At 35.9% G+C, this 461373-nt stretch carries 398 protein-coding genes, 3 tRNA genes, 2 pseudogenes and 1 riboswitch (2 of these 404 running past the window's edge); of the genes and pseudogenes, 190 read left to right on the forward strand and 213 right to left on the reverse strand.

The features are described 5' to 3' along the window. Both C8N37_RS14325 and C8N37_RS22820 read left to right on the forward strand, forming a co-directional pair. Nucleotides 1–340: the final stretch of a thioredoxin domain-containing protein gene (locus tag C8N37_RS14325; RefSeq protein ID WP_108159534.1), read on the forward strand. It extends 404 nt beyond the left edge of the window; only the last 340 of its 744 coding nucleotides appear in the window; the start codon falls outside the window, past its left edge; it ends in the stop codon at nt 338–340. 315 nt (nt 341–655) lie between these two features. Further along, the gene (locus C8N37_RS22820; RefSeq protein ID WP_170114530.1) at nt 656–802 is read left to right on the forward strand and encodes a hypothetical protein; all 147 of its coding nucleotides are present in this window, start codon (nt 656–658) and stop codon (nt 800–802) included. A 198-nt stretch (nt 803–1000) separates the two neighbouring features. On the opposite strand, the gene lon is transcribed toward C8N37_RS22820, so the two are convergent. Beyond that, a complete protein-coding gene (gene lon / locus C8N37_RS14330) occupies nt 1001–3469 on the reverse strand; it encodes an endopeptidase La (protein WP_108159535.1) in 2469 nt (822 codons plus the stop codon). 326 nt (nt 3470–3795) lie between these two features. On the opposite strand from lon, the gene C8N37_RS14335 reads away from it, so the two are divergent. Beyond that, nucleotides 3796–4473 carry a tetratricopeptide repeat protein gene (locus C8N37_RS14335; RefSeq protein ID WP_108159536.1) on the forward strand — a complete coding sequence of 226 codons (678 nt, stop codon included), beginning with the start codon at nt 3796–3798 and terminating at the stop codon, nt 4471–4473. 94 nt (nt 4474–4567) lie between these two features. Here the strand turns inward: C8N37_RS14335 and C8N37_RS14340 are convergent, their stop codons facing one another. Next, the gene (locus tag C8N37_RS14340; RefSeq protein ID WP_108159537.1) at nt 4568–5122 is read right to left on the reverse strand and encodes a hypothetical protein; all 555 of its coding nucleotides are present in this window, start codon (nt 5120–5122) and stop codon (nt 4568–4570) included. A gap of 1 nt (nt 5123) precedes the next feature. Beyond that, nucleotides 5124–6656, reverse strand: a complete 1533-nt coding sequence (gene gpmI / locus C8N37_RS14345) for a 2,3-bisphosphoglycerate-independent phosphoglycerate mutase (RefSeq protein WP_146171077.1) — start codon at nt 6654–6656, stop codon at nt 5124–5126. A gap of 307 nt (nt 6657–6963) precedes the next feature. Here gpmI and C8N37_RS14350 point away from each other — a divergent pair, with 307 nt between their 5' ends. The 6 genes from C8N37_RS14350 to C8N37_RS14375 all read left to right on the forward strand — a co-directional run bounded on the left by C8N37_RS14350 (nt 6964) and on the right by C8N37_RS14375 (nt 10903). Next, a complete protein-coding gene (locus C8N37_RS14350; RefSeq protein WP_170114531.1) occupies nt 6964–7317 on the forward strand; it encodes a DUF4783 domain-containing protein in 354 nt (117 codons plus the stop codon). 67 nt (nt 7318–7384) lie between these two features. Further along, the gene (nadC, locus tag C8N37_RS14355; protein ID WP_170114532.1) at nt 7385–8239 is read left to right on the forward strand and encodes a carboxylating nicotinate-nucleotide diphosphorylase; all 855 of its coding nucleotides are present in this window, start codon (nt 7385–7387) and stop codon (nt 8237–8239) included. Nucleotides 8240–8255: 16 nt separating this feature from the next. Further along, nucleotides 8256–8900, forward strand: a complete 645-nt coding sequence (gene plsY, locus C8N37_RS14360) for a glycerol-3-phosphate 1-O-acyltransferase PlsY (protein ID WP_108159540.1) — start codon at nt 8256–8258, stop codon at nt 8898–8900. Between the two features lie 51 nt (nt 8901–8951). Continuing rightward, a complete protein-coding gene (locus C8N37_RS14365; RefSeq protein WP_108159541.1) occupies nt 8952–9746 on the forward strand; it encodes a M48 family metallopeptidase in 795 nt (264 codons plus the stop codon). A 133-nt stretch (nt 9747–9879) separates the two neighbouring features. Then, nucleotides 9880–10533 carry a DUF937 domain-containing protein gene (locus C8N37_RS14370; protein WP_244914434.1) on the forward strand — a complete coding sequence of 218 codons (654 nt, stop codon included), beginning with the start codon at nt 9880–9882 and terminating at the stop codon, nt 10531–10533. A 64-nt stretch (nt 10534–10597) separates the two neighbouring features. Next, nucleotides 10598–10903: a hypothetical protein gene (locus C8N37_RS14375; RefSeq protein WP_045753069.1), complete on the forward strand. Its 306-nt coding sequence runs from the start codon at nt 10598–10600 to the stop codon at nt 10901–10903. 78 nt (nt 10904–10981) lie between these two features. Here C8N37_RS14375 and C8N37_RS14380 read toward each other — a convergent pair whose 3' ends face one another. Together C8N37_RS14380 and C8N37_RS14385 are read right to left on the reverse strand one after the other, a co-directional pair. Next, a complete protein-coding gene (locus C8N37_RS14380) occupies nt 10982–14020 on the reverse strand; it encodes an AAA family ATPase (RefSeq protein WP_108159543.1) in 3039 nt (1012 codons plus the stop codon). A 4-nt stretch (nt 14021–14024) separates the two neighbouring features. Continuing rightward, complete coding sequence (locus C8N37_RS14385; RefSeq protein WP_108159544.1) at nt 14025–15257, reverse strand: metallophosphoesterase family protein; 1233 nt, start codon at nt 15255–15257, stop codon at nt 14025–14027. 108 nt (nt 15258–15365) lie between these two features. Between C8N37_RS14385 and C8N37_RS14390 the strand changes: the two genes are divergently transcribed. Together C8N37_RS14390 and C8N37_RS14395 are read left to right on the forward strand one after the other, a co-directional pair. After that, nucleotides 15366–16088: a carboxylesterase family protein gene (locus tag C8N37_RS14390; protein WP_108159545.1), complete on the forward strand. Its 723-nt coding sequence runs from the start codon at nt 15366–15368 to the stop codon at nt 16086–16088. Between the two features lie 324 nt (nt 16089–16412). After that, nucleotides 16413–19796 (forward strand): TonB-dependent receptor, encoded by a 3384-nt coding sequence (locus tag C8N37_RS14395; RefSeq protein WP_108159546.1) that lies wholly within the window; start codon nt 16413–16415, stop codon nt 19794–19796. Nucleotides 19797–20149: 353 nt separating this feature from the next. On the opposite strand, the gene lgt is transcribed toward C8N37_RS14395, so the two are convergent. After that, nucleotides 20150–20974 carry a prolipoprotein diacylglyceryl transferase gene (gene lgt, locus C8N37_RS14400; RefSeq protein WP_108159547.1) on the reverse strand — a complete coding sequence of 275 codons (825 nt, stop codon included), beginning with the start codon at nt 20972–20974 and terminating at the stop codon, nt 20150–20152. 188 nt (nt 20975–21162) lie between these two features. Between lgt and C8N37_RS14410 the strand changes: the two genes are divergently transcribed. The 3 genes from C8N37_RS14410 to C8N37_RS14420 all read left to right on the forward strand — a co-directional run bounded on the left by C8N37_RS14410 (nt 21163) and on the right by C8N37_RS14420 (nt 24299). Then, a complete protein-coding gene (locus tag C8N37_RS14410; protein WP_108159549.1) occupies nt 21163–22278 on the forward strand; it encodes a M42 family metallopeptidase in 1116 nt (371 codons plus the stop codon). A 38-nt stretch (nt 22279–22316) separates the two neighbouring features. Beyond that, complete coding sequence (locus tag C8N37_RS14415; RefSeq protein WP_045752573.1) at nt 22317–22649, forward strand: DUF3467 domain-containing protein; 333 nt, start codon at nt 22317–22319, stop codon at nt 22647–22649. A 141-nt stretch (nt 22650–22790) separates the two neighbouring features. Further along, a complete protein-coding gene (locus C8N37_RS14420; protein WP_108159550.1) occupies nt 22791–24299 on the forward strand; it encodes a carbon-nitrogen hydrolase family protein in 1509 nt (502 codons plus the stop codon). A gap of 62 nt (nt 24300–24361) precedes the next feature. Here the strand turns inward: C8N37_RS14420 and C8N37_RS14425 are convergent, their stop codons facing one another. Further along, entirely contained in the window at nt 24362–24811 is a 450-nt protein-coding gene (locus C8N37_RS14425; protein WP_021188224.1) for a cold-shock protein, read from the reverse strand. Nucleotides 24812–25034: 223 nt separating this feature from the next. Further along, nucleotides 25035–25598 carry a YqgE/AlgH family protein gene (locus C8N37_RS14430; protein ID WP_108159551.1) on the reverse strand — a complete coding sequence of 188 codons (564 nt, stop codon included), beginning with the start codon at nt 25596–25598 and terminating at the stop codon, nt 25035–25037. Nucleotides 25599–25728: 130 nt separating this feature from the next. On the opposite strand from C8N37_RS14430, the gene pdxH reads away from it, so the two are divergent. The 5 genes from pdxH (at nt 25729) to ruvB (ending at nt 30107) form a co-directional block, all read left to right on the forward strand. Next, entirely contained in the window at nt 25729–26382 is a 654-nt protein-coding gene (gene pdxH / locus C8N37_RS14435; RefSeq protein WP_108159552.1) for a pyridoxamine 5'-phosphate oxidase, read from the forward strand. A gap of 4 nt (nt 26383–26386) precedes the next feature. Next, nucleotides 26387–26878 carry an NADH-quinone oxidoreductase subunit C gene (locus C8N37_RS14440; protein WP_108159553.1) on the forward strand — a complete coding sequence of 164 codons (492 nt, stop codon included), beginning with the start codon at nt 26387–26389 and terminating at the stop codon, nt 26876–26878. Nucleotides 26879–26901: 23 nt separating this feature from the next. Then, the gene (locus C8N37_RS14445; RefSeq protein ID WP_108159554.1) at nt 26902–28098 is read left to right on the forward strand and encodes an NADH-quinone oxidoreductase subunit D; all 1197 of its coding nucleotides are present in this window, start codon (nt 26902–26904) and stop codon (nt 28096–28098) included. Nucleotides 28099–28337: 239 nt separating this feature from the next. Next, nucleotides 28338–29063, forward strand: coding sequence for a polyprenol monophosphomannose synthase (locus C8N37_RS14450; RefSeq protein ID WP_108159555.1), 726 nt, complete (start codon nt 28338–28340; stop codon nt 29061–29063). Between the two features lie 21 nt (nt 29064–29084). Then, nucleotides 29085–30107, forward strand: coding sequence for a Holliday junction branch migration DNA helicase RuvB (ruvB, locus tag C8N37_RS14455; RefSeq protein WP_108159556.1), 1023 nt, complete (start codon nt 29085–29087; stop codon nt 30105–30107). Nucleotides 30108–30207: 100 nt separating this feature from the next. Here ruvB and C8N37_RS14460 read toward each other — a convergent pair whose 3' ends face one another. The 3 genes from C8N37_RS14460 to C8N37_RS14470 all read right to left on the reverse strand — a co-directional run bounded on the left by C8N37_RS14460 (nt 30208) and on the right by C8N37_RS14470 (nt 34757). Further along, a complete protein-coding gene (locus tag C8N37_RS14460; protein WP_108159557.1) occupies nt 30208–30759 on the reverse strand; it encodes a hypothetical protein in 552 nt (183 codons plus the stop codon). Nucleotides 30760–30762: 3 nt separating this feature from the next. Then, nucleotides 30763–33249 (reverse strand): S9 family peptidase, encoded by a 2487-nt coding sequence (locus C8N37_RS14465; RefSeq protein ID WP_108159558.1) that lies wholly within the window; start codon nt 33247–33249, stop codon nt 30763–30765. Nucleotides 33250–33338: 89 nt separating this feature from the next. Beyond that, on the reverse strand, nt 33339–34757 hold the full coding sequence (locus tag C8N37_RS14470) for an ATP-dependent DNA helicase (RefSeq protein ID WP_108159901.1): 1419 nt from the start codon (nt 34755–34757) through the stop codon (nt 33339–33341). Nucleotides 34758–34850: 93 nt separating this feature from the next. Between C8N37_RS14470 and C8N37_RS14475 the strand changes: the two genes are divergently transcribed. The 3 genes from C8N37_RS14475 to coaD are packed head-to-tail and all read left to right on the forward strand — an operon-like array spanning nt 34851 to nt 36655. Further along, nucleotides 34851–35648, forward strand: coding sequence for a DUF3822 family protein (locus tag C8N37_RS14475; protein WP_108159559.1), 798 nt, complete (start codon nt 34851–34853; stop codon nt 35646–35648). Continuing rightward, nucleotides 35639–36172, forward strand: a complete 534-nt coding sequence (rsmD, locus tag C8N37_RS14480; protein ID WP_108159560.1) for a 16S rRNA (guanine(966)-N(2))-methyltransferase RsmD — start codon at nt 35639–35641, stop codon at nt 36170–36172. Before C8N37_RS14475 ends, rsmD begins: the two co-directional genes overlap by 10 nt. A gap of 3 nt (nt 36173–36175) precedes the next feature. After that, a complete protein-coding gene (gene coaD, locus C8N37_RS14485) occupies nt 36176–36655 on the forward strand; it encodes a pantetheine-phosphate adenylyltransferase (protein ID WP_108159561.1) in 480 nt (159 codons plus the stop codon). A 270-nt stretch (nt 36656–36925) separates the two neighbouring features. On the opposite strand, the gene C8N37_RS14490 is transcribed toward coaD, so the two are convergent. Next, nucleotides 36926–37174: a hypothetical protein gene (locus C8N37_RS14490; protein WP_108159562.1), complete on the reverse strand. Its 249-nt coding sequence runs from the start codon at nt 37172–37174 to the stop codon at nt 36926–36928. 83 nt (nt 37175–37257) lie between these two features. Further along, entirely contained in the window at nt 37258–38589 is a 1332-nt protein-coding gene (gdhA, locus tag C8N37_RS14495) for an NADP-specific glutamate dehydrogenase (protein ID WP_108159563.1), read from the reverse strand. A 170-nt stretch (nt 38590–38759) separates the two neighbouring features. On the opposite strand from gdhA, the gene C8N37_RS14500 reads away from it, so the two are divergent. The 3 genes from C8N37_RS14500 to C8N37_RS14510 all read left to right on the forward strand — a co-directional run bounded on the left by C8N37_RS14500 (nt 38760) and on the right by C8N37_RS14510 (nt 44731). Further along, nucleotides 38760–39074, forward strand: a complete 315-nt coding sequence (locus C8N37_RS14500; RefSeq protein WP_146171078.1) for a DUF6660 family protein — start codon at nt 38760–38762, stop codon at nt 39072–39074. Between the two features lie 90 nt (nt 39075–39164). Beyond that, nucleotides 39165–43487: a CusA/CzcA family heavy metal efflux RND transporter gene (locus C8N37_RS14505; RefSeq protein WP_108159565.1), complete on the forward strand. Its 4323-nt coding sequence runs from the start codon at nt 39165–39167 to the stop codon at nt 43485–43487. Between the two features lie 5 nt (nt 43488–43492). Next, the gene (locus tag C8N37_RS14510; RefSeq protein ID WP_108159902.1) at nt 43493–44731 is read left to right on the forward strand and encodes an efflux RND transporter periplasmic adaptor subunit; all 1239 of its coding nucleotides are present in this window, start codon (nt 43493–43495) and stop codon (nt 44729–44731) included. 68 nt (nt 44732–44799) lie between these two features. Here the strand turns inward: C8N37_RS14510 and C8N37_RS14515 are convergent, their stop codons facing one another. Both C8N37_RS14515 and C8N37_RS14520 read right to left on the reverse strand, forming a co-directional pair. After that, nucleotides 44800–45132 carry a HopJ type III effector protein gene (locus tag C8N37_RS14515; RefSeq protein WP_108159566.1) on the reverse strand — a complete coding sequence of 111 codons (333 nt, stop codon included), beginning with the start codon at nt 45130–45132 and terminating at the stop codon, nt 44800–44802. Nucleotides 45133–45173: 41 nt separating this feature from the next. Beyond that, nucleotides 45174–45704, reverse strand: coding sequence for a YceI family protein (locus C8N37_RS14520; protein WP_108159567.1), 531 nt, complete (start codon nt 45702–45704; stop codon nt 45174–45176). Nucleotides 45705–46514: 810 nt separating this feature from the next. Here C8N37_RS14520 and C8N37_RS14525 point away from each other — a divergent pair. The 3 genes from C8N37_RS14525 to C8N37_RS14535 all read left to right on the forward strand — a co-directional run bounded on the left by C8N37_RS14525 (nt 46515) and on the right by C8N37_RS14535 (nt 52692). Beyond that, the gene (locus C8N37_RS14525; RefSeq protein ID WP_108159568.1) at nt 46515–46892 is read left to right on the forward strand and encodes a hypothetical protein; all 378 of its coding nucleotides are present in this window, start codon (nt 46515–46517) and stop codon (nt 46890–46892) included. 108 nt (nt 46893–47000) lie between these two features. Beyond that, complete coding sequence (locus C8N37_RS14530) at nt 47001–48110, forward strand: efflux RND transporter periplasmic adaptor subunit (RefSeq protein WP_108159569.1); 1110 nt, start codon at nt 47001–47003, stop codon at nt 48108–48110. Nucleotides 48111–48132: 22 nt separating this feature from the next. After that, on the forward strand, nt 48133–52692 hold the full coding sequence (locus C8N37_RS14535) for an efflux RND transporter permease subunit (RefSeq protein WP_108159570.1): 4560 nt from the start codon (nt 48133–48135) through the stop codon (nt 52690–52692). A gap of 127 nt (nt 52693–52819) precedes the next feature. On the opposite strand, the gene C8N37_RS14540 is transcribed toward C8N37_RS14535, so the two are convergent. Genes C8N37_RS14540 through C8N37_RS14565 form a run of 6 tightly spaced genes read right to left on the reverse strand, consistent with a single transcriptional unit; the run spans nt 52820 to nt 59159 of the window. Then, nucleotides 52820–54064, reverse strand: coding sequence for a sulfate adenylyltransferase subunit 1 (locus C8N37_RS14540; protein WP_108159571.1), 1245 nt, complete (start codon nt 54062–54064; stop codon nt 52820–52822). Between the two features lie 43 nt (nt 54065–54107). Next, entirely contained in the window at nt 54108–54998 is an 891-nt protein-coding gene (gene cysD / locus C8N37_RS14545; protein ID WP_108159572.1) for a sulfate adenylyltransferase subunit CysD, read from the reverse strand. 10 nt (nt 54999–55008) lie between these two features. After that, nucleotides 55009–55710 (reverse strand): phosphoadenylyl-sulfate reductase, encoded by a 702-nt coding sequence (locus tag C8N37_RS14550; protein ID WP_108159573.1) that lies wholly within the window; start codon nt 55708–55710, stop codon nt 55009–55011. Beyond that, nucleotides 55697–56281 (reverse strand): precorrin-2 dehydrogenase/sirohydrochlorin ferrochelatase family protein, encoded by a 585-nt coding sequence (locus C8N37_RS14555; RefSeq protein WP_108159574.1) that lies wholly within the window; start codon nt 56279–56281, stop codon nt 55697–55699. The genes C8N37_RS14550 and C8N37_RS14555 overlap by 14 nt, the downstream gene beginning before the upstream one ends. Beyond that, nucleotides 56282–57040, reverse strand: a complete 759-nt coding sequence (cobA, locus tag C8N37_RS14560; protein ID WP_108159575.1) for a uroporphyrinogen-III C-methyltransferase — start codon at nt 57038–57040, stop codon at nt 56282–56284. Nucleotides 57041–57056: 16 nt separating this feature from the next. Next, nucleotides 57057–59159, reverse strand: a complete 2103-nt coding sequence (locus tag C8N37_RS14565) for a HEPN domain-containing protein (protein ID WP_108159576.1) — start codon at nt 59157–59159, stop codon at nt 57057–57059. A gap of 187 nt (nt 59160–59346) precedes the next feature. Here C8N37_RS14565 and C8N37_RS14570 point away from each other — a divergent pair, with 187 nt between their 5' ends. From C8N37_RS14570 to C8N37_RS14595, 6 genes are all read left to right on the forward strand, one after another. After that, a complete protein-coding gene (locus C8N37_RS14570) occupies nt 59347–60276 on the forward strand; it encodes a PstS family phosphate ABC transporter substrate-binding protein (RefSeq protein ID WP_244914435.1) in 930 nt (309 codons plus the stop codon). Between the two features lies 1 nt (nt 60277). Next, nucleotides 60278–61174, forward strand: a complete 897-nt coding sequence (pstC, locus tag C8N37_RS14575) for a phosphate ABC transporter permease subunit PstC (protein ID WP_108159578.1) — start codon at nt 60278–60280, stop codon at nt 61172–61174. Then, the gene (locus C8N37_RS14580; protein WP_108159579.1) at nt 61167–62021 is read left to right on the forward strand and encodes a PstA family ABC transporter permease; all 855 of its coding nucleotides are present in this window, start codon (nt 61167–61169) and stop codon (nt 62019–62021) included. The genes pstC and C8N37_RS14580 overlap by 8 nt, the downstream gene beginning before the upstream one ends. Next, nucleotides 61976–62785, forward strand: coding sequence for a phosphate ABC transporter ATP-binding protein (locus tag C8N37_RS14585; RefSeq protein WP_108159580.1), 810 nt, complete (start codon nt 61976–61978; stop codon nt 62783–62785). The genes C8N37_RS14580 and C8N37_RS14585 overlap by 46 nt, the downstream gene beginning before the upstream one ends. Nucleotides 62786–62858: 73 nt before the next feature. Beyond that, entirely contained in the window at nt 62859–64088 is a 1230-nt protein-coding gene (locus tag C8N37_RS14590; RefSeq protein ID WP_108159581.1) for a PQQ-dependent sugar dehydrogenase, read from the forward strand. Between the two features lie 80 nt (nt 64089–64168). Continuing rightward, on the forward strand, nt 64169–64459 hold the full coding sequence (locus C8N37_RS14595) for a hypothetical protein (protein WP_108159582.1): 291 nt from the start codon (nt 64169–64171) through the stop codon (nt 64457–64459). On the opposite strand, the gene C8N37_RS14600 is transcribed toward C8N37_RS14595, so the two are convergent. From C8N37_RS14600 to C8N37_RS14620, 5 genes are all read right to left on the reverse strand, one after another. Next, a complete protein-coding gene (locus tag C8N37_RS14600; protein WP_108159583.1) occupies nt 64456–64899 on the reverse strand; it encodes a GNAT family N-acetyltransferase in 444 nt (147 codons plus the stop codon). The genes C8N37_RS14595 and C8N37_RS14600 overlap by 4 nt on opposite strands. After that, the gene (locus tag C8N37_RS14605; protein WP_108159584.1) at nt 64890–65270 is read right to left on the reverse strand and encodes a diacylglycerol kinase family protein; all 381 of its coding nucleotides are present in this window, start codon (nt 65268–65270) and stop codon (nt 64890–64892) included. Before C8N37_RS14605 ends, C8N37_RS14600 begins: the two co-directional genes overlap by 10 nt. 72 nt (nt 65271–65342) lie before the next feature. After that, on the reverse strand, nt 65343–66068 hold the full coding sequence (gene bshB1, locus C8N37_RS14610; protein ID WP_108159903.1) for a bacillithiol biosynthesis deacetylase BshB1: 726 nt from the start codon (nt 66066–66068) through the stop codon (nt 65343–65345). 81 nt (nt 66069–66149) lie between these two features. Continuing rightward, complete coding sequence (locus C8N37_RS14615; RefSeq protein ID WP_108159585.1) at nt 66150–66644, reverse strand: glutathione peroxidase; 495 nt, start codon at nt 66642–66644, stop codon at nt 66150–66152. Between the two features lie 16 nt (nt 66645–66660). Then, on the reverse strand, nt 66661–67275 hold the full coding sequence (locus C8N37_RS14620) for a DUF4294 domain-containing protein (protein WP_228115915.1): 615 nt from the start codon (nt 67273–67275) through the stop codon (nt 66661–66663). A gap of 173 nt (nt 67276–67448) precedes the next feature. Between C8N37_RS14620 and C8N37_RS14625 the strand changes: the two genes are divergently transcribed. From C8N37_RS14625 to C8N37_RS14655, 7 genes are all read left to right on the forward strand, one after another. Next, nucleotides 67449–69665 carry a RelA/SpoT family protein gene (locus C8N37_RS14625; RefSeq protein WP_108159587.1) on the forward strand — a complete coding sequence of 739 codons (2217 nt, stop codon included), beginning with the start codon at nt 67449–67451 and terminating at the stop codon, nt 69663–69665. Between the two features lie 82 nt (nt 69666–69747). Then, the gene (locus tag C8N37_RS14630; protein WP_108159588.1) at nt 69748–70236 is read left to right on the forward strand and encodes a Fur family transcriptional regulator; all 489 of its coding nucleotides are present in this window, start codon (nt 69748–69750) and stop codon (nt 70234–70236) included. A gap of 126 nt (nt 70237–70362) precedes the next feature. Then, nucleotides 70363–71640, forward strand: coding sequence for an adenylosuccinate synthase (locus tag C8N37_RS14635; protein ID WP_045754789.1), 1278 nt, complete (start codon nt 70363–70365; stop codon nt 71638–71640). A 3-nt stretch (nt 71641–71643) separates the two neighbouring features. Then, entirely contained in the window at nt 71644–72930 is a 1287-nt protein-coding gene (locus C8N37_RS14640; RefSeq protein ID WP_108159589.1) for an anthranilate synthase component I family protein, read from the forward strand. Between the two features lie 66 nt (nt 72931–72996). Then, entirely contained in the window at nt 72997–73653 is a 657-nt protein-coding gene (locus C8N37_RS14645) for a TatD family hydrolase (protein ID WP_108159590.1), read from the forward strand. Nucleotides 73654–73656: 3 nt separating this feature from the next. Next, the gene (locus C8N37_RS14650; protein ID WP_094772126.1) at nt 73657–74382 is read left to right on the forward strand and encodes a tRNA threonylcarbamoyladenosine dehydratase; all 726 of its coding nucleotides are present in this window, start codon (nt 73657–73659) and stop codon (nt 74380–74382) included. 54 nt (nt 74383–74436) lie between these two features. Next, nucleotides 74437–74676, forward strand: a complete 240-nt coding sequence (locus C8N37_RS14655) for a hypothetical protein (RefSeq protein WP_108159591.1) — start codon at nt 74437–74439, stop codon at nt 74674–74676. A gap of 269 nt (nt 74677–74945) precedes the next feature. Here the strand turns inward: C8N37_RS14655 and C8N37_RS14660 are convergent, their stop codons facing one another. After that, entirely contained in the window at nt 74946–75275 is a 330-nt protein-coding gene (locus tag C8N37_RS14660; RefSeq protein ID WP_108159592.1) for a hypothetical protein, read from the reverse strand. 175 nt (nt 75276–75450) lie between these two features. On the opposite strand from C8N37_RS14660, the gene C8N37_RS14665 reads away from it, so the two are divergent. The 6 genes from C8N37_RS14665 (at nt 75451) to C8N37_RS14685 (ending at nt 81048) form a co-directional block, all read left to right on the forward strand. Next, complete coding sequence (locus C8N37_RS14665) at nt 75451–78357, forward strand: heavy metal translocating P-type ATPase (protein ID WP_108159593.1); 2907 nt, start codon at nt 75451–75453, stop codon at nt 78355–78357. 117 nt (nt 78358–78474) lie between these two features. Beyond that, nucleotides 78475–78645 carry a hypothetical protein gene (locus C8N37_RS22825; RefSeq protein WP_170114533.1) on the forward strand — a complete coding sequence of 57 codons (171 nt, stop codon included), beginning with the start codon at nt 78475–78477 and terminating at the stop codon, nt 78643–78645. 210 nt (nt 78646–78855) lie between these two features. Continuing rightward, nucleotides 78856–79098: a hypothetical protein gene (locus C8N37_RS22830; protein ID WP_147051546.1), complete on the forward strand. Its 243-nt coding sequence runs from the start codon at nt 78856–78858 to the stop codon at nt 79096–79098. A gap of 116 nt (nt 79099–79214) precedes the next feature. Further along, nucleotides 79215–79505: a DUF1049 domain-containing protein gene (locus C8N37_RS14675; RefSeq protein WP_108159595.1), complete on the forward strand. Its 291-nt coding sequence runs from the start codon at nt 79215–79217 to the stop codon at nt 79503–79505. A gap of 139 nt (nt 79506–79644) precedes the next feature. Continuing rightward, nucleotides 79645–79717: transfer RNA gene (locus tag C8N37_RS14680), tRNA-Lys, on the forward strand. A gap of 773 nt (nt 79718–80490) precedes the next feature. Further along, entirely contained in the window at nt 80491–81048 is a 558-nt protein-coding gene (locus C8N37_RS14685) for an AAA family ATPase (protein ID WP_108159596.1), read from the forward strand. A 63-nt stretch (nt 81049–81111) separates the two neighbouring features. Here C8N37_RS14685 and C8N37_RS14690 read toward each other — a convergent pair whose 3' ends face one another. The 7 genes from C8N37_RS14690 to C8N37_RS14720 all read right to left on the reverse strand — a co-directional run bounded on the left by C8N37_RS14690 (nt 81112) and on the right by C8N37_RS14720 (nt 88009). Beyond that, complete coding sequence (locus C8N37_RS14690; protein WP_108159597.1) at nt 81112–81795, reverse strand: MBL fold metallo-hydrolase; 684 nt, start codon at nt 81793–81795, stop codon at nt 81112–81114. 54 nt (nt 81796–81849) lie between these two features. Then, nucleotides 81850–82461 (reverse strand): Crp/Fnr family transcriptional regulator, encoded by a 612-nt coding sequence (locus C8N37_RS14695; RefSeq protein WP_211322267.1) that lies wholly within the window; start codon nt 82459–82461, stop codon nt 81850–81852. A gap of 583 nt (nt 82462–83044) precedes the next feature. Beyond that, complete coding sequence (locus tag C8N37_RS14700) at nt 83045–83638, reverse strand: DNA alkylation repair protein (RefSeq protein ID WP_244914436.1); 594 nt, start codon at nt 83636–83638, stop codon at nt 83045–83047. A 294-nt stretch (nt 83639–83932) separates the two neighbouring features. Further along, nucleotides 83933–84427, reverse strand: a complete 495-nt coding sequence (locus C8N37_RS14705; RefSeq protein WP_170114534.1) for a DinB family protein — start codon at nt 84425–84427, stop codon at nt 83933–83935. Between the two features lie 582 nt (nt 84428–85009). Continuing rightward, a complete protein-coding gene (locus tag C8N37_RS14710) occupies nt 85010–86011 on the reverse strand; it encodes an alpha/beta hydrolase family protein (protein ID WP_108159600.1) in 1002 nt (333 codons plus the stop codon). Between the two features lie 210 nt (nt 86012–86221). Then, nucleotides 86222–86842 carry a DoxX family protein gene (locus tag C8N37_RS14715; RefSeq protein WP_108159601.1) on the reverse strand — a complete coding sequence of 207 codons (621 nt, stop codon included), beginning with the start codon at nt 86840–86842 and terminating at the stop codon, nt 86222–86224. 450 nt (nt 86843–87292) lie between these two features. After that, nucleotides 87293–88009, reverse strand: coding sequence for an SDR family oxidoreductase (locus tag C8N37_RS14720; protein WP_108159602.1), 717 nt, complete (start codon nt 88007–88009; stop codon nt 87293–87295). A gap of 366 nt (nt 88010–88375) precedes the next feature. Between C8N37_RS14720 and C8N37_RS14725 the strand changes: the two genes are divergently transcribed. From C8N37_RS14725 to C8N37_RS14770, 10 genes are all read left to right on the forward strand, one after another. Beyond that, a complete protein-coding gene (locus C8N37_RS14725) occupies nt 88376–88849 on the forward strand; it encodes a Dps family protein (RefSeq protein ID WP_108159603.1) in 474 nt (157 codons plus the stop codon). A 68-nt stretch (nt 88850–88917) separates the two neighbouring features. Further along, nucleotides 88918–89613: a LytR/AlgR family response regulator transcription factor gene (locus C8N37_RS14730; RefSeq protein ID WP_108159604.1), complete on the forward strand. Its 696-nt coding sequence runs from the start codon at nt 88918–88920 to the stop codon at nt 89611–89613. Between the two features lie 163 nt (nt 89614–89776). Continuing rightward, on the forward strand, nt 89777–91999 hold the full coding sequence (locus C8N37_RS14735; RefSeq protein ID WP_108159605.1) for a hybrid sensor histidine kinase/response regulator: 2223 nt from the start codon (nt 89777–89779) through the stop codon (nt 91997–91999). A gap of 4 nt (nt 92000–92003) precedes the next feature. Further along, nucleotides 92004–93062: an NADH:flavin oxidoreductase/NADH oxidase gene (locus C8N37_RS14740; RefSeq protein WP_108159905.1), complete on the forward strand. Its 1059-nt coding sequence runs from the start codon at nt 92004–92006 to the stop codon at nt 93060–93062. 21 nt (nt 93063–93083) lie between these two features. Beyond that, nucleotides 93084–93635, forward strand: a complete 552-nt coding sequence (locus tag C8N37_RS14745; protein ID WP_108159606.1) for an antibiotic biosynthesis monooxygenase — start codon at nt 93084–93086, stop codon at nt 93633–93635. Nucleotides 93636–93865: 230 nt separating this feature from the next. Beyond that, on the forward strand, nt 93866–94915 hold the full coding sequence (locus C8N37_RS14750; RefSeq protein ID WP_108159607.1) for a cupin domain-containing protein: 1050 nt from the start codon (nt 93866–93868) through the stop codon (nt 94913–94915). A 26-nt stretch (nt 94916–94941) separates the two neighbouring features. After that, complete coding sequence (locus tag C8N37_RS14755) at nt 94942–95643, forward strand: YoaK family protein (RefSeq protein WP_108159608.1); 702 nt, start codon at nt 94942–94944, stop codon at nt 95641–95643. An 11-nt stretch (nt 95644–95654) separates the two neighbouring features. Further along, complete coding sequence (locus tag C8N37_RS14760; protein WP_108159609.1) at nt 95655–96116, forward strand: redoxin domain-containing protein; 462 nt, start codon at nt 95655–95657, stop codon at nt 96114–96116. 2 nt (nt 96117–96118) lie between these two features. Next, nucleotides 96119–96634 carry a DsbA family protein gene (locus C8N37_RS14765; protein WP_108159610.1) on the forward strand — a complete coding sequence of 172 codons (516 nt, stop codon included), beginning with the start codon at nt 96119–96121 and terminating at the stop codon, nt 96632–96634. Nucleotides 96635–96800: 166 nt separating this feature from the next. Beyond that, nucleotides 96801–97622 carry an alpha/beta fold hydrolase gene (locus C8N37_RS14770; protein ID WP_108159611.1) on the forward strand — a complete coding sequence of 274 codons (822 nt, stop codon included), beginning with the start codon at nt 96801–96803 and terminating at the stop codon, nt 97620–97622. A 249-nt stretch (nt 97623–97871) separates the two neighbouring features. On the opposite strand, the gene C8N37_RS14775 is transcribed toward C8N37_RS14770, so the two are convergent. The 10 genes from C8N37_RS14775 to C8N37_RS14820 all read right to left on the reverse strand — a co-directional run bounded on the left by C8N37_RS14775 (nt 97872) and on the right by C8N37_RS14820 (nt 106281). Beyond that, a complete protein-coding gene (locus tag C8N37_RS14775) occupies nt 97872–98189 on the reverse strand; it encodes a hypothetical protein (protein WP_108159612.1) in 318 nt (105 codons plus the stop codon). Between the two features lie 22 nt (nt 98190–98211). Then, the gene (locus C8N37_RS14780; RefSeq protein ID WP_108159613.1) at nt 98212–99006 is read right to left on the reverse strand and encodes an SDR family oxidoreductase; all 795 of its coding nucleotides are present in this window, start codon (nt 99004–99006) and stop codon (nt 98212–98214) included. Nucleotides 99007–99212: 206 nt separating this feature from the next. Beyond that, on the reverse strand, nt 99213–100271 hold the full coding sequence (locus tag C8N37_RS14785) for an ankyrin repeat domain-containing protein (RefSeq protein WP_108159614.1): 1059 nt from the start codon (nt 100269–100271) through the stop codon (nt 99213–99215). 141 nt (nt 100272–100412) lie between these two features. After that, nucleotides 100413–100844, reverse strand: a complete 432-nt coding sequence (gene arr / locus C8N37_RS14790) for an NAD(+)--rifampin ADP-ribosyltransferase (RefSeq protein ID WP_373866221.1) — start codon at nt 100842–100844, stop codon at nt 100413–100415. Nucleotides 100845–100889: 45 nt separating this feature from the next. Then, entirely contained in the window at nt 100890–101417 is a 528-nt protein-coding gene (locus C8N37_RS14795) for a hypothetical protein (RefSeq protein ID WP_146171079.1), read from the reverse strand. 121 nt (nt 101418–101538) lie between these two features. Beyond that, on the reverse strand, nt 101539–102684 hold the full coding sequence (locus C8N37_RS14800; protein WP_108159616.1) for a hypothetical protein: 1146 nt from the start codon (nt 102682–102684) through the stop codon (nt 101539–101541). A gap of 75 nt (nt 102685–102759) precedes the next feature. Beyond that, nucleotides 102760–103584, reverse strand: coding sequence for an SMI1/KNR4 family protein (locus tag C8N37_RS14805; RefSeq protein ID WP_108159617.1), 825 nt, complete (start codon nt 103582–103584; stop codon nt 102760–102762). A gap of 160 nt (nt 103585–103744) precedes the next feature. Continuing rightward, nucleotides 103745–104386: a hypothetical protein gene (locus tag C8N37_RS14810; RefSeq protein WP_108159618.1), complete on the reverse strand. Its 642-nt coding sequence runs from the start codon at nt 104384–104386 to the stop codon at nt 103745–103747. Between the two features lie 63 nt (nt 104387–104449). Then, complete coding sequence (locus C8N37_RS14815; RefSeq protein WP_108159619.1) at nt 104450–105076, reverse strand: DUF4304 domain-containing protein; 627 nt, start codon at nt 105074–105076, stop codon at nt 104450–104452. 359 nt (nt 105077–105435) lie between these two features. Continuing rightward, nucleotides 105436–106281, reverse strand: a complete 846-nt coding sequence (locus C8N37_RS14820; RefSeq protein WP_108159620.1) for an AraC family transcriptional regulator — start codon at nt 106279–106281, stop codon at nt 105436–105438. 88 nt (nt 106282–106369) lie between these two features. Here C8N37_RS14820 and C8N37_RS14825 point away from each other — a divergent pair, with 88 nt between their 5' ends. Further along, complete coding sequence (locus tag C8N37_RS14825) at nt 106370–107557, forward strand: MFS transporter (protein ID WP_108159621.1); 1188 nt, start codon at nt 106370–106372, stop codon at nt 107555–107557. Between the two features lie 83 nt (nt 107558–107640). Here C8N37_RS14825 and C8N37_RS14830 read toward each other — a convergent pair whose 3' ends face one another. Next, on the reverse strand, nt 107641–108501 hold the full coding sequence (locus tag C8N37_RS14830) for a penicillin-binding transpeptidase domain-containing protein (RefSeq protein ID WP_108159622.1): 861 nt from the start codon (nt 108499–108501) through the stop codon (nt 107641–107643). A 414-nt stretch (nt 108502–108915) separates the two neighbouring features. On the opposite strand from C8N37_RS14830, the gene C8N37_RS14835 reads away from it, so the two are divergent. The 3 genes from C8N37_RS14835 to C8N37_RS14845 all read left to right on the forward strand — a co-directional run bounded on the left by C8N37_RS14835 (nt 108916) and on the right by C8N37_RS14845 (nt 111667). After that, entirely contained in the window at nt 108916–109947 is a 1032-nt protein-coding gene (locus C8N37_RS14835; protein WP_108159623.1) for a helix-turn-helix domain-containing protein, read from the forward strand. Between the two features lie 108 nt (nt 109948–110055). Then, nucleotides 110056–110520: a nuclear transport factor 2 family protein gene (locus C8N37_RS14840; RefSeq protein ID WP_108159624.1), complete on the forward strand. Its 465-nt coding sequence runs from the start codon at nt 110056–110058 to the stop codon at nt 110518–110520. 13 nt (nt 110521–110533) lie between these two features. Next, the gene (locus tag C8N37_RS14845; protein WP_108159625.1) at nt 110534–111667 is read left to right on the forward strand and encodes a nuclear transport factor 2 family protein; all 1134 of its coding nucleotides are present in this window, start codon (nt 110534–110536) and stop codon (nt 111665–111667) included. Between the two features lie 312 nt (nt 111668–111979). Here C8N37_RS14845 and C8N37_RS14850 read toward each other — a convergent pair whose 3' ends face one another. Beyond that, on the reverse strand, nt 111980–112420 hold the full coding sequence (locus C8N37_RS14850) for a GNAT family N-acetyltransferase (RefSeq protein ID WP_108159626.1): 441 nt from the start codon (nt 112418–112420) through the stop codon (nt 111980–111982). 179 nt (nt 112421–112599) lie between these two features. On the opposite strand from C8N37_RS14850, the gene C8N37_RS14855 reads away from it, so the two are divergent. From C8N37_RS14855 to C8N37_RS14870, 5 genes are all read left to right on the forward strand, one after another. Further along, a complete protein-coding gene (locus C8N37_RS14855) occupies nt 112600–113370 on the forward strand; it encodes a class I SAM-dependent DNA methyltransferase (protein WP_108159627.1) in 771 nt (256 codons plus the stop codon). Nucleotides 113371–113739: 369 nt separating this feature from the next. After that, nucleotides 113740–114603: an OmpA family protein gene (locus C8N37_RS14860; protein WP_045756254.1), complete on the forward strand. Its 864-nt coding sequence runs from the start codon at nt 113740–113742 to the stop codon at nt 114601–114603. 7 nt (nt 114604–114610) lie between these two features. Beyond that, nucleotides 114611–114844, forward strand: a complete 234-nt coding sequence (locus C8N37_RS22670; protein WP_146171080.1) for a hypothetical protein — start codon at nt 114611–114613, stop codon at nt 114842–114844. Between the two features lie 32 nt (nt 114845–114876). Further along, on the forward strand, nt 114877–115446 hold the full coding sequence (locus C8N37_RS14865; protein WP_244914438.1) for a Crp/Fnr family transcriptional regulator: 570 nt from the start codon (nt 114877–114879) through the stop codon (nt 115444–115446). An 83-nt stretch (nt 115447–115529) separates the two neighbouring features. Then, nucleotides 115530–115916, forward strand: a complete 387-nt coding sequence (locus C8N37_RS14870; protein WP_108159628.1) for a RidA family protein — start codon at nt 115530–115532, stop codon at nt 115914–115916. A 222-nt stretch (nt 115917–116138) separates the two neighbouring features. On the opposite strand, the gene C8N37_RS14875 is transcribed toward C8N37_RS14870, so the two are convergent. After that, complete coding sequence (locus tag C8N37_RS14875; RefSeq protein ID WP_084405455.1) at nt 116139–116741, reverse strand: DUF4468 domain-containing protein; 603 nt, start codon at nt 116739–116741, stop codon at nt 116139–116141. Nucleotides 116742–116911: 170 nt separating this feature from the next. Then, on the reverse strand, nt 116912–117736 hold the full coding sequence (locus C8N37_RS14880) for a hypothetical protein (protein ID WP_108159629.1): 825 nt from the start codon (nt 117734–117736) through the stop codon (nt 116912–116914). A gap of 268 nt (nt 117737–118004) precedes the next feature. Here C8N37_RS14880 and C8N37_RS14885 point away from each other — a divergent pair, with 268 nt between their 5' ends. Together C8N37_RS14885 and C8N37_RS14890 are read left to right on the forward strand one after the other, a co-directional pair. Then, a complete protein-coding gene (locus C8N37_RS14885) occupies nt 118005–118748 on the forward strand; it encodes a nucleotidyltransferase (protein WP_108159630.1) in 744 nt (247 codons plus the stop codon). A 36-nt stretch (nt 118749–118784) separates the two neighbouring features. Continuing rightward, nucleotides 118785–119489, forward strand: coding sequence for a metallophosphoesterase family protein (locus tag C8N37_RS14890; protein ID WP_244914439.1), 705 nt, complete (start codon nt 118785–118787; stop codon nt 119487–119489). Nucleotides 119490–119691: 202 nt separating this feature from the next. On the opposite strand, the gene C8N37_RS14895 is transcribed toward C8N37_RS14890, so the two are convergent. Both C8N37_RS14895 and C8N37_RS14900 read right to left on the reverse strand, forming a co-directional pair. Next, on the reverse strand, nt 119692–120045 hold the full coding sequence (locus C8N37_RS14895; protein ID WP_108159631.1) for a winged helix-turn-helix transcriptional regulator: 354 nt from the start codon (nt 120043–120045) through the stop codon (nt 119692–119694). Nucleotides 120046–120087: 42 nt separating this feature from the next. After that, complete coding sequence (locus C8N37_RS14900; RefSeq protein WP_108159908.1) at nt 120088–121107, reverse strand: LLM class flavin-dependent oxidoreductase; 1020 nt, start codon at nt 121105–121107, stop codon at nt 120088–120090. Nucleotides 121108–121569: 462 nt separating this feature from the next. On the opposite strand from C8N37_RS14900, the gene C8N37_RS14905 reads away from it, so the two are divergent. Both C8N37_RS14905 and C8N37_RS14910 read left to right on the forward strand, forming a co-directional pair. Then, nucleotides 121570–122307 carry an NADPH-dependent F420 reductase gene (locus C8N37_RS14905; RefSeq protein WP_108159632.1) on the forward strand — a complete coding sequence of 246 codons (738 nt, stop codon included), beginning with the start codon at nt 121570–121572 and terminating at the stop codon, nt 122305–122307. 442 nt (nt 122308–122749) lie between these two features. Further along, complete coding sequence (locus tag C8N37_RS14910) at nt 122750–123280, forward strand: hypothetical protein (protein WP_094772049.1); 531 nt, start codon at nt 122750–122752, stop codon at nt 123278–123280. A 385-nt stretch (nt 123281–123665) separates the two neighbouring features. Here C8N37_RS14910 and C8N37_RS14915 read toward each other — a convergent pair whose 3' ends face one another. The 6 genes from C8N37_RS14915 to C8N37_RS14935 form a co-directional block, all read right to left on the reverse strand. Next, a complete protein-coding gene (locus C8N37_RS14915) occupies nt 123666–124262 on the reverse strand; it encodes a hypothetical protein (RefSeq protein WP_108159633.1) in 597 nt (198 codons plus the stop codon). A gap of 149 nt (nt 124263–124411) precedes the next feature. Further along, nucleotides 124412–124909, reverse strand: a complete 498-nt coding sequence (locus C8N37_RS14920; protein ID WP_108159634.1) for a hypothetical protein — start codon at nt 124907–124909, stop codon at nt 124412–124414. A 51-nt stretch (nt 124910–124960) separates the two neighbouring features. Beyond that, nucleotides 124961–125086 (reverse strand): hypothetical protein, encoded by a 126-nt coding sequence (locus C8N37_RS23190; RefSeq protein WP_261775319.1) that lies wholly within the window; start codon nt 125084–125086, stop codon nt 124961–124963. 353 nt (nt 125087–125439) lie between these two features. Beyond that, on the reverse strand, nt 125440–126090 hold the full coding sequence (locus C8N37_RS14925) for a transcriptional regulator (RefSeq protein WP_146171081.1): 651 nt from the start codon (nt 126088–126090) through the stop codon (nt 125440–125442). Nucleotides 126091–126280: 190 nt separating this feature from the next. After that, complete coding sequence (locus C8N37_RS14930) at nt 126281–126619, reverse strand: ferredoxin (RefSeq protein WP_108159636.1); 339 nt, start codon at nt 126617–126619, stop codon at nt 126281–126283. Nucleotides 126620–126765: 146 nt separating this feature from the next. After that, nucleotides 126766–127254, reverse strand: coding sequence for a hypothetical protein (locus tag C8N37_RS14935; protein WP_108159637.1), 489 nt, complete (start codon nt 127252–127254; stop codon nt 126766–126768). Between the two features lie 370 nt (nt 127255–127624). Between C8N37_RS14935 and C8N37_RS14940 the strand changes: the two genes are divergently transcribed. Both C8N37_RS14940 and C8N37_RS14945 read left to right on the forward strand, forming a co-directional pair. Next, the gene (locus tag C8N37_RS14940) at nt 127625–128788 is read left to right on the forward strand and encodes a hypothetical protein (RefSeq protein ID WP_108159638.1); all 1164 of its coding nucleotides are present in this window, start codon (nt 127625–127627) and stop codon (nt 128786–128788) included. Between the two features lie 571 nt (nt 128789–129359). Further along, nucleotides 129360–129572, forward strand: coding sequence for a hypothetical protein (locus C8N37_RS14945; RefSeq protein ID WP_108159639.1), 213 nt, complete (start codon nt 129360–129362; stop codon nt 129570–129572). Between the two features lie 68 nt (nt 129573–129640). Here C8N37_RS14945 and C8N37_RS14950 read toward each other — a convergent pair whose 3' ends face one another. The 4 genes from C8N37_RS14950 to C8N37_RS14965 form a co-directional block, all read right to left on the reverse strand. Next, nucleotides 129641–130852, reverse strand: a complete 1212-nt coding sequence (locus tag C8N37_RS14950; protein WP_108159640.1) for a TlpA family protein disulfide reductase — start codon at nt 130850–130852, stop codon at nt 129641–129643. Nucleotide 130853: 1 nt separating this feature from the next. Then, nucleotides 130854–132212, reverse strand: a complete 1359-nt coding sequence (locus tag C8N37_RS14955; protein WP_108159641.1) for a RagB/SusD family nutrient uptake outer membrane protein — start codon at nt 132210–132212, stop codon at nt 130854–130856. 11 nt (nt 132213–132223) lie between these two features. Beyond that, nucleotides 132224–136795, reverse strand: a complete 4572-nt coding sequence (locus tag C8N37_RS14960) for a SusC/RagA family TonB-linked outer membrane protein (RefSeq protein WP_108159642.1) — start codon at nt 136793–136795, stop codon at nt 132224–132226. Nucleotides 136796–136906: 111 nt separating this feature from the next. Further along, complete coding sequence (locus C8N37_RS14965) at nt 136907–137479, reverse strand: hypothetical protein (protein WP_108159643.1); 573 nt, start codon at nt 137477–137479, stop codon at nt 136907–136909. 1073 nt (nt 137480–138552) lie between these two features. Between C8N37_RS14965 and C8N37_RS14970 the strand changes: the two genes are divergently transcribed. The 9 genes and pseudogenes from C8N37_RS14970 to C8N37_RS22945 all read left to right on the forward strand — a co-directional run bounded on the left by C8N37_RS14970 (nt 138553) and on the right by C8N37_RS22945 (nt 148026). Then, nucleotides 138553–139068: a hypothetical protein gene (locus C8N37_RS14970; RefSeq protein WP_108159644.1), complete on the forward strand. Its 516-nt coding sequence runs from the start codon at nt 138553–138555 to the stop codon at nt 139066–139068. Between the two features lie 40 nt (nt 139069–139108). Continuing rightward, complete coding sequence (locus C8N37_RS14975) at nt 139109–140317, forward strand: AbiH family protein (RefSeq protein WP_108159645.1); 1209 nt, start codon at nt 139109–139111, stop codon at nt 140315–140317. 267 nt (nt 140318–140584) lie between these two features. Beyond that, nucleotides 140585–141295, forward strand: coding sequence for an FRG domain-containing protein (locus tag C8N37_RS14985; RefSeq protein ID WP_108159647.1), 711 nt, complete (start codon nt 140585–140587; stop codon nt 141293–141295). A gap of 149 nt (nt 141296–141444) precedes the next feature. After that, complete coding sequence (locus tag C8N37_RS14990) at nt 141445–142425, forward strand: toll/interleukin-1 receptor domain-containing protein (protein WP_108159648.1); 981 nt, start codon at nt 141445–141447, stop codon at nt 142423–142425. Between the two features lie 1596 nt (nt 142426–144021). After that, nucleotides 144022–145161, forward strand: coding sequence for a leucine-rich repeat domain-containing protein (locus C8N37_RS15000; protein WP_108159650.1), 1140 nt, complete (start codon nt 144022–144024; stop codon nt 145159–145161). A 542-nt stretch (nt 145162–145703) separates the two neighbouring features. Next, nucleotides 145704–145961 carry a hypothetical protein gene (locus C8N37_RS15005; protein WP_108159651.1) on the forward strand — a complete coding sequence of 86 codons (258 nt, stop codon included), beginning with the start codon at nt 145704–145706 and terminating at the stop codon, nt 145959–145961. Between the two features lie 26 nt (nt 145962–145987). Beyond that, the gene (locus tag C8N37_RS15010) at nt 145988–146845 is read left to right on the forward strand and encodes a toll/interleukin-1 receptor domain-containing protein (protein ID WP_108159652.1); all 858 of its coding nucleotides are present in this window, start codon (nt 145988–145990) and stop codon (nt 146843–146845) included. A 339-nt stretch (nt 146846–147184) separates the two neighbouring features. Then, a pseudogene (locus C8N37_RS23105) lies at nt 147185–147694 on the forward strand (AAA family ATPase). A 98-nt stretch (nt 147695–147792) separates the two neighbouring features. Further along, nucleotides 147793–148026, forward strand: coding sequence for a hypothetical protein (locus C8N37_RS22945; RefSeq protein WP_211322270.1), 234 nt, complete (start codon nt 147793–147795; stop codon nt 148024–148026). A 65-nt stretch (nt 148027–148091) separates the two neighbouring features. On the opposite strand, the gene C8N37_RS15020 is transcribed toward C8N37_RS22945, so the two are convergent. The 3 genes from C8N37_RS15020 to C8N37_RS15030 form a co-directional block, all read right to left on the reverse strand. Next, nucleotides 148092–148505, reverse strand: coding sequence for a hypothetical protein (locus tag C8N37_RS15020; protein ID WP_108159653.1), 414 nt, complete (start codon nt 148503–148505; stop codon nt 148092–148094). A gap of 465 nt (nt 148506–148970) precedes the next feature. Continuing rightward, entirely contained in the window at nt 148971–149837 is an 867-nt protein-coding gene (locus C8N37_RS15025; RefSeq protein WP_108159654.1) for a hypothetical protein, read from the reverse strand. Between the two features lies 1 nt (nt 149838). Then, a complete protein-coding gene (locus C8N37_RS15030; protein WP_108159655.1) occupies nt 149839–150723 on the reverse strand; it encodes a DUF488 domain-containing protein in 885 nt (294 codons plus the stop codon). Nucleotides 150724–151484: 761 nt separating this feature from the next. Here C8N37_RS15030 and C8N37_RS15035 point away from each other — a divergent pair. The 4 genes from C8N37_RS15035 (at nt 151485) to C8N37_RS15050 (ending at nt 154005) form a co-directional block, all read left to right on the forward strand. Beyond that, a complete protein-coding gene (locus C8N37_RS15035; protein ID WP_108159656.1) occupies nt 151485–152012 on the forward strand; it encodes a hypothetical protein in 528 nt (175 codons plus the stop codon). Further along, nucleotides 152009–152461, forward strand: coding sequence for a helix-turn-helix domain-containing protein (locus C8N37_RS15040; protein ID WP_108159657.1), 453 nt, complete (start codon nt 152009–152011; stop codon nt 152459–152461). Before C8N37_RS15035 ends, C8N37_RS15040 begins: the two co-directional genes overlap by 4 nt. Beyond that, nucleotides 152451–152867 (forward strand): hypothetical protein, encoded by a 417-nt coding sequence (locus tag C8N37_RS15045; protein ID WP_108159658.1) that lies wholly within the window; start codon nt 152451–152453, stop codon nt 152865–152867. Before C8N37_RS15040 ends, C8N37_RS15045 begins: the two co-directional genes overlap by 11 nt. An 874-nt stretch (nt 152868–153741) precedes the next feature. Then, nucleotides 153742–154005: a hypothetical protein gene (locus C8N37_RS15050; RefSeq protein WP_108159659.1), complete on the forward strand. Its 264-nt coding sequence runs from the start codon at nt 153742–153744 to the stop codon at nt 154003–154005. Nucleotides 154006–154057: 52 nt separating this feature from the next. Here the strand turns inward: C8N37_RS15050 and istB are convergent, their stop codons facing one another. The 7 genes from istB to C8N37_RS15090 form a co-directional block, all read right to left on the reverse strand. Then, a complete protein-coding gene (gene istB, locus C8N37_RS15055) occupies nt 154058–154789 on the reverse strand; it encodes an IS21-like element helper ATPase IstB (RefSeq protein ID WP_108159660.1) in 732 nt (243 codons plus the stop codon). 12 nt (nt 154790–154801) lie between these two features. Then, nucleotides 154802–155554, reverse strand: a complete 753-nt coding sequence (locus C8N37_RS22950) for a Mu transposase domain-containing protein (protein ID WP_211322271.1) — start codon at nt 155552–155554, stop codon at nt 154802–154804. Next, nucleotides 155532–156365: a DDE-type integrase/transposase/recombinase gene (locus C8N37_RS22955; protein ID WP_211322272.1), complete on the reverse strand. Its 834-nt coding sequence runs from the start codon at nt 156363–156365 to the stop codon at nt 155532–155534. Before C8N37_RS22955 ends, C8N37_RS22950 begins: the two co-directional genes overlap by 23 nt. Before the next feature lie 852 nt (nt 156366–157217). Further along, nucleotides 157218–158111: a DUF3226 domain-containing protein gene (locus tag C8N37_RS15070; RefSeq protein WP_146171082.1), complete on the reverse strand. Its 894-nt coding sequence runs from the start codon at nt 158109–158111 to the stop codon at nt 157218–157220. Between the two features lies 1 nt (nt 158112). Further along, complete coding sequence (locus tag C8N37_RS15075; protein ID WP_108159662.1) at nt 158113–160242, reverse strand: AAA family ATPase; 2130 nt, start codon at nt 160240–160242, stop codon at nt 158113–158115. A gap of 623 nt (nt 160243–160865) precedes the next feature. Continuing rightward, nucleotides 160866–163397 carry an HD domain-containing protein gene (locus C8N37_RS15085; RefSeq protein ID WP_108159664.1) on the reverse strand — a complete coding sequence of 844 codons (2532 nt, stop codon included), beginning with the start codon at nt 163395–163397 and terminating at the stop codon, nt 160866–160868. Nucleotides 163398–163506: 109 nt separating this feature from the next. Further along, nucleotides 163507–166314: a TrlF family AAA-like ATPase gene (locus C8N37_RS15090; protein WP_108159665.1), complete on the reverse strand. Its 2808-nt coding sequence runs from the start codon at nt 166312–166314 to the stop codon at nt 163507–163509. A gap of 533 nt (nt 166315–166847) precedes the next feature. Between C8N37_RS15090 and C8N37_RS15095 the strand changes: the two genes are divergently transcribed. From C8N37_RS15095 to C8N37_RS15115, 5 genes are all read left to right on the forward strand, one after another. Then, entirely contained in the window at nt 166848–168158 is a 1311-nt protein-coding gene (locus tag C8N37_RS15095; protein ID WP_108159666.1) for a hypothetical protein, read from the forward strand. Nucleotides 168159–168250: 92 nt separating this feature from the next. Then, nucleotides 168251–168673, forward strand: a complete 423-nt coding sequence (locus tag C8N37_RS15100) for a hypothetical protein (RefSeq protein ID WP_108159667.1) — start codon at nt 168251–168253, stop codon at nt 168671–168673. A gap of 2 nt (nt 168674–168675) precedes the next feature. Continuing rightward, nucleotides 168676–169908 carry an ApeA N-terminal domain 1-containing protein gene (locus C8N37_RS15105; RefSeq protein ID WP_108159668.1) on the forward strand — a complete coding sequence of 411 codons (1233 nt, stop codon included), beginning with the start codon at nt 168676–168678 and terminating at the stop codon, nt 169906–169908. A 10-nt stretch (nt 169909–169918) separates the two neighbouring features. Further along, nucleotides 169919–170593 carry a hypothetical protein gene (locus C8N37_RS15110; protein ID WP_108159669.1) on the forward strand — a complete coding sequence of 225 codons (675 nt, stop codon included), beginning with the start codon at nt 169919–169921 and terminating at the stop codon, nt 170591–170593. 148 nt (nt 170594–170741) lie between these two features. After that, entirely contained in the window at nt 170742–171761 is a 1020-nt protein-coding gene (locus tag C8N37_RS15115; protein WP_108159670.1) for an AAA family ATPase, read from the forward strand. 46 nt (nt 171762–171807) lie between these two features. Here C8N37_RS15115 and C8N37_RS15120 read toward each other — a convergent pair whose 3' ends face one another. The 10 genes from C8N37_RS15120 to C8N37_RS15160 form a co-directional block, all read right to left on the reverse strand. Then, complete coding sequence (locus C8N37_RS15120; protein ID WP_108159671.1) at nt 171808–174516, reverse strand: S8 family serine peptidase; 2709 nt, start codon at nt 174514–174516, stop codon at nt 171808–171810. A 225-nt stretch (nt 174517–174741) separates the two neighbouring features. Then, complete coding sequence (locus tag C8N37_RS22835) at nt 174742–174882, reverse strand: hypothetical protein (protein ID WP_170114535.1); 141 nt, start codon at nt 174880–174882, stop codon at nt 174742–174744. A gap of 86 nt (nt 174883–174968) precedes the next feature. Next, nucleotides 174969–176204, reverse strand: a complete 1236-nt coding sequence (locus C8N37_RS15125) for a PDDEXK-like family protein (RefSeq protein WP_108159672.1) — start codon at nt 176202–176204, stop codon at nt 174969–174971. Between the two features lie 150 nt (nt 176205–176354). After that, entirely contained in the window at nt 176355–176654 is a 300-nt protein-coding gene (locus tag C8N37_RS15130; protein ID WP_108159673.1) for a hypothetical protein, read from the reverse strand. Nucleotides 176655–177451: 797 nt separating this feature from the next. Beyond that, complete coding sequence (locus tag C8N37_RS15135) at nt 177452–177727, reverse strand: DUF7710 domain-containing protein (protein WP_108159909.1); 276 nt, start codon at nt 177725–177727, stop codon at nt 177452–177454. A 434-nt stretch (nt 177728–178161) separates the two neighbouring features. After that, entirely contained in the window at nt 178162–178521 is a 360-nt protein-coding gene (locus C8N37_RS15140; RefSeq protein ID WP_108159674.1) for a hypothetical protein, read from the reverse strand. A 368-nt stretch (nt 178522–178889) separates the two neighbouring features. Then, nucleotides 178890–179192, reverse strand: a complete 303-nt coding sequence (locus tag C8N37_RS15145) for a hypothetical protein (protein WP_108159675.1) — start codon at nt 179190–179192, stop codon at nt 178890–178892. Nucleotides 179193–179563: 371 nt separating this feature from the next. After that, nucleotides 179564–179707 carry a hypothetical protein gene (locus C8N37_RS22840; RefSeq protein WP_170114536.1) on the reverse strand — a complete coding sequence of 48 codons (144 nt, stop codon included), beginning with the start codon at nt 179705–179707 and terminating at the stop codon, nt 179564–179566. Nucleotides 179708–179802: 95 nt separating this feature from the next. After that, a complete protein-coding gene (locus C8N37_RS15155; protein WP_108159677.1) occupies nt 179803–180099 on the reverse strand; it encodes a hypothetical protein in 297 nt (98 codons plus the stop codon). A gap of 412 nt (nt 180100–180511) precedes the next feature. Beyond that, nucleotides 180512–180988 carry a hypothetical protein gene (locus C8N37_RS15160; protein ID WP_108159678.1) on the reverse strand — a complete coding sequence of 159 codons (477 nt, stop codon included), beginning with the start codon at nt 180986–180988 and terminating at the stop codon, nt 180512–180514. An 836-nt stretch (nt 180989–181824) separates the two neighbouring features. Between C8N37_RS15160 and C8N37_RS15165 the strand changes: the two genes are divergently transcribed. Continuing rightward, complete coding sequence (locus C8N37_RS15165; RefSeq protein ID WP_108159679.1) at nt 181825–182463, forward strand: suppressor of fused domain protein; 639 nt, start codon at nt 181825–181827, stop codon at nt 182461–182463. Between the two features lie 310 nt (nt 182464–182773). Here C8N37_RS15165 and C8N37_RS15170 read toward each other — a convergent pair whose 3' ends face one another. Together C8N37_RS15170 and C8N37_RS15175 are read right to left on the reverse strand one after the other, a co-directional pair. Beyond that, nucleotides 182774–183658 carry an Rpn family recombination-promoting nuclease/putative transposase gene (locus C8N37_RS15170; protein ID WP_108159680.1) on the reverse strand — a complete coding sequence of 295 codons (885 nt, stop codon included), beginning with the start codon at nt 183656–183658 and terminating at the stop codon, nt 182774–182776. A 222-nt stretch (nt 183659–183880) separates the two neighbouring features. Next, nucleotides 183881–184315, reverse strand: coding sequence for a nuclear transport factor 2 family protein (locus C8N37_RS15175; RefSeq protein ID WP_108159681.1), 435 nt, complete (start codon nt 184313–184315; stop codon nt 183881–183883). Nucleotides 184316–184621: 306 nt separating this feature from the next. Here C8N37_RS15175 and C8N37_RS15180 point away from each other — a divergent pair, with 306 nt between their 5' ends. From C8N37_RS15180 to C8N37_RS15195, 3 genes are all read left to right on the forward strand, one after another. Then, on the forward strand, nt 184622–185110 hold the full coding sequence (locus tag C8N37_RS15180; RefSeq protein ID WP_066852808.1) for a tetratricopeptide repeat protein: 489 nt from the start codon (nt 184622–184624) through the stop codon (nt 185108–185110). A gap of 715 nt (nt 185111–185825) precedes the next feature. Continuing rightward, nucleotides 185826–187268, forward strand: coding sequence for a serine hydrolase (locus C8N37_RS15190; protein WP_108159683.1), 1443 nt, complete (start codon nt 185826–185828; stop codon nt 187266–187268). A 205-nt stretch (nt 187269–187473) separates the two neighbouring features. Then, nucleotides 187474–187995 (forward strand): hypothetical protein, encoded by a 522-nt coding sequence (locus tag C8N37_RS15195; protein WP_108159684.1) that lies wholly within the window; start codon nt 187474–187476, stop codon nt 187993–187995. 251 nt (nt 187996–188246) lie between these two features. Here C8N37_RS15195 and C8N37_RS23110 read toward each other — a convergent pair. Both C8N37_RS23110 and C8N37_RS15210 read right to left on the reverse strand, forming a co-directional pair. Continuing rightward, a pseudogene (locus C8N37_RS23110) lies at nt 188247–189320 on the reverse strand (PD-(D/E)XK nuclease family transposase). A 356-nt stretch (nt 189321–189676) separates the two neighbouring features. Next, entirely contained in the window at nt 189677–189892 is a 216-nt protein-coding gene (locus tag C8N37_RS15210; protein WP_108159687.1) for a hypothetical protein, read from the reverse strand. Nucleotides 189893–190027: 135 nt separating this feature from the next. On the opposite strand from C8N37_RS15210, the gene C8N37_RS15215 reads away from it, so the two are divergent. Beyond that, nucleotides 190028–190582, forward strand: a complete 555-nt coding sequence (locus C8N37_RS15215; protein WP_108159688.1) for a hypothetical protein — start codon at nt 190028–190030, stop codon at nt 190580–190582. Nucleotides 190583–190632: 50 nt separating this feature from the next. Here the strand turns inward: C8N37_RS15215 and C8N37_RS15220 are convergent, their stop codons facing one another. Both C8N37_RS15220 and C8N37_RS15225 read right to left on the reverse strand, forming a co-directional pair. Continuing rightward, nucleotides 190633–191082, reverse strand: coding sequence for a nuclear transport factor 2 family protein (locus C8N37_RS15220; protein ID WP_108159689.1), 450 nt, complete (start codon nt 191080–191082; stop codon nt 190633–190635). Between the two features lie 450 nt (nt 191083–191532). After that, complete coding sequence (locus C8N37_RS15225) at nt 191533–192618, reverse strand: glycoside hydrolase family 43 protein (protein ID WP_108159690.1); 1086 nt, start codon at nt 192616–192618, stop codon at nt 191533–191535. A 445-nt stretch (nt 192619–193063) separates the two neighbouring features. Here C8N37_RS15225 and C8N37_RS15230 point away from each other — a divergent pair, with 445 nt between their 5' ends. Further along, complete coding sequence (locus C8N37_RS15230; protein ID WP_108159691.1) at nt 193064–194038, forward strand: glycoside hydrolase family 43 protein; 975 nt, start codon at nt 193064–193066, stop codon at nt 194036–194038. A 102-nt stretch (nt 194039–194140) separates the two neighbouring features. Here C8N37_RS15230 and C8N37_RS22675 read toward each other — a convergent pair whose 3' ends face one another. The 3 genes from C8N37_RS22675 to C8N37_RS15240 form a co-directional block, all read right to left on the reverse strand. Continuing rightward, entirely contained in the window at nt 194141–194326 is a 186-nt protein-coding gene (locus C8N37_RS22675; protein ID WP_146171083.1) for a hypothetical protein, read from the reverse strand. A gap of 83 nt (nt 194327–194409) precedes the next feature. After that, nucleotides 194410–194589 carry a hypothetical protein gene (locus tag C8N37_RS15235; RefSeq protein WP_108159692.1) on the reverse strand — a complete coding sequence of 60 codons (180 nt, stop codon included), beginning with the start codon at nt 194587–194589 and terminating at the stop codon, nt 194410–194412. Between the two features lie 234 nt (nt 194590–194823). Beyond that, nucleotides 194824–195756 carry an RpnC/YadD family protein gene (locus C8N37_RS15240; protein WP_108159693.1) on the reverse strand — a complete coding sequence of 311 codons (933 nt, stop codon included), beginning with the start codon at nt 195754–195756 and terminating at the stop codon, nt 194824–194826. Nucleotides 195757–196094: 338 nt separating this feature from the next. On the opposite strand from C8N37_RS15240, the gene C8N37_RS15245 reads away from it, so the two are divergent. Together C8N37_RS15245 and C8N37_RS15250 are read left to right on the forward strand one after the other, a co-directional pair. After that, nucleotides 196095–196838 (forward strand): class I SAM-dependent methyltransferase, encoded by a 744-nt coding sequence (locus C8N37_RS15245; protein ID WP_108159694.1) that lies wholly within the window; start codon nt 196095–196097, stop codon nt 196836–196838. A gap of 59 nt (nt 196839–196897) precedes the next feature. After that, on the forward strand, nt 196898–197854 hold the full coding sequence (locus C8N37_RS15250; RefSeq protein ID WP_108159695.1) for an alpha/beta fold hydrolase: 957 nt from the start codon (nt 196898–196900) through the stop codon (nt 197852–197854). A 297-nt stretch (nt 197855–198151) separates the two neighbouring features. Here C8N37_RS15250 and C8N37_RS15255 read toward each other — a convergent pair whose 3' ends face one another. After that, complete coding sequence (locus C8N37_RS15255; protein ID WP_108159696.1) at nt 198152–200683, reverse strand: tetratricopeptide repeat protein; 2532 nt, start codon at nt 200681–200683, stop codon at nt 198152–198154. Between the two features lie 528 nt (nt 200684–201211). Between C8N37_RS15255 and C8N37_RS15260 the strand changes: the two genes are divergently transcribed. Next, on the forward strand, nt 201212–201841 hold the full coding sequence (locus tag C8N37_RS15260; RefSeq protein WP_244914440.1) for a YdeI/OmpD-associated family protein: 630 nt from the start codon (nt 201212–201214) through the stop codon (nt 201839–201841). A 156-nt stretch (nt 201842–201997) separates the two neighbouring features. Here the strand turns inward: C8N37_RS15260 and C8N37_RS15265 are convergent, their stop codons facing one another. Both C8N37_RS15265 and C8N37_RS15270 read right to left on the reverse strand, forming a co-directional pair. Continuing rightward, complete coding sequence (locus C8N37_RS15265) at nt 201998–203239, reverse strand: DUF4374 domain-containing protein (RefSeq protein WP_108159697.1); 1242 nt, start codon at nt 203237–203239, stop codon at nt 201998–202000. A gap of 5 nt (nt 203240–203244) precedes the next feature. Beyond that, nucleotides 203245–205638 carry a TonB-dependent receptor domain-containing protein gene (locus C8N37_RS15270; protein WP_108159698.1) on the reverse strand — a complete coding sequence of 798 codons (2394 nt, stop codon included), beginning with the start codon at nt 205636–205638 and terminating at the stop codon, nt 203245–203247. Nucleotides 205639–206190: 552 nt separating this feature from the next. Between C8N37_RS15270 and C8N37_RS15275 the strand changes: the two genes are divergently transcribed. Next, on the forward strand, nt 206191–206634 hold the full coding sequence (locus tag C8N37_RS15275) for a MarR family winged helix-turn-helix transcriptional regulator (protein WP_108159699.1): 444 nt from the start codon (nt 206191–206193) through the stop codon (nt 206632–206634). After that, entirely contained in the window at nt 206631–208055 is a 1425-nt protein-coding gene (locus C8N37_RS15280; RefSeq protein ID WP_108159700.1) for a serine hydrolase, read from the forward strand. Before C8N37_RS15275 ends, C8N37_RS15280 begins: the two co-directional genes overlap by 4 nt. 119 nt (nt 208056–208174) lie before the next feature. On the opposite strand, the gene C8N37_RS15285 is transcribed toward C8N37_RS15280, so the two are convergent. Continuing rightward, a complete protein-coding gene (locus C8N37_RS15285) occupies nt 208175–208624 on the reverse strand; it encodes a nuclear transport factor 2 family protein (RefSeq protein ID WP_108159701.1) in 450 nt (149 codons plus the stop codon). Nucleotides 208625–208957: 333 nt separating this feature from the next. Here C8N37_RS15285 and C8N37_RS15290 point away from each other — a divergent pair, with 333 nt between their 5' ends. The 5 genes from C8N37_RS15290 to C8N37_RS15315 all read left to right on the forward strand — a co-directional run bounded on the left by C8N37_RS15290 (nt 208958) and on the right by C8N37_RS15315 (nt 213234). Next, nucleotides 208958–209734, forward strand: coding sequence for a DUF4240 domain-containing protein (locus C8N37_RS15290; protein WP_108159702.1), 777 nt, complete (start codon nt 208958–208960; stop codon nt 209732–209734). Between the two features lie 61 nt (nt 209735–209795). Then, complete coding sequence (locus tag C8N37_RS15295) at nt 209796–210191, forward strand: hypothetical protein (RefSeq protein WP_108159703.1); 396 nt, start codon at nt 209796–209798, stop codon at nt 210189–210191. Between the two features lie 380 nt (nt 210192–210571). Then, the gene (locus tag C8N37_RS15300; protein WP_108159704.1) at nt 210572–211225 is read left to right on the forward strand and encodes a DUF3885 domain-containing protein; all 654 of its coding nucleotides are present in this window, start codon (nt 210572–210574) and stop codon (nt 211223–211225) included. Nucleotides 211226–211561: 336 nt separating this feature from the next. Continuing rightward, nucleotides 211562–212659 carry a serine hydrolase domain-containing protein gene (locus C8N37_RS15310; protein ID WP_108159706.1) on the forward strand — a complete coding sequence of 366 codons (1098 nt, stop codon included), beginning with the start codon at nt 211562–211564 and terminating at the stop codon, nt 212657–212659. Nucleotides 212660–212688: 29 nt separating this feature from the next. Next, nucleotides 212689–213234, forward strand: coding sequence for an HAD family hydrolase (locus tag C8N37_RS15315; protein ID WP_108159707.1), 546 nt, complete (start codon nt 212689–212691; stop codon nt 213232–213234). Between the two features lie 314 nt (nt 213235–213548). Here the strand turns inward: C8N37_RS15315 and C8N37_RS15320 are convergent, their stop codons facing one another. Further along, nucleotides 213549–214016 (reverse strand): PA2169 family four-helix-bundle protein, encoded by a 468-nt coding sequence (locus C8N37_RS15320; protein ID WP_108159708.1) that lies wholly within the window; start codon nt 214014–214016, stop codon nt 213549–213551. A 459-nt stretch (nt 214017–214475) separates the two neighbouring features. Here C8N37_RS15320 and C8N37_RS15325 point away from each other — a divergent pair, with 459 nt between their 5' ends. Then, nucleotides 214476–214949 carry an ankyrin repeat domain-containing protein gene (locus C8N37_RS15325; protein ID WP_108159709.1) on the forward strand — a complete coding sequence of 158 codons (474 nt, stop codon included), beginning with the start codon at nt 214476–214478 and terminating at the stop codon, nt 214947–214949. Between the two features lie 309 nt (nt 214950–215258). On the opposite strand, the gene C8N37_RS15330 is transcribed toward C8N37_RS15325, so the two are convergent. Together C8N37_RS15330 and C8N37_RS15335 are read right to left on the reverse strand one after the other, a co-directional pair. Next, nucleotides 215259–216224 carry a serine hydrolase domain-containing protein gene (locus C8N37_RS15330; protein WP_170114537.1) on the reverse strand — a complete coding sequence of 322 codons (966 nt, stop codon included), beginning with the start codon at nt 216222–216224 and terminating at the stop codon, nt 215259–215261. Nucleotides 216225–216764: 540 nt separating this feature from the next. After that, complete coding sequence (locus C8N37_RS15335; protein ID WP_108159711.1) at nt 216765–217523, reverse strand: hypothetical protein; 759 nt, start codon at nt 217521–217523, stop codon at nt 216765–216767. A 311-nt stretch (nt 217524–217834) separates the two neighbouring features. On the opposite strand from C8N37_RS15335, the gene C8N37_RS15340 reads away from it, so the two are divergent. The 7 genes from C8N37_RS15340 to C8N37_RS15370 all read left to right on the forward strand — a co-directional run bounded on the left by C8N37_RS15340 (nt 217835) and on the right by C8N37_RS15370 (nt 223836). After that, nucleotides 217835–218332 (forward strand): Crp/Fnr family transcriptional regulator, encoded by a 498-nt coding sequence (locus C8N37_RS15340; protein ID WP_147051543.1) that lies wholly within the window; start codon nt 217835–217837, stop codon nt 218330–218332. 43 nt (nt 218333–218375) lie between these two features. Continuing rightward, nucleotides 218376–218765 carry a tautomerase family protein gene (locus tag C8N37_RS15345; protein ID WP_108159713.1) on the forward strand — a complete coding sequence of 130 codons (390 nt, stop codon included), beginning with the start codon at nt 218376–218378 and terminating at the stop codon, nt 218763–218765. A 1-nt stretch (nt 218766) separates the two neighbouring features. Further along, nucleotides 218767–219156, forward strand: a complete 390-nt coding sequence (locus C8N37_RS15350; RefSeq protein ID WP_170114538.1) for a cupin domain-containing protein — start codon at nt 218767–218769, stop codon at nt 219154–219156. Between the two features lie 92 nt (nt 219157–219248). After that, complete coding sequence (locus C8N37_RS15355; RefSeq protein ID WP_108159715.1) at nt 219249–219491, forward strand: hypothetical protein; 243 nt, start codon at nt 219249–219251, stop codon at nt 219489–219491. A 2-nt stretch (nt 219492–219493) separates the two neighbouring features. Beyond that, nucleotides 219494–219940, forward strand: coding sequence for a DUF1572 family protein (locus C8N37_RS15360; RefSeq protein ID WP_108159716.1), 447 nt, complete (start codon nt 219494–219496; stop codon nt 219938–219940). 265 nt (nt 219941–220205) lie between these two features. After that, nucleotides 220206–222407 (forward strand): TlpA family protein disulfide reductase, encoded by a 2202-nt coding sequence (locus C8N37_RS15365; RefSeq protein ID WP_108159717.1) that lies wholly within the window; start codon nt 220206–220208, stop codon nt 222405–222407. A 292-nt stretch (nt 222408–222699) separates the two neighbouring features. Continuing rightward, nucleotides 222700–223836 carry a hypothetical protein gene (locus tag C8N37_RS15370; RefSeq protein WP_108159718.1) on the forward strand — a complete coding sequence of 379 codons (1137 nt, stop codon included), beginning with the start codon at nt 222700–222702 and terminating at the stop codon, nt 223834–223836. 357 nt (nt 223837–224193) lie between these two features. Here C8N37_RS15370 and C8N37_RS15375 read toward each other — a convergent pair whose 3' ends face one another. Together C8N37_RS15375 and C8N37_RS15380 are read right to left on the reverse strand one after the other, a co-directional pair. Then, the gene (locus tag C8N37_RS15375; protein WP_108159719.1) at nt 224194–224667 is read right to left on the reverse strand and encodes a cyclophilin-like fold protein; all 474 of its coding nucleotides are present in this window, start codon (nt 224665–224667) and stop codon (nt 224194–224196) included. 62 nt (nt 224668–224729) lie between these two features. Beyond that, entirely contained in the window at nt 224730–225296 is a 567-nt protein-coding gene (locus tag C8N37_RS15380; RefSeq protein WP_186812847.1) for a DapH/DapD/GlmU-related protein, read from the reverse strand. A 152-nt stretch (nt 225297–225448) separates the two neighbouring features. Here C8N37_RS15380 and C8N37_RS15385 point away from each other — a divergent pair, with 152 nt between their 5' ends. Continuing rightward, nucleotides 225449–226231, forward strand: a complete 783-nt coding sequence (locus C8N37_RS15385; protein WP_244914441.1) for a helix-turn-helix domain-containing protein — start codon at nt 225449–225451, stop codon at nt 226229–226231. A 69-nt stretch (nt 226232–226300) separates the two neighbouring features. Here the strand turns inward: C8N37_RS15385 and C8N37_RS15390 are convergent, their stop codons facing one another. After that, complete coding sequence (locus C8N37_RS15390; protein WP_108159722.1) at nt 226301–226858, reverse strand: GNAT family N-acetyltransferase; 558 nt, start codon at nt 226856–226858, stop codon at nt 226301–226303. Nucleotides 226859–227040: 182 nt separating this feature from the next. Here C8N37_RS15390 and C8N37_RS15395 point away from each other — a divergent pair, with 182 nt between their 5' ends. Next, complete coding sequence (locus C8N37_RS15395) at nt 227041–227319, forward strand: DUF4342 domain-containing protein (protein ID WP_108159723.1); 279 nt, start codon at nt 227041–227043, stop codon at nt 227317–227319. A gap of 168 nt (nt 227320–227487) precedes the next feature. Here the strand turns inward: C8N37_RS15395 and C8N37_RS15400 are convergent, their stop codons facing one another. The 9 genes from C8N37_RS15400 to C8N37_RS15440 all read right to left on the reverse strand — a co-directional run bounded on the left by C8N37_RS15400 (nt 227488) and on the right by C8N37_RS15440 (nt 242442). After that, a complete protein-coding gene (locus tag C8N37_RS15400) occupies nt 227488–228996 on the reverse strand; it encodes a RagB/SusD family nutrient uptake outer membrane protein (protein ID WP_108159724.1) in 1509 nt (502 codons plus the stop codon). Nucleotides 228997–229015: 19 nt separating this feature from the next. Beyond that, the gene (locus C8N37_RS15405) at nt 229016–232177 is read right to left on the reverse strand and encodes a SusC/RagA family TonB-linked outer membrane protein (protein WP_108159725.1); all 3162 of its coding nucleotides are present in this window, start codon (nt 232175–232177) and stop codon (nt 229016–229018) included. A gap of 27 nt (nt 232178–232204) precedes the next feature. Continuing rightward, nucleotides 232205–233203, reverse strand: coding sequence for a TlpA disulfide reductase family protein (locus C8N37_RS15410; RefSeq protein WP_108159726.1), 999 nt, complete (start codon nt 233201–233203; stop codon nt 232205–232207). A 27-nt stretch (nt 233204–233230) separates the two neighbouring features. Further along, nucleotides 233231–235891 carry a M14 family metallopeptidase gene (locus tag C8N37_RS15415; RefSeq protein WP_108159727.1) on the reverse strand — a complete coding sequence of 887 codons (2661 nt, stop codon included), beginning with the start codon at nt 235889–235891 and terminating at the stop codon, nt 233231–233233. An 885-nt stretch (nt 235892–236776) separates the two neighbouring features. Beyond that, nucleotides 236777–237535 (reverse strand): LytR/AlgR family response regulator transcription factor, encoded by a 759-nt coding sequence (locus C8N37_RS15420; RefSeq protein ID WP_108159728.1) that lies wholly within the window; start codon nt 237533–237535, stop codon nt 236777–236779. Between the two features lies 1 nt (nt 237536). Beyond that, a complete protein-coding gene (locus tag C8N37_RS15425) occupies nt 237537–238562 on the reverse strand; it encodes a sensor histidine kinase (protein WP_108159729.1) in 1026 nt (341 codons plus the stop codon). 71 nt (nt 238563–238633) lie between these two features. Further along, nucleotides 238634–239380, reverse strand: a complete 747-nt coding sequence (locus C8N37_RS15430; RefSeq protein WP_108159730.1) for a hypothetical protein — start codon at nt 239378–239380, stop codon at nt 238634–238636. Nucleotides 239381–239788: 408 nt separating this feature from the next. Further along, nucleotides 239789–241255 (reverse strand): MoxR family ATPase, encoded by a 1467-nt coding sequence (locus tag C8N37_RS15435; protein WP_108159731.1) that lies wholly within the window; start codon nt 241253–241255, stop codon nt 239789–239791. A 65-nt stretch (nt 241256–241320) separates the two neighbouring features. After that, nucleotides 241321–242442, reverse strand: coding sequence for a vWA domain-containing protein (locus C8N37_RS15440; RefSeq protein ID WP_108159732.1), 1122 nt, complete (start codon nt 242440–242442; stop codon nt 241321–241323). A 559-nt stretch (nt 242443–243001) separates the two neighbouring features. Here C8N37_RS15440 and C8N37_RS15445 point away from each other — a divergent pair. Next, entirely contained in the window at nt 243002–243616 is a 615-nt protein-coding gene (locus C8N37_RS15445) for an MCP four helix bundle domain-containing protein (protein ID WP_146171084.1), read from the forward strand. Between the two features lie 286 nt (nt 243617–243902). Next, nucleotides 243903–244595, forward strand: coding sequence for a 3-keto-disaccharide hydrolase (locus tag C8N37_RS15450; protein WP_108159734.1), 693 nt, complete (start codon nt 243903–243905; stop codon nt 244593–244595). Nucleotides 244596–245191: 596 nt separating this feature from the next. Here the strand turns inward: C8N37_RS15450 and C8N37_RS15455 are convergent. From C8N37_RS15455 to C8N37_RS15500, 10 genes are all read right to left on the reverse strand, one after another. Continuing rightward, nucleotides 245192–246721: a sulfatase family protein gene (locus tag C8N37_RS15455; RefSeq protein ID WP_108159735.1), complete on the reverse strand. Its 1530-nt coding sequence runs from the start codon at nt 246719–246721 to the stop codon at nt 245192–245194. Continuing rightward, a complete protein-coding gene (locus C8N37_RS15460) occupies nt 246718–247098 on the reverse strand; it encodes a BACON domain-containing protein (RefSeq protein ID WP_170114539.1) in 381 nt (126 codons plus the stop codon). The genes C8N37_RS15455 and C8N37_RS15460 overlap by 4 nt, the downstream gene beginning before the upstream one ends. A gap of 10 nt (nt 247099–247108) precedes the next feature. Then, a complete protein-coding gene (locus C8N37_RS15465) occupies nt 247109–248935 on the reverse strand; it encodes a RagB/SusD family nutrient uptake outer membrane protein (protein ID WP_108159737.1) in 1827 nt (608 codons plus the stop codon). A gap of 10 nt (nt 248936–248945) precedes the next feature. Beyond that, nucleotides 248946–252377, reverse strand: a complete 3432-nt coding sequence (locus tag C8N37_RS15470) for a SusC/RagA family TonB-linked outer membrane protein (RefSeq protein ID WP_170114540.1) — start codon at nt 252375–252377, stop codon at nt 248946–248948. 193 nt (nt 252378–252570) lie between these two features. Beyond that, the gene (locus tag C8N37_RS15475; RefSeq protein WP_170114541.1) at nt 252571–253650 is read right to left on the reverse strand and encodes a FecR family protein; all 1080 of its coding nucleotides are present in this window, start codon (nt 253648–253650) and stop codon (nt 252571–252573) included. Nucleotides 253651–253706: 56 nt separating this feature from the next. Then, nucleotides 253707–254258 (reverse strand): RNA polymerase sigma factor, encoded by a 552-nt coding sequence (locus C8N37_RS15480; RefSeq protein WP_108159740.1) that lies wholly within the window; start codon nt 254256–254258, stop codon nt 253707–253709. 488 nt (nt 254259–254746) lie between these two features. After that, nucleotides 254747–255214: a GyrI-like domain-containing protein gene (locus C8N37_RS15485; RefSeq protein WP_108159741.1), complete on the reverse strand. Its 468-nt coding sequence runs from the start codon at nt 255212–255214 to the stop codon at nt 254747–254749. A gap of 204 nt (nt 255215–255418) precedes the next feature. Then, nucleotides 255419–257899 carry a phosphocholine-specific phospholipase C gene (locus tag C8N37_RS15490; RefSeq protein ID WP_108159742.1) on the reverse strand — a complete coding sequence of 827 codons (2481 nt, stop codon included), beginning with the start codon at nt 257897–257899 and terminating at the stop codon, nt 255419–255421. 93 nt (nt 257900–257992) lie between these two features. Further along, nucleotides 257993–258928, reverse strand: coding sequence for a proline dehydrogenase family protein (locus tag C8N37_RS15495; RefSeq protein WP_108159743.1), 936 nt, complete (start codon nt 258926–258928; stop codon nt 257993–257995). Between the two features lie 412 nt (nt 258929–259340). After that, a complete protein-coding gene (locus C8N37_RS15500) occupies nt 259341–259655 on the reverse strand; it encodes a hypothetical protein (RefSeq protein WP_146171085.1) in 315 nt (104 codons plus the stop codon). Nucleotides 259656–260071: 416 nt separating this feature from the next. On the opposite strand from C8N37_RS15500, the gene C8N37_RS15505 reads away from it, so the two are divergent. Continuing rightward, nucleotides 260072–260617 (forward strand): hypothetical protein, encoded by a 546-nt coding sequence (locus tag C8N37_RS15505; protein ID WP_108159745.1) that lies wholly within the window; start codon nt 260072–260074, stop codon nt 260615–260617. Here the strand turns inward: C8N37_RS15505 and C8N37_RS15510 are convergent, their stop codons facing one another. Then, nucleotides 260618–261700, reverse strand: a complete 1083-nt coding sequence (locus tag C8N37_RS15510; RefSeq protein ID WP_108159746.1) for an AI-2E family transporter — start codon at nt 261698–261700, stop codon at nt 260618–260620. Between the two features lie 274 nt (nt 261701–261974). Here C8N37_RS15510 and C8N37_RS15515 point away from each other — a divergent pair, with 274 nt between their 5' ends. Further along, nucleotides 261975–263552, forward strand: coding sequence for a Na+/H+ antiporter (locus C8N37_RS15515; protein ID WP_108159747.1), 1578 nt, complete (start codon nt 261975–261977; stop codon nt 263550–263552). A gap of 127 nt (nt 263553–263679) precedes the next feature. Continuing rightward, entirely contained in the window at nt 263680–264456 is a 777-nt protein-coding gene (locus C8N37_RS15520; protein ID WP_146171086.1) for a hypothetical protein, read from the forward strand. A 279-nt stretch (nt 264457–264735) separates the two neighbouring features. Here the strand turns inward: C8N37_RS15520 and C8N37_RS15525 are convergent, their stop codons facing one another. Both C8N37_RS15525 and C8N37_RS15530 read right to left on the reverse strand, forming a co-directional pair. Then, nucleotides 264736–266448, reverse strand: a complete 1713-nt coding sequence (locus C8N37_RS15525; RefSeq protein ID WP_108159749.1) for an FAD/NAD(P)-binding protein — start codon at nt 266446–266448, stop codon at nt 264736–264738. A 755-nt stretch (nt 266449–267203) separates the two neighbouring features. After that, nucleotides 267204–267674, reverse strand: a complete 471-nt coding sequence (locus C8N37_RS15530) for a hypothetical protein (RefSeq protein WP_108159750.1) — start codon at nt 267672–267674, stop codon at nt 267204–267206. Between the two features lie 398 nt (nt 267675–268072). Here C8N37_RS15530 and C8N37_RS15535 point away from each other — a divergent pair, with 398 nt between their 5' ends. The 3 genes from C8N37_RS15535 to C8N37_RS15545 all read left to right on the forward strand — a co-directional run bounded on the left by C8N37_RS15535 (nt 268073) and on the right by C8N37_RS15545 (nt 270434). Further along, nucleotides 268073–268870, forward strand: coding sequence for an alpha/beta fold hydrolase (locus tag C8N37_RS15535; RefSeq protein ID WP_108159751.1), 798 nt, complete (start codon nt 268073–268075; stop codon nt 268868–268870). After that, complete coding sequence (locus C8N37_RS15540) at nt 268860–269969, forward strand: PAS domain-containing sensor histidine kinase (protein ID WP_108159752.1); 1110 nt, start codon at nt 268860–268862, stop codon at nt 269967–269969. Before C8N37_RS15535 ends, C8N37_RS15540 begins: the two co-directional genes overlap by 11 nt. A 225-nt stretch (nt 269970–270194) precedes the next feature. Continuing rightward, nucleotides 270195–270434, forward strand: coding sequence for a hypothetical protein (locus C8N37_RS15545; protein ID WP_108159753.1), 240 nt, complete (start codon nt 270195–270197; stop codon nt 270432–270434). Between the two features lie 112 nt (nt 270435–270546). Here the strand turns inward: C8N37_RS15545 and C8N37_RS15550 are convergent, their stop codons facing one another. From C8N37_RS15550 to C8N37_RS15580, 6 genes are all read right to left on the reverse strand, one after another. After that, nucleotides 270547–271176, reverse strand: a complete 630-nt coding sequence (locus C8N37_RS15550) for a CatB-related O-acetyltransferase (protein WP_108159754.1) — start codon at nt 271174–271176, stop codon at nt 270547–270549. Between the two features lie 96 nt (nt 271177–271272). Further along, complete coding sequence (locus C8N37_RS15555) at nt 271273–271989, reverse strand: LytR/AlgR family response regulator transcription factor (protein ID WP_211322273.1); 717 nt, start codon at nt 271987–271989, stop codon at nt 271273–271275. Nucleotides 271990–271992: 3 nt separating this feature from the next. Next, nucleotides 271993–273066: a sensor histidine kinase gene (locus C8N37_RS15560; protein WP_108159755.1), complete on the reverse strand. Its 1074-nt coding sequence runs from the start codon at nt 273064–273066 to the stop codon at nt 271993–271995. Nucleotide 273067: 1 nt separating this feature from the next. Further along, nucleotides 273068–275365, reverse strand: a complete 2298-nt coding sequence (locus C8N37_RS15565; RefSeq protein ID WP_170114542.1) for an outer membrane beta-barrel family protein — start codon at nt 275363–275365, stop codon at nt 273068–273070. Between the two features lie 491 nt (nt 275366–275856). Further along, nucleotides 275857–277494, reverse strand: coding sequence for an alpha-L-fucosidase (locus C8N37_RS15575; protein WP_108159758.1), 1638 nt, complete (start codon nt 277492–277494; stop codon nt 275857–275859). Between the two features lie 646 nt (nt 277495–278140). After that, nucleotides 278141–281377 (reverse strand): PAS domain S-box protein, encoded by a 3237-nt coding sequence (locus C8N37_RS15580; RefSeq protein WP_108159759.1) that lies wholly within the window; start codon nt 281375–281377, stop codon nt 278141–278143. Between the two features lie 480 nt (nt 281378–281857). Between C8N37_RS15580 and C8N37_RS15585 the strand changes: the two genes are divergently transcribed. From C8N37_RS15585 to C8N37_RS15605, 5 genes are all read left to right on the forward strand, one after another. Further along, nucleotides 281858–283444 (forward strand): ABC-F family ATP-binding cassette domain-containing protein, encoded by a 1587-nt coding sequence (locus C8N37_RS15585; RefSeq protein WP_108159760.1) that lies wholly within the window; start codon nt 281858–281860, stop codon nt 283442–283444. Between the two features lie 334 nt (nt 283445–283778). Next, nucleotides 283779–284675 (forward strand): pirin family protein, encoded by an 897-nt coding sequence (locus tag C8N37_RS15590; protein ID WP_108159761.1) that lies wholly within the window; start codon nt 283779–283781, stop codon nt 284673–284675. Continuing rightward, complete coding sequence (locus C8N37_RS15595; protein ID WP_211322274.1) at nt 284672–285064, forward strand: OsmC family protein; 393 nt, start codon at nt 284672–284674, stop codon at nt 285062–285064. Before C8N37_RS15590 ends, C8N37_RS15595 begins: the two co-directional genes overlap by 4 nt. A 242-nt stretch (nt 285065–285306) precedes the next feature. Further along, a complete protein-coding gene (locus C8N37_RS15600) occupies nt 285307–286071 on the forward strand; it encodes a TraB/GumN family protein (protein ID WP_261775304.1) in 765 nt (254 codons plus the stop codon). 2 nt (nt 286072–286073) lie between these two features. Beyond that, complete coding sequence (locus C8N37_RS15605) at nt 286074–286490, forward strand: DUF1801 domain-containing protein (RefSeq protein ID WP_108159763.1); 417 nt, start codon at nt 286074–286076, stop codon at nt 286488–286490. A 35-nt stretch (nt 286491–286525) separates the two neighbouring features. Here C8N37_RS15605 and C8N37_RS15610 read toward each other — a convergent pair. The 9 genes from C8N37_RS15610 to C8N37_RS15655 form a co-directional block, all read right to left on the reverse strand. Then, nucleotides 286526–286599, reverse strand: a tRNA-His gene (locus C8N37_RS15610). 115 nt (nt 286600–286714) lie between these two features. After that, nucleotides 286715–288604, reverse strand: a complete 1890-nt coding sequence (htpG, locus tag C8N37_RS15615; RefSeq protein ID WP_108159764.1) for a molecular chaperone HtpG — start codon at nt 288602–288604, stop codon at nt 286715–286717. A gap of 579 nt (nt 288605–289183) precedes the next feature. Beyond that, complete coding sequence (locus C8N37_RS15625; protein ID WP_108159766.1) at nt 289184–289594, reverse strand: energy transducer TonB; 411 nt, start codon at nt 289592–289594, stop codon at nt 289184–289186. 5 nt (nt 289595–289599) lie between these two features. Beyond that, complete coding sequence (locus tag C8N37_RS15630) at nt 289600–290724, reverse strand: DUF2891 domain-containing protein (protein ID WP_108159767.1); 1125 nt, start codon at nt 290722–290724, stop codon at nt 289600–289602. Between the two features lie 87 nt (nt 290725–290811). Further along, nucleotides 290812–292314, reverse strand: coding sequence for an alpha-L-fucosidase (locus C8N37_RS15635; protein ID WP_108159768.1), 1503 nt, complete (start codon nt 292312–292314; stop codon nt 290812–290814). Nucleotides 292315–292324: 10 nt separating this feature from the next. Next, complete coding sequence (locus C8N37_RS15640; protein WP_108159769.1) at nt 292325–293950, reverse strand: beta-N-acetylhexosaminidase; 1626 nt, start codon at nt 293948–293950, stop codon at nt 292325–292327. Nucleotides 293951–294127: 177 nt separating this feature from the next. Next, complete coding sequence (locus tag C8N37_RS15645) at nt 294128–294829, reverse strand: SIR2 family NAD-dependent protein deacylase (protein ID WP_108159912.1); 702 nt, start codon at nt 294827–294829, stop codon at nt 294128–294130. Between the two features lie 14 nt (nt 294830–294843). Further along, nucleotides 294844–295290, reverse strand: a complete 447-nt coding sequence (locus C8N37_RS15650; protein ID WP_146171088.1) for a hypothetical protein — start codon at nt 295288–295290, stop codon at nt 294844–294846. Nucleotides 295291–295332: 42 nt separating this feature from the next. Beyond that, the gene (locus tag C8N37_RS15655) at nt 295333–297174 is read right to left on the reverse strand and encodes an alpha-L-fucosidase (RefSeq protein WP_108159771.1); all 1842 of its coding nucleotides are present in this window, start codon (nt 297172–297174) and stop codon (nt 295333–295335) included. Between the two features lie 107 nt (nt 297175–297281). Here C8N37_RS15655 and rnhA point away from each other — a divergent pair, with 107 nt between their 5' ends. Continuing rightward, nucleotides 297282–297779, forward strand: coding sequence for a ribonuclease HI (rnhA, locus tag C8N37_RS15660; protein ID WP_108159772.1), 498 nt, complete (start codon nt 297282–297284; stop codon nt 297777–297779). An 83-nt stretch (nt 297780–297862) separates the two neighbouring features. On the opposite strand, the gene trxB is transcribed toward rnhA, so the two are convergent. The 6 genes from trxB to C8N37_RS15690 form a co-directional block, all read right to left on the reverse strand. Next, nucleotides 297863–298813, reverse strand: a complete 951-nt coding sequence (trxB, locus tag C8N37_RS15665) for a thioredoxin-disulfide reductase (RefSeq protein ID WP_108159773.1) — start codon at nt 298811–298813, stop codon at nt 297863–297865. A 47-nt stretch (nt 298814–298860) separates the two neighbouring features. Further along, nucleotides 298861–299811, reverse strand: coding sequence for a 3'-5' exonuclease (locus C8N37_RS15670; protein WP_045756304.1), 951 nt, complete (start codon nt 299809–299811; stop codon nt 298861–298863). 92 nt (nt 299812–299903) lie between these two features. Continuing rightward, a complete protein-coding gene (locus C8N37_RS15675; RefSeq protein ID WP_108159774.1) occupies nt 299904–301208 on the reverse strand; it encodes a M16 family metallopeptidase in 1305 nt (434 codons plus the stop codon). Continuing rightward, nucleotides 301198–302451, reverse strand: a complete 1254-nt coding sequence (locus C8N37_RS15680; protein ID WP_045756306.1) for a M16 family metallopeptidase — start codon at nt 302449–302451, stop codon at nt 301198–301200. The genes C8N37_RS15675 and C8N37_RS15680 overlap by 11 nt, the downstream gene beginning before the upstream one ends. Before the next feature lie 19 nt (nt 302452–302470). Then, the gene (gene hemF / locus C8N37_RS15685) at nt 302471–303370 is read right to left on the reverse strand and encodes an oxygen-dependent coproporphyrinogen oxidase (RefSeq protein ID WP_108159775.1); all 900 of its coding nucleotides are present in this window, start codon (nt 303368–303370) and stop codon (nt 302471–302473) included. Nucleotides 303371–303376: 6 nt separating this feature from the next. Next, a complete protein-coding gene (locus tag C8N37_RS15690; protein ID WP_108159776.1) occupies nt 303377–304381 on the reverse strand; it encodes an NAD(P)H-dependent glycerol-3-phosphate dehydrogenase in 1005 nt (334 codons plus the stop codon). Nucleotides 304382–304594: 213 nt separating this feature from the next. Between C8N37_RS15690 and C8N37_RS15695 the strand changes: the two genes are divergently transcribed. After that, on the forward strand, nt 304595–304903 hold the full coding sequence (locus tag C8N37_RS15695; RefSeq protein WP_108159777.1) for an ASCH domain-containing protein: 309 nt from the start codon (nt 304595–304597) through the stop codon (nt 304901–304903). 139 nt (nt 304904–305042) lie between these two features. On the opposite strand, the gene C8N37_RS15700 is transcribed toward C8N37_RS15695, so the two are convergent. Next, entirely contained in the window at nt 305043–306758 is a 1716-nt protein-coding gene (locus C8N37_RS15700) for a hypothetical protein (protein ID WP_108159778.1), read from the reverse strand. Between the two features lie 101 nt (nt 306759–306859). Between C8N37_RS15700 and C8N37_RS15705 the strand changes: the two genes are divergently transcribed. Then, complete coding sequence (locus tag C8N37_RS15705) at nt 306860–307312, forward strand: DinB family protein (RefSeq protein WP_108159779.1); 453 nt, start codon at nt 306860–306862, stop codon at nt 307310–307312. A 219-nt stretch (nt 307313–307531) separates the two neighbouring features. Here the strand turns inward: C8N37_RS15705 and C8N37_RS15710 are convergent, their stop codons facing one another. The 6 genes from C8N37_RS15710 to C8N37_RS15735 all read right to left on the reverse strand — a co-directional run bounded on the left by C8N37_RS15710 (nt 307532) and on the right by C8N37_RS15735 (nt 313931). Continuing rightward, nucleotides 307532–308734, reverse strand: coding sequence for a DUF4374 domain-containing protein (locus C8N37_RS15710; RefSeq protein ID WP_108159780.1), 1203 nt, complete (start codon nt 308732–308734; stop codon nt 307532–307534). A 30-nt stretch (nt 308735–308764) separates the two neighbouring features. Next, complete coding sequence (locus C8N37_RS15715) at nt 308765–311080, reverse strand: TonB-dependent receptor domain-containing protein (protein WP_108159781.1); 2316 nt, start codon at nt 311078–311080, stop codon at nt 308765–308767. 943 nt (nt 311081–312023) lie between these two features. Next, nucleotides 312024–312455, reverse strand: a complete 432-nt coding sequence (locus C8N37_RS15720) for an Hsp20/alpha crystallin family protein (protein ID WP_108159782.1) — start codon at nt 312453–312455, stop codon at nt 312024–312026. 17 nt (nt 312456–312472) lie between these two features. Beyond that, nucleotides 312473–312763, reverse strand: a complete 291-nt coding sequence (locus C8N37_RS15725) for a hypothetical protein (protein WP_045754186.1) — start codon at nt 312761–312763, stop codon at nt 312473–312475. Between the two features lie 198 nt (nt 312764–312961). Further along, nucleotides 312962–313327 carry a hypothetical protein gene (locus C8N37_RS15730; protein WP_045754185.1) on the reverse strand — a complete coding sequence of 122 codons (366 nt, stop codon included), beginning with the start codon at nt 313325–313327 and terminating at the stop codon, nt 312962–312964. A gap of 16 nt (nt 313328–313343) precedes the next feature. Next, on the reverse strand, nt 313344–313931 hold the full coding sequence (locus tag C8N37_RS15735) for an RNA polymerase sigma factor (protein WP_244914442.1): 588 nt from the start codon (nt 313929–313931) through the stop codon (nt 313344–313346). A 646-nt stretch (nt 313932–314577) separates the two neighbouring features. Between C8N37_RS15735 and C8N37_RS15740 the strand changes: the two genes are divergently transcribed. From C8N37_RS15740 to bglX, 5 genes are all read left to right on the forward strand, one after another. Continuing rightward, nucleotides 314578–317463, forward strand: coding sequence for a ligand-binding sensor domain-containing protein (locus tag C8N37_RS15740; RefSeq protein WP_108159783.1), 2886 nt, complete (start codon nt 314578–314580; stop codon nt 317461–317463). A 360-nt stretch (nt 317464–317823) separates the two neighbouring features. Next, nucleotides 317824–320940 carry a SusC/RagA family TonB-linked outer membrane protein gene (locus C8N37_RS15745; protein ID WP_108159784.1) on the forward strand — a complete coding sequence of 1039 codons (3117 nt, stop codon included), beginning with the start codon at nt 317824–317826 and terminating at the stop codon, nt 320938–320940. 18 nt (nt 320941–320958) lie between these two features. Next, nucleotides 320959–322386, forward strand: coding sequence for a RagB/SusD family nutrient uptake outer membrane protein (locus C8N37_RS15750; RefSeq protein ID WP_108159785.1), 1428 nt, complete (start codon nt 320959–320961; stop codon nt 322384–322386). An 87-nt stretch (nt 322387–322473) separates the two neighbouring features. After that, nucleotides 322474–323820 carry a glucoamylase family protein gene (locus tag C8N37_RS15755; RefSeq protein WP_108159786.1) on the forward strand — a complete coding sequence of 449 codons (1347 nt, stop codon included), beginning with the start codon at nt 322474–322476 and terminating at the stop codon, nt 323818–323820. A 33-nt stretch (nt 323821–323853) separates the two neighbouring features. After that, entirely contained in the window at nt 323854–326142 is a 2289-nt protein-coding gene (gene bglX, locus C8N37_RS15760) for a beta-glucosidase BglX (protein WP_108159787.1), read from the forward strand. Nucleotides 326143–326440: 298 nt separating this feature from the next. Here bglX and C8N37_RS15765 read toward each other — a convergent pair whose 3' ends face one another. Both C8N37_RS15765 and C8N37_RS15770 read right to left on the reverse strand, forming a co-directional pair. Next, a complete protein-coding gene (locus C8N37_RS15765; protein ID WP_084405340.1) occupies nt 326441–326875 on the reverse strand; it encodes a nuclear transport factor 2 family protein in 435 nt (144 codons plus the stop codon). 200 nt (nt 326876–327075) lie between these two features. Further along, the gene (locus C8N37_RS15770) at nt 327076–327528 is read right to left on the reverse strand and encodes an Lrp/AsnC family transcriptional regulator (protein WP_108159788.1); all 453 of its coding nucleotides are present in this window, start codon (nt 327526–327528) and stop codon (nt 327076–327078) included. A gap of 129 nt (nt 327529–327657) precedes the next feature. Between C8N37_RS15770 and rocD the strand changes: the two genes are divergently transcribed. From rocD to truA, 3 genes are all read left to right on the forward strand, one after another. Further along, entirely contained in the window at nt 327658–328917 is a 1260-nt protein-coding gene (gene rocD, locus C8N37_RS15775; RefSeq protein ID WP_108159789.1) for an ornithine--oxo-acid transaminase, read from the forward strand. 6 nt (nt 328918–328923) lie between these two features. After that, the gene (locus C8N37_RS15780; protein ID WP_108159790.1) at nt 328924–329889 is read left to right on the forward strand and encodes an arginase; all 966 of its coding nucleotides are present in this window, start codon (nt 328924–328926) and stop codon (nt 329887–329889) included. 270 nt (nt 329890–330159) lie between these two features. Continuing rightward, nucleotides 330160–330960 carry a tRNA pseudouridine(38-40) synthase TruA gene (gene truA / locus C8N37_RS15785; protein WP_108159791.1) on the forward strand — a complete coding sequence of 267 codons (801 nt, stop codon included), beginning with the start codon at nt 330160–330162 and terminating at the stop codon, nt 330958–330960. Nucleotides 330961–331049: 89 nt separating this feature from the next. Here the strand turns inward: truA and C8N37_RS15790 are convergent, their stop codons facing one another. The 7 genes from C8N37_RS15790 to C8N37_RS15820 form a co-directional block, all read right to left on the reverse strand. Then, nucleotides 331050–331400 carry an ArsC/Spx/MgsR family protein gene (locus tag C8N37_RS15790; RefSeq protein ID WP_108159792.1) on the reverse strand — a complete coding sequence of 117 codons (351 nt, stop codon included), beginning with the start codon at nt 331398–331400 and terminating at the stop codon, nt 331050–331052. A gap of 78 nt (nt 331401–331478) precedes the next feature. Next, a complete protein-coding gene (locus C8N37_RS15795) occupies nt 331479–332021 on the reverse strand; it encodes a YceI family protein (protein WP_108159793.1) in 543 nt (180 codons plus the stop codon). 98 nt (nt 332022–332119) lie between these two features. Next, nucleotides 332120–334459: a GAF domain-containing protein gene (locus tag C8N37_RS15800; RefSeq protein WP_108159794.1), complete on the reverse strand. Its 2340-nt coding sequence runs from the start codon at nt 334457–334459 to the stop codon at nt 332120–332122. A gap of 146 nt (nt 334460–334605) precedes the next feature. Beyond that, nucleotides 334606–335709 carry a metallophosphoesterase gene (locus C8N37_RS15805; protein ID WP_045754173.1) on the reverse strand — a complete coding sequence of 368 codons (1104 nt, stop codon included), beginning with the start codon at nt 335707–335709 and terminating at the stop codon, nt 334606–334608. A gap of 4 nt (nt 335710–335713) precedes the next feature. After that, entirely contained in the window at nt 335714–336577 is an 864-nt protein-coding gene (locus C8N37_RS15810; protein WP_108159795.1) for an SdiA-regulated domain-containing protein, read from the reverse strand. 170 nt (nt 336578–336747) lie between these two features. Next, complete coding sequence (locus C8N37_RS15815; RefSeq protein ID WP_244914443.1) at nt 336748–337986, reverse strand: Pycsar system effector family protein; 1239 nt, start codon at nt 337984–337986, stop codon at nt 336748–336750. Between the two features lie 226 nt (nt 337987–338212). Further along, complete coding sequence (locus tag C8N37_RS15820) at nt 338213–338587, reverse strand: DUF1304 domain-containing protein (protein ID WP_211322275.1); 375 nt, start codon at nt 338585–338587, stop codon at nt 338213–338215. A 370-nt stretch (nt 338588–338957) separates the two neighbouring features. Here C8N37_RS15820 and C8N37_RS15825 point away from each other — a divergent pair, with 370 nt between their 5' ends. From C8N37_RS15825 to C8N37_RS15840, 4 genes are all read left to right on the forward strand, one after another. Beyond that, nucleotides 338958–339464, forward strand: coding sequence for a GNAT family N-acetyltransferase (locus C8N37_RS15825; RefSeq protein ID WP_108159796.1), 507 nt, complete (start codon nt 338958–338960; stop codon nt 339462–339464). A gap of 320 nt (nt 339465–339784) precedes the next feature. Beyond that, on the forward strand, nt 339785–340015 hold the full coding sequence (locus tag C8N37_RS15830) for a hypothetical protein (RefSeq protein ID WP_094772895.1): 231 nt from the start codon (nt 339785–339787) through the stop codon (nt 340013–340015). A gap of 156 nt (nt 340016–340171) precedes the next feature. Further along, nucleotides 340172–340678 carry a pyridoxamine 5'-phosphate oxidase family protein gene (locus C8N37_RS15835; protein WP_108159797.1) on the forward strand — a complete coding sequence of 169 codons (507 nt, stop codon included), beginning with the start codon at nt 340172–340174 and terminating at the stop codon, nt 340676–340678. 30 nt (nt 340679–340708) lie between these two features. Further along, nucleotides 340709–341176 carry a hypothetical protein gene (locus C8N37_RS15840; RefSeq protein ID WP_108159798.1) on the forward strand — a complete coding sequence of 156 codons (468 nt, stop codon included), beginning with the start codon at nt 340709–340711 and terminating at the stop codon, nt 341174–341176. An 81-nt stretch (nt 341177–341257) separates the two neighbouring features. Here the strand turns inward: C8N37_RS15840 and C8N37_RS15845 are convergent, their stop codons facing one another. The 5 genes from C8N37_RS15845 to C8N37_RS15860 all read right to left on the reverse strand — a co-directional run bounded on the left by C8N37_RS15845 (nt 341258) and on the right by C8N37_RS15860 (nt 344190). Continuing rightward, nucleotides 341258–342142 carry an SDR family oxidoreductase gene (locus C8N37_RS15845; RefSeq protein WP_146171089.1) on the reverse strand — a complete coding sequence of 295 codons (885 nt, stop codon included), beginning with the start codon at nt 342140–342142 and terminating at the stop codon, nt 341258–341260. Between the two features lie 226 nt (nt 342143–342368). Continuing rightward, complete coding sequence (locus C8N37_RS22845; protein WP_153198352.1) at nt 342369–342533, reverse strand: hypothetical protein; 165 nt, start codon at nt 342531–342533, stop codon at nt 342369–342371. Between the two features lie 15 nt (nt 342534–342548). After that, complete coding sequence (locus C8N37_RS15850) at nt 342549–342770, reverse strand: hypothetical protein (protein ID WP_108159799.1); 222 nt, start codon at nt 342768–342770, stop codon at nt 342549–342551. A 140-nt stretch (nt 342771–342910) separates the two neighbouring features. Next, nucleotides 342911–343567 carry a response regulator gene (locus tag C8N37_RS15855; RefSeq protein WP_108159800.1) on the reverse strand — a complete coding sequence of 219 codons (657 nt, stop codon included), beginning with the start codon at nt 343565–343567 and terminating at the stop codon, nt 342911–342913. 2 nt (nt 343568–343569) lie between these two features. Continuing rightward, the gene (locus tag C8N37_RS15860) at nt 343570–344190 is read right to left on the reverse strand and encodes a hypothetical protein (RefSeq protein WP_108159801.1); all 621 of its coding nucleotides are present in this window, start codon (nt 344188–344190) and stop codon (nt 343570–343572) included. A gap of 377 nt (nt 344191–344567) precedes the next feature. Here C8N37_RS15860 and C8N37_RS15865 point away from each other — a divergent pair, with 377 nt between their 5' ends. Then, the gene (locus C8N37_RS15865; protein ID WP_108159802.1) at nt 344568–346748 is read left to right on the forward strand and encodes an ATP-binding protein; all 2181 of its coding nucleotides are present in this window, start codon (nt 344568–344570) and stop codon (nt 346746–346748) included. Nucleotides 346749–346768: 20 nt separating this feature from the next. Here the strand turns inward: C8N37_RS15865 and C8N37_RS15870 are convergent, their stop codons facing one another. Continuing rightward, nucleotides 346769–347290, reverse strand: a complete 522-nt coding sequence (locus tag C8N37_RS15870) for a CinA family protein (RefSeq protein WP_108159803.1) — start codon at nt 347288–347290, stop codon at nt 346769–346771. A gap of 672 nt (nt 347291–347962) precedes the next feature. On the opposite strand from C8N37_RS15870, the gene C8N37_RS15875 reads away from it, so the two are divergent. The 3 genes from C8N37_RS15875 (at nt 347963) to C8N37_RS15885 (ending at nt 352745) form a co-directional block, all read left to right on the forward strand. Further along, complete coding sequence (locus tag C8N37_RS15875; protein ID WP_108159804.1) at nt 347963–350221, forward strand: bifunctional alpha,alpha-trehalose-phosphate synthase (UDP-forming)/trehalose-phosphatase; 2259 nt, start codon at nt 347963–347965, stop codon at nt 350219–350221. Continuing rightward, entirely contained in the window at nt 350199–351992 is a 1794-nt protein-coding gene (locus C8N37_RS15880; protein WP_108159805.1) for a glycoside hydrolase family 15 protein, read from the forward strand. Before C8N37_RS15875 ends, C8N37_RS15880 begins: the two co-directional genes overlap by 23 nt. Nucleotides 351993–352130: 138 nt before the next feature. Continuing rightward, nucleotides 352131–352745 carry a hypothetical protein gene (locus C8N37_RS15885; protein ID WP_108159806.1) on the forward strand — a complete coding sequence of 205 codons (615 nt, stop codon included), beginning with the start codon at nt 352131–352133 and terminating at the stop codon, nt 352743–352745. A 185-nt stretch (nt 352746–352930) separates the two neighbouring features. On the opposite strand, the gene C8N37_RS15890 is transcribed toward C8N37_RS15885, so the two are convergent. After that, complete coding sequence (locus C8N37_RS15890; RefSeq protein WP_108159807.1) at nt 352931–353272, reverse strand: Rieske (2Fe-2S) protein; 342 nt, start codon at nt 353270–353272, stop codon at nt 352931–352933. Between the two features lie 70 nt (nt 353273–353342). Between C8N37_RS15890 and ychF the strand changes: the two genes are divergently transcribed. Further along, nucleotides 353343–354443 (forward strand): redox-regulated ATPase YchF, encoded by a 1101-nt coding sequence (gene ychF / locus C8N37_RS15895; RefSeq protein WP_108159808.1) that lies wholly within the window; start codon nt 353343–353345, stop codon nt 354441–354443. A gap of 56 nt (nt 354444–354499) precedes the next feature. Here ychF and C8N37_RS15900 read toward each other — a convergent pair whose 3' ends face one another. Then, entirely contained in the window at nt 354500–356110 is a 1611-nt protein-coding gene (locus tag C8N37_RS15900; protein ID WP_244914444.1) for a GLPGLI family protein, read from the reverse strand. A gap of 712 nt (nt 356111–356822) precedes the next feature. On the opposite strand from C8N37_RS15900, the gene C8N37_RS15905 reads away from it, so the two are divergent. Continuing rightward, nucleotides 356823–357413 carry a riboflavin synthase gene (locus C8N37_RS15905; protein WP_108159810.1) on the forward strand — a complete coding sequence of 197 codons (591 nt, stop codon included), beginning with the start codon at nt 356823–356825 and terminating at the stop codon, nt 357411–357413. 19 nt (nt 357414–357432) lie between these two features. Here C8N37_RS15905 and C8N37_RS15910 read toward each other — a convergent pair whose 3' ends face one another. Together C8N37_RS15910 and C8N37_RS15915 are read right to left on the reverse strand one after the other, a co-directional pair. Then, a complete protein-coding gene (locus C8N37_RS15910; RefSeq protein WP_170114543.1) occupies nt 357433–359241 on the reverse strand; it encodes a chloride channel protein in 1809 nt (602 codons plus the stop codon). A gap of 6 nt (nt 359242–359247) precedes the next feature. Further along, on the reverse strand, nt 359248–360186 hold the full coding sequence (locus tag C8N37_RS15915) for a hydrogen peroxide-inducible genes activator (protein WP_108159811.1): 939 nt from the start codon (nt 360184–360186) through the stop codon (nt 359248–359250). 159 nt (nt 360187–360345) lie between these two features. Here C8N37_RS15915 and C8N37_RS15920 point away from each other — a divergent pair, with 159 nt between their 5' ends. Together C8N37_RS15920 and C8N37_RS15925 are read left to right on the forward strand one after the other, a co-directional pair. Next, complete coding sequence (locus C8N37_RS15920; protein WP_108159812.1) at nt 360346–362511, forward strand: S46 family peptidase; 2166 nt, start codon at nt 360346–360348, stop codon at nt 362509–362511. 344 nt (nt 362512–362855) lie between these two features. Next, nucleotides 362856–363191, forward strand: a complete 336-nt coding sequence (locus C8N37_RS15925; protein WP_108159813.1) for a DMT family transporter — start codon at nt 362856–362858, stop codon at nt 363189–363191. A 68-nt stretch (nt 363192–363259) separates the two neighbouring features. Here the strand turns inward: C8N37_RS15925 and C8N37_RS15930 are convergent, their stop codons facing one another. From C8N37_RS15930 to C8N37_RS15940, 3 genes are all read right to left on the reverse strand, one after another. Next, complete coding sequence (locus C8N37_RS15930) at nt 363260–365869, reverse strand: BamA/TamA family outer membrane protein (RefSeq protein WP_108159814.1); 2610 nt, start codon at nt 365867–365869, stop codon at nt 363260–363262. A gap of 222 nt (nt 365870–366091) precedes the next feature. After that, nucleotides 366092–367309 (reverse strand): DEAD/DEAH box helicase, encoded by a 1218-nt coding sequence (locus C8N37_RS15935; RefSeq protein ID WP_045756063.1) that lies wholly within the window; start codon nt 367307–367309, stop codon nt 366092–366094. Nucleotides 367310–367559: 250 nt separating this feature from the next. Further along, nucleotides 367560–367859 (reverse strand): YgaP family membrane protein, encoded by a 300-nt coding sequence (locus C8N37_RS15940; RefSeq protein ID WP_108159815.1) that lies wholly within the window; start codon nt 367857–367859, stop codon nt 367560–367562. Nucleotides 367860–367964: 105 nt separating this feature from the next. Between C8N37_RS15940 and C8N37_RS15945 the strand changes: the two genes are divergently transcribed. Both C8N37_RS15945 and C8N37_RS15950 read left to right on the forward strand, forming a co-directional pair. Then, nucleotides 367965–368753 (forward strand): sulfite exporter TauE/SafE family protein, encoded by a 789-nt coding sequence (locus C8N37_RS15945; protein ID WP_108159816.1) that lies wholly within the window; start codon nt 367965–367967, stop codon nt 368751–368753. Nucleotides 368754–368822: 69 nt separating this feature from the next. Continuing rightward, entirely contained in the window at nt 368823–369668 is an 846-nt protein-coding gene (locus C8N37_RS15950; protein ID WP_108159817.1) for an ATP cone domain-containing protein, read from the forward strand. A gap of 275 nt (nt 369669–369943) precedes the next feature. On the opposite strand, the gene ispE is transcribed toward C8N37_RS15950, so the two are convergent. From ispE to C8N37_RS15980, 6 genes are all read right to left on the reverse strand, one after another. Further along, complete coding sequence (gene ispE / locus C8N37_RS15955) at nt 369944–370759, reverse strand: 4-(cytidine 5'-diphospho)-2-C-methyl-D-erythritol kinase (RefSeq protein WP_108159818.1); 816 nt, start codon at nt 370757–370759, stop codon at nt 369944–369946. A 43-nt stretch (nt 370760–370802) separates the two neighbouring features. Beyond that, complete coding sequence (locus tag C8N37_RS15960) at nt 370803–371216, reverse strand: NUDIX hydrolase (protein WP_244914445.1); 414 nt, start codon at nt 371214–371216, stop codon at nt 370803–370805. A 100-nt stretch (nt 371217–371316) separates the two neighbouring features. Continuing rightward, on the reverse strand, nt 371317–372045 hold the full coding sequence (locus C8N37_RS15965; protein ID WP_108159819.1) for a menaquinone biosynthetic enzyme MqnA/MqnD family protein: 729 nt from the start codon (nt 372043–372045) through the stop codon (nt 371317–371319). Then, on the reverse strand, nt 372038–372664 hold the full coding sequence (locus C8N37_RS15970; RefSeq protein ID WP_108159820.1) for a histidine phosphatase family protein: 627 nt from the start codon (nt 372662–372664) through the stop codon (nt 372038–372040). The genes C8N37_RS15965 and C8N37_RS15970 overlap by 8 nt, the downstream gene beginning before the upstream one ends. 8 nt (nt 372665–372672) lie before the next feature. Beyond that, entirely contained in the window at nt 372673–373872 is a 1200-nt protein-coding gene (gene mqnE, locus C8N37_RS15975) for an aminofutalosine synthase MqnE (protein ID WP_108159821.1), read from the reverse strand. 98 nt (nt 373873–373970) lie between these two features. Next, the gene (locus tag C8N37_RS15980) at nt 373971–375797 is read right to left on the reverse strand and encodes an ABC transporter ATP-binding protein (protein WP_094772907.1); all 1827 of its coding nucleotides are present in this window, start codon (nt 375795–375797) and stop codon (nt 373971–373973) included. 834 nt (nt 375798–376631) lie between these two features. Here C8N37_RS15980 and C8N37_RS15985 point away from each other — a divergent pair. The 4 genes from C8N37_RS15985 (at nt 376632) to C8N37_RS16000 (ending at nt 382119) form a co-directional block, all read left to right on the forward strand. Next, nucleotides 376632–377801, forward strand: coding sequence for a pyridoxal phosphate-dependent aminotransferase (locus tag C8N37_RS15985; protein ID WP_108159822.1), 1170 nt, complete (start codon nt 376632–376634; stop codon nt 377799–377801). A gap of 12 nt (nt 377802–377813) precedes the next feature. After that, nucleotides 377814–378656 carry a prephenate dehydrogenase gene (locus tag C8N37_RS15990; RefSeq protein WP_244914446.1) on the forward strand — a complete coding sequence of 281 codons (843 nt, stop codon included), beginning with the start codon at nt 377814–377816 and terminating at the stop codon, nt 378654–378656. A 590-nt stretch (nt 378657–379246) separates the two neighbouring features. Beyond that, nucleotides 379247–379361: riboswitch (SAM riboswitch) on the forward strand. A gap of 228 nt (nt 379362–379589) precedes the next feature. After that, nucleotides 379590–380897 (forward strand): O-acetylhomoserine aminocarboxypropyltransferase/cysteine synthase family protein, encoded by a 1308-nt coding sequence (locus C8N37_RS15995; protein ID WP_094772908.1) that lies wholly within the window; start codon nt 379590–379592, stop codon nt 380895–380897. A 40-nt stretch (nt 380898–380937) separates the two neighbouring features. Continuing rightward, nucleotides 380938–382119, forward strand: a complete 1182-nt coding sequence (locus C8N37_RS16000) for a homoserine dehydrogenase (protein WP_108159823.1) — start codon at nt 380938–380940, stop codon at nt 382117–382119. Between the two features lie 785 nt (nt 382120–382904). Here C8N37_RS16000 and radC read toward each other — a convergent pair. Next, a complete protein-coding gene (radC, locus tag C8N37_RS16005; protein WP_108159824.1) occupies nt 382905–383594 on the reverse strand; it encodes a RadC family protein in 690 nt (229 codons plus the stop codon). Between the two features lie 189 nt (nt 383595–383783). Between radC and C8N37_RS16010 the strand changes: the two genes are divergently transcribed. After that, on the forward strand, nt 383784–384242 hold the full coding sequence (locus tag C8N37_RS16010; RefSeq protein WP_045756204.1) for a peptidylprolyl isomerase: 459 nt from the start codon (nt 383784–383786) through the stop codon (nt 384240–384242). Between the two features lie 23 nt (nt 384243–384265). Beyond that, nucleotides 384266–384667: a DUF5606 family protein gene (locus C8N37_RS16015; protein ID WP_108159825.1), complete on the forward strand. Its 402-nt coding sequence runs from the start codon at nt 384266–384268 to the stop codon at nt 384665–384667. 71 nt (nt 384668–384738) lie between these two features. Here C8N37_RS16015 and C8N37_RS16020 read toward each other — a convergent pair whose 3' ends face one another. Then, nucleotides 384739–385779, reverse strand: a complete 1041-nt coding sequence (locus tag C8N37_RS16020) for a quinone-dependent dihydroorotate dehydrogenase (protein ID WP_108159826.1) — start codon at nt 385777–385779, stop codon at nt 384739–384741. A 51-nt stretch (nt 385780–385830) separates the two neighbouring features. Between C8N37_RS16020 and C8N37_RS16025 the strand changes: the two genes are divergently transcribed. From C8N37_RS16025 to C8N37_RS16035, 3 genes are all read left to right on the forward strand, one after another. Beyond that, nucleotides 385831–387747 (forward strand): ABC-F family ATP-binding cassette domain-containing protein, encoded by a 1917-nt coding sequence (locus C8N37_RS16025; protein ID WP_108159827.1) that lies wholly within the window; start codon nt 385831–385833, stop codon nt 387745–387747. A 71-nt stretch (nt 387748–387818) separates the two neighbouring features. Next, a complete protein-coding gene (locus C8N37_RS16030; protein ID WP_170114544.1) occupies nt 387819–388631 on the forward strand; it encodes an SDR family NAD(P)-dependent oxidoreductase in 813 nt (270 codons plus the stop codon). A gap of 10 nt (nt 388632–388641) precedes the next feature. Then, complete coding sequence (locus C8N37_RS16035) at nt 388642–390045, forward strand: AMP-binding protein (protein WP_146171090.1); 1404 nt, start codon at nt 388642–388644, stop codon at nt 390043–390045. 77 nt (nt 390046–390122) lie between these two features. Here C8N37_RS16035 and C8N37_RS16040 read toward each other — a convergent pair whose 3' ends face one another. Genes C8N37_RS16040 through C8N37_RS16050 form a run of 3 tightly spaced genes read right to left on the reverse strand, consistent with a single transcriptional unit; the run spans nt 390123 to nt 393979 of the window. Beyond that, nucleotides 390123–390779, reverse strand: a complete 657-nt coding sequence (locus C8N37_RS16040) for an MgtC/SapB family protein (protein WP_108159830.1) — start codon at nt 390777–390779, stop codon at nt 390123–390125. A 15-nt stretch (nt 390780–390794) separates the two neighbouring features. Continuing rightward, nucleotides 390795–393170 (reverse strand): endonuclease MutS2, encoded by a 2376-nt coding sequence (locus C8N37_RS16045; protein ID WP_108159831.1) that lies wholly within the window; start codon nt 393168–393170, stop codon nt 390795–390797. A gap of 14 nt (nt 393171–393184) precedes the next feature. Beyond that, nucleotides 393185–393979 (reverse strand): DUF4296 domain-containing protein, encoded by a 795-nt coding sequence (locus tag C8N37_RS16050; RefSeq protein WP_170114545.1) that lies wholly within the window; start codon nt 393977–393979, stop codon nt 393185–393187. A gap of 73 nt (nt 393980–394052) precedes the next feature. On the opposite strand from C8N37_RS16050, the gene C8N37_RS16055 reads away from it, so the two are divergent. From C8N37_RS16055 to C8N37_RS16090, 8 genes are read left to right on the forward strand one after another with little or no spacing between them, the layout of a single operon-like run. Continuing rightward, entirely contained in the window at nt 394053–394745 is a 693-nt protein-coding gene (locus C8N37_RS16055; RefSeq protein WP_045756528.1) for a YggS family pyridoxal phosphate-dependent enzyme, read from the forward strand. Beyond that, nucleotides 394738–395190, forward strand: a complete 453-nt coding sequence (locus C8N37_RS16060) for a GNAT family N-acetyltransferase (protein WP_108159833.1) — start codon at nt 394738–394740, stop codon at nt 395188–395190. Before C8N37_RS16055 ends, C8N37_RS16060 begins: the two co-directional genes overlap by 8 nt. A 24-nt stretch (nt 395191–395214) precedes the next feature. Then, nucleotides 395215–396012: a DUF3298 and DUF4163 domain-containing protein gene (locus C8N37_RS16065; protein WP_108159834.1), complete on the forward strand. Its 798-nt coding sequence runs from the start codon at nt 395215–395217 to the stop codon at nt 396010–396012. A gap of 27 nt (nt 396013–396039) precedes the next feature. After that, nucleotides 396040–397302 (forward strand): aspartate kinase, encoded by a 1263-nt coding sequence (locus tag C8N37_RS16070; protein ID WP_108159835.1) that lies wholly within the window; start codon nt 396040–396042, stop codon nt 397300–397302. Beyond that, nucleotides 397303–398484 carry a THUMP-like domain-containing protein gene (locus tag C8N37_RS16075; RefSeq protein ID WP_108159836.1) on the forward strand — a complete coding sequence of 394 codons (1182 nt, stop codon included), beginning with the start codon at nt 397303–397305 and terminating at the stop codon, nt 398482–398484. 53 nt (nt 398485–398537) lie between these two features. After that, complete coding sequence (locus C8N37_RS16080) at nt 398538–399530, forward strand: LLM class flavin-dependent oxidoreductase (RefSeq protein ID WP_108159837.1); 993 nt, start codon at nt 398538–398540, stop codon at nt 399528–399530. A 57-nt stretch (nt 399531–399587) separates the two neighbouring features. Further along, nucleotides 399588–400406 carry a hypothetical protein gene (locus C8N37_RS16085; protein ID WP_146171091.1) on the forward strand — a complete coding sequence of 273 codons (819 nt, stop codon included), beginning with the start codon at nt 399588–399590 and terminating at the stop codon, nt 400404–400406. Between the two features lie 2 nt (nt 400407–400408). Continuing rightward, nucleotides 400409–401065, forward strand: coding sequence for a DUF1345 domain-containing protein (locus tag C8N37_RS16090; RefSeq protein ID WP_108159839.1), 657 nt, complete (start codon nt 400409–400411; stop codon nt 401063–401065). 363 nt (nt 401066–401428) lie between these two features. Here the strand turns inward: C8N37_RS16090 and C8N37_RS16095 are convergent, their stop codons facing one another. The 4 genes from C8N37_RS16095 to pdxR all read right to left on the reverse strand — a co-directional run bounded on the left by C8N37_RS16095 (nt 401429) and on the right by pdxR (nt 409474). Continuing rightward, nucleotides 401429–402739, reverse strand: a complete 1311-nt coding sequence (locus C8N37_RS16095; RefSeq protein WP_108159840.1) for an ammonium transporter — start codon at nt 402737–402739, stop codon at nt 401429–401431. 206 nt (nt 402740–402945) lie between these two features. After that, the gene (gene trxA / locus C8N37_RS16100) at nt 402946–403263 is read right to left on the reverse strand and encodes a thioredoxin (protein ID WP_094772917.1); all 318 of its coding nucleotides are present in this window, start codon (nt 403261–403263) and stop codon (nt 402946–402948) included. Between the two features lie 110 nt (nt 403264–403373). Next, nucleotides 403374–407798, reverse strand: a complete 4425-nt coding sequence (gene dnaE, locus C8N37_RS16105; protein ID WP_108159841.1) for a DNA polymerase III subunit alpha — start codon at nt 407796–407798, stop codon at nt 403374–403376. 212 nt (nt 407799–408010) lie between these two features. Further along, nucleotides 408011–409474: a MocR-like pyridoxine biosynthesis transcription factor PdxR gene (pdxR, locus tag C8N37_RS16110; RefSeq protein ID WP_108159842.1), complete on the reverse strand. Its 1464-nt coding sequence runs from the start codon at nt 409472–409474 to the stop codon at nt 408011–408013. An 88-nt stretch (nt 409475–409562) separates the two neighbouring features. On the opposite strand from pdxR, the gene C8N37_RS16115 reads away from it, so the two are divergent. From C8N37_RS16115 to C8N37_RS16125, 3 genes are all read left to right on the forward strand, one after another. Next, complete coding sequence (locus tag C8N37_RS16115; protein ID WP_108159843.1) at nt 409563–410012, forward strand: GNAT family N-acetyltransferase; 450 nt, start codon at nt 409563–409565, stop codon at nt 410010–410012. 81 nt (nt 410013–410093) lie between these two features. After that, complete coding sequence (locus C8N37_RS16120; protein ID WP_108159844.1) at nt 410094–410798, forward strand: AAA family ATPase; 705 nt, start codon at nt 410094–410096, stop codon at nt 410796–410798. A gap of 12 nt (nt 410799–410810) precedes the next feature. Then, a complete protein-coding gene (locus C8N37_RS16125) occupies nt 410811–411545 on the forward strand; it encodes a YggS family pyridoxal phosphate-dependent enzyme (RefSeq protein WP_108159845.1) in 735 nt (244 codons plus the stop codon). Between the two features lie 129 nt (nt 411546–411674). Here C8N37_RS16125 and C8N37_RS16130 read toward each other — a convergent pair whose 3' ends face one another. Continuing rightward, a complete protein-coding gene (locus C8N37_RS16130; protein ID WP_244914447.1) occupies nt 411675–412196 on the reverse strand; it encodes an OmpA family protein in 522 nt (173 codons plus the stop codon). A gap of 133 nt (nt 412197–412329) precedes the next feature. After that, on the reverse strand, nt 412330–414516 hold the full coding sequence (locus tag C8N37_RS16135) for a glucoamylase family protein (RefSeq protein WP_108159920.1): 2187 nt from the start codon (nt 414514–414516) through the stop codon (nt 412330–412332). 160 nt (nt 414517–414676) lie between these two features. Here C8N37_RS16135 and C8N37_RS16140 point away from each other — a divergent pair, with 160 nt between their 5' ends. Together C8N37_RS16140 and C8N37_RS16145 are read left to right on the forward strand one after the other, a co-directional pair. After that, nucleotides 414677–415630, forward strand: a complete 954-nt coding sequence (locus C8N37_RS16140; protein WP_045754133.1) for an acetyl-CoA carboxylase carboxyltransferase subunit alpha — start codon at nt 414677–414679, stop codon at nt 415628–415630. A gap of 222 nt (nt 415631–415852) precedes the next feature. Then, nucleotides 415853–415928 (forward strand) — tRNA-Lys (locus C8N37_RS16145). A 279-nt stretch (nt 415929–416207) separates the two neighbouring features. Here C8N37_RS16145 and C8N37_RS16150 read toward each other — a convergent pair. The 5 genes from C8N37_RS16150 to C8N37_RS16170 all read right to left on the reverse strand — a co-directional run bounded on the left by C8N37_RS16150 (nt 416208) and on the right by C8N37_RS16170 (nt 423301). After that, the gene (locus tag C8N37_RS16150) at nt 416208–416996 is read right to left on the reverse strand and encodes a CPBP family intramembrane glutamic endopeptidase (RefSeq protein ID WP_108159846.1); all 789 of its coding nucleotides are present in this window, start codon (nt 416994–416996) and stop codon (nt 416208–416210) included. A 77-nt stretch (nt 416997–417073) separates the two neighbouring features. Further along, nucleotides 417074–417943, reverse strand: coding sequence for a LytTR family DNA-binding domain-containing protein (locus C8N37_RS16155; protein WP_108159847.1), 870 nt, complete (start codon nt 417941–417943; stop codon nt 417074–417076). A gap of 269 nt (nt 417944–418212) precedes the next feature. Then, nucleotides 418213–419376 (reverse strand): serine hydrolase domain-containing protein, encoded by a 1164-nt coding sequence (locus C8N37_RS16160; RefSeq protein ID WP_108159848.1) that lies wholly within the window; start codon nt 419374–419376, stop codon nt 418213–418215. Between the two features lie 129 nt (nt 419377–419505). Beyond that, on the reverse strand, nt 419506–420327 hold the full coding sequence (locus C8N37_RS16165; RefSeq protein ID WP_170114546.1) for a helix-turn-helix domain-containing protein: 822 nt from the start codon (nt 420325–420327) through the stop codon (nt 419506–419508). A gap of 166 nt (nt 420328–420493) precedes the next feature. Then, nucleotides 420494–423301 (reverse strand): PAS domain S-box protein, encoded by a 2808-nt coding sequence (locus tag C8N37_RS16170; protein WP_108159850.1) that lies wholly within the window; start codon nt 423299–423301, stop codon nt 420494–420496. 329 nt (nt 423302–423630) lie between these two features. Between C8N37_RS16170 and C8N37_RS16175 the strand changes: the two genes are divergently transcribed. Then, nucleotides 423631–424104 carry an LIC11966 family surface protein gene (locus tag C8N37_RS16175; RefSeq protein WP_108159851.1) on the forward strand — a complete coding sequence of 158 codons (474 nt, stop codon included), beginning with the start codon at nt 423631–423633 and terminating at the stop codon, nt 424102–424104. Between the two features lie 304 nt (nt 424105–424408). On the opposite strand, the gene C8N37_RS16180 is transcribed toward C8N37_RS16175, so the two are convergent. Beyond that, nucleotides 424409–424720: a carboxymuconolactone decarboxylase family protein gene (locus tag C8N37_RS16180; protein WP_108159852.1), complete on the reverse strand. Its 312-nt coding sequence runs from the start codon at nt 424718–424720 to the stop codon at nt 424409–424411. A gap of 363 nt (nt 424721–425083) precedes the next feature. Between C8N37_RS16180 and C8N37_RS16185 the strand changes: the two genes are divergently transcribed. The 4 genes from C8N37_RS16185 to C8N37_RS16200 all read left to right on the forward strand — a co-directional run bounded on the left by C8N37_RS16185 (nt 425084) and on the right by C8N37_RS16200 (nt 430324). Next, on the forward strand, nt 425084–427447 hold the full coding sequence (locus C8N37_RS16185) for a TonB-dependent receptor (protein WP_244914448.1): 2364 nt from the start codon (nt 425084–425086) through the stop codon (nt 427445–427447). A gap of 71 nt (nt 427448–427518) precedes the next feature. Then, complete coding sequence (locus tag C8N37_RS16190; protein WP_108159853.1) at nt 427519–428556, forward strand: histidine kinase; 1038 nt, start codon at nt 427519–427521, stop codon at nt 428554–428556. Next, a complete protein-coding gene (locus tag C8N37_RS16195; protein ID WP_108159854.1) occupies nt 428556–429617 on the forward strand; it encodes a sensor histidine kinase in 1062 nt (353 codons plus the stop codon). The genes C8N37_RS16190 and C8N37_RS16195 overlap by 1 nt, the downstream gene beginning before the upstream one ends. Beyond that, entirely contained in the window at nt 429614–430324 is a 711-nt protein-coding gene (locus tag C8N37_RS16200) for a LytR/AlgR family response regulator transcription factor (protein ID WP_108159855.1), read from the forward strand. The genes C8N37_RS16195 and C8N37_RS16200 overlap by 4 nt, the downstream gene beginning before the upstream one ends. Before the next feature lie 14 nt (nt 430325–430338). Here the strand turns inward: C8N37_RS16200 and C8N37_RS16205 are convergent, their stop codons facing one another. Next, nucleotides 430339–430959 carry an HD domain-containing protein gene (locus tag C8N37_RS16205; protein WP_211322276.1) on the reverse strand — a complete coding sequence of 207 codons (621 nt, stop codon included), beginning with the start codon at nt 430957–430959 and terminating at the stop codon, nt 430339–430341. A gap of 107 nt (nt 430960–431066) precedes the next feature. Here C8N37_RS16205 and C8N37_RS16210 point away from each other — a divergent pair, with 107 nt between their 5' ends. From C8N37_RS16210 to C8N37_RS16220, 3 genes are all read left to right on the forward strand, one after another. After that, the gene (locus tag C8N37_RS16210; protein WP_108159857.1) at nt 431067–432077 is read left to right on the forward strand and encodes a glycosyltransferase family 4 protein; all 1011 of its coding nucleotides are present in this window, start codon (nt 431067–431069) and stop codon (nt 432075–432077) included. Between the two features lie 307 nt (nt 432078–432384). Continuing rightward, on the forward strand, nt 432385–433002 hold the full coding sequence (locus C8N37_RS16215; RefSeq protein ID WP_146171092.1) for a hypothetical protein: 618 nt from the start codon (nt 432385–432387) through the stop codon (nt 433000–433002). A 134-nt stretch (nt 433003–433136) separates the two neighbouring features. Next, nucleotides 433137–434204, forward strand: coding sequence for a 2,3-butanediol dehydrogenase (locus C8N37_RS16220; protein ID WP_108159859.1), 1068 nt, complete (start codon nt 433137–433139; stop codon nt 434202–434204). 244 nt (nt 434205–434448) lie between these two features. Here the strand turns inward: C8N37_RS16220 and C8N37_RS16225 are convergent, their stop codons facing one another. The 5 genes from C8N37_RS16225 to C8N37_RS16245 all read right to left on the reverse strand — a co-directional run bounded on the left by C8N37_RS16225 (nt 434449) and on the right by C8N37_RS16245 (nt 438673). Continuing rightward, nucleotides 434449–435519: an SDR family oxidoreductase gene (locus C8N37_RS16225; protein ID WP_244914449.1), complete on the reverse strand. Its 1071-nt coding sequence runs from the start codon at nt 435517–435519 to the stop codon at nt 434449–434451. Between the two features lie 89 nt (nt 435520–435608). Further along, a complete protein-coding gene (locus C8N37_RS16230; protein WP_108159860.1) occupies nt 435609–436190 on the reverse strand; it encodes a Crp/Fnr family transcriptional regulator in 582 nt (193 codons plus the stop codon). 175 nt (nt 436191–436365) lie between these two features. Next, nucleotides 436366–436965, reverse strand: a complete 600-nt coding sequence (locus C8N37_RS16235; protein WP_108159861.1) for a hypothetical protein — start codon at nt 436963–436965, stop codon at nt 436366–436368. Nucleotides 436966–437074: 109 nt separating this feature from the next. Continuing rightward, complete coding sequence (locus C8N37_RS16240; protein WP_211322277.1) at nt 437075–438061, reverse strand: LLM class oxidoreductase; 987 nt, start codon at nt 438059–438061, stop codon at nt 437075–437077. Nucleotides 438062–438373: 312 nt separating this feature from the next. Next, the gene (locus C8N37_RS16245) at nt 438374–438673 is read right to left on the reverse strand and encodes an ArsR/SmtB family transcription factor (RefSeq protein WP_108159863.1); all 300 of its coding nucleotides are present in this window, start codon (nt 438671–438673) and stop codon (nt 438374–438376) included. A 526-nt stretch (nt 438674–439199) separates the two neighbouring features. Here C8N37_RS16245 and C8N37_RS16250 point away from each other — a divergent pair. After that, on the forward strand, nt 439200–441026 hold the full coding sequence (locus tag C8N37_RS16250) for a right-handed parallel beta-helix repeat-containing protein (protein ID WP_108159864.1): 1827 nt from the start codon (nt 439200–439202) through the stop codon (nt 441024–441026). A 200-nt stretch (nt 441027–441226) separates the two neighbouring features. Here C8N37_RS16250 and C8N37_RS16255 read toward each other — a convergent pair whose 3' ends face one another. The 7 genes from C8N37_RS16255 to C8N37_RS16290 all read right to left on the reverse strand — a co-directional run bounded on the left by C8N37_RS16255 (nt 441227) and on the right by C8N37_RS16290 (nt 448156). Continuing rightward, nucleotides 441227–441826: a hypothetical protein gene (locus C8N37_RS16255; RefSeq protein WP_211322278.1), complete on the reverse strand. Its 600-nt coding sequence runs from the start codon at nt 441824–441826 to the stop codon at nt 441227–441229. Between the two features lie 40 nt (nt 441827–441866). After that, complete coding sequence (locus C8N37_RS22960; protein WP_211322279.1) at nt 441867–443153, reverse strand: DMP19 family protein; 1287 nt, start codon at nt 443151–443153, stop codon at nt 441867–441869. A 38-nt stretch (nt 443154–443191) separates the two neighbouring features. Continuing rightward, the gene (locus C8N37_RS16270; RefSeq protein WP_108159865.1) at nt 443192–444496 is read right to left on the reverse strand and encodes a DUF2931 family protein; all 1305 of its coding nucleotides are present in this window, start codon (nt 444494–444496) and stop codon (nt 443192–443194) included. A gap of 224 nt (nt 444497–444720) precedes the next feature. Then, entirely contained in the window at nt 444721–445668 is a 948-nt protein-coding gene (locus tag C8N37_RS16275) for a nitrilase family protein (RefSeq protein WP_108159866.1), read from the reverse strand. 84 nt (nt 445669–445752) lie between these two features. Further along, nucleotides 445753–446559: an AraC family transcriptional regulator gene (locus tag C8N37_RS16280; RefSeq protein ID WP_108159867.1), complete on the reverse strand. Its 807-nt coding sequence runs from the start codon at nt 446557–446559 to the stop codon at nt 445753–445755. Between the two features lie 65 nt (nt 446560–446624). After that, on the reverse strand, nt 446625–447245 hold the full coding sequence (locus tag C8N37_RS16285) for a hypothetical protein (RefSeq protein WP_108159868.1): 621 nt from the start codon (nt 447243–447245) through the stop codon (nt 446625–446627). A gap of 272 nt (nt 447246–447517) precedes the next feature. Continuing rightward, nucleotides 447518–448156 (reverse strand): flavin reductase family protein, encoded by a 639-nt coding sequence (locus tag C8N37_RS16290; protein WP_108159869.1) that lies wholly within the window; start codon nt 448154–448156, stop codon nt 447518–447520. A gap of 510 nt (nt 448157–448666) precedes the next feature. Between C8N37_RS16290 and C8N37_RS16295 the strand changes: the two genes are divergently transcribed. Beyond that, a complete protein-coding gene (locus C8N37_RS16295) occupies nt 448667–449236 on the forward strand; it encodes a hypothetical protein (RefSeq protein WP_108159870.1) in 570 nt (189 codons plus the stop codon). Between the two features lie 60 nt (nt 449237–449296). On the opposite strand, the gene C8N37_RS16300 is transcribed toward C8N37_RS16295, so the two are convergent. The 4 genes from C8N37_RS16300 to C8N37_RS16315 form a co-directional block, all read right to left on the reverse strand. Further along, entirely contained in the window at nt 449297–449821 is a 525-nt protein-coding gene (locus C8N37_RS16300; RefSeq protein WP_108159871.1) for an ExbD/TolR family protein, read from the reverse strand. Between the two features lie 137 nt (nt 449822–449958). After that, a complete protein-coding gene (locus tag C8N37_RS16305; RefSeq protein ID WP_108159872.1) occupies nt 449959–451062 on the reverse strand; it encodes an L-dopachrome tautomerase-related protein in 1104 nt (367 codons plus the stop codon). A 182-nt stretch (nt 451063–451244) separates the two neighbouring features. After that, nucleotides 451245–451535: a DUF3861 domain-containing protein gene (locus C8N37_RS16310; RefSeq protein ID WP_108159873.1), complete on the reverse strand. Its 291-nt coding sequence runs from the start codon at nt 451533–451535 to the stop codon at nt 451245–451247. A 6-nt stretch (nt 451536–451541) separates the two neighbouring features. Continuing rightward, the gene (locus C8N37_RS16315) at nt 451542–452525 is read right to left on the reverse strand and encodes an aldo/keto reductase (RefSeq protein ID WP_108159874.1); all 984 of its coding nucleotides are present in this window, start codon (nt 452523–452525) and stop codon (nt 451542–451544) included. A 450-nt stretch (nt 452526–452975) separates the two neighbouring features. Between C8N37_RS16315 and C8N37_RS16320 the strand changes: the two genes are divergently transcribed. Continuing rightward, complete coding sequence (locus tag C8N37_RS16320) at nt 452976–453500, forward strand: YceI family protein (RefSeq protein ID WP_108159875.1); 525 nt, start codon at nt 452976–452978, stop codon at nt 453498–453500. An 85-nt stretch (nt 453501–453585) separates the two neighbouring features. On the opposite strand, the gene C8N37_RS16325 is transcribed toward C8N37_RS16320, so the two are convergent. Continuing rightward, nucleotides 453586–455712, reverse strand: coding sequence for a catalase (locus C8N37_RS16325; protein WP_108159876.1), 2127 nt, complete (start codon nt 455710–455712; stop codon nt 453586–453588). Nucleotides 455713–456454: 742 nt separating this feature from the next. Between C8N37_RS16325 and C8N37_RS16330 the strand changes: the two genes are divergently transcribed. The 3 genes from C8N37_RS16330 to C8N37_RS16340 all read left to right on the forward strand — a co-directional run bounded on the left by C8N37_RS16330 (nt 456455) and on the right by C8N37_RS16340 (nt 460657). Next, nucleotides 456455–456676: a hypothetical protein gene (locus C8N37_RS16330; RefSeq protein WP_211322280.1), complete on the forward strand. Its 222-nt coding sequence runs from the start codon at nt 456455–456457 to the stop codon at nt 456674–456676. A 247-nt stretch (nt 456677–456923) separates the two neighbouring features. Next, a complete protein-coding gene (locus C8N37_RS16335; RefSeq protein WP_108159877.1) occupies nt 456924–457991 on the forward strand; it encodes an FUSC family protein in 1068 nt (355 codons plus the stop codon). A 503-nt stretch (nt 457992–458494) separates the two neighbouring features. Further along, nucleotides 458495–460657, forward strand: a complete 2163-nt coding sequence (locus C8N37_RS16340) for an ATP-binding protein (protein ID WP_108159878.1) — start codon at nt 458495–458497, stop codon at nt 460655–460657. A 277-nt stretch (nt 460658–460934) separates the two neighbouring features. Here C8N37_RS16340 and C8N37_RS16345 read toward each other — a convergent pair whose 3' ends face one another. Beyond that, on the reverse strand, nt 460935–461373 hold the 3' end of the coding sequence (locus tag C8N37_RS16345) for an SWIM zinc finger family protein (protein WP_211322281.1). The gene runs 896 nt beyond the window's last position; only the last 439 of its 1335 coding nucleotides appear in the window; the start codon falls outside the window, past its right edge; the stop codon is at nt 460935–460937.

The following is a 461373-nucleotide window of genomic DNA, read 5'->3' on the forward strand; positions in this document are numbered from 1 at the left end:
AGGGTATCCAGTGGAGGTATCAGTTCAAAATAAAAATAGGATCGTATTGGATGATTTTAAAACAACATTGAAATCACAGGAGTATGTTTTGGTTGACTTTGGTTCCAATTATTGTCCACCGTGTAAAAAAGTAATACCAGTATTGGATTCGCTCAACAGCAGATCAAATCATAACATTAAGACCGTTTTAATAGAAATAGATGCAAATCCTGACATCATAAAAGATTTTAAAATCACTTCTATCCCTACATTAATCCTTTACAAGGATGGAGAGCCCATTTGGAAAAAAATTGGTGTTCCGACAGTAGAAGAAATTGTTGGGGCGAGTGTCAAGCAATGATTTTGACTTGCGACAATTATTCAATGATTTTAATTGCTAATCTATCCATTATTAGGTAGGTTAGCTTTTTGTCTTTTGTATCATTATTTTTATATTAAAGACAGTCATCAATTAAACTTTTGCTCATTAAAATGATCAAAATTAAACTTAAGCAGCAATGCTAATAGGTTGGTGTAATAAATATTTTGTGATTTATACCATTGAGATATAGCAGGATACTAGATGTCCGTGAAAACTTTGAAACATGAACAACCCGTGTCAATTGTAGTTTGGCTCGATATTTGATCAATATTAAACAATCAAAACAATATATATATGATAAAAAGAGAAAGAATGAGAAAATCAAAAATTGAACAAAACCCATACATGTACTACATGACTAACTGGGGATTTATGGAAACGGAGATTAAAGAAGATCGTCCCGTAGCATTGAAAAAAGAAAACGACAAGCTTGAGAAATAATTATCAACGCTTTTAAAATCACAAATTAGACACTTGCTTTTCCTAAACAGAAAGCATTTTGTGTTTATAGACCTTTCCCAACTTTTATTTAATTATTTCAAGTATGTCAACGTCTAGTCAGAGTTGTGCATGTGTCTACATGTAAAAGCCGCTATAAAGATTAATTTATAGCGGCTTTTATTTTATAAATGGATTGGATTATTTTTTGGTCTCCAAACCTTTAGTCAAATCTTTTGCATGCTTTACTTTTTTGTCTAATAATCCCAGAGCGATAACATCTGCCATTTCTGTCACATAGTGAAACTTCATGTCTTTGATGTAACTTTCTTTAATCTCTTCAATATCCTTCTGATTTGATTTACATAAAATAATCTCTTTGATATTTGCACGCTTAGCTGCCAATATTTTTTCTTTAATACCACCTACAGGAAGTACCTTTCCTCGTAAAGTAATCTCTCCCGTCATGGCTAGATTTTCTTTAACCTTGCGCTGTGTAAATAGGGAGGTTAAGGCAGTCAACATCGTAACACCTGCAGAAGGTCCATCTTTTGGAGTAGCTCCTGCTGGCACGTGAATATGTACATCCCAATTATCAAATACCCGATAATCGATATTAAATTCTTCGGCATGAGACCGTAAATATGCCATCGCAATGGAAGCCGATTCCTTCATGACATCACCTAAATTACCTGTTAAACTCATTTTCCCTTTTCCCGGACTCAAGCTTGACTCAATAAATAAAATATCACCACCAACCGAAGTCCAAGCTAATCCGGTCACCACACCAGCCACCTCATTGTTTTCATAACTATCTTTATCAAAAATAGGAGCTCCTAGAATATCTACAAGATCCTTTTCATTGATATTGACATTATATTCTTTTTCCATAACAATACGTGTTGCTATACCGCGAACTGTTGAACCTATTTTTTTCTCTAAACCACGAACACCGGATTCACGAGTATACTCTTCAATTATTTTTTCAATAATTTTAGGTTTCAACGATACATTTTTTGCCGTTAGACCATGTGCCTCACGTTGTTTTGGAATAAGGTGCTTCTTAGCAATCTCAATTTTTTCTTCAATCGTATAGCCATTGACTTCAATAATCTCCATACGATCAAGTAATGCCGGTTGGATGTTATTTAACGAGTTTGCCGTAGCGATAAACATCACTTTAGATAAATCATATTCCATCTCTACATAATGATCATAGAAACTCGTATTTTGTTCTGGATCTAATACTTCTAAAAGAGCTGAAGATGGATCACCTTTAAAGTCTGCGCTCATCTTATCAATTTCATCTAGTACAAAAACAGGGTTGGCAGCTCCAGCTTTTTTCAAAGATTGGATAATACGACCAGGCATTGCACCAATATAGGTCTTTCGGTGACCTCTGATTTCTGCCTCATCGCGTACACCACCAAGTGCCATTCTGGTATATTTACGTCCCAATGCTTTTGCTATAGATTTACCTAAAGATGTTTTACCAACTCCGGGAGGGCCTACCAAACATAAAATTGGGGCTTTCATATTGTTCTTTAATTTCAATACTGCCAAATACTCAATAATACGTTGTTTAACTTTATCCAATCCGTAATGGTCTTTGTCCAATACTTTTTGTGCTCTAGTCAGGTCAAAATTATCTTTTGTGAACTCATTCCAAGGAAGGTCAAGCAATAATTCCAAATAATTGATCTGAACGGAATAATCAGCTGCAGCAGGATTGATACGAGCCAACTTTTCGATCTCTTTTTCAAAATGTTTGGCCACCACATCATTCCACTTTTTCTTTGATGCTCTTTTCTTCAATTCAATAATTTCCAAATCAGGAGTATTACCACCCAATTCTTCCTGAATTGTTTTTAATTGTTGATTTAAGAAATAGTCACGTTGTTGTTTGTCCAGATCAATTCTTACTTTATTTTGGATTTGATTTTTCAATTCCAAAATCTGAATTTCAGAAGTCAACAATTCTAACAAAAGACGTGCTTTGTCGTCTGCATTTAGTAGCTCCAACAATTGTTGCTTTTGAATCAAGTCAACATTGATATTTGAAGAGATAAAATTAATTAAGAAAGTAGGGCTTTCAATATTTTTTATAGCAATACCAGCCTCACTTGGCAAGTTAGGTGATAATTGAATAATTTGAAGAGCCATTTCCTTTAAAGTGGCAATGAGGGCTTTAAACTCCTTAGTCGCTTTAGGTTTTTCTTCCTTATATTTTTCTACGTTTGCTTTAAGATATGGTTCTGTTTGAACGGCTTCAATTAATTTGAAACGTTGTTTACCCTGTAAGATTACCGTTGTATTTCCGTCGGGCATTTGCAACACCTTGATGATGTGTGCGACGGTACCGACTTGATAGAGTTCATCAATAGTTGGGTCTTCCATAGACATATCTTTCTGGGCAACGACTCCTATTGTTTTATCTCCTTGATAAGCATCTTTAACTAATTTGATGGATTTGTCACGTCCCACAGTAATCGGAATAACAACACCAGGAAATAAAACGGTATTGCGAAGAGACAAAATGGATAACGACTCTGGAATTTCGGCATTCCGCATGTCATCTTCATCTTGTTGGCTTAATAATGGAAAGAATTCGGTATCTTCAGATATAATGGGAATCGCCTGATTGAAATCAAATGTTTCGAATTTGCTCATATTATGTTAAGGTATATTTTTATTTTATGTCAGTTTATGACAACATGTCGTAAAACCGATAAAAGTTATTTTAAATTTGTCAAACTAGGGTATTGCAAGTAAGATGCCAACCTATTATTTGAAAACGAATGATTCAATATTGCAGTGCATTAAGCAAAAAAGGCAGTCTATAGCCTAAATTTTGTCAGATTATTTAATTTAAATATTGTGTAAATAGGCATAATAATTGTAATATTGATGCAGGAATAGCGTTGTAAGTGGGAGCGTAGTAAAAAAGGTTTTCACAAAATAAACTAAGCGCTTGAATATGAATTAAATACTTTAAAATGAAACGTAATTATTTAAATATGAATCTTAAATCAGTTAAATTAGGCTTATTTACTGGTGCATTTGCTTTGATGTCTGTTTCATCGTATGCACAGACAGCTAAACAAGAGGAACACTCCAATCCAAATGTTCGTTTAGGGCAAAAAGCACTGTTAGATGGTGATTTTAAAAATGCTGCTGTCTACTTAGAAAAGTCATTACCTGCAGAAAGTAAAGATCCTGATGTATTATATATGTTGGGTTACTCGCAGTTTCAGAATGGTGACTTCAAAAAAGCAGCTGAATCTTTTGGAAAAGTTGTTGCTTTGGACAGTAAAAATGCAAATGGTTACTATTTTAAAGGAAAAGCTAATAATAATTTAGCGACCCAAACGTCAACTAAATTGAACAGTTCGGCACGCGAATCTTTATTGAAAGTTGCAATCGAAGATTACTCCAAGGCAATTGCTTTAAATGCGAATGATGTGAAATTATATCAAAACAGAGCATTAGCATACCGTGATTATGGAATTTTGGTAGGAACAGCGGGAGTTGCAAATTACAATAAAGCTGTGGCAACTGATGCCTACAATAATGCAGTAAAAGATTACGAAAAAGTATTGACTTTTGATGCTTCTCGTAAAGATATCCAAACGGAGCTTAAAAAAGCTAAAATCTACCGTGACAACTTGAAATAGTATTTTCAAAACAGTAAAAAGCACTTTATGATTAAAAACATAAAGTGCTTTTTTATTTAAAGTCTATTCTCAAATAGGAGTGAAGATTCTATAATTAATTTGATTTTAACTTACCTCTAATCTTATATTGACTTCTCCCCAAAATGAGAATATCCTGATCCTTTTCAATTTGATAACTAGAATCAACATCATAAGTAAGTTTTTCATTACTCGAATACAAACTATTATCTACCTTTCGTTCAATAATAACCTGTTGGATTTTTCCATTTAAATCATGCTCCACAGCTAAATACTGAATTGCTAAACGGTCATCCTTAGCTTTGTATATTGTTTTGCAATCTACTTCTTTAAAATCATAGAGATTCGGATCTGCATCTTTAGTAATATCAGCCGCAATAAATCCACTTAATTCAGTATGCCAGTTAGTAATCTTTAAAGACTTAGTTTCACTATCCAAATCTTTCGCAACTGTCTTTTCGACAGTTGGGTTCAACTTCGTTAACTTTTCAATTTCTGCATTAAAAAATGAATCCAAAGAAAGCGTTGATCCTTTTGTCTGTTGTACTGATTTTTCGTTATTGCAGGACCAAAATAACAACACACTCCCTATAAGTAAAAAGAGTGTGCTGTTGATATGTTTATTTTTCATATTAGTCTTCTACCAATACTTGACCATCCATTTGTAAAGGGATCTCCACTTTTAATAATTTCAATATAGTTGGTGCTATATCACCTAATTTTCCATCCTTTACTTTTTTATAATCTGGATCAATCAAAATACATGGAACCAAGTTCGTTGTATGTGCGGTATTGACTGAGCCATCAGCATTGACCATAAATTCTGAATTACCGTGATCTGCAATAATGATAAAAGAATAACCGTATTGTAATCCTTTTTCCACCACTTGTTTGGTACAACGGTCAATGGTTTCTACCGCTTTAACAACAGCATCAAAAACGCCTGTATGCCCCACCATATCTGGATTAGCAAAATTCAAACAAATAAAATCAGGTTGCGCATCTTCGATGTCTTTTACGATAGCGTCAGTAATACCTTGAGCGGACATTTCTGGTTGCAAATCATATGTAGCTACCTTTGGCGAAGGCACCAATAAACGACGCTCACCCTCAAATTCTTGTTCACGACCTCCTGAAAAGAAGAATGTAACATGCGGATATTTCTCCGTCTCAGCAATACGTACCTGTGTTTTATGATTTGCAGCTAACACCTCACCAAGGGTATTGATTAAATTATCCTTGTTAAAAATGACCTTTACATTTATAAATGTGTCATCATAAGCAGTCATGGTCACATAGTAAAGATCAAGTGGCTTTAAGTTATAATCAGGAAATGCTTTCTGTGTCAACGCAACTGTGATCTCACGTCCACGATCTGTTCTGAAGTTATAGCATATCACGACATCACCATCTTGAATGGTAGCAATAGGTTGGTCTGCCGCATTTGTGATGACAAGAGGTTGAACAAACTCATCTGTCACTTCTTGATCATATGAATGTTGTATAGACTCCAAAATATCTTTGGTTGCTGTACCCGTACCATGTACCATTAAATCGTAAGCTAACTTAACCCGTTCCCAACGATTATCACGGTCCATGGCATAATAGCGTCCAATTGCAGATGCTAATGTACCTACAGATTGCGGTAAGAAATCTTGCAATGCTTTTATATAAGTCAGACCTGAATTTGGATCAGTATCACGACCATCTAGAAAAGCATGTATAAACACCTGGTCTGAAGTTAGTCCAGCATGTTTAGCTGCGTCACATAGACCACGTAAATGACTCGTATGTGCATGCACGCCACCATCAGAGAGTAATCCTATAAAATGAACTTTTTTGCTATTGTTTAATGCATATTTGAAAGCATCTTGAATGGTTGTATCGGTATTGAATACACCATCTCGAACGGCTTTATGAATTCGACCTAACTCCTGATAGACAACACGGCCTGCGCCTAAATTCATATGTCCAACTTCTGAGTTACCCATCTGACCTTCAGGCAAACCAACAGCTTCACCTGAAGCTTCTAGTTTTGAATTTGGATAATTTGCTTTTAAATAATCGAGATAGGGAGTATCAGCTGCAAAGGCAGCGTCAGATTGATCTTCTTTTCCGTATCCTAATCCGTCTAGGATTAATAGTGCTACTTTTTTTTCCATAATGATATAAGCAAATATAATTTAAATCAAGTGATAAGTCAAGGCTATCCGCGAGGTATTAAAAAATTAATGTTTTTTCAATGTAAATTTCTGTAGATTTGGCATTGTTTATGTAACTCTTCTACCAAATCACAACAGTTTAGTCTGCATGCAATAACTATTTTAGTAAGTTCTTGGACTACATCGAGTTTAATTATCTACATTAATGAAAAGAATTATATCTTTTATTAGTATTTTTATGTGCATGACCGTGTACGTATTTTCTAATAATACCAGAGGGAATACCTTTATTTTCTTTAATCAATCATTTATGATTACGCCTAACATGGCGGATTTGAATGATACTCTTTTGGTTGAACTCAGAACTGGAAATGCTAAAAATATAGCTCGATTCTTCGGTTCAAATATAACACTATCGATTTTGAATGAAGATGGTTTGTATTCAAAATATCAAGCAGAAATGCTCTTACAAGGTTTTTTATCTAAAAATAAACCAAGTGCAGTAAAATTACTACAGAAAATAACAAATAAAACCAATTACAGTTACTATGTCTACCAGCTTTCCAGTAATAAAAATTTATTTCGAGTTTTTATTAAAATCAGTTTATCTAAAAGTGGGCAGACAATCGAAGAATTTAGAGTTGAAAAACAGGCTTCTAAATAATATTTCCAAATTATTTTCTTGAATAAAATTTAAATTTCCATCTTCGCTACATTATTAGTGACAATTCATGATGGAAAAAAGAGAATATATTAAAAAATTTGTTCACGATGCAATACTAGAAGATGTTGGAGATGGAGATCATACAACACTTTCTACTATTCCAAAGGATAAAGTTGGAGAGGCCAAATTAATAGTAAAGGAAGATGGTATTTTAGCAGGCGTAGAAGTTGCTTTAGAAATCATTAATCAAATTGACCCAACACTTACCCATGAAGTCCTTATTCAGGACGGAAGTGCTGTAAAAGTAGGTGATATCGCCTTATTCTTGAAAGGAAAAATTCATAGTATCCTAATTGCAGAACGTTTAATCTTAAATGTTATGCAACGTATGAGCGGGATAGCAACCACTACACACCGTTATGCTAAGTTGTTAGCTGGTACAAAAACGAAAATATTAGATACTCGTAAAACAACTCCCTTACTTCGTTTGTTAGAAAAAGAAGCAGTTAAAATCGGAGGGGGGACTAATCACCGTTTTGGTCTTTACGATATGATCTTGATTAAAGATAACCATGTAGATTATAGCGGAAGCGTGACACAGGCTTTAGTAAGCGCTAACGTATATAGAGCAACGTTAAATAAGCCTATTGAAATTGAAATTGAGGTTAGAAATTTTGATGAGCTAGCTGAAGTTATTACCTTTGGGCATGTTGATCGCATCATGTTGGATAATTTTAGCCCTGCAGATGTTAAAAAAGCAGTGGATATCATTGCCGAAAGATTTGTCACTGAGGCATCTGGTGGAATTACAGAAGAAACGCTTCAAGCATATGCAGCAGCAGGAGTAGATTATATTTCAGCTGGGGCTTTGACACATTCTGTCAAAAGTTTGGATTTAAGTTTAAAAGCCAAATTAATTTAGGATATAACAATAATTAATGATTTCTATTTATTTAGTAAGTGCAGTATTACTAGCTTATTTATTTGGATCAATCCCTACTGCGGTATGGTATGGACAGGCATTTTATGGTGTTGACGTAAGAGAATACGGTAGTGGAAATGCTGGAGCGACTAATACTTTTCGTGTTTTAGGACCCAAAGCAGGTGCTGTAGTGATGTTTGTTGATATTTTTAAGGGGTTTACATCTACGAATTTAGCTTATTTAATAGAAGCTGGTCAGAGCACCAGTAATGTGCAATTTGTCAATTATCAACTGGCATTGGGAGTAATCGCCGTTTTAGGTCATTTGTTCCCAGTCTTTGCTGGATTTAGAGGAGGAAAAGGGGTCGCTACTTTATTTGGTATGATACTCGCTATCCATGCGCCAGCAGCGTTACTTTGTGTGAGTATATTTATTATTATTTTATTAACCACTCATTATGTTTCATTGAGTTCGATTATGGCTGGTTTTACATTCCCATTTAGTATAGCATTTTTGTTTAAAACTTCTATTCCCTCAGTTCTACTCTATGGTATAGCGATTTGCGCATTGATTTTAATAACCCATCAAAAGAACATCGAGCGTTTGCTAAAAGGGCACGAATCTAAAGTTTATCTTTTTAAAAAGAAAAAGAATATTTAGGCATAGGAATTGCGTTGGTTACTTCATAATGCAATGTCTAACAATTAACATATGAAAAAGGTCTTTAAATATACAAGTATACTCTTAATAGGAGCTACTTTAGCTTCATGCTCTACTGTTCCTATCACAGGGCGTAAACAATTAAGTCTGGTCAGCGACAGTCAGATTCAAGAGCAAGCAGCCTCTTCTTATAAGCAATTTTTAAATTCCTCAAATACAAAAGTAATTACAGGTACTAGTCAAGCAACATTAGTTAAGAAAGTTGGAAACAAACTGGCTATTGCGGTTAATCAGTATCTCACACAACAGGGAATAGCTGATCAGTTTAATTTCAGTTGGGAATTTAACTTGGTGCAGAGTGATGAGATCAACGCTTGGTGTATGCCAGGTGGGAAAGTAGCTATTTATACTGGTATTCTCCCAGTTACACAGAACGAGACGGGTCTTGCTACAGTAATGGGGCATGAGATCGCACACGCCATCGCGCGCCATTCGATGGAGCAGATGTCAAGACAGTATGCTACACAAGCACTTGGTAATGTAATTGGAGTCGCAACTTCAGGAACAAGTTACGCTGGTATTGTGAATAGTGCCTATGGTATTGGCGGTCAATTAACTTCGCTGAAGTACTCGCGTGGAAATGAATCGGAAGCCGATCACATGGGGCTGGTCATCATGGCCATGGCGGGTTATAATCCAAGTGAAGCAGTGAAATTTTGGGAGCGTATGGCATCTGGTGGATCTAAAGGGACTCCAGAGTTTTTAAGTACTCACCCGAGTGATGCTAGACGTATCAGTGACATTCAAAAAATGCTTCCAGAGGCATTAAAATATTATAAAAAATAATGTTTAACATATAAAAATAGAAAAGAGGTTTACGAACCTCTTTTTTTGTGGCGTTCGAGCTTCGTATACCCTGATGCTTGGCTTAATTATTGTCAACTTTCATTGATTCATATTAAAATATAAAATTATGGGAATGACAGATTTAATAACAGGTGGCCTAGGAAATCAAATGGCCGCAGGATTGTCCAAAAAGTTAGGTATTGACTCCACTAAAGCAACTTGGATCTTAGCAATAGCAGTTCCTCTAATTGCGGGGGCAATTAAATATAACCAAAGTAAAGGAGATGCCAATCATGTAAATGGTTTTGCCGAAGCGTTGGACACCAAACATGATGGAGCAATCTTAGATCATGTCGATGAAGTAATCGAACAGGGACCTACAGAAGATGGCAATAAGATCGTACAGCACATCTTTGGCAGTAAAGCCGAATATGTAAGCTCAAATCTGGCTACGAAAAGTGGATTTAGCTCTGCGCAGATCACAGGAGTATTGGCTACTTTGGCACCGATTGTGATGGGGTACTTAGGTAAAGAAAAGGCAAATCATGCACAAAGTGGTACCAGTAATCCGTTAGGAGATCTATTAGGTGGGTTTTTAGGTGGAAATTCTAACGCTGGAGGTGGAATAGGGAGTATAATAGGAAATATATTTGGAGGGGATGAAAAAGCAGAAGGAGCAACAGTTTCATCAGGTGGAGGATTGACCGATAAGATCACTGATTTTTTTGACAAAAATAAAGATGGTAGTGCCATTGATGATATCGTTGGTATGTTCACCAAAAAATAAGCGAACGATAAAAAACACTTTGCTGTTCCAATTGTTATTTTAGTAAAGATCAAAATATACGATTATGGATAATAGGAATAAATATGATTCTGCTACTGTTGCTTTAGAAAAATTGAAAGAGGCTGGATATGTGATTGATTATAACATAGAGTTAGAACCTTTAATTGCTAATCCATCCAATTATAAGATTGACTACGTATACCGTTATGAAGGAGATTCAAATCCTGATGATGAAAATACGGTCTATGGTATTGCAGAAAAGAATAGTTTAAATAAAGGAGTCTTTGTGATCGGCAATCTATCTTTTGTAGAAGGGAAAATTCGAGATGTTATTATTAATCTAGAAATTGCCCATAAGCAAGAAATATAAAAATAGCGGCCTAAGCCGCTATTTTTATATGACGCATTTGTTTTGCTTACCATAGTATAATCCAAGTCGATACAGCTTTTAAAAATCATGGATAATTAAACTTCCTTTCTCCTCATCTTTGACAATTTTTATAGACGCTGGAATACGCTCCTGTAGTTCATCCACATGGGAAATGATTCCTACAATTCTATTTTCTTTATGAAGGGCATTTAGCGTCTCAAAAATGAGGTTAACAGAATCGGTATCCTGCGTACCAAAACCCTCATCAATAAAAAAGAAATTCTTTTCATTTCTATTAAGACTGCGTGTGCTTTCAGCTAACGCAAGTGCTAAACATAAAGATGCTTGGAAAAATTGACCTCCTGATAACGTTCTCACTGATCGTGATTTACCTCCATTAAGGTGATCTATCACTTCAAAATCATTATCTGCATTGATCATTAATTTGAGATGACCTCTTGTCAAACGTTCGAAACGTTGATTGGCAATCTGACATAAATCTTCTAAATATTGCGTCGAGATATAATCTACAAATCCATTTCCTTTAAATAGATTAGATAGTATATTTAGATTCTTACTTCGCAGTATGTGATTATCCAGTTCACTTTGTAACTGTATTTTTTCTGCATATTTCTTTTTCGAGATGATAAGTTGATCCTTTAATGATTGTAACTGACCGATCAATTTGTCCTTGACATCTTTGGTAAGCTGTAGTTCTTGACTTACGGTATCTAGTTGCGATATATCAACTGCTTCTTGCTTTATTCTTTCCTCTAGTTGTCGTATTGCTGTTTTTACAATAGCAAATTGTTCTTCAAACTGTTTAATTCGGGATTCTTCATGTTCCAGATCATACTGCTGTTGCAGTATTTGCTGTATCGACTCCGTAGATTCAAAACCATGTACCTGTAATAATTCAGCTATCGATTTCTGATAAGATTCAATTTTTAAACGTGTCGTGTCTAATTGTAGCTGCAGACTCGTAGTATGTGTAGATTGCGTTGCTATCGCAATATTTAATCGATTAATTTCATCAGATAAGTTCTTGAATTCTTGCTCTGTAGCGATTATCGACTGAACTGATTGTGCAATTGTATTTTCAATATCGCAAATGGGCATAATCTGAAAATCGGATAGGTTCAGCCGCTTAATCAATTGCTGATGACTCGCAGCCCGACCCTCAATTGCCGATTTAGATACCGCAATGTTAGTCAGCACCTGATTATACTTTTCCTTTTTAGCTTTTAATTCATTCAATTCATCTTGTAACAAGCTTAAGTTGCTTTCTGCTGCTGTACAATTTTGTTCTATCGTGACCGCTTCCAGCTGCCATTGGTCAAATGCCTGACGGTCATTTGGCTGAAATGTGGTCCAGGTAAATTGTTTAAGGTGGTCACTCAAATCGATAGCTATAGTGTCCAACTTGGCGGTATTTAAATCCACATCTTTCTGCAGATTTGACAACTGCGCAGCGAGTTGAATAAACCGCTGTTTTTGTTTTTGAATTTGAACTAATTCAGCAATCACATTTGATTTTTCAGATTGTAATGAATTCAATAATGAAGACAGGTCTTCAGTTTGCATGATATGAGGGTGGTGTTCAGATCCGCATAGTGGACAGGCTTTACCTGCTGTTAATGCATGAGAATAACTCGCTAATTGTTGTTGGACCTGAGCCTTATTTTCATCGGACTGTATCATCTCCAACCGTTGGTTTGCCGTTATTTCTTGATCATTCAATTTTTCATTCCAATTGGATGGATCTAGATCTTCCTGTTCAAATTGCAATAGAATAGCTTGCAGTTCTTTTTTCCTAGTCAGCAACTCTACCTGAAGCTCACTTTGGCTTTTAATGAACAATTCATGCTTGGTATACCAAGCATGAATTGCTACGAGTAGGCTACCTGAAATACGTTTTTCCTTTAATTTTATTATATCCTGCTGTTTTTCCTGAATGAAAACTTGTTTTTTCTGGATTTCTTGTTCCACATCATGAAGAACAAGCTTGCCCTTAGCTAATCGATCATTATCTTTGCTAATATCACCCTGCAATTGTAGAACTTGAACAATATTTTTAAGATCCTCGACTTCTAATTTTTTATGATCAAGCAGATTGAAGTCGCCTTCCACCAGTTTGTATTGATTATTTGCATGGATCAATGCGCCCTGCACAGTATTTAATTGTAACTGTGCACTGTTTACATCTTCTTGCAATTTTGATTCTTCGCTAAGTTCCCTAGCAACGCTATCCAGTACATTTTTGAAAATTCGCTCCACTTTCTGAAAAAGTTGAATCTGAGTTTTAAGCGTTTCAATATGGACCTGCTCTGTACTTAGTTGCGCAAAAACCGCTTTCTTTTTTGCAATTTCAAGATGAAGCTGTTGAGCCTCTAGTAACTTTTGATGATGTTGCTCCAACAGTTGGTGTTTTTTGGTCACATCAAGGAGATCCAATTCTTCTTTTTCCAACTGTGTAAGTAAGTCCGAAATGCTTTCTTCGGTATAGTCTTCCAGTGCCTGAACCGCCCCTGCAATATGTTGGACTTTCAAGTCTGTTTCTTTATTGAGAGCAGCAACTTTATAAAAAAGATCATAATGATCCAAGTTAAAAAGTTCTTTCATCATATTGGATCGTTCGGCACCCTTAAGCTCAAGAAATTCCTTAAACTGTCCCTGCGGAACAATAACAGTACGATTAAAGTTTTTGTAGGAGATGCCCAGGATTGTTTCAGCATCCGTACTCTCTAGTGGTATCTTTTCTTCACCATCAAATACATAAGCTTTTCGTATAGGAGTTGTGACTTTATCAAACTGTTTACCATTTCTTCTCCAAGATGCTTCAAATGCATATTTTTTATTTTCCTTGCCGATAAAGTGAAATTCGATTCTAAGCAGGTTAGCATTCAAATTCATCATATTATAGGCTCTATTATTACTGTTTAGCCGATTTGTATTAGCAAATAGCGCAAAAGTAATGGCTTCTAGGATGGATGATTTTCCCGATCCGACTTTTCCAAAAATACCGAAGAGACCGGCGGAAGTCAAGGATGTAAAATCGATTTCCTGTTTTGTCTGATAGGAGTAGAGTCCTTCTATCGATAGATATAGTGGCAACATATGACTAATTCTCCTTTTCGTTTTGAGTTCCTAATACTTCATTAAATAGTGCTAACAATTCTTCCGATGGTGACTGATCATTATTTCTGTGACGGTAATAATCGGCGAAATTTTCGTTAATGCTCTTACTTCTTCTGGATACGAGGACTTCTTGTTGTCCATCACGGCGACTATGTACTTCGGGAATGAGGTAGATTATACTAGGATGACTATCTTCAATGCGCTTTCTCTCTGCTTGTGTCAACGATATTTCGGAGACAAGTGTTAGTTCAACTAAACAATCCTGATGAGCTTCTAACCAGTCGATAGCATCAGATACTGTGTCAAATTTTTTACGAATTAGTTGCTTACTTGCTTTTAAGGTAACCGTTTTATACCTAACCTCTTTTTGAGGCTCTAAAGTGACAATAACAACATGTTTATCTTGTCCAGCTTCTGAAAAGGAATAACATAGAGGGCTGCTAGAATAGACAACTGGCGCTTGATGTCCACCGATTTCCTGATAGCGATGCAGATGGCCAAGTGCCGTATATTGTATTTGTGAAGGAATACAGTCTGTGAAAACGGTATCAGCAAAACCGATCCTTAGGGGTTTCTCTCCTTCGGGTTCTTCTAGGACAGGACCACCTTTTTTGTTCATGTATAAATGTGATACTAAGATATTGGCACCGTTGGAATCGCAGTATTGGTCGGCCAAAGATTGCCATTTTTGAGTGAGTACTTCATTAAGTCCCAACTGTTCATCTTCTCCTAAATATTCTTTTAACCGATGTTCATTGGCAAAAGCTGTTACAATAATTCGGAGCGGAAAATCTAGATGAGGCAATTTAATTTCAAGAAAACCGACATCACCTTTACTAATCTCAAAACCATTTTCAATCTGATAAGGGGCAAATCGCATATTGGGCTTACCGGCAAATAGAATACCGCAGTCTCTCGCCAAACTATCTGGAGCATCTATACGATCGGGAGAGTCATGGTTGCCTGCAATAGCAATAACTGGCCTAGTGCCATTATTGGTCAGGCGTTTAAGTGTTTTATAAAGCAGTTCAATGGCTTCGACGGGAGGGTTAAAGGCATCAAATAGATCTCCAGCAACAAGAATAACGTCTATTTGCTCCTGATCTGCGATTGCAATAATTTCTTCCAGTACTGCTTTTTGTTCATCAAACCTGGAGAAATAATCCAACCGTTTACCTAAATGCCAATCGGCTGTATGTAAAATTTTTAGCGACATGTTTTACTCGTAAAAACTTAAAATTACCTCGAATTTTCTATAAAAAAGAAGTTAATTAATATTAATATCTATTTTGCTGATTCAGAATAAAATGTATTTTTGTTTCTTATGCATATAACGAAAGATCGCAATCCATATCCATTTTTGGTTTTTAACCTTGTTTTAATCTTATTTTTTAGCATCCTGAACCAGGATTGTCAAGCTCAATTGAAAGCTATAAAAGGAGAGACCGCTTATCCATTTTTACTCAATCTGCCCGAAGGAGAGGCTACTACAAAACAGCCTATTCTTATATTTTTACACGGAAGAAGCCTTTCAGGAACCAACTTGGACCGTGTCAAAAGGTATGGCGTATTGTATGCAATGGATAAAGGGCAAGAAGTACCGGGGATAATTATAGCTCCCCAATCTAGAGGTGGCTGGGATCCTGACAAAGTCATGGAGATCGTGGATTATGTGATCGAGCATTATAATGCAGATGCAGATCGCGTTTATGTTTGTGGCATGAGTATGGGAGGTTATGGAACCATGGATGTAGCAGGAAAGTATCCTGATCGTATCGCAGCAGCTGTAGCCATATGTGGTGGAGGAAGTGTTAAATATGCCGACAATCTAAGTCAGGTACCCCTATGGGTGCAACATGGTAATCGTGATCGAGCCGTACCGATGTCCGAGTCAAAAAAAATCGTCAATGCCATAAAGAAAGCGGATCCTGACGCTGATGTTACCTTAACCATTATACCGGGAGGTACACATGGTAGTGTAGAAAATTTGTTCCATAAAGACGAGATCTACAATTGGCTTTTTAAACATAATCGCAAAGGCACCTAAACAATAACTCCTATTTTTTGTTTTGAGCTATGTCAAATATTACACAAGAGGGTAATTTTAAAATTTATTTTCAATCTAAATTACAAGATACCACAATCGATTGATTTACGATTTTAACAATACTTCGAATGGTTAAATAGAATTTTTGTAAAACGATATGTTAAATTTTGTTAAATTTTAGAGTTTCGCAATAATTCATTGTTTCCATAAAAAATCAAACATGTCAACACTCTTGTTAAGAGTATATTAAGTTTTTGTTAAGTGCTTTCAATGTTAAATTCTCTTTTTACTTTTGCGGCATAACTATTAACAAAAATTTTCTTTATGAAAAGACCCTTACTCTTTTTTGCGCTTGTATTAGCAAGTTATGGTACCATTCATGCTCAAGTAACCACGAGTAGTGTGACTGGGATTGTAAAAGAATCCTCAGGTCAAGTGACATCTGGAGCAACGATTAAAGCCACTCACGTTCCTTCAGGTACGGTTTATTCGAGTGCAGCAAATGCAGCTGGACGCTTTAATTTAGCCAATATGCGTGTTGGAGGCCCATACAAGATCGTTGTTACTTTTATCGGGCAACAGCCAGTTACGTATGAAAACATTTACTTACAATTAGGTGAAGCTTTCGTTCTTAACCCAATATTTGGCACATCTTCAACGAACCTAGATGAAGTTGTCATCACAGGAAGAAAAACAAGTTCAGATAAAACTGGTACTTCGACAAGCATTGGTCAAAAGCAAATTCTTGAATTGCCTCAAATCAATAGAAGTATAACAGATTTTACAAAATTAACGCCTCAAGCAAATGGAAATTCATTTGCAGGTCGTGATGCTCGATATAATAATCTTCAAATCGATGGTGCTAATTTTAATAATGGATTTGGAATAAGTGGAAGTCCGTTACCTGGTGGTAATTCTCAACCGATCTCATTAGACGCGATTGAACAAATTTCAGTTAATATAGCTCCATTTGATATTACGCAGTCAGGCTTTACTGGAGCCGGAATCAATGCTGTAACAAAATCTGGTACTAATAAAATTGAAGGATCTGCTTATTATTTTCTTCAGAATCAAAATCTTCAAGGACGAAAAATCAAAGATGTCACTTTAGAGAAGATAGATGCTGCTAAAAAGAATTTTGGATTTCGCTTAGGAGGGCCAATTGTAAAAGATAAATTATATTTATTTGTTAATGCAGAACGAGAAGAGGCAACAGGAGCAAATGCTTCAGGCGCAAACCTTTGGAAAGCATCAGAAAATGGTGTTTCGGATCCAGATAATAATATCGCAAGAACAAAAAGATCTGATTTAGAAAATGTACGTAACCACTTGATCAATCAATGGGGGTATGATCCTGGTCGCTATGAAGGATACGCTGATGAAGCCAAAGAAGAAAGTACTAAGTTTTTAGTACGATTGGATTGGAATATCAATGATAAGCATAAATTAGCGGTTCGCTATAATCAAGTGGTTGGTAATTCGATGCAAGTGGCTAATGCAAGTTCTGGACCTCAACCAAGAAGTCAAACTGCTCGCGTTAGTGAAAATTCGATCACATTTGAAAACGGAAATTACGCCTTTAAAAATGTAGTTCGTTCGATTACAGCAGAATTAAACAGTAATTTTAGTTCTCGACTATCCAATCAATTTTTAGCTACTTATACCCGTATTCAAGATACCAGAAGTACTCCAAGCAAACAACTTTTTCCATTTGTAGACATTTTTGATGGTTCTGCAACTGGTAATAATTATATGAGTTTTGGTACAGAATTATTTTCATACAATAATGATGTCATAAACAATAACTACTCCATTACAAATAATTTAACGCTTCAAGCAGATAAGCATACATTTACCTTTGGTGGAGCTTTTGAAATTCAAAATTTTGGAAATAGCTACACACGTATGGGGACTTCATATTATCGATACGCCTCAGTTGATGATTTCTTAAAAACAGGAACTCCTAATGAGGTTGCACCGATAATGTTTGGCTTAACCTATCCATACGAAGGACAGGATACTTACTCGAGAATTAATTTTGGTTTAGCATCACTGTATGCGCAAGATAAATGGGCTGTAGCGAATAATTTCACTTTAACATACGGTGTTAGAGCTGAATTGCCCATCTATATGAATAAGCTGACAGCAAATCCGTCAATTGATGCATTAAGATTGCTAGATATTAATGGTAATCCTAAAAATTATGATTCGGGACTTTGGCCGAAATCAAATCTTTTAATTTCTCCAAGAATTGGATTCAATTATGATGTATTCCATGATCGTTCTTTAGTATTACGTGGAGGAACAGGTTTCTTCTCTGGACGTGTTCCTTTTGTTTGGTTGACCAATATGCCAACGAATGCTGGAGTGCTCCAAAATACAATTGAACCAGGAGGATATAGTGCAGTAGCTGGTTGGATCAATAATGTAAACTTCAACACTGATCCATATTACCACTTAAATAATGTACCAAAAGGTGCTGAAAATGTATTTATTAAAACACCAAATGATGGCGCACCTTCTTCGTTTGCTCTTGTAGATAGAGACTTCAAGATGCCAATGGTATGGCGTACTAGTATTGGTGCTGATTATAAAATCCCGAACACACCATTAGTGTTAACAGGAGATTTTATGTATACGAAAGATGTTAACGCAATTTTTCAATTAGGAGCTAACAGAAGAACCCCAAATACATTCTTGAATTATGGTTCTTCAACAGAAACTGGTGATTACGGAGATAACAGAGCATTTTATCCAACTGGCGTAAATGCTAGTGCATATAATAGTAAGGTTGGAGCCAATAGTGCAACGGTTTTGACAAACACAAATGTAAAAGGCTTTGCAACAAGCGCTACACTTGGAGTAACTGTTCCTAATTATAAAGGTTTTAATGGAAGCGTTTTCTACACGTACTCGAATGCAAAAGAAGTTTCTGCAAATGCTGGATCTAGCGCAAGTTCAGCTTGGGGAGGCTCGGCAACAGTGAATGGTCCCAACGATCAAATCTTGCACCCTTCCGCATTCGCAATTCCTCATCGTTTGATGGCAAATGTGAGTTACCGAATTGAATATGCAAATACGTTAGCAACAACTATTGGTGTTTATTATAATGGAGCGTCGCAAGGCCGTTTCTCTTACACTTATAATACAGATATCAATAGAGATGGTATAAATAATGATTTAATTTATCTACCAAAAGATTTGAATACGTTAACTTTTGTCGATCGTGTAGACGCAAATGGGAAAGTAGTATTCACTGAAAAACAACAAAGAGATGCTTTGGCTTCATTTGTAAAAGAAAATGGATTAGATAAATATAGTGGCAAATATTTACCGAGAAATGGTTTTTTAATGCCATGGTTAAACCGCTTCGATGTAAAAGTCTTGCAGGATGTCTTCACAAATATTGGTGGTCGTAGAAATACTTTGCAGCTAAGTTTAGATGTGATCAATTTTGGAAACCTATTAAGTAAAAATGCTGGCGTTCAAAGTCGTCTAAACAATTCGCAATTATTGTATGGAAACAAAATGATCCCAGGAGTAAGTAGCGGAAAACCAGTATTAAATGCTGCTTCAACACCAGCAAATGGAATTCCAGAATTCAATATGAATGCGATCAATGGGGAATTGCCAACTAATCCTTTCCAAAACGTAAGTACATTAAGTACAACTTGGCAAATGCAGTTAGGGGTTAGATATATATTTTAATTGGTTTTAGATATATAGTAATAAATTACTTAAAATAGAAGGGTGTTGTTAGCTTACTAGCAACACCCTGTTTTTTTACATATTAAGATCCACTTTGTATCCTTTCTAAAAATATACAAAGATTATAGTCTTAAACAAATACACAAGTTTTAACAGATTATTGTCTATAATTCTCTCTTTGTTGAGATAGCTTTTAATTACAGAAATCATGAAAAAAGGATCAAATTTCTGATGAGTTTTGATCCTTTTTCGCTTAATCTAACAAAGCGTCGAAATTTTATTTGTTGTCAATCTAGTAAAATTGACTTTTGATACAGCCTCTTTTATGTTATTAAATTTTAGAAATCTCCTGCTTAGCGTTTCACCTCTTTTGGCTTTCTAAACATAAAATAGAGGCCTCCTAGTATAAAAGGAATACTTAAAAGCTGTCCCATATTTAGTGCCATACCTTGTTCAAATTCCTCTTGATCTATTTTAAAAGTTTCTAGATAAAGGCGGGCGGAGAAAAGTAATACAAAGAAGAGTCCCATTAAAGCACCTGGCTTCTGCATTTTTTTGCTCTTAAATAGGTAAGCAATAATAAAAAAGATGATGATGTAAGCAATAGCTTCATAAAGTTGTCCTGGGTGACGGGGCACTTGATCTACATGATCAAAAACAACCGCCCATGGTTTATCCGTTGGTGTACCAATAATCTCAGAATTGAAAAAGTTACCCAAACGAATAAATGCTCCTGCAATAGGTACGACAACCACCAAACGATCTGCTAACCACAGAAAATTTGTTTTCGTTTTTCTACAGAATAAATATAATGCAGTCAATATACCAATTGCACCACCATGGCTAGCCAATCCTGCAAATCCAGTCATCTGAAATTGACCGTTTACAAATTTAAAGGGCAGTACCATCTCCCACAAATGGTCTTTATAATAATCGAATTCATAAAATAGACAATGACCTAATCTTGCGCCAATTAAAGTGCCTAGAAAGATATAAATACTCAATTGATCCAATAATTCTTGACTCTTATTTTCATCTCTAAATATTTTAAGCATGATCATATACGATACTGCAAACGCCGCTAACCAACATAATGCATAGTAACGAAGACCAAAAGTGCCGATTTTAAATATTTCAGGATCTAAATTCCAATGTATGACGCTGAATAAATTCTCCATATTGTCTGTTAATTTTTTACAAGCGTAAATATAATGTTTAAAATCATTTTCATATCATCATTTACTAGGAATAAAGCTAAAAAAGCAACAAAAGTGCCCATTATGGGCGCAGATGAAATAAATTCAATTTTTACTTTTGTGGTTACTATAATTTTTCATAATTTGACGTCGGAAATAAAATTTGGAGCATGGCAGACAAGAAGAAGAAAGAAAATAAACATATTTCAATAGTAACAAAGGACTCGATTTCTTTTTTTGAAAAATATATTAATAATCCATCACCAACTGGATTTGAATGGGAGGGACAGCGCTTGTGGTTAGATTATTTGAAGCCATATGTCGATGAAACATTTACTGATAATTATGGTACTGCTGTAGGGGTGATCAATCCTCAAGCTGATTATAAAGTAGTTATAGAAGCACATGCTGATGAGATCTCCTGGTTTATTAATTACATCACAAAAGATGGATTAATTTATGTTATTCGCAATGGAGGATCTGATCATCAAATCGCTCCATCCAAGAAAGTAAATATTCATACCGATAAGGGGATTGTAAAAGCAGTATTCGGTTGGCCTGCAATTCACACACGTTCAGGCGAGAAAGAAGAAGCACCTACTTTAAAAAATATCTTCCTAGATTGCGGTTGTATTTCCAAGGAAGAAGTAGAAGCATTGGGTATTCATGTCGGTTGCGTAGTAACTTATGAAGATGAATTCAGTATTCTGAATAACCGTTACTACGTAGGTCGGGCGATGGACAACCGTGCTGGTGGTTTTATGATTGCAGAGGTAGCGCGTTTACTCAAAGAAAATAATAAAAAATTGCCATTTGGCTTGTATATAGTGAACTCTGTACAAGAAGAAATCGGTCTACGTGGCGCTGAAATGATCGCACAACGTATCAAACCCAATGTTGCAATCGTCACAGATGTGACACACGATACGCAAACCCCGATGATCAACAAAATCACGCAAGGTGATCTGTCATCTGGAGGAGGACCTGTATTATCATATGCACCAGCCGTACAGATTAATCTAAACAAATTGTTGGTTCAGGTTGCAGAAAAAAATGAAATTCCTTTTCAACGTCAAGCTTCGTCACGATCTACGGGTACGGACACCGACGCATTTGCATACAGTAACGGAGGTGTGCCATCTGCTTTGATTTCCTTACCTTTACGCTATATGCATACTACTGTAGAAATGGTGCATAAAGAAGATGTGGACAATGTGATCCGATTGATTTATGAGACATTATTGAATATTGAAGCAGGACAGGACTTTAGAACTTTTAGTAATTAATAGAAAAACATATATTTCAAATACTTATAATAAATTTTATGGAAAATAATCAAAATCAAAACGAATTGAGTATCGAGTTGACAGAAGAAGTAGCAGAAGGAATCTACTCAAATCTAGCGATCATTACACATTCAAACACAGAATTTGTGATTGACTTCGTACGTGTAATGCCAGGTGTGCCGAAAGCTAAAGTGAAATCTAGAATCGTTTTGACACCAGAACATGCTAAACGTTTGTTAGGTGCATTACAAGATAACGTTATCCGCTTTGACGCTATTGCTGCCGCTGGAAACCAAACTACTGATGCAGAAGTAATCGGTGGTGATCCAACTGTTGCGTTCCCTTTTGGTGGAACAACAGGTCAAGCGTAATTTTTCGCATTGCAAAATGCAATAAATCAGCTTTTTAAAAGAGCTATAGCCTGCGGCTATAGCTCTTTTTCTTTTAAAACCAAATAACTGAGCTTTTAGGCTTGAATTTTGTTTAAATTTAAGTCACTAAAATTATATTGTATGGATATTCAAGTCAGGAACTTGACGAAGAAAGATTATGTTGATTTGAGAAGGTCAATGACCGAAGCTTACCAAGGGGTGGGAGATGTCTGGACAAGAGAAAATATTGTCGATCTCATCGATTTATTTCCAGAAGGGCAGTTATGTGTGGAAATAGACGGTCATGTTGTCGCCTGTGCACTCTCTATCATTTTAAATTCGAAGAAAAGTAATATATACGATAGCTATTACGAAATTATTGACGACGGAAAATTCTCCAAGCATACCAGTGATGGTGATACACTGTATGGGATAGAAGTCTTTGTGCATCCGGATCATCGTGCATTGAGATTGGGTAGACGTTTATACGATTCGCGCAAAGAGCTGTGTGAACAAATGAACTTAAAATCTATTATAGCAGGCGGAAGGATTCCCAATTATCACAACTATTCGGATAAGATGAGTCCAAGGACGTATATTGAAAAAGTGAAACGTAAAGAAATTTTCGATCCAACTTTAACCTTTCAATTATCCAATGACTTTCATGTTAAGAAAATATTAAAACATTACCTTCCAGAAGATTCAGAATCTATGGAATTTGCCACTCTATTGGAATGGAATAATATTTATTACGAGTCGGAATCACGATCGATATCGACTACCAAACAAACAATCCGTTTAGGCTTGGTACAATGGCAAATGCGTTTGTTTGACAATATTGAAGCTTTTTATGATCAAATCGAATTCTTTGTGGATACGGTAAGTGATTATGGAACAGATTTTATTATGTTTCCCGAATTTTTCAATTCGCCTTTGATGAGTCCTTATAATGAATTACCAGAACGCTTGGCGATGGAAAAATTAGCGGAGAAGACTTCAGAAATTATTGATAAAATCCAACAATTTGCAGTTTCCTATAATGTCAATATCATCGCTGGATCGATGCCTATTATGGAAAATAAAAAGTTGTATAACATCTCTTATCTCTGTCACCGGAACGGTAAACTGGATTCTTTTAAAAAGATACACATAACTCCAAATGAAAGTAAGTACTACGGAATGACAGGAGGTAATGAAGTGAAAGTATTTGATACCGATTGTGGAAAAGTAGGTTTATTGATTTGTTATGATGTCGAATTTCCTGAACTCAGCCGCATCCTCGCAGATCAAGGCATGCAGATCTTATTTGTCCCATTTATGACTGACACACAAAATGGTTATATTCGAGTAAGATCTTGCGCTCAGGCTCGTGCTATTGAAAATGAATGTTATGTTGCGATTGCTGGATCTGTAGGTAATCTACCTCGAGTCAATAATATGGATATTCAATATTCACAATCAGCTGTCTTTACACCATCTGATTTTGCCTTTCCAAATAATGCAATCAAGGCAGAAGCAACTCCAAATACAGAGATGGTATTGATTGCTGATGTGGATCTATATGCACTTCGTGACCTTCATGAATATGGTACAGTCAAAATTATGAAGGATAGAAGGAAGGATTTATATGAAGTAAAGTTGTTAAAATAATAACAAACAAAAAAGGGATTTAATTACTTAAATCCCTTTTTTGTGCTATATAAAGATGAATGTTATTTTTGCAATTTAACATTAACAGCATTCATACCTTTCAATCCTTTTTCTGTTTCAAAAGTAACTTTATCATTCTCTTTAACAGCGTCAATCAGACCATTAACGTGGAAAAATATTTTATCCTGTGTTTTGAGATCACGAATGAAACCAAAACCTTTATCTGTATTGTAAAAATTCACTATACCAGATTTAATTAAATCTTCTGGATTTGCTTCATATTTAGCAGTTGATATCGCAATATCTTCTACATTAATTTTTGTTTTTTTCGTTGGATCAGGAGGTGTTGAAGTTATATTTCCATATTCATCGACATAAACAAACATTTCTTCTAGACTTTTACCTTTATCGGTATTGTTCTTTCTTTCTTCTTTCTTTTGTTCCTTATCTTGTTTCTTTTTTAACTTCTTTTTCTCTTTTTCTTTTTTGCTAAAACTTTCTGAACTACTCATTTATTTATTTAAAATTAATATTAAACCATATTAAACTACTCAATTTTTAGTAGTTTAATTAAACAAAAATCATCGCATTAAATAAATTCAAGGTGAAAGCCATATCTCGAATTAAGAAAAATGGATATGTTTTAAAACGTAAGGACTCTGCTTAATGACACAAATATACTAAAAAATAGTGAATATTATATATTATTCATAAAAAAACAGACAAAATAACATTTTAATTTAAGCTTGGTGATTGTGGGAAATTAGCCACATGAGCATACTTAGCTCCCAATCCGATAACAGCTTGTTTCCAAAGAAGTTCCGTATCCTTTTCAAACACCAAAGCTGTCGGAAATTTATTTTGAACAGCCCAACTGTTTACTTTGATTTCGGACTCTAACTGTGCTAGTTGCCAACCAGAATAGCCTAAGAAAAATTTGACTTCATCCTCTTTTATTTTTCCCTGATTTACCAAAGAAAACAGCAATTCAGGATCGCCTCCAAAATAGATATTTTCACGAATTTCATCGCCACTTAATAGCAAATCAAATCGAGAATGGATGAAAAATAATTCATTTTGCGCCACAGGTCCACCAATATGAAGTGGAAATGAACATGTTGCCATTTCTTTAACCAAGTCACCTACACAGCCTACCACTTTTTTATTAAGGATAAAACCTAGCGTTCCTTCAGCATCATGATTGCACAATAAAATGACCGATCTCTCAAAGTTGGGGTCGAGCATAAAGGGTTCGGATATTAATAAACAGCCTGTTTTTGGATCAAGTTCGTTAAACATTTTCTTTATGAATTAGACTTATAATACAATAAAATTAATGCCAAAGTCATTTTGCGAATTAATTTATACTAGATTAGTCGATAAAAATAAGTGAATTTAGTATGTTTGTGACATACATAAATTTAAAGTCATGGCAATCGAACACAAAGATATTGCCGCTATCCGACAAGATTATGCATTAGGTAATCTATGTGAAAGCGACGTTAGCAACAATCCTTTAGTGCAATTTGAAAAATGGTTTAACGAAGCTATTCATAGTGAGGTGCTTGAAGCCAACGCAATGGTTTTATCCACAGTAGGTGAGTTTTCATTACCCTCATCACGTATCGTATTATTAAAAGATCTGAAAAATAACGGATTTAGTTTTTTTACAAATTTTAATAGCCGCAAAGGGTTAGAAATAGATAGCAACCCACATGTGGCTGCCTTATTCTTCTGGCCAGAACTCCAGCGTCAAGTTCGTATTGAAGGATTAATAGAAAAGCTTCCAGCAGAAGATTCAGACGAATATTTTCAATCTAGACCAAAAGGAAGCCGCATTGGTGCACTAGCATCACCGCAGAGTGAAACGATTCCCAATCGTTCTTTTTTAGAAGGAAGAGTCGCGGATCTTGAAAAACAATTCGAAAACCAAGAAGTGGTACCTCGTCCAGAGTTTTGGGGCGGTTATTTAATTAAACCGCTATATATCGAATTTTGGCAAGGGCGTTCAAGCCGGTTACACGATAGAATTGCTTTCCAAAAAGTATCAGATTCATGGAAAATAATTCGTTTAGCACCTTAGTCACATGAATACACAAGAAATTTCAACTTTAATCATTTCTAGATTTGGCGAACACGCCATTGAAAAAATAGAGGAAATGGGTCTACAGCCAGCACTATTTATTCAGGTTGATCTTTTAGAAGATATCTGCTTTTATTTACGTGATGAAAAAGGATTATATTTTGATTTTCTAAATAATATCTCGGCAGTTGATCTCCATGAAGATGGATTTTTAATCACCTATCACTTAACATCTATTCCTTATCTACATACCTTGGTGCTGAAGGTTCTAATCGCAAATGATCGAGATGAAGCACATCTACCAGAATTGCCATCTGTATCAGCGGTCTGGAAAACAGCAGATTGGCACGAACGCGAAGCATTTGATTTGATGGGAATATTTTTCACAAATCATCCTGATCTCAGACGTATTTTACTTCCTGATGATTGGCAAGGCTACCCCCTAAGAAAAGATTATCAAGATCCTGAAAGTTATCATGGAATCACAATTAAATAATTAAGAACTCGATAACAACATATATGTCGAATACGAAGTATACTGCTGCTTTAGAAAAATACGAACAACATCTAGCAAGTATTGGATCTCAGGAAATGATCATCAATATGGGACCTCAACATCCTTCGACGCACGGTGTGCTTCGATTGCAATTGATAACAGATGGCGAAATCGTAAAAGAGGTTATTCCGCATTTAGGTTATTTACATCGTTGCTTCGATAAACATGCCGAATCCATGAACTATGGAAAGAGTATTCCGTTTACAGATCGATTGGACTATTTATCATCGATGAATAATAGCCACGCATTTGTAATGGGAGTAGAAAGAATGTTGGGCATAGCTGATAAAATTCCTAAAAGAGTAGAATATATACGTGTATTGGTTTGTGAACTCAACCGCATCGCCTCGCATTTAATCGGAATAGGTACTTACGGTATCGATATTGGTGCATTTACACCATTTATGTGGTGTTTTAGAGATCGTGAACATATCATGAATATGCTGGAATGGGTTTCCGGTTCACGTATGTTGTACAATTATATCTGGGTCGGAGGCTTGTTTTACGATCTACCTGTAGGCTTTGAGCAGCGCTGTGCCGAATTTATCACCTATTTTAAACCAAAATTGGTGGAACTTGATCAATTGTTGACCGAAAATCAAATCTTTATTTCCCGAACAGCCAACATTGGCATATTGCCAGCCGATGTGGCTATTAATTATGGTGTCTCAGGGCCCATGTTACGAGCATCAGGAATAAAATGGGATCTCAGGAGAATCGATGCATACTCTGCATATCCAGAGATTGATTTTGATATTCCGGTTGGAAAAGGAGAGATGGGGACAGTTGGTGATTGTTGGGACCGATATAAGATACGTGTTGATGAAGTGAAAGAATCTGTAAAGATTATTGAACAATGCTTAGAAAGATTGATAAAAGACTTTCCGCGTACGGATACGTTTGACCCTAGGGCATTAGTACCCAAAAAAGTAAATTTAAAAGCGCAAGATTATTACGTAAGAGCGGAAAATCCGAAAGGAGAATTAGGGTTTTACTTTGTCACTCAAGAGAAGTCTGATATCCCCAAAAGAGTGAAAGCACGTGGACCCAGTTTCAATAACCTTTCTGTATTACCTGAGCTAGGTAAAGGAACGTTAATAGCAGACCTCATCGCCATATTGGGATCTATGGATATTGTATTGGGCGAGGTAGATCGCTAATTCGGGACTTTGTAATTTTTATGTTATGAACAGGCATAAAAACGCAAATTCTTTGGTTGATAAAACCTTTTATCTTATATTTGTGATCTCATAATTTAAGTTTATAATTGGTTAATAAAAGTCCGCTATTGCAAAATAGTGGACTTTTTTATTTTTAATCTAGCCCCATTATTGCCATTAAAGTCCAATCAGAATCCCAATAAAATTAGTAACTTTACCCCATACAAAATGTTTTTAAAGTGGCCGATAGTTTAGTTATCATACCTACATACAACGAAAAGGAAAATATTGAAAAAATAATTCGTAAAGTATTTTCACTCACAGTACCTTTTCATATTTTAATCGTTGATGACGGTTCTCCAGATGGAACTGCGCAGATAGTGCGATCTTTGCAGGCAGAGTTTGGAGGACGATTGTTTATTGAAGAACGCATTGGAAAATTGGGATTGGGTACGGCTTATATCCACGGGTTTAGATGGGCTCTTGAACGCCATTATGAATTTATCTTTGAAATGGATGCAGATTTTAGTCATAATCCCGAAGACCTCATCCGTTTAAGACAGAGCTGCCTCGATGGTGCAGACATGAGCATTGGATCACGTTATATTAAAGGAGTAAATGTGGTCAATTGGCCGATGAATAGGGTATTGATGTCTTATTTTGCATCCGTATATGTGCGGTTCATCACAGGTATCAATATTCAAGATGCTACGGCAGGCTTTGTATGTTTTAGGAGAAAAGTACTGGAACGTATACCACTAGATAAAATCAAATTTGTAGGTTATGCATTTCAGATTGAAATGAAATTTACAGCAATACAATATGGATTCAAGGTTGTAGAAGTTCCAATTATCTTTACAGATCGTACAGAAGGAACATCAAAAATGAGTACAAGTATTTTTAAAGAAGCTTTTTTTGGCGTTATTCAATTGAAAATATCAAGCTGGACGCGAAAATATAATTAAATCGAAGAAAGGGAAGCGTAAATGAATGAACACTTAGATCCGAATGCGGAGAATTTAAATAACACGGATCGGGATATTGAACGTGTATTACGGCCGCAAGTATTTGAGGATTTCACTGGACAGGAGAAGATTTTGGAGAATCTTAATATTTTTGTTAAGGCTGCAAAATTAAGAGGAGAGTCCTTGGATCATGTTTTACTTCATGGCCCTCCAGGTCTTGGTAAAACGACACTCTCTAATATCATCGCCAATGAGATGGGGGTAGGCATCAAGATTACATCAGGTCCTGTATTGGACAAACCTGGTGATCTGGCTGGCCTATTGACCAACCTAGAAGAAGGCGATGTACTATTTATTGATGAGATCCATCGATTAAGTCCAATAGTGGAAGAGTATTTGTATTCAGCTATGGAAGACTTTAAGATCGATATCATGCTAGAAACTGGACCCAATGCGCGTTCAGTACAAATATCGTTAAATCCATTTACATTAATTGGAGCCACTACACGTTCCGGACTATTAACTTCCCCTTTAAGAGCCCGATTTGGGATCAATGCACGCCTACAATATTATGATGTTAAATTATTGACCACCATTGTATTGAGATCTGCTGATATTCTTAAAACACCGATCAGCGATGAAGGAGCCTATGAAATAGCACGTAGGAGCAGAGGAACACCACGTATTGCCAATGCCCTTTTAAGAAGAACTCGAGATTTTGCACAGATCAAAGGGACAGGTTCTATTGAAAGGGAAATTGCCAAATATGCATTAAATGCATTAAATGTTGATGAAAATGGTTTAGATGAAATGGATAATCGCATCTTAACTACCATTATCGATAAATTTAAAGGCGGACCTGTTGGTTTAAAAACAATTGCTACTGCAGTTGGTGAAGACGAAGGAACGATTGAAGAAGTGTATGAACCTTTCTTGATTCAAGAAGGTTATCTCATGCGTACATCAAGAGGTCGAGAATGTACAGAAGCGGCTTTTAGACACCTCGGTAGAACATATGCCCATAAGGGAAATACGCTTTTTTAAAATACATCCTTGTCATTTAGGGTCACATGGTCAAGCAATAGTTGTTGATCATGTTATCAGAATCTGATATGAATGATTATTGTGAATGGAGATATAAATACTACTTCTTACTCTTTTTTAAAATCTTTAAACTCCGGCTTTTAATAGCTGGAGTAGGATTTACCCGAAGTAAATACTCTACTTGTGTATCCAACTCCTCTCTTATCCAAGGATATTTAACGCTCAATTGATCTAAAATATCCATGCAATTTGCAAGTACAGCGATAGGGCAGGAAGGGTCAATTAACCAGCTGAAAGACACATTAGTTATAATTTCATATTCTACCTCAGTCAATCGAATGTATGTTGCTTTGGGAGAAGTTAGGTGCATGACAACTTTACTATAGCTCCTCGCGCAACTCCAATTGTTCAACGTGCTTAAGTTGTGGATAAGCAAGCTGGAGATGCTTTTGTTCAATAGCTTTTTGTCTTTCAATACAATAGTTTCAAATACCCATGCACTTCGAAAAGCAAGTTGCCTATCTTTCTGGTATGTTGATAGCTCCAATAGGTCTATCAAAGAAAGTCCTTGTAATATATTCAAAGAAAAATCCGCTACCTGATACTGCGTATAGATAGCGGAAAAAATTTCTAGTTTTTGTTTTGTAATCATTGATTATCTACTCAATGGTATTTCTCTATTTATTTCCGTCATATTGACTTCTTTAATTTTGGAGTCGCCAATCAGGTATTCAGAAAAATAATCACCCATTTTCCAGAAGAAATATTCCGTCATATCACCAAATCCATGGCGTTGCCCCGGTAAAAGTAAAAAGTCAAATCGCTTATTTGCTTTGATCAAAGCATTCACCATCCGAATTGAATTGGCAGGGTGTACATTATTGTCAATATCACCCGTTGCAATTAAAAGTTTGCCTTTCAGATTTTTTGCTAAATCTGTATTTTTATCGATCTGGTAAGTAAAAGTAGTATCCCCCTTAGCACTAATTTTCTCTGTAACACCATGATGTCTTTCACTCCACCATCTGTTATAGATGTTGTTTTCATGGTTTCCAGCACCAGAAACAGCTACTTTAAAAAAATCAGGATAGACCAGCATTGCAGCTGTGGACATAAATCCACCACCTGAATGCCCAGTAATTCCTACACGGTTGATGTCAATAAATTTATAACGATCCGCTAATTGTTCAGCAGCAGCCTTTTTATCTTCTAATCCATAATCCCTCAAGTTGCCATAACCAAATGTATGGTACCATTTTGATCTTGCAGGATGTCCACCACGGTTACCCACAGTGATGACAACCATACCAAACTGGGCTAATCGGTCAATTCTATCCATACTTCTGCCGAAAGATTGATTGACAGCCTCTGTTTGAGGCCCTGGGTAGATGTATTCCACAATAGGATATGTTTTGGTGCTGTCAAAATCAAATGGCTTATACATTACGCCATATAAGTCTGTAATACCATCCCCAGCTTTTACTTTAAACGGTTGTGGAAATTTATATCCCGCAGCAAATAATAAAGAAAGATCAGCCTTCTCTAACGTCATTAATTTTTTTCCATTGGTATGATATAGAGCAATTTCAGGAATGCTATTTACTCTAGAAAAATTATTTACAAAATAACGAGAGCTTTCACTAACATCAACTTGGTGATCAAAGTTACCAGGGTTTAATAATTTTAGATTTGCTCCGTTGAATCCCACGCTGTAGTGATGCAAATAATAGGGATCTTCATTTTGCTCTTTTCCATTTGCAGTAAAATACAAGGTCCTTGTCGCCATATCAGATCCGGTAATCTCTTCACAATTGAAAGAACCACTTGTCACTTGTTGTTTCAGGTTGCCTTGATGATCATATAAATAAAAATGTCCCCATCCATCACGTTGTGACCAGTGGATAAACTCCGTGCCATTATTAATCAATAACGGTTTTTTGATATCTTGATAGACGTTGGAGCGTTCCTCTACTAATACTTGAGTTGAACCATCTATATTTACTTTAACCAAGTCGATACGCTTCAAATCACGACTAGATCGAGCAAGATAAAAAGCATCATTTGTTCCTAACCAATAGTTGATAAAGTAATCACCTTTGTAGCTATTTTTGTCAACATTTTTTGACCAGTTACTTAAAGTCTGGTTCTTAAAAGCTCCAATTTTTATTTGTTTATATGATTTATCAGAAGCGTTAAAAACAAATAACTGCGTCTCTGTAGAATCCGTTTCACCGGGCATCTGATATTTATAAGTTTCTAATGTTGGACGTTTACTGCCTACATTATTGATAACCCACAAGGGATTCAAGCTTCTATTATCTTTACGCGTAATCACGAAGTATTTTCCATCAGGAGACCAGTTCATCCATACACGTTTACGTTTAACAACATCTTCTTCCTTTTTATCATCACCTGTTGTGGTGCTGTATTCATCACCAGCCCAGGCGTAATACTGAACCCCATCCTTCGTGATTTGATGCTCTACAATCGTACTGTCTTTTTCATTTTTAACAGCCTTTTCATAATTCGCGCGATCCATCCAGAACAGATTAAAATCCTTTGCAAAATAAATCGTATTGGTGTCAGGAGAGAAGGTAGCCCAAGATAAGGCTTGTTTTTCTTTTGTTTTATCGCTTAATTCTGTAACTTTTTGAGTAGCCAGATCATATTCCAAGAAGAAAATCTTCTTTTTCAACGTATCGGTTTTTACTTTCAGTTTTTCAATCTCTTCTTTAGACTTTACCGTATCCTTAGTACTTGCAACTTCAAATCTGATTTTCTTTTCATCTTTTGTAAATTTAAGATTTTGAAGAGTAAGATGCTGAGCATCAAAAGGATTTTTCACGATCTTGGTAATTTGAGCAGCAAGCTTTTCACGATCAAAAAGTGTTTCCTTTTTATTGGATGCAGGATCTACTAAATACCAATTTTTACCTTGCGGGGTAGTGAAATCATACCAAAATCGATCTGTAAAATTAATCCAATTGGGCTTAATTGTTGTCGAGAAAATCATTTTCTTCAGCTTCTCAGGCGAAAATTTAGCCGCCAATTGATAATTTGCTTTAGGAGGAGGGGTTGGTTCTTGTGCTGTTGCATAAAAAGATAGCAGCAACAGGCTTAGGAATAAGTAAATTTTATTCATTCTTTAGTTTTATATGTATAATAAAGCCAAAAGTATTAAGTAATCACCTAAGAAAGAAGTAAGTCTTGTAAAATTTTAGTTAATGAGCATTAAGAAAAGAATTTTTCATTAAAATTTACTAAAAATAACTCATCAGTGGCTCGTGTTATACCAGTATACAGCCATCTTAAAAATTCTGTCGTCAACATTTCATCGGTCAAGTATCCTTGATCTACAAAAACAGCTGGCCATTGACCACCTTGTGCTTTATGACAGGTAATAGCAAAGGCAAATTTAATTTGCAATGCATTATAATACGGATCCTTTTTGATCGCTTCCAGACGATCTTGTTTTAGAAATATATCTTCATAATCTAACGCTACCGCCTCATATAGTTTTTTTTGATCTTCATAAGGAAGGTTAGGACTATCGGTATATAGACTATCCAATATAACACGACAAGTGATGGGCTCTTGATTTTGAGTATCCATAAACTCAAGCGTGATATCCGCAAACCGAAAACCATGCTGCTCATGAACATTACTTACTTTCCTTATTTTAGCCATATCACCATTCGCAATAAATCCATTTTCAATCCCGTTATCTTGTAACCAAAAATAATTGTTGCGAACCACCATAATATGATCACCACCTGTGATCTCCTCATCACGGAATAAAATTTGATTGCGAATATGTTGATTATATAGATTAGCAGACTTGTTGGAGCGACAAATAATCATTGTATTTTCAATCCCAAACTTATCATAAGCATAATTAATACCCTCAATCAAACGTTCTCCTGTCATACGGTAAATATCTTTGAATCCATTGGTTATGAATTTAGGAAAAGGATAAGTCCCCTCCAATTCCTCCAAGTTTATTTCTTGCCTAATTTTCGTCGCATTAAATAAAATGCCCGAATCCTTTTGTTGCCGCACGACGTCGGTCAACTCGAAAGTATAGGGATGAAAATAGAATTCATTTTCCAGATAAGCCGGGTTTAGTGCAGGACTTTCCCATAGTCCTACTGGTGGTAGTTGAGCCGTATCGCCCACAAACATAATTGAACAATGCTTACCGCTGCGTACGTATCGAACGAGGTCGTCGAGTAAACTTTTTGAAAACATATTGACACTTTCATTCGAGATCATCGAAGACTCATCGATGATAAACAACGTATCTTCATGTAAATTTTCAGCTAATGCAAAATCAAGCTGAAAAGAAACCGCATTTTTCTTACGATATATTTTTTTATGGATAGTTAGGGCAGGTCTACCTGAATAGAAACTCATTACTTTTGCGGCGCGACCTGTAGGAGCAAGCAGAACAGCCTTTTTCTTTATATAAGGCAATGTTTTGACTAAAGAAGAGATGATAGTGGTCTTACCTGTACCGGCATATCCCTTTAAGACAAAACAATCTTGCGTATGAAACGAACTCAAAAATTGAGCGAGCAATTCAAAAACAGAATTTTGCTGTGGAGTTGCTGTCCAAGGAAAGCGTTGAATTAATAAATCTTTAATAAGCACCATCAAAGTTATCTAAAAGGTTTGTCTTATCGTTTAGAAAAGTTAATTTTGTTAGGTTGTACAATTTAATAATTGAATTTGGAAAGCATACATATGAATTATATCTCTGAGGATTTCAATATCCATTTTTTGCCAGAATATACCTTATCTGCAAAAGCAGGTTTTAGCAAGGACGTTATCACAATAACAGACAGCAAGTTAAACCTGAATCTCTTACTGGAATATGATGCTGAAAATCCAAAATTGGAAGCCACTCAAATTTTGAGTTTACCCTTTCGATTTGTCAAAGTGGTGATACCGCACCAAAGTTTAACCTTTATCCCACAAGAAGTTTTTCAAGAGGATCGTTTAAGTGATTATGCACCCTATCTTGTAGAGCATGCGACCGATCATATACATACCTATGAAATGAAAAACTTAGGTATTGTAGCAGTATTTGAATACGACTTGATTTTGTACAACAGATGGAAAGCATTATTTCCAGATGCTCAAATATTTCCTGAATTCTGTATTATACTTGATCAGGCTCAAGATTTGGTACCCATCAGGGGGTCAGTGCTAGGCGTACATTTTGTATCTCACCATTTGGTAGACCTCTATGTATTTCAAAACGGTCAATTCATCTTATATAACTCCTTTGATGTCTATTTTGCTGAAGATTTGAATTACTATATTCTGAATATTTTACAACAATTTTCATTATCAGAACAAGTTTCTAAACTCTTGATATCAGGAGATATACCTAACGACAGTTATATGAAATGTTTAGAAAGATATTCTGATACAATAGCCTATTTAACATCTAAAAGCAAGGTACATATTAACCACGATCACGACGAAATCAATTTAAAAAATTATAACACTTTATTTGACGCGATACTATGCGAATAATAGGAGGGCAATATGGTGGTATACGCCTTCATCCACCCACAAATCTACCCGTAAGACCAACTACGGATATCGCAAAGGAAGCTTTGTTTAACATCTTACAAAATCGACTAGATTTCGACCAATTAAATTGCCTTGATTTATTTGCTGGTACAGGTAATATTAGTTTTGAACTCGCCTCTCGCTACGCACATGCCGTTGAGTCGATTGATTTACACTTCAAGTGTGTACAATACATTACCGAAACGGCAAAAAAGATGAATATTTCAACGATAAATGCTAAAAAAGCAGATGTGTTTAAATATATTCAAAATTCAAAGACCAAATTTGACTTTATTTTTGCAGATCCTCCTTACGATATTCCAAAATTACCGCAGTTAGCACATTTGATATTGGAAAATGAACTTCTGAATAAGGGCGGTTTATTAATTATTGAACATCCATCAACTAGAGAAATGGATCCACATCCAAATTTTGTCGAAAAAAGAAAGTATGGATATTCATCATTCTCATTTTACACCTGTTAAATTATGAAGATTGCTGTTTTTCCTGGATCCTTTGATCCCTTTACATTAGCACATCAAGATCTTGTCGAACGTGCCTTACCTCTTTTTGATAAAATTTATATTGCTATTGGTGTCAATAGTGCCAAGCAGGGTTTATTGACAGTCGGGGATAAATTGGCAACCATACAAGCTGTTTTCAAAGATAAACCAACGATTGAAGTTGTTTCCTTTGAAGGGTTGACGATTAATTTTTGCAATACAGTTGGCGCCAACTTTTTAATAAGGGGTCTTCGAAATACTGCAGATTTTGAATTTGAAAATAGTATCGCACAAAATAACTTGATTTTGGCGCCACATATTGAAACTTACTTTTTGATGAGCAGGAGTGGACTTGCTCATATATCTTCCACGATTGTTCGAGATGTATGGAAAAATAAAGGTTCAATTGTAAATATGGTGCCTGCCGTTATCAATGATTTTTTAAGAAATAAAGATCCATTGTAATAAATCTTGATAAAAATACTGAAAAAGGGTATCCAAAATTTGGATACCCTTTTTATCTTAAAACAAAAATAATCATAAGCCAAATTATATTTTGCAAACATATATAATTGTTTGTTTTAGAGGTGCTTAATAGCTTTAAGTTTAGTATTTGTGCAAGTGGAATATCCAAATGATCTAACTGCTCTATATAATTGCCAAATAATATTCTGTTTTAAGCTTTATTGAAAACTAAATAATTGAAAATAAGATAAATAAACTCTTTCAGTCAACCTAAGAATCATATCTTTCAAAGCCACTAAGGAAGGATTTACGCATGGCACTAAAGTGGTTAAGCACCTCAGCGATGAAAGCATCATCCAGTAATTCGAAGACACCATTGACTCCGCCGACTATATCTGTTTCTGCAATCTTATAAGACTGCTCTAATGTGCCCTGTTCAAATTTGATGATGAACTTTTGATTCATACCGAAAATGGATATCTTACAATCTGGATGTGGTAGCTCTGCTAATATTCTCATGTTACTAATTTTTACAAAGTAAATAAAAAAACGGTTAATCTTGTTGAAGGATTAACCGTTATATGGAAAAATAAAACGTAAAATTAGACAATCCCTTGTTCAGTCATTGCTCTTGCTACTTTTAGAAATCCTCCGATATTGGCTCCCTTTAAGTAGTTGATATAATTTTTATCATGACCATATTTCACACAAGTCTTATGAATATTGACCATAATATCTTTCAATTTGCAATCGACCTCTTCTTTCGTCCATTGTTGACGAATCGAGTTTTGTGACATCTCTAATCCAGAAACAGCCACACCACCTGCATTTGCAGCCTTACCCGGTGCAAAACTAATTTGTGCATCATGGAAAATTTTAATTGCTTCAGCTGTGGATGGCATATTTGCACCTTCAGCGATACATTGACAACCATTTGCAACTAAAGTCAGTGCATCTTCTTTTGTCAATTCATTTTGTGTAGCACACGGTAGTGCGATATCACATTTAAATTCCCATGGTTTTTTATCCGTGAAATATTTCGCATTCGGATATTTCGTAAGGTATTGATCCAAATCACGACCAATAGTTCCGATATAAGCCAATTTTTCAGAAGTTATTCCATCTTCATCATAAAGTGTACCTTGGCTATTAGATAAGGTAATTACTTTTGCACCTAAATGGATAGATTTTTCAGCAGCATAATACGCTACATTCCCAGCTCCTGAAATCGCTACCACTTTATCTTTTAAATTCTGATTGTTAAAGTCATAGATGCACTCAACAAAGTAAAGTAAACCATAACCTGTCGCTTCCGGTCTTGTATAAGAGCCACCCCAAGCACTACCTTTGCCAGTTAAGACACCTGTAAATGCATTTTGTAATCTTTTATATTGTCCAAATAAATAACCAATTTCACGTGTGCCAACACCGATATCACCTGCAGGTACATCAGTATCTGGACCGATATGTCTAAATAGCTCTGTCATAAAGCTCTGGCAGAAGCGCATAATTTCAGCATCCGATTTTCCTTTTGGATTAAAATCAGCACCACCTTTACCGCCACCGATAGGTAAGCCTGTTAAGCTATTTTTGAATACCTGTTCGAAAGCCAAAAATTTCAATATACTCAAGTTAACCGATGGAGCAAAGCGTAACCCGCCTTTATATGGTCCGATAGCACTGCTCATCTGAACACGGTAACCTCTATTGATCTCAACTTCGTTTTTATCATTTAACCAAGCCACACGAAATGATATAACACGCTCTGGCTCAACTAATCTTTCTAAAATCCGTAGTTTAAGTAATTCTGGATGACTTTCAGAAATAAATGGAATTAAATCCTCTGTAACTTCTTGTACAGCTTGTAGAAATTCTGGTTCATTTGGATTGCGTTTCTCAACGTAATTGATGAATTCGTTAAAAGTATTTGACATGTATTATAGTAAATTTTTTCCCTTTTGAATTGCTAATATATAAAAATTAAACATATTTCATTACATTTTTTTTATAAAAAACAACTGTTATATGTGAAAATTAAAAAGGCCTCGTTAGTTTTGCTTTCTTAATTAATTTGTTATTTTTGTATAATATTTAAATTCAATACTTGAAGATATTTGTCTATATATTAAGCTTATATTTCATCGCATTGACGATGGTTCCTTGTGCAGATCATGAACAGGAATCTTCTGCTGTACAGACTGCAGAGTATAAAGATATCCATCATAATGAAGAAGAACATGTAGATTATTGTTCTCCATTTTGTATCTGCTCTTGCTGCTCTACAGTTTTAAATATAGAACACAACACGATGATATCCTTTGTCACCGTATTATTGCACTCAAAAGATGAAATTGCGTACGAAAGCACTTTTTATTCTTTTGACTACTCCAGCATCTGGCACCCCCCTCAACTCGTTTAACACGAATTTTCTTAGAGTCTTACAGACTAAATTTCATTCACTCATTTTATCAATGAGCATTTTTGTATCGCTATTTTTAAGTATAATATTATGTTGAACGCAATCATCAAGTTCAGTATCCGTAATAAAATTATTATCGGACTCTTTACTTTGATATGGATCATCTGGGGGATATGGAGCGCTTTTCATATTCCGATAGACGCCAATCCAGATATTACGAATAATCAAGTACAGATCATAACCAGCTCACCTGCATTAGCCACTCAAGAGGTCGAGCAGTTTGTCACATATCCGATCGAACAGAAGTTGACAAACTTGCCCGATCTCGTGGAGTTACGCTCCATATCACGTTTTGGGCTATCTGTCGTTACCGCAGTTTTTGACGACGATGTCAATATTTACTTTGCAAGGCAATTGATCAGTGAAAAACTACAAGAAGCAAAGGAAAATATTGCAGATGGTCTCGGAAGTCCTGAATTAGCGCCTATTAGTACAGGATTAGGCGAAATTTATCAATATGTTATCCATCCAGTAAAAGGAGCAGAGTCCAAATACTCCGCCGCAGATTTGCGGACGATGCAGGACTGGATCATTGCGAGACAGCTTTACGGCACACCAGGTGTGGCGGAAGTAAATAGTTTCGGTGGGAAACTCAAACAATATGAAGTCGCCGTCAATCCTTACAAACTAAAAGCAACAGGGGTCGGGATAAACGAGATCTTTTCTGCATTGGAGCAGAACAATCAAAATACAGGAGGCGCCTATATTGACAAAAAACCAAGCGCATACTTTATCCGCGGAATAGGGCTTTTGACTTCCATGGAGGATATTGGCAATGTCTCCATAAAAAATAAAAACGGTTTTCCTATCTATATCAGAGATGTCGCAGAAGTCCGTGAAGGCTCAGCCGTACGCTATGGCGCGCTTACTTACAATGGAGAAAAAGAAGCTGTAGGTGGTATTGTGATGATGCTCAAAGGTCAAAATTCTGCTGAAGTGGTGGCAGCTGTGAAGGAAAAACTAGAACGAATCAAGCAGTCACTTCCAAAAGATATTGTAGTAGAAGCTTTTTCCGACCGAACAGATTTAGTCAATCGCGCCATCGGTACAGTCGAGAAAAATTTGATTGAAGGTGCACTGATCGTTATTTTTGTTTTAGTCATCTTCTTAGGTAATCTACGAGCAGGTTTGATTGTCGCCTCCGCTATACCATTGTCCATGCTCTTTGCATTAGGTATGATGCGCTTATTTGGTGTAAGTGCCAATTTGATGAGTTTAGGAGCGATAGATTTTGGACTTATTGTTGACGGCGCATTGATTGTCGTCGAAGCAACCATGCATCATTTAGGTTTAAGAAAGACACAGCATGTGTTGACTCAAGCGGAAATGGATGAAGAAGTATATCAATCATCGTCGAAAATTAGAAATAGCGCAGCTTTTGGTGAAATCATTATTCTCATTGTATACATCCCCATATTAACACTCGTAGGAGTCGAAGGGAAAATGTTTGGACCTATGGCGCAAACAGTGAGTTTCGCTATTATTGGAGCCTTAGTATTATCATTGACGTATATCCCAATGATGAGCGCACTATTTTTATCAAAAAAACCTCAACATAAGATTACGTTCGCTGATAAGATGATGACCAAATTGCAGATGTGGTATGCTCCATTGGTTCAAAAAGCAGTCGGTATCAGAAAAACATTATTAGTATTGACATTAGCTCTATTGACGTTCTCAGGATTTCTATTCAGCAAAATGGGTAGTGAATTTATCCCTCAACTTCAGGAAGGAGATTATGCATTTCACTGCATCTTACCACAGGGATCCTCTCTTTCCCAAAGCATAGAAACTTCCATGCAGGCCGCTAAAATTATTAAAAAATTTCCTGAAGTCAAGATTGTAGTCGGTAAAACCGGTAGTGCAGAGATTCCAACAGACCCAATGCCTCCAGAAGCGACCGACATGATCATTACATTAAAACCTATGTCCGAATGGCAGTCAGGAGATACCTACACCGGGCTAGCAGATCGGATGTTGGATTCGCTTTCAGTCATTCCAGGTGTTTTCTTTGAAGCTTCCCAACCCATTCAAATGCGCTTTAATGAACTGATGACAGGAGTACGACAAGATGTGGCTATAAAAATATTTGGTGAGAATATTGATAGCTTGGCTACTATCGCAAGTCGCGTAGGACAAGTCGTGCAAAGTGTCAATGGCGCTTCGGCTCCGCAGATCGAACGTACTACAGGGCTGCCTCAGATATCCATTATCTATAATAGGACACAGCTTGCTTTACATAACGTAACGGTCAATGAGTTGAATAAAGTGATTGCTATGTCCTTTGCAGGCACAAGCACAGGTTCAATATACGAAAACGAACGAAAGTTTGATTTAGTTGTCCGATTAGATAGCTCCTTTAAGACATCTATGACAGATGTGGAAAACCTGCCCATATTGACAGGAGATGGTGATCAGATTCCTCTGAGCCAGCTCGCAACAATCGCCATAAAAGATGGTCCTGCACAAATCAGTAGGGAATCTGGAAAAAGACTAGTTGTAATCGGGTTTAATATAAAAGATCGGGATGTAACTTCCGTTGTCAATGAAATCCAAGAAAAGTTGACGAAAATGGATATTATGCCCGCAGGGTATTACTATACTTTCGGAGGAACGTTCGAAAACCTCAATGCTGCAACAAAACGACTGGCGTTAGCCGTGCCAGGAGCTTTATTACTTATTTTCATACTCCTGTATTTGACATTTAGATCCATCAAAGAATCCTTGTTAATTTTCACAGCGATACCCATGAGTGCCATAGGCGGAATATTTGCACTTTTGATACGTGATATGCCTTTTAGCATATCTGCGGGAGTAGGATTTATAGCATTATTCGGAGTAGCCGTATTAAATGGTATTGTGTTGATTTCTACATTCAATCAATTGGAAAAAGAAGGAATCACCGATGTATTCCAACGGGTGTGGGAAGGAACAAAAATTCGACTAAGACCCGTATTGATGACAGCTACGGTTGCCTCTTTAGGTTTTTTACCGATGGCTTTAAGTACAGGTGCCGGTGCTGAAGTACAGAAACCATTAGCAACCGTCGTGATCGGTGGTTTACTATCAGCAACATTTTTGACACTATTTATATTACCATGTCTATATGTTTTATTTTTCAACACAAAAAAAATGAAAATAGGAAGATCAACCATCATAACTTCATTGATAATTCTATTGTTGTCGTTTCCAAACATCATCTTTGCACAGAGCAATATAAAACGGATACAATTGGATGATGCGATCACACAAGCCTTGAATGCCAATCTAAATTTTAAAAATACAGCTTTAGAACTTCAAAAATCAAAACTCGATGAGCAAAAATCTTTTGATGGAAAAACAGGCGTATTTATTGAAAATGAAGATTTTTCACCAATGGAACCCAATGGAATATGGAAAGTTGGGCTCAGTCAAGATTTTGCTTGGCCAGGATTCTATAAAGCAAGAAAAGAGTTATTAAGAAAAACCAGCCAGATGGTGTTAGAGGAACGCGAAAATGCACGTAGGCAATTGATTAGAGACGTATCTCTTAATTACTATCAGCTGATATATCTAGAAGCGCGACAATCTTTCTTTTCGCAGTTGGATAGTACCCATCAAAAATTATATGAATCAGCAAAACTTCGTGTCAAAACAGGGGAGGCCGCAGGATTGGAACAAATGGCTGCTGAAACTAAATGGCAAGAAAATAAAACAACCATGTTGCAAAATGAGCAAGATCTAGCAATTGTAGCTCAAAATTTTAGCGTTTTGTTAAATGATAATTCAATCATTCTACCCATAAAAGATTCTTTGCAGAAAATAAAGACCACTCCACATCTCGATTCCATTGGAGCACATCCTTTAATTAAAATTCAACAGAAATCAATTGAAATAGCTGAAGCTAATACAAAAATGGAAGCCAAGGCCAAATTACCTGATTTCTCTGGAAGAGCATTTTCTCAAAAACTTTGGGGACAGCGCAATGCGGTCACTGGAATTTCATTAACGATGAATATACCGATGTTTTCCACTACATATTATCAAAACAAAGTCAAAGTGGCTGAGTTGGAAACGGCAATAGAAAAACAAGAACTGGAGCAATTAAAAATGAGTCTGACGGCACAACAAAGCAATGCAAAAAAAGAAATCACCAAAAATGAAAAACAACTGCAATTTTATGAACAATCGGGATTGAAACAGTCCGAAGCAATCCTGAAAGCTGCGAATTTAGCCTATCAGAGCGGGGAAATCAGTTATGCAGATCTAATTCAATTTTTTTCACAGTCCATTGATATCAAGATAAATTACCTAACAGCTTTGAATGCGTATAATCAAAGTGTGATTCAGTATCAATATTACCATTCAAATTAATGATCATGAAAATACATTTTTTAATTCGATATAGTTTATTTTTTGCGAGCAGCATTCTTGTAGCTTCTTGTCAAACAAATTCTTCAGACAACAAAGAAGTAACAGAAGAACATCAAGGGCATGATCACGAAGAAGAAGAGGCGTTAACGCTGACAACAGCACAGGAAAAGCAGATTGGGCTTACTTATACAAGTTTGTCCCGTCAGATGCTGAGCAACGGCCTTGTATTGAATGGCGTACTAGACGTTCCCAATGATAACAAGGCATATGTGACATCCGTATATGGAGGAGTCCTAGAAGAACTGTACGCTAGACCGGGAGATTTTGTTAAGAAAGGGCAAGTTTTAGGTAAAGTCCTTAATCCCGATTTGATTAAAATGCAAGAACAGCTACAATTGATAAACAATCAGATCTCGTTGACACAGCTAGAATTCAATCGTCAACAGGAATTGGTAGAAGGTAATGCAGCTCCATTAAAAAAACTTCAACAGGTAGAAGTGGAGCTTGCTAATTTAAAAGCGCAGAAAAACAGTTTATCGAGACAACTATCTGCGGGTGGAGGTTCTTTGCAAATTTCATCCCAGATCACGATAAAAGCACCAATTTCAGGAGTTGTAGCCTCCATACAAGGGTTAATCGGAACTCGCATAGAAGCAGCATCGCCAATTCTAGAAATTGTCAACAACGAGGCTTTGCACGTCGACATGTATGTCTATGAAAAAGATTTTTCAAAAGTCAAAAAAGGACAAAAAATTCTATTTTCACCCGTCAATAATCCAAATGTATCCTACGAAGCACAGATTGATCAATTGGGGCAGGCATTTGAAAAAGAAACAAATGCAATCGCCGTTCACGCACAGGTACTAGGCAATAAAGAAGGTCTTATCAATGGTATGCAAGTACAAGGGACAGTTGTGATCGGTAATGATACATTGCTTTCCGTACCCACAGATTGCATCGTTAGCGCCGAAGGCAAAGATTATATATTCATTTTAAAAGAGGAGCATGCCGAACATGAGAAAAATGAGACTACTGCGACCAAAAAAGAGGAGAGTCATAAAGGTCATGACCATGGTCATTCTGGTAATGAATATGAAAGAATAGTCGTTGTTAAAGGGGTGTCATCACGCGGATTTACAGCTATAACTCCCATAAAAGAATTGGATGAACATGCGAAGATTGTTCAAAAAGGAGCATTTTTCTTATTAGCCAAAATGACAAATTCAGGAGAGCATTCCCATTAATATTGGCTATTTACGAAATTTTGTTATCGAGAAGAGCCGTTATAAAAAACGGCTCTTCTATTATTGCGCTATTTAAGCGTTAAGACAACGCCGCTAAAAGATACAGCATCCCAGCCATTCATCATGAACTGACGTATATTTTGATGATTATCACCATCTGGATCATTTAAAACAGACTCATAATGCTCAGCGAATAGGGCAAGAGTCTCATCTTTATCAAAATTATTCAAGGTAGCAAATGCCAAGATTTTGGCACTTCCTTGATTTTCTGTTTCTTGATTAACTTGATTTCCATTCGTAAATGCAGTAGGAGTGTGCTCATAACGAGCTGCTATATAAGCCAAAACATCAGAAAATACAATTTCTTTGTTCGCAAGACTTGTCAAAAGTTCGTGTGCCATTATTTATAAAATATTTAATTTACACACGCAAAATAATAAATTTATTGCTCTTTATGCAGTAACAAATGAATCAAAATATCAATATCTTCATCAATTAATAGGCTATTAGCCTCTAAAACAGAATTATACTTCATATCAAATTCCCAACGGCTCACTTTGCCCGTGACATCAAAAGAGATTCTTTCCTTACCATATTGATCAACTATATGACCATTATATTCCACCTTTAATTCAACGAGTTTGGTATGCCCATGCATAGTCAAATGACCCTCTAATCGAAAATTTTCATTATTAATCTTTTTAAAAGTAGTTGATTTAAACAATATTGTAGGATACAGCTCTGTATCAAAAAAATCAGCACTTTTCAAATGCTTATCTCTTTCTTCGACATTTGTATTGATACTATTGGCATCAATAGTGAATTGTATAGCAGCATTTTGAAAATGCTCATCCCATTCAGCAAACCCATGAAAAGTGTTAAAACTACCTCTAATAGAAGCAATTACTAAATAAGTGATACGAAATTGTACTGAGGAGTGAGCTGAGTCTATAATCCATTTTGTCTTTTTCATATGATTTAAACTTTTATAGATACCTGATATGTAAATTTAAGAAATAATAGCATGATATTCAATAGTATATAAATGCATCATCAATGAAAAAATAATTGCAAGATACCTACGAAAACGAACGTATGATAAAGTTCTAAAGATTAAAATTTGTGCGTTTTTTAGCATTCTAAATGCCATAGATTAGGTATAAACAATGCATGCATGATCATCTGAAGACAAGTAAATATAGACGCCAAAAACAGGTTTAAAAGCGCAACACTTAGTAAGTAAGAATCATACCCGAAAAATTCTTAGGGGATGGATATAAAATTTCTATTTAACATAATATAAATTATACGACTCGTTAATATTCTCATTTACACCATATTTCATCAACAATATTTTACATCTTGAATCTGAAGTTTTATCAATAGCCCGAAAACTAGATCTCATATCAAGTTAAGCTTACATACTAATTATAATGATGTATCATTATAATCTTTATACAAATGTCAATTCATTTGTACGTATTAAAATTATGAGATCTATCTGCTAGAATCTCCAAATACATGATCTGTAAAAAAACATATTTTATCAAATTTTTATCATGAAAGGTTTTCTCATCAAATTACACAATCATTCATTTAAAAAATCTTGGCCTGAGATTTTAATTATTTATACAAGTTGCGCGTTGATTTTTTTTTATTGAAATCTCAGCGATTACGAATTTGTGTCAAAACACGAAAAAACTAATGCTATCGTATGTTTTTCTTTTGTAATATTTATGTAGATGTTCCAGCTTAACTATTTGATTTTCTATATTTGTTGTTTATGTGGACTAGAATATTTTATTTCTTGGCGTTATTCAGTTACTTGAACTTGCTTTTTTATCAAGCTGGTGTCAATACGAATACTCGTGCAACAAATATTTCTACACAATATTTTATGGGTGATTCATTACTTGAATTTGTGTTGGACGATGTCTTAGATATTCCTATCGAAGTTCCCGAAAAAGATGCTGAAGTTCAATTTGACGATTATCGAATTTTCAATTTTGATCCACAAATCTTATCCATTTTTATTTTCGTTTTTGGAATTATATATTCAGCATTATCCATTCTCAAGCAGAAAAAACATCCACTTTATAGTAAGAAAAATGCCTGCTTATCAGGTTATTATCAGTATTTATACCGGTACAGTTTATTCTAACCACCCCTGCCCTATTTTTTGATTTTAAATTAATTTTTTAAAATCTAATTTACTCACAATTCATACATTGTATGGATTGATTCTATTTGTCAACATTTTATTTTTTATATGAAAACACCTTCCATTTCTTGGTATGCACTGTCATGCCTTGCGATTTTATCTGCTTGTACAGCCAAAAGCAACGATAAGCAAGTTATCACAGCTCCCAAAAAAGTACCCGTTTCCAATCTAATCGTGATGGATACAACAATTTACAAAGATTATATTGCTGATATACAATCGGTCAAAAATATTGAACTCCGATCCCGATTGAGTGGTTTTTTAGAACATATTTATGTTGATGAAGGCGCATCTGTCAAAAAAGGACAAGTGCTTTTCAGATTGAGTGATGACATGTATAAAGCGGATTATGCACGTGCGAAGGCTAATTTTAATACCGCATTGACTGATGTCAAAAAAGTGTTGTTAGAATTAGAGCGCACAAAAGATCTTGCTGCCAAAAATATTGTCAGTAAAACAGAGGTAGAATTACTCAAACTGCAATATACAGCTGCTGAGTCAAAGGTTGAAGAAGCTAGATCCATGATGCAGCAAGCTAAAACACAGCTCGATTATACATTGGTTCGTGCCCCTTTCGATGGCAAGATCGATCGCATACCTTTAAAAGAAGGATCACTTTTAGAACAAGGTTCTTTGTTAACCACTGTATCTTCTATGAAAGAAGTAAATGTCTATTTTGATATTTCCGAAAATGAATACCTCAGTATTGTATCTGATTCGTCATTTAATAAAGACTCTTTCAATAAAGATGTGAAATTGATTTTATCAGATGGTAATACTTATCCGTACTCTGGAAAAGCGGCTATCGTGGAGAGTGAATTTGAAAAGAATACGGGATCCATATCATTACGTGCAAAATTTGTCAATCCACAGGGCATACTAAAACATGGAGCATCTGGAAAAATATCCGTCCCGATTCAAACTGGGGACACCAAATTTGTTCATCAAAAGTCTGTATTTGAAATTCAGGATAAGACTTATGTCTACATCTTGAACAACGATAAGACCGTTTCCATGAAATCCTTCCAGGCAGGTCAGCGTGTAGGTCATTATTACATTGTCAATGCAGGTCTTTCGGATACAGATCAAATTGTTTTCGAAGGAGTCCAATCACTAAAGGATGGCATGAAGGTAGAAGTTATCCCAGTTAAGTTATAGCTCATTGTTTTAGAAAAAAATTATGTTTGATGTTTATATAAAAAGGCCTATCCTATCGTTGGTTATATCATTATTTATAACCTTACTGGGATTGTTGGCCTTATTTACACTACCTGTTACCCAGTTTCCTGATATTGTTCCACCATCCGTTGTTGTAACAGCGAATTATACAGGCGCAAATGCCGAAGTAAGTACCAATGCTGTTGCGATTCCTTTGGAACGTGCCATAAACGGTGTTGCAGGTATGACCTCTATGAATACGGTATCGACCAATAATGGTACAACGCTGATTCAGGTGGTATTTAAAGTGGGTATTGATCCCGATATTGCGGCAGTAAATGTACAAAATAGGGTCACAACAGTGCTCGATGAACTTCCAGAGGAAGTAACACGCGCCGGAGTGACCACAGAGAAAGAAGTAAACAGTATGTTGATGTATTTAAATCTTTATACCGAAGATGAAACTGCTGACGAACGTTTTATTTACAATTTTACGGATATCAATGTGCTCAAAGAGCTCAAGCGTATAGAGGGTGTCGGTTTTGCACAAATCATGGGGATGCGCGATTATGCCATGCGTGTTTGGGTTAAACCAGATCGTTTAGCGGCCTATAATATATCAACCGATGAGTTGATTGCTTCATTAAGAAAGCAAAATATTGAAGCAGCTCCGGGTCAGACTGGTATCAGTTCGGATAAAATGGTCAATATGCAGCAATACGTACTCCGCTATCCTGGAAAATTCTCCGAACCCGAAGAATATGCAAATGTACCCATTCGTGCAAATTCAGATGGAACTATTATCCGCATAAAAGATGTAGCCGACATTGAGTTTGGTTCGCTGGACTACGAGATGGTTTCTAAAACCGATGGAAGACCTTCAGCATCCATCATGTTGAAACAATTACCAGGATCCAATGCTCAAGATGTGATTAAACGTGTCAAAGATCGAATGTCCGAATTGCAAACAGCGACTTTCCCTGCAGGTATGAAGTATACGATGGGCTACGACGTCTCACGCTTTTTAGATGCATCGATCTCCAGTGTTATCAAAACATTGTTGGAGGCATTCTTATTGGTATTCGTCGTTGTATTTATCTTTTTGCAAAACTTTAGAGCTACTTTGATTCCCATATTAGCTGTACCAGTTAGTTTGATTGGTTCCCTGTTCTGTATGCAGATGCTCGGATTCTCCATCAATTTATTGACCCTATTTGCACTCGTGCTCGCCATTGGTATTGTGATTGACAATGGTATTGTGGTGGTCGAAGCCGTATTCGCAAAGATGGAGGAAGAAAATCTGCCACCCATGGAAGCTACCCTTGCCGCGATGAAAGAAGTCGGTACAGCTGTGATTGCGATTACTTTGGTCATGTCTGCTGTATTTATACCCGTTGCCTTTCTAGATGGACCCGTTGGTATATTTTATAGGCAATTTTCCCTCACATTAGCGTCCGCCATTATTATCTCCGGTATCAACGCGCTGACATTGACACCAGCGCTATGTGCGCTCATGTTAAAGAATCCACACGATCAGAAAGAGAAAAACAACTGGATGACGCGCTTCTTTAAAAAATTCAATCAAGCATACGATAAATTAGCCGGAAGATACCGTGGATTTCTATCTAAAACCGTTAGCCGAAGGGGACTTACAATCGTGGTATTAGTCGTTTCGTTTATCGCTACATGGGGAACCAGTGCGATCTTACCATCTGGATTTATCCCAACAGAAGATCAAGGGATGGTGTATGTCAGTGTGACCACACCGCCAGGAGCTACCGTAGACCGTACTGAAAAAGCATTGGATGAAGTCGATCGGATATCCAGAAGTTTAGAATCCGTCGAAACGGTCTCCACACTTGCTGGCTATAGCATCTTAACAGAAGTATCAGGATCATCATACGGTATGGGAATGATCAACTTAAAATCTTGGGAAGATCGTTCACAAACGGTAGACGATGTGATGAATGAGCTTAAGGAAAAAACGGCGCATATTGCCGATGCCCAAATCGAGTTCTTCCCTCCGCCTACCGTTCCTGGTTTTGGTAATGCTGCAGGTTTTGAAGTTCGTTTACTGGATAAAACAGGAACCGAAGACTTAAATAAGACTGCTGTTGTATTAGAAGAATTTATAAATAAACTCAATTCCAGCGAGTCCATTGAGAGTGTTTCCTCTGGATTTGACGTCAATTTCCCTCAGTATATGTTGGAAATAGACTACGATTTGGCTGCCAAGAAGGGCATATCAGTCGATAATGCAATGAATACATTGCAAACCCTAATGGGGAGTTTTTACGCGACCAATTTCATCCGTTATGGACAGATGTATAAAGTAATGGTACAAGCAGATGCAAATTATCGAAAACAACCAGAAGACGTGCTGAATCTCTTTGTTAAAACCGACAATGGTGAAATGGTTCCATATTCAGCCTTTATGACTATGAAGCGGGTATTTGGTCCAGAGCAGATTACACGCTATAATATGTTTACAAGTGCGATGATCAATGGTCAGCCAGCAGCCGGTTTCAGTACAGGTCAAGCGATCGAAACGATACAAGAAATTGCCAAAACGCTACCACAAGGTTATAGCATTGAATGGTCTGGTATGACCAAAGAGCAAATAGCATCCGGTGATCAGACGATTTATATCTTTGCCTTAGTCTTATTATTTGTTTACTTACTATTAGCCGCTCAGTACGAAAGCTTCTTCCTGCCCTTACCTGTCATATTATGTATTCCAGCAGGTATGTTTGGAGCCTTCCTATTCTTAAAGTTATTAGGTCTAGAAAACAACATCTATGCACAGGTCGCACTCGTCATGTTGATTGGTCTATTAGGAAAAAATGCCATTCTGATTGTCGAATATGCAGTACTGAAAAACAAACAAGGTATGACGATTGTAGATGCTGCTATCGATGGAGCCATCGCCCGTTTAAGACCGATTTTAATGACATCATTCGCTTTCGTTGCAGGTTTAATTCCTTTGATGTTCTCATCTGGGGCAAGTGCAATCGGAAATCGGACAATAGGTACAGCTTCTGTTGGTGGTATGTTGATTGGGACCGTTATCGGGGTATTGATTATTCCTGCATTATATGTTCTATGCTCCAAAAAAGCTAAAAAAGTGAATAAGAAAAAATTAGGTACAGTCGCTTCTATCTTTCTAGCTTTGCTATTAATATCAAGCTGCTCTGTTCCAAAAAATATGACATCGCTGCAATCTTCGGTGCTTCCTGAAAAATTTTCACCAGCAACAAGCAAAACAGATACCTCGATCGGTCAGATTCCTTGGAGAAAAGTATTTAAAGATCAGAAGCTGATTGTACTGATCGACTCTGCCTTGATCTACAATTACGATTTACAGATGGCAATCAAGCGTATTGAAATGGCTCAATCAAGTTTCAAACAGAAAAAAGCAGCCTTATTTCCAAAAGTAAATGCAGAGTTGGGCGCTGGATTGACCAAGTATGGCTTCTATACTGAAGAGGGAATCGGTAATTACGACAGTAATTTTTCCGAAAATCTACAATCAGACGAAAAAATACCATCACCTGCTATTCCAGACTATTTTGTAGGAATACGCAGTTCATGGGAAATCGATATTTGGGGAAAATTAAAGAACCTCAGACAATCCTCTTATGAAAATTACCTGGCACAGCTCGAAGCAAAACAATTGATTGCGACAGAATTGGTTTCCAATATTGGCTCCGCTTATTATCAGTTGATCAGTTTGGATAATCAATTGGCTGTATTTGAAAAAAATCTCAGATTACAGGAAAAAGCCTTAGCTATCATTGAAGTTCAGAAAGAAGCAGGTCGCACAACCGAATTAGCAGTTCAACAGTTTAAAGCGATTCTCGCCAATTCAAAATCAGATCGTGCAAAAACAAAGCAAGAGATCAGCATATTGGAAAATCACATTAATTTTCTCATCGGTCGTGTCAATAGACCGATTGAACGTACAGTAATCAAATTAGAGGAAGTACATCTGTTTGATAAGTTGACTTCTGGCGACCCCGCATTGATGCTTGCTCTAAGGCCAGATATCCGTGAAGCATCTCATCAATTGTTATCCGCGATGCATGAAGTACATGCTGCAAAAGCAGCATTTCTTCCTACAGTAGTATTGTCTCCATTTATCGGTCTCAATTCCTTTAGCTTTGATAAATTGATCGATATCAATAAATCTACCACCTATGGTTTATTTGGAGGAATTACAGCACCCATTTTCAATCAAAGAGAATTGAAAACCCAGTATGAACAATATAAAGGAAGTTACGGAATTGCTTTTCTCAATTATGAAAAGATCGTGCTGCAAGCCTACAATGAAGTTTCCAATGCTTTACTGACTGAAGATCATATCATCGATCGATTTCAACATAAAAATGAGCAAGTGGCTGCATTAGAATCTTCTGTAAATTCGGCTCATGATCTATTTTTGGCTGGACGTATCAATTATTTAGAGATCATTACCAGTCAAAGAGAATCTCTAGCTGCTCAGATTGAGCAGGTCAATATTCTCGAAGAAAAAATCTTGAATCAATTGGTGCTTTACAAAGCATTAGGTGGAGGTTGGCAATAAAAAGTAAAATGTATAAAAAAAGGTTGGTTTTATTTAAGCCAACCTTTTTTATGAACTAACTAACTAACTAACTAACTAACTAACTAACTAACTAACTAACTAACTAACTAACTAACTAACTAACTAACTAAGCAACACTTTCAATCATTACAGCCGCAACTGTTAAATTGGTACGTGGATCAATGATAATGCCTCGCCCCGTAGCTTGATGGTCTTGATAAAGATCAAACGAAAGATCGTCAGCAGCTTTGATCTGAACACGACCGATATCATTGAGCGCAATTGGCTCGCCATACTTATACTCCTGATTGTTGATATCAACCTTATGAATGATTTCGTTAATTTTAACTTTCGTTGTTCTACCAAAATTTTGAAAGAGATAGATCTGATTCGTATCCAAAGCCTTATTATCAAACCAGCAAATATTTGCTTCCACATTTCGTTCCACTAGACCAGCATCATGTGCCGCTACGATCGTATCACCCCGACTAATATCAACATGATCGGTCAAGTGAACGATCACAGATTGACCATCTTCGGCCTTTTCCAGATCGACCCCTGCCAGTTCAATTCTCTTAATCTTGCTTTTGACCGATGAAGGTAAAATAACCACCTCATCCCCAACTTTCAACCCATTTCCCACCACACGGCCAGCATATCCACGATAATCATGCAGTTCATCCGTTTGTGGCCTTACCACCCACTGTACAGGTAAACGCCACGCTTGGTCATCCACCTCGTCAAATTCGACCGTTTCCAAATAAGACAACAATGAAGGACCGTCATACCAATCAAAATGAGCCGAAGAATTCACGATATTATCGCCTTTCAAGGCCGAAACCGGCATAAAATCAACGTCCTTCAATTCTAATCGTTCTGCCAGCACTTGGTAATCCGCCTTGATGGTCTCAAACACTTCCTGGCTATAGTCCACCATATCCATTTTATTGATACAAATCAATACCTTCTTCAAAGCCAACAATTTCGCCAAGAAAGAATGACGCTTTGTCTGTTCGATAACACCTTTACGTGCATCCACCAATATGATAATCAGATCTGAATTGGAAGCTCCAGTGATCATATTACGTGTGTATTGTATGTGTCCCGGTGCATCAGCAATAATAAACTTTCGATTTTCTGTCTGAAAGTATTTATAAGCAACATCAATGGTAATCCCTTGTTCCCGTTCCGCCTTCAATCCATCCGTTAAGATCGCTAAATCAACAGTGCCATCATTATTTTTACGATTAGCCTTTTTGATCGCCTCCAGTTGATCATCTAATATCGAATCCGTATCATATAGTAAACGGCCGATCAATGTACTTTTGCCATCATCAACAGAACCAGCCGTTATAAATTTTAAAATTTTCATGTTCTAGATTATAGTTTAATCTTCCAATCTGGTGAATTATACCTTAAAAGTATCCTTGTTTTTTACGATCTTCCATTGCCGCTTCCGACACCTTATCATCCATCCTTGCTCCACGCTCACTAACCGTTGACGCTTTGATTTCGGCAATGATATCGTCCAGTGCAGTCGCTTCTGAATCCACAGCAGCGGTACAAGTCATATCACCTACAGTTCTAAATCGTACCGATTTAGTTTCGATCACATCCTCCTCATCGATATTTAAGAAAGGAGCTGCCGCCATCAACTGACCATTACGGGTGATCACTTCACGTTCATGGCTAAAGTAGATACTTGGAAGTTGAATGTTTTCCCGTTTGATATAATTCCAAACATCCAGTTCCGTCCAATTTGATATGGGAAATACACGGACGTTTTCTCCCTTATTGATTTTTCCGTTAAATATATTCCAAAGCTCAGGACGTTGGCGCTTTGGATCCCACTGTCCAAATTCATCACGTACAGAGAACACACGTTCTTTTGCCCTAGCCTTTTCCTCGTCGCGACGAGCACCACCGATACATGCATCAAAACCATTTTCCGCAATGGTATCCAACAGCGTCACAGTCTGTAATGCATTTCTACTCGCATTTTTCCCTTTCTGCTCCACCACTTTTCCAGCATCTATGCTATCCTGTACATACCCCACGATCAGTTTTTCACCGATCTGATCGATCAACCAATCACGATAGGCAATTGTTTCTGGGAAATTATGTCCGGTATCTATATGTACCAGAGGAAAAGGAAACTTACCTGGTCTAAATGCTTTTAATGCCAAATGAACCAACGTAATCGAATCCTTTCCGCCTGAAAATAAGAGTGCGGGGTTCTCAAATTGCCCAGCTACTTCACGTAATATATAGATTGATTCTGCTTCTAGTTGATCTAAATAATCCATTTAATCTTTTTTATTTTGTTGTCACATGTAATCCACACTCCTTTTTACTCTGATCTTCCCACCACCATCGTCCAGCGCGAAAGTCTTCACCCTCTTGAACAGCCCGCGTGCAGGGTGCGCAGCCTATGCTTGGAAAACCTTTATCATGCAGTACATTATAAGGTATACGCTCACTTTTGATATAATTATTCACCATCTCGAAAGTCCAGTCAAATAACGGATGAATTTTGATGATATCGTTCACCTCGTCATACTCTATATAGTCCATATCATGGCGATTAGCAGATTGTTCCGCTCTAATTCCCGTAATCCAAATTTTAGCACCCCGCAATGCGCGTTGTAATGGTTCTATTTTTCGGATGTAGCAGCAAGACTTTCTATTTTCTACAGATTCATAAAACGCATTCGGTCCCTTTTGCGAAACAAACTCTTGGATTTGCTCTGTATTGGGATAATAGGTATTGATCTTCAAAGCATAACGTTCTACAGTTCTGCTCCAGAGCGAGTACGTCTCTTTAAACAATCGGCCTGTGTCCAAAGTAAACACCTCAATGTTCACTTTGCTTTTCCCTATCCAGTCAGTGATAATCTGATCTTCGATACCAAACGAAGTCGAGAATACCACCTGATTTGGATAGTGCTCAGTAATGGCCTGAAGCAATTCTACTCCCTGCTTTCCTGATAATAGTTCTTTTATTTTATTGATCTCCATCTCTCTCAACCAACGATTTAGTATGTTCATTAAGCGCTGTCACTTTCGCTTGAAAGTCTCCCTTCAATTGATCCCGAAGTTGACTCATCAACTCCAACGTATCGTCAATTTCTTCAGGAAGCATATTCTGCAAAAGCTCTTTCACCCTTTTTGCTATAGTGGGCGATTTTCCATTTGTCGAAATCGCGATTTTCAAATTTCCTTTTTTAACAATTGATCCCAGATAAAAGTCACACAACTGCGGTTTATCAGCCGCATTGAGCAAGATAAAACGAGCACTTGCCAATGCTCTGATCTCATCATTGAGCTCATGGTTATTTGTGGCCAACATCACCAGATGTTTATGATCCAGATCCGACTCTACAAAATCACGCTCTTCAAATCTGACATGCGCATACTGCATCAATATAATTTTAAACTCGCAGCAGATCTCACTCGCAATAACAGTTACCTTAGCCTGATCATTATTATGAATGATTGCTTGAAATTTTTCTAAGCCAATCGGACCTCCCCCCACTAGTAGAATGTGAATTTGATCCGGTTTTACAAAAATTGGAAATAGTGTATTCATTTAGGCTGTTGCATATTTTCCAATGATATTTTTGAAATTAGGATGTTTTTTAACCACCTCGCCCAATACAATAATAGCAGGAACACCAATGCGTTTTTCTTGCGTCTCATCCAGAATATCATCGATTGTACCCATTATGATTTTCTCATTTGGCGTAGAGCCATTTTGAATCAATGCAATCGGTAGGTTTTCTTTACCATGCTGCCTGTAGAGTTCCACGATCTCGGTCAATTTTCCAAAACCCATTAACACCACCACTGTAGCATTGGTTTTAACAGCAGCATATAGATCTTCCGACAATTTTCCAGCCGTAGTTGATCCCGTGATCACCCAAAAACTTTCACTCATGCCCCGATACGTCAACGGAATTTTTTGTAAACCGGTAAGCCCAATACTCGAAGAGATACCAGGAACGACGGCGGTTTCGATATCAAATTGACTGACAAAATCCAGCTCTTCACCACCACGACCAAAAACAAATGGATCGCCACCTTTCAGCCGGACAACATGACCATGTGTCAATGCATAATCAACCAACAGTTGATTGATCTGATCTTGTGAAGTAGAGAGCTGTTCGGCTCGTTTTCCAACATATATTTTCGTGCAGTTTTCACCTGCAAAATCCAGTAAACTTTCATCAACTAAGGCATCATATAAAATCACATCAGCAGATTTGATTGCCTTTATACCTTTTAAACTGATCAATTCAGGATCTCCGGGACCAGCTCCGACCAAGGTTACTTTTGGTTTCATATTCATTCTTCTATCCTCCTCATTAATTCACTACCACACCATTTCTATACGCATACACAGCATCAAAGAAAGTATTCAAACTTGCCAGATAATTTTCAGCAAATTCTGGTGTCGGTTCATTTTTATTGATTTGCAATACTAGTTCAGGAAATGTGGTATCCAAGGTAAATAATTGTTGTTCCACAAACTGTGTTTGAAATTCCTGAATCACCGCATGCTGTGAACTCACATTTACCCCTTTGTCCAATAATAATGCTTTGGCACATCCGATAAAGGTACTGTAAGCATGATATATCGAATCCGCATATTTCTTCTCTTCAAAAGCCGACACTGCCCATGCTCTCTTTTCCTCCGCTTCATAGATTAATGTCGCTACTAGATCAATCATCACACCAGCACATTCACCTACGCCAATTGCTGTTTCAAAAGTCTCTTGATGTCCCCAGTCGATGTATTCATCATCCGACAATGTCGTCAAGTCAGCCAATGGCTTCAATAACGTATAAAAATAATTTTTTGTCTGACGATCATAATAAGCATGGAAGTTTTCACCTTCCTGAACATTCTTTTTATAATCCGATAAGACCAAATCTACCACATGCAACACTCTTTTTGTTGGCACTTTTATGATTCTTTCAGCCACACGACCTACACCATCACCAACAGTACCACCACCGATCATGACCTGTGCAGCAGGAACAACTTTTCCATTCGCTTTCACAGAGCTACCATGAAATCCCAAATGAGCTAAACCATGTTGACCACAAGAATTCATACAACCCGATATTTTTATCTTAAGTTCCCTATTGTACACAAAATCGGCATAAAAATCACGGATGTACGTTTCGATTACGCGCGCCATCTCTGTACTATTGGAAATCCCTAGATTACAAGTATCCGTTCCTGGACAAGTCGTCACGTCGGATGTGCTCTCAAATCCAGGTGAAGCCAACTCCAACTTTTTCAATAATTGATAGATATGAGGTAAAGACTGCTCTGTAGCATACTTCAGCAATAAACCTTGATTTTGTGTAAAACGAATCTCATCGGCAACTAAACCCGCCAATCCTGCGACCAGCACTCGTGCTTTTTCAGTAGGAAGATCACCCGTCGATATTTTTGCAAATACGCCATAATAACCTTTTTGCTTTTGTTCAAATGTATTTGTCGACTTCCAGATCAGGTAATCAGCATCTCCATCCAACGCTACAAGTTCAATTGCACTTGTATCTGGAGGAGTAGGTTGACTGATGGTATTTCGATCAATTTGAAATGATTTAACAGCATTTGCAACACGCTCTTCCGCAATAAGTCGCAACACTTCATCAATACCCAATTTTTGGATCAAATATTTAAAGCGTGCTTTATTTCTATTATTACGCTCACCATAGCGGTCAAATACACGTAAAGAAGACTCAACAAACGGAATCAACTGATCTTCATGTAAAAATTCATGTACCAAGTGTGCTAGAAAAGGTTGAGAACCCAATCCGCCACCTAACAGAACTTTAAAACCACGTTCTTCTTTACCATCAATAAGTTGTATTTTAGGGATGAAGCCCAGATCATGGATATAGGAAAATGCGGTATCATCTTCCGAAGACGAAAATGACATTTTAAATTTACGCCCCATTTCCGCACAGATCGGGTTTCTTAAACAAAATTCAAAAACAGCCTGTGCGTAAGGAGAAACATCAAAAGGTTCTTTTGGATCTATACCAGCTGTAGGCGATGCTGTTACATTTCGCACCGTGTTGCCACACGCTTCACGTAAGGTGATATCGTCCTCAGCCAATTTAGCCCATAATTCTGGTGTACGATCTAGACTAACAAAATGAATCTGGATATCCTGTCTTGTCGTGATATGCAAATTACGAATAGCATATTCATCAGACACATCCGATATTTTGATGACTTGTTTGAAAGTTGCTTTTCCAAAAGGCAATTTAATACGCACCATTTGCACTCCGGGCTGACGTTGTCCGTAAACCCCTCTTGCTAGGCGCAATGAACGAAATTTTTCATCCGTAATTTTTCCCTCTTGGAAAAGTCTAATTTTCTTTTCTAAATCAATAATCTCTTGCTCAACCACAGGGTTTTCAAGCTCTGTACGGAAACTTTGCATATGCTGAAATTGTATTTATTTGGTCTGTATTCTCTTCTATTGGTTCAAAAGTAGAAAAAAAAACTATATAATCTATAAAATCTATTAAATTAATATATATTTGTCAAAAATAATATTGTAGACCAATCCTATAGATATACATAAAATGATCAAAAACAACTGTAATATACTTATAATAAGCTTATTGTTGTTACTTAATAATAATGCATGCGCTCCTAAAATAGAGAATGGATACACTAAAGAAAGAGGTTTCGAAGGAAATATTTCTTTATCCGGAGCATTTGCGCTCTATCCCTTAGTCGTTTTATGGAGTGAAGAATTTAAAAAGGAACATCCGCTTGTACGCTTCAATATCTCTGCTGGAGGAGCAGGAAAAGGAATTGCCGATGCACTGACCGGAATGGTTGATATTGGATTGATTTCACGCGACCTTCACCCCGAAGAAGTGAAAAATGGCGCTTACCCCATCCATGTTGCAAAAGATGCCGTTATCTGTACCATCAATGCAAATAACCCAAACTATCGTTTACTTAAGGAACGCGGATTGACCAATGCGGAGCTGAAAAATATTTTTGTTAATCATCAGTATAAAACGTGGAATGAAATTGATCCAAGATTTACAAAAGATCCAGTGACCGTATATACAAGAGCAGATGCCGCAGGAGCAGCTGAGACATGGGCCAATTTTTTTAAAAGCAAACAAGAGGACTTAAAAGGGATCGGCATCTTTGGTGACCCTGGAATTGCACAAGCGATCAAAGATGATAAAAATGCAATCGGTTTCAATAATATCAATTATGTCTATGACTTAAAAACAAAAAAAGTAATGGATCAGATTGATGTGTTACCCATTGACCTCAATGCCGATGGTCGAATCAGCGAACAGGAAAGTTTTTATAATACGATTGATGAACTGACAGATGCCGTGAGCAATAATCAATATCCAAGCCCACCGTCCAGAGACCTGTCTTTTATAACAAAAGGCAAGCCTGACAATTTACTGCTTAAAGAATTCATCTCTTTCGTCTTAAAGAAAAAATCGCAAAGTTATTTACTTGAAAATGGCTATGTACCGTTAACAGAATCATTTATGGAAGAAGAACTGAAAAAGCTATAATATGTTGAGAACAAGATTAATAAAAAACGCTATTGCAAAACAGTCAAGTTTTGTTTTGCTACTTATTTCACTTTCGGTTGTGATCATTATTGGTATTGGTTTGACTTTTAAATCGATCCCCTTATTTGAATCATTTAATATTTGGGATCTCCTCACCAATCATGTTTGGGCACCCATGAAAGGAAGTTTTGGTTTTCTCCCCTTCATTATGGGCACCCTTAGTGTCACGCTGGTGGCGCTATTGATCTCCTGCCCACTTTGTATCTTAAGTTCGATCTATTTGACCGAGTATGCTTCCAATGCATTAAAAAATATGGTGTTGCCACTGATCAATGTCTTAGCAGCCATTCCACCCGTATTGTACGGTGTGTGGGGCGTACTGTTTATTGTGCCAGCGATACAATCCTACATAGCTCCCTTATTTGGTGTCTCTACCTCAGGATATACGATTTTAGCCGGTGGCATTGTATTATCGGTTATGATCTTCCCGATTATGATTAGTATCATGGTCGAAGTACTCAAAACAATACCTGCAGAACTCAAAGCCGCTTCCCTATCCTTAGGAGCGACCAAATGGGAAACTGCGCAAAAGGTTATACTGCGCAAAGCAAAGCCCGGTATCATTGCCGCGATTGTTCTTGCCATATCCCGAGCATTTGGGGAAACGATAGCGGTGCTGATGGTCTGTGGCAATGTTTCTAAGATACCGACATCCATCTTTGATGCAGGATATCCCATTCCAGCATTAATTGCAAATAATTTTGGAGAGATGATGTCCATTCCTTTATACGATTCGGCACTCATGTTTTCCGCTTTACTCCTGTTTGTGATTATTTTCGGATTCAACTTAATTTCGCGTATTATACTAAATAGATTGGAGGGTAAACACAATGGATAATCTGAAAACAAGACTTTTTAAAGAAAAGGTAGCGAAGGGTTTCATGCAATTATCAGGCATGTTGGTCACAGGTTCACTTTTCTTTATCATCGGCACCATTCTCTATAAGGGTTTACCATATTTATCTTGGGAAATGATCACCCAATTGCCCAAAGGAGGATTTTATATGGGTAAAGAAGGGGGTATATTAAATGCTATCCTAGGTTCACTCTATCTCGCTGGAGTCGCAACCGTATTGGCCACTATTATTGGTGTTCCGATTGCTTTATTTCTAAATATATACATCAAAACCTCCTCCAAATTAGCACAATATTCAAAATTGATGTTTGACATCCTATATGGCATCCCTTCCATTGTTTACGGTGCTGTAGGATTTACGATCATGGTCTATTTTGGCATCCGTGCATCCTTATTAGGCGGTATCATCACCATTACATTACTGACTATACCGATAGTCGTCCGCACAGTTGATGAACTGATCCGAACGGTTCCCAATGATCTCAAACATGTGACATTATCATTAGGTGCGACAAACTGGGAAGTGGCTAAAGTCTTTATTTTACATATTAAACCAGGTATTTTTACCGCCATCTTATTGGCATTCGGACGTGCTATCGGCGATGTGGCTGGAGTCTTGTTAACCACAGGATTCAGTGACAATTTACCTCGATATATCGACGAACCTGCAGCAACGCTACCCTTGGCTATTTTTTTCCAATTAAGCAGTCCCATCCCCGAAGTCCAAGGTAGAGCCTACGCATCTGCACTTATATTAACTTTTATCATTCTAATTATTGTTATATGCACGCACATCCTATCATCGAAACAGAACAAACACAAGTTGTAAGCCCTGCTATCCAACCGCATATTCAAATACAAGATCTGAATATTCATATCGATGGGCATCATATTTTAAAAAATATCAATTTATCACTGCCCAATAATAGTATTACTTCGATTATTGGTCCATCAGGATGTGGGAAAACAACATTATTAAAAACACTGAACCGCTTGATCGATGATACCAAAGGTGTTCAAGTATCCGGTTCAGTCTTCGTCAATGGTGAAGACATCTATGCGCCCAATGCCGAAGTGACACATATCCGCAAAAAAATGGGACTTCTTTCTCAAAAGCCTTTTCCGCTTCCGATGTCGATCTATGACAATATCGCTTATGGGCCACGTATTCATGGTACACGCAATAAAAAGGAATTGAATGCTATTGTGGAAACACAATTGAAGAATGTTGGTCTTTGGGAAGAAGTAAAAGACCGATTGGATCAATCCGCCACTAGGCTTTCTATAGGTCAGCAGCAACGCTTATGTCTTGCTCGTGGTCTAGCTGTAAAACCAGAGATTATATTAGGTGATGAGTCCACCTCTGCACTAGACCCAATCTCCACACAGACCATTGAAAATCTGCTCGTTGAACTTAAAAAAGATTATACCATCGTACTGGTCACCCATATCCTGAGACAAGCACGCCGTGTATCGGATTATATTATTTTTGTTTATGGTGGCGAGATCCTCGAGTTTGGAAAAACGGAAGAAGTGCTCTTAAATCCAAAACATGAAATCACTCGGCAATATGTAAAAGGCTTTATTTCATGATAAAGAGCTGACATGCGTATTTTTTAATAAATTATTTATATTTTTATATGATATGAAACAATTCAACTTGTCTATGAAAAGTAAATTAGCCACCGTACTGATTAGTTCTTTTGCCCTGTACTCCTGTTCAAACGGTACTACCGGTGCAGAAACCAATACAGTAGATAGCATCTATCCAGCTGTTGAAAAGAATGAAGCCAATACCAAGTATAAACCTGCTTTTGTGGGTCAAACACGTATAAATGGGGTAAAAACCAATACCGCATTTGAAGGAGTCGTGTTGAACACAACACTAAAATCTCCTTGGGGTATTGCTGCTTTGCCTGATGGACGTTTACTCATCACAGAAAAAGAAGGTACATTTAGAATTGCAACTACCGACGGGAAAGTCTCTGAACCCATAACAGGATTACCAAAAGTGGATGCTGCTGGTCAGGGTGGTTTGCTAGGATTGACAATCGATCCAAACTTTGAAACCAACCGTATGGTCTATTTTGTTTTCTCCGAACCCAGTGCTGAAGGGAATCTCACGGCCGTAGGCAAAGGAAAGTTATCTGCTGATGATAAGACTGTTGAAAATGTAGCTGTTATATATCGTGCCACACCGAAATATAAGGGCAATTTACATTATGGAGGTCGGATCCTATTTGACAAGTCTGGCAATTTGATCATTACTACTGGCGAACGCTCTGATTTAGCGACTCGACCACAAGCGCAAGATCTGAAATCAGGATTGGGTAAAATCATCAGAATCACGACAGACGGAGCACCAGCATCAGGCAATCCATTTACAGGACAAGCAGATGCTAGACCCGAAATCTATAGTTACGGACACCGCAATCCACAAGGTCTGGCAATTCATCCTGAAACAGGCGATCTGTGGGAAACTGAATTTGGTCCCCGTGGAGGTGACGAACTGAACCGTATTGAAGCCGGTAAAAATTATGGCTGGCCGACCATTACTTATGGTTTAGAATACAGTGGCGAAAAAGTAGGCGACGCTATACAACAAAAAGAAGGATTAGAACAGCCCGTATACTACTGGGATCCTGTGTTATCACCAAGTGGAATAACATTTTACACTGGAGATCGTATTCCAGAATGGAAAAACAACTTATTTATAGGTGGTTTAAGCAGTACACATATTGCTCGCTTAGTCATTAAAGACAATAAAGTTGTTGGTGAAGAAAGATTGTTAGCCAAAGAAGGACAGCGTTTTAGAGATATCACACAAGGAAAAGATGGTGCATTATATGCAATCACCGATTTAGGACGTCTTTATAAAATCGACAAAAAGAACTAAATATTTTCGAAATAAACACAAAAAGGTAGCCCAATAGGTTACCTTTTTTTAGATATATGTATTAACAACAAAAGGATAATATGATCAAACATGTTGTTATTCGGATTTTAGCATTAATCATATTGCTATTTATAGCTATCCCTATTGCGATGGCACAACTCGATCCTCGTCGCCGTTGTGGTACAGGAGATATTGGTGTTATTTTATTTTTTATGGGTATATTTTATCTGATTTGGATGATCTACCTACTTGCAGAATCTTTTTTCTTATATCGAAAGCATGAAATTGCAAAATTCAAGTTCAATGTTATCGCTGCTTTGATCCTTCCTATCTTTATATTGGTATCTATTGTTTTTAATCTGATGGACTAAGAACTCAATTCCATGCTATAAAGATCAAAATCTTTCGCCCAATAGTCCTTTACGATCTGGTTTAAAACAAAACCATTTCTTTGATAAAATAAATACGTCAACTGAGACGTGCGTACCGTTATCCGATCGATATCTGGCATGCTTTTTAAAATTGCAATGCGGTGTTCCAATAATTTTCGTCCATGGCCTTTACCCTGTTCAGCAGGACGAACAATATCCCAACTGATCACCCCCCTTCTTTCCTCCAATTCCAGGTTGATACCACCACATGCCACTATCTGACCATCTGCTTCCAAAACAAAGTATTGCTCAATCTCAAAATCCAAGTAATACTTCAAGTCCTCTTGCTCATCTTGAGCAAAATAAGTTGGAATATTTTCTTGCATGACACTCAATACGATCTCCCGATCTTTTAACTCGTAAGCTCTAATTAAAACCATAACATCATTATTTTAGGGATAAAAATGATCAGCGCTATTATAGCAGAAACAAAAGCAGCGGTCAATACGGCTGCAGCTGCTAGATCTTTTGCTTTTTTAACATATTCATTTTTCTCTTGACACACCAAATCTGCTAAATTTTCAATCGCCGAATTGATGATTTCCAAAGCAAAAACAGCACCAATACACAGTAAAACAATCATCCATTCTACTTTAGAAATATCGAAATAAAATCCAGCGATCACCGTCACTACAGTTGCAACAAGATGTATACGCGCATTATGCTCGTCGATCAGTAAGATTTTAAACCCGTTGAAAGCATAAGTAAAACTTTTTATTCGATCTTGTAGCGAGAATTTTTGATTTTTCATGTAAAAATGCTGTAAAAGCAAAAGCCGTTTCCTAATATGATAAAGAAACGGCTTTTATTTGATTATTTTAAATTAAATCAGATGAAATATATCATCTACACCTAATATTTTTTTCGCCGTAAATCCTTCAGCATATTTCACCTGTATCGAGCGTCCAAACTCCCGAGCCCGAGCTGCGGTAGATTCCATAAAATCGGGATTAGAAATATAAGTCTGAGGTTCATCCGAATCATGTTCTTCACCGGTATAAAACTGTGTCTTATACGCCAAAATCGATTTTTCCTTAATATCATAAAAATCAGTAATATCTATGACGATATCCGGTTTGATATAATAATCCTGTATCATCTGCAATACCAATCGAGGACGATGAGCTTCCTGCAAAACACCATCATAGGAGGTTTCTATCTTTCGTAATCCCGATAAAAAGCAAGCTTCAGAAACCATATGTCCCGATCTTCCATGATCTGGATGGCGATCTGTAATTGCATTAGTAATGATGATTTCAGGTTGATATTGCCGGATAGCACGAATCACAGCTAATTTATCCTCCTCACTATTATTAAAAAAGCCATCACGCAGTGCTAAATTATCTCTAACAGTCAATCCTAAGATTGCTGCCGCATCATTCGCTTCACGATCTCTGGTTTCAGCAGTACCACGAGTACCCAGTTCGCCCCTAGTTAAGTCTACAATTCCTACTTTTTTACCCGCTGCTACATATTTTGCTATCGTTCCTCCAGCGCCCAATTCCGCGTCATCCGGATGCACAGCAATTACTAATAAATCAAGTTTTATCATGGGAGTTTATTTTAAATGTTTAACCAACTAAATGTAGGCAAAAGTACTAAACATTTTGTTGTTTCTACTCTTTTGATCTTACTCTTCCGATAGTAATTGTTCGACACGTTTTTTCACTTTAGAAGCGTTCGGTGAAGTCGTTGGATAAAAGTAGTCAACCACTTCTCCTTTTTTATTGATGAGGTATTTATGAAAATTCCATAGCGGTTTACTTTCTATACGTCCATTTTCATCCTTATGGGCTAAATATCTATATAGAGGCGATGTGTATTCTCCACATACATGCGATCGTTTAAAGATTGGAAAACTGACTTGTTGGTTGATTCTACAAAAAGTTTCTAACGTATAGCCGGTCAATGGTTCCTGTTTTCCAAAGTTATTCGATGGAAAAGCCAAGATTTCAAACCCCTCATTTTTATAAGTTTGGTAAAGTTTTTCTAAAGATTTAAATTGTCGGGTAAATACACATTGACTCGCCGTATTGACGATTAACAACACTTTTCCTTTGTAATCAGCTAATGATTTTTCTTGACCATTGAACTGTAAGGCTCCAAAATCATAAACTGTCTTCATAAATTATTCCTTTCTATTAAAAATAGCGCGGATCCCGTCTTGTTTTTTGAAATTCTCTGATGATATTTTCAATTTCAAAATCCTCTCTAGGATCGTAGGTATTTTTGAGATTATGTCCAAATATTTTAGCTACCCCCTGATATAAAAATGCAGTCAGTCCGCCCTTCATCTGTTTAACCATTTCATAACTGGAGTGGCCAGTCTGTCTATCAATGAGTTTAATTAAAATTTTCCCTTGTGTAATACTCATGTTTTTAATTTCTTTATTAAACATGGCTTTCACTTCATTTTCACAATTTTCAATTAATTTCTTTTGTTGCTTTTTGTCGGTCTCCAAAGCCAGCTCGCGATCCAATTGATCGTATCTTTTTTGAGCGAATATGGCATAAGGTAATACTCTTAGTACATTTCTTCTTAATCTCAAATACTCTTTTTTAGCATCTTCCGAAGTCCATATCCGCGGTTTGGATATTTTGACCTCAGGAATTAAAAACCAAGGCAATCGCTCACCAGTTTCTAGAGTGGTCATGTTGTACTCTTCCAGAACTTCCTGCTCCCCCTCCCCGTAAAGAGGTACTGTCAGTGCTTGAGCCATCCCCAAAATTGGAATGGAGAAAAGCAAAAAAAGCATCCAGCGTAAGTTTATTTTGATCATTACAATTTAAAAATTGTCTTTTTTTGTCAATAGTATTAAAAAATTATTACATTTAATAAAAATAAATTTGGTTTACTACTTATTCCATTAAATTAACATTAACTAATTTAAGAAATGTATTTTTAAAATCATAATGCAACTGCAAGTTTATGAAAGATTATGTGATTGATATAGAAGCAGAAAATAAAGAAATACGTAAAAGATACAGAGCATTACTACGCGCATGTAAACCAACGATGCAACGAGGCGACAAGCAGATGATCAGAAAAGCTTTTGATCTTGCTCTGGATAGCCACAAAGAAATGCGTCGAAAATCTGGCGAGCCTTATATTTTCCATCCAATTGCTGTAGCTCAAATAGCTGCAGAAGAAATTGGCTTAGGGACTACCTCGATTGTATGTGCCTTATTACACGATGTGGTTGAAGATACCAACATTACCCTTGATGAAATCGAGCAAATGTTTGGTAAAAAAGTACGTCGTATTATTGATGGACTGACAAAAATTTCAGGAATTTTTGACCCCAATAGTTCTATGCAAGCGGAAAATTTCCGTAAGATGCTGTTGACATTGGCCGATGATGTTCGAGTCATTTTGATCAAACTCGCCGATCGCCTGCACAACATGCGGACCATGGAATTTATGGCTCGCGACAAGCAGCTTAAAATCGCTTCCGAGACCAGCTACTTATATGCGCCACTCGCCCATCGCTTAGGCTTATATGCCATTAAGTCCGAGCTCGAAGATCTCTCCATGAAGTTTACCGATCCAGATACCTATAAGTTTATCGCGCGCAAGCTCAATGAAAAAAAGGCGGAAAGGGAAAAATTCATTGCAGACTTTATTGAGCCTGTACAAGAAATACTAAAAGAACAAGGAATCTCGGCACAGATTTTTGGCAGACCCAAATCTATCCATTCGATTTGGAGCAAAATGCGTAAAAAATCAATTCCTTTTGAAGAGGTTTATGATTTATTTGCCATTCGAATTGTGATCGATACAGATGATGAACGAGAAAAAACGGAATGTTGGAAAGTATATTCTATTGTCACGGATCTCTATCGTCCAAATCCAGATCGTTTGCGCGATTGGGTTTCTTCTCCAAAAGGAAATGGCTATGAATCCTTGCATACAACCGTTATGGGTCCACGAGGACAATGGGTTGAAGTACAAATCAGAACCAGTCGCATGAATGAAATTGCGGAAAAAGGTTTTGCAGCACACTGGAAATACAAAGAATCAAATTCAGATAGCGGATTGGATCAATGGATCAAAAAAATTAGAGATGTCTTAAGCAATCCGGAGCAAAATGCCTTGGATTTTGTCGATGACTTCAAGATGAATCTATTTTCGGATGAAATCTTTATTTTTACCCCAAAAGGAGCTTTAATTCAGCTTCCGCATGAGGCGACAGCATTAGATTTTGCATTTGAGATCCATTCCGATATCGGAGCAACCTGTATCGGAGCCAAAGTCAACCATAAATTAGTACCGCTGAGCCATGTGCTGCAAAATGGTGATCAAGTCGAGATCATCACCTCAAGCAAACAGACTCCAAAAGAAGACTGGTTGAATTTTGTCGTTACTGCCAAAGCAAAATCAAAGATCCGCTCTTCACTGAAAGAAGAAAGACGTCGTGTAGCCGAAGATGGAAAAGAAATTTTAGAACGCAAGCTGAAAACATTAAAAATCACGTACAATACGGACAATATTAATAAGATTGCTAATTTTCTAAAATTCTCCAGTTCCCAAGATCTGTTTTATAATGTTGCCAAAGGGTTGGTCGATATGAAACAGTTACGCGAGTTTGTGGCACATGAAAAAAATAATGACGCTACCTTAAGTACACAAAACACGCAATTCAATAACCATATTGGTGGATTAGTCGAGAAATTTAACAAAAAAGATCAAGACACCCTATTAATTGGTGATGACTTACAGCAGATCGATTATACACTAGCCCCTTGTTGCAATCCCATACCAGGAGACGATGTATTCGGATTTTTAACGGTCAATGATGGCATCAAAATACACCGTACAAGTTGTCCAAATGCGTCTAAACTGATGGCAAATTATGGTTATCGGATTATGAAAGCCAGATGGACCTCAAAAAATGATGTATCCTTCTTAACCGGATTGCGTATTGTAGGTATAGATGATGTGGGTTTGGTCAATAAACTGACCACCGTGATTTCACAAGAGTTCAACGTCAACATTCGTTCACTCAGTATCACCAGTAATGAAGGGATATTTGAGGGCAACATTATGGTCTTTGTCAATGATATTGCACAATTGGAAAGTCTCATGAAAACACTTAAACAAGTACAGGGCATTACAACTGTTTCGCGTTATGAATCTGAAAGTTAACATCAGTTTAATATCACATTTTTTTTATCTTACGATAATTGAATCAAAATTGGTAAATTTGTAAAGAATCTTATTGATTAATATGAACGCAGCTGAAAATTACGCAACAGTAAAAAAGATCTTTGAAGCTTACTTAGAAAATAAAAACCTAAGAAAAACTCCAGAGCGATATGCTATTTTAGAAGAAATTTATTCCCGCACGGACCACTTTGATGTCGAGTCATTGTATATCCACATGAAGAATAAAAAATATCGAGTTAGCCGTGCTACTGTTTACAACACATTAGAATTATTAGTTTCCTGTGATTTGGTCACAAAACATCAATTTGGCCGTAATATGGCACAATTTGAAAAATCTTATGGATTTAAACAACACGATCACGTTATCTGTATCGAGTGCAATAAAGTAGTTGAGTTTTGCGACCCCCGTATTAACCAGATTCAAAGCCTCATGGGTGACCTATTGAAATTTGATATTAAACATCACTCCCTAAATCTTTACGGTGTTTGCAATGAGTGTCAGCAAAGTATTGCTGCTGCAAAAGCTAAAAAAGAGGTTATTTCAAATTAATCTGAGGATTGGTAAAATATAATAGTACATTTGTTCAGAAAATGATTTGCTCATTTTTCTGAACATTTTGTTTTTAGATAATTCAAAAAATTAACATAAATTCTTAATCACAATACTTTAAAAGCTATGCAAGTTGATGTGCTTTTGGGCTTACAATGGGGAGACGAAGGTAAAGGTAAAATCGTTGATGTATTTTGTCCACAATACGATTTAATTGCTCGTTTCCAAGGCGGCCCTAACGCCGGACACACATTGGAGTTTGATAACAAAAAATTCGTTTTAAACACGATACCTTCAGGTATCTTCAATGAAGGAATTCTTAACCTAATCGGAAATGGTGTTGTTATCGACCCGATTATTTTAAAGAGAGAACTAGACAATTTGAAAACTGCTGGATTTGATCCAGTGGGAAAAGGAAATTTAGTGTTAGCTCGCAAAGCGCATTTAATTCTTCCTACACACCAATTATTAGATGCTGCTTCAGAATCTAAAATGGGTGAAGGCAAAATTGGTTCGACATTAAAAGGTATCGGTCCTACCTATATGGATAAAACAGGTCGTAATGGCCTACGTGTGGGTGATACTACATTAGCAGATTTCAAAGAACGTTATGAAAAATTGAGAGAAAAACACCTTTCTATTTTAGCACATTACGGTGAAATCCCTGATTTTTCTGAAAAAGAAGAGGCTTTCTTAGCAGCGATCGAATTCATTAAAACAATTCCTCATGTTGATTCTGAGCATTTAGTAAATCAATACTTAAAGGATGGCAAAAAAGTATTAGCTGAAGGCGCTCAAGGTACCTTGTTAGATGTAGATTTTGGATCATATCCATTTGTAACATCGTCCAATACAACGACAGCAGGTGCATGTACAGGTCTAGGTATCGCTCCAAATAAAATTGGTGCCGTATATGGTATCTTCAAAGCTTATGCAACACGTGTAGGTGGAGGTCCATTCCCAACAGAACTACATGATGAAGTAGGTGAAAATTTACGTCAATTAGGACATGAATTTGGTGCCACTACAGGTCGCGCTCGTCGTACAGGTTGGATTGATATTCCTGCATTAAAATATGCTATCATGTTAAACGGTGTGACCGAATTGATCATGATGAAAGCTGATGTATTGGATACATTCGAAAAAATCCAAGTGTGTACACACTACAGACATGAAGGCAAAGTAATCGATTATATGCCATACGAAATCATCACAAACGAGGCTGAGCCTATTTTAGAAGAAATCGATGGATGGAATCAAGATTTAACAGGAATTACGCAAGAAAGCGAAATCCCAACAGCATTGCAAAACTACATTACGTATCTAGAGAAAGCATTAGAAGTGCCTATCACGTTCTTATCAGTAGGACCAGATCGTAAACAAACATTAAAATTGACTAAATAGTTAATGCGGGTCGAAGACAATTTTGTTATAGATTCAAAGCATAATTTTCATCAAAAAGCGCTGCAATGGGCAGCGCAATTTGATGAAGTAGCCTACCTCCATTCTAACGAACATATGGATCAATGGAGTGCATTTGACTGTTTAATTGCTGTTCAAGCGACTGCACAGTATACCTCTACCGACCAACACAGCCTCCGTGAGGTTCAACAATTCATTTCAGATCATCCCCATACTTATATACCAGGTTTTCTTTCTTACGACCTGAAAAATGAAATTGAGGAACTCCAAACCCATCACGTCGATCGATTGGAATTTCCATTGGCCTATTTCTTCATCCCAGCTATTACGATCAAAATCATCGAAAATACAGTATGGATCATCGCCGAAAAGCCTGATGAAATCTTTCGAGCGATTCTAGCTCTGGAATTAAAAAATGAAGTGGTCGGTTTTGATGGTCAGGTACAGACCAGATGGACGAAGGAAGAATACCTTGCAGCATTTCACACCATGCAAGATCATATTCAACGAGGTGATATATATGAAGTCAATCTCTGTCAGGAATTTTATGCCGAGCATGTACAGCTCAATCCTTTGGCAGCATTTGAAAAATTAAATCGGATCTCCCCCACACCTTTTGCTGCTTTTTTTAAGTTTCAGGACAAATACATCCTTTCCGCTTCACCAGAAAGGTTTCTTGCAAAACGCAACAGACAATTGATCTCGCAGCCCATAAAAGGAACAGCAAAGCGCGGATTTACAGATGAAGAAGATCAGCAGATCATACAGGAAATGTTGAACTCGAAAAAAGAAATTGCCGAAAATGTGATGATCGTCGATTTGGTTCGAAATGATTTAACAAGAAGTGCGGTACCAAAATCGGTCAAAGCAGACCATCTATTTGAAATCCACACATTCAAACTGGTCCATCAGATGATTTCAACAATCACCTGTGAGATCAGCCCCGATGTATCAGATATCGAAGTCATTAAAAATACTTTTCCAGCAGGCTCCATGACCGGAGCACCTAAAATAGCAGCAATGCAGATCTGCGATCAAGTCGAAGCAAATCGACGTTCACTATATGCAGGGTCTATCGGTTATTTTGACCCAAATGGTAATTTTGATTTCAATGTCGTCATTAGGACTATTTTATATAATGCCCAAAACAAGTATTTATCCTTTCAAACCGGTGGTGCCATTACTATTCAGGCCAATGCAGAGGATGAATATCAGGAATGCTTATTAAAAGCAAATGGCATGTTGAAAGTACTTGAGACCCATATCCAATAAATATCTACACCTTTAGTAGATAAAATTATCAATCCTCATTTATTTTTCTCAAATTTGCGCCTGATTATGGCACAGCTTTATATTGACATTCATACCCATCAGCATCACTCGCCAGAGGCAGATCTCTTTGGTGTGTATAACAATATGCTTAACAGTGATCAAGATCTTTGGTTGTTCCAACCAGTCACCGCAGGATTACATCCTTGGCATATCGCAGAAGAAGATCCAGGTAAAGGTATATCGCTCCTAGAAGAATTACTCCAAGATAAGGAGATTGTGGCTGTCGGAGAATGCGGATTAGACAAGGCAATTTCTATCCCTTTGGCCATACAGCAATCCATATTTCAGCAGCAGATTAGATTAGCAAAAGCCTATCGTACACCATTGATTATTCATTGCGTTCGTGCGTTTGAAGAAGTACAATATGCCTTAAAAGCAGAACAATTTACAGGCAAGAGTATCTTTCACGGATTCAACAAAAACAAAACAATTGCTGATCAATTGCTCAAAAAAGGATTTTATCTTTCTTTTGGAGCTTCCATATTGACTGGTAAGCACGATGAAACACTCGCATCTGCACCCCTAGATCAGCTGTTTTTAGAAACAGACGATGTACAGCTAGATATCAGGACATTGTATGCCTATATGGCACAATTAAAAAAAATATCTTTAGAAGAACTAAAGAATACCGTATTTAATAACTATCAACTTGTATTTGGATAAAATATGAAAGACTTATCATGGCTATCACGCACAGAGGCATTAGTGGGACGTGAAGCTTTAGAAAAATTGGCAAATTCTCACGTCATGGTTTTAGGACTGGGTGGTGTAGGTTCATTTGCAGCAGAATTTATCTGTCGTGGCGGAGTTGGCAAAATGACCATCATTGATGGTGATACGGTTGATCCATCCAATAGAAATAGACAATTGCCTGCACTGGCAACAAATCATGGTATGTCCAAAGCGCAGATCATGCGAGATCGCTTGTTGGCTATCAATCCAGAATTGGATTTAACTATTATCGAGGATTTTGTTCTTCCAGAAAAAATTTCAGATCTCTTGGATCTCAAGCCAGATTATGCCGTAGAAGCTATCGATAGCATTACGCCAAAATTGTTTTTCATCCGTCAGGCCTTAGAAAGAAAAGTTCGCTTTGTTAGTTCAATGGGTGCCGGTGGTAAAATGGATCCTACTAAAATAGAAATTGCAGATATCGGAGAAACGTATAATTGTAAACTTGCCCACCACATTCGTAAAAAATTATATAAGCACGGCATACGAAGTGGCTTCAAGGCGGTATTTTCAACAGAATTGCCAGATAAAGCATCCTTATTATACACCGATGGAAGCAATTATAAGAAATCGGCTTATGGCACCATGTCTTATCTTCCAGCTGCCTTTGGAGGCGCTATTGCATCAGTAGCTCTAAGAGATCTAATCGCTAAAAATTAATGATATTCTCGTCAATATGTGCTCATATATTGACGAGAATATGTAGTTTTGACTATGGAAAAACTTTTAAAGTTAATTGAAAAGAATAAACTTGCTAATCAGCCAGTTGATGAGTTTTCAATGGTGATCGATGATAAACAGATTGTTCATGGGGCAATTTTTGTCATTAAAATTGAGAAAAAAACCTTCAAACTTTTCATTCCTGAACCCCACTATAAGGCAGTCATTGATGGCGATACCAAGCCCTTGATCAAAAACATATTAAAGCATCCTGAAGTTATGCTATTTGCATAAAATATTATTAGGCAATGCATTATAAATAGTATATAAACTTTTTGTATTATACTGTTTATATCTCCTTTCCGTATCAAAAGTCACTGCCTAACGTTAAGATCCATTGCTGAACATATCTTTTGATTTAAGGCGCTTTTTAAGCTATTTAGAGATTAAGGATATAAAAACCATTCCAGTTTATTAGAAACTCCTCATGTGCATAAGCGTAGTCTTTGATTAACCATCTTTATTAAATCTAAAATAGAATCTGTTATGCTTCCTAGTTGATGCTACTCGATCAAGTTAAAGATCAACAGTAGAGATGCTAGAAATAGTACAAATAGACCCGTTAAAAAGATCATATCCGCGATGTTCTCCAGTCTTTTAACTTCCCTTAAATCACCTCTTTTCATCGCAATAAAAGAGATAATGCAACTTGCCATAAATATAAATATCGCAAGGGCTGCACATTCGTCAATTAAGCTCCCTTCTGTCAATTTCATCTTTTTTATTGTCGTTAAGACTAAAAAACAAATTCCAAGTAAATTGGCTGACGTATTTAAAATATGAGAAGTACGCCCTGTACTCTCCCGTTTTCCTTGATTATGATTTGAATTCATTGGAGATTTTCAATTACAAACAAAGTTACCTATTCTTTGTTCTTTTTATAAATTGTTCATCGTCCTTTTATATACGCTTATTTCCCTGCTAAAATCTTATAATTTAAACCTCAAATGTTACAGTTTAAATTTTATCTAAACAGGGATATTTGTTTAAGTTAATTTAAAGCAGATTATGAATCAAAAATATCAAATATCAGGCATGACTTGCAATGGATGTCGTAACCATGTATCGGATAAACTCAATCAGATACATGGGATCAAGGCGATCGTTACTTTAGACCCTGCTGAAGTCATCATTGATAGCGAACACGCTATTGACATCAAAGCACTTAATCATAAGCTATCCGAGATTGGTCATTATCAAATCCATGAAACAGCGATTGAAAATAACGAAGATCAGCAAATAGAACATTCGAAAGAATATCAAACGACAGCCAAAGCAGTTTCACCTTCTGGCAAGTATATCTGTCCCATGTATTGCGAAGGACATGATCATACATACGATGCACCTGGCTCCTGTCCAGTATGTGGTATGTTCCTAGTTCCCGTTGAGTCATTGATAGATCAGGGCTCAAATCAGACTGAAGCACCAAAAGCTTCCTGTTGTTCGTCAAAAAAAAATGAAAATCAGGTTCATGCACTATCTGCAGCAGCATCTGGCAAGTTTATCTGTCCCATGTATTGCGAAGGACATGAGCACACATACGATGCACCTGGCTCCTGTCCAGTATGTGGTATGTTCCTCGTTCCCGTTGAGTCGTTAAAAGATCAGGTAGACAAGCATCCTCAAGCCTCTTGTTGTTCAACACATGAAAAAGTAGCTAAACCTAAGGTTACAGCGCATTCAGCTGGTAAATATTATTGCCCCATGATGTGTGAAGGTGACAAATTATATGATAAGCCCGGATCATGTCCTGTATGTGGGATGAATTTAGAGAAGATACCTGAAAAGAAAGCAGCTGTCACTTACAGCTGTCCGATGCATCCAGAAGTCGAAAGCGACAAACCCGGTTCATGTCCCATCTGCGGTATGGATTTAGTCGCCAACGCTGCTACAGAAGAAGTAGATCACACTTATGAAGATTTAAGGAAAAAACTTTGGATTGCCATCTTGTTTACCGTACCCTTATTTATTCTGTCGATGGGTGAAATGATCCCTGGCAATCCGATTGGTCAAGTTATTACAGCAAAGATGTCAGGTTGGGTCCAGCTGTTTTTAACTATTCCCGTCGTCTTTTATGCGGCATGGATGTTCTTTGAACGCGCTTGGACATCATTCAGAACTTGGAATTTAAATATGTTCAGTTTAATCGGTCTAGGAGCAGGAGCCGGTTTTTTATACAGTGTCGTTGCCCTATGTTTTCCCTCGATATTTCCAGATGAACTTCTTGGACATCATGGACAGGTTGCCTTATATTTTGAATCGGTAGCTGTTATCTTGACTTTAGTCCTCTTAGGTCAATTGATGGAAGCAAAAGCACATTCAAAAACAAATTCAGCCATCAAAGAACTGATTAAATTATCCCCTGCCGAAGCAAATTTGGTCGAAAATGGTGTGGAGAAGAAAATTTCAGTAGCCGACATCCAGTTGAATCAACTATTACGCGTTAAACCAGGAGAGAAAATCCCGGTTGATGGAGCGATCACATCAGGTTATAGTGCCATTGACGAGTCCATGTTAACAGGAGAACCGGTTCCAGTAGACAAAAAGGAAGGTGACTATGTGAGTGCAGGAACGATTAACGGCAATCAGTCATTCTTGATGAAAGCCAACCGCGTGGGTGACGATACCTTATTGGCACAGATTATTGAGATGGTCAACAGTGCAAGCCGCAGTAAAGCACCCATTCAAAAGTTGACCGATCGAGTCGCCCGCATTTTTGTACCAGTTGTTATCGTAATAGCTATTTTAACATTTGCAGCTTGGATGATTTATGGTGTCGAATCCAAACTTGCTTTCGCATTGGCCAATGCATTAGCCGTGCTAATCGTTGCATGTCCTTGTGCATTAGGTCTGGCAACACCCATGTCGGTCATGGTTGGTATTGGGAAAGGTGCTAAAAATGGTATTCTTATCAAAAATGCTGAAGCTTTGGAAAAATTAGATAAAGTCAATGTCTTGGTTACGGACAAAACAGGAACCATAACTGAAGGAAGACCAAGTCTAGAACATGTATTCAGCACATCGAGCTACACCGCCGATGAATTGTTGATACGAGCAGCTTCTATCAATGCCAATAGTTCCCATCCCTTAGCTGAAGCTGTCGTTAAGAAAGCTAAAGAGGCAAAATTAATTCTGCAGGAAACCGATCGTTTTGACACCATCAATGGTAAAGGTGTGATCGGTTATCTTCAGAATGAAAAAGTGCTGTTGGGAAATGAATCGTTATTAACAGATGATGGGATTACGATCACCGATCCAGTCAAAGAACAAGTTGCCGTAGAACAGGAAAAAGGTCGTACAGTCTCCTATTTAGCACAGGGTACCACATTGTTGGGGTATTTAGTGATCGCTGATAAAATCAAAGATACGGCAAAACAAGCCATCCATTATTTGATGGATCATGGTGTAGATGTAATGATGTTGACCGGTGATAATGCGAAAACAGCCAAAGCTGTAGCCGATGAGCTGGGTATTAAGCACTTTAAAGCTCAAGCATTGCCAGAGGATAAATTGATGGAGATCAAAAAATTACAGCAAGAAAATAAGGTCGTGGCGATGACTGGTGACGGGATCAATGATGCGCCCGCTTTGGCACAATCCGATATCGGTATTGCCATGGGTACGGGAACGGATGTAGCCATCGAAAGCGCTGAAGTGACCTTGTTAAAAGGCGATTTGCTAGGTGTGGTAAAAGCAAAAATACTGAGCCACAAATTGGTGAGCAATATCAAACAAAATTTACTTTTCGCCTTTTTGTACAATGTTTTAGGCATTCCTATTGCAGCAGGTATCCTATACCCTACTTTTGGTATATTGTTATCGCCAATGCTCGCTGCAGCAGCTATGAGTTTAAGTTCAGTATCCGTAATTTTAAACTCATTGCGACTGAATACGGTCAATATCGATGCGAAGTAATGCTTCAGATATACCTATATCGATCCAAACATTTAAAAATAGCCTCTTTTTAAGAGGCTATTTTTCTCAATTCAATAATTATGTACGAAGAGAATAAGATTAATTATAACCATATATTTGAAGCAGCAATTGCAGAAACAAAAACAGTTGATCGATCAGCACTTCCAAAGCTTAAAACAAAGAGTCCTTGTCAATCGTCGAGCAATTACACAAGAGGAATTATTGGAACAATACAGTTTCGGTTCAATTGCTGCAAAAAACTTTGATGATACCAAATATGGAAACTAGTTGATGTTTTTGTTTGGTTTATCCTATCACTATGAGCATTTCCCAGAAAATTAGAGATCGATCTCCTTCATTGTTTGAGATTAATTGGTTACTTTCAACGAAGTATGGGCGCTGCGATAAGAATTCATCCAGTTTCATATTGAGACGTTATTTCACATAAATCAATGATGGTAAACAATGAAAATATGGCATTACTTCTTAGGGACCCTGTTGATCTTCGGCTTACTGAGCTGGCTTTCCTATCATGATGGAATGGCTTATGATGGTTTAACTACAATAGGATTTCCGCTTACGTATTACAAGGAAGGCGTTGGACAAAGTTTAGATACTGGACAAATGGAAGGCTTTAGCCATTATTCATTGCTCGCTGTAGCGGCAAATCTAATCTGCTCCTTTCTGACCTACTTCGCTTCACGTTACGTGTTCAACATGTGGAAAGATAGAACATCATGAAAAATCAATAAAGTTAAATTTTAGCGGCATAAATGATCACTCTGTAATAGCTTTCTTACTCAAGTATATAAAGTATCGCCTACAATGATTATTTTTGACAAAAAATAAAGCGCAAAATGAATTTCAAAACCATTATACTTTTAATCTTAGTCGTGATCATAACGATTTTTTTTATGCAGAATACTGCTCCTGTGGAGTTTTGGTTTTTTGGCAAGCATGTTTTTGCGTTGTCATCAATTATAGCCATCACCCTATTTATTGGAATCATCATAGGTGGCATTCTGTTACGGCCAAAGAAAAGAAAGACAGAAGTTATTCAAGTCAATCCCACAACGACAATGGATATGGAGGAAATATCGAGTTCAAAATCAACATTGAGCAATGAAGATCGCGATTATATTTCCTAATTTAAAAAAATTAATTCCCTATAAATGAAAGGACAAGAAGGTCCTTTGTAATTAAATAGTCGTTTTATTTGCACTGTATAGTAGTTTTTTCTACCTTTGCATCACTCCAAACAACGAAGGAAACTTCAAAAAAGAGTAGGATTCCGTAGCTCAGCTGGTAGAGCAATACACTTTTAATGTATGGGTCCTGGGTTCGAATCCCAGCGGGATCACAAGAAAGCTTCACAGAAATGTGAGGCTTTTTTTGTACCCAGTGGGATGAGAACATAAGCGTTGGGATGGGTTCGACCTTTTTCATTGCGGACATGCGTTTGGGGTATGTGGGTCGCAATAAATCCCAGCGGGATCACAAGAAACAATATCAATTAAAACTAAAACCTTGTAAATGGTAGCAGGGTTATTACTTTTGCGGGTTTTACCAAAATATGCACGAAATCGCATATAAAATGTTTGTCATTCTGTGCGTCGATCTTTATAAGTCAAATTCCCTAATTCGCATCAACATATTGATGTTCAGACAGTTTGTCAAATGAACATTTTATTTGACTGTAAAGCTATTTTTGTTTAACCTCAATGTTATCATTATGAAAACTAATTTTAGCGTTCTTTTCTTTTTGTTTATTATTGACAGGGAAATTAATGAATTGGCCTTTAGAGGCAAAAATTTGACTCTTATTTCTTGCTATAAATTGTTATATTTATAACATAATATTTGCAACTGAAGTATTAAAACAAGGTACCTTATTCCGGGAGTCGAATATTAAAAGCCTCGAGTATTGTAAAAACTTTGATTTTAACACTAGGTGCAAATTCCAGCGCATTTCGTTGTTTATTAAAATGTCTTTTGCTAAGCAGACTCAAAGGGCTGTCGTACTTATTAAGGAAGTTTTGGTAATAAAACCCAATATCGCTAATCTGCAAACCGACAGCTGAACCTAGCAATCACTACCTAGTTAGGATCAACTATATCAAACATTATACAAAAATGATTTTAAGAAAGAATAACTGTTACGTAATTACAGGGGGACCAGGTGTTGGCAAGACAACTCTTGTAAATGAATTGGCAAAAAATGATTATAAAGTTTTGCATGAAAATGCCAGAGAAATAATAAAAAAAGAATTAGATAATAACGGAGACGGACTTCCTTGGAAAAACAAAGAACGTTATACGAATTTAATGTTAGATGCTGCAGTGATAAGTTATAGCTCTGTATCACAGCATGATCCTCAGCCTTATTTTTTTGACCGCGGGATTTTAGACACAATTTGCTATGCTAATATGATAGGACTTGAAATCTCAGCTGAAATGAACAGTATTGGGAAAAATTCACTTTACAATAAAAAAATTTTTATTCTTCCACCTTGGGAAGAAATTTATCATCCAGATAGTGAACGAAAACAAACTTGGGAAGAGGCTGTACAGACCTTTACAATAATGAAGGAAACTTACTTAAATTACGGTTACGAAATTATCGAAGTCCCAAAAGATACAGTTGAAAACAGAGTAATCTTTTTACTGAACACCATAAATAGTATCCGTTAAAAACGTTTCAGGAGCAAAGCTGTAGATATTTTAAAGTAGGCTAAAATTGCTTTAGACTTCACTTTAAATAACCGCGCTGCATTTAGCCACAAATTGCTCAAACTTTCGATCTGTATTTCGCATGATCGGTCCATGACCGAAGCAGATTATAGCAGGGTTTAGTTTTGCTAACTTCTGGAGCGATTTTATATTGAGCAGCTGATCGGAGGTGAATATATTTGGAGGAAGGCGCAGACCAGTCGCTGTGGTAAGCAGATTCATATTTGTCGCAACATCCCCGATTATCAGTACACCATCCCGCTCACGGAAAAAAGAAATATGACCTGCCGAATGTCCAGGCGTCTCTATTACCCGAAAGTTTCCGATCCTATCGTTTTCAACAATTGTCTGTCCTACTTTATGCCCCTGACCTGCCCAGTACTTTTGTTGAAGCTTTGCTATCCAATGTTGTGGAGTTGGATAGTCGTTGGTTACCATACCCGTTTCGGTCCTAAAAACTTCACTGGGATGACAGAGTAAGGGTATCGCGAACTCAGCGCATATCTGATCGCTACAGCCTTGGTGATCTGCATGCGCATGCGTTAGTATATGTTGATAAACGGGAGTTTTCTGGAGAGCTTTCTTTACAGTAGTATACGAACTCCGTATTCCGGAGTCTACCAATACACCTTCGATAATATAGCAGTTGATACTGTTTCGTGGCATCAGTGAAATCTGGAAAACTTCGGGAGCAATTTGATGTAGCATTGTTTTTTTGTGCAAATCTACATCGCTGATCAGGACTGCATAAGGACATTTGTCCTATAATACATTGGGTCTATGTATTTGTCCTTTCGCTCGTGTCAGTGATCGCTGCGTGATGCCTAGGTACGATGCCAGATCCTGCGTCGCTATGCGCTGCAAGAGCATCGGTTCACTAGACAGGACATGACGGTATTTATCCACAGCCGCCCTATTATTGTAATTCAGCAGATAACGTTCCTTTTGGTTATACTCCTGCTCCATCACCGATTTTATAACCCCGTTCCAGGCGGTCACCTGACCAAGCAGAAGCTGGTAGTGCGGGTAGTTTATCCTATAGATTATGCTATCTTCTATAGTCCTGATACTCCTCCTGGATTTTTCCTGCGCCACAAACTCCGGAAATGAGGTCACAAATTCATTTTCAAACTTGAAGCAAGTTATATTTTCCTTCCCTTCTTTGTCGATCGCATATGCTTTTACAGCGCCACTAGCGATAAATCCAATATGACGGCAGGATTCATCCTCACGAATAAAAAAATCACCCTTTTTTAAGTGGATTGGTTTGAAGAACTGCACAGAAAAGTTGATTTCCTCAGCCGATAGTCCTCCTGTTGAGGACAGGTAATTTTCAAATATGTCAGTCATTTCCCAGTCTTTTTGTTCTATCATTTTCTTTTTAACCGTCTATGGATACACATCAAATCTAACAATTATTGTACATTCAAAAAAAGCGGTAGATGCAGCTTTTTTTTTCACTTTATTTACACCTTCCCAGGCATGAACTTTCCAATTGCTGATTGTTACTCTATTTCACAAATTCTTGTCTGTATATCCATTATAGAAATCTATCGCTCTGATTGACGTATTCTTTAATTGGTGAACGCTTTTCCCATCCTTCGTCAATATCGTTAACGTTGTCGTGGATTGTATCTCCAATACCGCTAAATAGTATAGTCTTCGTGTTAATATGGCTCTGAAAACTATGTTCAAAATCTTCCAATAGCTTTCAGTATTTGAATCATTCAACTTAAGAATAAAGTATTAAAATTCACCAAAATATTCGTAAAATCCATTTAAGATTAGTTTTTTTTTAAAAAAGACATTGGGGATTCGAAATAAGGATCGGCCAGGTTTGATCCAATAGAGACTCACGATCGTGTGCGGGAATTTTGGGACTGAGCCAACTTTCTTGCTCAGGGTAGAGTTTGGGGTGGCGGAGCTCAGTAAATACCAGCGGAATCAAAAGAATCACTTAATGCCTTTTTTTTACATACGCATACGTGTAAGCAATATTGCTATTTTTTAAATTCCAATTCGAAATCTCTTTTTCAATTAATTCCTGATGTTTTTTACTGATATCCCTTAAAGAGTTACCGACGGATTTACGCAGATATTCGCTATCGCTTGCTTTATGCTGAGCAATCAATCCTATTGCTATCTGAGGATGTTCTTTAAAGTAAGCGCGGCTTGTCCAAATCCTCAAGCCTTCGGTTACAGCTCTACAAATATTTGGATTTTGATCGCTCAGCCATTCTTTAATTTCAGGGAGCGACTTTTCGTAACCATGATCTGCACAGAACTGATCGAAGGCTTTTGCAACAATCTCCTGAACCTGCCAGCTGTCGTCCAGCTGTGCACATGCTTTCAATACTAAAATCACTGATTTATCTTTAGACGATATAAAGCCCAAGATAAAAATTGCACAACAACGTAGCTGGTAAAACTTGCTCTTTAAAAGATCTAAGGCGATTTCTTTAGACTCAGCGATGGAGTGTGTGTTTACTATTTTTTTTGCCTCTTCTTCGAATGGCTTAAAACCATGTTCAATTTTTAGTAGTTCTTCCATATAGGGCTCCATATTCAATTCATTTTATAAGAGTAAATTACAAATTTTGTATATGTCTTTTTAATAGCGCGATTCTTGCCTTTATAGTTTATTGTTAAACACCACAACTATACTGGTCTTAGCAAAAGAGTATTTTCTGTTTTAAACACTTAAGAATAAAGAATTGAAACTAAAAAAGCTTAATCCATCATTACTCATGCTCTTACTTTTCATCAATGGATTAGGAGCACTTTTCGCTGGTTTAGGTTTTATCATAAAGCCGATTGGGTCATTCGTTGGCATACATAATCAGTTTTAATCGTTTAAATTTCTCTCCAACTGTCGAATATGACGCTCCGTATGGTAGATGTTAAACCAAGCCCATTCCAGTCGTGTAAAAGGTCCATATTGTGGAATAGCATAATCTGTACAGATATCCGAAAGATCCTTTGTCCGAATAATAGCCGCCATCTGTTCTATTCTATTCTTTAAACCAGCGATCAATCTGTTTTTATCCAGCGGTTTTTCCGTTGGTATAATGGCATCAGGCGATTTCATGCGGACGGTATCATCAGCAAATATCTTTTTGATTAATTCGATCTTCTCATTTGGGGACCGATCACCAGATTCAGATCCACCATCCATCGTTTCTGCAGAGGCATAGGATTTACGTATATGGTCAACTATCTGCCCAGGAGACCAACCTCCGTCCGCCGGTTTTTTATTAATTAAGGCCTCATCCATACCTGCGATCATGGAAACCAATTGGTTTGTGACCTGTTGAAAGGTCTGTTCTGTCTGTAAGTTCATATCATTTGCCATTATACATCTAACCTTATCGGCTGCAATTCTTTGGTATCTTTAAACACTCCGAACAAGCATGCAGTCCATTTTAAAAATCAAAGCTAATAAATGCATGACTACTGCCTCATAAAGATAAGAATACCAAAACTTTTGAACACTATAATTTCCAAATTTTATACCGCTAAATGCGATCTTCAAGTCGCCTTGTATTATTCATTTTTAAATGGTAAAAATAGATCACCATCGGGTCTGATCAGACCTGAAATCATTTTCGTTTAATCATACACGTACCTTCCATAAATCACCATCCATTGATGATCAAAAACTCACATGGGCTATTTTACAATTAACACTCCGTTATTTATATGATTTCCTAAGATTGAATCAGTTCATCTTCAAATTGGTCTGAAGCATAATTAAGTTCTTTTAGATCGTGATACACATACTCTGCCGACAAACATGCTACCTCAACATGTGGTTTTATCATCAGCTGCTGTATAAGGTCCTCCCCTTCTTACAGTCATTTCATTGAATGAACTGAAAACCAAGAAGCTTAAAAAAGACAGCCATAAATAAGTCCTTTCATTGCTACCTCAGATGATTAGAAAGATAATTCAATATTTCCATCGCTACTTGTTGGTGGATCAATTTTCTATCTATGCTGTGGTCATCTTGATAATAAGTTGACTCCTCTTTTTGCAACTGCGGGTTACCCTCATTCAAAAAAATGTAATGACCTGTATTTCTAGGCAGCTTAACAAATTTCGACCCTGAAATAAGACTACTGTATTTTAATCCATTAGTTTCAATTGGGGCGATTTGATCATTATTTGCGCCGATTATTAATACTGGAGGCATAATAGGATACTTCTGTTCCGAAAGTCCCAAACCTAAAGCTGGAGCCAGGGCTATATGCACTTTAAATCGACTATCTTTCACAGCTGTGGGTACTTCTGTGCAAGGTATCCTCGTCAATAGTCCTGTCAGGTCACCAAGCTCCGGAACAATGAATTCTTTATGGCCTCTTTCGGATAAAGCGTTACGTTTCAGTAGCTCACAGTCTAATTGAATGCCCGCTAGTGCCAGTGCTGTATACCCACCCAATGAAAAACCTATCGTAGCAATTCGATTACTGTCCACATAATTATTAAAACGCTCGTCCTTTAAAAATGAAGAGAGCAGGAAACTCAGATCCAACGGCCTTTCCCAATAGCGAACAAAATACTCTGGGATTTTATGATCAAGAGTATTTCCCCAATGATCCGGTGCGATAACGATGTATCCATTCTTCGCCAATTCAATCGCCAGCCAAGATAAACTCAGCCTGTTACCTCCTGTACCATGCGATAATACGATCAGCGGATATTTCTTATTTATAAATGTCGCATTCTGTATTGTGGGAGGTAATACAAACGGTAGTTCTGTCTCTCTGATATCTAGATCAGCTGTTGGATACCATACCTGAGTCTTTAAGGGACGCTTCCGAGAATGGTCAAGATAACTGATCGTCCTTTCGCCGACATTTGACATCTGACCATGACAAAAGCATGAGATTAAGATCAATAAAAAAATAATCCACGTACGATTCATCTGTTAATAAATTTTAAGTATAAGCATTTCAATGAGCATAATATAGAAGTCCTGATTAGTGCAATATCAGGCTCTCAAGGAGCTCATTTCACCTGGCGAAATCTAGCTAAATAAGCTTTCCATTTGCTGTCTCCGATTTTTAAATAGGATAAAATATAAGTCAATCCATATGGAAACTCCCCTATAATCAAGCATCTCTTTTAATCTAGCTTATACGGACTTCTTTTTTCTCCAGAATACAACATTGGTATAAACGGTCGTCCCCACCAAAATACATATTGCGATCACATTGATGACTTTAGAGATCAGACCGGTCTGTGGACCTAAAAAACAGAGAATGAGAAGCGTACTTATATATATTACACCAGCATTGACCCAAAGCTTTGATACCTTCGGAGCATACCTCTTTTGGGGTAGATCATTTTCAGAATTTAATTCCGCTATTCTATTTTTATCCCAATAAAGTAAAATTAAACCGGCGACCATCATTAAACTCGTGATGATCCAGGTACCTGTAAAGTGCAGAGAAATGGTGATCATCCAGATATTGGTTGTTATTGCCATAAAGAAAAATGTCCCGATTAACGCAAAGCGCTGTGTCATCAGCAGGATTGCGGTGACGATTTGAGCCAAGCCAAGAAAATTATAATAGATCCCGGAAAGATAAAGTACCTCAAAAAACTGACCTATCGCACCAGTTGTTGGTAATTGAGTAAACCTCTCGCCCATTAATTTTGTAAATCCAGAGGGTACAAATGCCAATGCAATAAGATACCGGATGTGGATAATGGTCCATTGGACAAATTTAATTTGTTGTAATTGATAAAACATAGCAGAAAAAGGATGAGGTGATGTTAATTACAAAATAGCTTTGGAAGATAAGTTTTTAAGATATAGACACCTATTTCCCTTTCAGCCAACGTATATTTTGTCATTTGCATCATTATTTCTTATTGATTAGCAAATTTACCACAATTGACTCATTAAAGTCAATGGTTATCTTTAACCAAAAATAACCAAATCTTCAAAATTTTGCAGCTCAAACATATTGTTGTTTATCGTATTTCCTTATTCTACAGTGATCAGCAATCAAACCGCAGTAGAGCCTTCATTCCAGCGCTTTTTATCAATCAGTGCTTATTACTTTTCGGGATCATAACTTAGGCCAACGTCTTTATTAAGTTCAGCTCTTGCCTTACAACCATGGATTCCTCAAAAGTGAGTTTCTTTCATACAACTTCTTCTCCCTCTTAGAAGATCCGTTGTGAGCAGTCGTCGTTTTTATACATTTACATCATTCATTGCGGGCATATTGATTTCTTTTACACAGCTCGCATTAGACGTTGATATGATAAATTTTAATGCATTTATCACGTCTTGCAAAGGAATCAGATTTCCTTCAGTTTGTTTTATAACAGTTTCGACATTTTCATCATTTTCAAATTCAGTTGCTAAATAGCCTAAGTTTAATATGGAAACCCCAATTTTATATGCACGAAGATTTTCTCTTAATGCATGCACTACACCCCTTAATGCAAACTTTGTAGCAGCAAAAGTGACTTCTTTTCCATTATGATTATCTAAACCCCAAGTGGAGCCGATCAATATGACCTTGGCGTTTTCAGATTGTTTTAAATTTTTAATTACTGCCTTAATATTCAAAATACAAGAAGTGATATTTGTATCTATCAAAGTGCATATTTCTGATTCATCATTTTCTTCAAAACTATATTTTTCTGTAAAAGCATTACTTTCCCATATTCCAACATTATAAATGAAATAATCTATTTTTTTATTCCCTATATGAGCCCGAATAGTTTCTGAAGAATTTTTAGGATTGGACAAATCGGTGCTAATCCACTTTACATTTGATTTCTCTTTCAGGTAGTTTGGTTTACTTCTTGAAATCCCAAATACTTCATCATGCTCATCAGGTAAGCTTTTCGTAATGACCTTTCCAAGACCTTTACTAATTCCAAAAATTAAGTATGTTTTCATTTCCGCTTTCAAATTTTTATGTGTTGAGGATGATGGTTCACATTTCGAATCCTGGCATCCAGATGTACTTTTCAGTATGAACTGTTGTGCCTAACATACAATTTTTTAAGCAAAAAATTACCGTATGGATCAAAAAGATTGATCTTCGTTAATCATTCCCTCAACCGGTCCAGATGTGGTATCATAAACAAGTACCTAACGACGAGTAGAAATGAGTTAAAAAGATTTCACTATTGCCTCCTTAAAAACCATTTCAACGATCCATTTTGCCTATTCACCGAAATTCAAATTGTTTTCACAAAATTCCGACAGACATTTACATCAGAATCAAATCAATAGTACTTTATAAATTAACATCTCCATCTTATGCAAACAAACACCGGACTTACAGCACAAAACGCAGATGCTGTAGCAGCAGAATTAGCAAAATTATTAGCAGACGAATTTGTACTCTACATCAAAACAAGAAATGCACATTGGAATGTCACTGGTGACAATTTTCACGCAAACCATATTTTCTTTGAAGAACAATACAAACAGCTTGATGCATTGATTGACAGCGTTGCAGAACGTATTCGCAAAATCGGGCATTATGCACCTGCAAGCATGAAAATTTATTTAGAGCTCACTCACCTTACCGAATATAGCGAAAGAGCTAACGACGGTCTTGGTTTTATGAAAGATCTGCTACAAGACCATGAAAATATGATCGAATTTATACGTGGCAACATCACACCCTTTTCCGAAAAGTTTAAAGATTATGGTACTAGCGATTTTGTTACCGGCCTCATGGAGACACATGAAGAAATGGCGTGGATGATCCGTTCATACTTCAGATAATCCGTGTCAGACGTTTCAAAATAAAAAAGGAATAATTATATTTGTGTCAACCCTAATAAACTATTCCCATGAAAGCTCTGATCGTTGACGATAATGATATGGCAAGAACCACCTTGGCACATTTGGCAAAACAAATTCCAACTCTGACTATTGTGAATCAATATTCGAACGCAATAGAAGCTTACAATCATTTGCAGAACAATCATGTTGACTTGATATTTTTAGATATCGAAATGCCGGAAATGACTGGAATTGAGCTGACAAAAACATTGCCCAAGAAAGATACGATCATCATTTTCACATCTTCTAACAAAGAATATGCACTGGAAGCTTTCGAACTCAATATTGCCGATTATATTTTGAAGCCAATCACGCCAGCCCGATTTTTGCAGGCCGTAAACAAAGCACAAACGATCTGGAACAGTAAGAAAGAACAGGTGCAGGTCGAAAAGGAAGAGTTTATTTTTGTACGAGATTCCAACGTTACGAGGCGCTTAAAATTAGATGATATTTTGTATGCAGAAGCGATGGGCGACTATGTCAAATTTTATACGAAAGACAAAATGTTTGCGATTCACGGCACTATGAAAACTGCTGAAGAACGATTACCAAAGGACAATTTTATTAGAGTGCATCGTTCCTTCATCATCGCTGTGAGTAAAATTGACACGTTGCAGGATGGTGGAATTGTACTAGATGGAAAATTTGTTCCGGTTGCAGATGCTTACAGAAAAGCACTCAATACCCGGATGAATGTCTTTTAAAATACTTGTATTTAACTGATCCATCTCACCTCCATCGATTCTTCAAAGAACGTTTACCACGCTCCTATGGGCTCATCAATACAAGTATTTCGACTCAAAAGGCACAAACTGTCATTTTTAGTTTCAAAATAAAAGTCAATCTGCATCACTTTAACATTTAACAATGATCCATATTTCTTCGGTAATGGGAAACAAACGATTTGCATATCTCATAGTACTTACTTTCCTTGCAGATTCTATATTATTGATCGCAGTTCAGGTCAATTCTGCTCGAAATACTAAGGAACTGATACAAAACAACAACACACTGCTCCATGAACTGACATCTAGCAATCACTTGAGAGAAATTGACCGAGATATCTTAGGAGTAGAGAGCAGGATCAGAGCATCAATTGCCACCAACGATACCACACATCTTAACGGTGTAGATCAAAAAATCGATGATGTAGAAAATTTCTTAGATTCCCTTTCAAAAGATCATGCAGATGCGCAACAGCAGAAGCTGATAAAACGACTTGGCGCTTTGGCAATGGACAAAAAGATGATCAAAGAAACCCTTTTGCAACGCTACAAGATTTTGGGAAATATGGATGATCAAACTTCCATCGCCAATCCACGCGCTAGACAAATATCAAACGAAATCACAGATATCACAGCGCAGATCTACAAAAGCCGACGACTTCAGGTAGCTGATCTCAGTAAGAAAAATGCAGAGATGGGAAAAAAAGCGAAACTTTACGACATGTCACTGCTCATATTATTGGTGATCAGTGGTTCCATTATTGGATATCACATTATCCGTCAGTTTCGCCGACAACATGTATTGATTAAAGAATTGGATATTGCCCAGAAAAAAGCATCAGTCGCTGCGCAAACGAAAGAAAATTTTCTGGCAAATATGAGCCACGAAATCAGAACACCGTTGACCGGGATTCTAGGCTTTACCAATCTGTTGCAAAAAAGGCCATTGGATGCCACATCCGAGGAATTTGTTTCATCCATCCAGCGGGCAGGTGAAAATTTGATGACCATAATCAATGACATTTTAGACCTATCTAAAATCGAGGCCGGTATGATGCGCATCACACCAGGAATATTCAGCATTAATGGTTTAATCAACTCTGTAGAAACGTTATTCTTAGAACGGGCTAAAGAAAAAGGGCTGACCATGTATAGCAGTGTAGATCCTTCCATTCCTGATACACTGACTGGGGATGCCACCAGATTGACACAAATTTTAGTCAACCTCATCGGAAATGCAATAAAATTTACGCATCAAGGAAAAATAAATATTGAAGTTTTTAATCGATCTCAAATTGGGCAAGATATCGTTCTTGAATTCAAAATTTCTGATACTGGTATCGGCATTGATAAAGAAAAATTGCATGAAGTTTTTGAAAGATTCAATCAAGGCGAAGATTCCATTACCCGCAACTTCGGAGGTACAGGTTTAGGACTATCCATTGTCAAAAAATTAATTCTTTTACAAAATGGGGACATCGCAGTCAGTAGTGAGCAAGGAAAAGGAACAACATTTCTTTTTCACATTCCTTATGGGATTGCCAAAGAACAACTTCATGTCATTTCGACCGACCGAACTGCTTCGCTCCAAAAACAACTTGATACTCCCCTTCGGGTTCTGGTGGTTGATGATAACGCCCTCAATCAAAGCCTACTTAATCATTTGCTCTTACAGTGGAACATCAGCTTTAAGATCGTATCTAATGGTTTGGAAGCAATAGAACAATTAACCGAGGAAACCTACGATTTGATATTGATGGATATCCAGATGCCCAAAATGGATGGTTATGCGGCCACTCAGCACATCCGTGAAGAGCTGAAGCTGGCTATACCAATCATCGCCATGACAGCACACGCCATGGCGGGCGAACGCGAAAAGTGCCTCAGCCGAGGTATGAATGAATACATTTCTAAACCCATTATCGAAGAGGATCTGTTAAAATTAATCTCTACTTTCGGACTAAAAGAGACTCCGAAAAAAGAGGTCATCATAGAAGCCGCTCCAATCCAATTTCAATGCATCGACCTCAGTTATATGCGCTCCATCAGCGGTGGAGATACTACTTTTGAAAAAACAGTTACGAAACAGTTTATTGACCATATTCCATCAAATTTAAACCAACTCAATCTGGCTTATCAAAATCAGGATTTCACTACCGTAAAATTAAGAGCGCACGATCTAAAATCAAGTCTGGCAATGATGGGCCTGTTAGCAGCATTACAAGAAAAGGTAAATCTGCTTGAAATGGCAACCGCACAACAACCTAACATCACACAAGCTTTAGCAGACATCACAAACACCATTAACAGGGCGTATGAAGAAGCTACCTTATTTTTACAATCACTTAACCAACCTAAAAATTAAAAAAATGAACTTATTCTCTCCTTTAAAGCTTCGTCAGCTATCCTTAAAAAATAGAATTGTTGTTTCGCCCATGCAACAGTACAGTGCAATAAACGGTGTACCGGGCAACTGGCACATGGTGCATCTTGGCAGCCGTGCTGTAGGAGGTGCCGGTCTGATCATGACTGAATGTACGGCCATTGAACCCGAAGGCCTGGCTACATTAAGCGATGTCGGAATCTGGAACGACGAACAAAAAGATGCATGGAAAAAAATCGTCGAATTTGTCCATGATCAAGATGCAAAAATCGGAATCCAATTGTGGCATTCTGGTGGAAAAGGAAGTCTCAAACATCCTAACGAACGTATGAAGCCGCTCACCAAGGACCAAGGAGGATGGACGCTAAAATCTTCTTCACCCACAGAAATGAATGGTATCATTCCACAAGAGCTATCCATTGATGAAATTCAGAAATTAAAAGTAAAGTTTGCTGATGCTGCACTTCGTGCTGTAGAAGCAGGATTTGATACAGTAGAATTACACGCTGGACATGGCTACCTTTTCCATCAGTTTTATTCTGCATCGATCAACAAAAGATTGGACGAATATGGTGGGAGCCTAGAAAATAGGATTCGGTTTCTGGTAGAAACCGTTGTTGAAGTCCGAAGAGTACTTCCAGATGGAATGCCGTTACTCGTTCGGATTTCCGCTGTCGATTATCTCGAAACCGCAGATGCCTGGACATTGGAAGACAGCATTGTCTTAGCAAAAATATTGAAAGAAAATGGTGTAGACCTCATCACAGCTTCTGGAGGCGGTTTTGCAAATGTCAGTAAAGATCGGGTTTTCCCCAACTACCAGGTACCATTTGCCTCCACCATAAAACAACAGACTGCTATTGCAACCGGAGCAGTCGGAATGATTACAGAAGCGATGCAGGCAAACAGTATTATTGCAAATGACGAGGCAGATCTGGTTTTTATTGCAAGAGAACATTTACGTGATCCATATTTTGCATTGCATGCCGCGAAAGATCTGGAAATAGAAACCGAAATCCCTTGGCAGTATAAAAGAGCTTTTTAATTTTACTAAATTCTTATCGATATGGAAAATTCTGGCGCATCCGTGGTCATCACCCATCATATTTTGGATGACAAACAAACCGAATATGAAAAATGGTTGGACGAAATTATTCCCATTACCCAACATTCAACAGGTTTTATAGACTTGCAGATTGTACGTCCTATACCTCAATTAACATTCGTTTATACCGTAATTATCCGGTTTGATACCATCCACAATCTAAAAAAATGGATGCAGTCAGACAGCCGAGAAAAATTAATTGAAAAGGCCCATCCTTTCTTTAGAAAAAATGACCGGTATCAAATAAAATCAGGTCTGGATTTTCTATTTAATAATGAAACCGAAAGCAACTCCGTACCCGTTCGCTGGAAACAGTATCTCGTCACCTGGTCAGCCATTTATCCCCTATCGATCATCATTCCCCTGATCACAGTTCCAATATGGAGATTTTTGAAAGTTCCTGCAAACCACTACGTGGATGGGTTCTTCAATTCCGGTATAATCGTTCTGCTCATGGTATTTGTCGTGATGCCAAACTACACCAAACTCATCAAAAAATGGCTGTATAGCTAGTATCAGTTTACTTCGCAGTCCTCGTTTTAATAATCCTATAAATCCGTTTCAATCCAATTGAAGTGGATTTTTATCTTATGATGGGGTCTTTTATCTCTTATAGATTAGCCCGCAACTATTTCTTTCAAAGTTTCACCGACTCATTTTGCCTATTCATCGAAAGCCAATTCCGAAACACCTTATTCCTACGTAGATTTAGAATAGAATAAAGACAAACACATAAAGATACGATGATGAAAAACGAATTATTAAGTTTCAAATACGAATTAGAGAAAAAAGAACCCCGTACCAACGATGGTGGAACGACCAGAGGAGCATCAGTAAGCGATTTCCCAGCATCGATTGGTATTGCAGGAGTTTCGATGAGACTACAGCCAGGAAGCATGCGAGAACTGCACTGGCATGCTAACGCCGCGGAATGGGCGTATGTGATTTCAGGAACTGTACGTACCACGATCATTCATCCTGACGGACACAGTTATGTGGACAATTTTGAACCAGGCGATGTCTGGTATTTCCCAAAAGGTTACGGTCACTCTATTCAGGCCACCGGAACTACTGAATGCCATTTCATCTTAATTTTTGACAATGGTAATTTTTCTGAGGATCATACCTTCAGTGCGACCGATTTCGTTTCCAGTATACCTCCCGAGATTGTGGCCCAAAATCTAAATTTGACACTGGAAGAAGTTGCAGCATTGCCCCAAAAGGAAGTCTATTTCGCATCAGGAGTAGTTCCAGATGAATCTTCATTTATTGCAGCCCCCCGTCCTAGTGAATCGGATATCGAATTAACAAGTTTGCACCGTTATCCTTTGCGCGCCCAACAGCCAAGGATCGTTCCCGGCGGAGGTTTACAAAGATTGGTTACCAGCAAAGAATTTCCCATCAGCAGTACGATCTCGGGTTCCATTATAACATTACAGCCTGGCGCTTTAAGAGAGATGCATTGGCATCCGAATGCAGATGAATGGCAATATTATATTTCAGGACAGGCAGAGATGTCAGTTTTCTTAGCAGAAAGTACAGTCGTAACGGAACAGTTTAATGCAGGAGACGTCGGATATGTTCCGATGGGCGCTGGCCACTACATCAAAAATACTGGAAATACAGTATGTGAAATCCTGATCGGATTTAACAGTGGCACCTACCAATCGATTGATTTGAGCACATGGCTAGCTGGAAATCCAAGAGATGTCGTGGTTACTAATTTTGGTTTGGCAAACGGAGAAATTGAAAAATTCCCAGCCAAGCAGCTTTTCATTCAACCTAAAAAATAAAGATTTAATTCAGATCTAGTACAATCATGGATCATCCCTGCGTTAAACCCAATAATCTTGACACCAAAGAATCTGTCAGGATACAAGAAAGATTAGCCATCTATCTCGCTTTTATTGCCGGATATATAGATGCGACAGGACTGATCAAGTGGAAGATTTATGTATCTTTTATGAGCGGCAACACAACGCAATTGGGCGTCGCGCTTTCAACGGATAAAGATGGCGTCATCATGACTTCAGTTATCGCCATCAGTTGCTTTCTCCTAGGGATTTATGCAGGAGCATGCCTATCACTATGGAAAAAAACGGATTACCAAATATTCACATGCTATATCGTTTCATTCATGCTAACTTGCTATACGATAATTGCTTATATTTATACGATACACATCGGGTCATCCATTGCGATTATTGGATTTTCAACCGGATTGATGAATACGATTGTAACAGCTGTCGGAAACCAAAAAGTAAATACAGATTTCGTGACAGGCACGTTGAACAGTTTAGCAAGAAATACCGCCATGTTCAGTATGACCAAAGATAAAATGGAAAGACAACAGTATAAGACCCATGCCTATCATCTTTCTTTGGTATGGATTGGGTTTATATCTGGTGCATACACCGCTTCACTCCTGCTCGATGCGCTAAGAAACTGGTTCTTAATCCTTCCTGCTCTGTTGTTATTGATTGCTGGTCTATGGCTCTCCAGTTGTACTATTAAACCTTAAAAACTAAAACTATGTTAAAGCAAAATGATGTTGCGCCCAATTTTACATTGTATGCAACGCCCGATCAAAAAATTAATCTCTCCGAATTTAAAGGAAAGAATGTTATTCTTGCTTTTTATCCTGCCGACTGGAGTCCCGTTTGTAGCGATCAGATGGCTCTGTACAATGAAACGTTAAAATTTTTCAAACAGTACGATGCAGAGCTTTTCGGAATATCTGTAGATAGTAAATGGTGTCACTTAGCCTTCTCACAATCCCGTAACTTACACTTTCCCTTATTAGCAGATTTCGAAGCTAAAGGAGAAATCGCTAAACAATATGGTGTCTATGATGACGAAGAAGGCGAATGTAAACGCGCATTGTTCGTCATCGATAAACAAGGGATTATCGCATGGAGCTACCTGTCTCCAACAGCAATAAATCCAGGAGCAGATGGAATTTTAGAAGCTTTAGAAACGCTTAAAACAAAATAACTATGTCATTAAAACCAGTCGTCAGCCACACTGATCATGCACAAGGCAATTTAGATGCCGAGCTCATCATAGTAGAATTTGGAGATTATCAATGTCCCTACTGCGGTGCCGCATATCCAGTTCTTAAAGAATTAATGAGTCAATTTGGAAGTCAAATCAAATTCGTATTTAGAAATTTTCCGCTTTCTGAAATGCATCCATACGCCAGACCAGCAGCAATTGCAGCTGAAGCAGCAAATCTTCAAGGCAAGTTTTGGGAAATGCACGATGCTATTTACGAAAATCAGATAGACTTGAATGAGAATTTGCTGATAAAATTAGCAGAAAAATTAAAACTTAACATCTCCCAATTCAAAGAAGATCTGGAAAATCCAGCATTAGCAGAAAAAATAGATTCTGATTTTGAAAGTGGAATTATCAGCGGCGTAAATGGAACACCTTCTTTCTTCGTGAACGGTAAAAAATTTGATGGTGCTGCCATAGATTTAATTCGACTTTTGGAAGAAAATGCAGAATAAAAAGCAATATTTGACAGGGATAACTAACATCATCCATCTATATATTTTCATCAAAATGAACGGTATTCGACATGAACATGGGCTGCATTTTCCTGAACTTTTTTAGCTAAAAAATTAAGACAAGAAATAGTTAATCATAAATCAACAATATTTAAAAATTAAAACAATGAGCATACTTAAATTAAAAGACGGAACAGAAATTTTTTATAAAGATCAAGGAAAAGGACCCATATTGATGTTTCATCATGGATGGCCTTTATCTTCAGACGATTGGGATGCACAGGTCATTTTCTTCTTACAAAAAGGTTACAGAGTCGTTACGCACGATCGAAGAGGTCACGGTAGATCTAGCCAGGACATCTACGGTCACAACATCGAGAAGTATGCTGCGGATGCTGCAGAATTAGTAGAATTTCTTGACCTTCAAGATGTTGTTCATATTGGACACTCTACAGGTGGCGGAGAAGTGATCCGCTATGTAAATAAATACGCTCAGGGCAGAGCCAAAAAAGCAGTCTTAATCAGTGCTGTTCCGCCAATCATGATCGCCAGTGATAGCAATCCAGATGGTGTTCCAATTGCTGTTTTTGATCAGATCAGAGATCAGACGTTAAACAACAGACAGCAGTTTTATATCGATCTGACCATTCCCTTCTACGGTTATAATAGAGCAGGTGCAGATATCAAAGAAGGAGTGCAAAGAAACTGGTGGAGACAAGGAATGATGGGCGGAATTATTGCGCATTACGAAGGTATCAAAGCATTTTCTGAAACTGATTTTAGAGAAGATCTTCAAGCTGTTGACATTCCGGTCTTAGTTCTTCACGGTGAAGATGATCAAATCGTTCCATACCAAAATGCAGGCGTCAAATCAGTTAAATTACTGAAAAACGGGAAACTCATTACATATCCTGGTTTCCCTCACGGTATGCCAACCACAGAAGCCAAAACCATTAATAAAGACCTGTTGGAATTTATAGAGTCTTAACAGATAGATACCAGACAATGGAGCGGTTCGTATATAAGAGACGTCACAGAGAATCGTTAGATTACCGCATGCTGAAGTATCAGATCAACTTGAATAAGGAGATGTATCGCACCGATACATCTTTAAAAAGGCTTGGATTTTTTATTAATCTAAGCCTTTCTTAACATACCCCTTTCCACATGAGGCCAGATCATGATGACCAATGATCAACCTGAATAGATCAGCGGTTATGGAACATAAATGATCCCATTAACCGGTAATTTTCAAAGATTGAATCAGCTCGTCTTTGAATTCATAGTGATAAGTCAAGATCAGCGGACTTCCGGGAAACGTACCCGAAATTTCGGCTTTCAATATCTGCTCCGTTTCTGAATATTCAAGAGGTTTCATCTTTACTTGATATTCTTTGTTGGATTTCGCTATCCAATTTTTTATTTCCATCTTCCCATGGTGTGTTTTCCCTTCGTCAAAAACTACGGCTGTTTCTGCGAAACAGTTGGCATAAGCAACAGAATCAAAATTGTCTTGTGCCTTTACGAGATCGGCAACTGCTTTTGGTAAATTCATTTTCTTCATTTTTAAATTGTTATTAAATCGTCGGTATTGTGCCTCCGTCCATGATGTATTCTGTACCTGTCAGATAATTGGCCCTTGGCGAAACCAGAAATCCAACAAACTCAGCAATTTCTTCGGGTTGTGCCGGTCTTCCTATTGGAATTCCCCCCAATGCGTCCATAACGCTTTGCGTCGCTTGTTCAAGAGCAATATTCGAACTTTCGGAAATTCGTTCCATCATTCGCGTTGATGATTCCGTCATGATCCAACCCGGCGAAACCGTTAATACCCGTACACCTTTTGGCGAAACTTCTTTTGACAGACCTTTACTATAATTGATTAGCCCTGCTTTTGCTGCGGCATAGGGCAAAGTAGAATCGTATAGCGGTAATCTTCCCTGAATGGAAGCAATATGGATGATCACACCGCTTTTTTGACTAAGCATTTGTGGTAAAAATTCCCTGTCCAATCGTACAGGTGCAAGCAGATTGGTTTGGATCGTTTGTTCCCAATCTTCATCGTTTAGTACAGCAAAACCCCCACCTTTCGTTTCCGAACCACCGAGCGCATTGATCAGGATATCAAGTTTCCCAAATATTGCTAAAACTTCTTTTGCGACTCTTTCCGTGCCTTCGGCTTTACTCAAATCTGCAGCAACAAAATATAGTTTTTCATTCAGAGTTTCGGGTACATTTCTTGCTGTAACTACGACAATTGCACCAGCATTTAAGAGTCGCTCCGCAATGGCTTTACCCGTTCCTTTTGTACCGCCTGTCACTAGGGCAACTTTGCCCTGTAATTCATGATTAAAATTAAATTCCTGTCCCATATATTGAAATATTTAGGACAAAGTTCAGTCTTATGTACAGTTCTCACAAGTACGGAGTTACGATTCATATAGGGACAAATTTTTCCCTATTGCGCCATTGTGAACAGCAGTTTCAATTGTGTGCATATAGGAAATCTACCAACCCGAAATTGAGGTCTAGGATTAATAGCTCAATTTATAACTCCAAAAAGCTGTAGTTTTTAATTTTATCTTTTATAGGTCGGCTTATTAAGCAAAATGGGTGTCGGATTAAGAAGTACCCACTTCGTTGCAAGTTCACATAAGAAATTAAGGTCATCAGCAAATCCGGTTTTACGAATTTCTTTGAGCAGAATATGCGATTCTTCAAGTTCCTTTGTCGATAAAGCATGTTCAGAAGATACGTGTACGATAAATGCATCCAACATTTTTTTAAAATCCGTATCCCAGTTTCCACCCCCATTCCGGTATATTTCATCACGCACTTTCCCAGCGATGCGGACCACCTCTCCTTGCACTGTTTGGGCACTCCCCTTAGCAGGAATTAAAAGCTCCCACAATTCTTCAAATTGCTCTTTCCAATTTGTACCACCTACGCTTATTGGTGCCACGCCATCATGCATGATACGCTTTTTAACAGGTACAACTTGATAGATCTCATAAAGATTGCTGAGTGCATGGTCTGTTTCTTGCAGATAGTCTTTATTAAAATTTTCACGATGAAATTCAAAATTCTCACCTATGCGAATAATTTCATCCCTCATCTTTTGCGTTATTTCGGTGTTGGCTTGGAGCAATATGCGCGATACTTCCACCAACGGGATCAAGTCTATATTACTTGCGCGAGATAATGCCCTTTCAAGCGGCGTTTGTTTAGTCGCATTTAAAGCCTGTGTGTCAGCCCCATGAGCAACCAGTTTTTTGACAGATGAAACATTAAAACTACTACCCGCAGCAAAATGCAATGGAGTATCCCCATAGATGTCCACAGCTTTTATATTTGCTCCAAGTTCTAAGAAGACAGTGATGTTGCCACTTCGAGTCATAGCGTGTTGATGAAGAGCTGTACGTTGATAGCTGTCCACGGCTTCGATGTCTGCTCCGCTTGCTACCATCCAACGCACCAGTTCATCAGGCACTTGAAAAAAGCTGAGTGCCGTTGCTTTTCCATAACCACCTCTTGCATCTAACGCGCATGTGTCAAATACTTTTTTAAGATTTTCTATATTATTTTCCTTGATTAATTCGTCAAAATTCTTTGGAAGTGTATTTTTCTTTTTTGCCATTTTCTTTTGGTTTCGGGTTCAATTGAAATTACCGTCAATGATTGGGCGATTTGCGATATAGGCTAAAGCTGTTCATCAGGAGGCTAGAACCACATGGATTACGCAGCTTGAAAAAAGATTTAGCCTATTAAAGTAATGAAATTAATCCAAAATCATGTTCATCCCCTGTTCTCGAAGTCTATCCAGTCCATCCTTAATTGCTTTAATTTGCTCAGAAGTGCGTCCGTGCCAAAGAGTCACTTCTCCAACCACCTTAAAAGGATGTATGGAACGATAAGACATCGTCGGATTACCTGGAAATTTTTTATCCGTTACATTTGGATCATCTTCGATGTCACCAGTTGCTTCTACCACATAAATTCTTTCCCGTTGGTTGCCTTTCGCGAGTTCAGCTCCCAATACAGCAGTATTCAAAGTCGATGATACATACACGTGCTTGAGTTGCCTTTCTTCATAGTTTGAATTAAACCCAACTGCAATCAGATCACCAATTTTTAAGTCAGCCTTTGTCCCATGAAAATATGTTTGGGCAAAGGCTGTTGCCATATGAAGATTTTCTTGCTCTTTATTCATCATTTCATTTTTCTGTCTATTCTCTTTAAAAATGGATAGTTTATATTACTGCTGAACCTCCGTATTGGAAGAACCAAAATAGGAATACATAAGCAGCGAAGCAGCTCTTTTTGCTTTGCTGTTTGCAGGAACAAGTTTCAGACCCAATTCCTCACTATTGAGTCTACCATCAGCTCCCCACGTGATGTCTTTACCTGAACCGTTAGCGATGGTACCATCCTCTTTGATGGCGAGGACCACTTTTCCTTCCTCGGATAGTAGCTTATCCCCCTGTAAACGGACCAGTACCTCGCCGGTCTCAGATTTCAATTCTCCTGCTGCGGTGATAGTACCGAGAAATTCTTTGCCCAGGTAGCACTTTCCAGCCTTATCCATACGTAACACAAAGTTTTTAGATCCACCATCGCTATCCACAATCTGAAAAGCTTCTAAAATAATAGCGGTTTTGTTCGCCTGCTTTTGATCATGCTGAACGGTAGCAAGAACATCTTTAGATTGATGGTCACCGGAGCTATTTTGCCCTGTGCAAGCCAGTAAGAAGAGAAGCGTTCCGCTTAACAGTAATGTTCCCATGCTTAAAAATTTTATGGTTAATAATTTAATATTCAGTTTGTTTATGATAGAAATAAAAAATATGATTTCCATTTTCCATTTTATTGAAGATAAACATTGATTTGATGCCATCCAGCTATCCTCACTTTATATAAATACCTGAAAACAAATAATCCTCATCAAAGTTAAGCGTTACCTTATGGTTGCCCTTTTTGATTTCTATATAATTCGAAAATTTTAAATCATCCACATTCATGATATCGCTTTTGTTGAATAAATCGATGGCTTTCTGATAAGAGATTCCGGGACGAAGACCATTTTCAAATGAAACATCCACTTGCTTAAAGTCCTGAAGGCTGTAACCTGTTAACAGGTTGGTTGTCGCATCATCACCATTGCCATGACCCACAGAAAAGTAGAAATACAAGGTTTTATCCTCATTGTTATACGATATTTCCGTGGTCGAAGCCGTATTGCCGTCTATCACAATCATTCTTTCGAAATTTTTATTGGTGGATGAAGACAAAAAATCCTGTTCCGTTGTTTTGCCCACGACAAACTTGTTGATGTTCCAATCCTTGTCAATGTGCACCGTAAGCTTGTCGGTCGATTCTTTTTTGGGCTTCGTGTTTTTAAGCAATTCCTGCGTATACACTTCTTGGTTGCATCCACCAAAATCAATCGTTCCGTTCATGATATCCCAATAACAGGTCTTGGATAGATCCGTATTGTTTAAAATAATGAGTCGGTCATAATCTGGAGCAAAAAAGATATATTTATGTTCTTTCTTTACATTCCAATAGATTCCGTTATCCGTATTGGGATTTTGAGTTCCCTTTCCATATTTGCTTTCCAGTTTGGCCAGTATCTGTTTCTTGAGGCTCTCCGTTTTCATTTCTATCCTCGTCCCATAGACGGTATGGGCTGCTTGATACTTTTTTAGGATATCAGCCAGCTCGTTCTTATCTTTAAAGGACTGCACGTCGATATGCCCTCCACCCTGTTGAGTCAGGCTGTCCGTTTTTAGCAATTCCGAATTGATCTGGAAAAATACCTTTTGTCCGGTCAGATCAATACCGTCAAAAGTATAGTTGGCACCATCACTAATTTCTATCATCAAGCAGAAAGGATATTCAACGGTTTCAACACCGATGGTTTTGGCATCATCAAAATTAATTAAGCTTTCAACGGTTTCATTCAGCTGCAATTGGGATAAATCTATCCGATCCTGGTTTTTGCAAGAAAGCAGCAAAGGCAGATACGCAAATAGTAAGAGCAATTTTTTCATAAGGTTTTATTATAGGACTCCATCCAAATACAAAAGCCAACAGGGCTCCTGTTGGCGAAAACTCTTGTTATCAGCTTAACTGCCCTCCGGTAGGAGTTCGGTAATAGGCGTTATTTTGATATCATGCTTACCTAGCTTCTCCATTACTTCGCTATTTAATTCTTCCTCAGAAAGGACCAGAAATAGATCGTTTTCAGGAATATCTAGATATTGTACAGATGAAAAGCTCATTTGATCTTTCAGTTCATGATAGCGTTTGTCATCTTCTCTGACAAATCCAGCAGGTACTTGATTTGGAGTCAACCAGATCCAACTATCTTTATATTTGCCTCTATAGCTCGCGTATCCGCTGTTAAAATGCTCAGGGCTTTCAAATTTTATTTCAAGGATCTGCTCGATCTGTTTAGCATTTTCCTCTATGGAGTGTTCAGTTTGGATCACTAAATCCCCTTCATTGACATCCAGTGTTAACAACTCGACATATTCAGCAAAAGAATTTGCTAATTTTTCTTGATGGTCACACTCCAGATCAATCCAGGTCACCTGAGGATCTTCTTGATGCTCCCTATAGTCCAGACATATGTACCAATGCCCATCACCATCCAACGGAATGAGTCCATCAAGTTCAAAACTCACATATTGTTTCGATTCAGCCCAATCAAAATCAGTTAACGAAGGAAAGTAAGTTCCGATACCCATAATCTGTTCCTGAGGAGTTTCTGCGATTTTGTATCGAATATATCCGCCATTCTGAATTTTTAGAATTTCCACTAATTTTTCAGGAAGCTTGTATCCAATTTGTTTCTGCGCCTGTTCCAAAAGCTCAGGCGTCAACTCGGGTTGCACATAGGGCAAATATTTTGGAACACTCCAAATATTTTTTAATTCACTGTTTGTCATACGATGATCTATTTATATGGGTTTGTAATTAGTATAGTTAACAGATTGATACTACAGGTCTATTAAAGTGATGATACATGGATCAATCACATTCAATTGAAAACCAGCATTTAACTTGGATATTCAACCTCACGGGCAAAAATCCTATTGGATCTTGGTTTTATATTCCCTCTGCATAGTCCGGATTATAACACTGCAGATTTTTAGGCAACGCTATTTCCTTAAATTTTTCTTTCTCTAGATCGATCTCCCATAATTTATGGATTTTTTCTAACATTGGTTTAGCATTATCTTCATATTCAATTAAATAATTTCTTTCCTGCTTTTGATGATCTAATTTTAGCCGAACATTGGAATAGCACCTTTTGGGATAATCACTGATCACGATGAGCTCGTCGCGTATAACAAAGTTTGCTTTACCCTGCTCATAATAGTGCAGGAACTTCTCCAGCACAATTTTATTTTTACCATGTTGGCAGTTGTCCCGGTTTAAAGAAAATATGGCCATTGCATACTTATCATTTCCAGACTGATCTTCAAGCATCGATCCTAAGCATGTGTGCAAGTTATATTGGTTTAATTCTTGCGTTGTTTTTCCCACAAACACCCTATCCAAACGGTCTTCCTGTGCTCCCTTTGTGCTATCCATTTCAGTTGCTGAAAATGGAAAAATTTCCGTTTCGCTTAGCCTGATTGCTAATGGGCTGATTGCTGTTGCGTTTTTGGATTCACCCTGATCTTGATGGTGAAAACCCAAAAAAATAAAAGATAAAAACGGCAATACGATAAAAAATTTATTCATGTCTATTTAATCTTTAAATTCAGTTCCAGTTTGTTTTAGTCAATTCTTAGCTAAAAGTTCGTATTATCCTTCATCTATTAGGTCTTGAATAGTTTCTTTTCGCTGATTTTTTATTAATAACGCCGACAGATTATCTTCAAAAATTTGCCATCTTTTTTCCTGCCCAAAAGTTCCATGCAAATTTTTCACGAAGCGTTTTGTATCGGCTTGATTATTGGTTAAGAGAAAATACTCAACGAGTTCCTGATAATGATTCAAGCCACTTTTATCCACCATCAAGTCGGTCAAATCGCTTGTCTTTCTGATGGTATCAAACAGAGAAATCACCGCTGTCAAATCCGTGCTGATGGTCAAATTTAAAGCTTGCAAGTCCGTATCACTGCTGATCAAGTAACCGTCATTGACTGCATGGACAATCGAAGAAATTCTATCCTTGTAATAGCATTCATATTCTTTTGGCTCTACCCGTACCGAACGACCGATTACTCGATCCATATCCGTAGAATGGATTCCACAATTTATATAAAATTTAGTCTGTTCAGCCGTATTTCCATGACTCTTTTGAATGTTTACCAGGAAAATTAAATCACCGATTCTTTTATAAAAGTTCATGCCCTTTTTGCCAAAGCCATGTTGTTTGAGTACTGGTTTTACTACTTCTGAAATGATCTGATTCAATTTTTCTTTCATCGTACTTCGTCAAAAATCACCGCCAACATTTAGATCATTGCATCTTGGTCTGCAAATTTCCATTCGAAATTCCTTAAAGAGTTAACAATCAGTTGCTCGGTTTAGTTTTAATCTATATCATCATTTACAAAAGAGTTTTGGTATTTTTTTAAAAACCAATTCGACTGTAAAAATTGCTACTTATTTTTATCATATTGATGACATTAACGTTTAGCATTAAAGTTCTGTATAAATAATTAAAAAATCAATAATCTACAGCTATATTTGTTCAAAATTATGGTTGGAATTTCTTTAAAATCAATACTGCGCTAAAATCAGGACTTAGCTCTTCTTATGTATTTGTGCCTCTCGAGTCTACATTAAGCCACTACTTGAGGTTCTTTCCCCTTTTTATATTCCGTCAAGCTCATATGGTGCCGTTTTTTAAAAAACTTATTCAAATGGCTTTCATCTGAAAAACCAAATTCCGTTACGATTTCATTGACCCGCATATCACTGAATAAAAGCCGATGTTCAATCAATCTCATCTTATAATTCAAGATATATTGCTGGATCGTTTCTCCAGACTGCTTTTTAAAGTAACTCCCGAGATACGTTTCTGAAAAGCCAAATTTCTTAGCGATCGAAGAGACTTTTAGTAATGCTGGGTCATGGATGTTTCCTTGAATATAATCGATGATATCGATGACTCTTTTATCCGTATTGGACGTGATATGCTCCGCTCTCATCTTGGAAATATTCCTTGCAGCGATGACAATCAGTGCATTGACATACGTTAAAGTGAGCTCATCTTGATAAAGATCCGGATGATGGATACCATGGAGCAGGGAATCAACAATCGATTTAACCAAAACAATGTCAGGCTTATTTTGCAAAATACAGCCGGACAAAAAGGAAGCACCATACAGCAGACATTGCATCGAATTGATACTGTTCCACTTGTAGTTTTTCACATAGCGTTCACTAAACTTCACCAGCAAAAGATCTGTATTTTCCTGAATTTCCAAGTAGTGCTGATCATTTGGTGTCAGCAGGATCAGACTGCCTTCACTGTATGAAGCCATATTGTTGTTGATCTTCAGAAATCCTTTTCCCGATAGGACATACACGATTTGGAAAAAGGAGAACTGGCTATCTTGAAGTGGACAGCTGACTGACTGCAGGTATTCTACTTTTACCAATTGATCGATATTCTCTCGTTTCATAGGGTAAAAATACCTATTTATCATTAATATATACTGATTATTTAAGATTTTTCTGTTCAAATTTGCTACATATTAATTTTAAGTATTCATGAAAACATCCATTTACGTCTTAGCACTGGGAGCTTTTGGCATCATAACCACTGAATTTGGAATCGTCGGCATCCTGCCGACTATCAGTCGACAATTTGACGTATCCATCGATACGGCAGGTTGGCTCCTGAGTGCCTTTGCGATCACAGTTGCCGTATCGTCCCCTTTTATCACATCCTTTACGACCAAAATCAACCGAAAACTCCTACTTTGTCTGGTCATGAGTATCTTTGTTCTCTCCAACATAATTTCGGCATTTTCCACCAATTTCAATATGCTTATGGTTGCCCGGATCTTGCCTGCGATCTTGCATCCCCTATTTTGGAATATCGCCATCGCCATTGCCTTCAAGGAAAAAGGTGCCAAGGGGGTATCTACCGTCATGTTGGGATTAAGTTTGGCAACGGTGCTCGGTATTCCCCTCACCACCTATGCCGTAGACCTGTTCGATAATTGGCAAGCTTCCTTTTTCCTGAGTAGCGCCATTAGTTTGATTGCTTTTATTGGTCTCTTGCTCTTTATACCCTCTCTTCCGGCAGATCCATCCATTTCCACGAAAAACCAGGTAGCGGTGTTAAAAAGTCCACTTTTATGGCTCAATTTAATTTCGACCATCGCTACCTTAGCAGCCATGTTTGCCAGCTATACCTACCTGACCACGTACCTGGAACAGATCACCAAGATGGATGGTGCACAGATCAGTATCATGCTGCTCCTATTCGGTGGAATGGGCACTTTAGGCAATTGGCTGATGGGATTGGCCTTGAACCGCAATGTACTGTTGACGGCAAGACTATTTTTAATACTCTTAGTGACCGTGCAGATCCTCGCTTATTATTTTGGAGGACATTACATTCCGATGGTGATCATCGTATCGCTATGGGGAATGATCCATACAGGAGGATTTCTAGCATCAAATATCCGCACCACACAATCTGTCCCCCATCACGCTTTAGAATTTGTCAATAGCCTACTGACTTCTTCCTTTAATATTGGCATATCCTTGGGAGCTTTTCTGGGAGGACTCGTCAGTGTTTATTACGGCGTTCACAATGTGTTATGGGTCAGTATCCTGCTCTTGACCATAACGTTTTTGCTGAGTTTTGTGACCTTTCCTAAAGATCTTTCAGAAAACGAGGAAGAAAGTCAATTGGAAAGGGCAGCATCACCAAGCCTACATGGTTAAATAGTTGGTGACAACAAATGTTATATGAAAAAACCAGCGGTTTTATACGAAGTCCGCTGGTTTTTAAAATCATTAACAGAATTTTAATCCATGATTTTTAGTTCCTTGAAAATAGCCCTTGTAATATCCTTTCTGCAATTTCCAAAATTTGACAAATTCAATTTCCTGTCCTGCAAAATTCGGGTACAAAAAAAATAAGCCTTATTATTACGCTCAATATAACCGACCCACCATCCTGTATTGATATCATTTTCCTTGGTCCAACCGGTTTTTGAATGGATAATGTAGCTGTCTGTCTGCTCCGTAACCATCACATTTTTTACAATTTGTTGGTTTTCTTTTGAAAAAGGGAGTTCCTCGTTATAAAGTCTCCTCAGAAAGTCAACCTGATTGATGGGGGAAATTTTAAATGCACCAAAATTCCAAAAATCATCATCCGCATGCGATAAGTTTAAATTTCCATACTTGGATAAACTCAAGTATTGTTTATATTTCTCCTTACCTATCTTTTTTGCTAACTCAACAAACACCCACCCTGCTGATACCTTAAAAGCCTCTTTTACGGTCATATCGTGATAGATATCCGGACGGTATCCATATTTTACTGTATCCGTCTGGCCGGGCCATTTAACAATGTCATTTTTATCTTTTATTACCTTTGTTTCCAATGCAATAAGCAGATTAACTATTTTAAAAGTCGATGCCGGGAGATTTTCAGTTTTTGCATCCTCCATAACGCTGCATACCCATGTTTTATTCGTATTGTCATAGATCACTGTTGATCCTTCCACCTGACAATTGGAAAAATATTTCCCAAAATCTGGGCGAATCAGTATTTTCTCATCAGACTGAATGAACGAATGGTCTGCGACCCGTTTTGTCGGCATACAGGAATTAAGAAAACAGATCCCTATTAATAAAGCAGTTATTAGATAGACTTTCATTTTGTATTCATTATAAAACAGGACTCATTTACTAGTAGCAAATGTACATCCTAGCATGCATTCATTAAATGGTTAGTAATAACCAAATATGAGCGAACTCCTTTTCATCATTGGAGAAGCTGGACAAAGATCTCAAAAACCCTTCTCGGCTGAATCATTCCAACAATTTATCAAAAAACAAAATCTTACTAAAAGTACTCTATTCCAATGGTAAATTTATATCTGACTACAGTAATATACCGATGGCAGCATTTAACCTTTAACATGAACTCCTAAAAGGTGCAGTCCAGTTTGGTATAATGCTAACCAAAAACGCTAGAAAGAATATAATTGTAACGAAAAAAACACGATAATTTATAAAAACTATCAGCTAAAATTTCACTATTTTAGCTGAAACATTTTTTACTTCAATCAATGACAGAACCCAATCAGTTACTTTTCTTTTTCAGTGCATTAGGTGCTTTCAATGGTCTACTACTTTCCTTCTATTTTGCTATCCATACGAAGAAAAAAGCTTTTGCCAACTATTTTTTAGCCTTTTTATTGCTGGTTTTAAGCATCAGAATTATTAAGTCAGTTTTTTTCTATTTTAATCCACAATTGTCCAATATTTTTATTCAAATTGGACTTTCCGCCTGCATTTTGATTGGTCCGTTTCTGTTTTTGTATCTCCAATCTTTTTCCGACAACAAAAAGTCCAATTGGGCTATTCATACCCTACCTTTCGTCATCGGGATTACAATTTTAGGAATGGCCTACCCTTATACCGAACACCGCCAGGTCTGGAGCAATTGGATCGTCCTGGGTATTTACCTGCAATGGCTGGTTTATATGATAGTATCTTTTAATTACCTCAGACCGATTTTAATAAAAATAAAGGCAAAAGAAAAATTAAAGGATCTCGATGTTTGGTTGCTCAGTATTTATGCAGGTGTTGCCATCATTTGGTTTGCTTACAAATTTGGAACCTACGCCTCTTATATCGTGGGCTCCTTGTCGTTCTCTTTTGTCTTCTACTTAATTCTATTACTGGTCATCTTTAGAAATAGCCGGGAAACAACTTTTTTTCAGGAAAAGGAAAAATACAAAAACAAAGACATTGATCCAGAAACATTGGATTTAATCCGCCAAAAACTTGTGCTGATGGTGGAGCAGGAATTGTTCCTTGACCCCAATTTTACCCTGGAGATCGCCGCAAAAGAATTGAAAGTAACCAAGCATTTATTGTCCCAATATATCAATGAAAAGTTGGGAAAATCCTTTTCCAGTCTCATCAAAGAATATCGCATTGAAAAAGCAAAACAATTATTAGAAACGCAAAGCAACTACACGATCGAAAGTTTAGGTTATGACAGTGGCTTTACTTCAAAGTCAACCTTCTTTACCGCATTTAAAAAAATCACAGGTTTTACACCCGCAGAATATCAAAAATTGAACTCCAAATAAGTTCTATTTTATAGATTCAAACTTCCCATTTATAAACCAAAACCCCTATCAAAAGCCTTTATCAGATATTTGTACTCATTAATTTAACACATCTAAATCATTAAAAAAATGAGAAAAGTACTTTTATTTATCGGGCTAAATTTGTTGTTTCTTAGTGCAAATGCCCAAACTGATGAGGGCACAAACGACTGGCATCTGGTTCAGAAAACCCTCCATCTCTACATGGACGGAATTGGCACGAGCGATTCCGTTAAAGTATCACAATCCTTTCATGATTCCTGGCAACTAAAATATCTTGAGGATGACAAAATAAATATCATCAAGAAACCAAAATATATGGAACGATTCGATATAGCTCCGCACGCAAAATCCCCAAAATGGTCCGGGCGTATTGTTTTTATTGATATTACCCATACTGTTGCCGTCGCAAAAGTAGAGATCAGCACGGCAAAATTGCTGTTTACCGATTATTTTAATTTGATGAAAACGAGCGAAGGTTGGTTTATTGTCGATAAAATTTCGACCAGAAGTCCGCACAGAACAGTAGAAATCCCGGCAAATCCATCCACATAAACATCTTGATACGATGAATAAACTATTCTTAGTGCTCCTTGCTTTTATAGCTTGGAGCACAAGCATTTATGCGCAAAGCAAAATCTTGTTTGTTACTTCCAATCAGGATTTTTATGGAAGCACCACAATCAGTGCGTCCAACCATTTCGGGGAAATTATTGAACCTTATGAAGTCTTTATACAAGCTGGTTACCAAGTTGATTTCATCAGTCCCAAAGGTGGTGCAATCCCGATTGGTTACCTCAATACTTCCGATAGTCTGCAAAAGAAATATCTCTATGACGCCTGGTTTATGGATAAATTAGAGCATACCTTGAAACCAACCGAAATAATAGCCGAAAATTATGTCGCCATTTTTTACAGTGGCGGTGGCGCTGCCATGTTTGGAGTTGCGGAAGATACGACTATTCAAAAAATAGCCAGAAACATTTACCATAGAAATGGTGTAATTTCCACCATCTGTCACGGAACAGCTGGTATTGCCTATTTAAAAGACGAAAATGGAAAATCTTTATATGCAGGAAAAAGAATCACCGGTTACCCAGACAAATTTGAAAACACCGAGATGGATTATTACAAAGCATTTCCGTTTTCCATAGATCAGGCCATTCAAAAAAATGAAGGCAATTTTGTTTACTCTGAAAAAGCTGGAGATGGTTTTCATCTAGTCGACGGTAGATTTGTAACGGGTCAAGATCCAAGTTCCGCGCCCCAAGTGGCAGGTGAAGTGGTGAAAATGTTAAAGCATCATTTTAAAAATCCCAATGGAAGTGTTAAAACCGATTCAGAGCAAGTGACCGAAACACTGCTTCATTACATAGAAGGGACGGCAAATGGACAACCAGAAAGGCTTCAAAAAGCCTTTCATCCCAGTTTCAATTTGTATACCGTAGCAACAGATTCCTTGTGGATACGCTCAGGTGAACAGTATATCGCGAATGTACAGGTAGGTGAAAAAACAAACAGAATCGGGAAAATCATCTCCATTGACATAGCAAAAGATGCCGCCATTGCAAAGGCGGAGATTCTAATTCCAAATGTGCGTCTTTTCACCGATTATTTTTTACTCCTCAAGTATGGCGGTGCGTGGAAAATAGTGCATAAAAGTTATTCGTGGAGAGATTTGACCTCTATGGAAGGCAAATAAGCAATCAAACCTATTCTTTAGAAACATAAATCAATACCTCTCATGTGGTTACTGTAATAAGTGCCAATATTTGGATTTGCGTCTGGGCAGCTGATCGAAAACAAAAGCTGCAGATATGGATCATGTTCAATTGAAAAACGATATTTCAATTGAACTTTTCGTTCGCCTGACGCAAATCCTTATTGATCCATGTTTTGCTATGACGTTTTTATTTCGTGGTATCTATCTGACCGAACTGCTCCGTAGATAACAGTTTGATGATTCATTTCTTTACGATCAGGCATACCCTATTCCCATGAGCTAAAGCTTAGATCAAGGCAATGGTTTCCATTTTTCGAAGGTCATTTCAAACTTGATCTCCCCTTTACCGTGTAGGCCAATCTCTTTCCATCCCGCTCTTCTGTAAAATGCTTCTGCCCTTGTACCTGGGGCAGTCCCCAACCAGACCGATTGTTGTGTTTGATTAAAATACCAGTCGAGCATGATATCATGCAGTTGTTTTCCGATGCCACGTTTATCAAAGTCAGGATGTACAAATAAAGCCCATATATTATGGTCTACCAGATCAACAATAGAAAAACCAACAACCTGGTGCTCCATTTCACAGATCCAGCCCTTTCCTCTTTGGGTTATAAAATCTGCGCAGTCCTGATCAGTGACCAGATCCGGATTGGACAGAGCGTTTTCCTTCACCGCATTTCTTACGATTTGAATTTGTGGGATATCGCCCACTCTAGCTTCTCTTAACATCATGGTATTAAATCAGTAATATGGGCAATAGATAATTCTTGAATAACTGGCTACCACAAATTTACGAACAAAATTAAATAGCAACGAATTAAATTTATAGTTCGCTTAGATTAAAACTCCAGATCGACGCCTAATATTGAAACTAATATGCTACATTTAAAATAAACAACACGTAGTCGCAGATGGAAAAAGATCTCAACATACAATTCTATGATGAATTAGCAGACGATTATCATTTAATTTTTGATAACTGGAACGAGGCCATGAGCAAACAGGCGTCAACGCTCCAACAGATCATCAAGACGTCTGCCGCAGCAGACGCGTCAACTATCCTGGACTGCGCCTGCGGTATTGGCACACAAGCAATAGGACTTGCTGCTCTTGGCTATCAAGTATGGGGCACAGATCTGAGTCCAAAAGCCGTTGATCGAGCAAAATTAGAATCAGACCAAAGAGGACTGCCCATTACTTTTGCTGTAGCAGATTTTAGATCATTGGAGCAATATGTATCTGGTCTATTTGATGTTGTCATAGCTTGCGACAATGCCCTGCCCCATTTGTTGGATGAAAGCGACATGTTGTTAGCGGCTAAAAGCATATTAACAAAAATGAAATCAGGCAGTCTTTTTATAGGCAGTATACGAGATTATGATAAAATCCTTGAAAATAAACCAGTAAGCACAGCGCCTACCGTAAAAAACGAAGAAGGAAATAGAACCATTTCATTTCAGGTATGGGACTGGATAAAACAAGATGTTTATATCGTCAACCATTTTACATTAAAAGGCACAGACGATCAATTTGAAACGAATCTTCGCAAAACCAAGTATCGGGCATATCGGAGAACTGATTTAACGAACATCTTTGACACTGCAGGCTTTGTACAAATACGCTGGCTAATGCCTCAACAGTCTGGTTATTATCAGCCTATATTCATCGGTAAAAAGCCTTAGTTTTTGCTATGATTGACCATTAACCATAGCATAAATACATAGGTTAAATAGCGTTGATGATATATTTTCAGTCCAGATATTTTGATCATAAGCTCCTAGGTTGATCTATATTTTTATTCCTGATGTCCGCATTTGAAGAGCAAAGAAGTCTTCGGATAAAACTTTTACGGAAAACCTTTGTTTTTTTTAAAATAACAAACAGTTTTCTTCGTTTATCATGATATGATGTATAAACATCAGATTGTGCGTCTGGACGGCTAACAGTTTGGTGTTTTGCATACGGTCTGGCCATCGGTAAGATAGAAAAAGAAGCTGCTTTTTTTACTTCTTATAGCTGTGTATCGAGAATTAACTTGTAATTTTATATCTATGAAACATCCATTATTTATTTACGCTGTCCTAGCGTTAGCCACTTTAGGATCAAGTTGTACGAGTAATAAAAAATTTGCTGCACTACAGGCAAGTTACACGCAACTACAACAAAGTAATCAAGACCTCAATAGTCGCTTACAGACAACTGAGAGTGATTTAAATGGCTCTAAAATCAGAATTAAGAGTCTGGATGAACAAATTGCTTCTGAAAAAGCAAATGTTGCCGCTTTACAAACGGCGTTAAACAACTGTCTCAATTCCAGCAATCAAGGAAATGTGAATATTTCAAAGCTTGTGGATGAAATCAATTCGTCCAACAAATACATTCAACAGCTTGTCAATAGTAAAAACAAAAGTGATTCCCTTAATTTAGTTTTGACCAACAACCTGACCCGTTCCCTAAGCAGAGAAGAGATCAGAGATGTGGATATTCAAGTATTAAAAGGAGTCGTCTATATATCACTTGCTGATAATATGCTCTATAAATCCGGAAGCTATGAGATCTCAGACAAAGCTGGTGAAACATTAGCCAAGATTGCTAAGATTATCACCGATTATAACAGTTACGATGTACTCATAGAAGGTAACACAGATAATGTGCCGATCAGCATGCCTAACATCCGCAATAACTGGGATTTAAGTACGTTGAGAGCTTCTTCAGTGGTGATGGCTTTGCAAAACACCTACGGAGTTGATCCAAAACGTTTAACCGCAGCAGGACGAGGTGAATATAATACAGTCGCTCCAAATGATAACGAAGCTGGAAAAGCAAAAAATAGAAGGACTCAGATCATCATTACGCCTAAGTTAGATCAGTTTATGGAACTTATTGGTAAAGCGCCAGAAACAAGTCTGGACTAAATCACCAATGGTAAACAGTGCTTCACAATTGTTATGGAACTGCACTCGATCCACCCGATCTGGAATTGATGTACTCCTAGCAGCAGGATTTCAAAAGAAAAAGCTAATCGAAGGATTAGCTTTTTCTTGTTTACAGGGAGTTACCTTTTTCTGCATCACATGTCTACAGATCGAGCAGCGATTTAGAAAAATTCCCGTAAAAACAGCGCCATCATTTTATAACTTGGCATACGATGCATAACTTGCAACTGACTTTAAATTTTAGCCACTTAAATGAATGATATAAAAGATAAATTGAGAACGCATATTGAAAAAATGATCAGCCTTTCTGATGATGAGTTTTCGTGGATATATGAACATTTCACCTTTCAAGAATTCAAGAAAAATGAGCTGATCTTTGAAGAAGGTCAACCCGTTAAGCATGTCTATTTCGTACTATCAGGTTTAGTCGTGCTGAGCTACACCGATCGGGATGCCAAGCAACATCTCATTTCTTTTGCCATGGAGGACTGGTGGGAAACTGATTTCGTTGCCTTTTATTCCAAGAGCAGATCCACATTCGCGTTAAAATGTATTGAAAACACCAAAATGCTGTGCCTCACCTTAGATCATTTTGAGAAGCTATGTGCTACCATTCAAAAAATGGAACATTTTTTTCTTAAAAAATCTATTGCAGGACATATAGGTTCGCAACAACGTATTTTATCATTCCTGACTTCTAGTGCGAAGCAAAGATATGAGCACATGATCACCAACCATCCCGCACTGGTTCAACGTATCCCAAAGTCCATGCTGGCATCCTACCTAGGTGTATCCAGGGAAACATTAAGCCGTATTTTATAATGCTTTTGAAAAAGTGATATTTGTCACACCGTCTTTTACATGTACATCATGATCTTTGTACCATACTTTAATAAAACAATAAAATGGAAAAAAAGATCATTAACCCTTGGACTTGGCAAGATGCTCGAAGTTATGTACAGGCTGTTGAAGTGAAGCATGTTGAAAGTACACTGTATGTATCAGGACAGACCGCAATTGACGAACATGGAATCTCCAGTGCTGAAAATATGCGCACCCAATTGGAAATAACCTTAAAAAATCTTGAAAAAGTAATACAGCAAGCTGACTTCGATCTCTCGAATATCGTTAGGTTAAATATTTATACCACAGATTCTGAAGCATTATTTAACAATTTTGATGTTTTCCAAGCATGGATCAGTCAGCACAAGATCAAGCAGACCAGTACCGTACTGGAAGTACCAAAACTATTTGAAACCCTTCAAGTTGAGATGGAAGCTACAGTAGTGTAGTAATTTATCACTAACGATCTACATCACACAGCAGTATCAGATTACGATGTGTACACATAAAAAAAGACCGATCATCATTTCTTGATGATCGGTCTTTTTTTTTACTGATATTCCTGTTGTCTCCAATAACTAGACTGTTCCAGCAATCAAATGGCCGGGGAAAGACGGATCATTTCCCTTTTTCAATATCGCAACAGGGAAAGACAAGTTCAATCTAACTGATTACCAATTATTGATCGTTCCAGATTTATCAATAATCTGTTTGATAAGCGAATTAAAATGATTGTTTAAACCCGTATAGGCATCTTCAAATCTTACTTTTCCATTATCTTCAAAAAGATATAATTTTGATTTTCCAACTTTTGTCATTCGTAGTGTTACCCATTCATCGCCACTCCAACCACTTGCACCTCGGTAAGTACCTTCCACATATCTTTTAGCTTCAAAATCAGGACTGTTGATCCGAATCTTGCCATCTTTAAAAAGAAAAGTGAGTTTATAGGATAAATCATATTTACGAAGTGTTTTTCCGAGCCCATTAGAAAGTTTTACAGGGAGAACTTCTTCTTCATACGCTGTTATACTGATGCTTTCACCTTCCACGACACTAAGTCCTTTTTGTGGATTTTTATATAGGGTATTAATGGCATTGAGCACATTTTTATACAAATCCATTTGTTTTACATTAGGGACATCCACCACGGTAAAATCGCTGTTGTCATTGGATACAAAACCCTTTTGCGTGAGTTTAAAATACTGAGCAAAACTCAACTGGGCGACCAGTAAAAGTATGGCCATACTGAGTACTTTTTTTATATTCATCATTTTTAAAATTTTCAATCTGCTGTTTTTTCTTCACTCAATGATCGTTCCACATCAGTACATAAACCCCATTTTATTTCAAATTTTACAGAAAAAGATGGAAAATTCCAACAAAAGGCTGATCATATGGCGATGATCCCGCTATCGCAGTATCCATCAGTTCCTATCCAGCTTTATGGTTTTCCTTTTGGTGTATGTAAAATTTCCTGCTTCCATGCTGTAGTCAACAGCGCGTACAAGTCTTCATAACTGAATAAGATCATCGGAGCGATTTGAATGTATTCAACAGGATACCAGTTTTTTACAAACCGCATCAGTGCTTGTTGAGCTTGATCGATCTGTCCTGTCACATGAAAAATCCGTGCAGCCTGTATATGGATCGTTTCACTGACTATTTTATCTGCAAACTTTTCATAATAAGCAAGGCTTTCTTCCGTATTTCCGGTCTCCAACATAAATTGGAGCAGATATTCGGCTCCCTGCTCACTCTCAAATGTCAATTTTGGACGATACTGCTTTAATTGTGCCCTAAATTCATCTACTGATTTCCCTTCTTTCACCAGTTGCAGCGGTTTGTTGTCTATGATCAAATCTTTTTCTCCATTCAGTTTCGCTAAATGATTGTTAATTTGATGCCTATAAAATTGGATGCGATGCTCAGGTAAATTTAATTTTTCTTTCTCCGTCAAGAAATTGTCGTAAAACGTTGCAGCTCTCGAAATTTGGCCACCCCTGATCGCTGCATGGGAATAAGCAAAAAAGTGTTCACACAAAATGTTTCCCGCATACCACTGCTCGTCAAAGGGCAAAGCATTTTCATCGTTTGCCATCGCATTTTCGTCGTTACTATTAAAATAGCTTATCTCAGCATATACAATAGCTTTCTGCGGTTCAAAGCCTTTTATATGCGCTAATTGTTGAAGACCAATTTCAATTTGCCCACTTCTTAACGTGTCCAAAATGTCTCGCAATTTTTTCGGTATTTTTACTATGCTCATCGTCGTATATGAATGGTGTTTTATTTTTTACTACATGCTCTTTTCCTAAACGATATTAAAAGTACTCTATTTTTTAAAAAGAATTGTTAATGCGATCCATTTACGATGGCATTACCCCTATCATCAATAAAAGCCCTATGACAACCACTTTTTCCGCAACGAACTCAACGCAGCTTGATCGATCAGCTAGCCAGCGCTAGCTCTATACCAAACTAATACGGCTATGAAATTGTTATACCAAGACGAACTTTAGTATTAACGATAGAATATGCTCACAACGGATAAAGAAAAAAAAGAATCGGGAGATTTTTATAAGGATGCCATACTGCTGTTGCAAGAATGCGATTGTCAATTTATGTTGGGCGGAGCATTTGCCATGTTCCACTATACAGGCATCTTTCGGGACACCAAAGATTTGGATATCTTCTGCAAGAGCAGTGAATACCCTAAAATACTGAAGCACTTTGCTGAAAAAGGCTATCAGACAGAGTTAACGGATGTGAGGTGGCTTGCAAAAGTATTTCATGGAGATTATTTTATCGATATTATATTCGATACGGTCAACAATATCTGTACCGTGGATGATAGTTGGTATGAACGTGCTCCCACTGGTCATTTTGCTGACCTACCCGTCCAGTTTATTCCTGTAGAAGAACTCATTTGGTGCAAAATTTATGTACAAAACCGAGAACGCCACGACAGTGCAGACATCAACCATATTTTGCTGAAATATGGAAAAAGTGTGGATTGGGAATTGCTTTTAAAACGCTTAGACCCCCATTGGCATCTGCTGCTGGCGCAGTTACTTATATTTCAATTTGTGTATCCTGCTGACTATCGGGAGATCATCCCCCAATGGCTGTTCGACGAATTGATGAAAAGAGCTGCAGAGCAATATGAGCTCCCCTCTCCTGTCGAAAAAGTATGTAGAGGTCCGCTCATCGACCAGACCCAATATGAAGTCGATGTAAAGGAATGGAATTATAAATCATATACCATAACGACTATATAATTGATGGAAGAAAGAAAAAAAACAAAAATTGCCGCCATGGCGGATATCCATATTCGGATTTCAGACAAAGGCAAGTTGCGCGATATCTTTGAAGAATTAAATGAAACAGCCGATGTACTGGCGATATGCGGTGATCTGACCGATACGGGTGATGAAGAAGAAGCGGTTGTACTCGGTGAAGAGTTAAAGGCACTTCGCATCCCGGTGCTGGGTGTATTGGGCAATCATGATTACGAAAAAGGTAGGCAAAAGATCATTAAGCAAATATTGACCGATCATCATATGACGATCTTAGATGGCGAATCCATTGTCTTAGCAGATGTTGCTTTTGCAGGAGTAAAAGGATTTGGAGGAGGATTTGATCAATATATGCTGTCTATTTTCGGAGAAGATATGATGAAAGAGTTTGTTCATGAAGCTGTCAACGAATCTTTGCAACTTGACCGTGCACTGACCCGCCTGGAACAGGATTACCCCCATCTACCCAAAGCGGTATTACTGCATTATGCACCGATTAAAGATACCGTAGTGGGCGAACCCGAGCAATTGTTTCCTTTTCTGGGTTCCTCACATCTGGCAGAACCCCTGACCAGAAGGCAGGTAGCTATTGCCTTTCATGGACATGCACATGGCGGCACGCTCAGCGGTCATACGACAAGTGAGATTCCCGTATACAATGTCGCTCTTCCTGTATTAAAACGAGAGCGAGATGGCCAGTCCTATCTGCTAGTTGAGGTATAAGATGTTCCTGATCAAAACAGGTACTTGGCCAAACTGTAGATCGGTTACCCGTTTAAATTCCGTCATGCTCATCTGAATAAGTTTTTTAAAAAACGTATTCAGATGACTTTCATCGGAAAAACCAAACGCAACGAGTGGAAACGAATCACAGCAAAACGAAGGTTCGGCATATCGCAGCCTCTATATAAAACATGGAAAAAGTCTAAGAAAACGACTCGGTCACCTTTTTCCTATGATTAATACCCCAATCTTTTAATGCATAAATCAGTGGTGTCAATGTGTCTGCATATTCCTCCAGCTGGTAGGAGATCTTCACTGGATATTCCTCTATAATAATTCTCCTGAGCAGTTGATGCTGCTCCAGATCCTTAAGTTCTTTTGCCAAAACTTTTGGTGAGATTCCCGGAATACTCTCCTGGATATCTGTGAAACGATCATTACCAACACCAATCGATATGATAATTGGTATTTTCCATTTGCCATTGATCACATCCAACGTATCTCGTACCGGTTTTATGGTTTCTAAACAATCGCAGTGAACTTTCTTTTGTGCCATTATGTTAATTTTTTACGATACTGCTGTGCGCATCATGTTCATTTAGTTTGCGCTATCATCCGAATTGATTTCGCTCATTACTTCAGCAAACAATTCTGTTGACTTGATTCTATCCTGTATATCATAAATCGTTGATACGACGATCAGTTCATCAACTTGTGTTTGTTCAAGAAATGCTTTTGTCTGTTTTTTAACAGCATCTTTGGTTCCCACAAAAGAATACTTAAGCATCTGATGCACATTTGGATGATGGAAAATATCTTGCAATTCCTCAGTCATTTCTGTTGGTGGTTGCAGCGGTTGAGAATTTCCAGTCAAAATACCCAAAAACATTCTGATCAGTGATGTAAACATCCTTTGTGCTTCTTCATCAGTTTCAGCAATAATCACATTGACCCCCGCAATCGTGTAGGGTTTATCCATCACTTCGGAAGGCTGGAACTCATCCCGATAGATGGTTAATGCCTGCATTAAATGATCGGTGGCAAAGTGACTTGCAAAAGCATAAGGCAATCCTTTTCGCGCTGCTAGATGGGCACTATCTGTACTTGATCCTAAAATGTAAATAGGAACATCGACATCTTCTGCGATCGGAGCTCTTACTTTACCCTTGCTGTTCGTTTTTGAAAAGTAATGTTCAATTTTCTCAATTTCAGAAGGAAAAGAGTGCGCTGCTTTCATAAAGTCCGATCGGATTTCCTGGGCCGTCAGCGTATCCGTACCTGGAGCTCTTCCCAGACCTAAATCAATGCGGTTTGGATAAAGATGAGCCAGAGTTCCAAATTGCTCCGCAATGATTAGAGGAGAATGATTGGATAGCATAATTCCGCCAGAACCTACTCTTATTTTACTGGTATTTTCGGCTACATAGACAATTAATAGCGAAGTTGCACTGCTTCCGACCGAAGCCGAATTATGATGTTCCGCAAACCAGTAGCGTTTATAATGATTTGCTTCTGCCACTTGAGCCAGTTCCAGCGAATGCTGTAAAGTCTCTCTAAATGTGCTGCCTTCGGAGACGATGGCGAGCTCTAAAATGGAATGAGCGATCTGTTTTTTCATCTTGTTGAATTTTAATTTTATTAAATAACCGATAATACCAATAACTGCATCTACCCTATTTCCCATCAATCCATATGATTCCAGTCTGGACCATCGATTATCGGGGCATTTTCAATTTCTTTGTATTACCCATATTCCTTCGTGATTAAATTAAAGGAGTGATCTCTACTCGATATTTCCGAAGTATCGATCGTACCATTTTTTACACCTTACAAAATTACAGTAAATCTACTAACCAAAATATAGTAGTTACCTAAAGGAAAGTGAAATTTATTTTGATCAGTAAATCGTGCTTTTGGCAGTTTAAAACCACAAATCAGGTTTCCTTTAGGAAAGTACGATACAATTGATCGCGATATATGTATAAATTGCACTGTACCATACAGGCTAACGAATCAGTTTTGAATAGTAAACAGCAGATCGCCTGAATGGTAGTCCATCAATTTTTAACATCATCAGCATATGAAAATAGGAATAATAGGTACGGGTGCAATAGGCGGAACAATTGCAAAAAAAATGTCTGCTGCAGGACACCAAGTCAAAGTAAATAACACCGGCAACATCGATAAATTGAATGCCCTTGCTCAGGAGTTAGGTGCAACAGCTGCTCATCAGAAAGAAGTGGTGAAGGATGTAGATGTGATTATTTTAGCGATACCCACCATAGCCATACCCACATTACCCAAAGATCTGTTCGCGGAGGTACCACAAAATGTCATTGTGGTCGATACCTCCAACTATTATCCGTTTCGTGATGCGGATATGGAAGAAATCAAAAATGGCCAAGTAGAGAGTGTCTGGGTATCTGAACAGCTGGGACGACCTGTGATAAAAGCTTTCAATAACTTACTGGCGGAAACACTTGCCAGTGGTGGAAAAAAACCTGGTGCTGATGACCGAATTGCCATGGCTATAGCCGGTGATGATGCCGAAGCAAAAAAGGTAATAGCCGGATTAGTTGATGATGCGGGTTATGATACCGTTGACTCGGGAACTCTTTCAGAATCCTGGAGGCACCAGCCCGGAACTCCGGCATACTGTACCGAATTGAATGCAGCAGAACTGAGACAGGCATTGGCAGATGGCGTGAAAGATGATGCGCCCATTCTGAGAGATAAAGCCATAGCCGAGCTTTCAGCAATGTCAACCTATCCTGCCCATCCAGAGGTTGTAAAATTCAATCGAGCATTATTCGCTTGAGAAAATAGCGCAATCATTTTATAACTTAGTATACGATGCATAATGTGCAGGTGACGTTAGATTTTATAAGCTCACATAAATGCTATAAGAGATATTGGAAAATGTGGGTGATGATCAGGATCTACTACATACTGTTACTTTAGATGATATGAGTTATACAACTATAATACAACACATAATACATCTATTCTTGAATAAAAACACCTTTTCAGCTACGAGCTGAAAAGGTGTTTTGTGATTTAATTCCCTTTGAAAAAGGATCCATTTACATCTACCAAATGTACGCCCTCAACTGCATTCCTAAAATGGTTAAAAATAACCAACTCATAATCAATGCCAATTTCTAACTTTGTGAGCGGTGATATCACATCTAACTATTACCTAACTATCATAAAACCAAAAAACAAAGCATAATTTTAAACCATTATAACACCGAACAATTATGAACATAAAAATTCAGCACTTTTTGCCGCTACTCTTTTTTTTCGTAGCCTGTAAGTCAGATCAGACAACTGGTGACGCGACAAATTCTTTTTTACCCCTGCAAATTGGAAACTTTTGGAAGATTGACGCTCAAAATTATACAGAAATACAAGATACAATCCGAATAGATGGTAAATTGTATTATAAGTTTTACTCCTTAGTGGGTGGTGATGCCGTTTCAACAGCTTATCTTCGAATCGATGAAAACGGTAAATTAAAGGAATCTTGGCCAGATGCTACTGATAAAGAGTATACCCGTGCTCAGTTCAACAGCAATGTTGGTGATAGTTTCTACACGCTTAATGACACGACCACAAATGATTATAAAGTTACTGTGGTTGAAAAAACCGATGAAAAAATTACTTTTTCTTTTGATATGGTTAATCATGACAATTTGAAAGGTAAACCACATCAGGTAACTTACATCAAAGGAATAGGTTTAGATGATAATTGGAAAAGCATTAAGATTGATGGGAAAATTATAAAATAAGATTTTTTTGGTATGCGTAAAATACGGAGATTGTTACCTTAAAGACAAGCCTTTAAAATTTAAACCAAGAACGGTTTTCCATTGAAGGTCCATTGCTTTGAATGTTGGAATGGTTTTTATTTTTGAAATATACCGGCCACAATTAAAGAAACGGTATTACGTAAGATCGCGGCCAGACGAATAGCTATTTTAAAAGCCGTCTAATCCTGGTGGGCCTGCTGCCATTGAGCAGGCCTTCTGTACAGAATTGGATGCAGCAGAATTGAAACAGGCATTGGCCGATGACGGGAAACAAAATGTCTTACAGCTACTTGTGTGGATCATTTCGCTGACTATTTTATCTGCAAACTTTTCATTTCTTTATGCAGCTACATTAAAATCATTTTTACCAATTGTTGATCGTATTCGATTTATCCACAATCTGTTTTAAGAGTGCATTCAGATGAGTGTTCAATCCATTGGCGGCATCCTCTAAAATCAATTTACCATTTTGGTCATATATTGCGGTGCTATTCTTCTTATCTTCCACCAGATTGAGCATTCTCCAACCACTACGACCCCAATTGCTCCCATTTTTGGAAGTACGTTCATACCATCTTCTCAGTTCAAAAGTAGGGCTGTTCATCCGGATTTTACCATCTTTAAAAAGAAAGGACAAGGTATACGACATGTCATATGCATAATTTGATTTACCGAGCCCCCCACCGCCATGCCTCACAGGAAGCGCTTTTTCTTCATATGCCGTGAGCGTAATGCTTTCACCTTCCAGGACACTGAGACCTTTTTGAGGATTGCTGTACAGCGAGTTAATGGCATTAAGTACGTTCTTGTACACATCCATTTGTTTGACGTTGGGCACTTCTACAACCGCAAAATCATGATTCTCATTGGATACAAAACCCTTGTCTGTGAGCTTAAAATATTGAGCGAAACTCAACTGCGTGACCAGTACAAGTACGGCCATACTGAATATTTTTTTCATATACATCATCTCTAAAATTTTTCAATTCTACCTTTCGTGCTGGATTAATCATGTTAATCATTAAAAATCCAATTGGGAACAACAAAAATATAAATATTTGTCATTTGGCAAAAAATTAGTTTCACCTATCCTTCCCGATCATGGAATGATCAGGAGTGAATGTTGTAGTACACCCCTATGGTATGACTGATATGAAAAAACAAAAAGATAGCCGATATGAACATAAATGGCCAACGTCTAAAGGGTAAATGAAAATAATATGAATTTCCGATCAGGCCGATTCCAGCTAACCATAATGCAGGAGTAATGGCAGGGGCAGAAAAACCGACCATGCTGTTGCTCCATGCACTATTGGTCAAACCAATCAACATGATCCATGATGCAAAATAGAGGAGCACGCCTACGATGTAGATGTACAGACCAAGCCTTTGGCCTTTGTTGCTTTTAGAGATATAAAGAGGCATCAAAAATGCCAACAGAAAAATCATGATTCTGGAAATCTGTTCCCCATACATCAGGAAAGAAGGAATATCTTTTGAAAATACTTCAGGCTGATATGCTTTTGGCAAATGATCCGTCAATAGGATATTCCAGATCAGTATCGGTAAAATCAAGATAAAACAGTTCCAAAAATATTTTTTAATCATATTATTTTCGATTACACTTCAAGATAACAGATAATTTAATAAAATCCGCATTTATTGAATAGGGCTTGCCATTCCTTTATTTTCTTTCAGCCTCTGTTGCTGCATTTGCTCCTCTAACTTGTTCCTTTCGATCACAGCTACCCGATAACTGTCATCTTCTGGGCAAAAACTAAGCATCCCCTTCATATATAAGCACTAAGCCACTTAAATGTAATGCTAAAAATTCCAAATCCCTATATGCTGCAAGATTAACCAATCTGATCTATAGTCTAGATTGTATGCCCGATTATGCCAAAGCAAGAGCACATGCTGCTATGAAAGGTCTCGATCCAAAAGACTTCATGTAGGTTGATGGAATCTCCTTTGGCAGGGCTACATCAATTTTCATGGAGTCTGATGCAGATTATGAAACGATAAAAGCCCTGATAGAGAAAAAATATTATAAAAGATGGCTATATGGTATTTACGCCGTAGAAAAATTTGAAAAGGATCACATTTCAATGATTATAGCTTGGCACAAAGTATAAAACCTAATTACGCATTGGATATGATGGCGCCGGATAATCCCTGTCAACATGCATTTTATTAATCAAAATATCGTTGACCCGTTGACGCATCCGCTTATCATCGACCGAAATTTTTAGAATTTTGTTGCTATAATAGGTATCGCCTTTAAATTCGCTCTCTATTTTATTGGCAAATGTGGGGGTCAGCGATTTATATGAAAATAAAAGTTCAGTTTCGTTTTCTGCTATTTTTTTTATGTTCAGTGTCCAGATAAACCCATATTCAGGAAATAAAAAGCTTTTTTTTATCGGCACAAACTGCATTTTTTTGCCTTTTAACTTGTAATTATAGAGCATATAGATACTTGGTTTGGAAACATCTTTTGCTGCCGCTGCGACCAACTTATTATATTCTTTTTCGTTATCAACAAGAATTTCAGTACTTAAACCTTTCTCCTGGATTTCAAAGCTAGCGGTAGTATCTGTATGAGCCAGGGCTTTAATCTCCATATCCTGATCAATATACCAGCCATCCATATCTGGGATAGCCTGTTTTACACGTTCAAAACTTGCTTTTAATCTGGTTGGGAGCAATTTACTGGTCACCGTTTGCGCACGCAGACCATCCACTGCAGCGATAAAAAGAAGCATTATACAAAGATATTTTCTCATCATGATTATATTCATTTAGCAATAGTAAAAACTCCCGTAAATTACAAGTTTTATCGCTAGCAATCTATGACCAATTTATATTTGAAGGTTATCATTTACGATTCGTAAGGTATTAGTGCCGCATGCGTACGCTTTAACATTGAATTATCCTTACCCCTTCGCCTTCTTATAGCCCGCCACCCAGCAGGTTACTTCATTTCAAAAATTTCTTTAAAAAGTCAAATCTGCCTTTAGGTTTATGATCACATTCATTTTCCAATCCTTCCTCATAAAGGCGTTTCAATATTTTCTCATCCTTACCGCCGTACCGAAGCCCCGCAATACATGAAACCGACATGGCACATATCGCTCTTTCCAGTTCATCTGGAGTTTCTGGCTGTTTTTTAAAATAACAATGTTCGTATTCAGTTTTCGAATGATCAATCAGGTCAGGTGCCTCAAATTCCGGAGCCCCGCAACGCATACATGCGTCATTCTCTACATAAAAATCTCCTTGAGAATTTTCTGAGTACCGAACAGGTGGCTCTTTCATGATTTTTTTTCAAATATTTTCATTGCGTTATTAATGCCTTTAAGATACCAAATCCTATATCATATCTTAAGATATTTGTAGAGAAGGTAATGACTATTATTGATGTAGCTGGTTTATTTAGGATATGGTTTAGTCTAATTTTCTATCTAAACATTAAATAAATAACGAACTTTTTTCCATTTAGGGTCGAAATCAATTTTATAAGTGAAAGATACCAATCTATTTTCATCCAGGGAAAGCTTTCTCAAAATTTGCTCAACGGATTCATCAGCTTCAACATAACAATCTATTTCCATTCCAACCTCTGATACTTGTCTGGAAATCATGTGACAGATGCATATTTTCTGCAGTTCATCAGAAAAGAAATCTTCAATTTCTCCCATATCCAGATCAGGATTTTCCTCGGCAACCTGATCATGAAAATCGACACTTATCCTAACATGATAAGGGCAAAATTCTTTAAACTCATATTTTCGGTAAGCCATATTTACCCATCCTGTACCTTTTAATCCATTAGGCAGGGTTAACAATAATATCGTAATCGAACTTTCTGGATATACATTTTCTGCATGTTTTACGATCTCCCAATCTACATGAGAAACTTCACGTCCGAACAACTTCTTAAAAAAATTCATTATATGTAAGATTTCTGTATTGCAAATTACAATAATTTGATAGCAAGTCTTCAAATAATTATAACCGTTATCCGAAATACTTCCGATGATACTTTTCCTTTTTAAGTTGATAGTCGTATGGATGCTCTTTGTTTATTAGCTACGTCAAAAAGAATTCGATAAATAAACAGATCGTCCATTGTTACACAGCAAAACTTAGCTTATGAAGTCACTAATTTCTTTCAGAAATTGATCTAAGCTATATTAAAAACGCTTTTCAAATTCTAAATAGTATATGTTTTTTTCCTTAGCATAGGAAAAAACTTGACAACTCAGCTTTTCTTATTTAATTTTAGTAAACATATATAAATTTCCCTTTTTATTACTGATTATGATAAGTGTTTTAACGAACCTAAGGGAGCTCATAGCAGCCTATGGTATCCCGCATTTGAACAAAGAAGAAGATGAACAGATCGAACAAGACCTCCTATCAGCCCTAAATGATATCGAGATTCACTCCCATACGAGATACCTCAGTCATGGTAACCGTGAGCTAGTTCAGCAATCCTTTCGTATTTTCTACAGTCAATTGCGACGCATGTTCAATATTATTTATCGGAAGAAGAATCGGAAAGTTGATTTGATCATCTTAAAATTTCACGAGCTCTTTCAGACTTATGAAGATCTATACAGCCAAGATATGGATCTTGAAGAACCATTGACCGACTATCAATATCAGCTGTTAAAAGCAGAGATCACGGAAAAATTCCCTCCTTTACAAGAAGCCCTTTTAAAAAAGGGAATCTGGAAACATCTATTATTAGAGATCCAATCTGCGATAGAGAGCCATTTCAATAATGCTAGTAATCAACTGTGCTATTATCACGATCTATTTTTCAACAAGCTGTTGCAGTCGCTAACCCGTATGGCTCATGATCCTCGTGACAAAGATTGGGAACGACGTTTTATCGAGACCATGATCAATATCAACTTCAATCATATGGGATTTTTCAATCGATGTAGTGAGCTGATTAACTTTAGGCTCAGTGAACTTTCCGATGAAAATAAAATCATGTGCATTGATGAGAATGAACTACGTATAAGCCAAGCTTCACGAGATCCCAAATTATACTTTGATCCTACCCGCGCCCATCTCGCTGATCTGCTTATCCAATATGCAGAACAAAAAAAGTCCATCAAACCAAAACCCATAGAAACACCCGAAACCAAACTAGAAGAAGTTAATAAGCCAGAAGAAGTTTTGAAACCGGTAGGAATACCGACGCAATTGTTTGCGAGCCATATCAATCTATTTACGCATTACATGCATCTTGCTGACGTGTACCCCGAAGATATGAGCAAGCGTGAAGTCTGTTCATATGTTTCCACTTGTGTCCGCACCAAACGTGGGCATTTGGTATCCAAAGATAGTCTGGAAAAATTCGATAGACAAAAACTGGAAAGTGGAGCTACTCATGTCCACGGCATTTTTAAAAAAATGCTGCAGGCTATAGAGCGTGATTTTGACCATTTGGGCGGAAAAAATCGTCGATAAATTGAAAAAACAGTAAAAATCGGGGGAATCCCAACCTGATTTCCCATTTTCATCCCACATCAAGGTCCATATTCAAGCGTGTTACGCTTGAATGACCTTTTATAGCAAGAATCTATTCTATGCCAATTTCACCTCATTTCTCCCCTTTGCTAAAAGGGAGCTCATTTTAAAGTCCTTTTAAACAGGTTTCATAAACAAAAAGTCTCCCCTCCAAAATGTTCGTTTTCGTATTAGTTTTGAATCGAAGCGTATGAAACCAGGATTTCAAAAGCATTGCAAAGGTGAAGACATTCAGCAGAAGAGCGGGAAAATTCATGCAGGAAATAGAAATGAATAAGAAATGATATAAAAATAAAACAGAAAAAATTAGAAAAGGTCACAACATAGGTTTGTGCCATTCCTAAAATTGGAAACCAGCCAAATAAAAAAATGAAAACAAATTGATTGGCCAAATAAGGAGTCCAGACGCCAATTCAAAATGCAGCACTCTGATAGTTGGAGACTGTGGGGCCAGTACGTCAAAAGCGCTACTGTGATCAATTAACCTAATGATAATTTAACTTAAAACAAAATGGCAACATTTCAGTTGAATAACCCTAGTAACCCTGGAGATCCAGCAAGTTACTCATTGGGAACGCCACCTTGTTCAGGAAATAATCAGATCTGTACCATTGAAGCACCAAATGCAGGTGGTGTTCCTACCATTTCAAATGCGCTACGCAATGAAATGTTACAAGCTCTGAATACGAGAACAAGTACAACAAATGTAAAATTAAAAGCTTAAATAAGATTTTAATTATTGCATTTAATACGAAAGAGCTATCAAAAAAATGATAGCTCTTTCCACTAATTTTACTCAATAACAAAACATGGTATTTCCTTCTCCTCCTCAACAAGTAAAAAGCCAAATTCCTTGAGACTGCGTTGCATCTCAGTAAAATCAGAGAATCCCTTAAAAGCATACTTATTAAGATTTTTAGATTCGTTTATAATCGGAGGCCTATCTGCATTCAAGTCAAGCATAAATGCAAAATCATCTATTGTTTGCCCATTATCATCCGGTTTGCCGATATTCTTTCCTTCATCTTTGATCACCCAGCATTTTACAGTCTTTAATTCAATAGCTGTTCTGACTCCAAGTTTTAGCTCCAGATCCCGGATCATGGCAAGCACTCTTTTCTTTTCATCTAGCTCCAGATCAAAATTAGCTTCATAACTTATGCCATAATTTCGGCGCCATATTTCCTGATATCTTGAGCGTTCTTCTTTAAACAAGAATCGCTCTTTATCAGACCGCTCAATCATAATGCGGCTGTCTTTCATATAAGGTATTTCACTAACCCTTCCATAACACGAAAGAAAAGCAGGAATTATACCTGCGTTTACAATATACTCCCGCACCTCACGTTGCACACTGTCCACTTCTTGACTAAATTTTGGATATGCGCCTTCAATATAACCGGTAAGAAATGAATACTTACCCTTCTGACTTTTTATCAGCGGTATCCCATAATCGAACACCAGGTAATCATCTTTAACCGGCAGCTCAATTGCTCCATTCTCAAACACTTTATTAACCATCGCCTGATCTACAAACTCAGAATAAGTGATGGCAATCACCTTTCCCTTATAGACCCAGACCATATGCGAAACAGTCTGATGCGGAAAATAGGTTGACCATAATTTATCTTCTACCACATAATCCAATTTATTAGCTTTAAATACTTCGTTGTGCGCACGAAAAGCTGCTGCTCGACTTTTCTTCTCACCAGAGATGGATATTATCTTTAATCTACCCTTATTTTCCTCCTCCAATTTATTTAACCGGAGCAGTGTCGCAATACAGCTGCTACATGAAGTATCCATAAAATCTAGAATAACCAACTCTTCAGGAAGTTGTTTGACCGTGCCAATACTTTTTCCATCTAGAGTTGTACCTAAAGCATCGGACGGGACTTGTTCACCGATTTGAATTGTTTTTTGCGCTGTATCTTTTTCAGATTCACGCTCTTGTGCCAGCAGAAAAACTGGCAGAAAACATAATAAATAACATAAATTTTTCATACTATCGTATCGTTTGTGTAAGTGTGGAATTATTGATGATTTCCTGAGGGATCAGAAACGTATAAAAAGGATCGTTAGGTAATAACTGATACTCCTTATCTCCTATCTGACGTGTTAATACAGTTGCTGTCTGGCTGTTTAAATTCAGACGTTTCAGATCGGGCCATCTTCTCTGGCGCATCACCAGTTCTTTCCTCCGTTCTTCTAAAATGAGCTGGAGCAATTGAGCTGGATCCTGTATCTCGATGGGTTCAAACGTGCTACTACGATACCGTTTCTCCAATAAACTATTGAGCGATGTAAGTGCTTCACTAATCTGATTTGATCGCACCAAACATTCAGCTTTTGTCAAGATCAATTCATCTACCGCAAGACCGCTGAATGGAGCTTGATTAAACTCGCCATCATAATTCCCTTTGAATGAATAAGTATTGTCTTCATTCTCCATAAATAATAGATTTTTCCGGAGATCATGATCTGCATAGCTTTGAAGAAAATCAGGAGCCACTTTCCAAACTGTGTAATAATACGTATAGGTTCCTGTTGAGATGGCCTGAAAGATCACTTCCTCGTTAAACTGTTTAAATGGACTCTCCTCCTCTGTTCTTAACGTATTATAGTCCATAAGCTTACTGTTATTTATTAGCGCCTTATTGGTATAGCGCAAAGCCTTTTCATAATCCTGCATATAGAGGTAGATTCTGGAGAGCAATGCCGCTGCCGCAGTTTTAGATGGCCTCGAAGGTAATCCATTTACCATGGGCAACAGGTTTTCGGCCTGCTCCAGATCTTGTAATAGCAGATCAAAATATTCCTTCAACGTGACCCGTACACTTTTTTCTTCCACATTGGGAGTGGTACGATATGGTAAAGCAGGCAAATCTGCATTAGACCCATCTTTTTTTGGAACAGGTGCGAATATCTCTGCTAAGCTAAACAAAGCATAAGCTCTGTAAAAGTACGACGCACCTTCCAGTTGCTCACGTCTATTCCCGGCAGATAATTCTTTCAATATGGATAATACTTGGTTAGCAATGAAGACGGTTTGATAAGGTGATGCCCATTGCGTGATGATCGGGCTTGTTTCCTTATCCCAGATATAAAGCATACGATCCTCGTAATCTCCTAAGCTGCTCCAATTCTCCTGATTTATCGAGAAGTTATCCGCACAAAGTTCTCCAACATAAGGATATCCCGTATTGACGGTGCCATATCCGTCAAGCAAAGCTTGACAGTCCTCAAACGTATTGGGGATGGCTAATTTAGTATCAGGTTTTGTTTCCAAAAAATTACTGCAAGACTGTAGGCAGAGTAAGATCATGCCCAACAGAATTCGATTGTATAGTAGATGATAATTCATAAATTTTAGTGTTAAAATGATGCCTTAGCACCTATTGTATAAAGCCTAGGTGTAGGGATCAAGAAGTTAAAATCAGGATCGTTTTTATATTTTGATTTACGCCATAATATCAGATTCAGATGGTCGGCGTTTAAATAAAACTGCATCGATTTGACTGTTTTGGATTGTAGGTTCATCTGATACTGTAAGTTAATATCTTTTAATCTGATATGGTCAGCCGGCTCGATTAAGACCTCCGAATTTTGATAAAACTGATCTCTTTGATAGTTTAGCGGATATATTAATGCGGGCACATGGGTATGCAGCTCATCTCCAGGTTTTTTCCATCGTCGATCAAAATCATCATGCATCTGCCAGTATTGCGCTAATCCATTATATTGAATACTTTGACGCTTGTAGAAATACTTAAATTTATATTGAAGATTGGCTCTCAAAGACCATGATCGCCATGAAATAGTATTTGCTATAAACCCAGAATAGATCGGTAAACTAGATCCCATATATCTGACATCGTCTATACCGACAGACATGATCTTAGAATAATCTTGGGATACCTCACCATTATAATAGCCCATCGGTGCACCCGTACTGTGATCCAGGCCTGCAAATCGAAATGCATATAGACCATATAAATCTCTACCCACAACTGGATTTGGTGCTGTTGCAGCCCACATATAACTCGATACACTCGAATGTTTGTAATTATACTTGGTCACCACACTTTTTCCGTAGCTAAATATCAGATTTGAATTCCATTTAAAATCTCCCGATACAACGTTGGTACTTTGCAGGTTGAGCTCAAAACCTTTATTTTTAAAATTAGCGATATTGACTGCCTGTGTATAAAAACCAGTTGTGGGGTCAATATTGGCCAATGCCACCAGATCTTTTGCCTCTTTGTTATAAAATTCTACACTTCCATGTAGACGACCACTGGTCATAGCAAAATCTATCCCCATATTAAACATGCCGACACGTTCGGCACGGTAATCTGGATTTGGAGGATTGACCATGTAAGCATTTGTGTATCCTGTATAAGGAAAAACACCATCGTAAGCAATGGTTGGATAAGCATATATCTGGGTAGTGACATTACCATTTACGCCATAAGTGGTCCGAAGTTTTAGGTAAGAAAACGTGCCTTTAGGAAAGTAGTCCTCTTTACTGATTTCATAAGCAGCACCCAGTGACCAAAGCGGTTGCCATTTACGGTTAGATGCCACGCCAAATAGATTTGCAGCATCGCGACGTATACTCCCAGAAAATACATATCGATTATGAAGCGTATAAGATCCGTTCATAAAAAGAGAAACGAAGCGTTGCTTATATTCCTCGATCTTATTGTCATTCCATATTTGCGCTCTCCCCTGAAGTCCATTTAACAAAGGAAAACTTGTTTTAAAATCTACGGGAGAAAATTCAATACGATCCGCATCATACCCATATAATCTGTAACCTTCGATCCGGCTGTCCATACTTTTTACTTCTGTCCCTGCTAATACATTCAAAACACCAGCACCTAGTGTTTGATCGAAAGTTGCTGTTGTTCTGATATAATGTGAAGCCAGATCGCCAATCCTTTGGCTATAAATAGCACCCATGGGTACATTGTAGGTTAAGGTATTCGGAGTGAATTGTGTATATAAATTGATATAATGTTGGGTAAAATATGAGTCGAGCGACTCCATATCGGTCGTCTTGCTCAAAGACCGCTGATATTGATAAGAGGCATCGAGCTGCCAAGCATTGCTGAGTTTATAATGGGCGGCAAGACTCATTGTGGCATCACTAACACGTGCCCGATTTTTACTTGCATATATTTCATTCATGATATTGTAGCGCTCGGGCAACAGGCGTCCACCGGCAAGCGTATCTATATAAGACTTCCTAAAAGTCACAGTTTCAAGATCTATTCCATTGCCCTGATCATCCACCAGGCGAACGTAAGGATAAAATGATTTTCCTGCACCTGAATACAGCGACCCATAATCCACTTTAGAAGCATTTCCTTGTCCCTGCTTTCCATTATCGGAAAAGCCTATACTCAGATCAACCGAAAACCGATCTGAAGGACGCATGCTGCTTACAAATTTTGCACTAATGCGATCAGATTGATTATTTTTGATATTTTCTAGAGATTTGTCAAATCCCAAACTTGCCCTAAAATCAATTTTCTTACTTCCGTACGATAGACCCGCAAAATATTGTTGGACGATATTGTTATGGTATATGTACTTCATATAATCCTCTCGAACATCATTTTTCTCCAAAGCACTCTTTTGATTCTGATAGCTTTCCGAATCAATTTTTCCTGAACGAAGTTTATTTAATAGAGAAACAATCGGCGATATCGTGTAATCCGGATAGTTGATCATCCAATCGTAGTAGTTGTTGTCAAATAAAAATTCTTCTGCTTCTATAAAACTTTTACTGGACATATGAGGCAGCTTGTAGATATCTGGCTTTTGTCCTATTTGTAGATTTGAACTGATTTCCAATTGCATACGATCTAATTTGCTTCCCGATTTGGAAGTTAAAACAATCACCCCATTGCCAGATCTTGTACCCCATATTGAAGCAGCAGCGGCATCTTTCAGTATGGTTATGTTTTCAATATCATTGGGATTGATATTACTTAGATCACCTTCGTAAGGAAAATTATCTAGGATAATGAGCGGACTCCAAGCACCTAAAAAAGTAGAATTACCTCTTTGATAGATTTGCTCCTCAGGTTTCAAATTTGAGACACGTTTTTCAAATCGAAGCGATGGCGATAATCCTTCCAATCGATTAATAAAATGAGATGATTTACTGATATTTAACTGTTCGTTATTGATGACTTCAAAGCTCCCGGTCGCTCTTTCCTTTGGTATTTTCTGGTACCCTGTAGACACCACTTCCACCTCATCCAGTTGATTTTCCAAAGGAGTTAGTTGCACATGCAATGGTACACCTGCGGTATAATCCAGCTCTACGGTTTTGTAACCGACAGAGGTCAATTTCACTTTGCCATTTCGCTGTGGAACCATGATGCTAAATGCACCATCTTTGTTAGTCGAAGTCTTCACCTGACCCGCTTCAACACGCACAGATACAGCCTGTAAGGGCTTCTTATCTACAGCAGAAATAACAGTACCCTGTAAACTATAGCTTGTTTTCGTCTGCGCCTGGCTTGCTCCTGCGCCAAAGGTCATCACGAGCAGTGCGATCATCGAAACGGAAAATTTAGATTTTAACAAAAAATCCTTGCGGCATGCATTCAATACATCCTGAATAGCTCCAACCTTTTTAGTTAAGAAGCGTTTTAAGCGATTTGAACGACTATTAATCCAAAACCACTCAGATGCCTGACAAAATATATTGGATCGCTTAAAAGCGCTTATTTGAGATAAAGCATTCTTCCAGTAATGATCAAGTATAGATGAAGCATAGATAGTGCGTTGATAGTGCATGGATAGTGTATCAATGGGTACCGTTTTACGCACTATCCATGCTTGACCATTACTTAGCATATGCACTACGCATGCTTGGGAGATACATGAACAACGGTGTTCCCATGCTGGTCTAGGCTCCGCCTGTAGATCCTCGGCCGAGCTACTGGCTTTAGTACCTCTTTGGTACCTTCTCAGTAGCTTCTCCGTACATTCTCGGTACAGGATTGGTACACTCCCCGTGAATAACCCGTACACTAACGGTACACTCTTGGCCACTTTGAAAACTACTTTTTGCATCAAAATCAACAAAAAAGACAAAAAGCCTATTTGGATCTGATTCGTACTTTGTTTTAACCTTGTTCGTACCTTGTTATAAACTTTCTTGTCCCTGCACAGCAGTTGCAAAGTCCCTGCACCGTCCATTTCCCGGCTCAGGGACGGGAAAAAGGCGGTGCAGAAGCGGTGTAAAGACGGCTTTCGGTAAAACAGGGTGCGAATCTGATATGGAGCTGGTATGGATCCGGTTGCTGCCAAAAACTGCTCCGAAACATCCATTTGACTATTTACTGTATTTCTTCGACCTTTTTTCGCCCTTTGTTCCAGCCTTGTTCTACCTCCACGCAAGTCCGCTTCGAGGTGGCTTCGAGTTTTCCCCCACTTCCGTCGAAGCGGACTCGAAGCCCACTGGGAGCCCACTCGTAGCGACCTAGAAGATGGGGCGAAGTTGGTTGGGAAAAGATCAGAATTTATTCTTTTTGATATTTTTTGTTCGAGTCCGCTTCGAGCGCTGTTCGAGTCGGCTTTGACACGTGTTCGACACTCCTTCGAGTCTTGTTCGGGTGCTGTTCGACTGCGCTTCGACCGGCCTTCGGGAACTTGCCGAACAGCAGTCGAAGAACTGCCGAATGATTTCCGAATCAGCCCCGAACCTGTCCCATCATTATCCCGAACGTTTGTCGAGCCATCATCAAGGGCGTATGGATTACTAAAATCATCATTAGTTGCTTGTGCAATAGTATTTTTTAGTGCATCTTTAGTGGCAGTATATGCTGCCTGATTTATGCGCAACAGCGCGCCCTCCTTTGCAGGCTTAAATAGCTTTTGGAGATATCCCCAAAGCTTGTTGATATATAGATTTTTGATGTTCATTTTGGTCTTTTTTTTATCAAGTTTCCCTGCTCCGTTTGATACCGAGGGTTGATCAGGTCATCAATTTTATCCCTCGGCAGCATCCGGAATTCACAGGTAGAAACTATCTTTTTACTTTTCTAATGTTAATGTCGGTTTTTTGCGCATGATCATGGTGATCTGCTCGTCCCAGATCAATTCTACCGATTTGCCATCTTCCCCGATCGGTCTACTTTCTTTCACTATCGAAAGCTTCTCAACGTTTACATCCAACTGAAAGTGCTGGTTGAAGTCGTTGATGATCCGTTGTTGGTATTCCTCCCTTTCGGTACTGGCGGGCACGGTGAGCTCATATTCATATAAATGTTTACCTCCGTACTGACAGCTTCTACAAGGAATATACTTGACCCGGTCATCACCCAAAACGATGATCTGCTCTTTCGGAAAGTTACTAGGCAGTCCAAAGGCATACAGGTAGCACTCATAAACGGCCATGCACACAAAATTGATCCGCAGTACATCATTACGGGTGCCATGCAGCACAGAAATAAAGGGACTGATATCTTTTTCCGAAGGAACCAGCAAAGAATAGTACCGTTCCTTTGGACGTTTGTCTACTATAGCCTTGGGCACATAGGGCATACGACCTCTGGATCTAGTCAGTGTAGCATTTTTCAATGCTGTTTTGGGTAAAAGTGTAGTCATAATTGGTTTTTTAATAAATGGGACGCACTTTTCACTCAAAAACGAAGACAGTTCTATCTCTGGGGACAGCGCGTAGCTCTCCCGATTGCAAGTATTTTGCATTGCTTAAAGGTTTAAATTGGCTCCCTTAAATCCCTAATTTTTGGCCATACTTTGGGCATTAAGGAAACCTTTTAAAAAAAAATTAAATCAATAAAAATGCAATTTTATGTCGTCGTCAATTGGCTATAGAGTGGTCTTCTTATATTGCATTATTTGGGTTAAAGAACAAGAACCGACTTTCCATTATTGATGTAAATCAATAAAACTTGATGACAATAATTTGCTTTATGACTAGAAAAGTGTAATTTTAGGTTACGAAGTCTAAAATCCGATCCAATTTAGCCTATGCAAGCAATTGTATATCAAAATGAAAGTCGGTAACACAAGCCATAATAGTATGGGAACAAGCTAGTTTTAACCTTATTAGAACGTCATTTTTAATATTAAGTATGGTCGCTACCCCATGCTTTTTACTAAAATACGCCTTTTAAATTTGGAACAAACTTCCCCTATCCTATTTATACTTATGTTTTACTAAACGCCCTATTCTGGCGTACAGGATATGTTCTTTATTAAATCAGAATGTGCGAACCTGAGACAATAATCCTGGATTATGTCGTGGGTGGTTCTTGTGGTGGTGAATTTTCGTTTCATCATAATTAATTTTGGTTATGTCGAACGATGTAAGTCGAAGAGTTGAAAAAAACCTTAAAAAAACAAGGGATGGTTCCAACTCTAGATCCATAGGTGACTAGCCTTTTTGCCTATTCCCGAAGGAGTTTGGCTCAATCTCTAGAGTTCACGCGGAACCACCCACATGCTTCTTCTATAAAGAACTACAAATGTAGTAAACTTTTTGAGCATGGGGCGATTGCACGGTTTCTCTCGAGATAAATTAGTCGTTTATGGATCGAGATACATCGTTAATCAAGGCTTATTAGCCGAGAATATCAAATCGCTTAAACAAATATATAAACATAATTCCATTTAACAAAATAAAATTAAATAGAATTAATAAGCACTAAGTAGTTATGAATGATGAAGAACTTGCTTTGAATGAAGTTGCCAATTTCGCCGAATATGTAAAATCAAGAAAAGCGGAACTGGGACTTTCTAATGAAGAATTTGGAAAGACTACCAAAGTGTCTGGTGGAGAGATTAGCAAAATAACCTCCAAAAATAAAAAGAGTGTTTCTATCCACTCATTCTATAATATTGCAGTGAGATCTGGCGATTCAATTGAGAATGCGCGAGATGCAGTATACAAGCATCGGAATTTAGTTTTAGTAGAAGATTATAAACTTGACAAGAGAACCAATTTTGGATTTCTAATGCACAAGTTGTTTGAAGGAGAAAACACATTTGAAATAATACAAGCGAAAACAGGAATTAATAAACAAAGGCTCACTGACTTATATTTTAACACAAGTGCTCCTGAACCCTATGAAATGCTATTGATAGAGAAAGCTGTAGGTAAAAATCCAGGAGAATTAATGAAAGAATACGTTGAAAAATATCCGGTAGTTAAGAAGAAAAAGGACGAGTAATAGTATTATGATAGAATCATGATAAAACTTATAGCAAATTATGCCTAAAATACTTATAACGGGAAATGGTTTCGACCTGAGTTTTGGTCTTCCCACGGGATATTCTGATTTCATTAAAATCTGTAAGAAACTTCAAAATTCTCAGGAATTTGATTGGAACGATTTGAAAGATGACATCGTAGCATTGAAACATTCCGACAAGCTTCCCTCCTCTGAGTTCGCTGACTTTGAATCTTTCAAAACAAGACTTAATGAAAATACCTGGTTCAGATACTTATCGAGGGAATATGGTATCAGTACATGGATAGACTTTGAAAAGCATATTGAAAAAGCTTTAACAATTATACTCGCGACTTTAGACGACATAAAAGTAGAAACTTTTGCAAAAAATGGCAGATATTCAACTGATGAGGACGTGTTATATAAAGAAGATTTTGAGAAAACACAATATGAGATATATCTCACATTAATCGATTTTGAAATCTTACATTTTGACAAGTTCCTTCAGATTAAATTAAACCCAATTTTTTTTAAATCTATTGATAAATTCTATATTGATTTCGAGAAGCAAAAATTATTTGAATCTATTCTAAATGACCTGAATACTTTTACAAATCTGTTTAAAGAGTATTTAAATCAGATAGTTCTTCCTTTAGTCGAGTTGTCCACTGGAACGATTAGAATAGATTTGTTAAAGTCTATTAATTATCATTTTACATTTAATTATACACCTACGTTTTCGAAATTAATTTCGAAAAAGATACCCACAAATTTTATCCATGGTGAGTTGGAAAAAAATAATATCATTTTAGGAATTAACGACTGGGAACATGCTTCAAATGACAAAGGTAGCCTTATTCCTTTCACTAAATATTTCCAAAAACTAAACTATGGAATTGATTTAAAATTTGTAGATGAAATTGAAAATGAAGACAAGCTATACCAGTTCTTCTTTTGGGGCCATTCGCTAGACAAATCAGACGCGATATATATTGATGAGGTTTTTAATAAGGTAGATAAAATCAAAATAGAAGGTATTATCGGAAAAATCATAGCCATATATCACAGTGATTCGTCGCGTTCCAAAATTATAAAAAATCTTATTGAAATAAGAGGAAGCCAAGACGTTCTGCGTAAACAGCGAGATGGAAATTTAGTTTTTCTACATTGTGAATCGAGGGAATTGGAACAAGAGTTATCGGCACCTATGACTAGTCGATTGGATGTAATGGATGTAATGTTTATGTAATAAAATAACAATAATGGAAGAATTTAAAATTGGTGACGAAGTGTTTCACAAATCCGACTCAACCCAAAAATGGGTTATTGAAAAAATAGATGATGATAAAGTATTTTGTTCCACTTTAGTCAAAGAGACTTTAAAACAAGTCACGAATACATTTCTTAAAACATCGATTAAGAAGTGCGCAAGTCCTACTATAACTTTTGGAAGTTCTAGTAGAAGAAATTATCGATTTTAGGAATAAATATTAATAAATTAAACTATATAGCTCGCATGCACAAAAAAGAAATATCGTCGTTTAAGGATTTTATAGATGAATTAGAAACTCTTGAAATGATGGGGTACGAGATCAATTTATTCCGTGGTCAATCAGACAATGCCCCCTTATTACCTAATATCTGTAGAAAATTTCCTACCAACGATAGTACAACTACAGAACGGAAAATGCTTGAAGATTTTAAACGAAGATCATCCTTTTTAATAAAACAAAACTTCACCACGGATTGGGAATGGTTAGTATATGCGCAACACTTCGGACTAAAAACTCGTCGTTTGGACTGGACCAGTAATCCACTTATAGCTCTTTGGTTCGCTTGTCAAAATCCGCATAAGTTGGAACACGATTCCTATCTATATCTATTTTCCTGCGACAGCGATATGCGTATTGATATTAACAAGAAAACTTCTCCATTTGATATTCGGAGTACTAAGATTTTAAAACCAATGCTAAATAATGAACGAATAGTTGCTCAACATGGATGGTTTACTGCTCACGCATATTCAAATAATTTTAAACGCTTCGTAACTTTAGAAAATAATATCAAAACAAAAAACCACCTAACTGAAATTAGAATTCAATCCAGTTTAAAAAAAGAGCTTCTGAGAACACTAACTACTTTTGGTGTAAACAATAGAACGGTTTTTCCTGATGCTAACGGCTTAAGCTCACATCTAAACTGGAAATATTTAGAAGATAGGTATTAAAAAAACTATTAAGAAGCTTGTATCAAAACATTCTTAACTAACCGAAAAATAATTTACATCTAAAAACCCAATAAAGTATCTAAAATTGTAGTATTGAGATTCATTTAAACAATTATAAAACTATATTTTAAATTTGACAACCCAAACATATGGCAAAAATTTATCTTTCGTACCAACATAATGATATTCAATTAATCAAAAAAATTGATGAAGGACTAACATCTCTTGGACATCAGACCATTATGGATGAAACTGTAATGAAAGTTGGAAATGATTGGAGAAAGGATCTTTTGACTGAATTAAAAAAATCTGATGGTCTACTTGTTCTTATTACTAAAGATAGTATTAATTCAAAATATGTTATCAGTGAAATTGGAACGACTAGAGCCTTTATTGACGAAAACGAAAACAAAAAGTTCTTAATTCCAGTAATCTATGGAGATATTGAAATTCCCGATTTTATAAGAGATTTATATTGCATTCGGATAACTGACGAAAACTTCACAAAAGCAATAGATAAAATTGATAACTCAATTTCAACTTTTATTGGCAAAAAAGAAGCTGCCGAAGAACTACAATCTCAAAAAAGAGTTTTGATTGAAAGTACAGCAGCCGATTATATTACAGTTGCTACAACTGCTCTCAAGAAGAGAGAACTTCAAAACATGTGGGTTGCATACCTCTGTTATGTAATCGGATTGTCAACCTTAATATTTGGAGTCTTTTACTCAGTGGAAGGGTTAAAATCAATAAATCAGATTCAAGAAAGCATTTTAAAAGCACCAAATATTATCTGGTTTACGATTGTTATAACACTTGTTAAAAGCATAATAATTATTGGTTTATTATTAGCTTGTTCAAAATATACTTTTACACTTGGAAAGTCTTTCATGCATGAAGCATTGCGAAATGCAGATAGGATCCATGCAATTTCATTTGGTGAATTTGTAATAAAGGCTTACGGTGAAAAAATAACTTCATATGCTGAAATTAATGAAATCTTTCAGAACTGGAATATTGACAAATCTTCTTCATTCCAAAACTTAGATACTAATTCATATGATCCAAAATTTAGTGACAACCTTGTCGATATTATTAAAACACTTACTGAAAAAATACAATCAAAGTAAACATCTGATCGAGCTATAAGAGCAAAATCTATTAAAACTTGAAAGTATTGTCTTAAACATTTTTCTACTAAAATATTTAAGACAATTACAAAAATTTAAACATAACATGCAAACATATATTTTCCCAATCTTATCAACAAACCCAGTTAATCAAAAAACCTATAACGGAACAGGATTTTTAATTGATTGAGATGGGCATTTTTATAAAGATGGACACAACTTTTTCAAAAAAGAAAAAGGAAATGAAAGTATTCAAAAGCTGGACAGCTTAGCATTAATAAATGGAGAGCTTTTGGCATTAGAGATTATCCATTGTGAATATGATCCAGATAATGATATTATAAAAAAAGATTTTGCTTTTGGGAAAATTGGAATCTTACCAAGTAACATAAATTCCATAAAAATAACATCTGAAAGTCCTGTAGCAGTTTGATGTACAACAAAAGATCTCGACTTTCAAAAGTTAGATACTTTACAACTGGAAGGAATACAATATTTTTTGTACGCTATACCAATAACAATCGGAACAAATTCTACTGAGGTAGTTCCTAATGTTTTTTCAGAATTCGACAATGTTTTATTCTATACAACTGAATTAAATTTTTATTTAAATGGTTTTAGTGGTGGTCAAATTATACATAACGATAAAATTTTAGGGGTTCTCGTATCTAATTTCTTTATTACAGAGGAGTATATCGAAAAGATAATTTCATCAACCAAAAAGGTTGAGTAAATTGGGATGTCTCACAGAGCAAGTATTTGATGTTTGGCTCTCTTTTGGTCCGAATATCAAATAAAGGCTTCTTAAAAATTGATTGTTCGCCTAAATTTAATGTGTAACCTTCACATGCCTTATTTCCTTTGTATTGATATCGACTTTACAAGGAGCTTCCACTATTCTGATTTCGGGGAACATTTCCAGCATCAATCCACTGAGTTTGTTGATTTCGAAAATAATTATTATTTCATTTCTGAAACTGGTAAAGAATGAAGTATACTAGGCTGTAAGTACACCATTTTTCCTACAGCTAGGATTGGACTTCTCCGATTTACGTTACTAATTGATTTATTTGTTATTTGTGTCTAATATGTTTTGATGATTCCGTTGGTGTGAGATTACGTACCAAATCTGCAGATTTAAAATGGTACTTTCTTTGTGATTTTGAAATAATTTTATTTGGTTGAATACTTCGAACCATACTTTCAAATAGCGACAGTGTAGTCAAATACATATTTGTTAGAGTTGCTACAAATATTTTACATAATTCAAATTATTACAAATATTTTTTTTAAATAAAAAACCTCTGAGTGGTCGTACCGGCTCAGAGGAAAGCTTTTTTAGTGAGGCTACCGTAGTGGCAATGTTTTACTCCCCGTCTATCGTATGTTGTTCTTTTTTAATCTGAACTTTGTTCTGAAATTTAAGCATACTACATCCACGGATTAACCCATAACTAATTTTTCAGGTTAAAATTGAAGTGATTTCAATCCATTTCTGGAATCATCGGCTTCTCAAATGACTTTTTGCCCTATCCTCCTTAGGGATTACTAAATTAATTATTATTTTTGAAAGAATAGCTAACAATATCAAATTGAATGGGAAATATAAAGTGTGCATCAAAAATTGATTTATCCAATCAGAATCTAAAAGAAATTCCTAAGTATGTAATAACTAATAGAAACCTAAAAGAGCTCAATATTAGCGGAAATAACTTTACAGAACTGCCAAAAGAACTATTTTCTTTAAGGCACTTAAAGAAACTGGATATATCAAATAATAAAATTTCTACAATTTATGCTGATATTGCAAAATTGCAAAAATTAGAAGTCTTAAATTTGAATAAAAACTTACTTAAGGCATTACCAAATCAATTATTTATACTTAAAAAATTAACTAAGCTATTACTCAATGGTAATCAAATTGGACAAATTAACACTAATATTGATTCATTGCAGGAATTAAGATATCTAGCACTGAGCAACAATTATTTGATAGAATTCCCAAAAGAAATCTTGAAATTAAAGAAATTAGAAAGATTGTGGTTAAATAACAATAAATTTCACACAATTCCATTGAAAGATTTAAAGGATGAATTACCTAACTTAAAAGGACTTTATACGTTTAGTGCCCAAATCTATGATAAAAATAATCCCAATCAATTTATTTTCGATATCAGAGGAAATGTAAAAAGGTCAATAGATCTACATGCATACGAGAATGCTAAACCTAATACAAAATTAATACAATCTGAAGTTCAAAAAATACATAAAATGAAAAACTCCATATTCATTAGTTATAGCCATAAGGATTTAAAATATAAAGAAGAGGTGGAAACTTCTCTAAAAAGTTTGAGGAATGTATTCCCTGATCTTGAATTTAATTACTGGAGTGACACACAAATTAAACCTGGTTCAAATTGGTTTGAAGAAATAGAAAATAAATTAGTCAATTGCGATATAGCGATTATGCTAGTTTCCCGTAACTTTCTAGCTTCGGATTTTATTATGAAAAAGGAAGTTCCAGCCCTTTTAGAAAAGCTTAAAACAAATGGAGTATTATTATTAAGTATTGTTATTGGGAAATGCTTATTTGAAAAATCACAATTAAGAGATTTTCAAGCTGTAAACAGTCCGAATACACCATTAAACTCATTAAAAGACTATGAAGTAGACATAATATTATCAAAACTTGAAGAAACAATCACTGATTATTTTAACACGGAAAAAAATAATTAAGTATTTTTTTCTTGATATATATGTTCAATAAATAAAACTTTTAGGACTTTATAGTATTAATGAATGGCAAATTTTTCATTATCGGTTCTCACAGACTTAAAACAGCGTGGTGTTGTAGATATTCTAATTGCCTGTATCGATGGGTTAGTACCGCACTTAAACTTAGAAGCTTCGATTGTGCAGTGTTTATTCGAGTACAATACTTTGATTTATCTCATGGGAATTTGGGTTTAAACGTCTAAGATAATTAAATTGAAAGAGACTATAAAATCAAACTGTACAGTTTATCTATTATGACTATAATTAGGAAATTAAAAAGTCAAAAAGATTAATATTTTTTACTAAACTTACTTATAAATTCTATCTGGGTAAACACTGAAAAATATTAAATTTTCTAGCAAACAAGATTATTGAAATTCTTTACAAGAACGAATATTTAAAAACTAAACGACATGATTTTAATCTTTGAGTTATAATATATTACAATTTATATCTATATTGTAATAATCAATAGTCATATACTTAATACAACTCATCAAATAATGGCAAATTATTTCTATGTCTCATCTCAGGATGAGCAGTACCCAGAACAGGTTTACAAAATTTCATCTATTATTAAACTGAGTAATTTTATTGATGAAGAACAGCATTTCACTAAAATATCAATGGGGAATGATATTACATTAGGTGTTGTTGGAGCATTGGATGATATTATAAATACTTTAGAAAGTAATTCAATAATTGTTAGACTTGAACCTTATATCCAAAAATCCCCTGATTTTGATTTCTTTGTCCTATAAATGTAAACCAATTATGCCATGTTATTATGAACTCAAGTTATTATTACTCTCAAGTAAATAAAATAGAAAAAGAGATTGCCGATTTATATCAAAAAATTGCACTTGATACTAAGCGAGAAAATGATAAGTTAAAACAGATTGATGCAGTAAATAGATCAATTAATAAAAACACATCTCTTCCTACCCTGCAAAGTAAACAAAGGCAAATCCAAGGATATCAAAATGAAATTTTCAACTTTAAAAAGAAAATAGCTGACTATCAGAAAAAAATAGCTTCAAAAACAACTGATCTCAATAAGAAGAAACAAGAACTTAGGAGAGCCGAAGAGCAGGAGCAAAAACAACAAAATCAAAAACAAGTTGATTTTCAACGAGAACTTCAGCAGTCTATCAATGATCAAAAAGCTCAATTAGACTATTTGATAAATCAAAACTATTCCTCTAATGTTGTAAAAACTGCAGATGAAGCTACAGAAATTACAAAACAATATGATTTCTTTATCTCCCACGCCTCTGAGGACAAGGATGATATAGTAAGAGATTTAGCTGATGCATTACAGATAAATGGTTTCCAAGTATGGTATGATGAATTTGAACTAAAAATTGGCGACAGTCTGCGAAAGAAGATTGATGATGGGTTAATAAATTCTAAGTATGGAATAGTAATAATCTCACCCTCTTTTGTAAAGAAAAATTGGACTGAATATGAACTAAATGGAATGGTTGCTAGAGAAATGAATGGTCATAAGGTCATTTTACCAATTTGGCATAAAATCTCTAAAGACGAGGTTTTAAAATTCAGCCCAACTTTGGCTGATAAAATGGCTCTAAATACATCTATTCATTCAACTGAAGAAATAATAAGTGCATTAAAAGCCTTATAAAATTGTTTGTTTAAGACATCAATTCTTACGTGTTTCAAAAAATTCTGCTAGCACTTTAGCATAAAATTTGCTATATTGAATCAAGTAAACTAAAGCTTTTGCTAGCAAAAGCTTTAGTTTACTTACTTTTGCACTGCTTTTTTAATATCAATAAATATCATGAGTCAACAAAATTATATAAAAGACATTGCAAGGTTTGGGTTGGAAAACGACCAGGACAAGCTATTGTCTACGTTGAACGAATTTATTGAGCATAATAAGAGTACCAAAAAAATAAATTTTGCCTTGCAATTGCAATCTCTTTTGAAGGATTCAATCCGTAAGCAAAATAATCAGTTGATGAAGGTGGGCTCTCCTACTCACTATCAGAGTTTACAGGATAGAGAAACGGATGAGCTGATACTTGAGAAGTTGACTTCGGACTATTCGCTGAAGAATCTTGTATTGACTGAACAGGCGCATGATCAACTTGGTAATTTCTTGGAAGAGCATCAGCAGAGCGAGTTATTGAAGAAGTATAATCTTCCGATCTCGAACAAGCTATTGTTACACGGTCCTTCGGGATGTGGTAAGACTTTAGCTTCTTATGTAATAGCTGGTGAACTGAAGAAAATGATGATCGTGCTCAACCTTGGTGCTATTGTATCTTCTAAGTTAGTTTAAACCAGCAAAAACCTTACAAAGATATTTCGTAAGGCTGCGCAAGAGGATTGCATCATATTTATCGATGAAATTGACTCTCTAGGTAAAGTACGTGACTACAGCCAAGATCATGGTGAAATGAAACGTGTGGTGAATACCATTTTACAGCTGTTTGACTACCTACCTCCGAGTAGTATGGTCACATAGCTGCTACAAACCAAAAGGATATGTTAGACGAAGCCCTATTGCGTCGATTTGACTTATCGATCTCATTGGAGCTGCCGGAAAAGTAACAAGTCGAAAAATTGATTAACCTTGTACTAAAGGAAGACCAGTTTGGTTTTGACAAAAAAGTATCATTAACCAAATTGATTGAGAGTGCCAAAGGGCTCTCCTACTATAGCATACAGAAAACATTGATCAACGCGATAAAACGGAGTTTGTTTGCTATGAAAACAGTCAAAGCACTCAAACCCAAAATAGATACACAGATATGGATAGATCTGCTTGAAGAAGAAAAAAAAGCGTTGGCATTCTAAGCACACCTACAACATCCATCCGTATTTCAGATAGTAATTGAATCGTTATCCATATAATCCAAATTTTAAAAATCAATTCTATATGATGCTGATTTGCCAGATTTAATTACTTTTAATACAAACGGTTCTTCGTTTTTTGAAACATATATTTCAATAGTTGGAGCTCCACTTATAAAATCATTTATTTGAACTGCACATTGAAATCCTTTAAAGATGGGCCCATATGTTTGACTCCAACTTCTTACTTGATAACCACTATTAGAATAGATACCTTGAGGTGTAGTGGCTGTCCAATTACTAAAATGACCATAAGTGCCATTACCTTTTATTACATACTTCAAATAATAACTGTCATTGATCACTTTTTCATTATTATCAGTATTCTCTTTACTACAAGAAGAAAAGGAAATGATAGATATTACACTAATTAGTATTAGTGTGATCGTTAAAACACTTTGTTTTAAAAAATGGGATTTCATCTTAATTTTGTACTTTAATGGTTATTTTCAATTGCATATTCCGCAAATGCCCCCCTTTTCACAGATCATGACCTCATGACGTTGGTTACGGGTTATCATCACCAATGACGAAACAATATCACCTTTTTTCCTTAGAATTTGACCTTTAAACAATAATCTGTTGTGAAATATGTTTTTACGACGATAAGAGTTTATCTCCCAATTACGCCCATTTAGCGCCCTTAATGAAACATTTATTAGAGTCAATGATAGATGGTAGCTATCAAAACCCTCGTCATGAGAATAAGGCCTACTGGAATCCGAACCGTCGCAATGGAAAGAGAAAGAAAACAATTTGAGATCTGAAAAACAGGCACTTTGAACTGGAAACTGGTCATGACAGAAAGGTTCATTTAAACCGAAAGTAGATAAAAACTTATAAAGAGAGGCCAATGACCTAGTTCATGGGACACTCCCTTAAATTTGCTAAAAATCTAAAGAAAGCTGATCTGAAGTAAAATACTTTGTAGTAATAACTGGAGGATAGAATACTCCAATTATAACAAAGGGATTATCAGATCTTCTTCTATGCCATTGCATTGTAGTTCCTAAAAAAAAATAAATATCTCGTCCTTTAAAAAAACTCCAATATTTTTCTCTCACTTTTTCTAAAGCAGTCTTTTTATCACCTTTTTTGAGACAATTAAAATACAGTTGTCCAATTTCCCAGTCTTCAATCATTAACCTCGACTTACGACCTTGATCATCTTCAAATTTATAATAAAACTTAAAAGGAATTTTCTTAATTAATTCCCTTTTACCATCATTTTCATTTGAAAATAAATCCAACTGCCTCAATTGTTCCTTCCATTCATTTTTCCACTCTGCATCATCATCTTCAACAATGAAATCTAATATCTTAGTGGGTTTAAACGTAGCTAAAGAAATATTTTTGGGATCTCTGCTATCAGATATTAGATCAGTCATATTAAAATAAATATTCTTGTTAACCAGACCGATTCTTCTATTCCATGCATCCACTTTTTGTGCTGGACTACCACTTAGTGGAACAGATTCAAATATTTCAAAATCTCTAAAATCATAAAATCTAGGGGAATGGCTCTCAGGTCTAAAATCATCTCGTCGCTTTTCAAGTTGTAAAGAAATCCAAGTAAACTTATATGTTTCCATTTTCCCCACATCTCTTACACCCTTTAAAAACTTTAATGGAACAGGATAAATTCTTATCCAAGTCCCATCTTCTTTAATCCCTGCTGTACATACTAATTCATCATAACTTCTAGAGGGCAATGGATAAGTCGTTACAGTAATAAGGACCTTCGTTTTGGCCATATCATATATGCTTAAGTTTATAATCGAAATTAGGTAAGCGACAAATTGCTTCGGCTAAATGTTTTCGGTGACATTGACAAATGTCCTTTTCAAAACAGGTTAATGCAATACGCTTATTTTCTATCAATAAACTTAATATATTTTCTTGACTTTTCAAAGATTTTGTTAACTCTTCTTTTTTGTAATATTCAAAGAGTTTATCATAATCTGATTGAGTTTTCAATTCTTGCCTCAGATCAGATTGTATACCGACTTCCGGAATATGAATGTATTTAATACCGACACTATTGCAGTACTTGATTAATTGACTCTTACTAAATCCGAACTTCATACTCAAGGGATTACGTCTTACATCAATTAAAAGTTGAACATTATTTTTAACGAGACGGTTAAGGTATTCTTCAAGTGAAATACCCTCATACCCTATTGTAAAGAGCATAGTTTCATTTGAACAAGGCTTTTGAAACGAAACTTTATCAAATTGTTCATCTGTCAAAATATCCTTAGCGACTATGCTGTTAATTGCATAATAAGGATAATTCACATAGGTATGTTTCATCAATCTATCCCCATTAAAATTGCCAAAAAGATTTTTAATATACAATAGAATTTTACGGTCAGCTTCCTTAAGAGTTTTAATGTAATCAGCTGTATCCAATTTTAAATAAACAAACTCACCTTCCTCCAATTGACCTTTAGTCACCATTGTATTAAGATCAGCCTTCGCCGAAAATGAGTAACATCCATACTTATATGGTATAAAATCATATTCAGGTTTGATTTGCTTATCGGTAAACAAAAAAAGTAATTTTTGAAGGTTAAGTTTTTCTAATTTACCCCCAAATGATTGTATTAATGCCAATATTACTTTTCTTCTGTAAAACATAGTGCAAAGTTACAGAATATAATACAGTTTTGAGATTTACCGAGTTTTGATTAAATAAATTTAATATTTCAATTTAGCTTCTCATTTTTTAATCTTTATCGATATTTAAACAGTTAAAAGCTAATCGTAATTTTACTTATTTCAAGAAGACTAGCAATTAATTTATTATATTAATGTCTTAATACAACCCAATATCAGGTTCCATCCAACTTATTTGTGTTAATTTTATAGAAATCATAGATCCAAATTGCTTGATCATTAGTAACAAAAACTAATATTTAGTTGGTAAATAAATTCAAGCTCGATGTAGTGATAAATATTTTCACGGTTTAGTATGAAACAGCATATCCATCTTGCTAAACTTTGTTTTCTAGAATTAACTGGAATAGTATTATTTAATAAAAAACGCTCTTGTATGTATTAGTAAAACTCTTAATATAGATGTTCAAATTATGGATTAATTTTATAAATTTCATAAAAATAAATATCAGGAGTTTATTAATAGAGATAAATAAGTATGCTAATTTGTGAAAATAAAAAAAAGGATATACGCCAATATTCTAAAAAACAATATTCATAATATTTACTAAATACGGTTTCCCGTAATATTTTATATTTATAAATTATATATTTGTCGTCATATATTTTTTAAACTAAATATTCGCTTAAAAGTAATACAATTAATGCATTCGTGAATATTACAGTTTATTTAAAAAGATTTAAAAGCATAAATTTATATTATAAACCTACAGGTTGTTTTTATGGAAATAAAACCTATATTTGCTGAAAGCTTATATTCATTTAAGTATGATAACTCTTTCGATCATGAATATTCAAAAAAGATGGATAACTGGGAAGATTTTGAACATATTTATGAAAAAGCATCTGAAAATGATATAGATGAATCACTAATTGATCAATTCTTCGATGAAATTTTCTTTGATAGAGAATACATTAATAATGTAATAGAAGAGTGTTCAATTACAAATAAACTTTTTGAAGTATTTACATGTTTACATAATAACACTATTAAAATAAAAGAATTAGAAGAATCTAAAGCCAGATTCCATATAGAAAAAAGAAAGAAACTCTCTCAATTAAGATTATATGCTTTAAGAGTAAGTAATCAAAAATTTATTATAACTGGTGGCGCAATTAAATTTACACAGAAAATGCAAGATCATCCAGATACTTTATTTGAATTAAGCAGAATTGAAAATTGCAGAAATCATTTAATTGCAAATGATTTTAATGAGGAAGATTTGGCAGATAATATTCTCGTAATATGAAGAAAAATCTAGAAAAAAAAGGCTCTGAATCATTATTAATTGATGAATATAGCAAAAACATAGTGCTAAAATTTACAGCAAAGAAAATTGCTTTTAAAATTCAATATGAATTAAAACGTCGTGAATTAACTCAGCTAGACTTAGCGACCACTTTAAATGTTACTCCTCAAAATATTAGTAAATTACTAAAAGGTGATGATTATAAAATATCAACACTAGTAAAAATCGAACAAGCATTAAAGATTAATCTCATCGATAGAGATATTTTCCGAGAGAAAAGAGAACATTATATTATTATTGAATTAAAGCCATTAGAAAGAAAGATTCGTGCTTATTCAACACAATATTTCGAGGATTTCCAAAATTCTTCGTCAAGAATACTATATGCTGAAATATTGAGCAAGGAATCTATGTTAAAACACGATAACGAATTTGATTATGAAATTTAAGCTTATAAAAGGAGAAGTAGAAGAATTTGCTATTTTAGAAGACAAACTACCAGACGATATTGATAAATTACTTATTAACTGTAACATCCAAGCAAAAGTGAATATAGATGAGAAAATTATTGGAATTACTAATGCTGTAAAATATAGTTTAGAATCAAAAACACTTCTAAAGATCAAATCAACATTATATTTCAAAATTCATGAAGATTCTTGGAGTGAATTTGAAAGGGATACAACTGTAGTACTTAAAAAAGATAAAGTTCAACATTTTGGAATAATCGCAATAGGTGCGACTCGAGGTATGTTAATAGTAAAAACTGTTAATACTCCTTATTCTAGTATCCTCCTTCCACCATTAAATATTAATAAAATAATTGATGACGATATAATCTTAGAGGTAAAATAAAAACGAAGCTTAGGTTTTTTTTTATTTTGGGAAGGTGAGTCTAGCCCAAAGTATATAATTTCGTAATTAAATTAAAAAATCTCCATGATTTTGAGCCTACAATAAAACTATATTGTAAGAGTCTCTACCATTCTTTCAACATAAAGTTATTGAAAGAATGGTAGAGACTCTTGTTTAATCATGTTCTAGCATCATTCACTATAAATGAAAATGAAGGAAAAGGCCTCCTTAAGTGAGTAAAAGTTATGGGACCGTTTTTAATACAGATATTGTATGTTTGAGGTGTGATGTAACTAGGCGTATGCTGAGAAAATGGTGTAAACGATATAAAAAATCTGCATTTGATGGTTTAAATGAGCTTAGAGAAAATCCCATAAAATCAACTGCATAATAATGAAAGAAGACGAGCATCGAATTGTTTATTTAAGAGCAAATGTCATTTTTGGACATCTTAATAAAACGCCTATTCGTTTCTTTGATCTCAACTGCACTGTTAATAAAATACTGACTCCTCGAAATAGTAGTATCCAAGTCCAACTGATGACCTGACAGTATTACTTCTTTTTTTATTTTTTAAGGAATATTGAATGTATAGAGGTTAGTTATTTGCTAAACATATTAAAATATGCGTTCTATTATAACCTTATACTTAAATTCTTTCCAATGATCTTATAGCCTTTTACAATTTATTTCAAATGTTATAAAGCTATGCTAGCCTATTTCATCAATTAGCATTATCGAATGCCTTAAAAGATAAACAAAGAAATGAAGTTCGACAGTTATTTAAAAACAAGGGAAATTGTAAAATAGTATAGGAAATTACCAGATATGAGTAGCATATTTTGTAGTTTAGAGCTATACTGTAATATCAAAAATGAAAAAAATATTCTTATTCGCGCTTCTGTCATCTTTTGGGCTAACTTTAACCTATGGTCAACAAACCAACAATCAATATAGTATTACAGACAAACTGCCGAATGTAATTTATAAAGATCTTAAAGATAGAGACTTGGCGAAGATAGAGGTTTTAGGCAAGCTATATTCAAGTGAAACTGGACTAACGCTGAAAACCGATAGTATAATGAATATTCCGGAGAAAGTACACCACCCATTCCGAGTGAAAGTGCACCAGTTTTAAAGACCAATAATTCGAGCCTTATGCCACTGGATTTATATTAACTTTTTCAAACTTAGTTATTTTTTTTCTTTCTTAAAGACTTGCCCTGTAACGGTAGCCTGTGAGATGAAGCTGTCAATCTGTCCATTATAGCATCCGCAAGAGTTGGTTCATCTATAAAGTTGTACCAAGCCTCGACTGGTAGCTGTGAAGTAATAATTACAGAGCTGTTACCGTACCTGTCTTCCAAAAGGTCCAAAAGTGCAAGTCTAGTGTCTGCATCGATAGACTTAAGCCCGAAGTCATCCAGTATGAGTAGTTTTTGATTTGCAATACCCTTTATCCATTTCAGGTAGGTTCCATCTAATCGTGTCTGAACTACCGTATCCATGAATCGGTTCATTCCAAAGTATAGCGTTCTGTAACCAAGCAAGCAGGCAGATCTTCCAAGCGCACATGCCAGAAAGCTTTTGCCCGATCCTGTTGAACCGGTTATCAGGACATTTTCTCCTCTCTGTATGAATGTTCCGTCAGATAACCTGAGGATCATTTCTCGGGTTATCCCCCGCTCAGAACTGCAGAGTATCTCCTCAGGTAGTGCATTATATCTCAAGCGACTGGCTTTTAGATATTTTTGTGTTCTTCCATGTTCTCGGTATTCAACTTCGGCATGTACCATTGAGCCAAGCAGTTCATGGATGTCCTGTAGCTCATGTACAGGTAAAAAAGCGACCGCTTCATAACGTTTGGCCATCCCGGCCAAACGTAGCGATCTCAGCTGTTCGATTGTCTGATCTATATTCATATGTTTCTTTTTTTATCTGTACTCATCCGCACCTCTGATGTTTTCATGCGCGGGAATACTGTACTGTGATTTTCTGTCATTGTCGTTTTCCAGTAGATCCATCTTATTGTCAATAATATTTTTGATGACCATATAGTTGAACCGATGTCCTTTCAAGGCCCTTCGACAGGCATTCTCTATGCGATCTGGGTAAAGTACGGCTAATCGCAAAAGCCCCTGGCAGGACTGGTAGGACTGATCTATGACCAGTTTACTGTCCATGACCTTCTGAAAGTATTCCACGGTTGCAGTTCCATATTTTTCTGCTTTTGTAATGTAATCCTCCGGATTCCATAATGAACTGTCGTACATATGTTGGTGGTTCGGGGGACGATGTTCCGCAACAGTCGTATACCCATGTTTTTTATAGCTACGTTTATGTAGAGCAATACGCTTGTTATCGCTGTATATCTCAACAATATCCGTCCAGTAGATGACAGTAACCTTACTGCCTATATAGCGATAAGGTACGCTATAGAAATGCCAATCCTCACCCAGTACAATATGGTAGTTGCTCTGTATCTTTCCCTTTGTATAATACTTAATAATATATCTTGTTTCCGGTAGAGGCTTTAACAGAGCTTTTTCCTGACCTTCAAAGCGTTCTTTTCTGCTGAAGCTTTTACGCTGGAAGTTTTTTTCGTGGTGTTCATTGAGCTTTTCCCGGATTGCACCGTTTAGCGAAAAGAGGCTTGTGTAAGTTTCATTTCTTAAGGGTGCGTACACGCGGAGATAGGTTGTCCTTACTCCACCTTCCACGGATGGTTTGTCTTTTGGGCTTTGCTGGACGTGCTGCCAATAGCGCAATACTGTTATGGTTTGCCCACTGTTCCAGCATATTTGCAAATGTTGGCTCGTAACGGTTGCTACGGATTACCCATTGCTTCATGTTGTCTGATTTTACCGAAAGAGGTACACCTCCGAAATAGCTCAGAGCATTGTTCAGTGCACGTACAACTTGCGGTAAAGAAGCATTAGGGAGGGCTTCAACGTAGCTATAACCACTAAAAGGTAAAACGGCGACAAATACGGGACATTCGACGGGTTCACCGCTAATGCTATCAATATAATGCAGTTTATCTCCTGCAAAGTCCACCTCTAAGAGCTTTCCTGGATCATGTTCGAAATGCATGGTGGCACTACGTTTACGGATGTGTTCCTGCAGCAGTTCACAGAATCTTGAATACCCAAAGCCATCGGGATATTCTGCAATGTACTCCTGCCATAGAAGCTGTCGGGTGACGCCCACACGGTGAAGTTCAGAAGTCAGGTATTCGTAGAGTGACTCCAGGTGCAATTGTCGGGGATCTTTATTTAGCTCTTTCTTATCGGCATTAAGGTATGCATATAGCTCACTGTCATCAAATAGAAGCAGTTCTTGGATACTCATTCCACATGCGGAAAACCGTTTCATATATCCGGCAATTGTACGTCTATTGATACCTGTTTCTTTTTCAATGGAACGTTGTGAAAACCCACGTTCCATAAAAAGTAATAGCTGTTTTATCTTTTGCATACTTAGAGGTTTGTTTGCCATATCTTAGGAATCTAACTGATACCTAACTTAGCAATCTTTTTTTCTCAAAATATCCAGTGGTGTACTTTGCTGCGGAATAATTGGTGTACTTTGTGTCGGAATGGCAGTTGTCGAAGAAAATATCTTAAACGACAGTACCCATCAAACAACCCCTAAATAACCATCAAAAGTGGTGTACTTTGGAGCGGAATAACTGGTGCACTTTGAAGCGGAACAGTGGTGTAGTATGGTGCGGAATATTCACCTGTCCAGCAATGTGCTGAAGTTTAATTGAGACTTTTTCATTTGGATATTTACGGCGATAATGATCAAGGAACTAGGTGTAGCTATAAGGTTCAGCTGCCAGCTCAACATATTGCTGATAAGTGATACAGAAAAGTAAAGCCGGGATGGTTCTGAGCCTTGTTTAAGCCCTAAACTAAAGCATGAGCTCATTATGACATACGGTATCCAGGGTGGTTTGGGATGAAAACAGTTCCGATAAAGCAACGGTATTGAAGTCTAAAAGCTCCTTAAATGAGTATTGGTTGCCCGGCAAATAGCAGCATGTAAGTATTGACTGTATTACGGGAAATACCGAAAGCGCAACCTATTTTACGGTTACTGTAACAGTCAATGTGTAATGTAAGTATCGGTTTTAAGTCCATCGGATCAAGTTCGTTGGCCATATCGCTGTATTTAAAGCGACAAAGTAATTCTTTCTTGATCTTTTTAAAGTGACACAAATCGCACTGTAATATCCAGCCAATGCACAAATGGGACTTGACCATATCAAAACTATATATTAAATTTGGTGATAGGCTAAAGCTAGATAGAAACTATTACAGAGAAACCAATAACATAGTAATCACTTTAGACACCATCTATAAAACCAATAATTTCCTGACATTTATGGTTATCTATAATTTTATTCATAGTTAGATAGTCCGTCTGACTAATACAAGTTGTATTAGCTCCTCCTGATTTTTGTAACTGTCCAACTGTAGCAACTAGGGATTTTTGCTTATCATATTTCAATTTATATTTTAATTTAGTCGACCTCTCTTCCATTTTCATCCCATTATCATCCTTAATAATTCTCAAATTATATAACCGATTATCGGCAAAATGATCGGTTAGAAACTTTTCTGCTGATTCAAAAATTAATTCGTTATCGAGTTTCATTAAAGGAACTAATATATCCTCCAGCTTTCCAGTGTTATCATTTTGACCGGTTACTATATGTACACCTAAACCTATCCCTTGAACATTAACATTCATAGAATTTTGAGTAAACAAATCAATCTTTGAATTGATGCTTCCGTTTAAGTTTCTATTTACCATATTTAACCTGTTATTAACTCCGTCTTCATCAGCATCAAAAAACAGTGAGATATTAATTTCAGTGTCATCTGTAATTCTCCCAGTTGTAATCTTTCCCTCTTCTGGTATAAAAGCTTTAACCTTATTGATAAAATTACTGATTTTATCAAACTGTGTTATCCCTCCTAAAACAAATAGAAAGATATACTTGTCTCCTTTCTTTAAAGAATTATTAGGAATGAAACTCTGTTTAATTGTTTGAATATTTAAATCTTCAACATTCGACTTATTTGCCTCAGTGGTTATCAGACTATTCACTGGAAACGGTAAATCCTTGATGGAAACCTTTTCATAACTTTCATAACCGCTAGCCTTTAATACTCTATAAATAAATGCTGCATCATGCGGTCCTTCACATAATGCAAAGATTATTTTATTTGCCATTCTATCTAATATCAACATTAATAGATTCAACAAGATTTTTCAATTCGTTACCTTCTAAATAATTGCAAACTAATTCTTTTTCCTTATTAAATTCCAACGCATAAGCCATGAGTTCATCATCACTATAGTCATTCTGTACAAAAGCATCGATACATTCTTTACTATGTGTCGTTAGGAATACTTGAACATTATACTTATTTGCTAATAATTGAATAAAATTCGTAAATTTAACCAATAATGATTTATGAATTGCACTATCAATTTCATCAATACAAATAATCCCGTCCTTACTAAATACCATTAGTAAGGTAATCTCAAAAATACGTTGCAATCCTTCACCATATTTTGTTATATCCAGTACATCATTTAATTTATTTGAAGTGACCACAAATCGACTCTCTTTTTCAATTGTAATAAGCTCAATTTTTTCTATCGACTCATCTAAGTTATCTCTAATAAATTTTATAATTTCATCAAGATACTTGTTTTCCACTGCGAAAGCATGAGCTTCTTGAAGTAAATCAATATTATACCTAAAAGGACTTGTGAAAGTTCCTTGGCAAAGTATTTTTGATCTACTAAATCTCAAATCAGCCACTTTATTTGTATACAAATGTAAATTACTATTTAATGTCTCTTCCCCAACTTTAGCTTCAATACTTATTGTATTTAAATAATCTGATTTATCAATATCATCTTCTGTTTTGTTAGAAGTAATAGATAGTTCTGTTTCAACTTTATTAAAGCAAGCACCTATTCTAATTCTTTGATTAAATGATTTATTGAACCAATTAGAATTAATATCTCCCAAATATTTTCCTCTATATTTTTCTAATTGCACAAAAGCATTTAAATCATTTAGTTGACTTAATAGATAAAACACCTCAAGTAGGGAAGTTTTACCCATATTATTCCCCCCAACAAATATGTTTACTTGACTTAATTTCTGAACCTTTAAATTAGTCAATTTTCTATACTTATTAATGTACACAGAAGAAAATTGCTTTCTAATGCTCGGATAAAAAAGAGATGACGAATTAGCAGATATACCTAGATTTGCAAGTGAAGAAGGAATTAAGCGATCCAATTTTATTTTCAACTTTTCAATCTCCTCGTACTCGTCGATGTTTAAATGGTCACTAAAATTGAAAGCAACTTGTATTTCGCTACTAATTTTTGATAGGGCACTTTTTAATCGATTTTCGCTTATTGCGTCACTATAGGTATAACCTTCAATTATACTACGACTTTCCTCCATTTTTTTTACGGCATTCTCATCGTTTATAAATGCCGAAATCTCTTTAACTTGACGATATTGAGTAATAATTGGTTCTATTATATTAGACCTTTCATTACCATCCTCATCCAAATCATATTCTTCCTCTTTAGAAATCCATTTAAAAAACCTCTCTACATTGCCTTCATTTCTTGCAAAATAAGCTGTGTCGTCCCAACCTACCCAGTTTTTCAACGATGATGTAGCAATTGCTGTTTCAAAAATCGTAAACATATTTGGCTCAAATTGATCACCATAATCACTTCTTTTGTATTGCTCGATAAAAGAGAGTGTCCTTCGACTCCTCCTTAACTTATGCTTATTAATACCCAATTTATCACAGACCTCTTCTTCATGAAGACTGAATCTTTCAATTAGATCGTTTATTAATTGAGCTTCATTAACGGCAGACCATCTTTTTTTTCCGCTAATATGATGTAGCCCCATTGTAATTAAATGTTGAACGGGGTCCTCATCTGACATTTCAACTAGATGAACGATTTTAAAATCAGACTCTTCTAAATTACCTACGTCACCGCCAGATTTATATTCTTCCCATAAATACTTTAATGTTGCAATCCGCCGATTTCCTTCCAGAACCAGATATTTATCTCCTAATGCTTTTACCTGGATTTGATCAATATCCAAAAAACCATTGGTCCTAAAACTACTGATCAAATCCTGGACATTTGACTGATTTTTTCCCAGTATAAAGTTCAACGTTCGCTGTTGCACCCTATTATCTGCTGCTTCCTCATCATTTACTAATTTATAATCTTGACGATCTATAAACCTATAGTTATTAGGATCTAAGATTAATCGATCTATATGTCTGGATATTCTTTTAGATTCCATTATTAAAAGCTTTTAGTGATGCTTTACAAATTACCCTAACTTCAAGCAGTGACTACTATATTATGGTTATTCTGTAGTTTAAAGTGTAAAGATATAAATATAATCAATTTTTGACCCAATAAAATGATGTGGAATTGCGAATATAATTAGCACCGTAAGCTAAGTTTTTTTTTGCTATTTACTTACTTGAACCTTGTTTTGATCTCTGCTATCCTAGATTTATTCTTTTGTAATATTTTTAAGCAACCTTTTGTTTTAAACAAAAGGTTTAATTTTCATGGCAATTTTTGTTTTTTTTTGATTAAAGTGATTTATATTAGTTCTATCGTTTTTTTTATTGTATCAGCATCATTAAAAAGCATAATGTTCATTAATTATGTAAAAGAAATAAGATCGATCAAAAAAAATGATTTCAAGACAGCATTAAAATACTTCAATAGAATGTAGATTTTTTTACTCTATATGTTTTTTGCGTAGATAAATTCCGCGCGATTACCCACAATAGAATTGGACGAACTTATCTACTTTTTTCGAGTATGATGAGTAATTCGCAAGACTATTAACACCACTAATCCTATTGAAGGAATGCACCACCAGATACGAAAATATAATTTCCTTCATACCTACTGCCACTTCTCAAAATCTGTTTTTTCAGGATAAAATTCTAAAATAAAATCCCGAATTGCCCTTTTCTCATCTTGTTCATAAGCTAATAAGTCAATAGCCGCATTATGTACGGCTTTACCAATTATGTAATTGATAATTTTAGAGCTTTCATTATCCATCTTATTCCTAGAAACATCAGGAATAAATTTTCTAGATTTAAAATTTATAACTATCGAAGAAACTTCAAATACTGAAGCTACTAAAGGCAAATTTATTTCAAAATCTTTTATGAGTACACCTCGAATAAACAATTCCTTTCGTGGTCCTGTCTTCCTATAATACCAATTCACCTTATCGGTATCAAAAGGTAAATAGAGTTCATTTTTCCGACCTTCAAATAACCGCACCTTATGTAATGTACTCTTTGTTTTACACTCGTAATTATGCCCGAGCTCTACCAATTTTAAATATGAAATTTCCTCTAAGACATAATCATTTTTATCATAAAGAATTTCTCCAACTACGTTTCCAAATTCATTACAAGGTATTAAAATTGAAATCCACTTTAGCTTGCCATCAAGCTTTTCGATGACTTCGTCAATATCATCCGTAAAATTCATTCCACTCAAATAGGCGGTAACATTTTCTTCTTCTACAAGAGGAATAGATAAATACTGTAACTCATTATTGCGAATGTACTCATCCAAATTTATATGAGAGCAATCTTCTAAAGGCTTGATGTCATACTCATAGTCATCATCTTCATCGCTATATATTTTTTGATAAATATATAAATCTCCAGACAAATCAAGTTCTTCAATGCTTTTAATAAAAGCAGTTTTATTCTTTAAAATAGCATAACCTTCGACATCTTCAAGATAATCAGACATATCGATTTTAAATGTACCTTTTTCATTTTGCTTAACATACTCTATAGAATTTTCAATTTTAAAAATATCTGGATCTTGAAGTATATTAAAATCAACCCCATCTGTCAGGAAATAAGTGGAAAGGAACTCTTTAACAATATTTACATCATTATTAAATAAGCCCATAAACTGTTCGTAATTTAAAACAACCTCAGTTCCAAAAAACAATGGATCCTCTGACTCAGTAAGGGAGGTCCACTCATTTCCTTTCTCCAATTGTACATCAAATCTATTTCTCTCGAGGAAGTATCTTGTACTAACCTTAACTTTGTCAGAAAGCATAAAACAAGAAAGAAAACCAATTCCATAATTTCCTATTGGTTTATATTCCAAATTTCGAATTAAGAATTCAAATGATTTATAATAGGAAACTCCAATATTTAAAAAATGGTTCTTCAAGACATTCATAGACATACCAATGCCATTATCTTTTATTACCACCTCACCTTTTTCTCGATCTAGTATTATCTTTATGGAGGGAACATACTGCTCATCGCCAAACTTCCTTATGTCGCTTACTTGTCTTAATCTACAAGCGTCCAATGAATTTTGTAAAAGCTCTCTCAGTCCAAGTTTCTTATCACCATATATTTTTTCTCCCATTAACAAAGAACTTATTGCATCAAATTCAAGTGTCATCTTATATCCAGAAAAAGTATATCCTTCGGGTTTTATGTGAATTTTAGGTTTAGGATCAAATAACAAATTATAACGAGAATCCTGCTCCATAAGTAACGAAACACTCTCTGTTATTTCAACTTCCACCCAATCAATATAGTTCAAGAGTTTACGATGAGTATCAGCATTTTTAGCTGTTCCATGGAAAACAACTTGTTTTAATTTTGTGATAGAGTTTAACTCTATCTTCTCCGTGTTAGAGATAATGAAATGTTGTAGCCATTCTTCATCACTTCGTCCCTTTGGATTAATAAGTTTGTATAATTTATATGGGGTTCGCTGTTGATCAATATCTAAAATATCAGCTATTCTTAATATCGATGCAATAAATTGACAATTTAAAACATACTCACCGCGAACAACATGCCTTGACAATTTAGAATTTATCCAGTCATATCCTTTTGTATGACTTTCACAAACTAATGCCAACTCCTCAGCAAAGTCTAACTCAGTTAATTTTGGTATTTTTAAAATATTTTTAAGATTTTCCCTAATATATTTTCCAGAAAGCTGAGCATGTATCCTTCTAATAAATTCTTGAAGAGTTTCTATTTCATCATAATTCAACAAAGGAAGCATATCAGAGTACTTAACATCCGAAAAGTTAAATGAGTCTCCTTTTATAGCAGTAATATCATTTTCGCTAACCGCCATCCCTATGTCATGTAAAAGTGCAGAACAAATTAACATAGTGATTTCAAGATCACTTAATTCTTCATAATTACTTACAATCTTTGACATGTACTGGATGATTCTAAACGAGTGTCCACTATTATGTAAGGTATATTTTGGAAAGACAGTTGCAATTCGATTATCCAAACTATCTATAGCATTATCGTAAACGCTATTAACTACGGTAATAAATGGACTTTCTTTTTTTATCAGGTATGAAACGAGTTCTAGCTCGTCAAATTTTAAGGAATTATCAATTTTAAATGGCATTATTAAAAATATTTATTGATTAGTTTTCTGAAAAGATCATTAAATCGATGAATTATCCTTCGAAGGATTTTTTTCATTTTAACAGTTATGCTCCTAGACAAATTAATAACTAGCTTTTGATTTGATACCTCTTGGAACGCATTTCAAATGCTGTCTCTCCGCCTTCCATGACATCGCATATTTCCTTTTTGATCGACATTTGCTCAACAGTACCTGTATGCAATACCTTTAAAATCCTACTTTCTGTATCCATTGAAATAATATATTCAGCATCACCATTAACGGGTATATTTGCATTATGTGTAACTACAATTAATTGCCTTTTCTCTTTCGCTTGTTTTAATCTATCAACAATCAGCTCATAAACTAATCGATTATCGAGATCATCTTCAGGTTGATCAAGTATCAGAGGAAGTTTACCGTATGACAAGATAAATGTCAGAATTGCAGTAGTTTTTTGTCCTGCTGATGCAGTTGAAAGTGACTTAAAGGCTGTGTTGGTAGCAGATTTGTATTGGACTTCTATTTCGTCCTCTGGCAAAATCAATTCAATTTCATCTATTTGAGCATGATTTAAAGACCTGACAAGATTTACAAAATGGCCAGATACTACTGATCCCACATCTTCATTAGCCCTAATTTTTTTAAAAATACTTATTACTTCCTTGATTTTATTCTCAACATTCCCCTTAAAACAAATTTCAATTAATGTATCTATGTCATTTTGATAAGAGTTATTCTCCCTCTGAACTATTTTTCTCAATTTAAACTCAAAGTCAGACTGATTTCGGAACTGTTTTATATTTACTTTTACTTTCTCACCTGTCACTATGCTTTGAAGAAATTCTCTTCTCTTATTTGTTATCTCCTTACTTAATCGTAGGTATTCTCCTTGAAGTTTTTCTCTTTCCTTTTCATCCTCAACTAACATTGCTGAATTAGTATTTATATCTTCTAGCTCTCTTTCAAGTTGAATCTTTTCTTTGGTAAACTTCTCATAACTTGAAATAGCGTCTATTCCTTCTTTTTCGAGCTTGTCTTTTTGGGATTCAAAATCTACAGTATTTTTGCTTAATGCAGTTTTCCATTCTGAATCACTAATTGATCTTTCAAAATCAATTTTAATTTGATGAGTTTGCTTTTTAATGCTTATTAATTCAGATTTTATTTTCAAAAAACTGTCAATTACATTTTGGGTATTTAGTTGCAGTAATTCTCTATGTGAACTATCAAAATTGGAAAAATCAATATCTTCGATTTCAACACTTTGAATTAATTCATCAAGTTGAGTTTCTTTAGTTTCTATTTCAACTTTAAATGCTTCTACTAAATTCAGTTCAATTGAAAATTTATCTTTGGCAGTAAGTAAATCTGCGATACCACTTTGTTGTAATTTCTTAATATTTGCATTAAGGTCTTTTATTTTAGTTTCAATTTTTCCTTTTCCAGCTAGCAATAAATCAACTGTTCTAATTGCTGCTGATTTTTCCAAAAATAAATTTCTAACATGCTCTCTCTCTCCCTTTAATCTACTGAGACCTTCAATTGCTTTGTCAATTCTTTCTCTCAATGCATTAGGTTCTCTCGCAATTTCATAAATTTGCTTTTGTGAGTAATGCTCAAATTCGAAAAAGTCCAGATAACCTTCATCCAATACATCATCCCATCTCCCGGTTTCATTCAATTTTGTAATTTGGATATCTTGATTACTTGAATTGTTAATATTCGATGCGATAATTTTGTGTAAGACTTCATTTCTGACAAACTCGATTTCTATGGATGATGCGTCAGTTAATACTCCCTTCTTAGGCCTGCCAGTTTCCCGTTTGTAAAATTCATGATGATCATTTAAAATCTCCTGCAATTCATTCAAGTCAGCGGTACGCTTAAAAACACCTCGAATAAACCTTAAAATACTTGATTTACCACTCCCTCTACCTCCAATTAGAGTATTTAACTGTGGGCTAAATTCTAGTTTTAATGAGGCATCAGTGTCTGTAATTGTTGTTTTATTTATTGAGATAGATTTAATCCAAAGATCCGGTTTATTATACGGAATCGAAGGACTGTCAAAATTATTTCTAATTCGATACTCAGGTAAAAGAAATGCTTGCCTTAAACCCTCCAGAGATGGAGTTTGATCCATTTTTATCCAAGTGAAATTCTCACCAATACCCCAAATCCCGTGTTTCGAGTTTTTGGGTTCATGCGGGTTATCTGAAAATGTCAATATTGCTAGATTTTCCTCGGCGGCATACTTAACTGGGGTAAACCAATCCTTAATCAATGCATCATCAATAGCAGGAGTCGGCATGTTGTAATATTCATTGAGCTTATTTTTCAATTCTACATTTCCAGAGACTTGAAGCCCAAGATCCGTAAAGTCCCTATGTACAACTTGCACAGCATTTATATTAAGTTCCGAATAGAACTTTTTTAGGTTTCCCACACTAACAGAGCCTAGGCCGTTATATTCGTCAATGTGAGCAGGGATTACAATCGCTCCATCAGCTTCGGCCAGTTCGGCTATATCAAAAATACTTTTACAAGTGGCTGCATCTTGTTTTCCAAAATCATTGGCACGTATATCGGATCGTACCAGAAAATCCCTTATATCGGCTGAGGTCTTACTGGTATCAAAAATAATTAGAAGATGAACTTTTGAAGAATCACAAGTAATTTCGACACCAGGGAAAACCGTTAATTCTGTTCCTTCAGCTGCTTGTTTTATATCATCGACGTACCCACCTGTATTGTGATCTGTAACAGCAACGCAATCTAAACCTTGTTCAATAGCTCTTTCAACCCACTGTTTGGCAGTTACACTTTTATCCAGAAAACATAAACTTGCCGTAGTATGTAGATGTAAGTCGCATTTATACCATCTGGTTCCTTTGTATGTAATTTCGTTATCCATTTATATTTAGTTAATTTTTAGGTATGATTAGCCAGCAATGGCATCAACAAAAAGATATTTTATTCGTTATTTAAGCGTTTCGGTAATATGGTACTTCCTGCAGTTTTTTCTTATCGCTAACTAGATCTCGCTCCAAAAAGGCATAAATAGCCAATACCAATATTGCAAAAGATATTGGGTGCAGATTACAACATTGACAGCTACTGGATCACTTTATCGTAAAATCTCCCTCCCTTCGATGAAATTGGTAGTGGTTACTATCATGCCATTATTCTTTTCAATCGGGTAAGGTCAATACCCGATTCTAATATAATTATTTATTTTGAATTAATGTTTTTATCGACATTAACTTTAAATATTATTACAAAATTTGCTGGCTAAGATATCAATTTAAAAGAGTGAATTAATATGGGAAACCGTATTGAAAATACGCTAACCTCGATATGCAAATTAATTTACTGCTTTTGCTTATATTCGCAAGAAATATTTGCAGTGCAATTATATTTAGTTACCTCCACTTTTAAACCCCTTTCATGTTAAATAACAGAGAGATTATCATAGTTTTCTTAGTCTTATCAATAGTAATTATCCTTCTAATATTGAGAAGCACTAGACCTTTGGTAATTGAAGTTTTGAAAGCTGTTTTTTCAATCAAATTAATTACAATCTTTACTCTCGCTATCATTTACAATATAGTATCCATAATAATTTTATCGAATTTGGGATTTTGGAATAGAGGTCTTGTCTTAGAATCAACTATTTGGTGCTTTTTTAGTGGGCTTTCTTTGATAGTTAAAATACTAAAATCTGAAGATATTGTTAAGTTTTTTAAATCGATTATTCTGGATCATTTTAGGATACTTGCTTTAGTGGAATTTATTATTGGAGTGTATACGTTTAGTTTAGGCTACGAGTTATTATTGACCATATTTAGTTCAACAGTGTTGATTATAAAGTTATTTTCTGAAAAAGATCCAAAGTATATCAAAGTAACGAAATTGATGGATAAACTTTTACTGATATTGGGCGTGATCTTGCTTATTAATATTTTAAAGCAACTTGTTACTGATAGTACTACACTTTTTAATATTCAAAACTTAAAGAAAATACTACTGCCACTAATTTTGACAATATTATTTAGCCCATTTATATATTTAACCAGAATTTATTCCAAATATGAAGATTCATATTTTGTATTGAAGCGGTTTATCAAGGATAAACAGCTATTACAATATAGTTTTCTAATGGCTATGATTCATTTCCGCTGCGACACAAAAGTATTGGAGCGCTGGCGAATCCATTGGTTGCGGGAACAACCTAAAGACAAAGATGCAATATCAAAAAGTATCAATGATTTAAAGAAGTTAATAAAGAAAGAAATATCTGCTCCTCTCGAAATACCACCCAATGAAGGATGGTATCCATATACTGCCAAGAATTTTCTTTCAGGACAAGGTTTAGAAACTCGTTATTATGAAAATCATACAAATGATAAAGAATGGTATGCTGTTTCAGACTATAAATCTATTAATTTGGTTCAAGTTCTAAATAACACTATTAACTATACGGTGTTAGGCTATGCAAATACTGTCAAAAGACTTGAACTGGGTTTAATGGTACGTGATCTAACAGAGAAATTACAATCAATCGAAACTTTCTGTCTGGATGTTTCAACCTTATGTATTTTGTCTTTAGGTCAGGATATTAATGAAAAAATGCTTACTCATATTATAAATTGCGCAGAATTCAGTATTTATGTGAGTGAACATCATCTTGTAACTTTTACATGTGAGCCATTAGTTTCCCCAGGGTTTTATTCGAAATTCGTTATCGAAATTGTCTAATTTTTTTTTAAATTTATTAAAAAAAATTAAAAGAGAGATTACAACTAAAGCTTAGTTTTATTATATAGTCATTAATAACCTACTTGTAATATATGGAACCTTTTTCACTTATCTGTACGGTATTGGGTACAGTAGCCAGCGTTGTAGCAATTGTATCTTTTACAAATGATCATTCTAAAAAACCTAAGGAAGAAAGGGAATTTTTGATATTACACTTTAATAGTACTAGAAGCTTGTCTTTATCGATAACTGAAAAACTTGAAAATTATTGTAAGAAATACAATGCTTTTAATGACCCAATGTTCGAAGGAACCACATTTAAACAATACATTTTATTATTAAAAAAATCTCAAGAAACCAATCTTTCGAAGGAAATACTTGGGAATATGCTTTCAATATCTCCTACAAAGCCCATGATAGATTCGATGGTCAAAAGCTTAGATAATCAGTTTAATGAGCTCCTAAAAATTGACACTTGGCTGGAGAGTAAATTAATAATAGAAAAATACACATAACTATGTTTAATAAAGCTAAATATCAAGGTGAGCTATGGTTTCCAGAATGTTCTGAAGAAAAACGTTATTGCATTTTAACAATAGTAAATAATAATGTAGAATTGGAAACTAACTTAGTTCCCTCAGACCCCTATTCTCAAAAAAACGTCCATCCTTTAATTTTTGGAGCATTTAATGGATTAGGCTACATAACATTTGTTGATTGTAAACTGGGCTTAGATTCAACAGGCATCATAAGAAGCGCTGTCTATATCCCTAAATATAGTTTTACTCATCCCGACCATGTCATAAATCCAAAAAATCTCCAAATAAATAAATTTAGAGTCGCAGGAATTGGTTTAGAAAAATGGACTAATTTTAGATTCGAATATGATAATAACTTACTTAGCACAAAAAGCCAGCAAAATCATAGTTTTGATATTAAACAGTTGGGACTGGAAATTAAGTTAAATTTTTGGATCAGTTCTTCAGTATCTATTGAACAAATCAATTTAAAAAAATGTGGTAATATAGAATTTTTATTTAATAGTCCCATTAACATGAGGGAGGTATTGGATTATTATATTAAAGCGAAAAAATTGATACAATTTTTAAATGGTAAAACTGATAGATTTTCATTTTTTAACTTTCAATGTCCAGAATATGGGACTTGGGGCGCAATGTATTTTAAAGATCTTCTTTTTAAAGATTCGAAATTTGAATATTTAAGTATTGATTTTGATAAAATTCTTGATCATCTACCTTTATTATTTACCAAAATGTTGACAGATGAGAAATTCTACTTTTGCGTAAATAGATTGTTAGATAACCAAGTCGAAGGACAATTGACCCATAGTAAGAGATTTACCAATTCAATTTCTACTTTCGAAGGATATTGCAAACTAAATATTGAAGTTAAAAATCTAAAACTAAGTAATTATTTAAAAAAGAATCAACAAGATATTCTTGCACTTTCGGGAATAAATGAAGAATATTTTGATGAATTCTGTTCAAAAATCATTTCATCAAGAGATTACTACGTGCATGCTAATATGAAAAACAATAATGTCTTCTCCGATTTTGAACTACTTTACATCAGCTTTCTATTAGATATACTTGTAGCCTTCAACCTGTTAAAACAGATTGATATTTCACAGGATATATTAAATATGATCGCTTATCGCTCACGAGAGAACTATAATGGGATGCAATCTTTCAATAGAGAATTAAGACAAGATACTTTCTTGGACAATTAAAATAGAAAAAATGAAAAGCATAAAAGATTATACTGAGTTATATAGAAAGATGTATCCAGAATTACCAGAAGATAAGATCCTAGCGAAAGCAACGGATAAATTCAATAAAATTTCAATGATTAAAGAGGGTAAAAACATTGTTTTGTTAGAGTACTATGAAGGGTTAATTACTGATAGCGAAACTCTATATATCGAGGAATTACTAAAAAACGAAAATTTGGAGTTAAATAAATTTGATAAAAATGGAATTCCTTATGCGTCAATTCAAGAGTTTACGTTGCAGATGTCTTTGTACATTAATGATCCAATAATTCAAAACGTGCTATTGGGAATATCAGGTAGTGCAATATGGGATGCATTAAAATCATCAGCAGTATTTATATGGACAAAGGTTAAAGAAAGACATTGGAATAGTAATGAAAAAAGGGAAAGTCATACTATTAATTTTGGATTCAAGTACTCGACAAAAAATGGTGATAGAATAGATGTAAATTTAAATGGGGATTTAAGTCCGGAACAGCTTAATAAAGCATTGGATATACTCCCCACTCTAATCAGTGAATCAAACAATGTGAACCATCCAATGAACTCTGGTTTCTATTATTTCGATATAGACCAAAACAAGTGGATTGGTATTGATGTTATAGAGGAATTAAAAAAACGCCACTATAAAAGGAAAAAATAAAATATAGATCATTTTTTATTATCTCAAATTAAATTAGTTCGTTCTATAAATAGAGTAAAACATTATAACACTGTAACAATATATCAATATTTTATATTTAGTATATTTGCATATATTCAAATGGATAAGCCATTAAAAGTTTAATACAATGAGTCAACAAAATTATATAAAAGACATTGCAAGGTTTGGGTTGGAAAACGACCAGGACAAGCTATTGTCTACGTTGAACGAATTTATTGAGCATAATAAGAGCACCAAAAAGATAAATTTTGCGCTGCAATTGCAATCTCTTTTGAAGGATTCAATCCGTAAGCAAAGTAATCAATTGATGAAGGTAGGCTCTCCTACTCACTATCAGAGTTTACAGGATAGAGAAACGGATGAGCTGATACTTGAGAAGTTGACTTCTGACTATTCGCTGAAGAATCTTGTATTGACTGAACAGGCGCATGATCAACTTTCTAATTTCTTGGAAGAGCATCAGCAGATCGAGTTATTGAAGAAGTATAATCTTCCGATCTCGAACAAGCTATTGTTACACGGTCCTTCGGGATGTGGTAAGACTTTAGCTTCTTATGTAATAGCTGGTGAACTGAAGAAAATGATGATCGTGGTCAACCTTGGTGCTATTGTATCTTCTAAGTTAGGTGAAACCAGTAAAAATCTAGCAAAGATATTCCGTAAGGCTGCTCAGGAAGATTGCATCATATTTATCGATGAATTTGACTCTCTGGGTAAGGTGCGTGACTACAGCCAAGATCATGGTGAAATGAAACGTGTGGTGAATACCATTTTACAGCTGTTTGACTACCTACCGCAAAGCAGTATGGTCATAGCTGCTACAAACCAAAAGGAGATGTTAGACGAAGCCCTATTGCGTCGATTTGACTTGTCTATCTCATTAGAGCTACCTGAAAAGGAACAGATCGAAAAATTGATCAACCTTGTACTAAAGGAAGACCAGTTTGGGTTTGACGAGAAGGTATCACTAACTAAATTGATTGAGAGTGCTAAAGGGCTCTCCTACTACAGCATACAGAAAACATTGATCAACGCTATAAAACGGAGTTTGTTTGCTATGAAAACAGTCAAGGCGCTGAAACCGAAAATAGATACACAGATCTGGAAAGATCTGCTTGAAGAAGAAAAAAAAGCGTTGGCAGTTTAATAACTTCCAACGCTTTTTTTATATTTTAATTCTATTATTTTAATACTTAAGCTTCTGCTTCCAAATCTTGATCTAAATCTGCCAAATTATTAGTAACAACCTCTGTTTGGTTATATGCTTGAAGATTATCATAGAGGTTTGCACCTTCAATTTTCGATTTGTCCTCTATAAATAAAGCTAGGGAGAATGGATGCTCTTTTGTGATCCTAGCCCACTCTTTCAAATCAACTGGTAAATTTTCTTTTACAGCACATCGTATTACGACAGCAAGTTTATTACCAATTTTTTTGATATCATCCTTGCTCATGGTTATTGAATGCTGTTGTCGATTTGACAACGGTTTATTTACTAATGGAAAAAAGTCTTCTGACCACTCTTGAATTGTTGATTTAACACCTGCTTTTTTTTTTCTTACTTCACCTTTCAACCTATTAAATTCTTTATTTTGTTCTTCACTCAGGTCACGATTATTTTTTCGTTTCTGGAGTTCAAGCATTTCATCCGTCCAATAACGCTCATAATAAACATGATCACGATCGGCTAAAATATCTGCCAATTCATCTAATGAGTCCTTCACAATAGAATTTACAAAGTTGAAGGATATATGTAGGGGGTTATAATCAACATGATTGCCCCATGCTGGATTAGCCTTGAAACATAATGTGGCTTTTATAGCTAATCGTTGACTACCATCTCCTTCTAATAGATATTCGGGAATATGCAATAAAATAACTTTGTGTTGATCTGGTTGAATGATATTTTCAATAAGCACGGATACCGTATCATTTTTTGAATATAACAATCGCTCAACATTAGGCTTCCCATATCCGGAAAGATTTTGATGAAGATCTTTTGCTGAGATTACAGCCTTTGAAATACTTGTTTTTTCACCACCTCTTAATTTTTTAAAGTCTTTTCCAAATTTATCTTGGGCTAAAACATCTTTTCGTTCTACTATCATTTCATCCAAATAAGAAGATGAATAGCTTTCTGCAGAATTAATCAATAAAGATTTTACTGATTGGAGAGTAATATCTGGATAAATATTTAATAATTTAGCGGCAAGATTTGCTGCTAAAGGAGCGGCCAAACTAGTCCCGGAGTCAAAAGCATAAAAGTCTGTACCAACGTCGCCAAATCCAACCACCTGCATACCTGAGTTTGAATCTAACAGATCTCCACCTGGCATAACAATATCGGGTTTGAAGAGATTCTTGTTGCTGTGGTTAATACTTAGCAGTCCACCATTAATAGGTTGTTTGAAATCATAATGGTTCTTACGTGAATAATACGCTGGTAAATTTTTATCCAAACTTAAATGAGGATCTGTGTCGGCACGGTAATTTTCTGCGAGTGCTCCAACAGTAATATTATTCATACTTTCAGCCGGTGTACATATATTGGTATGTACGCAATTATGATATTCAGTGTAATCTTCTGGTGGATTGTAAAAATGGTAGGGATAATCATGGCGTTTACTAGGTGTTGCTTGCAATGAGTTGATATCATCATAAGGCATATTCCCTGCTGCGATAAAAATCAATATATCGAATTCGTAAGTCAATTTATCTAATAAATAGGCAAAGTGAGATGGAGATTCGTTATACTGTTTACCCTTAGTGCATACTGACAAGTTAAATAGACGTATCCCATGCTTTAAATGGGCCTCCCGAATGGCTTCTACAACATTAAGAACATCAATATAGCCATCCATACTTTCCAATATCTTGATGGAAAAAATCTTAGCATCTGCTCTTAACTCTCGTTGTCCTGAGAAAAAAGCCTCTCCGACTGAAGCTAAACTCGCAACAACAGTTCCATGAGTATGGACAGCATGATGTCCATTTCTTGTTGGTGTAATATCTAATTGATCGTCGACTATTACCGATCTCAATGGATCAATTTTTCTTACGCCATTATCGATAATACCAATGATAGTATTTCGATCGGCAGGAGTTACATTAAAACCCCATGATAATTCCTGAAAATTATACTGATCAGGTCTGACCACTGTACTACGTAATGAATGTGCTTGAGCAAGTATGTCAAAATTATTCACCAGTGTTTCTAAAGCTCCTTCCTCAATGCCATTTAATTGGAGTACTTTCGCATTATAAAGATCAAATTTAAAATCTATTAAATTTCCCTGATCTTTTAATTCTTCTAATTTCCTTATTAATAACTGTTTCTGTTGATCATATTGATGTATGATCTGGGTAGTACTATTAATTAGCTCAAAAATCACATTAGTATTACAGTAATTTTTAATATCTCCAGCTGTATGATACTTAATATCATAGATTGTAGTCATAATAGCATAAGGAGTCTCTTTTGGAGTTTTTTGGTGACTACTATTGATGTATTGATATAATAATTGATCAAATACTCGAAATTTTTCTTGATTTTCTACTGCAAATAAAACAGTGCGATTAAAATCTTTCTGTAAAACTGCTGATAATCCAAATTGTGCTAGAAATCTTGTCTTCGTATCAAATAGCACACCATCACTAAATGGAATTAAAAACTTAATCTCAACAATTTCTATTGTTGCTAGATCCAATGTTTTATTTTCGCGTCGAGCTTCCTTATCCTGTATTAATTTGCTATAGGACGCATCAAGCTTCTCTTTATGTCTTCTATAAGATTCAGGATCTTTATCTTCTAACTCGTTCTTTTCAATACCTCGAGATTTATCAAATTTTTGGACATGTCCAGGAATATTCCTTAAATAAAGATGTGGTAATTTTTGGCTCATAATCAGTTTACTTGGTGGTAATCACTAATTTAAACAAATTTACTCTAATTTAAAAGCTTTGTTTTTTACCCCTAAAAAACGATCATGATTTGTTTAAAGAAATTTTAAAAATTGAGATTGGCTTATATTCTATTCTACAGGACAGAGTATTTATTTGCAAATAAAACCATCACTAAAAAGTAGATTTTAGTGATGGTTTTCACCATTAAAATACGTAACCTAATTTTAATCCTTGGGTTTATGTTTGTGTGGTTTTAAAATTGGATGTTTAGGTTTTGTCTCGGGTGTAACACGTCTTCTCTCATCCGGCGTTCCATCCTCTTTTTTAGGTTTTGGCCCTGGTTTAATTGCTTCGATCGTTTCCATATTGAATATATTTAAATTAATAATCAGCAGCAATATAACTAATTAATTTCCAGATCTATTACGGGAAACCACAAGAGAAATAACAATTATTTTAACACCTGTACATTGTAAGAAATGCTCCTATTTGTACGAAATAAAGCTAGATCGATAACTGTAATAATAGTATTAATAACATCTTCTTGATTTTCTTTATCAATCATGTTAAAAATTGTTTCATTTTGAAAATCTGAAAATGAACATGCCGTTAGACCCTGTATTTCCTTCCATTCTTTATTCTGGTTTGGAGTTATTATACCCCATGTAAATCCTTTAGAATCATTGGAAATGTAGATTTTGTTTCCGCTATAATTAAAATCAAGTACCATAATTCTATTAACTTTTGTATGAACTGTGGTTGTAATTACAGAATCTTTAGGAATACTAACATTGACATTGTACTTTAAACCAATACGATTTCCTAAACCATGCCAAAACTCATGGATAGTATGCCACTGGATATGCTTAAACTCTTGTTCCAAAAAATGCTGATCAAGTTTATTTTCTAAAGGTGTGCTATATAGGGCTCTATATACCTCATCCATATTTTGAACAATCAACTTTCTTAAATCCATTGTTAAATCAAAATCATTGGTGATTGATTTTACTAAATCAATATAATGACGAATGCAATCTCGCAAGTGGGATTTGTCCAAATCGACCATACAATTTTCTAACCAAGCCGGTATAAACTGAATATAATCAATAAACTTTAGATTAACTTTGTTTGATTTGAATTGGTCATAAAGTGTTGGCTTTCTACCATTTATTGTCAAGTACACAAGGGTAATTTTTTCATAAGCGTATCCATCATGTAGATTTAATTTATTTTGTACTTGATCATGATAGTTTAAAAGTTGTGCCTGATATGTTCCATCGTCCAATTTTTTATTGCTATCTCCTGCAAAAATCTTATTCTCAATGACTATTGCTTTACTGTTATCATGAATCAAAATATCGATATTATCCATCTCAATTTTGTCTTCCTGTGTCGGATATACTTGGATATGATTGATGTCAAAGCTTTCTAAACTTTGTTTATGCCCCGCAATACATTCGTATGGTCTTATTTCTAATAGATCCAAGAATTTTTTTAGGAATTTGTCTCCTTGGTTATGACTCCCCTTTGGATCCAATAAACTGGCGATAAATCGGGAATGCAGTTTTTGCTCCGCAGTCTTCTTATGCAATACAGTGAAGATATTAAACTCTTGTTTACGGTTGTTAATGCTACGCTGTCTCAAAAGACTAAGCTCTTCTATAAATTCTTTTTTTATTATTTCCATTTAAGATTTAGTTTATTTTGTGTGCTAAGGAATAAAGCTTAATGATAGGGAGAAATGATATCCACTGTAATCCCCAAGTCTACCTAGTTGATTTGGTATAGAATTCAAATTGACCTCAGCTTTATATTCATCTTTCTAATTTTCCATCACCTACTTGACTAGCAACCCTAGATGCAATAGAAGACCCAAAGCAGGTGAATGTGTGCGAGTGACGTATGGTTTAAAATTTATAGTTTTGAAATCAGTTAATTCGCAATAGGCCTGATGCACTCCTTTTAGATCCATAGTCCATATTTCACCTGTACTGACCCTTAAAAATTTTATTTTATGGTCAATAACAGACTGTACATCATATGTTTTACCATTTAAGCTTTTAAAATGTTTAACGGGCTTGGCTATTTTATAAAACTCTTCGAAACTTATTGCTGGTTTTGTTTTTGTATATTTCATAATATTGGTTTAATTACACTACTATTTTGCAGATGTCTTTATCTAAAAACTTAAATGGCCTGAAGACTTACCATTTTTGAAGACTTAACATTTTTCAAACATTCAATAAATATAAAAACCTTAAAAAAACTTCACTAATAAACGAGACTTCTACTTATAAGATTTTAATCATCCACTTCTTTAAATCTGATTCAAACTTTAGGATGTCAAAATCTTCCAATCTATATTTCCTAATTATAACAGGAACCTCATTAATCAGCTTTTCAACTACGATTTTCTCTCGTTCCTTCTGTTCAATTTTCAAAAATTGGTTTAGATCAAGCATAATATCCATGTAAATAGTCTTCTCCTTTTTTAACAGTCTAATTCTTTGCTTTAGATTCAGACTAGGATCTTGACAAATCAATAAAACTGTTATACCATTTAGAGTAGAACCATAATACTGTTCCGAAAAAATTGTCTGTACCCTGTTTCTGACAAAGTATCTAAAACCTTATCTATTTTACTCTCCCAATAAAAATCTGCTAATATATTGAATCTAAAACTCATCATTTAATCAATTTTTGATATCACTGTCAGTTGGTATATGAGGTTCATAGTGATCACTTAACTGTCCACTAAATGACAGGTCAAGACAGCAGTAAATAAAGAAATTACTAGTACTTCCCCGATCTACTGGGACGAACTATAGTGTAAAACGTATCCCCTAAAATTCATAATTGGAATGTTCCCTTTTTGCTTATTATTTACAGTTGATAAGGGAATTTACTAATTACGCTAACGAAACAGCATGAGGGCTAATTATCTCTAATTCCATTTTCATAATGATAATGATCTTGACTTGCACATGTGAATTGTTGGATAAAATTTGGCGTCATTTGAGATTCTTTTTTCACATCGAAAAAACTATTAAATAATGCCCAGTCGTACACTCCTTCATCAACTGGATATTCTGTTAATACTCCTGATAATTTATGTCTATCTATCCATATTTCTGCCTTTTCAATTGAAGTAAAAACGCCACTTGAAAACCTTCCTCCTACACCATGAAAAACCCAAATTGTATTTAACATATTATTCATTTTTTATTGATTATTATAATTAAAACAACCTCTTCATATGCTAAAGTCTTTAATCAACGACAGCCGATGACAAACATTGCCAGAACTGTATACCTAAATTACCTGGTCCATAAGGATGTATTCATCATCATGCCGCTCTCGCCACATTCCAGCTACTGACTTTCAACATTCCAGCTATATTGGGTCAGGCAACGGATCTAGCCACGTAATCCAACTGCCCTTCTAAAACATAAGAACTTTCCAGCGTATGTGTACACAGATTTAAGTCACGCTGCATTTATCAGATCAATAATTGTTTTTTATCTGCACTGATGTACCCTATAGGGTTTCCTTGCTATTTTACAAATACTTATAATTTATATTATTTATCTGTCATTTACCTTCACAACCGAGCTCATCGCTACGCTCTCTCAGTTATTTATCACTTAAGTTGAGTAAGCTTCAAAATGTTCAAATAAAATTATATCATTATCCAATGTCGATCTCTCAAGGTCGTCTTCATATGGATCAAAACTTATATAATAGAATCCATCACATTTTAAAAGTTTAAACATTTCTATGTTGTAAAAAAAAGACATAGAATTATAATTAAACCCATATTCTTTCACAACTTGAAATACTATTTTCATTTCTTTTACTTTTGAACCTTGGATTTTAAAATTTACTTCCACGCAAAGAACATCGTCTACCAAACATACATTAATACTATATATAACCGCATTTGACAAATAAGCTTGATTTACCAATATGTCTAGTAATTCATCATCCTTTCCTAAATACACCATAGTACAGTTCCTTTATTATTAGCATTTGAATCATTACTGTCTTGATTATAACTCGAATTCAGCATCATCGGATTCAACTGAACATTGCTCCGTATACCATCATGTCTCATACATATCTCAATTGAGGATACTTATTTGCATGAGATACGACTCCAATAGCTGCTACAAAAAAATGCAGTAGTGATAATTTAATATTCGGTCGTTCCTCCAATAAAAATTAGGAATGGACAAATAGTATAGTTTCCTTCAGAATCTATAAGATTTATTGGATTATTCCAGCCCTATGCATATGGACTTTTGTCAATTTGATTAGCACACAATCTCGCACATTTACATAACTTAAGATTTAACAATAAATATTGTTAAATCTATAAAAAATAATTTCTAATAATAACAATGATAAAATATATGAAATGACAAACAACTGGACTGACGAATAAATAATCCAAAAAATTGCTTTGAATTTTATTTCGGTTCAAAATAACTATATAGATTGCAGCTATTAATAAAACCAATAACATAGGGTTAGCAACTCCATTATTATATTGGTTTTGAGCTTTTCGTAAACAATCGGGTTCTAAACTAATTCCAGTAAAGTTAAAATTTACCACAATAAAATAATTAATAATAATTAATACACTAGCTAATGAGGGCAGTTTTATATTTTTCATAAAATTATTTTAAATTCATTCATTTGTTCATATTCTGATAACTAGCATTTATTGTTCTTTGATCTTCCGAAAAATTCCCTACGAATGACAATTCATTATAAAAGAGAAGAGCTAAGGTATTAGCTAATCCCTTTTCATCTTTATTTTTAACATTGTTTTTCAATAAAGAAAGTGTTTCTTATTTAACTGTAAATGTTGCCTCTCAGGGAACTTATCCCAATAATTATCGAAATGATGATCCCTACTAAATAATCCTTTAAAAAATTTCCAAAAATCAAACATTATTTAATAATTTTAAAGATATTAATCCAATTATTAAACATATATGTATTAGAATGTATGCCTAGATTCATTGCAGAACCCTCTGCCTTTCATAATTGATTTCCTCGACCATTCCAAGCTCTTGCCCCTGCTGCTGTACTGTGCATTACACCAACTTTATTAAAGTAATTCATTGCTCCAGATTTAATATTAAATTGTACCAAAACATCATACTTGTTTGGGTAAAGTAACATACTATAACTTTTCGTAGTTTGCTGAATCCTGTGGTAATTACAAAAGGGTTTGTTAAAGAATGAATACAATTCAAACCATATTTTCATTATTGGTTTTATTGTCTTTCCTCATATATAATCTCAAAAAATAAATTTTCTGGCCTTTCACCTACAAAACTCTTTACAAGATCATAAATATTCTCGTTTTCCATCGAAAAACCACTAAAATCAACACTGTTTGCCAAACTTGGCTGGGTACTATCTTCTGTTATATAAAATCCATCTATTCCTAAAATAGATACAGTGTCTTTCTCGCACTCCTCAATAAATTTTAATGTATCTTCTTTTGAGTAAAGATTCAGTCCCCCTCTCTTCAATATCCGATCTTTAAATAAATTCGCGATCCTATTCATAATTATTTTACTATATATGGCTTAATAACTGTCTCATCTGGTATCCATTTAGGATCCAAATCTATTATTAATTTGAATAACTTCATTATTTACGTTGTCTTTGATGACATAAGAATTAATTTTTTCGAAATATGCAAGGGAGTCCGATTTTTAAACTGACACTGTTCTACTATAGGTTTTGCTAACTGATACTTGGGTTGTAATTGCCCCAAAACATCTGAATATATACCAAAATTGATTATGAATTTGATTACGTCTGTTGTACTATCTAGGTTTTCGAAAGTTCACAACCCCATTATTTTCACCTAATTTCCACTAAAAGCTATGCTCCTTTTTATTAAACCCACTTGCTTTAGCAAGGTGAGTTACGCTTTCATAAGATCTTTAAACATATTCATTACTTTTAGCAGTTTTATTGATTTAAATCAAATTTCAGTTCTTTACTTTTTCCAATCCAGACCACATCTTCTTCAGCACCTTTAAACATAACATAACTAGTTTCCTTTTGCGTAATATCCTTCCAAGACATCCCTTTAGTAATAAATTTCTTTCCTGAACTACGAAAAAAACTAAAAGCTACGTGCTGATAATGAAACCAAATAAGTGGTAACAAATTTATCACTTCCTCGTTAAGATTAGTCCCTTCAAATGAAATTTCAAAATTGTTATAAATGAAGTTTTTTTTATCATTTAAAACTAAATTCAATTTTGATAATAATTCTGAATCAGTATAATCTGGTCTACTTGCATTTATGTAAAAATAGCCCATTTTCTCACTTAAATTTAAAATTGCATTAATTAAACAATTTCTGTCAGAATATGTATTTTCAAAAGATTTAATTGACAATAAATCCCCTCCTTCATTATTATGAATTTTATGTTCTTTCATTATTTTATTTTCTTTATTTGCTTAAAAAATGGAGCCTTTAACATCTATTGGAAAGTTGTGTCTTCGAAACCAATACACATAATAATACAGTACTGATAAACAGAAAGTAGATTACAGTGGTAAAATCGACATTCATCTCCATTTAGCTTTTGTTAGTTAGTTTCTTAAACCAATTGTTGAAATAATTTGTGGTAGCTTCTTTATACTGATCAATTGAGTCTACCTTTTTTTAAGGTTCGCTTTTACATTTAAATAAAAGTTTCCCGATTCACTCCCAACGGTTATTTCATTTGAGGATTTTACCAGCGTTCTTTTCATTTCTTACGTGAAAGTTACGACATTCCTCCGTTCTATTAAAGCATTCCTGAATTTCTGAAAAAATCTGAAATTCATCTTGCATCTGTTACAATTTTTTTTTGTGGCAATGGGAATCCAGAATTAGCCAGTATGGTGAATTTTCCGTTTTCCGCCCCTTCTGTATTATCTTTTCGTTGCTCCTAATGTTTTCCGTTTCAAAAACCCAAAGTACACTCGTACCGGCTATGATACATGCCCTTCTGATTCGAACCAACTTGGTTACGTTATAAACTGCTTTATACTATTTGTCCTGATCCTATTGACTTGAAATAATTGCTTCTGCTTTAAAAAGAAGTAGTAGTGTTATAAAAAGATCGATTCTCTTGATTCAATTTGTTGCCGCTGTTAAATGCTTTCTACTTTGTCATGAATATCTGCATTGGAGTTGTTACCTTTGAGTGTAGACAGTTTGCCCCTGACTTGTATAGTAGGGGAAATTTATCTCTATGGCTTTCTTTTATAAACAATATTCGTAGAATATGAAAAACTCTGTACCCAATAGTGTCGAACTAATTGATAAACATTTAGACCAGTTTTTTGATGAAAATGATGACATTGTCGTCTTTGATGAAATTGAATCAGATGTCATTCATAGAGATGTGTATTTTGTAAAAGCAAATGAAGACAGGCCATATCATATTTTGTTAAGTTGTGGCATGAGCGCTTTGCCCATGAAAGTTCCTGAAGACATTGATTCCTCTCCTTATGCTGAGGTCATGATTTTGTTACCTAAAGAATGGAACTTAGAATATGACTCCTTTAAGGATGAACGAAATTATTGGCCAATTCGCTTGATGAAAGAAATAATGATTTTGCCTCATCCTGATGAAACTTGGCTAGGATTTGGTCATACCTTTGCTCATGAGGATGATGAGGAATTTGCGGAGAGAATTGGTTTTAATTCGGTGATGCTTGCAAATTCTATGGTGCTACCTGACGATTTCACACAGATCGAACTTGATAATTATGAATTCGTGACCATTTTTACTTTAATTCCGCTTTATAAAGAGGAGCTCGAATTTAAGAAACAAAATGGCGCCACCGCTTTGTTGGAGCGCTTTGACCAATTTGGGGTTGAGGAAATCGTGAAAGTTGGCAGACCAAATATTTGTGCTTAAATATATTCGGAAGACCATTTGAATAAGATAATTACTGGAAATTATAGCATTTAAAACAATGTCTTTGCCACATAATTTAGTTTTACTAAAACAAGCTATAGCATTAGCCCCTTCGTCGGAGCGGCCTTGCTATAAACCTAACTTGCGCCTACTATTTCTGTAGACAAACTTTAGGGAAAAAGTAGACATTTCCGGAAGCTATATCAAACAAAGGGTGAATAAAATGTGAAAATGCCACAAAAAAAACCGCCTGGTCATCTCAAGCGGTTCTGTATATTTTAGAACGAAGTTCTACTTCAGTTTTTCGATTTTAAAGTTTGTTAATAACCTCCAAAGATATGCCTAAACTCTTTGAAATAATTTCATCGCTTACACCAGATTTCTTTAACTCTCTTGCTGAAGCGATTTTCTCAGCATAGGCTTTAGCCTCGGCTTTTTTCTGACCTTCTTTCTGGCCTTCTTTTTTTGCGTATGCCAACGTGTTGGTATAATCGCGTTTACGATCTAAGCTGGATATGTAAGACATCTGTTCCTCAGGCGTTAGTTTTGCCAGTTCTCCTAGTTCAAAGATACGGGAGAATATTCTTTTATCCAAATAGTTAGGTAGCTTATCGATTTTATCCAAGTGCTTCATAAGATACATCCATTGATCCAGAATCGTCGGTAAATCGGCTTTAGCTTTATTAAAATTAGGTAATACAAGCATCTTGTAACTCAACTTAGGATATAGCACCTCCTGATCGAATTCGTCAATAATCTTACCACTATAAAAGTACTTATCACTATTGGCAACATCCAAACGAAAGCCTAAAACAGCGATAAAATAAATTGGCGGTAACTCATAATTATCTCCTTTCTTTCCTTTTTTAGCTAGACGACTAATGGTCCTAGAGGTATAACCCACCGCACGATCAAAAAAGAAATCCTGATTCTGCAATTGCATCTCCACTAGAAAAACTTCTCCACCTACACCAACACATCGCAAATCAAAAATAACTTTGCGCTCATTAGGTTCATCGCCATCTTCCTCCACATTGCTATAGGTAAGATCCTCTACAACATGTTCGCCTTCTAAAATACTATTCAGAAAATTAATTAGGTTACCCTTATTCTCCTCTCGACCGAAATAAAATTTCCAACCGAAGTCACTTAAGATATCGATGTACTTCGAAAGGTTACTTATCTTTACACTCATAATGGTATATTATTGGTTATCAAGTAAAAATAAAAAACAAAACCTTTTAAACCAAATAATTTAGCAAAAATACTAAATTATTTATCAATTCAAATATTTCTCTACTTACTGTTAAAAGAATAGGAAAAAACGTTTGTTGTTGGGTAAAATAGCTGTGAATACTAAAAAGAAAAGCCACATCTCTCGACGTGGCTTTTACTAAACATATGAAATTTACTTAACTTACTTATACGAGTTGATGGATTGAGATACTTTCCAGTTGCCGCCATCATTGACCAATGTCACCAGATCGGTCTTGGTAAACCCTTCAAATTGTTGGGTCACTTTTGCAACTACATAGTCACTGGATTGCTCAACGATTGTGGTACTTGTTTTACTTTTTTGTTTTTTCAAGAATGAGATAACGGCTGAACGGCTGTTGGTTTTATCTGTCGATGCCTGTACCTTTTGGCTAAAATCTGCTGTAAACAACTGCTCTACTCCTGCTGACTGTCCTTCGGTCATAACGGCTACGTAATGGTCAATGGCTAGATCTGCTGTGGATAGGTTGACAGTTGCTTTCTTATAGTTGTCTCCTGCTGGTTTGCCAGCTGCCATAGTGAATGTTGATACTGCAATCAAGGCTGCTGCTGCGAATGTTTTTGCTAAAGTGTTCATAATGTCTTTATGTTATATTGTTAGTTTCTTAAGTTGCATCAGCCCCACATCCACCAACTCAAACCCTGATGCTTGCTAAAGCAATTGTTGATTCAAAAGTAGGGTGTAAATCGTGCCTACCCTATGGCAATTAGACTAATCCAACTAAAAACTCGGTGACTGGAGGAAATAGGTAGGTGAAAACAATCACCCCCTACTGCTAGCATTTATTAAGATATAAAAATTATTCTTGATCTTATATCTTAAATCATTGATCAGTTTTTAGTAGATTTATGGAACTGATCACCTACATTATAAATTGATAAAATGAGTGCAAAAGTACCTTTGGTTAGACCAATATCATGGTTAGCGTTTCTAATCATCATCATAGTATGGATTAGTTTCATGGCTATATTTGCTTTTCTATTCCAATTTAATGGCATTTATATCGGTTCTATTATTTTTTTTGTATTATCGATTTCCTTACAACAGATAATCCCAGCTAGTCATAATAAGGGAATGAAAGCTATCAAAAAAAATGATTTCAAAACAGCATTGGAACACTTCAATAATAGTGTCGATTTTTTTACACGATATAATTGGGTAGATAAGTACCGTGCGATCACCCTACTGAGTACCGCAAAAATGTCTTACAGAGAAATGGCCCTTTGCAATATGGCTTTCTGTTATTCGCAAACGAATGAAGCTGAAAAAGCAAAGGATCTTTATGAACAAATATTGAAAGAATATCCAGATAACGGTGTTGCTTTTTACAGTTTAAACTCTATTAATACGTTTTCAAACAAAACTGACTAGCCAGTACAGGAACAACATGAAATTCTTATTAGAATATTGAACGTTGAGCAGAAAAAGATGAAACGGACTCTAAATGAGATTTTCATACTTGAATCGGATCAAAAGTTTGATGAGGAATTTTCTCTTTACAAAACACTTTTCAAATCGGAGGCGCTTAATTTCGAATATTGGAAACATTACTTCTTTTTTCTTTGGTCAATGCTTGAGGATGGGATTGAAATTTTCTATTATTTCTTACAATACAATTTGATTTTTGGAGCGAAATACTCCTGTGTATTAAATAACAAAATCCTATAACGTTCAAAACATTTGTTATTAGCCGGATATTAAACTTTCATATTCCTTTACAAACGTTTTATATAAAGCTAGCACAACTCACATCAACTTTTAATATAAAGTATAAATAAGTAAAGCCACATCTCTCTGAATTGCTCCCAAAAAGTTAGAAACTTATTGGGAGCAATTCACATCACAAGCGGTTCTCTGTATTTAAAATAATGTTCTATTACCGTTTCAATCTTTTCGATAGTAAATTAACCTCGCCGTTTTTTTAAATACTGTTTCTTAACCGTCCACTACCGAACAAATTTCGTCCGAAATTGAACATCTACAGATAAAATAAAAACATAATTATCTGATATTATGACAGATAAACAAATGGCACATGAGTTGAAAGAGTCGTAAATATAAAAATCTCGAATTTTAATGACCATCAATGAAAAAATCAGCTTTAATCATAACTTTCCTCTCCTTAACGATTTTGTGCTTTAGTCAAAAATCAAATAGTTCAGAAACCGAATTAACACAAAAAATAGACAATTATTTAAAGGAGATAATTGACATTAATGAAATACCGGGTACAGCTCTTGCTGCTATAAAAGACGGAAAGGTGATTTTCGAAAAGTATTATGGGAAAAGTTCGTTAGCTGACAATTTGAACATATCTGAAAATAGTACTTTTAGATTGTATTCCACAACCAAGATAATGACGACAGTTAGTGTTTTTCAACTTATAGAGAGAAGCCAGCTATCATTAGACGACAAAATTTCTAAATATTTGGACAATCTTCCGACTGGATGGCAAGATGTTAAAGTCAAAAATCTATTAACACATTCATCGGGCCTGCCGGATATTGTAAAGTTTGACGATATTCCGTATGCGTTGGAAGAAACCGAAAAATGGAACCGTTTATACAAAAAGCCTATTGAATTTGAAATTGGTAATCATTTCAGTTACAATCAAACTAACTATTGCCTGCTTACGAAAATAATTGAAAAAATAACCGGAGCAACATTTGAAGATTATGTGTTGAAGGGGCAATTCCCTACTGTCGAAAAAGGCATTGTTTTTTCAGCAAATTCCTCAGAATTTATTCCTGATCGAGTTGACCATCATCGCTTTGATTTTAAAACTGAGAAATACCAGCGATTTAATGCTGATCATGGTAAGATTCATAATTCAGGGAGTGGATTAAATATTACACTGAAGGAATTTATCGCTTGGAATGATAGACTGGACAAAAATATACTTCTAAGCCCTGCTACAAAAAATGCGATGTGGAGCCCCTTTCCGTTTAAAGACACAACAAACAGTTTTCTGTATGGGTGGGATAGTTATGAAACAAACAAGATAAAATCATTTGGGTTCAGTGGTGGAAATATGACGGCTTTTAGAAAATTCATTGATCATGATCTGACCATTATTTTTCTATCAAATGGCTATAAGAACTATAATGTGGAAGGACAAGTTATAGATCACGTCGCAGGAATAATTGATGAAAACTTAAGAGATAGTAATTTACTGGCAGATGAAAAAATAACAGCTGATTTTTATAAAGTTGACCTTGAAAAAGCAATACAAAACTATTATTCGGTAAAAAGCCAATATCCGACAAGAAACTTCGAAAACAGATTACTTTCGATCGGATATAATCTCATGAATAATCAGAATTTGAAAAATGCAATCAAAGTATTTGAATTGAATCTGAAAGAAAACCCAAATTCTGCGAACGCTTATGATTCTATGGCTGAAGCATATTTTACAAACGAGCAATTTGAGTTAGCAAGACAGAACTATCAGAAGTCACTTGATCTGTATCCCGAGAATACAAATTCGAAAGATATGATCAATAAAATTGATAAAATAATGAAAAAATAATCGGTTTTTTCGGGAATTAGAATCCGATAATCAGAAAATGGTTTCGGGCTTTATATAACGTGCTGTTCGACTTGCTGTCAGCATGGTGTATGGCGACTATGCCTCGTTTATCTACATTAGCATCTAAACAACAACTCATCAAGCTGATTTTATTTGTAAGTCAACAGCGTATTTTGTAGTTTAGGATAATACTTTAAGATCAAAAATGAAAAAAATATTCTTATTCGCGCTTCTGTCATCTTTTGGGCTAACTTTAACCTATGGCCAACATACCAACAATCAATATAGTATTACAGACAGACTGCCGAAAGTAATCTATAAAGATCTTAAAGAACGAGACTTGGCGAAGATAGAGGTTTTAGGCAAGCTATATGCTAGTGAAACTGGACTAACGCTGAAAACCGATAGTATAAAGACGGTAGAAGCTAGTAAGGAAAAACAAGCTATCGTAATAGGGATAACTGCTGATTATAAACCAGAATTTATTACTTTATCTGATCTTAGAAAGAAGTATACCAATGTGCAATCGGATCGAGTTATTTTTCAGATCGAGGATAAAATAATTCAGGATGATCCCAACACAATTTATGTCGACATCAGTAATATCATGACGATCTTTGTTTCTCCTGTTAAATTTATCGGTGACTTGGATGATCTTTATATATTAACATTGAAGGTACGTAATGAGAGAAATATGAAAGATATGAATACCATTCGTATTCGCTGATAGGTATCGTAAACCTCTATGATCCCAGCTAATTAATGTTGCTACTTCTGCGGAAACGATGATCCATATTTAATTACTTTTTTAAGCTGTGTTTTAAAAATTATGACCAACATATTTAATAAAACTTTCCTACCACTAAATAAGACTCTTTAAAAAAATGGTTATTTGAGTGTCGCCCACTTGTAAGTAACAAGGGCACAAAAAAACCGCTTGGTCATCCCAAACGGTTCTATATATTTTAGAATCCTGTTCTACTTCAGTTTTTCGATCTCTTCAATGGAAAGCCCTGTACCCTTAGCAATTTGATCGACAGGTAAACCCATCTCTTTAAGCCTCAAAGCTGTCTCTATAGCTTTTTTATACTCGCCTTCAGCAAGACCTTCTGCTTTTCCTTCAGCTTTAGCTGTTATTGAAACTCTTTTAGCTGCTTTTTTAGCCTCTTTCAATTGTTTTTCTAATCCTTCAACTTGTTCCTGTTGATACATCCGCACTGCTTCGGCATCCCATTTACGTTTTAAACTAATATCATACATAGTTCGTTCCTCCTTTGTCAATTTTGCGTAGCTGGCCAACTGAAAGAACCGCTGAAATACGGTCGAATTCATAATTCGTGGCAAGGTCTTTAACGTTGACATATTCTTGAGCATAAAGAATACTTTGTCGAGTTCATCTTCAACCTCTGCTTCGCTTTTAACAAAGTTAATAATTTATCATAAATAATTTTTCTTGATGGAATGATAGATCCCTTCGGGATTCTAAATAGATAAAGCCGAAACCCTCGTAAAACTAATTGAGTTACTGTTGCATACTCAAGCAACTGTAAGGAAAGTCTCCTGCTGACCAAAAAGTATCAAAATTTTCCAGCAAAATATTTGTCCTGAATCTCTATGACACAGGCAGGTATCATGAAAATATGTACTCCGATCACCTCCTGGCATATGAAAGCCATCCATCAGTACAATGGTGTAAACCTCGGGAATGGCATACCCCCAGGCTTTCCGGTTTCCTTTGGGTGCTGTATCTGAAATCACCTTACTAGCATAATAAAGCATGCGTTGCTTGAGATTGGTCTGTGTACTGGTCTGCATCTCGATAATAATTTCCTCCCCTGTACTGAGCTGGACAACCAGATCAAAGATAACCTTACCGATCTCCTCCGTTGCTCCGATGCGCTCGGTATCTCGATAAGTAAGATCTGTGATGGTCTTACGACCACGAAAGATGATGTTTAGAAAGTTGATCAGGTTGACCTTGTCTCCAAATAAACGTTTGAATCCCTCATCGGTGGTCGGATCAATAAATACGGGTTTTGAATGGGCTAACATAATTTTTGTGGTTTGCTTAAGTCATTAATTGAAAAACCCAAATATGATAAAAACTAAAAATATTAGTCGGTTATTAACCGTTTGTAATCGACAGTAGTCGTTTGCTGTCGGCTACTGCAAATTGAGCATCCTTTCAGAAAGAACAGGAAATAGAAAAGCCACATCTCACGACGTGGCTTTGAATAAACATATAATTAAACTTAACTTACTTATACGAGTTGATGGATTGAGATACTTTCCAGTTGCCTCCCTCATTGACCAAGGTAACTAAGTCAGTCTTGGTAAACCTTTCAAATTATTGGGTCACTTTTGCAAGCATATAATCACTTGACTGCTCAACGATTGTGGTGCTTGTTTCACTTCAACTGCTCGCCTTTTTGTTTTTTCAAGAAGGAAATTACTTCTGAACGGCTGTTGGTCTTATCTTTTGATGCATGTACTTTCTGATTAAAATCTGATGTAAACAACTGCTCTACTCCTGCTGACTGTCCTTCGGTCATAACGGCTACGTAATGATCAATGGCTAGATCCGCTGTGGATAGGTTGATTACCGATTTTTTAGGGTTAAGCATTTCTAGTTATGCTCCAATCCTTATGAATGTATCGAAAAAATCACGTACATTTACCTAGTAAAGAATTAAAATCTACTAAATTTTTGGATCTTTATATAAACAGCCGTTACCTGTATTCATACCAAAACACCGTTAATGAAGGAAAAAATTAGAAATTATTGTATTCATTTTATCAAGGAAATTATTCCTGTAATCGCAGGAATTTTAATCGCACTTTTTATTGATAATTGGAATTCCGAAAGAAAGGATAAAGCATTTATTAAACAAGTATTTTCCACTGTAGCTAGTGAATTAAAGGATACTAATGAAGATATTCTGGAAAAAATACCTATCCAGGAGTCTTTAATTGATTCTTTAAACTTTTACGCTAGCAACAAAAATATTAAAGTGTCGGATGTTGTAATGAAATGTAAAGGAATTTACATTCCACAAATTAAAATCAATGCTTGGAAAACTGTATCTAATACTAAAATTGACTTAATTGATTATGAGAAGATAACGATATTGTCGAATATAGCAGAAGTTAAAGATCTATTGAATAGTAAAAGAGAGTTTTTGATGAATTTTGTTTATTTAAATAATAACCAAACAGATAAAAATGCAAAACAGACCTTTAAGCTGTTAATTTTAGATATAATTCAAATGGAAAGAACCATACAGAAATATATTGAATTTTATAAAAAACAGTAAAGCCACATCTCTCGACGTGGCTTTTACTAAACATATGAAATTTACTTAACTTACTTATACGAGTTAATAGATTGAGATACTTTCCAGTTACCACCATCATTGACTAATGTCACGAGATCAATTTTGGTAAATCCGTCAAACTGCATGGTTACTTTGGCTAGCATATAATCACTTGACTGCTCAACGATTGTAGCACTTGTTTTACAGTTCAACTGCTCGCCTTTTTGCTTTTTCAAGAATGAGATTACTTCTGAACGGTTATTGATCCTATTTGTTGAAGCATGTACTTTCTGATTAAAATCTGATGTAAACAATTGCTCTACTCCTGCTGACTGTCCTTCGGTCATCACAGCAACGTAATGATCAATGGCTAGATCTGCTGTGGATAGGTTGACAGTTGTTTTTTTAGAGTTGTGTCCTACTGGTTTGCCTGCTGCCATAGTGCATGTAGATACTGCGATCAAGGCTGCTGCTACGAATGTTTTTGCTAAAGTTTTCATAATGTCTTTGTATTATATTGTTAGTTTTTTGTTTATACATGTTTGTAATTGTTGATTCAAAAGTAGGGTGTAATTCGTCCCTACCCTATGGCAATTAGACTAAACCAACTAAAAACTCGGTGAATGGTGGAAATGGGGAGGTGAAGATAAGTTCTTTAAAGAAATGCGAAATTTGCAGATCAAAGTTGGCATGTGTGTTATGGATTTAATCTTGCGGAGGAACGATTTCAAGATAGAAAACAAGTAGCAACAAAAAAGTATATGGCGCATAATAACATAGAGAATGCCACTATTTAAGTAAACAATGGTATTCTCTATATTGAATCTGGATTATTATGTATAATGTTATTGAAATATAATCAATAATCAACTTTTTGAATTTTAATTTATTATATGGTATTTCCTATCTCATCAAAGTCGCAATACAATAAACTGAAAACATCAGCTTTCTTAAGGTTTGACAGTTGGACCGTCCACTATAAGTTGACCGTTAGGTAAAATTTTCAGTTCATCTAAGAATACTAAGCGCTGACTGCCTGTTTTAGTCGTGCGGGCATGATATACACACCATACTTTGCCTTCTTTATCTCTCAAAAGACTGTTGTGACCCGTCCCTGAAACAATACCTCCATGGGATATGTTTTTTTGTAATATAGGGTTTGTTGCAGACTTTTCGAATGGGCCAAGTGGATTTGAGGCTGTTGCATAGCCAACAGCATAATTCTCTCCTCCGAAATGATTTGCGGAGTACATCATGTAATAGAGATTGTTATGCTTAAAGAGATAGGATCCTTCTGTCCATCTTCTATTCACTTCACCTGAAGTCACAGACCTGCTCTCCCATTCAGATTGTTTATCATCCCTGGAGATAGGAGGACGTAACAATAATGTTGGCTCTCCAATTACATGCGAAAAATCTGAAGCTAGCTCTACTCCATATATCCAGCTTTCTTCTATTTCATCAAACATCCCCTGTTGCTTTGCCCAAGCTGCAATCTCCGATTGAACTGGATTTTTATAACAGCATCTGGAATAGTAAAGATACAAACGTCCATCTTCAGCAAAGTACACATTACCGTCAATAATGGGATATCCGGGGTCAAATAACGGACGACCTGTCAAATCAATAAATGGGCCTGTAGGATGGGTTGAGGTTGCGATACCAATACGATAATTTTCTAATTCATCATTCGGATTTTCTTTCCAATGTGCACTGTAAAACATATAGTACTTTCCTCCACGCTTATATACTTCTGGAGCCCAAAAATCTTTCGTCCCCCAGCTTTTATCTTGCTGAGCGGTATACACGGTCCCCCTATGCTCCCATTGTTTTAGATCCTTAGAAGAATAGGCTACAAAACCATGCTCTACTCCACCAGTACCATACATATAATAGGCATCTGTTTCTTGATCATAGAGTACAAATGGGTCACCAAAAGCAACATCGAGTGGATTATTTGATTGGGCTTTTGAGGTGGAGAAAAACAACTGCCAGCAACCCATCAATAAGAATAAACATACATTTTTAGTAATCATATTTCAATTATTTTTTAAATACAGTGCCCACCTCCGCCCAATGAACCAGATCGTTCGATCGTTAGATAGGCATCAATCGATTCCCTTTATCATCTCCCCAATCGACAATAATTCAATAGAATAAACTAAAAACTTAAAGCGCTGTTTTAATTTCACATCTGTTTACATCTGTTCACAATTTGGCTATTCATACCTACCGATAGACTATTCATCTCAGGTTCTGTAATTTACCTTTTTATTTATCAATTTTATTTTTTTTGTTTATAATTGTATTGAAGCCCAATTACAAATCTATATCACGTAAAAATGTAAATTAAACTTTACATCATATTGCCCATTTTATTCAAAATCATTCCAATTTGTATCATGTGTGAGCAAAATGATCAACAGATTCATCGGTATTTGAATTTATGGCCAATTCTTCACAAGATTTGAATTCAAAAAAATGAAAATTATGACAAGCATTCCTTATCGTTTAATATCGATTATATGTTTATTTTTTATACTATCGTTATATTGTAATGCCAATGATGATAAGTCTATTAAAATTATCGAAAACGAGCTACCTATTGCAGACCCTTACGTATTATTCCATAATGGCAAATACTATGCATATGGCACCCGCATAGATGGTTTTGAAGTTTATATTTCCGATGATCTCAAACATTGGAAGCGTAATAAAAATTTAGCACTTTCCCCTCAAGACTCTTGGGGAACACGATGGTTCTGGGCACCAGAGGTATATTACGTAACCGCTAAGAAAAAGTTTTACATGTTCTACTCCGTTGATGAACATATTTGTGTGGCTTCTTCCTCAAGCCCGGAAGGGCCTTTTATTCAAGAAGAAAAAAAGCCTATTATTGCCAAAGAAAAAGGAATTGACAGTTCTCTTTTTATCGATGATGACGGAACTCCATATTTATTTTATGTCCGATTTACGGATGGAAATGTCATTTGGATGGCTGAGATGAACAATGATTTACAAAGTATAAAAGCAGAAACGCTCACAAAATGCATGAGCGCAAGTGAACCATGGGAGAAGAAGCAAGCTACAGTCGTCGAAGGGCCGTCGATCTTAAAACGAGGCAACACGTACTATTTAATTTACTCTGCCAATCATTTTGAAAGCCAGGATTACGCCGTAGGCTATGCAACAGCCAGTTCACCCAAAGGTCCTTGGAAGAAATATAGTGGCAACCCCATCCTAAGGAGAGACCATCCCTCAGCATCGGGATTGCTCGGCACAGGTCATGGAGCTCCATTTATAAGTGCTGATGGCGGATATAAATATATATACCATGCTCATGCCAGCTCAACAAGTGTCGCTCCACGGACATCTTACATTAATGCTTTAGCAATTTCATCTGATGGCGTAATCAGCATTGTTGGAGAACCTATTAGACCGATAATTGTTAAATAAAGATGTTAAACCGTATTAATCGGGCAACACAGCTTAGGATACTAAAAAGCAAAGCCAAATCTTGCGACGTGGCTTTTACTAAACATATGATTAAACAGTAAATTACTTATACGAGTTGATGGATTGGGATACTTTCCAGTTGCCGCCATCATTGACCAAGGTGACTAAGTCGGTCTTGGTAAATCCTTCAAATTGTTGGGTCACTTTTGCAAGCATATAATCACTTGACTGCTCAACGATTGTGGTGCTTGTTTTACAGTTCAACTGCTGGCCTTTTTGTTTTTTCAAGAAGGAAATAACTTCTGGACGGCTGTTGGTCTTATCTTTTGATGCATGTACTTTTTGGTTGAAGTCGGAAGTGAACAGTTGCTCTACTCCTGCTGACTGCCCTCAGTCATAACGGCTACGTAATGATCAATGGCTAGATCTGCTGTGGATAGGTTGACAGTTGCTTTTGTAGAGTTGTCTCCTGCTGGTTTTGCTGCTGCCATAGTGCATGTAGATACTGCGATCAAGGCTGCTGCTACTAATGTTTTTGCTAAAGTGTTCATATTGTCTTTATGTTATATTGTTATTAAGTTGCATCAGCCCCACATCAACCAACTCAAACCCTGGTGCTTGCTAAAAGCAATTGTTGATTCAAAAGTAGGATGTAAATCGACCCTACCCTATGACAATTAGATTAAACCAACTAAAAACTCGGTGAATGGTGGAAATAGGTAGGTGAAGGTCACAAAAAAACCGCTTGGTCATCCAAGCGGTTCTGTATATTTTGAAAATATGTTCTACTTCAGTTTTTCGATCTCCTCGATGGCAAGACCGGTACCCTTAGCAATATCTGCTACAGGTAAACCCATTTTCTTAAATTCTAATGCAATAGCAAGCTTTTCTGCCTTAAGCTTAGCACGCTCTTCTAAACGCCCTTTCTCAATGCCTTTAGCAATACCTTGCTTCTCTGCTTTATCCAATAAATATTCTTGAGTGCCCATTATATTACTCCTTCCTAATTTGTTTTCAATTTCTGACTCAAATATAGCTAAACTACCCTGATTTTCAAAGCCTACGTAATACGTTAAAAAATTATAGAGACCCTGACGCGTACTCTTATCCATTTTGCGACTCATCATCTCATCATACAGATCATGCTTGATATCCTTCAGTCTTTCGTCACTGATATTTTTATTCTTGATAGCCAATAATGTGGTCAGTACCACAACTGCGAATGGGTTAACATCAGTACGTAATGCGACCTCATCCTGATGCAACACCTTGTAACTATTAAAACGGTAATGGAGAATGGTGCCCATGAACTCCTTAACATAAACAGATGGATGGTAACTTTGGTTATCGTCGGCAAGAATAGCAATGGCAGAGATTGGAACCTGATACTTATCGGATATTTTATAGTAATATCGAAACATGCGCTCTGCAAGATCTCCCTTGCCTCTACTGGACTGTACCTCAATATGGCACAGCACAAACTGCTCACCGCTGTCTTTCAAATAGACTTTGACCAACTTATCTACAAAACGCACTCCCTTGCCGTTGGGCTCTGGAGGAAATAAGGACTCAAACTCTTTGTCTAAATAATCAAAGGGTTTACTCAGATCAAATATACCTGCTGAATCGGCAAAGAAAAACGCTAAAAAATGCGCAAAAGTCTGCTCTAAAATAGACTTCCAGAGCAGATCATCAACGGGATTGGAAGATTTACTCATAATAAACTGTTTATAATAAGGTTACTATAGTAAAGATACAAAATAAAGAATAGTAAGACTAATATTTTTAGCAAATAAAATCTGTGAGAAAATGGGAAATTTAAAGGATAGTGAGCGCGAGCTTGTTGTGCTTCTAATCATGTTGAAGAGCGATTAAAAAATAAACAATCATCGGTACAAAACGGTATACTTAATTCAATAGAAGAATAAATAATTTACTAACATTAGGAACTCCGTTGTATAAGACTGTTAATGAATTTTAGTACAATGCAACATTTGCTTAAATATATCTTATTTTAGGTTCAAAAATCTGACTTTAGGTTGTAAATTAAAATATAATGATTGATAAATTATACCAGGATTTAAATTTGGTGCAATTCTATGACTATGATAATCCATGGTCAGAGAGTTATGATGTGATAAGTAATTTCGTAAAAATAGATGATAGCGTTTTAGATATAGGCTGCGGCACAGGTACATTAGCAAGCGAGCTTATCCATAGATGTAAAGAAATATACGCCTTGGATATATCTGTAGAGATGTTAACAATAGCGAAGGAAAAAACATCAAACGTCAATTGGATCCATGCGAGTGCTTCATCATTTTCATTTGATAAGAAGTTTGATTTCATTTTTTTATCGGGTCATAGCTTTCAGACGCTGTTAACTGAAAATGATCGTTTAAAACTCTTGAAAAATATCGAAAATCACTTAAAAGATGATGGAACTTTCGTTTTTGATAGTCGAAATCCATTAGTGCAAGAATGGACTACATGGGGAGAAAAAGAGTCGATTCGATATTTTAAGCATCCTAATTACGGAATCATAAAAGCATGGAATGATTGGGAAGCGAAAGATGAAATTATAACATACCAAACCTTTTATGAGGTTTTGCATACTGATAAAAGGTGGGTGGCTTCTTCTCAGATATCTTTCCCTATGAAAGAAGAAATCTATTCATTACTTGATCAAGCAGAATTAAGTGTTAACCATTTGTATGGGGACTGGCAATTAAATCCATATACGGACAAAAGTGATGAAATGATTTTTGTAGGTAGCAAAAGAATAATCAGTATGGAATGATATTAACGATTTAATGAAATTAACCTGTTTTATAGTGCACATACCGAAATTAAAAAAAAATGGATAAAAACCGTCCTTCGTTCATAAAGAGAATAGCAAAAATATTCTTGAAAACAATCATCGGAATTGTAGTGATAATCGCTATCCTACTCATCGCAACATTCGTGATTCATCGGATCAATTTAAGTCGAGAAGCCGATAAAATTGAAGATTATGGTCAAAAAATAAAAATTTTTGACGGTACAATGAATGTGACAATAGATGGCCACGGTGCAGATACGATTGTATTACTCTCCGGATTTGGAACGGCAAGCCCAAGATTGGATTTTGAACCATTAATCAAAGAATTAGACCAGAAATATACAGTGATCACGATTGAACCTTTTGGTTATGGATTGAGCAGTGAAACGAAGCGTGAACGCAGTTTGAATAATATGGCGGAAGAAATCCACGAAGTGGTGAAGCAATTAAATCTAAACCGTTTTATATTAATGGGGCATTCCATTGCCGGACTTTACAGCTTAGCATATATCAACAAGTATCCAGGTGAAGCAACCGCTTTTGTAGGTATTGATAGCAGTGTGCCAACACAACCGTGGCCGGGTTATAATTCGGCACCTATGGATTTTTTAGCCAAAGCAGGTGTAATGCGTGCATTTTTAAAGTTTTTTGGAGATGAAAAACCTAAAGACGAATCAGAAGCACACCGTTTTGAACAAAAACACATGATCACGATGAAAGTAACCGGAAACAATACTTTGGACAGAGAAGCAACATCATTGACTATTAGTTTTAAAGATGCTCAAAAACTAGCTTTCCCGAAGGATTTGCCAATTTTATTATTTGCAGACGAAAACTCAGCTGTCAAAGGCTGGACAGAACTGCACCAAGAGCAAGCCAACAGCGTGGATAAGGGAAAACTAATCTTATTGCCGGGTTCTCATTATCTACATCATACTCAATCGAAACGCATTGTAGCAGAGCTGGAGTCGTTTTTAGGAAAACAAAATAATTGAGCAAAATATAATTACAATTTGATGTGATAAAAAATATACGTTATGGATTTTATTAGAAAACAACTGGAACAACTTGTCAGCTTGTCTCATGAGGATTTGCTTTTCTTCTCTTCATGACTAAAAGAAATGTTTATCCTAAAAACAGATTTTATTAGAATATCGAAAAACAGAAAACTACCCTTCATCCATAGAAGAAGGAATGATCTGGAATTGCACAAAAAGAACCGCTTGGTCATCCCAAACGGTTCTGTCTATTTTATTTTGATGTTCTATTTCAGTTTTTCGATATTTTCAATGTTACTTTTTGTTCAATTTCTGTAAACGTTCTTTTGCTGACGGAATGATATCATCATCTTTTTCTTCATAATTTTCAATCACACTTTCCAACGTACTCTTCGCTTGCAAAGCATTGCCTTTACGCGCATAGCTATCAGCAAGCAATAGGAAACTCTTGGCCTCCCAGTATGCATTTTCTTCCTCACTGTTAATCACCTCAAAGGCTGTTTCAATGGCTTTGTCGTATTCCTTGTTATCATACTGCAGTTGCCCAACACGGTATCGCGCTTCTGCGCCGACCGCCTTTTGGCTCTTCAGAGCAGCCAAATTGAATTCCTTCATGGCAGACACGATGTTCTTTTGTTGTAGCAATACCCTTCCACTGTATAAATGAGCTTTAGCAATTTCCTCCTGCGATGCGCCATCGTAATCCTTTATCAACTTCGCATACTTGGCCATCTGCTCCATATCACCGAGTTCGAAATAACAAATCATCAGGTTACTTACTGCGTAACCATAGTTCTTTTTATACTCTGAATTGAGCTCCAATTTTTTGAGGTGCACAATTGCCTCGTTGTATTCTTTTAGATCTAGATATAGCGCAGCCACTGTCAGCAAAGTGTTTTCTGTATACTTGCTTGTCCAGTCGTTTAGGATGATATTCAGATCGTGCAGTGCTTCCTTTGAATGCCCAGTGCGGTACGAACTCACCCCGCGGATATAACGGGCATATTTTTCTTGTTTGGGTTTAGGAAATTTATCAAAATACGCATTGATGGCTTCCACCGAAGCTGCGTATTGCTGCTTGGCAAACAGGGATTGGGCTGCTTGAAAAGCCATATTATCTTGCTCCGCAGGACTCAGATTACTGACATTGGTGCCGATTGCGTAATGAATATAGCTCGTAGCATCCCCTTGGTCGAGGTAGATGTTTTCAATAAAACGCATCGCTTGCTGTGCCTCATTGCTTTTGGAATATTTCTCCACAACACTTTTAAAAGTGGCTTTCGCCGCTTCGGAATCATCTTTATTATACTGCACGAGCCCTATGGTCATCAACGCACGGGGCACATAGCTGCTGCGCGGGTACTTTTCGATCATCCGTTGCAAACCATCGATAGCGCGATCATAATCTCCCGTAGTGAAATAGGTATAGGGGATCTCAAAAGCGGCGTCATCTGCATAGTTCGAAGCAGGAAATTGCTTCAAAACAGACTGCAGGATCTTTAGCTTGGTTTCATAGTCTCCCTGCAATCCAAAGATAACACCTCGTTGGAACAATGCATAGTCCTGGTTGGAAGTTTTGCTGTTGATAAGCTTATCATAATATTGGTTGGCACGGTCGTAATTGCGCATGGACAAATACGAATCGCCCAAACGTGCGATTACGTCATGACGTATATTTTCATCTAGCGAACTTCCTTCGACAGCTAAAAAGCGTTCAAAATAATCGGCCGATATACGAAAACTGTTACTTCTGAACGCTGCATAAGCCAGTCCATAATTTGCATAATTATATACGTCGGTGCTTTTTGCAATGGGCAACCGTAGGAATCGGGAGAAGTTTTCTACCGCCTCCCCGTATTTGCGCACTTCATACATCGCTTCCGCTTTCCAATACGTAGCTAGCGCAGCCATTTTGGCATCGATCGGAAATTTTTCCGATCTCATGAATATCGATATGCTATTTTCGAAAGCGCGTTCGTTATAAAACTCCAATCCGCGATAGTACGTTGCTTTTTGATAGGTAGCATCGACTTCCGGCCCTCTATCTTTCAACGATTCCAGCAGACTTACTCCAGTATGGAAGTTACTCGTCCCCAATAAGATTTGAGCGGATAGTATTTCCGCACTTTCTTGTGCTTGAGCGCCTGGTTCACGACCTCCATATTGTTGAACTATATATTTTTCTAGAACTTTCTGAGCGGCTTGGGTGGAGTCCATTGCATACAAGATTTTGGCATAGTTAAATTGCGCATCTGCTTTCAGTTGGGGATCAAAATCTAGCTTCATCGCTTTGACAAATGCATTTCGTGCGCGTTGCTTATCGCCGGTTTCCAGTGCAATATGACCTAAAGTTATGATCGAACCCTGATAAAAGGCATCCGAAGCTTCCAGCGACTCCAAAATAGAGGCCGCTCTTGGATATTCACGTGCTTGGTAAGCCAGATAGCTGATACGGTAACTGTCAATATTGCTCCGTAAAGCGTTTGGATGCTGTTTAAGCAATATCGTGTAATAAGCTTGTTTGAATGTCTTATTTGCAAAATAGGTAGCTGTGGCTATTTGGCGTAGCTCCGTCTCAATCGCTTCCCGATTGATATGGCTCATATCTGGGCTCCTGCGAACCTTCACGGCATCGGCCAGCACAGGTCGGTAGTCGCGTACGACATCAATGGAATCCATCGTCTTAATTTGATGTTCATCCACTTGTTGCTTTTCTTTCTGCTGTTTCTCCACTTGCTGCCCATATCCCGTAACCATCAAAGTTGAAATCACTGCGGTAAATAGGTATTTCAGGTAGTTGTGGTCAATTCTTTTTATCCATATCATTGTTCTTCCGTATTTCTGGGTTTTTCTAAATGTCCTTTGCCGATGAAGCAATATTGTCATCATCCTTTAGCTAGTAGGGTCAAAACTAAATAATTCTAACAATATTGTATAAACAGTCATTAAAAAATTGGCCCCTAAAAGGCAATTTATAAGTCATATCAATCTTATTGTTGAGATCTCCTATTTATTTGCTTGCTATCAGCAACTGAATTGAAACAATTTTAGAGCCAAGAAGAAAAGTAGAAGTGAAATGATCAATTTTATAGCAAAAAGCACAAAAGCTAATTTTAATAGTTGGACACATTTCAGAAATCCTAAATTAGTGTAGAAGTACTTTTGTTACAAAATGATAGAGATCATTTTATAGTTTGGCTACCATAATGAATCACTACAAAAGTTTACAGGATTAGATAAAATGATCCTAAAAGAATATTTGGATACCGATCATTTATTGTAGACTCCTGACATAGGGCTGTCACTTTTCACGTTTAAATTTGCTTTGTTAATTAATTTTTAAAAGATCTAAAAATGCCAAACGTAATGGATACAGGATCTAATGCAATAGAATACTACAAAATGCTCAACAGAGAGGTAGAAACATATTGTCCTCAAAGCAGAACGGGTTGGAGACAATGGTTGGAAAAAAACCATCAGTCCAAACAATCTGTTTGGCTTGTTTATTACACAAAAAAGTCTCATATTCCTTCCATAAGTTGGAGTGAAGCTGTTGATGAAGCACTGTGCTTTGGTTGGATTGACAGCACAAAAAAAACGATAGACGATTGCTCGTATATGCAGTTTTTTGCCAAACGTAAATCTAAAAGCCACTGGTCAAAAATCAACAAAGAAAAAGTTCAACAACTTATTGCAAATGGACTCATGACTCAAGCAGGTTTTGATAGTATTGAAACCGCTAAACATAATGGTTCTTGGAATATGTTAGATGAATTGGAAGAACTGATCATCCCGAAAGATCTAGAGATAGCATTTAAAAAACACAATGGGTCAAAAGAATATTTCATCAGCTTGAGCAGATCGGCAAGAAAAATAATATTAGGGTGGATCTTGTTTGCCAAACGTCAAGAAACCCGAAAAAAACGCATTGACGAAGTTGTAAAAAGTGCAGAGCAGAATCTTAAACCCAAACACTTGCGATAGAATACAACAGATATACTTGACTCAGTTTGATTAGGGAATGTACCAAAAACTGTGTCGAAGGAGATGTCCAACAGTGATGATATACCGTTAAAATAAAAAAAAGATGCTTTCTGACCATGGAAAGCATCTTTTTTTTATTTTAAAACATCTTTGGAACTAATATTTTAATTTGGAGATAGAAGTTACATCCTGTATTCCTGTAAACTTGATACCTCTTGTAGCTGTTGCTTTTTCGGTATCAATGGTATAAGAATATAATACTTGGTTATCGTCTTTTAAGACATAATATGCTGTTTTTCCATCTTCTTCAATAAAAGTCTTATTCTCGTAGGGCATTTGAGCATGATTGGGAATTCCGGTAACATTGGTCACAGATTTATTGATAACATCTACTATGGCCAAGTTGACAATACCTCCACTTACCCCGCCAGTCACTTCAGTCTGGTAGAAGGTCATCAGAAACTTTCCATTTTTGATATGTGTGCCACGGGCAATTTTCTTACCTGTTTTTGCTTGTACGTCGAAGTAGTAATTTGGATCAACTTGATCTGTTGTAGCATTTATCTTGATAATGGCCGATGGTTTGGTGGAAGGTTTACCTGTTATTCCTGCCGAAGTAGACCATGCATATACATCACCATTTTCGATTTGTTGCACACCTTGCATACCAAACCAGTTTCCGATTGGACCCATTCTGCCATCGCGGATTACTTTTTGGTAAGCCATATCCCCTTTATTAAATACTGCGATCCAGGTACTGTCCACATATTTAGTTACTTGACCTGTTACTCCTGGTGAACAATTAAAAGGCATATAGATCTTTTCGTTTACTTCAAATAGTCCGTTGAAATTTGCCATCTCTCCGTTTCCTGTTATTTTGGCCAGATTAACAGAATTTCTACCGGCAAGCATTAACTTTTTTGCATCAAATTTATAAAGTGTCGCAACTGGATTTTCTAAAGACCTTGCAACAGAAATACCGACATAGGCATCTTCACCAATTTTGGTATAAGCTCCTGTAAATTCGGTATTGACCTGATTACCATATTTCCGAAGTACACCAGTTTCATCAAGTTTATAGGGTTGCGTAGGCCCTTGGTCTGCATAGGTGATACCAAATAGCGTGTTGTTTTGTGCAAGAAATGAATAAGCATTTGTTTCTACCCCATTGTTCTTGACACTGATCTCTCCACTTTTGATATCATCAGCACTGATGATGTAACGCGATGCCTCTCCACCAGAACCATCTGAAAATACGACAAAAACATATTTAGATTTACCTGTATCTGTACCATTACCTAAATCGATTGTACCTGAATCTTTGCTTTTACTGCATGAACCCAGTAACATCATCGCTGCTCCTAGAGCTGCAATGGAGGTGTGTAAAGTTATTTTCATATATTTTATTTTAAGTTGTTAAGGACATATCTGAATTTGATGTTAAAGTTTCTACTGGGTTTCTGCAGCATATAATTATCGTACAGGGTCGCATCGGTGAGATTACGCACATCAAGTCCAATGTTATAGCGCCCATTCTGGAACGAATACGTTATATTAACATCTTGGGATACTTGGGTAGGTATCACTTCCTTGTCTGCGGCACCAGCGGAAGGCCATCTCAGATAAAATGACTTCACGTAAAATAAGCTATAACCCAAGCTTAGTGCCGACTGTTTGATAAAAAGATCCTTGATCATGTAGGAGATTTCCGCTGAACCATACAGATAAGGAATATTGGGAATACGGTCCTTATAAAAGACACTGATTTCCTCTTTACCAGGTTCACGTTTAGTTGCATTGCGCAGATTTTGATAGGTGAAATTCCCACCAATAAAAAGCTTTTTATCGAAAGAATAGCGAAGGTCAAAGTCAAATCCTAAATTGTTGACATCACGGATATTTTCGGATATCTGACGCATTATTCCATTGAAATCGGTGTTGCTATTGGAAAGACGGATAAAGTCCATTGCTTTTCTATAGATCAAACCACCATTAAGGTTAAAGGCATTTTTTTCGTGCAGCGTAAACAGATAGTTAATGCCTAGATTGATGTTGTGAGAACTTTCCGGTTTCAAATTTTGATTTCCTTCCAAAGCGTCTACGTTGCCAAAAAGTTCGTTGAGCTCGGGTATGCGATAAGCCTTTTCGTATGATAGCTTCAGTTGCATATTGGGCTTCAGATAATAGGAAGTCGCCATGCCATAGCCAAAAAGATTTCTGGTAGCATCTAATGGCAAGTACTCCCCTGGTGTAGGCGACTGATAGCCTTTTACTTTCTGATAAAAGTATTTGACAAAAATACTGTAATCCAGTTTGTCTACAGCATTATTGTAGAAGCCTAAAGAAGCAATATTATTATTGGTAATTGAAGATTGATCGTATATCGGATTGTCGGGATCTAATTCGCTTTTTGTTTTTCTATTTGCTGTCTTGAGCGTATTGTTGAAAAAGAGGTGATTATGCTCATTGAGTGTATATTTCAGATTGAGTGCAGCATTGCCTCTATTGTTTTTGTATTTGTCAAACTGTCGACTTCGTTCACCACCTACATCTTCAGGTTTGGCTTTGTATTCCCAGCTTCCATCCCAAAAATACCTTTTGAAAACTGTATCTACCACGGTTTCTTCCCCAAAGTCATAGTTAGCTCTTAATGATACATCCAATCCTGATATCAGAAAATTATTCTTTCTATATTGAATGGTTGGTTGGAGCAGATTTCCCCTCTTGAATCTTTCACCGTAAACTTCATACATGCGATTTCCAGTTTGAATATCAGCCCTATTATCTCCAATATTAATACCGAACAATAATTGATCTGCCCAGGATTTATTGGACCAGCCCATGTTGAAGTTGACCATCTTATTTTTGTAATTATCATGAAATCGACGTACTCGTGTCGGAATGTATTTTCCTGTGGATTTGTCAACCAGATCGACGTTTACCCAGTAATTATTGTCTGAATAATTTTGATAAGCATTTAGCTCCATGGTAAATCCATTGTCACCGATATAACCAGCATTGACAGTAGCACGGTGTGTGTTGAATGAACCATAGGAGTACGATACATCTAGATATTTTCCCGGATTGGTGGCTTTCACTAAGTTAATAGCTCCGCCAATAGCATCCCCACCAAGCCAGACAGGGACAACACCTTTATAGACCTCAATGGCACTCACATAGTTGATCGGAATGTTATTCAACTGGAAAGATGAACCCTCATTGTCCAAGGGCAACCCATCCATGAATAGTTTAACTTGATTGCCTGTAAATCCATTGAGAGAAATCGACATTTGCGATCCTAGACCACCAGCTTCCTTAAGCTTGACTCCTGATATACGATTAAGCGCCTGGCCTACATCAGTCGATGAATTGTGAAGCTTCTTAGCATCGATAGCGGTCACATTGTAAGCTTGTTTATTCGTCTGATCTACTTTGGAAAGACCAAGTATATCAACTGCATCTAAGATTTTTCCTTCGTCATCCATCGTGAATATGGTCGGATTGGCGCGCTCCGCGAGTGAGATTACCTGTTTGATTTTTTTCTTTCCGACTTGGGTAATCTCGATGGTTACTTCTTTTCCCTGTAAATTGTCAATAGTAAATTTACCTTCATTATCAGCGACTACGGTCTGCTTGCTAACCCGAATAGTCGCTCCACTGACTGCTTGCCCATGGCCATCGCGCACATAACCACTAAATTCTACACCCTTATTTTGCCCATATGCCTGTAGACTGAGTATGGAAAAGATGGCAGATAAACATATTAATTTGGTGAAGGAGGTTGTTTTATAATTCATTTTGGTTGATATAATATTTGGTAAGATGACTAGTTGCAACGGTTGTGGGGCTCCATTAAATAATGAATAACTTGTACTGCGTTTATTTCATAATTGTGCATTGTTGAATACGGTAAGATCGGATAATATAGATCGTATTTTTTCATTTGAAATACTTATGCTTATTTAGATTAATTATAAACAAAGCAAATGTAAAAAGAAATTCCTATTCTACAAGCTATTTTTAAAAATTATTAAGAACCATTATAAATAGAATTTATCGCCCTATTTATTAGATACATATAATTACATTAATAGGTATATTATCTATTTAAATGAGCTTAATTTTGATTTATATGGGATAAATCGTAAGGGAAAGAAATAGATTATATATACATATGGCGCCATGTTTTTAGCCGTATCTGTGTCTACAAGCAGCAGAACGTTGTGGTTAATTTTAAGTAATAAGTCCTACCCTTTTCAAATTTACATGGCAACACTACCTATCTTACCCTTTATATTTATTTGACATATCAAATAAATAATTATATTTGTTTGATATGTCAAATAAATATGAAATTCGAAACCCCAACTAGTACCGTTCTCTACTCTATTGAAGAAACGATAAAAGCTTATCGTAGATTATGTCAACAAAATATATCGAGCATAGTGCCCACGATTACTGTGGACCAAGCTTTGATTTTAATTATCATTGACAGAGAGGACAAAAGTCAATCTGAAATAGCCGATTTAGTTTTTAAGGATTATGCATCAATGACCCGAATAATCAAATTGATGATAAACAAAAACTATCTCACAAAAACTATTGACGATGCTGACAAACGAAAATCGGAATTAAAAATCACAGCAAGTGGTAAAGAAATCATTGAAAAACTAAACCCTGTCATCAAGAAAAATAGAGAGACTGCATTAAACTCATTATCGGAACAAGAATTAAAACAATTATTTGAAATATTGAATAAAATTACCCAAAACTGTAAATCAAATAGTAAATGAAAAAATGTATCCAACTACTAGTGGTCACCATTATATTTTCTTGCACAAATAATAAAACCGTTTTTTCTCAAGATACTAAAGCAAGAGAAATCGTTACCTATCTGGATTCTTTAGAAGGTTTTAGCGGTGCCGTTCTAATAGCTAAAAATGATCGTATTTTATTGCAGAAATCTTATGGATTTGCTCATTTGGGCCACAAAGTCAAAAATAATATAGACACAAAGTTTTCTTATGCTTCCATTCGAAAATCATTCACAGCAGTTGCTATATTTCAATTGATCCAAGATGGAAAATTATCTTTAGATGATCCTATTGGAAAATTTCTTCCAAATTACCCAAATAAAATAGCAAGAGATTCCATCACAGTTAGATTATTACTCATGCATAGAAGTGGGCTGACTGATTATTTTTATTCCGATAAGTTTTTGAATACTTCTAAAGAAAAATTTAGAACAATAGAAAGCCTTAGCAATTTATATGAAGATGAACCGTTGGAATTTAAACCTAATGAAGAATTCTCTTACAGGAATACAAACTATATCGTGCTTGGTAGAATTATAGAAACGGTGAGTAAAATACCTTATGAAGACTATATAAAAAAGCATATTTTCTCTAAAGCAGAGATGCAAAATACGGGCAATTTTGATGTTGACCATATTATAGAAAATGAAGCTGAAAACTATACACTATCAGATGTTTATCCCAATCAATTACAAAAAACATTTTTTATGAGTGCTGTCAAGGGAAGTTCTGCGGGAGGTGGCTATACCACGGTACATGATTTGTATAAATTTGCATTGGCATTTAAAAATAATAAGCTCCTAAATAAAGAGTATACAAATTTTATGAAAAAGGAACCTGAAAATGGTTCTTATGGATACGGAATACAGTTTGCAGGAGCAAAAGGATCTGGAATATATGGACACAGTGGCGGACATTTTGGTGTTGGTGCTGAATGGCGGATATTTGAGAAACAAAATTATACGGTAATTCTATTAACTAATAAAGACCTGGAGCAAGGATTTTTAGATGCTCGTTTTTTTATTGAAAAAACAATTGCAGGTCCAACATCAAAGCTGGATACTTATTTTTATACAAAAAAAGTAATCAACACCTGTTTGAATAAGGGTATTGAGGAAGCTAAAATAGTGATAAAAGAATCAAAATTAGAACTATCTGAAGTCGACCTGAATGCCAAAGGGTATGAGATGATTAAAAGAGGCTTTTATAAAAAAGCCATAGATTTATTCTCTCTAGAAATTATATCTTTTCCAAAATCATATGAAGCTTACGACTCTTTAGGTGAAGCTTATATGATGGACGGTCATCTTAAAAAAGCCATTGAAAATTATAAAAAAAGTTTAGAATTAAACACAGAAAACACTAATGCAAAGGAAAAGTTAAAAGAATTGCTAAAATAAAATCCTAAATATAATTTATATGGTGATCGCGTGCTGCTGTCTAGCGTGTCTGAGTATAATTACAAACAAAGCCACATCTTACGAAGTGGCCTTTACTAAACATATGATTAAACAGTAAATTACTTGTACGAGTTGATGGATTGAGATACCTTCCAGTTGCCTCCATCATTGACCAATGTCACCAGATCTATTTTGGTAAATCCATCAAACTGCATCGTTACTTTGGCTAGCATATAATCACTGGACTGCTCAACGATTGTGGTACTTGTTTTACAGTTCAACTGCTCGCCTTTTTGCTTTTTCAGTAATGAAATAACTTCTGAACGGCTGTTGGTCTTATCGTTTGATGCATGTATTTTTTGACTGAAGTCGGATGTAAAAAGTTGCTCTACTCCTGCTGTCTGCCCTTCGGTCATAACGGATATGTAATGGTCAATGGCTAGATCTGCTGTGGATAGGTTGACAGTTGCTTTTTTAGAGTTGTCTCCTGCTGGTTTTGCTGCTGCCATAGCGAAAGTAGATACTGCGATCAAGGCTGCTGCTGCGAATGTTTTTGCTAAAGTTTTCATGATGTCTTTATATTATATTGTTAGTTTTTGTTTCTATTTGTAAGTTGCATCAGCCCCACATCCACCAACTCAAACCCTGATGCCTGCTTTGCAGTTCTATTTGTTTGTTGATTCAAAAGTAGGGTGTAAATCATTCCTACTCTATGGCAATTAGACTAAACCAACTAAAAACTCGGTGAATGGTGGAAATGGATAGGTGAATCATTTTTTAACTTTTTTGATTTTAGTTTAGTAAGTGTTGAGATGGATTGGTTAAACTTTTTTGTACATTAGATTCACAAGCAGAGTGCCGGTAAACAATACACGAACTACTTTAAACAATTCCCCCCGACAATGAGCGTAAACGCTAAAAGACGGGTAACAGAAAAGGGAAATAATATATTTAGTAAACCGAAAATGAAACGAATTTTTATAAACCAAACAGGAGACTCAAATAAATTTTGGATTACTGAACAAATTGACGAAAAATATATAGTTAAATGGGGAAAGATTGGTACTGACGGGCGTAGTAATGAAAAAGAATTTGCTACAAAAGAAGAATGTTCGAAAGAAATTGAAAAACTTGTAAAAGAGAAAATTAACAAAGGATATTCAGAAACTACGGACTTAATAAATATCCCCATAAAACAAATTTCAGCATACAGACCAATGAACGAAGAAGTGTTTTGGGAAATTATTTCAAGTTTTAATTGGAGTAAGTTAGGGAACGATGACGCCGTTCTGAAACCCGCTCTCAAAAAACTTATTTCTATGACTGTTGATGATATTAAACAGTTCGCAGAAATTTTAGCAAATAAACTATATGAACTTGATGGTTTAATCTATGCATCAAATATTGGATCGGATTCATATAAAGGAGAAAATGACCACTTTTCAGCTGACTACTTTTTATATATAAGATGCTGTGTAGTGGCTAATGGCAAAAAATTTTTTAATCACGTGTTGACAAACCCGACAAGTATGCCAAAAGAAATGGATTTTGAACCATTACTTTATTTGGCAGATGAAGCATATAACAAAAAATTAAAAACAGAAGGAGAATTTATCGAAACCAAATTATCTTTTGAAACATTCAGTAATGTTGAAAAATGGAATTCAAATTGTAATTAGTAAATTGGTAGAGGGCACAAACATGTTAATGGTTAGTCATTAGTGAAAGACCTAAAGCAATATGATAAATGATCTGAAAATATTAGATGAATCTCCAGAATATACGCTAGGTTATATGGATGAGGATATAATTTTATTCAATAAAGGAGAAAATACAGCTATATGCATTGGAGATATCTATGGAAACCCATATTGTGGATTGATCGTAAACAAAGTATGTATAATCGGAGGTAATCATCTTTTAATTTGGGAAAATCATCAAATAACTAAATTGGACATGGTAAGTGTAATTGTCCAAATGCGCATTATAAATGATGATGTGATCGAGTTTTTAATTGACCCTTGGTCCAAGCACGCATCAGTCTGGGAATTGAACCTAAAAAATAGGATACCCTATAAAATAAGCGATTTTGAAAGTCTTAAAAACATGCCATATACGGAAGAATACATCTGGTGAAAGCATGCATTAAAAAAATAATAAATGGAACCAATATTCAGATGTGCAACTAGAAAGGCAATTGATGAATTAGCACAAGAGCTCAACCTAGCATTTTCAAACAAAATGACGACTATCTTGTTCATGGCGAAACTCTATTGACAAAGCTTGCTGAAAATGGAAAGATAATATGGCAATTTGAAGGTGCTGATATATTTGTATCTCTTGACGGTGAAGCATTCAGAATAGAAAACGACGGGATACTATGGACAGACTTCTCAAATGGAATATATAAAATCGACTTCGATGGTAAATTGTTATGAAAAACAAGTAATGAATTATACCTGATACTCAAGCAATACTGAAATTTAATAATTCGATCAGATTAAAAAAAAGATAAGGTGCCAACAATATTAAAAGAATATAAGCAATTTTTAAGAACCAATTTCAAAGAGCTCAGGCTTAAAAAACCTTTGTTATATAGTTGGGATTTCGGACTTCGATTTGACCTACAAATTGACAAAAACGATACAGAAGAGTACTTTCAAGAAGTAACAAAACGTGGATCAACAATTTTTAGAGATGTATTTAATGATTCTGACAACATATTTTTAGTTTATATGGACTATAAATATAGACGCCAGAAAATAAGAGTTTCAAACTTTACATTCAAACAAATTAAGAATCTGCTGCATACTGAGATCACTTATTCGAAAAGATTGCGGCTTTATGAAGCACAAGATAGATTTGATGTAAGAAACATGGCTATTATTAAACTTACCACAGACAGAATATCTTATAAAAATATATTAACAGCAATTGCAAATAACGATTTTTCTTCAAGAAAACCAAGACTAGATGATAATTCAATTTTCACAAATAAAGAGGTCTATTTCATAAATATTGATACGAAACTTATCTTTCATATGTATGACGACAGAGGTCTTGAGCTAATAGCAGCTGACAAAGAATCATTAATACCAATCTATCAAAAATATAATGAATGGATACTTAATTATGACAGAGAAAAGATTGAGACTCTATTTGCACAATAGAACTTCTATTAATACTTTACCAATCATGGAAAGATCTGCTTGATGAAGAAAACCTTATATTTAGTTTTTCCAAACTATAATTAAATGAATAATAAACCTAATGTAATACTTTATAAAGAACAGATTTTTAAAGTCGGTCAAAATACATTTAGAGACTGTGCTGGTGAGAATAAAGTGCTTGAAAAGTGTAGCTTCGCAAAGGAATGGCAGTTTAGGGAAGATAAGTTTTATACCGAGAAATGTATAGATACAGCTATCTATTCGATATTAAATAGATCAATACCTAGCAAATCCTGCAAAAGCAAACCCCTCTCCTATTTAAATTAAAAAGTACTAATGAAAAAAATACTATTATTAACTACGTGTTGTATTCCTTTTATAAGTTTTGCTCAATTACTGACAGTGTTCAAAAATAAGGTAGATTCTATTTACGACAAAAACAAAGATGCAATCGGAATTATTGTCCATGTCGAAGCTCCGAAACAAAATATTTCTTGGAGTTACGCAAAAGGTATCACAGATACCAAAACAAAGAAACTGTTAGATGATCAACAACCTGTTTTGATTGCGAGTAATACCAAACCTTATGTCGCTGCTGCAATTTTGAGACTGGTGGAAAAAGGAAAAATTACGATCGATCAACCGATTAAAAAATTATTGACGGGCAAAACAGGTCGACTATTGGAAAAAGATGGTTACGATTTGAATGCTATTAAGGTAAAGCATCTATTGTCACATATATCCGGAATACAGGATTATGTCGACGAAGCTTATTTTCAATTTGTCAATTTACATCCGACCTATAAGTGGAAAAAAGAGGAACAGATCAAAAGATCAATTGAAATCGGCAACCCCAAAACAGTAGGTCAAAAATTTAGTTATGCGGATATCAATTATTTACTTTTAACCGAAATTATCGAGCAAAAAACGCATCAACCATTTTATACAGCGATACGTGATTTACTAAGATACAAAGAATTAAACTTGACGGAGACGTGGTTCATTGACCTTGAAAAATATCCATCAAACACGATGGCACTGGCGCATCAATATGCCAGCAAGTATAAATGGGACTCATACGATATTGATCCCTCATGGGATCTTTACGGTGGCGGAGGAATTGCTGCGACAGCAAAAGAATCGGCACTTTTTTTTCAATATCTTTTTGAAGGAAAGATCATTCAAAATAAACAGTTATTGGAAGCAATGCATACCTACGTATTGCCATCGGATGAATCCAAATACTGTTTAGGAATTTATCACTTTGATATGGGATTCCAAGCTTATTATCATGGCGGTTGGTGGGGTACAGATGTTATTTATTCACCTGAATCTGATGCTACAATAACTGTTTTCACCTTACAAAAAGAATTTCAACATATCCTTAATCCATTTATCGGAAAGGAATTTCAAAAATTATTAATCAAAAAGTAGCATTTTACAAATGAAGTTGGATAGATGATATGAAGGAAATTCTTTTAGTATTGGATTTGGACGAAACATTGCTGTATGCGACGACAAATAGACTTATTCAGAAGGAAGATTTTGTTGCGGGAATATATTATGTATATGTTCGTCCAGATTTAGAATATTTTTTATCGCAGTTGGCAGAAAATTTCAAGCTTGCGATCTGGAGCTCTGCGGATGATGTTTACGTAGAACAGCTTGTGAATAAAATAAAACCGTCAGCCGTCAATTTTGAATTTATTTGGGGAAGATCACGCACGACAAAAAAACGAATGAGTCTAACTGATGAATACCATTATGTGAAAAGGTTATCCAAAGTTAAACGAAAAGGATTTCTATTGGAGAGAACGCTAATAATAGACGACACCGCTGAAAAATCAATGTTGAATTATGGCAATGCGATCCAAATAACTGAATTCACGGGTGATCCGCATGATGATGAGCTACTTTTATTAGCGTCTTACCTGGAGAAATTGAGGAATGTTGAGAATGTCCGTCTAATTGATAAAAGATATTGGAGAGAACAAGTGAAGTCTATATAAATAAAGGGTAGAATTCTATCTGTTTCCGCTAATTCTATTTTTTTGGGGTTTCGTAGCGATCTGAGTATATATTGTCTATTGAAAAATTCCAAAGCCTTAACAAGTCTGAACTAGAAAACTACTAGAAACAGGCGTTGTCGAAAAACCAGCACGGCTTTTTCCTGAAAACTTTAAAATAAAAATACCCGGAAAGACCGGGTATTTTTATGACAGCAATGCTAATCGTTCATTCAACCTTTACACTGAAATAGCGGACGATAGATTTATTTTTAAATTTTGTGGTGATTGCCGTTTCGGTTTTCATAATACATTATTTACAACGATACCTCGTCACGCAACATTTTAACAGCATCATGTGCCTCCAGCTGCTTATCCAACTGCTTTAAAAGTATATTTTTCACCTCGACCGATAATTGATCATTATCCTCTTCCAGAATTTTTTTGTACGTTTCCTTAAACGCATCCTCTCCCTTTTCACAACTTTCTAATAAACTTTTTCTGTCATTACCTGCAATGGTTACTTTTACGCTCATCCACATTCTAAACAGTTTACCACTTAACATGGTTGCATCAGTTGGCTGAGCGCCTTCTAAAACTACAAAAGGTTTCAGCTCTTCAATAAAATGCTGCGATTGCAAGACATATTTTGCAAATAATTGCTGTAAGCTATCTAAACTTAGCGTATGTGAAAGATCTAAAGCAGTTTTATAACCTTCCACTCGATCATTGTTAATTTTTATCAGGTCATTGATAATTTCTGGGTTGTTCAAGTGATTTTCCATAATACATGAGTTACTTTATAAATATTTCTACAGGAATAACAACGCATCGGAATAGGAGTTCACTCTCTTTTTGATTTCAAGTATTAACACCTCTATTTGGTAATAAATTACATGGACAGAGTATGACTCCTTTTTTATATAAAAAGATATGCCAAATAATTGATCCAAATCAGGAGATCATCTTGATGAAGATATATATTGTAAGAATGGTATTATTTAATTTTTAACAGCAACTAAATATGATCTAAATTGTTATTGCTATACATAGGAATTAGGTATTTCCTGCGATAGCAAAACCCAGATAGATAGGCATAAGAAGCTAGAACGGTTCAAAATATAAGCTATTAAAATTATTAATGCCTTACCAGGAGACCATTGAATGTTCGATACGGAGTGATATTGAATAAAGAAAATAGGACGTGAAACTCAAATATAAGAATAGACTTAAATAAAAATTATATGATACAGGATGCGCACATTATCATTCATGCCGCACGGGTAGGCAACATGGAAGTTCTAGAAGAACTGATTCGCCAAAAAGTAGATCTTAATAGTAGGGATGACAAAGGTTATACTCCACTTATCATTGCCTGTTATAATAACCAATATGAAGCTGCAAAATTATTATTGAACTCAGGCGCACATATTAATGCACAAGATAACGGAGGAAACAGTGCACTGATGGGAGTTGCATTTAAAGGCTATAAGAATATTGCCGAACTGTTGATCAATAATGGAGCTAATCTAGATCTTCAACATGTAAGTGGCGGTACAGCGCTCATGTTTGCTGCTATGTTTGGTAGAAACGAGATGCTGCAGCTTTTATTAGAGCGAGGTGCTAATAAAACTATACTCGACGCAAGAGGTTTATCAGTTGCTGATTTGGCTGCCCAACAAGGTAATGAAACAGCATTAGCGATATTACAAAATTAAAAGCTCATTCACTTTTAAAATAAAACTACCCGGCAAGATCGGGTAGTTTTATAACAGTAATTCTAATCGTTCATTCCATGCTTATTCTGCATTAATGGATAATTTAGTGTTAAATTTCGCAGTGGTTCCTGTTTCGTTTTTATCATACTTTATTTATGATGTCAGCTAATGGCGTAAACTTTTAATTTCATTATGGGATTAATAAAACAGCTTCAAGAGTACAAATAGACAAGAAATGTTGGATGTTTTGCTGATAAACAAATTATTAAGCAGGTAAACATATGGATTCGGCTTTCTGAATATCATGGTCTACTTAGGGGCATTCATCTTGATTTTTAACGCCAGTTCACCAAGATTAGCAACATTCGTATTGCTGAGAATAATAATCGTAGTGGAATTATTCAAAAATTTCATCCACACGGCGTTAATACCCATTATTTGTCCATATCTTTCCATTCGTCTTTCATCTCCCAGACCGTTAATCCATACTCCATAACCATAATTATCAAGTCCGGGAGTAAGCATTAAATCGAGACTTATTTTATTTATTAATTTTAGCCCATACAGTGCGTTCGAGAATTTCAGTAGATCTAAAGGTGAACAATACATGGCGCCAGCGGCATACCAGTTTTCTATAAACATAGGTATACTATTGATGAAAATAGCTGAATTGTTATCCTTAAAATAGGTACTCGCTAGATTTTTTATAATATCTTTTTCGTGCATCACGCCCGAATTGTGCATATCCAAAGGTCTTAATATCTTTTCATACAGCACCTCTTCATAAGTTTTGTGATAGATCTTTTCAATGATTTTACCTAAAATAATGTAATCCGCATTATTGTAATTGAACTTAGTTCCCGGCTCATTTGCAAGAGGTTTATCCCAAAAACTTCTTAAAATCTGATCTAAAGTATGCGGAATCTGAAATATACCCAGACCATATTTCATTGCGTTATCTACACTTGAAACTGTATCAATGAGCACAATTCCCGAATTATGGTTAAGCAGCTGATGCAAAGTAACTTTTAAACTTACTTGATCTGGATATTCAGGCAAATAAGTTTTGAAAGGCTTATTTAACTCTAGCTTTCCCTCCTCTACCAATTGAAGGATCAAGACTGCTGTAAAAGCTTTTGTTATCGATGCAATATTGTAAATAGTTTCCCTTGTAATTGGAATATTAAATCTGCGATCTGCTATACCAAAGCTCTCCTGATAGATTATAGCGGAATCCTGTTGAACTAATATAGTTCCGTCAAAGCCATTCTTCATTACATAAGATTTAATAAAGGACTTTAGGGAATCATCTTGTGCTATTGATTTGTAATGGAATACTATTGTTAAAGTAAAAATGATCAGATATTTCATTTTTGTTTTCAAGTCTATTGGATATAAAGCATTCATACTTGTTTCGGATTATTATTTTGCATGATAAATAACAATAGATTTGCCAAATTTTCAATCACCTATTAATGAGCACCTTATGCCGATCCATCATGTCCGAAATCGGACGGTTACTATTAGATAATGAACATAAGTGATATTTATCTATCAATTTAATTCAATTGCTAATTATAGATATGGAATTCCACTATCTTTTTACTCACCAATTCCATACAACTTGTACATTAAAAAGTAAATTACAGGAAGAATGAGCTAGACGTTTGAATCAGTAATGTTGGATCACATATCTTGTAGAAGTACTCTATATATCCTGGTCAGGCCTATCTCCAACTGAAAGCTATCTCAATGAAGTCACTACTAATTGCTTCATCGTATTTTATGTATGGCGCTCCAATAGGGTGATTCAAATTAATCTTTAAATAAGTCATCCATAATCAGAATTCCAGCATTACCTAAAATTCCTTTAGGATCATCAATTATTATCTTGCCAAAAATATCTTTCTTTATAGTCGCCCTATTTCCACTACTGTCACTTGCATCATAATTGCCGAATATATCTTTTTTTAAAGAGATGCTATTACCCTTATCATCTGAGATTGTTTTCCTGCCTAAAATATCGGTCTTTATTGTTTTACTATTTCCTTTGTCGTCACGAATATTTACATTACCCATCATGTCTTTTGATACTGTAGTACTGTTCCCTTTGTCGTCACTTATCTTTAAATTTCCCATCATATCTTTTGACAACCTCGTACGGTTCCCTTTTTCATCACTTATCTCTAAATTTCCCATCATATTTTTACTTACTGTAGTCCGAGTGGAATGATCACTTTTAACCACTATATTCCCAGAGTAATCTTCCTTAATAAGGGTTTTAGAGCCATTGTCACTCACTCTTGTCAGATTGCCATAATAGTCTTGCTTATATTCGATTTTCTTGGACCACCTATCCGAAATAATAATATTACCCCAACTATCAATTGAAATTTTTATATCATTTTTATCTAAACCCTCTGAAATAGCTGCTTTTATAATGAATTTTTTCATGTTATTGCTAAGGCTATCAGCAACCAGCGAAAATTGATTGTGCTCAGTAGAGGACTCAGCTTTTAATGTACTTGTGGAAAATAATAATACAAAACTAAATATGATAATTAAACGATCCATGTGTGTGTGATTTAACATTAAATATACACTTATTTATGATTCTAATAATAAAAATTACTGATATGTTGAACCTGTACAGTTATCGGTCTTATCTGTGGGGGCATGTATTTTTAACTCAAAAATGATATGAACAATTGCTGCTGTTGTATCTAAAAAAATGAAACTTGGAATTGAACCACGAATGTTAGTTATGAGTACGATAAAAAGTCAATTTACTTCGAAAGGTGGACCATCGATTACGTTTTAATTACTAAATTTACAGCATGATCACGGAAGAAATTCTAAATAAAATAAAACTGATAGGAGAAAAAATGCTGATTAGAAAAAATGATTTTTTTGTGAAAGAAAATTTCATTTGTGATCATATTGGAGTTGTTGAAAGTGGCTCGTTATATTCGTATTTTGAAGATTCAGATTGCAAGATCATTGTCAACGAATTATATGCAAAAGATTGCATAGTTACTTCATATAGAAGTTTTCTAACGGAGATCCCTTCGCCTGCTTCTATTAAAGCTTATGCTGACACTGTAATTCATGTGATTTCGAGAGAAAAATATAATGAACTGATCATGGATAAACAGTGGTTAGAACTGTTTAAAAGTATATCGGATCAGCTGTTTATAAACAAATGTTTTAAAGAAACATCTTTAATCAAATTAAATGCAAAAGACAGGTATTGGGAATTAATTTCCGTTCGTAAAAATATTGAACAGGATTTTCCACAACATTTAATTGCATCTTATCTCAAAATTCGCCCCGAAACGCTTTCAAGGCTAAAAAGTCTTGACATACGTCAAGATAAAAGTTGAATTTATTGTCTGAGATTTGCTAAGACAATTAAAAGACGTAACCATGCCATTAGTAAGAATTTCACTGTCGGAACAATGTACTTTACAGACCCAGAACGCTATTTCAGAAGCCATTCATCAGGCTTTAATAGCAGAATTTAATATTCCAAAAGAGGATTACTTCCACATCATCGAGAGCCGCTCAAAAAATCAATTAAAATTTCCCAGCTCCTATTTGGGAATTGCACATACAGAAAATATTGTTTTTGTCCAGATTATTGCTGCAACAGGTAGAAATATCGAACATAAAAAGAAACTTTATCAAAAAGTCGGACACCTGATCAGCCAAAATACCCATATCGATCCGCAGGATGTGATCATTACGCTATTAGAAAATGCTCGGGAAAACTGGTCTTTTGGAAATGGAGAGCTTCAAACTTTTAATCATATTTGATATGCTGGAGATTAAAAATGCACTACAGATTCTAGATAATCTGGAGGTCGATCATGTGATGAATAAACAGGTTGCTTTTCTTACGGGTAATGAAGATGCCGCTCTATTTATCATCCAACTTCATTATGATCAGACACTCCCCGCTCATTATCATAAAGAGGATATAGAAATCTATTATATTCTATCAGGTCAGGGTATTATAACGACCAAATTTTATAGCGAAGTAAAACATGTAGATAAACGTTCACAGCACGTCGCAAAGGGAGACTCATTTACTGTTCATCCCTTTCAAATACATCAAATTAGCAATCAGCATGACGAAGTACTGCAAATTTTAGCAATAGCACCCAGAAGTCACAATGGAACGGATCGCAACTTTGTGGAATTATAAATTATTGCAGATCATGCTTATATTGTGTTTGAACATCAAGGCTTCTGAGATGATTACCCTAATGTCCATCAAATTCATTTGAAAGCTGAAATATGGATATGCTGTTTTCTATAGCAGAGATAAAAGCTGATTTTTCAAATTATGAACCCTTGTTGTTAGAGGAAAAAGAAATTATTTTAGAAGAAGGCACTTACCATATAGGTAAGGGAGCGGTACTACGGTTTGTTGGAGTAAAAAATAAAAGGTCAGGAATAATGAATACTGCACTTTTACAAGACAAAGTTTGTATTTTAGGGGAAGCAGTAACCATTTTAGAGAGAAGATTAATTTTATAACTATGCTAATTAATACCTTAAAAACATTATTCAACAGAGATTTAAACAAATTGATCATTGAAGTCAAACAATACAAAAGTGAAGCTGATATTTGGAAAATTAATGGACAAATAAATAATTCGGCAGGCAATCTTTGTTTGCATTTGGTCGGCAATTTAAACACATACATCGGAAAAGAATTAGGCAAGACAGGTTATTTAAGAAATCGAGAGTCAGAGTTCTCATCAAAAGATATACCAAGACTACAATTAATTCAAATGGTTGAAAATACTATAGAAATGATTAATCAAACATTGGATCATTTTGATGAAAATCTTTTGGAAGCCGAATACCCAATTTTGGTACTCGACAATAAGACTTCTACTGAGTTTTTTTTAGTTCACTTAACCACTCATTTGGCTTATCATCTTGGGCAAGTAAATTATCACAGACGATTACTTGAAAAATAAAAATTTGAACAACAGGCTACTGCCAAAAATAGAGCTATAGCGACTTGGATTAGATATGGTCATTTCTACTTCGTCCATCATGTAAAAGATGAAATTACGACTAGTTGCTTCATCATATTTTATGCACGGCACTTCAATAAGGTGATTCAAATTAATATTTAAATAAATCATCCATAATCAGAATTGCTGCATTACATAAAATTTTCATGGAGCATAATTATCTCTATTAAATTTCCTATATTAGAGTAATTTAACCAATTAACCGATGAAGTACCTACTCTTAGTGGTCAGTTTGTATGTACAAGTTTCTGTGGCGCAAAAGAAACCAACCGTTTATTATATTGTCAAACAAAACAGCAGTTACAATCGAAATGCTGATGAAAAAACCTATCATTTAGCAGTAGAAAAGGTGAAGAAGTTGTCCAAACAAGGGGATCTTATGCAATTGCGCATATATGGTTTTGAGAACAAAAATGGCGACCGTATATTCTCTACTGCAGACTTGGACAAAGGAGAGAATTTCTTGACGTCGACTGCGGCAATTTCCAATATCTATGGTTTGAAAAAACCATTTCAATTTACGGTCGATAAAGGAGTGGTCAGTATAGATACACTTAAATGGAAGGATGAAATAAAAAAACAGCTTACTGCCTGGGAAATAAAAGATGATGTTATTGAAAATGCCTTAAAAAATACATTTTCAGAGTATAGTAACCTCCTGCAATCGCTCTATTTTGCAGAAATATCATCGTTGGATGAAAGTACATTGAAGACATCAGATATCACAAAAAATGGTATGATATATCATATGGTAAAGCAAGATAAATCGGTGATTGCTATCAATTACTCGCAAAGCGACAGCTCTTCGACATTGGAAGGCAGTACGAGCTTTGATCCGAAAACGCACCTTGTGATCGATGAATCTCGAAAATCTAACTATTCATTTTTAGATGCAAATGGAAAAAAATCAAGCGGCCAATTTGCCAACTCGATACAGCGCGCTAGCAACTATACTGCAGCAGTAATTGAAAATGATTATTATGATATGATCATAACAGGTAGCTATTGGAGCAACGCAGTAAATACTAAAGATCAAGCGGATAGTCTCAAAGTACACCGTTATATAGATCTATACGAAGCAAAATATGCTGGCAACCGAGATTACGTAAAAAATAAATTGGGCCATTTGCAAAAGTTGCGGAATAAGCAATATGATGATGCATTATCATCTATATCACCTAAATTACTAGCCGGTACTTATCATCTCAGCAACAGGGTTACATCCGATAATATCTCAGACCATGACTTTAAAGAAATCATCCCACTCCTGAATGATGTGCAACTCTTCGATTATCTGCAACATTCGCTAAGTCAATACATCTTATCTCTTGACAGCGCCTCTTTGCAGAAGGCCCAACTTATTGCCAATCAGCTTAGCGAAAGAGAGCGAGTAGCGGCTAGACCCATGTACCTCTGGGCCACGGCAATGCAGATAAAGGATGTAGATAGCCTTAAACAAATCCAAAATGAAATCCTAAACATGGATAACGCTTACTGGAACCAAGGTAATGCCGGTCGATATGCTCTTTTGATCCAGAAGCTTCTTTCTGAACATGCAGGATATGATATACAGGCGATGCAGAAAATTATCGATAAAATTAGTGTTCTATATGAAGACGAGTCAAATAAGAAACGGTTCTTACAAAAAGCTCATTTGGCATATGCGTATTATCTGGCTTATGAAATGACACCGGTAGAACAAGAAGATGGGGCGCTCCTATTATTGGAAAAAGCGGCCTATTATTCTCCAAAAAGTGCAGCTGAAAAGGAACATGGAAGTTTCTATGATCGCGTTTTTTTGAAATCAAAAGAAAACTATAATGAAGATTATATGGCTTTATTAAGTAAGAAGGGTAAGAAGGATATTGCTCTTCAAAACTATATACAGGAGTTTCTGAATAATCCAGCAAGTAGTTTTAAAAGCTTATCAACTTTTTATCGTGAAAATTATGATGAGAGCAGTTTCAGTCATTTTTTCAAGAAAGAGATTGTTTCCAAACTTGCTGATGCGCCATCATTTTTGTTAAAAGATATACAGGGTAACGAGTTCTCATCCGCGCAGTTGAGTGGAAAATGGACCGTTATCGATTTTTGGGGTACCTGGTGTGGTCCTTGTGTCGCTGAAATGCCCAAATTAAATCAGTATTACCTAGGGCTAAAGGAGGATAATTTGAGCAAAATCAACTTTATGAGCATAGCTTGTAGTGATACAAAAGAAAAAGTGCAACGTTTTTTATCAAACAATAATTACGAAATACCGGTTCTAATGTCGGATTCTAAAGTAGAACAAAGCTATAAAGTGCGCGGATATCCAAGTAAATATATCATAACACCAGAAGGAAAATTGATTCCTACGGAATTTGGATTCAACTGGGAGAATTTGGTCTCTGAATTAAGCAAGCTTTAAACAACTAAAGTGTCCCAAGCCAAGAAAATAAAAAATATAGGGATTTATTAAGTGATATTGGATTGAAACGATTTCAGGAGAAAATGATGGTGTAAAAATTTTTAATAATCATGTACTCGCTCTTCCATATTATTTTTGATATCATTTAAAACAAAGTGATCTAACTGGTTATGAGGTATAAGTATCGTTATCAAGGTTAAAAACATTAACTCATAATTTTCCATTATATTTAAACTGCTTTCCATAAATTCAATTTATTTATCAATTTATTGTATCTTTCTAAAAAAAAGAAATGAAGAAAACCAACCTACTCATTCTAACCTTATTTATTGCCAATTTCAGTTATGCCCAAATCACATTGATGGATAGTATAATTCAAAAAAACTACTCTACGTTTAAAAAAAACAATAACAACACTTTCGAAGGCAAAGGATGGAATACCCTTCAAGATGAAATCATCAAGAACAATTCTGTATTATTGGGCGAGTCACATTTCACCAATGAGGTCCCTTATTTCACAAATGCGATTGTCAATAATATCAAGTTCGACAACTATATCCTGGAAATTGATCCCTATACCACCAACACCATAACAAAAAAAATTAAATCCTTATCTCCTACAGAATTGGATAAATTCCGTGATGAATCAGGTTCAGCTTTATCTTTTTTAAAAGGTGAAACTGAGTTCGATTTATTCAAAAACATCGTTGATCAGAACATCAACATATATGGAGCTGAGCAAATTAGTCTATTTTCAGACCAATTACTCTTTTCGGAATTGATTAAACAATCCAAAAATACCAAGGCAAAAGAAATTTATAAGCAGATGATCGCTAATTCTGCTGCTTATGATACAAAAAACAACAGCACATTCTATTTGTTCTCTGACGATTTTGTGGCAAAAATGAGCGCATTGAGCACGCTCAATTTATCAGCTAACGAGAAAGAGCAGCTTGCAGCACTCCAATTAAGCAAAGAACTGTATTTAAATCGAATTCATGGGTTAAGAATTCAATACATAAAACACTTGGTGATTGAAAAACTCCCTGAATGGAAAAACAAAAAGAATCTTTTCAAATATGGTGCTAATCACATGCCTAAAGGAGAAAGTTTAATGGAAATTTTCGATCTTGGAAACCTGGTGGCCAATATTGAAGAGGCAAACTACAGGAAGTCATTACACATTATGATTATCGGAAAGGAAGAGGGTGAAACATTGGCTGATTTAGATCAATATAAAGCTTTCCTAACCGTGGTAAAAGATGACAATTGGTATGCTTTTGATTTAAGACCCTTGAAACAAGCAATTTCTAAAAAGAAGCTTAAAGTGGAGGATTTGACGCTGGAAAGAATTATAAAAGGTTATGACTATTTGGTTTATATTCCAACTTTAACTAAAGCTCAAAATAGAGGCAAAAAAGATCATTAAAATACGCGTTAGAGCCGGCTTCCTATACCCCAGACACCAATACATTGACATGTATCGAAACGTTGATCAAACAAATGCCCTTTGCTGTATAGCATATTCAAACTGAATAGGCGAAAAGAATTTTTCGCCTATTCAATTCAGATAGAGTAATGTAAGATGACGTTAATCTCGATTCTTTTAGTATTGGTCACCGCATATCAATGGAAGATTGGAATTATCTCCTTATTGAACGTCTACCTCCAAAGCATTATCTGTTCAGAAAATAACAATCCCCTAGCTTGCTTTGTGATAGATCATGACGTGTCGAATTGCAGATAACTGTCAATTGGTCCAAATGACATGGGATCGTGATTGAATTTAATTCTTTTCAAATTTGACGACTATATTTCCAGCACCTAATGCGGCAGCTAGTCCAGAAGGATGGTCAACAGATCCAAGTTTTGTATAACTGTATGAGGTATGAAAATTTTTGTAAAAAAGTACCAGCACCTTGTTTCCGTACAGGGCTAGATCACCAGCTTTTAGATCGCCACCAACTGTTGACTTTGCTGGCAACGTATTGGATAAATCATCATATTTTTCATTACCATTCAATTCGTTCATATCAATAGTCATTGGAAGCATTGCTTTGAATGCATGCGCACTCGGATTGTCGTATAAAGTTGCAGTAAAGACTGCTTTGCCAATGGTAATTTTCATATGGGGTGCTGACATGTTGTTATTCCCGTTTTCATTATTTTGGGTTGCTGTCGAGCTACCATCTTTACTGCAACTCGCGCTGCAACAAGAAAAAGTAACCAGAATCGCGAAGAGAGTGATCAATAATTTCATAATATCAGGTCCTAAACTTAAAATATGGAGGTATCACTTATCTACTGACAGAGTTGAGTGATTTAGGTATTAATATCTTTGATAAATCGTGCCGGAATGCCGCCCACGATGGTATTGTCAGGTACATCTTTTGAAACAACTGCACCTGCCGCCACAACAGCATTTTCGCCAATCGTTACACCTTGCAAAATGGTGGCATTTGCACCAATCCATGCATTTTTTTTGATGAGGATCGGTTTCGGAATTAAGGAATGTCGATCTGCAATGGAGGTTGGATGTCCCTCGGTTAACAAACTCACTTTTGGAGCTAGCTGTACGTTGTCCTCAATGGTTATACCGCCGAGATCGAGAAATACACAATCAAAGTTGATGAATACATTTTTCCCGATTTTAGTATGCTTTCCGTAATTGATATACAAAGGTGTAAAGACGACAACACTTGCATCAATTTCCGAACCTGTTACTTGACTCAACAGCTGTCTGATTTCGTCCGGTTCTGCAGTGTTATTCATTTGAACTAAAAGCTTCTTTGTAATAAAAGCTTCTTCACGCATTCTGTATGCTTCAGGATCGTTTGGTAAAATGGTCTCCCCTATCCTTAATCGTTCAAAAATATCTTTTGTTTCCATTGCTATACTTATTTATATGACAAAGTTACTGGTATTTTAAGCGTGTTATATTACATTTACTTCGCAAATAATGTCAAATATTACCTATTTTTAATGACAGTTTCTTAATTTGAACGGATATGCTAGAAAATCAAAAGGTTATACTTTATAAAATGGCATCAACGGACCGGTTTCCAATAGATTTCCAGATACGATTTCATACGCATATTTATTGTCAAAGTGGAACCATACAATTTGTGTTCAATAATCAACAATTTCGTTGTAAAAAGGGAGAATTTATCTTTTGGCTCGCAGGTCTTGATGTTTCGGATTTATCTTTCTCAACGAATTTTAAAGCTACGGTCCTCTTGGTGGACAATAATTTATTGACCCAGAATTTACCGAGTGCAAATGCGAGTATAGACAGCTACATACATGCTAGACAACATCCAATTTTGCACCCGGATAAAAAAGACAAAGAGAAAATCTTAAAAAATTTTCAGTTGTTGTATGATCAATCCCAAGAAAAAAACCACCGTTTCTTTGAAGAGGTACTGAAACTCCAAATGCAACTTTTCATTTTGGAAATGTGGCACATTTTTGAAGATGAACTAGACAGACGAAAACGTAGTTTGCAAAGTGGGACATTGTACGAACGGTTTAGCCAGTTAATACAGAAACATGGTCTGACAGAGAGAGAAGTTCGCTTTTACAGCGATAAACTGAGTATCACACCCAAATATCTCAATTATATTTGCAAAGTTAATACCCGAATTACGGCTTCAGAATGGATACAGCGATATGTGAAAGAACGAATAATACTTTTGTTAAAAAACAAAAATCTGAATATTTCTGAAATTGCGGATGAAATGAATTTTTCAAGCCGTTCATTCTTTACGCGCTATGTAAAAAAACTATTAGGTACTACTCCAAAAGAATATAGGGAACGGATATGAAATGGCTGTACACTATCTTCTTTTGATTTTTGTAGTCATGTGTATGCTCCTACCGATTTTAAATTATTTTTACTGTACAGATTCATTTAATTTTGAATAAATAACCGTATCGATAAATTTTCCATTATAAAACTCACTTTCCTTTAAATGTCCTTCCTTATTGAAATTGCATTTCTCTAATACCTTGGCAGAAGCAAAATTTTCAGGGTCTATGACTGCTTCAATAGAGTGCAGTTTCATCTCCGTAAAATCATAGTTAACTACTTTTGCTATTGCTTGTGTGATATAACCTCGTCCTTGAAATTCGGGAAGTAACATATAACCTATCTCTGCTCGATAATGCTCGGGTTTAATATAATAATAACCTATTGTACCGATCATTTTGGGATTACCTTTTATGGTAATAGCCCAATTAATCAGCTCACTACTGTTAATTTTTTCATCAGTTAATTTAATAAATTCTGAAATTTCATCTAGGGTTGTAGCTACAGGACGAGGAATATATTTCATTATTTCTGTATCAGACCGCAGCGCATATAGTTCATTGATATCATGTAAATCGGCACGTCTCAGTTTAAGTCTTTCTGTTTCCAAATTAGGAAAAGTTGAAAAATTTATATTCAGCATTTTGGGTTTATATTTTTATAAAGTTATTATTTTTTTTAATCCATAGCTATATCAACAATCTCACTAACCGTAATAAAGTACTGGTTTACCGACTTTCTATCCTCACACACCTATTAGCAATAAGTTCTAAATCTAAATCGAGTTACTTTTGAATCATAAACAAACACATAAACATATTTATCATGAAAACTAAAACAATCTTCGACATCAATAGCAAAACAATCTCCAATGGTTTTAAAAAAGCATTTGATTGTTTACAATCTTCTAAACTTAAAGTTTCCGCTAGTGATGGGAAAGTATACTTGCAGATTTCACTTCTATGGGCTATCGTTATTGGTATCATATTTCCTTTAGCCCTAATTGTATTGGTTGTACTAACATTATTTTCAAATCTTACTATTGCTATTCAACAAGATATCAAACAAAGTAATAATAACCATAAAATTATTGAGTTGAAATAATTAGGATTAATGTCAACAAAGAACAACAAACTTTCATCAAATCTGATATGAAAATTGGCTTATAATACTGAAAAAAAAATAAAGCTAATGGTTAGATTAGCTTTATTTTTATTACGATAGAAATAGAATTTACTACTTTCCTACGCTGAGGAAAACAACAAATTAGTTTTATAGATTGGGGTTGTTGTTTAATTCATTCAATGGTATTGGAAATAAAAAATATTTGCTATTGGGAGCCAAACTTGTTCCATCAGGAAATTTAAGAATGTAATGTCCCATTACAGCTACTGTTTTGCCGGCATCATCCACAAAAGTTTGATTTGTTTCACGCCGTACTGGTGCAGTCTGCGTTCTCAAGATATCATATAACCGGAAACCTTCTCCCCATAATTCTTTCCGTCTTTCCAATAAGACCTCCTGCACAGTTTTCGATTTATCAAAGTTGGTAACATCAAGATTTTTTAAGGCACGTTTTGCCCTTAATTCATTCAAGAGATCAATTGCACCTTTTACATCATCTAATCGAGCTCTACTCTCTGCTTCAATAAGTAATTGTTCAGAAGACCGCATTAAGACAATATGTCCATCGCGGTTAGGGTGCTTATTTCTAAATTTACGGTATCGATATGATCTATAAATTGCCTCGGCGGGCTGCTTCGCAATATCAAATAACGATTTCCGTACATCTCCTTCGGTAAATAAGCCGATAAAGTTGGGATCGGGAATGATACTGTTATAACCAAAGTATAAATTGACACCTTTAGCATCCGTGGCATAAGGAGTGGTTTCGATATAGGCTAAAAAAGAAGCTCCCCCTAGATTTTGTGTTGCTGTCTGTGGATGCCCCCATATCCACTCTGTATTGCTGACATCATTAAATCCTTCTTTATATTGATCTGCTGTCATAATAGGATAACCCACACGTGCTTTTGCCGCATAATCACGTGCTTGCTCCCAGCTTTCCTGTGTTAAATAGGTCCTTGCTAAAAGTCCATAGACAACATTAAGATCAAACCTATTCTTGACCTTACGTTTAAAACCGGCCAACAGCTTTTCTGCCTCTTTTAAGTCGGATATAATTTGATCATATACCTGTTTTACCGTAGCAAGGGGTTTTGGTACTGTGGTTGGTGTTGTGGGATCCGTATAAATCGGAATTGCTTTAGCATTAGGATCTTTGGAATAGGTAAACTGATATTGACGAACAAGATTAAGATAGTTTAAACCTCTCAAGGCGTACGCCTGTCCCTTGAGATGTTTTAAACTTTCTTTGCTGCTGTCATCAATGTTCAGATTAGCGATAAGATTGTTAGCGTGATCGATTGATTTATACTGTAAAGTCCAAAAGAATAGGGCTCTACGGGTAGTATGATCAAATGGATCTTTGTACGGATAAGAATCTCTGAAACCATAACGACCATCACGTGCTATAGCATCCTCTCCCATCACTTCATGTGTCAAAAATATAGTCGGAAGGCCAGGATTATCCTGAGAAGTGCTATTCTCCATTAAAAAACGAATAGATCCGTTTATAAAGGCATCAATATTATTTTCGGAGGAAAATACCTCTGGAGTGGTAATCTGCGTCGCAGGCGCTGTATCAAAAAAGCTCTCGCTACAAGATGAAAGTACCAATATGGGTAATATGATCGTGATATATTTAAATTTAAATTTCATGATAAATCAGATTTATAGATTAGAAAGAAACATTAAGAACTAGAGCATATGATTTTTGTGCAGGATAACGATAATAGGTAACACCACTCACCGTTTGTTCTGGATCTAACCCCTTTGTTCCATAGAAAGTCAACAAGTTTTCTCCTACAAATCTTATGCGAACATCCGAAAGCGACCATTTTGATACAAGCGTACGTGGAATAGTATAGCTCAAACTTAAATTTTTCAATCTTCCATAACTTGCACTACGAAGGAATCGGGTCGATGGTATACTGTTCCAAGAGTCAGTTACATACGATAATCTTGGAAAATCGGTGTCCGTATTTTCTGGTGTCCATCGATTAAGGGCTTCTTTAGACCAGCTACGTCCAGGTGCAGAACCAACATGCATAATCATCGGTTGATCGCCATCAAAAATTTTACCGCCGAGACTGTAGGATAGCAAAAATGAGAAGTCAATACCTTTGTAATTAAAACTATTGCTAATTCCTCCGTAAAGATCTGGCAACGAGCTACCTTCAAAATAGAAGGAAGCTTCATTTTGATTTGTAGTTGTTGTACGACCAGTCACATTTCCCTCTGCATCTTTAACATCTTTATACCAGCTTGCTTTACCGCTTTCTGGGTCTACGCCTGCCCATTCTTTAATATAAAAATCATAGATGGAACCTCCTTCAATCATTTTCTTCGTATTGCCATACTGTCCAATTGCCCCTGTTAGGATTTCCTTCTGTGGTAACTTGGTAATTTTATTTTTATAATGACCAAAGTTTGCTGTGATTGACCATCTAAAATCTTTATTACGAATAGGCACACCTGTAATCTGCCCATCTATTCCTCGATTACGGAGTGAACCAATATTAGCATCGATACCACTGTAGCCAGTAGATGGTGAAAGTGGCTTTTGAAAAAGTAGATCTTTTGATTGCCTGTCATAGACATCAATCTGTGCAATCAGTCGATTATTAAACACGGCTATATCAGCTCCAATATTGAGATTAAGGTTAGTCTCCCATTTTAGATCTGGTGTAGGTAGATCGGATGGTAGCAGTCCGAGATTGTCCAAACTATTGTAGATGGAATAAAATCCGCCATAAGCATAATTGCCAACACGATCATTTCCCTGGGCACCATAACTGGCGCGCAAATTAAGATTATTGATGCTGGACACTTCTTTCAAGAAGGTCTCTTTTTTAATATTCCAGGCTGCTCCTACCGACCAAAAATTGCCCCAACGTGATTGCTTGCTGAATCTTGATGATCCATCTCGACGGTAACTGCTGGAAAAGTGGTAGCGATCAAGGTAATCATAGTTTACTTGTCCCAACCAACTCGCCAATTTATAATCGGAAGAGGTTCCGTTAAACACCCCACTTAGCGTTCCGGCCGATGGTTCTGTCTTACCCAAGACCTGAAAACCCGTACGGCTGCCAGACAAAGAAGATGCACCTTCCACATACACTTCTGGCCCTACCAATGCGCTAATGTGATGTTTGTTACCAAAAGTGGCCACATAGTTTAGAAAACTATTGATCGTATAGTTTAGCGTACGACTTGAACTGCGGCTCGCCGACCCAGCCCCATCTGTTAAAACTCCAGTACTGTAATAGGAGTGCGAATAGGAATGTGAACTACTGTTTCTATAGTCGACATTGGCTGTGGTCTTTAGAAATAAATAATCCGTGAATGCTAATTTTAGATTTGTTCCTAACAAAACAGACTCATTGTTGCTTCCAGAAATAGCATTTTCGGCACTCCCTAAAATATTTGATCCGCTGGCTGCTGTTGTGGGACGCCATAATCCATAATCCCAAATTTTATTACCTTGCTCGTCCAGAATATAAGTGCCATCAGCATTCCGTTGATAAACTGGATATAAATCTGATACTAAGCGTTGGAAATTGGCAAAGTTGCCTGTATTGCTATCACTCTGAGTCGGCGCACGCTGAAATCCAGAAGACAAGGCGACATTTCCACCGACTTCAAACCAGCTATTCACTTTTGACTGTATATTTGTACGAAAATTATACCGTTTGAAATCTGCCGTACGAATCCAGCCCTGCTCATTTAAGTAGCCAGCTGATAGATAATAACGTGTACTTGTCCCTCCACCACTCAGATTAAGATCGTATTGCTGCCTTATGCCCTGACGAGCAATCGCCTTTCCCCAGTTGTCATTCCAAAGTGGTGTAGCTCCTGAGACAAGTTTTCCATCGAGACCGACAGGTTTTGGAAAAGATGGGCCAAAAATATTGACTTTAAATGCACCGTCAATTAGATAATCTGTGGCATATTGTGCTGCATCTGTAGCCGATTTTCCTTGATCAAGTTGCGTGTTACGGATTGCTTCCCATTGCAATTCATAATATTCCTGTTGTGAGAGGTATTCGTAATCTTTTACAGCTCTACCGGTAAAGCCATAATTTGCAGAAAAATTGACTGCTGTTCTGCTGTTTAATTCGCCTGATTTGGTTGTAATTACAATAACACCATTGGCTCCCCTTGATCCGTAAAGTGCGCTAGCTGTTGCGTCTTTTAAGACAGAAATGGATAGGATATCTTTTGGGTTAAGGTTATTAGGATTAGCTCCAGGAATACCGTCTACTACATATAATGGTGCTGTTGAGGCATTCACCGAACCGACTCCACGAACAAACAATTCTGCATCACTACCAGGTTGTCCGGAAGCGGCGATAGATTGTAGTCCGGGCACGGTACCTTGTAGTGCTTTTCCGATTGTTGTAATCTGCAGATTGTCCAATTCTTTACCGCTTACTGTTGCTACGGAACCGGTATAACTTGATCTTTTAGTCGTCGTATAACCAACAACTACGGTCTCTTCAAGTGTATTTTCAATGGGCTCAAGTTTAATGACCACAGGAGAATGATCTATAACCAAAGTCTTACTTGTATATCCAACAAAAGAAATCGTGACAGTGAAGGGTAACTTTTGTCCGGTTACAAATTGAAATTTTCCCAACCTATCTGTGGTCACTTGATGAGTTACATCCTTTAAACTTAGAGTGGCTCCAGAAAGTGGTTTTTCAGTGGTAGCATCTTCTACTACTCCACTGAGAACAGCATTTATGATTGATTTTGTTTGTTCCTGTGCATAGGCCGGTACAATAGAGCCGCTCCCAGATAACAAAAGAAGCAAATGAAATAGGGTTGATTTTCTCATTATTTTTAATATTTTTTAATCAATACATTACTCTCCATATAATTCCTTCAATTTTTGCTGCAAAGCTTCTCCTCGAATGTTTCGGGCCACGATAACACCATTTTCATCAATAAGAAAATTGCTTGGAATAAAGCGCACTCCGTACAGTGCTGTAGCTTCGCTGTCCCAATATGCAAGATCAGATACCTGTGTCCAATTCAGACCATCATCTTTGATCGCTTTCAACCAGTCTTCTTTTTTCTTATCAAGTGAAACCCCAAATATTTGAAATCCTTTATCTTTATACTTTTGAAATGCGGCTACGATATTGGGGTTCTCTCGGCGACAAGGTCCACACCAAGCAGCCCAGAAATCTAAAAAGACATATCCCTTACCTAAATGCTCACTAAAGCGAACTTTGTTTCCTTCCGAATCAGTAGAAACAAAATCTAATGCTTTATTACCAGGTAGAACCGCACGTTGCTTTACAATTAAATCTTTTAAGATGCGAACATATTGCGTTTGCTGTAAAGAAACATCCAATAAATTAATATGCTCCTCGATCTCATCGGGGGATAAATTGTAAGAATAATTGCGAAACAGAGCATATGCTGCAACGATTGATTTTGGATCGGCCTCAATAAATTGTTTTGCTGTAAGTCCACGCTGTTCTTTACTTGATTTTTCAAAATAAGCTTGTGCTCTTGATCCTTTGATTACGGCACGATCACCTTTCTCTGCAGATTGAATAATAACTTCTATCGGAGTATCCTCTAAGAAAAGCTGTATAGGATAGCTTTCTTCATTAAACTTCAATGCGTATAGTTCTGGAAGTTCAACTTTTGTTGTGAAACTAAATCTTCCATTCTTTATCAGAGTTGAATCAATTGTCTTAAAGAGTTTATTGTCGTATCGCTGAATATATATTTTACCTTCTTTAAGGCTATTTACTTTTCCTGTTAAACGCAATGATGTTATTTTTTGTGCCGATGCCTGTCCTACAAGAAGTAGCATCAACACGACAAGTAATGTGTGTTTGTTTTTCATGTTTTTATTTATTTATAAGTTGTTTTATTATCTTCTTACTCCTGATTGAAGCATCTGTCCGAGGAGCACTGCATTAAAGAAACTTCGGGCGTTGCCAAAAGAAATACCTCTGAACAACGGATCATCAACGAAGTATACAATACGTCCATTTCCACTATTTTCTACAATAATACTAGCTGTCCCTTCAAGTTTCTTTTGATTGTCAATCGAAGCATATCCATTTAATAAGGGTGATTTACTATAAACAGAAACATTGTTGTAAGGCTGATCACCTAATTCTATAAAGATGTTATGACTTCTATAAACAGCTTTATTTTTTTGCGTATAACCATAACCAATAGGATGTGTAAGATCGATTTCTGTATTAAAATAGGTACCACCTATACGTTTCGTTCCTTCTCTTGACTGTGCGGAAGCATATTCGAAGCGCTCTTTCGCTTTTTTGAGTTTATTATCTTTTTCTTCAACACGTTCATCGAGAAATTTGAAGTTTGCAATTTTCTGATTGGCAAGCCACTGTCCTGCACGCCCTAGTGCAATTAATGTCCCTCCATTTCTCACCCAATTCTGAATGCGCTCTACTGCCGAAACATGTAATGCCGAATACTCCCCACTGACCAATACGAGTACTTGATATTCTTCTAAATTCACACGATTAAACTGTTCGATATTCAGCCGCAAGATGGGTTGTTCTAATTGGCGCTCAAATGCATACCATACTTCACCTGCTTCGTAGGCACTTAGACCATTTCCAGTTAAAAGCAATGTGTTTTGGGATCGAAGAGCTTTAAATGCGCTACTTCCAAAATCAATTCCTTTTGCACTATAGCCCGTTGAAGATGCTGTAATATTCAGATTCCCTCTTTTGTTTAGATCTTGTAGCAACGCAAATAATTCATCAGCAGAAATCGTCTGACCATTGACTGGAATCAATAAACTACCATAATCAAAAGTAAATGCTTGACCTTGATTAACGACCTCAAATGGACTAGTGGAAGATTTTACGAGGATATTCTGTTGCAACAATTGAGATAACAACCAAGGTGCTCCGTCTTGTCGCCAATCAACGAGGTAAGCATAATTACTCTTTATCAATGTGGATGCAGATATGGTTGGGTCAACAGTATGATCAGTCTCTTTTTTGTCCAGTTCTTGTTTTACTCCTGCATAAGGAAAACCATAGAGATAAGCAATAGAGTTACCAGAACCATCATAGAAAACACTGTCCACATACACTTTGGTTTCATCGAATATAACCTTGACGAGACGGTAGTTTGCCTGAGCAGTAGGAATAAGAATAGACGATCCTTTTTCGAAATCTTTTCCATCCACCTTTATGTCTCTTTTATTATCAATAAATTGGATTTGATGTTGCGTTAGCAACTCTTTGAAATGATTTCCTGTACGATTGTTGTATTTCAGATCTACGATGTAGGCTTTGATCGGGTCTTTTGAGGCTAATTCAAACGCTGATCGGAAGAAGTTAAATTGATTTTCTTGAAGCTCAACGCGATGGTCTATTGCGGCATTAATACTTGCCAAGGCTATTCTAAAGTGGTTGCGAATAGCAAAAGGATACGTTAAATCACCATTATTTGTTACCTGAAAGAGTCCACGTGGACTTGCTTGCTCAAATAAGATTCCTAGGCTTCCGACATGATCGGGATAAGTGGATCCATATGTGGGATTGATATTATCAAACTGTTCTTTGGTGAAATAAAATGAACCTATTTCATCCAGTGTCTGTGCATAGTAGTTTGCAAATTTGTAATTAAGCGCGTAAGTTGATTTGGGTACAAGAGGTGACTCTTGGGCATCTGATTTTGTAGGTTCAAAAAAGAAAGAGGAAGATGCACCCATTTCGTGGAAATCACCTTGAAAATGAGGTAACCAATGTTGAAAATAATGTACACGCGCCTTACTCTCTGGATGCACTTGATTGATCCAATCACGATTGAGATCAAACCAATAGTGATTTGTTCGCCCACCAGGCCATACTTCATTATGTTCTCGATCCAAGGGATTACCATTGGGCGGAAATGATGTATTGGCATTGACCCAGTTTACATAACGATCGTAACCATCTGGATTACGAACCGGATCTATAAAGAATATCGCTTTGGAAAGCTGATCTAAAACTTTCGGATCCTCTGATGCTGCCAAATAATAGGCTGTCAAAATAGAAGCTTCGGCAGCCGATGTTTCATTACCGTGTACGCTAAAGCCTAAAAATATTAATCCTGTTTGTTGCTTATTATTAACTGGTAAATTATCTTTTGCCAGCTTAACGTTTTTGATGTGCTGATCTCGTATTTGTTCACTATTACGAATGTTTTCTGGAGAAGATACTTTTAAAACGATCAAAGGTCGTCCCTCCCAGGTATAACCAATAGTATCAACTTTGACACGATCTGATATTCGCTCAAGGAGTCTAAAGTAATCAAGCAACTGGTCGTAACGTGTATGGCTATGGCCTATTTGCCGATTAAAAAATTGACTTGGTGCAGGAATGTCTGCTGAAAAACGGCTCTGTGATAGAAAATAATAATCTTTTTCTAAGTTTAAGGAGGCGGCACCTTTTTGAAGTAATTTGGGTGTTGTGGTTACTTGAGCATAGGAAAAAAGATTGCCACTGCTAAGAAAAAAAAGCAAAAGTAGGCCCTGTAAAAATACGCTGTATTTTTTCATGTAGATAGATTTGTTTAAATAGGTAAATACTTACAAGTACAAATGTTGCACTTGTTCCATAGTGGACATCAAGAAAAAACTTTCTCTTTTTGTTGATTTAGGATAGAAGAAAATATTTAAGCGCACTAGCGCATTCGATGTGGAATAATGGGTAATCGAATGTTTTTAACTTCATGAATGGAGGCAAATGTTAAATGTTGTTGTTTCATTAGAACTTAGTTTTTGTTAGGTAGTTTCGTCGCCAACGCCAATTGATAAACGATTTGGTTACAAATATAATATATGTTTGCAATAAATACTACCTAAATGGTAGTCTTTTTTATTTTTTTATTTTGATCGAACTAGTTTGTGCTTAAAAATTGATTCTATATCGCATACTATCCATTACACAAACACCTATTAAAAACTCATAATCAACCTATTAACTTATCATCTTCAAGGATGTTTATACTTTATTTTTTCAGTACCTATCATGTCTGAAAAAATAACATGTTTTAAATTCAATTCTGCCTGTTCTAGTGAATCAAGCATTTAAGGATCATCATTTCTTAATTTGTTTTAAATAATATGAATTGGATGTGGAGATAAATGAGGTGATCGCGATCTATTATGATGAACAATATGGCTTTGATTCAATCCATTCAAATGCGATTAGAATCATAGTATTTTTCTATTTATAGCTGTGGTGTTCTTCCTATTTGAATGGTGTATCCTTAACTTAAATCAAAGCGTTTAAGATAAAAAAAGCATGCTGCACCTACGCATTTTTACACTACTTTTTAGTATGCTATTCTTCTGTCGTTTTTAAAATAGATAAGATAATAAAGAATAGGCCTATATTATCAAATAAACAATGGAAAATAATCTTAAACTGATTAGATCAGCTTAATCTTCTATCCAACTTCGGAAAGCTGCTGTCATAGTTTGGCTGGTTTTAAGATATTCTTGATGTCCTTGTAGTTTTACCGCTAATGAATTTTTGTTGTAGCGTTCTATTTTTTCTACATATTTTTTGCAGATAAGTTCGCTGCGGTTAATCCTAAAAAAATCTGAAGGATCCAGCTGTTCCTCGATTTCTTTTAAAGTCGACTCACTTAATACATGTTTTTTACCTAAGATATCATAAGCAAATAAAACGCCATCGCAGGCTTCAAAAAAGGTAATTTTTACAGTGTCCAAAAAATAAATTCCCTGATGAAGACGTATGGTAAATCTTTTTTTATAGGCTTTTGTTAAAAAGTTTTGCTCCATTAACTTTGCAATTCTTTCTATCATCACATCTTCGGTATTTCGTAATAACAAGAATTTATCCCAAGCTTTTTGAAAGCGTTCTTTCGAAAATGGTTTTAACAAATATGCGATACCGTTAGTGTCAAATGCATCCATCCAGAACTGATCATAAGCTGTAGTAAAAATAATGGGGCAATTGAGATGAACCTCACGATAGATGTCAAATGCATTACCATCCAACAGTTCTATATCCGAGAATATCAAATCCACAGTATTGTTTTTTAAGAAGGAAATGGCTGTACCTACTGTATCAATTTCTGCTAATACTTGGTTGGGGGTACTCAGTTCTTCTAGCAACCTTTTTATCTTTTTTCTTGCAGGAATTTCATCTTCTATAATAAGTACTTTTATCATCTTATAGTGTATATATCACGGGTATAAAAATAGAAAAATTGCCGTCCTTTTTTTTGATCTCAATCGGTTTATTGGTCAATAATTTATATTGTTCTTTCAGGTTATTCAATGCTCTTCCCGATCTTGATTTCATATTTTGTTTCGGAATTAACGTATTGGATACGGAGCATATTGTAGTGATTTCTATGGTGATGAATACTGGTTTTTCCTCTGTTCCTATATTATGCTGAACGGCATTTTCAATGAGTAATTGCAATGTGAGTGGTAAGATATAGCCAGCGCCAGATGCTGTCTGTATTTTCAGTTGATAAGCATTGCCATATTTATGCTGTATTAATTTGAAATATTGCTCTGCAAAGATTAATTCTTCATGAATGGTCACGATTTTTCTATCTGAGGCATGTAAAACATAGCGATAAATTTCAGCAAACTCATTCAAAAATGATGATGCTTTTTGTTGGTCCTCTTCGATAAACTGATCAAGTACATTTAAATTATTAAACAGAAAATGCGGATTAAGCTGCGCCTTAAGTTGGCTTATTCTACTTTCTAGCAGTGCCTGATGATAAATGGATAATTCCTGTTGATGATTTTTATTTTTACTATAATAATAATATGCTAGAAAAAAACTACCAAAAATTATTCCGTCCATAAAATCTGAAAATGTAGAAATAGCTAATGTCTTGCTATTGAAATTTCGTTGTACAGTATCAAATAATAAGGCAATCACATAACCTAGTGCTTTTATCAATAATACATAACTTAGTAAAGATGCACTGAAGATTTTGATGACCTCACTTAAGCTGAAGACAGATGATTTCTGCCAGTTTCTGATATAAAACTTGATGATTGAAAATAGTAAACTGGCGGCAACACATGTCATGATTGCAGCTTCGGGTGTAAAAATATAAACATTGATTTCACCTCTTATCCGGATCCTGGTTTGAATGGACTGTGCATAAGCAAATAATAAAACGAATGTTAGAAAATATTTATTTTTCTCTATTTTTATTAGAAAATCTCTCATGATATATTTGATTTCCCAATTTACAAAAATAGTCCTTTAAATCTATAGGACTATTTGAAAAGCATATGATACTATGGTGTTCTTTTCGGAAACGAATCGATCGTATTTCCTTTCTCATCTAAAAAGTCTAGCTTTGCTACATTATTTTTATCAACATAAAACATTGCTCTAGGCATACCTTTATCATCAAAGAGAAATAGTCCATTATTTTGTTCTCTAGATTTCCCAAGCATTAAGCGCGGGGCACCACCGATCAATCCCTCCATTTCATATAATTTATATTTTTCTTGCATCAGTTTAGGATCCTTTTTGCGGAGAGCTTCCAATTCTTTCATGATCTCCATCGTTTTGGCTTGCGATTCTTTTACTGGTCGATCATTGAATGACAAAGAACTACTCACAAATCTTTTATCTCCCTTCTGATAATCTTGCGTCAAAAGTTGCATCACTTGGTCACCATCAAATTGATCATATGTGAGCGATAAACCTGAACTATGCCCATTTTCTGATTTTTTTCCATCGTATATAAAACCTCCACACTCTATTCCATCCTCGTTGAAAAACAACATTCCGGAACGTTTTTTTCGATCTACATTAGTTGATTTTCCGTTTATTTTTTCTTGACCATTCGGGAATTTATCCACATTTGTGATGATCATTTTTATGGAACCATCTTTCTCTACAATGTTAATACGCTCCACGTCTATTTCATTAAATTTATGATTTCCATACTTTTTAAATGCCAAAGTGGTCAATAAAGTCATACCGATTCCGCACGTTATTGCGAATGTTCTTAAAAAGGCTAGTCCTCTGTTCATCTGTTTTATTTTTTGGTATAACAAAACTAGGGCAAGATCATTTGATAACCTCATATAGAATAATAGAAGCAGGAATAAAGTGAATGAGTACAGGAAAATTTAAGTTTAATGCCCATATTCCGTCCTTTATTTAAATAAAAAGAGATGATCTGTTCCAACTTTTTACTTTTAATGGATCGTATTATTCTGAACTGGATTTCTCTGAATTTCTATGATAGGAATTACGTAAATGCTTAAGAAGATAAAGGTGAATAAGAGAAGGAATTAGGGATAATAAAGGGGAAGGTGGATACGCTGAAAAAACTGATGGCGAAACATGACTGTGAAGTGAATAAACTCACTAGCAGTTTCAGAATTACTTTTTCTTCCACTGTTAGTGAGTCTTTACTTAAAGCAACGACTAAGTCCCTATAAATTGTTTCTCAGATATTCTTGAAATTTATCTTGAAACTGCAGACCACTGCCTACTCTATATTTACTTAATTTGTTATGTAGGGTCAGTCCCCAAAGTATGAATTCGGTTAGAAAATAGGAATCTTCGGGTTTCGTTTGCGGCTGGTATTGCTGTATTAAAGTACGGATAGGTGTTACTTGGTCCAATACGCGCTCGTAATCTACATCATGGAGTTCATCGGACAATTCGATACCCTCCGATTCAGAGAACCAGCGAACAATGTCGTCATACGGATAGCGTTGGTTTTCCTTTTCAAACTTCTCAATTTTAGGAAATAAGCTAAGAAATAGACTTTTAACTGCACTTTCAATCAACTGCAGCGCAACGGTAGCAGCACCCTCTTGCTCTCCTTCATAGACGAGCTCAACTTTACCGGTTATAGCAGGCATAATACCCATAAAATCACTCAATCGTACTGCAGTGGCTCCTGCTCTGTTTTTGAGCATACGCAACTCGGCAGTGCTTAATAAGTTTTGAAATGCGGTAATGCTCATTCGTGCGCTGACACCACTTTTCTCGTCAACATATTCGCTATTTCGTGCTTCAAAACTAATCTGCTCAATCAATTCGCGAGCAAGTTCAGGAACATATATTTGTTCCTTTTGCGCAGCTTCCAAGTTAGCTTCTTGAGCAGTAATGGTCTTCGCTATCTCCACTGTTTCGGGGTAATGCGTCAATATCTGTGATCCTATTCTATCTTTTAGAGGCGTCACGATACTTCCTCTATTGGTGTAATCCTCCGGATTTGCGGTGAAGACAAACTGTACATCCAGCGGAAGGCGCAATTTAAATCCGCGGATCTGAACATCTCCTTCTTGCAATATATTGAAAAGCGCTACCTGGATCCTCGCCTGTAGATCGGGCAATTCATTAATAACAAATATCGAGCGGTTGGCTCGTGGGATCATGCCAAAATGAATCACGCGATCGTCTGCATAACTCAATCTCAAATTTGCTGCTTTGATCGGATCTACATCGCCAATCAAATCCGCTACCGTGACATCGGGTGTGGCCAGTTTCTCTGCAAAACGTTCACTTCTATGAAGCCAATCAATCGGTGTGTCATCGCCCTTTTCCTTCAATAGTTCAACCGCATAGCGTGATATTGGGCTAAAGGGATCATCATTGATCTCTGAACCTTGTACCATAGGTACATATTCATCCAACAGGTCAACCATAAGCCTAGCTAGTCGTGTCTTTGCTTGACCGCGGAGACCAAGTAAATTAATATTATGTTTGGATAGTATCGCTCTTTCAAGTTCTGGAATAACAGTGTCCTCGTATCCATATACTCCATTGAATACAGTTTCGCCTTTGCTTATCTTTGTAATCAGATTTTGACGCAGTTCTTCTTTTATTGTCTTTGGTTTGTATCCTGAAGCTTTCAGTGCGCCAAATGTGGTATTCTTCGTGTAATCCATATGTTCTTTTAATAAAGCGCAAATGTTGCGCAAAATGTATATTCTATTTTCGTTCAGGTAATTATTTATCGTATTCTTTTTCTGCGATTCTCTTCGTAATCCTCAAAAATCATTTCTCCGAGATCTCCAAGTCCTGTGTAGTAGGCCTTGCCCTGATTTGATGCTGTAAATTCGTCAACAAATTGCTGTAGATAGGGATCTGATGTGATCATAAAGGTTGTAATGGGTATCCCCAGCTTTCGTGCTTGTGCAGCCATGCTGTAGCACTTACTGGTAATAAAAGGATCCAAACCCATTGGATTTTTATAATAACTACCATCCGGCATGTTTAGGCAGCTCGGTTTTCCGTCTGTAATCATAAATATCTGCTTGTTTGCATGGCGCTTACGTCTGAGTATCTCCATCGCTAATTTCAATCCAGCGACCGTATTGGTATGAAATGGTCCCACTTGCAGGTATGGTAGATCTTTTATCGCTATAGGCCAAGCATCATTACCAAAGACAATGATGTCCAGTGAATCTTTAGGGTAACGTGTCAAGATGAGCTCTGATAGGGCCATCGCCACTTTTTTTGCGGGTGTGATCCGGTCTTCCCCATATAGAATCATACTATGACTGATATCGATCATCAACACTGTACTCATCTGTGACTTGAACTGCGTATCTTCAACAACAAGATCATTTTCTGATAAGGCGAACTCTCCTATGCCATGATTAATCTGGGCATTTTTCAAGCTCTCGGTCAAGGCTATTTTCTCTAGGCTGTCCCCATATTGATAACTTCTAAAGTCACCCATATTTTCGTCACTACGCCCTTGATGATTGGTTTTATGATTGCCTGATTTTCCTTTTCGCATTTTTCCAAAAATCTGGTCCAATGCATGCTGCCGTAGGGCTTTTTCCAACTTGGAGGTTATATCTACGCCACCGCCGCCACCTTGCTCCAATTTTTCTCTGATATATCCTTTATTCTTTAGATCTGCAATGAAATCGTCTATGGTATATTCTGGAGTGGTCAATTTAAACTCTTTGTCCAACTGCCGTAGCCAATCAATAGCTTCATCAAAATCACCGGAGGTATGGGTAATGAGTTCTTTGAAAATATCAAATAATTTGTCAAAAGGCGTTTGAAACGGCTCGTCATATTGCTTGAAGATAAAACCCCTATTTCGTGTAGTGTTTTTCATGGATTCATTTTATTTGCATGATGAAGCTATTCGCATATTGATATCGGAATAGCTTCTCAGGATGAATTTACGAAATAATAATCCTTATAAAGAATCATCGGGTCTTTAATGATTTAAAGAAAATCTTTTGTAGAAAGAGGTATTGATCTCCTGTTTTTACTGTAGGGGTAAAATCCCCTGAAGGCATATTTACAAGACGAATATGTATTTTATGCTAGAAGAAGGAAGTCAACGTAGCGATCAATGCCAAGTTATCTTTTGATATTGAAGTGTGAGCTGATTATTGGGATAAAAAATAGATAAAGGATTGGCAAATAGGCTATTTGAAAGTAAACATTTTTCGAAATGTTTACTAAAGGAATCCAGTAAGTAGAATAGCTGAAAATTAGGTCTGTCAACATTTATGAATTACTAAAGCTGTGAAAAAGCTTAGGTTTTAGATGCACTTCATCAATCAAGTGTTCTTAGTGTTAGGAACTAAGTATAAAAAGCTACATTTTCCTCTTTAGCTTAATTTTTATTAAATTGCTCTTATTCAGTTTTTTTTAATATGGGACCCATGTGGACTTTTACAGTGAAAAATAAAATTAGGGCTGCGATGTTGTTTTTCTCTGTCCTTTGTTTGGTGATGTTGACCAATATTCAAGAACAACACTTGGTCAAAAGAATTAACGAATCAGTGACGTCTTTATATTCGGACCGCTTGGTGGTGGGTGATTATATTCACAAACTTTCTAATCGTATGGAGAAATTGCTAATTTTATTATCTGCAGCTAATTTCTCACCTAAAGAGGTTCATTCGGAATTGAAAAAAATCGATCAACTGAATACTCTTTATGAAAAAACAGTGCTGACAGATAAAGAAAATATTAATTTTAATAAATTTAAAATCTATATTCAACAAATAACACAAAATGTTAATGCCACCGATCATGCTCAAGCAATTGTAATCAGTAAATATGCCCGCCAGACTTTGGAAACCTTATCTTCGATTCAAGTGGAGGAAGGAAAAGTGAAGTTAGATGAAGTATTGAGCATGACGAGTACGAGTAGGTTAATGTCTTACATTGAAATCGTGATACTGATCGTTATCGCTGTATTAATTCAAATTTTGGTATTTTCTGCTAAAGTGGACATGGGTGCGAAAGTTCCAAAAGATCATAATTTAAACTAATCGAAAGCCCAAAGTCATTCCCCAGACCTCGTGGATTTTAAATAGATCCAATTTCGAGATTTCAATATAAACACATCATTTTCAACGACTTTTATAAACAAAACTAATTCTTATTTTACGTTCAGATTTAGCAACCCTCAGATCTTCGATTTTTTGGACTGTGAACTGATATTTTGTTGTACTTAGTTTTTTCTAAATACTAAGTAAAAACGTATGTTTCTATTTTATTCCTATGAAAATTATTATGTATGTTTGTTTAACGATATTATTCAAACCTAAACCAAATATGAACTTCTATTTTTCAGCTCTTTTTTTTGTAAGTAGCTTAGCTCTTTCATTTTCTTCATTTGCTCAGTCAAAAAGTCTTTTCAATGGCAAGGACTTGACAGGCTGGCATATCGATGTTCCAGAAATGGATAAAAATAAGACTATAAAAAGTCCTTTTCTTGTTAGAGATGGCATGTTGGTCAGCATGGGTACACCAAATGGTCATATTATAACTGATAAGTCGTATAAAAACTATAGTCTTGATGTCGAATACCGATTTGCAGGAAAACCAGGAAACTGTGGTGTACTGGTACATGCCTCTACCCCACGTGCACTTTATGGAATGTTTCCCAAATCTGTTGAAGTACAGATGATGCATGAAAATGCAGGAGACTTTTGGTGTATTGTAGAGGATATTAAAGTTCCAAACATGGTTGAGCGTCGTGGTGACAAAGCTGAATGGGGCATTACAGAAGGTAAAAATCGTAGAATTAAGAATCTTACCGATCATTCGGAAAAACCACTTGGTGAATGGAATAGGATGAGGATTGAATGTTTAGACCGGAAGATCAAAGTATGGGTGAATGGCGACCTTGTAAATGAAGGTTACGACTGTACCGCAAACAGTGGACAGATTGCACTCCAAGCTGAAGGTGCTGAGGTAGAATTCCGAAAGGTTTTACTAACTCCAATAACGCATCTTTCTAAATAAATGATAATAGCAACAGATTATTGTTCCGTTTTTTACCGTACTCATACGTTACTATACAAGACCACCATTTTCAATAGCTAATAAACCACAATAAAGGTAAAAAAGGCAAAGCCATTCTTAATAGAATGGCTTTATGGGTTATAGATAATCCTACTTGATTTATTTCAGTTTTTCGATTTAATTAGTTGTGAACTTGTTGACTTAACAAAGGTCTTCCCCTCAAAGTAACAAGGTATTTCTATAGATGTAGAACGTTTATTATGAATTGTTTCAATGATTAATTAATACCTATCTAAATCTAGTATGGTCTTGAAGATTTTAAACATTAAATTTTGTGCATAAATATTCATGCTGATACACATAATTGGGGGTTTTGAATAATACATATCTCCATATATATTCGCGTATATCATGATGCTTAATAAAAACCTCAAGCATGATAGTAAAAAAACCGTTTGGTCATCCCAAACGGTTTATTATTTGATATAAGCGATAACTTATTGATTTTTATATTATCGGCCAATAGTCCTTCGGGATTCTTAGAAGGATATCCGTAAAACAAATCAACTGCTCATAAAACAGTATAATGTACAATACTAGTCGATGTTTATCTTATAGATTGCAGCTGCTTCTGTATCGTCAAACAGATGAATTTGCTTCTCTAGCTTTTTCTTCATCATTTTCACGATAGGACTATAAGCAGGATCATGATAGACATTGTGAAGTTCTTGCGGGTCTTTTTGTAAATCAAACAGTTCCCAGGTTTCCATACGTTTATAATATCGGATTAATTTGTAACGGTCATCACGTACTCCAAAATGTGGGCTGACAGCATGTTCTCCGTTTTCAAAGTAATGATAGAAAAGATCTTTCCGATGTTCTGTTGCAGGATTTTTGAGCACATGTACAAAAGACTCGCCTTGCATGTCCTTCGGTTTTTTAACTGATGCAAGTTCCAAAAGAGTCGGCGCAATATCGGCATTGACCACTTTGGCATTGATTTGAGTATGTGGTTTTATTAATGCTGGATAACGCATGACCATCGGTGTGCGGAAGGATTCTTCATACATCCAACGTTTATCAAACCAACCATGTTCGCCCATATAAAAACCTTGATCCGACAGATAGATAACGATGGTATTTTCCGTAAGCTGCTTACTCTCTATATAGTCCAATACTTTTCCGATGTTGCGGTCCATGGATTGTGCTGTATTGAGGTAATCGGTCATATAGCGTTTAAACTTCCACGCGGCTAAAGCTTTTCCGGTCAACTTGGATTGCTTAAGTTCTTCATAGATCGGTCTGTAATAATTGATGTATTTTTCTTGCTGCGCTGGTGTCATGCGTTTGAAATTACCATCCTGCATCATCGCTTCAGCAGATTCGAACATCTTGAGATCGTAGCCCATGCGCATATCCTTATCAATAGACATCTCCTGAAGCTTGGCTGGTTTACGGCTTTCGTAATCGTCGTAAAAGGTTTCCGGCAATTTAAAATTGACGCTGTCGTAAGCGCCAAAATCTGCAGGATCTGGCATCCATGTACGATGGGTAGCCTTATGACCGATAACTAAGCAAAAAGGTTGTTCTTGATTTACGGTATCGAGCCAGCTTAGTGCTTTTTCGGTTACGATGTCTGAAACATAGCCTTCGCTTCGTTTACGTCCTTGTTTGCTGATAAAATCTGGATTGAAATATGTGCCTTGATCGACTAGGATGTCAAAATAATTGAATCCTTGTAATTTGTCACCTAAATGGATTTTACCGACCCAGGCGGTATTGTACCCCACCTGCTGGAGCTGTTTGACAAATAGATCTTGACTGAAGTCGAATTCAGAAGTTTCATTGTCTTTGAAGCCATTTTTGTGGCTGTATTTTCCAGTCAATAAAGTGGCCCTACTGGGGCCACATATTGAATTGTTGACAAATGAATTTTTAAAAATAGCTCCCTCATTGGCGATACGATCTATCTGGGGTGTTTTTCCATATTTTGAACCATATGCTCCTATGGTTTGATAAGCATGGTCATCGGAAATGATAATCACGACGTTGGGCCTTTTTTGTCCGTAAACATGTCTTCCTGTAGTCATAGCAAGTGCTAGGAGCACAATAAATCTTAATCTCATGATCCCTTTTGTTTAAAATTGATAGTTACTTCTTCTTTTGAAGTAGAGTTTATTTTGACCGATCCTGATCGCTCTTGACCTGAATCATTGGCCTTAATCGTCAGTTTCTGTGTGACATTTCCAGAGCCGTATTTGCGTTCGACACTATACCATTGTACATTTGCGGGTAAAGTAACCCACCAGCCATTGGTATTGCCTTCAATACTGATGCTATAGGTGCCTGCTGCTTTTTCTATTTCACCGGGTACGGTACTGGTCACTTGAAATGGACCAGCGACAGGTTTAGCCGGAAGGTCTTCTTTTTTGCAGGCAATTAGCGAAAAGATTAGGAGTATAAGAAAACTGAGGTTTCCTTTTTTATAAATTAATGTCTTCATGATAGTGATTTTACCAATTTGGATTTTGTTTCCATTTACCATTTGTCAATTCGATCATCCGTTGTTGGATGGGAAGCAAGTAGTCTCGATCGACCCTAAATCGATACCCACTTGGCAATACTGCTTTATAAGGATCCATGTAGCGTGTAGCATCACCAGGATTACCCGAAAGGAAGAAATTGACTGTTTTTCCTGTTGGTGCGGTGTCATAGTATAAGAGGTTATCCTTGTAAAAACCCGTACTGTTGTTTTCTTGCGCAATATTACTTCCAATAAAAAGGATACCTAAGGGTCTTTTGCCAACAATCAATTGATCTGCTGCTGCCCAACGTAAAATATCTTGCAAGCGTTGCCCTTCAGCCACCAGCTCAACACGTCTTTCTCTTCTAACGGCTTGTATATATTTGTCTAGTTGTGCAAAAGGATAGTTTGCTGAGGTATTGTATTCGCGATCAAAATCCATGTCGGGCATATTGACACGGGCACGCAATGGTCGTATCGCTTCAATGATTTTGGTTGGATCTTCCTTAAGTTCTGCTATGGTTTCGGCATAGTTAAGCAATACTTCTGCATAACGAAAATAAATGACAGGAGCAGCACTCATACCATCATCAGATACCGCAGGGAGACTGTTATATTCCACATATTTGTACATCGGATAACCTGTGGTCGAACGGTTGAATCCGCTTTGATTGATCGACGGGAAATTAGCAGCTACCGCATCAGGGCGTAATGGTGCCTGTGGTACTACTGCGGTTTGTGCCAATCGTGGATCACGAATCGTAGGTCTTAGATCTTGGCTATATATCTTTTGGACTTCGGTCTGTACTGAGCCTGCAAATGGTTTTCCATCTGCCGTTAAGTAATCACTCACGAGACTCTGAGTAAGCCCAATATCTCCCCCACCGGTTGATAGATATTTGGATACACCATGCCCGACATTTTCTGAAGGATTATAGCGTCGATATAACAGTACCTCATTGTTGGTCGACAAGTTTGCAGTATTGAACATATTGCGGTAATCATCATTGAATTTTCCTGTGGTATATATTTTCCAGCGATTGCCATCTATAACAGTCTTGGCCGCATCTCGTGCTTGAGTTAGGTAATTTTTGATCTTATCTTCGGTAGCTTCCATACTGGCAAATGGTGTCCCTTTTAATTTATGATACCGTTGCCATGTTCCTTCATATAGAGCAACCCGTGATTTAAATGCCAAAGCCACATCACGGTGGATACGCATACTCGCATTGGTCGATACGATGGGTAAAAGATCGGCAGATCGGTTCAGGTCGTTGAGGATAGAATCTACAATCATAATACGGCTATCTCTAGCTAATAGCGTAGACTCGTCTTCGGAACTCAACAATTGATTGACCCAAGTGACATCTCCATATTTTTTGACCAATTCGAAATAATACCAGGCGCGAAAGAAATATGCTTCGCCGAGATATTTGTTGATCTCCGCTTGATTTCCAGTTGCATTTTTAGATTGTTTCAGAAAAAAATTGATTGATCTTATTTGCGTGTATTCACTGATACTGGAAGCATTGGAGATCGTCAACTGTCCGCTAAGTCTAGGATCAACACTCGTAAATATCATATTATCTGTCCGCGCATCATCAAAAGCTGGGCCTATACCACCTGTAAAATTGGGATGCCCAGGTAAGGTTTGATAGAATTGATTGACATACAGTTTAAGTTCATTGGTCGAAGATAAACTTCCTGTTGTGGATAATTGATCTAATGGTTCCCGATCCAAAAAATTACTGTTGCATGCTGAACATACAGTGATACTGACTGCAAGTAGGCATAAATATAGGTTATATAGTTTCATGTTGCTCGGATTAAAAATTAACGTTTAGACCAAAAGAATACACTTTACTCAAGGGGTATATTTTACCTGTACCCGAGCCACCGTCAATCGTTTCTGGATCAAACATCTTTGCTAAGGGACTAAAAGTGAATAAGTTTTCTCCACTAAGGAATAGATTGATACGTTCAAATTTCCAGCTTTGGATCAGTGATTTGGGTATATTGTAACTGATGGTCAGGTTTTTGAGGCGTAAGTAAGCCGCACTTTGTAAATAGCGAGTTGAAGATAGCTGAGTCTTATTGATGTAAGAATTGATGGCACCTGCAGGTGCTGCATACGGATTGGGATAGTATGCATCAGGATTGCTTTCAGAGAAATAATCTAAATGTTGCTTAAAGACTGTAACCTGTGCTAATGCACCTGCTCCCCAAAAGTAAGCATCCGCAACTGCTGGACTAAAATCTCGTTTACCAATACCTTGCCATAGCATATTCATCGATAAATTTTTCCAAGTTAATCCACCAGATAAACTATAGCTGTACCTCGGTGTACTATTTCCGATAATGGAAATGTCGCCCATATCACCTAAGCGATTGGCTCCGTTGTTAATTTTACCATCGTTGTTGAGATCGAGATACATGACGTCACCAGGGATCCAATCACGTGCAGATAAGAATGATTGATCCAATTCATTATATACATCTGCCTCTGCTTGGGTACGGATTAATTGATTGGCTTTATAACCCCAGATTTCCCCCGAGGTCTTACCTTCGTACCATTGTCCACTTGGATCAAATTTGGTAGGATTTTGATATTTTGTGACCATCGATTTGTAATCTGTGAGTATTAAGCCTAAGTTATAGCTCCAGTCTTCGGAAAGCTGATCACGCCATTTGACATTAAGTTCCCAACCTCGTGTTCTTAAATCAGCGTTGTTACTTTTTGCAGGGATTGTACCAAAAAGATCGGCTACATCACGTGATGGACCGAGCATATCTTTAGTATTACGTTGGTAGATATCAATTGCACCGGTCAATCTGTATTTGAATGCCGTGAAGTCGAGACCGAAATTGGCACTGCGCACTGTTTCCCAAGTGATGAGTGGATTGAATGCTCCTGGAGCATTGATGTAGCTCTCGCGACCGTTTTCAAAATAATACTTGCCACCAGCTCCATTGGCTCCTGGTACGATAATGCTCATGTTTTCGGAGTACGCATAGAGTCCTGCTCCTGCCTGATTTCCTAGTGATCCGTATGAGCCTCGTATTTTTAATTGATTGACCCAGCTGACTTGATCTTTAAAGAATGATTCTTCACTGATGTTGTATGCAGCAGATACAGATGGAAAGAATCCCCAGCGATTGCCTGCTGCGAAACGTGAAGATCCATCATAACGACCATTGACTTCTAATAGATATTTCTGATCGAAATTGTAATTCAAACGAGCGAAGAGGCCACGAGTAGCCCAATGATTGCGGGCTTCTTTACTAGACTTGGTTCCTGTCGATAAGTCTATGCCTGGACGGTCGAAGCTAATCAAATCACTAGCGGATGTATAGATTTCTTTAAACTGATTTAGCTCTTGCTGAAAACCTGCTGTGACGTCAAAGTTGTGCTTGTCTAGAGATAGTTTATAGTTAGTATAAAGATTAGGTGTAAGGTAATTGTTGGTATTCATTTTACGTTCAAAACTCCCACCTAATGGGATATTGTATTCGGAGCGGTTAACCAGGTAGGAAGTGCCATCAATACCATAAATTGTACCTGGTAATTTTAAAATATCATTGGCATCATTATCCAATCTATAATTGAGATCGGCAAATATCTTCCAATTTTTCAACGGACTTATTTCCAAACCACCTAGTATCGCTAATGTATTGTTTGTCAATTCATCTTTTGTACCCGATTGTAAATATGGCACCATGGATTGTTCATTCCAGTTTCCATAAAAATCATAGGGTGATACATTGGGACGCATACGAGCCAGATTGTGGAAAAACATGCCTTCATAGCCAGCTAAAGGTGTCTGGTTGTTACTCTTTGTATATTTGACATTGGCTTTGACTTTTAGCCAAGAGGTTAGATCTGAGGAAACTGAACTATTGAAATTATAACGTTTGTAATCGATATCTGCATAGCGCAAGATTCCTTCTTCGTTGTAATAACCTGCCGATACATAAAATTGCGTACCTGCATTTCCTCCGCTCATATTTACAGTATAATTCTGACGTAGGGCCGTTGGTTTATAGTGGAGATCGAACCAATTGGTATTTGCGACACCATTGGCACTGTTTTCCCAGCTTGCGTAATTATTGGTATTAACTTCTGGAAATATCGATAGACTGGTTGGATCATTGATATACTGTTGCAATAGCGCAATCTTGTCTTCCGAATATTGTTTCGTACCCAATGCATTGAAGGTCGCTGCATTGAAGAAATTAGCAAACTCAACGGAATTAGCCATATCGGGTAATCTAACAGGCGATGTGAGTCCGGTATTGCCGGTAAAACTAATTACTTTTTTTCCGGCTGTACCTTTTTTAGTGGTGACCAAAATAACCCCATATGCCGCTCTTGATCCATATATCGCAGATGCTGATGCATCTTTTAATACCGAGATGTTATCAATATCGCTGGGATTGATATCTGCTAATGACATCTCCATTCCGTCTACAAGTACATAAGGACCATCGGTACCGCTGATATTTCCTACCCCACGGACATTTAGATTGAAGCTTTGACCAGGCTTGGTATTTCCGCCAACATTGACATTTAATCCTGGGACAATACCCTGTAAGCTTTGTGTTGCATTGACAACGGGTCTGTTTTCCAGTTCCCGACCGCTTATAGCGGAAACAGCACCGGTTAAATTGACGCGTTTTTGTGCTCCATAACCAACGACAACCACTTCTTCGAGTTGAGCAAGATCAGCTATTAGTTTGATGGACTGAAAAGTAGAGGAGTAAGGCAATTCTTGCGACACAAAACCCACGCTACTGATGACTAGGTAACTTTGTGTATTTTTTACGGCAATTGTAAATTCGCCCTTATCATTGGTCAAGGTACTTCTATCTGATCCCTTTTCTTTAATGGATACACCAGGTAAGGGATCTCCTTTACCATCAATTATTTTGCCTTGAAATTTGGGGTCTTGTGATACGATCGGTGAAATAACGATTCGACCACCATTGATTTCCTGCATTTTTAAACCTGTTTTTTCTAGAATGGGTTCCAATAATTCATTCCAAGGTTTTTTAATTGCATTGACATCACTAATCACAAATTTGTCAATCTGATTGTCATTATAAATAAAGCGCAGATCAGTTTGTTTTTCGATCAGCTGCAATAAAGTTTTAAACTTTATGCTTTTGTTTTTTAAAGTAATGTTGCCTTGAGCAAGTGTCGAATTTGCATAACTGCTGTAGCCAAAAGCTACAATAAGCAACAGCGTAAATTTTACCATGAAGAGCCACTTTAGGTAATAAAGAATTGGCACATGACTGAAGACATGTGAACTTTTTTTCATAATTTAGATATTAGAAGTTAGTAATTAAGCACATTACTTTCCTAGGGCTTTGTGCTTGTTCATTCATCTTTAAGGGTGTATCATTACGATATGCCCTTTTTTGTACAGGTTTGATTCATAATTTTTGGTTTTAATAAATTAATATACTGTCTTGTTTTTCTGTATAATGTAAATTGACACCTGTCTTGATCAATAGATCTAGTAAATCTTTACAGGTTTTTTCTTCAAATACGCCTGTAAACGATTCATTCATGAGGTTTTCATTTTCGATTTTAATCGTTTTATTGTACCAACGTTCCATTTTTTTGGTCATGAGCTCTAATGGATCATTCTGAAAGACAAGTTTATTTTTAGTCCAAAGCATATCCAGTTGTTCACCGTCTTTAGAGGTAGCTTTCTTTAGATCAATGATTACCTTTGTATTTTCAGTAGAGATACTCGGATGATTTTTGTTGATACGCATGTCATTACTCATCATATGAGTCACTTCGATCTTGTCTCCGGGATGCATGATATATTGGCGATATTTACCATTGTCTTTTATGTGTAGATTGACTTTACCTTCAATCAATGCGGTTTCCATTCTCTGCTCTTCAGGATAGGCTCTGACATTAAATTGAGTGCCTAATACCTCGATCCGGTTACCATAGGAATCGACATGAAAAGGTAGTTTTTTGTTCTTTGCAACATTAAAGTAGGCTTCACCGGAAAGTTTTACATCACGGTTGCTATGTCCATATGACATGTTGTACTCCAATTTGCTCTCGCTATTGAGCCAAATCTCCGTGCCGTCTTTCAACCTGTAGAATTTACGTTCTCCTTTGGAGGATATGAGCGTGATGATATCAGTACTCCTAGGATGCATATAGATGTAACTAGCCCCTACTGCTAAAATGAAAAGTATAACCATTGCAGCAAGTAAGAGTCTATATTTTCGTACCTGATGGTAAGGCTCTACGGGTTTTGCTGTTAGAAGTCCTTGGGAAACACTAGAGGACATAAATTTTTTTCTTGATCTTTCGTAGCGTGTTTCCTTGGTGATAGTTTGATCTTCAGATATCTTTTTGTTCTGTGTTAGAAAGAGATAGAGGTCGATTCTACTTTCTTCTTCTGCCATTAGACGATACAGCTCATCCAATTCTGAACCCGTAATGGTCTGGCTCAAAACTTTATGAATCAATTGTAAATAGTGCTGATCTGCTGCTGACATATACATGTGTTTAGTATGAAGACACATGAAAGGATTAAAATCCCCAATAGCACATATTATTTTTTTTCTTTTAATAGAAAATAGAGTTTTGCGACCGCAATCTGAATATGTCTATCTACTGTTTTGACTGCAATACCCATAGCTTCAGCAGCTTGTTTGTAGGTCATCCGGCAGTCTTTGACCAATAAAAACGCCTCTTTTGTTTTAGGAGGTAACTGATCAATGGCACGCTCTATCTCGCTTGTTTTTTCTACTGATATGAGCAATGCTTCAGGCGATAGGTCGTCGACTAACGTGTTGCTATGTACTTCAACAGGTTCGTATCTGACGATTTTATTTCGTAATAGATTAAGACATTTATTTTTTGTTGCTCGGTATAAATAGGCTGATACTGATTTGATCTGAGTAAGCTTTGAACCCATATTCCAGATTTCCCAAAATACTTCGCTTGCCACATCTTCAGCATGGCAAGCGTCTTTGATGATGGAAAAAGCATATTGTTCCAGCATTGCAATATTTTGTATGAAGAACTGCTTAAACACATATTCATCACGCATAATGGCGATTCTATGTTTTTGTTCTTCACTAAAATCCTTAATATCGTACATGTATATGGTTGATTGGCCTGACTAATATAAACAAATCATACATAAAACGTTTACAATTATAAAAAATTATAGATTTCACTCCCTACTTTCAAATTAATTTTTATACAAAAAAATGATTTAAGCAATTGTTCATAACGATCTATACTATGTTAAAATATTAATATCAAATCGATTATAGTTGATATAGAACATTCGGATTTTATAATTTGATTTATGATGTTAGTATGAAAAGCAGTTTTAATGTTGAAATTGACAAAGCAATAATTAAACAGACTGCTTCTGAAAAAAAAGAAAAGTACTGCTATATTGAGTAGCGCTTATCGAAAAATTCTCCTATAACTAGATCTCAAAAAATGGAATGAAAGCACTCAAGAAAAAACGTATATAACAAAAAAACCGTCTGATTATCCCAAACGGCTCCATATATTTTATGATGATACCTGATTGATAGTTTTTATGATTTTATTTCATCAGAAAAGCTATAGCGATCAATCCTTTACCGAGATATAAGTCTCTACCTCAGCTATAGGACCATCATTGTATTTTTCACCATGTACGGTAAAATCTGCTTTGTAAGCTCTTTTTGAATTAAATTCTTGATCAGCCCAAATGCCTAACCAGGTATCGAATATGGCTTCTGGCATCTTTCCTTTAGACACATATTCAGCATATTCTCCCCCTTCGATCACTAGCCCTACAAGTCCTTCTGGAACGACCGTTAATCTGCTTACTTCATATCCGATAATGGTATCGTAATAGCCTGTAAAATCTGTTTCATAATTTGTATAAACGGCATAGATCTCGTTATTTATCTTTTGCTCAAGTTGATGTATGGTTTCATCTTTCCAAAACTTTTGCCATAATAATTCGATATCATTTGCAGACTGTCCATTTTCATTGGTAGTTCTAATGGCCATACCGATAATCTTCTTTTCTTGAATGGTGATGTTGTTCATTTTTTGATTTTTAATATTTAAGCGAAAATAGCTATCCCCACTGACAGCAGTATGTCAGTAAGAATGGTAACATCAAATTAAACCCATCTTTCATTAAAGAGGATTGTATGTAAGAATGATATGCCTAAAAAATAAAGACTGATCAGCAAAGTAAGCCGACTAAGTGGCTGCTCTTAGCATAAAGTATGAAGACAGTTGAGGTATTTATGCCATTAATGGATCGCTTTTCGAATTTTCCCCAACTTCTATACGTCCTGCAAACTGTTCGTAAAAATCCAAATATCCTATACACATCACTGTTACATCGTACCAATAATACTGCTTGGATAAATCAATGTCAACAACTTTACTAGAACCTGAGTGCACCTGAATACTCTTTGCTCCCTGCCCATAACTGTTATCTTGAAGTAATAATTCAACCTGACGGTTCTCTTGATTCGCGATCTCGATCAACAATCGGCCTGTAAATCCGTTATCTTTTTTATTGCTTTCGTAACGACAAGAAATTTTGATTTTTGGATTTTCTTTCCCTCCAGCAAATGATCGAAAAAAACCATTTGGACCGTAAACGCTCAGTTTATAAGCACGATGATAAAAAGCATCTAATGACCAGCTATCTTGCAATCGGTCTCCTGGAACCGTCGCATAATTCCAACTTCTACCTCCTTCATCATGATAAGGAGTTTCGCTATAAACGGTAAATGCTGCCCCTGAAGATGCAGGACCAAATATTCGGCTAGCAGACTCAAAGGAGATCTGATATTGCGCAGTTTCCTCATTAAAGTACCCATCCACATAGAGCTCATAAGGCAATCTGCATGAATCTTTAATACCTTTTTCCTGTTGCGGGAAATAGGGGGAAATCCGAGGTTCTTGGTCTAACTGATGTATTTCAGCTTCACTTAAAGCCTTGAATCCTTTTGGTACATCTTTATATTTCGCTTGGTGAATACTTGCTATAAATGGTTTTTTTTGAACAAATTCAGGTTTCGCTATCACTTCTCCGTTGTAGGGTCTGAAGGCCGAAGTTAAATCTCCACAAACTGCCCTCCTCCATGCTGTAATATTAGTCTCTTTGATATTTGACTTTGTTTTATGACCAATGAACCGCTCTAAAAACTGTAATGGTGAAGTGTGATCAAATACCTGTGAATTAACCCAGCCACCACGGGACCAGGGAGAGGCGATGATCATCGGGACACGATATCCTAGTCCGATATTACTTTCACGTCCACTTTCCGGATGATATTGCTCTTCTTTCCGAACATACTCCAACCGTGTATCGATGCCTTGGGAAACCTTACCTGAATCTTTTTGGTAAGGATTTGGTGCGGCAAATGGTGCCACATGGTCAAAATAACCATCATTCTCATCATAAGTAAGGATAAAGATCGTTTTTTTCCATACTTCTGGATTTTTGGTTAAGATATCCATGACTTCACTGACATACCAGGCACCGAACCAAGGTGAATCTGGGTGATCAGAGAAAAGCTGTGGCGCCGTCAGCCATGATACTGTAGGCAGTTTGCCTGTATTGACATCTGCTCTAAACTGATGCAAGATATCACCCTTCGGTATCTGGAGTTGACGAGTCTCATCACCTTCTTGATATTCCATCTGTTCGAGCTCCATATAGTCTGGAGCAGCACTGTTATTGACAAATGCACGTCGGTGGATTTCTTTTGTGTATGCACTCAACTTTTCAAAGTTTTCGTCCGTATACAGCTCTTGTTCCTTTACCGTTTCTTGCAGTCGCTTTTGCAATTTCTCGTATTCTTCTCCAGTTGCACTACCTTTTTTGTTTAGCTCTTCAAGGTTCGCATTGATCTGCTTTCTTTTCTGAATCAATAGATCTTGATACCGCTTGCTATATTGGACAGCATATTGGGGGAAATACTCCATGACATTGCATCCAAAATTCCCCAACCAACTGTTTTCTTGACCACTATAACCGTCACTACTGGAAGATATTTCATTTTGATAGATCTTCCAATCCACACCATTATCGGTAAGGCGTTCAGGAAAAGTCTTCCATGTGGCTTTGCCACTGAACTCGGAATCTCCATTCCAAACCAGTGCTTTATTGGTCAGTTTTTCTCGAATATTGCCTGTCCAAAAATAGAGTCTATTGGGATTGGTACCCGTGAGGCTGGAACAGAAATGTTGATCGCAGATGGTAAACGCATCGGCCATGGCATAGTAGAAAGGTATATCTTCACGTGTATAATGGCCCAATGTTAAGGGCATCTCTTTGAAATCTTTAAATCCCGAACGCTTGACATCTAGCCATCGATCCATCTTGCCTTGATTACTTGCATCGGTCTGGTCTGTCCAATTATGTGGCAGACAGCCCATCCAAGTGACTTTAGAATCTTTCATATCTAATCGAAAAGGCGCATATGTTTTACCATCCGATTGAGACTGTAACCAAACCTTGCGGTTATTGGGTTGGCGGACAACACGAGGGTCGTTAAATCCTCGGACACCTTTTAAAGTGCCAAAAGCATGATCAAATGATCTGTTTTCTTGCATCAGCAAAACAACATGTTCAGCATCATAAAACGTGCTCCCTAATATCGGATCAATGGCCATGGCCTTTGCAATAGATTGAGGGAGCAGCTGTGACAGGGACATGCCGCCCGTCAGCATAGCTGCTTTTTTTAGAAATTCTCTCCTGTTATCCATATGTCAATTACTCTTTTATATGATCATTATTTAATCGGTCCCTTGAATTGAACTTTTCCTTATCATCTCAAATAGGTTATACGATACTCTTCCTTATTTTGTCATATCACTCAAAGCTTGAAATATATTCATCGGATATTCTGCTATCCGATTACATAGATATAAGTACCATTCTTTTCCGTAAACGAAGTAAAGCTTAGTTTGGTAACCTTGGGCTTGAAGCAACACCAGTTGCTCATTGCAAATACCATAAAGACTCTCGAACTCGTAGTTTTCTTTCGTTGGTTTGTACTTCTCGATCAATACTTGAGCATTTGCTTGTATTTTTTTGTCGTGTGTAGCAATTGAACATTTATGATTCTGTGCCAATAACTGATCGATATAACTCATATAAACATCATCAAGTATCTCACCTCTAGGCATAGAAAGGCCAATAGCTGTTTCAAACGCACCTTTCACGATCCTGATTCTTCCGGTTTCTTTTATTATTTCTTTAAAATCATCTTTTGTACGGTACAGATATGCCTGCAGGGTTATCGCCAAATGATCGTATTTTGTTAGTGCTTTTTTATAGGTATCAATAACTGCATCAGTTCTTTCAGTTCCTTCTGCACTGATGATAACTTCAATACCAGATTTTGATGCTTCCTGACAAATGGCATTTAAATTATTTAAACAAAGATCTTTGGATATTGCTAAGCCTATATGCGACAGATCTAGTGATACTGTGGAATTCAACTGTTGCAATCTGATTTGTTGACAGATACGAATAAACTCTTCGGTGGCAGCTTTGGATTCTTGCTCTGTCCGGGTACTTTCACCCATGAACTCTATCGAAGCTTTTAGGTTATTTAAAGTTTTAACTTTAACTATCGTTTCTTCCAGAGTTTCACCGCCAATATATCGATCGGCTGCTTTTTTAAAAAGTTGGAACAAGACAGGGTTTGCTAATATATAGGATTTGGAATCTTCATTTAGTGCTGCTTTTCTTAATGCTTCAGCACCAATCTGTAATAAGTCTTTATTCATAATAACTTTTATATAACGAATAGCAATTATAAACTAATTATTGGAAAAAGAATATTTTTTTATCAGTTCCATTCATTTAAACGATCATTAACAAAATGTATCTATTGATGTTCTCACTGCCATCGTCTAACTATAAATCTGGATAAATAGCTGTCTATTTCACTCTCGCTGCATAAATAGTGGAAAGTATCTATTTGATAACAAAACGTCAATTGATTGATTTGGCTAGGCAGGATGATAACGCGATATCTACAGATTGTTAAAGAAATAATATTTAGGCCTATCACAAACTCAGGGATTCAATCAATGCCATATCTAATTTCGAACTTTATTTGTTTCAAAAGATAATTGAAATCTTAATATCCTAAAATTTCATAAAGTATTGCCGTCTGTAATGGAGCTAAGGTTTAAGTTATTTCTTTCGGGTAAATATCTGTTTATCCCAAGTTGAGGATTTCAATATACCATTGGGCTTGGTACGGTATACTAGTTTATTTTTTTCTACCGTAATTTCACTATACGGCGCATGATGTTCCTTATCTTCTGGCATGACCAATCTGGCATTTTTTATAAAAGCTTTATAGACATCGCCACTCGCCCGACATTGGTATTTAGCTGTCCAGTCGGTGATCATTACATAACTGTCATTTTCAAAGGTTATCTGTAAGCATCTACTTGTTTTCTTATCTATCCAAATTCCGCCATATTGCTTTTGGATCTGTATCATCGTGAGAGGAGCTTGTCCATAGCTACTTGATTTGTATAAAAACAAAACAATTAAATAAAGAAATACTTTTTTGAAGCTTAGCATAGTTAAATGTAATAATTTTCATTTGAAACTTTTGAAAAAATCAAATCTAAGTATACTTCGCCCTTTCTGTGTAATTCTCTTTAAACAGGACGTTATGTAGATAAGAGTAAACAGGTTTATATTTTTTAATAAGCTTATCCTTTACTACTCATAATCGCTGAAATTACATATATCCTTTTAATTAAGAAAATGTGCGTTATTTAATCCGAAAAAACTTAAAATGTGAGCTGATTATAATTTATTTGACCTATAATTCTATCTTTGCGCATAATTAAAAAAAAATAATTCCTAATTCCCACCGACTGAAATTTAAAAATAGAACATTATTAAAAATGAGTATAAAAAGAAAGATATTAGAAGCAAAAACAGATAAAGAATTAGAAATCTATCTGCAAGAAGATACTCGATTTGTCCCACAAGCAATTCAATTTGCGTATGAAATTCTCAAATCACGTGGAAGAATTTTTACTCCTGAAGAAATTGAACAAATTACTTTCTTGATAGAAGAAAAGTCGAGAAATGACAAAATTACTATTCATCCAAATCATAAAAAAGCCGCAAACTTAATCTATGCATCAGCCGCGTTATCGATTGTGAATATCATCATATCTCCTTATGTAAATTTTTCATTCCTAAATATCTTTTTCTCCCTTATCATTGTAGGGATGATTTTTGGTATTGGATATATAGTTAGTAAAGGGAGCAACGGGGTAAAATATATTATATTAGCCATGATGATTATTGGATTAATGTATATCCCTCTCATGATGTCAAATATCATCCAGAATCCTGTCGTTGGAACTATTAACATCATGCAAACCGCTTTACAGATTTGGGCCCTAATTTTATTATTTCAAATCCCTAAACCTATTAAATAGCTAATCATATTCTAGATCTTCATTATCATTTTCTATTTCTTCTATCATCTCTCCAGCTGTCTCTTGTCTCAATACCCTGATTACGTATATTTCGTTAACAAAATTGACAAGAGCGACCAATATAGGTGTTGCGAAAAGTAAACCCAATGCGCCCGTGAGTGTACCCATCAGCAATTGGAAAAAGAGTACCATAGCTGGTGGTAAGGATAGCATCTTCTTCTGTACGAAGGGGGCAAAAACTGCAGATTCTATTATCTGTACGCCAATAAAAATTGCGATAATGTACAGGGCTGTGACTGGTCCATCTAGCAATCCCACTAAAGAAGCGGGTATAAGTGCAAGCGTGGGACCTAAATTGGGAATGAAGGAGAGTAATCCTGCTATTAACGCTAAAATCAACCAAAGCTCAATTCCTAAAATAAGCAAAGCAATTGCTGTTAAAACAAAAACAAAAAGCATGTCCAACAATTGAACTTTTAACCAAATCTTCAATTGCTCCCCTACTTTATCCAGAACTTCCTCAACTGTACGCTTATTTTTGTCTGGAAATAAGCTGATGATGCCAATCATATACTCTTTGGGGGAAATCATAATGAATATACCCAAAAATAAGAAGGCATATACATCTCCAAAAAAACCAAATGTCCCACTGAAAACCTGTGGTAAATGTTGTATGACTTTGTTCATCTGATCTTCCGCACTGTCAATATTATCGATAAGATAAGTACCCCAATTGGTACTACTCAAATAGATCTGTAAATTATCAATCATTTTTGGTACTGTAGCGGCAAGTTCTTTATATTGTTTTACAGCTGTATTTCCGATAAAATAAGATATGGTGCTAGAGAAAATAATCACCCAAAGTATCGCTAACAAGAGGCATATTTTGGAATTTAAACCCGTCCAGTGCTGTATCTTGGATGAAATCGCATGGAAAAGTATGGAAAAGAGAATTCCTCCAAATAGCAAAAGTAATAGTGTAGTACCTTTTATGAATAAGGCTGTCAACATTAAAAAAAGTAAAACAACGATACATACTGCTGCTGATTTTTTGTAAATGTCGCTCATAGGCAATTTGAACATAAATTATTATTTATTTTCTACAATATATTGAAATGAATAGTTAGTGGTGAACTTTCTCTCTCTATCAAGATAACATTTAATACCGCTATTTGTTTGAAACGACTATGCAAACACTTTTACTACTATAAAATCCATATTAATATTGGTGTATCAAGCAACCGGTTTGCTATCAGAAATATATATTATTGCTTTGCATACTAAGCCTATTGAAATTTAAATCGGCTATAAATCTTTCTAAATATTTAATATATATTTATATATCTAAAATTTATATATGTTAGAAAATTTTGAATTTTATCTTTTTCTGGTTCTGATGATCACCATGCTTATTATGCTGGCGAAAAAAATTCAGGTAGCTTATCCTGTATTACTTGTACTAGCAGGACTTTTAATAAGTTTTATTCCAGGAGTACCCCGCATAAAAATAGAACCCGAATTAATATTTATTCTCTTTTTACCTCCTCTGCTATATGAAGCAGCGTGGTCGACCTCTTGGAAAGAACTTTGGCGATGGCGTAGAATTATTTTCAGTTTTGCTTTTGTCGTCGTTTTTTTCACCGCATTATCGGTTGCGATTTTCGCTAATTATTTTATTCCTGGATTTTCTTTAGCCTTGGGTTTTTTATTGGGTGGAATTGTTTCTCCACCTGATGCAGTAAGCGCTGGAGCAATCTTAAAATTTGTTAAGGTGCCAAAAAGATTAGCTTCAATTCTAGAAGGTGAAAGTTTGTTGAATGATGCTTCTTCTTTAATCATTTTCCGGTTTGCAATGATTGCAGCAGCAACGGGACAATTTGTCTGGCAGGAGGCTGCGGGAAGCTTTGTATGGATGTGCATAGGTGGTGTTGGAATAGGGCTTGCAATCGCCTATGTTTTTCTGAAAATGCACAAGATTTTACCTACAGATTCAAATACTGATATTTTACTCACTTTTATTGCACCCTTCTCGATGTATTTAGCAGCAGAACAGCTTCACGCCTCTGGAGTATTGGCCGTCGTAAGCGGTGGCTTGTTTCTTTCCTATAGAAGTCATGACTTTTTGAGCAGCGCATCTAGAATACGTACCGTAACGGTTTGGGAAACTTTTGTTTTTTTGCTAAATGGTATTGTTTTTATGCTCATCGGTTTAGATTTGCCTGAAATTGTTTCCGGTTTAGGTGATACCGATATTTATACTGCAATTGGATATGGAATTGCTGTTACTGGAGTTCTGGTTATGGTAAGGGTTCTTGCCGGTTATGCAGCAGTGATTACAACTTTGATTATGAGAAATTTTATCACGGTTGCAGATGCACAGTCTCCTGGATGGAAAACACCGATGATCATTGGATGGACCGGAATGAGAGGCGTAGTCTCTTTGGCTGCAGCGCTTTCAATTCCTTTGACCTTAAGTGATGGAACCCCTTTCCCTCAAAGGAATCTAATTCTTTTCATCACATTTGTCGTGATTCTTTTAACATTGCTTGTACAGGGGCTTACACTACCTATTTTATTAAAAAAATTTCCATTAATAGATCGTGATTTTGTGCGAAGCGAAAAGGAAATAGATTACGAGATACAGAACAACCTCGCTCAAGTGGCTGTTGATAAAATTCGTAACGATTATGCAAACAAAATAGAAAGTTTTCCAATATTGAAGGATCAATTAGAGAAATATGAACACCAATTAAGCAGTTCTGAAATCATTATTAATTATGTGGAATACCGAAATATTTATATCGACATCCTAGAAACACAAAGAAGCTGGCTTATAAACAAAAACCGTCAAGAGATTTTGTTAGATGAAGAAATCATAAAAAAACATCTTCGCCTACTTGACCTTCAGGAGGAAAGATTGAATTTGAAAAGTTAGGAAATGAAATATAAAAGATAATTTATGGAAAATTGCTATAGCAAAGTTTATGAACATAATCTCAATATGAATACCAAGAATTGAAACGATAAGAAATGTAATATTATAGCGATTACCGATATACAATATGAAAAAACTAACCACACTTCTACTTTTAATAATGTTCAATGTATCTCTTTATTCACAAGAAAAAGTCATATTATCGCATGCCATCAAGATGTACGATATGGTTGAGATAAGTCTAGAACTCGAAAACAAACCCAATGACAGATTTCACCTCATTAAAATAGATACGCTTGCTACGACAAATTACAATGGACAGGTCCTCCACAATAATTTTTTTGAAAATATTTTCAGAAGGGCTAATGTTTTGGCGAGATATGAAATCAATGAAAATAAAAAATACAAAAACATGGGTGTTAAAGGTGTTATAAAATACTTTAAGCCTTCAGAAAATAAAAACTCATATTTTAATCTGGGTAAACTTAAAAATTTAGAAAAGAACATCAATCTAATAGATCAACATATTACCAAAAGGAATTCAACTATTTATTTCGCTATTGTGGATTCTGCGAGCATAAAAAACATATTTCCCGATTTTAAATATAAGATCAGTGATGAGGAGGATTTTAAAGGTATTGACTTTAAAAGTTATGACTTCATGTATGCTTATAAATCGGATGCCAATCAAGATGTTATAATAGCTGTCGATGAAGAGCTTGACCACGGTTACAATAATCTGACGTTAACTGATAAAGAAACAAAGATTATATACAAACTCATCAAATTGAAACGGAATATGACTGCTGGTGAAAGAGATGATATAAAAATTGAATTGATGATCGAAAATGAAAATTCAATCGAACGATTACCATTTGATTTTAAGAATGTTGAAATCAAATAAGGTAATGATAGCTAATGCCGGATTTATTGGTACTCTTCTGAAGTAATATAATGGATGCTTACCATTCCATCATATAAGGATTAATGCGTTGTTACAGTCAATCATTCTATTTTCTACTAAAAATCATAAGTGTATTGTAGAAGATCAGCTGTTAAATAAATCTACGCAACTGACTCGGTCTTTAGAGTATTAAATAAGAAAAGCTAATCTTTCGATTAGCTTTTCTTATTTTAATCATATGTATATTTAAGAAACGCTCCATGTTTAGTAGGACAAATTTCATGGGTTCTTTAGAAATTTGACTATCCTCCTACTAGCCGTATCGCAGAAGTCAAGTCCGGAATAGTCAGGGTTAAGCCCTCCAATAAATGGTACTGCCATTATAAATAGATTTTTAGTCACATTGCCAAAGGCATCAAGTGCCTGAAAATAATCATTTATACTTAAACCTTTTACATACATATAAAAACCATTATTACTGTCTCTTTTTACAGTTATATTTTTTTCGTTTACATATTTTTCTCCTTCATTCCGATCCTTAAAATTGAGATATCCTGTGCTGATCAAACCTTGATCTTTAAGTGCCTCAAATGGCAAATCGTTAAATTCTAAGGGCTGTTGTCCAGTACCGTCAATATAAAGTTGGTAATGCTGTTCATGTTTTTTACCTTGTATATCCATATAGCAATAGATCGCACCGGTATCAGCATGCGGTTCAACATGACTATCTTTGTCAACTTGGATATGCTCAATAACACCTGCTTCATATAAAGCAATAATTTCCTTATACGATTCCTGTGGTAGAGAAGCGATGATAACACTGATAAGTGGCATTAAAACTTTACGTAACCGAAGCATATCTTCTGCTGAAAAGTGCTTCGCTGGATAATTCATAGCATAACTGAAGGCGGCCAATCGTTCTTTCCAAGATATAGACATTCTTCTATCTATGGACTTTTTTGCTTCTAAATATTCGGCTCTAAACAGGGTAAAACTGTCTAGTTCTTTTCGAAGACTGAGCATTTCTTCAACAAACTCCTCTATGGTCATATCTTTTATCTTGTCGTAGAATACGGGGTCGCTTTGCTTAAGTGGGCTTTTAAAATTTCTTTCAAAAACATAATCGAGAGCAATAAAGCCATTATTTTTTTCTTTATAATCATAAATTTCATCCAAAGTCATTGACCAGGAAACGGAATATGGTTCTGATTCGGAATGAAAACGCAATGCAGGAAGATAACCACCAGTCGAAAATAAGTGTATAGAGAAATTTTTGGAATCTTCATTCAAAACGTAACTGACTTGATCACCGTCATAGTTATACTGACCATTCAAACGTGACAACGTTTTGACAGCATCTACTGCAGTCAGTGAAGCTCCTTTAATCGCGACGGGAAAATTTGTCTTTTGGTCAAATTTTGATGGTGGATAGGGAGAATCGTACCATCCTTTTGTCTTTCCTTCAAAGGTTATCGGCCAATAATGCCCTGTACAGATGACCGCTAATCCCACTTCATATTCTTTATCATCTGTAATAATGACTTTGTAATTTTCTTTTGTACGATCGTAGACAAGATCAGTCACAGCAGTTTCTGTCAAGACATGTACTTTTATCTTAAGCTTGATAGCTAACTTAATATATTCGTGAAATTGATTTTCAAGATAATTTCCCAAAAGAAGTCTTGGTAAAACCTGATAAGGATTGGATATGCCATTTAAATAGTAATCTGGAAAATCATCAGATGGATATTTTGACAAATAAGTAGAAACATCGTAAATTAATTCTGGAATTTCATTGGCTGAAACATTGGCAAGATGTTCATTACATGACCCATATTTACCGTAAGGCATACCAACTCCCAATCGCTCATTTTTTTCAAAAATGTAGATACTTTCAACCTGAAGATTTTGATTAACAATCTCCTTTAACATAAATAAAGCCGCAGGTCCCCCTCCGATTAATGCAATCGATCCTAATTTTTGATTTTCCATAAAAATTGCTAGATTATTGATTTAAGACCCTATTCAAAATTCATACCTGTTTTGATATTTTATCGATTTTATAGACATTTTTTTCGGAAAGTAATTATTTAATTAAATTTTGATTTTTTTCAGTATGTCATCGATTACGTTTTACGAATGTTATTTTACAATAAATTATCTTAAAAGCTATACTGACTTTCACGGTGGTCTTGTCAATTAAAAATAACACCTCATGTTATTAAACAACTGATTATGAATACAATAATTAAACTAGGAGAGATCATCTTGTAATAAAAACTAAAACAAGTCTATAAAGACAAGGATACAACTATATTTACCTTTAATAGTTACAAAGCATAATTAAAATTCAATAAATTTTTAACTTCCGAGTGCATTTTTGATAGTGCTTTAAAATAATCTAGGATAAATCTTAAGTAAATATTAATATTTTTTTATTTCATACTTGTTTAATTTGAAATAAATAATTATTTTAGACAAACTATTTAATAGAGCCCCTTCATAAAATATAGGTTATAAAATAAACTTAAAATCCCTAAAATCCCCCTTTAGGGATTTTACTTGTTTGTGAAAGGTGAAACCTGTAATGCGATCATTGGAGATGGTGCCAATAAGCTCTTTTACTTTAAAAATCTTAGGATAGGTAGGATATAGTGTTATAAAAATTACACTTTATCCTACCGTTTTTAATCCTTTAAAGATCTATCATTAAATAGCTGTTTCTATGCATTATTACTTCATTAAAATTATGGCAATTTTGTATTGATCCATACGTGATATGGGAATGTGATCAATTCTGATGGCGCAACGTTATTTAAAATCAAGCCTTCTTGCTGCTGCAAATATGTATCTGGATTTTCGGTATCTGCGACAGGAACTATTCTGAAAATCGCATCTTTATCAGTTGTGTTGATATCGGACTGTAGGACTTTTACTTTATTGTCAATGAGCCAAAGTGCCAATTCTTCTCTTCCCATTTGTTGTATATAATTGATATCTTTATCGAAAGAATGTAGTTCTTCTATTGCACGATCTGGAAATACTTCTTTTAAGTAAAATTCATAAAGTATTTTATCCCCAGTGCGCAGTGCATAGTTCTTAATAATAAGTCGATGTGGATTTGTATCAAAATTAAATTTGCTAGGATTTTCTAAAAAGCCGTAATATTCATCATAAAGGGTAATCCTCTTTCCCATGTTGTTTTGCTGTACTTCCATAATATCTATTTTTTATATAAACAAATATGTATTAAAGAAGTTCACTACTAATTAACTACGATGAAATAAAAAGCGATCACCTAACTTAAATAACGAAATTGACTTCCTTAATACGTTGTTTGTAATGCTATACGATTCAGTTATGAAATTGATCAGTTATCGCCAAGACACTCTATACAAAATCAATATTGAAAAAAATAATATTGATCGTTGCACTTTTTATATCAGTTAATCGTGAATCATTTGTTCCTATAGTGAATTAGAAAAACATATAGGAAAACCTAAGGATTAAAATTTATGTCGTCAATAAAAATAATAATTAAAATTTTTTAGATGCTAAACAAATCGTAAATTAGATACTTGAGAATTATGTAGTAGCTTGACCTAAGATTTCTTCTATGGAAATACTGAAAAGAAACAATGTTGTTGTGAGTGGCAATGGAGATCATGCCATGATGTTTGCTCATGGGTTCGGATGTGATCAAAACATGTGGCGTGATGTATATCCTTCTTTTCAAGAAAACTACAAAATAGTACTTTTCGATCATGTAGGTGCTGGAAATTCTGATCTCTCCGCATATTGTTTTGAGAAATATGATTGTCTTGAAGGGTACGCGCAAGATATCGTAGCAATTGCCAAAGTACTAAACATTAATGATGGTGTGTTTGTTGGACATTCTGTTAGTGCCATGATGGGGTTAATAGCGGCTAATATGGCACCTGGAATTTTTAAAACACTTATTTTGGTAGCACCTTCGCCTGCTTATATTAATCAAGAAGATTATATAGGGGGATTTAGCAAGTCAGAAATCGATGAACTGTTAGAATCATTAAACAATAACCATCTAGGTTGGTCAATGACTATGGGTCCTGTCATCATGGGTAACTCTAACAAAAAAGAACTTGGAGAGGAACTCGCTAACAGCTTTTGCAAAACAGATCCTGAAATAGCTAAACACTTTGCACGCACTACGTTCTTGACGGACAAGCGTGAAATCTTGGGAGATACAAAGCTGCCTGTACTAATCCTTCAATGTAGCAGCGATATTATCGCTCCAATAGAAGTGGGACAATATATGCACAATAATATACCTGATAGCACACTTGTCATCATGAGTGCGACTGGACATTGTCCTAACTTGAGTGCTCCAGAAGAAACGGTATTAGCAATTAGCAATTATTTATATGGCCAGTAGATTCATTCATTCGGACGCTGAAGATTTTAATGATTTCTTTGAATCATCACTGAGTGGTTTTGTTATTACAGATGCTGATGGAAATATAGCAAGGATTAATAAACGTGTCGCTTCATGGTTAAATACAGTTCCTGATAAATTACTTGGCCAACGTCTATCTACTATACTTACAGTAGGTGGAAAGATATATTTTGAAACTCACCTTTGGCCTTTATTGCGTTTGCAGGGACACTTTGATGAAATAGCGCTCGAATTAGCAGATTCTAGTTCGGAAAAAATGCCTGTATATATAAATGGTTATGAAAGAAGGGATGAGCAGGGACAGGTGCTTTTTATACGCTTCAATATTTTTCGTGCTTCCGATCGACGGCTTTACGAAGAAAATCTAAAGATGGCAAAAAAACTTGCTCAAGCTGAATTGAAACTGGAACAACAAAATGCCTTAATTCGTGAACAATTTATTGCTGTACTCGGACATGATTTGAGAAATCCCCTAAGTGGGATTATGAATGCGGCTCAACTGCTTGCAAGAAAAAAAATAGGACAACCTGAAGAAAGACTTGTTAATATCATTGAGAGTGGATCAAAAAGGATGTACGAAATGATCAATAATATCATGGATCTCGCTCGTGGGCGTTTGGGTGGTGGATTTCAAATTACACTTGTCAAATATGACCTCGAAAAGTTATTGAATCAAGTTAGTGATGAGTTAAAGGTGACTTGGCCGGATAGAATTATAGCATCAGATTTTAATATCAATGAACTGGTGGAGTGTGATCCTGGGCGTTTATCTCAATTGGTTTCCAATTTACTTGGAAATGCGATTACGCATGGAGCATCAGATACGCCTGTAATTTTGAGTGCCACAACTGTCAGCGATTTTTGGGAAATTTCTGTCATCAATAAAGGCCAGCCAATTTCTGAACAGGCACTAAAATACCTCTTCCATCCGTTCCAACGTCAAAATAAGCAAGCTAGCCAGAATGGTCTTGGACTTGGATTGTACATTGCTTCGGAGATAGCAAAGGCCCATAAGGGGACTTTAACCGTCAAATCGAATGATGAGGAAACCTGTTTTACACTCCATATTCCTCTATAGGAAGTTGAATACCATTTTTTTAAATATTGACTTTCAGTTACTGATCAAAAAATTTAATGCCTTTTTAATTTTTTTACATTCCTCCTCTTTCTGCAAATTTACACCAATACAGACATCACTAACTGCTAGAAATTAATGGTTTACCGATTTTCGACCTTCATCCACCTAATTACAATTAGCACAGAGATTAAATATCTTTATTTTTGAATCATAAACAGATTTATCATGAAAACTAAAACAATATTTGACATCAATAGTAAAATAATCTCAAATGGTTTTCAAAAAGCATTTGACACATTAAAAAATTTTAAACTAAAGGTTTTTGCTAGTACTGGAAAAGTATACCTGAATATTTCCTTACTCGTTGCAATTATCATTGGGATTATATTTCCTGTGGCACTTATCTTATTATTTGCATTTACTATATTTTCAAAGCTTACTATTTCTATTGAACAAGAGGTTTAACAATCAATGGAAAACAGTAAGATCATTGAAGTGAAATAAATAATAATGCAATCGATGAACGTATCTGCCTATTGATTGCATTACTGTTAAATTTTCTTATGAATTCAAATATTCATATCTTATTGAGATAATTATCAATATGACTGTCAGTTAAATTTTGAACATTTTCAGTGATTTTTTCTATCTCCCAATCCCACCATTTTGTTTCTAAAAGTTTTGCAATTGTTTCATCAGGAAAACGCTTTCTAATTTCATGTGCAGGATTTCCACCAACAATAGCATAGGGTTCAACGTCCTTGGTAACAGTTGAATTAGTTGCAATTATTGCTCCGTCTCCGATAGTGACACCAGACATAATTGTGGCATTATATCCAATCCAAACGTCATTGCCAATATTAATATCTCCTTTTATTGGATAAGATTTATTGTCCATAGCTTTTTCCCAGCCATTCCCAAAAATAGCAAAAGGATAACTTGTCAATGCATCAGTCATATGATTTGCTCCGTTCATGATAAATGTTACACCAGAAGCAATCATGCAGAATTTTCCAATGATTAATTTATCGCCAATAAAATCGAAATGATACTTTACATTTTTTTCAAAATTCTCCACATTTTCAAAATCATCATAATAGGTGTAATCGCCAATAATAATATTAGGATTTTTGACTATATTTTTTAGAAAACACAGTCTATTATAATTATTAATTGGAAATTGTAAATTTTTATTAGGTCCAGTCATTGTTGTTGCTTTTTATAAATTTTTTATCTAAGTGTAAGACCTGATTTATGTAAGGCTTCAATTGAACCGCATAAACATTTTTCTTAACTTTCAAAGTTATTGATGCCTTAAAATCTGAGACATTACTTCGTCTTTCAAATTACGTGCTATCGGAATTTTATAGTGACCTACTTGCATCTGATTACCTTCGATAACAGAGATATTATTCATGTTCACAATATAGGATCTATGACAAGTAATAAAGGTATGTTGCGGCAAAAGAGAAAGCATTTGTTGTAGTGTACAATAGGTGATTTCTTGACTATCTATTGTATGAATAATGACATAATTTCCGATGCTTTGAATAAAAAGAATATGGTGAAGGAAAAGCTTTTTTAATTTTTTATCAACTTTGATAAAAATATACTCCTCCTGTCCTTTCGTTTGGACATTTGAGCTATAAGTATGTGCTGTCGCAATGATATCGTGGGCGCGATGAGCTGCTTTTAAAAATCTGGCAAAAGGAACTGGTTTTAAAAGATAATCAACTACTTCTAATTCATATCCACGAAGTGCGTATTTTTCATAAGCAGATACAATTATAATTTTTGGGGGGCTACTCAATGTTGTAATAAAGTCTAAGCCCGAAAGCTCCGGCATCTCAATATCCAAGAATAGAAGATCTACATGCTCAGTACCAAGATATTCACTTAGTTCAATAGCATCTTCACATTCAGCAGTAAGTTTAAGAAAACTGATCTTTTCGATGTAGGCAGCTATTCCTTTACGAGCGAATGGCTCATCGTCTACAATGACACATTTGATCTCCATCATATTTTACAAATTTATGATTAATTCTGTAGAAAATAGCTGTTTTTCCCTTGTAGAACGTAATATATATTGATCAGGATATAATAAATCTAATCTCTTAATAAGATTGGTCAATCCAGAACCAGATTTTACAGCTTCACCAATCGAACTATCATGCTTATTGATCGTATGTTCAAGCACTGTATTCGAAACCGTAAAATTTATTTTTTCACCTTGACGTTTTAGGCTGATATCAATTTTATACTGACCACGTACATATTTAAATGCGTTTTCAATGAGTGGCTGAAAAAGTAATGGAAAAATAGCAAGTCCTTCCCATTCGTCGTGAAAATTGGAATGCACAGTTAATCTTTCAGTAAGCCTCTGCTGTTGGAAAGCTATGTAGGAAGTCAAATAGGTGATTTCCTGATCCATTGAAACTTTATCGTTAACATTATATATTTGATAACGCAATAATTCTGACAACTGCTCTAAGCTTCTTTTAGCCATAGTATTTGATTCATCAACCTGAAAATATATGGTATTGAGGGCATTGAAAAGAAAATGCGGATGATATTGACTCCTTAACAATTGAAGATCGGTATACAGTTTGTCTGCTTTGATTTGCTCGATATGAACTCTACTATCTGCCAAACTTTTATTGATCACCTCATTTCTTAACAACGTATAATAAAGCAATAACAAGGGAATATAGATGGCATTGACCAAAATATAATCGATAACACCATCGCCCATATAAATCCAGCCTAGACGTTCTGTTATGAAGATAACCGGATTAAGAATAACTATGACCTGAAACAAGCAAACGCTATATTCCTTAAAGATATTTGTTGGAATATCTTTAGCTCTAGAAAATAGTTTTTTGAGTCCATTTTTCCACATTAACGTGATGAAGTAACAGATAACTATTGAGATAATTAGTCCATTGGCGTGTATCCTGATACCTCCTGACCAAAATTCATCTTTCTTTGTGAGATCAGTGACAATACGCAGGATATTAAAGGATACTATTCCCCATAGGGCTGGTCCTACCTGATGTATTAAATTTACTTTCGCATATAAAGTTCTGGCTATCAACATATCAGTAACTAATTCTGTTATTTTCCTCTAAGCGGTTTCCTGTGTTATTATTTTTAGGATCATTTTTTCCTCCTTTACTCAATCTGTAAGAAAGATTAATCCCGAATGCCCTACTATCATAAGACTCTTGGTATTTTCCTTTGATAACATCTCCATTGAAGGTTATATTAGGTCTATTACTCCTAAAAAGGTCATTGGCATAAATATACAAAGTAAATTTGTCTTGGAAAAAGGTTTTACGGAGCCCACTATTGATAGACCATAAATGTGAAATATTTGCTTGTCCCTCTGCAGTAGAACCGTTTAAAAAACAATTGATTTCTAAATTTGCTTTGAAAGGTAAGTTCAGTTGATTTTGTAATTGAATAGCTGGTGTTAATCGGCTATTATGAAATACTTTATCCTTCGTGATCCATTGGAAGTTTTTGTAAAGTAGGTTTGCGTTTGCCTGTATATGCCAACTGCGCATAGGTGAAATACTTGTCGCATTAAACCTTAAACCAAAACCAGAAGCATAATCGAGATTCATGGGCATCACTACCGTTCGATTATTATTATCTAGATTATAGCTTTTACTTATTGGATCCTGCTTTAGGATATAAGAAAACTGAAGTAAATAGGTATTTCTAAAAATCCAAGTCAATTCCATATTGTTTATAAATTCTGGTTTGAGGTTTGGATTTCCTTTTTCATAAAGATAAGGATCGTTTATTTCCACAAATGGATTTAAATCCCTGAAGTTTGGGCGATTTACTCTTCTATTATAATGAAATGAGAGCTTTTGTTGACTTGACATACTATAGGTCATGGTCATATTGGGAAAAAAGTTCTTATAGGATCTCAGTTGTTCATGATTTAAATCCGTCTCATTAGCAGACAAACTGTTGAATGCTGCATCTTCATAACGTAATCCCATATCAAGTATAATGGATTCTGAGGTTTTATACTGTAATTGAATAAATAATGACTTTAATTTCTCCGCGTGTCCAAATGCATTACTAAGTTGTTTATCTTCTTGCCATTGCTTATTTTGATAAACTTCATAGAAAGACCTTGTACGCATATTGACATGAGTATATTTACCACCAAATGTCGAAACTAGGTTTGAAATTATATTAAACTGATATTTGCTCTGCATCGTGGTGATCTTCACCTGAACCTCTGTATGACCAACTAACTCTTGCTTTTCTGACTGTAATTTACCTTCCAAAAATTTGTCAGACCATTGAACTTGCTGGTCTGACTGTGTAAAATTTTGGCGATCGATATAGTTTTCCCATTTTGAGTCTTTGTCAAAATTGACGATTAAATAGGCGCCTGTACTAAAATTTTTAAAATTATGCCGCAATAGATTACTAGTGTTTATAATAGAATCGGGTTGTAAGTGATGATATAAAAATGAAGAAATGACCTCTTCATCTTTAATTCGTCTGCTGTTATTAAGCAAGACATACGCTCCAGCGTTTATATTTTTATTAGGATTATAATCTAATGTACTGTTGTAATAATGGTTGATATAATCTTTTTTTCTAATGGCATCCATATCCAACAGTAAATCTTTATTGATTTCTTTTGTATCATAATCCAGATATCTAATGGAGCTAATGTCAACGAGCTCCCTTCCCTTGGAATAGGAGTACGAATTGGAAAGATTTACCTTTTTAATAGTTGTCTCAACCATAATATTGTGTTGCATCCTATTGTATTTTCCTTGTTCAACATTAGATGACATAATCGCACGGATTCCATTTGATGCTTTTGTATTTCTTTTCAAATTTATAATACGTGCATCACCTCCTGCATCTAATGTTGCATCAGGCTGTGTAATCAGTTCGACGATGTCTAATGAAGACGCTGGCATAGCTGTCAGATAGGTAATCAAATTTTCTCCAGTCAAGAAGCTTGTTTTCCCATCGATAAGGAATTGTACGCCTTCTTGTCCGTTTAAACTTATTTTACCATTCGACATAATGGTAACACCAGGCATTTTTCGCAATACTTCCAAGGCATTGGCACTGGAGCTTAAAGCTGTTTTTGATACTTGATAAGTTAGTTTTCCTGCGGTAAGTTTAACGGGGTTGAATCTCCGGAAGATATTGACTTCAGCGATCTCTATAATCTTTTTCTTTATTGATGTGTCAGACAAAAGATATATCGAGTCAGACATGTACGATTTATCATTATTCTTTGTATTGTTAAATTGATTCATTTCAAAAGCTCTATTTTGAACTTTCCCTTGTAATGATTTAAAAGTAATCAGCATAATAGCCGATACCAAATAACTAAACCTCCAATTCATATTCATTATATTTTTTACGAATCTATAGTCATATGGAAAATCTATTAAATAATTTATTTAAATGGTCATGTAAACAGGATGAATGGTAAAATAAGTGCCATTAGGGATGTGTGAATGACCTTATATTATTTTGTGATTTATTTCAGCAAAAAGAGAACTTTTTATTAAAAGAAGGGAACGTTTGTCAATTTGAAGGTTTCTTTTTAGGGTGTTCCATATTGATCAAAAAGAGACGTAGCAATCTTATAAGTCGCCATAGAGATTGGTGAATAACGGATATAGATCGCTTTTCAACAGTTGTGTGGCATCACAACTTTATAGGGACGAAGCAGTAGAAGAGATTTATGTGCTTCTCATATTGAAGAAGGATAAAGATTTTGTTTATGAAAATCTGCCACAAATTGAAAAATTATTTAGGATCATGATACAGTTAATCAACTATACTAAAGGTATCATCAGGAAATTTTATAGGTTAAATTTCCTGACGATATTTATTTAGTAATTTTTAAGACTGTTGCATTTTCGTCTTGGATCAAATCTTTAGGAATCTCAACGATTAGGGCATGATGATCTTGCTTAAATTGTACAGGGCCATTATATCCCAATATTTTGATATTCTTGATCACTTTAGTATTTTGAACATTTTTGGCTAAAGATAATACCGTTATCGTCTTCTCCTCCGATCTTCCCATTCTTAATACATAAAGGGTATCTTTTTTGGTTGTAAATCTAAAATCATCACTTGTAAAAGGTTTTCCTTTCCCTTCATTAAATCCTTGTGCATGCAATTCTGGAGCATGTTCTTGAGCTGGACCCTCTCCGAAAATATGCCAAGGTCTTGTTCCTATTAACGCTTCGGAGTTAACCTTCATCCATGATGAAATACCTTCTACCACAAATTGAGCTTTATCATCAATAGATCCATCACCTCGCAAGGGCACACTTAATAATAAATTACCGTTCTTGCTGACAACATCTATGAGCATATGTAAAATAGTTTTTGCAGATTTATAGAGATTGTTGTCATAAATTCTTCGGTCATAATGCCATGCTCCAATACACGTGCAAGTTTGCCAAGGTTGTGGTTCAATTTTATTACTTTGCCCGCGCTCAATATCCCAAACCATACATTTACGTTGTTGTTCGTCTAAGATTTTACCATTGATCACAACTTCAACTTTACCGTTATTTTCTTTGGCACTTTTATTATAATAATGAGCTGCAATATCCAATCCAACATTGCTAATAGGCCAAAGTGGCAACGCAGTATCATCAAAATAAACAATATCAGGATTATAATTATCGATCAGCTGAACTGTTCTATTCCTAAAATTTTCACAATATGCGTGTGAAGGAATACTCACTCCCGAGTCGACGTCCCAATGCCACTGTTGGTGTATGGTATGATCCTGCTCGCTATCTCTACTAAGTTGGTGGTTTTGAGCATAAAGATCTTGAGGATCGTATCCTTCCCACCATTTGCCTTTACCGTCGGCTTTAGTTTGATGACCATCATAAGGAACTTCTTTATATGGCCCTTTTTTATCAGCGCGTTGTGCCGTTTCATACCATGTCCAAGCATGAGCAGCGTGAACACTAACTCCAAATTTAAGTCCTCGTTTTTTTGCAGCTTTAGCCCAGCCTTGGACAATATCTTTTTTAGGTCCAACATTTACACTATTCCACTTATGGTTTGTACTCTTATAAAGGTCTAAATTATCATGATGATTAGCTAATGCCATGAAATACTGAGCTCCTGTATTCTTATATAAATCCATTAAGGTCTCGGGATTCCACTTCTCTGCTTTCCATTCATGAATAACATCTTTAAACCCAAAAACTGATGGATGCCCATATTTTTCGATATGATAATGATACTGATCAGATCCTTCTTGATACATTCCACGGGCATACCAATCTCCACGCTCTGGCTGACACTGGGGACCCCAATGTGCCCATATGCCAAATTTAGCATCTTGAAACCATTCGGGTACACGGTATTTTTCCAATGATATCCAATCGGGTTTAAATGGAACTTTAGTCCAAGTTTCCATTGCAGAGATATGAGTACTCAAATAAAGTGACGGTATGGTAGTTCCTAAAATCTTGATTGCGGTTCTTCTATCCATAGAAATAATGTTTTTGATAAATTATAGTCGAATGACTTCTGCGTATTACAGTATCCTTCCGGTATATAATGGGTTATATATCCAAAATTAATGCTATTATTTTGTAGCATTAATAACGTTATCGATAAAGAATGGTACAATATCGACTTTTAAAGTATATTAATGGTATACCTTGATACCAATGACTCAGATAAACTAAGTTTTAGTTTAAATAACAATATCTTTAAATCTATTGAAAGCGGGGAAATATTTAATACCAAATCTAACGAATCGTATTTTTCCATACAAATAGTGATTTTGATTAAATATATGCTGAGCATTATATAAATAATTAACTTTAACGATTACTCTTGAAATAATCCTTATAAAATATGTAGTTCTTTTAAGATTTTTAATGTTATCTCTTTTCGACATGTACTGAAATTAGGGTTGTGATCAGCCCGATCTTTTATCAAACGTGTTGCAAAGAGAAGGATTATATTTCTCATGGGTGTGACTTGATTCAACGGTTCTGGTAGATGAATTGCAAAATACTGGTAATATTTATTTTTTTCGGTGCATTTTAATATATAATCAAAATTTATTCAAAATATTGCATATCGTGTTCATATGATAATTGATAATATTATCCGTTTTGAGACTGTAATTATTGTTTTAGCCATTTTTCAATAATCTCTCGCAGTGTTTGTTCAATAACAGGCTTAACAACAAAATCGTTCATGCCAGCTGCTAAACACTTTTCCTTCTCTCCTTTTACACTACCCGCTGTCAAAGCGATTATAGGTATCTGTACATCCGATTCTAGACATCTTATTTCCCTAGTTACTTCGTAACCATTCATTTCTGGCATTTGTATATCCATCAAGATTAAATCTATTTGATTTTCTTTAACAAGTTTTAAACCTACAAATCCATCTTTTGCTTCTAAAATTTGAACGTTTGGAAGTATATTTTGAATAAGTGTACGGGTTAAGAGCATATTAAACTCATTATCTTCTATAATGAGAATTTTAAAATTGTTTTTGTTAGTAATTTCCTTTTTTAATAGAGATGCTTCTTGACTATGCCACCTTAACTGAATGTCTGAGAGAGCTTTAAATAAATTTTCAAATTGTACGGGTTTAATCATCCAATGATGTAAATCTATTCCTTCACAGACTTTGGCTATATCTTCTTTAAAAACATCAAATACTAAAATAATAGGTTGTTCTAGATCAGAATAAATAAGTTTCTCTCTTATCTTTTTAATTGTTTCGATTCCGCCCATAATGGGTATCTTATCGTCGATGATAATAACGTCGTACCGATTTCCTGCCATCAAAAGTTGTAACACCTCAAATCCATTATTTGCTTGTAATACATTGATTTGTTTAAGTTTTAACATCTGAACCAAGATTGCTCTACTCGTTTGATCGTTGGCTACAACTAAAACATTTTTAATTTTATCTAGATTATTCCATTCTTGAGATTCACTATCGAGCGAACGAAGTGTAATATCAAAAAAGAATAAACTACCGACTCCATAAGTACTTTTTAATTGGAGTTTGCTATCCATCATATTAAGTAACTTATTTGAAATGGTGAGGCCAAGACCTGTTCCGCCGTAACGCTTGGTGGTAGAAGTATCTTCTTGCGAAAAGGCGTCAAATATCTTTTCTTGCTTATCTACTTTAATGCCTATTCCAGTATCTCGAACACCAAAACGAAGTGTTGAAAACTGATCTTCATGAGATAATACCTCTACGCTCAATTCGATCGTACCTTTTTCAGTAAACTTAGTCGCATTACTTAGCAAATTCATTAATACTTGTTTAACGCGTAGGGAATCAATCCAAACATAATGCGGAACGTCTGAAGATACAGTTAAATGTAATTCGAGTTTTTTAGACTCCATTTGAAAATTAAGAAAACTAGTCACTTGTGCCAATAGCTCATAAAGTTCACATCTTTCAATATCTAATTCCAACTTTCCAGCTTCAATCTTTGAAAAATCAAGTATATCGTTTATAATGCTTAATAAAAGATTAGCAGACTGATCAACAATTGCTAAGTAACCCTTTTGAATATTATCAAGTTCTGTTCTAGTCATTAAATCTGTAAATCCGATAATTCCATTTAATGGGGTTCGAATTTCATGGCTCATATTAGCCAAAAATTCTGATTTCGCTATGTTTGCCTGCTCAGCAAGAATTTTAGCTCTTTCTAATTCTTCACGTTGGTGTATGATTTTACTGATATCAGTGGCTATACCTAGATATCCAATGATATTACCTTTAACATCGCGTATAACGGTAACGGCCAGAGAAACATAAAAGGAAGAGCCATCTTTTCTAATATAGGTCCACTCTCTTTGCTCAGCTCCATATATTTCGGGTTTTTCGACAACAACTCGAAACCCAATGACCTCATAACCCAATTCAATTTCAAGTTCCTTGGCTCGAGAGATAATTTCATTTTCTTCATGAAAAGTTATCGGACTAAATTTTCCAATTACCTCTTCACCATGATATCCTAGGAGATTTTCAGCTCCTTTATTAAAAAGAGTAATTATACCATGGTTATCTGTTGCAATAATACCTACAGCTGAAGTAGCTTCTAAAACATCTTCGAGCAATTTTTTTGATTTGGCAGATTCTGCTTCAATACGCTTACGCTTATCAATATCTTGAAAAGTACCATATAGGCGAATACAATTACCCTCCTCAAATTCAGCATTTCCAAGTGCTCGTACCCATAACTCAACACCTTTAAATGTAATAATCTCTAATTCTAAATCCCAAGGTTCTCCTATGGAAATTGCCTTTTGAATGGCTATAAGGATTTTGTTTCTACTCTCATTAGCTTTATAAAACTCTAAAGCTTTATCGATATCTGGCTGATAATCAAAAGGTACGTCATGTATTTCCTTGGTTATTTCGGACCAAGATAATTCTTTACTTAAAAGACTGTATTCCCACCCTCCTATTCTAGCAACTCTACCAGTCCTAGCTAACATAGCTTGTGTATGCTTCAAATCTTTCTCTAGAGCATGTTGCTCCGTGACATCAACAGCATTGCCTATAATATATGGCTTTTTCTCGCCCTTGTTTTGTAAAATATTATTGAAGAGCCAGATTCGCATTTCTCCTGATTTTGTAGCAGTACGCATTTCGCCCTTTACAGTTCCTTTTTGGATAATTTGGTGAAGATATCCTTTTAAATTTGTATGCCCTTCTTGTGGAATAATATCAAACAATGACATTTTTTCAATTTCTGATCTGGAGTATCCAAGAATTGATGCACCTGCATCGTTCACTGTAAGGATATTTCCTTCCAAATCATGTGTACACATCAATCCTTGTGAATTATCAAAAAAAGCTTTTAACTTTTGTTCGCTTTCCTTATACCCTTCTTTTTCTTTCCTATTGACTATGAGCGCCATGGCCTCATCACGCAAAAGTGAAAGCGCTTTCTTTTGATCATCATTAAGTATTCTGGGAATGGTATCGATTACACATAATGTACCTAACGTATACCCATTTGGATCTATTAAAGGAAATCCCGCATAATAACGAATGTGTGGATCAGCCGTAACGAGTTCATTTTCTTTAAAACGTTCGTCCTCTGTCGCATCATAAACCTCCAAATAGTCATTTCCAGTAATAACATATCGACAAAATGCCAAACTACGTGAAGTTTCTTTAACATCGAGCCCAACTCTAGATTTAAACCATTGCCTATCTTTGTCAATCAATGATATCAGCGAAATCGGTGTTCCACAAACTAAAGAAGCTATACTTGTAATACGATCAAAGTCTTCTTCTGTCTGTGTATCTAATATTTCATACTCCTGTAATGCACGCAGTCGCTCCGATTCATTATGGGGTAAAAACGGATTGTTCATTGGTCTATTTCAAGTTAATTATGCTGAATGTTTACTTATTAAATAATCGAAAAAGAATAACAACTTCCATCCAAAACCTATCCTCAATCAATTTTTCACAAGCTCTTTCGAAAAACTTAACAACAATATATGATTCTTTTTTAACAGATCTAACAATAAAAAGTTTTGATGTGAAAAATATTTAATTTTTCAATAAAATAACAAGATAAAATCTTTCTTATAGTTTTTAAAAAAAAGACTGAACCGTATACATTTTTTTTATAATATTGGTGATGTACCTATCATAATCGCATATAGCAAGCTATTTTATATAGAAAAATAATAATGATTAAATTTGTTTTATATCAATGCAATTTTAGTTAGTTTTGTAGCACAAATCAATAGTAAACATATCCATGTAATAAATAATTTCTTTTTGCAAAATATTAAACGTGATCGCATACTCATGCCTCACTATCATTCATGCTTTAAAAAGAAATTATGCTTATTCTAGAAAACATTTCATATATACATCCAAACAAAGATCTTTTATTTCAAAATATTAATCTGAGTTTACAAGATCATCAAAAAATTGCTCTAATCGGTAATAACGGAGTTGGAAAATCCACTTTATTAAAGATTATTGCAGGTGAATTACAACCCACTGACGGACATATAAGCACCGATGGCAGCCTATACTATGTCCCGCAAATATTTGGGCAGTACAATCATTTATCTGTTGCTCAGGTTTTAAAAATAGAATCAAAAATAAAAGCTCTCCGAGAAATACTGGCTGGTAACGTGACTGAAGATAATTTTACTGCTCTTGAGGATGATTGGAATATAGAGGACCGCTGTCAACAGGCTCTGAATTATTGGATGTTGACCGATATAGATCTCGATCAAAAATTATCATCTTTAAGTGGCGGACAAAAGACAAAGGTTTTTTTGGCGGGTCTCAACATTCATCAACCAAAATTGATTCTCTTAGATGAGCCGAGCAATCAACTAGACAGCATAAGTCGTTCTTTATTATATCAATATATACAGACTTCCACATGTTCGATTGTCATTGTGAGCCATGATCGCTCGTTATTAAATCAGCTTGAATTTATGTACGAGATGAATGCAACTGGATTGACCAGCTATATGGGAGATTATGATTTTTATCTTGAAGAAAAAAAAATCATACAAGATGCGCTCCAATCAGATGTTAAGCATCTCGAAAAAGAGCTACGAAAGACCAAGGTCAATGCACGTCGAACATTAGAACGCCAACAGAAACTTGATGCTCGAGGAAAAGCAAAGCAACAAAAAGAAGGCGTCTCGAGAATTATGATGAATACCTTGCGGAATAATGCTGAAAAAAGTACTGCTAAATTAAAAGATATCCATTGTGAAAAAAGTACAGGCTTATCAAAAGAATTACAAAGTTTAAGAAAGGAAATTCCTGATATTGATAAAATAAAATTTGGATTAACAGATTCAACCTTACATACTGGCAAAATCCTTTATAAAATTAATTCTCTTAAGCGTCAAATTCATGATAAATTGCTATGGCAAGAAGATTTAAACTTTCAGATTACCAGTGCTGAACGTATCGCAATAAAAGGTGAAAATGGTGCTGGAAAAAGTACACTTATACAGATCCTTTTAAACAACACGCCGAAGTTTACAGGTGAGGTATATCGTTTTCCCCATATATCGATATATATCGATCAAGATTATTCCATTATCAATAATGAACTAACGATCTATGATCAAGTGCAACAATTTAACGATGCAGGACTACTGGAACATGAAATCAAAATTAGATTAAATCGATTCTTATTTGGAAAAGAATCATGGGATAAGCGATGTCGGACATTAAGTGGTGGCGAAAAAATGCGACTATGTCTATGTTGTTTAACCATTCGCAACTTAGCTCCAGACATGATTGTTATGGATGAACCTACCAATAACTTGGATATCCAAAATATAGAAATATTAACTGAAGCAATCAAAATGTATCAAGGTACCTTATTGATCGTATCTCATGATGATTATTTTTTAAAGGAAATAAATATCCAAAAAATAATACAACTTTAATCAGCAATATATCAGCTTTTCTATTGTAATTGAAGTATTTAAAATGCTCCAAATGCAATAGGAAAGTTTACGCGAATCACGCTACGCTCTAAGGATATATATTAATCATCATTAAAAAATAAGCCATAATTTACAGATCCATCATTTTCTTAATCTAGATCAATGCTAAAAATAAAACAAGTACTTATCTTTAGCATTATAATCAACAGGTTCAGTTACCTTATCTTTATCCATATAGATACAGATGGAATATTTTAATCAGGTATAATCATGAAAATACCAAAACTAAAATACTGGATAACTGTTCCATATAGTAACATTTAAATAGCTTAACATGTCAAACATTGGTATCATTATAGAAGAACGTGCCGCAGATATCGGTAATTTTATGGTTGGTCGATTATTACCATTTCGTCAAAAAAGAATGGTAGGTCCCTTTTCTTTTATAGATCATATGGGGCCTGCAGCATTGAATGAATATGAAAATCTAGATGTCGGTCCTCATCCTCACATTGGATTGTCGACATTAACTTATCTTTTTGAGGGGGCGATCATGCATCGCGATAGTTTAGGTACAGAGATGGAAATAAAACCTGGTGCTGTCAACTGGATGACCGCAGGTAAAGGTGTAACTCATTCAGAGCGCACTCCTGAATACCTTAGACATACCGACAAATTTTTACATGGTTTGCAAATTTGGGTTGCTCTACCAAAAGAGCTCGAAGAATGTGAACCTTCTTTTGAACATACAAATGCTGAAGATCTACCTCATTGGGAAGATGACCAAGGTGTCAACTTTAGGTTGATCGCAGGCGAAGCATTTGGTAAAAAGTCTCCGGTCTCCGTATACAGTAAGCTTTATTTCATTGAAATTAAATCAAAAAATAAAGCAAAAGTTAGTATTGGAAAAGACCTATATGGTGAATCAGGACTTTATATCTTATCAGGTACAATCTCTGATGCAGGAACAACTTTTGAATCAAAACAACTTCTGATAGCAAAAGATGCGCAATTGTGCGAATTTGAAATTGGTGAAGACACCACAATTTACATTTTTGGAGGTGAGCCTTTTCCAGAAGAGCGGTATATCCTTTGGAATTTTGTAAGTTCATCTAAAGAAAGATTAGAGCAAGCCAAGCAAGATTGGATTGACAAAAAATTTCCTCCTGTTGCTAATGAAACTGGCTATATACCGCTCCCAGAATTTTATCTAACAAAAAAAACATCATGAATATCGTAAAAGCATCCATTGGTACAGATAAATATAAAACATCTGTAATTGCAGGAAAGAACAGCATTGTTGTTGATGAACCTCTTGATAAAGGTGGGCTTGATCTAGGTTTTCAACCACAGGAACTCCTGGCTGCTTCATTGGCCTCTTGTACTGCCATTACGTTGAAAATGTATGCTGACCATAAAGAATGGACAGTCAACTCTTTTCAGGTGGACGTAATGATTGAACAATCTGATGATAAGAGCACAACAAAATTTGTAAGAAAAATAAGTTTTGAAGGTAAACTAGATGAAAAACAACACACTCGTATTGTAGCTATAGCCAATGCTTGTCCAATCCATAAAATACTTCTTTCCCAAATAGCGATCGATACAATACTCGTTTAATACCGCTGTGCTCTGACGTAACTAGTGGTACTGCAACAGTAAATATCATTAAAGGCTTTATGATTTATCAATCATAAAGCCTTTTTAATGACAAAAAATCTGTAACATATGATCGGTCTTAGATACTAATGATATACTATACATTATAAACATATATGAAAAAGTTATCACTCATGGCTATCATAGCCTTTATTGTCGCTACATTTACAGTTCGTGCACAAGAAAATGCCATTCTTTGAAAAATATCAGGAAATGGTTTGGCCAAAGACTCCTACCTATTAGGTACGATGCATCTGATGTGTGAAGAAGACTATCTGTTAAAGGATAAAATCAAAAATCTGATCCCCAAAGTTGATGTGATAACCTTTGAAATTAATATTGGTTCAGAAGAAAATAAACCCATCATCCCTGAAATGATGAAACCTGACAGCAATTTCCTTAAAGGTATGACCAAAGCTGAACTCACTCAAATGGATAGCATCCTCACCTCACAACAACTGTCTATTCAAATGCTCGATATGATGTCACCAGCTGTATTTATATCCCTTTTAAGTTTAAAATCTTTAGAGTGCTCAGATCCTAGAAAAGTGAAAACAATGGAAACAGATATCCAAGCCCTGGCAACAGCTTCAAATAAAAGGATAGATGATCTCGAAACATTAAAATTTCAAATGGATATGTTAAACAATATGTTTAAAGCATCTGATTTATTGGAATATTTAAACAAAATTGATGAGATGCCCGCAATATCAAAAAAAATGGTAACCGCTTATCAAACCGAGAATTTAAAAGAGCTGGAAACAATTATTTATGATAATAGTTATATGTCTAAAGAAGATCTAGCAAACTTCTTGACTAAACGTAATATCAATTGGATGAATAAAATTCCATCGAAAATGTCAGCATCTTCCCATCTATTTGCTGTTGGAGCAGGACATTTGGTTGGAAAAAATGGTCTTTTAAACCTATTAGCGGCTAAAGGTTATAAGCTCACTCCCATTCTTTAATTATGGCAAACAATAAAACTGTTGCAACTTCGGATTCAATTCAGGATTTCATTGCACAAATACCAGATGAGCAGAAAAGAAAAGATAGTGATAGACTCATCCAAATTATGGAAGAGATCACTGGTGAACCTGCCGTACTATGGGGACCCAGTATTATTGGTTTTGGTTCGTACCACTACAAATATGCAAGTGGCCATGAGGGAAACGCACCTTTGGCCGGATTTTCACCGCGTAAAAGCGCCATTTCTTTATATCTATACATTTGTGAAAATGATATAGATCTTGATCTTAAAAAATTAGGAAAATTCAAAATGAGCAAGGCCTGTATCTATGTTAAAAAGTTGTCCGATATTCATGAAGATTTCCTCATTAAAATTATAAAAGATAGTATTGTTGCTGTAAAGATAAAATATGGATAAAAGAAAAAGGCGAAAGAGAACTCTTTCGCCTTTTGGGTAAATGATGGGGCTCGAACCCACGACCCTCGGTACCACAAACCGATGCTCTAACCAACTGAGCTACATCTACCGTGTTTGTGCTACAAAAGTAGAATTTTATTTGATATACTCCAAATGTTTTTAAGCAAAAAATCCTCATTACAACGTATCGTAATGAGGATTAAGCTATTATTTTTTAATTTTTATTAGATCATCTCAACACTGCGTTTCACGAATGATGTTAATGCAGCACCTGTTAACAAACCGCGTGATAATAAAGCTAAGTCAAACGCTTGTTTTGCCAATTGTGCACCTTCTTCTTCAGTACTTGATAAAATGCGTTTCACCAGTGGATGGTTACCATTTACGGTTACCTTATAGTTGTCAGGTAAGTTTCCGTAAAAGTTCATACCGCCATTGGTTTTGGCCATATCTTTCATACGACGCATAAACTCATCGATCGTTACTGATACAGGTAATTCTTCTGCAGATAAAGCGTCCACTTCAACTTTCATGTCAGGACGGCTGATTGCTTTTTCAAAGATTGATAAGGCTTGTTTAGACTCCTCTTCAGAAATTGACAATTCTTGCTTCTCATCTTTTTGAATCAACTTATCGATGACATCGGCATCTACACGTTTCAACTGTACCTTTTCACCTCCTTTTTGTTCCAAATAGGAAGTAATATGAGTATCCAGTGGACCATCTAATACCAATACATCATAACCTTTTGTCTTTGCACTTGAAATAAAGCTATCTTGTTGTGCCGCATCGTGGGTATAGAGATAGATGATATTACCGTCTTTATCAACCTGAATATCTTTTACTTTCTCAAAATACTCTTTAATCGTATAGTTTTCTTTATCAGTATTGGTCAATAGACAGAATTCATTTGCTTTTTCAGCAAATTTCTCATCGCTCAACATACCATATTTGATAAATAAACCGATATCATTCCATTTTTCTTCAAAACCTTTACGATCTGTTTTAAAGATTTCCTGCAACTTATCAGCTACTTTTTTAGTGATATAGTTGTTGATCTTTTTCACGTTACTATCTGCTTGTAAGAAGCTTCTTGAAACGTTTAATGGGATATCCGGTGAGTCAATTACACCATGTAACAACATTAAAAATTCAGGAACAATATCTTTTACTTCGTCGGTAATGAATACTTGACGTGAGTATAATTTGATTTTATTACGTTGAATTTCTAATTCATTTTTAATTTTCGGGAAGTATAAAATTCCGGTTAAATTAAATGGATAATCAACATTTAAATGGATCCAGAATAATGGTTCGTCCATTGAATATGGATACAACTCTTTATAGAAAGCCAAATAGTCTGCATCTGTCAGTTCAGATGGAGCTTTGGTCCAAGCTGGGCTTGTGTTGTTGATGATGTTATCAACTTCAACAGATTTATATTTTGGTTTTCCTTCTTCATCTTCGCCATCTGGTTCAGAAGTTGTTTTCGTTCCGAAGCGGATATTTACAGGAAGGAAACGCGCATATTTGTCCAAGATCTCCTGTAAACGCGATTGGCTTAGGAATTCTGAAGACTCTTCATTAATGTGTAAAATGATATCAGTACCACGTGTCGTACGTGTACCTGCAGAAATTTCATACGAAGTACTACCATCACATGTCCAGTGTGCAGCCTCTGCCCCATCTTGGTAAGATAGCGTTTCAATTTCAACGTTATCAGCAACCATAAATGCGGAATAGAAACCTAATCCAAATCGACCGATGATTTCATTTGCATCATTTGCTTCTTTGAATTTTTCCATAAATTCAGTTGCACCTGAAAAAGCAACTTGATTGATGTATTTTTTAATCTCGTCAGCTGTCATACCGATACCATTATCCGAAATGGTAATCGTTTTTGCTGCTTCATCAAGTTTTACATCAACTAATAAATCACCTACTTCACCTTGGTATTGACCTAATGAAGCTAAGCGTTTTATTTTTTGAGAAGCATCGACCGCGTTTGAAACTAACTCGCGTAAGAAGATCTCATTATCAGAGTATAAGAATTTTTTAATGACAGGAAAAATGTTTTCCGTGTGGATTGAAATAGATCCTTTTTCTGTGTTCATATATATTTTATATTTAATTGCTAATTGATTTCACAGTTAAACATCAATCCATATTCCAAACAGTCAATTTGAGACAAGATGTCATCTTTTAAGTTAAAATGACAATACCCCAGTCGTATATTGCTGGATTTAATCCTTATTTGTTATTGTAGTCAACAATTCATTTGCATTTTTATCAAATGCTATTGAAATTACTCCATTTGTACAGTTCCAAATAATAGGATTTACTTCCAATTGGTTCAAATCGGTATCCTGATCAATTTTCCTAAATTTTATAAACGAAGGTTCTCCATAAAGGAGTATCATTTCTTGCAAAAAATAATTGTAATTAGAGATTATCTCGTTTTTTCCATCGTTAGAAAATTTATACATGAGTGCAAACACATCTACCTTTTTCTAGTCTGAAGCGCGAATTCAAAAAAAATTGGCTGTTAGATCTTTGAATTTATAATTGGGAACAAAAACAATATGACCTTGATCATGAACGGACAATTTCTTCTGATACAAATCCGATGATTTCATCTTTTTTTCACGATAAGGGCATATATCAAATATCGTCTTAATAGATTTATTAATCAACTATGCTTCAGAAGTATCCATTAAATTTAAACGTATCGGAAGTGTGTAGGCTACTCTGACCGGTTTACCTTTTTGATAACCAGGTGTCCAATTGCCATACTCTTTGATGAGCCGTATACCTTCTTCCCCCGTACCAAACCCCAGATCTTTTGTAACTTTCACATCGGCTATTGATCCGTCTTTTTCCACCACAAATGAGATTTCAACTAAGCCTGTAATTTGATTATTGATCATCTCCTCTGAATAATGAAAATTATCCCCAATATAGCGCATAAATTCATCCATGCCTTTAGGTGGTAAAGGTTGCTGATCGACAACATCGGCTGCACTCTCCTTCTTATTTAAAGAAATTGGGGTACATGAACTGATTATGCTCGAGGCAATTAAAAGTGGTAAAATAAACTTTTTCATTAATGTTATTGATGTGTTATAGCATATAAAGCAAATGTCCCAAGCCAATGTGAGCCCATATAGTCGTCATTGCTGATATTTGGCAACGAGTAAGTGAGGTGGTTATTGGCCTGTTGATGTACATGATTTAGTTCCGGTAATTTTGTCGCGATACCATTAAGACAAGTTGCACGGCTAAAATTCAGTCCATCTAAATGAACAAGCTTGCCATCCGTGCGGTCTTTAACAATACCAGGCTCTAACTTAAAGTCTTTAACAAACAAATCGGGCATAAAGTCTGTTAACCATTTTTTATATTCGTCATCATTTAAAACTTTTGTCATCAATAATGCCTCTTCTAAGCAAGGAGAAAGAAAGTCGCTACCACTAGGTTCAAATGCCAGAGAGCAGGATTTATCATTTATAAAAAGACGCTTTGCATGTTGTGTAATTAAATTTTCAAAAGCGGTATCTTGCGTTACCTTCGCATAATCCATTGATAATGTAAATCCAAAAGCGGTATTATCATGCTGTCCCGAACGAATTGGGTAAACGAGTTTAGGCAAGTACCCTTCGTAACGTTTTACGAGCAGATCTGCCAAAGGCTGTAGCGCTGTGGCCCACTGTTTCCCCTCTGCATCATTCCAGGTCAATAATTCTGCCTGCAACTGCAAGAGCCACGCCCATCCATAGGTGCGTTCGAAGCTTGTATTATTACTGTCCAGAAAGAAAGCAATTTCTTGATCAACATTCGTTTTAGTTATTTTATCATTCAAGATCAGTCTCGCCTGCTTACTTTCACTGAGATTAGGGAATGTTTTCAATATTTTAACGATGGACCAATAACCATGAACGGATGAATGCCAATCAAAACAGCCGTAAAAAATGGGATGTAATTGTTTTGGTGATTTTAGATCCTGAGCAGATCCGATGACCTGCCCCAATTTATTTGGATACTCCTGTTCAAGGCAATGTAACGGCAGTGCCAATATCCTTTTTGCCTCAGTAGAATCCAGTACGACCTGTTGATTTTTTCCTACTGTGCTATTTTCTGTTTCTGATTGTTGAGAAGTTGTTCCTTGATTTTTGTTGTTATTGTTGCATGACAATAAAACAGTACAAGTAAAAATGGTAACTAATATTTTGAACATTTTCGGTACATGAATTGATTTTTAAAAGTAATAAAAAAAAGCCAAAATCATTAAATTTTGGCTTTTTTAGACGTTTCAAAATAGATTTTACATCTTAGCATCCATTAGCTTCTCTGCTTTTCCTTTAGGTGCGCCGGTTTTCATTTTAATGACAAACGCTTGATTCGACTGGAAACTTTTGGGCAATAGCACGTCATAATAGGTGTTTTTATCGAGATCAATACCAAGATCTGAATGACGCACCTCTAACATTTGTCCATTCGCTAATAACGTGGCAGACACAGGAACCTCTGTCGCAGTTTTGGGCACAGATATCCGGACAATATTGTTGACGGGCCTGTTGAAAACTGTGAGGTATAAGTTATCAGCTTTTTTAGTGAAGTATCCTAGTTTAGAATTGGTCATCCCAGCATGTTTGGCTCCATAGATTGCTTCACCATTTATTTTCATCCATTCACCAAGCTCTTTTGCTACTTTATCTTCCTCAGGATGCATCTTTCCCTGACCGTCTGGACCGAAATTTAAAACAAAATTACCACTTAGGGATGCTGAATAGGTCAGCATATCGATAATATCGTCTGTCGTTTTGGTATAAATACCCGACCAATCTTTCATGTATCCCCAGCCGTTTGGTGGAATCGTCATCACACAATCCCAATCACGTCCCTCTAGCCAAGTAATATCTCCAGGCAATTTACGCTCCCAACCTTGTTCATAATCGCCCAACATCTGACCATTTGAATCAAAATGACGTTTCCCAAATTCATCATTTCGGAAACGGGAGCCGATGATAAGACCAGGATGTTTTTCCCGAAGTTCTTTTTCAAGATTATAAGTAAAATCATAAGACTTTATCCAAGACTGATCCCACGTGCCATCAAACCAAAATCCTTTCATCTGTGGATAATTTGTCATCAACTCCAGTAACTGATTTCTAGTATATTTCAAGAATTTATCAAACTTTTTCTTTTCCTCTTCCGTTTTAGGTTCTTTACCCATATAATCAGGATTGTTCCATTCTAATACAGAGAAATAAAGGTACACATCGATACCTACTGCGGTATAGGCATCTATAACCTCTTTCACAATATCTTTTTTATAGGGTGTCTTACTGATATTATAAGGCGAATATTTGGTTGGCCACATCGCAAAACCATCATGATGCTTTGTCGTAAAAATCACGTACTTCGCTCCCATTTCTTTTGCCTGCTTTGCCCAACGCTTTGCGTCAAAATCTTTGGGATTAAATTGTTTGTAAAGGTTGTCGTATATATTCACCCAATCTTTAGGGGCTGATGGTCCTCTCCATGAACGGATCCATTCGGATGCTGCCGCACCACCACGTGCACTCACTCCTTCCCATTCATTCCCTGGTATTGCATATAGCCCCCAATGTATAAATTGACCTAATCCATAATTGCGGAATGCAACCATTGCCTCATCTGTCCGATTGGCAGGTGACAACGGTCCATACTTAATTTCTTTGATTTCTGTTGATTTAATTTTTGGTCCGGTCCATTGTGCTTGTAGGGAATTGACTCCAGCTAACAATGCCACAGCAAGTATAGATCTGCTTAATAAGTTATTCATATTTAATTGGTTATTCAGGATTATCAATATAAACGCGTTGTGTCTTTTTTATCAACACCGGTTCAGGATGTGCATTTGTAAATGGATCGTAGTAGTACAAATTTGCTTCACGATACAAATTCAAATGTTTTTTCAATGATGCTGAAAATTGCACGTAATTTTTATTTGAATTTTTCGTCCAACCGACCTCCGCCAGAGCGGCTAATCGTGGAAAAGTTAAATAGTCTAATCTATTGGTATTGATAACGGTTTCCGTCCATAAATTTCCCTGAATACCTAGAATCTGATTTTTATCGGTCGTCAACGAAGCATAATTATGTGGAGAAAAATTATAAACATTTTCCAAAGGATTGTACAGTTTTCCCCATTTTCGCCCATATTTATGCGATTCTTCCTGTACAAAATCAAAATAAAGTGGTAATCTTGGTGTCAATATTGTTTTATAGCCAGCCTTTAATATTGCTTTTAACTGCTCAGGTTTATCATGTCGCCACCACATGAGTATAGTTTTCTCTTTTGATAAATCGGCATCTACCATTTCATCCCAGGCGAGTAAAGTGGCATCCATTTTTTTTAGCGAATCTGCCATGCGACGCATAAAGTAATTTTCGACCGCTTTGTTATTATTTAGATCATGCTTATGCTTCAAATCCTGCACTTTAGTATCTGAATTCCATGCTTCACTACCAAAGGATACTTCATCGCCCCCTAAATGTATTACCGACGATGGAAACAACGCTTTCGTTTCGCGCAACACTTGAGTTAAAAAAGAATACGTTATATCTTTAGCCGGATGAAAAGTAAAATCTGGATGTTTATCATTTCCACCACCACTTAATTGCGGATAAGCTCGATTTGCCGCTGTGGCATGCCCGGGCATATCGATTTCAGGAATGACTTCGATGTTCCTTTCTTGTGCATAAGCTACAATCTCTGTGATATCTGCCTGCGTATAGTAGGCCGTGGGAGCATATGGATCAGTCTGGGAGCCAATACCACCGACCAATGTTAATAGAGGATATTTTTGGATTTCTAATCGCCAAGCGGGTTCATCAGTCAAGTGCCAGTGGAACTTATTGAGTTTATAAAATGCCATCCAATCTAAAATGGATTTCACCTTCTCCTTTCCAAAAAAGTGACGTGATTCATCTAACATAAAACCTCGCCACGGATATGCTGGTTTATCTTTGATTTCAAAAGCAGGTATAGTGATTCCAGACGCAGATTTATTTCCAAAGCTAAATGCTTGCAAAAGCGAACTGACGGCATGGGTAGCTCCTGCAGGAGAGCTTGCATAAATAATTAGCGTACTGCTCGCTGTCTTAATTTCATATTCCTCACTTTCAAGATTTTGCTTACGAACAAATTGAATTGCTGAAACCTGTTTTTTATCATGATGGATAAGTCCTGTATAACCAAATTTTGATAAAAGCTGCTTTTGAAGATACCGACCAACCGTATCAAAAGCCTCATCTCCGATTTGTATCTTACTTAATGAAGGGAAGAAATACGACCCTTCCGTCATCTGTAAAAAATCTGGCTTCGGAATTAGCGATAGCTGTGCTTTCGTAACACTGGAGCTAGTCGTAAACAAGACGATAAATGCTGCTGCTTTGCCAAGTTTTTTTGTGATCATAAAATTTTATTAACCCTGTCACGACTACGCCTCGATTGTCTCGAGATGTGGTCAGAAAGAAAAACGTATTAATTCGATTTATAAAATCTAAATATATGCTTCTTGCAGATGATCTCAGGGAATATCTAGGATGCAAACGATTGTGCAAATGACGAAAACGTTAGCGTAATGAATTGCTTACAAAGTAGCATATCGCTCTATTAGCTGAGCAACCAGATAGGGAACTGCTTCCGATGCAGCACTTTCTATGGTACTTGCCCGTTTGGGTATCCGCGATGTGTTAATCTGTTTATCAACAACATATAAATCGCATGTAGGTGCTATTACATCAACTAATCCTGCAGCTGGATATACAGCCAAAGAGGTGCCGATAACAATCATGATGTCGGCCTCTCGTGTCATTTCGATGGCTGGTTCCATATTCGGAACTGCCTCACCGAACCATACTATATTAGGTCTTAATTGGGAACCTTTTTCACATAAGTCACCCATTTTGATCTCATAACCGTCGATTGGATAGATTAGCCTTTTATCTTTTGATGAGCAAGCTTGATCTAATCTTCCATGCAAATGAAGCACATGATCAGAACCTGCCCGTTCATGTAATGTATCCACATTTTGAGTCACAATCTGTACATCAAACGACTTATCCAATGCGACCAGAGCTTCATGCGCAGCATTAGGTTTAGCCTGCATAGCGACTTGTCGCCGCATGTTATAAAAATCTTGAACGAGTTTGGGATTACGGTACCAGCCATCAATACTAGCAACGTCATCTACATCATGCCCCTCCCACAATCCATCCGCATCTCTAAATGTCTTAATACCACTTTCTGCTGAGATACCAGCTCCGGTAAATACAATGATTTTCTTCTTCATATCTTCATTATCTACTACCAAGTTAAGACCGAATCTTGGAAATTGGTTGGCAATTGCAATTTAATGGAGTCTTTACTGCTGATGACATTATTATTGGACGTTATAAATGCTCTTTCAAAACTCACAAAAATCTTATTCGGTATATGAAGTTCTAAGGGAGATTTGGCCTTAAAAATGTAACGATTATTTTCCAAACTAAGATTTTTATAGATGCGATAAGCAACTACCTTAGCCTTTATTTTTTCAACTCCAGCGAGTTTCTTTATATCTGTTGTATTTTGAGCTTCGGTATCCTCATAGTACATAAAATGATCCGAATTAGCGAGATCTCTAATATCCAGGCGTTGCTCTAGCACTTCCCGGGCAAGTGAATCGGCAAGTTGCTTTTGCGTTTCATTTCCGTTTCCGTGATTACAGGAAAGTAGCAGTGACAAGGGTAACAGTGTTAAAATATATTTCATAATCATAAAAAAAGAGGCAATTTTAATTGCCTCTTTACAAATTTATAAATTACTTTCAATAGCTCCTACGTGCTCTCGATACAATTCAATTGGTTTATCTAATAAAACAGCAATTACTGTCATGTTTTTATCGACCCGTTCTTTAGGAACGTCCATATAAACAATACCTGGAGTCGAACTCCAGTACAGTTTATTGAATATATCATGACCGATCATAGAACCTTCGCCTACTATACGTATACGTGCAATGGTATTCTTAAGCCCTTTTAATGCAATAGGACCTGTTGGAGTTCCTTCAACGAAAAGATAAAGTGTCTGCTTATCTTTAGATAGGGCACTTAGTCCAGCGTAATGTCCATCAGGAATTCCAGCTTCAGCATCATGTAAAATTTCAGCATTTTTTGCTACCCACTCTTTCATATCGGCAGATGCAAATTTTAAGTTTTTATCTAATATATCGCCGTCTGCACTGATTTTGTCTTTAAACAAATTGGATCCCATGGCAGTAGCTTTACTAATTGTTGCAATGGCATACGCAGCTTGATTTTGGCCAGCAACTTCATAAGCAGTATAACTCACTTCTTTTCTTTCCAAATCAATAGCTGGCTTCTCATTAAAGGTAATGGCTACAACAGTTACAGCTGCATCGAAATTAGCTGTCGGTAGATTTAATTCTAGCGTATAATCATCATACTGATAATCTATTTTGTCTGAATTTCCAACAAATTTAATTGAAGTAGGTTTAGTTTTCAGACCTTGTAAAACTAATTTATCTTTGACATTATCCAAGTAGATGTATAATGTTTTTCCATCTTTAGAAAAAGCATTTTTATCATTCCAAAACCGAGATTGAACTCCTGCTCGGGTACCATAAATAGCGTCCTTGTGTTTAGAAGTCCATCTTCCTAATTCTTTCAAGATCTGCACCTGTTCTGTAGGAATTGTCCCATCAGCTTTAGGGCCAATATCCAATAAAAGATTTCCGCCCATTGAAATACAATCTACCAAAGTACGGACGATCATGTTTGGTGTTTTATAATGATGGTCAAAATGCTGATATCCCCACGAATCATTCATGGTATAGCAGAGTTCCCAGTAGCGTGCTTCAGGTTTTACAACCGGAATACCCTGCTCTGGAGTATCATAGTCACCGTGTTGATTCAGTCTGGAATTGATGATGATATTGGGATTATACTTGCGCAATTGCGTCAATGTTTCTTTTGCACGCCACTCCTGATCGTTGTGTTCCCAATCGCCATCAAACCAAATTAAATCTGGCTTATATGCTTTAGACAATTCTGCTAACTGTCCCTGATAGTAATTCACAAACTTATTCCAACGATTGGCATCATCGCCTACGTTATAACGTTTTTTTATTCTCGTATTAACATCATAGTCAGGATGACTCCAATCTGGTAAGGAGTAATATAAACCGGTTTTAAGACCTTTTTTCTGAAGTGCGGTCACAAAGGGAGTCAAAACATCCTTTTTAGCAGCAGCATCTTTAGCTGTGGTAATCGCATTATTCGACTTGCTGTCCCAAAGCGAGACCCCATCATGATGACGTGTTGTTATGACCGAATACTTCGCTCCCGATTCCTGAATCAATTTTGCCCATTCTTCCGGTTGATATTGGTTGGCTGTAAAACCAGCCAATTGCTTCATGTAATTTTCATGACTGATATAGTTATTAAAAAAAGCCCAAGATTCAGAAATCCCCTTAACCGAATAAATTCCCCAATGGATAAAAATGCCTAATTTTGCATCTTCAAACCATTCCATTTTTTTTACGTCCTCATTCTTGTTTTTAGTTTCTTGTGCAAAAACGTTATAGCTAGAAAGCGCTAAAAACAACACTGCTAATATTGACTTCTTCCGAATCATGTCTACTAATTGAAATATTAGGTTTTAAAAGGGGAAAAGTAAGAAATATATTCATGCAATTCAAACTTAAAGTCGCTATTTTGGCTTAATAATTTATCTTTGTATGGATGATTGAATTATATACGGATGGCGCTTCAAGCGGTAATCCAGGACCAGGTGGCTATGGCACAATATTAAGAACAATTTATACGGGTGATAACGAAGCGTATAAGGGGAAATTAATTGAAAAAGAATTCTCTGGTGGCTACCGCAAGACCACCAATAATCGAATGGAGCTAATGGCAGTAATTGTTGGTCTAGAAGCTTTAAAAAACTTAAATCAACAGGTTACGGTATATTCCGATTCCAAATATGTCATTGACGCCATCGATAAAAAATGGGTGTATGGCTGGATTCAAAAGGGATTCGCTGGTAAAAAAAATAAAGATCTCTGGATTAGATTGATGCAGGTTTACAAACTACATCAGGTAAAATTGGTGTGGGTAAAGGGTCATGCTGGTCATCCGCTCAATGAACGATGTGACCAATTGGCGGTAAAAGCCTCTAAAGATAAGTCTTGTTGGAAAATCGATTCTGTTTTTGAAATGGAAGAAGCAAAAGGATAAACAGAAATTATTATAATCTGTTTGAAATAGCAGAAAAAAGGCTAGCGAAATTGATATCGCTAGCCTTTTTATTGTTAACACGATTACGCAACATCTTCTTTAGCTGCCAGATAACGTTCTGCTTCCAAAGCGGCCATACAACCTGTTCCCGCAGCCGTAATTGCTTGGCGATATACATTATCCTGTACATCTCCGCAGGCAAATACACCTGGAATATTGGTTGCCGTAGTATTGGGTTGAGTGATTAAATAACCCGTTTCATCCATGTCCAAGATACCGTTGAAAAGTTCTGTATTTGGCTTGTGCCCAATAGCAACAAAAAAACCTGTTACATCCAGCACTTTTTCAAATTGATCTTTGTTATTTAAAACACGAACACCTGTTACCACTTGACCATCACCTAAGATTTCCTTCGTTTCCGAGTTATAATGCACTTCAATGTTGGGAGTATTCATCACACGGTGAACCATTGCTTTAGAAGCTCTAAATTCATCACGACGTACCAACATATGTACCTTAGAACATAATTTTGCCAAATAAGTAGCTTCTTCGGCGGCTGTATCACCTGCACCTACAATAGCAACTTCTTGGTTTTTAAAGAAAAAACCGTCACATACTGCACAAGCAGATACACCAAAACCGTTATACTTTTGCTCACTATCCAATCCCAACCATTTTGCAGTAGCTCCAGTAGCGATGATCACAGTATCAGCAGTTACTGTTTTGATACCATCAATCTCAACCTGATGCACTGCACCAGAAAAATCAACTTTGGTCGCATATCCGAAACGGACATCTGTACCAAATCGTTCTGCCTGCATCCTTAGATCTTCCATCATGATTGGACCTGTAATTCCTTTAGGGTATCCAGGAAAATTATCAACTTCAGTTGTCTGAGTCAATTGACCCCCTGGTACCATCCCTGTATATATAACCGGTTTCATATCAGCACGGGCTGCATAAATAGCTGCCGTATATCCTGCGGGTCCTGAACCAATTATTAAACACTGTAGGTGTTCTATTTCTTGAGACATAATATTATTTTATAAAATCTTATTTTCTAATTAGCTAACCACTTGACCTAACCAAATTTATTTTTTAGACTTGCTAACATATCATTGGTGATCGCTGTTGGCTGGCTCTTATTTTCTTGTTTTTGAAATTCTTTTTTAGCCTGTTTTTTATCTTCAGCCGCGTGAATAGGTTCTGTTGATTTCGTTGCCTTTTTAGCCGCTCTATGCTTATTCCAGATCGTCTCTAAGCATTTTTTGGTATATAATGGGAAATCACCGTTCTGCATCCAAGCGTAATAACTCGGCTCAACATCAAATACATCCGTGACAGGTCTGCCTTTATGTTTACCAAAATTAATCACTTCGACCCCATCTTCATTGTAAACAATACGTCCTGCAAAATCAACTGGCTTTGTCATATTGGTAAACTCGGACAATGCTTGCACATCATTCACAACGGGTACAGATTGCTTACCATGTTTATCTTCATATACAGCTCCGTCATATTTCTTTAACTGTGCTTTTAAAACTTCATACGTGGCTCTTACGTCTGCTTCAGCATTATGTGCATTTTCCAAACTTTCATTGCAATAGAATTTATATGCAGCTTTCAAAGTACGCTGTTCCATTTGATGGAAAATATTTTGAACGTCAACAAAAACACGATTTTCTAATGAAAAATTAACTCCTGAACGCAAAAACTCCTCCATGAGCATCGGAATATCAAACTTATTTGAGTTATAACCCGCTAAATCTGCGTCGCCAATAAATGCTGCAACTTCTTCGCTTATTTGTTGAAATGTTGGCGCGTCTATAATATCGTCATCATATATACCATGGAACATGGATGATTCAGCAGGAATAGGTATAAGGGGATTGATCCGCTTCGTATACACTTGTTCCTCCCCATTTGGCAACACTTTTAATATTGATATTTCAACAATTCTGTCTGCCGAGATATTGATTCCTGTAGTCTCTAAATCAAAGAATGCTAAAGGTTTCTTGAGTTTCAATTCCATTACGAATTTTATTTATTAAATTGTTCCATACATCATTGTATACAACAAAAATACAAAGTATGAATGATTTTTTATTTATTGAAAGCCTATAATTACAATTTAGAGACTAATTCCATTGTTTTCATCTTTCCAATGACAATTTTGATCATCTTATTATAATCAAAATATCGTTCCGCTATTTCTTTTACTTTCTCAGGAGTCATGGCATTGATTTCTTTCATATAGTGATCGTAATACGATAATTCCATATTTGAAAGTAGTACATTCTTAAATTTATCGGCATGTGAAAAAATACTTTCCAAAGATCCCAACATGGATCCTGATAAATAATTTTTCACCAGTTCTAGCTCTTCTAAGGGTGCATGCTCTGTCCTCAAGATTTCAATTTCTTTTTCTATTTCAATCAGGGTGGCATCGGTGACATCTACGCCGACCTCAGTAGCAATAGTCATAAAGCCACCATACATCAATGTACCAACTGCTGATCCGATACTATAGGTATATCCTTTTTCCTCCCTAATATTACGCATCAATCTTGATCCAAAAAATCCGCCAAGTAACGTATTGACAAATTGTAAAGCTGGATAGTCCACATGATTACGATTGATGCTCGGCATACCGATACGAATTGCTGATTGCAAAGCATCAGCTTTTTCTTCATAAATCAAATGTCCAGTATCTGCCTTTAACGTCGGAGCCACTAAAGAAGTGGTTTTCATGGAAGTCCAATCTTCACCAAATTGCTGACTTAACTCTTCAAGTAAAGCTTCAGAAACATTTCCTGAAACAATTAATCTACAATTAGATGGCGTAAATTGCTGATGATATAAATCAATTAATGCATCTCTAGAAATCAAATCATAATCCACTAATGTAGGCGTTTTTCCGTAGCGATTTTCGGTTCCGAAAACATGATTATAATATGTTCTTCTCGCTAAGAAATCATTTTTCTGAAGAGAAACTTGCAATTTCTGCTTATTATTTCTTAGGTATGTATCCAGCTCTTTTTGCGGTAAAGTAGATACCGTCAGGATTTCCTTAATTAACGGTAATAGAACAGCGCTATGCTTATTTAATGTATATAATGTTAATGAGGTGATATCAAATCCATATTCTGGCATTAAGAAAGCACCATAAAAATCAACTTTATCAGCAATTTCAGCACTATTGTAATTTATTGTTCCTTCTTTTAATAAAGCACTGAGCGCACTGTTTAAAAGTGGATTTTCATGTTCATTAAATACATTATTAAAAATCCATTCAATACGTACCAACTCTTGATCTGGAGAATGAAAAACATAGACAGGTAGTCCATTTTTAAATTTTAATACCTGTGGTTTTTTTAAATGAATATCACCGATTGGATTGGTTGGTGGGGCTATTGCTCTATTCAGCATTTGCGGCCTCCTTTGCTTTATAATACAATATGGTTGCGTTTTCTTTTCTAAAAATTTCTCTTGCTTGCTGCTGAATAGCCTCAGGTTGCACCGCTAAGTATTTAGCTGTTTCATGATTAAGTTCATTAGCATCACCTAATAACTCGTAGTAAGCTAAGTTCATTGCTTTATCTAGGATAGACAGCTCGGCAAAAACATGTGTGGATTCAATTTTATTTTTTACTTTTTCCAGTTCTTCAGCAGGCACTTCAATTGATTTCAAAATATCAAGTTCTTTCCAGATGGCTGCCTCAGCTTCTTCTAGTGTAATCCCATTGGATGGTTTTCCCTCTATTAAGAATAGATTGGGGTCGATACTCCCCATAACATAAGCATTAATTTCACTGAATAACTCTTGTTCTTTGACTAATCGACGATAAAGTCTTGAAGAAGATCCTCTAGAAAGCAAATCCGACACCAAGTCCATTGCGTGGTAATTTTCGTCCATTCGTGCAGGTGCGTGAAATGACATAAATAAAGCGTCTAATGGAACATCTGCTACGACTGTTTCTCGGCGTTCGCTAAGCTGCTTGGGCTCTTGTGGTATATTTCTATGATATTTATTTCCTGCAGGGATATCAGCAAACCATTTTGAAACCAATTTTTTGATTTCCTCAAATTGGACATCGCCCGCAATAACCATTATTGCATTCTGAGGAGTATAATGCTTTTTAAAAAATGCTTTCACATCTTCCATTTTTGCATCTTCAATATGTTTGAGTTCTTTACCAATAGTCGCCCACCTGTACGGATGTACTTGATACGCCAAAGGCCTTAATTTCAACCATACATCACCATAAGGCTGGTTGAGGTAACGCTGCTTAAACTCCTCACTAACAACACTTCTCTGTGTCTCTAAGCTTTGTTCCGAAAAGGAAAGGCTCAACATGCGATCTGATTCTAACCACAATGCTGTCTCTAGATTAGAAGAAGGTAATGTAATGTAGTAATTCGTAATATCATTACTGGTGAACGCATTATTTTCTCCACCCACTCGTTGCAGAGGGGTATCGTAATCTGGAATATGAACAGACCCTCCGAACATCAGATGTTCAAATAGATGTGCAAATCCCGTTTGATCTGGAGATTCATCTCGTGCACCAACATCATATAATATATTTACACAGGCCATTGCTGTGTTATTGTCTTCATGAACAAGCACACGAAGACCATTTTCGAGTTCAAATTTCTGATAAGAAACCATTCAGGTTATTTAGATTAATTTATTGTATCCAATTGATATCCTTCCTCAACAAAGAAAGAGTTTTAGCTTCTTCTGAACCTGCTTCTGGTTGAAAATCATATGCCCAGTTAGCTTGTGGCGGTAAACTCATTAAAATCGATTCAATACGACCGTTGGTTTCTAAACCAAATTTAGTTCCAGAATCCCAAACCAAGTTAAATTCAACATATCGACCTCTTCGGAGATATTGCCAGTTTTTATGCTTATCGTTATAATTTTTATGACGATTTCTATTGACTATCTCTGTATAAGTAGGTGCAAATGTGCGTCCTAAATCACAAGAATATAGGAAAATTTCTTCAAATGTCAATCCTGTTTTTTCAGGCGTTAACTTATCATAAAACACACCTCCTATTCCTCTAGTTTCCTGCCTATGGCGAACATAGAAATAGTCATCCGCCCATTTCTTAAAATCTGTATAGAAATCGGGATGATGTAAGTCGCATACATTTTTCATCTGCTGATGAAAAAATTGGGCATCTTCTTCAATAACATAATGTGGTGTTAAGTCAATACCTCCACCAAACCAGCGAATCTCTTCATTTAATTCAAAATAACGAATATTCATATGAATAATCGGGACGAAGGGATTGTTAGGGTGAATTACTATGGATACGCCGGTCGCAAAGAATTCATCTTCGTCAACACCAAATGATTTTTTAATCTGTTCGGGCAATTTGCCATGAACTGCAGAAAAGTTGACCCCTCCTTTTTCAATGATATTGCCATTTTGAATAATTCTTGTACGACCGCCGCCGCCGCCCTCACGTTCCCAAATTTCTTCTTCAAACTTTGCTGTTCCATCTAACTTTTCAAGTGCTTGACATATCTCATCTTGAATTATTTTGTAGGTTTCAGCTATTTTTAATCTATCGATCATATTGGACTAACTTAATTTTTCGGCCAATTGGCTAATGATTGTTGTAGCAGATTTATGCTGATATAAGATCTGATAAACGGCTTCACAAATCGGCAATTCTATTTGATGTTTATGCATATAATGTTGTATACAAGCAGAGGCATAATAACCCTCGGCGACCATATTCATCTCAAGTTGAGCAGACTGAACGCTGTAGCCTTTACCGATCATCGCTCCAAAAGTTCTATTTCTACTGAACTGCGAATATGCCGTGACCAATAGATCTCCTAAATAAGCTGATTTATTGATATCACGAAGTGGGTTTGGATCGATCGTTTCTACATAAGTTTCCATCTCCCGGATTGCATTTGAAATCAGGACCGCTTGAAAATTATCGCCATACCCTAAAGAATGACAAATTCCACCAGCCAAAGCGTAAATATTTTTCAAAACAGCTCCATATTCAATACCATAAACATCATCGGAAATAATGGTTTTGATGTACCGACATGCTAACAATGAAGCGACCCATTTGGCATTTTTTTCGGATTTAGATCCAAAAGTCAAATATGATAATTTCTCCAAGGAGACTTCTTCTGCATGACAAGGTCCACCGACTACTAAAATATGATCTAATGGCACATCGTATACTTGCTGGAGATAGTCTCCGATAATTAAATTCTCGTCAGGAACTATACCTTTTATAGCAGACACGATAATTTTTCCTTCAAAATCAGATTTTGTTACACCCTCTAGCGCTGCTTTAAGATATGCTGCTGGTGTATTTAAAATAATAATATTCGATCTCTGAATAATTTCACGTGCATGGGTTGAAATATGATCAGTATCTAACTTTACTTCAACGGCACTTAAATAAGTTGGATTTTTTTTATGCTCTTTGATATAGTCAACATCCTCTTGTTTACGGACCCACCAATAAATATCCTTCTCGACAACGTTGTCACCCAGCATTTTAATCATCGCTGTAGCCCAACTCCCACTACCAATAAGCCCTACTCTATTTTTTTGCATTAAATTTTATTATAGACAGTTTCAGCAAATATACTTAATTATACAATAATTAACATTCTCCTCCTCCCTAACTTAGGATATTATCTATTAAATAGAGATTCAAAAGAGTGAATTCAAAGTTATTAAAGTAAATGTAGCCTTTTTTGATCCATACAATCCATGTATTTCTTATAAAAGTTAATCCTTATTTTTGTTTCAACTAGATACACATTTATGGATCAATTAAACTTTTCAACGAATTGGAATAATAAATTAGATTGTACAGCTTTTACAACATTGCGGTTGCCAAACGAAAAATATAAGCTTGGTGAATTATTTCAAATTACGTTAAATGGTGTTGAAAAAGGTATTGGGCGTATAATATCCATTACTTATATCAACATCGATAATATCAATGAGTATATTGCTCGATTAGATACAGGTTATTCTACTGATGAGTGCAAAGTTATCATCCGTAATATATATCCAACTATAGATTTTACTCAGCAGCCACTGGTTTTGCTATTAATTGGTAAAATTTGAAAGCAATATACTCCTCTAAATTCATATTGTTCGAAGAGTTCCCGTTTATAGAGTTAAGTTAAAACTCATAAATTTGTAGTGTAACTCATCATAATATAAATACAACTATAATTTATAATATTGACTTATTCATGTTCAATTATGAACGTTTTTTTAATACATAAGCAATCACACCTAAAAGACCTGTAGCTATGCCCCCAAACCAATAATAATTTACTTGAGGACTTGAACTAATAGACATACCTCCCCGTAGATCCTTAATTTTATATAATGTTTTCATCCCCAAATAATCATCATAAATATAATCTCTCGGATCTGCCGTCTGTATAATTTGCAAATGCTCCTTTTGTTCGTCAAAATAAAATACCTTATTTTTATCCTTAAAAAAATGATGGTATTTCACTGATACCTGTTCGCTATTTGGCATATCGCCAGAACATGCGTTCAACACTTCCACATATGAACCCAAATAACTAATACTTGCATAATCAGCAATAATGGGATAACTTTTTTTACCATCGAAAAGAGAATTGTTAAAAAGATAAAATGTACCAAGTTGTTTTACAATTTGACTAGTCAATCGCTTTTTGTTGTCTAAATGAGTTTTAAACTGATCAGCAATAAAATAGATGTAATTTTCATCAACCAACGCCTTGGGTAAATAGCTATTGTAACTGTATACCTCAGGAAAAAACTTTGCATCTGCAGAAATATTGGTACTGATAATCTTAAAATTGTTAGCATCTTCAAAATAATAAAAATCACTACCCTGCAATAATTTATCCTGAATTGCTTTTAATTTTGCTGCATCAGTCTTAACAGTATAAGCTTGACTAAAATTATCATCCCAAATGGGATAAATTTTATTTGCATATAAGGCATAATTTATATTCCCATAAGCTGGAATTAAAGGTTTAAATCCTGAATAGCTATATTCAACATCGATATCTTTCCCTGTTAATGGGTCTTTGCTTGAAACAGATGCACCATCACGTTTTCTAAGTATATATCGTTCTTTTTGCCACATGGGGATGTCAGCATTGATAAGTTTTAAAGAATTATAATTTTTAACTCCTAATGCCATTAATTGAGGAGTAACATCAGCAAAACTACCCTCTTTTCTAATACAGAACATGTGATTTTCATCTGCTATATAATCCTCGTTCTTAAGTTGATTGCAAGAATAATAAATTAAATTTTCAGGATTTAGATGTGGTATTTCAGACCACGTATATTTCTTATCTGAATTTAAATCAATACTGACCACAAAAACCTTATTCTCATTTTTCACATACATACTATAACTGTAGCATTTTACGTTAACGAGGTTTCGGGGTAACTCGGTTAACTCTACTTTTGTTATATTATTTCCCCATCCGTCCATATAGACCCATTTTCCATCAATGAAATATAATCTACCATTTATATGTTTTTGATTGATATTTGGTCCTAAAACTTTTGAATAGATCACTTCCTTATCATCAGATGGTTCTCGCTTACTCAACATATAAAAACCATTCTTATCAGAAAACATCAAAGTACCTTCATCTTCCCCTATAGATTTATAGCTTTCTTTGTCTATACCTTTTATCGGTATGATTACTTGCCTAGCATAGCTAAACCCATTAGGATCCCTTTCTGTGAACTGGTAATAAACACCATTATTCTTAACGATTATTTGATAGGATTTTGAGGTATGATAATGATAACATTCACTAGCTATTAATGTTTGTATAGTAGCAAATAGGAACAATATCGACATAAAAAATCCTAATAACAGGATAAGAATCGGCGATCTTTTTGAGCAATCATCCATTTTATTGCTAACTGTATTCATCCATAATAATAGAAGCATAAGCTATATTTTTAAATCTTTACGAATACAAATTGAAATTCTTATTAAATTTCACAAATTCTTACTTATATTTAATATTTAACCTAAAGAATTATTACAAGATGTCACATCCTATTAAACAATTGTGGTTATACAATGATTGGGCCAATAAATCAATAATAAATGCTATAAAACCTCAGATTGAAAAAATACCTTCATCTGCTATAAAACTTTTGAGTCATATCGTAAATGCACAGGTGATTTGGTTAAGTAGATTAAATGGTGAAAAATCTAATTTAGGTGTTTGGGATGAACATACCATCATGGAATGTGAAAAATACCATAACTTATCTTCGGATGGTCTTGAAAAAAAAATTCGAGAATATGATGAGTCTGAAATGCTTAATATCTCCTATTTAACGACAAAAAATGATCAATTTGAAAATCTTTTCGGCGATATTATACTACATATTTTTAATCATGGGACCTATCATAGAGCTCAGATAGCTGCAGCAATGAGAAAGAATGGATTTGATCCAATTAATACAGATTACATATCTTTTGTAAGAAAATAGAACGGATAAATACTTATTTAAAGTCAGAATAGCTCATTTCCATATTAAGAAAGACTCCTATGTGAAATAGGCAAAAACTTCATATAATCAGTTGTCAATAACCATCAAAAAAAGCTAATGATATGACATATCTTTAGCTTTTTTTGATGGTTTATTTTAATGGGATGTGTTGAACATCGGGAAAACATAATGCATAACTAAATTTTATGCAGATATATATTAATTTAATTTTGCAATCGCAGTAATTGTTCCACCATCAACGCGTAATCCTTGAGTAGCAGAGGCAGTCGTTGCATCAATTTTGTAGACATAACTTATTCCTGTTTTCAAAGTAACGCCAACATAACCAATGCCATCTTCTTTAGTATAGTTTGTTGATGTAACACTATTTATTTCACTACCGCTTGGCAGACCAGAGACTTTTTTAAAACTCTTATCATATACATTGACAACTGCAAAATTATATTTATCAGCAGCATTCATCGCATTCATGGATACCACAAAGTTTCCTTTCCCAACATACAACCAATTACCAATTTTGTACCCTCCTGACAATTCTTCAAAATTGAGATAATAACTGAAGTCATACGCTGTAGTTCCCTTATTAATTCTAACAATTGCAGAAGGTTTTTTGCTCGTAACTTTACCTGCTGTGGTTGCTGCTGCAGAAGAAAACGCATACAAATCACCTTTCTCGTCAACTGCTGTTCCATCCAAGAAATAGGCTCCAATATAGCTTGTACGATTATCTTTGATGACTTTTTCCAGTTCCATTTTTGGGTATGAATAAACTGCAATCCATGAACTATCTGGATAAGCAGTACCAAAAGAATCACCACAGCATCCTTTAATTGACATATAAGGTGCAAATACTTTATCTCCAAACTGTCTAATCCAAGTAAAGTGCGCCAACTCCCCATTGCTAGAGGGTATTTGATTGTTTATAGTTCCCTCTCCAGTAATCAAGAGGCTATTGGTATTGACAATATAGAAATTAGATAATTTATTCGTAATCGATCTAGATATTTTCATCAGTAAGATATCATTGTTAACGGGAGCAAAAGCTTGTACAGTTTCGGATTGAAAATCTGAAACCTTATTAAGCGTTCCATTTTTGATGTCATATGTCGTAACTGCTCCCGGATTTCCCTGTCCATATAACATGGAGAAAAACTTATTATTGGCAGTCATATAATATCGATATGTTCCATCTTGCTCCACTCCATGACCTTTTGTGGTCACCGATCCTTCATCTAAACTTGCAGCTGTCAATAGATAATCGGCCACTCCAGTTGATGCAACTGGTGAAACTGCAACAATATAATTACCAGGATTTGGCGGTCCAACATCATCCTTCTTGCATGAGGTAAATACAGATAGAACTATGCCTGTAATCAATAATTTTTTAATATTCGTTTTCATTTTCTAATCTTTATATTCGAACGGGAATGATTATTTATTTATAAAATAGCGCAGGTTAACATAAAAAGCTCTTCCTGGTTTTTGTAGACTAAAATTGTCATACACCTTTTCATTGGTCACGTTTTTTGCTTCAAGGCCAATATTATATCGACTATTTGCAACGCTGTATACCACATTGAAATCGTGGGTAAACTGTTTCGGAACGACCAATTTTTGTCCTCCTCTACTTGGCCAATACAAATAGAATTCATGTACATAAACTAAGTTATAACCTACATTCAAAGTATTTCCTTCATTCATGAAGTTCTTAAAAATAACAGAGGCATCTCCATGAGCAAAAAAGTACGGGATATTGGGCATTTGGTCATTATATAGAGGGCTAATATTGGAATAATTGGGTTCGTATTTCTGCTTATTCTGTAAATATTGATAGGTGATAGATCCACCTAAAGTCAACCAGCTTTTATACGAGTAACGAGCATCAGCATCTGCTCCCCAAGTTTCTACCCCCTCACGATTATCAGCAACAAGTTTTGATTGATTATTATTTAAACGATTGTAAATAAAATCACTAGCATAGCGGTATATTAAATTTGCTCCCACAACAAAACGGTGATCTTTATTGATGGCAAAATTATAATTTGTTCCTAAGTTCAAATTATGACTGCTTTCAGGTTTTAATTTTGCATTAGCTTCTTGATTTTCCACATCTCCAAACATCTCATAGGGTGTTGGCATACGATTTGTCCGTTCGTAAGATGTTTTTATCTGTAAATTAGGTTTGATATAATAAGCTGTAGCCAATCCATAACCAAAGCGATTATGTGTGGTGTCAAGAGCTCCATTTTTATTATTTTGGGTCAAGAGCTTTCCAAAAACAGTTGTCGTCCACACATCTTGAATACCATATGTGTAACCCAAGCCTAAAATATTTTTGTTCGTTTTTTGTGGTTGTTCATATGCTGCGTTTGTAGGATTCAGCTCGTCGTGTCCTTTTCTATTGAAAGTCGAGAAAACATTACTTAAGGCAATAGAATGGTTTTCTCCCATTCGATAATTCAAATTAGTTGTTGCTAGGCCTTCGTTATTTTTGTAAATATAAAGCTGTCTAGCGCGCTCGCCGTTAGTTCCATTCGGTTTTGAGGTGCCATACCAATCATAACGAACATTTACCGTATCAATATTTTGTTCTTTGCCCAGATTATAATTGGCATTAACGATCAAGTCCAATCCTTTAATAATATTAGTCTTTCTATATTTTAAAGTAGGCATAACGGTTGACCCGCGGCGGTGCCATTGTCCAAATACGGACTTCATCCTCGCTCCTGTTTGAATTTCTTTATAATTTTGCCCCAGAATAACACCTAATAATAAGCGATCTGCAAAACTTTTGTCCACAAAACCCATCTGCGCTATGACAGATTCATTGTGGTATTTATCATGAAAGCGTTTTACGACAGCATTTTTATCATATGCACCTGTATAAATGTCTGCAGCCTCAACATTTACTTTATAATTATTGTCTGAATAGTTCTGAAAAGCATTCAACTGGAAGGTCAATCCTTTTTTAGAAGTAGCGGCAGCATTAACAACAGTTCGGTGTGTATTAAATGATCCATAACTGTAAGAGGCATCAACAAAATTACGAAACCGGTCTGCAGTCACAATATTAATAGCGCCACCTAAAGCATCAGATCCTAACCACATCGGTACCACCCCTTTATAGACTTCAATACGATCCGCAATATTAATTGGGATATTATTGATCTGAAAAGAAGAACCAAAGTTATCCATCGGGATACCATCAACAAAATATCTAACATGTTCACCAGAGAAACCATTTAAAGATAAATTAAAGTTTGATCCAACTCCTCCAGATTCACGTACACGTACTCCAGCTACTTTATCCAATGCCCCAGAAATATCTAGTGTGCTATTATATAGTTTTGTTGCATCGATTGCTGTTACATTATAAGCCTGGCGACTGACTTCCTGAACTTTAGTTAATCCCAGCACCTCAACCTCATCAATTGCTTTGTTTGACTTGACCAAGTTAAAATTATGGTGATTAACAGACTCCAAAACCAAAACGATATCCTCTATCCATGTTTCTGCTTCAATTGAGGTGATCTTTACACGAACATTTTTAGATTTTACATTTTTAATTTCAAATAGTCCTTTGCTATCTGAAATTGTTTTCTGTCCTGCGATAGTAACAGTGGCACCATGTAAAGGTTGGTTGTCTAAATAAATGGTTCCTTTAAATATCGTGGTCTGATGTTGTGCAAAACTTGATATAGCACAACAGACAAGGGCAATTAATGCCCAAATTTTTGTAAATTGCATTTCTTTTAATTTCCGTTAGAAGAAGCATACGTTTACGTATGCACAGTTAGTCTAATTATTTAGATTTTAAATGCGCCACGTTATAAATTGCAGCTTATGCGTGGCGTATTTCTTGCTTAGTCCCCAATAAACATCTTGGCTATCGGTTCATTGATCTGTTTATTTTAATATGTATATCTTTCTATATCATAAATTCCTTTCCAATAAGTTGATTATTTGTTAATTGTCAAAAAGTACTTTGGTTTAGTATGTCTGCCCCTATTCAGTATCCAAATTTCAAAAATGAATAGCCAATACTATGATTAAAACTGATTCAAGGTTGTTTAAGAATAATCGATTTATTTAGACTAATTATAAACAATACTGCAAATATAAAAATTAATCTATGCCCTCAAAACTAAAATTGAAATTATTGAAAGATTAGTAACATGTCGCTTGACTATATCACCAATTAATACTGATCATTCATTTTGCACTTAATAAGTATCAGATTCATGACGTATTTATGATTTACAGAAACAAAATTTATCCCCCTATCTACTTACATATGAAACAATCTCTTTCCAATTGAAAGGACATCAAATAAAGATTTTTACGATAGGAATTTAAGAGTGGCTCTTTGAGGGGATGGTATTAGTTTCTATGGTTCACTCCGCTTCATGTAAGTTTTGACGATAGAACGTTCTCGCTGTTGTTCTGTTATCCAGGTACTGATTTAAAGAAAACAGGCTGGATCAAAAGTCAATTGTACTAGATTGACACTAAATAAAATTTCGACACTTCGGTAGATTCAGCAAAAAAGGATCAAAACTCATCAGAGATTTGATCCTTTTTTCATGATTTATGTCATTAAAAGCTAACCTAGCAAATTTAAATTCTGATTTGAAATGGCGAATTTCATTGATGAGAAAGCCTCTTTACTGATATCAAATGCACAGTCTTATTAACTTACCTTAATATTTTGAGCAGGATTAAAAGATTCAACATCTTTTGGTAGAATTACTGTTAGAATTCCTTCTTCATAGCTTGCCGTCAAATTAACTTGAGAGACCTGCTCATTTAATTGAAAAGATCTGCTGAATGATTGTGGAACAAATTCGCGGTACATATACTGCTCTTCGTTGTCTTCTGTTGCAGAGACTTCGTAAGAAATGGTCAATATTTTATCTTTTATTTCAATTTTAAATTGTTCTTTTTTGAGACCAGCAGCATATAATTGTAGGGTAAAAAAAGCTTTATTTTCTTCAATATTGACTAAGGGTCTATGTTCACGAGAAAACTCATTTCTTATCTTTCCAAATTGTTGTTCGAATTTATTTTTTAAATTGCCGTATTGCGCAAAACAGTCTGTGTTATTATTATTTTTATTAAACATGGTGCTTAAATATAAAGTTAATTGATCGGGATAATGGCTATATGAGAACGTTTGATTTCATGGGATGCTGGCCGTACCGCTGCACCCAAATCTGCTCTGAAATCAGTCGAAATAGGAAACGAACGTTCACGCAACATCTTTTGAGATTTCTTATTTCGCATCTGACTCGCAATAAAGATCGCCAGTGCGCTCAATATTGTCCCTGCCACTAATAATTTAAATAGAAGTCCAATTACAAAGGACAGTAAGCCAACAACGAATGTTACTGCTATGAGCTTAGGTATAATAAATCGAATTTTATTTTTCATATTTTGTTTTTTTTATAATTACTTTAAAGGCCTTTTGATAGAAGACGCTTTTACAAAGACAATACTTTAAAACAAATCGTATTTTTTTTAAAAAAGATAATTTTTGAACAGATAGCGATTTATAGCAAGTTTTAAAATATAAAAAAAGAGCAGAGAATTATCTTCTCTGCTCTCTTAAGCCTCATCACCTCTAATGGTTTATTGTTGTTCCGTCTGCTCATCATGGGGCTTGTCCCGACATGCCGCTGAAAATCGACGTTTCCATTCTGCTTTGAATTTGGATCGATCATCATCTGTACAATGTTGCGAATGATTGTTGAAGCACTGTCCATTACACATTTCATGTCTTCGACCTTTAAATCTAAAACCTCCAAAAAGAATTTTTGACAAAAGCAGAATTCCAAAAGCTTGCCAAAAAGAGATCATCTTTAAGCCAAATATTTCAGGCATCAGTATATTCCATAATAACTGTACTCCCCATACAAATAATAAGGCAAGTATGATGCCGCAGGGTATCATAAAAAAAAGCTTCTTCTTTTTATTGCTGCTATATGTATTGTTCATAAACTATCTTTTAATATTATATTTCATTGTAAAGTACACGAAGTTTTTGTCGAAGATGCTTAACGGCATATCCTTTACGACTGATGATTGTCTTGATACTTTCACCTTCCTGATCTGCAATCTCCTGCAGCGTCATATCCTCAATCTCATGCAATAAAAATGTATTTCTCTGTTTTTCTGGTAACTCGTCCAAAGCTTTCATGAGTTGATCCCAGAAAGCATCTTTGAACATCTTCAGTTCAGCATCATTGGTATGGTCGGACAGTAGCAGTTCCTTGATTTGCAATCTTCCCTCCTCATCTTCATACATCTGATCTTCCAGTGATTCGGTCTTTTTTTTCCTATACAAATCTGTTATTTTGTTTTTAGCAACAGCATACAACCAACCACTCATATTCTCCAACTGATCAATATTAGAAAGCCGACTCGTCTGATACCACACTTCTTGTAAAATATCTTCAGCATCTTCAATTTTTTTCACTTTCCCATTAATGAAACGAAGCAATTGAGAGCCATAGTTTTTGACGACCTCGGATATCGAAGATGTTTTTTTATAAGACATGTTTAAGGTATGAGTAGCATCCATACCAGTATAGACGATCATCAAAAATTATTACTTTAAAAACTTCAAAAAATTTTACTGACTATTTTATTTTACTTATGGTGTCAAACGTACTTTTTTTTAAACGTAATTTTATATTTAAAATTCCTAAAATAATTTAAAAACACCATATATCCGATCTAAAAATATTTTATTGTTACAAGTGAACTGACCATAATCTTTTAAATTTCATATTTTTCCAAATGATTCTTCACCTTTTGGCTGCTTAATTCATGTGTAATAAGGCGCATCATTTTAAATGTATGATAAATAACCCGTAAAATTTTACTGGTTTGCACAACCTAGAATAGCAACTAAATCTTAATTCAAAGCAACGACCGATCTTATCTAAAGTTATTAAATAAATTAAAAGAACCACATTACCTTCCTTATTAACAAGAGGATATAGTCAATTACGGTCAGTTTTAATTTGCTCTTTGTATTCAGGGCATTATATTTTTGAACTTGATATGACTGCCAATTGATTCAAATTTGATGGCAACTCAGCACCTATATCACGACGTAGCAGGATGATACCTAAATTTATTCTTAAATTTGCTATTACGATTAGCGTTTTTTATATCATTCGATTTTTCAAAATAAAAAGATATAACTTAAAACCTATTGCAAAGTATACAACATTTAGTCCATGAAATTTTTAATAAAGAGCTGCTTTCTCCTTCTTATATTGATCAATAATCTTCCCACTCGGATTATAGCTCAGGATATACAATATCTAGCAAATCCTTGGGTCCAGCAATTCACAAAATCAGCCTATCAGGCTGGCAATCAAAACTGGGGATTAAGCGTGGATAAACAAGGTTTAATCTACGCCGCCAATTCAGAAGGACTGTTAGTTTATGATGGCGCTTACTGGAATTTATATCCTCATCCCAATAAAGGTATTGTCCGTGTTGTTCAGGTTCATTCGGATGGAAAGATCTATACAGGCGGGCAATCAGAATTCGGATATTGGCAGAACAACAAAAATGGAAGGTTGGAGTACCATTCAATCAGTAGCCTATTACAAAAAAAACTAAATGATGAAATTTGGAAAATCATTATCCGAGATAAGCGCATTATCTTTCAATCTTTTTCGACCATATACAGTTATGAAAATAACCAGATAAAAACAATTACTGGAGATGGAGAACCTTTTCTATTTGCTTTTCAAGCCAATAAAAGAATTTTCATAGAAAAATTACCATCTGGCTTACATGAATTAAAAAATCATAAATTAGTTCCTGTTCGAGATAAAGACCGGATAAAAGGACAGAATATCCTGAGCATACTCCCTATCGATCAACATTCTTTCTTGATCGGTACAGCAAAAGCTGGATTATTTGTGATGGATAAAAATGGCGCTATTAGTCCTTGGCAAAATGATATCAATGAGGAACTTAAGAATGCACAAATTAACAATGGCACTAAACTGTTGGACCATTATTATGTATTTGGAACAATCCTAAATGGTATTTATATCCTTGATGAAAAAGGTGTTCTAGTACAGCACATCAATAAAAGCCTTGGTTTGCAAAACAATACTGTTTTAAGCCTAACTGTTGACAAGCAATCGAATATCTGGACAGGACTTGATAATGGTATAGACCGAATAGCCATTAATTCTGATTTATATTATTATTCGGATAAATCTGGAAAGCTAGGAACTGTTTATTCTGCAAAAATTTATCAAGGATATCTTTATCTTGGAACCAACCAGGGCCTTTTTTATACTACCTGGAATCAGCAAAAGAAATATCAGCCCATCGACTTTAAAATGATTCAAGGATCGCAAGGTCAGGTTTGGAATTTAGAAATTATTAATAACGTGTTGGTATGTGGACATAATACGGGTACATTCCAGATAAAGGGAAACCAAATGAGCTTATTATCACCTAACACGGGGGGGTGGGTAATTAAAAAACTATCTCCTCACTTCCCAACCGTTTTGCAGGGCAATTACACCGGTATATCATTGTTCCATAGTGCAACAAATGTATTAAATTATATCAAGCAATATCCAAACTTCAAATCTGGAGTTCAATTGTTAGAAACGCAAAGTAAAAATACAATTTGGGCAGCAGGATATAACGAGCTTAATCTGATTAAATTTTCAGAAGATTTCTCTGAAATCAAACAGATAAAACCCTATGCACATCAGAAAGGACTACCAAAATCAAATTATATTGGTGTTTTTAAATTGGGTGAGATCAATGTCTTTACCACGGATAGTGGACTTTATTTATACGATGAACTGGTGGATAAATTTACACCATACCAACAAGTCAATAAAAAACTAGGAACATTTGCCAAATCAAACAAAATAACCGTTGCAGGAAACAATAGCTATTGGTTTATTCATAAAACTCGGATTGCTTTAGTCAATCTATTACCTGGAGGGGAAATCAAAGTCGATTCAATCAAACTAGCATCATTAGAAGGTAACATGATGAAGTTTTATGAAAACATAGCGCCCATTGATGTCAATCAATATCTGATCAGTATTGATAATGGATTCTCATTATTGAATTTGAAACATGACAATTTCAAATCCGCGGCAGTACCGATTCCTCTCATTCGAAACATAAGAAGTCTTTTTAGTACCGATAGCGTTTATTTTAATGATGTTAAAGAAACGGTTAAGATAAAATACAGAAACAACAATATCAGAATATCTTACGCGTTGCCCTACTATACCGAAATACCTGTACAATATCAATATAAATTGGGAAATAGCCAAAATGAATGGTCAGATTGGTCTAATTTGCCTTATAAGGAGTTTTCAAACCTTGTGGTAGGTAAGCACCAATTTATCATCCGTGCAAAACTACCGAATGGCTTCATAACCAAAGAGAATACCGTTGAAATTGAAATCTTACCACCGTGGTACAGAACCTGGTATGCCTATTTAGGATATCTGATTCTGTTAATTTTTTCTTTTAAATGGATTCAGAACTGGTACAATAAAAAATTGATAAAACATGAAAAACAGTTAAAACAGTCCTATTTGCTCAAACAAGAAGAGCTCCTCAAGCAGGAGGCTATTCGTGCGCAGCAACATTTAATTGAGGTTAAAAATAAACAATTGGAGCATGAATTGTATGTTAAGAAAAAGGAATTGACAAATGCAACAATGAATATTGTGCAAAAAAATGAGCTTTTAAATTCATTAAACCATGAACTGCTGCAATTAAAAGATGAAAATGGCAATAAATTAAAAGCGGATCAGCTTCAGAAAGTATCAAAGATTCTTAAAAATGCTTATGAAGACAATATGGATTGGCATCTATTTGAGCAAAGTTTTAATGAGACGCATGAGAACTTCTTCAAAAAATTAAAACAACAATTTCCGGAATTAATGCCAAATGATCTGAAATTATGCGCATACCTCAGATTAAATATGAGTAGCAAAGAAATTGCCAGTCTACTCAATATCACAACACGTGGTGTAGAAATTAGAAGGTACCGATTACGTAAAAAATTGAATATACAAACAGAACAGAATTTAAGTGATTACTTAATGAATATCAACTAAAAATGTCTCTAAGTCGACCTCTCTCATCTGCGACTTAGAGACATTTTTTTATTGAAACCAATCAAAATACTACATCATTACCTCTCATACGATATAGTGTGTTTTTAACACTATCTATCAAATAAAGTAACAACACACTCACTATAAGTTACTGACAAACAACTATAATTAATAACAAAAACACAAATACTTTGTATTCAAACGGAGTGATGTAATAATGTATAAGTCCAAAATTATACATTTCGAATACTACATCACATCTTTGCTGTAGTGAAACTTAACATAAATGTTAAATTTCATTAACAAACATTCAGAATAATTGGAATTTATTAATTGAAAGGATAACCAAAAAATTCACCTATGAGGAAGTTATTTACATTATTATTACTCCCTGCATTTTGTCACATCAATGTGTCAGTATATGCACAAAGCGGTAAAGTGATTACTGGAAAAATTACAGCTAAATCATCAAATGCCGTACTTTCAGGAGTTACCATTTCGGTTAAAGGCACAAACGTAGCTACGCAGTCGGACGCAAATGGAGAATTTAAAATTGCAGCAGATCCAAATCAAGTATTGATTTTCCGCTACATCGGTTATGATGGTAAAGAAGTGACCATCGGACAACAAAACAATGTTATTGTTAATCTAGCAGAACAAAATACTGCTTTGGATGAGATCGTAGTCATTGGTTACGGTACCGCTAAGAAAGCAGATTTGACAGGTGCCATTTCACGGGTGACGGCAGGTGATATTGTTAAGCAGCCCGCATTGAATGCTGTACAATCTGTACAGGGTAAAATTGCTGGGGTGAATATTATTGCCAATGAAGCTCCTGGCTCTGCTCCTACAGTGATTATTCGTGGTCTAGGAACAGCTTCGGGCGGTCGTGAGCCGCTATACATTGTCGATGGATTTCCTGTCGATAACATCACAAATATCAATTCGGCAGATATCGTATCCATGGATGTCTTAAAAGATGCCTCTTCAGCTTCTATTTATGGTCTACGAGCAGCTAACGGTGTGATCTTAGTAACGACAAAACAAGGAAAAGCAGGTCGTGCTCAAATCACTTATGATGGATATGTAGGTGCTAAAGGGATACTCAATCGTGTTAAAATGGCTGATGCCAATGAATATGTCACTCATTTTAATGAAAATCAAGCGGTAGTAGCAAAAGATGGAATTCCATTAGCACTCAACCAAAAAAACAATACCGATTGGTTTAAGGAATTATTACAAACTGGTATTGTAACTAATAACGTGGTTAGCGTATCTGGAGGTTCAGATGCAGTAGACTATTTCTTTAGTTATAACAACTTTACAGAAAAAGGAATTACAGACGGTTCGCGATATGTACGAAATACCATTCGTAATAATAACACCTACAAATTTTTTGATAACAAATTAAAATTAAGTCAAACGCTAAATGTATCCTTCTCTAATGATCGTACCAAACCATTAAGTGCATTTGATGCGGCTTACCGTCAGTCACCTTTAGTACCTGTTCAGTACGAAAATGGCCGATACGGAAGACCTATTTATAATAAGACTACAGGTGAAGCGACTTATATTCTTGGTGCAGGACAAGCTGGAGGAAAGTTGAATGATACAGGAAACCCTGTCTATGAAAACAAGATGCAAGAGCAGTACAACAAAAACTTGTCCATTCAAGGCGGACTTCAAGCCGAATATCAAATCTTCAGTGATTTAAAATTCACCTCTCGTCTCGGTGTGACAAAGTTCTTTTCTCAAAATAGAGGTTTTAACGATATTAAAGACCGTTACTTAAATGAAGACCCTTTAAGAACATCTGCAGAGTTTGAAGAATTGAAAGCAAAGAACCCTAAATCACTTACTTATGCTAATAACAGTTTAAATCTTGCGAAAACGGAGACATTCCGCTGGGCGTGGGAAAATTTCCTATCCTATCAAAAACGCTTTGGGAAGCATAATTTAGATGCAACCTTGGGGACTTCAAGAGAGAAAGTGGAAATTGGTAACATGTCTGATCTGACTGGATACGATGTGCCAAACAAATCACAATATTGGAATATTGATCTTGCTTCTTTAAATTACGATAAGACAGTCATACAGACTTCTTATACACCTACAGCATTGGTTTCATATTTTGCCCGTGCACAGTATAATTACGATTCTAAATACTATTTGACCGCAACAGTACGTCGTGATGGTTCGAGTAAATTTAAGGCTTCAGGAGAATTCTTTGATATCTTCCCATCATTTGGAGCGGGTTGGACTGTTTCCAATGAGAGCTTTATGCAAGGATCAGGTATTGATTTCTTGAAAGTAAGAGCAAATTGGGGTAAATTAGGAAATCAAAAAATTCCTTTAAACGTTTCCCAAGTTTTATCTTCTCCAGGTTCCGCTAATTACAATTACGTGTTTGGACCAGAACAAGACCTTGTACTTGGAGTAGCCTATGGCAGCCCAGCAAGAAATCTAAGATGGGAGGTAACTGAAGAAACTGGTTTAGGCCTTGATTTCACCTTATTAAGTAACCGCTTAAGTGGTAATGTGGATTATTACAATAAGACCAATACCAATGCTATTTTAGAAGTAAAACCCTTATTGAATTCACCGTTTTCTCAAAAATACTTTGATCACGGTGGAAAAATATCAAATCAAGGGGTGGAGATTGGTTTAAATTGGACTGATCAAATTAACGAAAACCTTTCGTACAGCATCGGTGGTAACTACTCATACAATAAAAATACATTGAAAGAGGTAAAACCGGCTTATGATGGTGCTATAGGAGGAAGTCTTAATAATGGACAAATCACTAAACAGTTGAAAAAAGGTCAACCACTCTACGCATGGTATATGCTGGAATCTGATGGTGTTTGGCAAACAGAAGCTGAAATTGCAGATGGTGTGGCAACAACTGGAGCGAAACCTGGTTATTTAAAATACAAAGATCAAAATGGTGATGGAGTTATTGATGATAACGACAAAGTTTTCCATGGATCATATTTACCATCGTCGACATTTGGATTAAACCTGAGTGTCAACTATAAGAAATGGGATTTCACGGCTCAGGGCTACGGAGTAGCAGGCAATAAAATTTACAACGGATTAAAAGGAACTCGGGTCAATGGTGGAGAAAATATTACCAAAGAGACTTTTGATAACCGTTGGACTGGAGCAGGAACATCCAATACACATCCTGGAGCAGCTCATGATGCCCTAGCTTCAAGTTATTATTTAGAGTCGGGAGCATATTTTAGAATCAATAACTTAACATTAGGTTATACTATTCCAAAATTATACAATTCAACATCAAAAATTAGAATGTATTTAACAGCGCAGAACCCTTTCATGTTTACAAAATATACAGGTTTCTCTCCTGAAATTACAGGAACAAATGCTGGCGCTCCCGGTGAAACTGCTGGAATTGAGCTATCTGCTTATCCAACAACACGCAATTTCATTTTCGGAGTCAATGTTTCATTCTAAACTTTAAAAATTAAAATCATGAAATTTAACAAATTACATATAGCCTTAATTTTAACAGCAGGTTTGAGCATGTCTGCCTGTAAAGATTCATCATTTTTAGATGTGCCTTCTCAAGAAATTGTGGAGGAAGGTGATAAAGATCAGGTTTACACACCTGAATCTTTTGTCAATTCTGTCTACGGGATGTTTACGGACTGGAATTATTCGTTTTCTTATGTGGCGATTACCGATATGCTTTCTGATAATGCCGACAAGGGGTCTTCTCCTACCGATCCAGGAGGTGATAAACAAGAAATTGATAATCTAGCGTACACCAGTTCTTCAGGTTCTTTCGGTGCATTATGGTCTCATTGGTACAAAGCTATTGGCCGTGCAACACAATCAATTGCATTGACGGAATCAACTGAAATTGCAGATGCTGCTTATAAAAACAGACTGATCGGCGAAGCGAAGTTCTTACGTGCTTTAAATTATTTCTATTTAGTTCGTGGTTGGGGCGATGTTCCAATTCAAGATCAAGACTTAATCATTCGCGCGCCTAAGGCAGACGTCTATGCTTATATCATTAAAGATTTAAAAGAAGCTATTGAGGTATTGCCTTTAAAATCTGCGTATGAGTCTAAAGACCTTGGTCGTGCTACAAAAGGTGCAGCACAAGCTTTATTATCAAAAGTATACTTATACAATCAAAACTGGAATGAGGCCTATACGTTAGCAAAAGAGGTCATTAATTCAGGTCAATATGGCTTGGAATCAAAATATGAGGTGCTGTGGCGCGCAAGTTCAGAAAATGGCACAGAGTCGATCTTTGAATTTCAGGCACGTGGAGAAGCTATTGCTCATGGTGTACAACAATATTCAGAAGTTCAAGGTGCCCGTGGTGTAACTGGCTGGGGCTGGGGCTTCAATACACCTTCTCAAAATTTATTAAATGCCTTTAACGCAGAACAAGATAATATCCGCCGCGACGCGACTATTATTTTTCGTGGAGAAACTTTGTGGGATGGCCGTGTAGTCGGAACTGGGGTTGAAAATCCAATGTACAACGAGAAAGCATACTCATCCGCTAATGCAGGTGCTGGGGATGGTGATAAAAATGTGCGCTATTTACGTTTAGGCGAAGTATATTTGATCTTGGCAGAAGCCGCTAATGAAATGGGTAATACCGCAGAAGCGACCACTGCACTGAATACGATTCGTACTCGTGTCAAATTGCCTAATACCACGGCTACTAATCAAACAGACTTACGCAAAGCAATCTGGAAGGAACGCCGTCTAGAATTAGCTTTTGAGCATGATCGTTGGTTTGATTTAGTTCGTACTAAACAAGCTCCTGAAGCGATGAAAGCAGATGGAAAAACATTCCAAGAAAAGCATTATTTGTTCCCAATTCCTTACGAACAATTAACACAAACACCAGACATGGTGAAAAATCCGGGTTACTAATCCAGGTTTACAATCATACAACGAAAACTGGGACTTATTAGCACTAAGTCCCAGTTCTTTAATATCCATCGCTCTACTTACGCTACTATGAAGTTAAAATTTAATCCCAAGCTTATCTTAGGCTTAATCTTAATTGGTACAAGCATTACTGCCTGTAAAACACCTCAAACTTTACAGAAAACTACTGTTTCTGATGATTCTTTAATGACCCTAGTACAAAAACAAACGTTTAATTATTTCTGGGAAGGCGCAGAACCGAATTCGGGAATGGCAAGAGAAAGAATACACCTAGATGGACAATATCCACTGAATGATTTTAATGTTGTCACCGTCGGCGGTTCTGGTTTTGGCATCATGGCTACAATTGTTGCTGCGGAACGTGGTTTTATTTCTGCCGATGAAGCAACTAAAAGGTTTGATCGTATTGTAGATTTTCTAGCAAAAGCCGATCGTTATCACGGTGCTTGGTCGCATTGGATAGATGGTCCAACTGGAAAATCGAAGGTTTTTGGAAATCAAGATGATGCAGCTGATATCGTTGAGACAGCATTTATGGCTCAAGCGTTAATCTGTCTTCGCGAATATTATCAAAATGGTAACGACCAGCAGCAGCAAGTTGCTAAGAAAGCAGACGCTTTGTGGAAAGGAATTGATTGGGATTTCTTTAGAAATGGCCAAGATGTGCTGTACTGGCACTGGAGTCCAACACATGGCTGGGGAATGAATCATGCTATCCAAGGTTATGATGAGTGTCTAATCAGTTATGTGCTTGCAGCAAGTTCACCAACCCATCCTATCCCAGCTTCTACTTACCATAAAGGTTGGGCAAGAAGTGGAGCAATAGTATCTACAGGCGAAAAATATGGAATACCGCTAATTTTGAAACATAATGCTCCTGAAAATGCGGTAGGTCCTCTATTTTGGTCCCATTATTCATATTTAGGACTAAATCCAAAAGGACTACAGGATCAATATGCTGATTATTGGAAAGTCAATGTCAATCACACTAAAATCAATATTGAGTACGCTAAACAAAATCCTCATCAATTTAAAGGATATGGTGAAAACTCTTGGGGCCTAACGGCGAGTTATTCTGTCAAGGGGTATGATGCTCATCATCCAGACAATGATAAAGGGGTCATCTCTCCTACAGCTGCACTTTCATCCATCCCTTACGCACCTGAAGAAAGCTTGAAGGCAATGCACTACTTCTATGAGCAAAAAGGTACAGAGCTTTTTGGTAAGTATGGATTTTACGATGCTTTTTCTGAAACAGAAAACTGGTACCCACAACGCTATCTAGCCATCGATCAAGGACCGATAGTGGTCATGATCGAGAATTATAGAACTGGTTTAATTTGGAACTTGTTTATGCAAGCTCCTGAGATTAAAGCAGGATTAAAAAATTTAGGTTTTAAAAGCCCAAAGCTATAATACACATTATTCACACACAATAACTATTAGAACATGAAACAATGGACTTCCTTATTAGTCGCTGTTGCATTGGTTCCGACACTGGCTTTCACACAGCCAGCGAAAAAACAAGATCCTAAAATGGATAAGTTTATCTCTGAACTGATGAAGAAAATGACAGTAGATGAAAAAATTGGTCAGCTAAACTTAGTTACTGCGGGCGAGGTAACCACAGGTACTACGGCTAGCACTGGAGTTGAAGCAAAAATTGCAGCTGGTCAAATTGGTGGAATCTTTTCTATGACTACACCTAAAAAAATTCGCGCTGCTCAAGAACTTGCTGTCAATAAAACAAGATTAAAAATTCCGATGATATTTGGTCTTGACGTCATCCATGGATACAAAACGACTTTTCCAATTCCACTGGGGCTTTCTGCCACATGGGACATACCTTTAATTGAAAAAACTGCGCGTATAGCAGCACAGGAAGCTACCGCAGACGGAATCAATTGGACATTCTCTCCAATGGTTGACATCTCTAGAGATGCACGCTGGGGACGAATTTCTGAGGGTTCTGGAGAAGACCCCTATTTAGGCTCTCAAATTGCAAGAGCAATGGTCAAAGGATATCAAGGCGATGATCTGACAGCAGTAAATACCATGATGGCTTGTGTAAAGCACTGGGCACTATATGGAGCTGCTGAATCGGGAAAAGATTATAATACGACCGACATGAGTCTTCACCGTATGTATAATGAATACTTCCCTCCTTATAAAGCAGCTGTAGAAGCTGGAGCTGGAACAGTAATGACGTCATTTAATGATATCAATGGAACACCAGCAACTGCTAATAAATGGTTAGTTACTGATGTTCTTCGCAAAGAATGGGGATTTAATGGTATGGTTGTAACAGATTATACTGGAATATCTGAGTTAATCGACCACGGTTTAGGAGATTTGAAACAAGTATCGGCACTTTCTATAAAAGCAGGTGTAGATATGGATATGGTATCTGAAGGATTCCTGAACACTTTAAAGCAGTCACTCCAAGATGGCAAAGTCTCACAAAGTGATATTGATCGCGCTTGTCGATTGGTTTTGGAAGCGAAATATAAGTTAGGTTTATTTGAAGACCCTTACCGCTATTGCAATGAAGATCGTGCTCAAACTGAGTTATTGACACCTGCAAATCTAAAAGTTGCACGCGATGCCGCTACAAAATCTTTTGTGCTATTAAAAAATGACAACCAACTTCTGCCCTTACAGAAAAAAGGTACTGTGGCTGTTATAGGACCTTTAGCAAATACGCGAGCAAATATGGTGGGTACATGGTCAGTAAGTTCTGACTTAGTCAATACTCCTTCCCTAGTCGAAGGCATGCAATCTGTTTTAGGCAATCAAGTGAAAATCGTAACGCACTTAGGTTCAAATTTGCTAGAAGATGCCGTATATCAGGAACATGCGACTATGTTTGGCCGTACGATCCCGAGAGACAATAGACCTGAATCTGAAATTGTTGCTGAGGCTTTACAGATAGCTGCCCAAGCGGATGTTATTGTAGCTGCATTAGGTGAATCATCAGAGATGTCTGGTGAAAGCTCAAGCCGGACAGAAATTGGTATTCCTGCGATACAACAACGTCTTTTGTCGGAATTATTAAAAACAGGTAAGCCCGTCGTACTCGTCTTATTTGCAGGTAGACCAATGACCTTAACTTGGGAAAATGAACACGTTCCAGCTATCTTGAATGCTTGGTTTGGAGGATCTGAAACAGGAGCTGCTGTTGCAGAAGTATTATTTGGTGATGTAAATCCGTCTGGAAAACTAACATCTACCTTCCCTAGAAATGTTGGACAACTGCCAATTTATTATGCACATAAAAATACCGGTAGACCTTTAGCTGAAGGCGGATCCTTTCAAAAATTTAGATCTAATTATATCGATGTCATCAACAGCCCTCTTTTTCCTTTTGGATATGGATTAAGTTACACTACATTCGATTACTCTGATCTAAAATTAGACAAATCTTCTATTAAAGCAGGACAATCTATCCAAGCGTCTGTAACATTGAGTAATACGGGTAAATATGATGGTGAGGAAGTTGTTCAGCTCTATATTAAAGATGTTGTTGGTTCAATAACACGTCCTGTCAAAGAATTAAAAGGTTTTAAAAAAGTATTTTTAAAGGCTGGCGAATCTAAAACTGTCAACTTTAAAGTTTCTGAGGAAGAACTGAAATTTTATAATAATGACTTAAAATTTGTGGCTGAGCCTGGAGATTTTATCCTATATATCGGTAAAAATTCTCAAGATTTATTAGAAAGTAAATTCCAATTAAAATAATTGATTACTCTTTTAACGTGGGAGCTATCTTAAATTAGATAGCTCCTTTTTTTATGTTATTAAAAAAATATAATGGGTCATCTACTCCATCATGCATCCCTCACAACATGAGTAGTACTCTTACTTAATATTTACTGTAAAATGAATTGTATGTGGCGATCGCAAAAATAGGCTGCTGACTTAAAATAAAAAAGCCGCATCTCACGACGGGGCTTTACTAACTAAACATATGATTGATTGTTGGTATAGTTTAATTGAAATCGATTTTCAAAAAATTAATGAGGGTAAAATCATCAGCTTATTGATAGGTATGAACCGACGTAAGGACTTTCCAAGCACCGTCTTCGTTAATTAAAGTAACTAGATCTGTCATGGTAAAATTTTCAAATTTCAAAGTAACTTTCGCAATCATAGAATTTGGGCATTGTTCCAATACTTGGTAAGAAGTGATGCAATTTAATTTTTCTCCTCGCTGCTTTTTTAAAAAATTAATAATTTCAGAACGACTGTGACTTTTGGATTTTTCAGTTTGTATCCGTTGGCAGAATTCTGGAGCAAATAATTGTTCCAATCCAATAGATTCTCCCTCTGTAATGACTTCTAAATAATGATCTAGGGCCAATTTTGCCATTGAAAGATTGATAGTCCTTTTTTCAGGCCTACCATCAGCCATCGTGCATATTGATATGACGATAAGGGCTGCTGTTGCACATGTTTTTAATAAAGTTTTCATTGGTCTTTATTTTACATGTTCCTTTTTTAGTACTGATCCCTAGTTAAATGCAATTATTTGAGCGCTTTTTTATTAAATCAACTCAAAGAATCCAATACATGACCTCTAATCAAAAACCAAAGGCAGATCGATAGGTATTTTACAAACAGTTGTGTATCGCTTATCGAATAGGGCGATCCAAAATAAAAAGTGCCGGATATTTACAAGATGATATTTCGCTTAAACGCACAGCCCAGCTCAATGATGGTATCCGTTTTTGAAATCCCGGGAATACTATCTATTTTATCATATAATAACTGTCTCATGTGCTCATGGTCTTTCGCTATAATTTTTAAGTAAAGCGTATAATTTCCAGTGATATAGTAACATTCTGTCACTTCCGGTATTTTTTGCAATTCTTCAATAATTCTTTTAGAATCATGATCCTTTTCCAGGGAGATACCAGTAAAAGCTCCCCAATCATACCCCAGTTTTTTTTCATTTAAAACAGGTTTAATCCCTACTAAAATTCCCTGATCAATTAATCGCGTAATTCGTTGATGAATCATGGTATTGGAAACTCCTAATATGGCAGCAATAGCTGAATAAGCCATCCGTCCATCTGCCTCCAAATGTTTCAAAATCTGTCTGTCAAAATCATCTAATTGACTCATAGTTTACTTTTCTATATGCTGGAATGAATAAGTTAAATTACACATTTTAATGCAAACAAAAAGTTTAATTTAACTTTTCATGCATTAATTAGTTTAAATATTGTACATTTATTTGATAATTCCAATACTATGAATGATTTAACAAATGAAACGAAAAGCAATGCCTTCATTGCAAAGGAAAGTAAATATGGAGCACATAATTACCATCCACTTCCTGTTGTCTTGTCGAGAGGAAAAGGTGTATTTGTTTGGGATGTAGAAGATCGTCGCTATTACGACTTTCTTTCTGCCTATTCTGCCGTAAATCAAGGACATTGTCATCCAAGAATTATTAAAGCATTAACGCAACAGGCAGAAAAACTGACCCTTACTTCTAGGGCCTTCTACAGTGATCAACTGGGTAATTTTGAGGAATACATTTGCAAACTATTTGGTTATGACAAAGCATTAATCATGAATTCTGGAGTAGAGGCTGTAGAAACTGCCATGAAGCTCTGTCGAAAATGGGCTTATCTCGTTAAAGGTATTGCTAAAGACCAAGCTAAAATTGTTTTTGCTCAGGGCAATTTCCATGGCAGGACAATTTCCATTATTTCGGCTTCTACCGATGATTCTGCAAAAAAAGATTTTGGACCATTTCTAGAAGGGGTGTTACAAGTGCCCTATAACGATGTGGATGCATTTGAAAATTTATTAGAAAATGATGTAAATATAGCCGGATTTATTGTTGAACCTATTCAAGGAGAAGCTGGTATCATCGTGCCAGATCATGACTATCTAGCTCGTATAAAAGCAATATGTAAAAAATACAATGTACTATTTATTGTCGATGAAATCCAAACAGGGATTGCACGAACAGGCAATATGTTGGCTTCTTACGATATCGATGGTTACAACAACAGTACTAAGCCCGACCTATTGATTTTAGGAAAAGCATTATCGGGAGGTGTACTTCCTGTCTCTGCTGTTTTGGCAGACGATGCGATTATGTTAACCATTAAGCCGGGAGAGCATGGTTCAACATATGGAGGTAATCCTTTGGCATGCGCAGTATCCATGGAAGCACTACAAGTCGTGCTTGATGAGCATTTGGCCGAGAATGCCGAAAATATGGGTCAGTTATTTAGAAATGGTCTTGAAGAAATGATGACCAGATGTCCCATCATCACAGAAGTCAGAGGCAAAGGATTATTAAATGCGATCGTTATTGATAGTGAAGAAGAAGACGATCTAGCTTGGGAAATTTGTTTAAAATTTAAGGAAAATGGATTATTGGCGAAACCGACCCATGGCAATAAAATTCGCTTAGCCCCTCCTTTGGTTATGACACAAGAACAGATCGAGGAAAGTTTAAAAATAATTGAGAAATCCCTAAAACACTTTTCCTAAATATTCATGAAAAGAGCGATTCAATTAATTAAAAACAGATCTGATATTGGTGCAGGAACTCGAGGTTCTGACCTCGGTATTGATGCCATAGAAATTGCTGCAATTAACAAAGGGAGTCAGTATTTTAATACATACACTTATGTCGATATACAGACACGCAATGGTACCATCTATGATCCACTCATTTATCCATTTGGAAGACGGATCAAACAGGTGTTACAACAGTGTAAGCTATTAGCGATATCTGTGGAAGATTGTTTATTAGAAGAAAAATTTCCACTCGTATTCTCGGGAGACCATTCATCAGCAATTGGAACTATTAGTGGTATAAAATCAGCTTTTCCTGATAAAACCTTAGGGGTTATATGGATTGACGCGCATGCTGATCTACACGCTCCCTATACTACTCCTTCAGGCAATCTACACGGTATGCCCTTAGCGGCTGTACTAGGCATTGATAATCTTGAAAATCAAATCAATGACATTGACGAGGAAACTAAAAAATATTGGAATAAACTAAAATCGATTGGAACTTCAAATGCTAAATTGAGATCAGAACATCTGATCTATTTTGGAGTCCGCGATACAGAACCACCAGAAGAAAATTTAATTGAGAAACTAGCCATCAAAAAATATCCAGTTGAAAAGGTCAGAAATAGGAGTATCAAAGTCTGTGTTGCCGATGCATTACAACATTTAGCAGCATGTGATATCGTCTATGTCTCTTTTGATGTTGATAGTATGGATAGTGAATTAATTTCTAATGGAACTGGAACCCCAGTTCCTAAGGGATTTGATCCAACAGAAATTACCGAAATACTTCAGGAAATCATTGCTTCAGGAAAAGTAATCTGTTTAGAACTTGTCGAGGTGAATCCCCTACTTGATAGTCAAGGCAATCGAATGGCGGAAGTTGCTTTCGAAATTTTAGAACAAGTCACAGAATCAATCGAGGCATTGAGCACACGTTAACAATCTCTTCTTTCATCATTGGACAGATAATACATTTATAACTAAATTGCATCTGTCCAATTAAAAATTCCTTAGTTGGCATCTACTATCTTGTAAACAAAATCTTCTTCCATCCAAAATGATTAACAGGTGTTCGATGCTGAACTGTTTCGGTTCTACCTATCTCCCTCCATATGATGGGATATCATTCAATTTTTGGATAATAAAAAACTCCTAAATGAATATTATACTAGCATTTTTGCGTAAAATTGTATCATATACAAAAGTAAATTGAGATTTTTTTTCCATATTGCCTATCAAGGTCAAGATTACAGCGGTTGGCAAAGACAACCAGATGTCAAGAGTGTACAGGAAGTTTTAGAAACTACGCTTTCTAAAATTTTAAAAGTACAAACCACTATATTTGGATGTGGACGTACGGATGCTCAAGTACATGCCAGTCAATATTTTTTTCATGCCGATATGGAAAAAGAATGTGATTTTGATTTACTTTATCGATTAAACAAAGCTCTTCCTACCAACATCGCTGTTTACGATATTATAAAAATGGAAGGCAAACCTCATGCTCGTTTTGACGCTATACATAGAGAATACGATTATTTTATACATACGTATAAAGATCCTTTCTTAAGCAATCAAAGTTCTTTATACTTATATCCAAATTTAGATCTGCAAAAAATGAGCGAGGCCGCTAAACTGTTGCTTAAATACAAAGATTTTCGTCCCTTTTGTACTCATCCTGATAAAAATGAGCATACCCTATGTCAAGTATCGTCGACCGGAATATATGTAAATACAAAAGGGGATCGGATTCGTTTTAATATAGCTAGTAATCGCTTTTTAGGAAAAATGATTCGTATTATAACAGGTAAATTGTTGAAAATAGCTGTTGGTGAATTGAGTATTGATGAATTTGAAAATCATTTAATAACATTAGAAGTACCAAAAATATTAAACCCAGCCTATCCAATCGGATTATACCTTTCTAAAGTTAAATATCCATATTTAGACCTGCCCCCACGAACTGATTTTTTGAGCCCGACACAAAGTTCAGACTGGCTATTGATTTAAATGTTGCATGCGGTCATTGTCATACTTCTGGTACTTTTTCATTGATAACATCGTATTCATTTCCCATAATGGGATTGAAAAATACGGTTCTAAAACTCTTGTAATAGCTTAATTATATTTTCGATTGGACGACCAATAACAGCTTTACCATTCTTTACTACGATGGGTCGTTCGATAAGAATGGGATTTTGCAACATGACATCGATCCATTCATTATCCGTAAGTATAAGATCTTTGAAGTTTTCTTGAAATATAGTTTCATGATGTCTAATTAACTGAAGTGGCTTCATTTTAAGTATAGTCAATAGATTTTTCATTTCGTCTTTACTGGGCACATCAGTTATATATTCTTGTATATTGAATTCGACATGTTTACTCATTAACAAATCCAATGCAGCACAACTTTTACTACACAATTTATTGTGGTATATCTTTATCATGATGACAATTTATTACAATTAAAACAATAAGCCATTTGATCATATCCATATCGCTTATTGGCCACCTATAGCGGACTTCTACACCTCTATTTGTTTAATAAGCTGAATTTCAGCATTGATCCGAACTTCATCACTAACAACAATATTACCGGCTTCGGTTACAGCATCCCAGGTTAAACCAAAATTCTTACGGCTCAATGAACCACTCAGTGAAAAACCGGCCTTAGTTTGACCATAACTATCCATAACAATTCCTCCAAATGAAACCTCCAACTTAACTGTCTGAGTAATGGAACCAATCGTTAATGCACCAGTTAAGACGGCGTGGCTATTAGCTCCCTGATATTTACTTCCCCTTAACCTTAAATGACTATATACATTTGCATTAAAAAAATCAGCGGATTTTAGATGCTCATCTCTTTGTTTATCATTGGTATTAATTGAATTAATTTCGGCAGCAAATTCAATGTTTTTAGCCGTATTAAAATTGTCATTATGAGTTTCCAGCTCAAGTGTAAATTTTTCGAAATAACCCGTTATCGTAGTGATCATTAAATGTTTCACTTTAAAAGACACTTCACTATGACTAGGGTCAATCGACCATTTATTTGATACGATCATTCATTCGTTTTTAAAATATGATATTCCAGATACTGAGCACTGGTTATCAAACACTACTCACTTAAAATATAAATTGTATTTGCACCTAAATATGAGACCTAGTTCAACTGAATACCAACTCTCAATGCTTGCAAGCCCTTCACACCTTGCAGTTCTTCTAGTTCCAGCTCTTCCATATCATCCAACAAGGTACCGTTCTTTTGTAAATATTGAATATACCCAATATACTCTTTCTCTTCACGTTTTGTAAAATAGACGATGGCAATTTTACCCGGTTGGGTTAGGCGATCATTTGTACCTTTGATGGTTACCTTGTCAATTCTTTTCTTAATAATCTGATACCGAATATTGTATGCTCCTTCAACGTCGAATCGATGCTCATCAGTTCTAAAAGTGATATCAATAAGCGTAGCATTAACAAAAATTAGTTGGGTTGTAAATAATTGTTTTTCCATCTGATCCAACAAACTATGGGTAATCTTTGCGATCGCAGCCATAGATGTTAATTGCCAAAGGCGAATATTTTTGAGGTATATCTCATTAAACTTTTTATCGGGAGCAATTGACTGTCCAATATAAATATCATATTCAACACCATCAGATCTGAACTTTTCAAAATAACAAGGATAAGAATTTTGTAGTTCCTTGTCAAACAATTCAAGATAACCACTGATTCCACTATTTATAATTTGAATTGATCTTTCTAAGACATTACGATTTTTGAATACAATCCCGTGTACGGGATGAATGGCCCTTTCATATTCAGAAATAATTCCATGTGCTTGCTCTGAGTTTTCTTTGAAGTAGGTCAACACTTCAGTCACATGCTGATTGAAAAAGTCATTGAGTTGAATCTGAATAATATCCATTAACTCCTCATTGAGTTCTTGGTGCCATCTACGGCAATTGAAAATCATTTCATCTAGTATAACAATATTATTTAGGCTTTTTAGCTGAATCAAAACATTTTCCAGCAATTCAAGATGAACGATCATATCCTGAAATGCAGCTCTATTTCTTTCAACGGTTGAATTTCTGATATCTACGGCTCCATATAAAGGATAAACTTGTTCAAATTTGATATCACCAATAACAGGTTTAGGTTTATCTTGTTCAATCCGTTGTAAATATTCCCAAGCCTCTTTATTAAATTTCCACTGCACCGCGGATTGTAAGGATGTAAATTTTTCTTTGATCACCTCGTTGATCTGGGTCTGGAATTCGACAATTTCATCTTTCAACAACTGGGCTAGCAGGGTACTTGCTCTAAAAATACGAGCCAGTATTTGGTCTTCTAAAATTGCATCAGTTTTTGTAAAAACCTCAATAATTCCGACGATTTCTTTATTGTGAGCGATTGGAATTAGAGCATAACTTTGAATGCCAAGATCTTTCAACCTATCCCAAAAAAATGAAATTGTTTTATCAGCGATATCCTCTTTCCCATCGAACACTAAAATTTTAGGATTCTGAATAAATTGATCTAACAATTCTTGAATACGTTGCTGACTTGTGTTATTTTCTTTTATTAAATCGAGCAATGCTGATGTTTTCCTTTCTTTGAAATCAAACACCACCTGATCATTTAAATTAAAAAAGGGCAATAACGAAAAATCAATTTCCGAATTTCCTGAAAGTGTTTTTAAAGCAGTAATTACATGTTCATATGAATCTTTTTCATCAATGCCTTTAATAATGATGTTTTTGATATTTTCTAAAGCCTGCTGTTCTGTAATATCTGTGACCGATAAAATTGAAAAACCTTCCATTCGAATCATTTCTAGTGGAATTAATGATTTTATGATTTCAAAATTTAAAGTTTTTGAAAACCCATCGATTACTTTAGATCGATCAAAAAATGGTAGTTCCCCGATGACCTGTACCTCGACAAAAGTATGATCAATATTGATCCTATAATATTTTTCTAAGCCCGAAGTGTCATCTGTAAATGAATGAATGATCTCAAAGTGCTTGCTTGATTTTATTCCGTATAATCTTTCTAGGATAAATGAATATAACATCTCCATTTTATCATTAAAAGCATCAGAACAATCTACTACATCAAGTTGATTTTCACACTTATACTGCTTCAGTAAAGTGTAAAATTTATTCGTTCCATAACATATCGTTTTTCCTAATGGAAATCCTATAGCCCAGTAGTTATCTTCATAATCGGATAAAAGAGGATTGAGAGTCGCATGGATCAGTTGTAACTCCTGTTCGAATTTAAATATGTTATCATTATTCACAGGTCCATGCGCTGCAAGAGCGCTATCAAAATCATGCAATACATGTGTTAAAAAATCCCTCCTTATTAAAAGTTCATCGTTATATCTTCTTTTCAGATATTTTAGAAATGGTTCAAACGAGAGGTGAGTTTCAATAATAGGGAATTGATCTTCTTCGTCACTAATAATGTTGAATAATGCTGATTGCATATTTTATAAATTAAAATCAAGATTCCAGTACAAGACTCCAACAAAAAAGAATATTTACTATTCTTAAAGGATTAGCTTAATGGATAATAACCAACAACAAAAACTGAGTTATCATGTATTTTGGATGCTTGAATTCTTTGTAATATTTAATAGTTACTATTTTTAAATGGAATATTATAGGTAAAATCCTTCTTTATGCCTTTATTCTCATAAGTATAATAAGTTATTTGTGTACTTCTATCGAGCATCATATCGACAGTCACAAAACCTTGCATTGAATTCTTATAGAGCAAATGATTATTTCCTTTTATAGATGAGCTTTTTGAACCTGAACCACTAACAATTTGATACTGACCATCCGCTTTAATGAATTGGAGACCATGATCATGTCCGGAAATATACAAGTAGTTAGGAAATCCATTAAATACTTCCTTGACACTTTGCTTCAAGTGCTTGTATGCGGCATGATTCATGTCTTCTGGATTTGAAAATGCGGTAGATCGCAATAAAGGATACAGCGACCCTATAACAGGTAGAGGTAAGTAGTAATTTTTATTCAAAATCGTAAGTGGAAAGATATGATCTTTCCATGAATAATAACCAGCATGTACACCGTAGGAATAAAAAGGATGATGCGAAGTTACTAATATGGTTTTATTTTTATTTTTATCGCGTATTTTACGCAATCTCTCCAATATTTCTGCCTCAGAATTACAGTCACACCCCATACTTCCATCATTCTTTTTATAAGGAAATAACCACCACTCACTGTCATATGCAATCATAACCATATGCTCTGAAATTGGTATTTCTACCGGATCAGGGCAACCATTTGATGGAATTAAACGTAAAAGAGAATCCTTTTGTGATGCTAAAAATTGTCCTTGAGCTCTAATCTTTGCAAGCCCATCTTTTCCAGATCGATCCCAATCATGATTGCCCGGAATAAAATATACTGGCGCACCTGCTTTTCGCATAGGTTCATACTGAGAACGTAGAATGGCTGCAGTCTCTAGCTCTTCTTTACTACCCGGAAGTCCCATTCCTTTTGGATAAATATTGTCACCGAGGTACATTACTGTGCTCCTTCCTTTAATAATTAGCGCTGCAGCATGAGGTATTATGGTTTCTTGTTTAAAATTCATTTCACCTGCATCACCGATAAAGATGACCCTATTTACGACACTGTCTTGTCCAAAAGCTTGGATCGTGAGACATGATAAAAAAAGAACAAACCAATTTTTCAACATGTGATCAATTTAATTTAAATTTCAATAATGTTGCTTTTCCATTTTTATCTCCAGCCTCATTACCAATAAATAGATTGCCCGCATGATCAAAAGCAATTGCTTCTGGTTGATTGAAGATAGCTGGATTTAAGGGATAGGCACCAATTACCTCCCATTTATCATCAGTCACGACCAGCATTTTATTAATAGAAGAAAGGATATACCATTGATTCGTTTTTTTATTTCTGGTCATCGCAGAAGGACGAAACTTCTTCCCATTTAAACTACTAAAATGATCAATTTGCTGCTCATTAATTTGAAATTCGCTTTTTAGTGAAATATCACCATCTTTAGAAATCGCCAAAATATAACCTGTAAGACTTTTTGATTTATTATCAACCGCACATTTCTTACATAAAACATAGAGTAAACTATCCATTGGCGATGCTGCTAAAGACTCATATTCTGCTTTGGGAATAATGTGTTTCCCGACCTTGACACTTTCTGCGTTTTGCTGAAGCAGATCGGTATAGGGGAATGTATAAATAGATCCATTGCTTTCTAGTACCATAATAAAACCATTGCTGATCGCGATATCTTCATAATCTCCTTTCTTCGCAAATTTAATTTCCTGATGTTTTTTCTCCCCTGGCGCAAAAAAATACACGATTCCATTTTCATCTTCATTTGCAAAGATATGGTTAGAACTTTCCTCTGGAAACGCTATTCCAGATAATTCATGAAGCGCATCTGGAACAAACAGCTTCTCTCCATTATTTAAATCAAAACCCTTTGGACTTGGGTAAACAATATGATGCTGAGCACATGCTGAAAAGAAAAACAAGCACACGAAAGGCAGTAAGATCAACAGGTATTTTCTATTATTCATTTTCAGTAATTCAAAATGTCTTCATTAGTATGTAAAAGTCATTAAAGTTTTGATATGTTCATGACTCAATCCTACAATTTTTAAATTTTTATCATTTCTACGAGTTTATAACTGTTTTTGAAATGTAAGCTTTTCAATTTATTTGTTGACATACCTGCAACCTATAAAATCTAAGCATTGAGAATAACGACAACAAGAAATGCAAATACAGATACAATTAAACCGTACATAAATATATTATAAGCTAGTCGCAGTAATTTAAATTTACGACCTAGTACTACTCCTTGTGAGTATACATCTTTTATCAAGGTATTATACAGGTATTCGCGTTCTTCCATAATCAGTTTCATCCCACTGCTATAGCTTTCTAAATTCATTTTATAGAAATTACCAAAAAACAGTAAGTTAACTTTTTTATTCTTCAGGTCTTCATCTGTATATTTGCCATTTGGAACAGATGGCCGTGTTGCCAAAATAGCGATCACCATAGTCGCCAAACTGGTAAATAACAATATTGCTGTGGGAAATATCAAATGGGCATTACTATCTAACTTACGCAGTAGTAAGGCAATGACAACCGATAGTATAATGGAGTTTACAGTGATTAAGATATTCGATTTATTATCTGCCATATCACTTAAACGCTGATTATTGGTAGAAGTTATTCGGAACATCGTCTCAATACCGCGTTCAGGTCTATTCCCTTTCTGTTCTGGTTGATGCTCCTTTTTATGGTTTTTTTTATGGTCTTTTTTTTCCAACTCGGTTGTATCAGATTCTTTTTTTTGTTTTAAAGTTGCCATATTTTGCTTTTTCTTGTGATCCAGAAATTTACGACCATAGTCCGTATGATAATGATGGCTTTCCATTAACTGGAGAGTACCTTTTCTCCAGTCCTCTTTATTGACCTGATAACCGCAGGCTTTTACCTCTTGTCGCATTAGTTTGTTGCGAGCATCAAATCGATCACTGCCTAAATGAAACAAGTCGGCATCACAGACAATTTCTTCTAATAAATTTTGAGGAGATTGAGGTAATTTTGTTGCTAATATACATCCGCGAATGGCACTGATCATAGGAATGTCTACATTTTTTTCCCTGAAAAACTTTTCAGCTATATCTGCACTTCTCTCTTCATGACTTTCTTTACCATTCACGCAATAACCAAGGTCGTGAAAATAGGCAGATAGTGTAACAATTGCGGTATCATGTTCATCTAAATTATAATAAGATGCCATTGTTCGCGCCGCTTCCACCACTTCTTCTGTATGCTCACTATTATGGAAGCTTAATTTTGAAAGATCATGATCACCCATATACTTTCCTACATATGCTGCAGTTTCCTTTATCAATTGAGAATAATCCATGAGATATGAGTTACTTTTATAAGTGATCAATTTGTTTTTCATTCATGCTTTTATAGTTTAAAGATAAGGATAAATAATACAATAATTCTTACGTCTTTAACCGCTCGAAGGTATCGATTATTGATGAAAAAACCTTTAAAAACAGATAGCTCGACTCCTATTACATCCCCCCACTTCATATCACATGTAAAACACGTATATAAATTGGTTACTGTCATAACTGATGACTCAACTTAATGTCAGTGCCATTGATTACGACTGCTCAAATTCAACTTAGTAGAACCAATATAATACCCACTAAAGCTGGAACTGCTTGCTTATAAAAGATGCTTTTTCCTGCTGTCGCACTACCGTATACTCCGGCAATGAAAACACAACCTAGAAAAAACAGCGCTACTTGACTCTGCCAAATGACATCACTTATATATAGAGACCAAATAAGTCCCGCCGATAAAAATCCATTGTAGAGCCCCTGATTGGCCGCTAATGTCTTTGTTTCTTTAAATAGGTGCGCGGGTAAAGATTTAAATGTTTCCTTACCTTTAGTTTCCCAGGCGAACATTTCTAACCATAATATATATATATGTTCTAATGCTACTAAAGCAATTATTATTTTTGCAGTAATTCCAATTAGTCCTTCCATAAGTTAAATTGCTAAGTTTAAGATGTCATGATATACCACTGATATATGACAAGTTTTATATTTATCATGATAAATATAAAAAAAATCAAGGATATTTATATTTAAAACTCTCAAACTAGATCTGTTTCTTTTTTTTATTGGTTAGGATTTTGCGATGGACGTCTGCGTATTAAATCAAGACCGGAAAGACAAAAAGACTTCTTTTGCATCATAGACACAAGATCTAATTTTACGTGTTCGTTAACTTTATATGCATTAACATATAACGAATATAGTCTGTCCATAAAAAATTTAAATATATTTGTCGGAAATGATCAAAGGACTATCCTATTAATAAGGAAAAATGATTTAATACTATATTACGCAAACGATGGAAATAAGAAACAGCACAGCTAACGATATAACGGATATATTCAACATATACGAACAGGCCTCTGCTTATAAGTTACAGGTAGGCAATAAAGGCTGGAAAGGATTTGAAGTAGCTCAGGTACAGAAAGAGATCGATGAAGATAGACATTTTGTTATCTTAGAAGAAAATGTTTTAGCTTGTACATTCGTTCTGACATTTAAAGATGACATCATATGGAAAGAATCTGCGAATGACTCATCAATCTATATTCATCGAATAGCGACCAATCCACTTTTTAGAGGAAATTCATATGTAAAAAAGATTGTCTCATGGGCTAAAGAATATGCACGGAATAGTGATAAAAAATATATTAGACTCGATACGCATAGTGGTAATGATAAAATAAATAACTATTACATGAGTTGCGGTTTTACTTATAAAGGAATCAGTCAAATAAATTGGACACCAGCTCTACCCGAGCACTATAAAGAGGGATCATTCAGTCTTTTTGAAATTATTTTATAATAATACTATCCTCTCCACTATACTTCTCTTCTACATATTCATTATTTAGGGCACTACCACCAGTTTATTTTCTTAAATTATGAAATTGAATAGATACCTCATTTAAATATTATTCACTCAACATGATCTGTACTCACACATTTCATTGGGTTAAAATCGAAATCATACGACAAGGTCTCCCTTCGTCATGTCCATTTATAATCATATCATAATTTCTAAATCGCATAAGCAGTGGATGTATTTCTAATAGAAAAACAAACATTTTAGGTCTTTTGATTGTTTAATTAATGAAATTCAATATTTAAATAAAAGATTCTATTATGAAAAACTCGAAGTTAAAAGACGAATTTGAACAAGTTAACGAAAGTAGCGGTACTTCACCCCATCGTTATGGTAAGGACGCTTTTAAGAAGGATAAAAAGACAAAAAAAAACAACAATATATTCTGGATTGGTGGTGCACTAGTGGCATTGTTAGTTTGGAAATATTGTCAAAATGATCCTGCTAAAAAGAATGTATTGGGATTTATAGGATGTAAAAAAAATGTATGAATCAATGATGTTGTCCATACATAATTCACTTTTCCAATAAGCGTTTTAAAATTTTTAAGTACGTCAAAAAGCATAATAGAGCAGCTGGCTATATAGCTGTTAAAATTCAAAACGCACAATTTTTAAATTATCAAATTTTAATATAATTATATACATATGAGTCAAGAAAATATAAATCAAAGGGAGGAAGCGATAAAAAAGATTAAAGAACTTGCAGAAGGTATTAATTTTTGCTTTTTCTGTACTGATCTTAATCACCCCCCTTTCGAGTCCACTCCCATGAGTGTACAGGAAGTAGATGATCAAGGTAATATCTGGTTTCTTGCATCTAAAGATAGTGATAAGTACAGAAACATTAAACTGAACAAACAGGTTCATCTGTATTTTTCCGATCCGTCATCTATGAAATATCTGTCTCTTTTTGGAAACGCTGACATAGTGGATGATCAAAGTAGAATAGATAAATACTGGAATAAATTTGTTGAAGGATGGTTTGAAAAAGGTCGCACAGATCCCAATATTATTTTATTCAAAATTAAGCCTGAACATGCTCATTATTGGGATACGAAACATCACAAGTTGATATCATATGCCATTACCTTAATTAAGTCTGTAGGTGGAGATTTGGAAGATCAAGGCAGAGAAGGTCAAATTCATATTTAATTAGAGAAAAATTTATTAAAATCACATATTATGAAAAAAGTAACATTTTTATCAATGATGTTGTCAGGGGCATTGCTTTACTCATGTAATAACAATACTCCACAAGAGAAGGCAGAGAATGCTATGGAAAAAACAGAAGAAAAAGCACAAGATGCGGCATCTGATGCTGAAAAAGCTTCTGATAAAGCTGCTCATATTGATTTAGAAAAAACTATTTATTCGAATATGGCAGCTGCAAATGCAGCTGTTGCTAAGATAGCTATGCCTGCTTTGTCAAATAGTAAAGCGAAAGAACTTTGTTCTGACCTAGGCAAATCGATTGTAGACCGTATTAATGCTAAAACTAATGATAATATCATTGAGGCAGAGAAAGATATATTAGAAGATAGAACTGATGTTGAAAAAGCATTTTTGGAAAAGAAAATTTCAGCTCAGGACAAGGATCATATTCTGAAATATGCTGATGATTGTTTAGCAGCAGCAAGAGGAACATTATAATCAAAAAATCATTATTGCGCTTTATCTAAAAAGGCTAGTATCCCAATGATACTAGCCTTTTTAGATAAAGCATTTTTATCATTAAATCGTCACACGTCCTCCAGTGGCAGGAATGGTAGCTCCAGAAATATAGGATGCAGCGGACGAGGCTAAGAATACATAAATTGGTGCAATTTCAGCTGGTTGGCCCGGTCTACCAATAGGTGTATTCGCTCCAAACTTTTCATGATCTGGAATCGTACTTGGAATTAAAGGCGTCCATACCGGACCTGGCGCCACAGCATTTACACGAATATCTGAACCGTCTTCGAAAAATTGTTGCGCTAAACTGGCAGTATAATTTTGAATAGCAGCTTTTGTTGCAGCGTAAGGGAGTAATTGAGGATTAGGATCATAAGCATTAACAGATGTCGTATTGATAATATTACCACCTTTTGGCAAATGAGGTTTAGCATACTTGGTAAGATAAAACATGGCACTAACGTTTGTCTCAAAAGTTTTATTCCACTCTGCTGCAGAGATATCAGTAACGGAATTGTAAGTCATTTGATAAGCAGCATTATTAATTAAAATATCTAAACGACCAAATGTTTCTACTGTTTGCTGAATTGCTGATTGACAGAAAGATTCATTGCGTATATCACCTCTGATTAACAAAGCCTTTTGACCCGCTTTTTCAATCCAACCAGCAGTATCTGCAGCATCTTCATTTTCAATTTCGTCAAGATAAATGATGGCAATATCCGCTCCTTCCCGAGCCATAGCTATAGCCGTAGCTTTTCCTATCCCAGAATCACCTCCTGTGATCAAACAAACTTGACCAGCTAAGAGGTTATTTCCAATATATGTTTTTTCTCCGTGATCGGGCACAGGATCCATTTTTGCAGAGATGCCTGGTACTATTTGATCTTGCTTTTTAAATGGTGGCTGTGCGTAAGACGGTGATTTTTGAGTGGTTACTTTCATAATAATCCATTTAAATAAAAAAAAGTATATTTATATTGTATACAGTTGTAGAATTTACTGTATTTCAATTTCATTTATATGGGAATATAAGAAATACGAAGTTGAGTTAAATACAATCATTTCACAACAGTATCGTACTTATTTTACTTCTCAAGTATTCGGCACTAAAGACTGAATGTTAAAAAATGATTTGTACATGCTGTTGTGAAATGCTGAAAAGCAAAAACTATCTTTGCCACATATATAGAAATACAATAATCATAACAATTACTGCAATCCAAATCGCCCATGGTATAGTTTTAGCAGCAGGTTTATCACCATTCTCTTCTTGTGCTTCCTGTGGGACCTCATTCTCTGAATAATTGGTCTTATTATCTAAATTATTTTCCATGACTTGCTACTTTAGTTATTTAATTGAGTCTTTCTGAGTAGAATCTATCTTTATGGTATCACCCTGCATACTCATTTCTTGTTGCTCACTTAAATTATATCGTGTTTCATCACCCGCCGAAGGTGCTATTTTACTATTACTTCCTTCACTTGCAGGTGTTGATGGTTTATTTTGACAAGCACCTAATATACCTAAAGATAAAAATGTTGCTAATGTTATCAATTTGAAGTTTTTCATATGCTCTTTTAATTTGATTTACATATAAATAACCTTCATTTTGGTACTATTGTTTGTTATTGGTTGATATATACGCATTAATCATATCCTATTACGTATAAATACGTTAAGAAATCTTGAAATTACTTAAGCAACAAAATTTACTGCATTAACCCCGTTTTTATTGCATATTTAATGAGGGCTGCTGTATTTTTAACACCTGTTTTTTCTAGTAAATTTTGGCGGTGTCCTTCTACTGTACGTTTACTTAAGAACAATTTATCGGCAATCTGCAGGTTTGTAAATCCTTCACCGATTAATTCTAGCACTTCCATTTCACGCTCTGTTAAACCGATTTTTAGCATTATTTGTTCTATATTAAGAAAAGCTGAAGGCGATTTTTGAAGCGTTTCTAACATGATCATACTGATCTCTTCACATAAAAACCTTCCCCCCTTGGCGACGTGCCTTATTGCATAAAGCATTTCTTCATATCCCACATTTTTAACCAAATATCCATTAGCACCATTTTGGAAAGCTTGTAGTACATGTTGTACATTATTTAACATGGAAAGGACAATTATTTTAATTGTTGGATAGTCATTTTTTACATGAGTAATCAATTCTAAACCATCCATATCAGACATGTTTATGTCTGTAATAAGCACATCTGGAATATTTCCAGATTTTAAAATATCTAAAATCATATTGCCATTTGTGCCTTGATCAATAACTTCGAGATCAGATTGTGATTCTAGCAATAATTTAACTCCATTAAGGACGACCAAATGATCTTCAGCCAAAACAATTTTAATCATGATTAATTTAATTTTACAATAACAACAATTTTATTTCTATCCGAACATGTATTGATGTCGAGTGTCCCTTCAAATAAATTTACGCGATCTTGTAATTTCTTAATATTTTCTTTATTATAATTATTAATTTCTCTAATATAATTTTCGCTTACCCCTTCCATTTCCAATAATAGATTATCTTTATTTACTACTAATTTAATTACTAATATACACGTATCATCAGTTATGAAGCAAGCTTTAAGCATAAACTGTACCAACTGAAATAACTTGAATTGAAAATTAAAGTCCAAACTGTTAACGGAGTGCTCGACTTGTATTTCATTCTTGATGCCATTATATTGAAGAAATAAATCTTCTATAGCTCTTTGAAATCCAAAATCTCTCAAAACAACGGGTAAAAGATCATTAGCCATTTGTTGGACTTTGCCGATCGTACCGTTTATAATGTCTTTTACTTGATCAATTGGCAAGGAATGACCTTGCTCTATAGAGTAACGCTGTAATGTTAACTGTATTGCATATAAATCTTGAGCTATATATTCATGAAGTATTTTTCCCAACAATAAATTTTGATCTTCATATTCCTTAATAATTGATTTATATAATTTTTCTCGTGACCGCATACCAAGATTTATAAAAAAAATGTTATTTATCTAACACCTTATAATTCATGCTATCGATTACAAATATCGATCCTATCACGTTATAACTAATACGTGATTTTAACCCGTATTAATACGTACTCATCTAGGAGTAACTTTACGGCTTATTCAATCCTATGACGTTTAATCCAACTTTTTCAACCTAACTAAAAAAATATATAATTCTGAAAATCTGCCAATTGAAAAGAGCAATCCTTGAAATGGATGATAAGAGAACATCAATTATTTATTGATTATAGAAAACCATATCAAAGTTCAAGTTTTAAAGCCATAATTTGATTCTTATAGTTGTGATTTATTTTCATTAATTTAGAGCATTCTAGGAGTATATATTTTATATGAGAGTCGATTTAAATGTTTCAGATCTAAATACGAGTAATATCCAGCAATTCGGCAGTATCATTATTTTAGATCATAATTTGCATATTATTGGCATCAGTGAAAATGCCCTACAGGATCTAAAAATTCATCATATAGAAAGTGTGTTGGATTGTTCTCTAAGATCCTTGGGATCTACTATTTTTGGAAAGCATACCAATAAAATTCATCGTTTATTAGAAAATATCAGGGACCAAATTATTCCTCGTCAGATTATTCCTATTAAATTAGCTGACAAAAGAGTTTATTTAAAATTAAGCTTACATGATAAGCAGATTTTTATTGAGTGGGAAGAACAGTTCAAAAAACATACTTCCGCAGAGAAAATTAACGAATTCAGTTTCTTACTTGATAATATTCAATCCAATAATTGGGATTTGGTATGTCACGCCATCAATCGTATATTACATTTTGACCACGTTTTTGTAGTTCAAATAGATGAAACTGGTTATAGCCATGTAGTTGCGGAAGATACAATAGATGGTAAACACTATTACAAAAATATGGAGTTTTCCAAAAGCTTTATGCCAAATGAAGTTTTTCCATTTTATAGTATGTGTTCATATCGTTACAGCCCAAATTTAAAACATATTAATCAAAAGTTTTACACCAATGAAAGGGATTTCAAACTATTAGAAAGCCAATTAGCTCCTATTCCCGAACTTCATCAAATTTTTCTATCCGAAAAAGAAGTAGTGAGTGCTTTATTTTTCTCTATTCACATTGATGGCAACTTTTGGGGTCTGTTAGTTGCACATCACGGTAAAGAAAAGAATATTGATCTTCAACAGCGTAAATTATGCACTTTTGCAATCCAGAACGCTACGAGTAAATATGAAAGCTACCTGAAGCAAAATTTACTCGAAAGAAACGAAATTTTAAAAACCACAGAGGTAGATTTAAAAATTGACCTTTTAAAAAGTAAGAGTGTTAATTGTGCACTGCTGAAGCATATGGATATCATTATGAATATGGTCAATGCTGATGGTTTTGCCCTTTTTAACCAAGGTGATGTTTGCTTAAATGGAATCTGCCCTACTAAATCTCAACTCTATGAGATAGTCGCATTTGTACAAGCACATACTGAAAAATCACTATTTAAAGATAATAATTTCAGAGCTACTCATGGTTCAAAAATCCAAGGTAAATTACCATTTGCAGGATTGATGTATCTTAAAGTAGGACTCCTAAACGATCAAATTTTGATCTGGTTTCGTAAAGAAAGTGGAAGTACAGTACTTAATTTGCATTTAAATCAGTTGTCAACTGAACAAAATAAACCACGCATAACCATTACTGAAAGTATTAATCAGGATGTCGCAAAATCTTGGAATGATATTGAAATCAATTTTGTATTGACATTAAATCAGATTTTAAAAGAATCTATCGTCAGTAAGCTCAAAGAGAAGCAACAGTGGAATGAACAAGTGGTCGCTTCTAATAATGAGTTGGAGATGTTGACCTTCACTCTTTCTCATGACCTGAAGAATCCACTTTCTATATTAAAGATGGGGCTTCAATTTCTGCAGAATAGTAAAGATGTACTTAATACAGTAGCCCTTCAAAAATGGTATAGCAACTTGATTTCAAGCACAGAGAGTATCGAAGATATCATTAATAATGTCGTATCATTGAGTCAACAGAAAGGAAGTACTCTATCTAAAGAGCCTATCCCTATGGCTTACAATCTGCAGCAGATATTTAATGATAGTACATTACTTTACAAAAATAAGTCTTGCGAAGTAGAATATGGAAAATTATTGCCCATATGGGCTGAGAAAAGTGCACTTTACCAAATATTTAGCAATTTAATTAGCAATTCTATCAAATATTCTACAAACAGCTCAGAAGCTAATCTATATATTCATAGTTATTTTGAAGAAGGTCAGGTTTGTTATCTTATTCAAGATACAGGAATTGGGATTCCGAAAGAAAATCTTAACCAGATTTTTGAAATTTTCAAAAGAGGAAGCAATGTTAAAGATATTGAAGGCACAGGCGTAGGTCTTTCGCTTGTTAAACGAATCATGGAACGGCTTGGGGGAAGTGTAAAGATTGAATCAGAGGTGAGCAAAGGTACCACTGTTTATCTATATTTTCCTGTTGTGGAAGATTTTCCTCCGAGCATGTTAACCGATTAGGAATAGTGAACATACCTTTACTATTCCTCTTTATTCAACGCATGGTTCTGTATGAAACTATACAATTCATAAATAACATGATTAACTGCAGTTATGTAGATCTGAGCTGCATTACAATCAATACAATGTAATTTTTTTTGTAAGTGTATTCCACTAAAAGATATCGCTATAAAAATATCACCTACTTCAGCTTGATGATCCGACACAGGATAGGAATGGTCGTAAGCCATCCCTGTTATAGCAATGTACACATCCGCTTCAACAATTTTCTTAAGCCCCTCAAGCATTTCAAATGTGACTTCGCTTGACTCCGTCGTAAAATGTTCAATACTATTTTCATTTACATGCAGTAAAGACTTTTTGACACAGGTCGCGTAACTGGTAATCCCTCCTAAAAAATAATTACCTGAATCAACTTGCATACTCAATACACTTCCTAAAAAACCACCAGTCATACTTTCTCCAACAAATACCTTAAGATCATGATCTTTAAAAAATTTACCAACTATGTCTAGTGTTGAGGTTTCTATGTAATCCATCATAAATGCATTTATTTAAATTTGTAATTTATCTCGATATATAAACACCCCTATATCATTAAAAGTTTACCGACATCGGATAATTTCATAATTGAATTCACTAAAAATCTTCGATTATATGGCCTATGCCTTGTTATATAACTGGGTATAAATACCCAATTTCAAAAATTATGATGACGTGTATTAAAAATCATTGATCATCGAGCCGCCCCTAAAGCAGCTTGAGGTGCAGGCGGAAAATGATAATGGACTGTGCGATAAATTATAAAGGATTTAAGATGATATAGCAAGTATTAATACGGTCAGCTAATCAAATTAATTTTTTACACCTTATATAAGCTTTTTTGGCTAGAAATTCGCTTGTATTATTATGCAATTCACATTTATACCTTTACAGCTACTCAAATTGCACAATATTGTAAATAGACTATATAATGTAATATATTTATGAAAACAGCTATTCCACTAAAGATTCAAAACAACCGTTCAACAACGCAAAGCTTTAAACTTACACTTAGTAGATTAAGATCAATTTCTTTACAACATAGAACAAAGATATGTAGTAGTCCTGGTTTTTATAGATAGTTTGAGAAATAGAAATTCAAAGAGTCAAGTCAACATTAATTAAAAGAATCTATTATCCTTAATAGTCTCTATAATAAAATAGTAAAAAACATGTATAAGAAAAGAACGATCATCGTTTCCAATAGATTACCCATACGCATTGAAAGAAAAGACAATGAACTTTTATTTATCCCAAGTGAGGGTGGCTTAGCCACAGGCTTAGGTTCAGTTTACAAAAGTGACGAGAACATATGGATTGGTTGGCCCGGTATTATCCCTTTAAATGCAGCTGAAGAAGAAATAATCACCAAAGGATTAGCAGAGCACAACCTTATTCCAGTTTTTTTGACAGAGGAAGAATTAAAAGGATATTACGAAGGATTTTCTAATGAAGTTTTATGGCCGGTTTTTCATTATAGACCATCATATGCTGTTTATCGAACTCCTGATTGGGAAATGTATCAAAAGGTTAATGAAAAGTTTTCTGATGTAGTCGATCGACAACAAGTACAAGAGAAAGATGAGGTATGGATCCATGATTATCAGCTGATGCTCTTGCCAGAGTTAGTCAGAAAATCCTATCCAAGTATCGCTATCGGATACTTCCAACATATTCCCTTCCCTAACGATGAAGTTTTCAGAAGCATCCCTTGGCGCAATGAATTATTAAATGGATTGCTAGGAGCTGATTTAATAGGATTCCATACTTTTAACGATACACAACATTTCCTTAATTCATGTGCACATATTCTAGGACTCAATGTACATAATAATTGTTTACATACGGGTGGTCGTAGTATTTTCACGGAAGTTTATCCAATGGGTATCGATTTTGATAAATTCTCCCAATTAGCCAATAGTGAGTCCATACAGACGCGTTCACAAGCTATAAAAGATTACTACAAAGACCAAAAAATAATACTTAGTATTGATCGATTAGATTATAGTAAAGGGATTATTGAACGTTTGCTAGCTTATGAAAACTTATTGGTTACCAACCCGGAGCAAAAAGAGCGAGTTGTACTTTATATGATTGTCGTACCATCAAGAGATCACGTAGCACAATACAAACAATTGCTGGATGAAATAGACAGGACCGTTGGCCACATCAATGCTGTATTTGGAAGTAATGAATGGACACCGATAGCGTATTTCTACAATTCCTTTCCATTGGAAGAGTTGTCATCCCTTTACGTAGCCGCTGATATATGTTTAATCACCTCATTGCGTGACGGTATGAATTTGGTGTGTAAAGAATATATCGCTAGTAAGGAAAATACAAATGGTGTATTAATTTTAAGCGAATTAGCTGGTGCTGCCAAAGAATTGACACAAGCAATCCAGATCAATCCTAATGCAACCGATCAAGTCACAACCGCGATATACAATGCTTTACATATGCCAGAATCTGAGCAGCGGATGCGATTGAATGACAGCATCGAAATTGTTAAAAAATTCAATGTTCGCCATTGGGTTCGATTATTCTTTAACAGACTTCGTGAAATCAAAATCTTTCAACAAAATGAAATGGCCAGAAGGATCAATTTGCAGACCAAGGAAGCAATTCTTGATCAATATAATCGTGCCACAAGGAGATTGTTCTTTCTAGACTATGATGGTACTTTGATTGGCTTTCAAAATGACGCTGCTGCTGCTATACCAACGGAATCATTGTATGAAACACTCAACATGCTGCAAGAGAATGACGAAAGTCAAGTGGTAATAATCAGTGGCAGACCGCATGAGACACTTGACAATTGGTTTGCTAATGAACAATACTATTTAGTTGCCGAACATGGAGCTTGGAGCAATTATCCAACTCATAAATGGCAAAGTGGCGCTATATTATCAACACGCTGGAAAATTCCGGTTAAACATATCATGACCAAATTTGCTAATATAACAGCTGGTTGCGTAATCGAGGAAAAATCATATTCTTTAGCATGGCACTATCGCAAGGCACAACCCGGACTGGGTCAATTAAGAGCCCTAGAGCTTGTAGAAAGTTTACGAAACCTGGTTCAACAACATGGCTTACAATTGCTAATGGGAGATAAAGTAATCGAAGTTAAAAACAGTGAACTAAACAAAGGCAAGGCAGCTATGGATATTGTAAACAGCTATAAGCCTGACTTTATCTTTGCTATAGGTGATGATGCTACTGACGAAGATATGTTTTTAGAACTTCCTGCGGATGCTATTACCATCAAAGTTGGAAACAAAAAATCAGCAGCACAGTTTTATGTCGACACTCAACAAGAAGCCGTGCAACTGATTGAATATTTTGCCTATAATAATAAACAAAAAGAGACTAAAGATTCATCATCTCAAATCAAAATAGAAACTTATGACGAAAACAGCAAAACATAAATACAATAGCGGTATCATTGGGAATTGTTCATATATAGCCCATGTCAATATTACGGGAAATATTTCTTGGCTATGCTGGCCAACATTTGAAGATTCATTTGTCTTTGGCAGTTTATTAGATCAAAAGAATGGTGGTGAATTTTCTATTCTGCCTACATCTAAAATTACTAATAGAGATCAACAGTACGTTGAAAATACGAATATCTTATGCACGACTATAACAACCGCTGAAGGAAGTTATAGGATTACAGATTTTGCTCCTCGCTTTGAACAATATGAGCGATATTATAAACCTCTTATGCTGGTCCGCAAGGTTGAACCAATCGAGGGACAGCCGAAAATTCATGTTCGCTGTACACCAAAGTACGCATATGGAAAGGAAGGATTTAGTAAAAATAGAGGTAGCAATCATATTCAATTCGAGCAAGAAGATATTAAGATACGTTTAGCAACAAATATGCCTGTTAGTCATTTCTTTGATGATATTCCTCACGTACTTAGTAATACTATTTATTTGGTCATGACATTCGGCAGTCCATTTGAAGCCCCTATAGAGCGCACAGTGGAAGATTTTTTAAGCAGAACAAAAGCATATTGGCAGCGGTGGGTTAAAAATGCCTCTATTCCCTCCTTCTGTCAAAAAGAGGTGATACGATCTGCGCTGGTTTTGAAGCTCCATCAATATGAAGATACTGGAGCATTGATTGCTGCAAGTACTACTAGCCTACCCGAACATCCTGGTAGTGGTCGTAATTGGGACTATCGCTATTGTTGGCTCAGGGATAGTTATTATGTACTGACAGCACTGAGCCATATAGGACAATTTGAAGAAATGGAAAAATATGCTTCCTACATTGCTAATATCACCCAAACAGATCTAGGTCGCTTACAGCCTTTGTATGGAATAATGGGACAGCACCTCTTGACAGAAAGTACTCTTGACCATTTGGACGGGTATTTGGGTAATAAGCCCGTACGGTTAGGAAATCAAGCCTACGAGCATGTGCAAAACGATGTCTATGGACAAGCTTTGCTCGCTCTGCTCCCCATGTTTACCGATCACCGATTTAGTCATCAGAATACCGGACTTGCTAAATCATGGACTAACTACATCTTAAATAAGATCGAAAGTACCATCGATGAGTTTGATGCCGGGATATGGGAATTTAGAAATTTTGAAAATAGACATTGTTATTCCAATTTATTTCAATGGGCTGGTGCAACAGCAGCACTAAAAATTGCGGAACAATACGGATTTCAAGACATTAAAATAAAAGCCCAGCAACTGCGGGAACGTGCTAGTGTACATATTGAGAGTTGCTATGATGAAGAACGCAAAGTATATACTACTGCTACTAAAAACTCAAATTTAGATGCTTCTACTTTACAATTAATCATGATGAACTATCTTGACCCAACAAGCGAAAAAGCAAAACATCATCTGGAAGCACTAGAAAAAGAACTAAAGGGTGAAAATGGATTATTTTATCGCTACCTGCATAAGGATGATTTTGGAAAACCAAAGTCAACATTTCTAGTATGTGCCTTTTGGTATGTAGAGGCATTAGCCTGTGTAGGCCGTCTGGATGAAGCACAAAAAGTATTCAAGCAATTAATCAAGTATGGCAATCATCTCAACTTATTTAGTGAGGATGTAGATGAACAGGATGGTAGTCAATGGGGTAATTTTCCACAAGCTTACAGTCATGTGGGATTAGTCAATGCCGCCAATCGCATCGCAGTCAAGTTAGATCATCCTGCATTTTTATAAAACTATACCCTACGCTAATCAAGACGCGTAGGGTATTGCTATACATGGATAATCTATATTGCATTGACTGCAATTAGCTATACTTTAAAAATAGATATAAACATTAGTATCATATGAATTGTTATTTAAGTAAAAAATATGAAAAATATCATTCCAACACAAAAAGAAGGAAATCAATTGGACTGTTTTGAATCGGTTGAGTTTTCAAATACTCACATTGCTAATCAAGCATTTATTAAAGCAGCATACAATTTATTATCCATCAATGATTGGCATAAGGTTGCTGAAGTGCCAGCAGCTGTTTTTCAATTGGTCGATTCTGATGGATCGTCATTAGAGAGACCTTTACAATTACATGATTATATTCGAATTGATATTCCAGGACCAGGCTTACCTCGCACAAAAGGCTACGACTGGGTAAATGTTGTCAATTTAGAATCAAAAAACATGAATGAGTATAAAATACTATCCATCAGTCTCAAACCTTGCCCTGATCCAACTCAACCAGATAATAAAGACACCGCTCATTTCTTTGAAGGCATTGCCACTTCCACCTTAATTCTTGAGCAGAGAACCAATAGTCTTTTATTTCAATATGCAGGTAGAAATGAGATACCTAATACCGAAAACCATAAAATAATCGATAATATTAGAAATTTTATAGTTGGTGCAGGTGCTGCTATTGGAGCATCATATCCACAGTGGAAAGCATTAATCAAAGGATTTGCAAATCAAGTAAAAGATGTGGACTAATAATTTTAATGGAATAAATTATTGCACTGAAAATAGATTTTTAGTTTTTTAATTAAATATATCTATATTCAAAACTAAACTTACTAAAAAAATATTCAAAATCATTGGAACTTATGAATTGAAATTGGATATGGGATATCTCAATAAAAGATGATCTTAACTAATTGATCAGTTGATATACATAACTATTTAAATAATTGAGTAAAGAAAGATCTCGTTTTTTTAATTCCTACATACAATTCATTATTTTCTATTCTGGTCGGATATATTTTTATATAATTACCTTGATTAGTACAGCCTTTACCAGTATTCAGATTAAACCGATGTCGATGATATGAGCATACAAGCTCTTCACCTTCACACCATCCTGTTACAAATGAGGCTCCTGCATGTGGGCATTTCCTTGAAAAAGCTTTCCATCCAGAAACGTGATGCAAAATACAGATACGATTACTGCCCACTTCGACCTCATAAATTCGATTTTCATCATAAGAGCTCGTCTTATCTATTTTATACCATTGCAACATAATTAAAGATACATAGAAAGTTTCGACTTATTTTTTATCTTTGCGTAAATTCAAAAAACTAGCATATTTTATGGCTTTACAATGCGGTATCGTTGGATTACCTAACGTAGGTAAATCAACACTATTTAACTGTTTGTCTAACGCTAAAGCACAAGCGGCAAACTTTCCTTTCTGTACTATTGAACCAAATGTTGGGGTTATCACTGTTCCTGATACCCGTCTTAATAAATTAGCTGAATTAGTTAATCCTCAGAAAATTGTTCCAAACACAATCGAGATTGTTGATATCGCTGGTTTAGTAAAAGGCGCTTCTAAAGGTGAAGGTCTCGGTAATCAATTTTTAGGTAATATCCGTACAACAAATGCAATTATCCACGTTTTACGTTGTTTCGATGATGGCAATGTGATACACGTGGATGGATCTGTAGATCCGATCCGTGATAAGGAGATCATTGATACGGAGTTACAATTGAAAGATTTGGACACGGTTGTAAAACGTATTCAAAAAGTGGAAAAAATGGCTAAAACAGGTGGTGACAAAGATGCTAAACGCACCTATGAAATCTTATCTGTTGTAAAAGATCATTTAGAAGCTGGTAAATCTGCACGTACAGCACAACTTGAAAAGGATGATTTTGATTTTATTCAAGAATTAGCCTTATTAACAGTTAAACCTGTATTATATGTTTGTAATGTTGATGAAGCTTCTGTTAATACTGGAAATGCTTATGTTGACCGTGTAAAAGAGGAAGTAAAAGATGAAAATGCTCAAGTATTAATTATTTCAGCTCAAATTGAATCCGAAATCGCACAATTAGAAAGCTTTGAAGAACGTCAAATGTTCTTAGATGATTTAGGATTAGCGGAATCTGGGGTTTCTAAATTAATTGTAGCTGCTTATTCACTTTTAGACTTAGCAACCTATTTTACTGCAGGTGTACAAGAAGTTCGCGCGTGGACGATTGAAAAGGGTTTTACAGCACCTCAAGCAGCAGGTGTGATCCACACTGACTTTGAAAAAGGATTTATCCGTGCAGAGGTTATTAAATATAATGATTTCATTGAATTAGGTTCAGAAGCAGCTTGTAAAGAAGCTGGTAAATTATCTGTCGAAGGAAAAACATATATTGTTGAAGATGGTGACATTATGCATTTCAGATTTAACGTATAAGAAGGTAATATTAAAAATAAAAGGGCTGAAAATATATATTTTCAGCCCTTTTATTTTTAGTCGTACACTAATACGCCAGACACATTCCAACTGCTGAAACTTGTCCCCTCGCTTTCCCCTTGAGGTATTTGTACTCTTACGGTATGTTTACCCGCCTTCAAACGACCTATATCAATGAATATGGGGTAAGTAACTGTTCCAGGACACCAATTTGAACGACTTAAATCTGATGAAGACAATCCATTCGAAAAATTCCCCGAAGCAGGATTGCTTAACCGGTAAGAACCACAGTCATTGCGCCATGGTGTATAACTGAAAAGTGCACTACCATTCAAAAATAAGCTATTTGTCTTTGGAACAAACTCATCACCATTACCCCAACCACCATGACCAGTTGTCACATAGCGTAATTGAACATTTGAGGCATCTTCTTTCAATTCAAAAGTCACCTCTAATCCCTTTTCTTTGTCGAACATCGTTCCGTACTCCTGACCGCCCATTTCCATTACATTGGTTGTATTAAAAATCGGAAGTAGTTTTTTTAACGCGTGTTTATTATCAAATCCAGGATGTACGGTTAACTCTAGGCTCACTTCGTGTCCGTTTTTGTCATAGTTGCCGATAAAAGTTCCAACGTACACTTCTCGATCACTAATCGCACTTGCAAGTTCACTAATATCCTGTCTATACAATACAGAATCTTGCCAAGTTTTGCCTTTCAACTTCAAATAATTAAATTGACTTACCCCAAATGGAGTAAAAAAGCGCATAAGTTCTAAGATAGGTGTATAATTTGCAGTTCGGACTACACCTTGGTATTTTTTACCATTACCATTATCATATAAAGGAAGCGTATTCATCCCCTGCTGCATCCCGTCTAAAAAAGAAAGGTGCTGATCTTGAGGAATGATAAAAACAGAGCCTGTGCGATCGTAAGCATCCCCTTTTGATTTTTCGGTCAATTGGACAAATACGTTCTGTCCAGCTGCAATTTTTGGAATTTTTACTTTTTTAACAATGACAGTACCTTGCGCAAATCTTAAGATACTATCAGATTTACTATCATCAGAAAAACTTATTTTTTCATTTTTAAAAATCGGTATCTGTATAAATCTACTTTTCCATAGCAAATCCTTATAGGTCAGATCGTCCACATAGGTTAGATTAGCCGGTAACGATAAAGCCTGTGGCCAAGTTTTTAGATGCTCAATTTTACTTGCTGTAACAGCAGAATTACCATTGCGAACCACTTCAAGAACAAAACCTAAGTTTTGACCTAAGTCAGAAGGACCACCTTTTATTTTTAATTCTGTCGTATACCAAATATCAATACTGTTTGAATTTACAGTCGTTCTTGCTCGATAACAAGTATAACCTAATATTTTTTTACTTTCTGTGGTGATTTCCAGCTTTTGCTTATTGATCGCAGATGAATCAATAGTTGCAATCTGTTGTTGAGCTGTAATTTGCGTTAATTTATAATAGGCATTGGAAGGTCGCTTGACAACAAAAACTTCATAAGGAGTTTTTGCTTCTCCATTTACAATTCTCCGACTTGTGATTACCGTTTGTTCGGCATTTGCATAAACTAAAGTTGGATCTTCACTTTCTAAGATCTTATTATTACTTGATCTTTGATATTCAACTAAAATTCCTTTCTGAGCCATTAGTGATTGCGACAAAAAAAGCGATAGCAATAGATATAATATTCGCATAGTATGGGATAAATGATTAAGACTCAAAAATAGAAAAATGATTCATAATATGGATAAAAATAAGAAAAGCCTGAGAGAATCGAGCGATTTCCCAGGCTTTAAAGTACCTCTTGAAAGAGGTAATCAACCTAAACCTAAGTCAAAGGTAAAATTTATTTATTATTCTTACAAAACAATTCTTCAAACAAATTTTAAAAACATTTAAAATTGAAGCGCTCAACACCTATTATTTACTTTAAAACAATAAATAATTAAACTCAAATGAAGCCCAATTTCCAACATTTTATCCATGTTAGCCTACAATAATACCCTAATATGTAAAGTGTATGCTCAACACTAAAGCAGATGATTAATATAATATGACGATAAGGTAAATAAAATCAAAAATTTATAATAATGATATTTTTTAAACTATGAGTCATTAATTATGTATTAATACAATAAAAAAAGGTTTTCAAACGGGGAGAATGAAAACCTTTATAACCAATTATAAACCTAAATTATGATGCCTCAAAGATAGTGTATATATAACACTATTGCAAATATTTAATTATTCTTTTTTTTTGAATATAAATTTTGTAGTTGAAAATCTACAATTTAGAATGATTCTAATCATTTTTATATCCTTATTTTATCTATATCTTTGTATAAAATAAAAAAACGCATGTTTACAGGAATAATTGAAACCTTAGGAAAGGTCAAAAATATAGTAAAGGAAGATACCAATATTCATTTATTTATTGAGAGCACTCTTTCAAATGAATTGAAAATAGACCAAAGTGTATCCCACAACGGAATCTGTTTGACTGTGGTAGGCATTGAAAACAATATCCACCAAGTTACTGCTATCGATGAAACACTTCAGAAAACAAATTTAAATGATTTAAAAATTGATGATGAGATGAATATCGAACGATGTACCCAGGCTAATGGTCGTTTTGACGGACATATTGTCCAAGGGCACGTTGATCAAGTGGCCACGTGTATAGGAAAGCAAGACTTGGATGGAAGCTTTTTATTCACATTTCAATATGACTCGAGCCTGCAAAACATAACAGTTGAAAAAGGTTCTATAACTGTAAATGGAATAAGCTTAACAGTGGTTAATTCAAAAATTGATCAGTTTTCTGTAGCTATCATTCCCTATACTATTGAACATACTAATTTAAAGCATGTTCAAGTAGGTACTCAAGTAAATTTGGAATTTGATATTATTGGCAAGTATGTTTCAAAAATAATGGCTTTGAGAAATTAATTCTCAAAGCCATCCTATATTATTCTAAGTAATGTCCCTGCCGCATCAGCAGTGCTCTATATTTATTAAACACACTGGACTTGGACACAAAGCCAAGATAATTTCCGTCCTTATCAATGACTGGTAAGATCCAGACATCATCTTTTTTCATCTTAAGCATGACCGACTCCATATCTTCTTCATGTATTTTAACAAGATCGGTTGGTATTTCAGCTAATTTATGAAAAGGTTGATCGATACCTTCCTCCTCACCTAGTAAAATAGAAAATAAGCGTTCACTATATAGGATTCCCAATAGTTTTCCTTTCTCAGTGACAATAGGAAAAATATTGCGTTTGCTATGGATGATGTCCGATTGTCTCATCTTAGGCGTTTCATCAGGTCGCAAAATCACAAAATTGGTCTCTAGTACATATCGGACTTTCATCATACTCAATACGGATCGATCTTTATCTTCATACGAGAGCAGATCACCGGAGTCTGCTAATACTTTGGTATAAATAGAATATTTCTGAATAGATCTGTTAATTAAATAAGAAATGGAAGTAACAAGCATGAGCGGAACCATTAAACCATAACCGCCTGTAATTTCCGCAATAAGGAAGACGCCTGTTAATGGTGCATGCATAATCCCACTTAATGCTCCTGCCATACCCACTACTACAAAATTAGGAACATTTAATTCGGTCACTCCCGTGAGGTTAACACCATAAGCAAAAGCAAATCCCAATAAGCCTCCCATCACTAGACTTGGCCCAAAAACTCCTCCATTCCCACCTCCATTCAACGTAAATAAGGCGGCAAAAGATTTTGCGAATAGTGTTAAAACGGAGTATGCTAATATCACAACACCTATATCCTGATAATCTGAGAACAAACTATTTTTAACAATCGCATTAAATTGGCCGTTCAAAATTTGTTGAATAGCGATATAACCTTCTCCATAAAGCGCAGGAAAAATAAAGATCATTAGTCCCAATGATATACCACTCACCCAAACCTTATTATAAGGGTTCTTAATATTTAAGAACCAATTTTTTACGACACTGCTGATTTTAGCAAAATACACAGAATAACCACCAACTAATAAGGCTAATAATAAATAGAAAAAAAGAGCTGATACCTCCCATTCTGTACTAAATGTATGAAACAATGGTTCACTATAAAGCGTCTGTGAAACAACAGATGCCATTGCTGCAGATATTAATAAAGGAATAAGTACAGGAATTGAAAATTCAGGTAATAGAATCTCAATCGCGAATACCATACCTGCCAACGGGCTATTAAAAGCGCCTGCAATACCAGCGGCTGCTCCACATGCCAACAACATCGTTACCTCCTTGTATTGCAATCCAAAAAAGCGCCCCGTATTAGAGCCTATTGCCGATCCACTCATCGCAATCGGTGCTTCTAGACCACTAGAACCTCCAAATCCAACGGTCATAGCAGATGTAATGATTTGCGAGTAAATATTGTGAACTGGTATATGACTTGACTTTCTAGAAATCGCATATATAATAGGGGTTATACCATGCTCTAAGCTCTTTGATTTCAAAACCTTACGCACATACAATACACTCAAGAGTATACCGAGTAAAGGGAAAAATAAATAAAACGAATATTTATAGTGCCAATCAACATCATCTTGTAAGGTTGATGCGATGAAATGCGTTAAAGCCTTTAAAACAGAGGCAGCAATACCTCCAAATATTCCGACTACAAAAGCAAGGATGATAATGAAATTACGATTTGAAATCTTATGCATACGCCAATTGTTGATCGCATTTAATTTCATGTTTAGCCGACTTTTTAATGTATGATTACTCATTTTATTTTATTGAAAACTTAGGACTTCCTTTTTTCTCTTTGTTTTGAACTTATCTGGTATGGCATCCATGATTTCACTTGATAATGCATCTATGGCATGTTTTTTTACAAAATTCTGTGTAGTAACAAGACTAATTTCTCGTACCGGCTCAGGAGTCTTAAAATAGCGGATACGATTTAGCTGATCTTCATTGTAATCCACTATAGACAATTCAGGCAAAATTGTTATACCAGAGTTGATATCGACCATTTTTTTTAATGTTTCAACACTACCTGTATTATACTCAAAGCGACCTGAACTATCATAATTATGCTTATGATGGCAGATATTTAATACTTGACCTCTCATACAATGTCCTTCATTTAGCAACCATAGCTTATCTTCCCCGATATCATCTGCACTCAACATCTTTTTACTAAAAAGTGGGCTATTTTCAGAAATGTAAGCAACAAAATTTTCATAAAATAGTGGCTTCTCAATAATCCCGGCTTCATGTAGGGGGGTTGATAGGATACCACAGTCCAAAAGACCAACTTTCAACTCATGAATAATTCGCTCAGTTGTATATTCCCAGATCTGCAATTGTATTTTAGGATATTTATCCATAAAACTAGTCAACACAGCAGGTAGCAGATAAGGCGCTATGGTAGGAATGACTCCTATGCGTAATTCTCCATCTAATTCTCCATTTTCATTTTGTACAATCTCCAATACCTTTTTGCTTTCAATAAGGATGGTACGTGCTTGCGCGATAATCTTATCTCCTATTTCTGTCGGAACGACAGGTTGACGACTACGATCAAAAATCTTAACTCCTATCGACTCCTCCAGTTTTTGGATTTGCATACTTAATGTGGGCTGTGTCACAAAACACTTTTCGGCAGCGGCTACAAAGTTTCTATATGTATCAACGGCGACTATATACTCTAATTGGATGAGCGTCATCTTAGCAATTTTATTTGTACAAAAGTAACAAACATATTTCATACCAAATGATCGAATGACGAGCTAAAGATATATACTTATTATTCTTTATCTTTTTATTCTTTATCTTTGGAGTTGGATCGGAAACGAAACATTCCTATTAATATTATATAAACAAACATGAAGTTATTGAACACCAAATCATGGAGCCTGCTCCTTCTTTTAGCAACAACTGCCCTTACCATCCAAGCGAAATCACCTGACGAAGGTATGTTTCCACTTAGCGAATTAAGCAGAGCAGGCTTAAAGAGTGCTGGCCTGAAAATTAGTGAAAAAGATATTTATAATCCTGGAAAAGTGGGGCTAGTAGATGCTTTGGTACAAGTGAGTGGATGTACGGGTTCATTTATATCTGGTAGTGGACTGATTATTACCAACCATCACTGCGCGTTCTCTGCTGTACAATTAGCTAGTACCCCTATTAATAATTACCTTAAAAATGGCTTCGTTGCACAATCACATGAACAGGAGATTGAGGCTAGAGGACTAACCATACGTATAACAGACTCTTATGAAGATGTATCTGACAAAATCTTGTCTGCTGTTGCACAGGTTACCGATCCTTCTGAACGAATTAATGTAATAAAGAAAAAGCAACAGGAATTAGTTGCTGAAGCACAAAAGCAAGATCCAACGATAAAAGCAGAAGTTTCCGAAATGTTTATTGGTAAAACATATGTTCTATTTCGTTACAAAACTATTGAAGACGTTCGTCTCGTTTATATTCCTCGCCAAAATATCGGTGAGTTCGGTGGTGAAACAGACAATTGGGTATGGCCTCGTCATACAGGTGATTATTCTTTTTTACGCGCATATGTGGGTAAAGATGGGGCTTCTGCCAAATTTTCAAAAGATAATGTACCCTATCAACCAAAGAAATTTTTAAAAGTAAATCCAAAAGGTGTTAATGAAAATGACTTTGTATTTATTTTAGGTTATCCAGGACGTACATTTAGACATCGTCCTGCACAATACATCCAATATCAACAGAACTTTTTGTTGCCTTATGTATCTAATTTATACGAATTTCAAAATGATCGTATGTATGAGGCGGGCAAAACAGATAACAATGCTGCCCTGTACCTTGCAACACGTATCAAAAGAAATGCAAATGTGCTTAAAAATTACAAAGGAAAACTAAAAGGTCTCCGCAATATTGCTTTGATTGATACTAAAAGAAAAGAGGATCAGGCTTTAAGCGCATTTATCAACAGCAAAGCAAATTTGAAAACTAAATATGGTACATTGATGAGTGATATCGATGGATTGTATCACTTGATCAACCAAGATGCTTACAAAGAAATGTGGATGAATAATATCTACACGAGTACCAGTCTAATGCGTGTTGCAAAAGAAATAAATATCTTCAAAGCAGCTATGCTAGAACAAAAAACAACACAACAACAACAGGCATTTTTTGAATTGAATAGCGCTAAATTAAAAACAAATTTAGAGGCTATCTATGAAAGCTATAGTCAATATGCGGATCTACGAATATTCGCTAAGATGCTTGAAGATGCACATGCCTTCCAAGGCAATAATCAAATTGAAAGCATTCAAAAGTTAAAATTCCAAGATCCACAACTCGTTGGAGCATATGCAGGAAAATTAATTACAGAATCAAAACTAAATAATAGTGCAGAATTATTCAATCATATTTTAGCAAATTCGAAGAGTCTATTGGCCTATTCTGATGAACTGCTAAAATTCCAATCTGCATTAGATTTTGATATCCAAAAGTTTGCTGTGGAGCAAAAAAGAAGAGATGGTGTACTCAATAAATTGATGGGAGACTACGTTGCTGTTAAGGAACTGTACCAATCCAAAAACTTCATTCCAGATGCCAACTCGACCTTAAGATTGACATTCGGTAATATAAAAGGGTACTCACCAGTAGATGCTACTTATATGAAACCCTTCACGACACTAGCGGGTATCATACAAAAGGGTAATCTTGGTGAAGCGGACTTTGACTATCCTTCAGAAATCAAAACGGCATGGGAAACTAAAAATTTTGGACCATATGTTAAAAAAGAATTAAATGATGTGCCAGTGAATATGCTTTACAATATGGATACGACTGGTGGAAACTCGGGATCGCCTATTATGAATGCGTATGGTGAATTGATCGGTGTTAACTTTGATCGCTCATATGATGCTACTATCAACGATTTTGCATGGAATGATAGCTATAGCCGTTCAATTGGTGTCGATATTCGTTATGTATTGTGGGTAGCAGACAAAATTGATAATGCACAATTTATCCTTAAAGAAATGGGTATCTAAAATTATTAAAAATTAAGACATTCATATTTGGCGCCATAAAGTTTAAATACTGTATGGCGCCAATTTTATTACTTAAAGTCTGAGGGAGCAATCTTGCACCTCAATCTTCAATTTATAGGATATACTTTATAATTATTCAATCGACACTATCCCACCTTCTTTCTTAAGGAGGTCTTGCAAATAACTTGAGATGCTAGCCTGTCCATATCATTCATAAGCGATCAATGCTTCACGATTTGCTTTTCCAAAAAGGTAATCTTATCTAGCGCTTTGATTTATAAGAAATAGCAGATATTATTAAAATTTCAATTAGATTTAATTTATCTTCATCAAAAATTAATGACATGAACTACTTTTTTTTTGTTTCTTTTTGGATTTGTCAGATTATATCTACAGTTATTTTCAAGTACGGAGGCATTCATCCTAAACACCATTGGGCTGCTTTGATTGCAGGAAATTTAATTCTAATAATTGCCAGTTGGTTTCTAATTCAATTATTTAAAACGTTTCCCCAGCCTATCGTAATAGCCTTATGTTCGGGAGGAACATTTCTTACGGTACAACTTGCTATGGCCCTCATTTTCAAACAACCGTTGGCTTGGCTGCAAATTTTAGGTTCAGCCATTATTGTCTTTGGGATGGTATTGGTTACTTTCGGTGGAAAAGATCAGGCTGTTTAAAATATACTTAAATGGATTTTTAGACGCTCGTTTAAAAATCCATTTAGGCATTTACAAAAATATCCTGATTAGAAGCGGAGACCAATACTTAGATAAGGACGAAACCCCTCTTTTGAAAATCCTCCAACAGCTTGAATGACCAAAAGATCAGCAGGTATGATATATAATCCACCGCCATATCCCGTGTGCCATCGGCTAGAAGATTCTTCAGACATCCAAACCCGCCCTATATCATGAAAACCAATGATTCCAACTGTTCCTGGAACTAAATAAGAGTCAAAACTCCAAACTTTAAGTCTCAATTCAAAATTGTTGTAGAGCATCGTCTTTCCTGTAAAACGCTTAGAATTAAATCCCCGTAAGCTGTTTTCACCACCTAACTGCGCATATTGAAAAATTAAAGGATCTCCGATCAAAGTTTCAAATCCTGTCCGATTCGCTAATGTGATCCAATCTGCAGTATTTGTTTTGTAAAAACTAAATGTCGATTTTACTCTCATAAATTGATGATTACCGGCAGTTAACTGACTTTTTGCTTCAATTAAATTATGCCAAAAAATACCTTTTTTAGCATTATCTTTTTGATCACGGCTATCGTATTGCAAAGCCGCTAAAATTCCTGTAAAGAAAAATTTTCCATAAACTGGAATGCTGGGATTTTCCAAAGCATACTTTTCAAAAAAATGACTTTTGTTATCTACTTCATTGCTGATGATCAAATCAGAGGAAGATCCAGCTTTCCAATTCCAATGATTACCAAAATCCCTTTTTAGTAAAAAGTTGGCATAAATTCGATCGTATCGATTTCGATAATATTGAATTCCCCTACTTTTACGTTCCTCAAATTCTGTATTATTTCCCAACCCAAAAAAGTTTTCCTGGTTATTCGGCCCATCGGATTCCAACTGTATTAAAAAATCATTTTTGTTCCATAACGATTTAAAATCAGCACTATATTTGAAATTAAATGATTTTCGACCTGTGGTATAATGTGCCCAAAAATCTTGCTTAAATGCATAGGGATCTTTTCTAAACCCTTGTTTCTCGATTAGATACCCAGCTCCTAACATGAGTCCCTTATCTACGCTGTATTGTAAAGATGCGAGTATACCTGTTCTATGGTATTTAAAACTATTCCGATCATAATGATGTATAAGGCTATCGTTAGAGAGTTTTAATTGCAACGCATTGTTTGTTTCAAATGTATTTTGGTCGGTTTTATCATCATAAACATACACGCGATTAGTACGGGCGAAAGTAGGCTCTACGTAATAACTATCTGCTCCTTTCCCACCAATCAATCTCAGTTTTATTTTTGATTTACTCTTTCCCTTTAGATAATATACATCTGTCCCTGCAAGACCGTAAATTCTTAACTCTTTGGTTTCATTTGGATAAAACGTTCTTTTAACCAATTTTCTACCTACAGATCCATCTTTTTTCTTGTTCCTAATTTCCAATTCTATAGAACCATTCTTATGATAGGTGAAATAAAAGAATTCATTTTTCGCTGAGGCGGCTATATCGACATTTTTTGCTAAGTCCCTGTAATAAGTTAGGGCCGTCTCCATCAAGTTGTCTCTCCTTGCACGGATATGTCCTTTTAGTTCCGCAGCACTCAATTTTACTATGGTATCTGGCATTTGAGCCATAGCAACATCAATTAATGAATCGGTCATGATCTTTTGAACATATTGAACTTCAGATTTCCACTCTTTTTCATCTAAATGATTCAAGAAATAACGATCAAAGTGCCTTTCATTGAAATTCCACTGTCCAACATTGCGAATATGATCTCCGAAGGGTTGTAAATGTGCTTTCAGCCACTGCATAGACAGCAAGACAGGGAATACACCGGAAGTTTTATAATAAACCTTATCTCGATCTCGTGGCACGGGACTATAAACTTTCTTATCTTCCACTTTTTGAGCATCCCATCGCCAGTTGTCCTCATGTCGATCCCAATCGCCTAATAGAAAATCTAATAACCTTGCTCGCAACGTCAATCCTTGATCTACTTGGATATCATTGTCCTCTTCTAACTTACGTTGTGCTTTGAGCGTATTGTCCGTTTTAGCATTTTCATCTTCTAAGGGCACGCGAGGTTCAAACATGTAGGCCCTATTTCTAAAAATTTGACGGTACTCTCCTAGGCCAGGGTCATCCCCCACATAGACCAATGAAGGGCTTGCATGTGGAATTTGCAATGCACGATTAAACTTTGGCACCGTCAGGGCACCGAAAGGATGAGCGATAGAAATTTGGTCTTGTACAATATCTTTTGCAATAGTATGTCTTAAATTTTCAGGTAGACTTCTTTCAGGATATTTATTTATAGAGCGCAGCACCCATTCTCGCCCCGTGCTATCGCGTAGACGTAACGATTGTGTCTGCATCCCTCCTCCAAGTTTAACAATGCTGAGACCCCCAAATTCATCTTGAAGACTCATCACTCGCATCTTTACTGGAGTATTGTATAATTTGCGATAGGAATCTCCGAGCCAAAATCGATGAATTTTGCTCACTTTGTCATAGCTTGGATCTATCACAGCATAAACGGAATCAACACCCGATGAGGCTTTTGTTTGGGCATTTAATAAGGATATACAATTGATAAAAAAGCATACATTGACGATGCAATACCTATATTTATAGAGCTGGGATGTGTAACGGTTCATGCGATATGAATTAATGCAAGGTCAATTTTAAATCTAAAATACATAAAATTTTCAATTGCACTTATGGTAGGCATGCATCTCATCAGAAATTGATATCTAACAAGAGACATAAGCAAGGCAAGTTAATGGCTTATACAAGATGTGCGTGCCATATCAAATAAAAATTAATCACCGAATAATTCTTAAATTATAAAGGGTTTGACATGGCCAAACCCTTTATAATTAATCTTTCTTAACGAATTTTTTGAATTTCTTCTTTCTTGTATTTTTCTTTTTATGTTCCGAAAAACGATTTGGATCAAAAACTGGACCTTCAGAAAAACCTGCTGGCAGTGGCAGTTTTTCAATACTTGATCCGATCAACTCTTCGATCTTGGCAAAGCGCTGTTGATCTTTCTGATTAACAAAAGTAATTGCTGTTCCTGTGGTCGCTGCTCGAGCAGTACGACCCACACGATGAATATAATCTTCTGGATCCGGCGGTACATCATAGTTGATAACCAAACTGATCCCTACGATATCAATACCTCTGGAAATAACATCAGTACCGATCAATACATTGATCTTTTTTGCTTTAAAACGATTCATGATATCTTCACGTTGCACCTGCTCCAAATCAGAGTGAAATGCCTCAACTGCGATCCCATTCTTATGCAGATCAATAGACAATCGCTTTACAAATTCTTTTTTAGAGGCAAAAATAATGGTGCTTGTATAGATAGGGTTGGTAAGAATGTGTTGTATCAGCGCTGTTTTTTGATCATCATATACCATATAAACCTGTTGACTAATACCTTCAGAAGGTTTTGATAAAGCAATATTGATCTCCGTTGGATTGTGTAATATTTGCTTAGCTAGTGTTCTAATCTTACCTGGCATCGTGGCAGAGAACAATAAATTTTGTCTTTTTTCAGGAAGAAAACTAATAATTTTCATTATATCTTCATGAAATCCCATATCTAACATACGGTCGGCTTCGTCAAGAATAAAATGCTTCACTTTATTAAAATGAAGTTTTCCTGAAGCCAAATGTGCAATTAAGCGACCAGGCGTTGCCACGATAATATTCGCTCCTTCTTTTATTGCTGTACGTTGCTGTTCGTAATCCATTCCATTTCCCCCGCCGTATACAGCTATGGAAGTGGCTCCAGTAAAATAGCCTAAACCCATGATTTGCTGATCAATCTGTAAAGCCAGCTCTCGAGTTGGAACTAAAATTAACGTATTTATATAGTCGGATTGTTCCTCGGCGATCTGATGTAGAACGGGTAGTAAATAAGATGCTGTTTTACCCGTACCTGTTTGCGCGCAAGCAATCAAATCTTTATGCTCCAGCACAACAGGTATTGCCTGTTCCTGGATAGGTGTTGCATCTTCATATCCCATGCTATCTAAGCCCTCTTCCAACGAAGATGCTAAACCAAATTCTGTAAATTTCAATATTTTTTATCTTTTACTTTAAAAATCAGCATAATGTAAGCTTTTTTTTCTTATTTACCGTATATTAAATAATAACTGCATGATTTTCAGTAAATTATATATAAAGCTATCAGATTTGGGAGAGATTAATAATTCTATTTTATTACAAGTTTAAAATGAAAATAATAAGGATTATAGAGTAAAAAAGAAAGACCTAATTTATCACGATTAGATCTTTGCTTTTTATATATCGAAATTGCTTATTATCAATTTAATCTTTCTTAATAAAGTATCGATGCTCAATCACTTCGACACGCTCGGCATCGTCCTCAATGGCTTTCTTGACAGCACATTTGCCAGTCACACCTCGGTAGACAAGTGCTCCTCCTAGAGACAACCCAGAAAGTGCCGTTAAAGGGTGCTTTATTAAAAACCTCACACCTGCACCTAATATAAATCCACCAGCTACAACTGAAAGTATACGCTCTGAGGTTTCAATTTTACCATTTTCACAGTTTTCGTCTACCTTACTTTTAACTTTGCTAATTACTTTATCTACTAACGTACCCATATGTATAAATTTTATAAGTTGTTCTACTTTTTATAACAATCTGCGTACAGTTTTGTTTTTGTTTACTAATATTTATTCCGTTCTTTGCGACACAATGTTTCAACGATGGAAATCATAGGTTATACTTTATCCATTTTCATCGGTATCACGCTCGGATTAATCGGTGCAGGTGGTTCCATTTTAACTGTACCGGTCTTAGTCTACTTATTCCATATACATCCTACATTAGCAACATCGTATTCCCTATTTATTGTTGGTTTCACGAGCTTAATAGGTAGTTTCCTTAAAATAAAAGAAAATGGTGTGGATTATAGTGCAGCGACTTATTTTGGAATTCCTTCCGTCTTTGTCATCCTCATCGTTCGTAAAGTTTTACTGGTCCATATTCCAGAAGTTATTTTGCAAATCCATCATTTTCAATTGACAAAATCAACGATCACTATGATTGCTTTTGCGGTATTGATGTTGGGCGCTTCCTGGAGTATGATCAAAAATAAACAAATTCAGGTCAGTACCAATCATCCTATAAAACAACCAATAACAAAAATGATCTTTTGGGGAATTGGAATTGGTTTAGTGACGGGCTTCTTAGGAGCTGGCGGAGGATTTTTAATTATTCCTGCTTTAGTTATTTTATTGCGCATGCCGATCCGAATTGCAATTGGCACTTCGCTATCCATCATAACCTTAAATTCACTCATCGGATTTTTAGGAGATATAGATCATGTACAAATGGATTGGTTTTTCTTAGTAAAGCTACTTTCTATAACGATCCTAGGTGTAGCAATAGGTAGTTATCTGCAAAAAAAAATCGCGACGGACAAGTTAAAACCAATTTTTGGTTGGTTTATATTTTTTGTGGGTACGTATATTTTAATTAAGGAACTCTTTTAGTTATCTTGCTATTATTAGCACGTAAATTGTATTGTTAACTTAAAAATGGAGTAACTTATTAAAGATCTTATGCTCGTAAAAAAATATTCTGGGGAGTTAGTCCCATTTAATAGCGACAGTTTACGTCACTCGTTGACACGTTCGGGAGCTAATCATGATCAGGTAGAAAAAGTGTACGCTCAAATAAAAGAAAAATTATTTGATGGTATCAGTACGAAGGCCTTATACCAATTAGCTTTTGAGGCTTTGAAATCTCAAAGAAACTCGCTTGCAGCTCGATATAGTCTAAAAAAGGCACTTCGCGAACTTGGCCCAGAGGGGTTCTATTTCGAGAAATGGATAGGTCGATTATTTCAAGAGTATGGATTTGAAAGTACAACAGGACAAACAGTGCAGGGACATGCTGTGTCACATGAGATTGATGTAGTGGCTGCTAAAGGCAATGAAATGCTTGCTATTGAATGTAAGTTCAGAAATGATATTGACGCTAAAATCTCGGTAACAACCCCGATGTATTTTTTGTCTCGATTGAACGACATCAGTGATATTGATTATCATTTTTTTGGGCAATACAAAAAGTTTACACAAGGCTGGCTTGTCACCAATGCTTATTTAACCTCTGATTCTAAAGATTTTGGAAAATACTACGGCGTAAACTTTCTTTCATGGGATTATCCCGAAGACAATAGTATAAAAAGACGTGTAGATAGAGCCGTATTTTATCCGGTGACCTGCTTGACCACACTAACTGATGAACAGGAAAAAACACTATTGCAACATCAGATCATATTGGTGAAAGATATCTTAAAAGATAAAAATGCGCTTCAATCTCTCCAACTAAGTCCAGAAAAAGTAAGATTAGTGCTACAAGAGGCTAAAGAATTGATCGATTATAAAGTGGATGAAGAATCCTGATGAATATGATATTTTATTAGACCAAATACGATCAATGACTCTTCCACTACGAGAGATTACTTTTTATAACATTTTAATTTAGTACTGTTTTTTCACTTTATTTACTGCGGTAACAAGCGAAAAAACAGTACTAAAATATACTTAATAATGAAAAACAGATCCGTACTTTACTATACTTTATTGATCAATTATAAAAAGAAATCTACAGAGATGAACTTGGGATAATAACCAATTTTATAATTAAAGACCATTTTCTGTCTACGCATTACACACGGTCAGGAGAGATCTATTGGATAATAAATATCTCCAAAGACCTTTAAGCCATCCAATGCTACAGGATTTTCAAAAATCCCGTAAACGGAAGAACCTGAACCTGACATGGAAGCATATACAGCACCAAAAGAATATAGTGCATCTTTTAATTCCTTTATTTTTGGAAACTGTTCAAATATGCTCAACTCAAAATCATTGTTCAAATAGTATTTCCATTCTTGTATAGGGAGTTTGATAATCGATCTTAAATCAAACTCTGGTTGCTTAGCTTCTACTCCACGATAGGCTTCTGCTGTTGATATGTGAATATTAGGATTAATAACAACGATATAATAGGCGCTTAAATTTAATTTAAGCGGAGAGAAATCGGTTCCAATTCCTGTAGCATATACAGGCTTATTATCTATAAAAAATGGACAGTCTGCGCCTAACTGTTTCGCGTAAGTCTGCAATTGTTTAACAGACAGCTCAAGCTCAAAACTGTCATTTAACATTTTCAAAACATAAGCAGCATCAGCGGAACCTCCTCCCATTCCAGCACCTATAGGAATTCTTTTTATTAAATGAATTGCGATTGATGGAATATCAAAATCTTGTTTAATTAATTGATAAGCACGCTCACAAAGGTTCATTCCTTCTCCAGGAATAACAATGCCTTCTGAATAAAAAACAGTTGGACCGGATTCCAAAGGAATGATTTCGACCACATCATATAATTTAACAGGATAGAATATGGTTTCCAAATCATGATAACCATCTGGTCGTTTTCCTACGATATGTAGGCCCAGATTTATTTTAGCATTTGCAAATGATAGCATAATGTATGTTTAATATGAGATCGGTTAAACTTTAAATTCTATTTTAATATTCAAAAGTACCTGCTTTCCAAATTGGAATAGTAAATTGTTCGATAAGGTGAGCTAATGGATAGTTTTCATAATTATCCAATGTTAACCAAATAGCTTCCTCAATCTCGGCCTGTGGAAAGACATCTAGGGCTGCTTTTAATTCAATTTTAAAGATCTCTCCCCTCACTATGGTATCAACTTCATTGACAGCTTCGGTCTCATGAAACCCCAGGTATTCCAGCTCAGATAAGGAGATATTTAGATCTAACTCTTCTTTTAATTCTCGAACAAGTGCTTGAGAAGAAAGCTCACCTTTTTCTATCTTGCCACCTGGCATCATGTAATATGTAGAATTTTTTTTCCTAACAACCAAAAGCCTGTTATTCGGATCCACTAACATAGCTCCTGCTAAATAAATCTTGTTCATATCTTTTTTTATTGAAATCAAACTACTTTCCTATAATTAAGAATATAAAGTAAAAAGCGATTATCTCCATAATCGCTTTTTACCAATTTTTGTTTTACTGCTAAGTATCTAACTCTTTTAATAAAACTAAATATTTACCAATAGCTTTCCTCTTATCTTCAGTAAGATGATAGTTTAAGCTTGAAGTTAAATAATGATGATAATCAAAATCTTCATATTTGGGTAGGCCCGCAATTACAGCTTCCGGCTCCGAGACGCCTACTTTTAGAGCCTCGTTAAATAACCTTATAAAATCTACTGTTAATGTTTTTGTACTTACCCAGACTGCAAATGCAAATGGAAGACCTGTAAATTCTTTCCACATAAGTCCTAAATCGTAAACAAAAGGTACCGTCTTCTTCTTACCAAAAGTACGGTCACCGATCAGTACATACGCGTCAGCCCCTTCGATATCTGTCACGATCCTCACGTCGCGCTTCCAATGATTTTTAAGCAGTACTCGTGCTAACCCATTAGAAGTACGTGATTGCTTATCCAAATATAATGTCTGGATTTCCTCAATCGGTTTGTGAGCAAAAATAAAAACCGAATCCACAGCCCCCTCTGTACCAATACAATAATCGGTAATGATATGCGCATGCGGAAGACTTAATAAAGCTGCTACAGGAATTATACCTAAATCAGCTTGGTCATCAATCACTTTTTGGGCACATACACTCGGATTATCCAAGCTCAATTCGATCTGATCTAAAACTGCGGATTGTCTAATCCCATTTAAAAACGGCAATGTATTCGTATACGAAACTGCCGATACTCTCACTTTATCCATTTGTCAATACCTCTAGATGTTTCGTATTATAATAGTCAATAATTTCAAATTGATCATGATCATACGTTAATTTATATAAGGCAGTGTTTGTATGAGGAAATTCATCCATTTTTGAGGCATCTACTCCTGTCAATAAGCAAAGAATAATACGTAATGCGCGACCATGCATGCAGACCAGTACGGTTTCTTCATGCTCTTGTTTAACCATATGTGCGATGGCCTCACTTTGACGTAACATCAATGCATTAGGAGATTCCCCCTCATCTACACTGACATCCAATTCACCATTTTTCCATGCTGAGACCAGCTCATTGAATCCACTCATGATAGATTCGTCTTGCTCTTTACCTTCGTAGATTCCCCAACTAATTTCATCTAAACCCTCGAGTTCTTGCCAAGAAATACCATCTCTGATAAAAGATTCTACTGTCTGATGTGTTCTCAATAAGGTTGAGGTATAAATTTTATCAAACGGGATATCTTTATAAGCATCATAAAAAGCCTGAGCTTGTGCCATTCCCGTTTCATTAAGTGGAGAATTCACGCCACGCCCCTGAACAATACCTTTCAAATTCAGATCGGTCTGTCCATGCCGAATAAAATAAAAAGTCTTTTTCAAAATATATCTTAATTATTTACAACAGGAAGTGCATAATAATTTTTTTTCTTGCTATCGTCTTCAAAAACTACATCCTTGTAATCGGTGACAACCTGATATAAGGTATCACGCTCTATTGGATGACGTCCTACCTTGCGAATCAACTCAACCAACTGTTGCGTTGACATACCTGGGTTCTGCTCCTCAGCTCCTGCCATACTGTAGATCTTCGTCGTATCATCCAATGTTCCGTCAATATCATCAACACCAAATGCCAATGACATTTGAGCTGTATCCCGTGAAATCATTGCCCAATAGGCTTTAATATGATCAAAATTATCCAAATAAATACGTGCTATCGCATAATTTCTCAAGTCTTCAATAACAGAAACCTCGGGAATATGTGACATTTGATTTTCTTTATTTCGAAATTTCAATGGAATAAAAGTTTGAAAACCTCCAGTCTTATCTTGCAGTTGACGCAATCTTTCCATGTGATCCACACGATGCCAAAACTCTTCAATATGACCGTATAGCATGGTTGCGTTGGTATGCATCCCTAATTTATGTGCTTGCTCGTGAATATCTAGCCATTGTTCTGCAGTACATTTATCATGTGCAATCTGCTCTCTGATCTCTGGATGGAATATTTCTGCTCCACCACCAGGCATCGAATCCAGACCACAAGATTGCAAATATTTCATACCTTCATAATGGCTCAGTTTTGCTTTCTTGAATATATAGTAATATTCTACTGGCGTTAAACCTTTAATGTGCAATTCTGGACGATGTGCCTTACATCTTTTAAAAAATTCGGCATAGAAATCAAGATTTTGTTTGGGCACGACACCTCCAGTAATATGAACTTCTGTAACGGCTTCATCATCATATTTCTTTACGATGTCCATCATACCATCTACCTCCATTTCCCATCCTTCTGCACGCTCCTTGATCATACGGGAATATGAACAGAACTTACAATCGTAAACACACACATTCGTAGGCTCAATATGAAAGTTACGATTGAAAAATGTGATATCCCCATGTCTTTTCTCCCGAATATAATTCGCTAAAACACCCAAATAACCCAATTCGGCATTTTTATAAAGGTATACACCCTCATCAAATGTGATGCGTTCTTCTTGCAACACTTTATTTGCTATATTTCTTAACTCACTATCCAAAAGCGGATTAGAAAGTAAGAAATTTAATTTTTCTTTAGCATCCATTATCATGTCTCCTAGTCTATAACAAATGTACCAAAAACAAGGCTAAATTCGTAGAATCTAGCCTTGTTTTTGGTACAGCAATATCAGTGAAATAACCATTAATCTGTGAACTGTTGCATATCGATCAATTTTCTATATAAACCCTCTTTCTGAATCAATTCTGTATGACTTCCAAATTCGACAATTTGACCACCATCTATCACCACAATTTTATCTGCATTCTGAATGGTGCTTAATCGATGTGCAATCACTACCGTAGTACGATTATCCATAAGCTTATATAAAGAATCTTGAACTAGTTTTTCGGATTCCGTATCTAATGCCGAAGTTGCCTCGTCCAATAACATAATGGGTGGGTTTTTCAACACAGCTCTCGCGATGCAAATACGTTGTCGTTGGCCACCAGAAAGTTTGGCGCCACGATCACCAATATTCGTTTGATAGCCGGATTCTGTTTTCAAGATAAATTCATGAGCATTAGCTATTTTGGCAGCATTTTCAACCTCTTGCTGGGTCGCTGATGTATTAGAAAAGGTAATATTATTAAAGATGGTGTCATTAAATAAGATAGACTCTTGATTTACTACACCTATCATTGTGCGTAGAGATTCTTGATCTAGATCCCTTAAATCTATACCATCAAACAAAATTTGACCTGCTGTAACATCCATAAAACGCGGAATTAAATCCACCAAAGTAGATTTACCCCCTCCAGAAGGACCGACCAGCGCTATTGTTTTTCCCTTTTCAATAATTAGATTGATATGTTTTAAAATGTTTTTCTCACCATAAGCGAAATCTACATGCTGAAACTCAATCGCTTTTTTAAAATCAGTAACTTTCTTAGCATTAGGCTTATCAGTAACTTCACTTTTGGTATCAATCAATTCCAGTACACGCTCACCAGCCGCAATACCATTATGAATATTACTAAATGCATCTGTCAATGCTTTTGCAGGACGCATTACTTGTGAGAAAATAGCGATATAGGCAATAAACTCAGATGCTCCAAACTCATCACTCCCTGATAAAACCAAATTACCACCATATAATAAAATGATAGCGACCATAATCACACCTAACAATTCAGATACAGGTGAACCCATTTGTTGGCGCCTTGCCATTGCACGCATGATACCCGCATAACGATCATTCTCATCATTAAATCTTTTTTTAACGAAATTTGTTCCGTTAAAGGCTTTAATGATACGAACACCAGATAATGCCTCATCTAAGAAAGAAATCATATTTGCATACGAGGTTTGACCAGCAATCGCTTGTGCCTTTAAAGTCTTAACAATTTTAGATATAAAAAAAGCGGATACTGGAATGACGAGCATAGCGAATAAAGTCAGTTTTGCAGAAATAACAAATAACATAACCAGATATGCAATGAGTTGAAGTGGCTCTTTAAACGCAACCTGCAATGTACCTGTAACAGAATATTGTACAACCTGAACATCAGAAGATACTTTGGAAATAATATCTCCTTTTCGCTGCCCATTAAAATAGCCCAAATGAAGATCCATGACATTATCAAATACTGTCTTCCGTAAATTCAATAAAGTATGAATACGCAAGTTTTCCATAATCCGTTGGGCTAAATACCGAAACAAATTGCTTATAAAAACGGAAATTACGATCACGATACAGACGTACTTCAATGCACCATAAGCACCGAACTGTTGGTTAGCCAGACTTGCATAATAATTGAAGTAACCGAGAATATCAAAATATCCATCTGGCTTTGCTAATACTACATGAGAAGAAACTTGATCTGTATTGAAAAGAGTTTGCAACAAAGGAGCTAATAACGCCAAATTCAATGTGCTGAATACAACCGTAATTAGGGTGCAGATAATATACGGAATTGCATATTTCTCAATGGGTTTGGCAAAAGATAATAACCTAAAGTAAGTTTTCATTTATAATATTAAGGTAGCAAAAATACTAAAATTACGCGCAATATATAAGGAATACTTTCAAGGAATGAAATCTTGCACTTCGATGATATTAAAAATTGCATCCAATAAACACCAAATTTAAACGACATTATACTTAGCGGCTTTGCATTATGATTTATGAATATAACTCAGGAAACATCTTATTGATGATCATTGACTCGGACTCGTTGATTGATTATTAACCACTCAAGCATAACTTTAGTTTATGCTAATCAATCTATTGAGGGGATTAATAATCTTTTAATAAATTCACAAAAAACACGATTTAACAACGATAAACCCAATTTTTATTGTCATTAGCTTTTCAACAAGTAGAGCTTGTATTCGTAGATTATTCGAGTTTGCTTCATCATAAATAGGTATGATATGCTTATTATCTTCATCTTAAATCCGTGTTCAGTCCGTGGTGAGTCCGTGTTCAGTCCGTGTTTGTAGTATTTTCACCATGATACTACCTTTTTCGGAACCTGCTTACAGGTATAAGATATATTGAAGTTGCTGCACATAAGTATCGAGACGTATTACGATAGATTACGGAGAAAAAGCCCTTTAAACTTGATATCAACGTACTCCACATCTATGGATAATCATGCTCCATGTTTTGATGAATTCAAAACCGCAATCTTGATCAAGATGAAGGCAATAACACCATTCATTACATCAACAAAAATATAAGCAACAGAAATATCAATAATTTAAAAAGCAACAATATTTAAAATGTACAATGGGTTATACTATTATTTTAATAGAAAAAACCTAATTTAGTCCTTGTAAATTGTAAAATACCAGAACATAATGCAAATAGAAGTTGCCAAAAGGTTGCAACAAACCGAAGAATATTATTTCTCAAAAAAATTAAGAGAGATTGATGAGCTCAATAAAGCAGGTGCTCGTGTGATTAATTTAGGTATCGGAAGCCCAGACTTACCACCTCATCCTAAAGTAATTCAGACCTTGACGACAGAAGCGGCTAAAGCCAATGTACATGGCTATCAAAACTATAAAGGCTCGCCTATATTGAGGCAAGCTATTGCAGATTGGTATCAACGCTATTATCAGGCAACATTCGATCCTAATACAGAAATTTTACCTTTAATAGGTTCTAAGGAAGGTATTGTTCATATTTGCATGACTTACTTACAAGAAGGTGATGAGGTTTTAATACCGAACCCGGGATATCCTGCTTATGCTGCTGCAGTGCGACTAAGTGGAGCCACAGCCATTACCTATGATTTATCTGAGGAAACAGATTGGTTACCTGATCTTAAAAAGCTTTCTGAAAACGATTTATCGAAAGTAAAACTGATGTGGATCAACTATCCACATATGCCTACCGGTTCTAGTGCGAATGAAGGATTTTATCTTGAATTGATTGCTTTTGCAAAGGCAAACCATATTTTAATCTGCCACGATAACCCTTATAGTTTTATCTTGACAGACAGCCCTAAGAGCATTATGTCTATTGAAGGAGCAAAAGATGTTGCCTTAGAACTTAATTCATTGAGTAAGTCATCGAACATGGCTGGATGGCGAATCGGTATGTTAGTGGGTGCAGAAGAACGTATCAATGAAGTGTTACGATTTAAAAGCAACATGGATTCCGGCATGTTCTTGCCAGCACAGCTTGCTGCGGCCAAAGCATTACAATTAGATCAATCGTGGTATCAAGAATTAAATGGAATCTACAATGAAAGAAGAGCATTAGTTTTTGAAATCATGAACCTGCTAGGCTGTACCTACAAAAAAAATCAAGTTGGTTTGTTTGTGTGGGCAAAAGTCCCTGACAGTTACGAATCGGGCTACGCTGTTAGTGATGAGGTATTAAATCGATCACGTGTCTTCATTACTCCAGGAGGTATATTTGGAACTGCTGGAAACTCCTATATCAGAATTAGTTTATGTGCTTCAGTTGAAGTATTGCAAGAGGCTATTGAGCGAATCAAAGAAGTTAAAGAAACGAATTAAGATTAAAATAACATGATAAATATAGCCATTATTGGCGTCGGTTTAATTGGTGGCTCCGTCGCCATGAAACTAAAAGAAAAGCATTTTTGTGATCAGGTCTTTGGTGTTGACAAAAGTGATGCTAACTTAACAAAAGCATCGCAAATTGGCTTTATCGATCAGAAAGCAACGTTGGAAGAGGCACTAGAAAAATGCAAGGTCATTATTCTCACGGCTCCTGTAGATGCGATTATCTCGTTGGCACCAAAATTATTAGATCTAGTAACAGACCAAGTCATTATTGACATGGGATCTACTAAGCTTAATATTTTACAATTGATCTCAGAACATCCCAATCGTGGTCGGTATGTGGCGGCTCACCCTATGGCAGGGACTGAATATTCTGGCCCAGAAGCAGCTTTACCAAACTTGTTCAAAGATAAAATGATGGTCTACGTGGAGGCTTTTAAATCTGATGAAGACGCTTTTGAACTCACAGATTCCATTACTGAACAACTGGAAATGCGCACGTCATTTATGACTGCGGAAGAACATGATACACATACCGCTTATGTTTCACATATCTCCCACCTGACTTCTTTTGCACTAGCCTTAACAGTATTAGAAAAAGAAAAATCACAGGGCAGGATATTTGAATTAGCGGGTTCTGGATTTGAATCCACAGTACGTTTGGCTAAAAGCTCTCCCGATATGTGGACACCTATTTTTAAACAAAATAGAGTAAACGTATTAGAAGTATTGGAAGAAAATATTAAACAGTTGCAAGCTCTGAAAGATGCTATTCAAGAAGAAAACTATACACAATTACATAAGTTGATTAAAAAATCTAATAAAATAAAGCGCATTATAAAATAAAGCTCCTGTTATTAGTTTAAGGTCTTTCACTTAAGTTAAAAAATGCTAGAAGCCAATACTTCTAGCATTTTTTTGTTCGCAGCCATCATCATCGGCAATTGTGCGATCACATAAAATCAACCATTTCTCTAAACTAAGAGAATCATCAACTTGTTCTTTTGATTCAACCTTTATTTCTACTAGGATCAATGTTTAAATGATCTTCTTGATGAAAAGCATATACGATATCACTCTTATACTTATAGGACAGATAGATAATAATGGGAATTATAGCGGATTGGCGGCTACTTTAAGAATAGATTTCACATTGTAACCGATTTGTGCAAAGCGTTTTTTTTACCTTTTAAGAATACGCACATCTGCCTTATCCTTTGTTTTCTTTTGACTCCATAATTCATTAATTAACCTAAATTACTTAACACTCTTCATATTTAATAATTACACCTTTTTCTCAAGAAAAAGAAACTACATTTTTTACTCATGTATTAAATAAATAATTCAAAATATTTTGGTTTCTAAATTCCAAGACATATATTTGCAACGTAGATCGAATCGAAATACACCTAATCAAAACCTTTCAATCAGGTCTTGATTTATAAAGAAGTGGCGAGAGACTGGCTCAATGACCCACTGGCAACCTTCAAAATACGTTTGAAAAGGTGCCAATTCCTGTCCATAGCAATATTGTTATGGAGCATATAAATGAAACGACAATGATATTTACATTACAAAAAAACAACAGGGTAAGTTCAATTACCAACGTAACATTTACAACTCTTGCATCAACTTCAATGCGAATGTTTGAGCACATGTCTATGTTTTATTGTTAGATCTATCCATTTTTTACTAAATGGATAGCAAGTGCATCTACATGTGCAGATCCTCACTCTATAATATTCACGAAAATATTCAACTAATTAATTATAAAAAACCATGTCTACAAATAAAAATTTAAAATTCGAAACTCTACAAGTTCATGCAGGACAAGTTGCAGACCCAACTACTGGCGCACGTGCAGTACCTATATATCAAACCAGCTCATACGTATTTGAAAATGCGGAACATGGCGCTAACTTATTTGCATTAAAACAGTTTGGAAACATCTATACCCGTCTGATGAATCCGACAACAGATGTTTTTGAAAAACGCATTGCTGCATTAGAAGGTGGTGTTGCTGCCGTGGCGGTTGCCTCTGGTCAAGCTGCGCAGTTCATCGCATTAAATAATATTTTAGAGGCTGGTGATAATTTTGTGTCGAGTAGCCATATTTATGGAGGTACATACAATCAATTCAAAGTTGCATTTAAAAGAATTGGAATTGAGGTCCGCTTCACGAAAGAGACAACAGCTGAGGAGTTTGAGTCATTGATCAATGAAAACACCAAAGCATTATACTTAGAAACAATTGGAAATCCAAGTTATGATATTCCTGATTTTGATAAAATAGCTGCAGTTGCTAAAAAACACGATTTACCTTTAATCGTAGATAACACTTTTGGAGCTGGGGGCTATCTATTCAAACCGCTAGAGCATGGTGCTTCTGTTGTTGTCGAATCTGCGACAAAATGGATTGGCGGACATGGAACAAGTATTGGCGGTGTCATCGTTGATGGTGGTACATATAACTGGGGCAATGGTAAATTTAAACAATTTTCTGAACCTTCTGAAGGATATCATGGATTGGTCTTCGCAGATGTATTTGGCCCAGATGGTCCATTTGGCAACATCCAATTTGCAATCCGTGCACGTGTGGAAGGCCTTCGTGATTTCGGACCGGCTATATCACCCTTTAACTCATTCCAACTTATACAAGGTCTAGAAACGCTTTCGTTACGTGTTCAGCGTCATGTAGACAACACCCTAGAAATCGCTAGATGGTTAGAAGCGCATCCGCAAGTTGAACAAGTGAACTATCCGGGCTTGAAAAGCTCACCAAGTTATTCAAATGCACAGAAATACCTAAAAAATGGATATGGAGCGGTTCTTTCTTTTCAGATAAAAGGTGATGTAACTAAAGCCGATGCTTTTATAGATAGCCTAGAGTTAATTAGCCATCTAGCAAATGTTGGTGATACAAAATCATTGATCATCCACCCAGCAGCTACAACACACCAGCAACTCAGTGCAGAGGCACAAAAAGCAGCAGGAGTATTTGTTGGGTTATTACGGTTATCGGTAGGAATTGAGCATGTCGATGATATTAAAGATGATTTACAACAAGCTTTCGATAAAATAAAATAATTTCAGATAGCACCATTATATAAAAGCGTAAAAAACAACTATGAGTAAGAAATTAACGATTGGAATGTTTGGATTCGGAGTTGTAGGACAAGGATTGTACGACATTATCAAGACTAAAAACTTAAATTTAGAAATTAAAAAATTTGTCATCAAGAATGCTGACAAAAAAAGATCACTTGCCCCAGAGTTGTTTACAACTGATGCAGAAGCTGTATTAGGCGATCCAGATATCAATACAGTAGTAGAATTAATCGATGATGCAGAAGCAGCATATGCTTTAACAGTTCGTGCGCTTAAATCTGGAAAAAATGTTGTTTCAGCAAACAAAAAAATGATTGCTACGCATTTGGAGGAATTAGCGGCTATCCAACAAGAATATGGCACTAGCTTACTTTATGAAGGAGCTGTATGTGGAAGTATACCCATTATTCGTAATCTGGAAGAATACTATGACAATGAATTATTACATGCTGTAACAGGTATCTTCAATGGTTCATCGAACTTTATTCTGTCAAAAGTATTCAACGAGAATCAACCTTATGCTGATGCATTGAAGGAAGCACAAGATCTCGGGTTTGCAGAAACCGACCCCACTTTAGATGTTGGTGGATTTGATCCAAAATTTAAATTGACCATTGTCGCTTCACATGCCTATGGTATCTATGTCAATCCAGATGATGTGTTCAATATTGGTATTGATAAATTAGGTGCACAAGATATACGTTTTGCCAAAGAAAAAAACTTTAAAATAAAACTAATCCCTACTGCACGTGAAATCAATAACAGTAAGGTAGTCCTTTATGTCATTCCTAAATTTATCAGTGCAGACAATATTTTGTTTAATGTAGAGAATGAAAATAATGGTGTACTTGTGAAAGCAGCTTTTGCCGACGAGCAATTTTTCTACGGCAAGGGCGCAGGCGGTCACCCTACCGGATCTGCGGTCTTATCTGATATCACAGCTTTACGTTATGATTATAGATATGAATATAAGAAACATTTAAACATCGATGCACTATCTTATAGCAATGATCATGAGATTAAAGTCTATTTAAGATATGAGGAAGATACCCTAATCGAAAAATTAGGTTTTACTGAAATCATCGAAAGATACTATGCTCCTGACTTTAAATATATCATCGGGACGATCAATCTTAAGCAAATCACAGCACATAAAGATGAAATCAATCAAATAGGTAATTTCATCGCTGAGATTGGTTAATTAACACAACGATCAATCGGATTTCAAGCATTATGCTGTTTGTAGATCCAACAAAAGAACGCTTTATTCATCACATCAGGATAAAGCGTTCTTTTTTATCAAAAAATAATCAAACTATATCTGTTTACCGACATTTACTTACATACCAAATGCAGTCTTAGTCCTGATATTTAATTTTTAGGGATTAAACTCATACCAATTAGCCCCAACTAAAACCAAGTATCGGTCTTTTGATCAAAAATTCCTCATGAATTAAGAGGAAACACACCCTACAATAAGATTTATTATAAAACACGATTCGATTCCAGCGCATCAAGCCCATAAATAATACATATTCTTTAACAGAATATACAAAATTATACAGCATCTTAAGGGCTTTAAAAAAAACATTGTCAATATATGCTTTCAACACTTTATTTTATAAAATAATATAGCACAATCAACAATTACAAATAACTGGCAGAAAATTTGCTTGATATATTAAATATCACTATATTGTGGAGTTACTAAATAAATAATAAATTATGGCTAAGTGGTTAACAATTCTACTGATAATGGTAGGCAACTTGGTTTTTGCAGATACCAATGCAGTCAATACACAACAACATTCTAATTCAAGTTATATAATTCTTGCAGTAGTTGCCTTGCTGGCAATTATCTATATTCTATATAGAAGGCAAAAAAGAAAATTTAACGATTAATGGAAGTGAGGGCAGACTATAACTCCCCTTATTTTCTGGTTCAAGATTCAACTACAGACTTATTCTTGACTCAATAACATAATTTTAATCCATTAATCCTTCATCGCGAAAACTGAAGTACCCATTGTCTGTGAAGATCACATGGTCATTGACTCGAATGTCCATTAGCGTAGAGGCATCTATAATTTTTTTTGTTAATATTTTATCTGCTTGACTAGCTTGACAAGTTCCTGAAGGATGATTATGAATTAATATCATGGAATTAGCAGTGCAATTGAGCGCATAACGCAAGATAATACGGATATCTACTGGCGTAAAATCATTCCCTCCTCTACCGATCAACTGTTTATCCAATACTTTGCAGGCTGTATTGAGGTATAGTACCCAAAACTCTTCGTGGGGAAGATCTTGTAATTGATATTTAAAATAATCATACACCCGTTTACTGCTATTGAGCAATGGTTTCTTAATTTGATCAGCTTCTTTGCGTCTACGTCCTAATTCAAGAGCTGCGATTATTGTAATTGCTTTCGCTTCTCCGATCCCTTTAAATTCACATAAATCCATCACATCCATTTTAGAAAGATTATCCAGATTATGTTGCGATCGCGATAAAATTCTTTTGCAAAGCTCTACTGCAGTCTCCTCTCGAGAACCCGAACCAATTAAAATAGCGAGTAGTTCAGCATCTGACAATACACGACGTCCTTGTTCTAATAATTTTTCCCTTGGACGATCTGCTTCCGCCCAATCTCGAATAACTAGTTTACTCATATTAATAAATTAGGTATATAAATGGTCTATATAATTTCCTAATTTACTCAAAAATATAAAAACATAAAATTATTAGTATCAATTATTTAAACAAATATGAGTCGATGAGATTCGACTTGAGTGTGCATTCTTTTTATCAAGTCATTTTGAAATCTTATATTTGTAGTTGAACATATTTATTTTAACAAAATGAGTAAAGCGATTATTAAAACAGAAAAAGGCGACATGACTGTACAATTTTATACAGCAGATGCTCCAAATACAGTTGCAAATTTCATCAAATTAGCTAAAGAAGGGTATTATGATGGCCTGACTTTTCACCGTGTCCTTCCTGATTTCGTAATCCAAGGTGGATGTCCAAATTCACGAGAAGGCGCTTCTGGGATGCCTGGAACAGGTGGCCCTGGTTACAAAATAGATTGTGAATTGACTGGAGAAAATCAATATCATGATAGAGGTGTATTATCGATGGCTCATGCAGGTCGTAACACAGGTGGTTCACAATTTTTCATCTGTCATAGCCGTAACAATACAGCTCATTTGGATAGAAACCATACCTGTTTTGGTAAAGTTGTCGAAAATGTTGACATCGTTGACGATATCCGTCAAGGTGACCGTATTTTAAGTATTGAAGTTATTGAAGACTAGTTCTCAGTAAGAAAAAGTATATTATGAATTTAAGAGCATTAGTTTCTGTAACAGGAAAACCAGGGTTGTTCAAATTAGTTGGACAGAATAAAGGTGGATTTATTTTAGAGACTTTAGATAGCGCTAAGATTAAATCTGTAGTAAGTTTATCTTCTACAAAAATGGCGACTTTAGAAGACATCACAATTTACGGAGAAGATGAAGAAATCCGTTTATTAAATGTTTTTGAGACAATCAAAGAAAAAGGATTGACGGTAGATCCAAAAGCAGATGGTGAAACATTACGCAATACTTTCCGCGAAATTGCACCAGGACATGATGAATCTCGTGTATACTCATCAGATATCAAAAAGATCTTTACATGGTACAATATTATTAAAGATTTGCCTTTATTTGAAGAAGAAGCACCCGCACCTTTAGTGTAAACTATTTAAAATAAAAAAGAGCGGCCTTAACAATAAATGTTAAGGCTGCTCTTTTTTATTCAACTCAAATTTTATTTTCCAGCTTGAGCAATTCCTTTGCAAATATCAGATATCAGTGAAGGACCTTCGTAAATAAAACCGGTATAAATCTGCACAAGGCTTGCTCCTGCATCCATTTTCTCAATTGCATCGGCAGCAGAATGTATACCTCCTACTCCAATTATTGGAAATGATCGGTTTGACTTATTAGACAAATAACGAATCACTTCTGTAGAGCGTTTGGTTAAAGGCGCTCCACTTACTCCCCCCATCTCTTTTACTAAATTTGCATCACTACGCAATCCTGCTCTAGAAATCGTCGTATTAGTCGCGATTACACCTGCAATACCTGTCTCTTGAACGATTTCCACAATATCATCCAATTGACTATCTGTCAGATCTGGAGCAATCTTTAAAAGAATTGGTTTCTTATTTTCCCTTTTTTCATTGAGATTTTGAAGCGTATTTAAAATATGTTTTAATGGCTCTTTTTCTTGCAAATCCCGTAGTCCTGGCGTATTGGGAGAACTTACGTTGACAACGAAGTAATCAACATAATCAAACAGCGAATTGAAACAATAGATATAATCATCTACCGCTTGTTCATTAGGTGTTAGTTTATTTTTACCAATATTTCCACCGATCAGTAATCCTTTACGGTCTTCTACAGATAAATGTTTCAACCGGTTGGCCGCAACATCAGCACCTTGATTATTAAAACCCATTCTATTGATCAATGCTTTATCTGGGATTAAACGAAACATACGAGGCTGATCATTTCCAGGTTGTGGCTTAGGGGTAACCGTACCGATCTCGATAAAACCAAAACCAAAGTTAGCCATGTCCGTGATATACTCCGCATTCTTGTCAAATCCAGCAGCCAATCCAACAGGATTTTTGAACTTTAGACCAAATACTTCACGTGCTAAATTTGGATTTTCATAAGTGTAGAGATTACTTAATAATTTTTTTGCACCCCAAATTTTTGAGAACATTTTTAATCCCCCTGTCACCGTATGATGAGCAGATTCGGGATCCATAGAAAAGAAAATAGGTTTTACCAGCTTGTACATATACACAAAGGTAGACAAAGAAGAAGAAATTTCATTACTTTTGCAATCGAAATGATATCAATAAATAACTTAACATTCGAAATAGGCTCTCGCGCATTGTATGATGAGGCCAACTGGCATATTAAACCTGGAGATAAAGTAGGTCTAATTGGTGCAAATGGTACTGGTAAATCAACTTTATTGCGATTGATAGTAGGACAATACACACCTACCTCAGGTAGTATATCGATGGCTAAGGACTTAAAAATTGGATACTTAAACCAAGATCTATTGTCTTATCATTCTGATAAAAGTATTTTACATGTTGCGATGGAGGCTTTTGAACGCCAAAATCAACTACATTCAGAAATAGAAAATCTACTCCAAAAATTAGAAACAGATTATTCTGACGATATTCTAAATAAACTAAGTGATAAGCAAATGGAATTTGAAGCTTTAGACGGCTACAGTATCGAGTTTCGTGCGCATGAGATCTTAGCGGGACTAGGTTTTTCAGAAGATGAGCAAAAACGTCCCTTAGCAACATTCTCTGGTGGATGGCGTATGCGTGTCATGCTGGCGAGAATCTTATTGCAAACTCCAGACATCTTATTACTGGATGAGCCAACTAACCACATGGATTTACCTTCCATCAAATGGTTAGAAAACTACCTGCAGGGATTTGAAGGTGCTATCGTGATTGTTTCTCACGATAGGTATTTCCTAGACCGTATTATTAAAAAAACCGTAGAATCACGTAAAGGGAAGTTAACACTTTATGCTGGTAATTACAGTTTCTATTTAGAAGAAAAAGCATTAAGAAGTGAGATTCAGGCTGGTCAATTCAAGAACCAACAGGCCAAAATCAAACAAGAAGAGCGTCTTATCGAACGTTTCCGCGCGAAAGCTTCGAAGGCAAAGATGGCACAATCTCGTATTAAAGCTTTGGATAGAATGGAGAAAGTAGAAGATGTGGATGATGATAATCCAACAGTAAACTTCAGCTTCAAATTTTCAAAACCATCCGGAAGACATGTTGTTACTCTAGAAAATGTATCTAAAGCATACCCTAATCTAGAAATTTTAAGAAATACGGCAGGAATCATTGAAAAGGGTGACAAGATTGCTCTGATTGGTGCTAATGGTAAAGGTAAATCTACCTTATTACGTATTGTAGCAGGTGCAGATCCAGATTATGAAGGAAAATCTGAACATGGTCATAATGTATCTCAAACGTTTTTTGCACAGCATCAGTTGGAGGCTCTACACTTAGAAAATAGCATTATCGCGGAGATGCAAGCATTTGCTCCAAAACATACGGACACCGAACTGCGCTCCATTTTAGGTTGTTTCTTATTTTCTGGTGATGATGCATTCAAAAAGATTAAGGTCCTTTCCGGGGGTGAAAAATCTCGCGTCGCCCTAGCAAAAGCATTAACTGCTGATGCCAACTTCTTAGCACTCGATGAGCCAACCAATCACTTGGATATGCAATCGGTCAATATTCTGATCCAAGCACTGCAGCAATTTGAAGGTACTTTGATCGTTGTATCGCACGATAGGTATTTTCTAGATCATGTTGCCAACAAAATATGGTATATCGAAGATAAACAGATCAAAGAATATCCAGGAACTTACCAAGAATTTGAGGATTGGAATTCGAAACGGATAATCAAACCTGAAGAAAAAAAAGTAGAGAAGAAAGTAGTTGTAGAGGAACCTAAAAAAGTCAAAGTTGCTCCTACTGATGATAAATTCAAATTGATCAGTAAAAAGAACAAAGAGCTCGCTGCATTAGAGTTAAAGGTGGTTGAAAAAGAACTTATTGTCAAAAATTTAGAAATAGATTTAGCAAAAGAAGAAATTTATTCAAATACAGTTAAACTACAAGAATACACACGTAACTATAACTCTTCTAAAGCGGAATTAACGCAATTGCAAAAGAATTGGGAAGAACTCGCGGAAGAAATCATGGAATTAGAGGACTAATAGTCGAAAATTAAGGTATCAGGTATACAATAGACAAGCTTTATTGTATACCTTTTTTTTATCTTAGTATTGTGAATATCAACTGGATTGAAAGTATCATCTTCCCGAAGGTTTTTTTGAATGAAGGGAAAGCTAGCACATTCCTCCGAGGAAAAACAATTTTAATAACCGGAGCAAGCGATGGTATTGGAAAAGCATGTGCATTGCTTTTTTCAAAATTTAATGTCCATTTAATCCTTGTGGGTCGCTCTAGAGAGCGATTAGATGAGGTTGCAAAAATTATTATAAACCACAATTCAACTGCTTCGATCTTTGTTGCCGACCTGTATCAAGAAGAACAGGTAGATCAACTTCTTGCGCATATTCGCGCGCAACAAACACCGATCGACATCTTTATTTCCAATGCTGGTAAATCGATCCAACGCTCACTGCAACATTCATTATTACGTTATCACGATTTTACCCGAACAAATGCGCTTAATTATTTAGCACCTGTAAAAATAACATTGGCCATTACCCCTATTTTATCAAAACAATGTGGACAGATTGTAAATGTTTCAGCTTTAAATGTATTGCTATTACCAATAGCAAAGTGGGCAGCTTATCAGGCATCAAAAACAGCTTTCGATCAATATTGTCGATCGAATCAATCGGAATGGAGAAAAATGAATATTCGGTTGAAGACCATATATTTACCACTGGTAAAAACAAAAATGATTACCCCTAATGTGACGTATCAAAATATGCCTGCAATGGAGAGAAATGAAGCAGCGTTACGTATTTTGAAACTTTTGATGGGTGCATCTAGTTATTCTAGACCGTGGTGGGCTATTTTTCCCATTACAATTGGCTTTTTTATTCGGAAATTTTGGGATAGAATCTAATCAGGTTATCATGGTATTAAAAAAGCAATTCAGTTTTTCAAAACAGCTACTAAAATCAATATGGTACACTTTCCAATCTGGCATTAATCTTTTTACATTATTAAAATCTGTAAGAAATTCAGAACACAGTTATTTGAATGATGGTAATTGCAAGATTAACTATGCGCAATTGTATCATGACTCATTTTCTGTTATAGAAAAATTAAGAACATTTCATTCGAATCAAATTGATGATCAAGTTGTGCTTTTAGCTGATAATAGCTTTGATTTTATAAAGTACTTATTTGCACTCTCGGCCCTGTCAAAAGAAATTGTTATCATCAGCCCTCACCTCTCTGAAAATCAATTAGAAACTATTTTACAAAATTATAGATCGACATTGATTATTACAGATCATATACAGCGATTAAAAAATATCAATAGGCAATCGAACTGTTATTCTTTTGATGAAATAAATTCATATATTCCACATCTAGCAACAAAAAGATTTAAACGAAATAATGGAAAAATAACTATTTTAAGTACAGGAACTTCCAATATGCCAACTCCTGTAGAACGCAAGGTTAATATTACTAAAATATGGAATCCATTTATTGAACTGATTTCCAGATTAGAATTACTTCGTTATTCATCCTGTCAGATCACTGTTCCCTTTTATCATGGCTATGGTCTCGCAAGTTTAGTATTAGGGCTATTTCTGAAACAAGATATCCACTTCACTGGAAAGTTTAGTTCAAAAGCCGTCGCTCAATCCATCATCAACAATCGTATCGACTGTTTAGTTATCTTGCCTGCTATGATGACTAAAATTATCGCCGCAGATTATCAAGCTTTGGGTATTTGTAAATGCCTGATTTCAGGTGGGGATAAGCTTGAACCGACGTGGGTATCTTTTATTCTAAATCAATACCCGACCACCAAAATCTTCAACCTTTATGGCACGACAGAGTTAGGTATATGCAGTATTGCCACCCAACAAGATTTAATAATGAACAACAGCACTATCGGTCGATTCCTTAAAGGTATCAAATACCGTTTACATGAAAATCAGGAACTTCAAATAAGGTGTTCCTGGATACAGGATCGATCTAAACGGGAATATCTCAGCACGGGTGACCTTATTCGAATCGATAAAAATGGTTTATTATATTATCTAGGCCGCATGAACGATTCGAGTAATATCGGAGGACATGTTGTACATGGTGATGAACTTGCTAAAAAGATTACTGCATATCCATCCATAATTGAGGCAAGAGTGATCATTTACAAGAATGAGATTTTAATCCATGAATTAAGATTAAAGCTTACATTAAAAACTGATGCTGTATTTGATCAAGATGATTTTAAAAATTGGCTAGAAAAAACTTTTCCAAAATATTTACAACCTAAATCTATTGATTATAGCTTTAAATAAGCTTAAATATAGGGCAACCTTCACATGGTTGGTAAATAAAAAAGACTTCATCTGCAACCTAAAAATCAGCGCATTGTTTAATTATAATAAAATTCCTTCACCGGATTAAAATGGATCAACCTTTCATTGAATTTATTGATATCTTCCATTTTTCCAGATAAATCGTAAATGATAGCCAACTCGCCACCCAGCTTTTCAATTGTTTTGCGATTATATTTGACTTTAAATGTATCGGCTTCATTTTCAAAGTTTGCAACATGCTCAAAGTTGCAGTCTACAAATCGAACATGGACGGTACGTATTAAGTAATATCGTGATAACATCAGTTCAATTTCTTGAAATAAGGATAAAATAATTACCATAAAAAAGGTGAAGAACAAAGCGAGTTTTGTTTCACCGATTCCAGCGATCATACCAAGGCCGGCAGTCGACCATATAACCGCAGATGTCGTCAAACCTTTGACCGATAGCTTTCCTTTAAATATAACGCCAGCACCAATAAAACCAATACCTGTAACAATATTAGCGGCAATACGATCGTCACTTCCACTGCCCCCCATCATTTTTGAAACTACAGTAAAAACGGCTGATCCAAAACAGATCAATACGATCGTTCTAAATCCAGCCGCCTTATTTCTATATTCCCTTTCAAAACCAATAATGGCTCCACAAAATATGGATACCAGTACATTCCAAATATATTGATTATCAAAAAAATTCAGCAAAGAGTCCATAGCAATCGAAGAATATTATAAATAGGCATATGTTATACCATCACCTCCACGATCCTGATGTTCATCTTCAAATCTGGAAATATGACTATACTTTCTCAAATAGTCACGAATAAATTTACGCAAAATACCATCCCCCTTACCATGAATAATTTTTAAAGAAGGATAACCAATCATTACTGCTCTATCCAATACTTTCTCAAGCTCATATAAGGCATCCTCGGTCCGCATACCACGAACGTCAATCTCCGGATTAAAATCAGCTACAGCATGTGCCGATAATGTCTTAGAACCAGCCCTTGCTGCTTTTTTCAAGTCTTTACCCGCTAATTTAATGACATTCTTACGTTTTTGCACTGTTCGCAATTCTCCCATCGCCAAAATCAGATTGTTTTTAGCAATTTCTAATACTACAGCTTCGTTTTCAGAATCAATAATCTTGACCCAATCGCCAACAGCAATTTCCTCTGTAAGATCTGCAACAGTAACAGGCTTTTTATCCACCTTTTTATCTTTAGGAAGAATCGTCGCAAAAGAACTGTCTAGCTTTGCTCTGATTTCTTTTGTTTTCTCCTTATCAGCTTGTGCAGATTTTATTTCGGATACCGTGTTTTCAATTAATTTATTTGAATTTTTTAACAGCAACTGTGCCTCTTCCTTAGCTTTTTTTAGAATCGTCCTTTTGTTCTCCTCCAAATAATTTTGAAGTTCTTCATATTCTGATTTTATTCGAATCAATTCCTTTTCTCTTTTTGTGATCGCGGATTTAGTATCAAATATTTCTTTCTTCTCCCGCTCTAGATCAACCAACAACGTATCCACCTTTTTTTGATGAGTACCGACCTTTTGTTTTGCCAAATGAATAATCTCTTTATTCAGTCCAATTTTTTGAGCGATTTCAAAAGCATATGAACTACCTGGCTTTCCGATTTGTAAAATATACAAAGGTTTCATGGCTACATTATCAAATAGCATGGATGCATTTTCTAAACCAGTTGTTTGATTTGCAAATACTTTCAAATTGGAATAGTGAGTCGTTACCACACCACGAATATTCTTTTTATTCAATACCTCCAGCACAGCCTCTGCGATAGGACCTCCAAAGAGTGGGTCAGTTCCTGTACCAAATTCATCAATCAAAACCAAGGTGCGCGCGGTGGCGAACTCTGTAAAATACTTCATTTTTGACAAATGGGCACTGTAGGTACTTAAATCACTTTCGATAGACTGGTCATCCCCAATATCAGCAAATATTTGTTTGAATATACCCACCTTAGAATTGGCATCTGCTGGTATCAATAAACCAGATTGAAGCATCAGCTGCATCAATCCTACCGTTTTCATACAAACGGACTTACCTCCTGCGTTGGGGCCAGATACAACTATAACACGTTGTACTTCGTCAATCTTTATATTCAGCGGAACAATTGTACCACGGTCATGCTGAGCATTCAATGTTAACAATGGATGACGTGCATTGACCAGATTAATTTCTGCTTCTTTTGATAACTCAGGCATTTCAGCTTCAATATCTAATGCAAACAAAGCCTTAGATCGGACAAAATCGACCTTAGTGAGCAATCCATCGTATGCCAACATCAAAGGTATATGTGGTCGTAGTTTAGTTGTTAATTCAACAAGAATACGGATTACTTCACGTCTGCGTTCGAACTCCAAGTCTCTCACCTTATTATTAAGGTGAAACACCTCTTCTGGCTCAATATAAGCTGTTTGTCCAGTAGCTGATTCATCATGAATCAAGCCTTTAACTTTACGCTTATTCTCCGCTAGAATGGGAATGCATAAGCGACCATCACGTATAGTCAGATTGCCATCAGCCGTCCAGCCACTATTTTGTGCACTCTTAAAAATGATATCAATTCGCTTGCGCGCCTCTTGCTCAGCCTTTAAGATACTTTGAGAAAGATCTAATAACAGACGGGAAGCATTATGCTTCATTTTCCCACGATCATCAATAATCATTTCAATATCACGGATAATCTGCTTTTCAATGGGCAAGTGCTCAAATAATAATTCCAAATTAGGATATTGCCCTTGGCGATCATTAAAATAACGGATAATGGCATATACAGTTTTAAGTGAAAGCAGCACACGATGGAACTCCTCTTCCATTAAAAAAGCGCCTTCTACTTTGGCTTTTTCAACCAAAGCGCGAATGGGATATAAGTGATCTACCGGCAATGCATCATCGCTGGTCAGTAGATATTTAAATTCGTTAGTTTGACGTAAAAATTTATCAATTTGGTCAAATCGAGTTTGTGGTTGTATTTTATCAACCAAATCACGCCCCGACTCACTGATACATTTTTGTTTTATCAATTCCTTTATCTCGGCAAAACCGAGTTTATCACTTGCGTTATTAGGATAAATCATGTTTTAATTAAAATTTATTTAACCGGTTTATGAGGCAAAATTTCCAGCTTTTGACTGGATTTTGCATCCAATAGTACAGGAGGTTTCTCCGGTTTTTTCACCTCCTTAATATCAGTACGCACAGGTACATTTTCCGAAACCTTTACAGATTCCAGTTCAGGTCTTTGATCATTACGAATAGACTTAGCTTCTACTTTCGGTACAGCTGTCGAATCAATCGACGATTTTACTGGAGGTGGAATATGTTTAAGTAGAAATGTACCCAAATTCAGGTTCCCCTTTAATCCTGTCTGATCATAAAAATCTTGAGATGCCTTTTTGTAATCCCACTTTGTACTATCCGGTTTGTAGTTCAAAATCAATTTCTTTTGCCGTTCATATAAAGCAATAAAGTCATTTACACGCGTTAAGCTATCCTGAAAGAGTGCCGTCCGAATAGAATCCTTTCTGCGTACAGAATCCATCCTAGACTGATCTGCCTTGATATATCCTTCATTCATCTTTTTTAAGTTGTTCCCAACCTCTTCATATATCTTATTCATCGACTCGGCATCACTCGCATAAAAAGATAAATTTTTCTTAAAAGTAGTCGAGTCTAGATCGAACTTCTTAAAAGTATTGTCATAAAGTGGAAAAATAACTTTCCTTGCACTATCAGCATCTAATGTTGATAAATAAGAGTCTGTTATATAAATCTCAGTCAAGACCTTCACAAAATCCTTTTTCGGGATAATATCTTTCTCATTCGTACTTTTACAAGAAACAAATAAAAAAATCAGAGCAAGTACATTCAGTATTAATCGTTGCATTTCGTAATTTTGTACAAATTTATAAAAAGGGCTGACATTTGGCACCCTTTGAATTCTTAAATATACAATTATCATGAGTATTGCAAGCAACCTAGAAGCGATTAATTTAGAAGTTAAAGCGCTCGGCGTTCAACTAGTCGCTGTATCAAAAACAAAACCGAATGAAGATATCATGCAAGCCTATGAAGCTGGGCAGCGAGTTTTTGGTGAAAATCTAGTACAAGAACTGGTTGAAAAATACGAATCCTTGCCAAAAGATATCGAATGGCACCTGATTGGTCATCTTCAGACCAATAAAGTTAAATACATCGCTCCTTTCGTCACGCTTATCCATGCTGTGGATTCGCTCAAACTTTTAAAAGAAATCGACAAGCAAGCTGCTAAAAACAAACGTGTTATTGATTGTTTACTTCAAGTACATATTGCTGAGGAAGATACAAAGTTTGGTTTTGATCATGCCGAATTGATTGAAATGTTGCGTGATGAAGAATTTTTAGCTTTAAAACATGTTAACATCCGAGGTTTAATGGGTATAGCGACAAATACGGAAAATGAAAAGGAAATAAAAGAAGAGTTTTATGAATTAAAGTCACTTTATGATGGGATTAAAGCAAGCTTTTACCGTAAAAATGAAAGTTTTGATACATTGTCCATGGGAATGTCATCGGATTATAAATTAGCGATAGAGAAAGGATCAACCATGATCAGAGTAGGTAGCACCATTTTTGGTAAACGTGTAATCAAACATTTCAAAAATAATGACTAAAGCTATTATTAGGCCTGCTGTTGAAGCAGATGGTGTGAGGATGCTCGAATTAATTCGTGAACTTGCAATAGTGGAAAAAGCACCCGATGAGGTAACTGTCTCTATGGAAGAGTTTCTAGATGCGGGATTTGGAAAAAATCCTATCTGGGGAGCTTTTGTTGCAGAAGTTGATGAGAAAATTGTAGGAATTTCCTTATATTACATTCGTTATTCCACTTGGAAAGGAAGAAGGCTCTATCTGGAGGATTTGATTGTGACAGAAAGTATGCGTGGCTCTGGAATTGGCAAACAACTTTTCGAAGAAACTCTTAATTTAGGTAAATCACAAGGATATCACGGTATGGTATGGCAGGTACTAGACTGGAACGAACCTGCAATTCAATTCTACAAGAAATATAAAGCGGACTTCGATTCATCATGGATTAATGTATCGATCACATATTAAAAGATAAAAGAACGGTTAAGTTACATGAAACCAGCACACTATTTATACCTCTATATTACATTTGCTTTATTGGGCAGCACTTCCTGTACAAGTGAGCAAGGAGAAACAGCACAAAAAATTAGTGGTGATACGCTCCATTATGATATGAAGGAAGTGCATAGGTATAGTAGCTTTTTTGTAAAAGAAGGTAAAAAGATCGATACCACATTTTTTAAAGCAAGATATCCAGCTTTTAAAGATACAATGATCAATAGCTTATTGAGCCATTCCATTAATCTAGAAGGTGACTCTGAAATAAATAGTGCAGCGAAGAGATTTGTGGATGCTTACGATGAGTATGTAGAAGAAAATAACGGTCAGTCTTCTGCCACTTGGTTTAGAGATCTTCACGCCAAAGTTTATCAAAATACGCCTAGGTTTATCAGTATAGAAACTAATCAAACCGAATATACGGGTGGAGCCCATGGCGATCATTTTACCTTGTTCAATCATTTTGATATCAAAACAGATCAAAAAATAACGCTTGTTGATATTGTCGATGAGAAAAATCAGAAAGAATTGACTAAAATTGCAGAAAAATATTTTCGCAAATTGGAAAAATTATCGAAGACAGAATCTCTAAATGACAAGTACTTTTTTGAATCAGGCAATTTCACACTTGCGAATAATTTTGCTTTAACAAAAGAAAGCCTGCTGTTCTATTACAATGTATATGAAATAAAACCTTACTCTGGGGGAAATACAACCCTAGAAGTTCCATATAAAGATATTAAGCACTTGATTTCAAACAAGGGCTTGGCATATATCAATAGTATTAATTAGCAATCAACCTCAACGTAAATCATATCGATGCAAGTTTTTAAATTTGGTGGCGCATCAGTCAAAGATGCTGAAAGTGTAAAAAATTCAGCATATATCATTTCTAAGTATAAAGTAGAGGCTTTATTAGTCGTTGTTTCGGCAATGGGTAAAACAACCAATCTATTAGAAGATGTAACTAAAGCATATTACCACAACACCGGTGAAGCTTTTGAAATGTTAGAAAAGGCTAAAGTATTTCACTTTAACATTTTGTCAGATCTATTCGAAGACCACAATCATCCTATCTTTGATGAAATCGCGAATTGTTTTGTTGAAATTGAATGGATATTGGAAGAAGAACCGCAAGATTCTTTTGATTATCTATTTGACCAAATCGTATCTACAGGGGAAATCGTATCTTCTAAAATACTAGCTGCTTATTTAAATCATATCGGCGTAAATTCAAAATGGCTGGATGCTCGGAATTATATCATGACCGACAATACCTACACCGAAGCACAAGTCAACTGGGAGAAAACAGAGGCTATCATTCAAGCAGAGATTCCACATATCCTACAAGAATATGTAGGTATCACACAGGGTTTCATTGGTTCTACTTCAGAAAATTTCACAACGACATTAGGGCGTGAAGGATCAGATTATTCTGCGGCTATATTTGCAGCTTGTCTCGATGCGCAGCATGTTACCATTTGGAAAGATGTACCTGGTGTTTTAAATGCAGATCCCAAATGGTTTGAGAAAACGGAGCTTATACCCGAATTATCGTACACCGATGCCATTGAATTGACTTATTATGGAGCGACTGTCATTCATCCAAAAACAATTAAACCGCTACAGAACAAAAATATTCAATTGAATGTCCGTTCTTTTTTAAATCCAGAAGTACCCGGCACGAAGATCAAAAGTACAAATGTATCCTTACCGGTACCTTCTTTTATCTTTAAAGTGAATCAAATATTGATCTCTATATCACCACGTGACTTTTCTTTTATAGTAGAAGATAATTTACGTGATATTTTTAATTTATTTCATCAATTTCGAATCAAACTTAATATGATGCACAATAGTGCTATTAATTTTTCAGTAGCTGTTGATGATACTGGACAAAACATTATTGATGTCTTAGAGGAATTGAAAAAGAAATTTAAGGTAAATATTGAAACAGGTTTAGAATTAATCACAATACGCTATTACAATCAAGAAACGATCAATCGTGTCTTGGTCAATAAAGAAGTGATAAGCGAATTGAAAGATACCTATACATGTCAGCTGCTTGTTAAAAAAATATAAATGAATATACATATCCTTCAAAAGGAGGTTCAAGATTTTATCCATCAACACGAACATGAATCTTCTGCTTCATTGGCATTAAAAAAATCTCCTTTTGAAGGTATAACATCCTCTGAACTTGCTTCACAGATAGATGGAAAACAGCGCTGTCGAAAAAAAATACCTCTTTGGGCACAAACTGACAATATCTATTATCCCGATAAGCTAAACTTAGAACAGTGCTCTTCGGAGAAGACTGCTCGATTTAAAGCATCGCTAATAGAACCTAATACGACATTAATCGATATCACAAGTGGCTTTGGGGTCGATGACTACTACTTTGCTCAAGCAGCACAAAAAGTCATCTCCTGTGAAATTAATCCCGAACTTGCAGCCATATCGAAGTACAATGCGAAGCAATTACAGGCAGATAATATAGATATCATTGCTTCAGATGGGGTGAAATATATATTTGAAAATAAGGACCTTAAGATAGACTACATCTATATCGACCCGTCAAGAAGAGTCGCGCAACAAAAGGTTTTTATGCTAAGTGACTGCGAACCCAATATCGTAGTATTGCAACAAGAGTTATTGCAGCGAGCAGATCATATCATCACTAAGGTAGCCCCTCTTTTGGATATTACTGCTGCACGATCAGAATTGCATCATGTCAAAGATATCTACGTGGTCAGCCTTCAAAATGACTGTAAAGAATTGCTATTTGTACAAAAAAAAGATTTCGTAGGTGAGCCTAATATCACTGCTGTTCGAATTTTTGGAGAGAAAACTCAACGATTTTGTTTTACTCAACAAGAAGAAGCTGATACAGCAGTTAGCTTTTCGCAGCCCCTGCGTTACCTTTACGAACCTGATGTATGCCTCACGAAAGCTGGCGCTTTTAAGAGTATTACAAAAGCCTTTAATCTCAAAAAAATACACCAACATACACATCTCTACACGTCTGATATTTATGATGAGGATTTTTTAGGAAAAATCTATGAAATTTCTGAAGTCATTCCGTTTTCCATCTTCAAAAAATCTAAAGAGAAATTAAAAACTAACGCTGTTGCTAAAAATTTTCCTTTAAAAACCGAAGTGCTGAAGAAAAAATTTAAGATCAGTGACGGCGGTGAGTTACATAGTTTTTTTATAACTGACGCTGCAGATGAGCTAATTGTCATCCACGCGACACGAAAATAGTAAAGCGACATTATCATTACATAGTTCTCTAAAATAAACTATAATTTTATTTTATGAGAAATATTGCTTTATCAGCTTTAGATCTTGCGCCAATCAAAAAAGGTTGCACAACATCAGAAGCATACAACAGAACCATAAAAATAGCGCAACATATTGAGCAGTTAGGATATAAAAGAATCTGGGTAGCAGAACACCATAATATGGAGTATATAGCTAGCTCTGCTACATCCTTAGTGATTCAATATATTGCTGCCAATACAAAAAGTATTCGGGTCGGTTCAGGAGGTATTATGCTCCCAAACCACTCTCCTTTAGTAATTGCAGAACAATTTGGAACATTAGAAACTTTATATCCGAATCGTATTGACCTGGGATTAGGTCGTGCACCTGGTACAGATCAGGAAACGGCTATGGCGCTCCGCCGCAATAATTTCAATACGGCATATCAATTTCCCCAAGACGTAGCTGCACTACAACAGTATTTCAGTGACGATAATGCAGATTCAAAAGTCCGTGCTTTTCCGGCTGAGGGCTTAAATGTGCCTTTATATATTTTAGGATCAAGTACTGATAGTGCTTATCTAGCCGCTAGTCTAGGTTTACCTTATGCTTTTGCTGCCCATTTTGCACCTGCTCAACTAGCAAAAGCAAGTGAGATTTATCATCAAAATTTCAAACCGTCGGCAAGTCTTTCAGCACCATATTTCATTGTCTGTGTCAATGTGATAGCGGCTAAAACAACAGCAGAAGCAGAATTACAATCAACAAGTGTAAAAAATTTATTTGCAGGTATCCTGACTAATACTAGAGCCCCCCTATCTCCTCCCACATTTGAAGTGATCTATAAAGGGATTCCTAGTATCGAGCAGGCGGCTGACAATATGTTGTCCTGTAGCTTCATAGGAGACAAAGAGACCATCAGACGTGAATTGGAACCGTTTATCGAAAAGCTGCAAATAGATGAACTTATGGCCATCTCTTATATATATGATGATCAAAAATGTTTAGATTCCTTTAGCATACTAAAAGAAGCTTTAGAGGATTAATCAAAACACATACATCGGGCACTATAATTGATATAGCTATTCAAATTATAATGTCCGATGAAATATTTAAGCCTTACAACACTATTATTAGCTCTGACAATTCAGTCTTGTCAAAATAACACTCAAGTTAACAAGACTATACCTACCGACAGCGTCACGACAACAACAGGCGATATAACCACACCTACTACTACGAAGCCTAATAACCTGAAGAACTCAACACCTGTGGGATCCATTGTTATGATTGACACATACCGAATCTATGAAGAGGCTGAAGATCCTAGTAAAATACTAAATAAAAATTGGTTTGATCTCTATGAAGAGAATGGTCAATATTATTTGGCAAAAGTAGACTATAAGATTGAAGATGGTTATAGCGAATGTGCTGGCGTACCTACAAAATCAGTAATATCGAAAAGAAATTCTATGCTATTCTTAAACTTTCCTTTTTTAAAAGCAGGAAAAATAGAAAATCTCAAAATCACACAGGCTGAAATTTGGCCAAAAGAAACCGTTATCTACAATTTTAATAATCAAAAATATCAACTGAAAGGATATGGAGATATTCTAGGTACACAAGTTCGATCTAATGATCAAGGTCGCGAAGAGGTATTTCATGAAGTCAAAAATTATAAATTGACTTACTCTTACAATGGGTCATCTGAAGCCAATATGATACAAGAAGAGCAATTTAATGACACATTTATCAAAACACTATTTGTAGGCGATATTGATCGTGATGGCAAACTTGATTTTATCATCTCCAAACCCACTAATTATGAAGAAAATAGTATCATGCTGATTCTATCATCACAAATAAAAGAGAATAATATCCAAAAAAATAGTTTTCAGCAAAGCGTTCAATTTGATTGTTAAACATGAATATAAAGAAAGTCATTCAAGATTTCAATCCGATACAAAAAAGCCTAATCTCGCTTTTGGTAGCTATTATCACGACAACTATTAGCTATCAGTATGATATCGGTTTGCTTATGCTCACCCTGCTCTTTTGGATTACATTTTGTCTTACTTACATTGCTTTATCGTGGTATATTTTCTACCGAATGCCTGTCGCTCTTATCGTTAAAAAAGCAGCTTCTGAGGATGGCAGCAGATTATTTGTTTCTATTTTTATTCTACTAGCCAGCTTCACTTGTCTGTTCGCAGTACTGCTCATCATTATCGCAGACCCAGGAACTAATATGTCTAAAGGTTTAAGTATTAGTATCTGTGTCTTGAGCATTATCAGCTCTTGGTTCTTAGTACATACGACTTATGTCTTTCATTATGCCCATCTGTATTATGCTGAGGGATCTGAAGGAAAAGGTCTAGATTTTCCAGGAAACGAAAAACCGGATTATGTAGATTTTGCATATTTTTCTTTTGTTTTAGGTTGTACTTTCCAGGTGTCTGATATTGAAGTTTCTTCACGAAAGATCAGAAGAGTGGTTTTATTTCATGGTCTGCTTTCTTTTGCATTAAATACTTTTGTAGTCGCTTTGACCATTAATATTATTTCTGGATTAATCCATTAATAAGGAAGAAAGGGCAATAGTCGCTCATAAGACTAATAATAATATTGATTAATTTTAGACATATAAAGTGCTTGGCAAGACCAACAATACTTACTTATGACAACAAATATTTTGGTCCATTTTATAGCAAAAAACATGCTAACAGGCTAACTCCTAAAATTGGATCTGTTGATTCAGAAAAAATAACAACAGCTATGTCAGATTTTTGAGATTAAATAAAAGTCGTACAGAAAATTTGACAATTTCGATCACTCATAATATCACAACTTCGATTCCCTTAAGTGGGAAGTCGTCATATAAAAAAGAACGCACACATCGAGCGATGTTGTGCGTTCATAATTGAAAGGGAATTGAAAGGATTCTTTATAGTTTTTCTGCATGTTGTGAAATATCCATACCGATCAACTCCTCTTCTTCTGACGTGCGAAGAGGTGAAATCAGATCTGTTATTTTCAACAATAAGAAAGCAACAATCAAAATAAAAGCGGAAGAGGCAAAAAGACCAATCATATGAGCCTGAAATAAACCAACCTCACCGTAAAATAAACCATTATGCTCAACAGCACTATTGATCTGTTTGTGAGCAAATACACCCGTTAAAATCATTCCAACGATTCCTCCTACCCCATGACAAGGAAAAACATCTAATGTATCGTCCACTTTAGAACGTGTACGCCAATCCACCACAAGGCGACTAACGATAGCTGCAATAGCACCTATAACTAAAGAATGTGGAACTGTTACAAATCCTGCAGCTGGGGTAATAGCAACCAGCCCAACAACAAGCCCAATGCAAGTTCCCATGGCTGAAGGTTTTGTCCCCCGTACAGCATCAAAGAAAATCCAAGTGAGTGCTGCAGCAGCCGAAGCTGTCATTGTTGTCGATAATGCCGTCGAGGCAAGACTAGAAGCTGAAAATGCTGAACCTGCATTGAAACCAAACCAACCAAACCAGAGCATACCTGTACCCAACAGCACATAAGTAATACGGGCCGGCGTATGATGTCCAGGTTCACGACCTTGTTTTAAATAAATAGCCGATGCAAGTGCTGTTAGTCCTGCTGACATATGCACGACAGTACCACCTGCAAAATCCAAAACGCCCAATTTAAACAGCAATCCGTCTGGATGCCATGTGGCATGAGCAAGAGGTGCATAAATGAAAACAAAAAATAAGCAGATAAATAAAATATAGGAAGTGAAGCGAATTCGCTCTGCAAAAGCACCCGTAATCAAAGCTGGAGTAATAATAGCAAATTTCAATTGAAACATAGCAAATAAGGCAAACGGAATCGTTGGCGCTCCAACCCAAGGCTTCCCATCCAGAACATCATGAAACATAAAATACGTCATGGGATTACCAATAACACCTCCAACACTATCTCCAAATACTAAACTAAATCCAAATACCACCCAAATCACGCTAACAACAGCCATACAGATAAAACTTTGCAACATGGTGGATATTACATTCTTTTTCCTGACCATTCCACCATAAAAATATGCTAAACCAGGTGTCATAATAAGAACTAGAGCTGTTGAAGTCAGCATCCATGCGACATCAGCCCCATTATACTCATAATTGGTCTTATTTTTAGGTAAAGAGGGAAAAAATAGTGACAACACCACTATAGCTAACATAAAATAAAAAGGAATAGCTGTTTTTTTAATCATTTTTGTTTTTTTTCTTAATCAACACCCAAATTAAGAGAAAAAAAATAGTAAAACCTATATTTTTTTAAAAAAATATATAAAAAATAGATATTAATTGAAATTTAAAACACTAAATGAATAAAAACTTATAAATATCAAAATATAAGGAACAAAAAAAAGGATGAATTTAAAAAATTCACCCTTTTAACAAGATTTATACAATAAAACTAAAATTGCTTCTCTAATTTCTCACTTAATACTGATTTTGGAACAGCTCCGATTTGTTTATCAACAATTTCACCGTTCTTAAAGAACAATAAAGCTGGAATGTTACGAATTCCAAAACGAACTGAGATTTCTGGATTCTCATCTACATTCACTTTTCCGATTACTGCTTTATCACCGTAATCATTAGCCAATTCTTCCACAATTGGACCTACCATACGACATGGACCACACCATTCTGCCCAAAAGTCAACTAAAACTGGTTTGTCCGATTTCAAAACAACTTCTTCAAAGTTGCTATCTGTAATTTCTAAAGCCATATTTCTTATTTTTTTAACCGAAGTTATTTGTTAATTATTATTTACTCTTTTATAAGAACAAATATAATAAAGATGTACGTAATATAAGTGTAATATTAAATTGACTTCTTTTAATTCAATCGGTAATTGACACCCTCAAATCCCTCTATTGCTTCTAAAAACTCATTTGTCAAATTGATTCGCTTCAATTTCGCAGGCATTTCGATTGAAATTTCATCTTGGGGATCCCAAATTTTGAAACGCAGTTGACAATTCGGAACTACACCTTCGATCTCATTCGAGTCCAATACTTGCTTCATCTCTTCTAAGAACATATCGTTCAATGCAGGTAGCGCGATATTAATGGTAAATATTTTAGCCATTTTCTCCCTTAAATCCGATAACAACTGAATGCCTTTAATTTCAAAGCCCCAATTACCAACCTGCTTAAATCTTTCCTGCACTAACCCCCGAAGCTGAACAAAATATCCTTCCTCTAGATAACCCTTAAACTTGACATAATCCTCACCAAAAACCATGATTTCATAAGAATCGGAATAATCCTCGATAATAAATGAACCAAAAGGTTTACCAGACTTTGCAATTCTATGATTAGCCATCGCAATGATTCCACCGATCACGACTTCCTTATTTTTTATTCGATTAAAATCCAGCAATACATCCTCTTCTACCTCAGAAGCCTTCACCTTATTGATCAGTTGGAGATCACTGACTTTATTTTGGCAGAAATGCTTGATCTCAAACTTATAATTATCTAAAGGATGACTGGTCAAATAAATTCCAATCACTTCTTTTTCATATTTCAATTTCTCGATCAGTCCCCAAGGTGGACAAGATGCTAAAACAGGCTCAGGTAGGTCCGCTGCACCATCGCCTCCGAAAAGACTTACTTGTGCCGAATTTTCATTCTCTTTGAATCGTTGAGCAAACTTAATGGCTTTTTCTAATCCCGTTGAATTATCTTCAGCATGAAAATATTGGGCACGATGCATATTTTGAAAACTATCAAAACCACCGGCATAAGCCAAACTTTCAAATGCTTTCTTATTTGCTGCTCGCAGATCGATTCGTTTGGCCAAGTCGAATACCGATTTATAAGGACCAGATGCTCGCGTTTGTACAATCGTATCTACAGCACCTGCCCCAACACCTTTTACAGCGCCCATTCCAAATCGAATAGCACCCCGATCATTCACAGTAAACTTATAATGAGATTCATTTACATCTGGAGCCAATACTTCCAGACCCATACGTTTACATTCCTCCATAAAAAATGTGACCTGCTTGATGTCATTCATATTATTGGAGAGTACAGCAGCCATATATTCCGCTGGAAAATGCGCTTTTAAGTAAGCTGTTTGATAAGCAATCCAAGCATAGCAGGTTGAGTGAGATTTATTAAACGCATAACTTGCAAATGCCTCCCAATCCGTCCATATTTTTTCCAACACTTTGGCATTGTGTCCTTTTTCTGCAGCTTGAGCAACAAACTTAGGTTTCATCTTATCCAATACCGCCTTCTGCTTCTTACCCATTGCTTTACGCAAAACATCGGCATCACCTTTAGAAAATCCAGCCAATTTCTGCGATAGAAGCATAACCTGCTCTTGATATACAGTAATACCATAAGTTTCTTTGAGATACTCTTCACAAGCATCTAAATCATATAGTATAGGTTCTGTTCCATGCTTCCGCTTAATAAAACTAGGAATATACTCCATCGGCCCTGGTCTATAGAGTGCATTCATAGCAATTAAATCGGCAAAAACAGTAGGTTTCAGATCCTTCATATGCTTCTGCATACCAGGAGATTCATATTGGAACACCCCTACCGTCTCTCCCCTTTGGAACAACTCGTAAGTTAACTGATCATCAATCGGAAATTCGTCAGGATCCAATTCCAAGCCATTACTCAACTTGACATTTGCCACCGTATCTTTAATCAGGGTAAGTGTCTTTAACCCTAAGAAATCCATTTTCAATAGGCCAGCGGACTCAACAACCGAGTTATCAAATTGCGTTACATATAAGTCGGAGTCTTTTGCTAAGGAGACAGGAACGAAATTGGTAATATCATCGGGAGTAATGATTACCCCACAGGCATGGATACCTGTATTACGCATAGAACCTTCCAATACACGCGCCTGTTTAATGGTTTCAGCCTCTAATCCAGCGCCTTCAGATATGGCGATTAGACGGTTTACGGCTTCCAATTCATCTGCACGTAAAGTCTCTTTCAAGGCTTTTTCATCCATATTGAAAATTTTCGACAACTTCAAATTTGGAATCAATTTTGCAATTTCATTAGCTTCCTGCAAAGGCAAGTCTAATACTCTGGCTGTATCTTTAATAGATGATTTGGCTGCCATCGTTCCATACGTAATAATCTGAGCAACCTGAGAAGAACCATATTTATCAATCACATACTGCATTACACGACCACGGCCCTCATCATCAAAGTCAATATCAATATCGGGCATGGATACACGATCGGGATTTAAGAAACGCTCAAATAGTAAATCATACTGAATGGGATCTAGATTAGTAATTCCCAAACAATAAGCTACTGCAGAACCAGCAGCCGAACCGCGCCCAGGTCCTACTGAAACCCCCATCTTACGTGCCTCAGCTATAAAATCTTGCACAATCAAAAAATAACCAGGATAACCTGTTTTCTCGATGGTAGTCAACTCAAAGTCTAGACGTTCTATGATATCGTCGGTCAATCCTTCCTTATAACGTCGTTTAGCCCCCTCAAAAGTCAGATATCTGAGGTATTTATTTTCACCCCGCTTACCATGATCCTCTTGATCTTCGGCGACCTGAAACTCTTCAGGGATATCAAATGCAGGTAAAAGAACATCTCGATACAAAGTAAAGATCTCAATCTTATCTACGATTTCTTGAATATTAATGATGGCATCTGGCACATCCTTAAATATTTTCTTCATTTCTTCCGCAGATTTGAAGTAATACTGTTGATTAGGAAGCCCAAAGCGAAAACCACGACCACGACCTTTCGGTGTGCTTAACTTCTCACCATCTTTGACACATAGTAGAATATCATGAGCATGTGCATCAGGTTGATTGATATAATATGTATTATTGGTGGCTATTAGTTTCACATCATGTTTACGAGCCAGACTCACCAACGTTGTATTCACACGATCTTCGTCTTCCTGACCATGGCGCATCACTTCAATATAAAAATCTGGACCAAATTGTTCTTTCCACCACAGAAGCGCTTCTTCAGCTTGATTTTCACCAATATTCAAGACTTTATTCGGTACTTCACCCTGCAAATTACCTGATAGTACAATCAAATCTTCTTTATATTGTTCCACAACCTTTCGATCGATACGGGGAACATAATAGAATCCTTCTGTATAAGCTACAGAGGCCATTTTTGCAAGATTATGATAACCCTTTTTATTTTTTGCCAAAAAGACAATTTGATAACCATTATCTTTTCTTTTTTTATCCAGACGATCATCACATACAAAAAATTCACACCCAACTATAGGCTTGATGATTTTCTCTGTAGGACTTTCTCCTGCGGCCTCCAACTCCTCATTCTTGGCCTTAGCTGCCTTATTATGATCTCCAACTTTCGCAACAAAATGAAATGCACCCATCATATTACCATGATCCGTTAGAGCAACAGCAGGCATACGATATTTAGCAGCAGTTTCCACCAAACTGCTGATGGAGATCGTTGATTGTAGAACAGAAAACTGAGAATGGTTATGTAAATGTGCAAAATCAGCATTTTCAAAATCATTCAGTACCTCATGATCAATAACCACATCTTGACCGCCACTTGGTTTGTTACGTTGACGTATAGCATCAGAAGCAGCTTTTAGATTCACATGCTTCAGACCTACAGTTGGGATAGGATGAGGATTTTGTTGTTTATAATCTACAAAATAACCTGTATCCGTTTGCAGCTGCTCAGGAGTAAAAACTTCTCTTCTAACCAACTCCAAGAAACATCGTGTCGTTGCCTCCACATCGGCAGTTGCATTATGTGCCTCAGCAAAAGGTACACCGAAGAGATAAGAGTGAAGTTCGGTTAGATTAGGTAATTTGAAACGTCCACCACGTCCACCAGGAAGCTGCAACAAACTTGCTGTAACTTCGGTACAGGTATCTAGTATTGGCATTTCACCCATAGGTGACTGCACATCATAACGGTAAAATTCACAACCCATGATATTTAAATCAAAACCAATGTTTTGACCGACAACAAATTTGGCTTTTGCCAAAGCAGCATTAAATTTTACCAGCACCTCTTGAATCGGAACGCCTTGCTCAGTAGCTAATTCGGTAGAAATACCATGAATCTTCTCCGAATCATAAGGGATATTATAACCATCAGGTCTAATCAAATAATCGTCATGCTCCAGCAAGTTACCCATATCATCATGTAACTGCCATGCTATTTGAATACAGCGCGGCCAATTGTCAGTATCAGTAATTGGTGCATCCCAACGTTTGGGTAATCCTGTTGTTTCCGTATCAAATATAATGTACATACCTTCTTCCTTTATCCTTTCTAAATAGCTAACTATCAACAACTAAACTTTTTAAAAACATCAACATTGACGCTTTTAAAAAGTCCACTAATTTACAAAATTATTCCTCACTTAAACTGAAAAAATCGTCATTTTCATAAAAAATTATTACCCCTTATCCATACTTTAAAGCATATTTAAAATGCAAAAATGCCCCTCCAATCAGGATAAAATTAATTTTTATTACATTCCATTATTTTGAATGCTTTCCCTAACTCCTCAACTGCCTGTTTCAGCTCAATTTCTGTTAATGAAGCGAAACCAAATCGAAAAGCATTTTGCTCCACATCAATTCTAACAATTTGCAGAGAACAATTCAACAACAGATCTTCAATCATGAATTCAGGATTTAAGCGTAACCAAATCGCCATACCACCAGCCGGTAAGCGATATGTTATATATGGGCTCAATCGCTCCCGAAGCAATTGATCCAAATAATCTCGCCTTAGTTGATAGCACTTTCTTGCTTTCTTCAAGTGCCGCTTCAACTCACCATCACTGATCAACTCTGCCAAAGCATGTTGCATATAACCATCTCCACCCACATCAATCATCCTTCTATAGGCGCCACAATGATCGATAAATCGCTGTGGCGCCACCATAAAACCAATTCGGATAGAAGGATCCAATATTTTAGAGAAAGATCCAATATAAATTACATTTCCTCGATGATGACCACTTGCCAATGGTAGATAAGGAGAAGAGGTATAATGATAATCATAGTCGTAATCATCTTCAATAATAATAAAAGCATATTTTTCAGCAAGAGCCAATAATTTTAAACGCCGTTCTACAGACAATGTTACAGTAGTCGGATAGTGATGATGTGGGATCACATAAATAGCATCAATATTTTTCACCTTACACAGCGCTTCAATCGCGTCCGTATCAATCCCATCAGCATCAACATGAACAGGAATAACCTCAGCACCTGTCGCTTTAAACACCTGACTAGCTAAAGGATAATTTGGCTGACCTACAATAATATTTGAATGCGCATTTAACAGCAATTGAGCCACCAAATAGATGCTCATCTGCGCACCATGAGTGATGAGAAGATGCTCCGCGGACATAGCAAGCCCTCTAGACTCCATTAAATAATTTGCCAGCTGCTCGCGGAGTTTCAACACCCCTTGTGCGGTACCTATATTAGCTATCTTAGAAATGGTTCTGCGATTAGTAAAAGTGCGATAGGTTTTCAATAAATCATCAATCGGAGATAAACGAATATCGGGATAACCGTCATCAATCATCAATAGCTTCAAATGATCTATTGATCTAGATAACGGGGCCGTTGCTACTATATTATAACGCACAGGCAGATCTTCCCCATAGGTAACACGTTTTACAGATTGACTCCATTTCTGTGCCTTAAGTACTGGAATACATTCTGAAACGGCAACGTATTTTCTGGGCACAACAGTAATCCAATCCTGAGACTGCAATTCATCATAAGCCGCAATCACTGTTTTGCGATGAAGAGCTAATGTTTTTGCCAACTCACGGCTACTGGGTAAATGCGATCCAGGCTTTAGCACACTATCACATATTGCATTGATAATGGCAAGCGCTATCTGCCGATATATGGGAATAGTACTTGACCTGTCAATGATAATGATGTTTTCAAACGGAAGCATACTGGACTACTGATTAACTTAAAACTGGAGCATAAAGATAGTCCTATTTAAGGATAATTTTGTCACATCAATCAAAAAAATAAAACAAATGGAATTTTTAATCAAACAAGCAACATTAGCAGATCTAGATGAATCAGCTACCTTATTTAACCTTTATCGCATCTTTTACCGTCAGGAGTCTGATTTGGAAAAAGGAAAGGATTTTCTCCGAGAAAGATTTATCAACAATGAATCCACTATTTTCTTAGTCTTGGTAGATAATCAAGCGGTAGGTTTTGTTCAACTTTACAAATTATTTCATTACACTAAACTAGCGAAACAATGGTTACTAAGTGATTTGTACGTGCACCCCGATTACCGTGGCCAAGGTCTTTCCATTGCATTGATAGATCGAAGCAAACTTTGGTGCGAGGAAACAAATGCATGCGGATTGATGCTGGAAACTGAAAAAACAAATGACATAGGCAACAGCTTGTATCCTCGATGTGGATTTGAATATGATGGGCTACATAATTACTATCATTGGTGGAGATCGTAAACTAGAGATGGCGAACGTAAAACGTTCGTCATTCTTAAAAATCAATCATCAGTTTTATACAAAATTTGATAAATTGCTACCATGAATATTTCTGATCTGATCATTACCAAAGGAGAAAAAACTGAATTAGCGGATATTTTTCTCAACAAAGAAAATAAAGATGCCATACAGCAATTGATAAAAGAGCACAACTACAGTTTAGAACTACTTCAGTATGGACTTCCTATAAATAATAAGATATTATTACATGGTAGCTCAGGTTGCGGCAAAACAACTACTGCTAAAGCAATAGCGCAGACATTGAATAAGCCTATTTTGATACTTAATCTCAGCACCATCGTATGTGCTCGAATTGGTGAGACATCACTAAATATTAAACAAATATTTGATAAAGCTGCTCGAGAAAAAGCGGTGCTGTTTTTAGATGAATTTGATCAAATTGCCAAAGCACGAGGAAATGATGACAAAGATGTTGGTGAAATGAGACGTCTGGTCAATACCTTGATCCAGCTGATCGACTATCTTCCACAGACCGTATTATTGATTGCCGCCACTAACCACGCCGAAATTATTGATAAAGCATTATTACGCAGATTCCAAGTGCAGATAAGCTATGATTTACCGACACAAGTCGAATTAAATCAGTACTACGATAAGCTGAGCGAAAACTTACCCCAAGAAATTAAACAATTTAAACGAAAATACGAGATTTCGTATGCAGAGGCCAAAGATTATGCTTTTACGCAAGCTAAAGCGCTCCTCATAGCAAAATTAGAACGGCAATAAAAACAATAAAATATGCGCGATATTATCCTAGACAATCTTGAAGTTATCCAAAAAAAGATCAAGGCTTGCTGTATTCAAAATCACCGTGATCCTAAAGAAGTCAAATTGCTGCTAGCAACTAAAACAGTACCCCCGGATCGCATACAGATAGCATTATCTGCCGGCTATACGTGTATTGCTGAAAACAAGGTTCAAGAATTAAGGGAAAAATACGATCACTTAAGAAACATTCCTCATCATAGCCATTTTATAGGGCATTTACAAACCAATAAAATCAAATACATCCTACAGCACGATGTGAGTTGTATCCAATCGATCGATCGTTTGGATTTAGCACAAAAATTAAATGAAAAATTAAAAGCCAATAATCAGTTCATGGATATTTTGATTCAGGTCAACACCTCAAAGGAAAAAAGCAAATTTGGTGTAGCTCCAGATGAAACTATTGCTCTCATACGACAAATAGTCAACCTTGAAAATGTCCGAATCAAAGGACTTATGACGATTGGTTTATTTAGTACAAACAAAGAAAAAGTGCGCGAATGTTTCAGACTGCTTAAAAATTTACAATTGGCAATTATCAAAGCTGATATACCGCATGTCAGCATGCAAGAGTTGTCTATGGGGATGAGTGGAGATTACGAGATTGCAATCGCAGAGGGCGCAACGATCGTACGTATTGGGACAGCCATATTTGGAGCACGAATATATCCAGATTCTTATTATTGGAATGAAACTCATGCATAGATAAGTACATGGTCACCCCAACATGAAACTTATCATGATATATTTAATTTTTAAAAGAAATAATAAAGGCTTCCATTTTTATTTGAAAGCCTTTATTATTTTTACTATACGATTAGGATTGTAGTTTACTTATTTTGCATCCAAAATAATCACCTCTACACGTCTATTTTTTTGTCGTCCTTCAGGAGTCTTATTATCCGCAACAGGTTTAGTTTGCCCTATTCCCTTTGCTGCAATTCTCGATTCAGCAATACCAGCATCGGTGAGGAATTTCTTAACAGAGTTAGCTCGTTTTTCGGACAGCCATTGATTATACTCCACCGTACCCGTTGCGTCAGTATGACCATCAACACGGATTTTACTTTTATTTTCTTTTAAAAGCGTTGCCACTTTACTCAATTCAGATTTTGCCTTATCCGTCAAATAAGAAGAGTTCGTCGGGAAAAGCAAATCAGACGAAATAGTAAATTTAATACCCTCATCTGTACGAGTTGCATCTTCAAAATCACGCTTTACATTTTTCAAACCATCGTCAGTACCGTCGATACTGACAACAGCACCGGGGTTAACAATAACAGCTTGTGGTTTACATGAGAATATAGAAACCGAACAAATTAGAGCAACAGCAATACTATTTATTTTTTTTATCATCGATTGTTTGGATTTTTTATGAACGCAAAAACTAAAAGTAAAGATATAAAAAAAAGTGAACTCCCGAAAAACAGAAGGCTAAGAAATGAAATCTTAGCCCTCAACAAGGTGTGCTTCCATATGGGAGCAATCCTTACTTCTTTACGTATATTTTCTTCAGCGTGGCGTTTATCTCTGGGATTTGATTATACAACTTCCAGATTAAACCAGACTTTGCATTTTCCATTAAAATAGCAACTGTAGCTTGATTTTTCGGTGTAAAATCATCTGAAACATCATTATTTTTTAAATCAATCCACGATCTAAAACCATATTGCGTAAACAAAACCTGAGCATACTGATCATAAAATTTACGCAATGATTTTTGTCCAATCTCCTGTTCAAAGGCAACCGCTGAAATCCCTATCGCTGGATTAACCAGATAATGTCCATGTTGGTCTGCAGGATTTTGAACACCCCAGATATCTGTATAGGTAGACCCTAGATTCAGTTCATTATCCCTCCTTTTATACGCTAAAATATAATTACTCGCCAACTGACCATAATCCACATGACCATCGTATTTGCCACGAGGATCAAGCGTTAGAAATGGTCTATAAAAATCGATCATACTGCTATTTAGATCTCCTAGCGCTATCTTCTTTCCGTAGAAAGTATGATTTTGAAAAATTAAAGAATCTTCAACCGAAACAGTTCCATTCATCATCAATTGCGGAGTAGTAAAATCGGTACGCAATTCAATCTTAGCATCCTGATCAATCTTTGAAACAGGATAGACTATAGAATTGCTATCAACAGCAGCTACTTTCCTTGCATAACCTGCTATATAACTGGCATCAGATAAAGGAAAAGTAGGTGAAGACATGGCTAATAAATAAGTACTTAGACCGTCATTCAGCCCATTTAAATTTTTAGATTGAGCGGTACTATCGATTGCCGACCATTGATCTACTAATGCATGAGGATTGGATGTTGAAGTAAGCTTAGTCCAGTTCACACGCTTCCATAATCCATTCACAGCATCACGCAAACTCTTTTCCTCTGGACTATCTTTAGAGAAATATTCTCGAGCCACGAGCAGTGCTTCTATCAGGGTAGATGTTGCCTTGACATCGTACATTTGTACGTTATTTAAGTATACAGGAACCCCTTCCCTGCCATCATAAAAAGATGAAAATACACCTTCATGATTTTGTGCCTTATTTAAGAATTTCATCATTCTAGTCAATCGCATCAGAACAGCTTGTCGAGAAATAACGTTATTTTCAACTCCTACCAGCAATGATAATATTGCATATCCTGATTCTTCAATAGAAACTATCGCCTTTTTATTTGCCTTATTGGGTAAAAAAAGACCACTATTGATATCATAGTTTTCGATAAAATAGTTAACATTTGCTAATTTAATCAAATTGGACAGTTCCAGATCTGTAGCAGGTTTTGTTAAAATTTCTTTAACAGCAGAAAAGGGAGATTCTACATAGTCATAGTCTACCCATGCAATTTTGTAATAATACTTCTTATTAAATTCTTCCACAAGATCATAGCACTTCTGCATAAATACAGGACGAATAGCAATTGGTTTAAAATCAACATTATCCGTAGATCGATATATCTTGATATAACGGATACTAGGTGTCAACGGCAATTGCCACTGCAACTCCACTTGTTTATCGATACTGGTGACTTGTGATAGAATGGCTCCAGAAGACAACTTGACACGTGGTGGGTTTTTAGGTAAAAATTCCACTTGATCGATAAACAGCTGATGAGTCATTTCATCGCTTGTGTTTTGAGAAAACACCACTTCAGAAATCGATTCACCTGCTTTCAAATTTGAAAACTTCGATAAAGGAATCTCTACATTTAACCATGTATCGTGATCAAAGTCATCAATAAAAGGTGCTAAATCCAACACATTAGTCGCACTAGCTCCTTGCAACAATTGAATTTTCGGAAGTGTTTTCTCTTTTGTATGTGCGGTCTGCACATATAATTTTATGGTTAACACATCATTTGCCACCACTTGATAATTTACTTTGTGCCGGTCATTGAGTAAAGCAACTCTCCATGTTCCTGCTCGAGAGGACAAGTAACGTAACGAAAGTGAATTCCCTGGAGTAAAAAATAAAGAATCTGTTGTGGGTAAATTTTTCTTTACATTCTGCACCCAGCTCTCTCCCGAATATTCCACCAGACTTTTGGCGTAATTGCCCGAAAGGAGACTATTTTCAAACACAACTTCAGGATAAGTTTGTGCAGACAAGCTCATTGCAGAAGAAAGAGATAAACCTATAATGAATAGTATTTTTTTTGACATGCGCATAAATTGATAAATATAATCATACAAAAAGTAAGCCATCTCTACTTTATTGAAACACAAAAGTAATAAAGGATTTCCAATGTAAATGTCATACGTAATTTTAATTTCGGAAAAAATGCACTAATTTAGCCATCTGATTTTTTCATAACAACTTTATATGAAAACTACATTTGATTTTGAGAAGCCAATTGCGGACTTGCAATTGCAAATAGAAAAAGTGGAACAAGTAGCCGTGAAGACGAAAGTCGATATGAGCGCTACTGTGTTGGAGCTACAAGAAAAATTAGCGAACGCTGAGAAAGAAATATACGGTAATTTATCTGGATGGGAGAATGTGCAAATGTCACGTCACCCTGAAAGACCGCAAACATTTGATTACATTAATATGATCTGCGATGATTTCATCGAATTGCACGGAGATCGTACTGTAAGAGATGATAAAGCAATCGTAGGTGGATTCGCTTCAATCGGAGGACAATCGGTTATGGTAATCGGTCATCAAAAAGGTAAAAATACAAAAGAGCGTCAATACCGCAACTTTGGTATGGCAAACCCTGAAGGATACCGTAAAGCCCTTCGTTTAATGAAAATGGCAGAAAAATTTAACAAACCTGTCGTTACATTGATCGATACTATGGGTGCTTATCCAGGACTAGAAGCTGAAGAAAGAGGTCAAGGTGAAGCTATTGCACGTAATCTACTAGAAATGTCGGTATTAAAAGTACCAATTATCTGTGTAGTAATCGGCGAAGGTGCGTCTGGTGGAGCATTAGGTATCGGCATCGGTGACCGGGTATACATGCTAGAGCATACTTGGTATTCGGTGATCTCTCCTGAATCTTGCTCTTCTATCTTATGGAGAAGTTGGGATCATAAAGAAAAAGCAGCAGAAGCTCTAAAATTGACTTCTAAAGACATGCTTGGTAATGGTCTTATTGATGGCATCATTAAAGAGCCTTTAGGCGGAGCACATCAAAATCCAGAATTGGCAGCAGAGTTTTTAAAAACAAAATTAGTAGAGGATCTAGCGATCTTAACTGCTAAGGACAAGGATATCTTAGTTGATGAGCGCATTGCAAAATTCAGCAATATGGGTGTAGTTGTCGAGTAATATGTACTTTTCATTAACATGAAAAGGGTCGGTTTGGATAAAACCGACCCTTTTATTCTGACCATATCCCCTCCTCATCTCGTCTTATAAAAAAATAAGTTTTTAAAAAAGAATACGTTACGACATATTTCAAAAAAAACAGATCATATATTTGTCCTGTTTATTAGATTTTTCTACCTTTGCATCACTCCGAACAACGAAGAAAACTTCTAAAATGAGTAAGATTCCGTAGCTCAGCTGGTAGAGCAATACACTTTTAATGTATGGGTCCTGGGTTCGAATCCCAGCGGGATCACCAAAAAGCTTCACAGAAATGTGAGGCTTTTTTTGTTTTTACTGGATTCGAACAAAAGCGTCGGGATGGGTTCGACCTTTTTCATTGCGGACATGTGGCCGGGTTACATGGGGCGCAATAAATCCCAGCGGGATAACAAAGGAAAAACTAATCTTGCGATTAGTTTTTCTTGTTTAAAGACATTATGAATTCGAAAGAAGGTGCGGCCAGGTACGATCCACAGGATGTACAATATCATGTATGGAATTGTTGAGAACGCAGCCCCGTTTAGACAACCTCGATTTAAATATATTTTTGGGATTTCATCCACCACGTTTTTCTTCCTATTTCAAAAGGAATTTTCTTTTTCATTTTAAACAAAACTGTCCCAAGTATTGCCAATAATATGGTTAAAAATCTGAAAACATTCGCATAAATTCCACCTAATGCATGAGTATCTACGTCAAAAATCAACCAGTAAAAGTTCATTAAAAAATGCAATAAAATCGCTGTCCATAAATTGAATTTCCATTCTGCGTAGATCCATGCAAATAGAACAGAACCAAAAAATGTGAGTAAAAATATTCCGATGAGTTCATTGATGCTCGTACTTTGGTATAAATGTGCCACTCCAAATAACACAGAAGCTAAAAAGACAGATGGTACAAATCCTAATCGAGTACATTTATACAACATACCAAACAGAAATGCCCTGTAAATGATTTCTTCAAAAAATGCAGCTGAAATTGTATTGATAATAATTGTATCGAATGATAATGCTGTATTAATCTTAAATTTTATTGCATAAGCAACGAGCATTGGTAAAGTGGATATAAAGGCAAAGGCAAGTCCCAAACATACACTTCTAGATAAACCTAATTTCTCCAGCATATTTTTATAGCTTTTGTATAAAATTGCTACGGTTATCAATAAAGGTATTAAAGTTATACTGTATGCAAAAATATGTCCGGCAGCCTTTGATTCGGTAAAGGTTGTTATTCCTTTCTGAAAAAAGGCAAAGAAATTGGCATCAATGTAAAAATAGATTACAAATCCAATAATAAAAACTAAAAAAAATCTTAATTTGTCCATAGTGTTATTTCTTATTTTTCTTGCAAAGAAAGATAAGAAATAGTACGAATTCAAATCAAAGGGGTGACGAACAAAAGTTAGGGACGAACAGCAATGTTCTTTAAAACAGGCAAAATCAAATAAATATAGTTTCTAGAAATGCTTAATTCTTTATCTATATTTTCTATTGATATTTTATATCCGGACGCATTTCCTTTGAACTTCGTTACCTTCTTTAGATTAACAATAAAAGAACGATGCACCTTTTTTATAGTATCGGTCTGAATTTGATCTAATAATTTGGTCAAAGAAATGCGTATAAACTTCGTTTGAATAATACCATTCTCATAAAAGTAAAGGATGCAATAATTATCTGCTGATTCTGCATACACGAAATCTTGCTCTGCTATTTCTAAAGTAGAATTTGCAGAATCTGCAACAATACATAATTTGATCGTACAGTCATCAATCTGAATAAAGTTCTCTTGTTTTATAAAAGGTTTGTTGGCAGTTATCATGTTGCTGATCGCAGGTTTGTTTTTATTATTGAGATAGATATATCTAGCCAAAATATAGATCAAAACAACAGGAAATCCTAATGCTGAAGTATAAACGAACATATACAGAAAGTTCTCAAATGAAAGATCTACTTGACTTAAAAACAACGTGTTGTATAGATAAGAAAAGAATGAAATCACCACCAGAATCAAAAAAATCTTAAACAGTTCTAAACCGATAGTCCATTTTCGTTTTTGTTTGCTGATTAATAAATTAACACTACAAAATGAAAAAGCGGTAATGATTGCATAAGGAAATAGTAATAAATATTTATATGAATGTTCAAACTGGCTGGTTCCAAATGGTTGATAAATGATGATAGAAAAATATAATAAAATCCCGACAATTGACGATGTTACTATAATCTCTCTACTTGTCTCGCTGTTGGGATACTGTGCTCTTAAAATCATTTTACTTTATTATAAAATTGATAAACTAACTCAATCTTTGCCACTAAATAAAAATCTCAAAAATATCTTTGTAGTTTAAGTATAGCCCCAAATCTAATATAAAGTTCCCATATGATCAAGATACAGTTATGCAATGATATTGTCTCATACTTTCAATATCTTTCAAAACCAGATGCATCCGTTATATAGCTTTAATATTTAAGCTCAATCAAATATTAGAGAATCCAATGACACCTTATTCAAGTGGTAGAAAAGCCATAGGCTGAGTTCTATTGGATTAATTCATTAACTAGAGTTTTAAACGAATTAAAATTATCGTTTTGATCTCTAAAACTATCATAACTTATCATACGCAAAGCGACAAGTTTTGCTTGAGGATCGACTATCAAATAGTTGCCCAGAAACCCATCAGCTCTATAATTGACATTGCCTTTGAATTCACGTTTTCTTATTTTGTGTTTACCCAAAAGTGTTGTATAAATAATTTCATTATACTGGTCACCAAAAACTTTCCGAAGTTGAGATAAAAATGCCTCGTTTGTTGGATGTACACCTTTCATCAATTTCAATTTCTGCACAAAAGAAGAATCAATTCCTGCAGTTTGAATATTATCAATAATTTCATCATCCACAATAGAAATATTTTCATCATAATCGATCCACCAAAGCATACCATAGCCTGGAAATTGTGGGCAAGGTTTGACAACTTCATCGATATATTCAGGTTTAATCATGATCTTATCGTTATACTGCCCTCTGTTAAGAACTAGAATCCCCAATTTGACGAAATCTTTGGGTTTGATTTGACATCCCGACATGACATGTGGATTGCCGGCATGATCCAGAGTCCAGGTAAAATCAGTAATATTCAATGGAGAAAACAATTGTTCACCAATATATACATCCATTCTTTTCCCTGTTATCTTTTGAATCACTCCCGCCATCAGATTTAACGACTTATTATTGTACGACCACACTTCACCTGGCGTATCTGAGAGTTCTGCAGCTAAGGCGAGTTGAACAAAATCTGGACTAGGATAAATTTCTTCACCAGCATTTGGATGGTTTTGAAGACCAGAAGTCATATGTACCAAATGCCTAATGGTTATATCTTTCTTTTTTCCTTGTTTCCACTCGGGGTAAAAGTGCCAAACAGGAGTATCGAGACTGTCGATCAACCCTTCAGTTAAGATGCATGCTACAGCAAGCCCGATAATACTCTTGGTAGCAGACATCGCTTCAATCTTTTTATCGGCATATCCAGCTGCAAAATAGTTTTCAGCAACAAGATTTCCATTTTGATATATAATCACAGCCTCACTATTGTATTCTTTAGCTTGTATTAAAAGTTCGCTCAATTTATGATGATTGATGGATTGAGCCTGTATCCTATAAGTAAAAAAAAGACTAATGGTCAAAAAAAAGATTTTCATTGTATTTTAGTATTTAAAAAGCTATATGAAGAAAAAATAGTCAGATTCATATCCTGCTTATGAAAGCGCTATAACTTCAGGACAAAGTAAAGAAACGATAATCTCTAAAAATTGTAAAAATGTAACCGTTCAAATAAAAAACCAAATATTCTCACTTTCGGTATCCACATGTTTGAAGAACCCGCTTGGATGAAGATGAGTTAATGCCTTAAAATCTTTAATAAAATGAGATTGGTCATAGAAAAGATTTTCATAAGAAAGAGCAGTTAGGTTTTTGCTATTCTTATAATTTAGAAGTGTATTTCTAAAACGATGGATTTTCCGATATTCAGACGGTGTTTTACCCATATGTCTTAAAAACATGGTGGTAATATGTTTTCTTGAAATCTGGTGTTTATCTGCAACCTGCTCAATTTTCAAATCCGCTTCCATATCGATCAAGATCTGTCCCATCAGATACAAATCCTTCTTATCATATTTAGAAAGCCAATAAATTTCCAATAGTTCAAGTTGACGCTCACGGTTTCCTTCATTAAAAATCTTCTCCATTTTAGGCTTAAAATCATCAAATGGATTAAAATCAGTAATTATTGGTTGATTAAAAATTTTTGCCTCATCTATAAAATGATTGGCTCCAAGAGGTTTGAAGTAAGTAGTAAATTCATTTATAACACCCTGATATATCACTTCTATCGGCTCAGAATAACGAGAAACAAAATTGGCCATGATATCCTGCTTATCAGAACTTGAAATTAGAATCTGTCTTTCTGTAAGTTCAATTTCTACATGTTGATTAACAGAAAGAATACAAAAGTTGTTGGGGAATGTCAAATAATTAATTCGACTGGATTTTTTATCTTGAGCAAGAAAATAAAATCCTTCAATATATTTTTTTAGTATTTCATTTTGTGGTTTGTAAAACTCTAACTTCATTTTTGTTAACTTTTTCAAAGTGGGTAGCATATAACATCAACACAAAAGTTAGTACAACGCTCTACCATATTTATTGTCGTTAATTCCAATTAATCACTTTGATTTTTATTTACGATTGTATTTTCAACATCTACATAGAGTCATATCAGATTATATCAATCCTATTGTTACCTGCTTTAGATCATCAGTCCATATCCACCTTAGTTGATTTCAAAATAGGCAGGCTGAAATAAAAGGTAGATCCTTTTTCAGGTTCACTTTCAACCCATATGCGACCTTCATGACGTTTGATGATCTCTGCACAAAGGTAAAGTCCAATACCAAAACCAGAAATATATTTAGTACTTTCTACCCGATAGTAGCGCTCAAAAAGTTGGTTAATATCTTCAGATCTAATACCGATCCCTTCATCAGTGACACTGACCCGCACTTCTTCACCATCAGTGACACAAGAAATCTCAATCAGCGTATCTGGTTTAGAATATTTCACCGCATTGCTGATCAAGTTGTTGATAACCTGTCCGATCTTATCCCGATCTGCATTTACGAAAGTAGGCATTACAGGATTGAGCACGATATGATGAGTGTTGACCATGAGGTTTGTTTCCAACACCGTTTCTGCAGCGAGTTCAGCAATATCAAAATGTTGAAGATCGATATGAATCTTACCCGATTCTAGTCTGGATATATTCAAGAAGCCGTTGATCATCGTGGTCATCTTCTTGACCTGTTTTACCGATTGATCCAGTGCGTTGATGATAAAACGTTCATTAGACGACATCAATTTTTGCTGTAACAATTGTATGTAGGCATTTAGTGAAGTCAATGGTGTCTTCAACTCATGGCTTACCATACCAATAAAATCACTCTTGCGGATATCATCCGTTTTCTGCTCGGTAATATCAGCCATTACACCAGTAATATAATTACCATTCTTAGTGTTCTGCACATATTTCCCCACTGAGCGCACCCATCGCAGCTTTCCATCATGAAATCCGGTTACAGCATATTCAACATTAAAATTAGCTCCAGTTGCAAAAGTCTCATTTACAGCATTCTGAACCATCTGACGGTATTCTGGCAAAATTTGAGCAATTACAGCCTCAAACGGAACATTTTCATCAGATCTCAGGCCAAACATCTCATTAAACCGCGGAGATGCGATGATTGTACCTAGCTTTTGATCGAGATACCAAATAGCGAGTTCTCCCGATTCAATGGCTAATCTTAGGCCCTCCTCTGCTTGTTCCACATTGTTAGCTGCCAAATGTTGCTCCGTGATGTCCATCACTATACCTGTAAAAGTAGAAAAAGTACCCGATGGATCAGCCTTTAGATTCCCTATACAACGTAACCAACGTATCTCTTGGTCATGATAACCAATGATAGGATAAGTAACGTCGTAGTTACCATTATGATAGATTGCATGTTCTAGTTTAGCAGAAACATAGTCCCGGTAATCATCTCTTACTTGCGCCAAAGCCTTTTCAAAAGAAAGATCCTCTTCGGGAAAATATCCAAATAATTGCTTCAAACGAGTGTCAGTGATAAACTCGCGGGTTACAGAATGTAAAAACCAAGTACCAAAATTAGCAGCACTCACCGCCAAACGCAAAGCAACTTCGCCTTCCTCTATCTTTTGCTTAGCCTCAAGCAACTGTCTATTGACCTGCTCCAACTCTTCATTGATCGCAGTCAGTTCTTCATTAGAAGCTGCTTGTTCTTCATTAGAGGCTTCAAGTTCTTCATTGATTGCTTGTAACTTTTCCGCACTCTGCGCTAAGGCATCCTCCCAATTTTTGCGTTCAGTAATATCTCTTGTCGTACCAGCTACTGCAACTACTTCCCCAGCTTGATTAAGCACTGGAATTAAAATATAATCATAGATACGCCTTCCCAACGTTGCATGCGGAAAAGAAACCTCTCCTCTTATAGATTGCTTAGTCTTTTTGATCAATTCAATCTCCCGCTCATGCATTTCAGCATGCCATGGCTCATATCCATTTTCAAGCAGGCTTTTCCCAATCGCATTGTCCCAAGTTTTACCCCACATAGATAGCAGTGCGCTATTTGCATATGTAAAACGGTAGTCAAGATCGAAAACGTACATCAGATCAGGGGTATTAGAAATAATAGTTTCATAAACCCTTTTCTGCTGTTCAGCATATTCCCTAGCATCGAAAAGTTCCCGTTGTGTCTTGATCAGACCTGTTACCTCAAAAACAATATTAACAACACCATCAATCACATCATTTTCATCCCTCCTCGGTTGAAAACTGAAACTAAAATACCGATCTTTTGTAGGACCACCTTCAAATGTTGAAACAGGAATGAGCACATCATTCATGTCAAAAGGCTCCCCATCGTAATAAGTTTTCAGGAGCATTTCCTGAACAGGACTATTCACCAATTCAGGAAGAGCTTCAAAAATCGGACGTCCCAACAATTCACGGTCAAGTAACATGTTGTCATAAGCCGGGTTGATGAGTTCATAAACAAGTTCTGGACCTTGCAAGATACAGATCCCTACAGGAGCCTGCATAAAATAGCGTTCCAGACGATCTCGTTCTTTTTTAAAAGTCAACGTGGCCACTTCCCGCTCTTGCCTTTCAACAACTTGTCTGGTATTTTCCAATACCCAAACAGCTACCTTACCAACTTGACCAAGTTCATCCTTAATCGGAGCATAAACAAAGGTGACAAAAACTATTTCTTCCTGACCATTGCGAATCAGCATCAGCTCCACCTCATTAGCATAATAGGACTGTCCGCTAAGGATGACACCAGCAAGCGCAGACTCATATTGCGACCGAACTTCTGCAAAAGTATCCCAATAGTAATGGCCAAATATAGCATCGTAAGATTTACCAGATACCTCAAGGAACTTACCGTTGACAACCTCGGCAACAAGCGTATCGGCATTCAGTATACAGATTCCTATAGGTGCATTCAATACGACATTGTAAAGATCCTCTCCGTCAGTTAATAGCATTAGAATTCGAGATTATTTTATATGATCACTAATATAATAAAATATTAGATACATTTTAAATAGCAAATCATGAAATCAGATCAAAAGAATGTATCAAATTAAAACTTATAGGAAATTTAATTTTATAATTAAGATTTCCATAAGAATTATAAAGCAAAAAGTTGGATTCTGTAATGAAACGAAATACTATACAGCATGATGTCATGTGAAAATATTAAAAACCACTGTATTCAGGGATATGCCCATCATACATCATCATCTAAATTTGTACTATACTGAAAGAACAGATTCTTTTAATAATGAAATGAAACCATAAAAATCAAAAAAAAATGAAAAAAGCGATTTCAACAATTACAATCTTAGTAATGATATGCACATTCTCAAGCTGTGGCGGAAAAAAAGATGCGATCAGCTACAATAATGAAATGATGACGATTATCAATAGTGAAGAGCAACATGTGAATGAAATGAACGTAGCGATGCAATCTAAAAAATATGATGATGCAGAAAAAGTAGCTCTAAAATGGAAAGATGCAGTTAGTGAAGACATTAAAAAAGTTGAAAAACTAGGTGATTTTAATGGTGATGATCAACTTCAAAAAGCTGTCCTACAAGGACTTCAGGGATATGGTAAAATTGTTTCAGAGGATTACCCGAAACTGATCAGTATCCGTAAAAGCAATTCACCAGATTCAGAAGCAGAACAAACATTACTAGACAACATCAACACGGCTTTTGAAAATATGGCCAATGGTGTGAATGTTGCCTCCGATAAATTTGAGAAAGACTACGCAAGAAAATAAAAAAACAGTAAAGCCACTACAAAAAAAGTACTGGCTTTACTGTTTTTATTTATTGATTTAGTACGATGAGTGTATGAAAACTCCTGTTTACATGATTCGTCCAACACATACCATCTTACCACCTGAATAGCACCCTCAAATGCTAAAAGCTCGTCCTAACATACTCCAAGATTTCAGGATTAACCCTCCCGTAGGGATAAAAAAGCTTGCCTATTGATCTCAGGTCAGAAAAAGTATCATGTCCCCTTCCGCGTATTTTTGTTTCAAGACTTCACCAATATCGGGCGATTAATCCAAATCTTCCTTATTCACGATCATAGATTTCCAGAGCTTGCACCAAACATGTATTCACACCTTTTAGCCCACATACCGTCAACGTAAGTAAAATAGTTTCTTTTATTTCATCTCGAGTAGCACCTAGCTGTTTGGCCATAGGAACATGAAACATGACAGCAGTCTGATCACCCTGTGCTACTTTGATACCTAAGTAAATTAGTTGCTTCGTTTTGGGATCAAGAGCTTTAGTATCCATCAGTGATGTGACCAACCCAGTGAATCCCTTAAATACTTCAGGTGCTTCTCTCTCAAAAGCTTCGTAAGGATTATGTTTTTCCATTCTATTACAGTTATTATATTTTCGAACTATGGATATTTAATTATGAGATTTTAATTAAGAAATAAAAGCCATATCAACTCATAATTTATGACATCTCATTAATAACGGAAATTTAGCGAAAATTTATTATTCGTCACAATAAATAAGGAATACAATTAGCACTTGTTAAACTTAATTTCTAAAATTCAGATCGAACATCTTATGTTACTATTTATGAAATCCTTATCAATAAAGAACTCCAATAAGGAAACATGATCGACACCATTGGTACATTCATATCAAAATAAGGTCCTGTTGATCTCATAATCAAAATTGATGTGCTAACAAAAAATATTTTTGTCAAAATCAACACTCCAATAGAAAATGACAAAAACAGAAGCTTATTCAATGTTCGTAGCACTGCTGCTCATCATCTGCTTATTCGCCAATAGCATGCTTCATGCCCAAAGTAAGAAGGTACATCAAACCATATCAGGATTTGTGTTTGACCCAGCCTCAGGTCGAGCACTACAAGATGCATCAATAGAAATTATGGGATCATATCCGATATCAACAAAGACAAATATAGATGGAAGGTTTATATTAGAAAACATACCTATGGGAAGATATGAATTAAAGATCTCGTTCACGGGCTACGAAAGTCTGATTATCAAGGAAGTTCTTGTTGCATCAGTTAATCAGATATATATAGAAGTTCCGATGTATGAAAATACAATTACGCTGCAGGAAGTTGAGTCAAAACCCAAAATCCACCAGACAAAACCATTGAATCCATTTACAATTGTTGGAGGACAAACGTTCAGTCCAGAGCAAGCTAGCCGTTTTGCTGGGGGTATGGACGACCCTGCTAGGTTGGTCAGTACCTATGCCGGAGTAACCACTGCTAGTATGTCAAGCAATGGCCTTTCCATTCGCGGCAACGCTCCTAACCTATTGCAATGGCGGCTAGAAGGTATTGAGATCCCAAGTCCTAATCATTTTTCGGATATCAATGTACTAGGCGGAGGTCTTTTATCTGCGCTGAGCAACAATGTCATTGGAAATTCAGACTTCTTGATCGGATCATTTCCTTCCGAATATACCAATGCCCTATCAGGAGTATTTGACATCAAAATGCGTAAAGGAAATAGACAACAGCACCACCATAGCTTTCAGCTTGGTCTTTTGGGTATCGATCTCGCTTCCGAAGGCCCCATCAGTAAATCCAGCAATGCTACTTACATCATCAATTATCGCTACTCGACCACTGGACTATTAGAAAAAATAAGAAAAGACAAAAATATAGGCGGAAAACTTGGTTATCAAGATTTAAACTTCAATTTAAATTTTCCAACCAAAAAATCAGGCTTATTCTCCATTTGGGGCTTTGGTTTGGTGGATGAAGTTGCTCCGATTTTAGATCAAACTAGCAGCAGAAAATACTTAGATGATGGCATACTGTCTGCTGCTGACCAACAATCCGGAGCAGCAGGTATATCGCACCATTATTTCTTTAAAAATAACAAAACTTCTCTAAAAAGCACATTTGCCACTACCTATTCAGGCAATCATATTCTTGAAGAATTTTATGACATTGAAAGCCATAAAAGTCCTACGACTGATTTAACGTACAATACAACAAACCTGATCATCAGCTCCACCTTACAACACAGATTTCATCCCAATCACATCAACAAAACTGGAGTGACATTTACCAATATACATTATGATATGCATGTAGATCACACCCCTTATTACGGACAGCAATTAATCAATTTTGCTCATTCAAATAGTCGGACAAATATGGTTTCAGCCTATTCCAATTCAAAACTAACTATCAGCGAACACTTTACCATTATCGGCGGATTTAATGTGCAGCATCTTATGCTCAATAAAAATACGGCTGTAGAACCAAGAGTCGGCGTAAATTGGAATGTACTGCCCCGTCGTTCCATTTCAGCGGCATATGGCTTACATAGCCGGATAGAAAGACCTGATGTCTATTTTTTTAAAAATAATGAAGATGAATTGAGTAATCGCGATTTAGCATTTCTAAAAAGCCACCAGTTCACCGTGGGTTATAACCAAGAAATCACGCCTGATATGCATTTAAAGATAGAGCCCTATTTTCAATTACTCTATGACGTGCCGATTACTGATACAGGGAATTATTCCATCCTAAACAGCACTGATTTTTATACCACACAAACACTTATAAACAGAGGAAAAGGTAAAAACTTCGGCGTTGATCTTACACTTTCTAAATCCTTTAAAAAAGGATATTATTACCTACTGACGACCTCGTTGTTTACTTCAAAATATAAAGCTGCAGATGGACAATGGTACAACACCCGCTATAACCGTAATTATGTATTCAATTTTTTAGCAGGCAAAGAATGGATTTTTGGAAGCGATATCCTAGGGGTCAATTTTAAAGCGAGCACATTGGGAGGACAACGATATACGCCAGTAGATGAAGCTGCAACTTTACTACATCCGGATAAAGAAGTTCAGTATGACGCAAATCGCATGTTTGAAAAACAGTTTCACTCCATGTTCATAGGTGATTTCACACTCAGCTATAAAATAAATCGAGGTCGCTTTTCACATACCTTTGCCCTAAAGAGCGTAAATGCGACAAAGCAAAAAGAATATATACAACATAAATTTAATATCATCACGCAAACCATAGAACCCTATTTTGCAGCCAATTCACTATTTAACGTGAGTTATAGGATAGACCTCTAGTAGCAAAGTCATGGAGTAAAAATTGTTAAACATTAGATTTTAATGTATCTTAAACCACACCTTGTAAAACAATGAATGATATTAAGGAAAAACACCTATTAAGCACTTTTGTGTTCGATAAAAAGTATCAGGTTTGGCGACACGTGCTCTTTATTGCGTTTGCTGCCGTGATCACATTTAATCAAGTTCTCATTGCCTATCAGGATTGCCAAGTGGTGCTAGGTAATGATATCTATCTGATTGGCGGATCCTCATTAATGACTTACCTGACCGTCATGTATTTTAATTATTTCTATCTTACGGCCAAATTCCTACTTAGAGATCGCATATGGTCCTATTTGATCATTACCATGATCTGTATGCTATCCTTGCCTGTACTATCGCTATGGATAGAGTACGGGGTTCGCAATTGGGCAAACCTAAACCATAGGATAGCAGATTATTCTAGTCCCTTAATATTGGTGGATATCCTTTCCACTTCTGTCATAACACTGATCTGTTTTTGTGGGATTTCCTTAATTTTGCTGTACCGGACATGGTCTTTGACAAACCAGCACGTGAGCGTGCTAGAAATAGAACATCTTACATCCGAGCTGAAAAAACTGAAGGGTCAGATCACACCAGAATTTCTCTCTCGAGCATTACATCATGCTTCATTATGGACAATAAAAGATCCGCAAAAAACAAATGATATCCTGCTCAAATTAAGCGAATTATTACGCTATCAACTTTATGACGCCCAACAGGAAAAAACTTTATTAAACTCGGAACTCCTTTATGTTACTAAATTCATATCCCTTGAAAAACGGTGTAGACCCATTTTAGAATCACAGCTTAAGATTGACAAGCAACATCATTATCACCAGATATCCCCCATGTTACTCTTGACATTAGTTCAAACTTTTATCAAAGAAAGTAATAGTCTGGAGATCAGCTCAAATGTAGAAAACAACATGCTCACGTTTTTATGCAAATCGCATTCCATTACAGGAGCGCTCGAGGATCAACTAATTTCGATACGAAAGAGACTTGATCTGGCTTATAGCCACCAGTATATACTGCAGTTAGAAACAGGATCTGTTACACTTAAACTAGCATTGTGCCATTAATGAAAAGTTTTTTAAATACATATTCGCTAACCAGATTACTGATCGATCATAAATATCATCTGGCAAGGACTTTACTATTACAATCCTCCATTTTGGCTATTTCGATCGGCATCTTTTTCGATGCGCCTGATAAGCTAAACCTATCCGCAGATCGCATGATAGGTTGGATCAGTTACTATATATTTTTAAATTGTCTTGTATATGTCAATAAAGATGTACTATTTCCAAAATTTTTGGCCAAAAATAGAATGACAGCTTATCTCATTTCTGTGGTTATTTTCACCCTATTTGCATTATGTATCATGGTTATCCTTCAGCAGCTTTTTTATGATATTGCCGTTACTCGACAACAGCCATCGCCCATCGCCATATTTTTCAGTATAACCTCCTCTATGTTTGCTATCATACTCTTTTTAGGTGGAATATCAGCTCTTCAACTGTTCAAACAATGGCTAATCAATAATCATCGCATCCATGAATTACAGTTGGCGACATCCCGTATTCAACAACACTTTCTAAAAAGTCAGATCAATCCACACTTTCTATTTAATATGATCAATAATGCCAATATTCTAGTAGACGATGATCCGATCACGGCATCCATTATCCTAAAAAAATTGGAAAACATACTTCAGTATCAATTCAGCGATACGAAGTCAGCACAAGTTCCTTTATTGAACGATATTAAATTTTTAGAAGACTATCTGGAATTAGAAAAGTTGCGACGTGATCAATGCGATTTTAACTTGAAAAAAGAAGGAAATTTTGATAGCATAACCATACCACCAATGCTATTCGTGCATTTTGTAGAAAATGCCGTAAAACATAGCTCAGACAGTAAAGGTTCCTATGTCAATATAAAGTTCAAAATAGTAAACCAGCAACTTTACTTTTTTTGCGAAAATTCCAAACCGACTGCCCCTTCAAAAAGGGATATTGGTGGATTGGGATTGGAAAACATCAAACGGCGTTTAGTGTTACTTTACCATAAAAAGCACCAACTGCATATTGCAGATACGGATCAAACATATACCGTTACCTTATACCTGGATTTACAATGAGATACATTATAGTTGACGACGAACCCATTGCGCGCAATGGCATCAAAAAAATGGTTGACCAGATTCCACAATTGGAATTATTAGGAAGTTTTAACAGTGCAGAAACCGCTTCCGAATTCCTAAAGCATACCCCTGTCGATCTGATATTTCTCGATATTCGTATGTCGGGGATCAACGGTCTGGAGTTTGCACGCAATATACCCAAACTAACGCTGATTATCTTTACAACAGCCTATTCTCAATATGCTGTAGACAGTTACGACGTCGATGCTATAGATTATTTAGTAAAGCCCATAAATCCTCTTAAATTAAGAAAGGCTGTGGATAAAGCCATTAATTATCACACCTTATTATTGGCAGAGAATAAAAAAGACCTGGATCAAACACAAGAAGATTATATCATTGTCAAATCGGACCGCAGATTTTTCAAGATACAGCACCATGATATATTATTTATTGAAGGACTCAAAGATTATGTTATTATTCAGCTGGAAAATGAAAGGATCATTACGCGAATGATTGTCAAGCAAATCCATGAAATATTGCCTCAACAGCTGTTCCTCAGGATCAACAGATCTTTTATCGTCAATAAATCACACATCAACTCCTTTGATAATAATGATGTATTTATCAAAGATTATGAGATCGGTATCGGGAGTGCTTTTAAAAATAGTTTTTTTGAGTGCATGTTGAAGTTAAAACAATAGGCAGCTTGGCGATATCATCCCTCAAGCTGAACAACTTCATTTTGCAAATTATCTTGAGCCTGTTTTTCAAACTTTTGTTGAAAATAGGATGTTTTATAAATACAATGCTTCGATAAAAAATGATTTAAGACTTTTAATCGTCCGACACGATATATTGAATTTGAATAGATCGCATATTCCTTTCGTACATTTTCGAAATACGAGGCATACATTTCCCATGCTTGTCCTAAAATAGAAAGATCTGCATCAGTAAAATAATTAGTATCGCTATCTGTTGATTCCAGATGTGATTTCGTTGCTAGAATTTGTTTTCTGCACAGGTCTATGACATGATTAGAAACACCGATTTGTTTCATCCTCTCTTCTGCAAGATCAGCACTTTTTTCCTCATTATCAGATCGTAATGGATCGTAAATAATGTCGTGATAATAAAGAGTAAACAAAATAGCATCCCAATTCCCTATCTTTTCTTTTACATCGATCAATAATAACAATAGATTATCCAGATGCTGCATTGTATGATAATATCGATTATGAGCAGCATAATTTTCAACGATTTCATTCCATAAATGATCCATTAACGCATCATCGTCGGTATAATTTTTCAAAAGTTCTATAAATGTATTTCTTAACATAAGCATTTATCATCAGCCTCTTTAATATATGTGTTGTATTTAAATATAATAAAACAATTGCAATACGATTAAAAGTAACAAAAGTAGCGGTCATACGTTGTACTGATATGAAGATTGCAATGCTTTCGCCTATCGCATGGCGAACACCTCCTGTCCACTATGGTCCCTGGGAACAAGTTACGTCCTTATTGACAGAAGAACTAATCAAATCAGGTATAGAAGTCACCTTATTTGCAACTGGTAATTCCATTACCCAATCACAGTTACAAGCTGTATGCCCTGCCGGATATGAAGAAGATCGAGATATCAATGCCAAAGTTTGGGAATCACTCCATATCTCAGAATGTTTCGAAAATGCTAATGAATTTGATATTATACACAATCAATTTGATTTTCTGCCCCTCACATATTCCAAACTGATACAAACTCCCGTTGTTAGTACAATACATGGTTTTTCATCCAGTAGCATTCTACCTGTCTATAAAAAATACAATAAGGATAGCCATTATATATCTATAAGCAATGCGGATCGTTCTGAGCAATTGGATTATTTAGCAACCATTTACCATGGTATCGATCTGGATCAGTTTACTTTCAATGAACAACCACAAGATTACCTATTGTTTTATGGTCGAATTCACCATGATAAAGGTGCTAAAGAAGCCATAGCAATAGCACAAGCACTTGGCAAACGTTTAATTATGGCAGGCATCATTCAGGATGAACATTATTTCAAACAGCATGTGCAACCTCATTTACTACCTGGTAAGATCGAATATATAGGTTCCGTTGGTTCAGACAAACGCAATGAATTGTTGTCCAATGCAAGTGTATTGTTACATCCTATTAATTTTAGCGAACCATTTGGTTTATCAGTAGTCGAGTCTATGGCCTGCGGTACGCCAGTTGTCGCATTCAATAAAGGAAGTATGCCCGAACTGATCGACAATGGACGGAATGGTTTTCTGGCCGAAAATATAGAAGAAGCTATAGAAATGGTGAAAGATATTAATTCGATCAACAGATTAGCTTGTCGGCAAAAAGTGGAAAATCATTTTTCGAAGGAAAGAATGTGCCAAAACTATGTCGAAGCCTATAAAAAAATTCTTAACAAATAGTTATCAGCAACGATAACATCATATTTTAAATGTATTTCACTACCTGTACAGTACATTTCACTTTATGCTGTTGATTACTTTTATGTTGTTTTATTTATTTATTATTCTTGATACAAAACAACATAAAAGCCATATTATAAAATAATTCACTTATATTCGGTTTGATATAAGTGAATATCGATAAGATTAAATATACATTTTAGACAATAAAAAATCAGTAATTGAAATAAATGTGTGTACAAAATCAAGGCATATCAAAGCTTATAAGCTTCTAAAACATAAACCTCAAATAAGTAAATCCTAAAAAATGAAATTAAACTATTTCGCATATTTACTCATGCTCCCATTATTAGTCAGTTCTTGCAGTAAAAGTAATGACGAGACCATTATACCAGAAGAGCCACAGCCTAAAGAATCAATATATTTATTTTTAAAAGAGGATATTATTGATTTCAAGGTGTATAAAGGATCCCTCAATGGCGGAATCGAAGTTTCCAAAACCGAGAAACCAGAATCATTTTGGAACCCTTACAAATTGATAGATTTAAAGTATGATACCTTGATCGTTAGAAATGACAGTATTTTTGAAAGACCTGAAAAATATGAGAAAAATAATTTCAGATTTCGGGTCAGCAACGATACAATATACCAATGGAATCGATATGCTGAATTTTGGGCATTATATGGGTTAAAGAAAGATGATATCATTGAGCATTATGTATCGTTTTATAGTTTTCAAAAAGCTACCCCTCCGTATTTATTTGCAGAAAATGGACATAACGATGGCTTAGTCGATTCAACACGGTATTTTGGGACCAATGAGTATGTGTTTAAAAGTCCTAAAAATATGATATCTGTCGATGATTTAGCAACATGGTACAATACCAAACATGTATTCAAAAAACTGACCAAAGATCCAAAATAAAGACAACTTCAAATCTTCGGCACCAGCTTTCAAATGATTAAATTCACCAATATATGTGATATCAATCACCCAAATTGGCTTTCTTCAATGATGATCTTTGATTACCTTAGTGTGTAACTTAAAGGGATAACAATATGGATAACACAATGAAAGCTGCTCGTTGGTATGCAGCAAAAGATATCAGAGTAGAGCCTACAGAAATTCCTTCACCACAGGCTGGTCAAGTTAAAATTTCAGTTCAGTTCGCCGGCATTTGTGGATCTGACTTACATGAATATGTACATGGACCGCAATTGATTCCAGTAGACAAACCGTATCCGCTCAATGGCCATCAAGGAACCACAACATTGGGTCATGAATTTTCAGGCATCGTTGATGCTGTAGGCGAAGATGTACAACATATACGGGTAGGTGATCGCGTGGTGGTAGAACCTATTTTCAAGAATTTTGATAGTCCTTTTATTGTTAATGGTAAATATAACCTATCCGAGCCATTAGGATTTATCGGACTCTCCAGCAATGGCGGTTTCGCATCCTATGTCGTGGTAGAAGATTACATGGTACACAAGATACCAGACAGCATGTCTTTTGAAAAAGGGGCGTTGGTAGAACCTGCCGCAGTAGCAGTATATGCTGTACTTCAAAGTGGTCTTAAAATCGGCCAGACCGTACTTGTTTCAGGAGCTGGTCCCATCGGCCTACTATGCGTGCAGGCGGCAATTGCTGCAGGTGCCACCACTGTAATTGTTACCGATATCGCTGATAAACGCCTTGAAAAAGCAAAAACGATCGGTGCAACACATATCATCAATGCAAAAGAAGATGAAATTCCTCAAAAAATCAAGAACCTCACAGGTCTTGGGGTCGATATTTTTCTAGATTGTGCTGGTGTACAAGCATCTTATACCACGGGAATTCAGAGTTTAAAAAATGGTGGAACTGCTGTTTTAGTTGCTCTTTTTGGAAAACCAGTTACCACTGATGCCCTAGATCAGGTACTCCGAGAGATTACCATTAAAGGAATCATCGCTTATCGAAATATTTTTCCGCATGTCATTTCCTTGATCGATAGCGGCCGAATGCCCGTAGAAAAATTGGTCACACGTAAAATTGTATTAGACAATATTGTATCAGAAGGGTTTGAAGCATTAGTTAATGATCCAAGTGAAGTCAAAATCTTAATTGATATACAGAGCAGTTAACAGGATCAAAATCAGATAGGCAGGAAGAGACATCTGTAAAAAAAAGTAAACAAAACTTATCAATCCTTAAACAAAGCTCAATGACCAGTTGAGCTTTGTTTATTGAGCATATACCTCAACAACTGACACTGTTTTCCACCTGATGATATCCATCCCCTATCCAGTCCCAACGGAATCGACAGGTTCATCCTAATTTCGATCAACAAGATGCTAGTCAATACCTAAATAGTAAAAAAATGGGTGATTATGGAATTACCCTTTCTAAGCGTAACTGTTCAAATAATTTGATAAATGAATCTTCCGTATTTTGGTAAGCACCAAAGCCCAACTTTCTACTGTTTGCCATATCGACCATGACTTCTATAGGTCTCCCCAAATCAAGATCTGTATGCCAAGGTGAAGTCAGCTCAAATAGTTCATGATCATGTAAGCCATATTTTTTGACTATATCTTGCCAAGTCTGACTTTCATTTGCCAGTTGATCTGCAAGTGGTGTGACTGTCCCATTGAATCCTTCAGATTCCACACCAAAATATTGTGCAATACGTCCCCACATCCAGTTCCATCTAAATACATCTCCATTCACAATATTAAATGCCATATTTTTCGCAGCCTTATTGGTAGCAGCCCAGATTAACTGCTGAGCCAATATGTTGCTGTCTGTCACATCCGATAGACCACGCCACTGTGCTTCAGAACCTGGCCACAACATCTTCTTTCCTGTTTCTTTACAAATACTGGCATATACGGCAAGCGTTACACCCAGATTCATCAGATTACCAATAGCGTGACCTATTACTGTATGCGGTCGGTGTATACTCCAAGTAAAACCATCCCGGTCGGCAGCTCGATAGATCTCATCTTCTTGTGCATAATAAAAATTAGGGTACTGCAACCTTGGCTGTTCTTCGCGGATAGGTGTATTAGGAAAAACACCTGCGCCGACATAAGCCTCAAAGGGGCCTAAATAATGCTTCAACCCAGTTACTAAAGCAACATGCTCAACTGTATTTTTTTTAGACAATACATCCAAAAGATTGCGAACCATCCGGCTGTTCACCTCTATATTTGCAGTCTCCGAATCTTGACGCATCCAAGTACTAAAAAATATATGCGTAGGATAAACTGTTTCCAATGCCCTCATCAGATCTTCCGGATCGAGAAGGTCAGCTTTTACCGGAAATACGTCGGATTTCTCTATCTTTGGATGACGCGCCAATCCGTACGTCTTCCATCCCTGAGCAACAAGTTCTTGAGCCAAATTACTACCTGTGATGCCCGTAGCACCTACAACCAATGCAATTCTATCCATCATTATTATTTATGTTTTCAACAAAGTTATCCGTGTTCGAAAACAAAGTAGTTGATCCTAGTCAAGAAATTTCATTGATCCAGATCAACACATTAATCAGTTGAAGCTAATTTTTTTCGGATTCTACTCAGTGTTTCGGGAGCCAAACCGAGGTACGAAGCAACCAAATGCTGGGGTACACGTTGCATGATTTCAGGATTAGATTGGATCAATCTTTGGAACTTCTCTTCCGCCGAATAGCTATTTGAGCTGATCAAGCGTTCATCTTTTGTAACCAAACTATTTTGATATAACAGTCGAAAATATCTGTCCATAATCGGAACGTCAAGAGTCAACTGTTCATATGCAGCCCGCGATAACAGAAAGAGTTCAGTATCCTCCACCGCATCGATATACAGTGTAGCAGGTTGTTGATTAATATAACTATTAAAGTCAGAAATCCACCAACCCTCCCAACCAAATAAGCTAATGTGTTCATTTCCTTTTTCATCCAGACGATAAGACTTGATAAGCCCTTTATTGACAAAAGAAAGATGCATACAGATGTCCCCCTCTTCAAGTATAAATTGTTTCTTTCTAATTTTTTTAAAAGTAAAAAATGTAGCAATTGCTGATTTCTCCGCATCTGTTAATGCTACTTTGTGCTCAATATGGGAAAATAGTACGTCGAACATGTAATTCTTTTTATATCCTATCAAACTTAAATAATTTTGTTTTGTTGAACAGTGGTGTTATATCGACACCATCTATTACTTTTCTCATATATGATTCTAAGCTACATTTGGCATTAATTAATGCCTATTTAATCTATAGTACCTTTACTACTTCAAGATAAATTAAAAATTTCCATTAGTCTAGCTTCATAAAACTTTTCTCTATTTCCTGTGAAGGTGTATAAAATTTTAATGTGAGGCTATCTGGACTGTCTTTGAGCACATCAAGCCGAATGACGCTTTCATAGCCAACTTTAACATGATCACTTTTTAGAAAATCAGCATCCGTGAATAATATTACTTGTTCTACAATACCCTTATTTTCTATAATTTGTAGACGCGGACGAGACATCACACTCTGTATCAGCTGTACCCTATACTTTCCATATTCGGGAGTATAATACGATCGTCTTTCCATGCCTGTACTTGAAAACAAAATGCCGTAAAATGGCAACATCATTGGAACAATACTCATCAACAAGCCTAAGATTAAAACAAACAAATAAATCTTAGTCAAAATGCTTTTCCAGAAAACGATCAAAAATGCAAAAGTTGACAAAAACCATGTCCAGAAGACCAGTCTATCTGTCCAATACCCTGCTAAGCTGATCTGCCAAAGCAGAATAGCTGTTACATCGACCAGCAACAGCATTGTCACGATCATATAAACCGAGAAAAAGATCTTTTTCCTATTTTTAATTCGCAAACTTAAAATTTCGTTGTTGTCTATTCCCATCGATCTTATCTTTAGTGCTGTCAAAAAGAGTTTTTTATCAAATTCTTTTTGACAATTTAATGTACATTATTTTATCCAAATCCTGTACATTAAATCACGATCAATTTCCTTACCGCTTTATTTCTCCTAGTGATGGGAAATAGGGCAATATTTCCTCTCCCAATTCATTTATAACATCAGCAATAGGTCTTGAGCTAAAATGAATACCTAAAGCAGCATGATTAACTCCGACTTCCTGCCATTCATAAAGTAGATCCAACAATCCCCTTCTTCCCGTTTTCAGTACAAAACCTCCACGTAAAGGAGTTCGCGGAAAATTAGGATCTTCCGCTAGATCAATCCACTCATTTGTCATATGGGGTTTAAAGGTTTGATGAGGAATTAATTCTCGCCAAGCTTTTATTTTATCACCCAAGGGCTTTACATGCATCTTTGATGTTGTCGCACCAGGATAGGTGATCCAGCCGTCACCATGTTCAGCGATCCAGGACAAAGACTGCTGACTAGCGCCCGTTATTAAACTGGGGATATATTTTTGAGCAGGTTTTGGTAAGAGATCCAATGTGTCGATGTGTGTAAGAGCAGACTTTATTTTGGGAAAATCCTCCGTATGCAGACGGCGAAAATCTTCCAATACCTGCCTAAAACGTTCACCACGTTGCTCAAATTCAATTCCAAAAGCTGGAAATTCAATAGATCGATCTCCTGAACCCACTCCCAACAACAGTCTATTATTGGACAACTGATCTAAAGAAGCAGCTGTCTTGGCTAGAGAAATAGGATGCCAAAAAGGTAAAACAATACTACCGGTGGCTAAAGCGACCTGGTTTGTTTGTCCTGCAAGAAAAGAAAGATAAGTAAAAGCATCATACACCTGACCAGCATCACCAAAACTAGGATCAAACATAGGGATATCCCGAACCCAAATAGAAGCAAAATTTAAACGGTCAATTTGTTTCATGTATGCCGTGTGCTGAGCGAAAATAGTTAGGTTCCCATGATAAACTTCTAAAGGTAGAAATAAACCTACTGTAAGTTTATTCGGTGCAAATACGCGATTAAATGCGTTGTGATTTTCAAAATTTCTGGACATCATTTTTTTAAGAATAATTTTAAGTGTTAATGATTCGATATATCTAGATTTCTAGATATAGAAAATAAAAAAATAAAGGTATCCCTATACCTTTGTGAGTAATCGATAGTTAAACGAATAGACCTCCATAAAACAAATCATTTCGATATATCTAGATTTCTAGATGTTAATAATTCAAAAATTAAGGTACTTAAATACCTTATTTCACAGATGGGTAGAATCTAAAATTAGTATCTAATTTCTGACGCTCATCTTCTGAGTTAATCAATAGCTAAAAATTACCAACCTTTCTTGGTAAGCTCTTGACACATTCCTTTACAAAGTATCTTTAATATAGGAAGCAAGTTCTTGAATTCTTTTTTCATTTCGTTTATAATAAGTCCACTGGCCTTCTCGAACAGATTTTAACAAACCACAATTCACCATAGAAGTGAGATAAGAAGAAATTGTTGACTGCGACAAACCAGCTTTTTTCTGAATGACACTCATACAGACTCCATAATCTGTCACTTCAGGCTCGATATCCTCAGCATTAAAATGATTATTTGGATTCTTCAACCAATGCAAGATCTGTAAACGATGTTCATTTGCCAAAATTTTAAAAATATCAACCATATCTATATATCTAATAATCTCGATACAAACATATTTAAAATCGACTTGATCTCTGTTAAATTCATGTCATCTTACCAAATCATATACTAAGAAAAATATCTCATCCCTCAACAATTATTACAAAAAATCAATGTCTTTGCAAATACGCCAAGTACTAATACTGAATAAGAACATGTAAAGGGCATCTATTTTTGATTTTTTTTAAATGCTTAAATGTACACAATTAATGAAAAAGTTTTTCAGATGATGCATCTGAATTGCTTCAAATAACATGCACTAACAAACGATTGCATAAATCATTTGCAGATAAATGCATGACAAAAATCAAGAATACAAAACCAAAAATCCATCTTTTACCCGATGTTTAAATCGTGTATGAATCTGATTACAATCTACTTTCAGAGCTCACAAAGCTCCAATATTCTTTGAAATCCTGATCTATTAGCGTATGTTTGCCTATCTTATATCGGGATTAAATCTTCGATATAGACAACCCTAAATCTGATAACACCCAAACTTATACATCATGCACAATTGGTTAAAAAATAACATAACGGTGATCTTCCTTGCCTTTATTAGTTTTCAAGCACAGGCAAATCCAAGTCCAAAAGCTTACGACTTGGCGAAGTATGGCATCCATCCCAATACCGGGAAAAATAGCAGTCCGACAATCAATCAAGCGATCCAAAAAGTTGTGGCAGAAGCGGGAAAAAACACCCCGATCATTATCAAATTTAAGAAAGGGCGCTATGACTTCCATGCCGAAGGTGCTTTACAGAAAGTATATTACATCTCCAACCATGATCAAGATAATCCAAAAACAGTTGGTATAGCCTTAGAACAATATCAAAATATCACCATAGATGGTCAAGGTTCTGATTTTATCTTTCACGGCCGGATGTTACCGATTTCCTTGGTTGAAAATAATAACCTGACACTCAAAAATATCCACATCGATTTCGAGCGACCGCAGATCTGTCAAGTCAAGATTTTGGAAAATGATGTTGCAGCAGGCATCATCACCTATCAAACAGCACCCTGGGTCACTTATACCATCCAAGATAGTACATTTTATAACACAGGCGAAGGTTGGGAAATGCGCCCCACAGCAGGCATCGCTTTTGAAGAAAAAACAAAGCACATCGTTTACAACAGCAGCGATATTGCAGTAGGTACAACACATGTTTCCGAAATATCAAAAGGTATCATTAGAGCCTATAAGTGGAAAAATCCGAAACTGATACCTGGTACTATTGTCGCTATGCGAAGCTGGCATAGACCTAACCCTGGTATTTTTGTCCATAAAGGAAAAGACATTCATTTAGAAAACATAAGGATACACTATGCCGAAGGAATGGGGCTACTGGCACAACTAACGGACAATATTTATCTGAACAAATTTCAAGTCGCATTAAGAAGCAAAAACGATCCGCGCTATTTTACAGCACAGGCAGATGCCACACATTTCTCTGGCTGTAAAGGTGTCATTGTTTCCAATAATGGTCTATATGAAAACATGATGGACGACGCCATCAATATACATGGCACTTATTTAAAAGTCATTCAAAAATTGGATAATAAAACTATTCTTGCCAGATACATGCACGAACAATCCTATGGTTTTGATTGGGGATATACAGGCGACTCCGTACAGTTTATACAGTCCAAAACCATGGAACTTTGGGACCATAAAAATCATATTCAGTCTATTGAAGTTCTCCGCAAAAAAGATAGTGATCCGATACAGGATTTTAAGATTGTATTCACCAACCCCTTGGATGAATACATTGATCCTACTCAGCTGGATATCGGTATCGAGAATCTAACCTGGACTCCAAAAGTAACATTTAAAAACAATACGGTACGAAATAACAGAGCACGCGGAGCATTATTTAGCACTCCTCAAACAACAGTTGTAGAAAACAACCTTTTTGATCATACGTCCGGAACAGCTATATTATTATGCGGTGATAGCAACGGTTGGTACGAAACCGGAACATGCCGAGATATCACGATTCGAAACAACACGTTTATCAATGCACTCACCAATATGTTCCAATTTACCAATGCCGTTATTTCCATCTATCCGGAGATCCCTGATTTAAAAAACCAGAAAAAATATTTTCATAGCGGCATCAAGATTGAAAACAACGACTTTTATACCTTTGATAAACCGGTCCTATATGCAAAATCAGTAGATGGCATTATCTTCAATAACAATAAAATCAAAACCAACACCCAATATCCAGCATTCCACTGGAATAAAAAAGAGATTCTATTTGAACGTGTCATCAATGCCCAGATCAACAATAACACGATCAATGGCAAACCACTGATGTACCCATATCATTAAAAATACATATTTTTAAACATAAAAACGGCCTATCTCTTAAACCGAGATAGGCCGTTTCAGTTTGATATCCGCTTTGCTATTCTACATCTGATCCAGTATAGCTAAAATTCTGTTTAGTTTTTCCACTTTCTTTCATCAGCGATATTTATCAATTATAATTGAGTAAATGAGAAACAGGTCCTAATGGGCATACTTTTGCTTTATTCTTGTTGTATCCAAGCAAAATGACCATCATGGAGATAAATGATACCACCGCCACAAGCTTCGGCCTGATGGATGAAAATACCATCATTCGGAAGTTTTATTTTATCATTTTCATTTACCTGTTCTTCTGTAATAATTTCACCTTCATCATTGACATTATTATAATAGATCTCTCCTTTTGGAGCTATTTCAAAAATACCAACCCATTCAATATCATCAAAACCCTGTCCCAATATATCCTGTCCCATTCCCAAATAGACAATTTTTTTATTTCCAAAAGCTATTTTTAGACCATATTTATGATTCATGGTATGTTGAACGATATGCACTGTATCCATACGGGCATCCCCATCCATATCACATAGGACAACATGAGGATCATGTTTTGTAGAGACCACGATCGTATCCTTGAGCACAGATTTTTGATCAGGATACATGGTATTTTTAGATTTCCCTTTTACTGCTAAACTATCCAACATCTCCGTTTTAGCTTCTGAGATAGCGTTTGCTTTACTTGCTTTACCATCTTGGCAACTCCAAACGGCCAATGTATAGCCTGCAAACAACAAAAGTAAACACATTCTACTTCTTACCATACCTTAATGCATCTATCTTGTTATAATGAAATATATTTTTTTAGCTTCCACAAGCGATATAATAAGTCGGAACTCCTTCTACTATTGTGGGGTGATCGTCTATGCCCTCAAAAAACACGTGGTCGCCAAGCTCTTTATTAACCTGTTGGTTATGTGTTTTCATCAAAAACTCTAAAGCAGTGAAATTTTTGCCATTATCAGCTTTAAATTTAGCTATGATTTCAACCTGATATCCATCATCCTCAGGCTCCTCATCAAATATATCTTCATGGTCAGACATCAACTGGTCATTCTCCAATAAATCTGATGATTTCGTGATCCAAGCTTCATATTGAATCTGTACCTCTGGTGCATCCAGCACAATCTCATTCGGATTCCAGCGCTCAGCTGTATTATAAATATCCTTTTGGTACTCTGCGACTTTCCGATTAAATGCTTCCGCATCTGAATAACTTTCAGACGAAAAAGACCAAGCAATTTTATTTAAAGTGGATTTATTATCCATATTTCCTCCTATTTTTTCAATTAAATCAACATAAATACAAAACGTTTTTTCAATAATATGATCTTGATTATCCCAATATTGCACATCCAATATTTCAGATATTTCATGTTGTTCCTCAGCTGTTAAATGATTCGGGATATCCCATAATTTTTGAATTTCTTTATGATCTTCTAGGTGTTGGATAATTTGATATTGTTTTTGTATAATCGCCAAAGATTCCTCCGCTTTCAAGCGTTTCAATGCCCTTACAGCATGACTATAACAGACCATCCCCCAATTACAGAAAAACTGAAGAAATCCTCCATTGTACATATCCATTTCGAGCTTCCAGAGAGCTGCCAACTCTTGTTCTTGCTCTGAAAGCGCATTCCAGTCATCTTCATGATGACTCAGTTTTTCAACAAACTGAACCGTAAAATCAAACCATTTTCTATCCAAGGCCTCCGCATCTTCTGCCGGTAATACTTCCCTTTGTTTCTGCAGATCTTGGATACACCATTGCTCAAAATTCATGGCCGTAGTATCCCCCAGACTTGCACTTTTTTGAAAATATGGCAATGCATTTGTCAGATCCTGACTGTAGTAGTAAGCATAGCCAACTCTAAAATTCCACAAAGGATCTTCTAAGCCAGCATCACTTTCAGACAACAAAATTTCGAGCGCTCTTCCGTAATCTGAAATATTATTATAAGCACGACCCAACAAGTTCTTCAACGTATAAGTTAATTCTGATTCCGGCATTTCTTCAAGGACGCTTATTATCTGATCGTGTTTACTTTTATCATGCCACTGATTGAGCTGTGCCATTAATTTATCATCCATACTTAAGTTTTAATAATTTCAATAAATACCAGCAAAATTTAATCCGTTTTTATTATTAACGGTAACTCTTCCGAATTATTTTTGGCAGTTACCTGCTCTATTTCTCCCTGTTTATTGATTTTACACGTTACGATCACCGTTATTTTTTGTTTACTTAATGTTAGTTTTTCAAAAGTATTATAGATATTTTCCTCATCAAAGACCACATACTCACGCTTCATTTTACCATCTTCTCCTCTACATTTAAGAAACAAAGAGGCAGGTACAGCTTGCGCAGGAAAGTTTTTTTGAGACAATGTACTATCGATTAGTGTAAACTTTTCACCGTTAAAAAATTCAACTTCTAATTCTGGATTATCCAAAACACCTTGCTTGACAAATTGAAGAGTCCACCCGTAAGGTTGTCGATATTTTTTACGCCATTTATCATATGGGATCAGATCATCCGTAGTATGAACTTGCTCGACCCAATCTTTGCCCTTTCTCAGTCTGGTCAATTCTTCCCGAACCTCTTGACGCCTGGCAGGCTCTATCGCTATAGTATCTAATTTTTGCGCCTGATAAAAACTCACTTCGGTTGCATTACCCCAATTGCTTCCCACCCAAAGTGCCACATCGCCACCAGGTGCTAGTCCAACAATGATTTCATCATAGGTGCGGTGGAATACACCATTGTGGTTTTTTGCTTCAAATCCTTTTTTAAACAATTGGGTTATTTTTTCTTTATCTAAGGATACCTGAAGCTTATAATAACAATCCTCAACAACCGAATACCAAGTCAGCCTTAAACTGTCTGGCATCACCATACTACCCTGATCTTGACTGATAAAAGTAGTCATTCCTAAACCCCACCTTGAATCATAAAATTTGTCATCGATATCCGGAAAAGCATTATTTCTGCTCCACGATGAAATAAAAAAACGTCCCTCCAGTACCCGTACCGGGTACCCCTCAGGATTGGAGATAGCAGGTTCCCAATAGTATTTTTCCGAATTACGCCACTCTCGTTCCACACTCATCTCTGACCGAGAAAAGGTCGTTGTCTGCAAGATCAATACGATATTGAAGATCACAGCAATCAAGCAGTATATACCGATTATCCAATTTTGTTTTAATGTCAGTTCTGTGCCTTTTTTACCTCGACCACAAATGATCAGCAGTACAATAAAATGGAGTATAAACTGTGAGAAGAGTATCAGAATACCGAAAAGATTTGCAAAACTAGCCCAGAGACCCTGCGTTTCAAATGCAACACCATCGCCTAGACACAGATAAAATAAAAATCCAAAACCAGTGATGGCGCCGGCAATTAGAAAAATTTTACGGAGGTGTGTTCTATTCATATGCCAGTGTTTATCATGATGAGCGGTTTGTGGAAAGATGAAGTGCTATTAAATAAATGTCGTACAGGCTAGAAGCAAGATAACCAAATATACATAACTCATCCTGATTTTAAAACATTAAAAAACGGTACCCCAATCTGTTCAGACTGCAGGTATACCGTTTATGTTCAACCTACATACCAATCGTTAGAGTTATAGCTCATGGCAGGCATGTGCCGCGCGGTTTATTTATGCAACCACACCACTTTTTGTTCACTCAGATGTTGTTGTCCCAAGATATCCCTATACAATTCAGGCTTTCTCGCTCTGATATACCGATATCCGCCCGCTTTCATCAACTTCTCAGCAGTCAATTCTGCCACACAAATTTCATTGCCCAAAGAACGACATTCAGCCATCACATCACCATAGGGATCAATAATCATCGCACATCCATTCTTCAACTGGTCATCATCCATGCCGATAGGGTTTGCAAATACAGCATATATAGCATTATCATAAGCACGTGCAGGAAGCCATTTCATCAACCAGCTACGACCTTTCAATCCGTCAAACTCAGATCGAAGCAACGCGCTATTTTCTTGCTTATTTTTCCACAATTCCGCATCTACAAATCCAGCACCAGGCCGTGTTGAAGGGGTACACATCGTCACATGAGGCATAAATATCACCTGCGCCCCGAGCAAAGTGGTCGCCCTCACATTTTCAATGATATTATTATCATAACAGATCAAGATTCCACACTTCCAACCCTGTATCTCAAAAACAGTATAAGCTGTTCCTGCAGAAAGATGTGGATTGATAAACGGATGTAGTTTCCGATGTTTAGCAATAAGCCCCGTTTCATCCACACAGATATACGCTTTAAAAAGAGCTCCTAAAGCGTCTTTTTCAAATAGTCCGGCCAAGATTGTTATCTGATATTCCTTAGCGATCGCTATTAATGCTTTGACAGACGGACCATCAGGGATCAGTTCCGCCAAATCCAGCATCTCCTCTCGGGACAAGTTCCGAGCAAAGGTATAACCGGTGATCGAACATTCGTGAAAGGCAACTACATCTGCTCCCTGCCCCACTGCTTGGGCGGTAAGCTCTCTGATCAAACCAAGATTATAGGTTTTATCGCCACTTCGATTTTCAAACTGTACACTTGCAATTTTTAAGTTTTCCATTGAGTTCTAATTTTATAAACCATTAATGACTCAAAATTAGATAGACTCCCTAAAAATAAATTGGAAAAAACCGACAATCCCGTTTTAGGATACCTGCATCAGGTTGATCGCCAGCAGATGAGTATTATTTCGATATTGCAGAGGTGTAACACCGACATGCCGTTTAAAGCAATTATTCAGATGTGCCTGATCATAATAGCCACAGGCATATATAACCTGAGAAAGTTTGACATCCAATGGAAATTTTTGCATTGATTTGAGAAAATGCTGGAACTTGATCACATCCATGAACTTTTTAGGGCCGATTCCGATCTGTTCTTTAAATTTACGTTCCAATTGCCGTTCCGTCACCGGCAGTTCTTTGGTGATATCTGAAACAGCAATCATCCCATTCGCATGATAAATCAAATCTATAGCGCGATCTATAAGCCTGTCGGCCTGTTGAAACCGATTTACTCTGGAGATTAACATCTGCTCGATTGCTGTTATCGCTTGGGCAAGATTTGGAGCACTCAAAACCTCATCCTCGATCTCTTTCCCCTTCTGACCGAAGATCATATTCAAGGGTATGATCGTATTGTTCAATTCAGCGGCAGATAAATTCAGTAGAGCATATAGTGCATGAGGTTGGAGTACCACGATCAACATATCCAGTTTTCCGGCCGAACGGATATCATTAAATTGTGTCAACTGCCCATAAACAAAACTATGAGGTTGTACATACCTAGATTGACGATCAGACTGTTGTAAAAATGGATCTTTAAAATGAAACACCAACCCTGGGTTACCATCAGAAAATAAACGATAATTCGCATACACCTCATGTTCATTCCTGATGATCAGGTAGTGTTTTAAGATGGTAGAAAGCCTCAATGACGGATAAAGCTGCATAATCTCACGGGGATAATTTGATAAAGATACGAAAGATAATAGGACAAGTGATATGCTCAACCTATTTATTCAGAAGCGATAAACGTTTTAGGGTCAAATCCTTCCAGATAATCTATTTTCCACAGCCCATGATCCAGTATAGCCTTGGCTTTATAATCAAAGTCACCACCCCATGACCAGCTGAACGCAGCATTTTCGTTGATCATTTTAACATCCTTTAAGGTGATATTTTCCCAAAATTTTTCTGGATTATCTTGACAATTACACCAGGGATTGGCCCCATTGCCAAAGGGCGGAAGTTCACCCACATTCCACACACTGGATTTATCGTTCAATTTCTTATCTATGGTTCGGGCTATCTGATCGTAATTTTCGACAAAATGATCTGTAAAAAGATTGGTTTCCCGCAATTCTGCCACTCGTTGCTCATGCCTCGCGAGATCAAGTCCTGCATATATACTATCCGTCTCTTTCAGCAGAAGCGGTTCAAAGTCTATATGAGTACTCTTGGTATCATTCCATTTGTACAGTTCTATTGTCCTATTTCTCAAGTCTTCCAGCAAGGCAGTCACATTCCCTTGCTGCACCTCCTCTATTCCTTTCGATGTAGTCTCATTTCCATTTTGATTACAAGCAGATAAGAGGACTAGAGAAGACAGTAAGGATGTTAATTTTAAATATTTCATGTGATAATGGTATGGGTTTAGGCTGCACAACACTTAACATCAAAGTCCAAAAGCTAGAGCTGAACTATGGCTAGCGAATAAGCGCGTTTAAAATTAGCATAATTCGCGATCAGTTTAGAATATTTAACATTGGTCCCCACCTAATTTAACAGTTGCCCTGTCCCATATCAAAAAATTAAGAGGACTTATCCTTCCATATTCTATTGCCTATTTAACAATTGGTTGATGTCTAACACTGAAAAAATATCATATGATCAAGTATGTAATGATTCTTATATTTTTATTTCCTGAGGCTCAGTACCCGGCTTTGCATAAGACAAGCGCCCCACAAATTGCGGAATAAAATAACGGTCCAACCCAGATACAGCCATGGACCCAGCTTGGCTATGATCCACAGTACCATTTTCTTCAATAATCAAATCATCAATTAACAACTGCACTATTTCGCCAATGACGATTTTCGTACCATTGATTGCGACATCTATGATTTCTCTTAACTCCAACCCTATTCTCACGGTAGATTCTTGGACAAATGGAGCTTTAAACCCTTCTTTGTACCATTCATGAAAGCCGCACATATCAAATTCAGATATCCCCGAAGCATAACTGGCACTGGTCTGATGTGCTTGTTTATACCAATTTGGCAACACATTATTCAACGTATATTGCCCAGTAACCCGTATATTGTTAAGCGTATCGTTGTGCTCTCGCTGTGGTCTCATGACCAATCCCAGCAAGGGGGGATTAGCCCCTAAGTGAAATGCAGAACTGATGATACTTAGATTAGGTATACCCGCTGTATTGCACGTCCCCAACAGATTCAATGGTTTAAAACCAATCAAACTATTGATCAGATTAATGCGATAGAATTTCTCCATTTCATTGATCTCACTTCTATTTATTGCTTTCATTACATTTTTTTAAACGATCTTCCGAATATAATCATAACATATTGTAATTTATTGCTTAAATGGAAACAAGAACCTTAAATACGACCACATATATATGCTAAATCCCTAAAACGATAAAAAACAGTTAACCTGCTATGCCTACAAAAAAAACAAATCAAAAATAAAATTTTAGTATTACTTTGTACGACTTTTAATCTTTAAAATTTTACCAGAACTTCCAAACCTTTTAAAATTATCACCTTGAAATACATAAAAAAAACATAGCACAGCATTAAACTATATTTCTAAATTTAATATATTAGTACAATCCGAAATAAATTTTATTGAAAATTGCTGCGATCAATCATGTTCGTTTTTAGTAATGAATAATAGCATAATTATTTTTACAATACCCCAGTGTAACAGTTCAATTCATAAATTTTGATTTATAAAAAATTAGCAAATTTCAGCATAAATAACTAATTTTAAACCAAATACACCCAAACTCAAAAGTAAACTAACTCAAGAAATATGATCAACCAGTTCGCAGCCGTTCTCATTCTGGGATTCAGTATCAGCCTCGCTCACGCTCAGATAACCAGTATTTCGGTCAATAAAGCAAATTTTGAACAGTCTGGTTTTCCCTACAAAGGAAAAAGAGTACTACAGGTGGAGCACATCACCACCCCTCAAGAAGATAATTATATCGTGTTCTCCAAAGAAGAGCGCCATGCAGATCCCGATCACCTTTATATCCAACAGTTTCAAAAAATAGCTGATAAATGGACCGTTGTTGCCGAAGATGATGTCTCCGAAAAAGGGATTGTCACTTCCGTATGGGATGCACGAAAATCTTTTTTCGATGCTGATAAAGATGGTAAGCTTGACGCTATTTTTGTATATTCCAGACATCCAAAAGAGGATATGCAAAAACAGCTGAGTTGTATCGCCTTAATCCTCTACAACAAAAAATTTTACAGACTTCAGGCAGACCATGATGATGGTTATCAAAAGACGACCTATTCGGACAATTATGGTCAGCTACCCGAAGTTATCAAAATACAAATTGCCAATTTCTGGCAGAAATTGGATAAAGATTAAAAGGATAGCGCTTCGTCAGATGAGGACGAAGCGCTATAAGGATCACTCAAGAACAGTAAATTAAAGCGAAGCTAAAACCATCTTTTCCTCGTCGTCTCCGATCTTACTGATGGTATAGCGTTTGATATCCACCTGCTTCATCTCATCCAACGCTTGGATCACATCTACAGCACGAGCTTCCTTACTCGGCTTGATCAAGACAATCATATCCTTACCGTCAGCCTTTGGAGGGATCTCTGCTTTTAGACGATCCAAGACTTTTCTTATCCCCGTCTTACTGAGATCAGTAAACTCCGGTTTTGATATGGGATGATTAAAATCTCCATGATACCACATCAGCCCCTTATCGGTCAATAACAGCGATACTACACGCCTTTCGTCTAGCAGTAAAGGGTTTTCAACATGATTGTCCGGCATAACGACATCTAATCGATGAGGTTTATTCAAGGTGGTGGTCAACATAAAAAAAGTGATCAATAGAAAAGCAAGATCCACCATTGCAGTAAGATCGACCTTCGGAGCCAATTTTTTACTTCTTATTTTCTTTTTCCCTGGTTGCGGTTGTTTTTGATTTAGCTCTGCCATGACGTTCTAGATTAAAAGGATACAAATCGGTTTATATTCCTTTATAGGATGCCGCCATGACTCTTATTCCATATTATTTTTCAATAAAAATATAAAGCTTTATAACAACAGCTTGATTTAAAATCAATAAGTATACCCTAAGGTAATTTCACCTTAAACGCACGATAAGGCAATACTGTTCTATTTTTCCCATTGCTCCAATTGGGATCCTGCGGCAGTTGGGCACATGAAAAATAAAGAAAACCATCTGTACCAATTCCAAATGAATCTGGCCAAAGCAGCCTCGAATCTTGCACTAAAGTATGCAATTCCCCCGCTGGACTTAAATACTTGATCGAATAATCCAGTGAAGTTGTTAAATAAATATTTCCTTTTTTATCAGCGATCAATCCATGTGTAACCCCGACATCTCCCATGTCTTCTACCTTCTTCTCCAATTCTTTTTCTGGAAGGTTTTCATCGATCAAATATTTCGTTTCAACACGATACAAATGTGTTTTATTAATCGGTTTAAAATAAAAATATTTAAAATCGTGCGTCAGAGCAATTCCATTTACGTTAGACATAAAAGGTTTACCCGCTTTGTCGCGCATTTCCACTCCATCATAAGCAAGTACCAAGGACGGATCAGCTAAAGTAAATGTTGTTTTTTCTAGCACTGTACGAGTTTTCCCTGTTGCGAGATCCAGTACGACAATAGCCGCTTGACCTGGATCTGAAAGGTAAGCTTTATTCTTCTCGACATCCACACGAACATCGTTTAAGCCAGATTTAGATTTATCCAAATCATCAAATGTATAGATCTGTTCGACTTGATTTGTATTGGTGCTAATTTTTAATAATTTGAATTTCCCTTGTTTTTCTTCATCTTGATTTCCAAAAATCGAACCCGACGCTGCGGGTTTAGAATCCAATACCCAGAGAAAATCATGTGCATCGACATATATATCCTGTACGCTGACAAAATGCTCAACTTCATTGCCCGATTTATTCCATTCTTCATTCGGGTAAGGTAGCCGTTGACCGTTTAAAATTTCTGTTAAACCATATTGGTAATCAGCATTTTGTTTTGGAAAAGCCACAAACAATCGATTCGCAGCATTGACACTCACCCCAATAGCACGATATTTTCCAAAAGAAGCGGCCTCTTGCAACGCCTCACTGTGATATTCTTGAGCAAAATTTTGATCCATATTTCCTAATAAAGCCAGTATGAATACAATGTTATTGATCCATTTCATTTTCTAGTCCATTTTAATTTCAGCAATTTCTTATCAAAAAGATATCATCATCAAAAAATATAAAGCAGGCTAAATAGATGATGTTCTTGTCCGCTGGTGAGCAAGAACACAACACGTTAAAATGCAAAAAAAGCATCTCACGTTAATCCTACATACTCTCTTTACAGCCAACCCGAAAGAATTTAAAGACTCTTTAATTTTTTCATAAAATCCGAAATTGCTGGACGCAAATCCTCAAATAAAGGATTGTCTTTATTTTTTAACATGACTTCCGTAAACAATTTCAATCCCAAAGCAAATTCGGTAGCTGTTTCCTTATTTTCAAAAATTTGTTTCGAACGGATCACCTCCAAAATATGGAACAAATCATCATGGTTATCAAAATTTAATCGCAAAGATTTTGTTCCCTCATCTCCATTCTTTAGAGTCATCTCTTTTAATTCTAATTGATAAGCATTATTTCTTTTTTCCATATCGCTTTAAAAATTATTAACAAATTCATTTATGGTTTCGATTTCTTCTTGGGTTAAATGGATATCGATTGCCTTGGCATTTTGAACCGCTTGCTGTGCATTTCTTGCCCCTGCCAACGCGATGGTGATCCCTGCCCTTTCGATAGTCCAGCGTAGCACTAACTGCCCCAAGGTAGCTTGATGCTGATCTGCAATCGGTTTTATTTTCTCCAATAAATTATTCGTTTTAGCAATAAAATCAGGTTGGAAATGCGGTAATTTTGAACGGTGATCACCAGGTTGAAATTGATAATTAGCGGTTATTTTACCCGTCAATAAGCCTCTTTCCAATGGGCTATACGCTAGGATCGATTTGTTGTTCACTACACAATACGAAACTGTTTCCTGCTCGATGCCCCGATTGACCATACTGAATGGAACTTGGTTAGAAACCAGTTTTAGTGTTTTCTCAGCTTCCTCCATTTCAGCAGCACTATAGTTACAAACGCCAGCATGACGTACCTTACCTTGTTCGATCAAACGGGTAACTGCTTCAAAGGTTTCGTCTATCGGCGTCGTGGGATCGGGCCAGTGAATCTGGTACAAATCAATATAATCTGTCCCCAAACGGCGCAAACTCTGCTCACATTCGTAAATAATACTATCTCTGCCCGCAAATTTATAGATATCGATATCCACACCCTCATTATTTTTGCTGTGCATCGCTAAATTTCCTTTCGCCAAATCCCAACGCATACCAAATTTGGTTAAAATCTGAACCCGATCCCGACCAATTTCTCTGACTGCCTCACCAACGATTTCTTCACTCGTGCCCTGTCCATAGATCGGTGCCGTATCAATAGCCGTTACACCTACGTCATAAGAAGCTCTAATGGCCTCTATAGCATCGTTTCTATCCGTACTTCCCCACATCCAGCCCCCAGCAGCCCAAGCGCCAAAAGTAATTGCTGAAATCTCTAACTCACTATCACCTAATTTTCTATATTCCATTTTTACTTATTTTTTATGTATCAAAAATTTAATTCTTTTCCAAGATCTCTATCTACTGAAATTTTTCGACTTTCTATGATCCTATATTCATAAAACAGTTAAGTTGAGATGTTGTTTCATCCATCGATCAATATTATGTTACTCCTGAATTTTATAAATACATCCTAATAAGTACCATACATGAGCGACATCATTATCTACCTAATTACAGCCTAGTTATTTTTCCTATAACTTCATTATATCATTTATGGATACACCAAAAATTAACACCATGTACAAAATAAATTGAAACTAATATGGTGTCCACATTGTTTAGCTTATAATAGTAGATTCAAAGAAAATACGATATTGATGTAGGTCAAGAATTATTACAATCGGATCTCTTAATTTTGTAGTAGATTAGTAAAGAAGAAAATAAAAAATTTATAAACAAATTTAAACATTAAAGTTATGGCAAATTGGAGTTTAGACAAAGCACACAGTGAAATTGAGTTTAAAGTAAAACACATGATGATTACTAACGTAAAAGGTCAATTTCAAGATTTCGACATTACGGTAGACAGTGATTCCAACCATTTAGAAAATGCCAAAATTGACCTGACGATCAAAACAGCGTCTATAAATACTAAAAATGAGCAACGCGATGAGCACTTAAGAGGTTCAGACTTTTTTGATGCATCAGCTCATCCAGAGATTACCTTTCATGCTACAAGCAGCACAAAAGATGGTGACGATATCAAACTAACAGGCGATCTAACGATCAAAGGAGTAACCAAATCGGTTACGTTCGACGTAGAATTTGGAGGAGTAGCCAAAGATCCTTGGGGTAATGAAAAAATCGGCTATACCGCTACCGGTAAAATCAACCGTCAAGATTTCGGATTAACTTGGAATGCAGCCTTAGAAACGGGAGGATTGATGGTCAGCGACGAAGTAAAATTCCAAGCAGATTTCCAATTCACTGTTACGAAATAACATCCCATCCTGATATAAAAAAGTCATGCTCCCATTCGGAGCATGACTTTTTTTATGATTATTAAAATAGTAAGTAGCTACTTGATTAAGCAGGTACTTTACGTACTTTTTCCCTATCCCATACCCGATGGCCTTTCATCGCTGTGATAAAGTCTGTTGTCAGGTTATTTTTAGATTCGACCACAACGCCAGCATCTTTTTCTTGCTTTGCGATATACGAATCAGCAATCAGTTTTTCCGCCCCTTTTGCAAATGCCAAAGCCTTACAATGTCTAAATCCTTCATTGATAAAATGGATATAATCGGGCTCCTCTTCCAATGTCGCAACCGAATCCCCATCTGGCGTATAGAATGCATCATAGCAAACAGAAGCTTCCGTCAGATAAGTATGTTGGATTTCCGCTTCGCCGCCCTCCTTAAACTTCACTGTACCAGTATGTGTGGAGATCAATACCGCCTCGGCTCCTTCCGCTTCCAGTGCTTTTTTCATCACATCGACCGATGCCTTGCTAACCCCATCAGCAACTAGAAAAGCCACTTTCCGTGTCTCGATAGTTCCCTCACCTGGAGCCGTAGCCATACTCAAGGCAGATGATTTCTCCACTTCTGGTTTAGGCGCATGTATCGGATATTCAGGATGGTTTTGACGCGCAAACTGTAAGGTCAGTTCATCCAATTGTTCTGGTGGAGTCAGCCCAAGATTGGCACCAACCCTTTTCGCAAGCTCTTGATCAATCTGATTTAAGATCGCCAGTTCGCGTTTACGGATATCAACCGAATTTACTTTAGAAAGCTCAAAACTGTATCCACTGATGATATGTTCCTTTTCTGGTGTTGACTGCGAATTAAAAAACAATCGGGCTTGTGTGAAGTGATCCGCAAAAGATGAAGACCTGCGTCTTACCTTATGACCGTCGACTTTCTCCTCATGACTTTTAAAGCCTGTCTCCCCTCTCAACATCGCCTGGTACGGACAGCCACCCCCTAAGCTATTAGGGAAATAGCTGACATTTCCTTTAAGGATGTCCTGTCTTCCAAAACCATCTTTTTGATTGTTATGTTTCCCATTGACTGGTCTATTGATCGGAAGCTCATGAAAATTAGGCCCTCCCAAACGGTAATTTTGTGTATCTGCATAAGAGAATATACGGCCTTGTAATAGTGGATCGTTGGTCAGGTCGATACCTGGTACCAAACGTCCTGGATCAAACGCCACCTGCTCGGTTTCAGCAAAGAAATTTTCCGGATTGCGATTCAGCGTCATCGTACCGATGATCGTCACGGGGATTAATTCCTCCGGGATGATCTTCGTCGCGTCCAGTAAGTCAAATGAATATTTTTGCTCATCCTCCTCCGGCACCAGCTGTACCCCTAGATCCCATTGAGGGAAATTACCTTTTTCAATATTCTCCCAAAGATCACGTCTTAGGAAATCCGAGTCAAAACCCGATATTTTTTGCGCCTCATTCCAAGCGACAGAGTGAACACCCAATTTTGGTTTCCAATGGAACTTCACAAAAGTACCTTTACCCTCTGCATTCACAAATTTGAAAGTATGGACACCAAATCCTTCCATCATTCTAAATGAGCGAGGAATAGCACGATCCGACATTGCCCACATGAGCATATGTGCCGATTCAGGCATTAAGGATATAAAATCCCAGAACGTATCATGGGCCGATGCTGCCTGCGGCATTTCATTGTTCGGTTCAGGTTTGACCGCATGTATGAGGTCCGGAAAATTCATTGAATCTTGGATAAAAAACACCGGAATATTGTTTCCGACTAAGTCATAATTACCCTCTTCGGTATAAAATTTTACTGAAAACCCCCTTACATCGCGCGCCAGATCGGTTGATCCTTTAAAACCCGCAACAGTTGAAAAGCGAATAAATAAGGGTGTAACTGTCCCTTTTTTTAAAAAGGCAGCGCTGGTGTATTGGGAAATATCAGCCGTTGCTTCAAAAATACCATGAGCACCAGAGCCCCTTGCGTGTACCACACGCTCCGGAATGCGTTCGCGATCAAAGTGAGCTAGCTTATCTTGAAATATAAAATCTTCTATGAGTGCAGGCCCCCGTTCTCCTGCTTTGAGCATATTGTTGTTATCATTGATTGGAACGCCGTCATTAGTCGTCAATACCCGATTGGCATTGTCAATCGTATGCTCTTGGATCTGTTGCACTTTTTTGTTTTCTTGTTGCTTAGCCATGTGTATAGTAGTTATTGATGAAAATTAGCAGGTGTCAGCAGGTAACACACTGTTAACACTAGGATATAAACAACTCAAAAGTAAAATTGTTTCCCTGTTGAGACGTTCAAATACATTTAAAAATTAAAGCAAGCCAACTCATTTTTTGCTGTTTGTGGGTTTTAAGATGACTTGGTTTTCGTACAGCAGAAATCCAATTGATATGTCTTTATTTCAGCTACATGCTCTAGCATAAAAATGTAGCCCTAGTCATCATAAACTGAATCATTTTTGTCACTTAAATTGTCTATGGATTAACAATAAAACTGTCCATCAATTGCTAACACTTCCTTTAACATCATCTTTATCTTAGCATTAGTTCAAATCTGAAACAATATTGAAGATTAGCCATGTCCATATGAGAAGCCTATAATCTTCAAGATGTCTATGCTTTGTAACGATTTAATCAGTTGGTCTGCATTTCCACCTGTTTAATTTAACCATGCTCAGATTCCCTAGCTCTTGTTGAGCTAGGGGATTTATTGTCCATTATATATAGCAATACCATACGTTTATGTTCAAACAGCTTTTTGAAAGCCTACATTTAATTGCTAAATTTATCTGTGTCAAATGATCTAAGTAAACTTGCTTCATCCATGACTTGGACGCCATTAGAATTTAATGCTTAAACAAATCCATTGCTCCTGTTGTTTATGGCTAAAGAACAGCCATAAAATAAGATTATACATTAACATTATCAATCATGAAAAAATTAACACTACTTGTATTCTTACTATCCATGACTACCCTTGTTTTTGGACAGGAATTTACTGAAAACACAAAAATTGTGACGACATCAGGTATTGGTCTAGGATCGGTAATCGCGGTCGTTGCCTCATGGGATCGCAATAAATCCATCCTTTGGGCTATTTTACACGGAATCTTAAGTTGGTTTTATGTGATCTACTTTGCTTTTACGCGATAAGGAATGATATAGCAAGATCGCTTTAAAAAATTAGGGATGAGGAGCTTATTTCCTGTTAACGTGGGTACAGCGTAAATAGCATTCTCTGTTGTACCCATCATTAAACTTACGGAAATTTCAAATAAATACCAGAAGGGTATACTGGATGAAAATGATTAAAAATATAAAACATCGTTACCTTTGTGTGGTTTTTCAGAGGAGAATGACAAACTCATTCTCTCTGCAAATCACATCAAAAAAATAACTCATGGACTCGTTTTTTAAATTTAATCAGACCAATAGACAGTGGCATCTCCCCATAGTTGCAGGGCTCAGTGTAGGCATCCCCATGATTCTAGGTTGGTACATGGACAATATAGAAGCCGGCAAATTGGGATCGCTAGCCGGATTATCCATTCTATATATCCAATCTGACAAACTCATCGAACGTATGATACTCCTGATGACCTGTTGTTTTGGTCTCATGTTATCTTTTACCGTCGGATTATTTTTTTCCTTTAGCCCCATTATTGCCCCCATAGCATTGGGCCTTTTTTCATTCGGCGTACATTACTCCCTGCATAAGCTTCAGCTGACCCGACCTCCAGGCAATTTCTTTTTTATCATGTTGGCCTCTACCGCGATCTGCTCCCCTTTTCAACCCGAACATATAGCCGAAAAAATCGGTTATCTCGCTATGGGGACCATATTGACCTGTGGTATCGCTTTAATATATAGCCTCCTTACCCTAAAAAAGAGCCATCAGCCCGAAAGCATCATCCATCGTAAATCGAGCTATACTAATATTGTCGAATCCATCATCTTTGGACTCATTATGACCCTATCTTTAGCAGTAGCTTTATCATTGGACATTGAAAAACCCTATTGGATTCCGATTTCTTGTTTAGCCGTTATGCAGGGTAGCAGTTCAAAACACGTTTGGCTCAGAGCTGCACAGCGTATTACCGGAACTTTAATAGGACTTGGTATAACCTGGTTAATTGCATCTGGCAATCCAACTCCGCTGATCATGGTTATCAGCATAACCCTACTACAAGTGGTCGTGGAGTTTTTAGTAGTACGAAATTATGCCATAGCTGTAGTCTTCATCACCATCCTCACTATTTTTCTGTCCGAGTCCGGCAAGCAATTAACACAAGATACCAACGAAATATTTTTTGCACGCATGATCGATATTTTTATCGGAAGCATCATCGGAATGATCGGTGGTTGGATTTTATTTAATGCAAAATTACATGATCATACCACTCAACAATTAAGAAAGGCTAAAATATTAATGAAGAAAAATAACCGAAACCGTGTAGATCATCAATAACTAGGTAAACAGCACATTCTGATCATCCAGATTTTCGACCATTAGTACGCTAATTAGAACAAGCTCACGCCACTTAGGATTGGTGATCTAAATCCTATTTTCACCGTTTAAGCTGATAAACTTCCTTGCACATCGTGTCATTACCGGTATGGATGATAAATCGATGGGCTGTGGTGAGATAAAAGGATATAACGAACTTTCTTATAGATCAAGCATATACTTTGGTCCGCAGAAAAAAGCGGAAATGAAATTGCTAAGATCCTTTCTGATCCAGCTCTTTGATGTAGTTGATAATCTGTTCCTGCATATTATTTAAATCCTGTTTGATTAGGACCGACTTAGATTGTCTTAGCTCTGCTTATGAAGTTTTTAAAGATAGAAATTAATTTCGTAAATTAGCTACCTGTTTCTCACTGAAATAATATTGCAACCGAATTATTGTGTCACAATCTAATTCCCTTCTGATATTATATCAATTTAACATATAATATTTAGCAATTATTATGGAATTTTTAGATTGTCATGAAGAAAAAATAACAAGATGTGGTCTCATTCAAGATTTGGGGTTCCTATTTGTTTTTAGTAATGAAACTTGTTGTATAGCAGTTAGTGAAAATGTCATTCAGTTAACGCAGACCCCGTTCGAACAATATTTAGGATTACCAATTGACCGTATTCTTGCTGAGTTGACGGGCAGCAGTACATTGGTTTTTGAAGACATTGACGAAAGCTTTAAAAATTCTATCTTTTACCGATTTACAAAAAGAATTGTCATCCACAATGAAAATTATGACTTAAGCATTTATCGGCATAACGATCATATATATGTTGAAGTGGAGATCTATAGTGATATACAGGTCGAATCAAATAAACTGTATTATTATGCAAAATATTTAGAAGATCACAAAGCCCATATCTGGGAATCACTTGCTACGCAAATACGTCAAATCATTCATTATGACCGGGTGATGGTCTATCAATTTATGGAGGATCATAGCGGTCAGGTTATTGCTGAGTCAAAATCCGAAGATATGCATTCTTTATTGGGGTATCGCTATCCTGAATTTGATATCCCCAAACAGGCCCGTGAGCTCTATACCATTTTTTTAGCGCGCCATACCGCCGACACGGACGCAGCTACACACAAAATCATGGGCAGTAGTCAAGAAGATATTGATTTATCAAAATGCAGTATTAGAGCCCTCTCTCCCATTCATATACAATATATAAAAAATTCAAAAGCACGTGCCAGTGCAAGCTTTTCCATCATTAGAGATGGCCAGTTATGGGGACTCGTTACCTGTCAAAATAATCAACCCCAGCATGTCGATCTTTCCCAAAGGCATCTTTGTACTTTTTTGACTCAATTTGCTACCAAACATCATATTTCTGAGCTGTTAAAAAAGGAAATGGAAATTCAGAGTGCGATGAACGTGGTAGAAAAAGACTTAAAAAGCGATCTGTTAATTGATCGAAATACTTTTCATGTACTGGAAAGATTTGGAGAGAAGATCATGCCCATGCTACATGCCGATGGCATTTATATTAAATATGCAACAGGAGAAAGATCGATTGGACTTGTGCCAAATACAGAACAGCTCCAAGAAATAAATGATTTTGTCCAAGATGACGACAGCATATTTTCTACCCATAAATTTAAATACAGTTACCAAGGCGAAAATATACTCCCCGGTGTTATTACGACAGAAATATTACCAAACTCACAATGGAAAATATATATTTTCCGAAAAGAGGTCGTTATCCAAGAAGTATGGGCCGGAAAGCCCGAAAAACATCTGCAGTATGATGATTCAAAAAAAATAACATTCCCCTCACCGCGAACCTCTTTTGAAGCTTGGAAGCAGATCACTAGAACCCATGCAACACCATGGCTTCAGGTCGAAATTTCCTTTATAGAGCGTATTGTGTTCATTATCCAGCAGGCACTAGCCAAAAGAAACGCCGAAATTGACCAACTGAATAAGGATTTGGTTCGGTCCAATAATGCTCTTGACACCTTCACATACACTCTGACCCACGATATTAAAAATCCATTATCATCGATTAAACTCGGAGCGCAGATGATCCTGATGAAAAACAATATCACGACCGAACAGCTCCATAAATTGGCGAATAATATGCTGGACTCCTCATCGCTGATCTCCGATATGCTCGACAAAGTGCATGAGCTGTCCAAATCAAATTCAGTAGCATTAAACTTAGAACTCTTAGATCCAACAAGTAAAATAATATTAATTGCAGAAAGTAGCAAAAATCAATACGATGTCACCCATCTCGATTTTATATTGGGAGCTATCTTGCCAATAAAGGGGGAAAGAACGTTGATTTATCAACTCTTCCTTAATATTGTGGGTAATGCAATCAAATACAGCAGCAAACAGGAAAAGCCAAAAGTTGAAGTTTACAGTACCGCGTCGGATAATAAAGTGACTTACTTCATCATCGATAACGGTATCGGAATGGATCTAAAGAATGGGAATAATATATTTGAAATATTTCAGAGACTTCCCAATTCTTCCGGATATGAAGGCTCTGGAATCGGATTGTCTATTGTCAGAAGAATCATTGATCGATTAGGGGCGGAAATTAAAGTTGAAAGTAGCTTAGGGAAAGGAACAACCATTCAGATCCAATTCGATAATTAAAAAAGTTATGTCCGTCTGACCGATCCAAACAATTACTGGATCAACTGAAGACACAACTGACTCAGCAAGTGGTATCATAGCCTAACGATGATATTCAAATAGTTGTTTTAGACCGTGTATTTTGAATTCAAAATAGTGTTTCATCTCCTGATCATAAAAATGCCCCCAAAAATTCTCTAACTTTTAGGGGCATTACAACTCGAAAGCATATTAGTCTACCAGGCGTTCAAAGATTTGATCCTTCTCATAACCAAAACTTTATCATTCCAAAATATAGCTAGCCATTTAGCATCTTTACGGCTAGTATATGTTTACACAGTCCTCGTTTTCCTTGATGATTGGTAAACCAGTCGCAAGTACACTGCTGTTTATCTCCCGCGATAATCACGGTATGTTTCACTCCCGAACCCTCGACTCTGGCTTCGATGTAGCTTGGTGTATTTTTGACAAATTGAACACCATCAGTCGTCACTAATTTCTGCGCATTCTTCAATCTTGGATTTAAGGCCAGGATACGCTCCATCTTGAAAGGCAATCGGCGGTAATAGTGCTGATGATCGTGCAGGTCATAGCCCAATAAGCCTATGGAGGAGAGCGAACCCGTCAAAGTATCCATAGACGCAAAATCCACATCGTGTTCGATGGCTAATAAAGTCGGATCAAAAAGTGCATTGGACTTGAGCAGGCTGTTCACAGCATGTACCCATTCTTGAGGT

It is taken from the genome of Sphingobacterium faecium, assembly GCF_003054045.1.
GTDB classification, from domain to species: Bacteria; Bacteroidota; Bacteroidia; order Sphingobacteriales; family Sphingobacteriaceae; genus Sphingobacterium; species Sphingobacterium faecium.

What these genes read in the sequence shown, in the direction of transcription:
- C8N37_RS22820 (WP_170114530.1), top strand. Translation starts at nt 656, where the DNA reads ATGATAAAAAGAGAAAGAATGAGAAAATCAAAAATTGAACAAAACCCA.
- lon (WP_108159535.1), bottom strand. Translation starts at nt 3,469, where the DNA reads ATGAGCAAATTCGAAACATTTGATTTCAATCAGGCGATTCCCATTATA.
- C8N37_RS14335 (WP_108159536.1), top strand. Translation starts at nt 3,796, where the DNA reads ATGAAACGTAATTATTTAAATATGAATCTTAAATCAGTTAAATTAGGC.
- C8N37_RS14340 (WP_108159537.1), bottom strand. Translation starts at nt 5,122, where the DNA reads ATGAAAAATAAACATATCAACAGCACACTCTTTTTACTTATAGGGAGT.
- C8N37_RS14350 (WP_170114531.1), top strand. Translation starts at nt 6,964, where the DNA reads ATGATTACGCCTAACATGGCGGATTTGAATGATACTCTTTTGGTTGAA.
- nadC (WP_170114532.1), top strand. Translation starts at nt 7,385, where the DNA reads ATGATGGAAAAAAGAGAATATATTAAAAAATTTGTTCACGATGCAATA.
- plsY (WP_108159540.1), top strand. Translation starts at nt 8,256, where the DNA reads ATGATTTCTATTTATTTAGTAAGTGCAGTATTACTAGCTTATTTATTT.
- C8N37_RS14365 (WP_108159541.1), top strand. Translation starts at nt 8,952, where the DNA reads ATGAAAAAGGTCTTTAAATATACAAGTATACTCTTAATAGGAGCTACT.
- C8N37_RS14370 (WP_244914434.1), top strand. Translation starts at nt 9,880, where the DNA reads ATGACAGATTTAATAACAGGTGGCCTAGGAAATCAAATGGCCGCAGGA.
- C8N37_RS14375 (WP_045753069.1), top strand. Translation starts at nt 10,598, where the DNA reads ATGGATAATAGGAATAAATATGATTCTGCTACTGTTGCTTTAGAAAAA.
- C8N37_RS14380 (WP_108159543.1), bottom strand. Translation starts at nt 14,020, where the DNA reads ATGTTGCCACTATATCTATCGATAGAAGGACTCTACTCCTATCAGACA.
- C8N37_RS14385 (WP_108159544.1), bottom strand. Translation starts at nt 15,257, where the DNA reads ATGTCGCTAAAAATTTTACATACAGCCGATTGGCATTTAGGTAAACGG.
- C8N37_RS14390 (WP_108159545.1), top strand. Translation starts at nt 15,366, where the DNA reads ATGCATATAACGAAAGATCGCAATCCATATCCATTTTTGGTTTTTAAC.
- C8N37_RS14395 (WP_108159546.1), top strand. Translation starts at nt 16,413, where the DNA reads ATGAAAAGACCCTTACTCTTTTTTGCGCTTGTATTAGCAAGTTATGGT.
- lgt (WP_108159547.1), bottom strand. Translation starts at nt 20,974, where the DNA reads ATGGAGAATTTATTCAGCGTCATACATTGGAATTTAGATCCTGAAATA.
- C8N37_RS14410 (WP_108159549.1), top strand. Translation starts at nt 21,163, where the DNA reads ATGGCAGACAAGAAGAAGAAAGAAAATAAACATATTTCAATAGTAACA.
- C8N37_RS14415 (WP_045752573.1), top strand. Translation starts at nt 22,317, where the DNA reads ATGGAAAATAATCAAAATCAAAACGAATTGAGTATCGAGTTGACAGAA.
- C8N37_RS14420 (WP_108159550.1), top strand. Translation starts at nt 22,791, where the DNA reads ATGGATATTCAAGTCAGGAACTTGACGAAGAAAGATTATGTTGATTTG.
- C8N37_RS14425 (WP_021188224.1), bottom strand. Translation starts at nt 24,811, where the DNA reads ATGAGTAGTTCAGAAAGTTTTAGCAAAAAAGAAAAAGAGAAAAAGAAG.
- C8N37_RS14430 (WP_108159551.1), bottom strand. Translation starts at nt 25,598, where the DNA reads ATGTTTAACGAACTTGATCCAAAAACAGGCTGTTTATTAATATCCGAA.
- pdxH (WP_108159552.1), top strand. Translation starts at nt 25,729, where the DNA reads ATGGCAATCGAACACAAAGATATTGCCGCTATCCGACAAGATTATGCA.
- C8N37_RS14440 (WP_108159553.1), top strand. Translation starts at nt 26,387, where the DNA reads ATGAATACACAAGAAATTTCAACTTTAATCATTTCTAGATTTGGCGAA.
- C8N37_RS14445 (WP_108159554.1), top strand. Translation starts at nt 26,902, where the DNA reads ATGTCGAATACGAAGTATACTGCTGCTTTAGAAAAATACGAACAACAT.
- ruvB (WP_108159556.1), top strand. Translation starts at nt 29,085, where the DNA reads ATGAATGAACACTTAGATCCGAATGCGGAGAATTTAAATAACACGGAT.
- C8N37_RS14460 (WP_108159557.1), bottom strand. Translation starts at nt 30,759, where the DNA reads ATGATTACAAAACAAAAACTAGAAATTTTTTCCGCTATCTATACGCAG.
- C8N37_RS14465 (WP_108159558.1), bottom strand. Translation starts at nt 33,249, where the DNA reads ATGAATAAAATTTACTTATTCCTAAGCCTGTTGCTGCTATCTTTTTAT.
- C8N37_RS14475 (WP_108159559.1), top strand. Translation starts at nt 34,851, where the DNA reads ATGAATTATATCTCTGAGGATTTCAATATCCATTTTTTGCCAGAATAT.
- rsmD (WP_108159560.1), top strand. Translation starts at nt 35,639, where the DNA reads ATGCGAATAATAGGAGGGCAATATGGTGGTATACGCCTTCATCCACCC.
- coaD (WP_108159561.1), top strand. Translation starts at nt 36,176, where the DNA reads ATGAAGATTGCTGTTTTTCCTGGATCCTTTGATCCCTTTACATTAGCA.
- C8N37_RS14490 (WP_108159562.1), bottom strand. Translation starts at nt 37,174, where the DNA reads ATGAGAATATTAGCAGAGCTACCACATCCAGATTGTAAGATATCCATT.
- gdhA (WP_108159563.1), bottom strand. Translation starts at nt 38,589, where the DNA reads ATGTCAAATACTTTTAACGAATTCATCAATTACGTTGAGAAACGCAAT.
- C8N37_RS14505 (WP_108159565.1), top strand. Translation starts at nt 39,165, where the DNA reads ATGTTGAACGCAATCATCAAGTTCAGTATCCGTAATAAAATTATTATC.
- C8N37_RS14510 (WP_108159902.1), top strand. Translation starts at nt 43,493, where the DNA reads ATGAAAATACATTTTTTAATTCGATATAGTTTATTTTTTGCGAGCAGC.
- C8N37_RS14515 (WP_108159566.1), bottom strand. Translation starts at nt 45,132, where the DNA reads ATGGCACACGAACTTTTGACAAGTCTTGCGAACAAAGAAATTGTATTT.
- C8N37_RS14520 (WP_108159567.1), bottom strand. Translation starts at nt 45,704, where the DNA reads ATGAAAAAGACAAAATGGATTATAGACTCAGCTCACTCCTCAGTACAA.
- C8N37_RS14525 (WP_108159568.1), top strand. Translation starts at nt 46,515, where the DNA reads ATGTGGACTAGAATATTTTATTTCTTGGCGTTATTCAGTTACTTGAAC.
- C8N37_RS14530 (WP_108159569.1), top strand. Translation starts at nt 47,001, where the DNA reads ATGAAAACACCTTCCATTTCTTGGTATGCACTGTCATGCCTTGCGATT.
- C8N37_RS14535 (WP_108159570.1), top strand. Translation starts at nt 48,133, where the DNA reads ATGTTTGATGTTTATATAAAAAGGCCTATCCTATCGTTGGTTATATCA.
- C8N37_RS14540 (WP_108159571.1), bottom strand. Translation starts at nt 54,064, where the DNA reads ATGAAAATTTTAAAATTTATAACGGCTGGTTCTGTTGATGATGGCAAA.
- cysD (WP_108159572.1), bottom strand. Translation starts at nt 54,998, where the DNA reads ATGGATTATTTAGATCAACTAGAAGCAGAATCAATCTATATATTACGT.
- C8N37_RS14550 (WP_108159573.1), bottom strand. Translation starts at nt 55,710, where the DNA reads ATGGAGATCAATAAAATAAAAGAACTATTATCAGGAAAGCAGGGAGTA.
- C8N37_RS14555 (WP_108159574.1), bottom strand. Translation starts at nt 56,281, where the DNA reads ATGAATACACTATTTCCAATTTTTGTAAAACCGGATCAAATTCACATT.
- cobA (WP_108159575.1), bottom strand. Translation starts at nt 57,040, where the DNA reads ATGAATATGAAACCAAAAGTAACCTTGGTCGGAGCTGGTCCCGGAGAT.
- C8N37_RS14565 (WP_108159576.1), bottom strand. Translation starts at nt 59,159, where the DNA reads ATGCAAAGTTTCCGTACAGAGCTTGAAAACCCTGTGGTTGAGCAAGAG.
- pstC (WP_108159578.1), top strand. Translation starts at nt 60,278, where the DNA reads ATGTTGAGAACAAGATTAATAAAAAACGCTATTGCAAAACAGTCAAGT.
- C8N37_RS14580 (WP_108159579.1), top strand. Translation starts at nt 61,167, where the DNA reads ATGGATAATCTGAAAACAAGACTTTTTAAAGAAAAGGTAGCGAAGGGT.
- C8N37_RS14585 (WP_108159580.1), top strand. Translation starts at nt 61,976, where the DNA reads ATGCACGCACATCCTATCATCGAAACAGAACAAACACAAGTTGTAAGC.
- C8N37_RS14590 (WP_108159581.1), top strand. Translation starts at nt 62,859, where the DNA reads ATGAAAAGTAAATTAGCCACCGTACTGATTAGTTCTTTTGCCCTGTAC.
- C8N37_RS14595 (WP_108159582.1), top strand. Translation starts at nt 64,169, where the DNA reads ATGATCAAACATGTTGTTATTCGGATTTTAGCATTAATCATATTGCTA.
- C8N37_RS14600 (WP_108159583.1), bottom strand. Translation starts at nt 64,899, where the DNA reads ATGGTTTTAATTAGAGCTTACGAGTTAAAAGATCGGGAGATCGTATTG.
- C8N37_RS14605 (WP_108159584.1), bottom strand. Translation starts at nt 65,270, where the DNA reads ATGAAAAATCAAAAATTCTCGCTACAAGATCGAATAAAAAGTTTTACT.
- C8N37_RS14615 (WP_108159585.1), bottom strand. Translation starts at nt 66,644, where the DNA reads ATGAAGACAGTTTATGATTTTGGAGCCTTACAGTTCAATGGTCAAGAA.
- C8N37_RS14620 (WP_228115915.1), bottom strand. Translation starts at nt 67,275, where the DNA reads ATGCTTTTTTTGCTTTTCTCCATTCCAATTTTGGGGATGGCTCAAGCA.
- C8N37_RS14625 (WP_108159587.1), top strand. Translation starts at nt 67,449, where the DNA reads ATGAAAGATTATGTGATTGATATAGAAGCAGAAAATAAAGAAATACGT.
- C8N37_RS14630 (WP_108159588.1), top strand. Translation starts at nt 69,748, where the DNA reads ATGAACGCAGCTGAAAATTACGCAACAGTAAAAAAGATCTTTGAAGCT.
- C8N37_RS14635 (WP_045754789.1), top strand. Translation starts at nt 70,363, where the DNA reads ATGCAAGTTGATGTGCTTTTGGGCTTACAATGGGGAGACGAAGGTAAA.
- C8N37_RS14640 (WP_108159589.1), top strand. Translation starts at nt 71,644, where the DNA reads ATGCGGGTCGAAGACAATTTTGTTATAGATTCAAAGCATAATTTTCAT.
- C8N37_RS14645 (WP_108159590.1), top strand. Translation starts at nt 72,997, where the DNA reads ATGGCACAGCTTTATATTGACATTCATACCCATCAGCATCACTCGCCA.
- C8N37_RS14650 (WP_094772126.1), top strand. Translation starts at nt 73,657, where the DNA reads ATGAAAGACTTATCATGGCTATCACGCACAGAGGCATTAGTGGGACGT.
- C8N37_RS14655 (WP_108159591.1), top strand. Translation starts at nt 74,437, where the DNA reads ATGGAAAAACTTTTAAAGTTAATTGAAAAGAATAAACTTGCTAATCAG.
- C8N37_RS14660 (WP_108159592.1), bottom strand. Translation starts at nt 75,275, where the DNA reads ATGAATTCAAATCATAATCAAGGAAAACGGGAGAGTACAGGGCGTACT.
- C8N37_RS14665 (WP_108159593.1), top strand. Translation starts at nt 75,451, where the DNA reads ATGAATCAAAAATATCAAATATCAGGCATGACTTGCAATGGATGTCGT.
- C8N37_RS14675 (WP_108159595.1), top strand. Translation starts at nt 79,215, where the DNA reads ATGAATTTCAAAACCATTATACTTTTAATCTTAGTCGTGATCATAACG.
- C8N37_RS14685 (WP_108159596.1), top strand. Translation starts at nt 80,491, where the DNA reads ATGATTTTAAGAAAGAATAACTGTTACGTAATTACAGGGGGACCAGGT.
- C8N37_RS14690 (WP_108159597.1), bottom strand. Translation starts at nt 81,795, where the DNA reads ATGCTACATCAAATTGCTCCCGAAGTTTTCCAGATTTCACTGATGCCA.
- C8N37_RS14695 (WP_211322267.1), bottom strand. Translation starts at nt 82,461, where the DNA reads ATGATAGAACAAAAAGACTGGGAAATGACTGACATATTTGAAAATTAC.
- C8N37_RS14700 (WP_244914436.1), bottom strand. Translation starts at nt 83,638, where the DNA reads ATGGAAGAACTACTAAAAATTGAACATGGTTTTAAGCCATTCGAAGAA.
- C8N37_RS14705 (WP_170114534.1), bottom strand. Translation starts at nt 84,427, where the DNA reads ATGAACTTACAGACAGAACAGACCTTTCAACAGGTCACAAACCAATTG.
- C8N37_RS14710 (WP_108159600.1), bottom strand. Translation starts at nt 86,011, where the DNA reads ATGAATCGTACGTGGATTATTTTTTTATTGATCTTAATCTCATGCTTT.
- C8N37_RS14715 (WP_108159601.1), bottom strand. Translation starts at nt 86,842, where the DNA reads ATGTTTTATCAATTACAACAAATTAAATTTGTCCAATGGACCATTATC.
- C8N37_RS14720 (WP_108159602.1), bottom strand. Translation starts at nt 88,009, where the DNA reads ATGAAAACATACTTAATTTTTGGAATTAGTAAAGGTCTTGGAAAGGTC.
- C8N37_RS14725 (WP_108159603.1), top strand. Translation starts at nt 88,376, where the DNA reads ATGCAAACAAACACCGGACTTACAGCACAAAACGCAGATGCTGTAGCA.
- C8N37_RS14730 (WP_108159604.1), top strand. Translation starts at nt 88,918, where the DNA reads ATGAAAGCTCTGATCGTTGACGATAATGATATGGCAAGAACCACCTTG.
- C8N37_RS14735 (WP_108159605.1), top strand. Translation starts at nt 89,777, where the DNA reads ATGATCCATATTTCTTCGGTAATGGGAAACAAACGATTTGCATATCTC.
- C8N37_RS14740 (WP_108159905.1), top strand. Translation starts at nt 92,004, where the DNA reads ATGAACTTATTCTCTCCTTTAAAGCTTCGTCAGCTATCCTTAAAAAAT.
- C8N37_RS14745 (WP_108159606.1), top strand. Translation starts at nt 93,084, where the DNA reads ATGGAAAATTCTGGCGCATCCGTGGTCATCACCCATCATATTTTGGAT.
- C8N37_RS14750 (WP_108159607.1), top strand. Translation starts at nt 93,866, where the DNA reads ATGATGAAAAACGAATTATTAAGTTTCAAATACGAATTAGAGAAAAAA.
- C8N37_RS14755 (WP_108159608.1), top strand. Translation starts at nt 94,942, where the DNA reads ATGGATCATCCCTGCGTTAAACCCAATAATCTTGACACCAAAGAATCT.
- C8N37_RS14760 (WP_108159609.1), top strand. Translation starts at nt 95,655, where the DNA reads ATGTTAAAGCAAAATGATGTTGCGCCCAATTTTACATTGTATGCAACG.
- C8N37_RS14765 (WP_108159610.1), top strand. Translation starts at nt 96,119, where the DNA reads ATGTCATTAAAACCAGTCGTCAGCCACACTGATCATGCACAAGGCAAT.
- C8N37_RS14770 (WP_108159611.1), top strand. Translation starts at nt 96,801, where the DNA reads ATGAGCATACTTAAATTAAAAGACGGAACAGAAATTTTTTATAAAGAT.
- C8N37_RS14775 (WP_108159612.1), bottom strand. Translation starts at nt 98,189, where the DNA reads ATGAATTTACCAAAAGCAGTTGCCGATCTCGTAAAGGCACAAGACAAT.
- C8N37_RS14780 (WP_108159613.1), bottom strand. Translation starts at nt 99,006, where the DNA reads ATGGGACAGGAATTTAATTTTAATCATGAATTACAGGGCAAAGTTGCC.
- C8N37_RS14785 (WP_108159614.1), bottom strand. Translation starts at nt 100,271, where the DNA reads ATGGCAAAAAAGAAAAATACACTTCCAAAGAATTTTGACGAATTAATC.
- arr (WP_373866221.1), bottom strand. Translation starts at nt 100,844, where the DNA reads ATGAATAAAGAGCAAGAAAATCTTCATATGGCAACAGCCTTTGCCCAA.
- C8N37_RS14795 (WP_146171079.1), bottom strand. Translation starts at nt 101,417, where the DNA reads ATGGGAACATTACTGTTAAGCGGAACGCTTCTCTTCTTACTGGCTTGC.
- C8N37_RS14800 (WP_108159616.1), bottom strand. Translation starts at nt 102,684, where the DNA reads ATGAAAAAATTGCTCTTACTATTTGCGTATCTGCCTTTGCTGCTTTCT.
- C8N37_RS14805 (WP_108159617.1), bottom strand. Translation starts at nt 103,584, where the DNA reads ATGACAAACAGTGAATTAAAAAATATTTGGAGTGTTCCAAAATATTTG.
- C8N37_RS14810 (WP_108159618.1), bottom strand. Translation starts at nt 104,386, where the DNA reads ATGAATAAATTTTTTATCGTATTGCCGTTTTTATCTTTTATTTTTTTG.
- C8N37_RS14815 (WP_108159619.1), bottom strand. Translation starts at nt 105,076, where the DNA reads ATGAAAGAAAAATTGAATCAGATCATTTCAGAAGTAGTAAAACCAGTA.
- C8N37_RS14820 (WP_108159620.1), bottom strand. Translation starts at nt 106,281, where the DNA reads ATGAAACGAGAGAATATCGATCAATTGGTAAAAGTAGAATACCTGCAG.
- C8N37_RS14825 (WP_108159621.1), top strand. Translation starts at nt 106,370, where the DNA reads ATGAAAACATCCATTTACGTCTTAGCACTGGGAGCTTTTGGCATCATA.
- C8N37_RS14830 (WP_108159622.1), bottom strand. Translation starts at nt 108,501, where the DNA reads ATGAAAGTCTATCTAATAACTGCTTTATTAATAGGGATCTGTTTTCTT.
- C8N37_RS14835 (WP_108159623.1), top strand. Translation starts at nt 108,916, where the DNA reads ATGACAGAACCCAATCAGTTACTTTTCTTTTTCAGTGCATTAGGTGCT.
- C8N37_RS14840 (WP_108159624.1), top strand. Translation starts at nt 110,056, where the DNA reads ATGAGAAAAGTACTTTTATTTATCGGGCTAAATTTGTTGTTTCTTAGT.
- C8N37_RS14845 (WP_108159625.1), top strand. Translation starts at nt 110,534, where the DNA reads ATGAATAAACTATTCTTAGTGCTCCTTGCTTTTATAGCTTGGAGCACA.
- C8N37_RS14850 (WP_108159626.1), bottom strand. Translation starts at nt 112,420, where the DNA reads ATGATGTTAAGAGAAGCTAGAGTGGGCGATATCCCACAAATTCAAATC.
- C8N37_RS14855 (WP_108159627.1), top strand. Translation starts at nt 112,600, where the DNA reads ATGGAAAAAGATCTCAACATACAATTCTATGATGAATTAGCAGACGAT.
- C8N37_RS14860 (WP_045756254.1), top strand. Translation starts at nt 113,740, where the DNA reads ATGAAACATCCATTATTTATTTACGCTGTCCTAGCGTTAGCCACTTTA.
- C8N37_RS22670 (WP_146171080.1), top strand. Translation starts at nt 114,611, where the DNA reads ATGGTAAACAGTGCTTCACAATTGTTATGGAACTGCACTCGATCCACC.
- C8N37_RS14865 (WP_244914438.1), top strand. Translation starts at nt 114,877, where the DNA reads ATGAATGATATAAAAGATAAATTGAGAACGCATATTGAAAAAATGATC.
- C8N37_RS14870 (WP_108159628.1), top strand. Translation starts at nt 115,530, where the DNA reads ATGGAAAAAAAGATCATTAACCCTTGGACTTGGCAAGATGCTCGAAGT.
- C8N37_RS14875 (WP_084405455.1), bottom strand. Translation starts at nt 116,741, where the DNA reads ATGATGAATATAAAAAAAGTACTCAGTATGGCCATACTTTTACTGGTC.
- C8N37_RS14880 (WP_108159629.1), bottom strand. Translation starts at nt 117,736, where the DNA reads ATGAGCATAGTAAAAATACCGAAAAAATTGCGAGACATTTTGGACACG.
- C8N37_RS14885 (WP_108159630.1), top strand. Translation starts at nt 118,005, where the DNA reads ATGCTCACAACGGATAAAGAAAAAAAAGAATCGGGAGATTTTTATAAG.
- C8N37_RS14890 (WP_244914439.1), top strand. Translation starts at nt 118,785, where the DNA reads ATGGCGGATATCCATATTCGGATTTCAGACAAAGGCAAGTTGCGCGAT.
- C8N37_RS14895 (WP_108159631.1), bottom strand. Translation starts at nt 120,045, where the DNA reads ATGGCACAAAAGAAAGTTCACTGCGATTGTTTAGAAACCATAAAACCG.
- C8N37_RS14900 (WP_108159908.1), bottom strand. Translation starts at nt 121,107, where the DNA reads ATGAAAAAACAGATCGCTCATTCCATTTTAGAGCTCGCCATCGTCTCC.
- C8N37_RS14905 (WP_108159632.1), top strand. Translation starts at nt 121,570, where the DNA reads ATGAAAATAGGAATAATAGGTACGGGTGCAATAGGCGGAACAATTGCA.
- C8N37_RS14910 (WP_094772049.1), top strand. Translation starts at nt 122,750, where the DNA reads ATGAACATAAAAATTCAGCACTTTTTGCCGCTACTCTTTTTTTTCGTA.
- C8N37_RS14915 (WP_108159633.1), bottom strand. Translation starts at nt 124,262, where the DNA reads ATGAAAAAAATATTCAGTATGGCCGTACTTGTACTGGTCACGCAGTTG.
- C8N37_RS14920 (WP_108159634.1), bottom strand. Translation starts at nt 124,909, where the DNA reads ATGATTAAAAAATATTTTTGGAACTGTTTTATCTTGATTTTACCGATA.
- C8N37_RS23190 (WP_261775319.1), bottom strand. Translation starts at nt 125,086, where the DNA reads ATGCTTAGTTTTTGCCCAGAAGATGACAGTTATCGGGTAGCTGTGATC.
- C8N37_RS14925 (WP_146171081.1), bottom strand. Translation starts at nt 126,090, where the DNA reads ATGATGAGAAAATATCTTTGTATAATGCTTCTTTTTATCGCTGCAGTG.
- C8N37_RS14930 (WP_108159636.1), bottom strand. Translation starts at nt 126,619, where the DNA reads ATGAAAGAGCCACCTGTTCGGTACTCAGAAAATTCTCAAGGAGATTTT.
- C8N37_RS14935 (WP_108159637.1), bottom strand. Translation starts at nt 127,254, where the DNA reads ATGAATTTTTTTAAGAAGTTGTTCGGACGTGAAGTTTCTCATGTAGAT.
- C8N37_RS14940 (WP_108159638.1), top strand. Translation starts at nt 127,625, where the DNA reads ATGATAAGTGTTTTAACGAACCTAAGGGAGCTCATAGCAGCCTATGGT.
- C8N37_RS14945 (WP_108159639.1), top strand. Translation starts at nt 129,360, where the DNA reads ATGGCAACATTTCAGTTGAATAACCCTAGTAACCCTGGAGATCCAGCA.
- C8N37_RS14950 (WP_108159640.1), bottom strand. Translation starts at nt 130,852, where the DNA reads ATGAAAAATTTATGTTATTTATTATGTTTTCTGCCAGTTTTTCTGCTG.
- C8N37_RS14955 (WP_108159641.1), bottom strand. Translation starts at nt 132,212, where the DNA reads ATGAATTATCATCTACTATACAATCGAATTCTGTTGGGCATGATCTTA.
- C8N37_RS14960 (WP_108159642.1), bottom strand. Translation starts at nt 136,795, where the DNA reads ATGAACATCAAAAATCTATATATCAACAAGCTTTGGGGATATCTCCAA.
- C8N37_RS14965 (WP_108159643.1), bottom strand. Translation starts at nt 137,479, where the DNA reads ATGACTACACTTTTACCCAAAACAGCATTGAAAAATGCTACACTGACT.
- C8N37_RS14970 (WP_108159644.1), top strand. Translation starts at nt 138,553, where the DNA reads ATGAATGATGAAGAACTTGCTTTGAATGAAGTTGCCAATTTCGCCGAA.
- C8N37_RS14975 (WP_108159645.1), top strand. Translation starts at nt 139,109, where the DNA reads ATGCCTAAAATACTTATAACGGGAAATGGTTTCGACCTGAGTTTTGGT.
- C8N37_RS14985 (WP_108159647.1), top strand. Translation starts at nt 140,585, where the DNA reads ATGCACAAAAAAGAAATATCGTCGTTTAAGGATTTTATAGATGAATTA.
- C8N37_RS14990 (WP_108159648.1), top strand. Translation starts at nt 141,445, where the DNA reads ATGGCAAAAATTTATCTTTCGTACCAACATAATGATATTCAATTAATC.
- C8N37_RS15000 (WP_108159650.1), top strand. Translation starts at nt 144,022, where the DNA reads ATGGGAAATATAAAGTGTGCATCAAAAATTGATTTATCCAATCAGAAT.
- C8N37_RS15005 (WP_108159651.1), top strand. Translation starts at nt 145,704, where the DNA reads ATGGCAAATTATTTCTATGTCTCATCTCAGGATGAGCAGTACCCAGAA.
- C8N37_RS15010 (WP_108159652.1), top strand. Translation starts at nt 145,988, where the DNA reads ATGAACTCAAGTTATTATTACTCTCAAGTAAATAAAATAGAAAAAGAG.
- C8N37_RS15020 (WP_108159653.1), bottom strand. Translation starts at nt 148,505, where the DNA reads ATGAAATCCCATTTTTTAAAACAAAGTGTTTTAACGATCACACTAATA.
- C8N37_RS15025 (WP_108159654.1), bottom strand. Translation starts at nt 149,837, where the DNA reads ATGGCCAAAACGAAGGTCCTTATTACTGTAACGACTTATCCATTGCCC.
- C8N37_RS15030 (WP_108159655.1), bottom strand. Translation starts at nt 150,723, where the DNA reads ATGTTTTACAGAAGAAAAGTAATATTGGCATTAATACAATCATTTGGG.
- C8N37_RS15035 (WP_108159656.1), top strand. Translation starts at nt 151,485, where the DNA reads ATGGAAATAAAACCTATATTTGCTGAAAGCTTATATTCATTTAAGTAT.
- C8N37_RS15040 (WP_108159657.1), top strand. Translation starts at nt 152,009, where the DNA reads ATGAAGAAAAATCTAGAAAAAAAAGGCTCTGAATCATTATTAATTGAT.
- C8N37_RS15045 (WP_108159658.1), top strand. Translation starts at nt 152,451, where the DNA reads ATGAAATTTAAGCTTATAAAAGGAGAAGTAGAAGAATTTGCTATTTTA.
- C8N37_RS15050 (WP_108159659.1), top strand. Translation starts at nt 153,742, where the DNA reads ATGAAAAAAATATTCTTATTCGCGCTTCTGTCATCTTTTGGGCTAACT.
- istB (WP_108159660.1), bottom strand. Translation starts at nt 154,789, where the DNA reads ATGAATATAGATCAGACAATCGAACAGCTGAGATCGCTACGTTTGGCC.
- C8N37_RS22955 (WP_211322272.1), bottom strand. Translation starts at nt 156,365, where the DNA reads ATGGCAAACAAACCTCTAAGTATGCAAAAGATAAAACAGCTATTACTT.
- C8N37_RS15070 (WP_146171082.1), bottom strand. Translation starts at nt 158,111, where the DNA reads ATGGCAAATAAAATAATCTTTGCATTATGTGAAGGACCGCATGATGCA.
- C8N37_RS15075 (WP_108159662.1), bottom strand. Translation starts at nt 160,242, where the DNA reads ATGGAATCTAAAAGAATATCCAGACATATAGATCGATTAATCTTAGAT.
- C8N37_RS15085 (WP_108159664.1), bottom strand. Translation starts at nt 163,397, where the DNA reads ATGCCATTTAAAATTGATAATTCCTTAAAATTTGACGAGCTAGAACTC.
- C8N37_RS15090 (WP_108159665.1), bottom strand. Translation starts at nt 166,314, where the DNA reads ATGGATAACGAAATTACATACAAAGGAACCAGATGGTATAAATGCGAC.
- C8N37_RS15095 (WP_108159666.1), top strand. Translation starts at nt 166,848, where the DNA reads ATGTTAAATAACAGAGAGATTATCATAGTTTTCTTAGTCTTATCAATA.
- C8N37_RS15100 (WP_108159667.1), top strand. Translation starts at nt 168,251, where the DNA reads ATGGAACCTTTTTCACTTATCTGTACGGTATTGGGTACAGTAGCCAGC.
- C8N37_RS15105 (WP_108159668.1), top strand. Translation starts at nt 168,676, where the DNA reads ATGTTTAATAAAGCTAAATATCAAGGTGAGCTATGGTTTCCAGAATGT.
- C8N37_RS15110 (WP_108159669.1), top strand. Translation starts at nt 169,919, where the DNA reads ATGAAAAGCATAAAAGATTATACTGAGTTATATAGAAAGATGTATCCA.
- C8N37_RS15115 (WP_108159670.1), top strand. Translation starts at nt 170,742, where the DNA reads ATGAGTCAACAAAATTATATAAAAGACATTGCAAGGTTTGGGTTGGAA.
- C8N37_RS15120 (WP_108159671.1), bottom strand. Translation starts at nt 174,516, where the DNA reads ATGAGCCAAAAATTACCACATCTTTATTTAAGGAATATTCCTGGACAT.
- C8N37_RS22835 (WP_170114535.1), bottom strand. Translation starts at nt 174,882, where the DNA reads ATGGAAACGATCGAAGCAATTAAACCAGGGCCAAAACCTAAAAAAGAG.
- C8N37_RS15125 (WP_108159672.1), bottom strand. Translation starts at nt 176,204, where the DNA reads ATGGAAATAATAAAAAAAGAATTTATAGAAGAGCTTAGTCTTTTGAGA.
- C8N37_RS15130 (WP_108159673.1), bottom strand. Translation starts at nt 176,654, where the DNA reads ATGAAATATACAAAAACAAAACCAGCAATAAGTTTCGAAGAGTTTTAT.
- C8N37_RS15135 (WP_108159909.1), bottom strand. Translation starts at nt 177,727, where the DNA reads ATGTTAAATACAATTTGGGTTTTTCATGGTGTAGGAGGAAGGTTTTCA.
- C8N37_RS15140 (WP_108159674.1), bottom strand. Translation starts at nt 178,521, where the DNA reads ATGGTGTATTTAGGAAAGGATGATGAATTACTAGACATATTGGTAAAT.
- C8N37_RS15145 (WP_108159675.1), bottom strand. Translation starts at nt 179,192, where the DNA reads ATGAAAAATATAAAACTGCCCTCATTAGCTAGTGTATTAATTATTATT.
- C8N37_RS22840 (WP_170114536.1), bottom strand. Translation starts at nt 179,707, where the DNA reads ATGTTACTTTACCCAAACAAGTATGATGTTTTGGTACAATTTAATATT.
- C8N37_RS15155 (WP_108159677.1), bottom strand. Translation starts at nt 180,099, where the DNA reads ATGAATAGGATCGCGAATTTATTTAAAGATCGGATATTGAAGAGAGGG.
- C8N37_RS15160 (WP_108159678.1), bottom strand. Translation starts at nt 180,988, where the DNA reads ATGAAAGAACATAAAATTCATAATAATGAAGGAGGGGATTTATTGTCA.
- C8N37_RS15165 (WP_108159679.1), top strand. Translation starts at nt 181,825, where the DNA reads ATGAAAAACTCTGTACCCAATAGTGTCGAACTAATTGATAAACATTTA.
- C8N37_RS15170 (WP_108159680.1), bottom strand. Translation starts at nt 183,658, where the DNA reads ATGAGTGTAAAGATAAGTAACCTTTCGAAGTACATCGATATCTTAAGT.
- C8N37_RS15175 (WP_108159681.1), bottom strand. Translation starts at nt 184,315, where the DNA reads ATGAACACTTTAGCAAAAACATTCGCAGCAGCAGCCTTGATTGCAGTA.
- C8N37_RS15180 (WP_066852808.1), top strand. Translation starts at nt 184,622, where the DNA reads ATGAGTGCAAAAGTACCTTTGGTTAGACCAATATCATGGTTAGCGTTT.
- C8N37_RS15190 (WP_108159683.1), top strand. Translation starts at nt 185,826, where the DNA reads ATGAAAAAATCAGCTTTAATCATAACTTTCCTCTCCTTAACGATTTTG.
- C8N37_RS15195 (WP_108159684.1), top strand. Translation starts at nt 187,474, where the DNA reads ATGAAAAAAATATTCTTATTCGCGCTTCTGTCATCTTTTGGGCTAACT.
- C8N37_RS15210 (WP_108159687.1), bottom strand. Translation starts at nt 189,892, where the DNA reads ATGCTTAACCCTAAAAAATCGGTAATCAACCTATCCACAGCGGATCTA.
- C8N37_RS15215 (WP_108159688.1), top strand. Translation starts at nt 190,028, where the DNA reads ATGAAGGAAAAAATTAGAAATTATTGTATTCATTTTATCAAGGAAATT.
- C8N37_RS15220 (WP_108159689.1), bottom strand. Translation starts at nt 191,082, where the DNA reads ATGAAAACTTTAGCAAAAACATTCGTAGCAGCAGCCTTGATCGCAGTA.
- C8N37_RS15225 (WP_108159690.1), bottom strand. Translation starts at nt 192,618, where the DNA reads ATGATTACTAAAAATGTATGTTTATTCTTATTGATGGGTTGCTGGCAG.
- C8N37_RS15230 (WP_108159691.1), top strand. Translation starts at nt 193,064, where the DNA reads ATGAAAATTATGACAAGCATTCCTTATCGTTTAATATCGATTATATGT.
- C8N37_RS15235 (WP_108159692.1), bottom strand. Translation starts at nt 194,589, where the DNA reads ATGAACACTTTAGCAAAAACATTAGTAGCAGCAGCCTTGATCGCAGTA.
- C8N37_RS15240 (WP_108159693.1), bottom strand. Translation starts at nt 195,756, where the DNA reads ATGAGTAAATCTTCCAATCCCGTTGATGATCTGCTCTGGAAGTCTATT.
- C8N37_RS15245 (WP_108159694.1), top strand. Translation starts at nt 196,095, where the DNA reads ATGATTGATAAATTATACCAGGATTTAAATTTGGTGCAATTCTATGAC.
- C8N37_RS15250 (WP_108159695.1), top strand. Translation starts at nt 196,898, where the DNA reads ATGGATAAAAACCGTCCTTCGTTCATAAAGAGAATAGCAAAAATATTC.
- C8N37_RS15255 (WP_108159696.1), bottom strand. Translation starts at nt 200,683, where the DNA reads ATGATATGGATAAAAAGAATTGACCACAACTACCTGAAATACCTATTT.
- C8N37_RS15260 (WP_244914440.1), top strand. Translation starts at nt 201,212, where the DNA reads ATGCCAAACGTAATGGATACAGGATCTAATGCAATAGAATACTACAAA.
- C8N37_RS15265 (WP_108159697.1), bottom strand. Translation starts at nt 203,239, where the DNA reads ATGAAAATAACTTTACACACCTCCATTGCAGCTCTAGGAGCAGCGATG.
- C8N37_RS15270 (WP_108159698.1), bottom strand. Translation starts at nt 205,638, where the DNA reads ATGAATTATAAAACAACCTCCTTCACCAAATTAATATGTTTATCTGCC.
- C8N37_RS15275 (WP_108159699.1), top strand. Translation starts at nt 206,191, where the DNA reads ATGAAATTCGAAACCCCAACTAGTACCGTTCTCTACTCTATTGAAGAA.
- C8N37_RS15280 (WP_108159700.1), top strand. Translation starts at nt 206,631, where the DNA reads ATGAAAAAATGTATCCAACTACTAGTGGTCACCATTATATTTTCTTGC.
- C8N37_RS15285 (WP_108159701.1), bottom strand. Translation starts at nt 208,624, where the DNA reads ATGAAAACTTTAGCAAAAACATTCGCAGCAGCAGCCTTGATCGCAGTA.
- C8N37_RS15290 (WP_108159702.1), top strand. Translation starts at nt 208,958, where the DNA reads ATGAGCGTAAACGCTAAAAGACGGGTAACAGAAAAGGGAAATAATATA.
- C8N37_RS15295 (WP_108159703.1), top strand. Translation starts at nt 209,796, where the DNA reads ATGATAAATGATCTGAAAATATTAGATGAATCTCCAGAATATACGCTA.
- C8N37_RS15310 (WP_108159706.1), top strand. Translation starts at nt 211,562, where the DNA reads ATGAAAAAAATACTATTATTAACTACGTGTTGTATTCCTTTTATAAGT.
- C8N37_RS15315 (WP_108159707.1), top strand. Translation starts at nt 212,689, where the DNA reads ATGAAGGAAATTCTTTTAGTATTGGATTTGGACGAAACATTGCTGTAT.
- C8N37_RS15320 (WP_108159708.1), bottom strand. Translation starts at nt 214,016, where the DNA reads ATGGAAAATCACTTGAACAACCCAGAAATTATCAATGACCTGATAAAA.
- C8N37_RS15325 (WP_108159709.1), top strand. Translation starts at nt 214,476, where the DNA reads ATGATACAGGATGCGCACATTATCATTCATGCCGCACGGGTAGGCAAC.
- C8N37_RS15330 (WP_170114537.1), bottom strand. Translation starts at nt 216,224, where the DNA reads ATGAAGAATGGCTTTGACGGAACTATATTAGTTCAACAGGATTCCGCT.
- C8N37_RS15335 (WP_108159711.1), bottom strand. Translation starts at nt 217,523, where the DNA reads ATGGATCGTTTAATTATCATATTTAGTTTTGTATTATTATTTTCCACA.
- C8N37_RS15340 (WP_147051543.1), top strand. Translation starts at nt 217,835, where the DNA reads ATGCTGATTAGAAAAAATGATTTTTTTGTGAAAGAAAATTTCATTTGT.
- C8N37_RS15345 (WP_108159713.1), top strand. Translation starts at nt 218,376, where the DNA reads ATGCCATTAGTAAGAATTTCACTGTCGGAACAATGTACTTTACAGACC.
- C8N37_RS15350 (WP_170114538.1), top strand. Translation starts at nt 218,767, where the DNA reads ATGCTGGAGATTAAAAATGCACTACAGATTCTAGATAATCTGGAGGTC.
- C8N37_RS15355 (WP_108159715.1), top strand. Translation starts at nt 219,249, where the DNA reads ATGGATATGCTGTTTTCTATAGCAGAGATAAAAGCTGATTTTTCAAAT.
- C8N37_RS15360 (WP_108159716.1), top strand. Translation starts at nt 219,494, where the DNA reads ATGCTAATTAATACCTTAAAAACATTATTCAACAGAGATTTAAACAAA.
- C8N37_RS15365 (WP_108159717.1), top strand. Translation starts at nt 220,206, where the DNA reads ATGAAGTACCTACTCTTAGTGGTCAGTTTGTATGTACAAGTTTCTGTG.
- C8N37_RS15370 (WP_108159718.1), top strand. Translation starts at nt 222,700, where the DNA reads ATGAAGAAAACCAACCTACTCATTCTAACCTTATTTATTGCCAATTTC.
- C8N37_RS15375 (WP_108159719.1), bottom strand. Translation starts at nt 224,667, where the DNA reads ATGAAATTATTGATCACTCTCTTCGCGATTCTGGTTACTTTTTCTTGT.
- C8N37_RS15380 (WP_186812847.1), bottom strand. Translation starts at nt 225,296, where the DNA reads ATGGAAACAAAAGATATTTTTGAACGATTAAGGATAGGGGAGACCATT.
- C8N37_RS15385 (WP_244914441.1), top strand. Translation starts at nt 225,449, where the DNA reads ATGGCATCAACGGACCGGTTTCCAATAGATTTCCAGATACGATTTCAT.
- C8N37_RS15390 (WP_108159722.1), bottom strand. Translation starts at nt 226,858, where the DNA reads ATGCTGAATATAAATTTTTCAACTTTTCCTAATTTGGAAACAGAAAGA.
- C8N37_RS15395 (WP_108159723.1), top strand. Translation starts at nt 227,041, where the DNA reads ATGAAAACTAAAACAATCTTCGACATCAATAGCAAAACAATCTCCAAT.
- C8N37_RS15400 (WP_108159724.1), bottom strand. Translation starts at nt 228,996, where the DNA reads ATGAAATTTAAATTTAAATATATCACGATCATATTACCCATATTGGTA.
- C8N37_RS15405 (WP_108159725.1), bottom strand. Translation starts at nt 232,177, where the DNA reads ATGAGAAAATCAACCCTATTTCATTTGCTTCTTTTGTTATCTGGGAGC.
- C8N37_RS15410 (WP_108159726.1), bottom strand. Translation starts at nt 233,203, where the DNA reads ATGAAAAACAAACACACATTACTTGTCGTGTTGATGCTACTTCTTGTA.
- C8N37_RS15415 (WP_108159727.1), bottom strand. Translation starts at nt 235,891, where the DNA reads ATGAAAAAATACAGCGTATTTTTACAGGGCCTACTTTTGCTTTTTTTT.
- C8N37_RS15420 (WP_108159728.1), bottom strand. Translation starts at nt 237,535, where the DNA reads ATGATAAAAGTACTTATTATAGAAGATGAAATTCCTGCAAGAAAAAAG.
- C8N37_RS15425 (WP_108159729.1), bottom strand. Translation starts at nt 238,562, where the DNA reads ATGAGAGATTTTCTAATAAAAATAGAGAAAAATAAATATTTTCTAACA.
- C8N37_RS15430 (WP_108159730.1), bottom strand. Translation starts at nt 239,380, where the DNA reads ATGAACAGAGGACTAGCCTTTTTAAGAACATTCGCAATAACGTGCGGA.
- C8N37_RS15435 (WP_108159731.1), bottom strand. Translation starts at nt 241,255, where the DNA reads ATGGATTACACGAAGAATACCACATTTGGCGCACTGAAAGCTTCAGGA.
- C8N37_RS15440 (WP_108159732.1), bottom strand. Translation starts at nt 242,442, where the DNA reads ATGAAAAACACTACACGAAATAGGGGTTTTATCTTCAAGCAATATGAC.
- C8N37_RS15445 (WP_146171084.1), top strand. Translation starts at nt 243,002, where the DNA reads ATGTGGACTTTTACAGTGAAAAATAAAATTAGGGCTGCGATGTTGTTT.
- C8N37_RS15450 (WP_108159734.1), top strand. Translation starts at nt 243,903, where the DNA reads ATGAACTTCTATTTTTCAGCTCTTTTTTTTGTAAGTAGCTTAGCTCTT.
- C8N37_RS15455 (WP_108159735.1), bottom strand. Translation starts at nt 246,721, where the DNA reads ATGAGATTAAGATTTATTGTGCTCCTAGCACTTGCTATGACTACAGGA.
- C8N37_RS15460 (WP_170114539.1), bottom strand. Translation starts at nt 247,098, where the DNA reads ATGAAGACATTAATTTATAAAAAAGGAAACCTCAGTTTTCTTATACTC.
- C8N37_RS15465 (WP_108159737.1), bottom strand. Translation starts at nt 248,935, where the DNA reads ATGAAACTATATAACCTATATTTATGCCTACTTGCAGTCAGTATCACT.
- C8N37_RS15470 (WP_170114540.1), bottom strand. Translation starts at nt 252,377, where the DNA reads ATGGTAAAATTTACGCTGTTGCTTATTGTAGCTTTTGGCTACAGCAGT.
- C8N37_RS15475 (WP_170114541.1), bottom strand. Translation starts at nt 253,650, where the DNA reads ATGTCAGCAGCAGATCAGCACTATTTACAATTGATTCATAAAGTTTTG.
- C8N37_RS15480 (WP_108159740.1), bottom strand. Translation starts at nt 254,258, where the DNA reads ATGTACGATATTAAGGATTTTAGTGAAGAACAAAAACATAGAATCGCC.
- C8N37_RS15485 (WP_108159741.1), bottom strand. Translation starts at nt 255,214, where the DNA reads ATGAACAACATCACCATTCAAGAAAAGAAGATTATCGGTATGGCCATT.
- C8N37_RS15490 (WP_108159742.1), bottom strand. Translation starts at nt 257,899, where the DNA reads ATGGATAACAGGAGAGAATTTCTAAAAAAAGCAGCTATGCTGACGGGC.
- C8N37_RS15495 (WP_108159743.1), bottom strand. Translation starts at nt 258,928, where the DNA reads ATGAATAAAGACTTATTACAGATTGGTGCTGAAGCATTAAGAAAAGCA.
- C8N37_RS15500 (WP_146171085.1), bottom strand. Translation starts at nt 259,655, where the DNA reads ATGATACAGATCCAAAAGCAATATGGCGGAATTTGGATAGATAAGAAA.
- C8N37_RS15505 (WP_108159745.1), top strand. Translation starts at nt 260,072, where the DNA reads ATGAGTATAAAAAGAAAGATATTAGAAGCAAAAACAGATAAAGAATTA.
- C8N37_RS15510 (WP_108159746.1), bottom strand. Translation starts at nt 261,700, where the DNA reads ATGTTCAAATTGCCTATGAGCGACATTTACAAAAAATCAGCAGCAGTA.
- C8N37_RS15515 (WP_108159747.1), top strand. Translation starts at nt 261,975, where the DNA reads ATGTTAGAAAATTTTGAATTTTATCTTTTTCTGGTTCTGATGATCACC.
- C8N37_RS15520 (WP_146171086.1), top strand. Translation starts at nt 263,680, where the DNA reads ATGAAAAAACTAACCACACTTCTACTTTTAATAATGTTCAATGTATCT.
- C8N37_RS15525 (WP_108159749.1), bottom strand. Translation starts at nt 266,448, where the DNA reads ATGGAAAATCAAAAATTAGGATCGATTGCATTAATCGGAGGGGGACCT.
- C8N37_RS15530 (WP_108159750.1), bottom strand. Translation starts at nt 267,674, where the DNA reads ATGGAAGTACAGCAAAACAACATGGGAAAGAGGATTACCCTTTATGAT.
- C8N37_RS15535 (WP_108159751.1), top strand. Translation starts at nt 268,073, where the DNA reads ATGGAAATACTGAAAAGAAACAATGTTGTTGTGAGTGGCAATGGAGAT.
- C8N37_RS15540 (WP_108159752.1), top strand. Translation starts at nt 268,860, where the DNA reads ATGGCCAGTAGATTCATTCATTCGGACGCTGAAGATTTTAATGATTTC.
- C8N37_RS15545 (WP_108159753.1), top strand. Translation starts at nt 270,195, where the DNA reads ATGAAAACTAAAACAATATTTGACATCAATAGTAAAATAATCTCAAAT.
- C8N37_RS15550 (WP_108159754.1), bottom strand. Translation starts at nt 271,176, where the DNA reads ATGACTGGACCTAATAAAAATTTACAATTTCCAATTAATAATTATAAT.
- C8N37_RS15555 (WP_211322273.1), bottom strand. Translation starts at nt 271,989, where the DNA reads ATGATGGAGATCAAATGTGTCATTGTAGACGATGAGCCATTCGCTCGT.
- C8N37_RS15560 (WP_108159755.1), bottom strand. Translation starts at nt 273,066, where the DNA reads ATGTTGATAGCCAGAACTTTATATGCGAAAGTAAATTTAATACATCAG.
- C8N37_RS15565 (WP_170114542.1), bottom strand. Translation starts at nt 275,365, where the DNA reads ATGAATTGGAGGTTTAGTTATTTGGTATCGGCTATTATGCTGATTACT.
- C8N37_RS15575 (WP_108159758.1), bottom strand. Translation starts at nt 277,494, where the DNA reads ATGGATAGAAGAACCGCAATCAAGATTTTAGGAACTACCATACCGTCA.
- C8N37_RS15580 (WP_108159759.1), bottom strand. Translation starts at nt 281,377, where the DNA reads ATGAACAATCCGTTTTTACCCCATAATGAATCGGAGCGACTGCGTGCA.
- C8N37_RS15585 (WP_108159760.1), top strand. Translation starts at nt 281,858, where the DNA reads ATGCTTATTCTAGAAAACATTTCATATATACATCCAAACAAAGATCTT.
- C8N37_RS15590 (WP_108159761.1), top strand. Translation starts at nt 283,779, where the DNA reads ATGTCAAACATTGGTATCATTATAGAAGAACGTGCCGCAGATATCGGT.
- C8N37_RS15595 (WP_211322274.1), top strand. Translation starts at nt 284,672, where the DNA reads ATGAATATCGTAAAAGCATCCATTGGTACAGATAAATATAAAACATCT.
- C8N37_RS15605 (WP_108159763.1), top strand. Translation starts at nt 286,074, where the DNA reads ATGGCAAACAATAAAACTGTTGCAACTTCGGATTCAATTCAGGATTTC.
- htpG (WP_108159764.1), bottom strand. Translation starts at nt 288,604, where the DNA reads ATGAACACAGAAAAAGGATCTATTTCAATCCACACGGAAAACATTTTT.
- C8N37_RS15625 (WP_108159766.1), bottom strand. Translation starts at nt 289,594, where the DNA reads ATGAAAAAGTTTATTTTACCACTTTTAATTGCCTCGAGCATAATCAGT.
- C8N37_RS15630 (WP_108159767.1), bottom strand. Translation starts at nt 290,724, where the DNA reads ATGTTCAAAATATTAGTTACCATTTTTACTTGTACTGTTTTATTGTCA.
- C8N37_RS15635 (WP_108159768.1), bottom strand. Translation starts at nt 292,314, where the DNA reads ATGAATAACTTATTAAGCAGATCTATACTTGCTGTGGCATTGTTAGCT.
- C8N37_RS15640 (WP_108159769.1), bottom strand. Translation starts at nt 293,950, where the DNA reads ATGATCACAAAAAAACTTGGCAAAGCAGCAGCATTTATCGTCTTGTTT.
- C8N37_RS15645 (WP_108159912.1), bottom strand. Translation starts at nt 294,829, where the DNA reads ATGAAGAAGAAAATCATTGTATTTACCGGAGCTGGTATCTCAGCAGAA.
- C8N37_RS15650 (WP_146171088.1), bottom strand. Translation starts at nt 295,290, where the DNA reads ATGAAATATATTTTAACACTGTTACCCTTGTCACTGCTACTTTCCTGT.
- C8N37_RS15655 (WP_108159771.1), bottom strand. Translation starts at nt 297,174, where the DNA reads ATGATTCGGAAGAAGTCAATATTAGCAGTGTTGTTTTTAGCGCTTTCT.
- rnhA (WP_108159772.1), top strand. Translation starts at nt 297,282, where the DNA reads ATGATTGAATTATATACGGATGGCGCTTCAAGCGGTAATCCAGGACCA.
- trxB (WP_108159773.1), bottom strand. Translation starts at nt 298,813, where the DNA reads ATGTCTCAAGAAATAGAACACCTACAGTGTTTAATAATTGGTTCAGGA.
- C8N37_RS15670 (WP_045756304.1), bottom strand. Translation starts at nt 299,811, where the DNA reads ATGGAATTGAAACTCAAGAAACCTTTAGCATTCTTTGATTTAGAGACT.
- C8N37_RS15675 (WP_108159774.1), bottom strand. Translation starts at nt 301,208, where the DNA reads ATGCTGAATAGAGCAATAGCCCCACCAACCAATCCAATCGGTGATATT.
- C8N37_RS15680 (WP_045756306.1), bottom strand. Translation starts at nt 302,451, where the DNA reads ATGGTTTCTTATCAGAAATTTGAACTCGAAAATGGTCTTCGTGTGCTT.
- hemF (WP_108159775.1), bottom strand. Translation starts at nt 303,370, where the DNA reads ATGATCGATAGATTAAAAATAGCTGAAACCTACAAAATAATTCAAGAT.
- C8N37_RS15690 (WP_108159776.1), bottom strand. Translation starts at nt 304,381, where the DNA reads ATGCAAAAAAATAGAGTAGGGCTTATTGGTAGTGGGAGTTGGGCTACA.
- C8N37_RS15695 (WP_108159777.1), top strand. Translation starts at nt 304,595, where the DNA reads ATGGATCAATTAAACTTTTCAACGAATTGGAATAATAAATTAGATTGT.
- C8N37_RS15700 (WP_108159778.1), bottom strand. Translation starts at nt 306,758, where the DNA reads ATGCTTCTATTATTATGGATGAATACAGTTAGCAATAAAATGGATGAT.
- C8N37_RS15705 (WP_108159779.1), top strand. Translation starts at nt 306,860, where the DNA reads ATGTCACATCCTATTAAACAATTGTGGTTATACAATGATTGGGCCAAT.
- C8N37_RS15710 (WP_108159780.1), bottom strand. Translation starts at nt 308,734, where the DNA reads ATGAAAACGAATATTAAAAAATTATTGATTACAGGCATAGTTCTATCT.
- C8N37_RS15715 (WP_108159781.1), bottom strand. Translation starts at nt 311,080, where the DNA reads ATGCAATTTACAAAAATTTGGGCATTAATTGCCCTTGTCTGTTGTGCT.
- C8N37_RS15720 (WP_108159782.1), bottom strand. Translation starts at nt 312,455, where the DNA reads ATGTTTAATAAAAATAATAATAACACAGACTGTTTTGCGCAATACGGC.
- C8N37_RS15725 (WP_045754186.1), bottom strand. Translation starts at nt 312,763, where the DNA reads ATGAAAAATAAAATTCGATTTATTATACCTAAGCTCATAGCAGTAACA.
- C8N37_RS15730 (WP_045754185.1), bottom strand. Translation starts at nt 313,327, where the DNA reads ATGAACAATACATATAGCAGCAATAAAAAGAAGAAGCTTTTTTTTATG.
- C8N37_RS15735 (WP_244914442.1), bottom strand. Translation starts at nt 313,931, where the DNA reads ATGATCGTCTATACTGGTATGGATGCTACTCATACCTTAAACATGTCT.
- C8N37_RS15740 (WP_108159783.1), top strand. Translation starts at nt 314,578, where the DNA reads ATGAAATTTTTAATAAAGAGCTGCTTTCTCCTTCTTATATTGATCAAT.
- C8N37_RS15745 (WP_108159784.1), top strand. Translation starts at nt 317,824, where the DNA reads ATGAGGAAGTTATTTACATTATTATTACTCCCTGCATTTTGTCACATC.
- C8N37_RS15750 (WP_108159785.1), top strand. Translation starts at nt 320,959, where the DNA reads ATGAAATTTAACAAATTACATATAGCCTTAATTTTAACAGCAGGTTTG.
- C8N37_RS15755 (WP_108159786.1), top strand. Translation starts at nt 322,474, where the DNA reads ATGAAGTTAAAATTTAATCCCAAGCTTATCTTAGGCTTAATCTTAATT.
- bglX (WP_108159787.1), top strand. Translation starts at nt 323,854, where the DNA reads ATGAAACAATGGACTTCCTTATTAGTCGCTGTTGCATTGGTTCCGACA.
- C8N37_RS15765 (WP_084405340.1), bottom strand. Translation starts at nt 326,875, where the DNA reads ATGAAAACTTTATTAAAAACATGTGCAACAGCAGCCCTTATCGTCATA.
- C8N37_RS15770 (WP_108159788.1), bottom strand. Translation starts at nt 327,528, where the DNA reads ATGAGTCAATTAGATGATTTTGACAGACAGATTTTGAAACATTTGGAG.
- rocD (WP_108159789.1), top strand. Translation starts at nt 327,658, where the DNA reads ATGAATGATTTAACAAATGAAACGAAAAGCAATGCCTTCATTGCAAAG.
- C8N37_RS15780 (WP_108159790.1), top strand. Translation starts at nt 328,924, where the DNA reads ATGAAAAGAGCGATTCAATTAATTAAAAACAGATCTGATATTGGTGCA.
- C8N37_RS15790 (WP_108159792.1), bottom strand. Translation starts at nt 331,400, where the DNA reads ATGATAAAGATATACCACAATAAATTGTGTAGTAAAAGTTGTGCTGCA.
- C8N37_RS15795 (WP_108159793.1), bottom strand. Translation starts at nt 332,021, where the DNA reads ATGATCGTATCAAATAAATGGTCGATTGACCCTAGTCATAGTGAAGTG.
- C8N37_RS15800 (WP_108159794.1), bottom strand. Translation starts at nt 334,459, where the DNA reads ATGCAATCAGCATTATTCAACATTATTAGTGACGAAGAAGATCAATTC.
- C8N37_RS15805 (WP_045754173.1), bottom strand. Translation starts at nt 335,709, where the DNA reads ATGTTGAAAAATTGGTTTGTTCTTTTTTTATCATGTCTCACGATCCAA.
- C8N37_RS15810 (WP_108159795.1), bottom strand. Translation starts at nt 336,577, where the DNA reads ATGAATAATAGAAAATACCTGTTGATCTTACTGCCTTTCGTGTGCTTG.
- C8N37_RS15815 (WP_244914443.1), bottom strand. Translation starts at nt 337,986, where the DNA reads ATGAAAAACAAATTGATCACTTATAAAAGTAACTCATATCTCATGGAT.
- C8N37_RS15820 (WP_211322275.1), bottom strand. Translation starts at nt 338,587, where the DNA reads ATGGAAGGACTAATTGGAATTACTGCAAAAATAATAATTGCTTTAGTA.
- C8N37_RS15825 (WP_108159796.1), top strand. Translation starts at nt 338,958, where the DNA reads ATGGAAATAAGAAACAGCACAGCTAACGATATAACGGATATATTCAAC.
- C8N37_RS15830 (WP_094772895.1), top strand. Translation starts at nt 339,785, where the DNA reads ATGAAAAACTCGAAGTTAAAAGACGAATTTGAACAAGTTAACGAAAGT.
- C8N37_RS15835 (WP_108159797.1), top strand. Translation starts at nt 340,172, where the DNA reads ATGAGTCAAGAAAATATAAATCAAAGGGAGGAAGCGATAAAAAAGATT.
- C8N37_RS15840 (WP_108159798.1), top strand. Translation starts at nt 340,709, where the DNA reads ATGAAAAAAGTAACATTTTTATCAATGATGTTGTCAGGGGCATTGCTT.
- C8N37_RS15845 (WP_146171089.1), bottom strand. Translation starts at nt 342,142, where the DNA reads ATGAAAGTAACCACTCAAAAATCACCGTCTTACGCACAGCCACCATTT.
- C8N37_RS22845 (WP_153198352.1), bottom strand. Translation starts at nt 342,533, where the DNA reads ATGGAAAATAATTTAGATAATAAGACCAATTATTCAGAGAATGAGGTC.
- C8N37_RS15850 (WP_108159799.1), bottom strand. Translation starts at nt 342,770, where the DNA reads ATGAAAAACTTCAAATTGATAACATTAGCAACATTTTTATCTTTAGGT.
- C8N37_RS15855 (WP_108159800.1), bottom strand. Translation starts at nt 343,567, where the DNA reads ATGATTAAAATTGTTTTGGCTGAAGATCATTTGGTCGTCCTTAATGGA.
- C8N37_RS15860 (WP_108159801.1), bottom strand. Translation starts at nt 344,190, where the DNA reads ATGCGGTCACGAGAAAAATTATATAAATCAATTATTAAGGAATATGAA.
- C8N37_RS15865 (WP_108159802.1), top strand. Translation starts at nt 344,568, where the DNA reads ATGAGAGTCGATTTAAATGTTTCAGATCTAAATACGAGTAATATCCAG.
- C8N37_RS15870 (WP_108159803.1), bottom strand. Translation starts at nt 347,290, where the DNA reads ATGATGGATTACATAGAAACCTCAACACTAGACATAGTTGGTAAATTT.
- C8N37_RS15875 (WP_108159804.1), top strand. Translation starts at nt 347,963, where the DNA reads ATGTATAAGAAAAGAACGATCATCGTTTCCAATAGATTACCCATACGC.
- C8N37_RS15880 (WP_108159805.1), top strand. Translation starts at nt 350,199, where the DNA reads ATGACGAAAACAGCAAAACATAAATACAATAGCGGTATCATTGGGAAT.
- C8N37_RS15885 (WP_108159806.1), top strand. Translation starts at nt 352,131, where the DNA reads ATGAAAAATATCATTCCAACACAAAAAGAAGGAAATCAATTGGACTGT.
- C8N37_RS15890 (WP_108159807.1), bottom strand. Translation starts at nt 353,272, where the DNA reads ATGTTGCAATGGTATAAAATAGATAAGACGAGCTCTTATGATGAAAAT.
- ychF (WP_108159808.1), top strand. Translation starts at nt 353,343, where the DNA reads ATGGCTTTACAATGCGGTATCGTTGGATTACCTAACGTAGGTAAATCA.
- C8N37_RS15900 (WP_244914444.1), bottom strand. Translation starts at nt 356,110, where the DNA reads ATGGCTCAGAAAGGAATTTTAGTTGAATATCAAAGATCAAGTAATAAT.
- C8N37_RS15905 (WP_108159810.1), top strand. Translation starts at nt 356,823, where the DNA reads ATGTTTACAGGAATAATTGAAACCTTAGGAAAGGTCAAAAATATAGTA.
- C8N37_RS15910 (WP_170114543.1), bottom strand. Translation starts at nt 359,241, where the DNA reads ATGAGTAATCATACATTAAAAAGTCGGCTAAACATGAAATTAAATGCG.
- C8N37_RS15915 (WP_108159811.1), bottom strand. Translation starts at nt 360,186, where the DNA reads ATGACGCTCATCCAATTAGAGTATATAGTCGCCGTTGATACATATAGA.
- C8N37_RS15920 (WP_108159812.1), top strand. Translation starts at nt 360,346, where the DNA reads ATGAAGTTATTGAACACCAAATCATGGAGCCTGCTCCTTCTTTTAGCA.
- C8N37_RS15925 (WP_108159813.1), top strand. Translation starts at nt 362,856, where the DNA reads ATGAACTACTTTTTTTTTGTTTCTTTTTGGATTTGTCAGATTATATCT.
- C8N37_RS15930 (WP_108159814.1), bottom strand. Translation starts at nt 365,869, where the DNA reads ATGAACCGTTACACATCCCAGCTCTATAAATATAGGTATTGCATCGTC.
- C8N37_RS15940 (WP_108159815.1), bottom strand. Translation starts at nt 367,859, where the DNA reads ATGGGTACGTTAGTAGATAAAGTAATTAGCAAAGTTAAAAGTAAGGTA.
- C8N37_RS15945 (WP_108159816.1), top strand. Translation starts at nt 367,965, where the DNA reads ATGGAAATCATAGGTTATACTTTATCCATTTTCATCGGTATCACGCTC.
- C8N37_RS15950 (WP_108159817.1), top strand. Translation starts at nt 368,823, where the DNA reads ATGCTCGTAAAAAAATATTCTGGGGAGTTAGTCCCATTTAATAGCGAC.
- ispE (WP_108159818.1), bottom strand. Translation starts at nt 370,759, where the DNA reads ATGCTATCATTTGCAAATGCTAAAATAAATCTGGGCCTACATATCGTA.
- C8N37_RS15960 (WP_244914445.1), bottom strand. Translation starts at nt 371,216, where the DNA reads ATGAACAAGATTTATTTAGCAGGAGCTATGTTAGTGGATCCGAATAAC.
- C8N37_RS15965 (WP_108159819.1), bottom strand. Translation starts at nt 372,045, where the DNA reads ATGGATAAAGTGAGAGTATCGGCAGTTTCGTATACGAATACATTGCCG.
- mqnE (WP_108159821.1), bottom strand. Translation starts at nt 373,872, where the DNA reads ATGGATGCTAAAGAAAAATTAAATTTCTTACTTTCTAATCCGCTTTTG.
- C8N37_RS15980 (WP_094772907.1), bottom strand. Translation starts at nt 375,797, where the DNA reads ATGAAAACTTACTTTAGGTTATTATCTTTTGCCAAACCCATTGAGAAA.
- C8N37_RS15985 (WP_108159822.1), top strand. Translation starts at nt 376,632, where the DNA reads ATGCAAATAGAAGTTGCCAAAAGGTTGCAACAAACCGAAGAATATTAT.
- C8N37_RS15990 (WP_244914446.1), top strand. Translation starts at nt 377,814, where the DNA reads ATGATAAATATAGCCATTATTGGCGTCGGTTTAATTGGTGGCTCCGTC.
- C8N37_RS15995 (WP_094772908.1), top strand. Translation starts at nt 379,590, where the DNA reads ATGTCTACAAATAAAAATTTAAAATTCGAAACTCTACAAGTTCATGCA.
- C8N37_RS16000 (WP_108159823.1), top strand. Translation starts at nt 380,938, where the DNA reads ATGAGTAAGAAATTAACGATTGGAATGTTTGGATTCGGAGTTGTAGGA.
- radC (WP_108159824.1), bottom strand. Translation starts at nt 383,594, where the DNA reads ATGAGTAAACTAGTTATTCGAGATTGGGCGGAAGCAGATCGTCCAAGG.
- C8N37_RS16010 (WP_045756204.1), top strand. Translation starts at nt 383,784, where the DNA reads ATGAGTAAAGCGATTATTAAAACAGAAAAAGGCGACATGACTGTACAA.
- C8N37_RS16015 (WP_108159825.1), top strand. Translation starts at nt 384,266, where the DNA reads ATGAATTTAAGAGCATTAGTTTCTGTAACAGGAAAACCAGGGTTGTTC.
- C8N37_RS16020 (WP_108159826.1), bottom strand. Translation starts at nt 385,779, where the DNA reads ATGTACAAGCTGGTAAAACCTATTTTCTTTTCTATGGATCCCGAATCT.
- C8N37_RS16025 (WP_108159827.1), top strand. Translation starts at nt 385,831, where the DNA reads ATGATATCAATAAATAACTTAACATTCGAAATAGGCTCTCGCGCATTG.
- C8N37_RS16035 (WP_146171090.1), top strand. Translation starts at nt 388,642, where the DNA reads ATGGTATTAAAAAAGCAATTCAGTTTTTCAAAACAGCTACTAAAATCA.
- C8N37_RS16040 (WP_108159830.1), bottom strand. Translation starts at nt 390,779, where the DNA reads ATGGACTCTTTGCTGAATTTTTTTGATAATCAATATATTTGGAATGTA.
- C8N37_RS16045 (WP_108159831.1), bottom strand. Translation starts at nt 393,170, where the DNA reads ATGATTTATCCTAATAACGCAAGTGATAAACTCGGTTTTGCCGAGATA.
- C8N37_RS16050 (WP_170114545.1), bottom strand. Translation starts at nt 393,979, where the DNA reads ATGCAACGATTAATACTGAATGTACTTGCTCTGATTTTTTTATTTGTT.
- C8N37_RS16055 (WP_045756528.1), top strand. Translation starts at nt 394,053, where the DNA reads ATGAGTATTGCAAGCAACCTAGAAGCGATTAATTTAGAAGTTAAAGCG.
- C8N37_RS16060 (WP_108159833.1), top strand. Translation starts at nt 394,738, where the DNA reads ATGACTAAAGCTATTATTAGGCCTGCTGTTGAAGCAGATGGTGTGAGG.
- C8N37_RS16065 (WP_108159834.1), top strand. Translation starts at nt 395,215, where the DNA reads ATGAAACCAGCACACTATTTATACCTCTATATTACATTTGCTTTATTG.
- C8N37_RS16070 (WP_108159835.1), top strand. Translation starts at nt 396,040, where the DNA reads ATGCAAGTTTTTAAATTTGGTGGCGCATCAGTCAAAGATGCTGAAAGT.
- C8N37_RS16075 (WP_108159836.1), top strand. Translation starts at nt 397,303, where the DNA reads ATGAATATACATATCCTTCAAAAGGAGGTTCAAGATTTTATCCATCAA.
- C8N37_RS16080 (WP_108159837.1), top strand. Translation starts at nt 398,538, where the DNA reads ATGAGAAATATTGCTTTATCAGCTTTAGATCTTGCGCCAATCAAAAAA.
- C8N37_RS16085 (WP_146171091.1), top strand. Translation starts at nt 399,588, where the DNA reads ATGAAATATTTAAGCCTTACAACACTATTATTAGCTCTGACAATTCAG.
- C8N37_RS16090 (WP_108159839.1), top strand. Translation starts at nt 400,409, where the DNA reads ATGAATATAAAGAAAGTCATTCAAGATTTCAATCCGATACAAAAAAGC.
- C8N37_RS16095 (WP_108159840.1), bottom strand. Translation starts at nt 402,739, where the DNA reads ATGATTAAAAAAACAGCTATTCCTTTTTATTTTATGTTAGCTATAGTG.
- trxA (WP_094772917.1), bottom strand. Translation starts at nt 403,263, where the DNA reads ATGGCTTTAGAAATTACAGATAGCAACTTTGAAGAAGTTGTTTTGAAA.
- dnaE (WP_108159841.1), bottom strand. Translation starts at nt 407,798, where the DNA reads ATGTACATTATATTTGATACGGAAACAACAGGATTACCCAAACGTTGG.
- pdxR (WP_108159842.1), bottom strand. Translation starts at nt 409,474, where the DNA reads ATGCTTCCGTTTGAAAACATCATTATCATTGACAGGTCAAGTACTATT.
- C8N37_RS16115 (WP_108159843.1), top strand. Translation starts at nt 409,563, where the DNA reads ATGGAATTTTTAATCAAACAAGCAACATTAGCAGATCTAGATGAATCA.
- C8N37_RS16120 (WP_108159844.1), top strand. Translation starts at nt 410,094, where the DNA reads ATGAATATTTCTGATCTGATCATTACCAAAGGAGAAAAAACTGAATTA.
- C8N37_RS16125 (WP_108159845.1), top strand. Translation starts at nt 410,811, where the DNA reads ATGCGCGATATTATCCTAGACAATCTTGAAGTTATCCAAAAAAAGATC.
- C8N37_RS16130 (WP_244914447.1), bottom strand. Translation starts at nt 412,196, where the DNA reads ATGATAAAAAAAATAAATAGTATTGCTGTTGCTCTAATTTGTTCGGTT.
- C8N37_RS16135 (WP_108159920.1), bottom strand. Translation starts at nt 414,516, where the DNA reads ATGTCAAAAAAAATACTATTCATTATAGGTTTATCTCTTTCTTCTGCA.
- C8N37_RS16140 (WP_045754133.1), top strand. Translation starts at nt 414,677, where the DNA reads ATGAAAACTACATTTGATTTTGAGAAGCCAATTGCGGACTTGCAATTG.
- C8N37_RS16150 (WP_108159846.1), bottom strand. Translation starts at nt 416,996, where the DNA reads ATGGACAAATTAAGATTTTTTTTAGTTTTTATTATTGGATTTGTAATC.
- C8N37_RS16155 (WP_108159847.1), bottom strand. Translation starts at nt 417,943, where the DNA reads ATGATTTTAAGAGCACAGTATCCCAACAGCGAGACAAGTAGAGAGATT.
- C8N37_RS16160 (WP_108159848.1), bottom strand. Translation starts at nt 419,376, where the DNA reads ATGAAAATCTTTTTTTTGACCATTAGTCTTTTTTTTACTTATAGGATA.
- C8N37_RS16170 (WP_108159850.1), bottom strand. Translation starts at nt 423,301, where the DNA reads ATGCTATTAACTGACGGAGAGGATCTTTACAATGTCGTATTGAATGCA.
- C8N37_RS16175 (WP_108159851.1), top strand. Translation starts at nt 423,631, where the DNA reads ATGAAAAAAGCGATTTCAACAATTACAATCTTAGTAATGATATGCACA.
- C8N37_RS16180 (WP_108159852.1), bottom strand. Translation starts at nt 424,720, where the DNA reads ATGGAAAAACATAATCCTTACGAAGCTTTTGAGAGAGAAGCACCTGAA.
- C8N37_RS16185 (WP_244914448.1), top strand. Translation starts at nt 425,084, where the DNA reads ATGACAAAAACAGAAGCTTATTCAATGTTCGTAGCACTGCTGCTCATC.
- C8N37_RS16190 (WP_108159853.1), top strand. Translation starts at nt 427,519, where the DNA reads ATGAATGATATTAAGGAAAAACACCTATTAAGCACTTTTGTGTTCGAT.
- C8N37_RS16195 (WP_108159854.1), top strand. Translation starts at nt 428,556, where the DNA reads ATGAAAAGTTTTTTAAATACATATTCGCTAACCAGATTACTGATCGAT.
- C8N37_RS16200 (WP_108159855.1), top strand. Translation starts at nt 429,614, where the DNA reads ATGAGATACATTATAGTTGACGACGAACCCATTGCGCGCAATGGCATC.
- C8N37_RS16205 (WP_211322276.1), bottom strand. Translation starts at nt 430,959, where the DNA reads ATGTTAAGAAATACATTTATAGAACTTTTGAAAAATTATACCGACGAT.
- C8N37_RS16210 (WP_108159857.1), top strand. Translation starts at nt 431,067, where the DNA reads ATGAAGATTGCAATGCTTTCGCCTATCGCATGGCGAACACCTCCTGTC.
- C8N37_RS16215 (WP_146171092.1), top strand. Translation starts at nt 432,385, where the DNA reads ATGAAATTAAACTATTTCGCATATTTACTCATGCTCCCATTATTAGTC.
- C8N37_RS16220 (WP_108159859.1), top strand. Translation starts at nt 433,137, where the DNA reads ATGGATAACACAATGAAAGCTGCTCGTTGGTATGCAGCAAAAGATATC.
- C8N37_RS16225 (WP_244914449.1), bottom strand. Translation starts at nt 435,519, where the DNA reads ATGATGGATAGAATTGCATTGGTTGTAGGTGCTACGGGCATCACAGGT.
- C8N37_RS16230 (WP_108159860.1), bottom strand. Translation starts at nt 436,190, where the DNA reads ATGTTCGACGTACTATTTTCCCATATTGAGCACAAAGTAGCATTAACA.
- C8N37_RS16235 (WP_108159861.1), bottom strand. Translation starts at nt 436,965, where the DNA reads ATGGGAATAGACAACAACGAAATTTTAAGTTTGCGAATTAAAAATAGG.
- C8N37_RS16240 (WP_211322277.1), bottom strand. Translation starts at nt 438,061, where the DNA reads ATGATGTCCAGAAATTTTGAAAATCACAACGCATTTAATCGCGTATTT.
- C8N37_RS16245 (WP_108159863.1), bottom strand. Translation starts at nt 438,673, where the DNA reads ATGGTTGATATTTTTAAAATTTTGGCAAATGAACATCGTTTACAGATC.
- C8N37_RS16250 (WP_108159864.1), top strand. Translation starts at nt 439,200, where the DNA reads ATGCACAATTGGTTAAAAAATAACATAACGGTGATCTTCCTTGCCTTT.
- C8N37_RS16255 (WP_211322278.1), bottom strand. Translation starts at nt 441,826, where the DNA reads ATGGTAAGAAGTAGAATGTGTTTACTTTTGTTGTTTGCAGGCTATACA.
- C8N37_RS22960 (WP_211322279.1), bottom strand. Translation starts at nt 443,153, where the DNA reads ATGGATGATAAATTAATGGCACAGCTCAATCAGTGGCATGATAAAAGT.
- C8N37_RS16270 (WP_108159865.1), bottom strand. Translation starts at nt 444,496, where the DNA reads ATGAATAGAACACACCTCCGTAAAATTTTTCTAATTGCCGGCGCCATC.
- C8N37_RS16275 (WP_108159866.1), bottom strand. Translation starts at nt 445,668, where the DNA reads ATGGAAAACTTAAAAATTGCAAGTGTACAGTTTGAAAATCGAAGTGGC.
- C8N37_RS16280 (WP_108159867.1), bottom strand. Translation starts at nt 446,559, where the DNA reads ATGCAGCTTTATCCGTCATTGAGGCTTTCTACCATCTTAAAACACTAC.
- C8N37_RS16285 (WP_108159868.1), bottom strand. Translation starts at nt 447,245, where the DNA reads ATGAAATATTTAAAATTAACATCCTTACTGTCTTCTCTAGTCCTCTTA.
- C8N37_RS16290 (WP_108159869.1), bottom strand. Translation starts at nt 448,156, where the DNA reads ATGAAAGCAATAAATAGAAGTGAGATCAATGAAATGGAGAAATTCTAT.
- C8N37_RS16295 (WP_108159870.1), top strand. Translation starts at nt 448,667, where the DNA reads ATGATCAACCAGTTCGCAGCCGTTCTCATTCTGGGATTCAGTATCAGC.
- C8N37_RS16300 (WP_108159871.1), bottom strand. Translation starts at nt 449,821, where the DNA reads ATGGCAGAGCTAAATCAAAAACAACCGCAACCAGGGAAAAAGAAAATA.
- C8N37_RS16305 (WP_108159872.1), bottom strand. Translation starts at nt 451,062, where the DNA reads ATGAAATGGATCAATAACATTGTATTCATACTGGCTTTATTAGGAAAT.
- C8N37_RS16310 (WP_108159873.1), bottom strand. Translation starts at nt 451,535, where the DNA reads ATGGAAAAAAGAAATAATGCTTATCAATTAGAATTAAAAGAGATGACT.
- C8N37_RS16315 (WP_108159874.1), bottom strand. Translation starts at nt 452,525, where the DNA reads ATGGAATATAGAAAATTAGGTGATAGTGAGTTAGAGATTTCAGCAATT.
- C8N37_RS16320 (WP_108159875.1), top strand. Translation starts at nt 452,976, where the DNA reads ATGGCAAATTGGAGTTTAGACAAAGCACACAGTGAAATTGAGTTTAAA.
- C8N37_RS16325 (WP_108159876.1), bottom strand. Translation starts at nt 455,712, where the DNA reads ATGGCTAAGCAACAAGAAAACAAAAAAGTGCAACAGATCCAAGAGCAT.
- C8N37_RS16330 (WP_211322280.1), top strand. Translation starts at nt 456,455, where the DNA reads ATGAAAAAATTAACACTACTTGTATTCTTACTATCCATGACTACCCTT.
- C8N37_RS16335 (WP_108159877.1), top strand. Translation starts at nt 456,924, where the DNA reads ATGGACTCGTTTTTTAAATTTAATCAGACCAATAGACAGTGGCATCTC.
- C8N37_RS16340 (WP_108159878.1), top strand. Translation starts at nt 458,495, where the DNA reads ATGGAATTTTTAGATTGTCATGAAGAAAAAATAACAAGATGTGGTCTC.